Below are 340,519 nucleotides of genomic sequence, written 5' to 3' on the forward strand. Positions count from 1 at the left end.
GCCCAGGGTCGCCAGAACGTCTGCTGCGTCGGCGACGACGACCAGTCGATCTATGGCTGGCGCGGGGCCGAGGTCGACAACATCCTGCGCTTCGAGCGCGACTTCCCCGGCGCCAAGGTGATCAAGCTGGAGCGCAACTACCGCTCCACCGAGCACATCCTGGCCGCCGCCTCGGGCCTGATCGACGCCAACAAGAGCCGGTTGGGCAAGACCCTGTGGACCGAGGCCTCGGGCGGCGAGAAGGTCAAGGTCAGCGGCGTCTGGGACGGCGAGGCCGAGAGCCGGATGGTCGCCGACGAGATCGAGAAGGCCAAGCGGGCCGGCCGCAAGTACAGCCACATGGCCATACTGGTGCGCGCCTCGTTCCAGATGCGGGCCTTCGAAGAGCGGTTCGTGATGCTGCAGATCCCCTACAAGGTGGTCGGCGGCCCGCGGTTCTTCGAACGCGCCGAGATCCGCGACGCCCACGCCTATCTGCGCCTGATCCAGTCGCCGGACGACGACCTGGCCTTCGAGCGGATCGTCAACACGCCCAAGCGCGGCATCGGCGACACCTCGGTGCAGAAGCTGCTGCAGATCGCCCGGCTGGAAGGGATCTCCACGGTCGACGCCGCCCGGGTGATCATCGGAAGCGACGACCTGCCGGCCCGCACGCGCACGGCGCTCAGCAACTTCCTGCGCGACCTGGACCGCTGGCGGGCCCTGGCCGCCAACACCCCGCACCAGCGGGTGATGGAGGCGGTGCTGGAGGAGAGCGGCTACACCGACGCCCTGCGCCTGGACAAGGGTCCGACCAGCCAGACGCGGCTGGAGAACCTGAAGGAGCTGGTCCAGTCGATGAGCGCCTTCGACACGCTCGAGGGCTATCTGGAGCACGTCTCGCTGGTCATGGACCTGGACAAGGGCGCCGGCGACGACGCGGTGTGGATCATGACCCTGCACTCGGCCAAGGGGCTGGAGTTCCCGCTGGTCTTCCTGCCCGGCTGGGAGGAAGGCGTGTTCCCCAGCCAGCGCAGCATGGACGACAAGGGCGAGAAGGGCCTCGAGGAAGAGCGCCGCCTGGCCTATGTCGGCATCACCCGGGCCCGCGAGGAGGCCCGGATCAGCTTCGTGGCCAACCGCCAGGTCTATGGCCGCTGGACCAGCCAGCTGCCGTCGCGGTTCGTCGATGAACTGCCCCTGGCCCACGTCGATGCGGCCTCGGAGACCGGCTATTACGGCGGCGGGCCGGGCATGCAACAGACCGTGTCGTCGCGCTGGGACGACCCGGGGACCAGCACCTTCACCGCCGGCAGCTATGACAGTCCCGGCTGGAAGCGGGCCCAGGAGCGCGCCTCCGGTTTCGGCGAGCGCGGCGCGAGCTGGCGCAGCGGCGGCTCGGCCGCGCGCTCGGCCCCGATCGAGGGCGAAGGCCGGCTGGTGGCGGTTTCGGCCAGTTCGGCGGCCAGCGCCTATACGCGCGGCGACCGGGTGTTCCACGTCAAGTTCGGTTACGGCAAGGTCACCGGCGTCGAGGGCAACAAGCTGTCGGTGTCGTTCGACAAGGCCGGCGACAAGAAGGTGATCGACAGCTTCGTGGAAAAGGCCTGAGGCGAGACCGGAATCCGGCTGATTGACGGGGCTGGAGAGAGGGCCGAGCGTCACCAGAGGTCGAAAACCCCTGGAGGACTCGCCTTGAAATCCGCCGCCCTGATCGCGACCGCGGTCGCTCTCCTGTTGCCCTGCGCGGCCCACGCCGCGGCCTGCGACACCCTGAAGAACGCCACCTATGCCGGGATCATGCGCGGCAAGTTCGACGCCTATCCGGACGCCTTCGCCGGCTCCAGCCTGACGTTCGACGCCAGCGGCGTGGGCGCCGGGCGCGGCGTGATCGGCTATGATCCCGCCAGCACGGCGGCGGTCCAGAGCCCCTATGCCGGGGTGACCTGCACCTCCAACGCGGACGGAACGACCGGTGTGCTGAACTTCGGTCCCAGCCTGGGCAACAACAGCTTCACGGTGTTCGACGGCGGGGCCCGCATCTGGATGAAACACGAGATCCCCGGGCGTCCGATCGCCGGCTGGCTGTTCCGCCTGCCGCCGGCTCCCCGCGCGCGCTGACGGCCTGATCGCCGGGTCGAATCGCACGTTGGATCGAGCGCCACCGCCCCCATATTCAGCTGATGCTCACTCCCCGTGTCCGCGTCGTCGATCTGGAGACCGCCGGAAACGGTCCGCACGACGTCTGTGAGATCGGCTGGCAGGACGTCACCCTGGGCTCGAACGGCCGCTGGCGCGTCGATGAGGAGCGCGGATCGCGACTGGTCAATCCCGGTCGCCCGATCACGCCCGAGACGATGGCGGTCCACCACATCATCGACGCCGACGTCGCCGGCGCGCCGTTCTGGAAGGACGTCGCGGCCGACGTCCTGAAGCCCGAAGGCGAAATCCGGGCGCTGGCCGCCCACCGCGCGGCTTTCGAGCAGCGATACTGCACGCCAAGGTTCACGGGCGGCGCCCCCTGGATCTGCACCTGGAAATGCGCCCTGCGGCTATGGCCGCACCTGACCAGCTTCTCCAACCAGATGCTGCGCTATCAGCGCATGCCCGAGGGGCTGATCCGAGAGCTGGGCCTGCCGGCGCACCGAGCCCTGCCGGACGCCTATGTCACGGCCCACCATCTGCGCGACATGCTCAATCAGGCCTCGTTGGAGCAACTCCTGGCCTGGAGCCGCGAGCCGGGCCTGCTGCCGCGCGTGCCGAATGGTCCCGAACGCGGCAAGCCCTGGGATCGTCTCGCCGCCGACGTGCTGCAAGCGCTGGCCCAGGACCGCGACCCGAACCTCCGCTTCAGCGCCGAGACCGAGCTGCGCCGTCGAGGCGAAGCGCCCCCGGCCGGAGCGGCGGAGCCGGCGCAGCGGACCCTGCTCTGACGGCTTGCGACGGCCGCCGCAATCCCGATCAAATGCCGCCCGGACCGACGCGCTATCTCTTCCGCTCGCTTCGTCACGAGACCCGTTCATGAACCCCGTCGAGCAAGCCATCTGGTTCATCGAGAGCCATTCCGCCCAGCCTCTGGACCTGGACGAGATCGCTCAAAGCGGCGGGGTCTCGCGCTTCCACATGTCCCGCGCCTTCGTGGTCGCCACCGGCCGTCCGGTGATCGGCTATCTGCGGGCGCGACGGCTGACGGAGGCCGCGCGGCGGTTGGCGCAAGGGGCTCCCGACATCCTGTCGGTGGCCTTGGAGGCCGGCTACGGCTCGCACGAGGCGTTCACCCGCGCGTTCGGCGACCAGTTCGGGATCACCCCCGAGCAGGTGCGCGCGGCGCGCGACCTGGAAACCCTGCAGCTCGTGGAGCCCATCGTGCTGGACACAAGCCTTCGAACCGACCTTCCCCCGCCGCGCCTCGAACAGGGCCGCGCCCTGCTGATCGCCGGCCTGACCGGCCGCTACGGCTGCGAGGGCCCCGGCGGCATCCCCGCCCAGTGGCAGCGCTTCGGCGAGCATATCGGCCACATCCCGGGCGAGCTCGGGAACGTGGCCTACGGCGTCGTGCTGAACGGCGACGACCTGGGCAATTTCGACTATGTCAGCGGCGTCGAGGTGGCCGACTTCTCCGACCTGCCCGAGGGCTTCGTGTCGGTGCGGATCCCAGCCCAGCTCTACGCGGTGTTCCACCACGCCGGGCACGTCTCGACCATCCGCCGGACCATGCACACCATCTACACGCAGTGGCTGCCGGAGTCGGACTACGAGCCGGCCGACGCGCCGTTCTTCGAGCGCTATGGACCGGAGTTCGATCCGCGCACCGGCGAGGGCGGGCTGGAGGCGTGGATTCCGGTGAAGGCGAAGTAGGCCTCGGCTGACTTTGGGGACACACACCCACGGCAAGGCCAGCGAAAGTCTGGCGATGCTTTCGGGTGGGTGTGTGTCCCCTACTTCTCCCGGTGAACTACTTGCCCCGGACCCGCGCCGGATTGCCCACCACCGTCGCGCCCTTGGGCACGTCGCGGGTGACCACGCTGCCGGCCCCGATGATGGCGTCGTCGCCGACCGTCACGCCGGGCAGAATGATCGAACCGCCGCCGATCCAGACGTTCTCGCCGATCACCACAGGCCGGGAATATTCGATGCCCGTGCGACGCTCGACCGGGTCGCGTGGATGCTCGGCGGTGTAGATCTGGACATGCGGCCCGATCGTCGTGGCCGCGCCGATGGTCACCTGGGTGACGTCCAGGATCACGCAGTTGAAGTTGAGGAACACCCCCTCGCCGATCGAGATGTTGTAGCCGTAGTCGCAGTGGAACGGCGGCCGGATGCTGACGCGGTCGCCGACCTGCGCCAGCAGTTCGCGCAGCAGGGCGTGGCGCTCCGACGGCGGCAGATCCAGGGCGTTGTAGCGGCCCATCCAGGCCACCGCCGCCTCGTGGTCGGCCATGATCTCAGGATCGATGGGGCTGTAGAGATCGCCGGCCAGCATGCGCTGCTTCTGGGTGCGAATGTCGGTCACGAGGCGAAGGCTCCCTACTCGCCTCCTCCATGCCAGACGGCGGACCCGACGACAAATCCCGTGCGGCTGGGACGCCCTAGAAGCGCTCCAGCGCCTCGCGCACCACGTCCGGCGCATGGTCGATGACCCGCAGATAGGCCGTCAGGGCCGCGTCGGGCCGGGCCTGACCCAGCTCCAGGGCCGCCAACTGGGCCAGGGGGATGCAGAAGGCCCGCGCGAACTCGTCCTGCGACAGGCCGCTGCGCCACCGCACGCCCTGCACCAGGGCCCGGGCCGACCGAACGTGGCCGGGGTCGGCCTGTTCGTCGACGGCCATGTCGGCGGTGATCTGGGATCTGGTCATCTAACGCTCCTGGCACTTCCCCCCTTGGGCGAGGTGTGTAGGCGCGTTCCGTTGCAGGAATTCGACGCCATTGCGTCGGATGAGCGACTCTATCAGGGCTTTTTGGGCGCCGGCGTTCTCGCCGGCAGGCCGGTCATGGCCCGGGCCCTCGTCTCGACGGCCTCAACGCCCTTCAGCGGATCGCCGGCCGCCTCGAGCATGCCGTTGAACAGCTTCAGATCCTTGGTGCTGATCTTCTGGACGCCCTTGTCCCTGGCCCACTCCAGGCCGATCAGCTGACCCAGGCGGCAGGCCTTGGGCAGCAGGGTCGGCTGCTCGGTCGGCCCGCCCTTGACCAGCAGCTTGCCGACGATGTCGTTCCAGTTGGGCGAGCCCGGGAAGCAGAACGACAGGCGATCGCAGGTCCCGGTCCAGAACCGCTTGTACCAGCGCAGATGCTCGTCGGTGTCGAAGCGGATGGCGTCGGTCGGCTTGATCAGGAACTGGCAATCGGCGCGCACGAACTCGCCCGCCCGAGCAGCCGGCGCGATCCCCAGAAACACCACGGCCGCCAGGGCCGTCCAACCTCGAAACAACACCAACGGAGACATTCCCGAGCGACGCGTCCCTTTCAGACGGTCTATGAAAACCAGATATCGCGCTGATTAAGAACGGTCTTCCGACAAAAATGCGGCGGTGGCCTCGATCGCCTCGACCAGGCCCACGCGCTCGATCGTCACGCCCTCGGGCAAGCTGGAGAACAGGCGGGTCGGGGCGGCGGCGTCCAGCATCACGAACACCCCCCGATCGTCGGCCCGGCGGATCAGGCGGCCGAAGGCCTGGCTGATGCGGGCGCGCGCGGTGCTGTCATCATACCCCTTGCCGCCAAATCTCGCGCGGCGGGCCTTGTGCAGCACGTCGGGACGCGGCCACGGCACGCGGTCGAAGACCAGCAGGCGCAGGGACCGGCCCGGCACGTCGATGCCGTCGCGGATCGCGTCTGTGCCTAGCAGGCACGCGTCCTCCTCGGCCCGGAAGATGTCGACCAGGGCGCCGGCCTCCAGCGGATCGACGTGCTGGGCGTAGAGCGCCAGGCCTTGGTCGGCCAGGGGCGCGGCGATCCGTTCATGCACGGCCTTCAGCCTTCGGATGGCGGTGAACAGGCCCAGCCCGCCGCCGCCGGCCGCCAGGAACAGCTCGCGCATCGCCGCCGAGACTTGGCGCGGATCGTCCTTGCCGACGTCGGTGACCACGAAGGCGCGGGTGTTCTTCGCGTAGTCGAACGGCGAGACCAGGCGCAGCACCTTGGGCGACTGCGGCAGGCGCGCGGCGCCGGTGCGCATCTCGGCCAGGGCGAACGGGTCTTCCAGAGCCGGGTCGGTCAGGGTGGCGCTGGTCACCAGCACGCCATGGGCGGGGCTCAGCACCGCGGCGCGCAGCGGTTCGGTCGGGTCCACCCAATGGCGGCGGCAGGCGGCGTCGACGACGCGGCCGTAGAGGAAGGTCGCCTCGAACCAGTCGACGAACTCCGGGTCGTCTTCCGCATCCTCGTCGATGGCCTTCAGGATCGAGCGCCAAGCCGGCAGGGTCATGCGGGCCCGGCGGTCCAGGCCGCGCAGCGCGCCCTCGATCCGCGCGCGCTCCGAGGTCGGCAGGGTGTCGGTCTCCTCGTCCAGCACGTCTTCCAGGTGGCGGGCCAGGGCCAGCAGCGGGGCCTCGATGGCGGCCAGGGCCCGGGAAGCCTCGCCGGCCCGTTCGCGGACCAGGTCGATGGCCGGACGGGCGGCGCATTGCAGCCCCTGCTCGGCCGCGCCGGGACGGTCGGTGACTCGAGCCCGCAGCTGTTCAATCACCGAGACCAAGTATGTTTCAATAGGGCCGATCGGATTGACCTGGCCGTCCGGCGGCGCGATGCGGCCCGACCAGCCCTCGCCCGGCAAGGCGGCGGCGGCCTGAAGCGCGGCGTTCAGGGCCGCGCGGGCCCCCTCGCGCTCTCCGATGATGTCCAGCAGACGGGCTTCCAGCCCCCTGCCCCGCCGGCCGCGCCCCTCGGGCCCGCGCAACCAGCGCCGCAGCTCGGCCGCCTCCGCGCCCGAGAGCGCCGCCGAAAAGGCGCTGTCGGCGGCGTCGAACAGATGGTGGCCCTCGTCGAAGACGATGCGCTTGAGCGAGGTGGTCTCGTTGTCGCCCTTCAGGCCGCGCGCCGCCCGCGCCCCGTCGAAGGCGGCCTGGCTCAGCACCAGGGCGTGGTTGGCGATGACGATGTCGGCCCGCTTGGAGGCCCGCACGGCCTTTTCGATGAAGCAGACGCGATAGTGCTGGCAGCCGGCGTGGATGCACTCGCCGCGCCGGTCGACCAGGTTGGCCGGCCCAGCCTGGACCGAGGGCGCGATGGCGAACAGGGTCGGCAGCCAGGCCGGGAAGTCGCCGCCGGTCATGTCGCCGTCGCGGCTGACGCGGGCCCAGCGGGCCGCCAGCGCCAGGCCGATCAGATCGCCGTTGCCCAGCTGGGCGGTGTTGACCTGCTCCTGAAAGTTCAGCAGGCAGATGTAGTTCTCGCGGCCCTTGCGGACCACCGCCTTGCGGGCCCGGACCAGCGGGTCGGGATAGATCGCGTGGCTTTCGCGCTCGATCTGGCGCTGTAGGGCGCGGGTGTAGGTGCTGATCCACACCGAAGGGCCGTTGGCCTCGGCCCACAGCGAGGCCGGGGCCAGATAGCCCAGGGTCTTGCCGACCCCGGTGCCGGCCTCGGCCAGCATCATCTGCGGCTCGCCCTCGCGCTCGCGGGGGGCGAAGGCGTAGGCGGCCTCGCGGGCGAAGGTGTCCTGGGCCTCGCGCACCTCGTCCAGGCCCGAACGGTGCAGCAGTTCGCGCAGCCGTTCACTGGCCCGTTCCGGATCGACGGGACGCGAACCGGGCTCGCCGGGCGGCGCCTGGTCCTCCCACTCGGTGGCGCGGGCCCAGACGTCCAGGCCGGAACTGCGGAACTGATTGCCGAACGGCGCCGAACGCAGGGCGCCGACCACCGCCGGTCCCCAGGCCCAGCCGGCCCGGGCCAGGGTCTCGGCGACGGCCAGGGCCTCCTCGCGCGACGGCCGGGGCGTCAGGGCCAGCTCGTGCAGCAGCGCCGCGGCGGCGTCCCGCAGGGTCTGAGCTTGGGCGGCCGCGCCCTTGGGCTCGGGCAGGCCCAGCGCCGTGGCCAGCCCTACCGCCGACGGCGCGCAGAAGGTGGCCGGCCGGGTGAAGGCGTAGAGCTCCAGCACGTCGAATACGCCGCGCCCGCGAGCCGGGGCCTGCAGGTTCAGCCGTTTGGCGGTCATCGCGGCGTGGGCCACCAGCACCGGCCCGTACTCGAACAGGTCGCGGGCGTCGGGCGTGCGCATGACCCGCCCCTCGCCCGAGCCGTCGGCGACGCCGGCGCGCGGGCCGGGCAGAACCACCAGGGCGGGGGCGAGATCGAGGGCGGGAATCTGTGCGGTCACGCCCCTGATTTAGCAGGTCGGCGGCCGAAACAAAATGCGAACGAAGGGCTCGAGCCTTTTTACGGGGCTCTAGGCGATCGGGGTTTCCGAGGAGCCGCCCTCGAGGCGCTCGACGGCGTCCTCGGCCATTTCGGCCACCTCGTCGTCGTCGCTCTCGGCGGCCATCCGGTACAGCTGCACGGCCTTGGCGCGGCTGGCCTTCACGCCCTCGCCGTCCTCATACATCTGGCCCAGTTCGTAATAGGCCGTCAGGTTGCCGGCGCTGGCCGACAGGGCGTAGAGGCTCAGGGCCTTTTGCAGATCGACCGCGACCCCTTCGCCGTTGTGATAGGCGGCGGCGACATTGGCCATGGCCACCGCCGAGCCTTGCTGGGCCGCGTCCACATAGAGCTGCAGCGCCTGGACCTCGTCGACCGGCACGCCGTAGCCCTGCAGGTAGTACGAGCCCAGATCGTTGATCGCGTCGACCGAGCCGGCGGCGGCGGCCTTGCGCATCCAGGCCACGGCCTGAGCCTCATCGGCGGGCAGGCCCAGTCCCAGCTGATAGGCCAGGGCCAGCTTGTACATCCCGCCCTGGTCGCCGCCGGTCGCGGCCCGCCAATACCAGCCCACGGCCTGGGTCAGATCGTCGGCGGTGGTCTCGTAGACCAGCCCGGCGTTGTAGGCCCCCAGGGCGTCGCCCTCGGCGGCGGCGGCCTTGTACAGCGACAGCGCCTTGGCTTCGTCCTGATCCAGGTCGTCGCCCGCGAAATAGAGATTGCCCAGGGCGATCATGCAGGCGGTGTCGCCGGCCCTGACGCCCGCGTTAAGCCAGCGCACCGCGGCGTCGACGTCCCGCTGGTCGCCCTCGGCGGTCAGATAGCTTTGCGCCAGACGGTCGTAGACGCTGACGTCGCCAGCCTTGGCGCGGCGCAGAAGCTCGGCTCGCGCGGGCTCGGCCTGCCCAACGGGCGCCGCCAAGACCGGCGCGCTCGTCGCCAGCATCGCCGCCAGGACCAGACCCGTCAGGCCGCTCGTCGCCATCCGTCCCATCTTCGTACGCCCCTAACGATCAGAACCTAGGGATGGACTTGCGTACCACCCTTGTCAAAACGCCGAACGTAGGCAGGTTGACGCATGGAAACGGAACGGGAACATGCTATAGGCCGATCAATGGCCGAGGCGACCGCCCTTCCTCCCCGCTTTGAGCAGTGGTTCGCCTCGCGCGGCTGGGCGCCCAGGCCGCATCAGTTGGCCATGATCGAGAAGGGCCGGCTGGGCCGCGACGCCCTGCTGATCGCGCCCACGGGCGGCGGCAAGACCCTGGCCGGCTTCCTGCCCAGCCTGATCGAGCTGGCGCAGCGCGCGCCGCGCAACACGCCGGCGGGCGTCCACACCCTCTACATCTCGCCGCTCAAGGCCCTGGCGGTCGACATCGAGCGCAACCTGGCCACGCCGATCCGCGAGATGGGCCTGAACATCGTCGCCGAGAGCCGCACCGGCGACACCGGCGAGGCCCGCAAGCAGCGCCAGCGCCTGCGGCCGCCCGACATCCTGCTGACCACGCCCGAGCAACTGGCCCTGTTCTGCGCCTGGGAGGGCGCGCGGGGTTATTTCGCCGACCTGTCCTGCGTCATCATCGACGAGGCCCACGCCATCTGGCCGTCTAAGCGCGGCGACCTGCTGTCGCTGGGCCTGGCGCGGCTGCAGCTGTTCGCGCCGAACCTGCGGCGGGTCGGGCTGTCGGCGACGGTGGACGATCCGGACCTGGTGCGGCGGTGGCTGGGCTGGAACGGCCCTCCCCCCGTGGGGGAGGCGACGCAAAGCGTCGGTGGGGGGAATCTTGATAAGCCAGCCACTCCCCCCTCCGTCGATCTTCGATCGACACCTCCCCCACAGGGGGAGGAACTGCATTCCGTTGACCTCGTCCTGGGTTCCGGCGGCGCGCAGCCGATCGTCGAGGTGCTGGTGTCCGGCGGCAAGGTGCCCTGGGCGGGCCATACGGCCCAGCATGCCATGGCCGAGATCTACGAGATCATCAAAGGCGCCAAGACCGCCCTGGTCTTCGTCAACACGCGTTTTCAAGCGGAATTTGCCTTCCAGGAACTCTGGAAGCTGAACGACGACGGCTTGGCCATCGCCCTGCACCACGGCAGCCTGGCGGCCGAGCAACGCCGCAAGGTCGAGGCGGCCATGGCGCGCGGCGAGATCCGGGCCGTGGTCTGCACCTCGACCCTGGACATGGGCATCGACTGGGGCGACGTCGACCTGGTCATCCAGCTGGCCGCGCCCAAGGGCGCCTCGCGGATGGTCCAGCGGATCGGCCGCGCCAACCACCGCCTGGACGAGCCCTCGCGCGCCATCCTGGCTCCGGCCAACCGCTTCGAATATCTGGAGTGCCGCGCCGCCGCCGACGCCATCCTGGGCGGCCACCTGGACGGCGAGCCGGCCCGCACCGGCACGCTGGACACCCTGGCCCAGCACATCATGGGCTGCGCGTGTTCCGAACCCTTCGCCCTGACCGACCTCTATGACGAGGTTCGCACGTCCGGTCCCTATGCCGACCTGTCGTGGGAGGACTTCGAGACCGTCGTCGACTTCGTCTCGACTGGCGGCTACGCGCTGCGCACCTATGACAAGTTCCGCCGCATCGTGCCGGGCCAGGACGGCCTCTGGCGCGCCCGCAACGCCCAGGCGGTGCTGGCCCACCGGATGAACATCGGGGCCATCGTATCGCCGGCCATGATCAATGTCCGTATAGGCGGCGGCAAACGCCCCATGGGCGGGCGCAAGGTCGGCGAGGCCGAGGAAGGCTTCTTCGAGGCGATGACGCCGGGCGACACCTTCATCTTCGCCGGCCAGGTCTGGCGGTTCAACAGCCTGGTCGGGGCCGACGCGTTCGTCACCCCCGCGCCCGACAAGGACCCGATGATGCCCAGCTGGGGCGGGTCGAAGTTCCCGTTGTCGACCTATCTGGCCGGCCGCGTGCGGGCGATGATGCACGACGAGCGCGAATGGCCCGCCCTGCCCCCCGACGTCCAGGAGTGGCTGAACTATCAGAAGGTCCGCTCGATCATGCCCGAGCAGGACGAGATGCTGCTGGAGACCTTCCCGCATGGGAAGCGCTTCCATCTGGTCTGCTATCCGTTCGAGGGACGCCTGGCCCACACCACCCTGGCCATGCTGCTGACGCGGCGGCTGGACCGGCTGGGCATCGGCCCGTTGGGCTTCGTGGCCAACGACTACGCGGTCGCCATCTGGGCGCTGAAGCCGATGGACGAGCTGGATCTGGACGAGCTGTTCGCCCAGGACATGCTGGGCGACGACCTGGAAGCGTGGCTGGATGAAAGCTTCCTGATGAAGCGGGCCTTCAAGGCCTGCGCCCTGATCTCGGGCCTGATCGAGCGCCGCCATCCGGGCCAGGAGAAATCCGGCCGCCAGGTGACCTTCTCGACCGACCTGATCTATGACGTCCTGCGCCGCCACCAGCCCGACCATCTGCTGCTGCGCTGCGCCCGGGCCGACGCGGCGACCGGTTCGCTGGACGTGGCGCGGCTGGGCGACCTGCTGGCGCGGATCGGCGGCGGCCGCATCCGCCATGCGGCGCTGGACCATGTTTCGCCGTTCGCCGTGCCGATCATGCTGGAGATCGGTCGCGAACGCGCCCCGGGCGACGCGGCCGGGGAAATGATCCTGGCCGAGGCCGAGGAAGACCTGATCGCCGAGGCGATGGCTTGATGCCTGATCGCGGAGCGATAACCTAGTGAGAGTATCCACGACGTGACCAGTCTGGCGTTCCAAATCGGCGACTGCGGCGGCCTGCGGATCGAGATCGCGGGGGCGCGCGCCGTGCTGCGTCACTCCGGAGCCCTGTGGCTGGAAGCCGAGCGCACCATGGTCGTGGCCGACCTGCACTTCGAGAAGGGCAGCAGCTACGCCGCGCGCTTCGGCCAGATGCTGCCGCCCTACGACACGCGCGAGACCCTGGACCGGCTGGAGCGCGAACTGGCGTCGCTGTCGCCCGCGACCCTGGTCTTCCTGGGCGACAGCTTCCACGACGGGGCCGGCGAGGACCGGCTGCCGGAGGAAGACCGGGCCCGGATCGCCGCCCTGGCCGTGGGTCGCCGACTGGTCTGGGCGGTGGGCAATCACGACGAGGACGGCCCCCGCGCCCTGCCCGGCGACGTGGTCGACGAGGCGGCGATCGCCGGTCTGACCTTCCGCCACGAGCCCGTGCCCGGCGCTCAGCCCGGCGAGGTGGCCGGCCACCTGCATCCGGCGGCCCGCGTCACCAGCGGTCGGGCCACCGTGCGGCGGCGCTGTTTCGTCACCGACGGCAGCCGCCTGGTCCTGCCGGCCTTCGGGGCCTTCACCGGCGGACTGAACATCCTGGACCAGGCTTTCGCGCCTCTGTTCGGCGGCCCGGCCCTGGCGGCCGCCTTGGGCCCCCGTCGGGTGCACGCGGTCGGCTGGAAGTCGCTGCGCCCGGACTAGTGACGCGACCTAGATCTTTGTTTTGACGAATTTTCTTCACGCGACCCGGAAGCGGCTTCGCTCGAAAACGCTCCAGACGGATCACCCATCGCGCCCGGGCGTTTGATCCCCGGGACATTGGTAAGGAGAACCGTTATGCGACCGATCCTGATCGGCATCGGCGCCGTTCTAGCCCTGTCGGCTTCACCGCTGGCCGCCGCGGCCGGCGAGGCCCCGGTCAAGACCGTGGCCAAGCTCGACGCCAAGGACCCGAAATACGACACCGAAGCCTGCAAGGCCATTCGCGCCAAGGCGATCGACTACGAGAAGTCCGGCTTGGTCAGCAAGGCCCTCAGCATGGGCGGCAACGCCGTGGTGCCGTTCGCCGGCACGGTGGCCTCGGCCGCCCTGGGCATGCAACAGGGCGCCAAGGAAGAAAAGCTCAGCAAACAGGTCGCCCTGGCCTGCGTGTCCGACCCGCTCAACGAGGAAACGCCGCTGATCAACGCGCCCAAGGCCCCGGAGCCCGCCTCGGTGGTCGTGATCGCCGCGCCTCCGGCCGATGTCACCACGGCCGCGGCGACGGACGCGGCGGCGACGGAAAAGCTGGCCACGGCCCGATAGGGGCGCGTCTAGAGGTGGAGGGCCTGTTCCAAAGCGAAGGCCAGCGAAATGGCCGCGCCGGACGTCAGCAGGGTGCGCAGGCGCGGACGCCAGGCGGGACCGTCATGGTTGGTCACGTCCCACAGCCATTGCAGGATGAAGACCAGCAGGAAGCCGGAAAGCTGCCAGGCGGGCTCGAACTTCAGGCCGCCCAGCAGTAGGCCGAAACCGGCCAGGGGGAACAACAGGGACAGGCCCAGGGTCAGCCAGCGCGGGTTGGGGCGCTCGATCTCGAGGCCGCACCGCACGCCGCCCAGATACGACATCATGGCGCTGGAATAGGCCAGCAGGCTGATCAGCGCGACCTGGCGCATGTCGATGGGGCCGTAGCAGAACAGCGCCGAGCAGAGGACGAAGGGCAGCAACGTGGCCAGGCCGCAAACCCATACGGCCGGAGGTACCGGCACGCGATCCTGCGTGTGATCGGCCGCTGCTGCTTCGAACGCCATGTCTACTCCTTCGGGCGCGAGCTCCGACGCGCGCCCTTCCCCCCGGAAGGGACCGACTATTACCGAGGTCAGCCCATAGGTCCACGAACGATATTTGACCACAGGACACAGCCTGTGGACGAGCATCGCAGTATGCTCACCTAAACGAGCTTTGAAAGCTTGGCTTTGGCGATCGAAACGATCGTCGGGCTCAGCGGGCCCAGGTCGACAGGCGGCTGAGGGTCTCGCCGTCCAGCGCGCCGGATGTCTGGAGATTCTGGTCGCGCTGATAGGCGGCGATGGCCATCTGCAGGGCCGGCGAGGTGACGCCGTCCTGAGGGCCCTGATAGTAGCCCAGCTTGGAGAGCGCCCGCTGAGCGGTGGCCAGGCCGGCGCTGGGCGCGGCGGCCGTGGCGACGGTCTGGACCGGCGTCGCGGCCTGAGAGCGGAAGGCGCTGGCCGAACGCTCGGCGATCCGCTGGCCCTCGGCGGTCAACTGGGCGCGCAGGGCGATGGCCCGGGCGCGCGAGGCGGTGTCGCCCGACCGCGCGGCGATCAGGTACCACTTGTAGGCTTCGGTCGGGTTTTGGCTGACGCCCCAACCGCCTTCATAGAGCTGGGCCAGGTTGAACTGGCTGTCGACCAGGCCCAGGTCCGACGCCTTGCGGAACCAGCTGGCGGCCTTGGTCGAGTTCCGTTCGCCGCCTTCGCCCTTGTAGTAGTACAGGGCCATGTTGTGCATGGCGCGGGCCTCGCCGGCCGTGGCGGCGCGCTCGGTCCAGCGACGGGCCTCGACCAGGTCCTTCTTCACCCCGCCCTCGCCGACCTCGTACATCTTGGCCAGATAGAACTGGGCGCGCGGCAGGCCGAGGTTGGCGGCCTTGCGCAGGCTGTCCAGACCGGTGCGGTCCTTGGCCTCAATGCGGCGCACGCCGTCTTCGTAGAGCGCCTGAGCGTTCTCGGCGGGCGGCGTCGCGACGGCGGCGAGCGCGGCGTCGACGGGAGCCGCTTCCACCGGAGCCGGCGTGGTCAGCGCCACGGCGGCGCGGGCGCCGACCGGGCTGGTGTCGGTTTCGGCGGTGCGGATCTCGCCCGTGGTCTTGTTCGACAGGCCCTGGGCCACGCGGTCCGGCAGCGGGCCAGTGCCTTGGGTCAGGCTCATGATCGCGCCGGCCGAGGCCACGCCCAGGCAGGCGGCGGTCGCCGAAACCATCAGGGCGGTCTTCATCGCGCCCTTCTTGGCCTTCTTCTGGGCGCTCTTGGCGCCGAAGCCGGCGAACAGCGAGGTCCCCGTCTTCTTGTCCTTGGGCTTGTCCTTGCCCTTGGCGTCGCCGGTCAGAGCGGCCTGACGGGCGGCGGCCCGGGCCTGCTCGATCACTTCCCGCGTCGACAGCGGGCGCGACGGCGCGGCGGGCTCTTGCGGGGCGGAAAATTCGGCGGCGGCGAACTCGGGAGCCGAGAAATCGCTGTCGTATTCCGTTTCCGGCTCGAACGCCGTTTCCGGTTCCAGGGCCGAGGTGAAGCCGTCGGCGGCCTCGAAGTCCTCGTCGCCGAATTCGAGCTCGGGCGGCTCGCTGGTCGGGAAGGCCGTGGTTTCGAACGCCGGGGCCTCGAAGGCGGGCCTCTGGAAGGCGGCCGGCGCGGCGGTGCGCGCCGGCGTGGAGGCCTTGGCCGGCATGTAGGCGGCCGGCTGGTCGAAGACGTCCTCGGGCACGGCCTCGCCGCCGAACGAATAGCGCTCGCCGTCGTCGAACGGCGACGGGGCGGGACGCGCGGGCGGCGCGGCGGCGGCGGCGGCGGCCTGCTCGGCCAGGCGGCGCTGGGCCTCGCCCAGCTTGGTGTCGATCTTCTCGCGCGCTTCCTCCAGCAGGCGGGCGGTGCGCTCCTCGCTCTGGCGGATGCGGTCGACCAGTTCCTGCGAGGTGCGCTCGTGGCGCTGGTTCAGGCGGTCGGTGACGCGGGTGACCTGGTCGCCGACGTCGTCGATGGCCAGGGCGTTGCGGCGTTCGGCGTTGCTGATCCGCTCGGCCAGCTTCTCGGTGATCCGGGCGATTTCCGTGCCCAGCTTCTCGAGGGCCTGGGCCTGGACGCTGTCGGCGCGGTTCAGCTTCTGGTCGATGCTGGCGGCGACCTGCGCGATGGCGGCGGTGTTGCGGGCGTCCGAGGTCTGGACGCGGCGGTTCAGGGCGTCGGCCATGCCGACCACTTCACGGCCCATGTGCTCGATGGCCTTGGCCGAGCGCTGCTCGGCGGCCTGCACGTGGGCGGTCATCTCGCCGAGCTTTTGCTCCATGCGGTCGAAGCGGCCGTCGGCGGATTGGCGCAGCTTGGTCGCCATCTCCAGGCGGGCGGCTTCCATGCGCTGGGTCAGGCTGCCGGTCAGGTCGTCCAGACGCTTCTGGATACCCTCGCCCGGATTGCTGCTCTCGACGGTCTGAAGACGGCCGTCCAGGGCGCTGAACGAGGTGTTCAGGGCCTGCAGGGCCTCGGCGGTGCGGGCTTCGGCGGCTTCCAGGCGCTGACCCAGACGGGCCACGACCTCTTCGACCAGGGCCGAGGGATCGCCGGCCCCGACGCCGGCCTGGTTGTCCAGGCGCTGTTCCAGATGGGCGAGGGTCTCGCGGGTGCGGGCTTCGCCTTCATAGAGGTGCCCGGCGACCTTGCCCAAGGCCCCTTCCAGGGCCCGAAGCGCTTCGGCCGAGCGCGGGCCGACGGCTTCGGCTTCGATGCGGCGCAGCCGCTCGGCGGCGCGGGTCTGGTCGGTCTTGATCTCGTCCACCACGCCCTCGAAGCGGGCGGCCACGGCGACCTGCTCGCGCTCGGCGGCGACCAGGCGCTGGAGGGCGCCGCGCACGGATTCGTCGATGCCGTTGATGGCCTGGGCCGAACGCTTCTCGGCCGCCTCGATGCGGTCGGTCAGGCGGTCCAGGGCGACGGCCACGCGGCCGACCTCGTCGGCGGGATGCTCACGGGCTTCGATGCGCGACGGCGCGCCGCCGCGGTCGGTCTCGTAATAGGAAGGTTTGGCGCCGTCGTTGTTGACCGCCAGGGAGGGACGGCTGGGTTCGCCGAAGGCTTCCAGGGCCGAGACGTCGAAACCCTCGCCCTCGATGATCATGCGGTTGAGCCATTCGCCCAGCGTCATGCCGGAGCGACGCGCGAGATCCTTAGCGACCTCCCGTGCCTTGGGGTCGATCCCCTTAACGCTCCATGGCGCCGCGGCCGTCATCCGAATCGTTCCCTATGCACCTGGGAACCAACGCTAGTCACCGATTCCTAGCGTGTAAACGCGACCACCACCGCTACATATAGTTATGGTCAAGATAAACTGTGGATGGTTAACAGGCACACCTTCTCAACGTGTGTACCTAAGATTCGGCTGCACGTGGTTAACGCGCGTTAACGATTTGCATGGCCGATTGTCGCAGGCCATGAGAGGCGAATGGACCTTCCAACCACCATTGTCGTCGCCGTCGCCGCCCTGCTGTTCGCCGTGTTCTGCGGCTGGCGCGGAGCCCGTCCGATCAATGTTTTAAAGGGTCCGCGCATGATGCCGTGGCGTCCGTTGATGGTGGCCGGCGCCGTCGTGGCCCTGCTGATGGCGGCCCATATCCTCAATCTGCTGGGGATGAAGACGGGCGACCCGCGCTACTAGGTCGCGGCCTTTTCGTCAGGCCGGAGACGCCGCCGGACGAGAGCAGACCGATGTCCGCAAGCAAAAAGGGTATGGCCCACTTGTGAGGCGCGGCAATGTAGCGCGGCTGCCAGACCGGGTCGTACTTGTCCTTGTACCGCCGCACGCCCTGGAAATTGTAGATTTCCTCGCCGCGCTCGTAGAGCAGGCGGCCCACGCGCGACATGATCGGGGCCAGCGGGCGATCGTCCAGGCCGGCCAGCGGGGCCACGCCGAACTCGAACGCCTGGTAGCCCTGCTCCTTGCCCCAGCCCAAGAGCTCGACGAACAGGTAGTCCATGACGTTCTTGGGCGCGTCGTCGGAGTAGCGCATCAGGTCCATCGAGAACGAGACCTTGCTCGCCGTGGTCCACAGGGTGGCGAACGCGACGATCCGGTCCTCGACCCGCACCAGCGCCACCGGGAACTCGGCCACGTAGCGCTCGTCGAAGCCGCCCATCGAGAAGCTCTTCTCGCCGCCGGCGTGGTGGGCCAGCCAGGCGTCGGAGATCGCCTTGAGCGCGGGCATGATCGTATGGACCTGGTCGGCCGGCAGGACCTCGAACGCCGCCCCCCCCTCCCCGGCCTTTCGCCAGTTGCGGCGCAGGACCTCGCGGCGACGGCCGGCCAGGGAGAAGGCCTCCAGCGGGACGGCGGCGCTTTCGCCGGTCTTCTGGATCGCCAGCCCCAGATCGACGCTGTCGGGCAGGTCGGCAGGGCCCAGGGCGTAGAAGCCGGCGCGGGCGGCGTGGGCGTCGGCCAGTTCGCGGAACCGCCAGAACAGCTCCATGCGCTCGTCGTCGCGGCCGACCGGCGGCCCCATGGCGATCCACGAGCGGCCGCGCACGCCGAACATCAGGAAGCTCTCGCCCGAGGCCGAGAACAGGAAGCGCTTGTCGCCCAGCAGGGCCAGGTTCGACGGCGGCTCGGCGTTCTCGGCCTTGGCCAGGATGGCGCGCACGCGGTCGAATTCCGGGTCGGTGTCATCGACAACGGGGGGGGTGGCGGGGGTCGAGATCAGCCGCCAGACGCCGATGGCCATCAGCACGATGGCGGCGGCGGCCGACGAGCGGATGGCGCGGGCCACTTCCCGGTCGCCGATGGTCTTCATCACCGACTGGTCGGCGTATTCGGTGTGGGCGAAGGTCCACCAGCCGCACAGGGCCACTCCGATCAGGGCCGCCGCGGCCGACAGCAGCCAGCCGGGCGTGATCTCCATCCGCGACAGGGCCGCCTTGCGCGGGAAGGCCTCATGGAACGGCAGCATGGCCAGCATGATCGCCGACAGGATGACGGTCTCTTCCCAGTTCAGCCCCTTGAACAGCGCCAGGATCGCCCCGCCCGCCAGGGTGAACAGCGCCGCCCACCAGGCCGCGTCCAGGCGCGCGCGCAGGCCGAAGGCCAGCAGGATCAGGACCAGGCCCAGGATGGACGAGACGAAGTGGCTGACCTCGATCAGGGGTCCAGGCGCGACGGCCAGCCAGATCGCGAAGCGGGTCGGCTCGGACGGCGTCGCGCCCGAGGCCAGCAGCAGGATCCCGGCGCAGGCCGCCAGGATGGCCGACAGCGTCGGCGCGACGGCGAGGACGGCTGGTCTCAGTTGCGGCGCGGACATCAAGACCCCTGATCGGCGAATCCCAGCGGGACACGTCATCGCCGTCTTCTATAGCGCGCCTGCCCCGCCAAGGTCGCCCATCGCATGACGAACACCTGTTTGAATAGGCTTGCCCCCGTCGTTTCATGGCGTAGTCTGCCGGCCGACGCGGGAAGCCCTGAGAACGACGGCGCCGCGAAAAGACAAAGACGGGCGAGCTAGGGAGAACGGCCATGGCGGATTTCGGCGGCGGCGATCTGGAGACTTTCCGGGCCGAGACGCGCGCTTGGCTTGAACGAAGCTACCCCTCGTCGCTGAACGCCCCGATGGGCGAGGACGACGCGCCCTGGGGCGGCAAGAAATTCAAGTGGAAGAGCCCCGACGCCAAACTATGGCTGGACCGCATGGCCGAGCGCGGCTGGACCGCCCCGATGTGGCCCAAGGAATACGGCGGCGGCGGCCTGTCCAAGGCCCAGAACAAGGTGCTGGAGCAGGAGCTGCGCCGCCTCAAGGCCCGCCCCCCCCTGATGAGCTTCGGCATCTGGATGCTGGGCCCGGTGCTGCTGGAATACGCCACCGAGGAACAGAAGAAGCGCTTCCTGCCGGAAATCGTCCGCGGCGAGACCCGCTGGTGCCAGGGCTATAGCGAGCCGGGCGCGGGCTCCGACCTCGCCTCCCTGCAGACCAAGTGCGAAGACAAGGGCGACCACTGGCTGATCAACGGTCAGAAGGTGTGGACCAGCTACGCCGACCAGGCCGACTGGATCTTCTGCCTGGTGCGCACCGACACCACCAAGAAGCACGAGGGCATCTCGTTCGTGCTGTTCGACATGACCTCGCCCGGCGTCGAGGCCCGGCCGATCAAGCTGATCAGCGGCTCCTCGCCGTTCTGCGAGACCTTCTTCGACAATGTGAAGGTCCCCAAGGAGCAGCTGGTCGGCAAGGTCAACGGCGGCTGGGACATCGCCAAGCGCCTCCTCCAGTACGAGCGCCAGAACATCTCGGCCTCGGGCTTCGGCGGCGGCGGCGGGCTGGACGTGGTCGAGGCGGCCAAGGCGGAGATCGGGGTCGACGCCCTGGGCCGCCTGGCCGACGGCGACCTGCGGGCCCGCATCGCCCATCACCGCATGGACGCCCACGCCTTCATGCTGACCGTGCGCCGCGCCGAGGCCGAGTCCAAGACCGGCTCGGGCCCCAGCGCCGCCGTGTCGATCATCAAGTACGCCGCCGCCAAGATGAACCAGGAGCGCACCGAGCTGCTGGTCGAGGCCCTGGGCCTGCAGGGCCTGGGCTGGGAGGGCGAAGGCTTCAGCAAGGACGAGCTGGCCGCGCCGCGCGCCATGCTGCGCGCCAAGGGCAACTCGATCGAGGGGGGCACCAGCGAGGTTAACCTCAACGTCGTCGCCAAGCGTGTCCTCGGACTGCTGGACCATCAGTAGTCCGATGCTCGAGTTCTGGTACGAGTTCGGCAGCACCTACAGCTACCCCGCCGCCATGCGCATCGAGCGCCTGGCGCAGCAGGCGGGCGTGGCCGTGGCCTGGCGGCCGTTCCTGCTGGGACCGTTGATGCACGAGCAGCAGGGGTTGAACGACAGCCCGTTCAACGCCTTCCCGATCAAAGGTGACTACATGTGGCGCGACCTGCAACGGGTCTGCGACATGGAAGGCCTGCCGCTGGTCCATCCCAGCCAGTTCCCGCGCAACGGGCTTCTCGCGGCCCGCGTGGCGATCGTCGGCCTGGAGGACGGCTGGACCCCGGCCTTCAGCCGCGCGGTCTACACGGCCAATTTCGTCGACGACCAGGACATCTCGAAAGCCGAGGTGCTGGCCCCGCTGATCGCCTCGGTCGGCGCCGGGCCTGACGCGGTGCTGGCCGCCGCCGCGACCGATCCCATCAAGACCCGCCTGAAGGACCATGTCCGCCAGGCCCAGGAGCGCGGCCTGTTCGGCGCGCCCTCCTTCGTCACCGCCGACGGCGAGCTCTTCTGGGGCAACGACCGTCTCGAACAGGCCCTCGACTGGGCCGTCCGCCATCAAAACCACGAGCTGGAGCAAGCCTGACATGGCCGTCCTGACCGAAGAACAGACCATGCTGCGCGACGCGGCCAAAGGCTGGACGCAGGACAGCGCCCCGGTCGGCGCGCTGCGCAAGCTGCGCGACGGCGGCTCCAGGCAGAGCTTCGATCCGGCAACCTGGAGCGAGATGGGCGCCATGGGCTGGGCCGGGGTGATCGTGCCCGAGGACTTCGACGGCTCGGCCTTCGGCTACCTGGGCCTGGGGCTGATCCTGGAGGAGACCGGCCGCAACCTGGTGGCTTCCCCCCTGCTCTCCACCGCCCTGGTCGCCGCCTCCGCCCTGGTCCTGGGCGGTTCGGACGCCCAGAAGGCCGCCTGGCTGCCGAGGATCGCCACCGGCGAGGCGGTCGGGGCCCTGGCGGTCGACGAGGGCTCGCATCACGCGCCGCTGAACACGGCGCTGTCGGCGACGGCGTCCGGCGGCGGCTTCGTCCTGAACGGGACCAAGACCTTCGTGCTCGACGGCGAGGCCGCCGACCTGCTGGTCGTCGCCGCCCGCACCTCGGGCGCGGCGGGCGACAGCGACGGGATCACCCTGTTCCTCGTGGCCGGCGACGCCAAGGGCGTGACCCGGACCCACCTGTCCCTGGTCGACAGCCGCGGCGCGGCCAAGATCACCTTCGACAACGTCCAGCTCGGCGCCGACGCGGTGCTCGGCGAGGTCGGCAAGGGTTGGGCGATCCTGGAGCCGGTGCTGGACCGCGCGTATGCCGGTCTCGCCGCCGAGATGCTGGGCACGGCCACCGCAGCCTTCGAGATCACCTTGGACTACATCAAGACCCGCACCCAGTTCGGCCAGGTCATCGGCACGTTCCAGGCCCTGCAGCACCGCGCGGCCAAGCTGTTCACCGACCTGGAGACCACCCGCTCGTGCGTCGAGGCCGCCCTCGAAGCGGCGGACGCGGGCGGCGACACCCGGCTGCTAGCCTCCCTGGCCAAGGCCAAGGCGTCCGAGGTGCTGCACCTGGCCTCCAACGAGATGGTCCAGATGCATGGCGGCATCGGCATGACCGACGCCCACGACGCCGGCCTCTACATGAAGCGCGCCCGCGTGGCCGAGGCCCTGTTCGGCTCGGCCTCGTTCCATCGTGACCGCTACGCCGGGCTGTCGGGTTTCTGATCCCGCCAGCTGCTTCTCGCTGTCCCGGAAAAGCGCGCGGCGCGCCGATCCGGGATGACGGCGGCGGGGCGACCTTCACCCTAGGAACCGCCCTCGCCCAGGCCGACTCCCCTTCCCTCGCGCGAGGAGGAAGAGCCGTCGCGAGCGCCGATCGCGCCGAAGGACCAGGTCAGGCTGGGCCAGGCGCCGACCCGCTCAGCGCCACGGAAGAAACCGCCGCTTCCGACATTGCCTGACGAAAGTTCAAGCAGGATGCACCTCGCAGACATAGTCGCGACCGCATCAACTATTCCTGTAATGTCGGGTTTCCGACGCAGTTAATAGCGCTCTTTGAGCCCCGACAAGTGTCCTGCACTTGTGTCGACTACTCGACAGCACCCCGTCGTATTCCAACCTATAGCTTCAAATCCTACCGCATATCGGTGATCGATTCGAACGACGGGACCGCCGCACCCTTGAAAAATCGCCTGCTCGTCGCCCTGCCGTCCGAGGATTTCGGGCTGATCTCGCCGCATCTCACCCATCATGAGCTGGAGAAGGGTCGTCACCTGTATGACCCGGGCGATCAGATCGACCTCGTCTACTTCCCGCACGACTGCGTCATCTCGCTGATGACGTTGATGGAGAACGGCGCGGCGATCGAGTCGGCGCCGGTCGGCCGCGAAGGCGCCCTGGGCCTGATGTCCGCGGTGGCGCCGCGCCAGTCGCTGGTGCGGGCCATCGTCCAGGCGCCCGGCTTCGCCTCGCGGATCAGCGCCTCGGCCCTGCACGACGCCTGGACCCGCAGCCCCGCCCTGCGCGACTTGGTCGACCGCCACAACGAGGCTCTGTTCGGCCACGCGATCCAGTCGGTGGCCTGCAACGCCCTGCACGGGGTCGAGGCCCGCTTCTGCCGCTGGCTGCTGTCGTGCCGCGACCGCATCGACGGCGACACCATCAACCTGACCCAGGAATTCCTGGCCGACATGCTGGGCGTCCAGCGCACCACGGTCACGGCCGTGGCCGGATCGCTGCAGGCCAAGGGCCTGATCCGCTATCGACGCGGCGTCGTCGACATCCTCGACCGCGCCGGCCTCGAGGCCATCACCTGCGAGTGCTACGCCGCCGTGCGGCGCGGCTACGAGCGCCTGCTGCCGCTTCCGTTCGGCTGAAGCCTTCCTATCTCCAACGGCGTGTTGGAGAGGAGGCCCGCATGATCGTCCGAAATTGGCATGGCCGAGCGCCGGCGGCCCTGAGCGACCGCTACCTGACCCTGATGCGCGAAGTGGCCCTGCCCGACTACAAGTCGACGCCCGGCAATCTCGGCGCCTGGTGCCTGACCCGGCGCGAGGGCGAGATCACGCACTTCGAGATGCTGACCTTCTGGACCGATCTGGACGCCATCAAGCGTTTCGCCGGCGAGGATTTCGAGCGCGCCAAGTACTACGACTTCGACGCCGAGTTCCTGATCGAGAAGGAACCGTTCGTGCGCCACTACGAGGCGGTGAGCGAATAAACAGTCCGCTCTTCCCGGCGAATGCCGGGATCCAGATCCCATAGCGGAGAGGTTGATTGGAAGAGCTCGGTGCTCCTGGCGTCAGCCCCACGGTCCTTCCATCTGGGTCCCGGCCTTCGCCGGGATGAGCGGCCTTGCTGTTACCGCTTGCGGGCCGGGAACGGCGCGTGGGCCAGGCGCAGGAGATTGGCGGCGCCGGGGGCGCCGAACGGCGTGCCGGCGACGATCAGCAGGCGCTCGCCGGGCCCGACCAGGTCCAGCTCGACGGCTTTGGCGACGGCGTCGGAGGTGACCACCTCCAGGCTGTCGGGCTGACCGCTGACACGGGCCTCCACGCCCCAGACCAGGCACATGCGGCGCACGGCCTCGATGCGCGGCGACAGGGCCAGCACCGGCTGCAGCGGCCGCTCGCGCGCCAGGCGGCGGGCGGTGGCGCCCGTGGTGGTGAAGGCCACCAGGCACCGGGTCGAGCCGGCCTTGGCGGCCTGGGCGGCGGCGACCACCAGAACGTCGGCGTCCTCGTCGTCGTGCGGCTGCTCGGCCTGCATCAGCTCGGGCCAGCGCGGATCGCGCTCCACCCGCTCGATGATGCGGTTCATCATCGCCACGGACTCTTCGGGATAGTCGCCGGCCGCGCTTTCGGCCGACAGCATGACCGCGTCCGCGCCCTCGTAGACGGCGTTGGCGACGTCCGAGGCCTCGGCCCGGGTCGGGGTCGGCGAGGTGGTCATCGACTCCAGCATCTGGGTGGCGACGATCACCGGGATGCCGCGTTCGCGGGCGGCGCGCAGGATGACCTTCTGGGCCACCGGCACCTCTTCCGGGGCCATCTCGACGCCCAGGTCGCCGCGAGCCACCATCACGCCGTCGCAGAGGTCGAGGATCGGACCCAGCACTTTCAGCGCCTGGGGCTTCTCGATCTTGGCCAGCACGGCGGCGCGGCCTTCGACGATGCGACGCAGCTCGGCCATGTCTTCCGGCGCCTGCACGAACGACAGCGCGATCCAGTCGACGCCCAGGCGCAGGGCGAAGGCCAGGTCCTCGCGGTCCTTCGGCGTCAAGGGCGACATCGGGATCACCACGTCCGGCACGGCCACGCCCTTGCGTTCCGACAGCTTGCCGCCGTTGACGACCGTGGTGTTGGCGTAGCCGGGGCCGGCGTCGGTCACCGTCATCCGCAGCTTGCCGTCGTCCAGCAGCAGCGTCGCGCCGGGCCGCATGGCCACCAGGATTTCGGGGTGCGGCAGGTGCACCCGGGTCTCGTCGCCCGGCGTGGGATCACTGTCGAACCGGAAGGCCTGGCCGGCCTTCAGCGACACCGGGCCGTCGGCGAACTTGCCCACGCGCAGCTTGGGACCCTGGAGGTCGGCCAGGATGCCCAGCGGCCGGTCGACCACCTTTTCCGCCGCGCGAATGGCCTCGTAGGCGGCCGCGTGGTTGTGGTGGCTGCCGTGGCTGAAGTTCAGGCGGAAGACGTCCGCCCCGGCCTTGGCCAGGGTGACGATCATCTCCGGCGAGCTGCTGGCCGGGCCGATGGTGGCGACAATGCGGGAGCGGCGCGCGCGGATCATGAACCTGCTCCGGAGAGGCTAGAAAATGCTGCAATGCGGCGGGAAATACCGCAGAGCCGAAAGGATTTGCTTTGGGCGAACGTCATTCTCGAATTTCGCGCCTGACAACGTTGTCTAGCGGTCCAAGCCCGGATTCGCCATTGCTGACTTAGCGTCAACTCCAAGGGCTTTCCACCTCCATAAGAAAATATGGGGGACGGCGTCCTTGAAGAGTTCAACGCGCGAGGCGCGACCCGGGTCGCGTCGGAGAGCCCGAGCTAGGCGACCGGGCCGGTGGACTCGCGGACCACCAGCTCGAAATCCAGCAGACGCGAGGGCGGCGGCGCATCACCCTCGGCCCGGGTCGCGCCGGTCAGCAGCAGGTCGGCGGCGGCGGCGGCCATGGCCTGGATCGGCTGGCGCACGGTGGTCAGCTGCGGCCAGACGACCTTGGCGCCGGGCGTGTCGTCGAAGCCCGCCACCGACAGGGTCTGGGGCACCTCGAGGCGCAGGCGGTTGGCCACCGCCATCACGCCCAGGGCCATGTCGTCGTTGGAGGCGAAGATCGCCGTGGGGCGGTCGGGGCGGTCCAGCAGCCGTTCGGCCGCCTCGAAGCCCGAGCGGAACGAGAACCAGCCCTGCTCGACATGCTCCTCGCGCACGGCGTGGCCGTGCTCGGTCATCGCCGCCACATAGCCCTCGTAGCGCAGGTGCGAGGCGCCGTGTTCGGGGTGGCCCTTGATGAAGCCGATGTCGGTGTGGCCCAGACCGATCAGGTGAGCGGTCATCTCGTAGGCGGCGCGCACGTCGTCCATGCGCACATGGGCCGAGCGGTCCAGGTCCTGGTCGGGCGACAGCCGCACATAGGGCACGCCCTCGGCTTCCAGCACGTCCAGCACCGCGACATTGTCGCAGACCGGCGGGGTCAGGATCACCCCGTCCATGCGCAGGGTGTGCAGCATCGGCTCCACCTGGGCCGCCACGTCGCCGGTCGAGTCCAGCGGCTCGACGATCAGGTGGTAGCCTTCCTCGCGGCAGCGGGCGATCGCGCCCAGCTGTACGTCGGTGACATAGGCCGGGCTCGGATTGTCGAAGAACACGCCGATCAGATAGGCCTTCGAACCGGCCAGGCTGCGGGCCGAGATGTTGGGCCGATAGTTCAGGGCCGCGACGGCTTCCTGCACCCGGGTGCGGGTGTCGTTCTTCACGTTCGGCTCGCGATTCAGCACCCGCGAAACGGTCTTGATCGATACGCCCGACAGGCGGGCGACCTCGTGGATCGTAACCTTGGAACTCAAGACGGCCTCGCGAAGCGTCGGAAAATCGACAAGCGACGCAATAAAGGCATGACAGCCTTGTCAAGGCGAGCCCACTTCGCGCGGAAAACTCGCCTTGAACGACCGGAAACGACCCCTGTCGGCCTGAAAGCCCTACGAAATGGCCGCTTTTCCGTCCGGCGTCATGGCCACGGCCGCGCCGATCAGGGCGGTGTGGGGGTTCATCACCACGTGGGTGGGGATCGCCTTGGTGTAGTCGCTAAGCCGGCCCTTCGACTCGAATCGGCTGCGGAACTCGCTCTTTTCCAGCAGGTCGACGATGCGGGGCCCGATGCCGCCGGCGATGAACACCCCGCCCCGGGCGCCCAGGGCCAAGGCCAGGTCGCCGGCCGCCGAGCCGAGGATGGCGCAGAACCGGTCGATCGTGACCTTGCAGCAGGCGTCGCCGGCCACGCCGTGCTCGGTGATCTCCTTGGCGGTCAGCTCGTCGGCCTTGCGGCCCTCGACCTCGGCCAGGGCCATGTGCAGGTCCTCCATGCCGGGGCCCGACAGGATCCGCTCGATCGAGCAGCGGCCGAACCGGTTCATCAGAATACGGAGGACCTCGATCTCGACCTCGTCGAACGGCGCGAAGGCGATATGGCCGCCCTCGGTGGTCAGGGGCGTCTCGACCCCGTGCCGGCGCACCATGCCCGCCGCGCCGAAGCCGGTGCCCGGACCGAGGATCGCCACGTCGCCCTCGCCCGAGGTCTGCAGCGGACCGATCTGGCGCAGGTCCTTGGGGGCCAGGCGCGGAGCGGCCAGGGCCTGGGCGGTGAAGTCGTTGATCAGCCTGGCCGTGCGGAAGCCGCCCGCCCGGCGCAGGCTGTCCTCCGACAGCTTCCAGTCGCTGTTGGTGAAATGCACCGTGCCGTGCTCGATCGGGCCGGCGACGGCCACCACCGCTTGGTCGGGATGCTTGAGGCCCATCTTGGCCAGGTAGTGTTCGATGGCGTCCTCGGCCGTGCCGTAGTCCTCGCCCTTGTACGAGGTCGGTTCGATCAGCCGGGGATCGGCCCCATCGAAATCGACCAGGGCGAACCGCGCGTTGGTTCCGCCGATATCGCCGACCAGGCCAAGCCCGATGGAGTTCAAGCCGCTCATCTTCGTCTTCATCCTAAGCAAACAGCACGGAGCCGCCGTGGTCGGCCGCGCCGACCCCCGCCCGCATCCAGCCGAACAGTTCCCGCCCATAGCCCGGCTTGGACGCCGGAGTCTTCGCCGGCGTGCGAGCGCGCAGAACCGCCTCGTCCACCAGGATCTTCAATTCGCCCGTATGGGCATTGAGGGAGATCACATCGCCGTCCTGAACATAGGCCAGGGCGCCGCCCTTGGCGGCTTCCGGGGTGAGATGGATCGCCGCCGGGGTCTTGCCCGAGGCGCCGGACATCCGCCCGTCGGTGACCAGGGCCACCTTGAAGCCGCGGTCCAGCAGCACCGAGATCGACGGCGACAGATTGTGCAGCTCGGGCATGCCGTTGGCCGACGGGCCCTGGAAGCGCACCACCACCACCACGTCGCGGTCCAGTTCGCCGCGCTTGAAGGCGGCGATGAAGTCTTCCTGTTCCTGGAACACGGCCGCCGGGGCGGTGATCACCTGGTGCTCGGGCTTTACGGCCGAGACCTTGATCACGCCGCGCCCCAAGTTGCCGGTCAGCAGGCGCAGGCCGCCTTCCGGGCTGAACGGGTCGGAGGCGGGGCGCAGGATGTTCAGATCCAGCGACTGGTCCGCGCCCTCGCGCCAGGTCAGCTCGCCGTCGACCAGGATCGGCTCCTGGGTGTAGCGCGACAGACCGGGGCCGGCGACGGTCAGCACGTCCTCGTGGGCCAGGCCGGCCTTGAGCAGCTCCTTGACCACGAAGTGGATGCCGCCGGCGGCGTGGAACTGGTTCACGTCGGCCGAGCCGTTCGGATAGACCTTGGCCAGCAGGGGCGTGGCCTTGGAGATGTCGTCCAGGTCTTCCAGGGTCAGGATGATGCCGGCCGCGTGGGCCATGGCCACCAGGTGCAGGGCCAGATTGGTCGAGCCGCCGGTGGCCATCAGGCCGACCACGCCGTTGACCACGGCCTTCTCGTCGATCACCCGGCCGACCGGGATCCAGTCGTTGCCCTTGTGGGTGATGGCGGCCACGCGCTTGGCGGCTTCCTTCACGAGGGCGGTGCGCAGCGGCGTGTGCGGATGGACGAAGGCCGAGCCCGGCAGGTGCAGGCCCATCAGCTCCATCAGCATCTGATTGGTGTTGGCCGTGCCGTAGAAGGTGCAGGTGCCGGGGCCGTGGTAGCTGGCGCTCTCGGCGGCCAGCAGTTCCTCGCGGCCGACCTTGCCCTCGGCGTAGAGGGCGCGGATCCGGGCCTTTTCCGAATTGGGCAGGCCCGAGGTCATCGGCCCGGCCGGCACGAACATCGCCGGCAGATGGCTGAAGGTCAGGGCGCCGATCAGCAGGCCCGGCACGATCTTGTCGCAGACGCCCAGATACAGCGCCGCGTCGAAGGCGTCGTGGGTCAGGGCGATGCCCGTGGCCATGGCGATCACGTCGCGCGAGAACAGCGACAGCTCCATGCCCGGACGGCCCTGGGTGACGCCGTCGCACATGGCCGGCACGCCGCCGGCGAACTGGGCGGTGGCCCCGACCTCGCGCGCGGCGTCCTTGATCAGCGCCGGATACTCTTCGAGCGGCTGGTGGGCCGACAGCATGTCGTTATAGGCCGAGACGATGCCCAGGTTGGGAGCGTTGACGTCCAGGGCGCGGACCTTGTCCACCGCCGGCGAGGCGGCGAAGGCGTGGGCCCAATTGGCGCAGCTGAGCTTGGCGCGGCCCGGCTGGGCGGCCGCGGCCGCGTCGAGATTGGCCAGATAGGTCGCGCGGCTTTCGCGGCTGCGTTCGATGATCCGAGCCGTGACTTGGGCGATAACAGGGTTCAAGGCCATAGGACTACTCCGCCCAGAGGATACGGACCGGGGCGCGGTCCTGGTTCAGGATGGCGGCGATCGGCAGGCTGGGATCAACCGGCCCTGCCAGCAGGGCCTTCTTCGCCTCGCCGGTGACCAGCAGGACGATCAGCGACGACTGGATCAACGCCTGGAAGGTCAGGCTGATCCGGGGCAGGTCCGGGGCGGGCTCGCCGGCCGGGGCCGCCACCACCGTCCGGTCGGTCTTGGGATCCAGCCCGACGGCCAGCGCCGGATTGCCCGGGAACAGCGACGCGAAGTGGCCGTCGGCGCCGACGCCCAGCAGCACCACGCCGAACGGCAGGGCCCGGGCCACGCCCGCCTGGGCCAGATCGGCCGATTCCTGCTGGCTGACGCCCTCGAAATACAGCGGGGCGAAGCTGGCCTTGGCCGCCTGGCCGACCAGCAGGTGGCGGCGCACGAGTCCCTCGTTGCTGCCATCGTGCGACGGCGGCACGAAGCGGTCGTCGCTCAGGGTGACCACGACCTTGTCCCAGGGAACGGTCATGGCGGCGAGGCGGTCGTAGACCGGCGCCGGAGTGGTGCCGCCCGTGGCGGCGAAACCCGCCTGGCCGCGCTTGGCCACGCCATCGGTCAGGGCCGCGGCCACGACCGAGGCGGCGGCGTCGTACAGCGCTTCCCGGGTGGCGAAGGCCTCGATCTTGGGGAGGGACGCCATGCTATTCGTTCCAAGCCCGGCCCTGCGGCGCGATCAGCGCCGTGGCGCCGTGCGGACCCCAGGTGCCGGCGGCGTAGGGCGCGGGCTCGATCTTGGCCTCGGCCCAGGCGGCCGAGACGCCGTCCACGAACTGCCAGGCCTGCTCGACCTCGTCGCGCCGCACGAACAGGGTGCGATCGCCGCGGAACACGTCCAGCAGCAGCTTCTCGTAGGCGATCCGCCGACGGCTGCCCGGCGCGGCCATGTTCAGCGACAGCGGCAGGGCCTGCAGGCGCATGCCCTCTTCCGAGAGCGCCGGCCGCCGGGTCATCACGGTCAGGGAGATGTCTTCCTGGGGCTGCAGATAGATCACCAGCCGGTTGGCCTTGAGCTCATGCTTGGTGGCCGCGCCGAAGATGTTGTGCGGGGTCGCCTTGAACTGCACGACGATCTGGGTGCGACGGTCCGGCAGGTTCTTGCCGGTGCGCAGGAAGAACGGCACGCCGGCCCAGCGCCAGTTGTCGATGTCGACCTTCAAGGCCACGAAGGTCTCGGTCCTGGAGGGCTTGCCCACCTCTTCCAGATAGCCCTCGCGGGCCGTGCCCTCGACCACCCCGGCCACGTACTGCCCCCGCACGGTGTCGTGGGCGACATTGGCCTTGGTGAAGGGCCGCAAGGATCGCAGCACCTTGACCTTCTCGTCGCGCATCGCGTCGGGATCGAAGCCCGACGGCGGCTCCATGGCCACAAGGCACAGCAGCTGCAGCAGATGGTTCTGCAGCATGTCGCGCAGCGCGCCGTACTCGTCGTAATAGGGCCAGCGCTCGCCGACCTTCTCGGTCTCGGCGATGGTGATCTGCACGTGGTCGATGTGCTTGTTGTCCCACAGGGGCTCGAACAGCACGTTGGCGAAGCGCAGGGCGGTCAGGTTCTGGACCGTCTCCTTGCCCAGATAATGGTCGATGCGGAAGATCTGGCTCTCGCTGACCACGGCGCCGACGGCGGCGTTGGTGGCCCGCGAGCTTTCCAGGTCGCGGCCGATCGGCTTTTCCAGCACCAGGCGGGTGCGCGGACCGGTCAGGCCGGCCGACTGCAGGGCGTTGCAGACCGGCCCGTAGAGGCTGGGCGACAGGGCGAAATAGACGACGAGATCGCCGTGATCGCCGATCTTCTCGGCCAGCTTGGCCGCGCCCTTTTCCGTGGTGATGTCGACGGACAGGTAATCGATCCGGGCCGCCAGGCGATTCCAGGCCGAGTCGTCGATGTTGACGCGCTTGCACAGGTGTTCGAGGACCAGCGCCTCGTAGCGCTTCTCGTCATAGTCATGACGCGCCAGGCTGATGATCCGCAGGTCGTGCGGCAGCAGACGATCGACCTCGAGAAAGTACAGCGAAGGCAGCAGCATGCGCAGGGCCAGGTCGCCCGCGCCACCCAGCAGGACCAGCACTTCCCGGCCGGTCTGATCGGCTTTCGTCTCTTTGGTCAATGTTTCCACCCTATGACAACGTTGTCATGACACGCCCGTCGGAGCAATGCAAGCGGCCCTCAAAACGTCGGGCGCCGACGCCTCGTGTCGACGTCCCGACAGGACCGCGCGCGCGGCGTCTAACTAAGGGGTTTGGGGCGCCGCCGCCAGAAGACCAATCGCTTTTCGCGCGCGAAGGTTCACCGCTGGACGGACGAAACGCGGCCGCCCCGGCAAGAGGCGGCCGCGTAGGCAGGGTGGAAAGGCAGAATCGTTCCTAGAGGCCGCCCCTACAGACCGTACGACGCCAGCAGCTTCAGAGTCAGGCGGGTGGCTTCCGGCGGCGCTTCGCTGCGATCGTTCACGTCCTTGGCGAAGGCCTGGAACGTGGGCAGGTCGGTCAGGACGCCGGCGTCGTCCTCGCGCAGGTTGACGAACAGATGGACGAAGTCGACGCCGTCGCGGAACAGCGCGTAGGCGATGTTGTCGGGCCGGACCTTCTTCAGCTCGTCGAACACCTCCAGCGACAGCGCCTGGTTCTCGTCGGCGCGATCCGGCTTGGCGGCGTAGCGCACCAATGTAACCCTCTGCATGGTCTTAAATCCTTGGATTGGGACGGCGCGGAATGCGGCCGTCATGACCAAGGACGCGGCGGGCGGCCCGAAGGATTCGGTCGAAGAAATATTTCCGGGCCGCGAATCCTTTGGCGTCCGCCCGACGTCTTGGAGATGGGGCCGCCGTCGGCGCGGCGCGTGAGAGGACGGCACATGGCGGACGGCAACCTGGCCCCGGAGGCGTTCAGCCAGCTGATGGCGGACCTGCGCCCCAGCCTGCACCGCTATTGCGCGCGCATGGTCGGCTCGGCCTTCGACGGCGAGGACGTGGTGCAGGAGGCGCTGGCCAAGGCGGCGGCCGCCTTCCCCGCCGCCGAGCCGATCGAGCATCCGGACCGCTGGTTGTTCCGCATCGCCCACAACGCCGCCCTGGACGCCCTGCGCGGCCGCAAGCGCCAGGTCGTCCTCGACGAGACGTTCACCGAAATCGTCGACCCCGCCGCGGCCGCCGACGCCCGGGTGGCGGCCACCGCGAGCCTGGCCGTGCTGCTGCGCCTGCCGGTGGCCCAGCGCTCGTGCGTGGCGCTGATCGACGTATTGGGCCATTCGCTGGACGAAACCGCCCAGCTCCTGGACCTCACCCCGCCAGCCGCCAAGGCCGCCCTGCATCGCGGCCGCGCGCGCCTGAAGGACCTGGCCCAAGAGCCGGACGCCGCCCCTCCCCGGCTGGACGCCGCCGAGCGCGAGCGGCTGCGGGCCTATGCCGACCGCTTCAACGCCCGCGACTTCGACGCCCTGCGCGCCCTGCTCAGCGAGGACGTGCGGCTGGACTTGGCCAATCGCCGGCGGATCGAGGGCCGCAGGGATGTGTCGGTCTACTTTACCCACTACGCCTCGACATCGGGCTGGCGGTTCGAGGCCGGCGTCGCCGAGGGCCGCGCGGCGCTGCTGGTCAGCGATCCGGCCGATCCGACGGCCGCCGTGCGCTACGTGGTCCTGCTGGATTGGAAGGACGGCGAGATCGCGGCGATCCACGACTACTTCTACGCGCCCTACCTGATGGAGAGCCTGACGATCGCGCGCGACTAGAGCGTGACAGCTGAACGTGGATGCCGGTTTCGGCGTCTGTCACGCTCCAAAGGTTCGAGGTAGGGCCCGCTTAGGCAGGCTCTAGGCGGGTTTGCGGCTGGCCTGGGCCCGGAAGCGGTCCTTCATCTTGGCCACCCAGCCGTTGAAGGCCTCGTTGTCGGCGGTGACCCTGCTGAAGTCGGTGCTGGATAGAGTGCCCGGGTCGGCGCCGGCCAGGGCCACGCGCAGGCCGTCGGGATTGCGCGCGCCCTCGACGAAGCCGCCGTAGCGCTGGCGCAGACGGCCCAGCGAGGCGTCGTCGTCGGCCAGGCTGAAGGCCACGGCCGACCGCAGCAGCTTGGACTCGTCGGCCGGGCTCAGGATCCCCGGCGTCTTCCAGCGATCGGCCAGGGCGCGTTCGTACAGCGCGCCGGCCTGGGGCCAGGTGTGCTGCTTCCAGGCGATCTCGGCGCGGACATCCTCGGCGTCGCGGCTCTTGTCGCTCTCGATCACCTCCAGCGCCGCGTCGTAGCGGCCCAGGCCCATCAGGGCGCGGGCGGTGGCCAGCCGGCGCTCGGCGTTCAGGGCCGGCGGCAGGATCGTGGTGCGGGTGGCGTTGATGGTGTCCAGCGCGCTCTCGGGCTTGCGGTCCATCAGATAGATCCAGGCCAGGTCGGTGGCGATCTGGGCCTTGGGCACGCCGTTCAGGCGGTTGTCGACTTGGTACTTCAGCAACTTGGCGGCTTCTTCCAACAGGTCGACGTCGACCAGGCGGCGCACCAGGTTGCGGACCATCTGGTCGCCGTCGGCGCCGATCGGGGTCAGGTCCTGGAAATCGTAGAACAGGCCCACCGCCTGGATCGGCTGCATGCCGTCGGCCAGGCCGTCGAGGAACAGGGTCCGGAAGGTGGTGTTGAGGTCGTTGCGCAGCGCCACGGCTTGCGGCTGGTCGGACTGGACGTTGCTGGCCGAGCGCAGCACCTCCAGCGCCTCGCGATAGCGGCCCTGGCGGATCTGCAGCTGACCGAGCGCGCGAATGGTGTCCAGCTCGACCCCGTCGCCGCGCCAGCGGAAGCGCAAGGCGTCCAGCCCCTTGGCGGCGATGTCGGCGCTGATCTGGTTCTTGGCCAGGCGCAGCTGAATGGCGTGAAGGGTGGCGGGCGCGGCCAGGCGGTCGATGCCCGAGCGGGCAATCGCCTGGAACACCGGCAGGGCGCGGGAATCGTTCTTGGCCTCGAAGGCCTTGGCCAGGGTCAGGCGCAGCTCCAGCTGGTCCTCGACCGGGATATTGGGCAGCTTCAGCGCTTGGTTGACCAGGCGGACGGCGGTCTCGGGCGCGCCGACGCCGACCGCCGCCTCGGCTTGGGCGCCCAGGAACCGGGCCTGCCACAGGGCGGGGAACATGTTGAGCGCGCGCGCGCCGTCGGCGAACCGTTGGTTGGCGTCGGCCCACTGGCCGGTCTTGCTGGCGATGTAGCCGCGCCACATCGCGGCCGAGGGATCGTCGTTCAGCACTGGCGAGGCGAAGTCGGTCTCGGCCTCGGCGTAACGGCGCGCCATCACCTTGGCCACGCCGCGCAGGCCCCGGAACTCGCCCTCGCCCATCAGGGTCTGGTGGGCGCGGCCGGCGGCGTTGAGCACGCCGATCGCCTCGAACGACAGGTTGGAGCCGACCAGGAAGCGGGCCAGGGCCATGCGGGCGGCCGTGTCGTCGCCCTTGCCGTCGGCGCCGCCGGCCGCGGGAACCGCGCCGAGCAGAGCGTCGTAGCGGGCCATGAAGCCGCCCGATCCGGTCTTGGACCAGTGTTCGGGATCGATCAGGGCCGGCATCGACATCGCCTGGGGCGCGCCGGCCCCGGCGTCGGCCTGGGCCTGGCCGCTGGACGTCGACGACAGCAGCAGGCCCTTGGGCCGGCCGATGCGGACGATGTCGCCGTCGGCGGTCATCTGCAGGTCGCCGGAATAGCTTTCGACCGCCAGGCCGGTGGCCGATTGCAGCAGGGCCATCTCGACATAGTCGCGACGCGACGGCAGGCCCTTGGACGGGGCCAGGGCGGTGGCGACGGCGATGCGGTCGCCGACCGCCGGGTCGCCCACCCAGACGATCCGGGTCGTGCCCGCGACGGTGGCGGTCAGGGTGGCGGGGCTGGCGTTGTCGTCGCGGGCCACGCGGACCAGATCGGGCGAGTCCTGACTTCCCGCGCCCAGCGCGATCGTCCAGTTGGAGCCGACGCCCTCGGCGTAGAACGGCGCGCCCTGCGGGGTGCTGATGCGCAGCGCCGAGTAGTCGGGTCCCTTGAAAACCTGGATGTTACGGTACTGCGGCGTGCTGGCGGGCAGCTTGCCGATGTCCAGCCGGGCCGGCGCGTCGAACACCACCCACACGGCCTCGCCCCGACGAAACACGGCGGCGCCGGCGGGATTGGCCCAGTCGAAGCTGAGCTGCACCTGGCCCGAGACCTTGTCGAATTTGACCGGCACCACGCCGCCGGCCGGCATCGGATTGGGGCGATTTGGAACGACCGCCGCGACGGGAGCCGGCGCCGGAGCGGCGGCCTGGCGGGCGAACAGGTTTATGAAGTCGTCGCCGTCGGCGTTGCCGGCCCGGAAATCGGCGTCGTCGCTCAGCGCGACCACGATCTCGACCACGCCGCCGACATGGCGCGCCTGGGCGCCCTTCACCCAGCGCGGCGGGCCGACATTGAGGGACGAAAGATTGGGATTGGCGTCGCGCGGGAAGCGCAGCACGACGGCCGTCCCCTCGCGACGGGCCTGCATGCCGCGCGAACCGGGGAACTCCAGCCGCGTGAAATCGGGGGCCTGGGCGATCCGGACCTGAAGACCGGCCGCGGCGACCGGGGCGGCGGCCTTGCGCGGCGCGGGCTTGTGCTGGGCGGACTTCGAGACATGACGCGGCGCGGCCGAGATCGACACCGTCGGGGTCGCGACCCCGAGGATGCAGATCGCCGCGACGGTCGATCTCAGAAACGCCCCCAGCTTCATGCCCCCGCTTTCGCTCCTGTCCCTAGCCGGCCTTCTTGGCGGCCGGGCTCGCGCCGGCCAGCGGCGCGGCCGCGGCCTGGGCCGAGAGATCGGCGGCCGGCTTGTCGGCGGCGGCCAGGGCGGCGCGCTGCTTGGCGATGGCCTCGGACGACAGGCGGTTGGCCAGGCGCTCGGTCAGGATCTTGGCGTCGTTCGGCGACATGTTGGCCAGGATCATGCTGAGCGTGCGTTCCTTCATCCTGGCGGCGATGGGCAGGCGCACGCTGTCGTCCAGCACGCTCATGCGCGCGGCGGCGTCCTTGGGCTTCATGGCCGAATAGACCAGCACCATGCGGTTGGCCTCGACCTCCTTCTGGGCGTCGGCCTGGCCCAGCAGGCCCTGGATCTCGCCCTTCATGCCGGTCAGCGCCTTCATCTTGGCGTCGAGCTTGGCCTCGGCGGCGTTCAGCAGCTGCAGCTGGACATCGATATCCTGCTCGCGCTGGTCCAGCTGGCCGCGGCGCTGGCCCAGGCTCTGCAGCACGCGCAGCTCGGCCGGCGACAGGCCGGCTTCCTTGGCCAACTCGGTCGACGACGGCGCGCAGATCGGCGGCGGCGTCTTGGCGGCGGCGTCCTTGCCGGCGTCGGCGGCCGAGGCGGCCTTCTCGCCGGGCTTGGCCGCGCTCTCGGCGAAGGCCTTGGCGCCGCTCAGCATGTCCGGAAAGGACTTCGCGCCCGCCAGGGCGTTGACGGCGAGCACGCCGACGACGGTGACCCCGATGATCGGCAGGATGCGCGGAACGTTTTTCATCGACGGCCTCTAAAGGTCGAACCGGGGCGCGGCGGATCTTCCGGGCCCTCGAACAAGTCATCATCCATCCGCGCCCGTGAACGCGGAGTTTCCTTCGGCGCGGAAGGCCGCGCGGCGGGCGGCGGCGGAGCGTCGCGCGGGATGCGGGCCTCGCGCTCCAGCAGCTTTTCGAAGTCCTCGGCGCGCAGACGGCGCGGGGTCTCCGGCGGAAGCTCCGGCTGGGGCGCGCGCATCGGACGCGAGGCGGCGGCGGGGCGCGCGGTCGCGGTCCCTGAAGGGGAAGCCGGCGGCGGCGTGACCATCGGCCGGTCCAGGCGCTCGTCCAACTGGGCGGCCAGGGCCTGGGCCTTGGAAATGCGATCGGCCAGGGTGTCGGCGGCCTCGTCGGTGGCGGCGCGCAGATCGGCCAGGCCCTGCTCGGCGCGCATGGCGGCGCGGTCGAGGTCGGCCACGGCCTTGGTGAAGCCCTCATGACTGTCGCGCAGGGCTTTCAGCCGGCGCTCGAGGCGCATGCCGAAGGCCAGGGCGATCAGCAGCAGGACCGCCAGCAGACCGTTGAGAGCGATGGCCGTCAGACTCATTTCAGCTTCTGAACCGCTTTTCTGGCCGCCGAGGTCAGGGGCGCGTCGGCGCGCACGGCGATCGAGTGGTTGCGGCGGCCCATGCGCCCGCGGGTCAGCGGGATGGAGCCGGCGCGCAGCTCCACCGGGCTGTCGGGCGTGGCGTTGAGCATCAGGGTGTCGCCCACCTGCAGGTTCAGCACCTTGGACAACGGCAGTTGCTGCTCGTCGAGCACGGCGCGCACCTCCATCTGGGTGGTCCAGAGTTCGGTGGCCAAGTGGCCTTCCCAGATGTTGTCGCGGCCGAACTTCTCGCCCATGAACTGCTGGAGCAGCATCTTCCGGATGGGTTCGAGGGTCGCATAGGGCAGCAGAAGCTCGATTCTGCCGCCGCGGTCTTCCATGTCGATCCGAAGCTTCACGAGAATCGCGGCGTTGGCCGGCCGGGCGATGGCCGCGAAGCGCGGATTGGTCTCCAGACGGTCCAGGCTGAACGACACCGGGTGCAGGGGCTCGAAGGCCGCCTTGGCGTCGTTGAGCACGACCTCGACCATCCGCTGCACCAGCACCCGCTCGATGGTGGTGTAGGGCCGGCCCTCGATGCGCATGGCCGCGGTGCCGCGACGGCCGCCCAGCAGCACGTCGACGATCGAGTAGATCAGGTTGGAGTCGACCGTCAGCAGGCCGTAGTTGTCCAGCTCCTCCGCCCGGAACACCGCCAGGATGGCCGGCAGCGGGATCGAGTTCAGATAGTCGCCGAAGCGGATCGAGCTGATGTTGTCGAGGCTGACCTCGACGTTGTCCGAGGTGAAGTTCCGCAGGGACGTCGTCATCAACCGCACCAGGCGGTCGAAGACGATTTCCAGCATCGGCAGGCGCTCGTACGAGACCAGGGCCGAGTTGATGATCGCGCGGATGCCGGTGCGGTCGTCGTTGCCGTCGCCGGACATGTCGAAGCCCAGCAGGCTGTCGATCTCGTCCTGGTTCAGGATGCGTTCGGCGCCCATGCCGTCGCCGCCGCCGTCGTCCCAGCCGCCCATCCCGCCGCTGAAGTCGCCGAATTGGTTGTCGCCCACCCCGCCGCCTTCGGCGGGCGGGTTTTCCGAGGCCCACTGGGCCATCGCGGCCTGATCGTCGATTTCTTCCGCCATGTCGGTTCGCCTCAGCCAGCCCGAAGGCTAGTTGATCAGCATCTCCTCGATCAGCACCGCGTTCACCTTGGAGGGCGCGGCGACCAGATTAACGCGACGCAGCAGCTCGGCGCGCAGCTGATAGCTGCCCTGGCTGCCGTTGAGGTCTTCCGGACGCATTTCGCGCAGGAAGGTCTGGAACATGTCCTGCAGACGCGGGAGGTTCGAGGTCAGATGCTCGGCCGTCTCCTCGTCGGGCAGTTCGAAGGTCAGCTTCAGCTTCAGGAAGGTCGAGCGGCCGTCGGCGGCCTGCATGTTCACGACGATGTCGGGCAAGGTGTAGAACACCACGCCGTCGGGGCCTTCCTTGATCACCGGCGCGCCGGCCGCCGGAGCGCCGCCCTCCTTCGCGCCGTGGCCGCCCTTTTCTTCCTTTTTCTTTTCCTTCTTCGGCTTCGCGTGGCCCGCCTCGCCATGAGCGTCGGGCTTGGGCTTCAGAAGCAGAAACGTGGTCACGCCGCCGCCGACCAGCACGACGGCCGCCGCTGCCGCGATGATGATCATCATCGGCGGCTTCTTCTTCGCCGAAGCTTCGCCCTCGACGACGCCCTCTTCGCCTTCGGGGGCGGGAGCTTCCTGGGCAGGTTTCTTGGCCACGCGCGCGGTTCCTTGGAATCTATCGATCTACTCATGCGTGGAGCATGGTTAACGATGTCTTTTGAAGGCCATTTCGCCGCAGGCTGAATCTGCCCGGCAGACTCGGTCACCGAGGCCGCGTTAACCTTCATTCTCGTTGAAATTACTGACTTTTCTGAGTTGGCACGAGGGTTGCTTGCAGACTTGCGGCGCATTTGTCGCGCCAGCCGTCTCGGTAACCGTCATGGATAACGCGCTGTATGTGGGACTTTCGCGGCAGATGACTCTGCGCCGCGAGCTCGACATCGTGGCCAACAACATCGCCAACGCCAACACGACCGGCTTCAAGGTCGAGGCGCTGATGGTCCGCACCGAGCCGGCGAAACCGGCCCGCACCGCCGGCGGCGCGAACCCCGTGAAGTTCGTGCTGGACGACGGCGTGGCGCGCGATTTCAGCCAAGGCGCGCTGACCCAGACGGGCGGCGACTTCGACCTGGCCCTGGAAGGCCAGGGCTTCTTCAAGGTCTCCACGGCCGGCGGCGAGCGCTACACCCGCGACGGCCGCTTCACCATGAGCCCCGAGGGCAAGCTGGTCACCCAGAACGGCGCGGCCGTGCTGGACGAGGGCGGCGGCGAGATCAACCTCGACCCGCTCAAGGGCCCCGTCACCATCGCCCGCGACGGCACGGTCAGCCAGGGCGCCGAGCGCTCCGGCAAGATCGCCGTGGTGCGCCCCACCGACCTGGCCGCGTTCCGCAAGGACGGCGACAACCTCTATCGTAACACCACCAACGACACCCCCCAGGCCGCCCCGAACGCCGCGATCCATCAGGGCATGCTGGAAGCCTCCAACGTCCAATCGATCACCCAGATCACCAAAATGATCGAGGTCAGCCGCGCTTACGAGAGCATGGCCAAGATGATGGACCAAACCTCGGAACTGTCCCGGAGCGCCGTCGAGCGCCTGGGCAAGCCGCAGTAAGGATAACCCACGATGCAAGCGCTTCGCACCGCCGCGACCGGCATGTCGGCCCAACAGCTGAACGTCGAGGTCATCTCCAACAACATCGCCAACATGAACACCGTCGGCTTCAAGCGCCAACGGGCCGAGTTCCAGGACCTGATCTACCAGACCATCGAGCGCGCCGGCTCGCAGTCGTCCGGCGACGGCAACGTGGTCCCGACGGGCATCCAGATCGGCGGCGGCGTCAAGGCCGGCTCGGTCTACCGGATCCACGAGCAGGGCACGCCGTCCATGACGAACAACGAGTTCGACGTGGCCATCCAGGGCAAGGGCTTCCTGCAGATCCTGCTGCCCTCGGGCGAAACCGCCTACACGCGGGCCGGCAACTTCTCGACCAATGACCAGGGCCAGATCGTCACCGAGGACGGCTACACCGTCCAGCCGGGCATCACGATCCCGCAGAACACCGTCGCCACCACCATCACCAAGACCGGCCTGGTGCAGGTGAAGCTGGACGGCGATCCGACGCCCCAGACCGTCGGTCAGCTGGAACTGGCAAACTTCATGAACGAAGGCGGCCTGGAAGCGATCGGCGACAACATGTTCATGGAGACCGCCGCCTCGGGCGCGGCCAACATCGCCGCTCCCGGCCAACCGGGCTTCGGCACCCTGCTGCAGAACTACACCGAAGCCTCGAACGTAGACTCGGTCAGCGAAATCACCGCCCTGATCGTCGCCCAGCGCGCCTACGAGATGAACTCCAAGGTCATCACCACGGCCGACCAGATGCTCCAGGCCACCTCGAACCTGAGGTCGTAAGCTCATGAAAGTTCTCGCCCTTTCCTTCGCCGCACTGCTGATCGCCACGCCGGCCCTGGCCGGTCAGGCCGTCTCGCTGCGGTCCGACACCACAGACGCCGACGGCCGCATCACCCTGGGCGAGCTGTTCGACGGGGCCGGCGCGGCCTCGGACGTGGTGATCGCCAACCGCATGGGTCCGTCGGCCGTGCTCGACGCCGGCGCGGTTCAGGTCGCCGCCCGCCGGGCCGGCCTGGACTGGGCCAACAGCAACGGCCTGCGCCGGATCATCGTCCGCCAAGGCTCCGACACCACCTTGGCCAGCGCCCAGCGCGGCAACGTGGAAGTTCTTGCCTACGCCCGCAGCCTGGCCACCGGCGAGATCGTCCAGCCCGAGGACCTGGTCTGGGTGAAGGTCGCCGCCGGCGCGTCGGACGCGCCCCGCGACGCCGACGACCTGATCGGCATGACCGCCAAACGCCCGCTGCGCCAGGGCGCGGCCGCCAGCCTGCGCGACGTCTCGACCCCGCAGGTCATCAAGGCGGGCGATATCGTCGCAGTCACCTACGAGGACGACGGCGTGGCGCTGACCTTGCAAGGCAAGGCCATGGCGGCGGCGGCCATCGGCGAAAACCTGATGGTCCAGAACACCGCCAGCAAGAAGATCATCGAGACCGTGGTCACCGGACCCGGCTCGACCGCCGTCGGTCCGCGGGCGATGCGCCTGAAGGCCAACCGTAACAACACGCTGCGCTACGCCGCTCGCTGAGAAGGTCACAACCGATGCGCCCCGCCCTCGCCGTTCTCCTGCTGCTCGTCCCGCTCGCCGCTTGCTCGACCGTCACCGAAGCGGTGAAGGGTCCGGAACTGGCGCCGGTCGGCTATCCGGCCCAGCTGGCGCCGATGACCCAGCAATACGCCGCCCAGCCCCAGGCCGCCTCGGCCAACTCGCTGTGGCGCACGGGCGCGCGCACCTTCTTCAACGACCAGCGCGCCAGCAAGGTCGGCGACATCCTGACCGTCAACATCGACATCGACGACAGCGCCACCACCAAGAACCAGACCTCGTCGTCGCGCACCTCCGGCAGTTCGCTGGGCGTGCCGAACTTCCTGGGCCTTGAGTCGAGCCTCGGGAAGATCCTGCCGGGCGGCTATGACCCGGCCAACATGGTCAACACCAAGTCGACCAACTCCAACGCCGGGGCCGGCGCGGTGAACCGCTCGGAAAAGATCAGCCTGACCATCGCCGCCGTCGTCTCGGGCGTGCTGCCCAACGGTAACCTGGTGATCCAGGGCACCCAGGAGGTGCGCACCAACGCCGAACTGCGCCAGCTGACGGTCGCCGGCATCGTGCGCCCCGAGGACATCTCCTCGGCCAACACCATCAAGCACACTCAGATCGCCGAGGCCCGCATCAGCTACGGCGGCCGGGGCGACATCAGCCGCGTCCAGAAGACCCCGGGCGGCCAGGCGCTGGTCGAGAAATTCTCGCCGTTCTAGGGGCTTGAACCCCAAACGGCTTGAGCGGACTCCTTGATCGGGCGGGCGCGCGGGGCCAGATTACCCTGCGTCACAGCGCTCGCCCGGACTCGTCGGGCCTGATCCGGAGCCGACCTCATGAACAAGCGCGCTCGCGCCTACTCCGCCCTGGTCGGCGCCGCTCTGTTGGCCGCCGCCCTGCCCGTCGCCGCCAGCGCCCAGTCGTACAGCGGCCCGATGGGCGTGACCGGACGCTGGGCGATCGACCTGCCGCGCTCGAAGTTCAACGCCGCCCTGACCGGCCCCGCGCCGCTGCGCGGCGAGCTCGACGTCACCATCGACGACGGCAAGGCCCTGGCCTGGACCCTGGTCGAGGTGGACGAGGCCGGCGTCGCCGCCCTGCAGTTCGCCCACGCCGTGCTCGACGGCCCGCCGACCCTGGCCGTGGTCAACCTGAACCTGGTGAAGATCAGCGTGCAGCGCGTCGGCCAGAGCGCGGTGACCGTCACCACCCATGGCGAACGGGACTCGCGCCATCAGTCGATGAAGGTCACCCGCACCGACCCGGACACCTTGTTGGTCGAACAGGACATTGACGGTCAGCCGGGCCCGCCGGACCAGACGCTGATCCTGACACGGGTGAAGTAGCCGCCCTACTGGTAGCTCAGGCTCCAGCTCACCGTCAGCGGTCCCGACCGCGTCCGCGCTCCGCCGGCGCACTCCACCAGGCTCTGGAACGCGCCGGTCGGCGTGCGATAGGCCTTCTCGTCCTCCAGGGCGCGCGATTTGCAGCTCAGCCCCGTCACCGTGAAAGCCCGCACGTCACCCTGGCCGTAGGTCGTGGCGCCGCCCTTGGTGCTGGGCGCGCTCGAAAACGACGCGAACGACAGGTCCACGGCCTTGATCGGCTGGCCGCCCTTGGGCGTGAAGACGTCGGTGCGGCTGATCTTGCCGGGCGCCAGCACATAGGTCGTCCTGACGCTGAACCGGTCGTCGGCGATCGGCGCGCTGGCTCCAAGCCTGTCCAGCTGGGTCTGTTCATAGGTGACGATGGTCCGCGCGCCCTGCTCGGTCACCTTGACGTTCCGGGCGTAGGCCAGCGGCGTCAGGCGCGAGCCGTCGGCCAGGGTCAGGCGGGGCAGCAGTTGCGGAAACTCGCCGTCCGCCACGCCCGCCAGCATGCCGGGCGAGAACGGGATCGGGTAGTAGGGCGTGTTTTCGTGCTGGCTCTTGCCGCCGTTGATGATCGGCAAACCGATTACGCGGCCGCGATCGCGCAGGGTGACCACCAGCCGGTCGTGCTCGCCGCGCGCGAACCAGGTGACCCGGCGCTTGGGCAGCGTATCGAGCCAGGCCGCGTAGCCCGGATCAGGCGCCTTGTCCTTGAAGCCCAGCTCGTTCCAGATCGCGCTGGTGTAGATGTGCTGGCGGGCCAGGCTGAGGTTCTCGCCCAGGATCCGGTGCTTGCCGCGATACTCGTCGGTGCGCCGGCCGTGCTCCCACAGGTTCACCGAACCCATCTTCGGATCGAACCAGAAGTCCATGTAGCGGGCGGTGACGCGCGACGAGAAGGCGTAGGCCATGGCCTTTTCCCGCGGGGTCAGCACATCCAGCTTGGCCGCCACGGTCAGCACCTCCAGGAAGGCCGTCTCGCCATAGGTTCCGATGCTGCGGCCGTATTCGAAGCCCTCGCCGCGCGGGTTCAGGCGCGGCAGCATCAGGTCGACCGACTTGCGCAGCCAGCCCTTGACCTCCGGCGTGGCCGGCATGCCGGCCTCGATCAGGCGGTGGCTGATCTCGCCGATCAGCAGCACGCTGTAGCGGTCGAACCGCCCTTCCCCGTCGGTCTCGTCGGCGAAGCCATATTCGCCTGAGTATTTGCGATAGTGGTCGAGCGTGCGCTCCAGCAGCGCCTCGCTGGCCGAAGCGTCCTCCCAACCCAGCTGATGGCGCAGCCGCGCCACGCTGAAGGCCACGCCGTAATAGTTGTTGGGCAGGTCGATCAGGGTCAGGTCGTCGGGGCGGACGAAGGCGCGCCAGTCCAGCTTGGTCTTCAGCTTGGCCAGGATTTCCGGAGACACCGCCTGCTCCAGCAGCCCGGCCTCCTGCAGCATGTGCAGGGCCTGGCAGTAGTAGTAGACGCCCCAGGTGTTGTTGGTGTCGTCGACCGTCATGTCGGCGATCTGGCGATAGCCGGCCAGGTAGGTCTTGAACCTCGGGTCGTCGCGCGGGGTGTCGATCAGCAGATAGGCCAGGCCGATCGCCACCTTGCCGGGCAGGAACTTGTCGTCGGCGTCGAACACCCGAACGCCGTCCAGCGTCATGTCGCGTTTCTCGACCATCAGCTTGTCGAGCAGCACGGCCATCTGCGGCAGCAGCCGGGTCTCGACCGTGCGGTTCATCGGCGGAACGGTCGCATAGGCCTGACCGCGTCCGCCCGGATCGGCGGACGGCGGGGCGGCCAGGACCGGCGACGCGATCGCGCCCAGGGCGGCGGCCAGAAATAGGCGCTTGCGGATGGACTTGAACGGCATCGTTTCCCCGCCCTCGTCAGCCCTTGGCGGAGACGACTTCTTATGTGGCTAGACCACCTGCTACCGGGGCCGCGAATATTGTCAAGCCAATTTGCCGACGCGTGCACTAAAGGTCAGACCAATATCGCCACACTGGAAACCTAGGAAATCCGCGCCGCCGCGAGGCGACGCGACGCCCCCGTCACCAGTTGTACATGGTCCCGTCCTCCAGCCGGTTCACCGGCAGGTAGGCGCGTCTGTAGGGATATTGCTCGGCCAGGGCCTCGTCGATGTCGACGCCCAGGCCCGGCTGCTCGCCCGGATGCAGCATGCCGTCCTTGAAGCTGTAGGCGTGCGGGAACACCGCATCGGTCTCGGGCGTGTGGCGCATGTATTCCTGCAGCCCGAAGTTCGGAATCGACAGGTCGAAATGCAGGGCCGCGGCCATGGTCACCGGCGACAGGTCGGTGGCGCCGTGACAGCCGGTGCGCACGTGGTGCAGGTCAGCGAAGGCGGCGATCTTGCGCAGATTGGTGATGCCGCCGGCGTGCAGGACCGTGGCCCGCAGATAGTCGATCAGCTGTTCCTGGATCAGGATGTTGGCGTCCCAGACGTGGCTGAAGATCTCGCCCACGGCCAGCGGGGTGGTCGTGTGCTGGCGGATCAGGCGGAAGCCGGCCTGGTTCTCGGCGGGCACCGCGTCCTCCAGCCAGAACAGACGATAGGGCTCCAGATCCTTGCCCAGGCGGCCCGCCTCGATCGGCGTCAGGCGGTGATGAACGTCGTGCAGCAGATGGACGTCGTCGCCCAGGGCTTCGCGCGCGGCCTCGAACAGCTTGGGCGCATGCCTGAGGTACTTGGCCGTCGACCAGACGTTCTCGGTCGGCAGGTTTCCGTCGGCCGGTTCATAGAACATCTTGTCGCCCGACACGCCGTAGGTGCTGGGCAGGCCCGGCACGCCTGACTGCAGGCGAATGGCCTTGTAGCCCAGGGCCTTGTACTTCTGGGCCTCGGCGATGGTGTCGTCGATGGTCTCGCCGTTGGCGTGACCGTAGACGGTGACGCCCTCGCGGCAGGCGCCGCCCAGCAGCTGGTAGAGCGGCAGGCCGGCCACCTTGGCCTTGATGTCCCACAACGCCATGTCGACCGCCGCCAGGGCCGTCATGCCCACTGGACCACCGCGCCAGTACGAGCCGCGATAGAAGAACTGCCAGATGTCCTCGATGCGATGGGCGTCGCGTCCGATCAGGCAGGGGATCATGTGGTCGCGAAGATAGCTGACCACGGCCATTTCGCGCCCGTTCAGCGTCGCGTCGCCGACGCCGGTGACGCCGTCCGAGGTGGTGATCTTCAGGGTGACGAAGTTCCGTCCCGGACAGGTGACGATGACCTTGGCGTCGATAATCTTGAGCATGGAGTGTTGGTCTACCTGGGTCGCTTAAGTGGCCTGACCAATCCATAGACAACATATTACAAATGCGCCAGAGCGACGTGGCGTCTTTTGCGACCATGCTCTAGGCTGTCATCGCCCCGGCGATGCTCGCTGGGCGGGAAAGTCGCATGACCACGTCGACCGCAGAAACTCGTAAGCTCTATCAGCAGGTCGCCAACGCGATCGCCGAATCGATCCGCGAAGGCGCCTACCAGCCTGGGCACCGTCTGCCCTCGGAGCGGGACCTGGCCGAAGATTACAAGGTCAGCCGCCCCACGGTGCGCGAGGCGATGATCGCGCTGGAAATCCGCGGACTGGTCGAGGCGCGCCACGGCTCGGGCGTCTATGTCACCGAGGCGGCGCCGGTCGAGGTCCCCGCCCCCGAGCTGGACATCGGCGCCTTCGAGCTGACCGAGGCCCGCCGTCTGATCGAGGGCGAGTCCTGCGCCCTGGCCGCCACCACCATCACCGACCAGGAACTGATCGACCTGGAAAAGATCCTCGACGACATGGTCGAGGAGAACGAACACGACGTGCGCGGCGACCTGGCCGACCGTCGGTTCCACGTCACCATCGCCCGCGCCACGCGCAACAGCGCCTTGGTCACCGTGATCGAGAACCTTTGGGACCTGCGCTACAAGTCGCCGCTGTGCCGGGCGATGCTGGAACGCGCCCGCCAGGTCGGCGTGCGGCCGCTGATCGACGACCACCAGGAAATCCTCAGCGCCCTGAAGGCCCGTGACCCCAAGGAAGCCCGCAACGCCATGCGCGAGCACCTGGGCCGGGTGATCGACAACCTGCTGACCGCCACCGAGATCGACGCCATGCAGCAGGCCCGCAGCGAAGTCGCCGCCCGTCGCAGCGAGCTGGCCCGCCGCTCGCTGATCTAGAGATTTAAAGCCTTGAGGATGGGCGGCTGGAGGGAAGGCTCCAGCCGCCCGTCGCCGGCCGGCCCCGGGAGGAGGTGCGATGAAGGACAAGTCCATCGCGTAGGCCGACGAGGTTCGTCAGAACCCAGCATAGCTCAGCCTTGGCCGAGCGCAAGAGAATTGGCCTGACCATTAATCGTACAACGGCGCCATGTGGCCAGGCCGATATGGCTCGGCCGGTGAAAACCCGTTCTACTGACTTGACCATCGGCCAAACCGACCTAGCACTGGCCGGCGACGTGGCGGCATAGGTCACGCGCTTCGGGGAAGAACGACGCCATGCGCGCCAGCCTGATCATCGCCCTTTCCGCCCTGGCCCTGACCTCCGGCGCCGCTTCGGCGACCTCCGCCCGGCCCAAGCCCGCGGCGGAACACCACGCGATGGCGATCCAGGCTTCGGCGCTGGGCCGCGAGGTCGCCGCCTGGCAGCTGAGCCACATGGACAACTTCGACTACACGCACGGACACCGGGCCACGCCCGATCCGCGCGGCTGGGTGCAGGGCGCTCTGTTCGTCGGCCTGGCCGCGTTCGCCGAGCGCACCGGCGATCCCGCCCTGGTCCAGGCCGTTCGCGACCATGGCGTCCGGCAGGCCTGGGGCCTGGGCCGTCGTCCGCTGCACGCCGACGACCACGTGATCGGCCAGACCTGGCTGTGGGTCTACACCCGCGATCACGACAAGGCCCAGATCGGGCCGCTGAAGGCCCGCTTCGACGCCATCCTGGCCGATCCGCCCGTGGCCGACCTGACCTTCATCGACGGAACCGAGGACCAGCCCTGCCAGGCCCGCTGGTGCTGGAGCGACGCCCTGTTCATGGGTCCCGCGACCTGGACGGGCCTGTCGCGCGCCACCGGCGACCCGCGCTACGCCGCCTATGGCGACAAGGAATTCTGGGCCGCCACCGACTGGCTGCTCGACAAGCAGGAAGGCCTCTACTACCGCGACAGCCGCTATTTCGACCGCCGCGACGACCAGGGCCGCAAGATCTTCTGGAGCCGCGGCAACGGCTGGGCCTATGCCGGGATCGTCGACATCCTGAAGACCCTGCCCGCCGACCACCCCTCGCGGCCGCGCTACGAGGCGCTGTTTCGGCGGATGTCGGAGCGGCTGGTGACGTTGCAGAAGCCGGACGGTTACTGGCCCCCGTCCCTGCTGGCCCCCGAAAACACCCCGCCCGAGACCAGCGGCACCGGCTTTTTCGTCTACGGCTTGGCCTATGGCCTGAACCACGGACTGCTGAAGGGGCCTAAGTACGAGGCCGCCATGACCAGGGGCTGGTCCGCCCTGGCCGTCGCCGTCCAGCCCGACGGCAAGCTGGGCTGGGTGCAGCAGATCGGCTACGCGCCCGACCACGTCTCGGCCGACGACACCCAGCTGTACGGCGTGGGCGCTTTTCTTCTGGCCGCGTCGGAAGTCGGCGCGCGATAGAACCGGATCGTCCAGCGCTTCGTTGAGACCCCAGTGCTTCAAAAAGACAGGGCCATGGCCGAGACCATCAACATCGTCTGCCCGCACTGCGACGCCACCAACCGTCTGCCGGCCGAGCGCGACGCCAAGGCGGCCAAGTGCGGCCGCTGCGGGGAGCCGCTGTTCACCGGCCGGCCGGTCGACCTGACCACCGCCCGCTTCCGCAAGCACGTGGCGGCCAGCCAGATCCCGATCGTCGCCGACTTCTGGGCGGCCTGGTGCGGGCCCTGCAAGGCCATCGCCCCGATCTTCGCCCGCTCGACCGCCGAGTTGGAGCCCCGCGCCCGCTTCGTGAAGATCGATGTCGACGCCGAACCGGCCCTGGCCCAGGCCTATGGCGTGCGCGGCATCCCCGCCCTGTTCCTGTTCAAGGACGGCAAGGTCGCCGCGAACCAGGCCGGCCTGCCCGATCCGGGCTTCTTCCGCCGCTGGCTGGACGAGCACGCCCCCGTCGGCTGAACTGGCGTCCCTGGACCCTATGACGCGGCGACGCGTTTTGAGTCTCTACGCATCCACCCGTCGGAAGATCGCGATGCTCAAAGAACTCGGCCTGATAACCCTGCCCCCGCTCGCCCTGCTGCTGTCGAACTGCAGCGCGGGGCCCGCCCTGCCGCCCGAACAGGGTTACGGTCCTCATCCCGTCCTGCCCGTCGCCCAGAAGCAGACGATCCCGGTGATGAAGATCGCGCCGGCGGTCGGCTGGGCCGACGGCCAGACGCCGGACGCCGCGCCCGGCTTCGTCGCCACCGCCCTGGTCCGGGGCCTGGACCACCCGCGCTGGCTCTATATGCTGCCCAACGGGGACGTGCTGATCGCCGAAACCAACGCTCCGCCCAAGCCAGAGGACGGCAAGGGCATCAGGGGCTGGTTCCAGAAGATCATCATGGGCCGGGCCGGCGCCACCGTGCCCACGGCCAACCGCATCACCCTGGTGCGCGACGCCAACAACGACGGAATGCTGGAGGCCCGCACCACCTTCCTGTCGGGTCTGAACTCGCCGTTCGGCATGGCCCTGGTGGGCGACACCTTCTACGTCGCCGACAGCGACGCCCTGCTGGCCTTCCCCTACCAGGCCGGCCAGACCCAGATCACGGCCGCGCCCCACAAGGTCGCCGACCTACCGGCCGGACCGATCAACCACCACTGGACCAAAAACGTCATCGTCAGCCCGGACGGCTCCAAGCTGTATGTGACCGTCGGCTCCAACAGCAATGTCGGCGAGAACGGCATGGCCGCCGAAGAACGCCGCGCCGCGATCCTGGAGATCGATCGGGCCACCGGCGCCAGCCGGGTCTTCGCCTCGGGCCTGCGCAACCCCAACGGCATGGACTGGCAGCCCACGAGCGGCGCCCTGTGGACCAGCGTCAACGAGCGCGACGAGATCGGCAACGACCTGGTCCCCGACTACATGACGTCGGTCAAGGACGGCGGCTTCTACGGCTGGCCCTACAGCTATTACGGCCAGACGGTGGACGCCCGGGTGAAACCGCAGCGGCCGGACCTGGTGGCCAGGGCGATCAAGCCTGACTATGCCCTGGGGGCCCATACGGCTTCGCTGGGCCTGACCTTCTACAAGGCCGACGCCTTCCCTGCCCGCTACAGGGGCGGCGCTTTCATCGGCCAGCACGGCTCGTGGAACCGCAAGCCGGTCAACGGTTATCGCGTGGCGTTCGTGCCGTTCGCGGGCGGCATGCCGTCCGGTCCGGCCGAACCGTTCCTGACCGGCTTCCTCGACGCCAAGGGCCAGGCCTTGGGCCGACCGGTCGGGGTGGCGGTCGACAAGTTCGGCGCCCTGCTGGTGGCCGACGACGTCGGCAACACCGTTTGGCGGGTGGCCGCCAACACGCCGCCGGCCGCGGCGAAGGCCGCGCCCTAACCGCCGCGACAGGCGTTGAACGCCGCCTCGTCCAGCACGCCCTCGCGCTTTGCGACGACGACCGGGGCGAGGATCCGGCCGCCCCGGCGTCGGCGTGTCACATGGTCAACGACCCGCCGCGGGTTCTAGAAAAGGGACAGTCGCAGCTTCCAGCACTCCGGGGATTCCCATGAGCCTGTCCTTCCTCATCGGCGCCGTCATCGGCTCCGGCGCCTTCATTCTGCTGGGCCGCGCGCCGGCGCAGAAGCTTTTCGCGGCCGTCCAGGCCCGCATCGGCAAGCCACGCTAGCGCCAGTTGAAAGCAACGCCCGACCTGTCGAAAAGTCTTCGTCGCATTTTCGCGTCTAAACACGCACGTGTGTCGGAACGAAAGTCTTGGCGAACGCCTTTATTCCGCATCGGCGCGCGGCTCGCACGCCTTTTGATGCCAAGGAGGCGTACATGTCTATTCTTGCGTGGATCGTGCTCGGCCTCGTCGCCGGCTTCATCGCCAGCAAACTGGTCAGCCGTAGCGGCGGCAGCCTGGTGGTGGACCTGGTGCTCGGGATCGTCGGCGCCGTGGTGGGCGGGTTCCTGTTCAACCAGTTCGGCTCCGCCGGGGTCACCGGCCTGAACCTCTACAGCCTGCTGGTCGCCGTGATCGGCGCGGTCGTCGTGCTGGCGATCTACCACGCCTTCACCGGCCGCCGAGCGCTCTAGGCGCTCGGGTCTTCACGACCCAAAGAAATAGCGCCTTCGGTCCAGCCGGAGGCGCTTTTTCTTGGCCTTCGCCTCAGAGGTCCAAGGCCTGTTGCAGCATCTTCAGCGCCACGCGCAGGCATTCGATCCGCAGCGGTCCGCGACCGATGTCGCCGAACCGGACCTGACGATGATGGGTGTAGCCGCCGCGGCGCGCGCAGGCGAAATGGACCAGGCCCGCGGGCCGCTGCGGATCCCCGACGTCCTCCGCCCAGCCGGTGATCGACACCGCCACGTCGGCGCTGGACCGCCGGATCGCCCCGTCGGCCATGGCGATGGCGGTCGGCTGCGAAACCGAGCCGCCGTGCGGCAACAGCGAAGGCGACACGCCCAGCAGCTCGATCTTGGCGGCGTCGGTATAGACCACGAAACCGCGCTCGAAGGCGTGGGAGCATCCCGGCACGTCGGTGAGCAGCGAGGCCAGCAGGCCGCCGGTGCAGCTCTCCGCCGTCGCCAGGGTCAGGTCGCGCGCGCAGGCGGCCTCGAGGACCGCCCGCGTCAGTTCGTCGATGTCCGACGGCAAGATCGGATCCAGCGCCTCGGCCATTGGCCCTCCGGAAAAAGAGGAAGGCCCGAAGGCCCTCCTCGAGCCGTCAGTTCGGCTGCTTGCCGCCCAATTCGGCCATCAGCTCGTCCTTGCGGGCCTTCAGGCGTTCGCCCATGGCGTCGAGATCCTCGTCGCCCTTCTTGGCCTGGGCGAAGATGCCGCCGGGCTGCTCCTCTTCCTTGACGTGGTGCTTGACGTATTCGCCCAGCACCTTGACCTTGGCGTCGTAATACTCGTCGCTCGGATTCATCGCCTCGATCTCGGCGATCAGCTTCTTGGCGCCGTCGTGCTCGACATAGGCCTCGTCCAGCATGTCGTCCTCGACCTCGCCGCGCTCCTCCGGATAGAGGATCTCCTCCTCGATCTGGGTATGGACCTTCAAGGCCAGGGCGATCTTGTTGAACAGGGCAAGCTTCTCGGCGTCGCCCTCCAGCTGTTCGTACTCGTCGAACCAGCCTTCGACCTCGCGGTGATCCTTCTTCAGAAGGGTGATCGCCAGCGGGTCGCGACGGCCCGTGCGGCGCGTGCGGCGGGGCTTGGCGGATCCAGCCTTGGATTGGGCCTTGGTCGATGCGCTCTTGGCGGAGGTCGCCATGGTGTCTCTCCCTGAATGCTTGGTCGCCGACGTCGGCGGACCACAAAAAACACTTCAATTCAGAGGGCGTTCCCGATCGGGGATCGGCGCGGACAAGTATTACAAGTAAGTCGACTCCTCGACAAAGTATTCGATAACGGTTCTCACCGAGAGCATCCGCGCACGAAAAAGCCCGGGCGCGAAACGCCCGGGCTTCTCCGTCTTGGCTGGGGCGGGGCCTAGTGGCCGCCGGCCACCGCGTCTTCCTGGATCTCGTGGACCTTCGCGCCGCGCGCGGCGAACGAGAACCACAGGACGTACAGGTAGCAGACCAGCGGCACGATGAAGGCCAACGAGCGGGCTCCGGTCGGGAAGTGGGCCACCAGTTGGTCCACCGTGGCGCCGTACAGGATCGAGATGAACCCGCCGCCGCAGATGGCCATGCACATCAGGCCCGAGGTCGCCGAGGCCGGGGCCGACGAACGTTCCAGGGTGATGGTGAAGATGGTCGGGAACATGATCGAGTTGAACAGGCCGATCAGGATCGCCGCGACGCCCGGGATGAAACCCATGGTCAGCGGCGCGATATAGTCGCCCGGCAGATGGACCGTTCCGCCCAGGGGCGTGGCCGGCATCTGGTAGGTGGCGATGACCAGGGCGCAGAGGGCCGTGGCGCAGGCCGCCACCAGGGCCAGCATGGTCGTGGCCTTGACATAGCGCAGCAGCACCGAGCCGCCGAAGCGGCCGAACATCGCGAACAGCATGAAGATCGGACCGACGAAGCCGGCGACCTGCGACGGCACGTTGAGGATCTGCTTCTGCTCGAGGAAGAAGATCATCCCCGAGATCACGCAGACCTCGGCGCCGACATAGAGGAAGATGCCCAGCGAACCGAGATTGGCCCACTTGGACTGCAGCGCCTTGAACGGCGACTCTATGTGCTCGGCCATCTTCGGCGCGTGGTGGGTGATGGTGTTGCGCACCAGGAACACGGCCAGGGTGAAGAAGGCCAAGACCACCGCGATCATCAGATAGACGTTGGTGACGAAGCCCAGGCCGGTGACCTTCATGGCCTCGGTGACCACCACGTCCTTTTCGAACAGCGGCCCCTTGAGCAGGAAGCCGGCGCCGAAGATGCCGCCCACATAGGCGCCCATCGAGTTGAAGGCCTGCGAGAGGTTGAGGCGGAAGTGCGAACCCTTGGGGTCGCCCATCGAGGCGATCAGCGGGTTGGCCGCGACCTGCAGCAGAGTGATGCCCGAAGCGGCGACGAACAGGCCCAGCAGGACGGTGATGAAGTTGTGCGAGAAGGTCGTCGACCAGGCGATCAGGCAACCGGCCACGATGCCGGTGAGGCCCAGCACGATCGACTTGGCGTAGCCCTTCCGGGCCAGGTACCACGCCGAGGGGATCGACATGATCCCGTAGGCGATGAAGAACGCGAACTGGTTCAGCTGCGTCTCGAAGTCCGTCAGCGTGTAGATGACCTTCATGCTCTTCACGAGCGGGTCGATCAGATTGGTGACGAACGCCCAGATGAAGAAGAGCGCCGTCACGTAGACGACGGCCAGGATCAGGCCGCCTCCCCCGGTCTTGGGCGCCGCTCCGGTCGTCGGAGCCTGCGCCGCACCCATACCTGCCATGTTGTTTACTCCCCTGTCCGACGTTGCGGGACGCGACATCCACCCCAACGGTGACAACGTTGTCAAGCGTCGAGGCCGAAAACCGCCCGCTCTGAGCTACCGCCAGGGAACCGATCACCCGATTCGACGGTTACGCCGAAAACTCCGACAAATCCCCGCCGATGGGAAGACCGTGATGTCGATGATCGCCATTCTGCTGACCTCGGGCCTGGTGACCGTGATCGCCGTGATCGGTCTGGCCGACGCCTTCACCCACCTGCTGTGCTGGTCCGCGCGGTCGCTGCGGGAGCCGGAGGCGCTCCGCGCCGACAGCCCGTCCGCCGACGCGGCGCGCCGCGAGCGCCTGGTCGCCTAGGCGGCCTTGCGGCTCGGCGCCGGCGCGGTCGAGACGTCCCACACGTCGTGCGCGGTTTCGCCCGCCAGGATGTTCTCGGCGGTCAACAGGCCGCTGAGCGTGGCCTGGTCGCGTTCGCCGTCGCGGTGCAGGCCGTTGCGGCCCGCCAGGTGCAGGCTGGGAAACTGCATCTTCAGGTCCAGGCGGATCATCGCCCGGTGCTCGGCGCAATCCTCGTCCTCGATCGGCAGCACCTTGCGCTGACGCACGACGCGGGCGTCGCTGACGGCGGTCGGGTCCATCAGCCCCATCACCGCGGCCTCGCGCCAGGCCAGGGCCACCAGGTCGGCGTCGCTGGCCGTCCACAGGCCATCACCCTCGAAGCAGAAGTATTCCAGGCCCAGGCAGCTGGCCGCCTCGCCTTCCGGGGCCATGGCCGGCGACCAGGCGCGGTAATTCTGCACCCGGCCGACCTGCAGGTCGGTGTCGTGGACGTCGATCGCGGTCTCGCGCAGCGGCTTGCGCGTGCGGCCCACCAGGGCGACCGTGATCTGGTCGCGGTACATCAGCTCGCCGGCGTGGAACAGGCTGATCGGCGTGGGCCGCAGCATGCTCATCAGCTCGCGCAGCGGCGCGGTCGAGACGACGTGGTCGGCGGTGCGGACCTCGTGGGCGCCGTCCTCGCGCAGGATCGTCACAGTCCACAGCTTGGCGGCGGCGTCGAACTTCAGGGACTCCACGCGCCGGCCCAAGGCCACCTCGCCACCGAGCGTCGCGATCTTGTCGGCGCAGGCCCGCCAAACCGAACCGGCCCCGTCGCGGGGATAGCGCAGACTGGGCGCCGGCTTGGCGGCGCCGGCGCGGCCGGCCGGCATCTGGTCGCTGATCAGGCCCGACACCTTCTCGGCGAAAGGCCGAAACAGCATCGCCGACAACCGCTTGCCGACCCGGTTGCGGATTTCGTCGGCGAAGGTCCTGGGCGTCTTGATCGGGCGGATCTTGGCCAGACCGAACGAGGCCAGGCAGGCCGCCGCGCCGCGCAGCCCCAGGTGGGCCAGGGTCTCCAGGGTCTTCAACGGATAGGCGTAGAAGTGTTCACGGTGATAGATGCGCGCCGTGCGCGGCTGCTCGACGAAGCCGTCGGGCAAGAGTTCGGACCACAGCGCCAGCACGCCGGGCGAGGCCGACGCGTAGGCCCCGCCGTTCAGGTCGATCTTGAAGCCGTTGTGTTCGATCGTGCGGTTTGAACCGCCGACCTCACGGGGGTCCATCTCCAGCACGGCGACGTCGCGCCCCGCCTTGGCCAGAACATAGGCGGCGGTCAGGCCGGCCGGTCCGGCCCCGATCACCAAGGTTTCGACGTGCTGCCCCATGACGCGATGGTCCCCGTTCGAGAACCATGTTCGCGCGATAAGGTTAAGACCACCCCGCCGGACGTGGTGAAATAGCCCTAAACTTGGCCATGGGGCGCTATGCCGCGCCCGTCTCCGCTAGGCCAGTTGGTCGCCGATCGGCAGGGTCCGGATCCGCTTGCCGCTCGCCGCGAAGATCGCGTTGACCAGGGCGGCCGGCGACGGCGGCAGGGCCGGTTCGCCCAGGCCCGTCGGCGGGTTGTCGCTGGTGACGAAATGCACCTCGACATCCGGCGCGTCAGCCAGGCGCAGCATCGGGAAATCGCCGAAATTGCTCTGGACCACGGCGCCGTTCTCGATGGTGATCGCCTGGCCCAGGCTACTGCCGATCCCGTCGAGGACCGAGCCCTGAACCTGCTGCTCGGCGCCGTTGGGATTGACGATCGGCCGGCCGACGTCGACCGCCGCCCAGGCCTTGCGGACCTCGACCTTGCCGTCTGCCACGGCGACCTCCATGACCACCGCCACATAGCCCCGATGGCTGTAGTGGCAGGCCACGCCCAGGCCGACGCCCTTGGGCGTCTTGCGGCCCCAGCCCGACGCCTCGGCGACCCGGTCCAGCACGGCGCGCATGCGGCCGGTGTGGAAGCTGTCGCCCTTGCCCGGCTCGCCGATCAGCCGCGGCGCGCCCAGCAGCTTGCGGCGGAACTCGACCGGATCGGCGCCGGCCGCGTGGGCCACCTCGTCGGTGAAGCCCTGCATCACGAAGCCGTAGGCGTTGTTGCCGGGGGCCCGCAGCCAGCCGGTCGGCACGCCCAGCGGCATGACCGAGACGTCCAGGGCGTAGTTCTCGACCGCGCCGAACGGAAACTGCGTGGCGTTCATGCCGGCGGCCCGCGCGAACTTCTGGCCCTCGCCGAAGGTCACGAAGTGGTTGCGCCAGGCCGTCAGCCCGCCCTGGGCGTCCAGCCCCGCCGTCAGACGGTGGAAGCCGGCCGGGCGGTAGAAGTCGTGCTGGATGTCGTCCTCGCGGGTCCACAGCAGCTTGACCGGCGCCCCGACCGTCTTGGAGATCCACGCCGCCTCGACCATGAAGTCGTTCATCAGCCGCCGGCCGAAGCCCCCGCCGCTGCGGGTGAAGTGGAGGGTGATGTCCTCGGGCTTGATCCCCAGCGTCTTGGCCACCAGCTCGCGGCCGTCCTCGGGGTTCTGGGCCGGGACCCAGATCTCGACCTTGCCGTCCTTGAAGCTGGCCGTGCAGTTCTGAGGCTCCAGCGTGGCGTGGGCGTTGAACGGATAGCTGTAATCGGCCTTGACCACCTTGGCCGCGCCCTTCAGGGCCGCCTCGACATCGCCGACCGTCTTGAGATTCCGGTGCGGCGGCTGGCCGTGCAGTTCGGCGGCCTTGGCGATGAAACCCGCGCTGCTCTGGGCGCTGGTCGGATGGTCGGCCCAGGCGACCTCCAGCGCGTTGCGGCCCTTGCGCGCCGCCCACCAGGTGTCGGCCACCACCACCACGCCGCCCAGCAGGCCTTCCAGCTCGGTCCCGCCGTCGACCACGAAGCCGTGGCGAACGCCCTTGACCGCCTTGGCCGGGGCCAGGTCGACCTTGGCCACCTTGGCGGCGAACACGGGGGCCTTGAGGAAGGTGGCGTACAGCATGCCCGGCACGCGCACGTCGATGCCGTACAGCGGCTTGCCCTCGACGATGGCCGGCGTATCCGACTGCGGCTGGGACTTGCCGATGATCCGGTAGGTCTTGGGGTCCTTGAGGACCAGTGTCTTGGGGTCGGGCGCCGCCAGGCCTGCGGCGGCCTGGGCCAGCTCGCCGTAGGACGCCCGCCGCTTGCCGGCCTTGTCGACCACGAAGCCGGGCTCGGTGGTCAGGCCGGCCACCGGGACGTTCCAGCGCTGGGCCGCGGCCTGGATCAGCAGGGCGCGCCCCACCGCGCCGACCTGGCGCATCGGCTCCCAGTCGTCCGGGGTGGAGGTGCTGCCGCCGGCGGACTGTTCGCCGAACACCTTGGCGTCGATCGGGGCCTGCTCGATGCGGACGGCCGACCAGTCGACGTCCAGTTCCTCGGCGATCAGCATCGGCATCGAGGTCTTGATCCCCTGCCCGATCTCCGGCCGCTTGGCGGCGATGGTCACCACGCCGTCGGGGGCGATGCGGACGAAGGCGTTGAACGGGTTGGCCCCCACTCCACTTGGCGCTTCACCCTGCGCCCGGACCAGGCCCGGCAGGCTGAACGACAGCAGCAGGCCGCCGCCGGCCGCCGCGCCGGTCTTCAGGAACAGCCGGCGGGACGGGTTCTCGAGGATCGCGGTCATGCTCACGCCTCCACTTGGCCGGAGGCGGCCTTGATGGCCTTGCGGATGCGGATGTAGGTGGCGCAGCGGCAGAGGTTGCCGTTCATCGCCGCGTCGATCTCGTCGTCGGTGGGCTTGGGCGCGGCGGCCAGCAGGGCCGTGGCCGACATGATCTGGCCGGCCTGGCAGTAGCCGCACTGCGGCACGTCGACGGCCTTCCAGGCCTCCTGCACCTTGGCCCCGACCGGGTTCGCGCCGATCCCCTCGATGGTGGTCACCGCCTTGGCGCCCACCCGGGCCAGCGAGGTGACGCACGAGCGCATGGCCACGCCGTCGATATGGACGGTGCACGCTCCACACTGGGCCACGCCGCAGCCGTACTTGGTTCCCACCAGCCCCAGCACGTCGCGCAGCACCCACAGCAGGGGCGTATCGGGTTCGGCGTCCACCGTGTGAACCTGGCCGTTGACCTTCAAGCTTGTCGACATCCCGCTGCTCCTGAACCGACGCCGGGCCAGAGTGCCAAACGCTTGGGGCCGCGACCAGAGGGCGCGCCCCCACAAAAGGTGTCATAAAACCGTCACGCGGGGCTTGAACCCGGCTGGCTTCCGTGGTTCCGCTCCGCCGCGCCGGGCGCTCCTCCATACAAGGACGTCCGCGAAACTCTCCGCGCTTCGAACAGAGGATGAAGCGACCATGCTGGGCTTGTTCCGGGCTGTCATGCCCAAGGAAGACCGCTTCTTCGAGCTGTTCGCGCAGCATGCCGCCACCCTGGTGGCCGGGGCCAAGGCCCTGCAGGACCTGATGGAGGGCGGCGACGGCGTCGAGGCCGCCAGCGCCCGCGTCTACCAGCACGAGGAAGAGGCCGACGAGATCACCCGCCAGGTGATGGGCGCGGTCCGCCGCAGCTTCATCACCCCGTTCGACCGCAGCGACATCCAGGACCTGACCACCTCGCTGGACGACGCCATCGACCAGATGCGCAAGACCGCCAAGGTCGTCAGCCTGTTCGAGGTCAAGACCTTCGAGCCGCAGATGCGCGAGATGGCCGCGATCATCGTCCAGGCCGCCGAACTGACCGTCCAGGCCGTGGCCCTGCTGCCCGACATGCGCAAGAACGCCCACCGCCTGACCGAACTGGCCGTCAAGGTCACCCAGATCGAGGAGCAGGCCGACCAGATGTACGACCAGGGCCGCAAGGCGCTGTTCATGGCCCATCGCACCGGTGACCCGATGACCTTCATCGTCGGCGTCGACATCTACAGCCACCTGGAAAAGGTGGTCGACCGCTTCGAGGACGTGGCCAATCGCATCAGCGGCATCGTGGTCGAGCAGGTCTAGTGGATCCGACCTTCCTCATCCTGGTGGTGCTGGTCGTCGTCGCCCTGGGCTTCGACTTCCTGAACGGCCTGCACGACGCCGCCAACTCGATCGCCACCATCGTCTCGACGCGCGTGCTGTCGGCGAAGTGGGCGGTGCTGTGGGCGGCGTTCTTCAACTTCATCGCCTTCGCGGTGTTCGGCACCAGCGTCGCCAAGATGGTCGGGGCCGGGATCATCGATCCGCACGTGATCACCGACCGGCTGATCTTCGGGGCCCTGATGGGCGCGATCAGCTGGAACCTGATCACCTGGTGGGCCGGCATCCCCTCGTCCAGCTCGCACGCCCTGATCGGCGGCTTGGTCGGCGCCTCGGTCGCTAAGGTCGGCGGCTTCGGCGCCGTGCAGTGGGCCGGCCTGAGCAAGACCGCGGCCGGCATCGTGGTCTCGCCGCTGATGGGCTTCCTCCTGGCGCTGCTGCTGGTGCTGATCGTCTCCTGGACCTTCCTGAAGAGCTCACCGTTCTTCGCCGACCGGTTCTTCCGCATCGCGCAGTTCTTCTCGGCGGCGGCCTACTCGCTGGGTCACGGCGGCAACGACGCCCAGAAGACCATGGGCATCATCGCCGCCCTGCTCTACGCCCACGGCGCCACCCACGCCCCGGGCACGATCCCGCTGTGGGTCGTCCTGTCGTGCCAGACCGCGATGGCGCTCGGCACCCTCTTTGGCGGTTGGCGCATTGTGCACACCATGGGCAGCAAGATCACCCGCCTGACCCCGATGCAGGGCTTCTGCGCCGAGACCGGCGGAGCGATTACTTTGTTCCTGGCGACCCATATCGGCGTTCCGGTCTCGACGACTCACACGATCACGGGCGCTATTGTCGGCGTCGGCGCTTCGCGTCGGGTTTCGGCCGTCCGTTGGGGCGTGGCCAAGAGCATCGTGACCGCCTGGATCGTCACCCTGCCCGCGGCCGGCCTGGTCGCGGCGGCGTTCTACTATCTCGGGTTCTGGATGAAGTGACCGACACGGCGGGCGGCAAGCAGGCGGGACGCAAGTCCAGCGAGCGGCGACATCAGGTCGCCGCCCTGCCCTGGCGCACGACCTCCGCCGCCCCGGGCGGAAGCAACGGCCTCCAGATCCTGCTGGTCTCGTCGCGCGAGACGCGCCGCTGGGTGATCCCCAAGGGCTGGCAGATGAAGGGCAAGCCGGACCATCAGGCCGCCGCCCAGGAGGCCTACGAGGAAGCCGGGCTCGACGGTCACATCGTCGAGCGGCCGATCGGCGGCTATCCCTATCTCAAGCGTCTGAAGAGCGGCGGCGCGCGCCCCGTGACGGTGGACGTCTATCCGCTGGAGGTCACGGGCGAGCACGCGACCTGGCCGGAGAAGGGCCAGCGCACCCTGCAATGGATGTCGCCGGTCGAGGCGGCGCTGGCGGTGCACGAGCCGGAGCTGCGCGACCTGATCGCCCGTTTCGCCAAGGTCGAACTTCCGGCCGAGGAGCGCCCCAAGCCCGCCCAGGCCCCGACGCCGGTGCGCGTGGCCCTGACGCGCCTGCGCCGCCGGATCACGGTGCTTTGGGGCCGCCGGCGCCGCTGGCCCTGAGGCCAGGCCCGGGAAGAAACTGGGGATAACTCGACAACGCGCTTCGCATTCACTATGTTCTCGTTACGTTCCGTAGCGAGATTCGCCATGCAGCTGTCCCTCGACCTGTCGACCTCGCCGCTTGAAGCCATGCGCGACGGGCTGCTCAAGACCTTCGGGCCGCAGCGGCCGACCAAGCGGCTCGATCCGGTGTCGCAGCTGGTCAAGTCGTCGATCAGCGGCCGGACCAAGGATGCCGTCTCCTGGGCGGTCTACCACCGCCTGAAGGAGCGCTTCGCGACCTGGGAAGAGCTGGCCGAGACGCCCGACGCCGAGGTCCAGGCGCTGATCGCCGAGGTGACCTATCCCGAGGAGAAGGCCCGCCACCTGCCCCACGCCCTGCGGCTGATCCAGGTGCGCAGCGGCTGGAAGCTGTCGCTGGACCATCTGGCCGAGCTGGAGCTGGACAGCGCCCGCTGGTGGCTGCAGGGCCTGCCCGGCGTCGGGGTCAAGGTCGCCGCCTCGGTGCTGAACTTCAGCCCCCTGAACATGCGCGCCCTGGTGGTCGACACCCACGTCCACCGCGTCGCGGGCCGGCTGGGCCTGATCCCCGCCGGCTACGACACCGGCCACGCCTATCGCGCCCTGATGGACATGGTTCCCGACAGCTGGACGGCCGAGGACCTGTATGAGCTGCACTGGCTGATGAAGGGCCTGGGCCAGCTGCTGTGCTCGCACCACGCGCCGCGCTGCGGGGCGTGCGCGCTGAAGGCGACCTGCTCGAGGGTCGGTGTTGAACGCAGCGCGGATATTTTGGCGTGGCGGCCGAGGGCTTGAAACCCTCTCCCAGCGGGAGAGGGTGAACCTCCGCCGCCCTCGCACGCTCCCTCCGCATGCCTGAGGACATTCGCATCGGCACGGCCGGCTGGAGCTTCCCGCGGGCCCTGGAGGTCTTCCCCGCCGGAGGCTCCGGCCTTGAGCGCTACGCGGCCGTCTTCAACGCCGTCGAGATCAATTCGTCCTTCTACCGCCCCCATCAGCGCAAGACCTATGAACGCTGGGCGGCGTCGACGCCGGCGGGTTTCCGGTTCGGGGTGAAGGTCCCTCGGACGATCACCCACGAGCGGCGGCTGGTCGACATCGCCGAGCCGGTGGCGCGGTTCCTCGACGAGTGCGGCGGACTGGGCGGGAAGCTCGGGCCCCTGCTGATCCAGCTGCCGCCGAGCCTGGGTTTCGACGCCGGGATCGTGGAGCGCTTCCTCGCCGCCTGGCGGAAGGCGACGACCGCCGCGACCGTGCTGGAGCCGCGTCATCCGACCTGGTTCGACGCGCCGGCCGAGACCTTGTTGAGGACCTTCGAGGTGGCCCAGGTCGCCGCCGATCCCGCCGTGGTTCAGGCGGCCGCCGAGCCCGGCGGCTGGTCCGGTCTCACCTATCGCCGCCTGCACGGCTCGCCCGCGATGTACGCGACGTCCTATGACGACGGACGCCTGGAGCCCCTGGCCGAACGGATCGGCGGCGAGACCGGCGCGGCCCAGAGCTGGTGCATCTTCGACAACACCCAGTTCGGCGCGGCGGCCGCCGACGCCCTGAGACTGACGGCGCTTACTTCGCCTGGGCCAGTTCGGTGAAGGTTTCGGTCCCGATGCCGTAGCTGCGCCAGTCCCCGTAGTCGAAGTGCCACCACTCCTCGGGATAGACCTCGAAGCCCTGGGCGACCATGGCCTCGCGCAGGATCGCCCGCAGGGCCCGCTGCCGGGTCGTGCCGCCGATGAAGTCGGCATAGGAGCGGCCCGACATCTCGTCGTAGCGGCTGGGCATCTGGGCCGGCTCGCCGGTCTTCAGGTCGTACAGGGTCAGGTCGACGGCGCAGCCCCGGTTGTGGCGCGAGCCCTGGGCCGGATCGGCCACGAACATGTGGTCCTCGGGCGGGGTGGCCTCCCAGAACATCCAGGTCACGAACCAGGGCCGATAGGCGTCGTGGATCAGGACGCCGTAGCCCTGGGCCTCCAGCGCCTTGGCGGCCCGCGCCAAGGCTTGCGCGGCGGGGCGCTGCAGGTAGGCGGCCGACCGTTCGTAGACGGCCAGGCCCATGAAGTTGTCGGAACCGGCGTAGCGGATGTCCAGGCGGATCGTCGGGACCAGGGTCGACAGATCGACCAGGTCGGCGGGCTTGCGCCGCGCCGTCTCGACCGGCGGCTTGGCGGCCAGGGCCCGGGCGCGCAGGGCGGCCGGGTCGGCGCCCACCGCCGCGCGGATCGCGGCCTCGACCTGCGCCCCGAAGTCGTGACGCGGCAGGCGCGTTCCGTCCAGACGCAGGGCGGCCGGCTCCAGCACCAGTTCACCGCCGCCCTCGATCCGATAGCGGCTGCGCCCCAGCGACGTCAGGGCGGCGTCCTTGAGGCCCCGCCCGTCGACCCGCAGAACGCCGTCGCGCTCGAACACCGTCAGCGGCGCGCCCCGCTCGCCATACTGGCCGACCGCCGCCATCTCCGCGGCGTCCAGGGACGGCGTCGAGGAAGACTGGGCGGAAGGTGACTGGGCGAAGGCTGCGGCGGTCAGGACAAGTCCCATCAGGAAGGGGGCGATCGCGGTGAAAGGTCCGGCCATTCTTCGCATCGCCCCCATGTCTTGTCGTCCTACTTCATCGTCGGGATGACGAAGGCGTCGCCCTCGTGGTCGCCTTCTGGCCACCGCGCGGTGATCGTCTTGACCTTGGTGTAGAACTTCACGCCCTCGACGCCGTGCTGGTTGGTGTCGCCGAACGCGCTGCGCTTCCAGCCGCCGAAGGTGTGATAGGCCACCGGCACGGGGATCGGCACGTTGATGCCGACCATGCCGACATTGACCCGGCTGGCGAACTCGCGCGCCGCGCGGCCGTTGCGGGTGAAGATGGCGACGCCGTTGCCGTACTGGTGCTCGGACGGCAGGGCCAGCGCCTCCTCGAAGGTCTCGGCGCGGACGATCTGCAGCACCGGGCCGAAGATCTCTTCCTGGTAGGTCCTCATGCCCTTCTTGACGCCGTCGAACAGCGACGGGCCGATGAAGAAGCCCTTCTCGAAGCCCTGCAGGCTAAAGTCGCGGCCGTCGACCACCAGTTCCGCGCCCTCGTCGACGCCGATCTGGATGTAGTCGGCGACCTTGGCGCGGTGCGCCGCGCTGACCACCGGGCCGTAGTGGGCGGCCGGATCGCTGGAGATGCCGACCTGAAGGGTCTCGATCTCGGCGACCATCCGTTCGCGCAGCTCGTCACCGGTCTTCTTGCCGACCGGGACCACCACCGGCAGGGCCATGCAGCGCTCGCCGGCCGAGCCGAAGGCCGCGCCCGACAGGTCCTTGACCACCTGGTCGAGGTCGGCGTCGGGCAGGACGATGCCGTGGTTCTTGGCCCCGCCCATGGCCTGGACGCGTTTTCCGTGCGCCGTGCCGGTCTGGTAGACGTAATGGGCGATGTCGGACGAACCGACGAAGCTGACCGCGCGGATCAGCGGGTGGGTCAGGATGGCGTCGACGGCGGTCTTGTCGCCGTGCACGACGTTCAGCACCCCGGCGGGCGCCCCGGCCTCCATCATCAGCTCGGCCAGCTTGACCGGCACGGTGGGGTCCTTCTCCGACGGCTTGAGGATGAAGGTGTTGCCCACGGCGATGCTGATGCCGAACATCCACATCGGGATCATGGCCGGGAAGTTGAACGGGGTGATGCCCGCGCAGACGCCCAGCGGCTGGCGCATCGAATAGACGTCGATGCCGGGCCCGGCGCCCTCGGTGTATTCGCCCTTCAGGATGTGGGGGATGCCGCAGGCGAACTCGATCACCTCCAGCCCGCGCTGGATGTCGCCCTTGGAGTCGGCGATCACCTTGCCGTGCTCGGACGACAGGATCTCGGCCAGGGCGTTCATGTCGCGCTCGATCAGGCGCTTGAACTCGAACATCACCCGGGCGCGGCGTTGGGGATTGGTGGCGGCCCAGCCGATCTGGGCGGCGGCGGCGGCCCGGACGGCGGCGTCCAGCTCGGCGTCGGTGGCCAGGGCCACGCGGGCCTGGATCTCGCCGGTGTTCGGATTGAACACATCGCCGAAGCGGCCGCCCTTCTCGATCGAACTTCCTTCGAGGGCTTGTCCGTTCACGAAATGGCTGATGGTCCGCATGATACGCTCCCTAGACCTTGTTTTGCGCGTCAATAGCATCCGCTTTGACGCGCGTATCCCGCAAAATTCGTCCACTCCCCCTGTCATCCCGGAAACGGCGAAGCCGTTATCCGGGACCGCCGGAAACGCAGGCGCTCTGGCGTCGGTCCCGGATCTTCGCGCTGCGCGCTCGTCCGGGATGACAACCGAAGTTACTCGTCGACGTGCACGCGGCGAAACCGGCCCTGCAGATAGACCAGGGGTTCATGGTCCGGGTCATAGCGCAGCTTCACCACCCGCCCGACATAGACCCGGTGGTCGCCGGCGTCGAAGACCTGGTGGGTCAGGCATTCGAAATTGGCCATGCAATCGGGCAGGATCGGCGCGCCGGTGCTCCAGGTCTCGGTGTCGATGCCCGCGAAGCGGTCACCGTCCTTCTGCACGAACTGGCGGGCCATCAGCTGCTGGTCGGCGTGCAGCACGTTGACCGTGAACCGCCCGGCCGTGTCCAGGATCGGCAGGCTGCGCGAGTTGAGGTCGACGCAGACCAGAGCCAGGGGCGGATCCAGCGACACCGAGGTGAACGAGTTGGCGGTCAGCCCCACGCGGCGGCCGTCATCGCAGACGGTGGTGATCACCGTCACCCCGGTGGTGAAACATCCGAAGGCGTGGCGCAGCGCCCGGGCGTCATGCGCGCCGCCCTCGCCCAGTTCGATCGTGACCGGCTGACTCATTCGCTCACCAGTGATGCAAACCGGCGGCATGGGCAAGAGTTTGGGGGTGGTCGAAGGAGACAGCGCGGCGATCACTTGCCCCCTACGGGTCGCTTCGCGACCGTCTTTCCCCACAGGGGGAAGAGGAGCCGCGCTCGGCCTCCTCCGCCCCCTGTGGGGGCGGACAGACCGCGAAGCGGTCAGGTGGGGGCAAGTGTTAGCGGGCAGTGAGATGCTCAGGTCACGCCCCTCCCCGCCTCCGCCGCCCGCCTTCGCAGCAGCGCCTCCTCCCGCCGGTTGCCGGCCATGTCGGCGGCGGCCACGAACGCCGCGCGCGCCTCCTCGAACCGGCCCAGCCGCAGGAGCAGGTCGCCGCGCACGGCGGGCAGCAGGTGATAGGCCTTCAGCGCCGGCGCGTCGGCCAGGGCCTCGACGATCGCCAGCCCGGCCGCCGGCCCCTCGGCCATGCCCACCGCCACGGCGCGGTTCAGCTGGACCACCGGCGACGGCGCGACCCTCGCCAGCTCCGCATAGAGCGCGGCGATGCCCAGCCAGTCGGTGTCGGCCGCCGTCCGCGCCTGGGCGTGGCGGGCGATGATCGCCGCCTGCAGGACGTAGAAGCCGCTCGCCCCGCCCAGGTCCCGCGCCCGCTTCAGCGCCCGCAATCCGCGCTGGATCTGCAGCGGGTCCCAGAGGCCGCGATCCTGGTCGAGGATCAGGACCGGTTCGCCCGCCGCGTCGGTCCGCGCCGCCGTGCGCGAGGCGTTCAGCTCCATCAGGGCCAGCAGGCCGTGGGCCTCGGGCTCGTCCGGCGCGATGGCGGTCAGCACCCGCCCCAGGCGCAAGGCCTCGTTGCACAGCTGGGGCCGCTGCCAGTCGTCGCCGCGCGCGGCGGTGTAGCCCTCGTTGAAGATCAGGTAGACGACCTCCAGCACCGAGGCCAGGCGGGCCGCGCGTTCCTCGCCGCGCGGGGTCTCGTAGGCCAGGCCGGACTCCGACAGCGTCCGCTTGGCCCGCACGATGCGCTGGGCCGCCGCCGTCTCGGACATCAGGAACGCCCGGGCGATCTCGTCGGTCGTCAGGCCGCAGACCATCCGCAGGGCCAGGGCCGCGCGGGCCTCGCGCGACAGCAGCGGATGGCAGGCGGTGAAGATCAGCCGCAGCATCTCGTCGCCGATGTCGTCGTCCAGGGCGGAGTCGAAGTCGGGCATGGCCCGCTGCTCGGTCTCCAGCTCGCGGGCGACCATGCCGTGCTTGCGCTCCAGCATGGGTCCGCGCCGCAGGCGGTCCAGGGCCCGATGCTTGGCGGTGGCCATCAGCCAGGCGCTGGGGCGCTCGGGCACGCCCGTGGCCGGCCACTTTTCGAGGGCGGCGACCAGGGCGTCCTGGGTCAGCTCCTCGGCCAACGGCACGTCGCGCAGCATCCTCGCCAGGCTGGTGATCAGCCTGGGATGCTCGACCCGCCAGACGGCGAGGATGGCGCGATGGGCCTCGGCGTCGTTCATCGAGGCCGGCCGCCGGCGGCGGGAGCCGGCTTCAATGCTCGATCATCGGGCGGATCTCGCACGTCCCCTCCCAGCCCGGCTGGTGGTCCTTGTGCAGTTGCAGGAACTCGACCGCCGAGGCGACGGCTTCTTCTTTGCTGGCGAACTCGAACAGCGCGTAGCCGCCGATCACTTCCTTGGCCTCGACCATCGGACCGTCCAGCACGGTGAACTTGCCGCCGGCCAGGGTGACCCGCGCGCCAGCGTCCATCGGCAGCAGCCCGCCGCCGCCCAGCATCCGGCCGGCCTGGATCTCGCGATTGGCCAGGACGTTCATGGCCTCGGTCAGTTCCGGCGTCGGCGCCGCCGGGCCGGGGGGCGCGGTGACGATCAAACACATGTAGCGCATCTGGAAATCCTCCTGGAGCGAGCCGGGACGCCGTCGTCGCCGGACTGTCTCGCTATTGAGGTCGACGAGCCAGCCCTGGATGGATCGACGGGGCGGATGAAGTTTTTTCGTGCGGCGAACGCTTGCCCCCTACGGGTCGCTTCGCGACCGTCTTCCCCCACAGGGGGAAGAGGTTCCGCCGCCGGCGCCGCGCGCGTCCTCCGCCCCCGTGGGGGCGGACAGACCGCGAAGCGGTCAGGTGGGGGCAAGTGTTAGCGGGCATGGCTCTTCAGGCTCACGCTTTCGCTGTGAGTTGGAATGGAAAGGGTCGCGGAGCGCCGGACACCGTCCGGATGCTTTTAGACAAATACCGTTTCGACGAAGCCCGATCGCTCCGCGCGGTCGTTATCCGGAAGCCTGCGGCGCTGAGCCTTGGTTAGGGCCTCGCCGCCTTGAAGCCTCCGACGGGCGGGCCAGGTCAACGACACCCGGTCCCGGACCGCGAGCGCATCACCGCCCGCCTGCCGCTAGGTCAGCCCTCACGCCACGCCGTTTTAGTGTTCCATGCCCGGCCGGCCCTGGAGACGTGAGGTTTGACGAGGTCCCTACGCACGCGGATCCCGCCGCCGACAGAGCTTCCCGCTCGATCGCCCCCCGCCGCCGCATCGGTCGCTGGCCATGCGCCCTTTCCCNGCCCGCCTGCTGCTAGGTCAGCCCTCACGCCACGCCGTTTTAGTGTTCCATGCCCGGCCGGCCCTGGAGACGTGAGGTTTGACGAGGTCCCTACGCACGCGGATCCCGCCGCCGACAGAGCTGCCCGCTCGATCGCCCCCCGCCGCCGCATCGGTCGCTGGCCATGCGCCCTTTCCCGCGTCGAGGTGGGACAAGGATACGGGCGGTTTGGAAGGGTGAGGACCAAATCGGGTCGAGAAAGTTCAGGGCGTTGAAATCGCTGAACTTTACCTGCTATTCGCCGAGCACATCCCGATCCGCCGTCATTCTCGGACTTGTTCCGAAGACCCCGCGTTCAGCCGAGCTGTCGGTTCATTGGCGGGCCAGCCCGCCACCCCACGGTCCGCGCGGTGGAGACAGGGGTCCTCGGAACAAGTCCGAGGATGACGGGAGCGCGGCCCATCCGGGGCGGGTGGGGGCATGCAACAAACACCGTCATCATCCGATGGATGTTGAACGCCAGTAAGAGCATCGCGGCTCGAACACGTCTCTGCATTGCAAGGCAGCGGCCAAACACCTTAACGTAACGCCGTCTAGGGGTTGGGTCGGCAGAGGGGGAAACCTTGTCGTCACGTCGTAGCGCCGCGATCTTGGCCTTGGCCGCCTGGCTCCTGTCCTCGGGCTTCGCCCATGCATCGACTTCCCAGCCACCAACGCTGGAGTCCCTGCAAACCCAGATCGACGCGATCAAGGCCAAGCTGCTCAAGCCGGACAAAGATGGTTGGGACAAGCTGACCGCGATATCCGGTCTGATCTCGGGCATTGCCGTGGCCGGCATCGGCTTCTATGCGACCAATGTCTACAACCGTCGCCAGACCGCCGCCGAAAGCGCGCGCAAGGATCGCGAGATACAGTTCGCCGAGATCCAGACGGTCGAGAAGTTCATTGATCACCTGGCCTCGACCGATGAACAGCGGCGCAAGGCGGCGCTGATCGCGATCTCGGCGCTGGGCAATTCCAAGGTGGCGATCGATCTGGCCGAGGCGTTCAAGGGACCGGGATCGACAAGCGCCCTGACCACCATCGCGGCCACCGCCCCGCCGGAACAGGCCCAGCGTGCTGTCCTAGCCCTGCAGGATATCTTGAGTGATCTTAGCGCCAGGGTCGTAGCGATAGAACATTCAGGCGGAGGCAGAGGCAATGGCCTTTTGCTCAACGCTGACGGGCTTGTGGTGACAGCTCGGCATTTGCTTGAGTCCGATGGCAGCACGCCGATCTACGTCCGTCTTCCGAGCGGCTCCTCCGTGTCCGCGCAGGTGGTGAAAGAGGATAACGTCCGCGACTTGGTCCTGCTGCAAACCCAAAAGCAGGCCGTGCCGCCCCTCGACCGCACGCCCTCGGACGCCGCGTTCGGCGAGCGCGTGGTCGTTGTTTGGATCGATCCTGGTCCCCGATTGAAAGGCGGGAGAAAGTTGGAAGTCGGACGTCTCCTGGAAGCAACTTCGCTTCAAACCGGCGAAGCGCCCTTCCGCGGCGTTGTCGTTCAAGTGAACGCCGCCCCGGGTATGAGCGGTGCGCCCGCGGTAGATAGCGCGGGACGTCTGCTGGGGCTCGTCCAGGCCTCGGACCAGAATGGGCAAACCAAATTGATCCCCGCCAGCGATGTCTTTGCGTTCGCGGCGGAGACCTGAGCCCCTACCCCTCGATCACATGCGGCACGAACCGGGCCAGGTTCTTGGTGACCACGCTGTCGTCCTCGCGGATGCCGATGCCGGCCGGTTCGTTGCCGACCATCCAGGCGCCGACCACCGGGCGCTTGCCGTCGAACGCCGGCGGCGGGTGGTAGGCCTGGACGATCGCGCCCTCCTCGCCATAGCCCTGGTCGAGCACCGGCTCGTCTCCGCCGACCACCTCGACATTGGCGCCCTCCCGCGAGAACAGCGGCTTGCGCACGAACCGTCCGCCCAGGGCCGACGCCGCCGGGTCGCCCTCGAAATAGGCCTCCAGCAGGTTGGGGTGGCCGTGGTGGCGCTCCCACAGCAGCGGCAGGATGCCCTTGTTGGACAGGATCGCCTTCCACGGCGGCTCGATCCAGCGGACCTGGGCGGTCTCCAGGTGCGCGGCGTAGGGCTCGCGCAGCATGAACTCCCACGGATAGAGCTTGAACGCCGCCTGCAGGACGAAGCCCTCCAGGTCGACGAACTGGCCCTCCTCGTTCAGGCCGATGTTGTCCATGGCCACGAACTTGGGCGCGAGCCCAGCCTGCAGCGCCAGGTCCTCGAGGAAGCGCACGGTCTGGCGGTCCTCGACCGCGTCCTCGTCGCTGGCGAAGTGGACGAAGCCGCCGGTGGGAAACAGCACCTTGAAGCGGTCGCGCAGGGCCTCGAACAGGCTGTTGAACTGGTCGGCGTTGGCCGGGAACGTCCCATTGGCGATCAGTTCTTCGAGCCACAGCCACTGAAAGGTGGCGGCCTCGAAGACGCTAGTCGGGGTGTCGGCGTTGTATTCGTAGAGCTTGGGCTTGGACTTGCCGTCATAGCCGAAGTCGAAGCGACCGTAGAGCGACGGCGACTTGGCGCGCCAGGCGGCGGCCACGAAGTCGCGATGGCCGTCCGGGATCGCCAGCCGCTCCATCAGCTCCTGGCTGGCGGCCACCTCGTCGACCAGGTCCAGACACAGCTCGTGGAGCTCGGCCGCGGCCGGCTCCAGGTCCTGCTCCACCTGGTCCAGGGTAAAGGCGTAGGCGACGCTCTCGTCCCAATAGGCCTGGCCTTCGGTGTGGTGATAGACGAACCCGACCGCCTCGGCCTTGGCCTGCCAGTCGGGTCGCGGCGTCAGCTTGAGGCGGCGCAAGATCCTACTCGGTCTTGCCGTCCTTCTGCTCGATCTGCAGCGGCGGGGCGGCCGGGGCCAGGCGGGCCAGGACGTCGTCGGCGCTGGACTGGCCCGGCAGGATGCCCGCCAGGCGCAGCTTTTCGTCCAGATCCGCGCCGGTGCGACGGTCTTCCAGCTCGCCGGCGGCCTTGATCTTCTCGCCGCGGATCATCTGGCGTTCCTTGATCCGGGCCAGGCTGTCGGCGGCCGAGCCGAGCGAAGCGCCGGCCCCCGCGCCGCGCGCCGAGACGGCGGCCTGGGCCTTCTGGACGCTCTCGTTGACCTTCACGACCTCGACCTCGCGACGCAGGGTCTCGATGCGGCGGTCGGTGGCGGTGATGGCCTGGTGCAGCTGGTCCTCGGCGGCGCGCATGTCGCCGATCTGCGGCTCCTTCACCGAGATGTCCTGCTCGAGGTCGGCGATGCGCTGGGCCACCTGGCGGGCCAGGTCCATGTCGCCCTTGGCGACGGCGGCGCGGGCCGAGCCCTCGTACTTGGTGACCTGGTCGCGGAAGCCGGCGACTTCCTTCTCCAGGATGCGGCGGCGGGCCACCAGGGTGGCCATGTCGTCGCGGGCCTTGCCCTGGGCGGCGTCGGCGTCGCGGATCTCCTGGTCGAGGATGCGCAGGGCGTTGGCGTCGACGACGGCGGCGGTGGCTTCGTGCGCGCCCGCGCGGCCCAGGGTGAACAGCTTGTTCCAGATGGACATGAGGGGGTCTCTCTTGAGGCTCTTATGGGCCAGATGGCTTTTAGGCGGCGGGCGCGAACGAGGCGCGCAGGTCCGAGGCGGCGTCTATGGCGTTCTGCGCCAGGGTGCGCAGCTCGATCAGGATCTCGTCGACCGGCGAGGTGGTCGAGATCTCGCCGAACAGCTCGTAATAGTCGCGCTCGCCCACGCTGCTGATGCCGAAGTTCGACAGCGGCACCAGTTTCTGGGCCTTGAGCAGGAATTCGTTGAACGCGTGGCGGTCCTTCTGCTCGTCGACCGGCCACAGCAGGGTGGAGGCGGCGATCTGCTGGTCGCTGACGCTGACATAGATTTCCAGGTCGCCGTGCCAGTGCATGGTGACCAGCAGGATCGGGTCGGCGCCTTCCAGCACCCGCACCGTCAGCTCGTCGGCGCCCCGTCCCGGCGCTTCGTCGAGCGCGGCTTTCAGGGTGCGGACAGTCCAGGCGGTCTGGCTCATGGGGGCGTGATCCTCTCTCAAGCCTGTTCAGGCGATTTCATACTAGATGGGCGGGCGAACGCCAGTCGTCGAGAGCGCGACCTTACGCGGGCGCATGACAAGTTGGTAATCCCGCGCCCCCTTTTGTCCCTTCCTCTTTTTAACGGCCGGCGGGCGTCGTACATGTGACACGAGTTTCGCAAGCCGGGTCGTTCATGTTCAGCAAGCTCTTCGGCCGCAAGGACGCCGCGCCCGCCTCGGCCCTGCCGGCGATCCGCAACGTCACCCTGGGCCGCACGGTCTGGCTGGACACACTGGCCTGGCGGCGTCTGGGCGATGATCTGCGCTTCCCGCTGGACCGCGACACCCTGGAGATCACCGCCCAGGGCCTGGTCGACCTGAAGGACGGCGGCTTCGTGCACCGGTTCTACACCGACGACGACGTGATGTTCCAAGCCGTGTCCGACGACCGCGAGGGCCAGCGGGTCAACGACATCACCGTCTTCGTCCCCTGGGACAGCGCCTATCCGGGCGGCCGCGCCGACCGCGACGCCTGGGGCAAGCGGCTGCGGGCCCGCACCTTCACCGGCCCCGGCCTGCCCGAGTACCAGCGCCTGTGGTTCGGCGACGAGGCCGAGAGCCAGGACCCGGTGACCTTCTGGGAAGACGTCCACGACGACCGCGACGGCATCCCCGATCGGCGGATCTTCCAGACCTGCATGCTATTCGGCCGCGACCTGCCCGGCGAGGGCCGCGAGCTCCTGCTGGCCATCGAGCAGGAGAACGAGGATCGCACCGAGGTGTCGTTCGAGATCATGATCGGCGTCCCGCTGGGCGTCGGCGAATTCCGGGCCTAGGCCTTTAGGGGGAGAAACAAATGGACCTGCACGGATTTGGCGCCAGCGCCCTGGCCTTCGTGGTGGCCTTCGTCGCCGCCGGCCTGTTCACGGTGATCTTCAAGCTCGTCTACCAGTGGGTGACGCCCTACAACGAGGGCAAGCTGATCCGCGAGGGCAATGTCGCCGCGGCCCTGGCCCTGGGCGGAGCCCTGGTCGGCTATGTGCTGCCCCTGGCCTCGGCGCTCAGCAACACCGTCACCCTGCTGGAGTTCTGCGCCTGGGCGACCCTGGCGGGCGTGCTGCAGATCGCCGCCTTCACCCTGGTGCGCCTGGTGGCGATGAAGGACGTCGCCGACCGGATCGAGCGGGGCGACATCGCCGCCGGCGTCTATCTGCTGAGCATCTCCCTGGCGGTCGGCATGCTCAACGCCGCCTGCATGACGGCCTGAGGCGCGCCATGACCGATCAACCTTCCTTCCCGCGTCGCCGCCTGCGCTCCAGCGGCCTGGCCCTGACCGGCCTGATGGCCGGCACCGCGATCTCGGTCAGCGCCTGCGACGATCCCGGCACGGCGACCCGGTGGGGCGACCCGCCGGCCGCCTCGCGCGAGATCGACGCCAAGACCTACGCCTCGCTGGACGACTGCAAGACCTCCGGCGACATGACCGCCGCCCAGTGCCAGGCGGCCTACGACCAGGCCCAGAAGGACAGCGCCGCCAACGCCCCGAAGTTCGGCGACCAGCGGAGCTGCGAGGAGCGCTACGGCGTCGATCAGTGCGTGCCGCGCAACAACGGCGGCGGCGGCAGCTTCTTCACCCCGCTGCTGACCGGCTTCATCGTCGGCCAGGCGCTGAACAACATGGGCGGCGGCTATTACGGCGCGCCGATGTACCGCGACCGCAACGGGACCTATTACGGCGGCGGCGGATACCCGCTGTCGCGCGACTACGTCACCGGCCGCACCCGCGTGCGCACCGACAGCTTCAACGCCCCGGAGATGCGGGCGCCCGCCCGCGTCCAGAGCCGCAGCTCGGTGATCTCGCGCGGCGGGTTCGGGGGCTCGGGACGCTCGTACGGGGGGTGAGATCGGTCGGTCCGCTTGGACGCGACCAGACGCTCGCTCATGCGCCAGGCGTCCCGGCGAAAGCCGGGGGCGAAGGGGCCGCTCGCCGGCATGGCGTCGACGGCGGATTTCGATCCGCCGCGGACCTTCGGCGCGGCTACGCCTGGGCCCTGCCAAGAACGCTGTCCGGCTCCAGCTGTCGGCGCAGATGTTGGACGGACGCCCGGCATTCGCAGGCACCTCTTTCGAGGCCTTTGCGATCCAGGATCTTCACCGAACCGCGCGCGTAGCGGATCAGGCCCTGCCTTTGAGCGCCCATCGCGATGCGGGTGATCGCCGTGCGCGACACCCCCAGCATGACGGCGAGAAACTCCTGCTTCAGGGGCATGTCATCAAGCCCGCCGGACAGGTCCTGGCACTCCAGGAGCCAGCGGTTGAACCGCTCCTTGACCTTGTGCAGCCCGTGACAGGCGATGGCCTGCCGGCTTTCGGCCTGCAGCAGTTCGAGCTGGCGATGGACGGCCTTGCGCATGGCGGGGCTGTCGTCGAAGGCCCGCCGGTAAGCCACGGCGCGGACACGATAGGCTTTGCCCGGGATCTGAACGATGACGCGGCTGTACATGACGCCGCTGCCCAAGGCCTCAATGAACCCGACGCCGCCCTCGCGGCCGACGATCGAGGTTTCCAGCGCCGCGCCGGAGACCATCACGGTGATCAGCGACAGCAGCCCCACCTCGGGCAGGTAGACCCAGTTGATCGGGTCCTCCATCTCGTAGAGCACCTGGCCGACCGTGAGATCGATCAGTTCGAGATGCGGCCGCAACTCCTCGAGGTCCTTCTTCGACAGGGACCGCAGCAGCGCATTGTCCGGGGCGAACTGGGCCATTGGTCATCCTAGACTCTGTCGGCGCCTGGCGCGTCTTTCCCGCGCATCAACCTAAGCGGATGTGAACGGCGTCTGTTCCACTATGTGCTCGCGGTGACAGACCCTCAATTGGAGCCCGTGCGACGACGAACGACGTTGTCATCGAGGGTCTCATGGCCTCCCCCCCACATGCTAAGATCACGATCGGGAAGTCGGCGGAGCCATCCTGGCGCGGCCGGACGGACCAAGGCGTTCGGCGCCGAGTTCACGGCGCCGAAGATCCTGGCCAATCATGATGACCGCCAAGCAATACCGCGCACGGGCCGATCTGATGGACAGGGCGACGGAAGCCTCATCGAACGGGGCCGTCATCGTGGAATGCCAACGCATGGCCAAGGAATGGCGAAGGCTTGCCGATCTGGCCGAATGGCAAGACGAAATGCTCGAAAAGGGCCATCCCGCCTATTGAAGCCGCTCGGATCCAGACGAGCAGGTTCGCGGAGAGCGACAATAGTTTGGAAGTTCTGCCGAGAACGATCTCAAGCGTGCTAAGGTGTCTCCAGTTCTCGACAATGTCGGATTGTCGACCTTAGAGAATTTCCAAAAATTCAGACCGGGCATGGCTTTCGCTTCGCGAGCCTCCGGTCTCTGGGGGACGGCGTGGCTGCCCATTCGATACCTGGCGGTGACGCCGGAAATCACCTGGCCATGGCGATCATCGGATCGTCGTCCGAGCCGCTTCTGCTCTTGAATCTCGATCTGACGGTGATCGCCGCGAGCGCGTCCTTTTGCGGGGCCTTCGGCATCGAACCGGCAAGCGTCGCGGGCCAGCTGGTCACCGCCCTGGGGAACGGCGAATGGAATGTGCCCCAACTGAAGTCGCTGCTCAAAGCCACGGCTTCGGGCAGAGCGAAGATCCCCGCTTATGAGATGGACCTCAAGGGCGAAGGCCGCGCGCGACGCCGCCTGGTGCTCAGCGCCGAAAATCTTCTGTTCGGCCCTCCGGCGCGACAGCTGCTGTTGCTGGCGGTGGCCGACGTCACCGATCAGCGTCTGGCCGAGAAGATCAAGGACGACCTCGTGCGCGACAAGGCCATCATGTTGCAGGAACTGCAGCATCGCGTGGCCAACAGCCTGCAGATCATCGCCAGCGTCCTGTTGCAGAGCGCCCGGCAGGTGCAGTCCGAGGAGACCCGCGACCATCTGCACAGCGCCCACAATCGGGTGATGTCCGTGGCCGCCATTCAGCGCCAGTTGGCCACGACCGGCGAGGCCGAGGTGCTGATCGGCGAATATCTGACCGAGCTTTGCGCCAGCATCGCCGCCTCGATGATCCGCGATCCCGACCAGTTGACGATCACCGTCGACGCCGACGGCAGCTCCACCAGTTCAGAGCGGTCCGTGAGTTTGGGTCTGATGGTCACCGAGTTGGTGATCAACGCCCTCAAGCATGCTTTTCCCGAGGAGCGGGCCGGAACGATCACGGTCGCCTATCGCTCGACGGACACGGGCTGGTCGCTGTCGGTCGTCGATGATGGTGTCGGCATGCCCAAGGGCGGCGTCGCGCCGGGCCTGGGGACGAGCATCGTCCGCGCCCTGGCGGCTCAGTTGAAGGCCGACGTGAAGATCATCGACATGGATCCCGGGACGGCGGTGCGTGTGGATCAAGGCAAGATCGGCGACGTCGCTCAAGCTGGCCCGACACTGGCGGCTCTGTTGATCTAGGCCGTCATCTCGCTGGAACCCGATGTGCGCGTCCGCCCGGAGCGTCCGACATCCACCCTTATCGGCCTGTCGGGCCGATCCTGAACGGTCGGCCGACGCGATATATCGCGAGCGGCCGTGACGCCGTGATACTGATCCGTTTCCCCTGAATCCAGAGAACCCTCCTTGCCCGCTTCAGAATCCGCTCCTCAGGTCTGGGATACCAAGCAGCTCCGACGGGCTCTCGAGGCGGCGGGCGTGGCCCTCTGGTCGTGGAATGTCGACTCCGATCAACTGATCATGGACGAACTGGGCTACGGCCTGTGGGGCGTGCCGGTCACGACGGCGGTGTGTTTCGAAGACCTGTCCGCCCACATCCACCCCGCGGATCGCGACCGAGTTCGAGCCGCGTTCGCGGCGACGCGCGGAATCATCGGAGCCTACGAAATCGATTTTCGCGTCATGGTCGAAGACGATGTCCGATGGATCTCGGCCCGCGGCCAGGGCGACGACCAGGGCATGATCGGCCGCATCATGGTCGGCGTCTTTCTCGACGTGACCGGCCGCAAGCAGGCGGAAGAGGCCAACGAGCTGCTGGCCGGCGAGATGAGTCACAGGGTCAAGAATCTGCTGACAATCGCCTCGGCCCTGACCGCGATCACCTCGCGCTCGACCGAGACGACGACGGAAATGGCGCGTGAACTGACGGAGCGTCTCACCTCCCTGGGCCGCGCCCACGACCTGGTTCGTCCGATCCCCGGCGGCGACGGCAAGGCCGCGCTGCTTGGAGACCTGATTTCCGTCCTTCTGGCGCCCTATGACGACCTGGGCGCCTTCAGCGGCCGCATTCGCGTGTCGGTCCCCCGGATGGGCGTGGGGGAGGCCGCGGCGACCACCCTGGCCCTGGTAATCCATGAACTGGCGACCAATTCCCTGAAATACGGGGCGCTCTCCGTCGAAGCCGGCACGCTGGACGTTTCATGCACGGCGCAGGACCAGGACGTGGTCATGATCTGGACCGAGCGTGGCGGCCCGCCGGTCACGGCGCCGGAAGGAGCCGGAGGGTTCGGCAGCAAGCTGGTGACCCGGGGAATGTCGGCTCAGCTGGGCGGGTCCATCGTCTACGACTGGCCCACCCATGGCGTCATCGCCACGCTGCGGATGCTCAAGGACCGCCTCGGGACCTGATGGCGACGCCCGAGGCGCGGCCGCCGCGACGGAGCGGCCGGAACGACGTCCATGGCGGGTTGGGGCCGTGGGACAATGCGAACCTGGCGCACCGCCAGGCGGAAAAAGTGGGGACACGCCCTCGCGAACGGCGCTCTTGTTGTCCCGGCGCGGCTGACAGCGCGGGCGTGTCCCCTTCCCCCTCCCCTATGGCTTCACGAACTTGAGGATGAACTGGTCGGTCTTACCCCGGATCGACGGGTCGAAGACGATGGCGGTGCGCGGGTCGTCCGGGTTGCGCAGCACCCGACTCTCGGCGGCCAGCTTGAAGCCGGCGGCCTCGACCTCGGATTTCACGACCGCGATGTCGATCCGGTGCAGGGGGTCGACCGCCGACAGGTCCGAACCCTCGGCGGCGTAGTGGTCGACGACCAGGAACACCCCGCCCGGTTTCAGCGACTTGAACACCTCGGCGTTGATCTTGGCGGCCAGGTCGGCCGGGAACGGCTTCAGATGCAGGTCGTGGTAGTTCTGGACGGTGATCACCGCGTCCAGGCCGTCGGGCAGGTCCAGCCCGACCAGGCTGTCGGTCAGCGGCGTGACGTTCTTGTAGGCCGCCACGACGGCCTCGAGGTCCGGGCCGTACTTGGCCTGGAACTTGATGAACTCGGCCGGCTGATAGGCATACACCGTGCCGGTCGGACCGACGGCCGCCGACAGGATGCGGGTGAAGTAGCCGCCGCCGATGATGAAATCGACCACCTTGCCGCCCGGCTTGACGTTGGCCAGGGCGAGGACCTGGGCCGGATGGCGAGCCGCGTCGCGGGCGGTGTCGGCCGCCGGGCGGGCCGGATCTGCGACAGCGGCCGTCAGGTTGGCGGGAACCTGGGCGAAGCCGGGCGCCGACACGCCAAGCATGAGCGCGACAGTCAGGGCGGAAATCATGGACCGTGACGTCATGGGCTTCCTCACCGTGGTTCCCCATTCGATAGCGTGTCGCGTCGATTGGGTGAACATCGATATTCGAAATCACGACGAGTTTCGGGGGACAAGCTGGGGACAGGTCCCGTCGCTCGTCCTCCCGAGGGTCCTTGAGGGTCTCCCCGTCAGTGCGTCTCGTAGGCCGCCTTGCCGCCGCTGATCGCGAAGGCCTCTTCCGGCGACAGCACCAGCTTCTTGCGGCCGAACAGGGCGAAATAGGCCACGCCCACCGCGAACCAGATCGCCACCCCGATCACCCCGGTACGATAGATCGGGTCCTTCAGCTGGTAGAAGATCGTCACCAGCGAGATCACCACCGTCAGGCCCGCGCCGGTCAGGCCGAACCGACTCTTGTAGGGCCGCTCCATCAGCGGGAACTTCTTGCGCAGCAGGATGAACGACACGCCCTGCGCCACATAGGACAGCATGGCCCCGAACACCGCCATGTTCAGCAACGTCCCGCCGATCACCGCCGCGCCCTTCTCGGCCCCGAGGATGAACCAGACCGCCAGCATCACCGCCAGGCCGGCCGCCGAGCCGGTCAGCAGGGCCACGTCCGGCGTCTTGCGCACCCCGTGGGTCACCGACAGGGCGCGGGGGAAGTAGCCGGCCCGCGACAGCGAATAGATCTGACGGCCATAGGCGAAGATGATGGCGTGGAAGCTGGCGATCAGGCCCGCCACCGCGACGGCGGCCAGGACCTTGGCCAGGCCCCCGCCATAGATCGTGCGGAAGCCCTCCAGGATCGGCTCGCCCGACTTGGACAGGGCGAAGGTCCCCGGCGAGATGGCGCTGTTGAGCCACAGCACCAGCAGGGCCGAGACGATCAGGGTCAGCATGCCCAGGATGATGCCCTTGGGCAGGTCGCGCGCCGGGGTGTGGCTTTCCTCGGCCGCCAGCGGCAGCTGTTCGATGGCCAGGAACAGCCACACCGCGAACGGCAGCTGGGCCAGGGCCCCGCCGACGCCGGCCGGCAGGAACGGTCCGTGGCCGTCCTTCAGCTCGGTCCCGCCCGGGCCGACGTTCATGGCGTACTTCAGGAAGTCGGCGTGCGGCAGGGCGCTGACCCAGAACACCGCCAGGCAGGCCAGGGCCAGCAGGGTGATGAACACCGTGAACCGGAACGACATCGCCACGCCGCCGGCGTTCAGGCCGACGAAGATCACGTAGGAGCCGATCCAATAGAGCGGCTGAACCCAGGCCGGCGTCTCGAAGATGCCGCCCAGGTACGAGCCGATGAAGAAGCAGACCACGGCGGCCGTCAGCACGTATTCGACGTTCTCGCACAGCCCGGTGATGAAGCCGCCCCACGGCCCCATGGCGGCGCGGGCGAAGCTATAGGCTCCGCCGGTGTGCGGCTGGGCCGCCGCCATCTCGGCGATCGAGAAGGTCAGGCCCAGATACATCACGGTGATGATCAGGGTGGCCACCAGCATGCCGCCCCAGCCGCCGACGCCCATGCCCAGGTTCCAGCCCGAGAACTGGCCCGAGATCACCGCCCCGACGCCCAGCGCCCACAGCGAGAACACGCCCGCGTAGCGCTTGAGGCCCCGTTTGTCGAAATACTCGGCGCCGACTTTTTCGTAGCTGACGCCGCCGCCGGCGGTTTCCTCGCCCATCACCCGTCCCTCCTCGCCGATTGTCCCAGGCGCAGGTTGCCCTCATCGGACCGGAACGGCGAGCCTTCGTGATCACGAATTTGGCGATTTGGGAGATCGGCGTTCACTATTTCGGCGCGCGGCTGTCACCCTGCGCACAAGACGAGCGCCTCAATTCCTGGTAGAGCCTCACAACCCATGGGGAGGGCCGGAAGATGAAGACGTTGGCGGCGCGGGCGGCGGCAGCCCTGTTCGGAGCGCTGGTGGCGCTGGCGGCCGGCGCGGCCTCGGCCCAGCCGCCGACCTGCCGTTACAAGGTGGTGGACGCGCCCAAGGCCCTGTTCCCGGGGATCGGCTACCAGACGATCCAGGTCGCCTGCACGAACACGGACGGCGCCCACCAGGCCCTGGCGCACGTCCTGACCCTCGACGTCGGCGCCGGCGCGATCCAGCTGGCCGCCTCCGCGCCCGGTTCGAGCGGGTTCGTGATGCAGCTGCCGTCCGACGTTCTGGTCGCGACCGGCGCCAGCGTGGCCGTGAACGCCAACCTGTTCAGCAACTGCTGCGTCTACGCCGCCCCCGGTCTGCCGACCCAGTTGGCGGGCTGGGAGGCAAGCGGCGGCCAGACCTATGCGCTCCAGGGCGCCGATCCCGCCAAGCAGGGCTTTCCGTTCGACGCCAGCCTGGTGCAGCTGGCCGACCGCTCCGTGACCATCGTCTATTCCGCCCCGGGCCAGCCCGTGCCCGTCGGGGCGGTCACCGCCGTGACCGGCAGCCACATGCTGGTGTTCGGCGGCAAGAGCGTGGCGCCGCCGGGCGATCCCAAGTCCGAGTTCTTCGGTCCCAACGCCCGCACGGCCGCAGGCCTCTCCGCCGACGCCAAGACGCTCTGGCTGGTCGCCTTCGACCGCTCGCCCTCGCCCAACACCGGGCTTGAGCTGGCCGAGGCCGCCCAGGCCCTGCTGCACCTGGGGGCGAACACCGCGCTCAATCTCGACGGCGGCGGATCGACCAGCATGGTCCAGGCCACGACCGGCGGCGCCGGCTTCGCCCTGCTGAACACGCCCGCCGACTACCAGCCGCCGTGCACGGTCTACGCGTCCGGCCCGACGAGCGGCTGCGAGCGCTATGTGGGAACGACCCTGACCGCGACCGTCCAGGCCTCGGGGCGCTAGAGGGTCCGATCCGTTTGCCGCCCCCTTTGTTGTCATCCCGGGCCCTCGGGACGCGCTTTGCGCGCGCCCAAGGATAAACTGCGCGAAGCGTAGACCCGGGACCGACGCCTGAACGCCGCGCTTCCGGCGGTCCCGGATCTGCGCGCATCGCGCTTGTCCGGGATGACAGCCGATCCATGGGCCGCCAACCGCCAGCTTGACTCCGCCCGTCACCAGTCGCATATTTCTGTCATGACAGAAACGGCAGACAACGCGAAACGCCTCCCCGCCGCGGTCGAGCAGTTCGTGCTGCGCTGGGGCGACATGGGCGGGCAATGGGGCGTCAACCGCTCCGTCGCCCAGATCCACGCCCTGCTCTATCTGGCCGACAAGCCGATGACCGCCGAGGACATCGCCGACAGCCTGGGCATGGCCCGCTCCAACGTCTCCAACAGCATCCGCGAGCTGATCGGCTGGAAGCTGATCCGCCGCGTGCCCCAGCTGGGCGACCGGCGCGACCACTACGAGGCCGAGGCCGACCTGTGGCAGATGCTGACCCGCATCGCCCAGGGCCGCAAGGAACGCGAGATCGACCCGATGGTCGAGGCGCTGGGTCCGGTCCTGGCGGCGGCCGAGGACGATCCGACGCTCAGCCCCGTGGCGCGCAAGCGCCTGAAGGAGATGCACGGCTTCGTCACCACGATCGACAGCTGGTACGGCCAGATGCTGAGCGTGCCGCCCAGCACCCTGATGTCGCTGATCAAGATGGGCTCGAAGGTCGTCGGCCTGCTGGGCATGGGGCGCGGCAAGCCGGACAAGGCGAGCTAAAAATTTGGCCTGATATTTCTCTTTTGACAGAAATAGCAGGAATATGGGAACAGGGGATTTGGCGATGCTCGAACTCGAAGGAACCCACCCGCCCCATGGCCGGGGCGAGCTGGAGCCCGCCTTCGCCACGCCCGCCGACCCGCGCGACCCGCGCTTCCGCGCCCTGTTGGGCGAGGCCGGCTGGAGCCGCCTGCCCCAGGCCGTGCGCGAGCGGTTCAGCAAGCGCCTGCGGCCCGGCATGGCCGTGACCTATGTCGGCGAGATCACCGAAAGCCGGCGCACCTGGGCGGGCCGGGCGCTGGCCCAGCTGTGCCGGCCGATCGGCGCGCCCCTGCCCCTGTACGACGACCTCGGCGTGGCCGCCGTGGTGACGGTGACCGAGGACGGCCAGGCCGCCGGCCAGTTCTGGACCCGGATGTACAACCAGGCCCACGGCTTCCCGCAGGTGATCCACAGCAGCAAGCGCTTCGCCGGCCCCACCGGCCTGGAGGAGTATCTGGGCTGGGGCTTCGGCATCGCCCTGTCGGTCAGCGCCGACGAGACCGCCCTGCATTTCCACAGCCGCCACTACTTCCTGGCGCTGGGTCCGAGGCGGCTGGGCCTGCGCCTCCGGCTGCCGGCCTGGCTGGCGCCGGGCGCCCTGACCATCAGCCACATCGACCAGGGCGACGGCGGCTTCGCCTTCGTCCTGGACCTGCGCCATCCGCTGCTCGGTCCGATGCTCCGCCAGGTCGGGGTGTTCCGCGAGCGGCCGCCTCACGTCCACTAGGCCACATCCACTAGACCTTGGGAGCCATGCCGATGACCGACCTGATCTGGACCCTGGTGTTCGCCCAGGTGGCGATGGGCGGGTTCGACACCCTCTATCACCACGAGCTGACCGAGCGCCTGGCCTGGCGGCCGTCCCAGGCCGGCGAACTGCGGCTGCACGGCGTGCGCAACCTGTCCTATGCGGTGATGCTGCTGGGCCTGGGCTGGACCCAGCCGCAAGGCGGGCTGGCGCTGGCCCTGATCGCGCTGATGCTGGGCGAACTGGTCGTGACCCTGTGGGACTTCGTCGAGGAGGACCGCACGCGCAAGCTGCCGGCCAGCGAGCGGATCACCCACACCCTGCTGACCCTGAACTACGGCGTGGTGCTGGCGCTGGTGATCCCGCTGCTGGCCGGTTGGGCGACGAACCCGACCGCGCTGGTCCCGACCTTCTACGACGTCTGGAGCCTGCTCTGCTCCCTCGCCGCCGTGGGCGTGGTCGTCTTCGGCCTGCGCGACCTGGCCGCCGCCAGACGGACGGCTCGGATCGTCGCCGCCGACCCCGTTCCGCTGGTCCAGGCGCTGGCGCCGCGCCAGGCGGTCCTGGTCACCGGGGCCACCGGCCTGATCGGCCGCCGCCTGGTCGCGGCCCTGGTGGGCGCCGGACACGAAGTCATCGCCCTGACCCGCGACCGGCGCGCCGCCGCCGACCTGCCCGCCCCGATCCGGATCGTCACGTCCCTGGACCAGATCGCCGACGACGCGCGGGTCGACGCCATCGTCAACCTGGCCGGCGAGCCGATTTCCGACGGCCTGTGGACCCCCGCCAAGCGCCGGCGGATCGTCGGCTCCCGCCTGGCGGTGACCCGGGCCGTGGTCGCCCTGATCGCCCGGTTGGACCGCCGTCCCGAAGTGCTGGTCAGCGGCTCGGCGATCGGCTGGTACGGCCTGCGCGGCGACGAGACGCTGGACGAGACCGCCGACGGCGCCGACTGCTTCTCGCGCACGGTCTGCCGGCGCTGGGAGCGCGCGGCGATGGCGGCCCAGGACCTGGGCGTGCGCGTGGTGCGCCTGCGCATCGGCATCGTCCTGGCCGTCGACGGCGGCGCCCTGTCGCGCATGCTGACGCCGTTCGAGTTCGGCCTGGGCGGCCCGTTCGGGGCCGGGCGTCACTGGATGAGCTGGATCCACCTGGACGACCTGGTGCGCCTGATCGCCCACGCCGTCGCCACGCCCGGCCTGAACGGGCCGGTCAACGGCACGGCGCCGGAGCCCGTGCGCAACGCCGCCTTCGCCCAGGCCCTGGGCCGCGCCCTGCGCCGCCCCGCCGTGCTGCCCGCCCCGGCCGCGCCGCTGCGCCTGGCCCTGGGCGCTTTCGCCGACGAGCTGCTGCTGAAGGGGCAAAGGGTGATCCCCGCGGCGGCCCTGGCCAGCGGCTTCACCTTCACCTATCCCACGCTCGACGAGGCCCTGGGCGACATCGTCGGGGCGTCGAAACCGGGCCGGCCGAGGACGGACGCTTCCCAACCCCGCGCGCTTGCCCCAGCCTGACGGCCCGACCGCCCGGAGCAAGGCGCGGCGAACGGAGGATTCGGCGCGATGGCGGACGAGATCGACCTGGGAGAGTTCGACTATGTGGTGGTCGGCGCCGGCTCCGCGGGCTGCGTGCTGGCCAACCGCCTGTCGGCCGATCCCTCGGTCAAGGTGCTGCTGCTCGAGGCGGGCGGCCGGGACGACTGGATCTGGTTCCACATTCCGGTCGGCTACCTGTTCGCCATCGGCCATCCGCGCGCCGACTGGCTGCTGGAGACCGTCGCCCAGACCGGACTCGACGGCCGCGCCCTGGCCTATCCGCGCGGCAAGGTGATCGGCGGCTCCTCGTCGATCAACGCCATGATCTACATGCGCGGCCAGGCGCTGGACTATGACGGCTGGCGCCAGAGAGGGCTCGCGGGCTGGGGATGGGCCGACGTCCTGCCCTATTTCCTGCGCCATGAGGACCACATCGCGCCGAGGGGCGACCATCACCGCTCGGGCGGCGAATACCGGGTGGAGCACCCCCGGGTGCGCTGGGACATCCTGGACGCCATCCGCCAGGCCGGGGTGCAGGCCGGCGTGCCCGCGGTCGAGGACTTCAACGGCGGCGACAATTCGGGCTCGTCCTATTTCCAGGTCAACCAGCGCGCGGGCCGGCGATGGAGCACCGCCTCGGCCTTCCTCAAGCCGGTGCTGGCGCGCGGCAACCTGCGCCTGGAGACGGGCGTCGAGGTTCAACGGATCGAGCTGGACGGGCGCCGAGTCGTCGGCCTGCGCGCGGTGTGCGGCGGCCATGTGCTGACCGCCCGCATCGCCGGCGAGCTGATCCTGGCGGCCGGCGCGATCGGCTCGCCTCTGATCCTGCAGCGGTCGGGGATCGGGGACGCGGAGACCTTGAAGCAGGCCGGCGTCGCCGTACGCCACCACCTGCCGGGCGTCGGCGCCAACCTGCAGGACCACCTGCAGATCCGGCCGGTCTACAAGGTCACGGGCGTGCGCACCCTCAACACCGACTACGCCAACCTGATCCGGCGCGTGGGCATGGGCATCGACTATGCGCTGCGCCGGTCCGGCCCCCTGACCATGGCCCCCTCGCAGCTGGGGATGTTCTGCCGCTCGGACCCCAGCCGGGCCACGCCGAACCTGCAGTTCCACTTCCAGCCGCTGAGCCTGGACCGCTGGGGCGAGGGCCTGCACCGGTTCGGGGCGTTCACCGCCAGCGTCTGCAACCTGCGCCCCACCAGCCGGGGACGCGTCGGCCTGTCCGGCCCAGGCCTGGCCGACCCGCCGCGGATCGATCCCAACTACCTGGCCACCTTGGAGGATCGCGACGTCGCGGTCGCCTCGCTGCGCTGGGCGCGCCGGATCGTGAGCCAGCCCGCCCTGGCCCCCTACGCGCCCGAGGAGTTCCGGCCCGGCGCGGCGATCGAGACGGACGAGGGGCTGCTGGCGGCGGCCAAGGCGCTGGCCACCACGATCTTCCACCCGGTCGGCACGGCCGCCATGGGACCGGCCGACGACCCGCTGGCGGTCCTGGACGAGCGCCTGAGGGTGCGCGGCCTGCGGGGCCTGAGGGTGGTGGACGCCTCGGTGATGCCGGCCATCACCTCCGGCAACACCAACGCCCCCACGGTGATGATCGCCGAGAAGGGCGCGGCGATGATCCTGGAGGATCGGCGATAGGCCTCCCCACGCACGCCAAACCGCAAGATCGGTCGAGCGCGATCCGGCGGCGAGCGACTAACTGGCGCCACCACGGAAAAGGATGACGATGAAGGCGGCGCTTCGAAACTACCAGGCTCGGATGCGGCGGGTGCTGGACTATGTCGACCAGCATCTCGACGGTGATCTGGACCTTGAAACGGTGAGCCGCGTCGCGGCCTTCTCCAAATTCCATTTCCACCGGCAGTTCATGGCGACCTTCGGGTTGTCGGTGCATCGCTACGTCCAGCTCGCCCGCCTGAAACGCGCCTCGCACCAGCTTGCCTCGAAGGACGCTCACAGCGTCACGGAGATCGCGATGGAAGCTGGTTATGACGCGCCGGACGCCTTCGCCCGCGCCTTTCGGCGCAGGTTCGGACAATCGCCTTCGTCGTTCCGGAAATCGCCCGACTGGGCGCCGTGGCTTGCGGCCTTCGGGCCTTTGGACAATGCCAGGAGCAAGCTCATGCACATCACCTACACCCCCGACGACGTCTCTATCCGCCAAGTCCCCCCGACGCCGGTGGCGATCCTGGAGCATCGCGGCGACCGGGCGACGCTCGGCGCCACGATCGAGCGGTTCATCGCCTGGCGCAAAGCCGCGGGCCTGTCGCCCGAGACGAGCTCGACCTTCAACATCTTCCGGTCCGAAAGGATTCCCGAAAACCCCGCCGACTACAGCATGGACCTCTGCATCGGCACCGATCGGCCGATCGCGCCCGACGACGAGATCATGAAGGCCGGCGAGATCCCCGGCGGACGCTGCGCGGTGCTGCGCGTCGTCCACGACACCCACAACCTCGAGCCGGCAGCGCTCTACCTTTACCGGGATTGGCTTCCCGCCAGCGGTGAGGAAGCCCGGGACTTCCCGGTCTATTGCCAGCGGCACTTCTCGTTCCCGCCGAACGCGTCGGTGCACGAGGTGGTCGTCGAACTGTTCCTGCCGCTCAAATAACGACAGGCGCACGAAAAGGACGGTTCGGCGGCGAGCCGAACCGTCCAGGCGGCCAAGGCGTTGGCCGCCACGATCTGCCACCCGGTCGGTACGGCCGCCATGGTAACCGCCGACGATCCTCAGACATAAGGGGCCCACATGAAGGCGATCGTTCCGAAGACGCCGGCCGCCGTGAAGCCGGAAGCGACCGCGATCAAGGCCGCCGTCAGGGCCTTGCGGACGCCGTCGGCGCTCCTCTCGGCCGCGCCGTATAGCTCCAGGAAGGCCAGCGGGATCAGGTAGCTGCCGAAGGTCATGACGATGTCGGCCGGTCCCGACATGTCCTTCGTCATGCCCACCGGCCCCCGATTGACGACGATCCAGCCCATCAGACCCACCCGCAGGAACCAGACCCCGCTGACCACCATGAAGGTGCGCAGGGCCCAGCGCCGGTGCTGTTCGAACCGCCGCTTGATCGCGTGCCGCCAGGCCAGGCCGGCGAAGATCAGGATGAGAAGGCTGTTGATCAGGATCGCGACGGCCGAGATCACCGAAAGATAGGTTCCCCTGACGACCGCCAGCCAGACACCGCTCAGCGCCATGAAAATGGCGACGACGAGAAAGGTCCGACCGGTCCAGCGATGCAGCCTGGGCCATTTGCGGCGCAGCCCGGGGATCATCTGCATCAGACCGCCCAGCGTCACGACCGACGCCAGCAGGACGTGGGCCGCGAAGACGATGTTGCCCGCGTCGTCGCCTTTTATGTAGCCGTCGATCAGGGGCTTGTCGTTCCAGCCGGCGAAGTTTCCGGTCGCGGTGCGCACCCCATAGAAGGCGAGGATGAAGCCGATGAAGGCGGCCTGGCCGATGGCGGCGACGGCGAACCAAAGGACGCCCGCCCAACGCAGGGCGGTCGCCCCGGCGCTTCGCGGGAACGGTGGCGAGGATGGGATCGACATGGCGCCTCCTGACGCGACCTCCAGGCTGAGGCCGATGGCAGGGATGGCGGCGACGCGGGCGCGGGGTCTCGCCGATTTGGAATTCGGCTAGAGATATTTTGTCGAGGACGCGCGCGCCGGTGGACAAGGCCGGGCGCCGAGGGGCAATTTCGAGGGGGAGGAACGTATGCCATCGGCGGCGACATCCGGCACTTCGATCGCGGCCATGGGGAAAGGCCTCCGGCCGCGCGGGCGGCTGCAGGTTCATGCGGCGATCGCGACGGCGTCGTTCGTCTGCTACATCCTCGGGCGGCTCGTTGATGGCGGCGCCTCGACGGCCTTCTCGGTCATCGGCGTCGGAGCCTGCGGCTGGGCCTGGCTGGCGACCCGGGCCCTGTTCGATCCGGCCGAGCGCGATGCGCGATGGGCTCGCGTCGTCGGTCTGGTCGTGGCGCTGAGCGGGGCCCTTTCGGTCCTTGCCCCGGCGGGGGGCCTGATCTGGCGTGTCGCCGACAACACCTATGCCCTGAGCGGCTCGACCGCGCTGCTGCTGACCTTCGTCGAACCCTTCCATCGCTATACGCGCGATCTGCCGGACGCCGAGAAGCGGTTCCGGTTCGCCTTCGTCGCGATCTACGCCGTCTTGGTGGCGGTCTCGGTCATGGGGCTGCGCGCCGTCGGCGAAGGACCCGACGAGGCCATGCGGGACGACCTGGCCAAGAGCGCCTGCGCCGTCATGGGGCTCGCGGCCCTCTTGGCCGCGGTGCGGTTTCGACGGGGCCATCCGCTGGCGACGCGGACCACCACGGCGCCGCGCCGCGCGCCGACCGAGGACGACGCGCGGCTGGCCGAACGCCTTCGACGGTTGTTGATCGACGAGGCCCTCGACAGTCGGCCCGAGCTCAAGATCGGCGATGTCGCCGCGCGGCTGGGCGAGCCCGAGCACCGGATCTCCCAGTGCATCGGCACGGCGCTCGGCTTCCCGAACTTCAACCGCTGGATCAACCACCACCGGATCGCGCGGGCCAAGCGGATGCTCGCCCACCCGGACGAGCGGCGGTCGATCCTGGAGATCGCCTTCGCCTGCGGCTTCGCCTCCCTCGGTCCGTTCAACCGCGCCTTCCGGGACGAGGTCGGAACCACCCCTCGGGCCTATCGCTCAGCGGCACGGACGAGCGTGGAAGGCTAGGCCGGACCGAGACTTTAGGCGCACCTGGATCCTTCTCCCCTTGCGGGAAAAGGTGGCCTGCGAAGCAGGTCGGATGAGGGGTCGAAAGCCCTCTCCGGAAAGATCTGAGAGCCCCCTCACCCGACCCCACGTCGTGGGGCCACCCTCTCCCGCAAGGGGAGAGGGATTGAAGTGCGATCAGCCCGCGAGCGCGGCCTTGATGGCGTCCAGGCCGTCCTGGGCCTTGGAGGCGTCCGGGGCGCCGCCCTGGGCGAAGTCGGCCTTGCCGCCCGCGCCTTGGCCGCCCATGGCCAGGACCGCGGCCTTGGCCAGGTCGGCGGCGCTGAACTTGCCGACCAGGTCGGCGGTCACGGCCACGGTGACGGCGGCCTTGCCGTCGGTGGTCCCGACCAGGGCCACGACGCCCGAGGCCAGCTGCTTCTTGAATTCCTCGGCCACGCCGCGCAGCTCCTTGCCGCCGACGCCGTCCAGGACGCGGGCGATCAGGGCCACGCCGTCGACGTCTTCAGGACCCGCCGCGCCGCCGCCCGAGCCGCCGCCCAGGGCCAGCTGCTTCTTGGCCTCGGCCAGTTGCTTTTCCAGGGCCTTGCGTTCGGCGACCAGGGCGTCGACGCGGGCCAGGACCTCGGCGACCGGGGTCTTGAACTGGTCGGCCAGGGCCTTGGCGACGCCGGCCTGATCCAGCAGGAAGCGGCGGGCCGCCTCGCCGGTCAGGGCCTCGATGCGGCGAACGCCGGCCGCCACGCCTTGTTCCGAGACGATCTTGAACAGGGCGATGTCGCCGGTGCGGGCCACGTGGGTGCCGCCGCACAGCTCGACGGAATAGGCTTTACCGGTCTCTGTCAGCGACTCGCCCAGGGTCAGCACCCGGACGCTGTCGCCGTACTTCTCGCCGAACAGCGCCACGGCGCCGGCCTCGATGGCCTCCTGGGGGGCCATCTCCTTGGTCTCGGCCGGGACGTTCTGGCGGATCACGGCGTTCACTTCGGCCTCGATGCGCTCGATCTCGTCGGCGGTCAGCGGGCCTCCGTGGCTGAAGTCGAAGCGCATGCGGTCGCCGTCGACCATCTGGCCCTTCTGGGCGACGTGCGGGCCCAGCACATGGTGCAGGGCGGCGTGCACCAGGTGGGCGGCCGAGTGGTTGGCGCGGGTGGTGGTGCGCTTGTCGGCGTTGACCGAGGCCACGACCTGGTCGCCGACCTTCAGCGGGCCGGCCAATTCGACGCGGTGCACATAGAGGTCCCCGGCCTGCTTCTGGGTGTCGCTCACGCGGCTTTCGACGCCATTGGCCTCGATCACGCCGGTGTCGCCAGCCTGGCCGCCGCTCTCGGCGTAGAAGCTGGTGCGGTCCAGCAGGACGTCGACGCTCGCGCCCTTGTCGGCCGACTGGACTTGAGCGCCGTCCAGAACGATGGCCTTCACGGTTCCGGTGGTCTCGGTGTTGTCATAGCCGACGAAATTGGTCGGGCCGTTGGCCTCGCGGATCGGGAACCAGGCGGCGGCCGCGCCCTGCTGGCCCGAGCCGGCCCAGTTGGCGCGCGCCATGGTGCGCTGGCGGTCCATGGCCACGTCGAAGCCGTCGGTGTCGACCGTGATGCCCTTGGCGCGCACGGCGTCCTGGGTCAGGTCCAGCGGGAAGCCGTAGGTGTCGTACAGCTTGAACGCGGTCTCGCCGTCCAGCACGCCGCCGGCCGTCAGGTTGGCGGTGGCTTCATCGAGCAGGCCCATGCCGCGGCCCAGGGTGACGCGGAAGCGCTCTTCCTCCTGGCGCAGGGTCTCGACGATCGAGGCCTCGGCGCGGCGCAGCTCGGGATAGGCCTGGCCCATCTCGGCCACCAGGGTCGGGGCCAGGCGGTGCATCAGGGGCTCGTTGGCGCCCAACAGATAGGCGTGGCGCATGGCCCGACGCATGATCCGGCGCAGGACGTAGCCGCGGCCTTCGTTCGACGGGGTGACGCCGTCGGCCAGCAGGAACGAGGACGAGCGCAGGTGGTCGGCGATCACCCGGTGCGACGGCGCCTGGGCGCCCTCGGCCTTGACGCCGGTGAGCTCGACGCTGGCGGCGATCAGCGCCTTGAACAGGTCGATGTCGTAGTTGTCGTGCACGCCCTGCAGGACGGCGGCGACGCGCTCCAGGCCCATGCCGGTGTCGATCGACGGCTTGGGCAGCGAGACGCGCTCGCCGCCGGCCATCTGCTCGAACTGCATGAAGACCAGGTTCCAGATCTCGATGAACCGGTCGCCGTCCTCGTCGGGGCTGCCGGGAGGGCCGCCGGGGATGTGGGGGCCGTGGTCGAAGAAGATCTCCGAGCACGGACCGCAGGGACCGGTGTCGCCCATCGACCAGAAATTGTCGTTGGTCGGGATGCGGATGATGCGGTCGTCGCCGAGGCCGGCGATCTTCTTCCAGAGATCGGCCGCCTCGTCGTCGGTGTGGTAGACGGTGACCAGCAGCTTGTCCTTGGGCAGGGCGAAGTCGCGGGTCAGCAGGGTCCAGGCGTGGTGGATCGCCTGTTCCTTGAAATAGTCGCCGAACGAGAAGTTGCCCAGCATCTCGAAGAACGTGTGGTGGCGGGCCGTGTAGCCGACATTGTCCAGGTCGTTGTGCTTGCCGCCGGCCCGGACGCACTTCTGCGACGAGGTCGCGCGCGGATGCGGCGGGGTCTCGGCGCCCGTGAACACGTTCTTGAACGGCACCATGCCGGCGTTGACGAACAGCAGGGTCGGATCGTTCTGCGGCACCAGCGGCGCCGAAGGGACGATGGCGTGATCGGCCGCGCCGAAATAGTTCAGGAAGGTGCTGCGGATCTCGTTCAGGCTGGGCATAGGCGTCTCGGGCGTTCGTACTGAATCCGGTGGACCCGGAAGTTGGCGCTGCATAGCGCGGTTTCAAGCGATGTGGAAATCGCGTTGGCGGTCGGGAGGCGCGGAAGCTTGTCGCATGTCTCTTCAAGGACCTTCCCCGTGGGGGCGGTGTCGGCGGCGCCGGCGGAGGGGAATGATAGGCGGGCGGCCCTGGCCCGGATCGACCCGTCCCAAATCTCCCCCCACCGATCGCTACGCGATCGCCTCCCCCACAGGGGGAGGGTCCTTTGACAGCGGCCGGCGGCGTGCCCCCGGAACCTTTGGGCGACCTCCCCCGAGGATGCGGATTGGCGGTCAGCTCAGCAGCCCCCCCCGTCGCCCCGGACCTTGTCCGGCGCGCCACCTCCCCCTGAGGGGGAGGAGGGGAGGACCAACGAAATCGGACGCCTGGCATGGGGTCCAGGCGTCCGGGGATCGCGGCCGACCGGGCGGTGTGCGCGGCGGGCTATAAGGCGGGGGTCGCCCGCTGCGGGCGGCGGCCGCGAAACCTTCGACCGGTCCAGGCGCCCGAAGGCGGCCTGGACCGGGGAAGTCCTATTCTTCGCCGTCGTCTTCGGGACCGCCGACCAGCAGTTCTTCCTCGATCTTCCGGGAAGACTGGCGCACGGCGATCTCGATCTCGGCGGCCAGGTCCTTGTTGGCCTTGAGGAACTCGCGGACGTTATCGCGGCCCTGGCCGATGCGTTGGCTGTTGTACGAGAACCAGGAGCCGGCCTTGTCGATGATCCCGGCCTTGACGCCCAGGTCGATGATCTCGCCCAGCTTGGAGATGCCCTCGCCGTACATGATGTCGAACTCGACCTCGCGGAACGGCGGGGCCACCTTGTTCTTGACCACCTTGACCCGGACGTTGTTGCCGACGATCTCGTCGCGGTTCTTGATCGAACCGGTGCGGCGGATGTCGAGGCGGACCGAGGCGTAGAACTTCAGGGCGTTGCCGCCGGTGGTGGTTTCCGGGCTGCCGTACATCACCCCGATCTTGTGACGGATCTGGTTGATGAAGATGACGATGGTGTTGGCCTTGTTGATCGAGGCGGTCAGCTTGCGCAGGGCCTGGCTCATCAGACGCGCTTGCAGGCCCGGCAGGCTGTCGCCCATCTCGCCTTCGATTTCGGCCTTGGGGGTCAGGGCCGCGACGGAGTCGATGACCACGATGTCGACGGCGCCCGAGCGCACCAGGGTGTCGGTGATCTCCAGGGCCTGTTCGCCGTTGTCGGGCTGCGAGACCAGAAGGTTGTCCAGATTGACGCCCAGCTTGAAGGCGTAGCCCGGATCCAGGGCGTGCTCGGCGTCGACGAACGCGGCGGTGCCGCCGGCCTTCTGGCATTCGGCCACCACGTGCAGGGCCAGGGTCGTCTTGCCCGAGCTTTCCGGACCGTAGATCTCGATCACCCGCCCCTTGGGCAGGCCGCCGATGCCGAGCGCGATGTCCAGGCCGAGCGAGCCGGTGGAGATCGACTCGATCTCGACCTTGCCCTTTTCGCCCAGCTTCATCACCGAGCCCTTGCCGAACGCGCGGTCGATCTGGGCCAGCGCGGCTTCCAGAGCCCGTTGCTTGTCGCCGTCTTCTTTGCCCACGAGTTTCAAAGCCGCCTGATTGCTCATTGGAGAGGTCCGCCCTTATTTCATGATTCCAACAGCCGGATCGGAGGTTCGCGACCGCCGCGCCCACCCGCCTGTGGAATGATTAATGCGTACATGGTTTGTTCTATGTTCGCAACATGTTCTTACTCTAGAGACCGGATACGTCAGAACCGGTTGCATGAAACGCGGCCCATGCGACAATTTCTCCACCCTGAAGGCGACGAGGAGCGCTGGAGCTCAACCCGGCCTTAACGACGCTCCGTCATCCTGCCCCCTCTCCGGGGGACCTTCCGTCTTGTCGATCGATCCACGCCGCCTTCTGGGCCTGGCCTTCGCCAGCGCCGACCTTCTTCTGGAAGTCGAGAACGGCCGGGTGACGCTGGCGCTGGGCGCCGCGCAGCGGATCATGGGGCAGGACGAGCGAACCCTGACGGGCCGCGCCTGGCGCGACCTGTTCACCACCACCGACCGCCCTCTGATCGACGCCGCGACCAGCGTGATGGACGACGGCCAGAGGCGCGGACCGGTCACCGTCCGCATGGCGGGCGGCGCGCCGCGCCACGTGAGCCTGACCATGCGCGCCCTGCCCGACAACGGCGGCCGGATCTCGGTCTCGGTCACGCCCGCCCCCGCCCCTTCCGGCCAGGTGGACGCCGAAGGCCTGCGCAGCCGGGCGGGCTTCGAGGACATCGCCCGGGGCCTTTTCGAGGCCGCGCGCGTCACCGGCCTGGAGCTGGAGCTGGCCATGGTCGAGTTCCAGGGCCTGGACTCGGTGCGCCAGCAGTTGTCCAAGCCCGAGGCCCACGCCCTGGACCTCAAGCTGGCCGGAGCCGTGCGGGCCGAGTCTCACGGCGGCGGCATGGCCACCCGCCTGTCGCCCGACCGCTTCGCCCTGGTCCGCGCCAAGGTCGACCACCCCGACGACATGGCCCAGCGCCTGACCCGCTCCACCGCCGTGCTGGCCAACGCCCACGTGGCGCCGATCGACGGCGGCGTCGTCCCGACACGCAGCCTCAAGGCCTTGCGCTACGCCCTCGACGATTTCCTGCGCGAAGGCCTGGGGGACACCGCGCCCCTCAACCTGTCCGAGGCGATGAACCGGTCGGTCAAGCGCACCCTGTCGCGGGCCGGCGCCCTGGGCGCGGCGGTCAGCCAACGGCGCTTCACGCTCGCCTACCAGCCGGTGGTCGACCTGAAGAGCGGCCTGGCCCACCACCACGAGGCCCTGGTGCGCTTCGAGGACGGCGGCAGCCCGTTCCAGCTGATCCGCATGGCCGAGGAGTTCGATCTGATCGAGGAGCTGGACCACGCCATCGCCGAGATGGCGGTCAAGCGGCTGGCCGCCGATCGGACCGGCGCGATCAAGCTGGCGATCAATGTCTCGGGCCGCACCATCGTCAACGAGGGTTTCGTCGACCATATCGACCGCCTGCTGGCCAGGACCGACGTCGCCAAGGGGCGGCTGATCTTCGAGATCACCGAGACCAGCGCCATCGACGACCTGCCGCGCGCCAACCAGCACATCCAGGCCCTGCGGGCCCTGGGCTCGCTGGTCTGCCTGGACGACTTCGGGGCCGGGGCCTCGTCGTTCGCCTATCTGCAGGAACTGAACCTGGACATCGTCAAGATCGACGGCCGCTACGTGCGCGAACTGGCGGGAAGCGGCCGCGACGGGGCCATGGTCCGCCGGCTGGTCGAGCTGTGCCGCGACCTGAAGATCCGCACCGTCGCCGAGATGGTCGAGACCGCCGAGGTCGAGGACGTGGTCCGCAGGTCCGGCGTCGACTTCGCCCAGGGCTGGCTTTTCGGCAAGCCGACCGACCAGCCGCAGCCGGCGCTGAAGATCGGCTCCGTGACGCCGGCGCCTCGCCGGGTCGGGGTCTCGGAGGGGTGGGCGTAGATTAGAGTCCTTCCCTCCCCCTTGTGGGGAGGGTGGCGGCGAAGCCGACGGGTGGGGCTTGATGACTCAGCGGACCCCATCCACCAGCTTCGCTGGTCCCCCCTCCCCACAAGGGGGAGGGAAGATATCCGGTCCTACTTCCCCGCCTTGGTCTGGGCGATGTAGTTGTCCACCACCCGATCCAGCACCGTCAGCGGGGTCATGCCCGCCAGCAGGCCGGCGTCGTGGAACTTGCGGATGTCGAACTTCTTGCCCAGCGCCTTCTTGGCCCGCTCGCGGGCGCGCAGCCAGGTGATCTTGCCGACCATGTAGCTGCAGGCCTGGCCCGGCCAGACGACGTAGCGCTCGATCTCGGTGATCGTGCCGCTTTCCTCGTCGCCCATCGTCTCGGCCATGTACTTCACGGCCTGCTCGCGGCTCCATTTCTTGTAGTGCATGCCGCTGTCGACCACGAGGCGGACGGCGCGGAACAGGGCGTCGTGCAGCATGCCGATGTGGCCGAACGGGTCGTCCTTGTAGATGCCCATCTCGACGGCCAGCTGTTCGGTGTAGAGCGCCCAGCCCTCGGAATAGCCCGAATTGCCGATCGTCTTGCGCAGCAGCGGCAAGCCTTGCGCCTCGTTGGACAGCGACAGCTGCAGGTGGTGGCCCGGGACGCCCTCGTGGACGGTCAGGGTGGTGAGCAGGAACTTCGGCTGCTCGGCCGTGTTGCGCAGGTTGATCCAGTAGATGCCCGGGCGCTTTCCATCCAGCGAGGGCGAATTGTAGTAGCCGCCCGGCGCGCCGACCTCGATGGCCTTGGGCACGCGACGGATCTCCAGCGGGGCCTTGGGCAACTGGCCGAAATAGGCCGGAAGCTGCTTTTCGATCCACTTGGCCTTGGTGTTGAGGTCGGCGATCAGCTGTTCCTTGGCCGCGTCGGTGTCGGCGTAGACCTGGCTGGGATCGGTGGCCAGGGCGCGCATCTTCTCGCCCGCCGTGCCCTTGGTGATCCCGCGGCTCTTGAACAGGGCGTCGATCTCGGCCGAGATCGACTTCACCAGGTCCAGGCCCAGCTGGTGGATCTCATCCGGCGTCATGGTCGAGGTCGTGTAGTTCTTCAGCGACACGGCGTAGTAGTCGCCGCCGTCCTTCAGGCGCCAGACGCCGGCGTCGTGGGTGGCCTTCGGACGGACGCCCTCCAGCAGCGCGATCTGGCGCTTCAGGGCGGGCAGCACCGAGTTCTCGTAGATCCTGCCCGCCTCGCCGGCCCAGTCGCCGGGGATGTTCTTCTCCTTGGTCCGGCGGACCACCGACAGCACCAGCGGCGCCTGGGCCGTCGGGGTGTCGGCGAAGGACTTCATCTGGACCAGGGCCTTGTCGATGACGAAGTCCGGCGGGATCACGCCGTCGGCGTAGTCGCGCGCGGCGATCGCCGACTCCTGGTCCATCAGCCGGGCGAAGGCCTCCATGCGCGACAGATAGGCGTCGGCGTCGGCCTTGGTCTCGATCGAATGCTGGGTGTCGAGGAAGTCGGGATAGGACTGGTACGAGCCCGTCAGCTGGCTGAGCACATAGGGCGCGCCCGAACCGCCGCCGGCGTAGCTGAACTTCGTGTTGCCCTCGTCCTGCACCGCCAGGGTGAACTCGACGGTGTCGTAGTTGACCACGTCCATGCCGCTCAGCGCCTTGCGGTCGATGGCGCGCAGGTCGGCGAGCTGCTGCTTGGTCTGGGCGATCCCGGCGTCGATGGCGGCGAACGAGCGGTCGGTCAGCTGGGCCTTGGTCCAGGCCAGCTCGCCGACGTCCAGGCCCAGGCCGGTGGCCGTCTCGGGCGACTGGCGCAGTTGCTTGGCCATGATGGCGTCGAACAGGGCGTTGAGCTTGGCGCTCTCGCCCGAGGCCGGCGCCGTGTCGGCGAGGGCCAGGCCCGGGGTCGCGGCGGCTAGGCCGACGGCGACGGTGGACAGCAGCATCTGACGGCGGTTTTGCAAGGTGGGGTCCCCTTCCCTCGAATGTTTGACGCAAAGGCGTAGAGGCGCTTTCCCGTCGCGGCAACGGCGCCGGTATTAATTTCCCGTCATCTTGCGGCGGAGCGCACGTTTCGTGCGGCCGGCGGCTCAGCCGCCGATCACTCAGCTGAGCGTCACGAACAGCTCGTTCTCGATCACCCACTGGCCGGTGACCTTGCGCCAGGTCGCCAGATAGGTCCCGCGGGTGTCGGCCGCGCCGCGCGTCGCGCCCACCCAGGTCCCGTGCTCGGCGGCCCGGTCGCCGGCGGCGTCCAGTTCGATGCGCTCGGTCGTGCGGACATAGGCGACGAAGGCCGGGTCGGCGAACTGGCTCGCGAAGGCCTCCAGCACGTCGCGCGCCCCCAGGATCAGCGAACCGTCGCCGACGATCACCTTGATGTCCGGCGCGAAGAACGGGGCCAGGCGGCGGGCGTCCTTGCCGGCGATCAGCTTGTTGGTCAGCTTGCGGCGGGCGGCGATGGCGTCTTGCGGAGTCGTCACTAGATCAAGTCCTGGCGGCGGGCGGCCCTGGCGAACACGGCAAGCCCGTATAGGCTGACCGCCCAGACCCGAACAGGACTTCGATGATTCCGCCCATCCTGACCACCGCCCGCCTGACCTTGAGCCCGCCGCGGGCGTCCGACTTCGAGGACAGCGCCGCGATGTGGAGCGACCCGCTGGTCACCCGCCACATCGGCGGCCGCACCTCGACGCCCGAGGAAAGCTGGCAGCGGCTGCTGCGCGCCCGGGGACTGTGGGCGGTGCTGGGCTACGGCTACTGGGCGGCGCGCGAGACCGCCAGCGGCCGCTATGTCGGCGAGATCGGCTTCGCCGACTTCCATCGTGGCATCGAACCTTCGATCGACGGCGTGCCCGAGATGGGCTGGGCCCTGGCCAGTTGGGCTCACGGCCGGGGCTTCGCCAGCGAGGCGATCGTCGCGGCCCTGGCCTGGGCGCGCGACCAATGGGGCGACGCGCCCATCGTCTGCATCATCGACCCCGACAACGCCCCGTCCCTGAAGCTGGCCCACAAGATCGGCTTCCTGGAGGTGGCGCGCACCACCTACCGCGACGCGCCGACGGTGCTGCTGCAGCGAGGGTGATCCGCGCTAGGGCGTGGCCTGAACCGGAGTCCGCCGCCGCGCCCGCCAGGCGCGCCATGTCCCGAAGCCGACGCAGACCATGATCCCGTAGCTCCAGAGCGCCATGCTCAGCCGGAAGGTGTTGATCGTCACCCGCAAGTCGATCGCCGTGGCCACATGCGAGGCCACGATCATCGTCATGAAGGCGGTGGCGACAAGGGTCCACACTTGGCGAGCCCGCAGCGAGGCCCAGACAAAATAGACCAGTGTGGCGGCGTCCGCGCAGAAGACCCCCAGGCCGGTGTTCACGGCGCTGGCGTTGTCGACCGCCAGCGAAACCAGCCAGTTCGCCAGGAACGCCGCACCGAACCTTCGCGCCGTTTGGTCGCCGTACCCGATGGCGAGGCTGGCGGTCCCCACGGCCAAGCCGAGGGAGATCATCGTATGAAGCTGCAAGCGTCCCCCGAGCGGCGCCATGAATCCCGGGAGACCTTGCCTCAGGCGGCGCGCGGCCGACAGAAACCGCAGGTCCGGTCACCCGACCGCACCCGTTTCACGGCAGCTAGGCCGCCTGCAGCTGCTGTTTGACCCGCTCGGCCAGGGTCTTGATGTCGATCGGCTTGGGCAGGAAAGTCACGCCGGTCTCGCCTTCCAGCAGGTCGCTGAACTCGGCCTCGGCGTAGCCGCTGATGAACATCACCGGGGCGTTGCCCAGATAGGCGCGGGCTTTCTTCAGCAGGGTCGGGCCGTCGATGCCGGGCATGATCACGTCGCTGATCAGCAGGTCGATCGTGCCGGCGTGCTCCTCGGCGATGATCAGGGCCTCCTCGCCGTCGCTGGCCTCCAGCACCTCGTAGCCCCGGGCGCGGAGCAGACGGGCGGCGACGCCGCGCACGGCGTCCTCGTCCTCGACGAACAGGATGCGGCCGGCGCCCGACAGGTCGCGCGGCGGGCGCGGCTTGGCGGTTTCGGCGACCGTCAGGGCGGCCGCGGCGGCGGCCTGCTGGGCGGGGGTGGCCTCGAAGACCGGCAGGAAGATGCGGAAGGCCGCGCCCTCGCCCGGACGGCTGTGGACGTGGATCCAGCCGTCGGACTGCTTGACGATGCCGTAGACGGTGGCCAGGCCCAGGCCCGTGCCCTCGCCCACCGGCTTGGTGGTGAAGAACGGGTCGAAGATCTTGCCCATCACCTCGGGCGGGATGCCGGGGCCGTCGTCGCTGACCTCGATGAAGGCCTGGTCGCCCTCGGCGCCGGGGAAGCCCAGGCTCTGGGCCTCGTCCTGCGTGAGGCGGGCGGTGCGGATGCGCACGACGCCGCCGCCCTTGGCCGCCCGCACCGCGTCGCGGGCGTTGACGGCCAGGTTCATGACGGCGGTCTCGAGCTGGCTCTTGTCGGCCCGCACCTGCGGCAGGTCGCGGCCGTAGTCGGTGATCAGCTTGACGTCTTCACGCAGCAGACGGCGCAGCAGGACCTCGAATTCCGAGATCAGCTCGCCCAGCTCCAGCACCTCGCGCTGCACGGTCTGCTTGCGGCTGAAGGCCAGCAGCTTGCGCACCAGGTCGGCGGCGCGCACGCCCGTCTGGCGGATCTCGTTGAGGCCTTCGTAGGACGGGTCGCCCACCGGGTGGCGGTGCAGCAGCTCGTCCAGGCGCAGCTGGATGGCGGTCAGCAGGTTGTTGAAGTCGTGGGCCACGCCGCCGGCCAGCTGGCCGATGGCCTGCATCTTCTGGGCCTGGGCCAGTTGCAGCTCCATCTGCTTCTGCTCGGAGACGTCGATCAGATAGGCCACGAGGCGCCCGTCGGCGCGGTAGAGATAGAGGTGGGCGATGCGGGTCGGGTCGCGGGCCAGGCGCACCTCGAACGGACCGCTCTTGCCCTCGGCCAGGCGGGTGTCGGCCTCGGCGCGCGAAGGCGGGTCGATCAGGGAACCGAAGATCGTGCCGGACGGCACCGCGCCGGTCATGGCGGCCAGGGCCGGATTGGCCTCGAGGATGCGGGAGTTGAACGGGTCCAGGCCGTCCAGCAGGGCCGCGCCGAACGGCGAGGCGCCGGAGAAGGCGTCCAGGGTGCGCGGGGCCGGGACGCTTTGGGCGACGGCGGGGGCCGGCGCGGCGGCGGCGACCGCGACTTCCTTCTCGATCACCACCGGCAGGCGGACCAGCAGGCGGCCGCCGCGCAGGCGGGCGGCCTCGGCGCGGCGCTCCTGGCCGGCGATGATCAACGAGCCTTCGGCGCGCTGGCCGTCGCGGGCCTTGACCAGGGCGGCGAACAGGCCGGCCCCGGCCGCGCCCTTGGGCAGGCGGCGGGCGTCGCCCACGGTCTCGACCCAGGCGGCGTTGGCGGCCAGCAGCCGGCCGTCGGCGGCGGTCAGGGCGGCGGGTTCGGACAGGGCATCGACGAAGGCCTCGACGCCCTCCGGCTCGGGATCATTGACCCCGGTCGAGGCGCGGATGGCCACCAGGCCCAGGATCGCCACGCCGGCGACGCCGCCCAGCAGCAACAGGCCCGCCAGGGTGGCCGGTCCGGCCCGCAGGGCGGGCGCGGCGGCGAAGGCGGCGGCCAGGACCAGGAAGATGGCCGCGCCCCAGATCAGCAGGTCCGGACGGCGCTTGACGGCGCCGGCGGAGTCTGTCGCGCCAAAGTCTTTCATGGGCGTCTCGGTCATGGTCGACCGAAATCCTTCTGCAGCCTTGCGGGCATCCAGCCCATCGATTCGCGGGATAGAATACCCTTAACCCGCTCTCGGAGCGCGATCCGTGATCGATTCCTGATTCCGTGACGAGATTGTGGTGCCGCGACCTAGTCCGCGACGTTGAGGCGCAGCCGATCCAGCAGGCCGCGCAGCAGATCCACCTCATCGCCGGACAGGTCGCCGCGCAGGCGGGCGTCGAACCGCTCGGCCGTCTGGCGCAGCCGCAGGAACCGCGCCCGGCCCTCGGGAGTCAGGGCCACCTGATGAGCCCGGCGGTCGGCCTTGTCGCGGGTGCGGGTGATCAGGCCCTGCGCTTCCAGGCCGTTGAGGTGATGCGTCAGGGTCGGCCCCTGGACGCCGACGGCCTGGGCCAAGTCCGACTGGGGCTGATGGCCGCCCGGCATCAGCGACCGCAGCACCAGCCAGGTCGACAGGGAACCGCCGGCCTGCGTCATCGCCTCGTCGAACGCCCGGGCCACGGCCTTGGAGACCTGGGACAGGACGAAGCCGATCGGCGGGGCGGAAGGCGGGCCCGAAGGTCGATCCTGGGGATTCATGATTCGATAGATAGACGTCGAATGATTCGATGTCTATGAATACCGCCGCCGCCAGAACGGCGGTCCGCGAAAGGATATCGCCATGAACATCGGCCTGATGCTGCTGCTGTCGCTCCACGTGCTGTCCGCCATCTTCTGGGCGGGCTCGACCTTCGTGCTGGCCCGAACGGGCGGAAGCGGGATCGGCGCCCTGCGCCGCCCGCAGTTTGGCGCGGCGGGGGTCGCCATCCTCACCGGCGTTCCCCTGGCCGCGATCCTGCACGGCGGAAACCTCGGCCGGCAGGAGCAGGTGCTGATGGTCGCGGTCATCGCCGCCGTGACCGCCCTGGTCGTCCAGATCCTGGACCGCGCCAACCCCGCCCGCAGCCAGCGCATCGCCGGCGGCCTGCTGGTGGTCACCGTGCTCGGCATGGTCATCGCCCGCTACGTGGCGTGAGCGGCCCTCAGTCCGCCCAGCTGCGCTTCTTGGCCTGCTTGTTGCTCATCACGAAGCCGATGACCTTGGCCACGGCCTCGAAGTGCTCGGCCGGGATCTGCTCGTCGACGTCCATGGCGGCGTAGAGGGCGCGGGCCAGGGGCGGGTCCTCCAGCACGTAGACGCCGTGCTCCTCGGCCACGGCGCGGATCTTCAAGGCCAGGTCGTCGACGCCCTTGGCCACGCAGACCGGCGCGGCGGTCTCGCCCTGCTCGTACTTCAGCGCCACGGCGTAGTGGGTCGGGTTCATGACGACGACGGTCGCCTTGGGCACGGCCGCCATCATCCGCTGGCGCGAGCGCTGCATGCGCAGCTGCTTCTGCTTGCCCTTGATGTGCGGGTCGCCCTCGGACTGCTTCATCTCGTCCTTGACGTCCTGCAGGCTCATCCGCATGCGCTTGTTGAAGCGGATGCGCTGCCAGAACCAGTCGAAGCCGGCGGTGGCGATCAGGAAGATCAGCACCATCCAGAACAGCTTCATGCACAGCTTCAGCGACATCGGGATGATCGCCCCCACGTCCATGCCCACCAGGGTGGTGATCTGGGCCGCGTCCGGCTTGATCACGAACCAGGCGATGACGCCGGTGACGATGAACTTCAGGGCCGACTTGGCGAACTGCACGAAGCCGTCGGGACCGAAGATCCGCTTCAGGCCCTTGATGATGTCCAGCTTCTGCAGGTCGGGCTTGATCTTGTCGGCCGACAGGATGAAGCCCGACTGAGCCACGTTGGCCGCCGCGCCCAGCAGGCCCGACACCACCATCACCAGGATAACCGCCGGCAGGGCGGCCATGACCGCGGTCTTGGCGATGGCCCGGATGCCGCCCTCGACGTCCATCGTGCCGGCGTGGGCCAGGAACGGGGTCAGGGAATTGACCAGGTCGCGGGTCAGCCAGCCGCCGGCGATCACCACGACGCCGAACGCGCCCGAAAGCGAGGCCAGCTGCGAGATGTCGGCGGATTTCGGGACGTCGCCCTTGGCGCGCGCGTCCGACAGCTTCTTGGCTGTCGGCTCTTCTGTCTTTGACGCGTCGTCCTGCTCGTCGGCCATGGCGTCCCCCTAGTTGAACACGGCCAGGAGTTCCCGATAGCGATCGGTCCACACCATGGCGATGCCGCCGAGCGAGAGGCCCAGCAGGGAGAGGCCCAGGATCACGCTGAGCGGCGAGGTGACGAAGAAGATCTGGAACGACGGCATCACCCGGCCGACCAGGCCGGTCGCCAGGTTGAAGACGATCGAGAACACCAGCACCGGCGCCGACAGCTGCAGGCCCAGCTTGAACGAGTCGGCCACGGTGCGCACGGCCAGGGCGGCGGCGTCGCCCACCGGCACGGCGCGGCTGAACGGGAACAGGTCGTACGACTTGACCATCGCCCCGATGAACAGGTGATGCAGGTCGGTGACCATGATCAGGGTCAGGCCCAGCATCGACAGAAAGGTGGCCACCGACGTGCTGCTGGGCGCGCCGGCCGGGTTGGTGGTCTGGGCGAAGGACAGGGTGGTCTGGATCGAGATGATCTCGCCGGCCGTGGCCAGCGAGGTGACGAACAGCTTCAGCACCGCGCCGATCATCAGTCCAACCAGCACCTCGTGCAGCACCGCCCCGCCGACGGCGCCGACGCTGCTGGGCACCGTGACGATCGACTTGGAGACCAGGGGCGCCAGCAGCATGGCCATCAGCACGGCGAACGACAGCCGGATGCGCGGCGGCACGACGCTCTCGCCGATGCCGGGCATCAGCATGACCATCGCGCCGATGCGGGCGAAGACCAGACCGCCGGTGTAGACCTGCAGGACGGTGGCGTAGCTGTCCAAGCCCCCTGCCCCTACATTCCCGCGATCTTGGCGGCGATCTCTTTCATGAAGCCGGACATCAGCGCCCCCATCAGCGGCAGGAACAGCAGCAGCGAGATGAAGATCGCCACGATCTTGGGCGCGTAGACCAGGGTGGCTTCCTGGATCTGGGTCAAGGCCTGGAACAGGCCGATGGCCACGCCGACCACCAGGCCGACGATCAGGATCGGCGCGCAAAGCTGCAGGGTCAGCCAGATCGCGTCGCGGCCGACATCCAGGACTTCGGCTCCGCTCATCGGATGGCCTCTAACAGGTACGCGCGCACGCGGGGAACAGACGGTGACTCGCACCATCGCCCGTCATGGTTAACAGCCAGTTAGGGAGGATTAACAGGGGGCAGTTTCGCGCGTGGCGAAACGTCGCCTCCTTCCCCTCCGGGGGAGGAGCGCCGAAGGCGCGGAGGGGGCAAGTGTTCACCTCTTCCCCCTTTGGGGGAGGAGGGCCGAAGGCCCGGAGAGGGCAAGTGTTCGCCCGCGGTGCGGTTCGCCACCTGCCCCCACCTGGCGACTGCGTCGCCTGTCCGCCTCCATAGGGGGCGGAGGCCTACTTCGGCTTCCGCGCCGCCTGGACCTCGATCTCGACCAGCATGCCCGGCTGGACCAGCGAGGTGATCTGGCTGGTGATCCGCGAAGGCTTGTTGGGCTGTTCGGCGGTGCCGAAGAAGGTCTTGTAGCTCTCCATCATGCCCGCGAAGTCCATCTTGCCGCCCTTGGCCGGGTCGCCGACCAGCAGGACGCGCATCATGACGACGTCGCCCATGGTCGCGCCCTGGGTCTTCAGCGCCTCCTGGATGCGGGTCAGCACGCCCAGGGTCTGGGTCTTGGTGTCGCCGAAGGTGGCGGTCAGGGCCGGGTCGCCCTTGGGGTCGAGCATCGGCGGGGTCATGCCGCTGACATAGATGGTGTCGTAGCCGGCCGGCACGGTGACCACGCTGGCGATCGGCGAGGTCGGCGCGCCGCCCCGGACGATCTCCTGGGCGTTGGCGGCGCCGGCCGCAGCGAGGGCGATGGCGGCGGCGAGGATCAGGCGCTTCATGGTCGTCTCCTTGAGTGGTCGTTGTTGCGAACCGGCGAACTAGTGCGCCTGCAGGCTGGCCGGCTTCTTGGCCGTCTTGAGCTTGGCGCGGGCGGCGGCGAGGTCGGCGGCCGTCACCGGCTTGCCCTTGTTGCCCCAGGAGGTGCGGACATAGGTCAGGATCGCCGACAGGTCGGCGTCGTTGAGGTCGTCCTTGAACGCCGGCATGCCGGCGCGGCCCGCCAGCACGGTCGCCATCATCGGGGCCGGGTCGCCCTGGACGAAGGGATCGCCGGCCAGGGCCGGGAACGCGCCCTTGACGCCCTTGCCCGTCGTCTGATGGCAAGCCGAGCAGTTGTCGTTGAACAGCGCCTGCGGCGTGGCGGCCAAAGCCGTCGACGCGGCGGCGGAAGCGGCCAGCAGGCCGCAGAGGAACGCGAGCGAACGATTCATGGAAACTCCCCGAGGAACCTTGAGCCAGGCATAGCGCGACTTCACGCCTGGAGCACGCGGGCGTGCAGCTTGCCGATCTGCTGCCAGGCCGACTCGATGGCGCCGGCCTGCCAGCCGCCCAGATAGGTCAGGTGCTCGCCGGCCAGGTAGACGCGGCCGTCGGGCTCGCACAGCACCGGATAGGAGGCCTTGCGCCCCTCCTCGCCCCACTCGGCCCAGCCGCCCAGATTGAACTGCGCCAGGTGCCAGCTGAACGAGAAGGCGTTCTCGAAGTTCTCGGCGTACTCGGGAAACACCTTCTGGCCGGCGGCCACGGCGAACGCCGCGCGGTCGGCCGGGCTCTTGGCGCTGATCTTGGCCGCCTCGCCGCCGAACGCGTAGTAGCCCAGCAGCACGCCCTTCTGGCCCTGCCAGCCGGTGGACGGCAGGGTGATCGTGCCGATGCCCGGCATGTCGTTGTAGATGTGGCCGCCGTAGATGTGGTGGTTCTCTTCCCAGAAGCGGGTCTTCATCTGCAGGCCGATCTTGTTGACCGGCGCATAGGCCACGCCCGACATCGCCGCCTTGAACGGCTTGGAGAAGTCGGCGTCGACATTCTTCAGCACGCTGAGCGGGATGGTGCAGACGCAGTAGTCGGCGGTGATGGTGTCCCGCTCGCCGAACTTGTCGGTGTAGGTGACGGTCACGCCCTTGGCGCCCTGCTTGATCTTCTCGACCACGCACGAGTAGCGGATCATCGAGCCGACGCGCTTTTCGAAGCCCTTGGCGATCTGGTCCATGCCGCCGATCGGCTGCAGCATCGTGCGCTGCTGCTCGTAGCCGGACACCGAGCTGAGCACCCGCCAGGCGTTCGAATGCAGCACGTCCGACAGGCTGTAAGGCGTCGAGGGCTTGCCCGGGCCCGGCTCCACCCCCGCGCCGGGATGGACGTCGAAGCCCCGCCCTTCGGTGCCGGTATAGGCCAGATCCGTCGGCGACAGGCGCCCCTCGGCGATCATGTAGGCCACGAACAGGTCGCGGTCCTCGGCCGTCAGCGGCGCGTCGAGCTGGCCCTTGGAGGCGGCCTTGGCGATCATCTCGGCGGCGTAGCCGCGGGCGTCGGCGGCGATCTGGCCCTTGCGGATCGGCCTGCCGGCCAGTGGGCCGCCGCCCTTCTCGAAATAGACATAGGCCGCGTCGTTGTCGTTGACGAAGCTCTCCAGCGGCACCCCGAACAGCTTGGTGTAGTGCAGGGTCGAACGGTGGTGATACGGGATCCGCCACGGGCCGTGGTTGATGTAGAGCCCCTCGTCGAACTCGCAGGTCTGGGCGTTGCCGTTCAGGTCGGTGTGTTGGAAGCCCTTGCGGGCCGTCTGGCAGCGGCCGCCGGCGAACGACCGCGCCTCGATGATCTGCACCTGGTAGCCGGCCTTGGTCAGCTCATAGGCGGCGGTCATGCCGGCCAGGCCCGCGCCCAGCACCACGACCTTGGTCCCCTTGGGATCGCCTTCCAGCTTGGGCGGCGCGGTCTGGGCCGAGGCGAAACCGAAGCCCAGGGCGTCCATGCCGGCCATGGCCAGGGACACCCCGCCGAACGCCGCGAGGCCTTCGAAAAACCGCCGCCGCGTCAGCACCTCGCCCGCCCCGTTCAGGGACGGCGCCGCCATCGATCGATCACTCATACGAACCCCGACTTTCCGCTGTCGACAGTCGCCGGTGAGCCGGCCCGTCAGCCTGCTCATCTCGAAACTTGCGCCCTTCTCGAGCAATGCGAAACCCGTGCGATCGCGAGTAAAACCCCTGTATGCCGCAGGGCTGGGCGCCTGCCGTCTCGCCTGTGCGAACAGCGGGCGAAGTGAAATTTCAGCGCGCCGCCGCAACGCAAGAAAGCCGGGCGCGAGGCCCGGCTTTCCGCTGATGATCGGCGGTGTTCCTAGAAGGCGGCCGAGGCCTTGAGGTACCAGAAGCCCCCCTGCCAATCGACGATCGAGTCCGAACGGTAGATCCGGCCGTTGGTGGCCGACTCGCCGGTCAGGTCGGGCGCCGGGTAGTTGGCGAACAGGTTCCGGGCCCCCAGCGAGACGGTGTAGGTGTCGGTCGCGTGGTAGGACAGCTCCAGATCGACGAACGCCTCGGTGTCGAACTTCTGGATCACCGGATTGCCGACGCTGAACATGTTCTTGTACGGCCCCCAGATGTTCAGGCGGCCGATGGCTTGGAACTTGCCGATCTCGTGGTTGGCCGACAGGACCGCGCGCCAGGCCGGCGCGGCGTGCTTGAAGTCGTAGACGCCTTCGCCGTCGAAGAACTGGTTGGAGAACACCTTGTCGATGACGAACTTGTTCACGTTGCCGCTGGCGGTGAACGCGGTCGACTGGCCGTTTTCCCAGTCGACCTTGTAGGTCGCCACCACGTCGACGCCCCACGTCGTGGAGTCGAACGCGTTCTGGTAGAACTGCACCTGGCCGATGGTGGCCGCGCCGGGCACGTTGGCGGCGACCAGGGCCGCGCGGATGGTCGGCGTCACCGTGATCGGCGTGGTCGCGTAGAACTGGTCGTCGATCTGGATCTCATAGGCGTCGACCGTCAGGCTCAGGCCGCTCATCGGCGTGGCGGTGAAGCCCAGGGCGATGTTCAGCGACTTTTCGGGCTTCAGCTCCTTGGCGCCCATGTACTGGGCCACCGGGTTGGTGGCCGGGAACAGGCCCGAGGCGATGATCGCGCCGTTCTCGACCCGGGTCGAGACGTTGGTCGTGAACAGCTGGCCCGGGGTCGGCGCCCGGAAGCCGGTGCCGATCGAACCCCGGATCCCGAACGCGTCGCTGACCTGGTACTGGGTCGCGATCTTGCCGTTCACCGTGCCGCCGAAGTCGGAGAAGTGCTCGCCGCGCAGGGCCAGGTCGAGGAACCAGGCCTCGGTGATGTTGGCCGAGGTTTCGACGTAGCCGGCGTAGGAGTCGCGGGTCAGCTTGCCCGAATAGTCGGGCGGCGAGCCGGGAGCGCCGTTCGAGCCGACGGCGAGGGCGTTGTAGACCGGATCGATGCCGGCGAAGCCGTCCGTGGCGTCGGACTTGTAGTTGGCGCAGTTCAGGCCGGCCGTGATCGGCAGGGCCGCGCCGGCGGCGGTCGGCGTATGGGTGACGGCGCTGCAGAAGCCGAACGGATCGGGCACGGCCCAGGTCCCCGCCTTGTAGGACGGCACGTCGCCGGCCTCGATCTCGTAGCCTTCCTTGCGGTACTCGGCGCCGAAGTTGACCGTCACCGGGGTGGCGAAGCCGCCCACGGCCCAGTCATAGGCGAAGTCGGCGTTGGCGGCCGATTCCGTCGAGATCAGCGAGCCGACATAGAACGACTGCGGCGAGTCCGGCCCCATCGACGGGTTCACCGTGTCCCACAGGGTGTAGGACAGCTTGTCGTTCCCGTAGCGGCCGCTGATGTCATAGGTCAGGCCGTTGGAGAACTTTCCCTTCAGGCCGCCGGCCAGGCTGTAGTCGGTGATGTCGCCCCCGAACATCGGCGTGAAGCCGGCCGGGAAGATCGAGCTGAACTGGAACAGGCTGCCGTCGGACTTGCGGATCGGCGTGGCGTTGACCGCGTTGCTGACCGGCGGGCGATAGTTGAAGTATTCGGTGGCGCTGCTCTTGGAATAGTTGGCGAAGGCGTAGACCGACACGGCTTCGGAGAATTCGTAGCCGGTGTTCAGGACGCCGCGTGTCGCCTCGGCGTCGGGCTGGCCCCACTTCTGGACATAGTCGTGGATCAGGGCGCCGTAGGCCGGATTGGCCGCGGCGTAGTCGGCGACGCAGAAGCCCGCCGACTGGTTGGGAATGCCCTTGTTGCAGTACTGCTTGCCGCGATTGACCTGGTTCTGGCTGGTGTATTCGAAGGTGCCGTTGACGAAGCCCTTGTCGCCGATCGGCAGGCCCAGGTTGCCGGTGACCAGCACGTCCTCGCCGTCGCCCAGATAGTACTGGCCGTATTGGGCGGTCAGCGAGCCGCCGCTGGGGCTGTCCTTGAGCTGGAAGTCGATGACGCCGGCGATGGCGTCCGAGCCGTATTGGGCGCCGGCGCCATCGCGGGTGACCACGACGTTCTTCAGGGCCGAGGCCGGGATCGTCGCCGCGTCGGGCGCCTGGGCGCCGGTGCCGCCGATGCTGACCAGGGCCGAGCGGTGACGCCGCTTGCCGTTGACCATGAACAGGGTCTTGTCGGTGGGCAGGCCGCGCAGCGAGGCGGGGCGGATGAAGGTCGCGCCGTCCGAGATCGGCTCGCGGGCCAGGGTGTAGGACGGGACCAGGGTCTTGAGGATGTCGTTGGTGTCGGTGAAGGTCGAGGCCTTCAGATCGGCTTCGCTGAACGAGTCGACCGGGACCGCCGAGTCCAGCACCGTGCGGGGCTTGCCGCGCGCCGTCACGATCAGCGTGTCGAGCTCCGCGGCCGCATCGGGCGGTGTAGCGGGCGCCACGGCGGGCGCGTCAGCGGCGTAGGCATTCGAACCACACGCCAAGAACAAGCTGACGGTCGAAATTCCTGCAAGCAAGAGATTCCGCGAGCGATTATTCATATGTACCCCCTCGAGGCGCTTAATGCGCGCGTTTGTTTCTCCTCCGTGACGTTTCCCGGGTACGCGTGTTCTTGTTGTGAGACTCGAATACAGACTCAACTCACGACGATTGCCGCAATTGGAACAGTTCGTCAGACCTGAAATTTCTGCAATAGCCGCGACCGTCACAGGATCGTAACGGGGGGCTTCAGGGCTTCGGCTGCCCCATTGCACGGCGCCCGCCATGCTTTTTGTGCAGCGCCGTGATCATCATTGCGGCGCCGCAACGACCGCGGAGCCGCGCGCGGGGCTCGCCGACCGTCTCAGGGAAAACCGGGATCGATCGTGGACGAGGTCATAGTCCGAGGTCCGGATTCGACCCGATGCTTCGCCGCCGGATTCGCGCCGGCTACGGAACGACGAGGCTGCGCCCCGCCCGCTTGCCGTCGGCCGAGCGAGCCCGCACCTCGACCCGACCCGCGACGGGCGCGCCCTCGACATAGGGCCGCCAGGGCCCGCCCTCGACGCGATATTCGATCGGCAGGCCCGGGAGCTCGACATTGGCCTTCAGCCGCCCGTCCTCGACCACCGCCCCCGCCGTGGGGATGCGATAGGCGACGCCGGCGGCGTCCAGCCGGGCCAGTTCGCGCTGGCCCAGCAGGTTGGCGAAGGCGGTCCAGTCGGCGTCGCGCCGGGCCCGCATCTGGGCGGTGAAGGCGCCGGTCGTGGGATCGTAGGCCTTGCCCGGCGTGTAGGGCGTCTCCCAGTTCGCGCCATGCCAGGCCCGTTCGGCCAGGGCCACCATTCGCGGGTACAGCATATAGTCGACCTGGGCGTCCGAGCGGATCGTCTCGCTCCACAGCTGGCCCTGCAGGCCGTTGAAGCGCACGCCCGGCTCCAGCGGATAGTCGTCCTTCGAGGCCTGAGGCTTGCCGTGCAGGTCGGTCCACAGCTCGGCGTGGGCCGGCAGGTTCTCGGGCATGAAGTCGAATACCTTGCGGGTGTCGGTGGCGCGCGAGGGCCAGTCGTAGCCGCGCTCCTTGGGGTCGGCGGCCTGGGGGCTGTCGAAATAGAGGACCTCGGGCGTGGAGATCACCACCTCCCAGCCCTGGTTGGCCTGGACATGGGCGCTGGCGGGCCCCTCGCCGGCCAGGGCGCCCCAGTTGTTGGAGTGGACCTTGGCGGGCATCCGGTCGGCCTCGGCGTGGCCCATGCCGTCGCTCCAGCCGGCCACGACCACGCCCCTTTCCGCCAGCAGGGCCGAGACCTTCTCGACGAAGTGGCCGCCCAGGTCGGCCGGCTTGATCCCGGTCCTGGCCTCGTAGGCGGCGCAGGCCGGCGAGGCGCTCCAGGCGCCGGGCGTCTCGTCGGCGCCGATGTGGTAGCGGGTCAGCGGCTGGCCGGCGGCGGCGTGCAGGACGGCCATCTCGTCCACCACCTTGCCGAGGAAGGCGTAGGCGCTGTCCAGGCACACATTGATGGTGTTGTCGTCGTAGTGCTGGATGCTGCTGTAGACCGAAGCGTTCTCGGCCTCGCTCAGCAGGTAGCGGCCGGCCTCGGCGTCCGGTTTCCCCTCGGCGCGCAGGCGGGCGGCGCGGGCCTCCATCGCCTTGATCGCCGCCCGCGAATGGCCGGGCATGTCGAAGGACGGGATCACCTGGATGTGGCGGGCCTGGGCGGCGCGGACGATCTCGATGTAGTCGGCGCGGGAATAGAAGCCGTTGACCGGTGTCGACGGGTCCGGACCGGCGCCCAGCTGCGGCAGCAGGCAGGTTCGCTCGGTCAAGTCATGGCAGCGGCGCGACCCGATCCGCGTCAACTCCGGCAGGCCGGCGATCTCGACCCGCCAGCCCTCGTCGTCGGCCAGATGCAGGTGCAGGCGATTCAGCTTGTAGGCCGCCATCTGGTCGAGGATGGCCAGGATCTCGGCCTTGGAGTGGAAGTTGCGGGCCACATCGACATGCAGGCCGCGAAAGTCGAAGCGCGGAGCATCGTCGATGGTCAGGCGCGGGACCGTGCGTCGAGCGTCGACCAACTGGGCCAGCGACGCCAGGCCGTTGGCCGCGCCTTCGGGATCGGAGGCGACGAGCTCGATCGCGCCGGCCTCGATCGTCAGCCGGTAGCCGCCGAGCGCCAGCTTCTCGGCGGGGGCCAGCCTGATCCGCAGCGGCGCGCCGCCCGACGCCTCGGCCGCCCCGGCCTTGGCCAGACGCGCCAGCGCGGCCGCCAGGGCGGCGCGCGGGAGGCCGCTGACGGACACCTTCACCCCGCGCGACAGATCCAGCTCGCCGCCGCGTGGATCCAGCCGGGTGCGGAGCGGCGTGGGCAGGACGGCGGCGCGCGGAACCGGCTGGACGCTGGCCCCGGCGGCGGCGTTGACGGCCCAGATCCGCGGCGAGGTGGCCCACACCGTCGTGTCGGCGGCCGAAACGCCGGCCAGCCGGGCTTCGTCGGTGAACGGCGTGACGAAGGGCAGGCTCTCCAGCCCGGTCTCGGGATCGACCACCGGCCGGGTGCTGGCGACCGTGCGCGCCGCCAGGCCCTCGGCCGCCACATAGTGGTTGGGCATCGGATAGAGTTCGGACAGCTGGTGGCCCGCCAGCTTCAGGGGGACGCGGATCGGCCGTCCGGGCGCCAGGCCGACGAAGGCCGCCGTCGGCGTCAGGCGGTAGAGGTCGCCGTTGATGTGGCTGAGAACGAAGGCGTCGCCGCCGGCCTGCAGGATCGGGGTGACGCTGCTGAAATACAGCGACCAGCCGGCGGCCGGGGCTTCGGGCGCGGCCAGGGTCAGCTCGGCCAGATGGCACGACGGGGCCGGCGCGCAGAGGGCGGGACCAGGGCGGTTGTCCAGGACCTGGTAGCGGACGTCCAGCGTGGCGGCTAAACGGTCGAGCTGGGCCTGGGTCGGCTGGGCGTGGGCGGCGGTGCTCAGTGACGCCAGGGCGGAAGCCAGCGCGATCAGCCGTCGTGACATGGAGCCTCCCAGGATTCGCCAGAGCCTAACCCCGTGAGGAGCGGGTGAGCGAGTCCCAGACTAGCAGCCAGGCCCCGCCCCCAGCGGCAGGCATCGTCCGTCGACGTCGGCCGGGGCCGGCACGCCGGTGACCGCCGCCAGCGTCGGGGCGATGTCGACCGTCTCGATCGGCAGCACCCGTTCGCGCGCCGGGCCGCCCTTCCACCAGAACAGGATCGGCACCCGGCGGTCGTAGTCCCAGGGGCTGCCGTGGCTGGCCACATAGGTCGCGCCCGCCGCCGCCAAGGTCTGGTAAGGCTTGAAGGCCACCAGGATGTCGCCCACCCGGCCGGGATAGGCGCTGCGGCGCATGCGCTCGGCGACGCTGATCTCGTCCGGCGGCGTTCCCTTGGGCGGGGCGGCGGCGGTCAACAGGGTGTTGGCGTCGTAGGCCTCGTAGACCTCCGGGCGCTTGGCCAGGATCGCCAGCGCCGCGGCGACCACGCGGGCCCGGTCCAGCGCCGTCGGCGTCTTGCCGTCGGCCCCGACCACGTACAGCGACTCGATGCCGCCGGCCTGAACCAGCGGGTCGTAGTCGAGCTTCAGTTCGTCGCGGACCTGAGCGTTCAGCGCCTTCATCCACGGGATCGACGGCACGCGGCCGGCGTCGTAGCCCTGCTGGGCCAGCCGCTCAGGGAAGTCCGAACCGCCGTGGTCGGCGGCCAGCACGACCAGGACCTGGCCCTTGACCTTGCCCAGGCCGTCGAGGAACGCGCCCAGCCGGTCGTCCAGACGCAGCAGGTGGTCGCACATCTCCGGTCCCTTGGCGCCGTAGCGGTGGCCGATGAAGTCGGTGGCCGACAGGCTGATCGTCAGCACGTCGGTGGCCTCGCCGTCGCCCAGCTTGAATTCTTCGCGCAGGGCCTGGGCGGCCTCCAGGGTCACGCGGTCGGTATAGGGGCTGATCGACAGGTCGTTGGTGACGCCCGCCTCGTCCGTGGCGGCCGGTCGAGGCAGGGCCGCGCGCCAGGCCCGTCCGCCGGTGACGTAGTCGCTCTCCAGCGCCTTGCAGCGCTTGTCGGCATAGGTCCAGACGAACGGCTTCTTCTTCTGGTCGGCGACGAGTTTGGCGTTGAACGCCGCCACCGGCGCCAGCCGCGCCTTGGCGTCCTGGCCCGGTTCCACCCAGGTGGTCATGCCGAACCGCGTCTCCAGCCAGAACACGCCGTCGGCCTGGTGGCCGGCCATGTTGATCGCGCCGCGGTCCTTGCCCGACACCGCATAGACCTTGCTGGCCGGCGACACCGCCTTGAGCCAGTCGCCATAGGTGGTGGCCATCAGCAGCTTGGGGCTGACCAGGCGGCCGCCGCCCGACGGATCGTTGGCCAGGGTCACCGACGGGTCGTCCAGGCAGTAGGTCTTCTTGCCCGTCGCCAGGTCGTAGAAGTCGTTGGCGACGACGCCGGTCTTGTTGGGATACTTGCCGGTCAGCAGGGTCGAGTGGCCCGGGCAGGTCTCGGTCATGCCGTGCGACTGGTAGCCGCTGGGATAGACCGTCCCCTGCCGCGCCAGCCGGCCCAGCCCACCGTGGAAGTCGGCGCGGTATTGCTCGAACAGGCTGGCGCTGAACTGGTCGATCGAGATCACCACCACCAGCTTCGGCTTGGGCGCCGCGACCGGCGCGGCAAGGGCCGGCGCGAGCGGGGCGGCCAGGAGAGCGGCGGTCAGGGCCGCCAGGGCGGCGGCTTTGCGGGCGACGGTTTTGGGCAGGCTGAACATCCGCGCCAACAAGCATCGTCACAAAACCGTCGCAAGCCGGAACTGACCCTCGCCGGGCGTTTTCGTCCGCCCCGCCTAGACGGGGACGTGGCTGACGAACTCGATCAGCCGGCCGTCCGGATCGTGGGCGAAGCCGGCATAGTAGTGCGGATGGATCTGCGGCAGCACGGCCGGGGCGCGCTCCTGGACGCCGCCGTTTTCGCCGGACCGGCCGTAGGCGCGGTCGACGGCGGCGCGGTCGGCGGCGAGGAAGGCGTAGTGCACGTCCAGCGACGGCTCGCCCTCGACGATCCAGAAGTCGAGCCGGCCGCCGTTCGAGCCGAAGCCCTTCTTGGGACCGTCCACGACCAGGCGATAGCCGGTGGGCTCCAGGACCTGCTGGTAGAAGGCGACGCAGTCGTCCAGGCGGCGGGTGCGGATTTCGAGGTGATCGAGCAAGGGAGCGACCTTTCAGGGGAGTGAAACGACGCCGTGACGTGTAGCCGCGCCAACGCGGCGTTTGGCGGCGAAGACGGCCGGCGAAACGCGGAAATTCGGCGTTCTCGCGCGTTGTTTTCGCATAGGCTGGCGACCATGAAACTCGACCGCTTCGATCGCCAGCTTCTGAACCTGGTCCAGGAGGACGCGGGCCGGACGTCGGAAGACCTGGCCCAGCGGGTGGCCCTGTCGCCCTCGGCCGTGCAGCGCCGCCTGCGCAAGCTGAAGGAGTCCGGCGTCATCGTCCGCCAGACCGCCATCCTCGAACCGCGCAAGGTGGGACGGCCGACCTTCTTCATCGTCTCGCTGGAGGTCGAGCGCGACCGGCCCGAACTGCTGACCCAGCTGCGGACCTGGCTGGCGGGCCAGGAGCACGTGCAGCAGGCCTTCTACGTGACCGGCGAGGCCGACTTCATTCTGGTGGTCACCGCGCCGGACACCGAGACCTACGACGCCCTGATGGCCCGCCTGACCATCGAGAACCCCAACGTCCGCAAGTTCACCACCAACGTGGCGTTGGGCGTGGTCAAGCGCGGGCTGACGATCCCGGTTTCGCTGGACGAGGATTGAGGCATTCCAAAATCCGCGGATCAAAAGGTCAGTGTTTGAGCTCCGCCTCCAGCGCCCGCGCCGCCTCGCTCGGCGAGACTTTCCCCGCATCCCGATCGACCGAGAAGTTGGCCTTCCGCACCGCCTCGACGCTGATCGCGCCATTCAGATCTTCCAGCGCGTCCCGCAGCCGCCGGTCCCCCGCCCGGCCCGGCGCGATCAGCAACACCGCGTCGTAGGGCGGCAGCGCGCCCTTCGGGTCGCCCAGCACCACCAGGTCGTCGGCGGCGATGCGGCCGTCGCTGGAGAAGGCCGAGATCACGTCGGCCTCGCCCGAGCCGAGGGCGCGGTACATGAAGGTCGGCTGGAACTGGCGCTTGGCCTTGAAGCGCAGGCCGTAGGTCGTTTCCACGCTTGTCCATTCGGGGCGCGAGAAGAACTCCAGGTCGCCCCCCATGGTCAGTTGCGGAGCCTTGGCGGCCAGGTCGGCCAGGGTCCTGATCCCCAGGGCCTCGGCGCGGTCGCGGCGCATGGCCAGGGCGTAGGCGTTCTCGAAGCCCAGCGGGGCCAGCAGCACCACGCCGTCGCGGCGCTTCAGCTCGGCGCGCAGGCCGTCCAGCACGGCGGCGCGGCCGGGGTTGTCCCCGCGGCCCAGGACGTTGGCCCACAGCGTGCCGGAATAGTCGACATAGGCGTCGATCTCGCCGGCGGCCAAGGCCCGGTAGGCGACCGCCGAGCCGAGGTTGATCTTGCGGGTCACCTGCCCGCCCCGCCCCTCCAGCCGGTCGGCCATCAGCTCGGCCAGGATGTACTGCTCGGAGAAGTTCTTGGCGCCGATCACGTAGCGGGCCGGGCGCGGCGCCAAGTCGGCGGCCAGGGGCGCGACGGCCACGGCCAGGCCGACGGCCAGGCCCAGCAGCCCCGCGCCCCACAGCCGCCGATCGCGCCGCTCGGTCCCGCGCTCGATCAGGCCCAGCAACTGGTCGACGACCAGGGCCAGCACGGCCGAGGCGACGCAGCCGGTCAGGACCATGGCCCAGTTCTCGGTCTGCAGCCCCGAGAAGATGTAGTCGCCCAGCGAGGTCTGGCCGACCGGCGTCGACAGGGTCGCCGCCCCGATGGTCCACACCGCCGCCGTGCGCACCCCGGCCATGATCACCGGCGCGGCCAGGGGCAACTCGACGCGCCACAGCCGCTGGCGGTCGGTCATGCCCACGCCGCGCGCCGCCTCGACCACCGCCGGATCCACGCCCGTCAGGCCGGTCACGGTGTTGCGCAGGATCGGCAGCATCGAATAGAGGGTCAGGGCCAGCAGCGACGGCAGGAAGCCCAGGGCCGAGAAGCCGTGACCGAACGCGCCCTTGGCCAGGTTCGAGAGCAACAGCAGCAGCGGATAGAACAGGGCCAGCAAGGCCAGGCTGGGGATGGTCTGCACCAGCCCCGCCAGGGCCAGGGACGGCCAGCGCAGGCGCGGGCTGCGGGCGGCCAGCACGCCCAGTGGCAGGGCGATCAGCAGGCCGAGCGCCAGGGCGGCCGCCGACAGGATGACGTGCCAGGCCAGGCGCTCGGGAAGCAGGGACAGCAGGCCACTATTCACCGGCGACCTCCCGCATCCGGGCGGCCTGGCGGCGCGGCGCCTGCATCAAGGCCTCGACGGCCGGGTCGGGATGGCCGGCCAGCAGGGCCCGAGGCGTGTCGTCGGCGATCACCCGCCCCGCCGCCATCACCACGATCCGGTCGGCCAGCAGCACGGCCTCGGCGATGTCGTGGGTGACCATCACCGTGGTCAGGCCCAGCTGGTCGTGCAGCCGGCGCACGTCGTCGGCCAGGGCGACGCGGGTCACCGAATCCAGCGCCCCGAACGGCTCGTCCATCAGCAGGATCGAGGGCTTGGCCGCCAGGGCCCGCGCCACGCCCACCCGCTGGCGCTGGCCGCCGGACAGGGCGGCGGGCCGGCGCGCGGCGACCTCCCGGGGCAGGGCGACCAGGTCGAGCAGCTCGGCGGTCCGCGCGGCGGTCGCGGCGGGCTCCCAGCCCAGCAGGGTCGGGACGATGGCGATGTTCTCGGCCACGGTCAGGTGCGGGAACAGGCCCACCCCCTGGAACACATAGCCGATCCGCCGGCGAAGGGTCGGCCCGTCGAGGTCGGCGGTCGCCGCCCCGTCGATCAGCACCCGGCCGCCGTCGGTCTCGACCAGGCCGTTGATCGTCTTGAGCAGGGTGGTCTTGCCCGCGCCCGATCCGCCGACCAGGGCCACGAACTGGCCTTGCGTGATGGACAGGCTGGTGGGTTCGAGAACGGTCGCGCCGTCATAGGCCTTGCGCACCTGGTCCAGAACGATGGCGTCGGTCATGCGGCTCCCGAAGGCGAACAAGCGGCGCCCTGTCGCAGGGACGTCCTGTCACAGTCAGTCAGAACGCGCGGCGTGGGAAGCCTAATGCGACAGCTGATTCCCCGCGCATGGTTCGACGCGAGGCGAACGCTCACTGGAGATTCCCATGGCCGCCGCCCTCGCCGCCCGCCTGTTCGACGCCCGCGTCACCTCAGCCCGCAAGCGCGCCCGCGGCGCCCTCGCCCCGCTGCGCTGGGCCGTGGTGGTGATGGTGCTGCTCAACGCCCTGGTCTGGGGCGGCATGATCGCCACGGCGCGCGGCATGATCGACATCCACCAGCTGGTGGACCAGGCCTGGGCCTTGAGCGCGGCCTGGATCACGGCGATCCCGCACCTGGACGTCACGATCTCGCACTGAGACGCCACGGCGCGTTCGGGACACACCGAACGCGCCGGCGGATCACCCCACGCCCAGGTGCCGGGCCAGCTTGTCGAGGGTCTGGTACCCCAATTCCACCGCGCCGAAGCCGATGACGGTCTCGCGCTGCTCCTTCGTCGGGAGCAGTTGGCGCATGGTCAGCACGCATTTGCCGTCGCCCTGTTCATCGAAGGTGATCGTCGTGTGGAACCGCGCGGGATCGTCGTCGATGTCCGAACCATGCTCCATCTCCAACAGCCTCGGCGCCTCGATGCGCAGGAACACCATGCGGTTGTCCCAGCGCGTGCCGTCCGGGCCGGTGTAGACGAACCGCCAGCGGCCGCCTTCGCGGATGTCGATCTCCAGGGTCTCGGTCGTGAAGCCCTCCGGCCCGAACCACCGCGTGATCTGGCCCGGATCGGTGAAGGCCTCGAACACGCGGGCGCGCGGCGCGGCGATCACGCGGCACAGCACGACCTCGCGGTCGAGCGCCCAGGTCGCGCGGGGGTCATGGCTCATGGTCTTCACCTTTCGAGACGGTTGGTCGTGGGGATTGCGGTTGCGCGAGGAAGCGCTCCAGCCGGTCGAGCCGCGCTTCCCAGGCGGCGCGCGTGTGATCGAACCATCGCGCCGTCTCGGCCAGGCGCTCGGCGTTCAGGCTGCAGGGGCGCTTCTGGCCGTCGCGCCCCCGCGCGATGAGCCCGGCGCGCTCCAGCACCTTCAGGTGTTGCGACACCGCCGGCAGGCTCATGGCGAAGGGCCGGGCGATCTCCTGCACGGTCATGTCGCCTTCGCTGGCCAGCCGACTGAGGATCGCCAGCCGGGTTTCGTCGCCCAGGGCCGCGAAGGCGTCACTAAGAGGCTGAAAAGACTGCACGTTTGCGACCAGTAAGATATTAAAGCATTTGCTTAAATATCGCGATGGGCGGCGTCCGTCAATGTCGGCCGCGAGGACCACATGAAAAATGGTCCGCGTCCGAATCCGCGGTGCGGCGCCGGTCCGCGCCCGCCGCTCCGCCAGGCTGGTCGGAGTTTATGAAAAGATTTGCAGAAGAAATACGTTATTTTCCGAGGCCATTCCTGTTGCATGACTCAGAGATTTGCATTTGTTTGCATCTCCAAAGGCCCCGCTTAGTGGGCTCGGGAGGGGCGGCGTGCGTTACAATCGACCAGAATTGGATGGGCTGCGGCTCGCGGCCTTTGGCCTGGTGCTGGCCTTTCACCTTCCAGACTACCTGCCGCTGGCCGCCGAAGGCTCCTGGCTTCGGGACGCGCTGTGGACGGGCGCCTTCGGCGTTCCAGTGTTCTTCCTGCTGAGCGCCTTCCTGATCACCGAGCTGCTGACCCGGGAGCGCGACGCGACCGGCAAGATCGGCGTGGGGGCGTTCTACGGACGCCGGATCCTGCGGATCTGGCCGCTCTACTTCGCCGTCCTGCTGGGCCTGACGGCGCTGGAGCACCTGAGGCCGGGCTTCGGTCCGGCGCGCCCCGACCAGTTCGCGGCCTTCGCCCTGTTCTACGGCAATTGGCACGTCGCCCTGAAGGGCTGGGTGGCGGGTCCGGTCGATCCGCTGTGGAGCATCTCGGTCGAGGAACAGTTCTACCTTCTCGTGCCCCTGGTCCTGGCCTGGGGCGGCCGACGCGCCATGGGATGGCTGGCCGTCGTCGCCCTGGTCGCGGCCTACGGGACGATCTGGCTGTATGCGCGGCATCCCGTGGCCGGCGACAACGGCCAATGGACCAACGGCCTGGTGCAGTATCAGTTCTTCGCCGCCGGCTGCCTGCTCTCCATCCTGCTGAAGGGGCGCGTCCCAAGCTGGGCCTGGCCGACCCGACTGGCGCTGGCGCTGGCCGGGCTGGCCTGCTGGCTGGTCGCGGTGCGCGTCTGCGGGGTGCGCAGCTGGGACCCGCAATCGCCGTCGGCGATCCTGGCGCTCGCCGGCTGGGGGCTGATCCTGGCGGGGACCGTGGCGGTCTTCCTATCGGTCCTGGGCGTGAGGGCGGACGCGGTTCCGGCGCCGATCGTCCGCGGCGGCCGCATCTCCTACGGCCTCTACATGTTCCACGCCTTCGGGCTTTCGCTGGTCTTCTGGGTGCTGATGCCAGCCCTGGATCGATACGCGCCAGGTCTGTCGACCAGCGTCCCGGGACGCGCGATGGGGGTGATCCTCGCCGTCGCCCTGATCGTCCTGCTGGCGCAGCTGTCCTTCAGGTTCCTCGAGACCCCGTTCCTGAAACTGAAGGATCGCCTCGCGGTCGTCGGGCGGTAGGGGGCGTCGATATTCAAGCGTGGTGCGTGGTCCTCGTCCTTCGACAAGCTCAGGATGAGGACCAAGTGCAGGCGGTGGCAGTAGAAAACCTCATCCTGAGCTTGTCGAAGGACGAGGTTTTTCGCTTCCGAACCCGAACGGCGGTTGGCCGGCCCCTAGATCGGCATCCGCATGATTTCCTGGTAGGCCGAGATCACCTGGTCGCGCACGGCCATCACCGTGTCGAGGCTCGCCTCGGCCGAGGAGATGGCGGTGACGACGTCGATCAGCTCGGCCTTGCCGGCCGCCTGCTGGGCCATCTTCGTCTCGGCCGCGCGGGTCTGGTGCAGGGTGTCGGTCATGGCCGACCTCACCAGGGCGCCGAAATCCATGCCCTTCTTGGGAGCGTCGGCCGCGCCGATCGACGGCATGGCCATCGAGCCCTGGGCGGCGTAGGCCTTGGCGGCCGCGAGCGCGGTGATCATAGCCTAGCCCCTTACTTGCGCAGGATGTCGAGCGTGCGCGCTTCCATGGCGCGCGAGGTCTCGATGACGTTCATGTTGGCTTCGTAGGCGCGTTGCGCCTCCTTCATGTCCAGCGCCTCGACCAGGGTGTCGACGTTGGGCAGCTTGACGTAGCCCTTGGCGTCGGCGGCCGGGTTGCCGGGGTCGTACTCGGTGCGGAAGTCGCTGCGGTCCGGATCGACCTTGGCCATCGACACGCCCTCGCCGCCGGCCACCTGGGTCGGCTTGAACACCGGCACCTGGCGGCGATAGGGATCGCCGCCGGCCGTGCGGGCCGTCGAATTGGCGTTGGCGATGTTCTCGGCGATCACCCGCATCCGGCCCTGCTGGGCCTTCAGGGCGCTGGCGGCGATGGCCATGGTCGCCATCGACTGGGAGCGGATCTCGGTCATCTGGATTTACCCCTTAGCCGCCCGGCCGACGCGTGGACGTCTTCAGCATCTGCATGGACTTTTGGTAGAAGCCGACCGCCGCGTCGTAGTTCATGCGCGCGTCGGTCATCTTGAGCATCTGGTCCTCGAGCGTCACCGAATTGCCGTCGAGGGTGGTCTCGGTGTCCTGACCTTCCGGCGCGCGCCACGGGCTGATCGTCTTGAGCGGGGCCATGTGGGCGGCGCTGGTGGCCATCATCTGCACGCCGTTGGTCGCCGTCGGCGAAACCGGTCCGCCGCGATAGGGCTGGCCCGTCGCCTGCTGGTCCAGCGTCGCCTTGAAGCTGTAGGTCTTCAGGTCGCGCGGCTGGTATTCCGGCGTGTCGGCGTTGGCGACGTTTTGCGCGATGACCTTCTGCCGCTGAGACAGATAGCCCATGCGGCTCTTCAGCATCGCGAAAAGGGGAATGTCGTCGGGACCCATGTCGCTCATGGTGAAGAAACAGGGTTAATTGGGCATTAAGGACCGTGCTGCACATCAGGGGTGCGGCTCCGCGCCGCGCCCTGCGCTATTCTCCTTCGCGACTCGTTTTCTTTCCTCGTTCCGCCCCCCCTTCTTCGCTTCAGCCAGGCGTCATGGACATCTTCGAACTGATCCGCGCCGTCGCCGCCCTGGCCGTCACCCTGGGCCTGGTCGGACTGGCCGGCGTGGCCCTGCGCAAGTTCGGGCCCGACGCCATGTCGCGCATCACCGCCCTGCGCAAGGACCGCCGCCTGCGGGTGGTCGAGACCCTGGTCCTGGACCCGACCCGCCGCCTGGTGCTGTTCACGCTGGACGGCGAAGAGCGCCTGCTAATGCTGGGCGAAGGCCAACTGCTGGACTGGGGCCCTAGCAAGGCGAAGAAGCCCCCTTCCCCGCCCAAACCCGCGTCCAAGCCCCCTTCCAGGTCCTCTGGGGAGATCGTGGTCTGATGCGCCGCCTGCTCAAGCTGATCACCGGCGCCGACCCCAAGGACCTTCGCCAGGCCGCCATCATCTCGATCCTGGCCGGACTGGTCACCGTGATCGGCCCCGCCGTGGCCACCGCCCAGTCAGCGATCAATGTCGACCTCGGCACCGGCGCGGGCCTGTCCGAGCGCGTGGTGCAGATGGTCGGCCTGCTGACCGTGCTCAGCCTGGCGCCGTCGATCGTGATCATGACCACCTCGTTCGTGCGGATCGTGGTGGTGCTGGGCCTGCTGCGCACGGCCATCGGCGTCCAGCAGAGCCCGCCCAACCCGGTGATCATCAGCCTGGCGCTGTTCCTGACCGCCATCGTCATGGGCCCGACCTTCGAGAAGTCCTACGACGACGGGATCAAGCCGCTGCTCGACAAGCAGATCGAGATGCCCGAGGCCTTCGACGCCGCCTCCGCCCCGGTCAAGGTGTTCATGCTGCGCCAGGTCGACCAGGACGACCTGGCCCTGTTCATCCGCCTGTCGAAGATCGAGAAGCCCAAGACCGCCGTCGACACGCCGCTGAAGGTGGTGACGCCGGCCTTCATGATCTCGGAGCTGAAGCGCGCCTTCGAGATCGGCTTCCTGCTGTTCATCCCGTTCCTGGTCATCGACTTGGTGGTCGCCAGCGTGCTGATGAGCATGGGCATGATGATGTTGCCGCCCGCGACGGTCAGCCTGCCGTTCAAGCTGATCTTCTTCGTGCTAGTGGACGGTTGGCGACTCGTCGCCGGCAGTCTGGTCGAAAGCTTCCAGCGAGGGTCCGGGGGCGGCTAGAGCGCTTTCGAGCGAAGTGGAAACCGGTTCGCGTGAGGAAAGCGCGTCGACCGAGGAATCTTGAGAAGAAGAGCAATGGGCGTTTTCGTACTGGGGTCGATCAATCTGGACGCCGTGGCGCGGGTCGACGACCTGCCGCGGCCGGGCGAGACCGTGGCCGGCATCTCGCTGGAGCTGTTCCCCGGCGGCAAGGGCGCCAACCAGGCCGTCGCGGCCGCCCGCATGGGCGCGGCCACCCGGCTGATGGGCGCGGTCGGCAAGGAGGACAGCGGACCCAGCCTGAAGGCCAAGCTGGCCGGCTACGGCGTGCAGGTCTCCGACGTCGCCGAGCTGCCCTCGATCCCGACCGGCCAGGCCCATGTCTGGGTGTCGTCCAGCGGCGAGAACATGATCGTCGTCACCAGCGGCGCCAACGCCACCCTCACCCCCCAGCACGTGGCCGCCACGCCGCTGGAGGGCCAGCGCGTGCTGCTCTGCCAGCTGGAAACCCCCGCCCCGGCCATCGAGGCGCTGTTCCGGGCCGGCGTCGCCAAGGGCGCCCTGCGGATCCTCAACGCCGCCCCCGCCCTGCCCCAGGGCGCGGCGCTGTTCCCGCTGACCGACATCCTGATCCTCAACCAGACCGAACTGGCCACCTACGCCCGGCTGGACCACGAGCCGTCGCGCCTGGAGGAGATCAGCCGCGTGGCCCGCAAGCTGATGAGCCGCCCGGACCAGACGGTGATCGTCACGCTCGGCAAGGCCGGCGTGGCCACGATCCGTCGCGACGAGGCCTTCCTGGTCGAGGGCCGCAAGGTCAAGGCGGTCGACACCACCGGGGCCGGCGACTGCTTCTGCGGCGCACTGGCCGCGGGCCTGGCGGCCAACATGGACTTGCGTGACGCCGTCGAACTGGCCAACGCCGCCGCCGCCCTCTCGGTCCAGAAGCCCGGCGCCGCGCCGTCCATGCCCAGCCGGCGCGAGGTGGAGCAGTTCCTGGAGGGCTAAAATTCCGCTCATCCCGGCGAATGCCGGATGAGCGGGCTATTGCCTACCGCTCGCCGCGCCGCAGGTTCTTGGCCAGCACCGCCACGATGATCAGCACGAAGGCGGCCAGACGGATCAGGTAGAGACCGCCGCGCTCTTCCTGCGGCGTGCCAAGCACCACCGGCAGGGCGTTGCTCACCGCCAGCAGGCCGAAGGCGGCCGAGAAGGCCAGGAACAGGCCGTCGCGCGTGCGGCTCCAGAACTTCAGGAAGAACAGTCCGGCCACCAGGAAGCCCGTGGCCAGGGCGCCGGCGATCAGCCCCTCGACCGGCGTGATCGGCGCGCTCATTCGTCCACCTCCCAGATGAAGCCATAGAGCAGCGTGGCGACCGCCAGGCCGCCCGCGGCCTGGCGGTAGGGCAGCAGGTTCGCCTGGGTGATGAAGATCACCAGGTCGGCCACCAGCAGCAGGTTGTTCAGGGCCAGAAAGCCGAAGCTGATCGCGGTCCATAGCAGGAGGCGCGAGCGGCTGGCCAGCCACGCCCGGGTCAGCAGGCCCGCGCAGGTCATGCTGGCCAGCATGCACAGGATGTAGACGACGGTCGGCCCGCTCATCGGTCCTTCCCCTTGAACTTGAAGGCGTCGGCCAGGGACTGCAGGCGCTCGGTCGGGGCCGAGATCCAGCGAATCACCGTGACGGGTTTGGTGCGGTAGGTCGCGTCCAGGTCGTCGCAGACCTTGGCCAGCACGGGGGCGGCGGGTTGGTAGCGAAAGCAGCCGCGGTCGTCGGCGACCACCAGTCCGGCGGCCTCGAAGGCGGTCAGGTTGTCGGTCACCAGGCTGTGGCTGGCCCGCAGGTCGCCGACCAGCTGTTCGACCGACCAGCAGCGCTCGGGATCATGCTTGAGCCGCAGCAGCAGCTCCAGAGCCCAGACCGAACGCACGTGCTCGCGAATGAACTGAAAGACGTCGCGGTCGACGGTCACCCCGGCCCTTCCCCCAGATTCCCTCAAGCGGCAGCAGGGGGACAATAGGCGGCGGGAAGGCGAGGGCAAGCTGAGCCATGGCGTTCTTTGCCCGGCCGATGCGCGAAACGCCGTCAGGCGGCGCGGATGCCGCTGTGCTGGTCGCTGACCTGCGAGCCGACCACGGCGTCGTAGCCCAGGATCATGTCGACGTCCTTGCCGTTGCTGGCCAGGGGCAGGCGCAGCCACAGGATCGACATGTGCGGCGAACCCTTCCAGGCCAGGCTGTGCACCCCGACGCCCGGGCGCCGCTCGGTGACCACCTTGTCCAGCTCGCGACGCCAGTATTCGACGGCGGCGCTGTTGTAGACGTCTTCCAGGGTGCGGCCGGTGATCTCGCGGCCATAGACCGAGTAGAGGCCGGTGCCGGCCAGGCGCAGGCGGTAGTCGATCGCGCCGTCGAGGTCGCGCTTGACGTCGATCAGGCTGACGGTCGGCAACATGCGCTTGATGCCGGCGGGATGCAGGTCGACGCGCGACGGGAGGCTTGCCCCCCGACGGAGGGACGCCCAATAGGCGAACATCTCCTGGTGAGCGCGGGCCGCCGTGGCCGATGCGCTCAGCTGCGCGTTCATCTTCAGATTCCTTAACAAGCCGTTGGAATCACGACGATTCACTATGTCTTAAGGACCGAATCGCCGCCAGCGAAAATCGCGCCCTACAGCTAAGTTTGTTGAGATGAGTCAATCCTCAAGCGAAACGATCGCGACGCGATCGGGATGCCGAATGGATGTCCAAAATGACCCCGAGCGGCGCAAGCGATTGTTTGAACTAAGGTTAATGAACGCTCAGACTCAAATCCGCTGATGGGTCGAGGGCGCTCCCGGGGGCGGTTCGCGAGCTGTCCCGCCCACGCGTTCGCCGGGGCGACGAGCGCAACCTGGACGGCGCGAAACGCCCGCCATGGCCTCGCCCGCATGCTATGGTGGCGGAACGAGACATCCGGAGGCTGGAGGCCCCAATGCGGAAGCCCGGGCTGATCGCCCTCGCCCTCTTGAGCCTGTCTTCGGCGGCGCTCGCCCAAGCGCCCTTCCGGACGGAGCAGGTTCGGTTCGCCAAGGGCGCGTCCTCGGCGACCGTGACCGGTTCGATCCGGGCCGACGGCGGCGTGAGCTACGCCCTCACCGTGCGCGCCGGCCAGACGCTGAAGGCGTCACTGCGGACCCGCAACGCCTCGGCCCGGTTCAATGTCGTCGCGCCCGGCGTGGACCAGCCGCTGTTCAGCAGCTCGAGCATGGGCGCGACCTATGCCGGCAGAACGCCCGTCGCCGGCGCCTACATGATCATCGTCTATCTGACCGAATCGGCCGCGATGCGGGACGAGACCGCCGACTACGTCCTGACCATCGGCGTCACGGGCTGAGCCGCGCGATCGGACCGGCGCCTGGCGCGCTCTAGGCGCCGCGAGCCCGGCGCGCCGGTTTCCGGCCGCCCTGCCCCAGGCCCATCTGCTTGGCCAGGTCGGACCGCGCCTGGGCGTAGTTCGGCGCGACCATCGGATAGTCCCGCGGCAGGTCCCAGCGGGCGCGGTACTGCTCGGGGCTCAGGTCGTACTTGGTGCGCAGGTGCCGCTTCAGCGACTTGAACTTCCGGCCGTCCTCCAGGCAGATCAGATAGTCCGGGGTGATGGAGCGCCGGATCGACACGGCCGGCTCGCGGCCGACCTCGGACGCCTCGACCTTGGTTCCGACGTTCGACAGGGCCTGGTGCACGCTGCGGATCAGCGTCGGCACGTCGGCCGCCGCGACGGTGTTGCCCGCGACATAGGCGGCGACAAGGCCGGCCGTGACTTCAATGAGATCGGACTGCGTGTCCATCTTCTTGTCTCCCCCCGACTCGTATTGGCGCGCTAGACGCCAATTCAGTTTTGGATAGCAGATTATTACACGCGAGCAACATAGACGTGCAGGTATCTACCATTCATCGGCGGCGATGGACTGGCCTGGCCGATCTCGGACGCGGCCTTCAGTTGACGGAAATCTCAATTCCAGACGGGCAGCCGTCGATGAACACATTCAACGACTAGGGTCGACTAGCGTGCGAAGTCTCGAGAAAGCGCCAGCATGGCGGCGCGCTGCGGCACCGAATATTCGTCCATGGCGGCCTCGTCGCCCTCGCGGATGGCCTTCAGCAGGGCCGGAGTCATGGCCGACGACAGCGACCAGTTCCAATAGCGCAGCATGGTCTGGGCGCGGTCCACCGCGATGGTGTCGAAGGCCGTCAGCACCCGCTCCAGCCCCGCGTCCAGCGCGCCGGACGCGTCGGTCTCCGGTCGGCGCAGGCCTCGCCACAAGGCCCTCACGGCCCCGCGCGGCAGGCCGGTGGCCTTGCACAGGATCGCCAACGGCTCGCCGCCCGGGTCGGTGAAGATCTTGGCTCCGGTCATCGGCTTCAGGCCCGACAGGTAGGAGATCTCCTCGGCCGTCTCGCGGGTCATGCCGTTCTGGGCCGCGGCGATCGCCGCCTCCAGACTGTCGTAGGGGCTCTTGGCGATGGCGGCGCGATTTCGCTGACGTCGTTCAATGAACTGAAGCGCCTTTCGCGACAGCGGATCCTGCCAGCCCTCGGCCGAGGCCAGGGGGAAAACGTCGCCGACCGCGTCCTGCAGGATTTCCCGCGACACGGCGAAGCGCTGCAGAATCGTGCGCCGCGCCTCGGCGTCGGACCACCAGAACATCACATAGGCATGGCTGGGCCGCAGTTCGGCGCGCTTGAGCAACAGGGGAATCATCTGCGGATTGTCGCGCGTGGCCGCGACGATGTTCTCCAGCCCCTGATGGCTGAAGCGCGCCAGGTCGTTCTTCAGCAGGACCTCGGTGACCCCGGTCTCGTCCATGTCGACCAGGGCGTCGGCCACCACCTCGCTGACCCCGCGCCGCTGGGCGATCAGCCGGCGATGGTCCTGGGTGCTGTTGTAGAGGCAGCTGATCAGGTCGGCGTCGGTCAGCGAAGGCGCGTGCTCCAGCAGGGTCCGGGCCACCGGCAGTTCGTCGCGCAGAAGCAGCCGGACCAGGACGCCGGGCATCTCGGTCAGATTGGCCAGGCGCCGGGCCACCTTCTCGCGCTCGCCCACGACGGCGTCGCGCAGCATCTCGACCAACAGGTCGGCGGTCATGGCGCGTTCGAAGGCGTTGATGCGGCTGGCCGGCAGGCAGACGACGTCGGCCAGCCGCTTGAGCAGGGCGGCGCGCGAGCGCGGCGTGGCGGCCGGTTCGGGCTCGGGACTGGCGAAGGGCGCGGCGTATTCGTTCATGGTCGTCCTGACGGAGGCCCGTCGTGCTCCAGCCTAGACCAGAGCGCCCTTAAAATCGGATGAGCGGCCCTCGAATTACCGCCACTCGCCGGGACGCGAGCGCGGTTCGATCTTCAGCGCGGTGGCGCCCTGCACGTAGCGATCGCGGAAGGCTTCGCGGCGCGGCGCGGCCGGGGCCTCGCGGCGCTGGTCCTGGCGCGGGCGGTATTCGTGGATCTGGGCGCCGACCTGGAAGCCGCCCAGCAGCCGCTCCAGTTCCTCGACCTCGGCGGCCAGGGCGCTGGTGGCGGCGGCCGACTGCTCGACCATGGCGCCGTTCTGGTGGATCACCTGGCCCATCTGGTTCACCGCGGCGTTGACCTCGGCCAGGCCGCCGGCCTGCTCCTTGGACGAGGCGGCGATCTCACCGACCAGGTCGTTGATCTCGATCACCTGGCCCAGGATCTGGTCCAGGGTGTGGCCGGTCTCGCCGACCAGCTTGACGCCCTTGTCGACCTGCTCGCTGGAGGCGCGGATCAGGCCCTTGATCTCCTTGGCGGCGTCGGCCGAGCGCTGGGCCAGGGCCCGCACTTCCTGCGCCACCACCGCGAAGCCGCGGCCGGCGTCGCCCGCGCGGGCGGCCTCGACCCCGGCGTTCAAGGCCAGCAGGTTGGTCTGGAAGGCGATCTCGTCGATGACGCCGATGATCTGGGTGATCGACTGCGAGGATTTCTCGATGCCGCCCATGGCCTCGACGGCCTCGCGCACCACCAGGCCGCTCTTCTCGGCGTTGGACTTGGCGCTCTGGGTCACGCCTCGCGCCTGCTCGGCGTTGTCGGAGCTTTTCTTGACGGTGGCGGTGATCTGGTCGAGGGCCGCGGCCGTCCGCTCGATGCCGGTCGCCTGGCGTTCGGTGCGCCCCGCCAAGTCCTCGGCGGCGGCCGAGATGTCGCCGCAGCCGGCGCGGATGCTTCGGGCCGCGCCCAGGACGCCGGCCAGGGTCTGCTGCAGGTTGTCGACGGCGGCGTTGAAGTCGGTGGGGATCTTGCGGGCCTCGAGCGGGAAGGCGTCTTCGCGCAGGCGCGAGATCAGGTCGCCCCCGGCCAGCTTCTCGACGCTCTGCCCCACGGCGTTGACGACGGTCAGCTGGGTGCGGGCGTAGGTCTCGACCTCTTGCAGGTGGCGGCGCTGCTCGACGTCGGCGGCGGCGCGCTCGGCGTCCTCGGCGGCGCGGGCCGCCTGGTCGCTGGCCAGCTTGCGCTGGACGCCGTCCAGGCCCTTGGCCAGCGCCCGGACCTGCCGATCGTCGGTCTCGGGCGAGACCAGCGGCTTGTCGTACTGGCCCGCGCCCAGGGCGTCGACCGAACGGCTCAGGCCATCCAGGGCGCGATGCGTAGCGTCATTCCAGGCCAAGAGCCCGATGATCAGGGTGGCCACCAGCGTCGCCATGCCGGCCATGCTGAACGGCGACACCAGGCCCGGTCCGCCGAACGCCGCCCAGCCCAACTGGCCCAGACCCGCCAGCAGGCCGAGGATGACGATCAGCCTCCAGCCAAGAGGCAGCCGATTGAACCCGCTCATTCCGAATCTCCGAGGCCCAGCTAGGCCAGGTTCGAGAAATGGCGACTGAGTCCTAACGCCTCATTAACCATACCCGGGCCGCGACATTTTGACGGGGGTTGACGGCCGGTTCGATTGAATATAGCCATCAAGTTATGGAACTGATGAGTTATAGACCAGGCCTCGACGCCACCTTCGCCGCCCTGGCCGACCCGACCCGGCGCGCCATCCTGGCGCGGCTGGCGACGGGGGAGGCCTCGGTCGGCGAACTGGCCGCGCCGTTCGCCATGAGCCAGCCGGCGATCTCCAAGCATCTGAAGGTGCTGGAGAAGGCCGGGCTGGTCTCGCGGGGCCGCGACGCCCAGCGCCGTCCGGTGCGGGTGCGGGCCCAGCCCCTGGCCGAGGCCAACGCCTGGCTGGAGGCCTACCGACAGACGCTGGAGGCCAACTTCCAGCGCCTGGACGCCCTGCTCGACGAACTGAAGACCACCCAGGGACGCTGAAGCGCCCTCCCCCAATCCGATCCAGAAGGAGACGACCCATGGCCCAAGACAAGCTGACCGTCGCCACCCAGGGCGACCGCGAAGTGGTGTTCACCCGCGCCTTCGCCGCCCCCCGCGACCTGGTGTTCGACTGCATGACCAAGCCCGACCTGGTGAAGCGCTGGCTGCTGGGCCCGCCCGGCTGGACGATGCCGGTCTGCGAGATCGACCTACGGGTCGGCGGCAAGTTCCGCTATGTCTGGCGCAACCAGGACGGCCGGGACATGGGCATGGCCGGCGTCTATCGCGAGATCGCCGCGCCGGAACGGATCGTCCACAACGAGGTGTTCGACGACGACTGGACCGGCGGCGAGACGACGGTCACCTCGACCCTGACCGAGGCCGGCGGCCGCACCACCCTGACCACCTTGGTGATCTACGCCAACGAAGCGGCTCGCAAGGGCGCCCTCGTCAGCGGCATGACCGACGGCATGGAGATGGGCTACGCCCGCCTCGACGCCCTGCTCGAAACCGTCTGACCGGGACCGGGGGGGGAGAACGGCCATGGAGGATCGCCTCGCCGACGCCATGGCCGCTCTCCGCTCGGCCGCCACCGCCCACGACCTGGCCAATCTGGACCGGTTCGGAATCGTCGCGCCCGGCGCCCTGGGCGTGTCGATGGCCAATCTACAGAAGATCGCCAAGCGCCTGGGCCGCGACCACGACCTAGCCGCCGCCCTGTGGGCGACCGGCGTCTACGAGGCCCGGATGCTGGCCAGCCTAGTCGACGACCCGGCCCGGGTGACGCCGGAGCAGATGGACGCCTGGCGGGCCGACTTCGACAACTGGGGCATCGTCGATACGGTTTGCTTCAAGCTGTTCGACCAGTCGCCCCACGCCTTCGCCAAGATCGACGCGTGGGCCGGGCTGAACGACGAGTTCGGCCGGCGGGCGGCCTTCGCCCTGCTGGCCTGCCTGGCCCTGCACGACAAGGGTGCGGGCGACCAGCCGTTTCTCGACGGCCTGGTCCTGATCGAACGCGCCGCCGGCGATGATCGCAACTTCGTCAAGAAGGCGGTGAACTGGGCGCTGCGGGCGATCGGGCTGCGCGAGAGCCCGCTGCTGAAGGCCGCCGCCCTGGAGACGGCCCGTCGCCTGGCCGCCTCGCCCGACGCCGCGCCGCGCTGGGTGGGCAAGGACGCGCTGCGGGCGCTGGCGAAGGCAACCGCCGTTCGCAGCTGATCCACGGCGTTTCGAAGAAAATCCGACACCGCCCTGTCGCATCGGGCCCCGCCCGATCGTCTTGTCTACAAGCCCTCCGAAGGAGACCGTCGATGAGTGATCTGGCCTTGCGTTCCTCCCCCCGCCGCATCGGCCGCAGCGTGCTGGCGGTGATCGCCGGTTTCCTGGCCGTGGTCGTGCTGTCCACGGGCGTCGACGCCGTCCTGCACGCCGCCAAGGTCTATCCGCCGCCGGAACAGGGGATGCACGATCCGCTGCTGAACCTGCTGGCCCTGGCCTATCGCAGCGTGTTCACCCTGGCGGGCGGCTGGATCACGGCCAAGCTGGCCCCGAACACTCCGCTGCGCCACGCCTTCGTCCTGGGCGTGCTGGGCCTGATCGCCGGCACGGCCGGGGTGGTCGCCACCTGGAACCTGGGCCTGGGACCGCATTGGTACCCGATCCTCCTGGCGGTCACCGGCCTGCCCCTGTGCTGGCTGGGCGGCTGGCTGGCGGTGCGGGGACGAACGTCGTGAGGCTGTCGCGGGGCTGGGGCCTGGCGCTGGAGACGCGCCAGGCCTCGAAAGTTGTCATCCCGGAAACGCGCAGCGTTGTCCGGGACCCAGGGGACTGGGCCAACGCGGTGCAGCCGCCCCTGGGTCCCGGACAGCCTCTGCGAGGCTTCCGGGATGACAACCCAAGTGGGGCCTTCGAAAGGCTCTAGACCCGCTCGACCAGCACGCCCGGCCGTTGCGCGTCCAGCCCGAACGTCACCGGCAGGTGGCGCACGTGCGGGGTCTGCAGGTTCAGGGCCTTGGCCCCGCGCGCCACGGCCAGCTTGCCCAGCGCCATCGGGCCAAAGCCGTCCTGCACGCGCGGCTTGGCGCCCAGCCGGCGGCGCAGCACGCCGTTGGCGTAGATGACGTTGGCCCGCATCAGGGCTGGCGGAGTCATGAATTCGATCGAGATCGAGACGTTCAGCATCGGACCGTTCTCGATCCGGTGCGGGGCGTTCTGCCGCCAGGTGACCATGGTCCCGGGCGTCAGGTCGTAGACCTGGGCCCCGGCGTCCCAGGCCGGATCGAAGGCGAACTGCTCGGCGGTCTCCTTCAGGACGATCTTCTCCAGCGCCAGCTCGCCCACATAGGGATCGGCGACCGGATAGACCCAGACCTTCTTGCGCCCCCGGATCTGCCACAGCGACACCAGCGGCACGTCGAGATGGTAGAAGACCTGGGCGTCGGCGCTGCTGATCAGCATGCCCAGATCCCGCTTGAAGGTCTTCAGGCCCGGCGCGCGGGCCTCCTTCTCGGCGAAGATCTCGTCGCAGAGGGCGGCGTATTCCGGCACGAAGTCGTTGGTCTTGCGCAGGTTCAACCAGATGCGTCCGGCCTTGGCGGCCTCCAGCAGCTGGTCGCCGGTCAGATTTCCCGCCGCGCCCTTGCGCCAGGTGGTCCAGGCCTGAGGGTCCTCGCCCATGGTGAAGACGCCCAGCTGGTCGCGCGGATACTGGTCCAGCAGGCGCGCCAGGCCCTCGTCGTCGAACATCGGCCGCTCGTGCAGGCTGTGCTGGAACACCAGGTTCTCGCGGCCGAAGGTCTTGGCCTTTTCGGGGGTCCAGTCGCTGATGACGCTCACGACGCGGTCCTTCCGTAGAAGTGGATCTTGAACGGTCCCCACCACAGGGTCTTGCCCAGCCCCCGTGCGGCGCGGTCCAGCCAGTCGGCGCGGTCGCCCGCGCGGGTCAGCCACTTGAAGCCGGCAACAGCGCCGAACAGCGCGCTCTGAACCACCCCGACGGCCATCCAGCGGGCGACGCCCACGCGGTCGGGGGGGCTGGCGGCGGCGCAGTGCGAGGTCGGGCCCTGGCCGTAGGCGAAGGCCCGGCGGATCGTGTAGTCCAGGCTCAGGCGCTCGGGCACGGGGTCTTCCCAGACCCAGGCGGCCGGCTCCCAGGCGAAGCGCGCGCCATGGGCCTGCATGTGGCCGAACAGCATGTCGTCCTCGCCGCCGATGTGATTGCGCTCCACGGCGAAGGGCGCGGCCGGATCGGGCAAGGCGGCGCGGCGCAGCAGGCTGTCGCCGCAGCCGTAATAGTGGTCGATGACCCCGGCCTCGGCGGGGCCTTCGCGCGAGAAGAAGCGCTCCAGGTAGTCGCGATGCCGGGTCACGCCGACCGGCGCGCGGGCCCGAACCGGACCGAACACCACGTCGGCGTCGTAGCGCGCCTGGGCGGACAGCAGCGCCGCCAGCCAGCCGGTCGGGGCCTCTTCGTCGTCGTCGAGGAAGGCGATCAGTTCGCCGCTCGCCTTGGCCATGCCGGCGTTGCGGGCGTGGGCCACGCCGGGGCGCGGCTCGTGGACATAGTGGACCGCGAACGGGGCCTCGTGGGCCAGCGCGGCGACGGTCGCTCGCGCCGACGGCGTCTGGTCGTTGTCGACGATCACCAGCTCCAGGGCGGCGAAGTCGACACCGACCAAATCCAAGCCAGTTTGGGCGAACACCGAACGCGCCGCGACCGCCAGGCCGTGCGGACGCCGTTGGGTGGGGATCATGACCGTGACGCGCATGGGAGCTCCAGGCTTTGGCGAACCTTAGCCGCCGCGCCTTTGCGCTTGGTTAGCGAACGCGTCGACCAGACCGCGCATGCGTCCGCCCAGGGTCAGCTCGACGCTGGCGATGGCGTCCATGCGGCGGGTCAGGCGTCCGACCGGACCCGCGCCCCGCGAGCCGGCCAGGGCCATCACCCCGTCCAGCGAGTGGGCCATGCGGCCGGCCATGGTCGCGGCCGTGGCCGTGCCGTCGCCGATCTGGACCTGGCTGAGCGCATAGGCGCCCTTGTAGTGGTCGTGGCCGGGGCCGAGGTCGTAGTGGCGCAGGCCCAGGCCCGGCATGGCGGCGATGGCGCGCATGAGGAAGATCTGGCCGGGCGACCACTCGCCATGGGCCGGACTGGTCGAGGCGATCCACGGGTGGAACACGCCGTCCAGCCGCACCCCGAAATGGCCGGCCACCAGCTGGCCGCCGGCATAGAGGTTGATCATCAGCCCCCGGAACGGGCCGGTCTGCTTCTGGAACAGGTCCAGCAGCAGGCCGCGCACCCAGTCGGGGCGCAGGAAGTCATGGACGCCGGTGCGCTCCAGCTGTTCGCGCTTCCAGGCGATCAGCTGGTCGAAGGCCTCGCGCGAGCGGTCGGCGGCGACCAGTTCGAGGGTCCCCATCTCGCGCTCGAGCTTGCTGTCCAGCCGGCGCCAGTTCTTGATCTTCTTGGGACTGGCGGCGCGGACGGCCTCCAGATAGGCCTCGGCGTCGGTTCCGCCCAGGTCGATCACATGAGCGGTCTTCCGCTCGCCGCGGCCGAACACGCCGTGGGGGTCGATCAGGCCGGTGTAGCGGTAGGCGGTCAGGTCGGCGGCGCGCAGCACCTCGGCGGCGTCCAGCCCGGCCTCGGCGCGCGAGACCAGGCCGTGATAGTCCGACAGCGGCGAGCCGATGGCCCGGGCCATGGCGCCGGGACGACGGTGATGCGGCAGGAAGCCCAGGGTCTGCCCCCCGCGACGGATCACGGCCACGCGGGCGTCGTCGCGCACGGCGCCGACGGCGCGCGCGAAGTCCGGACCCAGCAGCGGGCTGGCGAAGGCCGGCTCGGCCGCCGCCATCTCCCGCCACAGCCGCACGTCGGCCTCGGCGAGATCGCGCGGGTGAAGGGTCTCAACGTCCAGCATCGCCACCTGTCCTAAACCGATCCGGTTAGGGAATAGTGGAGCTGGCGCTGCAACTGGCGGGCCACCTTGCCCGGCGCCGATACCCCTGTCAGGCGAACGTGGCCTTCAGGATCGTCTCGATGCCCTGCTGGTCGACGATGTCGAAGGCGGCGGGCTTGTCGGAATCGACGTCGAACACCGCCAGCAGCGTTCCGGCCGCGTCGAACACCGGCACGACGATCTCGCTCGCCGAGCGGCTGTCGCAGGCGATGTGGCCCGGAAAGGCGTGGACGTCCTCGACCAGCTGGGTCTGGCCGGTTTGCGCCGCCGCGCCGCAGACGCCGCGCCCGTAGGCGATGCGCAGGCAGCCCAGCGTGCCCTGATAGGGCCCGACCACCAGCTCGCGCGCCTTCAACGGATCGACCACGTAGAAGCCGGTCCAGAAGTAGTGGTCGAAGCTGCTGGCCAGCATCGAGGCCACCGTCGCCATGCGGGCGGTCAGGTTGGGCTCGCCGTCCAGCACCGAGGCGATCTCGTCGGCCACCTCGGCGTAGCGGGCGGCCTTGTCGGCGGTCAGGGTCTTGTCGTTGAAAGCTTCGGCCATGGGCGGGGATATAGCGCGTTCGGCGGCGGATGCGACCCCTTCGCGCCACATCTAATCCCTGTCATCCCGGACAAGCGCGCAGCGCGCCGATCCGGGACCGACGCGTGAACTCAGCGCTTCCGGCGGTCCCGGATCTTCGCTGCGCTCCGCCCGGGATGACAACCGTTTGAACTACTTGAACGGATGCTCGCCCCACGCCGGCCAGATGTCCGGCAGGTCGCTGGACACCTTGTCCGGATAGACCGGCGCGCGCTTCTCCAGGAACGAGCTCACCCCTTCCTTGGCGTCGCCGGCCGCGCCGCGTGACTGGATGGCCCGGCTGTCGGCCTTGTGGGCCTCCATCGGGTGGTCGGCGCCGGCCATGCGCCACAGCAGCTGGCGCGTCAGGGCCACCGAGACCGGAGCGGTGTTGTCGGCGATCTCGCGGGCCAGGGCCCGGGCGGCCGGCAGCAGGTCCTCCGGCGCGTGCAGCGAGCGAACCAGCCCGCGCTCCTTGGCCTCCTGGGCGCTGAACACTCGGCCGGTGAAGCACCATTCCAGCGCCGTCTGCAGGCCCACCAACCGCGGCAGGAACCAGGACGAACAGGCCTCGGGCGTGATGCCCCGACGGGCGAAGACGAAGCCGAACTTGGCGTCGGTCGAGGCCAGGCGGATGTCCATGGGCAGCTGCATGGTCACCCCCACCCCGACGGCCGCGCCGTTGACGGCGGCGATGATCGGCTTGAGGCTTTCGTACATCCGCAGCACCACCCGGCCGCCGCCGTCGCGATAGATGTCGCCGACCTTGCCCTCTTCCCGCTCCAGCGCCTGGGGGTTGGTGCGGTCGAAGGTGGCCCCGCCGCCCGACAGGTCGGCCCCGGCGCAGAACGCTCGGCCCGCGCCGGTGACGATCACCGCCCGCACCGCGTCGTCGTTGTCGGTGAGGTCGAAGACGCCGATCAGCTCCTTCATCATCCGGGCGGTGAAGGCGTTCAGCTTCTCCGGACGGTTCAGGGTGATGGTCGCGATCCCGTCCTCGACGGCGTAGAGCAGGGTCTCGAAGCTGGGCGCGGCCATGGTGTTTTCCTCCGGGTTTGGCGGCACTCAAACACGCGTATGAATGCCCTGCAACCGCCTTGCGTCCTTCGAGGCCCGCGGCGCGGGCGCCTCAGGATGAGGAAGTCGGTTGCCCTGAATTCCTCATCCTGAGGTGCGTAGCGCAGCGAAGCCTCGAAGGACGCAGGGCTTCCCCGACGACACCCTTGGCCTTCTCGCCAGACCTGCCATTCTCCAGTGATCACCGATCACGCGGAGACACGCGGGGCGGAAAAGGGAGGATCCGATGACGTCGATCATCGAAGCCGACTACATCGTTGTGGGCGCCGGCTCGGCCGGTTGCGTGCTGGCGGCGCGGCTGTCCGAGGACGGCCGCCACAAGGTTCTGCTGCTGGAGGCCGGCGGCGACGACCGGCCGACCAAGAACCCGTCCCAGTTCATGTCCAACCTGATGATCCACATCCCGGTCGGCTACGCCCAGACCCTGAAGGATCCCAAGGTCAACTGGCTGTACGCCACCGAGCCGGATCCCGGCACCGGCGGGCGCTCGCACGTCTGGCCGCGCGGCAAGGTGCTGGGCGGCTCGTCCTCGATCAACGGCCTGCTCTATATCCGCGGGCAACAGGCCGACTATGACGGCTGGCGGCAGCTGGGCTGCGAGGGCTGGGCCTGGGACGACGTCTATCCCTATTTCCGCAAGGCCCAGCACCAGGAGCGCGGCGACTGCGGCGACTGGCACGCGACCGGCGGCCCGCTGAACGTCTCGGACGTCACCGAGACCAACCCGATCTCCGACGCCGTGGTCGAGGCCTGCGTCGAGGCCGGCATCCCCCGCAACGCCGACGTCAACGGCGCCCGGCAGGAGGGCGTGGCCTACTACCAGCTGACCGTGAAGAACGGCCAGCGCTGCTCGGCGGCGGTGGCCTATCTGCATCCGGCCATGGGCCGTCCGAACCTGAAGGTCGAGACCAACGCCCTGGCCCGCAAGGTGCTGTTCGATGGCAAGCGCGCGGTCGGGGTCGAGTTCAGCCAGAACGGCGTGGTCCGCACCGCCAAGGCGCGGGCCGAGGTGATCCTGGCCGGCGGAGCGATCAACTCTCCGCAGCTGCTGCAGCTGTCGGGCGTGGGTCCGGGCCAACTGCTGGCCGAGCACGGGATCGCCGTGGTCCACGACCTGCCCGGCGTCGGCGAGAACCTGCAGGACCACTATGTCACCGGGACGCGCTTTCGCCTGAAGGCCGGAACGATTTCGGTCAACGAGCAGAGCAAGGGAAGCCGGCTGGCGGCCGAGGCGCTGAAGTACCTGTTCCAGCGCAAGGGCCTGCTGACCCTGTCGGCGGCCCACATCGCCGCCTTCTGCAAATCTCGGCCCGATCTCGCGGAACCCGACATCCAGTTCCACATCCTGCCGGCCACGATGGATCTGGAGAAGCTGTTCAACGAGCAGAAGATGGAACTGGAGGGCGCGCCGGGCCTGACCATCGCTCCCTGCCAGCTGCGGCCCGAGAGCCGGGGCCACATCCGCATCAAGTCGGACGATCCGACCACCTATCCGGCGATCTTCGCCAACTACCTGTCCGATCCGCTGGACCAGGAGGTCACGGTGGCCGGCCTGAAATGGGCCCGCAAGATCGCCGCCCAGCCGGCCATCGCACCGCTGATCGACCACGAGATGAACCCGGGCGCCGACTTCGCCACCGACGCCGCCCTGCTGGAGTTCGCGCGCGCCACCGGCTCGACGATCTATCACCCGGTCGGCACCTGCCAGATGGGCGCCGGGCCGATGGCCGTGGTCGACAGCCAACTGCGAGTGCGGGGACTGACCGGCCTGCGGGTGGTCGACGCCTCGGTCATGCCGCGCCTGGTGTCGGGCAACACCAACGCCCCGACCATCATGATCGCCGAAAAGGCCTCGGACATGATCCGCCAGGCCGCCAAGACCGAGGTCGCCGTCTGATGCATCCGTTCCATCACGCCCAAAGCCAGCCGAACAAGCCGGCCTACATCATGGCCGGCTCGGGCGAGGCGGTGACCTACGGAGAGCTCGACGCCCGCTCGAACCAGGGCGCCCAGCTGTTCCGCGCGCTGGGCCTGCAGGCCGGCGACGTGATCGCCATCCTGATGGACAACAACGCCCGCTTCTTCGAGATCGCCTGGGCCGCCCAGCGCGCCGGGCTCTATTTCACCTGCGTCTCGACCAAGCTGACCCCGGCCGAGGTCGAGTACATCGTCAAGGACTGCGGAGCCAAGGCGCTGATCGTCAGCCCGGCCCTGGACGCGGTGGCCCAGGCCGTCGCGCCCTTGATCCCCGGCGTGCGGCTGTTCCGGGTGGGCGGCGGCAAGGACGGGTTCGAGGACTTCGAGGCGGCTCGGGCCGCCATGCCGACGACGCCGATCGCCGACGAGACGGCGGGCTCGGACATGCTCTATTCCTCGGGCACCACCGGCCGGCCCAAGGGCGTCAAGCCGGCGCTGAGCGGCGGGCCGATCGACGCGCCCCACGCCCTGCAGATGATGGCCATGGGCCTGTTCGGCTTCAGCGGCGACAGCGTCTACCTGTCGCCCGCCCCGCTCTATCACGCCGCCCCGCTGCGCTGGTGCATGACCGTGCACAAGCTGGGCGGCACGGTGATCGTGATGGAGAAGTTCGATCCCGAGGCCGCCCTGGCCCTGATCGAGAAGTACGGCGTGACCTGCGGCCAGTTCGTGCCGACCCACTTCGTGCGGATGCTGAAGCTGCCGCCGGAGGTTCGCGCCAAGTATGACGTCTCGTCGATCACCTCGGCGGTCCACGCCGCCGCCCCCTGCCCCGTGCCGGTCAAGGAGCAGATGATCGCCTGGTGGGGTCCGGTGATCTTCGAATACTACGCCGGCACCGAGGGCAACGGCTTCTGCTGGATCAATTCCGACAACTGGCTGGCCCACAAGGGCAGCGTCGGCCAGGCGGTGCTGGGCGAGCTGCGGATCTGCGACGAGGCCGGCGAGCCCGTGCCCGTCCGCACCGAAGGGACCGTCTACTTCGCCAACGGCCCGGCCGTGAACTACCATAACGCCCCGGACAAGACCGCCGAGAGCTACAACCAGCATGGCTGGACCACCCTGGGCGACGTGGGCTGGGTCGACGAGGAGGGCTATCTGTACCTCACCGACCGCAAGAGCTTCATGATCATCTCGGGCGGGGTGAACATCTATCCGCAGGAGATCGAGAACCTCTTGATCACCCACCCCAAGGTCGCCGACGCCGCCGTGGTCGGCGCCCCGCACGAGGAGATGGGCGAGCAGGTGGTGGCGGTGATCCAGCCGCTGGATCCATCGGTCGACCAAGCTTCCCTGGCCGAGGAGCTGATGGCCTTCGTCCGCGCCAACCTCAGCCATGTGAAGTCGCCCAAGCGCATCGACTTCATGGCCGAACTGCCCCGGCACCCGACCGGCAAGCTCTACAAGCGGCTGATCCGGGACGCGTATTGGGGCAAGGGCGAGGGCGGGATCGTTTAGACCGCGCTTCGACATGTTGATCTTTAAAGGTTTTGCCACCATATTATGAAAATGGTGGCAACTTGACAATCCAACGGCTTCCCCTGGCGATCCATACGAATGTCGCCGATCTGCTCGACCAACTTCGCGTGGCGCAGATCGCGGCCTTTGGCGACGGCGCCAGCTTCCTTCGACGAGAACGGAAGGGGCGCTTCTATTGGTATGTTCGATCACGACAGGAACGCGGCGAACGCGCCGAGCGGTATCTTGGACCCGAAACGCCCGAATTGATCGCGACGATCGAAGCCGCCAAGGCCGCGAAGGTCGTGGCGGACGGCCGTCGCAGGATTGTCCGCGCGTTGCGCGGCGCTGGGCTCCATGCGCCCGACGAACGGTCGGCTCGTATTCTTCGCGCCCTGAGCACGGCGGGGGCGTTCCGCCTCCGCGCGGTCCTGGTCGGCACCGTGGCGTTTCAAACCTATGGCGCGCTGCTGGGCTTTATTTTGCCGTTCCAGGCCGTGCGCACGACCGACTTGGATATCGCCCAAGACTACGGCGTCTCGGTCGCGCTGGACGACGGCTTGGATAGCTCGCTTTTCGAGGTGCTGCGCGGCGCCGACCCAGCCTTCGCGCCGGTCCCCAAGCTCGATTCATCGAAGAGCGCGACTTATCGCACGCCGGACGGCTACGCCGTCGACGTGCTCACGACGAGTCGGGGCGACGGTGACGCCGAAACCTCAAGACTAGCCGCTCTCGACACCGATGCGACGCCGCTGAGGTTTCTCGATTTTCTGCTCCGCGATCCCGTGGACGCCGCGATCCTGCACGACGATGGGATTCTCGTTCGTGTTCCTGCCCCAGCCCGCTTCGCGGTCCACAAACTGATCGTCTCGCGCAGGCGCGACCAAGGAGATCCCAAGCGACGCAAGGATATGGAACAGGCTCAGGCGCTCATCCACGCCCTGACCCAGGACGATCCCTTCGCCCTGCGCGAAGCCTATGCCGAAGCCCGCGAGCGTGGCGAGACCTGGCGAAAACTGTTGGATGAAGCCGTCAGTCTGCTGCCGGAGACGGCGAAAGCCGCGTTGGAGGTCTGACCCGTCCAAGGGCGTCGCCGTACCCGGGAGGCGCCAACCTTCGAGGCCGAGGCTTGCCCGCCCCGCTCTCCCGTGCGACCAATCAAACAACTGTTTACAAGAAGCATGCGGGAGCAAAACGCCATGAAGGAAGTCGCCTACGCCGACATCGCCGGTCTGGTCGGCCAGGAGATCGGGGTCTCCGACTGGGTCGAGATCAGCCAGGAGCGGGTCAACCAGTTCGCCGAGGCGACAGGCGACCACCAGTGGATCCATGTCGACGTCGAGCGCGCGACCCGCGAGATCGGCGGCCCGATCGCCCACGGCTTTCTCACACTGTCGCTGATCCCGATGCTGGGGGCGGGCATCCTGCGGGTGACCGGCGTGACGCGCGGCATCAACTACGGCTGCGACAAGGTGCGGTTCACCGGCATGGTCCGGGTCGGCAAGAAGGTGCGCATGCGCCAGAAGCTGCTGGCCGTCGAGCCCAAGGCCGGCGGCCTGCAGATGAAGAACGAATGCACCATCGAGATCGAGGGCGAGGAGCGCCCCGCCTGCGTGGCCGAGACGATCTCGATCATCTACGGGGCCTAAGCCTGATCGACATCCAGGCTCGGTGCGTGGTCCTCGTCCTTCGACAAGCTCAGGATGAGGACCATTTACAAATCCGAGCCGTGGAAAAACCTCATCCTGAGCTTGTCGAAGGACGAGGTTTTCACCCAGACGGTGAAGGCCAATGCGCCTAAGCCTCACCCGCCCGCCATGGTCCGCAGAGCGGCGGCCGTGGCGGGGTCGGCGGGCAGGAAGGTCTCGATGGCCAGCTCGGCCACCGTCACATCCAGCGGCGCGCCGAAGGTCATGGTGGCGCTGAGGAACGACAGCTCACCCGCCGCCGTCTTCAGCCGCAGGGGCGCGGCGATCGCCCCGTCGCCGGCGCGCGGATGGGCCTCGCCGCCGGGATAGGCGGCCAGCTCCCTGATCAGGTCGGCCAGCTCGGCGTCGCCGCTCTCGGCCAGCTGCCGGCGCAGGCGCGACAGGATGTGGCCGCGCCATTCGGCCAGGTTGGCGATCCGCGGCGCGACCCCGTCCGGATGCAGGCTCAGCCGCAGCACGTTGACCGGCCCCTCCAGCAGCCTGGCGTCGACCCCGGCCAGCAGCGGCGCCACGGCCGCGTTCGAGGCCAGCAGGGTCCAGCGCCGGTCGACGGCCAGGGCGGGAAACGGCATGTGGGCGTGCAGCACCGCCTCCACCGCCGTCCGCATCGCCGCCAGGCCCGGATCATCGAACGATCGCTCGGGGAACATCGGCGCGAAGCCGGCCGCCAGCAGCAGGGCGTTGCGCTCGCGCAACGGCGCCTCCAGCCGCTCGGCCAGGCGCAACACCATGTCGCGGCTGGGCGCGGCGCGGCCAGTCTCCAGGAACGACAGGTGCCGGGTCGAGATCTCGGCCTCCAGCGCCAAGTCCATCTGGCTCAGGCGCCGCTTCTGGCGCCAGTCGCGCAGGCGCTCGCCGAAGGTGGGAACGGTGGTGGTCATAAGGCCAGGCTAGGACCAAGCCGGCCCCTTCGCCATTACCTCCGGCGTAATCGACCAGGCTCGCGGCCGCTCCGATGCTGAGGAGGCTCGAACGACGAGCGCCTCGCCGGAGATCGCCATGACCGCTCTCGCTCACCAGCCCAGCCGCCGGACCCTGACCCTGCTGACCGGCCTCGGCGCCGCCCTGACCGCCGCCGGCCCGTCGACCGCCGCGCCGCGCCCGGCCCCCGCTCCCGCCGCCGCGCGAAGCGGAATCGTGGCCCGCGACGGCGCGCGCCTGTTCCACCGCGACTGGGGCGAGGGCCGGCCGGTGGTGTTCCTGGCCGGCTGGGGCCTGCCCTCGGAGGCCTGGGCCTATCAGGCCGCCGCCCTGTCGGACCAGGGCCTGCGCTGCATCGCCTATGACCGCCGGGGCCACGGCCGCTCGGACGCGCCGGGACGCGGCTACGACTACGACACCCTGGCCGACGACCTGGCCGCCGTGCTCGACACCCTGGATCTGAAGGACGTCGTGCTGGTCGGCCATTCGATGGCGGGCGGCGAGATCACCCGCTACCTGACCCGCCACGGCGACGCGCGGATCGCCAAGGTGCTGCTCCTGGCGCCGATGGGCCCCTGTCCGGCGCGCCGCCCCGACAATCCCGACGGCCTCGATCCGGCAATGTTCGAGCAATTTCGCCAGAACGTGCTGCTGCGTGACTATCCGCGCTGGCTGGAGGCCAACAGCGGCCCGTTCCTGACCCCGACCACCTCGCCGGAAATGAAGGACTGGATCCGGGGCATGATGCTGGGCACGTCGATGAAGGCCCTGGTCGAGTGCAACCGCTCGGCCACGGCCATGGACCTGCGCGCGGAGTTGAAGACGATCCGGATTCCGACCTTGATCATCCAGGGCGACCGCGACGCCTCGACGCCCCTGGAGGTCAGCGGCCGTCGCTATGCGGCCCTCGTGCCCGCCGCGCGGCTGATCGTCTACGAGGGCGCGCCGCACGGCCTGATGTTCACCCACATCGAGCGGCTGAACGCCGACATCCTGGCCTTCGCCCAGAGCTGACCCGCCGTGAAACGACAGAGGCCGCGGGATCGCTCCCGCGGCCTCTGTTTCGTCAGTTCCGCCTCAAGCTAGCGCTTGATCGCGTCGCCGATCTTGTCCTGGGCCTGGCCGACCTTGTTCTGAACGTCGCCCTTGGCCTTCTGGGCCGCGCCTTCGGCTTCGAGGCGTTCGTTGTCGGTCGCCTTGCCGGCGGCTTCCTTGACCGCGCCGATGCCCTTGTCGACGGCGCCTTCCACTCGGTTGGTGCTCATGGTTTCGCTCCTGCTGAATTTGAACTCCCCCTAGAAACGGGAAGGTCCGGAGCGAGGTTCCTGTGTCGCCTATCCTACAGTGAGGCGGCCTACCGGCCGACCGCCATGGCGGTGGCGGACACCGCCGCGGCGGCCTGGCTCGCCGCCTGGCTGGAGGGTTCGATCGGCTTGGCGGGTCTGGCCTGGATCACCGGCGGACCGGCCGTCTTGTCCAGCAACGAGACCGTCTCGCGGATGTACTTGGCGTGGGTGACGATGCCGATTTCCAGGCGCTCGCCCGACAGCTCGACCTGCTGGGTCAGCATGCCGGCCACGAACTGCACCTCCTGGCTTTCGGTCGACCCCGGTCGACGGCGCGCGCCCTCGGCCATGAACACCGGCCCGCCCGAATTGCCGGGGAACACCGAGAAGTCCATCAGGAAGGTCGGAAACACGCTGGCCGGGGCCAGCGGATAGGACGCCACCCGGCCCGAACGCAGGATCGGGAAGCCGGCCGGATTGGCCGACAGGCCGCGCGGAAAGCCCAGGGCCATCATCTCGTCGCCGGGGCCCAGGCCGTACTTGTTGAAGGTGTCGTCCTGGGCCAGCCAGGCTAGGGGGATGGCCGCCTTGGTGAACTCCGGCGGGGCCTCGACCTCGATGGCGGCGATGTCGCGGGTGGGATGCTTGACCCACAGGGCGTGGTCGCCGTCGCGGATCTTCAGGGTGTGGGGATCATAGCGCCAGACGCCGTCGGCGCTCTGGATGCGATAGCCGATCTTGGCCGAGACGCCGGGCATCTTGTCGAAGACGTGGGCGGCGGTGACCAGGATGGTGCGGGGGCGGCCGTCGGGAGTGGGATCCTCGATCAGGAAGCCGGTGCCGACCGTCCGTGATCCGTCGCCGAGCGGCTGTTCAAGCTGCACGGTCGCTTGGATCAGGTCGACCGACAGGTCCCAAGCCATCTATGCCCTCACGCCCCCGGATTCACGCTACGCGAGGGTCAGTTTGACCAGCGCCGTCTAGGCGCACAAGTTGGCGTTCTGACGCATCAGGGGGAAAAACTCACCATGAACCGGCGCAAAATGATGACGAGCGCGGCCGCTGTCATTACGTCGGTGTCGGTGATCCCCCCCGAGAACGCCTTATCCGAGAGCATGATGCCAGAGTCTCCCCCGCCTGTCGCGCCAGTCGCTCAGAAGATCCCCAAACGCACCGAGCAGTTGGGCCGCGTCCGCGTCGACGACTACGCCTGGATGAAGGACGACAACTGGCAGAAGGTCCTGCGCGATCCGACCTTGATCAAGCCGGAGGTCAAGGACCACCTGACCGCCGAGAACGCCTATGTGAAGGCCATGCTGGCCTCGACCGAAGGCCTGCAGGCGGCGATGTTCGAGGAGATGAAGGGCCGCATCAAGGAGGACGACGCCTCCGTCCCCGTCCCCGACGGCCCGTTCGAATACTATTCGCGCTTCAACATCGGCGGTCAGCACCCGATCTTCGCGCGCCGGCCGAAGGGCCAAGGGGGCGCCAAGGCGGACGGCGAGGAGATCCTGCTCGACTGCGACGCCCTGGCCAAGGGCAAGGCCTACAGCCAGGTCAGCGCCGCCGACCACAGCCCCGACCACAAGCTGTTCGCCTACGCCGAGGACGCCCAGGGGTCGGAGGTCCACCACATCTATGTGAAGGACCTGGCCACCGGCGAGGTCCTGAAGGAGCCCGTCGAGAGCAGCACCGGCGACTTCGCTTGGTCGCCCGACTCCCAATGGCTGTTCTGGACCCACCGCGACGACAACGGCCGATCGGACAAGATCTACCGGCGCCCCGCGCGGGGCGGGCTGAAGGACGACGTGCTGGTCTATGACGAGCCGGACGAAGGCTTCTTCGTCAGCGTCGGCACGACCGGTTCGGACGCCTTCATCACCATCAGCGCCGGCGACCACGAGACGTCCGAGGCCCTGCTGATCCCGGCCTCGGACCCCACCGCCGAACCGACCGTGGTCGAGCCGCGCACCGTGGGCCTGCGCTATTTTATCGAGCACTGGGACGGCCGCTTCGTCATCCTGACCAACGCCGACGGGGCCATCGACTTCAAGCTGGTCGAAGCGCCGATCGCCACGCCCGGCCGCGCCCACTGGAAGGACTTCGTCCCGCACAAGCCCGGTCACTTCATCACGGGTCTGGCCGCCTACAAGAATCACCTGGTCCGCGTCGAGCGGGTCAACGCCAACACCCGCATCGTCATCACCGACCGCGCCACCAAGGCCGAGAAGCCGATCGTCATAGACGAGGAGGCCTATGTGTTGGGCCTGGAAGACGGCTACGAGTTCGACACCCCGGTGATGCGCTATGTCTACCAGTCGCCGACCACGCCCCGGCAGTGGTTCGACTACGACATGGCCACCGGCGAGAAGGTCCTGCGCAAGACCCAGGAGATCCCCTCGGGCCACGACCCGGCCGCCTATGTCACCCGGCGGCTCTACGCCGAGGCCCCCGACGGCGCGCAGGTTCCGATCACCGTGCTGATGAAGAAGGGCGTGGCTCTGGACGGCCAGGCGCCGCTGCTGCTGTACGGCTACGGCAGCTACGGCATGTCGATGGATCCGTCGTTCTCGATCCGCAACCTTAGCCTGGTCGACCGCGGCTGGATCTGGGCGACGGCCCATATCCGCGGCGGTTCGGAGAAGGGCTACGGCTGGTTCCTGGACGGCCGCAAGGACAAGAAGAAGAACACGTTCACCGACTTCATCGCCTGCGCCGAGCACCTGCACGCGGCCGGCTACGGCGCGGCGGGCCGCACGGTGGCCTATGGCGGCTCGGCCGGCGGCATGCTGATGGGGGCGATCACCAACCTGCGGCCCGACCTGTGGTCCGGGATCATCGGGGCGGTGCCGTTCGTCGACGTGCTCAACACCATGAGCGACACCTCCCTGCCCCTGACCCCGCCGGAATGGCCCGAATGGGGCAATCCGTTGGAGGACAAGGACGCCTACGACTACATCGCCAGCTATTCGCCGTACGACAACGTCACGGCCAAGCCCTATCCGGCCGTGCTGGCGACCGGCGGCCTGTCGGACCCGCGCGTCACCTACTGGGAGCCGGAGAAATGGACGGCCCGGCTGCGCGAACACACGACCAGCGGCGCCCCGATCCTGCTCAAGATCAACATGGAAGCCGGCCACGGCGGGGCTTCGGGACGGTTCGACTTCCTCAAGGAGATCGCCTTGGACTATGCGTTCGCCGTGTGGGCGGTCGACAAGGGATGGGCCAAGGCGTGATGGGTGTGGCGTTGAAGAACAAGGCCCTCCCCCTGTGGGGGAGGCGGCGCGCAGCGCCGGTGGGGGGATACGTCGGGCGTTCGATCACTCCCCCCTCCGTCGGCTGCGCCGACACCTCCCCCATGGGGGGAGGACTTTGATGAGCGTCACCATCCGCCCCTCCACCGACAAGGACCTGGTGGCGATCACCGCCATCTACGGCTGGAACGTCCTCAACGGCCTCGGCACCTTCGAGGAGGTCCCGCCGGACGAGGCCGAAATGGGCCGCCGCCGCGCGGCCTTCCTGGCCAAGGGTCTGCCCTATCTGGTCGCCGAGCAGGACGGGGTGGTGCTGGGCTACGCCTATGCCGGCCCGTTCCGCCTGCGCGCCGCCTATCGCTACACGGTCGAGGACAGCGTCTATGTCGGCCCCGACGCCGTGGGCAAGGGCGTGGGCAAGGCGCTGCTGTCGGCCGTGATCGAGATCTGCGAGGCCCAGGGCCTGCGCCAGATGTGCGCGGTGATCGGCGACAGCGGCAACGCCGCCTCGATCGGCCTGCACACGGCGCTGGGCTTCGAGCAGAAGGGCGTTTTCCCCGACATGGGCTACAAGTTCGGCCGCTGGGTGGATCTGGTCTGGATGCAGCGCCCGCTGAACGGCGGCGGTTCGCGCGAACCGGACGCGCCGGGGATGGAGTTGCGCGGCGTCTAGAAAGATGACGGCGATGCAACTTGCCCCGCCGTCCTCGCCTGCCTAGGGTCCCCGTCATGCGCGGCCTTCGCACCCTGATGCTGATCCTGCTGGCGGCGGTGTTCGCCGTCGGCGGACCGCTGCGCGCCCTGCCCGCCCAGGCCGGGACCGTCCCGCCCTGCCACGAGACAGCGGCGGGCATGGACGAAATGGCGGGCATGACCCACGACAAGGCCCCGCCCCACAAGTCCAAACCCGACGCCCTGGCCATGAGCTGCTGCGCCGGCTGCCTGCCCGCCGCCGCCCGCGACATCGCCCCGGCCGCGACGCGGGGCGCGACCGTCCGCATCGCCTTCGCCCCACTCAGCCAAGCCGTCGACGGCCTGAGCCCGGCGCCGGAACACGGCCCTCCCAGACCCCTCGCCTGAAGCCTTCCGCGCGGCCGCCGCGTGGATCATTGTTTCCTTGCTTCAGAAAGGTCGGTCCGATGACCACCAAGATCACTCGCGCTTGGCTGCTGGCCAGCGCCGCCGTCGCGGCGAGCCTATGCCTGGCCGCCCCTGCCCAGGCCCAGGACCATGCCGGCCATGACATGGACCGGATGTCCGACGCACAGATGACGGACGCCGAAATGGCGACCATGGCCGTCGACGCCGAAACCATGGGTGCTTCCACGCCCATGCGCAGCCCGCTGGGCGCCTATCGCATGCAACGCGACGCCTCCGGCACCAGCTGGCAGCCCGACGCCTCGCCGATGGACGGCGTCATGGTCCACAAGGGCGGCTGGATGCTGATGGGCCACGCCCTGTTCAACGGCGTGTACGACGACCAGGGCGGCCCGCGCGGCGACGACAAGGCGTTCCTGGCCGGCATGGTCATGGGCATGGCCCAGCGCCCGCTCGGCGGCGGGACCCTCGGCTTCAAGGCCATGCTCAGCCCCGATCCCTTCATGGGCAAGAGCGGCTATCCGCTGTTGCTGGCCACCGGCGAGACGGCCGACGGCCAGACCCCGCTGGTCGACCGCCAGCACCCCCACGACCTCTTCATGGAGCTGGCGGCCAGCTACAGCCGTCCGCTGGGCGGCGGCTTCGACGGTTCCCTCTATGCCGGCCTGCCGGGCGAGCCGGCGTTCGGGCCGCCGGCCTTCATGCACCGCCAGGCGGCCATGGACAGCCCGGAGGCCCCGATCACTCACCATTGGTTCGACTCGACCCACATCACCTTCGGCGTGGTGACGGCCGGGGTGTCGCGCCAGACCTGGAAGGTCGAGGCCAGCGCCTTCCGCGGCCGCGAGCCGGACCAGAACCGCTACGACATCGAGACCGGCCGGCTGGACAGCGTCGCGACCCGCGTCTCGTGGAACCCGACGCCGAACTGGGCCCTGCAGGCCAGCTGGACGCGGATCAACAGTCCCGAGGCCCTGGAGCCCGGCGATGACGAGGCCCGCACCTCGCTCAGCGCCCTCTACGCCCGTCCGTTCGGGAACGGCGGCTCGCTCAGCGCCACCCTGGCCTGGGCCCGCAAGGACCGCATCCCCGGCGACGCCCTGCAGGCCTGGCTGTTCGAAGGCGCCGTGAAGCCCGACCCGCACTGGACCGTGTTCACCCGCGCCGAGCAGGTCGAGCAGGACGAACTGGCCGGCCATCACGGCGGCGCGGCGACCGTGCGCAAGCTGTCGGTGGGCGCGATCTACGACGTGCCGCTGTCGGACACCGTCAAGCTCGGCTTCGGCGGCCTGGCCAGCGCCTTCGACGCCCCCGCCGCGCTCGGCTACGACGATCCGACCGGCGGCATGGCGTTCGTGCGGCTGAAGATCGGCTAGCGCTCTTTGTCTTGACGCGCCTTCTTCACGCGAACCGGTTCCCGCTTCGCTCGAAGGCGACCTGGCCAAAGAAAAACCCCCGCCGTCGCCGGCGGGGGTTTTGCATTTCCAAACCTCCTAAGAGGTCGGATCAGCCCTTGCGGCCGCGCGGGGCCTTGGCCTTCCGGCCGCCTTGACCCAGGCCCAGGGCCTTGGCCATGGCCGAGCGCGCTTCGCTATAGGCCGGGGCGGTGGTCGGATAGTCGTTCGGCAGACCCCACTTGGCCTTGTATTCGGCCACGGTCATGCCGTGCGTGGTCAGGTGGCGCTTCAGCGTCTTATAAGGCTTGCCGTCTTCGAAGCTGATCAGGGCGTCAGGCGTAATGCTGCGACGGATCTGAGCCGGCGTAGCCTTCGTAACCGTTTCCACGGGAGCCGCTTCAGGAGAACCAATACCAGCCAGAGCATCGTGAGTCGCTCGGATCAGGGCCGGCAAATCGGAAACCGACGTGCTGTTATTGGCCACGTAATTGGCGACGATCTCGGCAGTGAGCTCGATCAGGGTAGCCTTGTCTTCCACGAGGGTGTCTCCGGTGGGTACTTGACTTGGAAATACACCCGCCCTGTCGAAATACAAGTACTCAATCCGGGTAATCGTGCTTGCCAAGCCCTTAAGGCAAGCGAATCTTGAGAACAACGACGAGAAAATCGCCTCGCGTCTAAACCATAAGAAGCGGTCAAGGCCTCGTTAGCCGGTCGCTGAGCAGCCCTTTCAGACCGATGTTGCTCGAACAAAAGTTTCAACGTCGCAATGATTCGTGGCGTCGGCAGATCAGGCAAAGATCAGCTTTCTTCCAATGGCGCGCCTTGTCGAAGCTGGGCCTTGCCCTTGAAACACAAAGACTTGTCGCCGCCGAGCCGACTTGAGCGACGATATGTGATCACAGACGCCGTCTAGGTTTTCAAAGGCCAAGTCGCGCCGCCGGATGCTGGAAGACTTCAAGACGCCAAACCGCGCGCGCCTCAGCTCGGCGAGCCCGCCGGCGGTCGAATCTCAGGCGTGAGACGCACGGGCTAATTTCTGTGGAAAACTGCGATTCAGCGTCAGGCCGCGGCGCGACGACCCGGAGGCCGCCGAAGCGGAAGCTGATTTAGAGGAAGAAGAGAGTGGCTGGGGAACTAGGACTCGAACCTAGAATGACGGTACCAAAAACCGCAGTGTTACCATTACACCATTCCCCAGCAGGAACGGCGAGACCCTCGGGGCCCGGCGAGGCGGTGGAGATAGCGCAGGAGTCGGACGGATGCAACGTCGCTTTGAACTTCTTTTTTCGAGGTGATTTTTGTCGCTTGCGAGACCGTCGAGGCCTGTCTATAAGCCGCCCTCCAAGTCGGAGTGTGGCTCAGTCTGGTAGAGCACTGCGTTCGGGACGCAGGGGTCGCAGGTTCAAATCCTGCCACTCCGACCATTATTTTCCCGAGATTTCCAAACATACAGCCTGGCGGCGCCGCCCCTCGCGGTGTCGCTCGAGCCGCGCCAGCGTGGGGGTCATGTTCGATCCCGGAACGCTAGGTTGCGCGCTGTTCATTTGACCGCCGCGCCAGGGTCGCTACTAGCTTGCGCGACAATAGGCAGCAGGACGTCCGATGAAGCAGTTTCTCATGACCGTGGCCGGCGTTTTCGTCGGCTTGGTGTTGTTCCTTGTCGGCGTCCCCTTCCTTCTGATCGTCATGGCGGCCGGCGCGGCCCGCCCCGCCCCGGTTCCTGCCCACACCGTGCTGCAGCTGGATCTTCGCGGCGGCCTTTCCGATCAGGATTCGCAGAACCCGTTCGCGGCCTTCGGCGGCGGGGGCGGCCAGTCGGTGATGTCGATCATCGAGACGCTGCGCCGCGCCGAAACCGACGACAAGGTCAAGGCGGTGCTGGTGCGCCTGCCCGAGGGCGGCATGGCCCCGGCCTCGGCCGACGAGCTGCGCCTGGCCTTCAAGCACTTCCGCACGGTCGGCAAGAAGCCGATCTTCGCCCACAGCCAGGGCCTCTATCCTTCGGGCCTGGTCACCTCGACCTACATGCTCGGCGCGGCGGCCAGCGAGTTCTGGATGCAGCCCGACAGCTCGCTGCAGGCGACGGGCGCGTCCAGCGAGGAGATGTTCTTCAAGCGCTTCTTCGACAAGTACGACGTCAAGGCCGACTACGAGCAGCGCTACGAGTACAAGAACGCGGTCAATCCCTACCTCTATAGCGACTACACGCCGGCCCACCGGGAATCGACGCTGTCGTGGATGGGCTCGGTCTACACCACGGCCCTGACGACGGCCGCCCAGGACCGCAAGGTCGATCCGGCCGCCCTGATCAGGACGATCGAAGCCGGCCCCTACAGCGCCGAGGAGGCCAAGGCCAAGGGCCTGATCGACCGCGTCGGCCAGGTCAAGGAGGCCCAGGACGCCATGCTGTCGCGCGCCGGCAAGGGCGCCAAGCTGGTGGACTTCGACGACTACGTCTCGCGCGCCAAGCGTACGCCGCCCAAGGCCGGCCCGACCATCGCGGTCGTCTCGGCCGAGGGCGCGATCATGACCGGCAGCGGCGAAGGCGGTTCGCCGTTCGGCGGCGACAGCACCATCTATTCCGACCAGGTGGCCAAGGCGCTGTACGACGCCATCGACGACAAGGACGTCAAGGCGATCGTGTTCCGGGTTTCCTCGCCCGGCGGCTCGGACACGGCCTCGGAGCAGATCCTGGCCGCCGTGAAGGCCGCCAAGAAGGCCAACAAGCCGATCGTGGTCAGCATGGGCACCTACGCCGCCTCGGGCGGCTACTGGATCAGCTCGGGCGCTTCGGCGATCGTCGCCGAGCCCACCACCCTGACCGGCTCGATCGGCGTGTTCGGCGGCAAGTTCGCCCTGGGCGACGCCCTGGCGCGGTTCGGCGTCGACACCCGCCAGGTGCATGTGGGCGGCGACTATTCGGGCGCGTTCGGCACGAGCCAGGAGTTCACCCCCGACCAGCGGGCCAAGTTCGCCGCCTGGATGGACCGCATCTATGTCGGTTTCGTCGGCCGCGTGGCCGAAGGCCGCAAGCTGCCCGTCGAGCGCGTGCGCGAAATCGCCAAGGGCCGAGTCTGGACCGGCGTCCAGGCCAAGCAGCTGGGCCTGGTCGACGAGCTGGGCGGCTTCTACGAGGCCGTCGACAAGGCCAAGAGCCTGGCCGGGATCAAGGGCGAGGTGAAGCTCAAGAAGATCGGCGCCTCCAAGTCGCCGTTCGAGGCCCTGGAGAAGGCGCTGGGCGTCAGCGAGACCTCGATGCGCACCCTGGCCGCCTCGGCCTGGTTGCTGGGCGATCCGCGCTCGCAATCGATCCTGGACGAGATGGCCAAGGCCCGGCTGCGCTCGACCCCCAGCGGGGCCTCGGTGCTGGCCGAGACGCCGGTTCACTAGGCTCGGCTTTCGTTAGGCGAGGACCAAGGGCCGTCCGGGCGACCGGGCGGCCCTTTTTCGTGCCCGGTCCCCAGGGATCCAAGGCCCTCCCCCCATGGGGGGAGGCGGCCGGAGGCCGGTGGGGGGAGGTTTGGGGTCGCCGACATGGATCCGGCCATCGGCCGATCACTCCCCCCTCCGTCGGCTTCGCCGACACCTCCCCCACAGGGGGAGGGCCTTGGATGCATGGTTTCGCCGCCTCACGCGGAAGCCCGCTGAGCTGGTGGGGAGGGTGCGAAGCGCCCGGGCCTCGCCCGGATGATTTGCAGTTTTGAATACCGTTTCGACGAAGTTCAGGCGCTTCGCGCGGCCGTTATCCGGAAGCCTTCGGATCGCGGATTCTTAACCCGCTCCGATGGAGGCCCCCGACGGGCAGGACGTTGGCGCGTCCTGGACCGTGCGGGCGATTTCAGCCCGCACCTGCCGCTCTCGCCGATCCCCCGCCGCCTGGGCTTCGTCCTGTGTTGCAAGGAACCTGCCCAGAACCGTCGCGAAGGCGTCCACCGAAGGACCACCGACAAACGCTTCCCGCTCGACCACCCCCGAGGCCGCAGCGGTCGCCGTACGTGCGCCCTCCCCGTGCCTTCAGGTGGGATCATTATGCGGGCGGTTCGAAAGGGTGAGGATCAAATAGGTCCAGAAAGTTCAAGACGTTGAAATCGCTGGACCTTGCCCGCTATCCGCCGAGCATGGACGCCTCGGGATCCAGGCAAGCGCCCAAAGAAAAACGGCGGGCTCGTGAGAGCCCGCCGCCTTCCTAGTCTCAAGCGATGAACCGCTTAGAACGCCCAGTCGAAGCCGAAGCGAACCGAACGCGGCGGTTGGTAGGCCGTGACCTTCTGGTAGTCAGGGTTGTGGGACCCAACGGCGCCCGATTGTTCGCCGAACTCGTCCTTCTCGATGCCGGCGTCCAGGTTGAACACGTTGAAGATGTCGGCGCGGAGCACCAGGCCACCTTCTTCCTTGTCCATGTAGGGCAGGCTCGGGATGAACTTCGACGGCACGGTGTAGCGGGCCGACAGGTCGAAGCGGGTGACCCACTCGCCTTCGAACACCGAACCGCGGTTCGCGACCTTGCCATTGCAGAAGCGAGCGGCGGCGCCGTAGCTGCCGTTGGCGATGTCGGCGTCCGGCGTCGAGCCGGTCGGAGCGTTGCCGATGCAGCCGTACTTGCGCGGCGAGATCACCGACAGGTTGGAGCCGATCAGCAGGTCGTCGGTCACGGCGTACGAACCGAACAGCTTGATCTGATGGCCGCGGTGGTTCGGCAGCAGACCATAGGTGCCCGGGATGAACGCCAGGTGGTCGAAGTCGACGGTGATGCCGGCGTCGGTCTGACCGTTGTCCGAACGCGAAGCCCCTTCGAAGTTACCCTTCGATTCGGAGATCGTGTACGAACCCTGCAGGCCCCACTTGCCGTCGAACGCGCGTTCGAAGCTCATTTCCAGGCCGAGATATTCGCGCTTGGCCTTCGGGAACTGCATCTGCTGGGCGGTGACCGTGATCGTCTTGATCGTGGTCTCGCCCGGCAGCGGGTCGGCGAGCGTGATGTTCACGTCGCTGCCCGGATTGATGATCAGGTACTGGTGTTCACCGAACCACACGTCGGCGCAACCGGTGCCGCCGGCGTTGTTCAGAGCGTAGCCGTTGGCCGCGCACCAGTTGCGGATGCCGTAGTCCAGCAGGGCGTCTTCGCTGATCCGACCCAGATCGCGATAGGTGACGTTGACGTTGGCGGTCCACAGCTCGTTGAAGCGGTGCTGGAAGCCCAGGATGTATTCGTCCTGATAGGTCGACTTCAGGTTATGGGCCGCGATGGCGTCCGCGTCGGGCGAGGTGCCGTTGTTGCGAACGTTGCACGACTTTTGACCCACGGGAGCCGCCGAACCGACGGTCGCCGGACAGGCGACCAGGCTGCCACCTTGGATTTCCGCGCCGAGACCGGCCGCGGGCAGAGCCGTGCCAGGGGTCAGAGCACCGAAGGTCGCGCTGCCGCCAGCCGGGAGCCAGAACTCCGAGATGTCGATGGCCGGGCTGGCCGCGCGGAACGCGGTGTTGGACGCGACCGGCAGGTAGGTACGGCCGTACGAACCGTACAGCTTGTCGTTACGATCGCCGAAGACGTCGTAGGTGAAGTTGCCGCGCAGGCCGATTTCGTTGTCGAACGACGAGAACACGTTGCCGTTCGGATCGGCCACCGAGAACTGGTCCTTACGGACGCCGATGCCCAGGGTCAGGCGATCGTTGATGTCCCAGGCGTCCTGAATGTAATAGGCCTTGTTGACGCCGTCGAAGCCGCCGCCGGTCTGGAACTTGCGGCCCTCGATGTACTCTTGGCCCGCCGCGACCGCGCCGCCCAGAGCGCCAGCGGCGCCGGCCTTGCGGTAGGTGTAGTTGCGGCCGCCGTTACGCACCGAGAACTGCGTCAGGGTGGTGTTTTCGCGATCGTAACCGAAGCGGACGTGGTGGCTGCCGAACAGCTTGAAGTACAGGTCGGCGTCGGCGCGATAGAATTCGCGTTCGGCGAGCGACGGGAAGGTCGTGGCCGAGGCGTTCTGGTTGCTGATCGTGACCGCGGTGCCGATACGGGCGTCTTGGACCAGCGGTTGGCTGAAGAGGTTGCCCACCGAGGCGTTGTCGACTTCCGAACGACCGTAGGCGGCCGACAGGGTCAGCCAGTCGGTGAAGGTGCCGGTATAGCGGGCGACATAGTTCTCGCCGCCTTGATAGAGCGTATTGGCGCTGGTGCGGCCCGGCAGGATCTCATCGTTGGCCAGCAGGTAGTTGTAGCTGTCGCGCTTGCGCTTACGGCTGGTGTCGAAATAGGTCAACTCGACGTGCTGGCGGTCGGTGATGTAACCGTCCAGCTTGAAGGCGTAGAACGGGTCGGCGGTGCGGTCCTCGACATAGGTGCTCTTCGCGATGCCGGTGGTCGAGTTGGTCGCCGTGGTGGTTTCCAGGTTCTGGAAGCTGGCCAGACCGTAGAAGAACAGGTGGTCCTTGATGATCGGGCCGCCGGCTTCGACGATGAAGCTCTTGTCCGTACGATTGACCAGCGAGTTGCGGGTGATCGTGGTGTTCGGAGCCTTCTCGCGCAGGCTGTTCGGCTCGTAGTTGCCGTGGATCGCGAAGGTGAAGTCGTTCGAACCCGACTTGGTCACCGCGTTGATCACGGCGCCGGTGCCGCGGCCGAATTCGGCGGGATAGCCGCCGGTCTTCACTTCAACCGACTTGTAGAACTCGAAGGGCACCAGGGTGGCGCCGATGCCGTTCACGAAGTTGGTGATGTTCAGGCCGTTGACGAAGAACACGTTCTCGCCGATCGACGCGCCGCCGACGGCGGCTTGCGACTGACCTTGGCTGACGAAGGTGCCGACGGTGTCGCCGGGGACGGCCGACGGAGCCAGCAGCGTCAGGGCGGTCACGTTGCGGGCGATCGGGACTTGCTTGGTCAGGGTTTCGACGTCGACCACCAGACCCGTGGTGGTGCCGGCGAAGTCCAGCTGCGGGTTGGCGGTGCCGGTGACGACGACTTCCGACACTTCGGCGCCGGCTTCATTGATCGTGAAGCCGTAGTTCGAGGCGGCGCCGATGCTGACCTTGACGTTGCCGTCGCTGGTGGGCTGGAAGCCGGCCTTGTTGATCGTGACCGAATAGCCGCCCGACGGGATCAGGGCGGCGCGGAATTGACCGTCGGCGTCGGTGGTCAGGTTGCGCTCGAAGCCCTGGGCCAGCGACTTGACGACGATCGTCGCGCCGGCGACCGGGGCGCCGTTGGCGTCCTTGACGGTGCCGATCAGCGTGCCGCTCGAATAGTCCTGGGCGCTAGCCAGGGTCGGGATCGCCGTGGCGACCGCGGTCAGGGCCAGCGGCGCGGCGACGGTGGCCAGGCCGGCCAGCAGCGTCGACGTCAAAAGACGCGCGCGAGCGCCGCCCTTGGTGGAAGTCATCTTCATAATATCCCCTCTAGCATGGCGAAGCACCCCGACCGCCCGCACGCGCCCTTTTCGGGGGCGTTACGTTCGGCCTGTACGGGTTTTTGCCCCAACTCCACCACGAGAACTTAGGTGTCCCGGAAAACATTTCCCCGGTTGGGGTGACGTTAGGAGGCGCGCCGCGCGCCGGTCAATTGCCATTACCGATCCGTAATAACATCGCCCCAGGCTGTCGCATTATCGCAACACGATCGCCTCATTTCCGACGAACGCCGCTCAGATTTTCCACAAACCGATCGATAACACGGGTCTCACCCCCCGTATCCCGTTGGGTTGAAAGGCAAATTCGCCCCATTCCCGCCACGGGCGGCCTTTCGACCAGACGCGACAATAAAACAGGTCAAAACGCCCCCCATCGTGTTGACATTCGGGAAATCACCCCAAGAAACAGCCCTGTTATCGCTATCAAATGCTGAACACTGACCATCTGCGAGAAATTCCTCCCGCGCGTCGCCCAAATTTCGGACACATTTTACCGCCGCCGACCGTTGCACGGGCGCCTAAGTGTCGGGATGATGAGCAACAGTCGCCTCGGCGCGCCCCCTTCCCAGCCCTCCCCCGCGAGAGACACCCCATGACCGCGTTCCGACGTGTAACCGACTCGCTTTCGGTCAGCCCTCAGATCGCCATCGACGACCTGGGCCGCGCCGCGAGCGAGGGCTTTGTTCTGGTGATCAACAATCGCCCCGACGACGAGGAGCCGGGCCAGCCCTCGAGCGCCCAGGTCGAGGCCGCGGCCCGGGCCGCGGGCCTGGACTACGTGCATATTCCGGTGCGGGGCGGGCCTACCCCTGACCAGGTCGAGGCCGTGCGCCGCGCGGTCGAGGGCGCCGAGGGACCTGTCCTGGCCTTCTGTCGTTCGGGCACGCGCTCGATCGTCACCTGGTCCCTGGGCCAGGTCGCCTCGGGCGCGGCCGATCGCGCCACCCTGGTGCGCCAGGGCGCGGACGCCGGCTACGACCTGTCGGGCGTGCTCGGCGTCTAGGGAAGACCTAGTCGTGGTGGCTGAGAACGACCCGGGCCGCCATCGCCGACGGTTCGGGCTCGCAGCTGGCCAGCACGAACTGAGCCGCGATGAGACAGAGGATGGCGAAGGCCGCGCGCTGGAGCCGTTTTGAAACAAAAATCGCGGTGTCGGCGGCCATGATCGTTACTCCGGGAGGTTTACGGACCGCTCACCGCAAGACCGGCGCCGGGGCTCCCTCCACACCCCGCTGGGCCAGACACCGCAGGGAAAGGCCGACATGATCCCCTTCGTCCGCGAGATCGAGTTCGAATACGGGCGCTGCGACCAGGTCTCGCCGCTGATCCGTCGCGTGATCGCCGACAATCCGGGGCCCTTCACCTATGTCGGCACCGGCACCTACATCGTCGGGCGCGGGACGGTGGCGGTCATCGATCCGGGCCCCGATCTCGACGGCCATCTCCAGGCGCTGCTGGCGGCGCTGGAGGGCGAGCGCGTCAGCCACATCCTGGTCACCCACCACCACAGCGACCACTCCCCCCTCGCCCGCCCGCTGCGGAAGGCGACCGGGGCGACGATCCATGGCCGCCGCGCGCCGCACCTGGCCGAACCGGATCCGGGCCTGGTGCTGGAGGCCGGCGAGGACGAGGGCTTCCGCCCCGATGTCGAGATCGCCGACGGCGACGTCTTCGAAGGTCCGGGCTGGACCCTGCGGGCCGTGGCCACGCCGGGCCACACCTCCAACCACGTCTGTTTCGCCCTGAAGGAAGAGAACGCCCTGTTCTCCGGCGATCACGTGATGGGCTGGTCGACCACGGTGATCACCCCGCCCGACGGCGACATGGGCGACTATTTCGCCAGCCTGGAGAAGGTGCGGGCCCAGGGGTTCGACACCCTGTGGCCGACCCACGGCTCGCCGGTCCGCGACGTGGCGCCGTTCATCCAGGCCTATGCCGACCACCGGCGCGCCCGCGAGGCTCAGGTCCTGGCGGCCCTGGCCCAGGGGCCGACCACGATCAAGGCCATGGTCCCCACGCTCTACGCCGCCGTCGACCCGCGCCTGCACCCGGCCGCCGCCATGTCGGTGCTGGCCCATATGCTGCTGCTGGTGAAGCAAGGGCGGGTCGGCTGTGACGGCGAGCCGGGGCTGGACAGCCTGTATCGGCTGGTCTGAGGTCCTACCCCTTCACCACCGCCAGCAGGTCGCCCACCCGGCGGCAGTTGCGGCCCCGGTCGCCGCCGGCCTCGCGGCCGATCGCGCGCATGTCGACCCGCGCCCCGGCCGTATCGGGACGCACCCGCACGACCAGGTCGTCCTTCAGCCCGTACCAGAAGCTCTGGCCCGTCGCCTCCAGCCGACCGTCGATCGGATCGTCGGTGACGATCGACAGGCCGGCGGCCTGGACGGCGACCTTGGCCGCCTCGTAGGCGTCGGCCGGCGAGCGCGCGACCACCAGCGGCCGGGCGGCCGCGCAGGTCTCGGCGTTGACGTCGGCGACGCGTCGGCCGGCGAAGGCCAGCGAGCCGACCGGCAGGCTGGGGTCCGCCTCGACGGTCTGGGCCTCGCCGCCTCGGGCCGCCAGGGCGGCGTCCGACAGCATCAGCGGCGTCTTCCAGTCGGTGGAGACGTCGTGGATCGGCGGGGCGCCGCCGCCGACCGCGTTCGCCGCGACCATGGCGGCCAGGGTGGCGACGGTGATCGTCAGGGCCAGCAAGGCTTTCTTCCAGAACCGCGAGAAGCCGCCGAACAGGGCCACGATCAGACCCAGCACGCCGGTGGCGACGCCGAGCATGGCGGCCTTGGGCGCCCAGTCCAGGGTCATCTGCTGGTAACCGAGCGCCAGCGGGAACAGTCCTGACTTCACGCCCAGCGCGCCGGCCCCGACCAGCAGGGCCGGCGCCAGGGCGATCAGGATCGTCAGGTCCAGCAGGCCGGAGGTGAAGCCCCCCTTGGCCTTGTTCGCCGCCTCCTTGGCTTTCGCCTTGGCCTTCCCGCCCTTGCGGCTGGGAACCAGCGGCATGGCCAGCGGCGCGTCGTCGGCGGCGAAGACCGGCGCGGCCTGGAAGGCGTCTTCCGACACGGACGCGACGGCCGGCGCGGGCGCCAGCGGGCCGAGGGGGAAGTGCTCCTCCTGGCCGCGTTGCTCGAACAGCGGCTCCACCTCGGGCGCGAGAGGTGTCGCGGGGGGCGCCGCGCGGATCGGCGCCGCGACTTCTGGTTCGGGTTGGGGCTCGGGCTCGATCCTGGCTTCGGACTCGGCGTGCGCCAGGGCCTCGACCACCTGCGGCTCGGGCAGGGGCGGCGGCTCCGACAGCGGGTCCTCGGGCTCGGGCGCGTAGATCCGCGTGGCCTGCGCCCCGTCGGCCGCGGCGAGGGTCGCGGCCGGGGCCTCGGGCTCGGCCGCCGCTTCGGCGGCCCCCTCCCCCGTCGGCGCCGCGGCCAGACCCGGCAGCACATAGTCCTTCATGCGCTGGCGGATCAGCTTCTTGTCGATCTTGCCGGTCGCGCCCAGCGGGATCTCGTCGACGAAGACCACATCGTCGGGCATCCACCACTTGGCGATCTTGCCCTGCAGGAACTCCAGGAACTCTTCCTTGGTGGCGGTCTCGCCTTCCATCAGCTTGACCAGCAGGATCGGCCGCTCGTCCCACTTGGGATGCGGCACGCCGATCACCGCCGTCATCGCCGCCTTGGGATGGCCCAGGGCGATGTTCTCGATGTCGATCGAGCTGATCCACTCGCCGCCCGACTTGACCACGTCCTTGGCCCGGTCGGTGATCTGCATGAAGCCGTGGTCGTCGATGGTGGCCACGTCGCCGGTGTCGAAAAAGCCCTCGTCGTCGAGGATCTTGCCGCCGGCGCCCCGGAAATACTCGGCGGCGATGATCGGGCCGCGGATCTTCAGATTGCCGAAGCTCTTGCCGTCGTGCGGCAGGCGCCGGCCCGCGTCGTCGGTCAGCTTCAGCTCCACGCCGAACGGCGGCCGGCCCTGCTTGAGCCGGTAAGGCATCTGCTGGTCGTAGGGCAGCTTTTCCAGCGCGTCGGTCATCACCGACAGGGTGCCGACCGGCGAGGTCTCGGTCATGCCCCAGGCGTGGACCACCTCGACGTCGTAGTCGTCGTGGAAGGCGCGGATGATGTGCTCGGGGCAGGCCGCCCCGCCGATCACCACTTTCTTCAGCACCGGCAGCTTGGCGCCGGTCTCCTTCAGGTGATGCAGCAGCATCTGCCAGACCGTCGGCACGGCGGCCGAGAAGGTGACGCCCTCGGTGTCGAGCAGCTCGAAGATCGAGGCCCCGTCCATCTTGGCGCCCGGCATGACCATCTTGGCGCCGGTCCCGGGGGCCGAGAACGCCACCCCCCAGGCGTTGGCGTGGAACATCGGCACCACCGGCAGGATCACGTCCTTCTGCGACAGGCCCATCACGTCCGGCTGAAGCGTGATCAGGGTGTGCAACACGTTGGAGCGGTGCGAATAGAGCACGCCCTTGGGGTCGCCGGTCGTGCCCGAGGTGTAGCAGAGGCCCGCCGCCGTGCCCTCGTCGAAGCCGCCCCAGGCGCAATCGGCATGGTGTTGCTCGACCATGTCCTCGAAGCACACCAACCCCTTGAAGTTGGGGGCCTCGCCCGCCGGCCTGAAGTCGGCCGGCATGTGGCCGCGGTCGGTGAACAGCACCACGTGCTCGACGCTGGGCAGGTGGTGCAGGACGCCGGCGATGATCGGCAGGAAGGTCAGGTCGACGAAGATCACCCGATCGCCGGCGTGATTGGCGATCCAGGCGATCTGTTCGGGGAACAGGCGCGGGTTCAGGGTGTGGCACACCGCGCCGATGCCCATGATGCCGTACCAGGCCTCCATGTGGCGGGCGGTGTTCCAGGCCAGGGTGCCCACCCGGTCGCCCGGCTTGATCCCCATGGCCAGCAGCGCGTTGGACACCCGCTTGGCGCGGTCGCGGATCGCGCCATAGGTCGTACGGACGATGGGTCCCTCGACCGACCGCGTGACGACTTCGCGCGCGCCATGCCACTGGGCGGCGTGGTCGATGATCTTGTCGACCGTCAAGGCCCCGTGCTGCATCAAGCCTTGCATCGGCCCCGCTCTCCCGATCTGTTATCGTTGTTCAGACAAGGCTAGCGGCGCGACGGCGACGGCGCAACGCGGCGCGCGCCCGGGGCGATCGAAACCTGATCGCGCTGATCCGTCGCAGCGCCCGTTCAGGCCACGGAAACCCCGATGGCCTATAGTCCGCGGACACGGCGACGGACAGGCTTGATTCAAGTGCGAAGACTGCACGCCATCTTGGCCGACGACCGGCTGGACGAAGTGGCGATGGACACCCATCGCCTGCTGCTGTCCCGGGTGATTCCAGCCTTGCTGTCGGCCGCCGTCGCCCAGCTGGCGTTGGGCGTGACCTTCGCCGCGTGCTGGCTGGCCGTGTTCCTGACGGCCGAGGGTCTGGCGCGGCTGGCGACCGGGCGGTTCAGGCCGGGAGTCCCCGGCACGCCGACGATGCGCGCCGTCTTCCTGCTGGGCGCCCTGCCGATCAACCTGACCTGGTCGTGGCTGGCGGCGATGATTTGGTTCTCGCCGCTTCCCGACATGAAGCTGGCCGCCGTCGCGGTGTGGGTCGGACAGATCGTCTACACCCAGAACTTCCGCCACCAGCCGGTCGCCCTGATCGCGGTCTCCGCCTTCGCGCCGATGGTCAGCCTGATCGTCTTCCCGCTGTTCTTCCTCCCCGGTCAGGGCGTGGGCCCCAACATCGCCCGCTGGGGCCTGGTCCTGGTCGTCGCCACGACGCTGAACGTCATGCTGGCCAACCGCGCCGCCGCCAACCGGATGGACGCCCTCACCCGCGGCCTGCGCGAGGAACGCGAGCGGGCCCTGGAGGCCAACCGCGCCAAGTCGACCTTCGTGGCCGTCACCAGCCACGAGCTGCGCACGCCGATGAACGGCCTGCTGGGCATGGCCTACGCCCTGGACCGCACCAACCTCAACGAGGCCCAGCGCCGCCACGTGCGCCTGATGATCAAGTCGGGCGACAGCCTGATGCAGGTGCTCAACGACGTGCTGGACCTGTCGAAGATCGAGGCCGGCAAGGTCGACCTGGACCACGTGGCCGTCAATCTGCACGACCTGGTCCGCGCGGCCGGCGACGCCTGGCGCGACGCCGCCGCCGAGAAGGGCTTGTGGCTGCGCGCGGAGATCGACCCGTCCGCGCCCGCCTGGATCCTGGCCGACCCCCAGCGCATCCGCCAGGTGCTGATGAACCTGATCTCCAACGGCCTGAAGTTCACCAGCAAGGGCGGGGTGACGATCCAGCTGCTGGCGCCGCCGCCGGAATCGTCGCGGCCCCTGTCCTCGACGGCCGACGGCGCGTGCGAGATCCGGTTGCGGGTGGTCGACACCGGCGTCGGCGTCGACGCCGATGTCCACGACCGCATCTTCGAAAGCTTCACCCAGGCCGACAACGCCGTCTCGCGCAGCCACGGCGGCACGGGTCTGGGCCTGACGATCTCACGCGCCCTGGCCCATCAGATGGACGGCGACCTGGTCCTGGAAAGCGGCGACCTGAAAAAGGGAGGGGGCGGCGCGGCGTTCGTCTTCACCCTTCGCGCCGTTCCGATCGCGCCCCCCGCCGCGACGGCCGAAGAGGTCGAGGATCAGGACACGCCGGACCTCGACACCCTGCGGATCCTGATGGCCGAGGACAACGCCATCAACCAGGTGGTGGTGCGCACCATGCTGGAAGCCACCGGCGTGGCCCTGACCATCGTCGACGACGGCCAGGCGGCCCTGACCGCCCTGAAGGCGGACGCGTTCGACGCGGTGCTGATGGACATCAACATGCCGGTGATGGACGGCATCACCGCCCTGAACGCCATCCGGGCCGGCGTGGCGGGCGATCCGGCGATCCCGGTCATCGCCCTGACCGCCTCGGCCATGTCGGGCGACCGCGAACGCTTCCTGGCCATGGGTTTCGACGACCACCTGGGCAAGCCGATCCGGCCGGCCGACCTGCTGTCGTCGATCTGCTCGGCCGTGCGGCCGAAAGACCGCTGCACCAAGGCGGCCCGGTCGTAGCGCCGTTCCCAGCGCAATGGCGCTTGCAAAAATAAATCCCAGCCGATCCCTTCCAGCCTCTGATTGTCGCGTTGGGAGCCGCCGTTGAAACTCGATCTGAAGCGCATCGTGGTCTTTACGGCCGACGTGCCGGGCCTTGCCCGTTTCTACCAGGACGTCATCGGTCTCGCCGTGTGCGGTCGGGAAGACGGATGGGTCGAGTTCGACGCGGGCGCCTGCCGCCTGGCGCTCCACCATGGGAAACCGGTCGTGGGTCAGCGCCCGCCCAAGCTGGTGTTCTTCGCCGCCGACGTCGCCGCCGCCAAAGCCATGCTGCAACGGCGCGGGGCCGTCGTGCTGGGTCCGGTCAAGTCCACGAGCACCTTCGACATGTGCGACGGCAAGGATCCGGACGGCAATCCGTTTCAGATCTCGAGCCGAGGCTAGCCGCCCCTACCCCATCGATTCCGCCAGGGCCCGGGCTTCATCCTCGAAGGCGCTGACCGTGTCGACCCGGCGCCAGGCGATGTCGCCGGTGTCGCGGGACAGCTGGCTTTCCAGCACGGCGACGTCGGCGTCGGAGGCGTCGTTGACGCGGGCGGCGACGCGGGCGCGCAGCACCTCGGGCGGCGCCTCCAGCCAGACGCCCTGGAACGCCACGTCGACGTCCTTGGCCAGGGCCTCGGCGCGGGCCCGCTGCTCGGGTTTCAGGAACACCGCGTCGACCACCACCGAGCGGCCGGCGGCCAGGGTCAGGGCCGCGTCGCGGAACAGCTCGCCATAGACCCGCTCGCTCATTTCCGGCGTGTAGGCTTCCTTGGGCAGACGCTGCAGCGAGGGCACGCCGCACAGGCGCTTGCGGATCTCGTCGGTGCGCAGGACCACCGCCCCCGGGGCCGCGCCCAGGCCGGGCGCGCAGACCCGGGCGAAGGTCGACTTGCCCGAACCCGAGAAGCCGCCGGTCGCCACCAGGCTGACCGGCTTGGGGGCCAGGTGCTCCAGCGCCGTGGCCAGATAGGCCCGCGCGGCCTCGTCGTCGTTGCTGTAGGCCCAGACGTGGGTGCGCACCGCGGCGCGGACGCTGAGCATCAGCGGCAAGGCCGCAAGGCCTGTCCACAGGCCTTCGCCAAAAGTGCGGGCGGCCTCGTCCAGATAGGCGTTCAGCACCCGGCCGGCCGCGTCGCGGCGACGGCGGAAGTCCAGGTCCATCAGCAGGAAGGCCAGGTCGTACTGGATGTCGATGTCCGACAGCGAGTCGTTGAACTCGATGCAGTCGAACAGGATCGGCTTGCCGTCCTCGACCAGGATGTTGCCCAGGTGCAGATCGCCATGGCAGTGCCGCGCGAAGCCCTGCCCCGCCCGCTCGTTCAGCAGCGGGCCCAGGCGCTCCAGCGCCAGGTCCGTCTCGGCGATCAGCCGCTCGACGGCCTGGGCGCCCAGCCGCGGGGCCAGGCCGCGCAGCAGGTTGGCGTTCGAGGCGATCGTGTAGCCCAGGGCCCCGACCCCGCCGCCCTTCGGCCGCAGCGGCGCCCCGGCGTGGAACTGGGCGATGGTCCGGCCCAGGGAATCCTCCAGCGCGTCGTCGATGGCCCAGGGCTGCTGGGCCAGCACGCCCTGCTCGTCGAAGCGGCGCATCTCCAGCAGGTACTCGACGATCTCGCCGGTCCCGTCCATCTCGACCCCGCCGGCCTCGGTCCGCGTCAGGCGGCGCACGGCGCGATAGATGTCGGGCGCGGCGGCGCGGTTGAAGCTCAGCTCGCGCTCCAGCGACCAGCGGCGCAGCTCCAGGGTGGAATAGTCCAGAAAGCCGAAATTGACCGGGCGCTTGACCTTCCAGGCCGCCTCGCCGACCAGGAAAACCCGGGCGCACGAGGTCTCGATCACCCGATCGGCCCGCTCGCCCATCCAGGCGGCCACTTCCTGCTCGCGAACCGTCTCCGCGTCCTTGATCACGCCCCAACCTCTTCAAACACGCCGGAATTCGGGGCGTCGGCGTCCCCATAGCGGAAAGTTCGCGCCGCGTCGCGGCCAGTGCGCTTGCTTACGCTTTGGTTGATCGGATATGACCTATTAACCTTAGATAGAGTCACAACCGCATGCTGATCGACGCCGTCCTCAACCGGTCCGAACGCAAGAAGACCGAAATCCTGACCGCCGCGCGCGGCGTCTTTCTGCGGGAGGGCTATGCCGCCGCCGGCATGGAGGTGGTGGCCCGCATGGCGGGCGTGTCGACCGCCACGCTCTACGCCTACTTCCCGAGCAAGGCCAAGCTGTTCGAGATCGTCGTCCACGACGCCGTCGGACGCATGGCCGAACCCGTGCGCGAGAGCGTCCAGGCGATCGGCGACGCCCGCGCCCGGCTGACCAGCCTGGCGCTGGCCTATGCGACCTTCATGTCACAGCCCGCGACCCGGGCGATGTTCCGGATGGTCGCCAGCGAACGCCGGCGCTTCGAGACGGTGGCCGACCACGTCCTGCGCGCCGCCCACCAGGACCTGGGCGGGGCGGCGATCACGCTGATCCAGGACCTGGTCGAGACCGGCGAGCTGGCGGTCGACCAGCCGGCCTGGGCGGGCGGCCAACTGCTGGGCATGCTGGATCACGCCACCCTGGTGCTCGGCCTGGCCGCCGGCGACGAGGCTCAACCGGCACGGCCGCTGGGTGAGATTTGCGCCGACGCGGTGGAGACGTTCCTGGCGCGGTATGGGGTCGAGCCCCGCTAGGACGACAAGGCTGGACGGTCGCCGGGCAGTCCGTCTAGCTTGCCGCTCCAGGGGACTTCGATGACACCGCCAAACATCAGAACCAAGCTCGGCTTGGGCTTGCTTTCCATCCTGGCGGCCGCCGGGCTTTGCGGCTTCGCGGGCCAGGCCCGTTTTGGCGATCCGGACGACGGCTGGGCGAACCAACCCGAGTTCGCGACGAGCCGCGCCATCTGCCGACGCTTCAAGACGCTCGCCGTTCCGGCCAGCGACATGCCCGATCCGGCAACGGCCGCCACCCTCAAAGGCTGTTCGTCGGAGGCGCTTTATTATGGGATCGGCGTTAAGCGCGACCCGGTCAAGGCCCGCCAGTGCGCGATCTTGGAGCTGAACGACCCCGATAACCGGGACGGCGTCTTCTCCGGAACAGGCATGCTGATGACGATCTATGCGACGGGCTTCGGCGCCAAGAAGGACCTCGACCTCGCCACCCACATGGCCTGCAATACCTGGGGCGCGCCCGTCGACACTGACATCCTTGTCCACGCCCTGCAGACGCGCAAGACCGTCCCGGACCCGACGCCTTTCGACTACTGCTACGACGTCAACCAGGGCGCATCGGATGTTTCGATGCCGGTGTGCGCCTGGCACGAGCAGCGGCGGACGAAGGCTGTCCGGGACGTCAAGGTCCAGGCGCTGACGGCGGCTTGGACCGCCGAAGAGAGCGCCGCCCACGACCAGCTGCTGAAGGCGCAAGGCGCGTTCTTGGAGCTTCGCCAGATGAACGAGCGCGGCGCCGGCACGATCAATCGCAGTGCGACCGCGCGTTTCGAGATGGAGTTGGAGGACGATCGTCTCGCCCTCCTGCAGCGCATGACGGCAAGCAAGGGGCCGACCGCTTCGCCGGCCCAACGCACGGCCGCCGACACCGCGCTGAACCAATTCTACCGCAATCTCATGCCGCTCCTGCCGCAGAAGGAGATGGTGGACTATGACGTGACCAAGCCGGGCGTGCGTGAGGCGCAGAGGGCGTGGATCGCCTATCGGGACGCGTGGCTGGCCCTGGCCGCCGTCAAATGGCCCAACGCTTCCCAGGACGGACTGGCGACCTACCTGACCCGAAAACGCCTCGGCCATCTGCATTGCGACGCCTATCACAACGGCGACGAACGGTTCGAGCAGGAGTGCGGCTAGGCCCTACGGAAACAACCTCTTCGTCTCCCAGCCCTCGCCGTCCCGCTCGTAGACCAGCCGTTCGTGCAGCCGGAACGGACGGTCGCGCCAGAATTCGATGACCTGGGGGACGACACGATAGCCCGACCAGTGCGGCGGGCGCGGCACCTTGCCCAGGCCGAACTTCAGGGCCATCTCGGCCACCCGGCGTTCCAGGGCCAGGCGGTCGGGCAGCGGGCGGGATTGGTCGCTGGCCCAGGCGCCCAGCTGGCTGTGGCGCGCCCGGCTGGCGAAATAGGCGTCGGCCTCGGCCTCGCTCACCGGCTCGACCACGCCGCGCACCCGCACCTGGCGGCGCAGCGACTTCCAGTGGAACAGCAGGGCCGCCTTGGGCTGTCCGCCCAGCTCCACGCCCTTGGCGCTCTGGGTGTTGGTGTAGAAGACGAAGCCCCGGGCATCGACGCTCTTGAGCAGCACCATGCGCGAGTCCGGCAGGCCGTCGGCGTCGACGGTCGACAGGGCCATGGCGTTCGGGTCGCTCGGCTCGCCCTTGCCGGCCTCGGCCAGCCATTCCCCGAATTGGTGGATCGGGTCGCCCTCCGGCAGCAGCGGCGGGGGCACGGCCTCGGTCACCCGGCGGACATAGTCGTCCTCGGACGGCGAGGCGGGGATCAGGGGCGCGTCGGTCATGAGGTGGATATAGGGCGCCGCGCGCCAAAGGACCAAGCGTGTGGGGCCAGGCCCCTCGAGCTTGACGCGGCTGGCTGGCCGCGCGCATTAGCCGCCAACGATCGCGCGGACGTTTCGCGCCCATGGAACAGACCCCTGATGAAACTCGGCACGCGGGCGCGACTGGCCTGGATCCCCCTGGCGCTGTGGTGCGCGGCCGGCCTGTGGATCGGCTATGTCGAAGCCGTCAGATGGAAGGGCGACGACGTCCAGGACTGGATCATCCTGGCGGCCGGCGGCCTGTTCCTGTTCGCGGGCGGGGCGTGGAACCTCTGGCGGCTGCGCGCCAAGGCGGCGGAACAGGCGCGGGTCGAGGGACCGGACGTCGACGTGCCGGTCACCTGGCATCGCAAGAGCGGCTCCTGGGCCGTCATCCTCTTCATGGCCGGGGTGTTCGGGATCTTCGGCCTGGTCTGGCTGATCAGCGGCCAGATCCGCTGACGCCCGCTTGGCTTGAAAACGCTCGGAAAAGTTAACTTAACGCCCCGTTGACCAAACGGCGGCAGGGTCGGCGGCATGACCGCCGGCTCGTCTTCCGTTCCCAGTCTCCAGGCCGCCCGCGCCATCCTCGGCGTCGCGCCCGGCGCCGACGAGCGCGAGCTGCGGGCCGCCTATCGCGAAGCCGCCAAGCGCGCCCATCCCGACCGCCCCGGCGGCGACGCGGCCCTGTTCCGCGACGTGCTGGCCGCCTACCGCCTGCTGCAGGACGCCCCGACGCGGCCGATCCATTTCCCGCCCGCCGTCGCCGAACCGGTCCGGGTCGAGCAGGCCACCCTGCGGATCGACGCCGCCCTGGCCTTCGCGGGCGGGTCGCTCGACCTGATGCTGGACGCCCGCAAGCTGCGCCTGACCCTGCCGGCCGGCCTGCGCGAGAACGACAAGGTCCGGGTCGAGAACGTGACCTTCCGCGTCGCGCTCGAGCATGATCCCGACGCCCTGGTGCGCGGCGGCGACCTGTGGCTGACCGCCCGCCTGGACGCCCGCGCCCTGGCCGAGGGCGGCCGGATCGAGGTGGCCACGGCGCTGGGTCCGCGCCTGGTCTGGATCTCGACCAAGGCCGCCGCCCGGGGCCTGGTGCGCCTGCCTGGCCAGGGCCTGCCAGCCCGCGGCCCGCACCGCGCCGGCGACCTGTTCCTGCGCCTGGAAGCCCTGGGCGACGGCGTCGAAAGCGCCGCCCGCTCGCAGCTGAAGCGCTTCGCGGCCGCCTGGGCGGCCTAGAGACCTTCCAAACACGCGTTTCACGGCCCTATGATCGCCCACGCCGCCGCGGAGCGGCCGGGAGGACGGATCATGACCCAGGAAGCCCTGCGCGTCCGGCGCGAAAAGATCGTTCGCGAGCACATGGCCGACGAGATCGATCACGCCTGGGACAAGGTGCTGGCGACCTTCCCCCACCCCCGCTACGAGATCATCGCCACCGGCGCCGTCCACGACGGCCGCCCCGATGTCGAGCGCTACTACACCACCTCGCGCCAGACCTTTCCGGACCAGCGCAACACCCTGCTGTCGCTGCGTCATGTCGACGACGGGATCGTGGTGGAGTTCATCCTGGAGGGCACGCAGCTGGGTCCGCTGGGTCCCCTGCCCGCCACCGGCCGGCCGTTCGCCTGCCAGATGACGGCCTTCTTCCTGTTCGAGGGCGAGACCCTGGTCTGCGAACGGATCTATTCCGACACCCTGACCATCGTGCGCCAGCTGCTGGGCGACATGACCCCGATGGAGGCGCTGGGCGCGCTGGTCGCGGCGGCGAAGGTGAAGACGGCTTGATCGATCTGTCATCCCGGACGAGCGCTTAGCGCGAAGATCCGGGACCGACGCCTGAGCGCCGCGTTCCAGGTCGGTCCCGGATCTCCGCTTCGCTGCGTCCGGGATGACAGGTCGGTGAAAAGGATCGCGCGCGATAAAAAATTCGGCCCCGCCCCTTGCTAATAGATCGTGCACGATTAAATCGTTCACTATCGAACAACGCCAAGGAGACAACCGATGTCCACCCTCTATCAAACCCGCGCCACGGCCACCGGCGGCCGCGAAGGCAAGGCCCGCAGCGAAGACGGTCTGCTGGACGTGCGACTGGCCCTGCCCAAGGCGCTGGGCGGCAACGGCCAGGGCACCAATCCCGAGCAGCTGTTCGCGGCCGGCTACGCCGCCTGCTTCCAGAGCGCCATGGCCCACGTGGCCCGCCAGCAGAAGATCGGCCTGACCGGCTCGACGGTGACCGGCGTCGTCGGCCTGGCCCCGCTGGAGGTCGGCTTCAAGCTGGAGGTCGCGCTGGAGGTCGAAACCCAGGGCCTGACCCAGGACGAAGCCGAAGCGCTGGTTGCGACGGCGCACAAGGTCTGTCCCTATTCCAACGCCACGCGCGGCAATGTCGACGTCGCGATCACCACAAAGGCCGTATGACTTCGAAGATTGAAAAGACCAGCGGCGAACCGGTCGAGGCCCTGCGCCTCGACCGTCAGCTGTGCTTCGCCCTCTACGGCGCCGCCAATCGGGTGACGCGGCTCTACCGGCCGCTGCTCGAGGCCCTGGGCCTGACCTATCCGCAGTACCTGGTCATGCTGGTGCTGTGGGAGGCCAGTCCCCGCACGGTCGGCGCCGTGGGCGAGGCGCTGGACCTGGAGTCCAGCACCCTGACCCCGCTGCTCAAGCGTCTGGAGACGCAAGGGCTGGTGGCGCGCGCCCGCGACCCCGAGGACGAGCGGCGGGTGATCGTCACCCTGACCGAAGCCGGCGCCGCCTTGCGCGACAAGGCCAAGGCCGTGCCCGAGCAGCTGTTCTGCAAGCTGAACATGCCGTTGGACGAGCTGGGCGACCTGCGCGAACGGCTAAAGGTCCTGGCGGTCTAGGGTGGATCAACGTTCAGCAGTTTGGCGGCTTGGTCAGTAAACCCTTCCTCCTTTCAACCGTCATTCCCGCCCTTGTGGCGGGAACCCCTGGTGCAGCTGACGGTGAGACGTCTTGGCGCGCCAGCGCGCCACACCCCTGCACGTGCGACCGGTAGAGGGGTTCCCGCCACAAGGGCGGGAATGACGGAGAGAAGGAAGGGCGTGTCTGAACGTCGATACGCCCTAGCCTTCGCCCTCGTCCTCGCCGGCGAAACCGTAGGGCTCTGCCGGCGGCAAGCAGCTGACCAGAACCTGGGCCGTCAGGCCCGGCTCGGCGACGATGGACGGCTGCTCGCCGAACACGGCCTCCCAAAGCTCGGCCAACGCCTGGTACGCGACATCGGGCACTCTACGCTCTCCTTACGAGAGACAATGCCGTTGAAGGTCAATGGGTTGCTGGTTAACGGCGCGCGCGGCTCCGCGCGCGCCGTCCGCCCCCTGCCCGCGCCGGTTCGCTTCCGAACCGAGGTTGGTCGCGCCCCAGCACAAGCCAGACTACCAGCCTAGGCGCGCCCCGGCGGCGCTGAAATGGAGCGAAACCCTCGAAGCGCGTCGGAACGCGGCCGAGGCCGCGACCGTCATTTCGACCAAGACGACCTGGGGCGGCCGCCCAGGGGACCGACTAGGGCGCGATGGTCAGTTCGAACGGGGTCGCCGGTAATCCGGTCCGTCCATAGAGATTGAGGATCGGGCTGTCGGCCCAGGCGAAGCGGACCCTGACCGGCGCGAAGCCGGCCGGGATCGTCAGCCGGACCTGGTCGCCGGCCAGGGCCGCGTCCGCGAAACGGCAGGCGCCGCCGGCGTCGCACAGCTCGAACCCGACCGGGCGGGCGTCGGCCTGGACCACCGCCGACTGGTCCAGCCGCACGACCACCGCATCCGCCGCCCGCGTCGCCGACAGCGGCGCGGGACCGGCCGCGACCAGGCCCGTCTCGCCATAGGCCAGCTTGCGCGCCAGCAGGGCCAGGCGGTGGCCGACCTGCTGCTTGTTGGCCGGATGGATGTCGTAGATGTCGCCGATGTCGACGGCCGAGGCGAGGCCGACCTTGGGATCGGCCGCGGCGGCCTGGCGCTGGGCGTCGCGAACCCCGGCCCAGCCGGACTCGGCCGGCGCGGTCTGGCGCGGTCCGAACGCGGCCAGCTGCACCACCAGGAACGGCAGGTCCGGAGCGTCGAACGACCGGCGCCAGTCGGCGACCAGGGCCGGCAGCAGGCGGCCATAGGCGGCCGGCTCGGCGACATTGGCCTCGCCCTGGTACCAGGCGAAACCCTTCAGGCCGTAGGGGATCAGCGGCGCGATCATGCCGTTGCGCAGGGTCGACAGGCCGCTGCTCCCCACCCACGGCGCCGTCGGCGGCAGACCGCTCTGGGCGATGGCGGTCGAGACCTTGTAGCGCCAGCTCGCGCCCAGCGGGGCGAACGAACCGTCGTCGAACTTCAGACCCTTCTGGGCCGCCGGTCCCCAGGCCCCGCCGCCGCCGCCGGCGTCGATGGCCCGCACGGCGATCAGGTTGGGACCGGCCCGCAGCACGCCCGGGGCGATCCTGTACGCGCGCGGCGTGTCCCAGCCCTGCGACGAACCGATCTCGCGGCCGTTGACGAAGGTGGTGTCCAGGTCGTCGATCGGGCCCAGCGACAGGGTCGCGCCCTGCCTGGCCTGCTTTTCGGTCAGGACGATCGTCGCCCGCAGCCAGATCGTGCCGTCGAAGGTCTCAAGGCCTGGGTTGGTCTCCCAGAACTGCTCGGCCGGCATGGTCTTCCAGTCGCGGTCGTCGAAGTCCGGGCGGCTCCAGGCCGCGGCCTGCGGCTCGACCTTGGCGGCCCAGCGGTCGAGCATGGCGGTCCACTGGGCCATGCCGACGTCCGGCGACCGGGCGTAGTCGGCCAGCACGGCTAGGCCTTCGTCATAGCCGCCCAGGGCGTGGAGACCCTCGCGGCTGATCCAGTCCTGGATGATCGAACCGCCCCAGGTGGCGTCGATCAGGCCGATCGGAACGCCGGTGGTCTTCTTGATCTCGCGGCCCATGAAGAAGCAGGCGGCGCTGAAATTGTTGGCCGACTCTGGGGTGGCCGGACGCCAGGCGGCCTCCTTGGGCAGGGCCGTGGTCGGATTGGGCAGGCTGACGCGGCCGGTCTGCAGCAGGCGGATGTCGGGGTCGGCCGCGTTGGCCGCCTCGGCCTCGCCGCCCAGCGACCGGCGCAGCGGATATTCCATGTTCGACTGGCCCGAGCACAGCCAGACGTCGCCGACCAGCAGGTCCGAGATGGTCTGGCGCTCGCCGCCGGCCTGGGTCGTCAGGGTCAGGGCCGCACCCGGTTCGCGGGCCGGAAAGGTCGTCGACCAGCGGCCTTCGGCATCCGCCGTCGCGCTGGCCTTGGCTTCGCCGAGCGACAGCTCGACGACCGCCCCCGGCCCGGCCGCGCCCCAGACCCGGATCGGCTGGCCGCGCTGCAGGACGGCGTGGTCGGTGAAGACCGGCGCCAGCAAGGGCGCGGCGGAGACAGTCGTGGCGATTGCGCTGACCGCGGTCGCCGCCAAAAGGCCAAGGATCTTCGAACGCATGGACATGACCTATCCCAAAATCCGCTCATCCCGGCGAATGCCGGGACCCAGATCCCATAACCGTGTGGCTGATTGGAGCAGCGCTGAGCTCATGGAGCCAGCACTCCGCCATGCCATCTGGGTCCCGGCATTCGCCGGGATGAGCGGAGACAAAGAGAACTATTTCGTAGCCTTCCCCGGACACACCGCGCCCGCCGGATCCGTCGTCAGCTTCACGCCCTGCAGCGTGACCACCAGCTTGCCGGCGGTCGACAGCGCGAACGGCGCGGTCACGGCCGTCACGTCGGTTCCCGCCGCCTGGAAGCACTTGAGCGACACCTTCAGGCTCTTCCACTCGCCGACCGGCGAGGCTTCGAGCACCGGGGTGACGTCCAGCTTGCCCGCCCCGATCGACAGGGTGACCGGCGCGGTCGGCTTTGCGTCCACGCGATAGTCGATCAGCAGGTCGATCTCGGCGTTGGTCTGGAACGACAGGTCGAAGGCCTTGTCGGCCGCCAGGGCCGCGGTGGCCGCGATGTCGCCGGAATAGGTCAGCTGGCGTCCGGCTTCCTGCACGTTGCCCGCGTCGACCGGACGAACCTGGACGGCCGTGGTCGGGGTCAGCTTGAACTCGAACGGCGCCGGCGTCTTGCCGCCGACGAAGTAGTTGCTGACGTTCTCGGTGGCGATCGTGAAGCCCGGCTTTTCGGACAGCGTCCCGACCCGGACCTTGGAGGCGTAGGTCAGGCCGTAGCCGTAGGCGAACTGCGGGTCGTAGCTCTTGTCGCCGCGGTTCAGCGTGAACTGGCCGGCGGTCTTGGGCCAGCTGAACGACAGCTTGCCGCGGAAGTCGGCGCGCGGCTTGCCCGCCTTGTCGCCGATCAGCACGTCGGCGATCCCGCCGCCTTCCGAGCCCGGCAGCCAGGCGGCCACGAAGGCGTCCGAGGCGTTGATCTCGGGGTTCACCCACAGCGGACGGCCCGACAGGAACACGCCCACCACCGGCACGCCGGCGGCCTTCAGCGTCTTCAGCAGGGCCTGGTCGGTCTTGTTTCCGGGCTGGTATTCCAGCGTCCTGATGTCGCCCACGCCCTCGGCGTAGGGCGTCTCGCCGAACACCACGATCGCGACGTCGGGCTTTTTCGCGAATGAACCGTCGACGCTGAGCGTCGCCGTGCCGCCCGAGGCCTCGACCGTCTCCTTCAGGCCCGAATAGATCGACTGGGCGTTGGGGAAGTCGGCCTTGGTGTTGCCCGTGCCCTGCCACGACAGGGTCCAGCCGCCGGCCTGCTGGCCGATGTCGTCGGCGCCCGAGCCGGCGACCAGGATGTCGGCGCTGGCCTTCACCGGCAGGACGCCGTTGTTCTTCAGCAGCACCAGCGACTCGCGCACCGCCTGGCGGGCGATGGCGCGGTGCTCGGCCGAGGCCATCAGCGCTTCCTTACCTTCCAGCGGACGCGCCTGCTGGAACAGGCCCATCTTGGCCTTCACGCGCAGGATGCGGCGCACGGCGTCGTCGATGCGGGCCATCGGGATCTCGCCCGACTTGGCCTGGGCAACGGTGTTGTCGAACAGGTCCTTCCAGCTGTCGGGCGCCATGTACATGTCCAGGCCGGCGTTGGCGGCCTGCGGGCAGTTCTTGGGCGTGCAGCCGGCCACCTGGCCGTGGCCGTTCCAGTCGCCGACCACGAAGCCGTCGAAGCCCATCCTGCCCTTCAGCACGTCGGTCAGCAGGCTCTTGTTGCCGTGCATCTTCTCGCCGTTCCAGCTGTTGAACGACGCCATGATGGTCATGGTCCCGGCGTTGACGGCCGGCACATAGCCCTGGGCGTGCAGGCGGATCAGCTCGGCCTCGGAGACCTGGGTGTCGCCCTGGTCCTTGCCGTTGTGGGTGCCGCCGTCGCCGAGGAAGTGCTTGGCGCTGGCCGCGACGTGCCCCTGCTGGATGACGCCACCTTGGCTCACCGCGCCCTGCAGGCCCAGGATCATCTGGCCGGCGTAGGAACGGACGATCTCGGGATCTTCCGAATAGCCTTCGTAGGTCCGGCCCCAGCGGTCGTCGCGCGGCACGGTCAGGGTCGGGCCGAACGCCCAGTCAAAGCCGCTGGCGGCGGTTTCCTGCGCGGTGGCCGCGCCGATCTTGCGGATCAGCTCGGGATCGCGCGTCGCGCCCAGGCCGATGTTGTGCGGGAAGAGCGTGGCGCCGACGGCGTTGCCGTGGCCGTGGACCGAATCGATGCCGAACATCAGCGGGATCCGCGTGCCGCCCTCGCGCTGCGCGGCGGCGGCCCGGAAGGCCTTCACCGATTCGACCCACGGGCCGATCGGCGAGCGGTCCGGCGCGCCCAGCGGCGGCGAGCTGCCGCCGGCCAGGATCGAGCCCAGGGGATAGGTCTTCAGGTCTTCGGGCTTCACCGAGCCGATGTCGCCCTGGATCATCTGGCCGACCTTCTCCTCGAGGGTCAGCTTGGCCAGCAGGGAGTCGACGAAGGCCTCGGTCTGGGGATCCACCAGGCCCTGGCTCTTGGCGGCGGGCCACAGGGCGGGATGGGCGGTGCTCTTGGTGTCGGCGGCGGACGCCGCGCCGTTCACGACAGTGGTCGTCAGAAGGGTGGTCGCCAGCAACGCGGCGCAGAAGGCCTTGGTGTTCATAACTCCCCACATTTTATCGTTGAATTCCGACAGCGTTGTCAGTCGCACGCCGACGCAGCCGGAGCAATCTACACGCCCTCATTGGTACCGGTATCTAAAAGCTCGACGGCGATCCATACACGGTCTAATTTGTGTGACAAATAGAAACGCCCATTGGGCGTCATGGGGGAGACGACATGCGGGGAATTGCGGCGAGTCTTGTGTCCGGCGCGGCCCTGGCGGCCCTGGCGGCAGGCCCGGTCGGCGCCGCCGAAAAGCGGCTTTCCTCCCCCGACGGCGCGCTCAGGATCACGGTCTCGGACAGCGACGGCCAGGCCCGTTACGCCGTCGCCTACAAGGGCCGCCCCCTGCTGGCGCCCTCCCCGCTGGGCCTGGCGCTCAGCGCCGGCGGCTCGCTGTCCCACGGCCTGAAGATCACCGGCGCCGTCCCGTCGGCCAGCGACACGACCTACGACCTGGTCGCGGGCAAGACCCGGACGGTCCGCGACCACTACAACCAGCTCAGCGTCGATTTCCAGGAGCCCGAGGGCGGCAAGCGCCGGCTGCGGGTGATCGTGCGGGCCTATGACGACGGCGTGGCCTTCCGCTACGTGCTGCCCCGGCAGGCGGGGCTCGAGACGGTCGACATCCGCAACGAGGAGACCCGCTTCGACTTCCCGGCCGACTACCGCTGCCGGGGCCTGAACCTGGGCAAGTTCGGGACCAGCCACGAGGGCGAGTTCGATCCGGTCCAGGCCTCGAAGCTCCGCGAGCACAATCTCTATGACGCGCCCCTGGTCTGCGAGGGCGGGGGCAAGGACGGAGGCGCCGCCTTCGCGATCGCCGAGGCGGACCTGAAGGACTATGCGGGCCTCTACCTGACCGGCCGCGGCGACGGCGGGCTGGGCGTGCAGGTCAAGCTGTCGCCCAGGCTGGACGAGCCGCGCATCGCCGTGCGCGGCAAGCCCGGCGCCGACATCGTCTCGTCCTGGCGGGTGGTCATGGTCGCGCCGACCGCCGGCAAGCTGATCGAGAGCAACCTCGTCGCCACCCTCAACCCGCCGACCACCCTGGCCGACACCCGCTGGATCAAGCCCGGCAAGGCCGCCTGGGACTGGTGGAACGGACCGGTCGTGTCGGGCGTGCCCAAGGCTGGGATGAACGACGCCACGATCAAGGCCTATGTCGACTTCGCGGCCGCCAACGGCCTGGACTACATGCTAATCGACGACGGCTGGTACAGGAACAGCGGCGGGGCCGGCACGGTGAAGCCGGGCGCCGACATCACCAAGACCATCCCCGAGATCGACATGCCCGGCCTCGTCGCCTACGCGGCCGAACGCAAGGTCGGCCTGTGGGTCTGGGCCCACTGGAAGTCGATGGACGACCAGATGGACGAGGCCCTGGCCCTCTATGAGAGGTGGGGCCTGAAGGGGATCAAGGTCGACTTCATGGACCGCGACGACCAGGCCATGGTCGACTACTACCACCGCCTGCTGACCAAGGCCGGCCAGCATCATCTGATGGTCGACCTGCACGGCGCCTATCACCCCACGGGCCTGACCCGCACCTATCCGCACTACCTGACCCAGGAAGGCGTGCTGGGCGCGGAGTACAACAAGTGGAGCCGGCGGATCACCGCCACCCACAACGTCACCCTGCCCTACACCCGCATGCTGCTGGGCCCGATGGACTACACGCCGGGCGGCTTCCGCAACGTGGCGCCGGCGGCGTTCAAGCCGCGCAACGACCTGCCGTTCGTACAGACAACGCGCGGTCAGGCCCTGGCCCTGTACGTGGTCTATGACAGCCCGTTCGGCCTGGTGTCCGACAGTCCCGACACCTACCGCGACAGCCCGGCCGGCCTGGACTTCGTCAGCGCGGCCCCGACCACCTGGGACGAAACCCGGTTCGTCGCCGGCGAGATCGGCCAGTCGATCGTGCTGGCCCGCCGCAAGGGCGCGGACTGGTGGATCGGCGCCATGACCAATGAGGCCGGACGGACCGTGAAGGTCCCGCTGGGCTTCCTGGGAACCGGCGCCTTCACCGCCGACATCCGCCAGGACGGCGCGGCGCCGACCGATCTCGCCGCCTCGAAGCGGACGGTGAAGGCCGGCGACGTCCTGACCCTCAAGCTCGCGCCCAGCGGCGGCGCGGCCGTCCATCTGACCCCCGCCCCCTAGACGGAAGTTCCCGCTTGTCCTCCTTCAAAACCCTCCTCGCCCTGGCCGCGGCCGCCGGCGCGCTGGCCCTGGCCGCGCCCGGCCTGGCCGCGCCGCCGGTGGCTCAGCCCTATAGCTGGAACACCGTCGAGGTGCTGGGCGGCGGCTTCGTCAGCGGGGTGGTCTATCACCCCACTGAAAAGGGGCTGGTCTATATCCGCACCGACATCGGCGGCGCCTATCGCCTGGACCGGGCGACCCGCCGCTGGATCGCCCTGAACGACGACCTCAAGCGCGCCGACGGCCAGCTGGCCGGAGCGCTGAGCCTGGCCGTCGATCCGCGCGACCCGAACCGGCTCTACATGGCGGCCGGCGAATATACCGGGCCCAATGCGCGCGGCGGCGCGGTGCTGCGCTCCACCGACCGGGGCGCGACCTGGCTGAAGACCGAGCTGCCGGTCAAGATCGGCGGCAACGAGGACGGCCGCAACACCGGCGAGCGGCTGATGGTCGATCCCGCCCAGGGCGCGGTGCTGTTCCTGGGCGCCAAGGACGGCCTCTATCGCAGCGCCGACCACGGCGAGACCTGGTCGCGGGTCGAGGGCTTTCCGCGCGTCCACGTCACGCTGACGGCCTTCGACCCCGTCGAGAAGACCAGGACCGGCGAAACGGCGATCGTCTATGCCGGCTTCGCCACGGCGCCCAAGGACGGGATGAGCGGCGGCGGCTTGCTGGTCAGCACGGACGGCGGCAGGAGCTGGGGCCTGGTCAGCGGCCAGCCGAAGGGCCTGATCCCGCACCACCTGGCGCTGGACGCCAAGGGCGGGGTCTATGTCGCCTACGGCAATGGCCTCGGGCCCAACGGCGTGACCAACGGGGCGGTCTGGAAGATGGACCCCGACAGCGGGGCCTGGACCGACATCACCCCGATCAGGCCCGGCGGGGCCGACGTGTTCGGCTATGGCGGGCTCAGCCTGGACCCGGCCCATCCCGGCGTCGTCGTGGTCTCGACCCTCGACCGCTGGAACATGGGCGACGAGGTCTTCCGCAGCACCGACGGCGGCAAGAGCTGGAAGGGTCTGCGCGACAGGTCCGAGCACGACACCGGCGGCGCGCCCTGGGTGCGCGGCCTGGAGGCCAAGGCCGGCCGCGCCATGGGCCACTGGATCGGCGACATCGACATCGACCCGACCAATCCCGACGAGGCGATCTATGTCACCGGCTACGGCCTGTGGCGGACGCAGGACCTGACCGAGGCCGACCGCTCGGGCCGCACCCACTGGCGCTTCGACGACGAGGGGCTGGAGGAGACGGTGGCCCTGGAGTTGGTCTCGCCTCCCAACGGAGCCCCCCTGATCAGCACGATCGGCGACATCGGCGGCTTCCGCCACGACGACCTGAACAGCGCGGCCCGCAGCCGCTATTTCGACCCGCACGGCGGCACCAATCGCGGCCTCGACTACGCCGAATTGGAGCCCAGCATTCTTGTTCGAACAAGCGACCCGACGCCGACCGCCGGTTTCCGCTCGACCGACGGTGGCAAGACCTGGAAGGCCTTCGCCGCCTCGCCGCCGCGCGACGCCCACATCCACACCGGCCGCATCGCCCTGTCGGCCGACGGCCAGCGGATGGTCTGGGCCATGCGCAACGCCGTTCCTTACGTCTCCAGCGACGACGGCAGGACTTGGCGGCCCGTGCAGGGCGTCACCAAGTCCGAGCGCCCCGACTTCACCCCGGCCTCGGACCGGGTGAACCCGCTACGGTTCTACGTCTATGACGCGGCCCAGGGCGCGGTGCTGGCCAGCGCCGACGGCGGCGAAACGTTCAAGGTCACGGCCCGCGACCTGCCGAGGGGCGGCCCGCTGAAGGCCGTCCCCGGCGTCGAGGGCGAGCTGTGGCTGCCCACCGCCCAGGGCCTGATGCGCTCGACCGACGGCGGCGCCGGCTTCAAGGCCGTCAGCGGCGTCGGCGACGCGGGCCTGGTCGGGTTCGGCAAGGCCGCGCCGGGCCAGACCCATCCGGCGGTGTTCGTCTGGGGCAAGGTCGGCGGGGTCGAGGGCCTGTTCCGCTCCGACGACGTCGGCAAGACCTGGGTCAAGCTGCACGACGATCCCAAGGGGCCCCATTGGGGCTTCGCCGAGCTGCGGGCCCTGACCGGCGATCCGAACCGCTTCGGCCGCGTCTATCTCGGCGTCCACGGCCGAGGCATCCTCTACGGCGATCCGCAAGCAAACGCTTCGGCGCCTGTCCAGCCTTAGGGATCGTCATGAGCTTCAATCGCCGCGACCTGCTGAACCTCGGCGCCGGCCTGGCCGCCGCCTCCGCCACGCCCGCCCTCGCCGCCCCGAAAGGCGGCTTCCAGCCCAACTGGGAGTCGCTGGCCGACGGCTACAAGACCCCCGACTGGTTCCGCGACGCCAAGCTGGGGATCTGGTCGCACTGGGGCCCGCAATGCGTGCCCGAGTACGGCGACTGGTACGGCCGCCAGATGTATATCCAGGGCAATCCGGTCTACGAGCACCACGTCAAGACCTACGGCCACCCCACGACCTTCGGCTTCATGGAGTTCATCCCCCGCTGGAAGGCGCAGAACTGGGATCCGGAAGGCCTGATGAAGAAGTACCAGGCCGCCGGGGCGAAGTACTTCATGTCGATGGCCAACCACCACGACAACCTCGACATGTTCGCCAGCCGCCACCATGCCTGGAACACCCTGCGCGTCGGTCCGGGGCGGGACATCGTCGGGACCTGGGAGAAGGTCGCCCGCGCCCACGGCCTGCGCTTCGGCGTCTCCAACCACTCGGCCCATGCCTGGCACTGGTGGCAGACCGCCTACGGCTACGACGCCGAGGGCCCGCTGAAGGGCCGGCGCTACGACGCCTATCGACTGACCAAGGCCGACGGCAAGGGCAAGTGGTGGCAGGGGTTGGACCCGCAGGAGCTCTACACCGGCCGCAACATGCTGATCCCCGACGGGATCGACAGCATCAAGGCCGCCAACGCCTGGCACGACGCCCGTGACGGCGAGTGGATCGAAACCCCGCCGCCGAACAATCCGAGCTTCACCCAGAACTGGCTGGCGCGCCAGAACGACCTGGTCGACCGCTACCGGCCCGACCTGGTCTACTTCGACAACACCACCCTGCCGCTTGGCCAGGCCGGGCTGTCGGCCACCGCCCACTATTACAACCAGGCCCGCGCCTGGCGCGGCGCGACCGACGTGGTGGTGACCGGCAAGAAGCTCAGCCCTTTGCAACGCCGGGGCATCGTCGAGGACGTCGAGCGCGGCTTCTCCGACCGCCTGCGGTCCGAGCCCTGGCAGACCGACACCTGCATCGGCAACTGGCACTACGACCGCGGGCTCTACGACCGCGACGGCTACAAGAGCGCCAGGGACGTGATCCAGCGATTGGTCGACGTGGTCAGCAAGAACGGCTGCCTGCTGGTCTCGATCCCCATGCGCGGCGACGGCACGATCGACGACAAGGAGGAGAAGGTGCTGGAAGGCATGGCCGGCTGGATCGCCGTCAACGGCCCGGCGATCTACGCCTCGCGGCCCTGGCGAATCTATGGCGAGGGCCCGACGCGGCTGGTCGAGGGCGTGATGAACGAGGGTGACGCCAAGCCGTTCGAGGCCGCCGACATCCGGTTCACGACCAAGGCCGGCGACCTCTACGCCCTGCCGATGGCGTGGCCGGACGGCGAGCTGGTGATCGAGAGCCTGGCGACCTCCGGCCCGACCAGCGCGGGCGAGGTGCGGCGGGTGGAACTGCTGGGCTCGCCCGAGCCGCTGGCGTTCAAGCGGGATGGCAAGGGGTTGCGGGTGGTCTTGCCCAGGGCGCGACCGGCGTTCACGCCGGTGGTGAAGATCTCGGGGCCTGGGTTGGTGTAACCACTTGCCCCCGACGGGTCGCTTCGCGACCGTCTTCCCCCACAGGGGGAAGAGGAAGACGCGCGTCCTCCGCCCCCTGTGGGGGCGGACAGACCGCGAAGCGGTCAGGTGGGGGCAAGTGGGTGAGCCGCCGACGCATTGACGCTCTCTACGGCAACCTCCCAGACTGCCGGAAAAAGGAAACGCCAATGACCACCCTCGCCGGCCGCACGATCCTGATCACCGGCGCCTCCTCGGGCATCGGCGCCGCCTTCGCCCGGGCCGCCGCCGAGGCCGGGGCCAAGGTCGCCGCCGCCGCGCGCCGGGCCGACAAGCTGCAAACCCTCGTGGCCGAGATCACCGCCGCCGGCGGGACCGCCCAGGCCTTCGCCATGGACGTCGAGGACGAGGCCTCGGTCATCGCCGGTTACGACGCGGTCGAGGCCGCGTTCGGTGCGCCGGAGTCGGTGATCGCCAACGCCGGGATCAACATCGAGGGCTCGGCGCTGGACATCGCGATCGAGGACTTCGACAAGGTCCTGGCCGTCAACACCCGCGGCGTCTTCCTGACCGCCCGCGAAGGCGCGCGGCGGATGATCAGGGCCGGCAGCCCGGCCAGCGAGCGCGGCCGCATCGTGCTGGTGGCCTCGATCGGCGCGCACAAGGTGCTGCCGGGCCTGACCGCCTACGCCGCCTCCAAGGCCGCCACCGCCCACATGGGCAAGAGCCTGGCCCGCGAATGGGCGCGCAAGGGGATCAACGTCAACGTCCTATGCCCCGGCTACATCAAGACCGAGCTGAACGCGGCGTGGTTCGACAGCGAAGGCGGCCAAAAGCTGGTCTCGACCTTCCCGCGCAAGCGGCTGATGGAGACGAGCGACCTGGAGGCGATGGCGCTGTATCTCGCGTCCGACGAAGCGCGAGCGGTGACGGGGTCGGTGTTCACCGTCGATGACGGACAGTCGCTGTAAATCACCCTCTCCCGGAGGGGAGAAGGAGGGGCCCGCGCCGCAGGCGTGGGAGGATGAGGGGTGACGCCGTTGGCCGGAGCGCCGGCACGCCGGCAGACTCAGAATCCCCTCACCCTCCCACCGCTACGCGGTGGGCCCCTCCCTCTCCCCATGGGAGAGGGTTTCCGTCAGCGTCCCCACACTGTAGACCACCTGCCTCACCCAAGGAGCCTTCCATGCCCGACACCATCAAGCGCGGCGTCACCGTCGACCAGAAGCTGAAGGCTCATCGCTACCTGGCGACGCTGACCGCCGCCCGCGCCGCCGACGTGGCCAAGGCCGCCAAGGCCCGCCTGGCCAAGCATCCGACCGGCCGCGACGAAGCCATCGACGCCGCCTATGCCGACCTGAGCGCCAAACAGAAATAGACCCTAGCCCCGCGTCCGGCCGAACCGCGCCACCAGGTCGTAGGCTTCGCCCGGGAACAGCTGCCGCACCCAGGTGATCGGCGCGTCGGCGCGCCAGGTGCGGCGCTCGACCGCCAGCAGGGCGGTTCCAGGATCAAGCGCCATCAGCCCCGCCGTCGCCGCGTCGGCCCCGACGGCGCTGATGCGGTTCTCGGCCTCGGTCCACGGCACGTGGTGCAGCAGCCAGGCGCCGGGCGACTCGTCGGCGAAGTCCAGGTCGGCCGCCTCGGGCACGGCGGCCAGGCTGATCAGCCGGTCCTCCAGGGCGAACGGCCGATCGCCGGCGACATGCAGGCCGCGCAGCACCAGCAGCTCGCCGCCCGCCGCCAGGGCGATCTCCTCGACATCGCCGGCCTTGGCCTCGCGCCGCCGCCGGTCCAGCAGATCGAAACGGTAGGTCTCGCCGCGCGCCACGATCTCGGCCTGGATGTCGGGAATGTCGAGCACGGTGGAATGGACGCGCGGCCGGGCCACGAACGAGCCGGCGCGGCGACGGCGGACGATCAGCCCCTCTTCCGCCAAGGCCGACATCGCCTTGTTCACGGTCATCCGCGAACAGCCGAACTGGGCCATCAGCTCGGTCTCGGACGGAACCTTGCGGCCCGGCGTCCAGGCGCCCGAGCGGATCAGGTCCTCGATCTCGCCGCGAATGCGCTGGTGCAGCGTCGTCTCGTTCACGCTCAAGCCAGCACGCTCCCTCAAGACAGAATGGCCAAGGCCGTCCGATAGCGCGCCAGGATCGCCTCGCGCGCGTGGTGGCGTCCGCCGCTGACGACCTGCCGGCCGCCGCGCCAGACGCCGTCGACGGTCCCGTGTCGCCCGGCGAACACCCAGCTGTCCAGCAGGGCGTCGCCGTCGCGGCCGATCATCGCCGGATGGGCGCGGTCCAGGGTCACGAAGTCGGCCGCCCGCCCCCGGCGCAGGCCGCCGACCACGCCCAGGGCCTGAGCCCCGCCGCCGACCGCCGCGCGGAACAGCTCCCCGCCCGTCGAGCTGCCCGGCGCCTTGGCCAGCACGTTGCGGGCCCGCCGGGTCAGGCGCTGGGCGTATTCCAGGGTCCGCAGCTCCTCTGCCGCGTCGATCAGCACGTTGCTGTCCGAGCCGATCCCGAACGCCCCGCCGGCCGCCAGGTAGTCGTGGGCCGGGAAGACGCCGTCGCCCAGATTGGCCTCGGTGATCGGACACAGGCCCGCCACCGCGCCGCTCTTGGCCAGGCGCTCGGTCTCCGTGGCGTTCAGGTGGGTGGCGTGAACCAGGCACCAGCGCTTGTCGACGGGGGCGCTGTTCATCAGCCAGCGCACCGGCCGCGCGCCGGTGGCGGCCAGGCAGTCGTCGACCTCCTGGGTCTGCTCGGCGATGTGGATGTGGATCGGGTCGGCGCCGGCCAGCGGCAGGATCGCGGTCAGCTCTTCGCCGGTCACCGCCCGCAGGCTGTGGGGCGCGATCCCGACCACCGCGTCGGGCAGGCCGGCGACCGCCGCGCGGCTGGCCTCGATCAGCCGGCCGTAGCCGTCGACGTCATGGATGAACCGTCGCTGGCCCTCGCCGGGCGCGACGCCGCCGAAGCCGGCATGGGCGTAGAACACCGGCAGCAGGGTCAGGCCGATGCCCGTCTGGTCGGCCGCCGCCGCGATCCGCGCCGCCATCTCGGCGGGGTCGGCGTAGGGCGAGCCGTCCTTGTCGTGGTGCAGATAGTGGAACTCGCCGACCCGCGTCGAGCCGGTCTCCAGCATTTCCATGTAGGCGAGCGCCGCGATCGCCTGGACCTCGTCGGGACCCAGCCGGTCGACGAACCGGTACATCAGCTCGCGCCAGGTCCAGAAGCTGTCTCCGCCCCTTCCACTATTGGGCGGGCCGCGTGTCTCCGTAAGGCCGGCCATGGCGCGCTGAAAGGCGTGGCTGTGCAGGTTGGGCAGGCCGGGCAGGCATGGACCGTGGGCGACTTCGCCGGACTGGCGGGCGACGTCGGTGTCGATGCGGCTGATCACCCCGTCGGTGACCGTGAACCGCACGGCCTTGGCCCAGCCGTCGGCCAGCAGGGCCTGCTCGAACCACAGGGTCTGGGGACCGGCGGGCCGCGCGCGCTCGGGTTCGCGCTCCGGCGCGGGGGCGGGCGCGGCCTCGACCTCCCCCTCGGTCTTGGGGGGCGGCGTGTAGATCGGCTCGTCAGCCTCAGGTTCTGACGGAAACTCGTCGTCGGTCACTGGACAGTCCTCGGGTCGCGCGAATATGTCTATACATATTGAAGCCGTCGGCAAGAGACCGAACCGGCGTCGGGAGATCCCAGGCCATGCGCTGCGATCGGGTGTGGAGCAAGGCCCGCCTGGCCACTTTCGCCGCCGACCTGCCGGGCATGGGCGTGGTCGAGGACGGCGTCGTGGCCAGCCTCGACGGTCGCATCGTCCATGCCGGCCCGGCCGCCGACGCGCCCGCCTTCAAGGCGCTTGAAACCATCGACTGCGAAGGCCGCTGGATCACGCCCGGCCTGATCGACCCCCACACCCACCTGATCCACGGCGGCGACCGCGCCCACGAGTTCGAGCTGCGGCTGGCCGGCGCGAGCTACGAGGACATCGCCCGGGCCGGCGGCGGCATCGTCTCGACCATGAAGGCCACCCGCGCCGCCTCGCGGGCCGAGCTCGTGGCCAGCGCCCTGCCCCGCCTGGACGCCCTGATCGCCGAGGGCCTGACGACCATCGAGATCAAGTCCGGCTACGGCCTGTCGCTGGACGATGAGCTGAAGAGCCTGCGCGCCGCCCGCGCCCTGGCGGACGTGCGCCAGGTGTCGGTGACGACCACCTTCCTCGGCGCCCACGCCCTGCCGCCGGAATACGCCGACGCCCCCGACGATTACATCGACCACGTCTGCTACCAGATGATCCCCGCCGTCGCCGCCGAGGGCCTGGCGGACGCCGTCGACGCCTTCTGCGAGGGCATCGGCTTCACCCCCGCCCAGACCCGCCGGGTGTTCGAGGCGGCCCACGATCACGGCCTGCCCGTGAAGCTTCACGCCGAGCAGCTGTCGAACCTGAACGGCGCGGCCCTGGCCGCCGAGTTCGGAGCCCTGTCGGCCGACCACCTGGAACACCTGGACGAAGCCGGGATCGCCGCCATGGCCAAGGCCGGCACCACCGCCGTGCTGCTGCCGGGCGCCTTCTACTTCGTGCGCGAGACCAAATTGCCGCCCGTCCAAGCGTTGCGCGCGGCCGGCGTGCCGATGGCCCTGGCCACCGACTGCAACCCCGGCACCTCGCCCCTGACCAGCCTGCTGCTGACCATGAACATGGCCGCCACCCTGTTCCGGATGACCGTCGACGAATGCCTGGCCGGCGTCACGCGCGAGGCCGCGCGGGCGATCGGGCGGCTGGAAAGCGTCGGGACGCTGGAGGCAGGCAAGGCCTGCGATCTGGCCGTCTGGGACATCGAGCGTCCCGCCGAACTTGTCTATCGCATGGGCTTCAACCCGCTCCATGCGCGCGTCTGGAAGGGTGAAGTCACGTGATCGAAGTCGTTCTCAACCCCGGCGAGGTCAGCCTGACCGACTGGAAGGCCGTCTATCGCGGCGCGCCCGCGCGACTGCATCCCGGCGCCGCCCCGGTGATCGCGGAAAGCGCCGCCGCCGTCGAACGCATCCTGGCCAAGGGCGCGCCGGTCTACGGGATCAACACCGGCTTCGGGAAGCTGGCCAGCGTGCGGATCGGCGACGCGGATCTCGAGACCCTGCAGCGCAACATCGTCCTGTCCCACGCCGCCGGGACGGGCGCGCCCTCGCCCGTCCCGGTGATCCGGCTGATGATGGCCCTGAAGCTGGCCAGCCTGGCCCAGGGCGCGTCGGGCGTGAAGCCGGCGACCACCGACCTGCTGGAGGCCATGCTCGTGAAGGGCCTGACGCCCGTCACGCCCTGCCAGGGCTCGGTCGGCGCGTCGGGCGACCTGGCCCCGCTGGCGCACATGGCCGCGACCATGATCGGGGTCGGCGAGATCTTCGTCGGCGGCCAGCGTCTCCCGGCCATCCAGGCTCTGATGGAAGCGGGCCTCAAGCCGTTGACGCTGGGTCCCAAGGAAGGCCTGGCCCTGCTGAACGGCACCCAGTTCTCGACCGCCAACGCCCTGGCCGCCCTGTTCGACGCCGAGCGGCTGTTCCAGTCGGCCCTGGTCACCGGCGCCCTAGCGACCGAGGCCGCCAAGGGTTCGGACACCCCGTTCGATCCGCGCATCCACACCCTGCGCCGCCAGCCCGGCCAGATCGAGACCGCCGCCGCCCTGCGCGCCCTGATGGCCGGCTCGGCGATCCGCGACTCCCACCGCGAGGGCGACACGCGGGTGCAGGATCCCTACTGCCTGCGCTGCCAGCCGCAGGTGATGGGCGCGGCCCTCGACGTGCTGCGCCAGGCGGCCGTCACCCTGGCGACCGAGGCCAACGGCGTCTCGGACAACCCGCTGATCTTCCCCGACACGGACGAGGCGCTGTCGGGCGGCAATTTCCACGCCGAGCCCGTGGCCTTCGCGGCCGACATGATCGCCCTGGCCGTCTGCGAGATCGGCTCGATCGCCGAGCGGCGCATCGCCATGCTGGTCGACCCGGCCTGCTCGGGCCTGCCGGCCTTCCTGACGCCGAAGCCGGGCCTCAACTCCGGCTTCATGATCCCGCAGGTCACGGCCGCGGCCCTGGTCTCGGAGAACAAGCAGAAGGCCTATCCGGCCAGCGTCGACTCCATCCCGACCTCGGCCAACCAGGAGGATCACGTCTCGATGGCCGCTCACGGCGCGCGGCGCCTGCTGGCCATGGTCGAGGCCGCCGAGGCGGTGATCGGCATCGAGCTCCTGGCCGCCGTCCAGGGCTGCGACTTCCACGCGCCCCTGACCTCGAGTCCGGCCCTGGAGAGCGTGCGCCGGATCCTGCGGGCGCAAGTCCCGCACCTGTCGGACGACCGCCACTTCCACCCGGACATGGAGGCCGCCAACGCCCTGGTGCGCGCCGGCGCGGTCGTGGTGGCGGCGTCCAGCGTCGACCTGCCGGGGGTGGAGGCGTGAGCGCTCGAGCATCGTGCGTCCTTCGAGGCCCGCTGCGCGGACGCCTCAGGATGAGGAGCTTTGTCGCTGCTCAATTCCTCATCCCGAGGTGCGAGCCGCGGGCGAGCCTCGAAGGACGCACGGCGGTTGGAGGGTCGGAGCCATGAGCCCGCAGAACTGGCTCCACGTCACGCGCGGCGAGGCCCCGCTGGTCGTCAGCATCCCGCACGCCGGAACGATCATCCCGTCCGACATCGAGGCGCGGCTGGTCTCGCCCTGGCTGGCGCGCAAGGACGCCGACTGGTGGCTGGGCGAACTCTACGCCTTCGCCGACGGTCTGGACGCCGCGGTGGTCCGCACCGGCGTTTCGCGCACGGTGATCGACGTCAATCGCGACCCGTCGGGCGTGTCGCTGTATCCCGGCCAAGCCACCACCAGCCTGTGCCCGGTCGACACCTTCGACGGCGAGCCGCTGTATGTCGCCGGCCAGGAGCCGGGCGCGGCCGAGATCGCCCGGCGGCGCGTCACCTTCTTCGATCCCTACCACGCCGCCCTCGAGACCGAGCTCGACCGGCTGGTCGCGGTCCACGGCAAGGTGGTGCTGTACGACGCCCACTCGATCCGCTCGCGCGCGCCCCGGCTGTTCGACGGCGAGCTGCCGCAGTTCAACATCGGGACGAACGGCGGGGCGGCCTGCGATCCGGGCCTGACCCGTAGGGTCGAGGCCGCCTGCGACGCCACGGGCCTGCCGCGCGTCACCAACGGCCGGTTCAAGGGCGGCTGGATCACCCGCCGCTACGGCCGGCCGGACCAGGGCGTCCACGCCGTCCAGATGGAGCTGGCCTGCCGCGGCTATATCGACGAGCCGGCGGCTCTTACGCCGGCGAGTTGGCCCACGCCCTACCACGCCCCGCGCGCCGCGCCGCTGCGCGCCGCGCTCACCGACGTGCTGAAGGCCTGCATCGCCTTCGCCCAAGCCGCAGTGAATTGATGAGGCCGGCAACCATCCTGCGTCCTTCGAGGCCCGCTGCGCGGGCGCCTCGGGATGAGGAATTCAATAGGGCGGTCCTCATCCTGAGGTGCGAGCCGAAGGCGAAGCCTCGAAGGACGCAGAGCGCCCAAGCCGCCCTCCCGCCAAACTCCCTCTCAACGCTCGAGACCCGCCCATGACCCGCCTCGACAACACCCGCGTCATCCGCCCCGCCACCGGGACCACCCTCACCGCCAAGTCCTGGCTGACCGAGGCCCCGCTGCGGATGCTGATGAACAACCTGCACCCCGACGTCGCCGAGCGGCCCGAGGAGCTGGTGGTCTATGGCGGCATCGGCCGCGCCGCCCGCGACTGGGAGAGCTACGACAAGATCGTCGAGACCCTGCGCCGGCTGGAGGACGACGAGACCCTGCTGGTCCAGTCGGGCAAGCCGGTCGGCGTGTTCCGCACCCATGTCGACGCGCCGCGCGTGCTGATCGCCAACTCCAACCTGGTGCCGCGCTGGGCGACCTGGGAGCACTTCAACGAGCTCGATCGCAAGGGCCTGGCGATGTACGGCCAGATGACCGCCGGTTCGTGGATCTATATCGGCGCCCAGGGCATCGTGCAGGGCACCTACGAGACCTTCGTCGAGATGGGCCGCCAGCACCACGGCGGCGACCTGGCCGGCAAGTGGCTGCTGACCGCCGGCCTGGGCGGCATGGGCGGGGCCCAGCCCCTGGCGGCGGTGATGGCCGGGGCCTCGTGCCTGGCCGTCGAGTGCCAGCCCTCGCGGATCGAGATGCGCCTGCGCACCGGCTATCTGGACAAGGCCACCGAGAGCCTGGACGAGGCCCTGGCCTGGATCGAGGAGTCCCGTCGAAACCGGACTCCGATCTCGGTCGGCCTGCTGGGCAACGCCGCCGAGCTGCTGCCGGCCATGTTCGCGGCCGGCGTCCGCCCCGACCTGCTGACCGACCAGACCAGCGCCCACGATCCGATCAACGGCTACCTGCCGGCCGGCTGGACCCTGGACCAGTGGGCGGCCGCCAAGGAGCGCGAGCCCGAAACGGTGAACCGCGCCGCCCGCGCCTCGATGGCGGTGCATGTGAAGGCCATGCTCGACTTCCAGGCCGCCGGCGTGCCCACCGTCGACTACGGCAACAACATCCGCCAGATGGCGCTGGAGGAAGGCGTGACGAACGCCTTCGACTTCCCGGGCTTCGTGCCGGCCTATATCCGCCCCCTGTTCTGCCGGGGCATCGGGCCGTTCCGTTGGGCGGCGCTGTCGGGCGATCCGGAGGACATCAGGAAGACCGACGCCAAGGTCAAGGAACTGATCCCCGACAATCCGCACCTGCACCACTGGCTGGACATGGCCGCCGAGAAGATCAAGTTCCAGGGCCTGCCCGCCCGGATCTGCTGGGTGGGCCTGGGCGACCGCCACCGCCTGGGTCTGGCGTTCAACGCGATGGTCGCCTCGGGCGAGCTGAAGGCCCCCGTCGTGATCGGCCGCGATCACCTCGACAGCGGCTCGGTCGCCTCGCCCAACCGCGAGACCGAGGGGATGATGGACGGGTCGGACGCGGTGTCGGACTGGCCGCTGCTGAACGCCCTGCTCAACACCGCCTCGGGCGCCACCTGGGTGTCGCTGCACCACGGCGGCGGGGTGGGCATGGGCTTCTCGCAGCACGCCGGCATGGTGATCGTCGCCGACGGCACCGAGGCGGCGGCCAAGCGTCTGGCGCGGGTGCTGTGGAACGACCCGGCCACCGGCGTCATGCGCCACGCCGACGCCGGCTACGAGATCGCCAAGGCTTGCGCGCGGGAACACGGGCTGGACCTGCCGGGGATTTTGTAAGCCATACTCCCCCCTCCTCGCGGATTAGATAGATGCGCGTCCTGAGAGCCGCCGACCGGATCGCCACGCCGTGGAAGAACGGCGGCGGCCACACGCGCGAGGTGGCCGCCTTCCCGCCGGGGGCGGACCTGGACGGCTTCGAGTGGCGGATCAGCCTGGCGCAGATCGCCGCCGACGGCCCGTTCTCGACCTTCCCCGGCGTGGACCGGGTGCTGACGGTGATCCAGGGCGAAGGGCTGCTGCTGACCGTCGACGACCGCATGCTGGCGCTGGACGCCGCTTCCCCGCCCCTGGCCTTTCCGGGCGAGGCGCGGGTCGCGGCCCGCCTGACCGACGGACCGATCAGCGACCTGAACGTGATGGTGCGGCGCGACAAGTGGCGGGCGCGGACCCGCAGGCTGACCGTGGCCGGCGCCAGCGAGGTGGCCGCCAAGGCCCGGGTGACCCTGGTCCTGGTCCTGGATCCGTTGCGCGTCCTTCGCCCCGGGGGCGCGATCGACCTGTCGCCGCTGGACGCGGTTCTGCTCGAACACGGCCACTCACACCTAAGCCTCGAGGGACGCGGCCGAACATTGATCTCCGAAATCACGGTCGACCCGGAACATATTCCACAGTAAAGCTTCGACTATTCCGCGCGGCAGGCAAATCAACGCGCGACCTCCCGTCGCACGGAATTTGCCACGTCTTCGCCTTATCTGGTCGCTAGTCGGGCCAACGCTTTAGGCCTCAAAACGATCCAGGACGAATTAATGCAAGCATCGACAGCGAAGAAACTCGCCCCCCTGGCGCGCGGCGCGCTGGGCCTGGCCCTGGTCTTCGCTCCGATGGTGGTGGCGGCGATGGAGAACCCGCACAAGGCCCCCCGCGGCCCCTCGCCGACCCTGCAGCGCCTGCTGGCCGACATGGCCGCCAAGCCCCAAAAGCCGGTCCGCAAGACGCTGATCTGGAGCGGTTCGGACATCGACGGCGACGGCGCGCCCGACTTCGCCAACCCGACCGGCGGCGCGCCGCGCGGCCATGACGAGTTCGGCGACGGCCAGTTCGGCGCCCGCCGCGACGGCGGGGCCCGCGAGCACGAGGGCGTCGACTACGTGGCCAAGGCCGGCCAGGACGTCCAGGCCCCGATCTCCGGCTACGTCACCAAGATCGGCTACGCCTATGCCGGCTCCAGCGACCTGAAGTTCGTCGAGATCAGCAATCCGGCCCTCGGCTATGTCGCCCGCGCCTTCTACGTGACCCCCGGCGTCGAGGTCGGCCAGACCGTCCGCCTGGGCGAAACCATCGGCCGCGTCGAGAGCCTGCAAAGGCACTATCCGGGGATCACCAACCACGTGCACCTGGAGGTGATGGAGCCGGGCGGCGAGCGGGTGAACGCGGCGGCGCTGATCGTGAAGAAGCTGGTGGTTCAGGCGTAAGGTTCAGCGGCCAACACTTGCCCCCTACGGGTCGCTTCGCGACCCTCTTCCCCCACAGGGGGAAGAGGGCGCCGCGCGCGCGTCCTCCGCCCCCTATGGGGGCGGACAGACCGCGAAGCGGTCAGGTGGGGGCAAGTGAGTGAGCCACCTGACCTACTTCCGCATCACCACCACCGGCTGACCGGCATACGCCACCGTCTGATCCACCGTCTCGAAGTCGACCGGCTTGGCCCCGCCCCCGATGAACCGCACTTTGATCTCGCGGTTCTCGACCATCCCCTTGAACGACCCCGACCGCGCCCCGATCGTCAGCCGCCCCGAGGCGTTGTCGTAGCTCATCGGGATGCGGCTCCAGGCGCCGCGGGCGTAGCCGTTGCTGAGACCGTCGTCCTCGTAGAGCTCGAACGTCCCGTCGGCGCCGGTGTAGACCACCACGGTCAGCGGGGCGTCGGGCTTCTCGCCGACATATTGCTGGACCACCGTGGTCGGCACGATCGAGCCGGCCTTCACGAACAGCGGCATGCGCGACAGCGGCGCGTCGGCCTTGATGGTCTGGCCGCCCTTGAACGCCTTGCCGCTCTCGAAGTCGTACCAGGACGCGCCGGCCGGCAGGTAGACCGACCGCGAGCGAGCCTTGAACTCGGTCACCGGGGCGACCAGGAACGCCTTGCCGAACAGGTATTCGTCATTGACGTCGCGCGCCGTCTTGTCGGCCGGGAAGTCCATCACCAGGCCGCGCATGATGCTGCCGTCGCGCTGATAGGTGTCGGCCGCCAGGGTGTAGGTGTAGGGCATCAGCCGGTAGCGGAGCTCGTCGTACCAGGCCAGCGCCTTGTAGACCTCGGTCCCTTCGTCGGCGAGGTTGTAGATCTCGCGGAACGGGGTCTCGCCGTGGCTGCGGAACAGCGGGCTGAAGGCGCCGAACTGGAACCAGCGCAGGTTCAGCTCCTGCCACTCGGCCCAGTGGGCCGGGTCCTTGTTGGTGTAGCGATCCTCGACCGAGAACCCGCCGATGTCGGTGGTCCAGTTGGGGATGCCCGACATCGACAGGTTCACGCCGGCCGAGATCTGGTCCTTCAGGTCGTCCCAGCGCGCGACCACGTCGCCGCTCCACAGGGCCACGCCGTTGCGCTGGATCCCACCGAAGCCCGAACGCGACAGGATGAAGCTGCGCTTGTCGGGGTTCAGCTCATGCTCGCCCTCGAACACGCCGGTGGTGTGGATCAGCGGATAGGAGTTGAAGAACTCCGCGCCCGGGCCCATGGCCGTCGGCCCCATGCGCAAGGTGCGCTCGGGGATGTCGAGGTTGGAGTGCATGTCCGGCTCGTCGCTGTCCATCCACCAGGCGTCGACGCCGTAGACCTTCAGGCTCTCCTTGACCTGGCGCCAGTAGATGTCGCGCGCCTCCTTGGAATAGGGGTCGTAGAACGAGTTCAGATAGCCGGGGCCCACCCAGTCGAGCGCGCCCTGCTCGATGTTGCGGTGGTACATGTGGCCCTTGGCGTCGAGCTCCTTGTAGTGATCCGTGGTCGGATAGAACTTGGCCCAGATCGAGATCATGAAGTGGGCGTTGAGGTCGTGGACCTCGTCGATCATCGCCTTGGGGTCGGGGAAGCGCGTCTGGTCGAACTTATGGCTGCCCCAGCTGTCGTCCTTCCAGTAGCGCCAGTCCTCGACGATGTTGTCGAGCGGCAGCTTGCGGGCCCGGTATTCCTTGACCACGCCCAGCAGCTGGTCGGCGGTCTCGTAGCGCTGGCGGCTCTGCCACAGGCCATAGGCCCAGCGCGGCATCATCACCGCGTCGCCGGTCAGGCCGCGATAGCCGCTGATCACCTGGTCCAGGTCGCCGCCGCCGACATAGTAGTAGTCGATCGCATGGGCGACCTCCGAGGTGAGGGTCAGCGAATGCTGGTCGGCCGCCGCGATCGGGTTGTTGTGCAGCAGGGCGATGTAGCCGTCGTTGGGATCCCACTCGACGCGGATCTTGTGGCGGGTCCCGGCCTTCATCGGGGCGGTGAAGTTGTGGAACCAGGGGTTCCAGTTCTGCCGCCAGCGATCGATCGTCAGCTTGCCGTCGACATAGAGCTTGGCGTAGCTGGACGAGTAGAGCTTGAACTTCTGGACGCCGCCGACCGGGGCCTCGACCGAGCCTTCCCAGACCACGGTGGCGCCCTTGACCGGCTTCTTGTCGGGGCCCGTCAGCTCGGCCGGCCAGTTGGGCAGGTCCTTCAGATAGCGGTAGTTGATGTCCTGCTCGGTCCGGGTCAGCTTGAGCTCGCCCTTGACGTAGTACCTGGCGGTGAAGCCGCCCGGCTTGCCGGCCGCGTCGAAGATCTTCAGGTCGCGCGAGGCCAGGTCGTACGGCGTCGGGTCGCCGAAGCGAGTGATGCCGTTGTTCTCCCACAGCAGGCCGTAGTTGCGGGTCGACAGCACGAACGGCACGGCGATGTCGCGGTTGTACTGGGCCAGTTCGACGTCCTGGCCATTGTAGTTCATCTGGCCGTTCTGGTGCTGGCCCAGGCCGTAGAAGGCTTCGTCCGTGCCCGGATTGAACTGTTGGCTGACGCCGTAGAACGTCTTGCCGTCGATGGTCTCTGTCTTGAACGGACGCCGGCCGTTCTCGGCGAGGACCAGCTTGCCCGCCTCGTCGCGGAAGCTGACCGCGCCGTCCGCCAGGGACACCTCGGCCGCGGCCTTGCCGGCCTTGACCACCACCTTGCCGCCGGCCTCGCTGACCGTGAAGGCGCCGCCGGGCTTGGCCGTGACCATCAGGCTGGGCGGGACGTCCAAGCTGTTGGTCGGCGTGGCGGTGACGTGGATGACCCGCTCGCCCATCACCTGCAGCCGGACCTTCTTGGCCGGCCCCGAGGCGGGGGTGACGATCACGCCGTCGGCGGTCTTCTCGAACGCGCCGTCCAGGGCGAACGCACTGGTCGAGGCCATCAGGGCCAGGGCCAGGCCGGCGGCGAAGGTCTTCGGGAGCATGCGCATTGGGTCTTCCTATGGTCTCGATTTATCTGCGCCGATCCCCGCGCTCGCCGGGATGAGCGGGTTCAATGTCAGTACGTGGCCAGCTTGACCTTCAGCACCTGCGGCAAGGTCGTCAGGTTCAGGCCGTAGTCGGTCTGGTCGCCGTTCCACAGGCGGTCGAAGACCCACTGGCCGTTCTCGAAGTGACCCTCCTCGACCCGGGCCATCATGAACCGCTCGCCCTTGGCCGAGCCGAAGCTGACGCGGGCGCGGTAGCCGGTGACCAGGAACTCGTTGGCCGACAGCCGGGCGATCAGGGCCCCGCCGTCGGGGACCTCGCGATTGGGCTGCTTGTCGGCCTTGCCCATCCAGGGCGCGTCGATCGAGCCGAACTGCCATTCGCCGTACGAGACTGTGGCGGTCCAGCGGTCGCCCAGCTTCAGGGTCTCGGCCTTGCGGTCGTCGGCCTCGCCCACGCCCCAGACATCGCCCGTGTAGGACAGCCTGGCCCACTCGCGGGCCATCGGGGCCAGCAGGCGGTAGTGGACCGCGAAGTTCTCCAGCGCCTGGGCGTCGACCGTCTTGGCGCCGAGCGGGTAGTTGGAATAGCCCGTGTAATCCAGGCCAAACGGCGAGAAGCCCAGGGCGTGGGCGCCCAGCACATCATAAAAGAACCGCGCGAAGCCCTTGTCGTCGCCGATCTCGGGCACGAACAGGGCGTTGTCGGGCCGCGCGTACTGCTCCAGCGTCTTCCGGACGTTGGCGCTCTCGCGCATGTAGATGTCGGGCGCGATGGCGTCGATCGAGGGCGCGGCGGCCTTCCAGACGTCCAGCACGTTCCAGGTCGGCCCGCCCGACGAGTAGGTGTACGGATCCTGGTAGTTGAAGGGATCGCGCAGGGCCGCGTTGACGTACATCGGCAGGGCCAGCTCGCGCTTGCCGGCGGCGGCGACCTCGTCGACGAACCGGCCGATCGACCAGGCATGGAAGAACTCGTCGGCGTCCTTGCCGAACACCTGGCTCCAGGTTCCCGGCTTCTTGCCCATCGCCTTGACCAACTGGGCCGGCACGGGCCCCTCGAACAGCTTCTGGGCGGTCGGCGAGTGGTCGCGGACGGCGTTGTAGGTGCCGGTCTCGTTCTCGGGCTGGATCATGATCACGGTGTGATCGGGATCGGCCGTCTTCAGGTGGCGCATCAGGGCGGCGAAGGCCTTCTTGTCGGCCTCCAGCGTGGCTGGGAAGTGCGGCGACAACGAGTTGCGGGTCTCGCCCTTGGCGGTGATCACCCGCGGGAAGCGCTTGTTGTCCAGCTTGACCCATTCGGGCGCGTAGTTCGGACCGTTGTTCTTCCAGGTCCCGAACCACAACAGCACCAGGCGCACGTCGTTCTCGCGGGCCTGTTTCAGCAGCACGTCGACATACGAGAAATCGAACTGCCCTTCGACCGGTTCGATCTGCTCCCAGGCGACCGGGATCTCCAGGGTGTTGGCGTGCAGGGCCTTCACGGCCGGCCACACCTTGGGCAGCTGCGAGGGATAGTTGGCGGCGTTGTTGGCCTGGACGCCCAGCATCAGGAAGGGCGCGCCGTCGACCATCAGGGCATGGCGACCGTCCTTCTCGACCAGCCTGGGGGCGTCCGTCGCGTGGGCGCCGCCGACGAACAGCGACGCGGCCGCGACAACGGCCAGGGCCGAGGCGAGGGGCGAGGCGAGCTTGCCGCGCGCGGAGGGTGAAAACTGGCTGGGCATCGGGCCTCCCGGTTCGTCGACGTTCCCGGGAAGCATCCCATCGCGGCGACTTTGTTAGCGCTATCACTCGTATAAGTATGATAATTCCTTGGCAAGGCTTGGGAAGCCTTTCGCCACGGTTTCGAGCCGCGGCGTCAGGCGTCCGGAGGCGGGTCCGCGCGGCAGTAGCGGGCGATGAAATCGGCGTGGCCGGGCGAGGCCTCGGCGGCCTGCCGCACCGCGCCCCGTCGCAGCTTCAACCCGTGCGACAGCTCGGCCAGCGGGAGGGCGTCCGCCCGCCGGTCATAGTCCTTCGGCCAGACCTGCTGGCCCAGCAGCACCGACAGCCAGCTGGGCTCGAAGAAGGCCTCGTAGGTGTTCAAACCCATCGATCCGGTCGCGCGGAAGGTCTCCAGCGTCGCCTTGAGACTGTCGGGCAGGCTCATGGTCCGGACCGCGTCCCAGAAGGGCTCGCCCACCCGCTGGTTGGTGCAGTAGTGGGCGATCAGGAAGTCGCGGATCCGCTCGTACTCCTCGCCGCTCTTGGCGTTGAAGGCGTCCGCCAGCTTCGGATCGCAGGCCCGGTCGGGGAAGAACTCGATCAGGTGGCCGATGCCGTTCTGGATCAGGTGGATGCTGGTGCTCTCCAGCGGCTCCATGAAGCCGCCGGCCAGGCCCAGGGCCACGACATTGCGGTTCCAGAACTTGCGCCGCCGGCCGGTGACGAAGCGCAGGGGCCGGGGGACGTCCAGGGCCGCGCCGTCCAGATTGGCCAGCAGGGTCTGCGCCGCCGCGTCGTCGTCGATGTACTGGCTGCAATAGACATAGCCGTTGCCGGTCCGGTGCTGCAGCGGGATGCGCCACTGCCAGCCGGCGGAGCGGGCCGTGGCGCTGGTGAAGGGCGTCGGCGGGCCCACGTTCTGGCTGGGCACGGCCAGAGCCCGGTCGACCGGCAGCCAACGGCTCCAGTCCTCGTAGCCGGTCTTCAGCGCCCCTTCGATCAGCAGGCCCCGAAAGCCCGAGCAGTCGACGAACAGATCGGCTTCCACCCGCGCGCCGCTCTCCAGCACCACCGCCTCGACGAAGCCGTCGTCGGCGCGCAGGGCCACGTCGACGATCTTGCCCTCGGTGCGCCTGACGCCGTTGGCCTCGGCGAAACCGCGCAGGTAGCGGCCGTAGAGCGTGGCGTCGAACTGGAAGGCGTAGGAGTAGGTCGAATAGACCGAGCGTGGGTCGGGCGTCGGCGGGCGGAACCGGCCGAGGTCGGCCATCATCGTGACCAGCGAATGCTCCTGCAGGCCAGCGGTCTCGCCCGCCGCCCGCATGCGCAGCCAGTGGTGGTGCGGCGGCACGCCGTCGATCGGCGGGCCGAAGTCGCCGAAGCCGTGGAAATAGCGCGAGCCGGGCTTTCCCCAGCCGTTGAACTCGATGCCCAGCTTGAAGGTCGCCTGGGTCTTCTTGATGAAGTCGATCTCGTCCAGGCCCAGAGTGGCGTTGAACAGGCGGATCGGCGGGATCGTCGCCTCCCCCACCCCCACGGTGCCGATCTCGGCCGACTCCACCACCTCGATCGCCACGGGGGCGCCCTCGATGAAGCGCGACAGGGCCGCCGCCGCCATCCAGCCGGCCGTGCCGCCGCCAACCACGACGATCTTGCGGATGCGATTGTCGGTCACGCCGCTCTCCACCTGGAACCTGCGAAAGGAAAAGGCCCGCGCTTCATCGAAGCGCGGGCCCGATCCTAGTCCAACCTGGGCTTAGAAGTTGAGGCGCAGGGTGGCGGTGTAGCGACGGCCGCTGACGAACCAGGCCCGGCCGTTATAGCCGGTGTTCTGTTGGAGCAGCTGCTTGTACTTGCTGTCCGACAGGTTCTGGGCTTCGACGCCCAGCTGGACCTTGTCGTTGACCTTGTAGAACAGCGATCCGTCCAGCTGGCCGTAGTCGTCGGCCCACATCGGCAGGCCCCAGGTCTGGTTGTACTGACCGGTCTTGCTGTCGAAGCCGTTGGTGCCCTGGCCGCCGTTGACGTTGACGGCCTGCAGGTACTTCGAACGCCAGTTGTAGGCGAGGCGAGCCGAGATCGGACCCTTCTCGTACATCAGGGCGACGTTGTAGCTGTACTTCGACAGGTTCGCGAGCGGCAGGTTCGTGAAGCCCGCGCCGTTGGTGTCGATGCCGTACTGGTTCAGCAGCAGGGTCGAGGCCTGGCCCGAGGTGATGTTGCTCGGGGCCGGATGGACCGTCTGCTCGCTGTCCACGTAGGTGAAGTTGGCCTGGAGGCCGAAGCCCGACAGCCAGCCCGGCAGGAAGTCGTAGAACTGGTTGTAGGCGAGCTCCACGCCCGACGCCTTGCCGTCCGCGCCGTTGACCGGCGCGGTGGTCGAGAACTGGTAGATCTGACCGTTCGTCGAGGCGTAGGGCACGTTGTAGACCTGGTTGATCACAACGTCGCTGAGGTCCTTGTGGAACACGGCCATGGTCAGCGAGCCGGTCGGCGCGAAATACCATTCCAGGGTCGCGTCGAACTGGTTCGAGCGGGTCGGCTCCAGATAAGGGTTGCCGCTGGCGGTGCCGGTCAGGCTGCTGACCGCCGCCGTCCCCGTGCCGCTGATCGACTGGCTGATCGTGGTGTAGGCCTGCAGCTGGGTGAAGTCCGGACGGGCCAGGGCCTTGGCCGCCGCGAAGCGGGCCTGCAGCGTGTCGGTCAGCTTGATCCGCACGTTGAGGCTGGGCAGCACGTCGGTGTATTCGTTGTGGAACGTGCCTTCCTGCGTCGAGCCCTGGAACCTCGGGATCAAGCCCGCCGGGATGGACGGATCGAGCGTGGGCGTCGTGGCGCCGACGAAGGCGCCGGTCGCGATGTTCTTGGTCTTGACCACGCGCACGCCGAGGGTGCCGTCGACCGGGAACTTCAGGTCATCCCAGCCAAAGGCCGCCTGGGCGTAACCGGCCCAGGTGTTCTCGTCCTGCAGGTTCTCCGAACCCAGCCCGCCGTAGGCGGGAGCCGGCCAGACATAGCCCTTGTCGCTGAAGCTGTTGTCAGCCCGGAAGCTGTGCAGCAGCTTGTAGCTGTCGGGATAGCCCTGGGCCAGGGACAGCGCCGGGAACACCACGGCGGCTGGCAGGTTGGCCTTGCCGTTGAAGAAGTTCGGGAACTGGTAGACCGTGGTCGGAGCCGGATAGTCCGTCAGATAGGCCAGGTCCGGCATGTACCAGCCCAGCATCCAGGTCTGGCTGATCCCCTGCCAGTTGTAGGACGGGTTCGACTGGATCGTGGAGGCGTCGCGGTCGGTGTAGCGGGCGCCGAAGCGGATGTTGCGCAGCGGACCGGCGTCGAACTTGTATTCGACGTCGCCGCGCCAGGCCCACTCGTGACCCACGCTCTCGTCGGCGTGGTCCATGGTGAAGCCCCAGAAGTAGTTGGCGGGGTTGGCCATGTACTGCTTGTCGACGGACAGCTTCGGAACGTCGCCGGACAGATCGACGTCCTCGCTGGGGATCAGCAGGCCGGTGGCGACCGTGGAGTCGAAGCCGCGAGTCGTGGCGCGCACATATTGCACGTCGGTCTTGATCGTCAGCTTGTCGTCCGGAGTCCACTGGGCGTGCCAGGACACGTCGCTGGTCCGCGAGTTGCGGTCGGCGGCGCGGACGTCGTCGTTGAACGACATGCCGCCCGGCGCGCTCAGCGTGCCCTTCTTGAACAGGCCCTTGTCGTCGAACTGGCCGTTGGTCACGACCACGTCGCCCGGATTGAACACCTGCGAGAAGATCGCGTACTCGCCCCACTCCATTTCATACTTGGACTGGAAGTAGGTCAGCGAGGTCTCGAACTTGTCGCTCGGACGCCATTGCAGGGCGCCGAAGACCCCGGTGCGCTTGCGGTTGAAATCCAGGGTCCGCCATTGCAGGCCGTTGGGCACCCAGACGGTCTTGCCGGTGGTGTTCCAGCCGTTGCCGGTCTCGGTGGTGTCGTCGGTGGTGGTGGTGGTGCCCTGATTATAGACCGTGCCGTTCGGAGCGTGCGGGAAATAGGCTTCCTGCTGGATGCCGTCGGTGCGGGTGTGGCTTTCCGAATAGGCCACGTCGATCAGGGCGCCGAACTCGCCGACGGGCGTGTCCCAGCGATTGCTGATCAGCGCTGAGTACGAGGGCGTCCAGTCGCCCTTGGCGAGGTCGCCATAGGTGCCGGAAACGGCCGCGCCGACCTTCAGGCCCTTGTGATCGAACGGCATCTGGGTGCGCAGGTTCACGAGGCCGCCGATGGCGCCTTCGATCTGCTCGGCCGAGGGGTTCTTGTAGATGTCGACGCCGGCCATCAGTTCGGGCGGGACGTCCTCGAACGACAGCGCGCGGCCGCCGTTGGCGCCGAAGCTGTCGCGGCCGTTGAGCTCGGAGCGGACATAGCTCAGGCCCCGGATGTTGACGCCGCTGCCTTCGACCGAGAAGTGCTCGGGGTCGCCGCGCGACATGGTGTGGTCGATGGTGACGCCGACGATGCGCTGCAGCGCTTCGGTGACCGAGCGGTCCGGCAGCTTGCCGATGTCGTCGGCGCTGATGCCGTCGACGATTTCGGTGGCGTTCTTCTTGATCTCTTGAGCGGACTTGATCGCGGCGCGCTGGCCGGTGACGACGACTTCTTCGACCGTGTCCGCGGTCTGAGCCGGCGCCGCCTGTGCGAAGGCGGCGGCGGGCAGAGCGGCGCAGAGAACAAGCGCCGACGCGCCCATGAGCATGGCGTTGCGAGAATTGCGAAGCGGCATTCCGGTTTCCTTCCCCCAGATGAGATCCGTCCCAGCGCTCTCAGGGCGCCGGTGACGTGCGCCGCTATGGCGGTCGCACGATCTGAATCTGACCTTTAGTCATATAAGTGATACTTACAAGCCGAAATTGATAGCGCTATCATTTTGCTTCCTGGGGCGCGGCTTTGGCGCCACGGTGGCGGAAATCCCCGTGAATCCGCGGCGTTTGCAACCATCATTATTATACTATAAATGCCTGGCATGGACGCGAGTATCCGCGGTCCGTGGCGTCAAGGAAGAACATGGGTCAGGGAAACGGGGGCGGCAGGTTCCGCAGCGCTCACAGCTACGGAAAGCTGGATCGCGACGGGTTTATCCATCGCAGCTGGATGAAGAGTCAGGGCCTGCCCGACGACGTGTTCGACGGCCGGCCGGTGATCGGCATCTGCAACACGTGGTCGGAGATCACCCCCTGCAACGCGGGCCTGCGCGACATCGCCGAGCATGTGAAGCGCGGCGTCTGGGAAGCCGGCGGCCTGCCCCTGGAGTTCCCGGCCATGTCGCTGGGCGAGACCCAGATGCGGCCGACCGCCATGCTGTTCAGAAACCTGCTGGCCATGGAGGTCGAGGAATCGATCCGCGGCAATCCGATCGACGGCGTCGTGCTGCTGGGCGGCTGCGACAAGACCACCCCGGGCCAGGTGATGGGCGCGGCCAGCGTCGATCTGCCGACCATCGTCGTCTCGTCCGGCCCGATGCTGAACGGCAAGTTCCGCGGCAAGGACATCGGCTCGGGCACCGACGTGTGGAAGTTCTCCGAGGCCGTGCGAGCCGGCGAGATGACCCTGCCGGAATTCATGTCGGCCGAGAGCGGCATGAGCCGCTCGCCCGGCACCTGCATGACCATGGGCACCGCCTCGACCATGGCCGCGATCGTCGAGGCCATGGGCTTGAGCCTGCCCTACAACGCCTCGATCCCCGCCGTCGACGCCCGCCGCGCGGCCATGGCCCACCACACCGGCCGCACCATCGTGCGCATGGTGCATGACGGCCTGACCATGTCGCGGGTGGCCACCCGCGCCGCCTTCGAGAACGCCCTGCGCGTCCACGCCGCGATCGGCGGTTCGACCAACGCCGTCGTCCACCTGCTGGCCCTGGCCGGCCGCCTGGGCGTCGAGCTGAGCCTCGAAGACTTCGACAACCTGTCGCGCGACGTGCCGCTGCTGGTCGACCTGCAGCCCTCGGGCCGCTTCCTGATGGAAGACCTGCACTATGCCGGCGGCCTGCCGGCGGTGATGAAGCAGATGGCCGCGTTTCTGAACCCCGAGGCCCCGACCGTCTCGGGCGTTCGGATCGGCGAGCAGTACGAGAAGGCCGAGGTGTTCAACGCCGAGGTCATCCGCGGCGTCGAGGCGCCCGTGAAGCCCGACAGCGGCATCTGGGTGCTGCGCGGCAACCTGGCCCCGGGCGGCGCGGTGATGAAGCCCAGCGCCGCCAGCCCCGAACTGCTCAGTCACAAGGGCAAGGCCGTGGTCTTCGAGACCATCGAGGACTTCAAGGCCCGCATCGACGATCCGGACCTGGACGTCGACGCCGGCTCGATCCTGGTGCTCAAGGGCTGCGGCCCCAAGGGCTATCCGGGCATGCCGGAAGTGGGCAACATGCCCCTGCCGACCAAGCTGCTGGAAAAGGGCGTCAAGGACATGGTCCGCATCAGCGACGCCCGCATGAGCGGCACCGCCTTCGGCACCGTCATCCTGCACGTCTCGCCCGAGTCCGACGCCGGCGGTCCGCTGGCCGTGGTCCGCGACGGCGACGAGATCGCGCTGGACGGCCCGACCCGATCGCTGAACCTGCTGATCTCCGATGAAGAACTGGCGTCGCGCCTGGCCGCCTGGCGCCAGAACCCGCCGGCGCCCAAGGCGACGCGCGGCTACGCCAAGCTCTACATCGACCACGTGCTGGGCGCCGACAAGGGCGCGGACCTGGACTTCCTGGTTGGCGCCAGCGGTTCGGTCGTCACCCGCGAGTCCCACTGATGAATCCCATGGACAGCTCGGTCACGATCTTCGGCGACTGGGGCACCTCGCGCCTGCGGCTCTATCTGCGCCAGGGCAAGAGCGTGCTCGACCGCCGCGACGGGCCGGGCATCGGGGCGCTGACCCAGTCGCCGCGTGACACCTTCCTCGACCTGGTCGGCGACTGGCGCGAGGCCGGGCCGTCGCTGGCCCTGCTGTGCGGCATGGTCGGCTCGCGCAACGGCTGGCAAGAGGCGGCCTACGCTCCCTGCCCCGCCAACGCCGCCGACATCCGCGAACGCCTGCTGCACATCGACGCCGACGGCCTGCCGGTGGCCATCGTGCCGGGCCTGTCGTGCCGCAACGCCCTGGGCGGACCGGACGTGATGCGCGGCGAGGAGACCCAGATCCTGGGCGCTCTCGAGCTCGACCCCACGCTCAAGCGCGGCCGCCGCCTGCTGGCCCTGCCCGGCACCCACACCAAGTGGGTGGTGGTCGAGGACGGGACGATCACCAGCTTCCTGACCGCCCCGGTCGGCGAGCTCTACGCCCTGCTGCGCGAGCACTCGATCCTGGCCAAGGCCGCCCCCGGAGACGGCCCCGAGTCGCCCGAGGGATTCGCCCGCGGCGTCGTCCGGATCGTCGAACAGGGGCCCGCGCGCCTGCCGCACCTGATTTTCGAGACCCGCAGCCGACAACTTCTGGACGGCCTGCCCAAGGACGAGGCCATGGGCTTCCTGTCCGGCCTGCTGATCGCCAGTGATACCGCAACCACCTCAAGCTGGTTTGGGGATCTGGGCCAGGTGTCGCTGATCGGCGCCCCGGCCTTGAGCGCCCTCTATGCCCAGGCCATCGCCGCCCATGGCGGGTCCAGCGTGGCCGTCGACGGCGATTCCGCCGTCCTGGCTGGATTGACAACGTTGTCGCCAGCTCAGAACAGTGGAGTTCATGTCCTTGCCTAAGCTTCAGACCCCGCCGATCGTCGCCATCCTCCGAGGCGTCACGCCCGAAGAAATCATCGACATCGCCGCGGCCCTGGTCGAGGCCGGAGTCCGGGCCATCGAAGTGCCGATGAACTCGCCCGACCCGCTGGTCAGCATCGGCAAGCTGTGCGCCGCGTTCGGCGACCAGGCCCTATGCGGGGCCGGCACGGTGCTGTCGCCGGAGGTCGTGGACCAGGTGGCCGGCGTCGGCGGCAAACTGATCGTCACCCCCAACACCGACGCCGCCGTCATCAGCCACGCCGTCGGCCTGGGCCTGACCGTGATGCCCGGCTTCGCCACGCCCAGCGAGGCTTTCGCCGCCGTCAAGGCCGGGGCCCGCGCGCTGAAGCTGTTCCCGGCCGGCACCTTCGGGCCGGGCCACATCAAGGCGATGCGCGACGTGCTGCCCAAGGACGTCAGCGTCTATGCCGTCGGCGGTGTCGGCGCGGCCAATCTGAAGCCTTGGATCGAGGCCGGCGTGTCCGGCATCGGCGTCGGCGGCGAGCTCTATCGCCCGGGCTACACGGCCGAAGAGGTCAGCCAGCGGGCCAAGACTCTGGTGGCGGCCTGGGTCGACCAGACCACCCAGTAACCAGTCCGCGTCGCAACAAGAATACGGCCCTAAGGGGGGACCCCAGTGAGAACCATCGATTTCGTCATCCTGGCGATCTACGCCGTCGCCATCTTCGGATTGGCCCAATGGGTTTCCCGCGACAAGGGCGGCCACAAGAAGGACTCCACCGACTACTTCCTGGCCGGCAAGGCCCTGCCCTGGTGGGCCATCGGCGCCTCGCTGATCGCCGCCAACATCTCGGCCGAACAGATCATCGGCATGAGCGGCTCGGGCTACGCCCTGGGCCTGGCCATCGCCTCCTACGAATGGATGGCGGCCCTGACCCTGCTGATCGTCGGCAAGTTCTTCCTGCCGATCTTCCTGAAGAACAACATCTCGACCATGCCGCAGTTCCTGGAGCAGCGGTACGGACCCAGCGTCCGCAACGTGATGGCGGTGTTCTGGCTGATCCTCTACGTCTTCGTGAACCTGACCTCGATCCTGTGGCTGGGCTCGATCGCCATCCACACCGTGACCGGCGTCGACCAGATGACCGCCCTGGTGATCATCGGCGTGTTCGCCCTGGCCTATCAGCTGTGGGGCGGTCTGAAGGCCGTGGCCCTGACCGACATCGTCCAGGTGGCCCTGCTGATCACGGGCGGCCTGATCATCGTCTACCTGTCGCTGGACAAGATCGGCGCGGGCGGCGGGGTCGTCGCGGGCTTCCAGCATCTGACGAGCCAGTTCCCCGAGAAGTTCGACATGATCCTCAGCAGGGACAATCCGCACTACAAGGACCTGCCGGGCCTGTCCGTGCTGTTCGGCGGCCTGTGGGTGATGAACGTCTCGTACTGGGGCTTCAACCAGTACATCATCCAGCGCGCCCTCGGCGCCAAGGACATCGCCGAGGCCCAGAAGGGCATCGCCCTGGCCGCCTATCTGAAGCTGCTGATGCCGGTGATCGTCGTGCTGCCGGGCATCGCCGCCCTGGTGCTGGTTCCCGGCCTGACCAAGCCCGACCAGGCCTATCCGGAGATGATGAAGCTGCTGCCGCCCGGCGTGCTGGGCCTGGTGTTCGCCGCCCTGGTGGCCGCGATCGTCGCGTCGCTGGCCGCCAAGATCAACTCGATCGCCACCATCTTCACCCTGGACGTCTACGCCAAGATCAAGACCGGCTCGAGCGAGCGCCACCTGGTCACCGTGGGCCGGATCACCGCCGTCGCCGCCGTGATCGTCGGCATCGTCATGGCCAAGCCGCTGCTGGGCAAGGCCGAGCAGGCCTTCCAGTTCATCCAGGACTTCACCGGCTTCTTCACCCCCGGGATCGTGGTGATCTTCATGCTGGGCCTGTTCTGGAAGCGCGCCACCACCGCCTCGGCCCTGGTGGCCGCGATCGGCGGCGCGGCCCTGTCGGGCGCCTTCTTCGTGGCCGACAAGATGGGCGTGTTCGTGATCCCGTTCATGAACCGCGTGGGTCTGGTGTTCCTTCTGACCCTGGCCGCCGCCGTTCTGGTGTCGCTGGTCGCGCCGCAGAAGAAAGCGGTCAACGTCGTGTCGCTGGAAGGCGTCAGCTACAAGACCACCGCTGGGTTCAACATCGCCGGCCTGGGCGTGATCGTGATCCTGATCGTTCTTTACGCCACCTGGTGGTGATGAGGCGGGCGGCGTTTTCCTGGATGACCGCCCAAGTCTGAACCGCAAGCCCCGTCACGACCGCCGTGACGGGGCCTTCATCTTTGACATGATTGTTCCGGGCGTGAACGAAGCACGCTACAAGGTCTGACCTTTTTTGAAGACGACCGTTTTCGAGAGCATTCAGGGGAACGAGCACTTGGTGATCCGTACGCAGCCGGGCCTCAGTCTGACCTATGGACTCGTCGAGTCCTTGGGCCAGGCCATTGTCACGGGTGAATACGCCCAGGTCGGCTTTCCCACCGAAGGCGAGCTGTCCAAGCAGTTCGGCGCCAGCCGCACGGTGACGCGCGAGGCGGTCAAGATGCTGACGGCCAAGGGCCTGCTCAGCGCCCGCCCCCGCCACGGCACCGTGGTCGAGCCCGAGAACGAATGGAACCTGCTGGATCCCGACGTCCTGCGCTGGATGCTGGAGCGCAAGTTCAGCCTGCGCCTGCTGGCCGAGTTCACCGAGATGCGTCTGGGCATCGAGCCCGCCGCCGCCGCCCTGGCCGCCCGCAACGCCGACGAGGTCGGGCTTGAAGGGATCCGCAAGGCGCTCAACCGCATGAAGGCCGCCGCCGGCGGCGAGGACGATCCGCTGTCGGCCGACATCGCCTTCCACGTGGCGATCCTCAACGCCACCAAGAACCCGTTCTATCGCGACCTGCACGAGCTGGTGAACACCGCCCTGCGGATCTCGATCCGCTTCACCAACCGCATCAAGGGCCGCACCGCCTCGATCCCCTCGCACGAGGATGTGGCCGACGCGATCTTCGCCCGCGACGCCGAGGCCGCGCAGAAGGCGATGCAGATCATCCTGGTCGACGTGCTGGATCTGATCCGCGCCGCCTCGCCCGACACTGAATCCGCCAGCGCCCGCCGCGACGCCTGATCGGGCGTTGCAACGGCGCGCGTTCCGGGTAAGTTGACAGCGTTGTCACGCCTAAAGGCGGCAAGGCGGCTCGCAGAAGCCCTCGAGGAAACACCATGCGTCCAGCTTTCAAGATCCTGACCGCCTGCGCCCTGCTGTCGGCCCTGTCGGCGACGCCGCTCGCCGCCCGCGAGATCGCTCCGGGGGACCAGGTCAAGGCCATGACCCGCGGCGTCAACGTCCTCGGCTACGACCCGCTGTGGAGGGATCCGGCCAAGGCCCGCTTCCAGATGCGCCACTTCAAGACCATCAAGGACGGCGGCTTCGACGCGGTGCGGGTCAACCTGCACGCCTTCTCGCACATGGACGCCGACAACCAGCTGGACCCGGCCTGGCTGAAGACGCTGGATCAGGTCGTCGAGGCCGCGCTCGCCCAGAAGCTCACCGTCATTCTCGACGAACACAATTTCGGCGACTGCGGCAATGATCCCGCGACCTGCAAGCCCAAGCTGACCGCCTTCTGGAAACAGATCGGCGAACGCTACAAGGACGCGCCGGACGGCGTGGTGTTCGAGCTGCTGAACGAGCCGAACAAGGCCCTGACCGACGAACTTTGGAACGCCTGGGTCGCCGAGCTGCTGCCGGTGGTCCGCGCGACCAACCCGACCCGCAACGTCATCATCGGCCCGGCCTTCTGGAACAACATCGATCACCTGAAGCAGCTGAACCTGCCGGAAGGCGACCGCCACCTGATCGCCACCGTCCACTACTACCTGCCCATGGCGTTCACCCACCAGGGCGCGCCGTGGAATCCCGACACGCCCAAGCTGGGCGTGACCTGGGGCACGCAGGCCGAGCGCCAGCGGATGAAGGCCGACTTCGACGGCGTCCAGGCCTGGGCCAAGGCCCACGACCGGCCCATGCTGCTGGGCGAGTTCGGGGCCTACGACAAGGGCGACATGGCCTCGCGCGCCGCCTATACCGACGCCGCCGCCCGCGAGGCCGAGGCCCGCGGCTGGGCCTGGGCCTACTGGCAGTTCGACAGCGACTTCATCGTCTACGACATCAACAAGGATGCGTGGGTCGAGCCGATCCACGAGGCGCTGGTTCCGAAGTAGGCCGCTCTTCTCTCGTCCGCCTCCCGGCCCTCGGGTCGGGCCAAGCGCGTCCATGGGACGTTCGTCCGGGATGACAAAGAGAGCGTTTCGCGCCATTCCATCCGCGCCCCGTGCTCTCCCCACACAGGAACCTCGCCGTGCAGAAGCCCTACGTCGCCGCCGACACCCGCTATGACGCCATGCCTTATCGCCGCACCGGCCGCAGCGGGCTGGACCTGCCGGCGATCTCGCTGGGGCTGTGGCAGAACTTCGGCGGCGCGGACGTGTTCGAGACCGGCCGCGCCATCCTGCGCCGGGCCTTCGACCTGGGCGTCACCCACTTCGACCTGGCCAACAACTACGGCCCGCCCTACGGCTCGGCCGAGGAGAACTTCGGCAAGGTCATGGCCGCCGATTTCGCCGCCCATCGCGACGAGCTCGTCATTTCCACCAAGGCGGGCTGGGACATGTGGCCGGGCCCGTACGGCGGGATCGGCGGCTCGCGCAAGTATCTGATCGCCAGCTGCGACCAGAGCCTCAAGCGCATGGGCCTGGACTATGTCGACATCTTCTATTCGCACCGCGTCGACCCGACCACGCCGCTGGAGGAGACCATGGGCGCCCTGGCCCACCTGCACCGGCAGGGCAAGGCGCTGTACGTGGGCATCTCGTCCTACTCGCCCGAGCTGACCCGCCAGGCCGCCGCCATCCTGAAGTCGGAAGGCGTGCCGCTGCTGATCCACCAGCCGTCCTATTCGATGCTGAACCGCTGGATCGAGGACAACCTGCTCGACACCCTGGAGGACCTGGGCGTCGGCTGCATCGCCTTCTCGCCGCTGGCCCAGGGCATGCTGACCAACAAGTACCTGGGCGGCGTGCCCCAGGACTCCCGCGCCGCCCGCGAGGGGTCGCTGGGCGGGCACATGCTCAGCGCCGACAACATCGCCCGCATCCAGGCCCTGGACGCCCTGGCCAAGGCCCGCGGCCAGAGCCTGGCCCAGATGGCCCTGGCCTGGGTGCTGCGCGATCCGCGCGTCACCTCGGCCCTGATCGGCGCGCGGACCGTGGCCCAGCTCGAGGATTCGCTGGCGGCGCTGAACACCCTGGGCTTCACGGACGAGGAATTGAGGCAGATCGACCGCCACGCGACCGACGGCGCGATCGACCTTTGGAAGATCTCCTCCAACCTGGCCGCCTCGGATTTGCCCAAGAGCTGACCGCATCTTGCGGTGGAGCGCCTTCGGAATACAATCAGCCGAATGGACCCGGGGGCCGACGGCTTGGACCAGACAGTGAGCGGCATGGACCGATTGACGCCGCGTGAGCGCGATTGCCTGCGTCTCGTGGACGAGCACCTGAGCTCGAAGGAGATCGCGCGCCGTCTCGGCCTGTCCAAGCACACCGTCGATTGGCACCTGGACAAGGCGCGGCGGCGGCTGGGCGTCGCCGATCGCTACGAGGCCGCCCGCCTGGTCTCGCCCCGCAACCAGACCCCCCCTCCGATCGCGCCCCCTCCGATCGCGTCAGGGTCCGACGCGGCGGGACTAGCCCCTCCGCCTTCCCCTGCTCATCCTTCCTCCAGGTCTTTTGACCCCGTCGAGGTCTCGCGGTTCGCCGACCAACAGGTCGAGGGCCGCGATATCGAGGAAGGAACAGCCGGTGCCGCCACTTACGGACTCTCAGAAGGACGCGATCGATCAGGCCATCAGCCTGCGCCGCGACGCCTTGAACTTTCAGAAGACCTGGCCGACCCTCAACTCGCAGGACGACCTGGCCCCAGCCTTCACCTGGACGGAGCTGGAACGTCAGCTCGCCAGCCTGGCGGCGACCGCCCAGAGCGCCATGATGGCTTCGGACCTGGTCAACGCGACGCGCAAGCAAGCGAACTTCAAGCCGCCGGAAATGGTGCTGCGCGAGATCCTCTGCGTGGCGGGCGCCTTGATGGACGAGAGCTTCCTGCCGCCCGGCCGTTCGGAAGTTGGGGAGGCCCCAATGACCTGACCGTCGGCCAACGGCTGGCTCTGATCGCCGCCATGATGCTCGCGACCGCCTTCGCGTTCGGATCCTTGCTCGCCGGCCTGCACGCCCTTCGGGGCCTCTTCTAGGCCCGTCGCCGCCCGAGCGCTCTCCACAGCTTCACCCCCATCACGCGTCGCGCCTCCACGGATGGGCGGCGCGAGGAGAACCGTCATGCTCAAGGAACGCCGCAGCGCCGCCGAGGCCGTGGCCGAAGCCCTGTTCGCCGCCGAGAAGGCCATCGACGCGGCCATCGCCAGCACCGCCGCCCTGACCACCCTGATGCCGGCCTCGCGAGAAGCCGCGAACCTGTCGGTGATGGTCGGTCAGGACGCCCTGATCAGCGCGATCGAGACGATGCGCGCCCTGGGCGTGGCCCGGCAGAACATCCTCGAAACCCATCAGGGCCTCAGCAAGGCCCAGCACGACATCGGCCTCTCGGCCGTTTCCTTCGGCGGCGGCGGCAAGAAGCCGCCCCCCAGCCTGATCGGCAGCCTACGGGCCGTGCCGACCACGCGCGAAGTCGCCTGAACCCTCCCCTCCTCAGGCCTCGCGCCGCGGGCCCGATCATGCGCCCCCACATGTGATCGGGCCCGCGACTTGCCGTATCGGCTTGCGCCAGGGATGGGTTTACGCTGAAGGGTCGGCGCGCCGCCGGCGGCCCTGCCCCAGAAACCTCGCAGATGTACGTCCAGACTCTCGACCAGCTGTTCAGCCTCGCCGTGCTCGTGACCTGTTGCGGCCTCGCCGTCTGGCGCGGGCGCTGGGTCGAGCGGATCGCCGCGGCGGCGATGGCCGCGGCCTGGTTCGCCAGCCCCCTGGTGCAGGACGACCAGCAGACGCTCGGCGCCCAGAGCGGCGTGCTGGTGGTCGATGTCCTGCTGCTGCTTGTCCTGCTCTACCTGGCCCTCACGACGGATCGCTGGTGGACCATGGCCGCGGCGTCGTTTCAGGGCGTCAGCGCCCTGGTTCACCTGGCGGCGGCGATCGACAAGCAGATCATCCCCCGCGCCTACTACGTGGCCGGCAGCCTGCTGAGCTACCTGGTGATGGGCGCCCTTTTGATCGGCGCCTGGAACGCCGGACGACGGGAGAGGCCCGGTCCGGACAGGTTCACCTGACCTCGTTGCGCCTCCTTACGATCATTTAATCCGGTGAACGGCGTTTCTCGGCTAGAAGGCGTTGGCTGTTCAAATAATCGGAGCTGAGGTGGTCGTGCATCAACGGATCAATAAACGCGGCCTGCGTTCGACTGCGTTGCCCGTGATGCTCTGCATCAGCGCTTTGGGCCTGTCCGCCTGCGACCACGGCGGCGACAAGGCCAAGGCCAAGACGTCCAAGCCGTCGCAGGCCGCCAGCCAGACCGTCGGCGTGTCGGTGGTGTCCGTCCAGTCGCTGCCGCGGGTCATCAACGCCTCGGGCACCGTCACGCCCTGGGAAGAGGTGCCCGTCGGCGCCGAGACCGGCGGCCTGACGGCCGTGTCGGTCAACGCCGAGGAAGGCCAGACCGTCCGCCAGGGCCAGGTCCTGGTGGCCATGAACGACACCATGCTCCGCGCCCAGCTGCACCAGCAGGAGGCCGCGGTGGCCAGCGCCAGGGCCACCCTGGCCGAGGCCCAGGCCGCCCTGGGCCGCTCGCGCGAGCTGCAGGCCAAGGGCTATCTGTCGACCGCCTCGCTCGACACCGCCACCGCCCGCCAGCAGACCGCCGCGGCCCAGCTGGAAGCCGCCGACGCCTCGCGCAACGAGACCCTCGCCCGCCTGGGCCAGGCCGTCGTCCGCGCGCCGGTCTCCGGCCTGATCAGCCGCCGCAGCGTCACCAAGGGCCAGATCATCTCGCCCGGCGTGGAACTGTTCCGCATCGTCCGCGACGGCCGCCTGGAACTGGACGCCGAGATCCCCGAAGCCGACCTGCTGGCCCTGCGCGCCGGCATGCCGGCCACGGTCACCTCCGACCAGGTCGGCCAGACCACCGGGACGATCCGCATCGTCACCTCCGAGGTCAACACCCAGACCCGGGTCGGCCTGGCCCGCATCAGCCTGGCGCCCGGCAGCGGCTTCCGCTCGGGCATGTTCGCCCGCGCCCAGATCGCGGCCGGCGCCCAGCCCGCCCCGACCATCCCGACCGCGGCCATCCTCTATCGCCAGAACCAGCCGGGCGTGTTCGTGGTCGGCGCCAACAACCATGCCCAGTTCCGGCGCATCGACATCCTGGCCCGCAACGCCGACCGCACGGCCGCCAACGGGTTGAACCCCGGCGAGCGGGTCGTGGTCGAGGGCGCGGGCTTCCTGGGCGACGGCGACAGCGTCCGCGTCGCCGCCTCTTCCGGCAAGACCGCCCCGCCCGCCGTGGCCGTCGCGGCGAAACGCTAGGGGCTGGCGATGAACAACATCTCACGCTGGGCGATCAAGAACCCGATCCCCGTCATCCTGCTGTTCGTGCTGCTGACCATCGCCGGCATCTCCGGCTTCACCAGCATGCGGATCAACGACAATCCGGACGTCGACCTGCCCTTCGTGGTGGTCAGCGCCTCGCGCCCCGGCGCGGCCCCGACCGAGCTGGAGACCCAGGTCACCCGGCTGATCGAGGACTCGATCGCGGGGCTGGGCCAGGTGCGCCACATCAGCTCGACGGTCGGCGACGGCTATTCCTCGACCTTCATCGAGTTCGAGCTGGGCGTCGACCACGAGCGGGTGACCAACGACGTCCGCAACGCCATGGCCAATCTGCAAAGCTCCCTGCCCCAGGACATGCAGATCCCGAACGTCACCCGCATCGACATCTCGGGCGACGCCCTGATCACCTATGTGGTCCAGGCCCCGACCCTGACGCCGGAGCAACGCAGCTGGTTCGTCGACAACGACGTCGCCCGCGCCCTGCTGGCCATCAAGGGCGTCGGCCAGGTCAACCGCCAGGGCGGCGTCAGCCGCGAGATCCAGGTGGCTCTCGACCCCGACCGCCTGTCCGCCCGCGGCGTCACCGCCGCCCAGGTCAGCCAGGCCCTGCAGTCGGCCAACGCCGACCTGCCCGGCGGCCGCGTCACCGTCTCCGGCTCCGAACGCGCCATCCGCACCCTGGGCGCGGCCGGCTCGGTCGACCAACTGCGCGAGACCCGCGTCCAGCTGGGCAACGGCGAGACCGTGCGCCTGGGCGATCTGGGCGACGTCGAGGACCGTTGGGCCGAACCCCGCAACCGTGCGCGTTTCAACAACGAAGAGGTCGTGACCTTCAACATGGTCCGCTCGCGCGGGGCCAGCGAGGTCAAGATCGCCGAGAAGATCCGCAAGGAGGTCGAGAAGCTCGACAAGGCCCACCCCGAACTGAAGATCGTCGAGCTGACCTCGAACGTGAAGTATATCGAGCAGAGCTATTACGCCTCGCTCGAGGCCCTGGGCCTGGGCGCCCTGCTGGCGGTGCTGGTGGTGCTGCTGTTCCTGCGCGACTGGCGGGCGACCTTCCTGGCGGCCGTGGCGATCCCGCTGTCGCTGTTGCCGACCTTCGCGCTCATGGCGCCCCTGAACCAGTCGCTGAACGGCGTGACCTTGCTGGCGTTGTCGCTGACCGTCGGCATCCTGGTCGACGACGCCATCGTCGAGATCGAGAACATCGTCAGGCACATGCGCGGGGGCAAATCGCCCTATGACGCGGCCATGGAGGCCGCCGACGAGATCGGCCTGGCCGTCGTGGCCACCACCTTCACCATCGTGGCGGTGTTCGCGCCCGTCGGGTTCATGCCCGGCATCGTCGGCCAGTTCTTCAAGGCCTTCGCCCTGGCGGCCTGCATCTCGGTGCTGTTCTCGCTGCTGGTCGCCCGCATGCTGACGCCGCTGATGGGCGCCTACATGCTCAAGGCCCACCACAAGCCCGACAGCGATCCGTTCTGGATGGCCCCCTATCTCAAGGCCCTGAACTGGGCGCTGAGCAACAAGCTCAAGGTGGCCGCTCTGGCCCTGCCGATCCTGATCGGCACCGGCTTCCTGTTCACCCGCCTGCCGTTCGAGTTCCAGCCGGCGGCCGACCGCGGCCGCGCGCCGTTCAGCGTCGAACTGCCGCCGGGCGCGACCCTCGACGAGACCGACGCCATCGTCATGCGGATGACCCGCGAACTGGAGGCCCGCCCCGAAGTGACCGGGGTCTACGCCTCGGTCGGCAGCGACGGCGTCAACCAGGCCCGTGTCACGGCCGACCTCGTGGCGAAAGGCCAGCGGATCAGCCAGCGCGACTTCAGCCGCCAGATGGTCGACCAGTTCAAGGCCATCCCCGGGGCCCGCATCGGCGCCGGCGGCAACAACGGCGGCGGTCCCAGCGACGGCTCCGCCTTCACCCTGCGCCTGATCGGCGACAACGGCCCGCAGCTCGAGGTCGCGGCGCGCGCCATCGAGGCCCAGATGCGCGGCGTCAAGGGCCTGGCCAACGTGGTCAACACCGCGGCCATCGCCCGTCCCGAGATCATCGTCACCCCCAAGCCCGACCAGGCCGCCCGGGCCGGCGTCTCGGCCGGGGCGATCTCGCAGGCGGTGCGCGTGGCCACGATCGGCGACATCGACCAGTCCCTGCCCAAGTACAATCTGGGTGACCGCCAGGTGCCGATCCGTCTGCGCCTGACCGACGACGCCCGCGAGAACATGTCGGTGCTGGAGACCCTCAAGGTGCCCTCCAGCCACGGCGGCTCGGTGCCGTTGAACGCGGTGGCCGACGTGCGCTTCGGCGCCGGTCCCTCGCAGATCTCGCGCCAGGACCGCTCGCGGGTGGCCGAGATCACCGCCGAGTTGGACGGCCTGGTCGTCGGCGACGCCTCCAAGGCCGTGCACGCCCTGCCGGCGGTCAAGAACCTGCCGCCCGGGGTGCGCGAAGCCCCGGCCGGCGACGCCGAGTTCATCGCCGAGATGCTGACCGGCTTCGCCGCCGCCCTCATCACCGGCATCCTGCTGATGTACGTCGTGCTGGTGCTGCTGTTCCGCAGCTTCGCCCACCCGGTGACCATCATGGCCGCCCTGCCCCTGGCCATCGGCGGCGCGTTCGGTCTGCTGGTCCTGGTCAAGAGCAGCTTCTCGATGTCGACCCTGATCGGCATCCTGATGCTGCTGGGCATCGCGGCCAAGAACTCGATCCTGTTGGTCGAGTACGCGATCATGGCCATGAAGGGCGGCATGACCCGCAGGGAGGCCTTGCTCGACGCCGCCCACAAGCGGGCCCGGCCGATCATCATGACCACGGTCGCCATGGCGGCGGGCATGGCCCCGGTGGCGTTCGGCTTCGGCGCCGACGTCGAGTTCCGGGCCCCGATGGCCATCGCGGTGATCGGCGGCCTGATCACCTCGACCTTCCTGTCCCTGCTCTACATCCCGGTGGTGTTCATCTTCATGGACATGCTGAAGAACTGGTCCAGCAAGATCATGGACCGGTTGTTCCAGCACCAGAAGCGCGCGCCCAGCCATGCCGTTCATGGCCATGGGCATCCGCCCGAGCCGATCGTCAGCGGCGGTGGCCGGGAGCTTTAACCCCGACCTTGACGGTGCGGAGCCAAGTCAAACCCCTCGCCCCAGCGGCGAGGGGTTTATTTTTGGCTTGTCCCCGTCTTCGGCATCGGGTCTCGATCGAAGGACCGGCGCGACTCGCCGGCCCAGGGCCCGCTCATGAATTCCGATCTCGACACCGACACCGCCGCCGCGCGGGCGCTCTTCCAGTCGCTCGAGGGCATGGAGGGGCTGTCGCGGCCGGAACCCGCCGTCGCGACAGCCGCCAAGCGCCGTTTCCCCGGCCAGGCGGCGCTGATCAAGCTCTATCCCGGCGTGCTGGTGGCGGTGACCATCGCCCTGGCCTCGCAGTGGCTGGCCCAGCACTACGGCGCGCCGGTCATGCTGTTCGCCCTGCTGTTCGGGATGACCTTCCACTTCCTGCACGAGGAAGGCCGCTGCGTCCCGGGCATCGAGTTCTCGTCCAAAGCGATCCTTCGCTTCGGCGTGGCGCTTCTGGGCGCGCGGATCACCGCCAGCCAGATCCTGGGCCTGGGCCTGACGCCGATCATAATGGTGATCGTCGGCATCGGCTCGACGATCGGCCTGGGCGCGTTGCTGGCCAAGCGCATGGGCCTGCGATCCAGCTTCGGGGTGCTGTCGGGCGGCGCGGTCGGCATCTGCGGCGCCTCGGCCGCCCTGGCCATCGCCTCGGTCCTGCCGCGCGGCAAGGACGCCGAGCGCGACACCATCCTGGCCGTCGTCACCGTCACGGCCCTGTCGACCATCGCCATGATCACCTATCCGCTGCTGACCGCGGCCCTGCACCTGGACCACACCCGGGCGGGGATCTTCCTGGGCGGCACGATCCACGACGTCGCCCAGGTGGTGGGTGCCGGCTACATGATCTCGCCCCACACCGGCGACGTGGCGACCTATGTCAAGCTGCTGCGGGTGACCATGCTGCTGCCGGTGGTGTTCACCATCGCCTTCGTCGTGGCGCGCATGGGCCCCGGAGCCGGCGGCGGCGCCAAGCCGACCGTGCCGCTGTTCCTGATCGGCTTCGCGGTGTTGGTGATCGTCAACAGCCTGGGCTGGCTGGCCAAGCCCGTCACCGACGCGGCCAACGAAGTGTCGCGCTGGTGCCTGGTCACGGCCATCGCGGGTCTCGGCATGAAGACCTCGTTCAAGGACCTGATGACCGCCGGCTGGCGGCCCGTGGCGTTGATGGTCTTCGAGACGGTCTGGATCGCCGGGGTGGTGCTGGTGGCGGTGACGTTCTTCACCTAGCCAAGGCCTACCTAGCCGCTGTTTGGGCCGGGATCGTCCGCAACGCCTGGGCCACCAACGGCGCCAGGCGCTCGCCGATGACCCGTGCCCCCGCCGCGTTGGGGTGGATGCCGTCGCCCTGCATCAGCCGCCGCGACCCGCCGACCCCGGCCAGGATGTTGGGATAGAGCGGCGCGGCGAACTCGTGGGCCAGGGTCGGATAGACGGCGTTGAACTCGCGCGCATAGGCCGCGCCGAACAGGGTCGGCGCGCCGACCCCGACCAGCACCACGCCGATCCGCCGGTCACGCAGGCTCTGCAGGATGGCGCGCAGATTGGCCTTGGTCACCCGCGGCTCGATCCCCTGCAGCAGGTCGTTGCCGCCCAGGGCGACGACGCACAGGGTGGTGTCCCGCGCGACGCTGTAATTGACCCGCGCCAACCCGCCGCCGCTGGTGTCGCCCGGCACGCCCGCCGCCCGCACCTGAGCGCCCACGCCCATCCGGGTCAGGGCCGCCTGCAACTGGGCCGGCATGGCGGCTCGGGCCGGAACGCCAAGTCCCGCGGTGATGGAATCGCCCAGCACGGTGACGACCGGCGGCCTGGCCGGCGGACGCGGCCCGGCCGCCGCCTGGGTGGCGAGGAGCAAGCCGGCGAGAATCCGGCGACGGTCTGGAAAGCGCGGTGCGGCGAAGCTCATGACTTCCTATGTGGGCTGGCCCTCATCCAGACAATGTCCACGAAATCAGGAAGTTTCATGGCCGAGGCCTCCGCGTCGCCCGGGTCATGATCCCGCGGGGCGACGCGGCGCGGCTTTCGACGGCGGGCGGGCCTTTGGCGGCGGCGGCGCGGCGACCGGCGGCGACGAGGTTGGAGGCGGCGTCAGCAGCGGATCGCCAGGATTGCCCGAACCGGCCTGCGGCAGGCTGTTGATCGGCACGCCCGGCAGCATCGGCTCGCCCGTCCACTCCCAGTGCCAGGGCTCGAACACGTAGTTGACGAAGCCGAACCGGCCGGCGTTGACGACCATCCAGCGATAGACGCCCGAGCGGGCCATCGCCAGACGGTTGGGATCGGCGCTGGAGTCCGGCCCGAAGCCCGGGGCGGCGGCGATGAACAGGTCCACGGCCAGGCCCGTGCGGTGGGCCGAGCAGATGGTGCGCGACACGCCCTGGCAGTTGTTGTCGCTCGCGCAGCGGGCGGCGTCGGCGAGGGGGTCGCGGAAGCCGGAAAACAGGGTCAGGGTCCGTGGGTCGCGCACCACGCCCGCCGCCTTGGCCTCGGCGACCATCCGGCGATAGGCGTCCAAAGCGCCGGGGCGCAGCTGGATGGTCTTGCCGCCGTAGCTCTCCTCGGGCTTGGCGGCGGCCAGCATGGCGGCCGACGGCGCGCCGGGACAGATCCCCTCGCCGTTGACCTTCACGAACGGCCGCGAGCGATGCCAGCGCACCAGCATCACCTTGAAGGTCTCCGGATCGAAGGTCCCCGTCGACTTCAGGCCATGGCCGCCCTGCCAGCGCGCCAGGGCGGCGGCGAAGCGGTTCGAACCCGGGGCGCAGGCCGTCTGGATCTCGTGGGCGACGTGCGGGGCGTAGATCTCCCAGCCGATCTCGTCGCGGCCGAACGGCGCCCAGGTCAGGGTGGTCAGCGAGGCGGCGTTGACCGGCGCGGCGCTGGTCGAGGCCCCGCCGGCTTGGCAATCCTCGGGCGTCGCACCGGCCGTCGGCGCGAAGGTCGGGCTCGACGGCGGGTCGTTGGACGGCAGGTAGGTCGGCGGCTCGTAGGCCAGCGGCTCGCGCGGGGCCGAGACCGAGGGCGGCGGCACGGCCGGCGAGGGCCGGCTGGGCCACAGCACCCAAGCGAAGAACACCGCGATGAGCACGGCCAACCCGCCCACAACCCAGATCAGCCGACGCAGAATCTTCAACCGGTGGCTCCTTGGTCCAGAGGACCGCCGTGGAACTTCGCCATGGCTGAAGGCTTGAGAGGGGCAACGCGTTCCCGCCTCGGAGTTGTTACATGCCCTCGACCCTGCGTCCCGCCGCCCTGTTGCTTGGCTGTCTCGTGGCGACGACCGCCTGTTCCGATCCCGCGCCGAAGCCGCAACAGCCGCCGGCCGCGTCGCAGCCCGCCGCTCCGTCGCCGCAGACCCCGCCGCTGGTTCCCGCCGCGCCCGCGCCAGCTCCGGCCGCGCCTTCGCCGCTGGCCCTGTCGGTCAACGCCGCCGCCTTCGATCCCGCCGCCGTGACGCCCGAGGCCAAGCAGGCCTATCTGGTCCGCGCCCAGGTGCTGCTGGACCGCGCCCACTTCTCGCCCGGCGTGATCGACGGCCAGGAGGGCGGCAACCTGACCCTGGCGCTCAGCGCCTTCCAGGAGGCTCACCGCCTGACCGTCGACGGCAAGCTCAGCCCCGCCGTCTGGGACGCCCTGGCCGCCGACGCCGCGCCGGTCCTGACCGACTATGTCATCACGGCCGAGGACGTGGCCGGTCCGTTCACGCCGGACATCCCCAAGGACGACTACGAGGCGATGGCCAAGCTGCCGGCGCTCGGCTACGGCACGCCGCTCGAGGGCCTGGCCGAGAAGTTCCACATGGACGAGCCGCTCCTGCGGGCCCTCAATCCCGGCGTCGACTTCTCCAGGGCCGGGACCACGATCATCGTCGCGGCCCTGGGCGCCGACGGCCTGCCCGGCAAGGTGGCGCGGATCCTGATCGACAATTCCAAGGGCACGCTGCGCGCCTTCGGCGATGACGACACCCTGCTGGCGGTCTATCCGGCCACGGTCGGCAGCACCGAGCGCCCCGCGCCCACCGGCGAGTGGGAGGTCAATACGATGGCCCCACGTCCGACCTACACCTACGACCCCTCGCGCCTGACGTTCGGCAAGCCCAAGGGCAAGCTGACCATCCAGCCGGGCCCGAACAATCCGGTGGGCTCCACCTGGATCGACCTGACCAAGGACACCTACGGCATCCACGGCACGCCCGATCCCAAACTGGTCAACAAGCGCGCCTCGCACGGCTGCGTGCGGCTGACCAACTGGGACGCGGCGGAGCTGGGGGCGGCGGTGCGCAAGGGCGCGAAGGTGGTGTTCGAGGGCCGGGCGGCGCGGTAGCGAAAACCCTCTCCCCTCCGGGAGACGGTTTCTAAATCGCCAGCCGCAGCCCCACCCGCACCACGCGCGGCGCCGCGTAGCCCGCCACGCCGTCGGCCGTCCGTGAGGTCTGGATATTGGCGTCCAGCAGGTTGTCCCCCGCCACATAGGCGGTCACCAGAGGCCGCACCCGCCAGTTCAGCCGGGCGTCCAGGCGGTAGGCCGGGTCGAGCACGCGGCTGTTGAGGTCGTCCTCGAACCGCTTGCCCTCCCAGGTCAGGTCGGTCGCCAGGGTCAGTCTGTCGGTCAGCTCGGCCGACAGACCCGCCGTGGCGCTCCAGATCGGGGCCTGGGCAGGCCGCTTGCCGGTCAGTTGCGGGGCGGTCGAACCGCCGTCCACGCGCGCGTCGGTGACCGACAGGGCCGAGCTCAGGGTCACGGCCCCGACCTTGCGGTCGGCCCGCCCCTCCAGGCCCACCGCGTCGATGGTTCCGGCGTTCTGGCGCTGGCGCAGCACCCCGCCCGCCGGGATGAAGCCGCCGATCGGGAAGGTCGCGGGCCCGGCGCCCAGGGTGACGTTGACGATCGGATCCTCGATCCGGTTCCAGAACGCCGTAGCCTCGATCAGCCCCTTGGCGCCCTTGCGCGAAACGCCCGCCTCCAGCCCTTCCAAGCGCTCGGGCTCGAGGGCGGCGTTGGCCTCGGTGACGTCGTTGCCGACTCGGAACGGGCGATAGAGCTCGTTGAGGCTGGCGGGGCGGAAGCCGGTGTAGCCGGCCAGGCGGACCACCGCGTCTCCCGCGATCTCGCGGGTCACGCCCAGGCGGCCGCTGACCACCTCGCCGTCGCGGTCGGCCGGACGCCGGTCCACCAGCACGGCCCCGGTCAGGGCGTTGCGCTCGACACGGAAGCCGTCGGTGGTTTCCCAATGGTCCAGCCGCAGGCCGCCGGCCACCAGCCACGGGCCGGTCGTCCATGAGCCGTCGGCATAGGCCCCGACCACCGAGGTCTTGCCGCCCGCCACCCGGTCGCGGGTGTAGGTCCCGCCCGAATAGCCGTAGCGCTCGCGCTCCTCGCCGTCGTTCAGGCGGGCGTCGGCGCCCAGCTCCCACTCCACGCCGCCGATCTTCTGGCGCAGGGCGCCGTTCAGGCCCCAGCCGGTAGCGGGCGTCTTGTCCTGACTGTTGGCCGGGGTGGTGAACGAGCGGTCGGCGGCCACGGCGACCGAGCTGTTGAACAGGTCGCTGGTCCGCCGCCAGGCCTGCAGCCGCCAGCCCAGGGCCTGACCCCGCGGAGCCCGCACCAGGGTGGCGCTGAGCACGTTGCCCGAGGCGTTGGCGCGCGCCCCGACCAGGCCCGCCCCGCGTTCCTCCTCGAAGAACCCGCCGCGCAGCGACAGCAGGCCCAGGCCCGTGGCCATGTCGATCCGGCCGGAGATGCTCTTGGCCTCGAGACCCGTCCTGGCGTCGGCCGCGCCCCGAGCGTCGCCGCGCACCGGCACATAGCCGTCGGACTTGTCGTAGAAGGCCGCGCCGAAGACTTCGAACCGCCCCAGGGTCGAGACCGCCGCCGCCGAGGCGCGCCGGCTGCCCAGCTCGCCGACCGAAACGTCGCCGGCGATGCCCGCGTCGCGCTCCTTCAGGCCGATCACCCCGGTCAGGGCGCCGGCGCCGTAAGGGCCCGCCCCCGCCCCACGCACGATGTCGACGCCGCTCAGGGACTCCGGGGCCAGCTGCGACCAGATCACCCAGCCGCCGAACGGGTCGTTCAGCGGCACGCCGTCCAGGGTGACCAGGGTGCGCCCCGCGCCTGACGGGGCGATGGCCCGCAGGCTGATGCCCTGGGTGGTCGGATTGGCCGACAGGCTGGAGGTGCGGCGAAACAGCGAGACGCCGGGCGTCCGGCTGATCGCCTCGTCGACCCGCTGGGTCGTGGCCAGGTCGCGCTCGCTGAGATGGACCGCCGAGAAGGCCGCCTCGGCGGCGGCGGGCGGCAGACGGGCGGCGGTGACGATCACCTGTTCGACGGGGGGCGGCGAGTCGAAGGGCATGGGAACCTCGCGGAGGCAGCGCTTGGCGATCACCTAGACCGGTTCTGGCGGCGGAAGAACGGCGCTCAAGCGGTCCGGTTCGATTTTCCGTCATTTGTGCAATGAGACTGGCGTTCTAGGGTTAGGAACGATTTTGGGGGCCGGGAGGACCGTCATGAAGATCGCCATGCAGATTAGGCGCCTGCCGCCGGTCCGCGCGTCGCTGCGGCCGACCAACCACCCCTACCTGACCGGGGCCTGGACGCCGCTGCACGAGGAGGTCGACGCGGCCGATCTGGAGGTGCTGGAGGGCGCGATCCCGACCGACCTGGACGGCGTCTATCTGCGCAACACCGAAAACCCCGTGCACCAGCCTCTGGGCCGCTATCACCCGTTCGACGGCGACGGCATGGTCCATCAGATCGAATTCCAGAACGGCCAGGCCAGCTATCGCAACCGCTTCATCCGCACGCGCGGGTTCGAGGCCGAGCAGGAAGCCGGCGAGAGCCTGTGGGGCGGTCTCGCGGATGGTCCGGGCACGTCCAAGCGGCCGGGCTTCGGCGCCCATGGCGGCCTGAAGGACACTGCCAGCACCGACATCGTCGTCCATCGCGGCGAGGCGATCGCCACCTTCTACCAGTGCGGCGAGGCCTATCGCCTGGATCCCCTGACCCTGGAGAACCTGGGCGTCGCCGCCTGGGCGCCGCTGGACGGCGTCTCGGCCCACGCCAAGGTCGACGAGGCGACGGGCGAACTGCTGTTCTTCAACTACTCAAAGCACGCGCCCTACATGCACTACGGCGTGGTCGACGCGAACGGCCGGCGCACGGTCTATCAGCCGATCGACCTGCCCGCCCCGCGCCTGCCGCACGACATGGCGTTCACCGCGAACTATTCGATCCTCAACGACCTGCCGGTGTTCTGGGACGCGGGCCTGCTGGAGCGCGGCATCCACGCCGTGCGCCTGCACAAGGGCGTGCCCTCGCGGTTCGGGATCTTGCCGCGTCACGGCGGCGCGGTGCGCTGGTTCGAGGCCGCCCCGACCTACGTCCTGCATTGGCTGAACGCCTATGAGGAGGGCGACGAGATCGTTCTGGACGGCTACTTCCAAGAGAACCCGACACCGCGCCCGCTGGAGGACGCGCCCGAGGGCCACGGCCACCTGATGGCCTATCTGGACGAGCACAGCTTCCGCCCCAAGCTGCATCGCTGGCGGTTCAACCTGGCGACCGGCGAGACGACCGAGCATCACCTGGACGAGCGGATCCTGGAGTTCGGCATGTTCAACCAGGCCTACGCCGGGCGGCCCTACCGCTACGCCTATTCGACCACCGCCAAGCCGGGCTGGTTCCTGTTCAACGGCTTCGTCAAGCACGACCTGGAGACAGGCCAGAGCTGGAGCCTGCCCCTGGAGCCCGGCCGCTACGCCAGCGAGGCCCCGTTCGCGCCGCGCGTCGGGGCGACCAGCGAGGACGACGGCTACCTGGTCAGCTTCATCATCGACGAGAACCGGGGCGCGTCGGAGTGCCTGGTGGTCGACGCCAAGACCATGACCCCGACGTGCCGCATCGCCCTGCCCCATAAGATCAGCAGCGGGACCCACGCGGTGTGGGCGGGGCGCGAGCGCTTGAACCCTCTCCCATAAGGACAAGGATTCTAGCAGCTTGCCGGATCATCCCGCTTCAGCACGCAGATCATCTTGTTGCCGCGCGGCGCGCCGTAGACCGCGACCAGCCGCTTCTCCAGATAGGTCCACTTGTTGCGGGTGTCCTGAGCGGCGACGCTCATGGCGCGCGTGTAGGCCGGCATGCCGCGCGCCGTGCCGGTGGTGTCCTTGTTGAGCACCGCGTGCTTGATCCGCCCGGGGCAATGGGCGAATTCGGGAAAGCCCTCGTAGCAGCCGCTGATCAGCCCCGACGGAAACACCCCGCCGCCGCCCGGCGCCAGCCAGAGCGCGGGGGCGGTATGGTTCAGTCCCTGGGGATCATCGATCGAGGGCGCGCCCCGTGGCGCGTCGGTCCAGTTGCTGTGCGAATAGAAGTCCTGAGCGGCATGGAAGACCAGGCCCATGTCCTCGAAGACGTTGCACTTGGCCCGCCCCTTGGCGCCGTTGAAGATGCAGCCGCCCCAGATGCTGGTGCTGTCCAGCTCGAGGTTGGGCTTCACCAGGCCAGCGGCGTCGGTCACCGCGGCGTTGATGTTGGTGATCACGTAGGTGCGGCACGCCGTCAGGGTGGTCACCGCGCCGGCCTGGCTCTGCGGATATCCCGGAGCGTCGAAGAAATCGCCGCCGTCGCAGTGGGCGGCCTTGAGGTTCGACAGACCGCGGTCCGGATTGTCGGGCATCCCGACCGCGCCCCAGGTGCCGTTGGCCCCGGCCAGCTGTCCCAGCGACTGCGGGCCGAACCCGAACGAGGCCAGGCCGCTGCGCGTGATGCGCTCATGCTCGGCGTTCTGGCCCAGGGCGCGGATGGTGCCGAAGGCCTGGGCCCTGGGAGCTAGCGCCTGGGGCGCGAGCAGGATGGAGACAGCCGCGACCGCTAAAGTCATCGAGCGCTTACGCATGACGATATCTCCCTGATTTTTCAATCACAGGTTACGTCAGCATGCGTGAAAGTACAGCTGGAGTTCAGCCCGTCAGAGCCACAAGCCCGTCGCCGTCAGGCCGTCGCCCCAGAACCCCTCGGCCGGCCGCGTCATCCGCCCGTCGGCCACCCGACAGCCGCCGGGATGGTCTTGCGCCAGCCACCACGGCCCGTCCAGGTCCGCGAAGGCGCACGACCCCGCCAGGTGCAGGGCGGGCGCTATGGCCAGGGACGAGGCGACCATGCAGCCGACCATCAGCGTGAAGCCATGGTTGCGGGCCTCCTCCAGCATCAGCAGGGCCTCGGTCAGGCCGCCGGCCTTGTCGAGTTTGAGATTCACGGCGCGGTAGCGGCCGCGCAGGGCGGCCAGGTCTTCGGCGGTGTGCACCGACTCGTCGGCGCAGATCGGATACGGCGGGTCGTAGCCCTCAAGCGCCTGGTCGTGGCCGGCCGGCAGGGGCTGCTCGACCAGGGCGATGTCGAGGTCCGACAGCACGGGCTTGAGGCCGTCGAGCATGGCGAAGTCCCAGCCCTCGTTGGGATCGACGATCAGCCGGGCGTTCGGCGCGGCCCTGGCCACGGCCAACAGCCGGGCGGCGGGATCCTCGGCCGACAGCTTGACCTTGATCAGCGGCGCGCTGGCCACGGCGCGGGCCGCCGCGCCCATGGCCTCGACGCTGTCCAGGCTGACGGTGACGGCGGTGACCAGGCTGTCGGGCACGGGCAAGGCGGTCAGGGCCTCGACGCTGAGCCCCTCGCGCTTGGCCCGCAGGTCCCACAGGGCGCAGTCCAGGGCGTTGCGGGCCGCGCCGGGCGTCAGCCGCGCCAGGGCGTCGTGCGGCCGCGCGCCTTCGCGCAGGGCCTGGGCGGCGGGCTGGAGCTGGGCGATCACGCTGTCGACCGTCTCGTCGTAGCGGGCGTAGGGTACGCTCTCGCCTCTCCCGATCAGCTCGCCCTCGACGATCTCGACCACCACCACCTCGGCGGCGGTCTTAACCCCGCGCGAGATGCGGAACGGGGCCTTCAGGCGGTGGCTGGCATGGGCGATCGAGACGGTGCGCTGCATGTCCCTGCCATCCCACCGTCTGGCGGATTTGGCTAGGGGCGACGGCGGATCGGGGAGTCGGCGCGACGCTCGCGGAGCACCTGCATGGCCAGCCGGGGATCCCACACGAACAGCGCGCCCCAGACCATCAGGACGCCGGCGTAGTTCAGCGCCCCGAGCAGGCCGCCGGGACGACCGGGACGGGTGAACCGGACCGAGCGGGGCTGGGGCTGGAACAGGCTGGGCATGGCGATGTCGGTCATGGCGTCCTCCTTGGATGCCGAACCTTCGCCGCTCTATACGTCAGTTCCGGACGTATGATATGACCACGTCGCCCCCATATGTCGCCGACGGGCGTTTAGACCCCGACAGCAGGAGCGCCGCGCGCATGAGCAAGCCGATCACCATCACCCTTCCCCACCAGCTGGGCCTCGCCGAAGCGCGCCGCCGGATCGACGAAGGGTTCGGCCAGCTGCTGAGCCAAACCGGCGGCATGGTGAAGGACGTCCAGAAGAGCTGGGCCGACGACGCCCTGACCTTCTCGGCCCAGGCCATGGGCCAGCCGATCTCCGGCGTGCTGACGGTGTTCGAGGATTCGGTGCGGATGGACGTCGTCCTGCCCGGCCTGCTGGGCGTGATCGCCGGCAAGATCACCGGCCAGGTCAAGAAGCAGGGTCAGCTGTTGTTGGAGAAGAAGTAGGGGTTCCAGTCCTTCATGCTTCTCCAATCCCCCTTTTCAACCGTCATTCCGGGCCTTGTGCCCGGAACCCCTTTCTCCGCCGCAGGTGCGGAGGTGTGGCGCGCCAGCGCGCCATTTTGCTTCACCGTCGGCTGAAGGAGGGGTTCCGGGCACAAGGCCCGGAATGACGGTGGTTGGGGAACGGGCCAGGTGAGATCTCGAGCTAGACCTTAAGACGTCTTCACCCGCCGCGCCGGCGCGTTCTTGGCGGCCGGGCGGCTGGCCGGGGCGCGCTTGGCCTTCGGCGAGGCCTTGGCGCCCTTGCGGGACTCACGCTCGGCGGCGACCTTGTCCAGCCGGTCCTGGGCGATCTGGGCGTGCTCGGTGCAGCGGGCGTGCATGGCCGCCAGCTCCTTCTCGGTCAGCTTCTCGATGCCCATGAAGTCGTTCTCGGCGGCGGAGGTCAGGATCAGCTCGTCGAGCTTGGTCTGAACCGCCGCGGCGTCGCGGTTCTGGGTGTTCTGGATCAGGAACACCATCAGGAAGGTGATGATCGTGGTGCCGGTGTTGATCACCAGCTGCCAGGTCTCGGAGAACTTGAAGATCGGCCCGGTGGCGGCCCAGACGGCGACCAGCAGCACGCAGACGATGAAGGCCGGCGGGCTGCCGGTGATCCGCGCGGTGGCGTTGGCGAATTTGGCGAACAGCTTGTCCATGACGCTCCCAGCTCTTGGACCTGAGGGTCCGGGGTCATAACGCCCGACGGCGCGGCCGGGTTCGGGCGTCCGGCGCGAGGCCCCCAGTTCGGCGCCAGCGGCGCCCCCGGTCAGGCCGCCTGTGCGTTAGGGACGCATGTTCGACCCGTATCTGCTGTTCCTGCTTGGCCTCGGCGTCGTCGTGCTGCTGGTCGCGTGGCTGCCGATGGCGCTCAGCCGCCTGCCGCTCTCCCTGGCCATCCTCTGCGTGCTGATCGGCGTGATGGTGTTCCAGGGCGGCGTCCTGCCCTTCCGTTCCGATCCCGTGCGGTTCTCGACCCTGACCGAGCGGCTGACCGAGATCGTGGTGATCGTCTCGCTGATGGGCGCGGGGCTGAAGATCGACCGGCGGATCGGCTGGCGGCGTTGGGGCTCGTCCTGGCGGCTGATCGCCATCACCATGCCGCTGAGCATCATCGCGGTGACCCTGATGGGCGTCCACGGCCTGGGGCTGGGCCTGGCCTCGGCCCTGCTGCTGGGCGGCGCCCTGGCCCCCACCGATCCGGTGCTGGCCTCCGACGTCCAGGTCGGACCGCCCCGGTCGGGCGAGGACGGCGAGGCCCGCTTCGCCCTGACCTCCGAGGCCGGCCTCAACGACGGCTTCGCCTTCCCGTTCGTGCACCTGGCGGTCGCCGTCGCCCTGGCCGGCGGGGTCGTGGGCCAGCCCCTGATCACCCACTGGCTCGCGGTCGACGTGCTGTGGCGCGTGGTCGCCGGGGCCGGGGTCGGCTGGGCGGTGGGCAAGGCGCTGGGCTGGGCCACGTTCAAGGCCCCGCACGCCAGGATCTCGGGCACCGGCGACGGCCTGGTGGCCCTGGGCGCGACCTTGGTGGCCTACGGCGTCGCCGAGGCCGCCCACGGCTACGGCTTCCTGGCGGTGTTCGTCGCCGCCCTGGCCCTGCGGGCGACCGAGCGCGACCACCAGTTCCACGAGGCCATGCACGACTTCGCCGAACAGGTGGAGCGCCTGCTGATGATGCTGGTCCTGGTGTTGCTGGGCGGGGCCGTGGCGGGCGGCCTGCTGGATTCCCTGACCTGGAGGGAGGCGGCGTTCGGGCTGGCGCTGGTCTTCATCGTTCGGCCGCTGGCCGGTTGGATCGGCCTGATCGGCGCGCCGCACTCTATGCGGGAGCGCGCGGTAGTGGCCTTTTTCGGCATTCGCGGGATCGGGTCGTTCTACTACCTGGCCTACGGCCTCAACCACGGCGACTTTCATGGCTGGGACGGGCTCTGGGCGATCACCGGCTTCGTCGTGCTGTGCTCGATCCTCGTCCACGGCGTCACCGCCACCCCGTTGATGACCCGGATCGACGCCTGGCGGCGGCGCGAAATCCTGAACCGGGACAAACCACAACCCCGAGGCGATTGAACTTCACCTTAGGATGCGGCAAAGCGTCACAGCATCGCGTATCGACGAAACGTAACGCCCCTGGTCGCGTATTTCTTCCCGTCCGGGGAACGGGAAAACAATGCAGGCTAACGTCGCCCATCAGGAACAGCGACGGCAGGACAGGGTCCTGCTCGTCCTGGCCGTGGCGTTGCTGGCCAGCCAGGCGTTCAGCGATTTCCTGACCCGCAACGCCCTTGGCGTCGCGACCCTGTGGCCGTCGAACGCCCTGCTGGCCGGCGGCCTGCTGGTGCTGAGCCCGCGGCGCGGCGCCATCCTGACGATCGTCGCCGTGATCGGCCACATGGCCATCGATCTTCTGGTCGGCGACGGAGTCGGCCGCGCCGCCCTCTACACCCTGGTCGACGTCGGCGAGGCCCTGCTGGTCTGGCGGGTGACCCGGCGTTTCTTCGGCGGACCGCCGCGGGTGCGGACCATGCGGCAGCTGGCCCTGCTGACCACCCTGACCGCGCCGGTCACCCTGTTGATGGCCGTGGTCGCCGCGACCGTCCTGGCCATGGTCTACGGCCTTCCCTTCGTGACCTTGCTGACCGACTGGTTCCTGTGCGGCGTGCTGGGCATGGCGATCGTGCTGCCGGCCGTGCTGGTCCTGCTGGACAGCGAGCATCGCCGCGCCTTCCAGCGCCCGATGCCTGAAACGCTGGGGCTAGGCCTGCTGGTGGCGGTCCTGACGGCGACGGTGTTCCACGCCAAGGGGCTGCCCGCGCCGTTCCTGCTGTTCCCCGTCGCGCTGCTGGCCGCCTTCCGCCTGGGTCCGCGCGGAGCGGCCCAGGCCTCGCTGATCGTCGCCTGCGTCGCCATTCCGCTGACCGTCCACGGGCTGTGGGGGCCGCAGATCTCGACCAATTGGTCCCAGGCCCACCAGAACCGGCTGGTCCAGGTGTTCGTCGGGGTGCTGTTCGTCACCAGCCTGGCCGCGGGCCTGGCCCTGGCCCAGCAGGAGCGCCTGCGCCGCCTGCTGGTGCGCCGCGAGCAGCTGACCCGCGCCGCCCGGGCCCGGGCCCTGGCCGCCAACGAGGCCAAGACCGAGTTCCTGGCCACCATGAGCCATGAGATCCGCACGCCGCTGAACAGCATGCTGGGCTTCTCGCAGCTGCTGGTCGAACGCCAGGACCTGCCGCCCGACGTCCGCCGCCAGCTGAGCCTGATCGACAGCGCCGGCACGGCCCTGCTGACCGTCGTCAACGACATCCTCGACTTCTCGCGGGTCGAGGCGGGCCAGGTGGAGCTTTTGTTCCAGCCGACCTCGGCGGCGGCGGTGCTGCACGACGCGGTCGGGATCATCCGGCCCGAAGCCGAGAACAAGGGGCTGACGCTGGAGGTCGAGGTCGTCGATCCGGTCGGCGGGCTGCACGACCTGGACGGCCTGCGCCTGCGCCAGGTGCTGCTGAACCTGCTCAACAACGCGGTGAAGTTCACCGAGGCGGGACGGATCCGCGCCTGCCTGACCATCGAACCCGGAGAACTCGAGGACCGACTCAAGTTCGAGATCATCGACACCGGCGTCGGCATCGCCATCGAGCAGCAAGGCCGGCTGTTCCAGCGCTTCAGCCAGATCGACAGCTCGGCCAGCCGGCCCTACGGCGGCGCGGGACTGGGTCTGGCGATCAGCAAGGCGCTGGTCGAGCTGATGGGCGGCAAGATCGGCGTCGACAGCGCCCTGAACCACGGCTCGGCCTTCTGGCTCGAGCTGCAGGCGCCCCAGGTCGAGGCCTATGACGCCGTCGAGCCCGGACCCGTCGCCACGCCGGGCGCGGCCCGCATACTGCTGGTCGACGACCACCCGATGAACCGCGAGATCGGCGCGGCCTTGCTGACCCTGGTCGGCTGCCAGGTCGAGACCGCCGACAACGGCGAGCAGGCGGTGGCCAAGGCGGCGCGCGGCGGCTTCGACATCATCCTGATGGACATCCACATGCCCGAGATGGACGGCTTGGCCGCCACCCGGGCCATCAAGGCGCTGGACGGCGGGGCCGGCGACGTGCCGATCATCGCCATGAGCGCCGACGCCCTGCCCCAGCAGGTCGAGCGCTGCTACGCCGCCGGCATGGTCGACCACGTGGCCAAGCCGGTGCAGCGCGAGGTGCTGTACGCCAAGGTCAGCCGGTGGCTGGCGCGGAAGTAGAAGGTCCTCCCCCTGTGGGGGAGGTGTCGGCGAAGCCGACGGAGGGGGGAGCGATCGGCAGACGACCACAACCCGGATCGACGATCCGACAACTCCCCCCACCGGCCTTCGGCCGCCTCCCCCACAGGGGGAGGAACTAGGCTTCCCTACCACCTTCTCCACCACTAACCTCACCCGGCAATTCGGGGAGACGACCATGAAGATCCTGCGCCTGGCCGCCCTGGCCGTCTGCGCCGTGCTGGCGGCCTGTTCGCCGGCCAAGAAGGAGGCGGCCCCGACTCCTGGCCGCACGGTGCTGAAGCTGGCCACCGACTGGAAGGGCGAGGCCGAGCTGGGCGGCTATTACCAGGCCGTGGCGACCGGCGAATACGCCAAGCGCGGCCTGGACGTGACCCTGATCCAGGGCGGTCCGGGCGTGAACGTGCCCCAGCTGCTGGCGACCGGCGCGGTCGACGTCGGCGTCGGCTCCAACAGCTTCATCGTGCTGAACCTGGCCAAGGAGAAGGTGCCGGTCAAAGCCGTCGCCGCCTTCATGGATAAGGATCCCCAGGTGCTGATCGCCCACGACGGCCAGGGCATCAATTCCATCGCCGACATGAAGGGCCACCCGATCCTGCTGTCGGACGCCTCGATCACCGCCTTCTGGGTGTGGCTGAAGGCCAAGCACGGCTTCACCGACGACCAGGTGCGCAAGTACAACTACTCGGCCGCGCCGTTCCTGGCAGACAAGTCCGTGGTCCAGCAGGGCTATGCGACGTCCGAGCCCTACCTGATCCAGAAGGAGGGCAAGATCACCCCGAAGGTCTTCCTGCTGGCCGACGACGGCTATCCCGCCTACGCCTCGTTCGCCCTGGTCCCCGACGCCCTGATCGCCAAGAACCCGGCGGCCGTGAAGGCCTTCGTCGAGGCCACCGCGGCCGGCTGGACCAGCTACCTCTACGGCGACCCCAAACCGGGCGACGCCCTGATCCTCAAGGACAATCCGGAAATGACCCAGGACGTCCTGGACCAGGCCCGCGAGAAGATGCGCGCCTACGGCATCGTGCCGCGCCAGGGCGTGGGCAAGATGGACGACACGCGCTGGGCCGAGTTTTTCCAGGTCGCGTCCGAGCAGGGGGTGTACCCGAAGGACATGGACTACAGGTCGGCCTACACCCTGGATTTCCTGCCGAAGTGACCTCTTTCGCTCTCATATCGATTGTCATCCCGGACAAGGCCCGAAGGGCCGCCGATCCGGGACCGCCGGAAGCGCTGAGTTCACGCGTCGGTCCCGGATCTTCGCGCTGCGCGCTCGTCCGGGATGACAGCCGTTGAGCATCGCATCTCTCCAACAGGTCGAAGTCGACTACCCCGGCCGAGGCCGCGCCCTCGGCCCGGTCGACCTGGCGCTGAACCCCGGCGAGATCGTCGCCCTGGTCGGGCCGTCCGGCTGCGGCAAGTCCACCGCCCTGCGGCTGCTGGCCGGGCTGGAGCCGCCGACCCGCGGGACCGTGAGCCGCGCCGCCGGACGGGGCGAGACCTCGGTGGTCTTCCAGGCCCCGACCCTGGCCCCGTGGATGAGCGCGGCGGCCAATGTCGCCCTGCCGCTGGAGCTGGCCGGGACCGCCAGGCGCGAGGCCCGCGACCATGCCGTTCAAGCCCTGGACAAGGTCGGACTGAGGGGCGTCGAGAACGCCCGCCCCGCCCAGCTGTCGGGCGGCATGGCCATGCGCGCCGCCCTGGCCCGCGCCCTGGTCACCCGCCCGCGCCTGCTGCTGCTGGACGAGCCGTTCGCGGCCCTGGACGAGATCACCCGCCGCGCCCTGGCCGACGACGTCCTGGCCCTGGCGGCCGAGCTGGCCCCGGCCGTGGTCTTCGTGACCCACAATGTCGAGGAGGCCGTCTACATGGCCCGCCGGGTGGTGGTGATGACCGCCGCCCCCGGCCGCATCGCCGGCGAGGTGGCGGTCGACGGCCCGGTGGTCCGCCCGCCGGGCTTCCGCGCCACGGCGGCGTTCCGCGAGACGGCCGAGGCGGTGTCGCGGCTGTTGGCTCAAGGGGTGGCGGCATGATCGCTCCGCACCAGTCCCTCCCCCTGTGGGGGAGGCGATCGCGAAGCGATCGGTGGGGGGAACCTGCCGAGGTGGGACGGCTCCCCCCTCCGGCCCATTCGGGCCGCCTCCCCCACAGGGGGAGGGCCTGTTCCGCATGACCCGCGTCCTCGCCCCGCTCCTCTTGATCGTCCTCTTGCTGGCCGCCTGGGAAACCGCCTGCCGGGTGCTGGCCGTGCCCGTCTACATCCTGCCCGCCCCGTCGGCGATCGGCGCGGCGCTGGCCGAGGGCTGGCCGCTGCTGCTGGCCAGCGCCTGGAACACCCTGTCGACCGCCCTGATCGGCCTGGCCCTGGCCAGCGCCCTGGCCTGCGGCCTGGCGCTGCTGGTCAGCCTGAACCCGACCGTCGAGGACGCCGTGCGCCCCGTGGCCGTCACCCTGCAGGTCACGCCTTTGGTGGCCATCGGGCCGTTGATGACCATCTGGGCCGGGATCGAGCACCCTCAGCGCGCCGTCGTCGCCCTGGCGGCGGTGGCGGCGTTCTTCCCGATCTTCTCGGGGGCCCTGACCGGCCTGAAGGCCGTCGATCCGGACCTTTCCCGCCTGTTCGACCTCTACGGCGCGCGTCGCGTCCAGAGGCTGTGGCGGCTGCGGCTGCCCTCGGCCGTGCCGGCCCTGCTGGAGGGCCACAAGGTGGCGGCCGGCCTGGCCGTGGTCGGCGCCGTGGTCGCCGAGTTCGTGGCCGGATCGGGCGGCAATCAGGGCCTGGCCTGGCGCATCCTGGAGGCCTCCAATCGCCTGCAGACCGCCCGGGTGTTCGCCGCCCTGGTGGTGCTGGCGATGATGGGGGTGGTCCTGCACGGCCTGATCAGCCTGGCCGAACGCCGCCTGCTGGCCTGGTGGCGCGGTCGCTGACCGCCGCGCGCGCCGACGCCTGCTCAAGGTCGAAAACGCGACATAACACCACAATCTTTCGGCGAGGTCGGGCCGCGTTAGGTCAAGATTAAGTCCGGACGCCTATCAATCGGGGCGATCCCCCGCTCGTTTCGGACCGGTTCATGCGTTTCGCCCTGCTCCTGCCCGTGCTGTTCAGCCTCGCCGCCCCGGCGTACGCCGAGGGTGCGCGCGAGAGCCGCTATGGCCCGACAACGCCCCGGCAGGCGTCCGCCGCGACCGCCGCCCGCTACGACGGCCCGATGCTCGGCTGGGCCAACAAGCGCCAGGCCATGACCAATGTCGCCGCCCCGGCGCCGTCCGCCCCGGCGCAACCCGCCCCGCTCGCGGCCTGGGCCGGCTATAGGGCCGCGCCCGCGCCGGTCGCCTACGCGCCGCCGGCCCCGACCGCGCCAACCTTGCCGACCAATCTCTACGCCGCCCCGCGCCCATCGCCGGCCGCCGCCGCGACGCCGGACCAGTCCCAGGCCCCGGCCAAGGACTGGTCAAGCTACCGCAGCGCCCGCATGACGGCCGTCGCCCCGGTCGCGCCAACCGCCCCGCAGGTCGCCGCCGTCGACACCGGCGCGACCGGCGCCCGCTTCTATTCGGTGGGTCGCGACTATGGCCTGACGCCCGACGCCGCGCCGCCGGCCGGCGTCGACAACCGCGTCTTCGTCACGGTCAGCGAGCCGCCGCCCGAGCCCAAGGACGCCGTCCCCATGCACGGTTCGGCCGACTGGCTGGCGGCCGGCGCGCGCGGCGACGACGGCGATGACGACGACAGCGCGACCCGCCGCGCCAAGACCCGGAACGAAGGCCTTTGATCCAGTCGCGCCTCCATGACCTCATCGCCCTGGCCGATGAGCCCTCCAGCTCGCGTCGTCGCGAACTGCTGCGCGGGGTCACCGACCTGTTCTTCGCCGCCGACGGTCACGGCGAGGTCGAGATGGGCCTGTTCGACGACGTGATGGGCCAGTTGGCCGGCGAGATGGAAGAGGCCGTGCGGATCGAGCTGGCCGAGCGGCTGGGCACGAGCGCCACGCCGCCGCCGTCCCTGACCCGGACCCTGGCCAGCGACAGCATCGCCATCGCCCGTCCGATCCTGGAAGGCGCGCCCCAGCTCAGCGAAGCCGACCTGCTGCACGTGGCCCGCACCCAGGGCCAGGACCACCTGCGCGCCATCTCGCAGCGCCCGGTGGTGCCCAGCCTGGTGTCCGACGCCATCGTCGAGCGCGGCGACGACACCACCCTGGGCGTGCTGCTGCGCAACGAGGGCGCGGTGCTGTCGCGCGAGGCCCATGAGGCGGCGGTCGACCGCGCGGCGGCCAATCCCGAGCTGCACGAGGCGGTGATCGACCGCAAGGCCATGCCGATGGACCTGCTCAACGAGATGTACTTCGTGGCCGAGGCGCGCCTGCGCGACCGGATCATGGAGCGTAACGCCAATGTCGATCCAGCCATCCTGGAAGCGGCGCTGAAGGCCGGCCGCAACCGCGTCGCCGCCGGCGACGGCGCCTTGCCGGCCGACTACCAGGCGGCCGTCAAGGAGATCGTGGCGCTGAAGACGCGCGGCGCGATCACGCCCCAGGCCCTGGTCGCCATGCTGCGCGCCAACCGGACCACCCAGTTCCTGGTCGCCCTGGCCGAGCTGGCCGACATCGACTTCCACACCGCCCGCAAGATCATCGAGCGCCGCGAGCTGGACGCCCTGTCGGTGGTCTGCAAGGCGGCGGACTTCGACCGCGCCCTGTTCCTGACCTTCGCCCTGCTGATCCTGGATCCGAACGACAACGCCATGGGCAAGGCCAAGGCCTATGGCGAGCTCTATGCCGCCCTGCCCCGCGACGCGGCCCTGCGCACCATCCGCTTCTGGCGCATGCGCCGCACCAGCGGCGACGTCGCGGCGGCCTAGAGCCGCCTTTCGAAGACGGGCGTTCGCACGGAACTGGCGCCTCCCGACCCCGTTCCCTTCCCGTCGAGGGGCCTTCCGTCTCCGGAGCGCCCTAGTGGAACTGCCCAAGAACAAGACGGCCCTGGCCGCCGGCGTCGCCCTGGCTGGGATCGTGACGACGGTCGCCCTGGCGACGGCCGTCTGGCCCGCGCTGACGCGGCCGGATCCACCGGCGGAGGCGACCGGAAACGACGGCCTGCGCATCCGCCTGGTCGAGCCGCCCAAGGCGGTGGTCGCCAAGACCAGTCCGCTGGACGTCGGGCTGTCCGAGGCGGCCCAGGCCATGGCCAAGGGCCGCGAGGCGCTGTTCGTCAGGACACCGGGCTTCCGTCCAGCTCCGGCTCCCGCGCCGGCTCCTCCTCGATACGCGCCGGTCCAGACCGCACGGGCCGATGAAGATGACGATCTCGCGCCGCCGCCCGAGCCGGTCGACGACCGATGGGAGCGCGATCACGGCGAAAGCGGCGTCGAGCTCGCCCAGCAGCGGTGGGAGGAAGAGCGCCAGGCCCGAAGCGAACGCGAGCGCCGCGCGGCCTGGGAGCAGACCCAGCGCGACCGCCGGCGCTGGGAGGAAGGCCGCGAGCAGGATCGCTACGACGACCGGCGCTATGACGACCGCTACGCGCCGCCGCCGCCGGACGACGATCGCCCGCCGCCGAGGTGGTGATCGCGCGCGCCTAGCCTCGGCGCCGGTGCATCAGGGTCAGCAGCCAGCCGACGCCCAGGCCGCCCACGACGGTCAGGGGCAAGGTCAGGAGATCGGGCGTGGGTTCGCGCAGCCAAAGGTCGCGGCCCGCCAGCAGGCCCCAGACCACCAGGCCCCAGATCGCGCCGTGCATCGCCCACGGATGCTGGTCCATCCAGCCGCGCGGGCCGGTCCGGAGTTCCGGTTCGCCGGCGGGCTCGACGGGACCGCCGCAGGCGCCGCAGGTCCAGCCGCCCCACGGGCCCAGAGGCGCGGCGCTCGTGTCGACCGGCGCCCCGCAGGCCTTGCAGCGCGGAGGCTCGGCGCGGCGACGGACCGTCGAGGGCATGCCGCGCAGCCCCATGATGACGATGAACAGATAGAGGACGAGAAAGATCGCCTGTGAGACGTCCAAGTCCCTGAAACTCCCGCCCATATCGCCCCCGAAACGCCACCTCGCCAAAGGCTAGGGCGTGTCGCGTCTCAGGTCGAGCCTTGGGGGAGAGCTGCTGGCGCGCGTCCTAGCGGATGCGGATGCGGACCGGGACGTCGATGAACGAGCCGGCGCGGCTCTTGCCGTCGGGGCCCATCAGGTCGACCTGGAACTGCGAGGCCATCGACACGGCGGCCTTGCCGACGCCCATGTCGGCGGGGAATTCGCTTTGCACCGAGCAGGCGGTCAGGCCGCCGTCGCGCTTGACCATGCAGCTGAGCATCGCTTCGGCGATCTGAGGCTGGACGTCCTTCACCTGGGTGACGACGGGCTGATCGGCGACCGGGGTCGGAACGATCGAGACAGCGGCGGCGGCGAGCAACGAAGCGATCACTGGGTCTTCCCTACTGGTTCTTGGGTTCGGCCCGTTCGAGGCCGTCCGGTTTCATTTTGGGTCAGGCGGCGTGCGCCTGCTTGACCCGTTGCAACCCCTGAGCCGCCAGGTCGGTCAGCGACCGCAGGCCCAGTTCGGCGAAGATGTCGAAGGCGCTGGCCAGGGCCATCGCGGCGCGATCGAGGCGGCCGTCGTCGCGGCCGGTGATCTCGACCCGGGCCTCGTAGAGCCGGGCCAGGTTCATCTGGGTCACGGCCCAGGCGGCCGGGTCGCGAGCGCCGGGGATCGAGGCCAGTTCGGCCTTGAAGGCCATTTCGGCGGCGTCGAGCACGGCCAGGTCGGCGGTCAGCTCGGCGCAGCGGGCCAGGCTGAGGGCGCGGTTGTTGGCCACGATGGCGCGCAGGGCCAGGGCCGGCTGGGTCTTGAGGATGTGCGAGGCGCGGTCGTAGCAGGTGACCGCCCGCTCGAAGCAGCGCTCGGAGGTGGTGGCCTCGCCCATCGCCTGCAGGCCGGCGCCCAGGGCCGCCTGGCCTCGCGCCCAGTCCATCGGGCTGTGATCGGCGGTGACCGGCTCGAGCGCCGCGGCCAGGGCCTCGACGCCGTCGGCGATGTGGTTGATCTCGCCGTCCAGCTCGCCCAGCTGCACCAGGGCCGCGCCGCGCAGGGATTCAAGCCGCGACCAGGCCAGGGGTTCGAAATCGGGATCCAGGCCCGCCTCGGCGGTCTTGGCCTCCTCCAGCGCCACCTCGGTCAGGGCGCGGTCCTTCAAGCGGGCGGCGCAGGCCAGCAGCAGCTCGACGCGGGCGGCGCGCTGGTCGGCCAGCAGCAGGCGCGAGGCCCCGCCCTTGACGCGGCGCGCGGCCGACAGGCCCCGCAGCGGCGCCTCGAAGGCCTCGGCGGCGGCCAGGGCGCGATCCAGGTCGTTCTCGCCCAGGGCCACGCGGCCTTCCAGCCCGGCCAGCAGGGCCTCGGCCATGGCGCAGCGGTGACCGGGCGCGGTCTTGGCCAGGGTCAGGGTGGCGCCGGCGGCGGCGTGCAGGCCCTCGTCGCCGAACAGGTCGGCGCCCAGCACGGCCAGGGTCGCCTGTTCGCAGCGGGCGGCGGCCAGGCTGTCCTGCTTGTGTTCGGCTTCGAAGATCCTGGCGGCGGCCTCGGCCTGGGCCGCGCCCTTGCGCAAAGCCGTGGCGTCGCCCGAGCGGCGGGCCAGTTCGCGCCAGACCACGGCGGCCTCCAGCAGGCGGTGGCCGCGGTCCTTGGCGCCGATCCGGCCGGCGGCGACGTCGGCCGAGCGGGCCTCGTTGACCAGCAGGCGCAGGTCCAGCAGCTCCAGCAGCGAGGTGTCGCCGCCGGTCAGTCCGTCGCGATGCGCCGCGGCCCTGGCGGGCGCCCCGGCGTCGACTCCAAAGAGCCTCTTCAGATCACGACCGAAATCAAACATCGCTGCGCACTCCGCACACGGACCGTCCCACGCCGGGACGTCCGGCAAGGGTTCAACGCACGAGTAGCAAAGCCGGAGCCAACGCGTTTAACAAGCGGTTAACGGACCTTAAGATGGCGTTAACCATAAATATTTGGAGCGTGTTTACACTTCGTTCCAAAACACCCGCCAAACCCCTGTTTTTGCACCGAATTGGCACACTTCTTGCTTGGCGGGTCCTTGTGGGAAAACGCGCGCGGCCGCACTTGTTAGAACATTGTTCACTCAAGTGAAAATGACGTTAACCATGGATTTTAAGATCCTGTTTACCCTCTGTTCCGGCCCAGCTCTCCGCTTCCCGCCCGGGCGGGGGTTCGCGGGCCGCTAGAGGCCGTAGCCGCGCGCCATGGCGGCGGCGAAGATCGGGATCAGGGCGAACACCACGAGCTCCAGGCCAAGCACCCGTCGCACCTTGGCCAGGTCGTCGGCGGCGGGCGTGAAGGCCGGATCGGCCTTGGCCTGTTTGCGCCACTTCAGGATGGCGATGGTCGGCAGGATCGACAGCAGGCCGACCACCGCGAAGGCGGCGATCTTGGCCCAGAACACCGGATTCTCCAGATAGAAGGCCGGCACCTTGGCGCCCCAATAGACGCGGCAGAACCCCACCACCAGGATCAGCCCCGCCGTCGCCCCGTAGGCGGCGTCGATCCTCGCCAACGTCCCAAGGGACGCTCCGCTCAAGCCAGGCCTCGCCAGGACCCTCTCCACGGCGAGAAGGCCCGCCAGCGACAGGATCAGCAGGTGGTGCAGGATGGCGAGAACGAGATCCGACATGCCAGGCTCCGACTCGGTGGATGTCGATCGAGCATGCCTCGGAGAACGACGTTCGTCACGACGCCCCCCTCCCCGCCCCCCCTGGCCAGCTTCCGAACCCGCCTCTAAACAGAAAGGCATGAACGCCTCCGTCGATCTCTGGACCGCCTCGCTCTGCAAACCCGATCCCGGCTATGGCGGCTGGGCCCATGTCCGCCGCAACGCCGACGGGACCCTGGCCGGCGCGGCCGGCGGCGAGCGGCGGGTCGGCGGCGCCAGGATGGTGCTGACCGGCGTGATCGAGGCGCTGAGCGCCCTGGCCGACCTGCCGGCCGACACGGCGGTGACCCTGCACTTCGCCGATCCGGACCTGGCCGCCGAGCTGGTCGCCAGCGACGGCGCCTACGCCACGGCCGAGCCCGAGGCCTGGGCCGCGGCCCGCAAGCTGCTGGCCGCCCGCCCCGTACTGGTCCTGTCGCCCTTGCCCGACGCCACGCCCGCCGCCGGCTTCCTGCGCGCCTGGGCCGACTTCGGCCTCGACACCGCCAAGACCCGGGGCTTGTTCAAGGCCGCGATCCCGAGGCCGAACTTGCTGAAGTTCCCGGGCTAGCCGCCTACCGCCCCGCCACGATCAAGTCGGCCGTGGCCGGGTTGCAGGCGAAGGGGACGTCGGCCAGGGTCGCCATGCGGATCAGCGCCTTGACGTCGACGTCGTGCGGCTGGGGCGACAGCGGGTCGACGAAGAACACCAGCATGTCCAGCAGCCCCTCGGCCAGCAGGGCGCCCAGTTGCTGGTCGCCGCCCAGCGGGCCGCTCTTCAGGCGGGTCAGGGTCAGGTCCGGCAGGGCCTGGAGGATCCGCCCGCCCGTGGTGCCGGTGGCGTAGAGCTTGTGCCGGGACAGGAACGCCTTGTGCGTCACGGCCCAGTCGACCAGGGCCGCCTTCTTGTCGTCGTGGGCGACCAGGCCGATGGCGAGCGGGGCGTCGACGGACATGCGGCGGATCTCCTGAACCCTGGAGCTTCCTCCCTAGCCGCTTCGGGCGGAAAGGGAAGAGCCGCGCCCGTCAGGAAAACCGGATCTTGGTCGGGGCCGAGAACTCCGGCGTGCCCTTCTCGATCAGCACCTGGTCGTGCAGCGACAGCTTGGCGCTGGCGGCGAAGATTCCGGCCGTGGCGCAGACGACCTTGCCGCCGCGCACCTCCAGCCGCACGCCCTTCACCTTCAGGGCGAGCTCCATCTCGAAGTCGAGGTCGGCGATCTTGACCGCGCCGTAGCGCAGCTCGATGCGCGGCTTGTGGGTGGAGGCGATCTTGTGGTCGTCGAGGTCCTGGAAGAAGACGTCGTCGGGATGGGCCTTGGATTCCTCGACGCACTTCTTGAAACGCTCCAGCTTCATCCAGCCGTCGAACAGCACCCTCTCGACCGACAGGTCCATCAGCTTGTCGACCTCGCGGCGGCAGCCGCCCTCGATGTCCTCCCAGCAGGCGCTGGGGAACTTCTGGGCGGCCTGGGAGATCGCCTCGGTCAGAGGCGGGGCGCCCTTGCAGGCCTCCAGCGGATCGCCGCCGTCCTCGGCGAACAGGGCGCGCCAGGTCGTGGCGCCGGCGGCGGGCGCGACCATGGCCGCATCGGTCATGGCGCGGTCTCCAGCGTGGGATAGTCCACCAGCCTCACCTCCCCGTCGTCGGCGGCGCGCTCGATCCGCAGCGACACCGCCATGCCGGCGCGCGGCGGACCGTCGGGGGTCAGGACGACGACGCCGGGATCGGCGACCAGGGCGATATCGGGCGTGCACGGCGCGGCCTGGACCCTGGACGGCCGCGACGACGGCGCCCGCGCACGGCTCAGCAGCTTGGCCAGACCGAAGCCGCCGGCGGCGGCCGCGGCCAGGGCGACCAGCCACAGCCAGATCGGTATCGCGGGCCGCTCGGCGGGAGGCGGCGCTTCCACCGGCGTCGCCGGCGCGCCCGCCACCGGCGGCGGCCTCGGCGACGGGGGCGGTTCGACCACCGCCACGGGCGGAGACTCGGGCTCGACTACGGGCACGGGCTTTGGCCGCACCGGCTCGGGCTTGACGGGCTTTGGCGTCAGCGTCGGCGGCGTCTGGACCGGCGGCTTCGACACGACGGGCGGCTGAACGGGCGGGGGTTGGACGACGGGCGGCGGCGCGACGACGGGCGGGGTCTGCAGGACCAGCGGCGGCTGGCCGCGCATCCCGGCCGTGCGCCAGGCGTCGGCCGTGCAGCGCCGCCAGCGTTCGGGGACGCCGGCATAGGGGGCGCAGGCGGCCTGGATCTCGGGGATGACGGCCAGCGGATCGGCCGGCGGCTTCGGGGTCTTCGGGCGATTTTGCCAAGAGTCGATCAGCTTGTTCAGCTGCGGCGTGATGTCGACGGGTTCAGGCGCGGGCGCCGTGGCGGGAGGAACGGTCGTGGACGGCGTCGCGGCGGCGGGCGCGGCGTCGGGGAACAACCGCTGGCAATAGGCCGTCGCGTTCGTCCGGCCGACATACGACCGCAGGCATTCGGCGTAGGTCTTGGGCGCGGCGACGGCGGGGGCGGCGGTCGGCGCCGCGACGGTCGGAACGGCCGTCGTCACCGGGCGAACGGACTGCTGGAACGCGGCGGCGGGCGTCGCGATCGCCAGCAGCAGCACCGCGACGACGCCGCCGGCCCGGCGTCCCGCGGAACGTCCGGCTTGGTCGCCCCCAACCCTGCCCAGATCCCGTGTCACTCCAGACGACCTTTCAATCGCGAGGAAGAGGGCCAGCACGGTCCGCCCGCGACAATGCGCGGTCAAGTAGAATTAAATCAATCCGGCAACCTGAACGGACAAGCTTGGCCGTTCAGCGCGGCGGCGAGGCCTAGCCGCGTTCCTTGGTCCGCTCGAACCGCACCTTGGGGTAACGTTCGGCGACATAACCGATCTCCCAGGACGACTTGCCCAGGAACACCGGCTGTTCGTCGATGTCGTGGGCCATGGCCGTGCGGTGCTTGTTGGTGAAGTCCTCGACGTCGGCGCGCTCGCCGCTGATCCAGCGGGCCTCGGCGTAGGGCGCGGCCTCGAAGATGCAGTCCAGGGCGTATTCGTTGGCCAGGCGGTCGGCCATGACCTCGAACTGCAGCTGGCCCACGGCGCCGACGATGAAGTCCGAGCTGCCGATCATCGGGCGGAACAGCTGGGTCACACCCTCCTCGGCCAGGCCTTCCAGCGCCTTCTTCAGGTGCTTGGCCTTCAGCGGATCCTTGACCCGCACGCGGCGCAGGATTTCCGGGGCGAAGTTGGGCAGGCCGGCGAAGCGCAGGGTCCCGCTCTCGGACAGGCTGTCGCCCACCCGCAGCACGCCGTGGTTGGGAATGCCGATCACGTCGCCGGCGAAGGCGTCCTCGGCCAGTTCGCGGTCGCTGGCGAAGAACATGATCGGCGCGTTGACGCTCATGGCCTTGCCGGTGTTCTGGGCCTTCAGCTTCATGCCGCGCGTGAAGCGGCCGCTGGTCAGGCGCAGGAAGGCGATCCGGTCGCGGTGATTGGGGTCCATGTTGGCCTGGACCTTGAACACGAAGCCCGAGACCTCGCTGTCGCCGGGGGCGATGTGGGTGTCCACGCCCGCCTTGCTGACCTTGGCCGGATGCGGCGGCGGGGCGTAGGCGCCGATGCCGGCCAGCAGCTCGTTGACGCCGAAATGGCGCAGGGCCGAGCCGAAGAACACCGGCGTCATGTGGCCTTCCAGGAAGCTCTGCACGTCGAACGGCTTGGCGGCCTCGGAGACCAGCATGGCCCCCTCCTCCACCTCCGACAGCTCCTCGGGGTCGAGGTACTGGACGATGGCGTTCGACTTCAGCGACACGGCGGGCGGATGGCCCTCCTCGTCGGTCGAGCTCTTCTTGGCGTAGGGGATGAAGGTCTGGGCCCGCAGGTCCAGCATGCCCTTGAACCGCCCGCCCGAGCCGGCGGGCCAGAACAGCGGCGCGGGGTCCAGGGCCAGCTTCGAGGAGACCTCGTCCAGCAGCTCGAACGGGTCCTGGGCCTCGCGGTCCATCTTGTTGATGAAGGTGATGATCGGGATGTCGCGCAGGCGGCACACCTCGAACAGCTTCAGGGTCTGGGGCTCGATGCCCTTGGCGGCGTCCAGCACCATGATCGCCGCGTCGGCGGCCGTCAGGGTGCGGTAGGTGTCTTCCGAGAAGTCCTCGTGGCCCGGGGTGTCCAGCAGGTTGAACATCAGGCCGTCGTGGTCGAACGTCATGACCGAAGCCGAGACCGAGATCCCGCGCTCGCGTTCGATCTTCATCCAGTCGGACTGAGTGCGCCGGGCCTGGCCGCGGGCCCGCACGGCGCCGGCCGCGCGGATCGCCCCGCCGGCCAGCAGCAGGTTCTCGGTCAGGGTGGTCTTGCCGGCGTCGGGGTGGCTGATGATCGCGAAGGTGCGCCGACGCGCGGCCTCGAGGGCGAGGGAGGTGCTCATCCCCGGGGGTTAGCTCCCCGAGGCCGCCTTGTCACCCTCTGCCGACGCCTTGGCGGCCGACTTCGGCGTCTCCGGCGTCGCGGCCTTGTCGCTGTCGGCGGCCTTGGGGTCGATGGTCTTGAGCAGGGCCTGGGCCGCCTCGACCTCGCCGCCGCCGTGCGGATTGCTGGCCAGCGGGGTGAGCACGGTGCGGGCCGTCTCCACGTCCTTCACCTGGATCAGGGCCTTGGCCGCGTCGAGGCGCAGGTGGCCGACCTGCGGCGCCAGGACCACCGCCCGCACGCGAATGTCGGCCATGGCGTCGGTCAGCGGCTCCAGGCTGTGGGCTTCCGCATAGCCGTGCAGGGTCTCGGGATTGTCCGGATTGACCTTGAAGGCGCGGGCGAACAGCTTGCCGGCCTGGGCGAAGTCGGCGACGCGCTGGGCCGGATCGTCCGTTCCCGCGGTCAGGCGGCTTTCCCCCAGCGCCACCAGCGCCGCCTCGTCCTTGGGATCGGCGGTCAGCAGACCATTGAGGATCGCCTCGCCGGCCTTGCGGTCGCCGAACGTCGTCTCGGCCCTGGCCAGGATCAGCTGGCTGAACCGATCCTTCGGCCGCTTGGCGGCGGCGGCGCGGATGTCGGCCAGGGTTTCGGCGGCCTCGTCCTTGGACACGCCCAGCTTCAGCCGCTGGCCTTCCAGAAGCAGGTCGTCGGCGCCGGGCGACAGGTGGGTCACGGTGATGGCGGGCTCCAGCGCGCCGGTCCGCGGCAGAGCGCCCGCCGGAATGGGCCGGTTCATATAGGCCTGCAGCTTGCGGCGCAGACCTTGCGGGTCATCGCCATAGACCTTCCGCCAGGCCTCGACCGGATCCTCGCCGGAACGCACCGCGTCCAGATAGGGGCCCAGCAGCTTGTGTCGCGCCGGGTCGGACAGGATGTAGTGGGTCAGCAGCCAGGCCTGGGCGTAATAGGCGTAGACGTCCCGCTCCTTGAGCGCCCCGGGACGCTTGCTCAGCACGTCCTCCATCGAGATCCAGCCGCCCGGCTGGGTCAGGCTGTAGGCCCGTCCCCGGTTCACCCCGCCCACCACCATGCGCGACCTAGCCAGGTCGGCGGTCATGTAATATTCGGCGTAGCCCTCGACCAGCCAGGCCGGATAGGCGCTGGGATAGTACTGCAGCATGAAGTGGTGCACGTATTCGTGCAGCACCGTGTCGTCGCCCTTGTTCCGGTCCCCCTCGCCGGCGCCGTCGCGGATCGCCACGACGAAGACCTCCGGCACCGAGGAGAGATAGACCCCCGCCATGCCCTCCTTGGCGCTGGGCAGCACGCGCTTCAGCTGTCCCAGGCCCGAGACCAGGTACACGGGCAGCTTGCGCGGCGTGACCTCGTCCTTGGGGCGGCCGTGTAGCCGGCGCAGCAGCGAATCGAAGTCCTCGAGCTGGGTCGCGTACTCGCGAACCGCGTTCTCGCTGCGGCCGTAGACCACGAAGTGATCGCTCTCGGCCCGCAGCCATTCGGCCTTGGCCGGCGATCCGACCGCCAGAAACGCGGTCGCCAGCAGCCCCGGCAAAAACCCGCGACTCTTCGGAAAGCCCTTCACGCGCGTCACCCCCTCAACGTTGCGTTGAACCTAAGCGGGGACCGTCATCGGGAGCAAGGTCGACGATCAGTTCGCCGGCGCGGCCTTGTCGTCCTCAGCGCCGGCCCCGACCGGACGGCGCCGGGCCATGGCCTGTTCGAAGCGGGCGCGGGCCTGGAGACGTTCGGGGCCGGCGTGCGGATTGTTGAACACCGGCTCCAGGATCGCGGCGGCCTCCTCGAAGCGATCGCGGCGCATCAGGGCGTCGGCGGCCGCCAGCCGGAAGGCCGCCACTTGCGGCGCCAGCTGCTCGGCCCGCAGCAGCACATTGACGACGTTGTCGCTGGGATAGCCGGCCTCGCCGCGTCGGCTGATCCCATAGTCGTAGAGCAGCAAGGGACTGTTCGGATCGACCTTGAAGCCCTTGCCGAACCAGTTGCGCGCCTCGTTCAGCAGTTCGGCGGCGCGCGGCCGGTCGCCGCGGGCCTGCAACATGCAGGACCAGCCCATCATCTGGATCGCCTCGACGTCGCGCGGATCCGCCTCGATCCGGTGCTTGAGGATGGCCTGGGCCTTGGCGCGGTCGCCGAAGTCGTTCTCGGCGCGGGCCAGGACCAGGTCGGCCAGGCGATCGTCGGGATAGCGGGCGGCGCGTTCGCGGATCATCGCCAGCACGGCCGGCCGTTCGGCGGGCGGCACGCCCAGCTTCAGGCGCTGGTTCTCCAGCAACAGGTCGTCGGCCGAGGGCGGCAGCCGCGTGACGGGGGCCGCGGTCGCGCTGGGCGCGGGCCGGGGCATGCGCAGTCCCGGCAGCTTGGCCATGTAGCGCTTGAGCGTGCGTTCGAGATCGCTCAGCGGCATGCCCGCCGCCGTGACCATCTCGCCGACCGGGTCGCCGCCGGCCGCCACCGCCCCGGCATAGGCCGTCAGGCGCTTCAGGCGGTCGGGATCCGACATCATGTAATGGGTCAGGATCCAGGACTGGGCGTAGAAGGCGCCGACGTCTCGACGGCCGCCCTCGAGGGCCCGGCGGCCCAGGATCTGGTCGTAGGGCTCCCAGACGCGGCCGCGCAGCCAGGCGATCCGCTCGTTGGTCACGCCCAGCTCGACGACATCGAGTTTGAACCGCGTGGTCTTGAAATATTCCGCATAGCCCTCGACCAGCCAGGACGGATAGGCGGCCGGCGCGTGCTGGGCCATGAAATGGTGGGTGTATTCGTGGAACAGGGTGGCGCGCCCGCGATCTTCGCCGCCCTCCAGGCTCATGAGCGCGAAGACGTCGCCGATCGAGGCCGAGTAGAAGCCGTTCACCTTCTCGTCCAGGTCCGGCTTCACCCGCAGTTCGTCGAACCGGCGCGGCACGAGATAGATCGGCAGCGGCCGCCCGTCGGAACGCTCCATCGCGCCGTGCAAGGTTCGCAGCAGGCCGTCGAAATCCTCCAGATCGCGCGCGAAGTCGCGCAGCGTGTTCTCCCCGACCTTGCCGTACAGAACAAAGCCCGGCGTCTCGGTGCGCGCCCAGTCGCCGCCGTCGCGGGCCCTGGCGACTCCGCTTCCGACCAGCGGCGCGACGGCGGCGGACAGGGCGAAGGCTCGTCGGGACATCGGGCGTGACGACATGCGGATTCTCCAGGCGGCCTTGGAGTGTTTGGCGACTCGGGGGCGGCGAACAACCCCAGGGCGCACGCTAAATGCGCTCGAAACGTGACGGTCGCCACCCCGCGCCGACGCCGCGCGTGGTGCGACCTTCCGCCCCGTACCCAGCCTACGAAAATCCCGGAACGACCCTAGTCTTCGCGGGGTTTTAGAGTCATGCTGACGTTACTGCGGACCTGCCCACGCAGAGGGGCGGCCGCGAGCGAGGAAACGACAATGGCTATGGTTCACGAGCCGCGCCACCAACGCGGCGTCTGCACCCCCCAAGGCAACGCCCTCTGCCTGGGCGTGGCGCTTGGCGGTCTGGTCCTGGTGGCGATGATCTTGAGTTGGCTGTTCAGCCTGGTCGGCCTGTTCCTTTAGGCGACCAGGGTCTTCAGGCCTGGACCATGGTCCAGGCCCGCGGTCAGGCCGCCAGACGCCGCCAGACCTGACGGTCGGCTTCCACGTTGCTCAGCGCGCCGGCTTTCTGACGCTCGAACAACGATCCCATGATCTCCAGACTCAGCTGCGCGTAGCGCACCTGCACCTGATCGACCAGGCAGCCCCGCGACGGCGCGATGAACAGCGCCGCGTTGATGTCCGGAGCCTTGCTGATGATCAAGGCGGCCAGGCGCCGGGCCTTCTCCGGATCCTTGTGATGCAGCAGCGGCTCGGCGGCGTACAGCTCCTGACCCAGCTTTCCGACATAGTTCAGCGACACCTTGGCGAAACGCTCGCTGGTGAGCGGCGGGGCCAGTTCGGCCGCGTCGAAGCTGAGAATGACGTCGTTAAGCAGGAAAAGCATCGGAACCTTGCTGAGGCCTGGCGGCGGCGGACGGGGCGGTCGGGGAGACGCCGGACACCCTGCCGCATCGAGCTTTCGTTCCGGTTTAGGAGCAGGGTTAACGGCGTGGGAAATGAGATTCCTGGATAAACGTCGGGACACGGAACAGGACTTGGCGCGATCGCTCCGGCGCCCCATGTGGAGACCTCGTTCCGCCGGAGGCAGCGCTTGATCCCGCCAGACACTTTAAAGGGCGACATCACCGCCGCCCTGCGTGACACCGGCTTCTGTCGCGTCCCGCCGGCCGAGGCCGACGCCTTGCTGGGTCCCGAGGCCCTGGCCGGGTGGGACGCCTTCGCCGACAGTTGGAACGATCTGGGCCTGGACCGCTTCATGGCCGACGGCGGCCGCTATCGGCGGCGGCGCTTCGCGGCGTTCTCGGCCTCGCCTGGAGGCCTGGTCCGCAAGCCGCATCAGCCGCACTATCAAAGCCGCGACTACAACGGCCTGAACGGCGGGGTGCAGCGCTGGTTCGAACCGATCCTCGACACCGTGGCCGAGCATCCGGTGACCCAGGGGATCCTTCGCGAAGGCCTGGCGCTGTTCCATCCGCTGACCGTCGATCCGCCCAAGGCCTGGCACGTGGAGCTGCACCAGTTCCGCATCGAGGCCGGCGACGGCGAGACGGGCCTGCCCACCCCCGAAGGCGCGCACCGCGACGGCGTCGACTGGGTGATCGTCATGCTGGTCGAACGGCACAACGTCGCCAGCGGGGTCACGGACATCTTCGCGCCGAACGGCGCGCGGCTAGGCGCCTTCACCCTGGAGCGGCCGCGCGACAGCGTGTTCCTGGACGACCACCGCGTGCTGCATGGGGTAACGGCGATCCACCCGCTGGAACCGGGCGTGCCGGCGCGGCGGGACGTGCTGGTCGCGACGTTTCGGCGGGAGTAGGCGCGGTGCGTCCTTCGAGGCTCGGCTACGCCTCGCACCTCGGGATGAGGGATTCAGAGCAACAAAGATCCTCATCCTGAGGCGTCCGCGCGGCGGACCTCGAAGGACGCACCGCGCCTCAGCCCTTGGGTTCCGCTTCCACCGGCTCGGTCAGGAAATGCCGCCCGTCGCGGTCCTCGATCTCGATCACCCAGATATCCGGATCGATCCGCGCGGCGCGTTCGGCGTAGGCGTCGAGATCCGGCTCGAAGTCCGAGCGGACGGGCTGCATCCAGAACCGCTCGCCGTCGCCACGCGTGGCTTCGCTATAGAGCTTGGCGGTGTTGGCGCGGCGGTCGACGGCCTTGACCAGCACCGCACCGGCCCGCGGGTCGCCCTTGCGGGCCACCGTGGCGAAGGCCCCGCCTAGTTCCGCGCGCCGGATCAGCGCGCCGACCCAGATGTCCGTCGAAAGTAGCATCGCTAACCGAACCGCAACCTCGGCGCCCTAAGGCTGCCTGCTGAAACCGCTCTCGCAGAATACGAGATTATGACGTCAAGAAAGACCCTTGGGGGTCGGATGGCGCGGTGGCTAGGGATTTTCGTCACGACCGCCGGGATCGGCGCGTCGAGTCAGGCCCATGCCGCCACCGCCGCCGACCAGCTCTACGAACGCACGCTGATGACCTCGGCCGACGCGCGCTGCCGGCTGTTCAAGCCCGCGGTGGGCTCGGCCCTGGACGCCGCCCGCGCCCAGGCGCGCGGCGCGACCCTGCGTTCGGGCGTCAGCGAGGTTCAGGTCCAGGCCGTGGAGCAGCGGGCCCGCGCCAAGGCCGGCGTGGCGGCGTGCAACTCTCCGGACCTGCAGACAGCGGCCGGCCGCGTGCGCCAGGCGTTCGACGGCTATTCGACCATGCTGCGGATGACCTATCCGGGCGACCGCGCCACCTGGCAGGCCGACCGCTCGGTCTCGGCGACCATTCCGATCTGGCGGCTGTCGCAGCCGGCCGGGTTCGGCGGCGACCGGCTGGTGTTCGGCCTTTCCGGCCGGGCCAACGACATGCTGGCCGTGGCCGTCTTCGCCGACAACGCCCAGCCCTACACCGCGCGCCTGGTCGTGCGCGACACCCTACGCACCCAGGGGCCTTATCTGAACGCCCGCAACGCCAAGGGCCTGGCCGCCAACGCCGCGCCGCGCAACGCCAGCCGGGTGTTCGGGGCCGAGACCCGCGACGCCGCGCCCCCCACCCTGCTGCCGACCGGGGCCAAGACCGGCCTGTCGTTCCGCTTCCCCCGCGAAGCCGCCGACGCCATGAGCCGCCTGGACCCGCGCGAAGCGGCGACGGTGGAGTTCGTGTTCACCAGCCGGACGGGCGTGGACGTGGTGCGGCGGGCCTATGTGGAGGTGGGGGATTTCGCGGCGGGACGGGCTTTTCTTCGGTAGGCGCTTGGGCGGCTAACGCTTGCCCCCTACGGGCCTTCGGCCGTCTTCCCCCAAAGGGGGAGGAGGTTCGCGCGAACGGTCCTCCGCCCCCTATGGGGGCGGACAGGCGGCGCAGCCGCCAGGTGGGGGCAAGTGGGTGAGGCCCCTACCTAGGCGGGGCGAACTTCACGACGTTGGGCCCCAGTTCCGCCTCTTCCGACTCGACCTCCGGCAGGGACAGCGGCTCCAGCAACGGCGCCTCCATCATCGGGCGCGAGGCTTTCAGCAGCACCGGCATGCGCACCGAGACGCTGGTGCCGGCGCCCAGGCGGCTTTCGATATGCATCTCGCCGCCGTGCAGCTTGGCGAAGGCTCGCACCAGCGACAGGCCCAGGCCGGTGCCCTTGGCGCGCTGGTCGACGCCGCCGGCCTGCTCGTAGGGGCGGCCCAGGCGTTCCAGGTCCTCGGGGCTGATGCCGACGCCGGTGTCGGCGACCACCAGTTCGAACTCGCCGTCGTGGCCGTCGGCCGTGACCGTGACCTGGCCGCCGCGCGGGGTGAACTTCAGGGCGTTGGACACCAGGTTCAGCACGATCTGCTTGAGCGCCCGGCGGTCGGCGTCGACCTCCAGCTCGCCCGGCGGCAGGACGCCGCGCAGCTGCACCCCGGCCGCGTCGGCCTGGACACGCAGCAGCCGCATGGCGGCGGTCACCGCCTCGCGGGCGTCGAACTCGCCGCGCTGCAGCTCGAAGCGCTCGGCCTCGATCTTGGACATGTCCAGCACGTCGTTGATCAGGTCCAGCAGGTGGCGGCCGCTCTCATGGATCAGCTCGGCGTATTCGCCGTAGCGATCGGTCAGCGGACCGAACATCCGGGCGCGCATGATGTCGGAAAAGCCCATGATGGCGTTCAACGGCGTGCGCAGCTCGTGGCTCATATTGGCCAGGAAGCGGGCGCGGCCGGCGGCCAGGCCTTCGGCCTCGGCGCGGGCCTGCTGCAGGGCGGTCTCGCGGGCTCGTTCGATCGTGGCGTCGCGCATGACGCCCACCAGCAGGTCGGGCGAGACCTGGCGCAGGTCCAGGCACAGGGTGCGGGTCGGATCCAGCAGCGGCGCGAAGGCGACGCTGGCCTCGCCGCCGTCGAGGGCGGCGGCCAGGGCGGCGCTGACCTTCTGGCGGTCGCTGGCCAGGGCGGCCGAGGCCAGGCCCTCGTTGACCAGGTTGAGGGTCGCGACGCCGCGCGGCGCGGCCCCGCGCACGCTCTTGACCCGACCGTTGCTGGCGATCACCAGCAAGAGCTGCGGCGCGCCGTCGACCAGGGTCTGGAGGGTGTTGAGTTCGCCGATCTGGCGATTGTCGCGCTCACCCGCGCGGCGGTGGGTGAGGATCAGGCCCGAGGCCAGGCCCACCCCGACGGTGGCCACCGACAGGAAGCCCAGGATGAAGGCCAGCGGACCGGTGGGCGCGGGCGGGGCCAGGCCCGACAGCTGGGTCAGGGCCGCCACGGCGCCGCCGATCAGGGCCAGGCTGGCGCCCTCGGCCAAGCGTCGCGGCGAGGACAGGGTCGAGGCGGCCGCCACGGGGGCCAGGATCCAGGCGCTCATCGCGCCGGACACGCCGCCGGTCACCACCGCCGCGCCGGCGCCGCAGGTGGCCCAAAGCACCAGGATCAGGGATTGCAGGCGCTCGTCGCGCCGGTCGCCCACGGCCAAGGCGGCCAGGGCTGGAAGCGCGCCGGCCGCCAGGGCCAGCCAGATCGGAAGGCCGACGACGCCAGGCGTGAAGGCCGCCGCGCCGGTCGCGAAGATCACGGTCGCCAGCCAGCCCAGCCGCCAAAGATGCGCCGCGCCAAAGCCCCCCGGCGAGGTTTCCCTCGACAGTTGGGCCTGACCCGGCCTGGGGCCGGTCTGGAGCGGGGCGCCGTCGATGGGCAAGGCCGCGAGAATCCCTTCCGGTGAGTCTTCGTCGTCAAAGGGTAACGCCGGGAGCCCCCTCCCCCAAGGCCGTACAATCGGCGCGGGATCGTTAACGCCAGAGCTTCTTGTGGATGGAAACGGATTCGTAAGCGCCTTGGTTCATTCTGGCCCATCGAAGTAACGGACAGAAGGTCCGGGAGTCCCCATGCCGCCACCGGCGATCACCGACGCCTCGAGCCCCGCCGAGACGCCGCGCGAAAGCGCCGGCGCCGATACGGGCCTGATGTCGCAAACCACCGCCTTCCGGCGGGCGGCGGCGCGCGCGCGGCGGCAGCAGGCGCTGGACGATCAGAAGCGTTCGTTCCTGCGGATGGTCAGCCATGAACTGCGCACGCCGCTGAACGCGGTGATCGGCTTCTCAGAAATCCTGTCCTGCGAGCTGTACGGCCCCCTGGGCGCGCCGCAGTACAAGGAATACGCCACCCTGGTGCACGAAAGCGGCCTGAAGCTGCTGCGGCTGGTCAACCAGATCGTCGAGATCGCCCGCCTGGAAGGCCACGTGACCGACCTGGACCTGGGCGAGGAGAGCCTGGACGACGCCGTCGAGGACGTGGTCCTGCAGTTGCGCGGCGAAGCCCTGGCCCGCGGCGTCAGCATCGTCACGCCCGAGGTCGGAACCCTGCCCTGCCTGCAAGCCGACGGCCGGGGCCTGCGCACCATACTGACCAACCTGCTGCAGAACGCCCTCACCCACTCGCCCCAGGGCGGATTGGTGGTGATCGAGGCGAAACAGATCGGCGGCGGCCTGGTCGAGATCGAGATCCGCGACCATGGCGAGGGCGCCGACCCGACCGACCTGGCCCGGCTGATCCGCCCGTTCGAACAGGGCGGGGCCACCCTGACCCGCGCGTCCGGGGGCGCGGGCCTGGGCCTGCCGATCGTGGACCTGCTGACCCGGGCCATGGACGGAAACCTGCGGCTGAAATCCGCGCCTGGGCAAGGATTCACCGCCGTCGTCACCCTGCCCGAAGCCCAGGCGCGGACGTCGATGGCGCGGGCGCGGCCTTAAAGGTCTTCCCCTTTCGGCTGTCGCGTCTTAAGTCCGCGCCATGCAACGCCCCATCGACGCCGCCCTCGACGAACTGGCTGACGAGTTCGAACTGCTCGGCGACTGGGAAGAGCGCTATCGCTACGTGATCGAGCTGGGCAAGGACCTGGCCCCGCTCAGCGAGGCCGAGCATTCCGAGGCCAACAAGGTGCGCGGCTGCGCCAGCCAGGTATGGCTGGTGACCGAACCCCAGGCGGACGGCACGATCAGGTTCCGGGGCGACAGCGACGCCCACATCGTCAGCGGCCTGATCGCCATCCTGATGCGGCTCTATTCGGGACGGCCGGCCAAGGACATCGTCGATTTCGACGCCGCCGCCGCCATGGCGCGGCTTGGCTTGTCGGAGGCCCTGTCGTCGCAGCGCTCGAACGGGCTGAAGGCGATGGTCGCGCGCATCCAGCGGGACGCCGGCGCGCTGGCGAGCTGACGCGCCTTGCGTCCTTCGAGGCGCGCTTGCAGCGCGCACCTCAGGATGAGGAATTCAGCAAGACCGGCACCGACGTCCTCATCCTGAGGCGCCCGCGCAGCGGGCCTCGAAGGACGCACGGCGACGGCGGCCTAATTTCAGAAGAACCCGGCGCGCGTGCCGATGAACCAGATCGCGATCACGATCAGCACCAGCTGCAACAGCCAGTTGACCGGCGACGGAATGGGGCTGCGCTGGACCGCGTAAAGAGCCAGGCCAAGCAGCACGAGGGCGACGACGATGACGATCAGAATGCTCATGCCGGTCTAAGCGCGTCTCTTGGTTGAAAGTTCCAGCACCGCTTGAGAAGCCGCCGGCCAGCGCCTATCAGCCGCTCCATGAGCTTCCGCGTCGCCGCCCTCTATCGCTTCACGACCTTCGCCGACCCGCTGACGATCATGCGGCCGTTGTCGAAGCTGTGCTGCGGCCTGGGCGTCAGGGGCACGCTGCTGCTGGCCCGCGAGGGGATCAACGGCACCATCGCCGGCCCGCCCGAGGCGATCGACCAGGTGCTGGACCACATCCGCGCCCTGCCCGGTTGCGACACGCTGGAGCTGAAGTTCGCCGAGGCCGAGGCCATGCCGTTCCACCGCATGAAGGTGCGGATCAAGCGCGAGATCGTCACCCTGGGGGCCGGCGACCTGGATCCGGCCAACAACGCCGGGACCTATGTCGAGCCGGCCGACTGGAACACCCTGATCGCCCGCGAAGACGTGGTGGTGATCGACACCCGCAACGCCTACGAGGCCGCCATCGGCACGTTCGAGGGGGCGATCGATCCCAAGACCGCCGCCTTCAGCGACTTCCCCGCCTGGTTCCGCGCCTTCCGCGAGACCTGGGACCCGGCCGCCCCGCCGCCCAAGGTGGCGATGTTCTGCACCGGCGGCATCCGCTGCGAGAAGTCCACGGCCTTCCTCAAGAGCGAGGGCGTGGACGAGGTCTTCCACCTGAAGGGCGGCGTCCTGAACTATCTGGAGACCATCCCCGCCGACGCCAGCCTGTGGCGTGGCGAGTGCTTCGTGTTCGACGAGCGGGTGGCGGTCGGCCATGGCCTAGCGCCGGGCAGCCACGCGCTGTGCCGGGGCTGCCGCATGCCGGTCAGCCCCGACGACCGCGCCTCGGAGCACTATGTCGAGGGCGTCTCCTGCCCGGCCTGCCACGACGCCCGCGACGACGAGGCCAAGGCCCGCTACGCCGAGCGCCACCGGCAGGCGACGCGAGCGAAGGAGCTGGGGATCGCCCATGTGGGGGCGGTGATGGGCGAGCGGGACGTCGAGCCCTAGGATACTTGGCTTCGGCGGCGAAAACCTCGTCCTTCGACAAGCTCAGGATGAGGTTTTCTACTGCACGGCCCGCACAATGGTCCTCATCCTGAGCTTGTCGAAGGACGAGGACCACGCACCGGACCTGAACATCGATAGGACCTGGAAGACGGGATCATCCCCGTCGCCCCCGCGTTATCGAGGCTCCCTTCTCTGACGGAGCCTCCCCATGGCCGCCTATGACGCCTCCTACGGCACGCCCGCCGCCGCTCGCCAGGGCCTGCTGTCCAGCCTGTCCGACAAGATCTCGGGCCTGTTCCACAAATCGCCCTCAAGCAACCATGGCGCCGATCCCTATGCGCCCGTCCCGCCGGCCGACTACGCCCTGACGCCCGACGCCGAGGGCAAGATCACCCTGGCCGGTTACAAGGTGCCGGTCGCCATCGCCGTGATCGGCGCCGGCCTCGTCGCCGCCCTGCTGATCAACCGCCGCACCCGCGCCCCGGCCATCGCCGCGGCCACCACGGCCTGGAGCTTCTTCGGGGCCAAGCTGGCGAGGTGAGGCCCCGCTTCGAACCTGTCGCGCACGCCTCGCGTTAGGCCGTTCCCCTTTTTTGACCCCCATTCGAAGGAAAGCTTCCATGCCCCACACCAACGAAGACCACATCAAGCTCGTCAACGGCTTGGTCGAGACCACCATCGACAGCGCCGACGGCTATGAGGAAGCCGCCAAGGACGCCGAGGGCGCCCGCTTCAAGACCCTGTTCACCCAGCGCGCCCAGGAGCGCCGCTCGGTCGCGTCGGAACTGCAGGACGAGGTCCGCCGCCTGGGCGGCGAAGCCAAGGACGACGGCACCATCCTGGCCGCCGCCCACCGCGCCTTCGTCAATCTGAAGGACAGCCTGACCAAGGGCGACGAAGCCGTCGTCAGCGAGGTCGAGGCCGGCGAGGACTACATCAAGGCCAAGTTCGAAAAGGCCCTGAAGGACACCGACGTCGACGCCCAGACCCGCGCCGCGATCGAAAAAGCCTGGACCTCGGTCAAGTCCGGCCACGACCAGATGCGCGACATCAAGCACATGCTGAAGCACTAGAACAAAGGCCCTTCCCTCCCCTTTATGGGGAGGGGGGACCAGCGAAGCTGGTGGGTGGGGCCCACGGCGCCAAACACACTGCACCGATCCCCCACCCGACCTCCTTCGGAGGCCACCCTCCCCACAGGGGGGAGGGAAGAATTCGAGAGCTGGGCGGCCGCTCTGGACGGCATCACACCATCCGGTAGTGCATCGCCAGCCGCTGCAGCGCCAGCTTCAGCACCGTCTTGCCCGCCCGTCTCGGCAGGCCCAGTTCGCGCTCGGCGACCTGCAGGGCCGTCTCGGCCAGGCACACCCGCTCCAGCATCTCCCGCAGGCCCGGCCCCACCGCCGCCAGGGCCGCGGCGATCCGGTCCTTGGCCGCCCTCGCCCGCAGCGCCGGCTCCAGGAGCGGGCCGCCGCTCCCTCCCGGCTGGGCGTCCCAGTTCATGGTCAGGCGGCCCACCGTGCCGGCCTTCTGGAAGTCTTCGCGCAGCCGCTCGCCGGCGGCGATCTCGACCGTTTCCAGCCCACCCCGTCGCGCCAGCCACGCCAGTGGTGACTCCCCGAGATTGGCCCGCAGCACCACGTGCTGGTCGCTGCCCTCGATCACCACGCGCTCGCCCTCGATCACGCCCGGACGTCCCGGCGGCGGAGTCGGCGGGCCCAGCGGCTTGACCAGCCGCCAGCCCCCCTCGCGGCGCGGGGCCAGGGCGCCGTCGCGGGCCAGCGTGCGGAAGGCGGCTTCGTCCACGGTCAGCATGGCCCGCCGGCGCGGGGCGAAACGGACCACATAGCCCAGGCCCTTGACCTCGATCAGCGCGCCCGGCCGCCGCAGCAGCCGCTCGGCGCGGGCGGCCAGGTGTTCGGCCTCCAGCGCCCGTTCGAACGCGCCGCTCATCGGTCCGCCCCCAGCTGCGTCAGCTCCGGAATGGCCTCGGGCGCCTGTTTCACGCAGGCCTCCAGCACGGACATCCGCGCGTCGAAGGCGGCGTTCTCGCGCATGTCCTCGATGCGGTGGCAGGCATGGCCGCAGGTGGTGCGGTCGCGGTTGAACGCGAAGGCCACCCGGATCAGCGGCCAGTTGAAATTGACGTGCGCCAGATAGATGGCGATCTGCCGGGCCCGCGCCGCCGCCTTGCTGGTCCGCCCGGTCGAGGCGATGTCCGATGGCGCAACCCCGGTCGCCAGGGCCACGGCGTGGGTGATGAAGGCGGCCGTCAGTCGGTCGCGGCGCGGGTCGGGCGAGATCGCCCAGAGATCCTCGAGAGCTTGAGCCAGCATCGGCTTCCCCCTGCGAACGGCGTCCCCGTGACGCCCTCGACCAGAATCCTAGGCCGAGATTCCTGGGATGAGGATAACTTTCCTATTACGCGCGTCTAGTAGGAATATAAACCTTTGATTGTGCTGAGGCGGACCCCGCTCTATCCCCGCGACCAAACGGGCATCGAGGCCTCCGGGATGATCGCGCCCTTGGTCGTCACCACCGCCGCGGCGAGCGCGTGGCCGCGACTCACGGCGGTTTCGACCGGCAGGCCGGCCAGGCGCGAGGACAGGTAGGCGGCGTTGAAACTGTCGCCCGCGCCGGTGGTGTCCAGCGCCTTGACCCGGGCCGGGGCCGGGGTGGCGATGCGACCGTCAGGGGTGTGGACATTGACCGCGTGGCTCTCGTCGCGCGCCACCACCTCGGCCCCAAACCCGGTTCCTGGGGCGGCCCATTCGGCGGCCAGGTCCTCGGCCTCGCGGCCGTAGAGCGGGCGGCTATCCTCGCCGCTCAGCGACACGTAGCGGCACGAGGGTACGACACCGTCCAGCGCCTCGCGCGCCGCTTCCGGCGAAGCCCACAGGGCCGGGCGGTAGTTGAAGTCCAGCGCCACGGCCACGCCCAGCGAGTGGACGTAAGCGAGAATGTCCTTCAGCCGCGCCCGCCCGATGTCGCCGATCACCGCCAGGGTGACGCCCGACAGATAGACCAGGTCGCTGGCCTTGGCGGCGGCGATCAGCTGGTCGGCGGTGTGCTGCGAGAACAGGTCGCGGATCGGGGCGCGCTCGCGCCAGTAGTGGAACTTCCGCTCGCCGTTCTCGTCCAGCACGATGGCGTAGAGGCCCGGCAGGCGGTTCTCGGCCTCGCGCACCAGGGCGGTGTCCAGCCCCTCGCGGCGCATGGCGGCCAGGGCGCCGTCGCTGAACGGGTCGCCCTTGCCCAGGGCGGTGCAGTAGGCGACCGCGTCGCCCAGCCGGGCCATGTAGACGGCGGTGTTGAAGGTGTCGCCGGCGAACCCCATCCGGTGCAGGCCCTCGCCCTCTGGCGACAGCTCGACCATGCATTCGCCCAGGACGGTGATCTTGGCCATATGACCTTCTTCTTGAGCCCTCCCCCTTGATGGGGGAGGGTTGGGTGGGGGTGGTCACGGCTTCAGCGGCTGAACCGCCGTGTCCCCCCCATCCCCGACCCTTCCCCCATCAAGGGGGAAGGGAGAAAACGCTACCCTTTTTTCCGCTCCGCGATCCAGGCGTCGATCTTCGCCTCCAGCACCGCCAGCGGCAGCGAGCCGTTCAGCAGCACCGCGTCGTGGAAGGCCCGCTCGTCGAACCTGTCGCCCAGCGCGGCTTCGGCCCGATGGCGTAGTTCCAGGATCTTCAGCTCGCCCACCTTGTAGGCCAGGGCCTGGCCGGGCCAGGAGATGTAGCGGGCCACCTCGACGTCGATATTGGTCGGCGACAGGGCCGTGTTCTCGAGGAAGCAGGCCTTGGCCTGGTCCAGCGTCCAGTGCTTGGCGTGGATGCCGGTGTCGGCCACCAGCCGGCAGGCCCGCCACATCTCGTAGGACAGCCGGCCGAACAGCTCGTAGGGGTCGCGATAGATCCCCATCTCCTCGCCCAGCCATTCGGAATAGAGGCCCCAGCCTTCGCCATAGGCGTTGAAATAGACGGTCTTGCGGAACTCCGGGACGCCGGTCTGCTCCTGGGCCAGGGCGGTCTGGATGTGGTGGCCGGGCGCGCCCTCGTGCAGCACCAGGGCCGGCAGTTCGTAGAGCGGCCGCTGGTCCAGGGCCGAGGTGTTGATCATCAGCCCGCCGGCCCGGCCGGTCTTGGGATCGCCGCCGAAATAGCGGCCGGTGGTGTAGCCCTGCTCGATGCTGGCCGGCACCGGGCGCACGCCGTAGGTCAGGCGCGGCAGGGTCCCGAAGTGGGCGGGCAGCTGGTCGTCGGCCCGCTTGGCGATCTCGCTGGACTTCTCCAGCAGCTGCTGGCGGCTGGTGGCGTAGAAGCGCGGGTCCTTGCGCAGGAAGGCGATGAAGGCCGGCAGGTCGCCCTGGAAGCCGGCCTGCTTCATCACGACCTCCATCCGCGCGCGGATCCGCGCCACCTCCGACAGGCCCAGGGCGTGGACCTGGTCGGCGGTCATGGTCGTGGTGGTGTGGCGGCGCACCAGGAAGGCGTAGTAGCGCTGGCCGTCGGGCAGGTCCGAGACCGCCAGGCTCCTGGCGGCGTGCGGCAGGTATTCCCGTTCCATGAAAGTCACGAAGTCGGTCCGGGCCGGGGCGACCTTGTCGGTCACGACCTTGGCTCCCTCGGCCAGCAGGGCGGCCCGGCGGTCGGGGGGAATGGCGGCGGGCAGGTTGTGCAGCGGCGCCAGCAGCGGGTCGTCGGCCAGGGGCGTGGCGGCGGTGCGGCGAGCGCGGTCCAGCACGGCCTGGGCGGTCGGGACGGCCTGGACGAAGCCGGTCGCCACCCCGCGCCGGGCGCTGGCGATATTGGCCGCGTACCAGTCGGGCGCCTGGGCCAGAAGGGCGATCCACAGCCTCGCCTCGGCCTCGGACCTCAGGTGCATGCCGTTGGCGCGGTAGAGCAGGATCACGTCGAAGCCGCCGTCGGTGCTGAACGGCATGCGGGCCTCGTCGAACGACAGGCCCTCCAGCCGCTCGTCCAGGCTCCATTTCAGGATGGCGTGGGTCAGGCGCTGGTCGGGCTTCAGCGCCTTCAGGTCGACGCCGTCCAGCGTCTGGCGCGCCGAGGTCAGCAGGGCCTTGCGGTCGGCGTCGGCCTTGGGTCCGACCGGCGGGAACTTGAAGCGCGAGGCCTCGTCCGCCCCGCCCTCGCCGTCGTCCTCGCCGGCCCCCGCCGCCTCGTAGGCCTTGACCGCCTGGGCCAGGCGCTCCGAAGCGTTTTGGGCGGCGGCGCCGGACGTCGCGGCGACGGCGGCGCCGTTCAGCATCAAGGCCAGGGCCAGGCCCAGAAGGACGCGTTTGGACATCGAAAGCTCCCCCGGGGGTTCACCGCGAAGGTTAGATCAGGAATCGCCTCGTCCTAGAAGGCTGGCGCTAGAACGTCGTCTTGCAGCCCTGCCTGGCGTGCACGCCGCGCAGGAAGCCTCGGCGGGCGTAGCCGGCGTCGAGGGCGGCGTTCAGCCGGCGGTCGGCCGGGGCCGCGCCGGTGACTTCGCGCACCAGGCTCCGGAACGGGATGATGGAGTTGATCACCGTCTTGCCGCCGGCCTCGGCCAGCTTGCCGGCGCGGTTCTCCTTGACCTCGTTGCCGACGACATAGTCGGCGCCCAGCACCTCGTTCAGCGAGGTCAGCTCGCTGGACAACTGCTTGCAGGTCTTCAGGCCCTTGAGGCTGTAGGGATCGTTCTGCGCCTTGACCAGGATCGGCGGGATCTGGCGCTTCATGATGCCGACGTCGCGCACGGGCTGGGTGCCGATGTCCACGGACTTCTTGCGAACCTCGGTCCAGCCGCCTTCGTTCGGCTCGGCGTTTTCCGGCGTCGTGGACGAGACGGGAGGGGTGACCTGCTTTTCAGGCTTCGCGGCCTGGCTTTCGGCCGGGGGCTTCCGGATCGGGTATTGAGGCTTGGGGCCCGCCTGGGCCTGAACCGCCCCCGCCAGCACCAAGACCGTCGCGAGCGCCGCCATGCGGGTCGCCTGCGTTTGTCCAAGCTTGAAGTCAGTCATGGTCCGTCATCCCCAGTCCCACCCGCCCGAGCAGGGTGATCACCGATCAGCAACGGCGGCCCGCGCAACCGGTTCCATAGGCCTATCAGGCGCCCACCGGATGCGTCACGCTTCAAATTCTGGGAGGGAAATTGGAGCGGGCGAAGAGATTCGAACTCTCGACCCCAACCTTGGCAAGGTTGTGCTCTACCACTGAGCTACGCCCGCATCCGGGATATTTCGGGTCTCGTTCCATCGCCGGAGGACCGGAGAATGGAGCGGGCGAAGAGATTCGAACTCTCGACCCCAACCTTGGCAAGGTTGTGCTCTACCACTGAGCTACGCCCGCATCGGCGAGGGCTGAAACAGCGCCCCGCGACGAGGAGGCGGCTTATGGCAGAGCGCCCTGCCGTTGGCAAGCGGTCTGACGCGGGTTCGGGCGCGTCATTGTGGACAACGCGCGGCCCCTCCCCCGCGGGGGGAGGAACGCCACTTGCGCGAACGCACGTTTTGCCCGCTCAATCGGCCCTTCATTTCAGGGACTTGAGCCTTTTGCGTCTGTTCGTGTTCGGATTGGGTTATGTCGGCCAGGCGTTCTCGCGGGCCCTGATGGCGCGGGGCTGGGAGGTGGCCGGCACGGCGCGCGACGCCGCCAGCGCCGCCAGGCTGGCCGCCCAGGGGATCCAGACCGTGGACGCCGAAGACCGCGCCGCGATGATCGCCGCCCTGACCGGGGTCAACGCCGTTCTGATCACCGCCCCGCCGACCGCCGAGGGCTGTCCGGGCCTGGAGGCGGTGATCCCCGCCCTGGCCGCCGCCCAGGCCTTCCCCGACTGGATCGGCTATCTATCGACCACCGGCGTCTATGGCGATTTCGAAGGCCGTTGGGTGTTCGAGAGCTCGCCGCTGAAGGCCCAGTCGGTCGAGGGCGCGCGCCGCGTCGGGGCCGAGCGTGACTGGCGCCAGGTCGGGCGCGGCATGGGCCTGACGGTGACGACCTTCCGCCTGCCCGGCATCTACGGTCCCGGCCGCAGCGCCCTGGACCGCCTGCGGGCCGGCGAGGGCCGCCGCATCGTCAAGGAAGGCCAGGTGTTCAGCCGCATCCACCGCGACGACATCGTCTCGGGCCTGCTGGCTTCGCTGGACCGCCCCCGGGCGGGCGGCGTCTACAATCTGTGCGACGACGAGCCGTCCCCGCCGCAGGACGTCATGGAGCATGCCGCCAGCCTGCTGGGCGTTCCGGCGCCGCCCGATCTGCCGTTCAATGCGCTGGGCCTGTCGCCCGCCACCCGCCGCTTCTACGCCGAGAACAAGCGCGTCTCGAACGCCCTGGCCAAGGCCGAACTGGGCTGGCGGCCGAAATACCCGACCTATCGCGAAGGCCTGGCGGCGATCCTGGCGGGCGGGGGTTAGAGGCTGTCCGGCCAGCGCGACGATAAAGGGACTTCCGGGCACCACGAGTTCGCGCGCGCCGGCACGACGCCCTGGTCGTCCGGGGAAGTCGCGAAGCCCCGCAACCGTACTGACGATCCGTTGAACCTGGCTCGCCGCCGCTGAGGGGCGATCTTGAGCGATCCACGCCCGAGCCAAGGCAAGATCGCGCTTGGCCGGCTCGGTCCAAACGAGGCGCATGCAATCAATCGCGTGTGGGCATGGGACGTTCGTTCGGCGTGTCTCAGGACGCGACCCATTCCGCGATTTCGTCGTGCTCGAAGACCCGTCCCTCCTCGGCCGCACGCAAACCTTCGTCGATCGCCGCGTCCTGCCAGTCGCGTAGCTCGAGGAATTCGCGCACGGCTCGCTCGACCAGCACCGCCTTTGGCTGGTCCATGACCTCGGCGACCTCGGACAATCGCCGATCTAAGTCACCGTCGAGTTCTAAGCGGAAAGGAGCGGATTTCGTCATCAGCATTCCCGAACAAGTCGTGAACATACCATACGGCCGACGACAGAAAAGGCCAGCTATTCCTCCTCCGGCCCGATGTCGGCCGCCGCCCAGGCGGTGGCGGGGGCCTGCCCCGCCGCGCGCGCTCGCGCCGCCCGGGCCAGGCGGCGGGCCACCGGGTCGTCGTCGACCGGTTCGGCCAGCACCCGCGCCTCGGCCACCGCCGCGACCAGCCGCTCCAGGTCCTGGGGCCGCGACAGGCGATGGTCGCCGTCCTTGATCAGGGTGAAGACCACATCGTCGGAGGTCAGGCCGTTGGCCAGCTCCAGGGCATGGGTCCAGGGCACGTCGGGGTCGGCGCCGCCCTGCAGGACGCGCACCGGCATGTCGATCGGCACGGGCCCCGGCAGGATCGACCAGCGGGCGCCGTCCTCCAGCAGCTGGCGGGTGATCGGATAGCCGCCGTCGTCGTACTCGGACGGGCGGATCCAGCGGCCGTCGCGGGCGATCGCCGCCTTGGCGTCGGCCGACAGCTCGGGCTCCATCAGCTTCTCGGTGAAGTCCGGCGCGGGGGCGATCAGCACCATGGCCTTGACCCGGTCGGGACGCGCGATGGCCGCCAGGCAGGCCAGCCAGCCGCCCATCGACGAGCCGACCAACACCAGCGGCCCCTCGGTCAGCTCGTCGATCACCGCCAGGGCGTCCTCGCGCCAGCGGCTGATCGTGCCGTCGGCGAACTCGCCGTCCGACTCGCCGTGGCCGAAATAGTCGAACCGCAGGTAGCCGCCGCCGGTCGCCCGGGCCTGATCGGCCAGAACCTCAGCTTTGGTTCCGGTCATGTCCGAGTGGAAGCCGCCGAGCCATACAACCGTGGGCTGGGTTCCGTGGACGGCGCGATACGCCAACCGCAGATTGCCGCCACGAACGAGGTGCTGAAGGGAATCGGTCATGGCGCGGCCTTGTTCATTTCGATAACTACGACCCCTCAAACCTCGTTAGAGCAACGCGTGTCCATCCTTCCCGACGATTTCACGCTTCTGCAGGTGACCCCGGAACTTGAAACCGGCGGCGCCGAACAGACGACGATCGACGTGGCCCACGGCGTGATCGCCGAGGGCGGCAAGGCCCTGGTCGCCACCAAGGGCGGCCGCATGGCCGCGCGGTTGGAGGCCGACGGCGGGCGTCTGGCGCAGATGCCGGCCCAGTCGAAGAACCCGCTGATCATGCTGGGCAACGCCGCGCGGATGATCGACCTGATCCGTCGTGAGAAGGTGTCGCTGGTCCACGCCCGCTCGCGCGCCCCGGCCTTCAGCGCCCTGTGGGCGGCGCACGCCACCAAGACGCCGTTCGTGGCCACCTATCACGGCGTCTACAACGCCAAGTCCAGCCTCAAGCGCTGGTACAACGCGGTGATGACCAAGGGCGACCTGGTGATCGCCAATTCGGAATACACCCGCGCCCACGTGATCGCCGAGCACGGCATCCCGTCCGATCGCGTGGTGGCCATCCCACGCGGCGTCGACCTGACCCGCTTCGAGCCCGGCCTGGTCTCGGGCGAACGGGTCAAAGCGCTGCGCGACGCCTGGGGCGTCTCGTCCGACGACCGCCGGCTGAAGGTGCTGCTGGCCGGCCGGCTGACCCGCTGGAAGGGCCAGGCCCTGGTCATCGAGGCCATGGCGCGGCTGAAGGCGATCTCCGACACCCGCATCCTGCTGCTGCTGGTCGGCGACGACCAGGGGCGCAAGGCCTATCGCGCCGAGCTGGAGCACATGATCGCCCAGGCCGGGCTGCAGGACAGCGTCAAGCTGGTCGGCCACTGCGACGACATGCCGGCGGCCTATCTGGTCGCCGACCTCGCCATCGCCCCGTCGCTGGAGCCCGAGGCGTTTGGCCGGACGGCGGTCGAGCCCCAGGTGATGGGCAAGCCGGTGATGGCCGCCGATCACGGCGCGGCGCGCGAGACCGTGGTCGACGGCGAGACCGGCTGGCTGGTCGCGCCGGGCGACCCCGAAGCCTGGGCCCAGGCCTTCGCCAACGCCTGCGAAACGGGGGCCGCGCGACGCCAGGCGATGGGCATGGCGGCCCGGGCGCGCGCCCGAAAATTGTATTCTGTTGACGCGATGGTCGAAGCAACGCTCAAGGTCTACGCACGCGTTCTGGAGACGAAAAGTTGAGCAAGGAAATCAAGAAGGTCCTGGTTATCAAGCTGGGCGCCCTTGGCGATTTCGTTCTGGCCCTGGCGGCGATGAAGAAGATCCGCGAAGCCCATCCGCGCGCCAAGATCACGCTGCTGACGACCCCGCCCTTCGAAGCCCTGGCCAAGCTGTCGCCCTACTTCAACAGCGTCGAAACCGACGGCCGTCCCAGCGACTTCGGCGACCTGACCGCCCTGCTCGGCCGGCTGCGCAAGGCCCGTTACGACCGGGTCTACGACCTGCAGACCAACAGCCGCACCAACTGGTACTTCCAGGCCCTGCGGCCGTTCGCGCCGCAATGGTCGGGCATCGCGGCGGGCTGCTCCCTGCCCCAGCGCGGCAAGGCCCGCGACCACATGCATACGCTGGAGCGGCAGGCCGACCAGCTCAAGCAGGCCGGCATCTGGCCCGACGCCCCCACCGAGCCCGGCGGCGCTCCGGCTCCGGACCTGTCGTGGATCCTGCGTCGCATCAAGGAGCCGCGCCCGGTGGCCGGCGCCGCTGCGCCGCGTCCCTATGTGCTGCTGGTGCCAGGCGGCTCGGCCCACCGGCCCGAGAAGCGCTGGCCGGTCGAAAGCTACGCGCAGCTCGCCGCCCTGCTGAAGGCGCGCGGGCTGGACATCGTCATCATCGGCGGACCGCAGGAAAGCGCCATGGCCCGCCAGATTCAGAAGGCCGTGGGCCAGGCCCGCGACCTGACCGGTCGCACCGACTTCGCCCAGCTGGCCCTGCTGGGCGCCAAGGCGGCCCTGACCGTCGGCAACGACACCGGTCCGACCCACCTGCTGGCCGCGGCCGGCGCGCCGACCATCGCCCTGTTCTCCGACGCCTCCAATCCCGAACTGTGCGGCCCGCGCGGCCACGTCGCCGTGATCCGCTCGCCGGACCTGAAGGCCCTGCCGGTCAGCACCGTGGCCAGCGCCGCGATCTCGCTGCTGCCGCGGTGAGTCAGAAGAGCTAGAAGAACCTTCCCTCCCCTTCATGGGGAGGGTGGCCCCCGAAGGGGGTCGGGTGGGGCTCGCTGAGCCGACACCCTGCACCGATCCCCCACCCGTCGGCTTCGCCGCCACCCTCCCCACAAGGGGGAGGGACGAGCATGAAGGTCGGCTCTCGCTCTGACTAATACCCCTCGTACCGCCCGGGCTTGTGGTTGGCGATGATCACCACGCTCAGCGCCACGGCCGACAGGATCGACAGCAGCAGCTTGTCCCAGCTGATCACGGCGAAGGCCGCCGCCACGATCAAGCAGTCGGACGCCATCTGCACCTTGCCGGCGCTGACCCCGCGCTTTTCGTAGAGCCACAGCGCCAGCACCCCGATCCCGCCGACGCTGGACTTGTGCCGGGCCAGGGCCAGGATGCCCATGCCGATGATCGTGCCGCCGAAGATCGCGGCGAAGACCGGGTCGACCGTGGTGATCCTCAGCCAGGCCGGCATGCCCAGGGCCAGGCCCGCCAGCAGCAGGTTGGTGACCAGGGTCTTGCCGGTGAACACCCAGCCCAGGGTGCGCTGGGCCAGCACGTAGAACGGGATGTTCAGCAGGAAGAACAACACCCCGACCGGCCAGTGGGTCAGATAGGAGACGATCAGAGCCACGCCGGCGACCCCGCCCGTCGACAGGCCGGCCGCCTTCAGCAGGGTCAGGCCCACGGCGATGAAGCTGGAGCCGATCAGCAGGGCGTGGACGTCCTCGATCGGGGTGTGGCGGGCGGGCGAAGTCGACGTGCTCATGGAGGCTTGAAACGGGTCACGATTGGAAATGAAGGCCGACCCGACCCCGGCGTTTCGCTCCCCCGATCCCTTCTCGGCGCGTCCGGCTCCTTAAAAGGCGAGCCTGTCGTGCGCATGCGCCTTGATAGCGCGGGACTCCTTCGTCATATATCACTTGCGAACGCGGCGTCCCCTGGACTCCGCGCGAACTCATTCAACGATACGCCCCCGGATCGATACGTCCGGTGGCAAAAGCCCTTTAACAATACCGGAGCCGCCCTATTCGCCGTCCTATGCAAACGCCGCCCGTCAAGGATGGTCCGCGTATAAACGATGACATCCGCGTCCCTCGCGTCCTGCTGATCGACCAAAATGGCGAGAAGCAAGGCGAGATGCCGATTTCCGCCGCCCTGGAAGCGGCCGAGGAAGCAGGCCTGGACCTGGTCGAGATCGTTCCGAACGCGAACCCTCCGGTCTGCAAGATCCTGGACTACGGCAAGTTCAAGTTCCAGGAGCAGAAGAAGAAGAACGAGGCTCGCAAGCGGCAGAAGATCGTCGAGCTCAAGGAAATCAAGCTGCGCCCCAACATCGACATTCACGACTACGACGTGAAGGCCAAGTCGATGACCCGGTTCTTCGAGGAAGGCGACAAGGTCAAGGTGACCCTGCGCTTCCGCGGCCGTGAAATGGCGCACCCGGAACTGGGCATGAAGCTGCTGCTGAAGGTCAAGGCCGACTTCGACGAGATCGCCAAGGTCGAGTACGAGCCGCGCATGGAAGGCCGCCAGATGATCATGATCCTGGCCCCGCGCTAAGGCGCCCAGCCAAGCTCCACGAAACGCCTCGGTCGCAAGGCCGGGGCGTTTTTCTTTGCTCTGCCCTGAGCGCCGCCGCAACCAGACGGGGAGAACAAGCTCGACAATACCGTCGGCCCTTTCTAGCTTGACCGTAGTTTGGGGGACTTCGCGTGTTGAACAGCGTCTTGGCCGTCGTGACGGCCGGTTTAGCCATGGCTGCGGCCGTTTGCGCCAGCTCCGGCTCGGCCTCGGCGGAAGGTCCGCCCCTTTCCGTCTATGGCGGCCTGCCCAATCTGGAGGAGGTCGAGATCTCTCCGGACGGCGGCAAGCTGGCCATCATCGTCACCAACGGCGAGGAGCGCTCGGTGATGGTCCGTGACGCGGCCGAGGGCGGGAAGGTCATCACGGTCCTGCGGGTGGGCCAGACCAAGCTGCGCGACATCAAGTGGGCGGGATCGGACCACCTGCTGGTCACCGCCTCGGCCACGACCATGGTCTTCGCCCTTTCAGGACCCAAGCGCGAATACTGGAAGACTTTCGACTACGACATCGTCACCAAGAAGCAGACCTTCCTGATGAAGGACGCGCCGGGCACGATGAATGTCGTTCTCACGCCGCCCACGGTCCGCTTCATCGACGGAACGCCCCACGCCTTCGTCGAGGGCGTGTACTTCGTCGACCGAATGGGACGAAACACCCTCTATCGGATCAACCTCAAGACCGGCGCGACCAAGATGGCCAGCGCCTCGGGACTGGAGGGCACCGATAGTTGGCTGGTGTCGCCGGAAGGCGAACCCCTGGCGCAATCGGTCTACGACGAAGAAAAGGGCGCCTGGAGCCTGATGCTGAAATCCGGGGGAACCTGGAGCACGGTCGAAAAGAGCGCCTCGCGCACCGGTTCGCTGGGCTTGGAGGGCCTCGGCCGCGACGGCCATTCGGCGCTCGTGTGGATGCGCGACCCCAAGGACGAAGACCAGCTCGTGCTGCGCGAGTTCTCGCCGCAGGGCGGTTCGACCGAGGTTCCCCAGGGCGGGGCCTTCGACCAGCTGGTGCATGCGCCCGGCGACGGCGCCCTGCTGGGCGGCTACGCCCTGGTCGGCGACGAGCGGCGCTATACGTTCTTCGACCCGAAGGACCAGGCGAACTGGGACGCCTTGCGGGCGACGATCCCGGACGAACAGCCCATCCTGGCCTCCTGGTCGGACGACCGGCGCAAGATCGTGGTGTTCGTCGACTCCGCCGCCCTGGGCCCGGCCTACGCCCTGTACGACGCCGACGCCGGGACCCTGCGGTGGCTGGGCGGGACCTATGTCGGCCTGACCCTGGACGGCATCTCCGAGGTGCAGTCGATCAAGTACAAGGCCGCCGACGGCCTGGTGATCTCCGGCTACCTGACCCTGCCCAAGGATCGCGAGGCCAAGAACTTGCCGCTGGTGGTGCTGCCTCACGGCGGCCCCATGGTGCGCGACACCCTGGGCTTCGACTGGTGGAGCCAGGCCCTGGCCTCGCGCGGCTACGCGGTGCTGCAGCCCAACTTCCGCGGTTCGGACGGCTTTGGTCCGGATTTCATCCGGGCGGGCTACGGCCAATGGGGCAAGGCCATGCAGACCGACCTCTCGGCCGGCGTTCGCGGCCTGGCCAGGGGCGGGATCATCGATCCCAAGCGGGTCTGCATCGTCGGCGCCAGCTACGGCGGCTACGCGGCCCTGGCCGGCGCGACCCTGGATCAAGGCGTCTATCGTTGCGCCGCCTCGGTGGCCGGCCCGTCCGACCTGCCGCGCATGCTGATCGACAACAACCACCTCCAGGACTCCACCAACAACTCGACCCTTCGTTACTGGCTGCGGTTCATGAACGCCGACGGCGTCAAGGACCCCGACCTGGCCGCCATCTCTCCGGCCCGACTGGCCGACAAGGTCGCGATCCCGGTGCTGCTGATCCACGGCAAGGACGACACCGTCGTCCCCTACGTCCAGAGCACGCTGATGGCCGACGCCCTGAAGAAGGCCGGCAAGCCCGTCGAGCTGGTCACCCTGACCGGCGAGGACCACTGGCTGTCGCGCGGCGCCACCCGTCAGCAGATGCTGAACGCGGTGGTCGGCTTCCTCGAGAAGAACAACCCGCCGAACTGACCACCTCACTCCACCTCCTATCCATGACGCAGAGCGCGTCCACGGAGCCCACTCGACTATGAAGAAACTGTTCACCGCCGCCGCCATGGCCCTGGCCCTCGGAGGCCTGGCGGCCTCGCCCGTTCAGGCCGCCGCGCCGTTGGAGGCCTACGGCCGCCTGCCCTCGATGGAAAGCGTCTCGATCTCGCCCGACGGGACGATGATCGCCTTCATCGTGACGGCCGACACCGGCAACGATCGCTACATCGTGGTCCAGCCCCTGGGCGGCGAACCGATCCAGACGGCCAGCATCGGCTTCCGCAAGGTGCGCTACATCAAATGGGCCGGGAACGATCACGTCGTCATTGTCACCTCGACCATGGATGTGGTGCCTGGTGTCTTCTACGCCGGTGAGATGTTCCAGGCCGCCAGCCTCAACGTTCGCAACGGCAAGATGATGCCTCTGCCGAAGCGTTCGGCGGAGTCGGTGGTCAATGTGCTGATGGACGACGTGCAGCCCGGCGTGATCGACGGCAAGCCTTCGGTGTTGACCAGCCTCTATGTCGCCGACGGCATCAGCTACCAATACAAGGGCAATCACCTCGACCTGTACTCCATCGACCTGGACACCGGCATCGCTCGCCGCCAGCAAATGGGCGACAGCAACACCTCGAGTTACCTCGCCCGCAGCGACGGCACGCCGTTGGCCAAGGTCAGCTTCCGCGAACGCGAAACCGTGAGCCAATGGACCTTGTCCCTGCGCAAGGGCTCGACCTGGCAGGACGTCTATCGCGTCGACGCGCCGATCGACACGCCGGACCTGTTCGGCATCACGCGCGACGGAACCAAGCTGGTGGTGGACAGCTACGACGAAAAGGAGAAGGACTGGCGCCTGACCTATCTCGACATCGCGTCGGGCAAGCTCGGCGACTACATCGGCTCGGTGAAGCCTCGCGGGGTGATCAGGGACGATGATTCGGTCGTCCTGGGTTATTCCTCGTACGATGGCTTCACTGAATACGACTTCACCGAACCGGCGCTGAAAGCGGCCTGGCCGATGATCAAGGGCGTGTTCAAGGGCAAGCAAGTGACCCTGGCGTCCTGGACCCCCGATTTCGGCAAGCTGGTGGTCTACGTCGATGCGAGCACGGAGTCCGGCGCCTATTATCTGGTCGATCTCACCGCCAAGAAGGTCAACCCTCTGGGGCGCGCCTATCCGAAACTGGCGGCGGCCGACGTCGGCGAAGTACGGCCCATCAAGTACGCCGCAGCCGACGGCCTTGAGATCACCGGGTTTCTGACTTTGCCGCCCGGCAAGAGCAACGCCAAGGGCCTGCCGCTGATCGTGCTCCCGCATGGCGGCCCCCAGTCTCGCGAGACCGCCGGCTTCGACTGGTGGGCCCAGTCCCTGGCCTCGCGCGGCTACGCGGTGCTCCAGCCCAACTTCCGCGGCTCGTCGGGCTTTGGCGAAGCCTTCGTAAACGCGGGACATGGCGAGTGGGGCCGCAAAATGCAGACCGACCTGTCGGATGGCGTCACCTACCTCGCCGCCCAGGGCACGATCGATCCCAAGCGCGTCTGCATCATGGGCGGCAGCTACGGCGGCTACGCGGCGCTTGCCGGCGCGACCTTGCAGAAGGGCGTCTACCGCTGCGCCGTCGCCGTGGCGCCGGTCGCCGATGTCGGCGACTTCCTGCAATGGCGAGCCGATAAGGGTGGGACCAAATCGCTGACTATCCGCTACTGGAAGCGGTTCCTGGGCATCGACGCCTATAACGATCCCAAGCTGGCCCTCATCTCGCCGACGAAGCAGGCCGCCCAGGCCAGCGCGCCGATCATGCTGATCCACGGCAAGGACGACACCGTCGTACCTTATGACCAGAGCGTCGACATGACCAAGGCGCTCCAGGCCGCCGGCAAGCCCGTCGAGTTCGTCACCCTGCGCAACGAGGACCACTGGCTTTCCAGCGCCGAGACCCGGCTGGAAATGCTGACCTCGGCCGTCACCTTCCTCGAGAAGAACAACCCGCCGAACTGACGGGCGACGTCGCTCCCATCGGCGGCCGCTGTCTGAAATTTCAGATAGCGGTCGCCAGGGCCTGCGATCCGGCGTAAACCGCGCGCCCTGATGAGCACGCTTTCCACGCCCGACACGCCGACGACCCTGAAGACGCCGGACGCCAGTCCGCGCGCGCTCTATGTCCTGCTGCTGGTGGTGTTCATCAACCTGGTGGGCTTCGGGCTGGTCATCCCGCTGCTGCCCTTCTACGCCAAGTCGCTGAACGCCAGCCCCTGGCAGGTGACGGCGCTGTTCTCGGCCTATTCGCTGGGCCAGTTCCTGGCCGAGCCGTTCTGGGGACGGCTGTCGGACCGCATCGGCCGGCGGCCGGTGCTGATCGTCACGATCCTGGCCAACACCCTGTCCTACGTGGCCCTGGCCTTCGCGCCGAACATCGCCTGGGCCTTCGCCATCCGCCTGTTCAGCGGCTGCGCCACCGGCAACATCTCGACGATCCAGGGCTACATGGCCGACGTCACACCGCCGGAGAAGCGCGCGGGCCGCATGGGCCTGCTGGGCGCGGCGTTCGGCATGGGCTTCGTGGTCGGCCCCACCCTCGGCGGACTGCTGCCGGGCGTGGCCAAGTTTTTCGGCCATTCCGACACCGGCCGCCTGGCCTTCCAGATCCCGCTGCTGACCGCCGCGGTCCTGGCGGCGATCGCCTCGCTGGGCGTCTTCCTGTTCGTGGTCGAGAGCCGGGCGCCCAGCCACAAGGACGCCCCCGTGACGCGCCGGCGCGACCATCTGGCCGCCGCCGCCGCCCACCCGGTGCTGTCGCGCGTGCTGCTGGTCACCCTGATCTCGACCGCCGCCTTCGCGGGCATGGAGGCGATCTTCGGCTTGTGGACCCAGGCCCGGTTCGACTGGGGTCCGCGCCAGGTGGGGCTGTGCTTCGCGGTGATCGGCATCATCGCCTCGGTGGGCCAGGGCCTGATCACCGGCCGGCTGGCCCGGCGGTTCGGCGAGGCCAAGGTGCTGACCGCCGGCCTGACGATCATCGCCTTCAGCCTGGCCCTGACGCCCTTCGTCCCGACCAGCGCCTTCGTGCCGGTGGCCGTGGGCTGCACCGCGTTCGGCCAGTCGCTGGTCTTCCCGTGCATCGCGGCCCTGATCTCGCGCGCCACCCCGCCCGACAAGCAGGGCGCCATGCTGGGCCTGAACATGGCCGCCGGCTCGCTGGCCCGCATGGGCGGACCGATGCTGGCCGGTCCGCTGTTCGGCCTGGCGATCGGCGGTCCCTACTGGCTGGGGGCGGTGTTGATGCTGCCGGCGGTCGCCTTCGCCCTGACGATCGAAAGCCGGGTCAAGGCCGCCGCGTAAGGCGCTTGCGTTCCGCGCCCCTTTCCCGTACTAACCCCGCCTTTCCGGAACCGCCTGGCCAATTGGCATGCCATGGCGGTTCGTCATGCTATCTAGAGGACGGGGCGGTTAAGCGCTCCGACGCGAAATGCCTAAGTTGAAGACCAAGTCGGGCGCCAAGAAGCGCTTCAAGATCACGGCCACGGGCCTGCTGAAAGCCGGCGTCGCCGGCAAGCGTCACCGTCTGATCGGCCACAACGGCAAGTACATCCGCCAAAACCGCGGCACGAAGGTCATGAGCGAATCCGACGCCAAGACCATCCGTTCGTACCTGCCCTACGGCCTTTAAGGAGCGCTGACACATGGCTCGCGTTAAACGTGGCGTCACCGCCCACGCCAAGCACAAGAAGGTTCTTGAACAGGCGAAGGGCTTCTACGGCCGCCGCAAGAACACCATCCGCACCGCCAAGGCCGCCGTCGACAAGGCCGGCCAGTACGCGTACCGCGACCGCAAGGTGCGCAAGCGCGCCTTCCGTTCGCTGTGGATCCAACGCATCAACGCCGGCGCTCGCGTCGAGGGCTTCACCTACTCGCAGTTTATCCACGGCCTGGACGTGGCGGGTATCGTGATCGACCGCAAGGTCCTCTCGGACATCGCGGGTCAAGACCCGGTCGCGTTCAAGGCCATCGCTGACAAGGTCCGCGCCGCCCTGGCCGCTTAAGGTCTTTTCGGGTTCGTCCCGATTGCGATCTGAAGAGCCCTCCGGTGCGAGCCGGAGGGCTTTTTGCTGCCTGGCCTTCTTCTCCTCACCCGTGAAACGGGGGAGGTGGCGCGATGCGCAGCATCGTGACGGAGGGGGCGCTCGGCCGCCGCAGGGACGCCCCCTCCGTCACGTCGCGTATCCGCGACGCGCCACCTCCCCCGCGATGCGGGTGAGGAGAAGGGGTTCTGCCCCAAGTATCGGTTCAACCTCCGCCCCAAATCCTCTAGACGGAACCCCGTCATGACCGATCTCACCACTCTCGAAGCCGACGTGCTGGCGCAAGTCGCCGCCGCCGGCGATCTCGCCGCCCTCGACGCCGTGCGCGTCTCCGCCCTGGGCAAGACCGGCTCGATCTCGGGCCTGCTCAAGACGTTGGGCGCCATGAGCCCCGACGAGCGCAAGGAGCGCGGCGCGGCGATCAACGTCCTGCGCGACCGCGTGCAGAGCGCGCTGAACGACAAGAAGGCCGCGCTGGAAGCCGCCGCCCTCGACGCGCGCCTGGCCAGCGAGACCCTGGACCTGACCCTGCCCGCCCCGCACCGCCGTCGCGGCAGCGTCCATCCCACCATGCAGACCATGGACGAGATGATCGCCATCTTCGCCGAGATGGGCTTCGCCGTGGCCGAGGGTCCGGACATCGAGGACGACTTCCACAACTTCACGGCCCTGAACTTCCCCGAGAAGCACCCGGCCCGCGAGATGCACGACACCTTCTTCTTCAATCCGAAGGAGTCCGGCGAGCGCATGCTGCTGCGCACCCACACCAGCCCCGTGCAGGTGCGGACCATGGTCTCGCAGAAGCCGCCGATCCGGATCATCGCCCCGGGCCGCACCTATCGCTGCGACAGCGACGCCACCCACACGCCGATGTTCCACCAGGTCGAGGGTCTGGTGATCGACAAGGGCATCCACATGGGCCACCTGAAGTGGACCCTGGAGACCTTCATCGCCCGGTTCTTCGAGACAGACGCGGTGACGACGCAGTTCCGGCCGCACCACTTCCCGTTCACCGAGCCGTCGGCCGAGATGGACGTGCAGTGCGATCGCTCGGGCGGCGAGATCAAGATCGGCCAGGGGACCAGCTGGCTCGAGATCCTGGGCTGCGGGATGGTTCACCCCAACGTCCTGCGCGCCTGCGGCATCGATCCGGACGAGTACCAGGGCTTCGCGTTCGGCATGGGCGTCGACCGGCTGGGGATGCTGAAATACGGCATGCCTGACCTGCGCGACATGTTCAGCTCGGACGGCCGCTGGCTGGACCACTACGGCTTCAGCGCCTTCGCCGCACCGAACGCCGCTTCGGGACTGAGCTGATGGACGCGGCCGCGCACATCGATCTGACGGCCACCGTGTTCGAGGGCGTGGAGATTTCGCTCTACGACCTGGCGCGCGCCTGCATGGCCGAGGGCAAGACCTCGATCTCGGACCGCACCTTCCGCAAGTGCCTGATAACCGGCCCCGCGGTTGTGCTGGTGTTGGACAACGTCGAGTTCAAGAACACCAACTTCGGAAGCCACGGCAGCGACATCCGCGCCATCGTCCTGCGCCCCGCCAGCCCCAATCAGGTTGTCGGCGCCATCCCTGTCACTCATTGCACCTTCGACGGCTGCCAGTTCCTTGGCCTGGGTTTCACCGGCTCGGACCTGTTCCTCGATCAGCTGTTGAAGTTGGAAACCAAGGCATGAAGTTCACCCTTTCCTGGCTCAAGGACCACCTTGAGACCACCGCCTCGGCCACCGAAGTCGTCGCCGCCATGACCATGGCCGGCCTTGAGGTCGAGCACGTCACCGATCCCGCCTCGAAGCTGGCCGCCTTCACGGTCGCCAAGATCGTCGAGGCCGTGCAGCACCCCAACGCCGACCGTCTGCGGGTCTGCCAGGTCGACACCGTCGACGGCCGCAAGGAGATCGTCTGCGGCGCGCCCAACGCCCGTCCGGGCCTGACCACGGTCTACGCCCCGATCGGCGCCTATGTGCCCGGCCTGGGCGTGACCCTGGTCGAGAAGCCGGTGCGCGGCGTGGTTTCCAACGGCATGCTGTGCTCGGGCTCCGAGCTGGAGGCCGACGACGGCTCCGAGGGCATCCTGGAGCTGCCCGACGACCTGGCCGTCGGGACGCCCGCTTCGCAGGCCCTGGGCATGGAAGCCGTCATCGACTTCGAGGTCACCCCCAACCGCCCCGACTGGCTGGGCGTGGCCGGCATCGCCCGCGACCTGGCCGCGGCCGGCGTCGGGACGCTGAAGGAGCTGTCGATCGCCCCCGTGCCGGGGACCTTCCCCTGCCCGATCAGCCTCAAGGTCGACGGCGACGCCTGCCCGGTGTTCAGCGGCCGGCTGATCAAGGGCGTCAAGAACGGCCCCTCGCCCAAGTGGCTGGCGGACCGGCTGAAGGCCATCGGCCTGCGTCCGATCAACACCCTGGTCGACATCACCAACCTGATCACCTACGACCGCGCCCGGCCGCTGCACGTCTATGACGCGGCCAAGCTGGTCGGGACCGTGATCGAGGCGCGCCTGGGCCATCATGGCGTCAACGGCGACGAGCACCTGATCGCGCTGGACGGCAAGACCTACGACCTGACTCCGGAAATGTCGGTGATCTCCGACGCCGCCGGCGAGCGGCCGATCGGCATCGGCGGCGTCATGGGCGGCGAGAGCACCGGCTGCTCGGACGACACCGTCGACGTCTTCGTGGAAAGCGCCTGGTTCGACCCGATTCGCACCGCCCAGACCGGCCGCGCGACCGGCATCAACAGCGACGCCCAGTACCGGTTCGCCCGCACGGTCGACACCGGCTCGCTGGTGCCTGGCCTGGAGCTGGCGACCAAGCTGATCCTTGAGCTGTGCGGCGGCGAGGCCTCGGACATCGTGGTGGCGGGGCAGGCTCCGGCCGCGCCGGGCCCGATCCTGTTCGACCCGGCCTATGTCGAGGCCCTGTCGGGCCTGGCCATCGAACCCGAGCGCACGCTGAAGATCCTGACGGACCTGGGCTTCACGATCGCCCCGCCGACCGACGTCTCGACCGCCGAGTTCGCCACCCACGCCGAGAGCCTGGTCTGCGTCACCCCGCCGACCTTCCGCCGCGACGTGCAGGGCAAGGCCGACCTGGTGGAGGAAGTGGCCCGCATCGCCGGCTACGCCGCCCTGCCCTCCACCCCGCTGCCGGAAACCGCGCGCGCGGTCGGCGGCGTGCTGACCGCCCGCCAGGCCCGGGCCCGCATCGCCCGCCGCGCCCTGGCGGCGGCCGGCTACAACGAGGCGGTGACCTGGAGCTTCACCAGCCAGAAGATCGCGGCGCTGTTCGGCGGCGGCGCGGCGGAACTGGTGCTGGCCAATCCGATCGCCTCGGAACTGGACTGCATGCGCCCGTCGATCCTGCCCAACCTGATCGAGGCGGCCGGACGCAACGCTCGCCAGGGCTTCGCGGACGCCGCCCTGTTCGAGGTGGGCCCGGTGTTCTTCGGCGACCGTCCGCAGGACCAGAAGACCACCATCGCCGCCATCCTGGCCCCCCGGGCCCCGCGCGGCTGGGACAAGGCGGACGCGGAAGACGTGTTCACCGTCAAGGCCGACCTGATGGCCCTGCTGGAGGAGATCGGGGCGCCGGTCGCTTCGCTGCAGACCGCCCAGGGCTCGGCCTCGTCCTGGTGGCACCCGGGCCGCTCGGCGCGCCTGCAGCTGGGTCCCAAGGCGGTCCTGGCCGAGTTCGGCGAGCTGCATCCGGTGGTGCTGAAGGCCCTGGACGTGGCCGGCCCGGTCTATGGCTTCGAGATCACCCTGGAAGCCGTGCCCGAGCCGAAGAAGAAGTCGGTCAAGACCAAGCCGGCCTTCACGCCCTCGCCGCTGATGCCCCTGACCCGCGACTTCGCCTTCGTGGCCGACAAGGCCAAGGCGGCGGGCGACCTGGTCAAGGCCGCGGCCGGCGCCGACAAGGCGCTGATCGACGCGGTGCGGGTGTTCGACGTCTACGAGGGCCCCGGCGTGCCGGAAGGCTCCAAGTCGGTCGCCCTCGAGGTCGTCGTCCAGCCGCGCGACAAGACCCTGACCGAGGCCGAGATCGAGGCCCTGTCGGCCAGGATCGTCGCGGCGGTCGAGAAGGCGGGCGGGAAGCTGCGGGGCTGAGGCTCACGCACTTGCCCCCACCTGACCGCTTCGCGGTCTGTCCGCCCCCATAGGGGGCGGAGGACGCGCGTTGCGCCGGCGGCTCCTCTTCCCCCTCTGGGGGAAGACGGTCGCGAAGCGACCCGTAGGGGGCAGGTGCTAGCCGCCTGAGCGCGAACGCACATTTCTTGCGCACCACGCCCCAATCACCGCCCAAGCACGGCAAGACCTTGCGCCGGGCCCAAGCCCACGCTAACTGTGTAATCGCACACGGAGTTTCCGCGCCATCATGCTTACGCAGCTGGCCATGAACGTTCTGATCGCGACCGGCCTCACCGCCGGCGTCGCGATCGCGTGCGCGCGCACCATTATGATGCAGGCCAAGATTAAAACCGTTCGTGTGCGAACGGGGCAGCACAGGCGCGCGGTCGACTAGACGACCACCACAGCCGAAGATCGCAAGATCCGCAAAGCCCCGCTTCCCACAAGGAGCGGGGTTTTTGCTGTGCGGTCGTCGGTCCTTCCACAAACCCAAAGGACCTTGAAACCCATGAGCTACCTGCCTTCCCCACCCGCCTTCAATTCCGACCACGAAGGCGTCACCGTCCACCAGCTGCTGTTGGCCGCCCAGGACGCGCCCTCGGCGCTGGAAGCCGTCCGCCAGGGCCTGGCCGACAGCGGGGCCGAGCTGTGCGCCCTGTCGATGAAGCCGGTCGGCCAGATCGTCGAGGGGTCCTTGCGCGTCCGTCACCTCAGCGACCAGGCCGCCCGACTGTTGGCCCGCGACCTGGCCGCCTGGCCGGGCGTCACCTCGGCCAGCGTCGAGCATCAGTGGGTGCGGCCGTGAGCGCGCTCAAATCCTCCAAGGACGGAGAAGACGACAAACGCCGGCTGTTCCTGGTGATCGCCGACGACACGCCCGACGCCCTGATGCGGGTGTTGGGCGTGGCCAACGTCCAGCAGACCCGTCTGCGCGCCTTGAGCGCCCAGCCGGACGGCGCGGGCCTTTCCATCCGCCTGGAGCTGGACGATCAAGGCGACGAGCGGGCCCAGATCCTGGCCGCCCGCCTGTCGGCCTGTCCGTCGGTGCGCGGCGTCGGCTTCGGCTGGCGATAGGGTGTAACCTTTCGCCCGCCTGATCCGTATCTAGAGGCACGTCCTCCCGGAGCCGCCCGATGATCCGCCGCCTGCCCGTTCTGATCGCCGTCCTGATCGCCAGTTTCGCCGCCATCGTGCTGCCCGCCGACGTCCTGGCCGCGTCGAAGCCCGCCCCGCCGCAGACCGCCGTGTTCGCCGGCGGCTGCTTCTGGTGCATGGAGAACGACATGCGCGGCATTCCCGGCGTGCTGAAGGTCGAGAGCGGCTACACCGGCGGCCACGTCGACAAGCCCAGCTATCGCGACGTGACCAGCGAGACCTCGGGCCACTACGAGTCGGTGCGCGTCACCTACGACCCGGCCAAGATCGACTACGGCTTCCTGCTCTACAAATACTGGAAGCTGGTCGACCCCACCGACGACGGCGGCCAGTTCTGCGACCGCGGCCCGTCCTATCGTCCGGCGGTGTTCGTCACCCCGGCCCAGCGCCCGATCGCCGAAAAGTCCCGCGCCGAGGCCGCCAAGCGCCTGAAGACCGGCGTGATGAAGGCCCAGATCCTGGACCTGAAGACCTTCTGGCCGGCCGAGGCTTATCACCGCGACTACGCCAAGAACCACGCGATCGAGTACCACGCCTACCGCATGGGCTGCGGCCGCGACCTGCGGCTGAAGCAGGTCTGGGGCGGTTAGGGCCGACGAACTAAGGCGCCGCCCGCTTCGAAACCGGCTTTTCCCTGATTGGCGCCTGAGGAAGATCAGCATCGACTGCGGTGACGTTCGCTTCCGGCGAACCCGCTGGAGCGCGCGCCATGCCCATGAACAAGCCGTTCGCCGAGCGCTGGCTGGAACGGAGCCTGTTCGCCTCCCGTTGGCTGCTGGCCCCGATCTATCTGGGCCTGGTGGTCGTGCTGGGCGCGATGATCCTGGTGTTCTTCCAGGAGCTGATGCACGAGCTGCCGATCATCCTGACCTCCAAGCCGGAGTTCGCGATCATCCTGGCGCTGTCGCTGATCGACCTGTCGCTGACCGGCAACCTGCTGGTGATCGTCATCCTGGCCGGCTACGAGAACTTCGTGTCGCGGATCGACACCGCCTCCCATGCCGAGCGGCCTCATTGGATGGGATCGGTCGACTATTCGGGCATGAAGATGAAGCTGATCGCCTCGGTCGCGGCCATCTCGGCGGTTTCGCTGCTCAAGGCGGTCCTGAAGATGAGCGAGGATCCGGACATTCCGTTTGACCAGCCCCGGCTGGCCTGGCTGATGGGCATCCACCTGACGTTCGTGTTCTCCGGCCTGCTGATGGCGGTCATGGACTGGGTCGCCGGCAAGATCACCAAGCACTGAACCTTCGGCGCCCGCGGGCCGTTGTGCTGCCCTAGGCGGCGGGGAGACGACGGCGATGCGCGTGCGGATCGAGACGCGGCTGGACTACGACTATCCCGAACGGGCGGAATCCCTGCTGCAAATCGAGGCCGCCGTCGCGCCGGACCAGACGGTTGTCGAGGAGCATCTGAGTTTCGATCCGCCCCTGACCTTCGTGCGCCGCGACGACCCGGTCAGCGGCGAGCGGCGCGTGGCCTTCGAACACCAGGGCCGGCTGGCCATCGTCTACACCGCCGTGGTCGAGATCGCCCATCGCGAGATGGACCTGGCCGGCGCCGTCCAGCACCGGGTCGCCGAACTGCCGATCGAAACCCTGCCCTATCTGCGCGGCAGCCGTTACTGCCCGTCCGACACCTTCGAGACCATCGCCGACCAGAAGTTCGGAAACCTGCGCGGCGGCGAGCGCGTCGCGGCCATCGTCGCGTGGATCATCGGACATCTGGAATACCGCCCGTGCAGCGACTGGCGCACCACCGCCCTGGAGACCTATGTCCAGCGAGCCGGCGTCTGCCGCGACTTCGCCCACCTGGCCGTCACCCTGTGCCGGGCCAGCGACATTCCGGCCCGGGTGGCCAGCGTCTACGCCCTGGGCCTGCACCCGCCCGACTTCCACGCCGTGGCCGAGGTCTTCGTCGGCGGCCGCTGGCGCCTGCTGGATCCCACCGGCCTGGCCCCGATCGACGGCCTGGTCCGCATCGCCTACGGCCGCGACGCGGCGGACGTGGCCTTCCTGACCATCTTCGGCCAGGCCAACATGGTCAGCCAGAGCGTGACGGTGACGGCGGACTAACCCGGCGCGCCGCCGGTCGGCTTGCGCCGCGACTTCGCCTTGGGCTTCTTCTTGGTGAACCGCTCGAACAGCACGAACGCCGCCGGCAGGGTCAGTAGGAACGAGGCCAGCCCCACCCCGCCCTTGGCGATCAGCACCGTCGCCTTGGGCACCCCGTAGATCGTGAACACCTTCACCGGCAGCAGGATCTGCGGATCGGACCCTTGCGCCTGGCCGTTGGCCGAGATCGGGATGGCCTTGAACGTGGCCGGCGTGACGTTGAAGCGCACCAGCAGCACATGGTCGCCCTCGGCCTTGGGCGAGACGATCCACTTGACCCGCTCGACGCCGGTGGCGGCGATGCGCTGCACGTCGAACTCGTGGGTCGGAGCGGGGGTCAGGGCCAGGTCGGCGCCGCTGAGCTCGACCTTCATGCCCGCCGGCGGCTGCACATCGCCGTAGCCGTAGTCGTATTCATCCTCGGCGCCCGCCTTCACCCCCTCCTGGGCCGCGCCGGTCCAGTGGGTGTCGCCGGTGGTGTACTCGGCCTCCAGCACCCCCTCCTCGTTCTCGCGGATCGTGCGGGGGTATTTGATGTTAAGCCAGCCGATGGCCGTGCCGTTCGGGTCGCGGACGACGAAGCGCGACGCCGCGGCGACCTGGGTCGCCGGCCGATGCGAAGCCGGGGCCGCCCTGGCGTCGATCAGCCGGGGCAGGACCACGGCGCAGACAAGCGCCAGCGCCAGCCAGACGAACCAGGTGCGCTTGAGCCGCTCGAACATGGCGCTTCCTCGCGTCGGGCGCGCTCAGCGGCGCGGTCCCGCCGCCGCGAACCGACGTCCCCGCGCGGCCGGACTTTCCCGTGGAGATTGATAATGGCGAGAAACTCTCGCGAGTCCAAGCGCCTATAAGTCCTCCCCCTGTGGGGGAGGTGTCGGCGAAGCCGACGGAGGGGGGAGTGATCGGAAGACGGCCGCGACCTGGGTCGACGTCCCTAGAACTCCCCCCACCGGCCTTCGGCCGCCTCCCCCACGGGGGGAGGACCTTGCTAGAACGGCAGGATGTTGCGCTTACGGCTATAGGCCAGGTAGCCGACATTGGCGCCCAGGCGCAGGCCGACGCCGGCGCGGATCGGGGCCAGGGTGATGCTGTCGGCGCGCTGGTAGTTCACGCCCAGGCCGCCGATCAGATAGGCCGTGCCCTCCACGCCCGGGAAGCGGCGGAAGATGGCGTCCGGATACTGCAGGTTATAGCACAGGGTGAAGACCCGGCTGGCGTTGCCGCCCCAGTCCCAGCCCACCGAAGGGCCCTGCCAGAACACTTCCTGGGTGTCCTTGCCCTTCATGTACAGCAGGCCCCGGCCGTAGCGCAGGCCCACGCCGATGGCGCCCGAGCCTTCTTCGCCGGCGATGTAGCCCGTGGGCTGGCCGTTGTCGCGGAAGGCGCGCTCGATCACCGCCCCGATGCTTTCGGCGGTCACGCCCAGGAAGTCCGAGCCGCTGCGGATCATCTCGTCGGCCGAATAGGTCTGGGCGCGGCCGGTGTCGTACTGCGACTGGCGCGGCGGATCGCCCGGACGCTCCTGGGCGGTGCTGGCGCAGGCGCTCAGTCCGGCGGTGGCCATGCCCGAAAGGATCAGCTTGCGGCGGTCCATGTGCTCTCTCACGATTCCAACGGCCTAGACTGTCTCAACCCTTTGAGTCGGGTTTGCGGCCTGGAGCTTAACGGCGAGTTAACCATGACCGTTCCTCCCGCGCCCGGGCGGAACGACACTCGCGAAACGCCGCAAATATGCTAGACGCAGCGCCATGACTTCGACGCCTCTCGACCGCATCCGCAATTTCTCGATCGTGGCCCATATCGACCACGGCAAATCGACCCTCTCCGACCGGCTGATCCAGGAGACCGGGGGCCTCACCGCGCGTGAGATGACCGCCCAGGTCCTGGACAACATGGACATCGAGAAGGAACGCGGGATCACCATCAAGGCCCAGACCGTGCGTCTGGATTACAAGGCCGACGACGGCCAGACCTACATCCTCAATCTGATGGACACCCCCGGCCACGTCGACTTCGCCTACGAGGTCAGCCGCAGCCTGGCCGCCTGCGAAGGCTCGATCCTGGTCGTCGACGCCTCGCAGGGCGTCGAGGCCCAGACCCTGGCCAACGTCTATTCGGCCATCGACAACAACCACGAGATCGTCCCGGTCCTCAACAAGATCGACCTGCCGGCCGCCGAGCCCGAGCGCGTGCGCGCCCAGATCGAGGACCTGATCGGCCTGGACGCCAGCGACGCCGTCCTGGCCAGCGCCAAGTCGGGCGTCGGCATCCACGAGGTGCTGGAGGCCATCGTCACCCGCCTGCCGCCGCCCAAGGGCGACGAGAACGCGCCGCTGAAGGCGCTGCTGGTCGACGCCTGGTACGACGCCTATCTGGGCGTCGTGGTTCTGGTCCGCGTCTTCGACGGCCGCCTGAAGGCCGGCCAGAAGATCAAGATGATGCAGCACGGCTCGACCCACCTGGTCGACCGGGTCGGCGTCTTCAAGCCCAAGAACACCCCCGTCGAGAGCCTCGGCCCCGGCGAGATCGGCTTCTTCACCGCCCAGATCAAGGAAGTGGCCGACGCCGCCGTCGGCGACACCCTGACCGACGAGAAGAGACCCACCGAAAAGGCCCTGCCCGGCTTCAAGGACGTCCAGCCGGTGGTGTTCTGCGGCCTGTTCCCGGTCGACGCCGCCGACTTCGAGGACCTGCGCGCCGCGGTCGGCAAGCTGCGCCTGAACGACGGCAGCTTCACCTACGAGATGGAATCCAGCGCCGCCCTGGGCTTCGGCTTCCGCTGCGGCTTCCTGGGCCTGCTGCACCTGGAGATCATCCAGGAGCGCCTGTCCCGCGAGTTCGACCTCGACCTGATCGCGACCGCCCCGTCGGTGGTCTACAAAATCCACATGCGCGACGGCACGGAGATCGAGCTCCACAACCCCGCCGACCTGCCCGACCCGATGCACATCGAGAGCATCAGCGAGCCCTGGATCAAGGCGACGATCTTCACCCCCGACGAGTATCTGGGCGGCGTGATCAAGCTGTGCCAGGACCGTCGCGGCGCGCAACGCGAGCTCTCCTATGTCGGCAGCCGCGCCATGGTGGTCTACGACCTGCCGCTGAACGAGGTGGTCTTCGACTTCTACGACCGCCTCAAGTCGATCTCGAAGGGCTATGCCTCGTTCGACTACCAGGTCGAGGACTACCGGCCCGGCGACCTGGTGAAGATGTCGATCCTGGTCAACGCCGAGCCCGTCGACGCCCTGTCGATGCTGGTCCACCGCGACCGCGCCGAAAGCCGCGGCCGAGGCATGTGCGAGAAGATGAAGGAGCTCATCCCCCAGCACATGTTCGTCATCCCCATCCAGGCGGCGATCGGCGGCCGGATCATCGCCCGCGAAACGGTTAGAGCTTTGCGCAAAGACGTCACGGCGAAGTGCTACGGCGGCGACGCCTCGCGCAAACGCAAGCTGCTGGACAAGCAGAAGGCCGGCAAGAAGCGCATGCGCCAGTTCGGCAAGGTCGAGATCCCGCAGGAAGCCTTCATCGCCGCGCTGAAGATGGACGGGGATTGATCCCTTCTTCCGATTGAACACTTAACGACCATGGACACCCTGACCCCCGCCGAGCGCAGCGCCCGCATGGCCCGGGTCAAGGGCAAGGGGTCGAGCGCCGAGATGACCGTGCGGCGGCTGGTCCACCGGATGGGCTACCGCTATCGGCTGCACGGCGCGAAGCTGCCCGGGCGGCCTGACTTGGTGTTCCCCGGCCGCAGGAAGGCGATCTTCGTTCACGGCTGTTTCTGGCATCGGCATCCCGATCCCGATTGCAAGCTGGCGCGACTCCCCAAATCGCGGCAGGACTTCTGGATCCCCAAGTTGGAGGGCAATCGCGCTCGCGATCTGCGCCAACTCGAGGAGCTCGAGGCCCTGGGCTGGAGCGCGCTGATCCTCTGGGAATGCGAGCTCAAGAACGAGGCTTTCCTAGAGAACGAAATTAGAACATTCTTGGACTCATGAAGTCGATCGAACTCTTCGCGGGCGCCGGCGGGCTGGGCATGGGCCTTCACAGGGCGGGGTTCACCCCGGCCAAGGTGGTGGAATGGGATCGCTATTGCCGCGAGACCATCCGCGAGAACCGCGACCTGCCGCGCTCGCCGATGCACGGCTGGCCCGAGGTCGAGGGCGACGTGCGCGGCGTCGACTTCCGGTCGCTCGAAGGCAAGCTCGACCTGGTGTCGGGCGGCCCGCCCTGCCAGCCATTCTCGCTAGGCGGCAAGCACAAGGCCTATGACGACGCGCGCGACATGTTCCCCCAGGCCATCCGCGCCGTGCGCGAGACGCGGCCGCGCGCCTTCATCTTCGAGAACGTCAAGGGCCTGACCCGGGCGACGTTCCGCAACTATTTCGAATATATCCGCCTGCAGCTCGAACATCCCGAGGTGATCGCCAAGCCCGATGAGGACTGGGCCGAGCATCTGGCGCGACTGGAACGCCACCATACCCACGGCACGCGTGATGGCCTGGCCTATCGCGTCGTGATCCAGGTGGTGAACGCCGCGGACCACGGGGTGCCCCAGAAGCGCGAGCGGGTGATCTTCGTCGGCTTTCGCGACGATCTTGATGTCGAATGGAGCTTCCCGCTCGCCACCCATTCGTCCGACGCCCTGCTTTGGGAACAACACCGTGACGGTCGTTATTGGGACCGCCACAAGGTGGCCAAGGCCGCGCGCCCGAGCGTGCTCGACATGCCGGTCCGCGCCCAGCGCCTGGAGGCCAAGCCAGACGCCATCGCTTGGCGCACCGTGCGCGATGCCATCGGCGACCTTCCCGATCCCGAATTCGAGCCCCAGGCCGCGCGGAAGATCGCCAACCATCGTTTCCAGTCCGGCGCGCGCAGTTACGCGGGTCACACCGGCAGCCCGTTGGACGACCCCGCCAAGACCCTGAAGGCCGGCGTTCATGGCGTGCCCGGTGGTGAAAACATGCTGGCCCGGCCCGACGGCACGGTGCGCTACTTCAGCGTTCGCGAAAGCGCCCGCCTGCAGACCTTCGCCGACGACTTCGTCTTCCACGGCTCGTGGAGCGAAACCATGCGCCAACTGGGCAACGCCGTTCCGGTGCGGTTGGCGGAAGTCATTGGCAAGGACGTCGCGAGGAAGCTACGCTACGCGGCGTGAACAAACCCGTTTCCCTCGATGTCGAGATCGCCGCCTTGCGAGCACGGGTCGCGTCCCTGACCGAACTGGCCGCGAGCGCGCCTTTCGCGCCGACGGCCCGTCGAAAGGTCGACAGCGAACTTCGCGATCTAATCGAGACGCTGGAAGCCGCGCTACGTCGCCTCGATCCCATCGCCATGCCGCGGTCGGTGTTCGATCCCAGCAATCCCAAGGTGATCGGCCGCTTCACGGCCCTGGCCATGGTGGCGCAGGAGCGTGTTCCCCTGGCCGATATCGGCCAATTCTACGGCTCGGGCGTCTATGCGATCTACTATCGCGGCGCCTATCCGCTGTACGCGCCGCTGTCGGGGTCCGAGACGCCGATCTATGTGGGTCAGGCCGCGCCGGGCGAACAGGGCGCGCACACGGCGCGGGATCAAGGCCCTCGCCTCGCCGCCCGCCTGAACGAGCACCGCAAGAACATCATCAAGGCCGACACCACGCTCGAAATCGCTGACTTCGACGCGCGCTTCCTTGTCGTGCAATCGGGGTGGGAAACGGCGGCGGAGGACTATTTGATCCACCTCTTCCGGCCGATCTGGAACAGCGAGACCAACCTGCTCTACGGCCTAGGCAAGCATGGCGATAGCGCCACGACCCGCGCCAACAAGCGCTCGCCCTGGGACACCCTGCACCCCGGCCGCGCCTGGGCGGCGAAATCGACCGAAGACGCCCGCACGCCAGAACAGATTGTCGCGGACGTCACGGCGCATTTTCGGCGCCATCAGCCCTATGTCGAACGTGGCGTATTGCTCGAGACCTTCTTCGCGGAGCTGCGCCAGAGCTGAGGGCGCCGTCCCGGCCACCGCAGTGGCGAAACTCGCCCGCCCCAGCTAAACCCGCCCCATGCTCCGCCTCTCCGACCTCAAACTCCCCCTCGGCCATCCGCCCGAGGCTCTGGCCCCGGCGATCTGCAACCGCCTGGGCATCCCCGAACGCGATCTGATCAGCCACGCCATCGCCCGCCGCGCCCATGACGCGCGGAAGAAGGCGGCGATCTTGATGGTCTATACGGTGGATGTCGCGTTGCGCGACGAGGCGGCCGTGCTGGCGCGGTTCGAGCGGGACAGCCAGGTGCGGCCTCGGCCCGACACCGACTATCGGCTGGTCGCCCAGGCGCCGAAGGACTTCACCCGCCCCGTCGTCATCGGCGCGGGACCCTGCGGCCTGTTCGCCGGGCTGATCCTGGCCCAGATGGGCTTCAAGCCGATCATCCTGGACCGGGGCAAGGTGGTGCGCGAGCGGACCAAGGACACCTGGGGCCTGTGGCGGCGCGGCGAGCTGAACCCGGAGTCCAACGTCCAGTTCGGCGAGGGCGGCGCGGGCACCTTCTCGGACGGCAAGCTCTATAGCCAGGTCAAGGACCCCCGCCACCTGGGCCGCAAGGTGCTGGAGGAGTTCGTCAAGGCCGGCGCGCCCGAGGAGATCCTGACCGAGGCCCACCCGCACATCGGCACCTTCCGCCTGGTGACGATGGTGGAGAGCATGCGAGAGACCATCGAGGCCCTGGGCGGCGAATACCGCTGGCAGCATCGGGTCGACGACTTCGACATCGAGACCGCCGCCGATGGATCGCGCAGGCTGAAGGGCCTCCACCTGTCGACCGGCGGCTATCTGGCGGCCGACCGCGTGGTGCTGGCCGTCGGCCACAGCGCCCGCGACACCTTCCAGGTGCTGTACGACCGGGGCGTCCATATCGAGGCCAAGCCGTTCTCGATCGGGGTGCGGATCGAGCATCCGCAGTCGTGGATGGACAAGGCCCGGTTCGGAGCCTGCGCCGGCCACCCGGACCTGGGCGCGGCCGACTACAGCCTGGCCCACCACTGCGCCAACGGCCGCACGGTCTACAGCTTCTGCATGTGCCCGGGCGGCACGGTGGTGGCGGCGACGTCCGAGCCCGAGCGGGTCGTGACCAACGGCATGAGCCAGTATTCGCGCAACGAGCGCAACGCCAACTCCGGCTTCGTGGTCGGCATCGACCCCGAGCGCGACTATCCGGGCCACCCGCTGGCCGGGATCGAGTTCCAGCGCAAGTGGGAGAGCCTGGCCTATGTGGCGGGCGGCTCGACCTACGCCGCCCCGGCCCAGAAGGTCGGCGACTTCCTGGCGGGAAGGCCGTCGGAAGCGCTGGGCGAGGTGCAGCCCTCCTACCGGCCGGGCGTCGAGATGACCGACCTGGCCCAGTGCCTGCCGGCCTTCGCGGTCGAGGCCATGCGCGAGGCCCTGCCGGTGTTCGGCCGCCAGATCGCCGGCTACGACCACCCGGACGTGCTGCTGACCGGCGTGGAAACCCGCACCTCCTCGCCGATCCGCATCACCCGGGGCCAGAACTTCCAGAGCCTCAACACCGCCGGCCTGTTCCCGGCCGGCGAAGGCGCGGGCTACGCCGGCGGCATCCTCTCGGCCGCCATCGACGGCATCAAGGTCGCCGAGGCGGTGGCGGCGGCTTACATCGAATCCACGACCTGATTGCTAGCAGCATCCGAGGGAAGAAGGCCCATCGGCATGCAGCCTTCGCCTTGTCACTCCGAATATGCACTTCAGGTTAGGGGTGACGAGCTCATGCTTTGACGCTCTCCTACGTCCATGAAGCCGCTGCGCTTCACCCGTCACGCCCTTGTCGAACGCATGCCGCGCTACGGCCTCACGCGTGAGATCGTCGAGGCCATCGTCCGCCAACCCGACTGGGTCGAGCTGGATCCCGACGCCCCCGCCGTCGAACGCCGCTTTGGGCGACCGCCCGGCTTCATCCGCCACGTCAGGGTGGCGTGCGTGGAGGAAGAGGACCATATTCGCGTCGTATCGGTCTTCCCGGACCGCAACGCGAGACCACCCGATGCGTCGTGAGCCTACCTACGATCCCCAAGCTGACGCAGCCTATATCCCGCTGTCCGACACCAAGCCGCACGAGGCCGAGGAGGTGGCGCCGGGCGTGGTCCTCGACTACGGCGAGGACGGCCGCGTTGTGGGCATCGAGCTTCTGCGGGTGAGCAAAACCTTGGCTCCCGGCATCTGGTCCAAATGGCGGGCGCCCGACGCCGGCGACGCCCGGATCGAAGCGGCGGAATAGCACCGCCCCATGCTCAAGATCCTCGGCCGCACCTCATCGTTGAACGTCCGCAAGGTGCTGTGGACCTGCGACGAGCTGGGCCTGGCCTATGAGCGCGAGGACTGGGGGACGGGCTTCGCCTCGACCCGCAGCCCCGAGTTCCTGGCCCTGAACCCCAACGGCCTGGTGCCGGTGCTGATCGACGAGCAGGGCGCGCTCTACGAGAGCAACACCATCTGCCGCTATCTCGCCGCCCGCTTCGGCCACGGCCATCTGCTGCCGCTCGAGCCGCGGCCCCGCGCCGGGGTCGAACAGTGGATGGACTGGCAGGCCACCACCCTGAACCCGACCTGGGGCTACGCCTTCCTGGCCCTGGGCCGCCCGACGCCGGGCTATGACGACTCGGTCAGGATCGCCGCCAGCGTCGAGGCCTGGAACAAGGCCATGGCCATCCTGGACCAGCGCCTGCAAGAGACCGGCGCCCACGCCGCCGGCCACGACTTCACCCTGGCCGACGTGGTGCTGGGGGTGTCGGTGCACCGCTGGAAGGCGACGCCGATGGCGCGGGCCGCGCTGCCGGCGGTCGAGGCCTATTACGCGCGGCTGAAGGAACGGCCGGAGTTCGGGCGGTGGGCGCTCGACGCGGTGCCTTAGCGTCCATCCTCCGGATCGCCCGCATTCCGCTCCATGCCCCATAAGGCTTTGCAGCCCTCTTGCGCCAACTTATCCTCCCTCACTCCCGGCGCGAGATAATGCTGCCTATGAGCAGACGCCTGGACGACGCCCCGCCCACCTGGTTCCGCCTGTCGGAGGAATCCTGGGCCGAGATCGGTGAGGAATATCGCAACGGCGCCACGGCCCGGGCGCTCGGCGCCAAGTGGAAGGTTTCGCCCACCAGCATCTACCGCCACGCCTGCAAGGACGGCTGGACCAAGAAGAGCCATGGCGACGCCGTGGCGCGGGCCCATGTCGCGGAGGTTCGCGCCGACGCCGAGGCGCGACGGGAGGCCGCCGCCGCGCCGGCGCCCGATCCGACGCTCTCGACCGATCCGGCGGACCTGCGGGCGGTCGCGATGGCGCGGCTGGCCAGGGCGATCCACGACGGGCGGGAGGACGAGGCGCTGCGCCTGACCAACCTGGTCCAGAAGCTGGAACGCCTCGCCCCACCGCCGGCCTCGCCCACCGACGGCTATCCGGATGATGGCGGCGCCTATGTGGACTGGCGGCCGACCCGAGAGGCGGTCGAGCGCGAGGTGGAGATCATGTTCCGGCAGGTGGTCGCGATCGCCTATTTCATGCTGAAGGACCCCGACAAGGTGCCGCACGTCTTTCGGCGGCGTGTGCGGGAATTTCGCAGGCGCTACCTGGGCGAGGATGACGCCGAGGCGATGGCGAAGGCCGTGCACTTTACCGAGTACGTCCTGAAGGATTTGGAGGGGGTGGTCATGGACTTCCATGGTCCCGAGCCGAAGCCGGCGATCCGGCGGCCGAACCGGACCTGGCCGCCGGCGTCTCCGCCCTTCCCCTCCCGCTGATCAGCTCGCCATCTTTCGCGTCTTGGCGAACGGGCTGAGGCCCAGCCAGGACTGCATGTCCGACGCCAGGTCGGCGTCGCCGGTCAGCAGCAGGCGCTGGCCGTCCAGCGCCGCGCGGACGGTGTCCAGGCCCATCCAGATAGCGGTCATGGTCCGCAGGTCGGCGGCGACATAGAGGTCGACGTCGAAGCCGGGGTCGACCGAGCACAGGTCGACCGGCGCGCCGGCCCTGCTCGCGTGGGGGCCCGCGTTCGGCTCGACGATCAGCCACCAGGACCGCTCGCTGGCCGGCCGCTCGGCGTAGAGGAACTGGATGACGCTGCGCCGCCGGGGCATCGGCTCCAGGTTCATGTTGCGGCGCATGTCCCACATCAGCAGCGAGGCGTCGAGGTGCTGCAGCGACAGCTCGGTGGTCACCCAGCGCTGGCCCCAGAGGCCCATGGCCTCGATCATGGTCTCCAGCTCGCGGCCGGCCGGGGTCAGGTGATATTCCAACACCCCGCTGTCGCGGCCGGCGACGCGGCGCACCACCCCGGCGTCCTCCAGGTCGCGCAGGCGCTGGACCAGCAGGGCCGGCGACATCCGCGGCACGCCGCGCCGCAGGTCGTTGAAGCGGGTCGAGCCGGCGATCATCTCGCGCAGCAGCACGATGGTCCACCGCGTGCACAGCACCTCGGCCGCCATCGCGACGGGACAGAATTGCCCATAGCTGCGCTGAGACATCGCCACCTCCGAAAGACAGAACGATGTTAGATTAAGGCCGCCGGGCCGGGCGGACTAGTTCAGTGACTGTACCGGCCAGGTTCAGTTGCTGAACTAGCTGGCGGAGGCGCGCCTTGGGCAAGGTCACGGAACCGGCGGGGTCGAGCCCCGCCTCCGACAAGAAGGTTCAAGACATGCCGCTCGACACCGCCGTTCCCGAAACCGCCGCCGCCCCCGTCGCTGACAGGATCGACTGGCTGGCCCGCGCCGACCGCCTGGCCGAGACGATCGCCGCCCAAGCCGCCGCCCACGACGCCGACGACAGCTTCGTGGCCGACGCCTACGCCCAGCTGAAGGCCGAGGGCTTCTTCAAGGCCCTGGTCCCCGTCGAGTTCGGGGGCGGCGGGGCGGAGGTCGCCGAGATCTGCCAGGTCATCCGCCGCCTGGGCGCGGCCTGCGGCTCGACCGCCCTGGCCTTCGCCATGCACAGCCACCTGGTGGCCGTCGCCGCCTGGCGCTGGCGCAAGCAGGGCGCGCCGACCGAGGGCCTGCTCAAGCGCGTCGCCGCCGAGGACCTGGTGCTGGTGTCCAGCGGCGGGTCGGACTGGCTGGCCAGCGGCGGCCAGGCGGTCAAGGTCGAGGGCGGCTTTGCGATCACCGCCCGCAAGGCGTTCTCCAGCGGCTGTCTGGCCGGCGACCTGCTGGTGACCAGCGCGGTCTGGCAAAATCCTGAGGAAGGGCCCGAGGGGGGCCCAACGGTGCTGCACTTCGCCGTGCCGCTGAAGGCCCAAGGGGTCGAGATCGTCGAGACCTGGCGCACCCTGGGCATGCGCGGCACCGGCTCGCACGACGTGGTGCTGTCGCAGGTGTTCGTGCCCGAGGCGGCGATTTCGGGCCGGCGGCCCAGCGGGCCATGGCATCCGCTGTTCCACATCATCGCCATGATCGCCTTCGCCCTGATCTATTCGGCCTATCTGGGCGTGGCCGAGAGCGCGCGGGCCCAGGCCCTGGCGATCACCGGACGCAAGGCGCCCGACCCGCACCTGGCCGAGCTGATCGGGTCGATGGAGAACGCCTTCGCCGGCGCCGAGATGGCCTGGGAGCGGATGGTCGACACGGCCGAGACCGGCGTCCCCGGCCCCGAAACCACCAACCGCGCCATGATCTGCCGCACCCTGCTGGCCCAGGGCGCGATCGCCGCGGTCGAGCGGGCCATGGAGGCGGTCGGCGGGCTGTCGTTCTACCGCGACACCGGCCTGGAACGGGCGTTCCGCGACATCCAGGGCGCGCGGTTCCACCCCCTGCAGGACGCGCCGCAGCGGCGCTATTCGGGCAGGGTGGCGCTGGGCTGGGACATCGACGCCTAGGTCTGGGACGCCTGAGCCTGGGGCTGAGCCCGCACCCGGAACACCCGGGCCTCGCGCGCCACGTCGTACAGGCGATAGACGATGAACGCGCCCGGCTGGGCCTCGCGGAGGGCTTCCTCGGCGGGGGTCAGCCGGAACGGCGTGGCCGGGCCGCCGGTGGTGGTCTTGACGGCGATGCGGCGCGCGGCGCCGGTGCGGCTGAAGCTGACCAGGTCGCAGCCCTCGTCATCCGGCGGCAGGGCCAGGCGGATCTGGGCGGCCAGGTCCGCTCGGCCGCGCTCCTCCAGCCGCCGCTGCTCGTAGACCAGGGCGGCGGCCACGCCGATCCGGGCCAGCATGCGGGCCTCCTGATCGCGGGCGGCGGGGTCGTACTTGGCGACCAGCCGCTCGGCCCGCTCGCTGGGCGGGACGTGGTGGGCCCGCGACGGCGCGCCCTCGGCCAGGATGGGCGCGACCGTACAGCCCAGCAGAGCCGGCGGCTGGGACAGGTCCTTGAGCGCGGTCGGCTTGGCGGTCAGGCAGCGGTCGATCGAGTCGACCAGGCTGTCGCCGAAGTCCCAGCGCGGCGGATGGTCCTTCAGGGTGGGCAGGCCGATCAGGGTCAGGATCGCCGAGATCTCGCCCTGCAGGAAGGTGATCGCCCCGCCCGAGCGGTTGGTGACGAAGCGCAGGGCGCGCTGGTGGTTGGCCGGATCGTAGGCGCGGCCGGTCATCACCTTGTCGAGCATGACCAGATAGTCGCCGACCACCAAGTCCTGCTCGGCCTCGTTCCACGTCTTGCCGTTGATCGCCGAGTCGCCCACGCGGCGACGATGCCCCAAGCGACGGCCCGACGCCAGGATTTGGCTCGGGCGGCGGTTCGGGGTCGGGACGTATCGCCGCCAACCGTGCTAGAAGCCCGTCCATGACCGACAAGCCTGAAGACCACCCCGAGATTCCCGGCGAGACCCCGATCCAGCGCGCCCTGCGCCTGAAGAAGGCCGCGCTCGCCGCCAAGCCGAAGCCGCCGCGCGGCGGTCGGTTCCAGCGCGAGCAGGCCGCCGCGGCCGCCTCGAGCAGCAAGAGCAAGCCCTGGATGACGCGGTAGGGACCGATCCGAACGCGTTTCCCTTAAAGCGGCGCCTTGAGAACGCCGTGCTTTGACCGCACGTTGAGGCCCATGCGCGCCGCTTTCCCCATTCGCCTCTTGGGCCTCGCCCTGCTCCCGTGGCTCGCGGCCGGTCCGGTTCTAGCCGAGACGGCCCAGACGGCCAAGCCGCGGGCCGAGACGCCGACGCCGGTCTCGCCCGTCACGGTCATGCCGCCGACCCAAAAGCCCAAGGTGGTCGCCACCTGGCCGACCGGCGGCGAGACGATCGCCCCCGGCGTGCTGGTCCTGAAGGTGGTGTTCGACCAGCAGATGACGCCGCGCGACTTCGCCTACGCCCTGGGAACCGGCGGCGAGCGGCTGGACTGCCTGAAGACCCCTCGCCTGCTCAACGACGACAAGACCTTCGTCCTGCTGTGCACGACACTGCCGGGCAAGACCTACGCCGTCGCGCTGAACCCGGACGCGCCCGGCGGTCCGGCCTTCAGCAACCTGGCGGAAAATCGCGCCGAGCCCAGCGCGCTGACCTTCACCACCGGGACCGGCGAGCCCGTCACCAAGCTGCGCGACGCCATCAAGGCCGCGGGCCTGGGCGGCCTGGACATGCCCGTCGAGGAAGCGCCGGAAACGGCCAAGACCGCGCCATAGGCGGGCGGCGCGCGCGTCTTCGGATGGAAGGATGGGGGAGAGCCGGCCGAATTCGTGCGTCGGGACACCCCGGCCGGCTCTCGGCCTGCGGCTGGACTCGCCCCGTCGGAAGTAGGCGGCCCGGCGCGTCGAGGGGAATCGGGGGAGGACACCTCGACGTCTGCAAGCCCGTTCAGGTTGCAGCATCCGCGTAGGGGCCGCCATCCGGTAAAACCCTAGAACGCGAGCGTTTAGTCCCGGTCGGGCCACAGGGGAATGACTCGATGCTCCTCGTCGGCGCCGAGGGTCAGCCGCACGGTCAGGCCGATGTCGCCGGACTCGTAGACCAGGTCCGCGCCCAGCTGGCGGGCCAGGCCGCGCACCACGCGGAAGCCCAGGCCGCCGTCGCTGAGCGGGTTGAAATCCTCGCTCAGCCCCACCCCGTCGTCGGTCACCTCGACCACCAGACCGCCGCCGACCGACCGGCACGACACCCGGATCCGACCGGCCACGCCGGTGGGATGGGCGTATTTCAAGGCGTTGGTCACCAGTTCGCTGACGATCAGGGCCACCGGCGTGGCCTGGTCCGGCCGCACCATGCATCCGCCCGAGTCCCTGTGGGTGATGACCGTGTCGCCGGCGAAGCTGACGGTCTGCATCAGGCTGGTGCACAGCTTGGCCAGGAAACGGCCCAGGTCGACGCCGCCTCCGCCGAGACCGTGACCCGGCGCGTCCGACAGCAGACGATGCAACTCGCCGACCGTCTCGATCCGGGCCGCCACTTCCTCCAGCGCGATGCAGGCCTCGCGGGCCGACAGCGGCCGGTCGGCCTTGTAGAGCCGCGTGGCCTGCAGCCGGGTATAGCCGGCGATCAGGGCCAGGTTGTTGGCGATGCGATGTTGGGCTTCGCTGAGCCGGTCGTCAGACCCGGCACGGCGAACGGCCGCATCACCGAACTCTCGGTGCTCGACGTCCATGGCTGGGAGCTTTCGATAAGGCGGCAGGATATTCCGTCGCCCCATAGAAGCACAAACCGAATAGAAACGCGATAGGTTTGTTTGACAAAGAATCCGAGCTTTATTTATCTACCTTATGAAAAACGCCTTCTGTCGGGAACTCGACTGATCAATGACTTAAACTAAGCGTTTTAATCACTTGGCGCTTGCTTAGCGAAACACGCCTAGCGCGCCTAATGAGTAAGTGGCATATTTTCCGCCAAGTGCGGTTCTTGAGTTTCGATGGAACCCGATGGCGATGCTCGCGCGTTAGCTCCACCGGACAATAGGAGAGCCGCCCCTTTTCCGGGGGCCGAGACCGATGAACGATCTAACCCGCCCCGAACGCCTGCAGATCATGCTCACGCAGGAGGAGCTCGCCGCGTTGGACGACTGGCGCTTCGCGCGCCGCATGCCCAGCCGCGCCGCCGCCGTGCGCGAACTGCTCAAGCGCGGCCTGGAAGCCGAAGGCATTGAGCTGGCCGAAGGCAGGATGCGCTCGCGCGACTTCGGCGTCGTGGACGGCCCCCTGCGCTCCAACGGCTCCGGCGGAGACGGCGAAAGCGCCTAAGGCTCGCCGTTTCCGGCCAAGCCTGGCCTTTCCCCAAGGTCCACCTTTCGCGGAGGGCGATCCGCGCCCATCATCGCGCGCAAAGAGCGATAGGGGCGGAACGTCATGCGGTGGATCCTGCGAGGCCTGTCGGCCGTCGTCTGTTTGGCGCTGGTCGCCGTGCTGGCCCTGGTCGGACTGGACCTCGCAACCCAACCTCCCAAGCCCGACATCCAGGCCCTGGTCGCCCGGGCCGACGCCTACGACGTGCGCATCCGCCGCGACGAATGGGGCGTGCCCCACATCCTGGGCAAGCGTGACGCCGACGCGGCGTTCGGCCTGGCCTACGCCCAGTCCGAGGACGACTTCGCCACGATGCAGTCGGTGGTGCTGGCCACGCGCGGGACCCTGGCCCGCCGGGACGGCCCCAAGGCGGCGGTCACCGACTATCTGGTCGGCCTGCTGGACGTCTGGCCGACGGTCGAGGCGGGCTATCCCAAGCTGCCGGCCGACCTGCGCGTGATGCTCGAGGCCTATGCCGACGGGGTCAACTACTACGCCGCCACCCATCCCAAGGCGGTGACGCCGGGCCTGCTGCCGCTGAGCGGCAAGGACGCCCTGGCCGGCTTCGTGTTCAAGCAGCCGTTCTTCTACGGGCTGGACGGCGAGCTGAAGCGGCTGAACGCGCCCGAGGAGCCGCAGAAGGCCCCGCCCAAGGGCTCGAACGGCCTGGCCCTGGCCCCGTCGCGCACCGCCGACCACCTGCCCCGCCTGCTGGTCAATTCGCACCAGCCCTATACCGGTCCCGTGGCCTGGTACGAGGCCGTGGTCGAGAGCGGCGAAGGCTGGCATGTGGCCGGCGGCTTCTTCCCTGGCGCGCCGTTCATGCTGCACGGACACAACGCCAATCTCGGCTGGGCCAACACGGTCTCCAAGCCCGACCTGTTCGACGCCTACCGCCTGGTTATCAATCCCCAGAACAAGAACCAGTACCGGCTGGACGGCGCCTGGCGCGACTTCCAGCGGCACGACGTGAAGCTGAAGATCAAGCTGTGGGGGCCGATCGTCATCCCGGTGACCAAGCACGCCCTGCGCACCGTCCAGGGCCCGGTGCTGGAGACCAAGCACGGCCTGTTCGCCCTGCGCTACGCCGGCATGGGCGAGTACCGCCAGCCGCTGCAGTACTGGCGGCTGAACAAGGCGCGGAACATCGAGGAGTGGCGGGCGGGCATCGCCACCCACGCCCTGCCCAGCCTGAACTACATCTATGCCGACGCCGCCGGGAACATCGGCTTCGTCCACAACGGCCAGTATCCCAACCGCCGCGAGGGCGTGGACTGGCGCGGCGTGCAGCCCGGCGACCGTTCCGACCTGATCTGGCAAGGCTACCGCCCGGTCGAGGCCATCCCCCAGCTGTGGAACCCCAAGTCGGGCTACGTCTACAACTCCAACAACAGCCCGTTCCTGGCCAGCGACCCGGCCGACAACCTCAAGCCCGCCGACTTCCCGGCCAGCGAGGGGCTGCAGACCAACGTCACCAACCGCGCCCTGCGCATCCAGGAACTGGTCGGCGCCGATCGCGCGATCACCGAAGAGGCTTTCCGCCGCTACAAGTTCGACATCACCTACAGCGAGCGTTCGTCCGAGGTGGCGATGATCAAGGCTCTGACGGCGCTGGATCCGGGGACCGACGCCGACCTGAAGGCCGCCCAGGCGGTCCTGCGCGGCTGGGACCGCCGCACCGACGTCCACAACCGCGCGGCCGCCCTGGCCTCGCTGACGATCCAGCCGATCCTGGTCGCCCAGATCAACGGCGACACGCCCCCGACCCCGCTCGACAGCCTGAAGGCGGCGATTCTGACCCTGAAGGCGAACTTCGGCCGCCTCGACCCGGAATGGGGGCAGGTCAACCGCATCCGGCGCGGCAAGGTCGACCTGCCGATCGACGGCGGCGCCGACACCTACCGCTCGGTGTGGGGCGTCCCCCAGAAGGACGGCACGCTGACCGCCGACGCCGGCGACACCCTGATCATGTTCGTGCGCTGGGACGCGACCGGCGCGGTGCATTCCGACAGCATCCACCAGTTCGGCTCGGCCACCCTGGACGCGGCCTCGCTGCACTATGCCGACCAGACCCCGCTGTTCGCGACCATGCGCACCAAGCCGGTGCTGTTCACCGAGACGGAATTGAAGGGGCACGTGAAGGAGGACTACCAGCCGGGCAAGCGCCGAGGACCGCGTCAGGCGCCATGACTTCGCCGTGGTCACGCGCTTGAACGTGGCCGTGGGCCAAGGTTAAGGTCCGCCGCCATTCTCCAGCTTCAGAGAGCTCTCCATGCGCAAGATCGTGATCCTGGCCGCCGCGGCCGCCGCCCTGATGGTTTCGGCCTGCAACACCGTCGAAGGCGTCGGCAGGGACGTTTCGGCCGCCGGCCGCGCCGTGACCAACACCGCCAAGGACGCCAAATAGTCGCAGGATCAAGGGTTGCGGACTTCGCCCAACCGGAGTCCGCGAACCTTGTGATAGTTAAGCTGGCGCGCCATTCGACCACGCCTTCGCCGCGTTTTTCCAAGGCGGACCGCGACTTATCCACAAACCCCCGAAACGTTTGTGGTTAACCGCCCAAGTATCGCCGTTTTTACTGGCTCGCCTTGCGGGCGAATTCTTGAGCCGCCAGCCGTTCATCTCAACGAAAACTGATTCAAAATGGCGCATGCGACCGTGCGCCCCCTTTCGCCGGAACCGTCGCGGAGGCATATCCACGCCCATGAACGACCAGCCGTCCCCCTCCAGCCTCCAGCCGGCCAGCATGCTGACCGGCATGAAGCGCGGCGTCCGCCATCGCTGCCCCAACTGCGGCGAGGGACGGCTGTACACGCGCTATCTGAAGGTCGATCTCGACTGCGAGGTCTGCGGCCACGACCTGGCGCGCTATCCGGCCGACGACGGCCCGGCCTATTTCACGATCCTGATCATCGGCCATCTGGTCGTCGCGCCGCTGCTGCTGTTCCCGTTCATATGGAAGATGTCGCCGACGCTGGTGGTGCCGCTGACCGTGCTGCCGCTGGCCGCCCTGACCCTGATGCTGCTGCCCCGCGTCAAGGGCGCGGTGATCGGCGCCCTGTGGGCCGTGGGCCTGCGCAAGGCCGAGGACTGCTCCGGCGGCTGACGCACCGGACGAGCCGATTCGCCGCCACTCGCCATGGTTGCCATCCCGCGCCGATAGCCCCAGGATGACGCCGCCCGCTCCGGAGGGGTGCGAATGGTCGGCTTGCTCGTCTTGTTCCTCATCGTCGCAATAGGGCTCTCCTGCCTCCTGGGACGGGCCTTCGTTCGCCGCCTCGCCCGACGGCCCGCCGCGATCCTGACCTCCGCCGTCTTGGCGGGACTCCTGGCCGCCAGTTGCGACGTCGCCTACAAGGCGGCCAGCGAAGCGCCCAGCCCCGCCGCCTCGCCCTGCGCCGCCGCCGCGCCGGATCCGGCTTGCGACGCCGCCGAACGCACGCGGTATCTGGCCGAACTGGCCGACCAGCAGATCCGCACGATGCCCGTCCTGGTGAAGTGGCGCGACCAGCTGCCCTGGGGCAAGCAAACGCCAATTACCGTCATCATCGCCTCGGCGGACCGCGCGGCGGCGGAAACCGCCCTGGACGCCGCCGCGGTCAAGAGCGGCGGCCAGGTCGAGGAGAAGCCCGTCGCGATCGGCCGCAGGGTGCGCGCGGAACTGACAGGCCTCAATGTCGAGATCGACAAGCCCGAGCAGACGGTCCGCGACGTCACGGCGTTGCAGAACGTCACTTTCGAGTGGCTGGTGAAGCCCACACGCCCCGGCAAGACCGTCCTGACGCTGCGGATCTTTAACGAGTTGATCACGCCGGACGGCCCGATCGAACTGGAGCGCCCCGCCCTGGTCCATGAGATGTCGGTGAAGATCGGCTTCCTGGACTGGCTGACCTGGCAGATGGAGCGGATGACGGGCCTGCAGTGGGCGATCGGCGGGGTGCTGACCGTCCTGGGCCTGGCGTTCGCCAACCGCGCCAAGCTGAGGCGCTGGTGGAGGCGGCGGCAGTCGCCAAAGCCCCCCGAACCCTAGCCCTCCGCCGCCGTGGCGCGGGGCCGTCGCGGAACCTTGGCCGCGCTTCTCGCATTCCTTCCGCCTAACCCCGACGCGCAGGGCGCTCGGATGCAACGGAGACGGACATGCTCGGCACGATCCTCATCATCATCCTGATCCTGGCTCTGATCGGCTCCCTGCCGACCTGGGGCCACAGCCGCTCGTGGGGCTACTATCCGTCCGGCGGCCTGGGCCTGATCCTCGTGATCATCATCGTCCTGGTCCTGATCGGCAGAATCTAGCGGCGCCAGGGCGGTCCGGGGGCGCACGCCCGCGTGTGTCCCCGAGCCGCCCGCACGCCCTTCCCCGGACGACCCATGTTCGCCTAAGGTCCCTCCCAACGACACGGGGGGCGACATGACCAACACCGCTGCGGCGACAACGCCCCAGGCCGCCGCGCCCCAGGCCGCACCCATGAGCGCATGGCGCCGGGCCCGCGCCATCCTCGGCGGGTCGGCCGGCAATCTGGTCGAATGGTACGACTGGTTCGCCTACGCCGCCTTCTCGATCTATTTCGCCAAGGTCTTCTTCCCCAAGGGCGACCAGACCGCCCAGCTGATGCAGACCGCGGCCATCTTCGCGGTCGGCTTCGGGGCGCGCCCCGTCGGGGCCTGGCTGATGGGCCTCTATGCCGACCGCAAGGGGCGCAAGGCCGGCCTGACCCTGGCCGTGGGCCTGATGTGCGTCGGCTCGCTGATCATCGCCCTGTGCCCGGGCCACGCCAGGATCGGCGACGCCGCCCCGGTGATCCTGCTGCTGGCCCGCCTGCTGCAAGGCCTGTCGGTGGGCGGCGAGTACGGGGCCAGCGCCACCTATATGAGCGAAATGGCCGGGAAGAAGCGTCGCGGCTTCTGGTCCAGCTTCCAGTACGTGACCCTGATCATGGGCCAGCTGGTGGCGGCCCTGGTGCTGGTGATCCTGCAAAACACCCTCGGCAAGGAAGACCTGGCCGACTGGGGCTGGCGCGTCCCGTTCTTCGTGGGCGCGGCCCTGGCCGTGGTGGTGTTCTGGATCCGCACCGGCATCGAGGAAAGCATCTCGCACCAGAACGCCGCGCCCCGCGATCCGGTCAGCCGGCGCCAGGTCGTCTGGGTGGGCGCACTGCTGCTGGCGACGGTCGGATCCATGGTCGCGGGCTTCACCGAGGCGCCGTTCGCCGCGACGGCGCAATATGGCGCGGTGGCGTTGCTGATCGCGACCTATGTGGCCCTGGCCGCGCCGCTGGTCTCGCGCCATCCCAAGCCGGCCCTGGCGATCATCGGCCTGACCGCCGCCGGCTCCTTGGCCTTCTACGCCTACACCACCTACATGCTGAAGTTCCTGACCAACACGGCGGGCTTCGACAAGGCCACGGCCGGGGCGATCAACCTGGCCACCCTGGCCGGCTTCATGCTGATCCAGCCCCTGTTCGGCTGGATCTCGGACCAGCTGGGCCGCAAGACCATGCTGGTCTTCGCCTTCGGGGCGGGGGCCCTGATCGCCTGGCCGGTGTTCAGCCTGACCGCCAAGGCGACCAGCCCGGCGCTCGCCTTCGGCCTGATCTTCGCGGCCCTGTTCGTGCAGTCGGGCTACACCTCGATCAGCGCCGTGGTGAAGGCCGAACTGTTCCCCACCCACGTGCGCGCCCTGGGCGTGGCCCTGCCCTACGCCATCGGCAACGCCGCGTTCGGCGGCACGGCGGAATATGTCGCCCTGTGGTTCAAGCACGAGGGCATGGAGAGCGGCTTCTACCTCTATGTGTCGGCGATCATGGCCGTGGGCCTGACCGTCTCGCTGCTGCTGCGCGACACCGGCAAGCACAGCCTGATCCTCGAGGACTGACGCCGCTCCCTCTTTCACCGACTCTCGCTTCCGACTTAAGCTCGCCCGATGTTCCCTTCGCACCCGTTCACCGTCTCCCAGCAGTTCATGGCCATGCCGATCATCGATCTGCTGGCCCTGGGCTTCTTCCTGTTCTGCTGGCTGTTCTACGAGCCGATGCTCAAGCGGCTGGGTCACGAGAAGAACGTCATCAACACCGACATGACGGTGATCCGCCGCCGATGGATGGCCGAGATGGCGGTGCGCGAGATCGCCCTGCTGGACGGCCAGTTGCTGGGCCACGCGATCAATTCGGCCTCGTTCTTCGCCTCGTCGAACCTGATCCTGATCGCCGCGGCGGCCGGGGTGCTGTTCGGCGGCGACAACGCGCTCAAGAGCATCGAGGGCCTGGCCGTGCTGGCCCCGGCCTCGGCCCTGGTCTTCCAGATCAAGATGGGCGTCGTGCTGATCGCCCTGGCGCGCGGTCTGCTCGACTTCATCTGGGCCATCCGCCAGATGAATTACTGCCTGGCCGCCATCGGCGCGACGCCGATGTGGGCCCCGCGCGCGGTGCTGGAGGAATACGCCGAGGCGGCCGGCGCGATCCTCAACCCCGCCCTGTCGGCCTTCAACGCCGGGGTGCGCGGCTATTATTTCGCCCTGGCGGCGGCCGCCTGGCTGCTGGGCCCGATCGCCTTCGCCGTGGCGACCGGCGGCGCGATGGCGCTGCTGCTCTGGCGCCAGCGCCGCAGCCCGGCCTCGACCGCCGTTCGCAAGGTGCGCCAGATCCTCGAGCGCCAGCCGGTGGTCGTCGGCCCGCACCTGACCGACAAGCGCGACGAAACCTGATGCGCCGGACGGTCCTTCGCCTTCTTCTGCTGGCCCTGTTGACGCCGTCCATGGCCAACGCCGGAGAGGATGGCTGGGCCGCCTGGCGCGCGGGGCTGGCCCGGACCTGCCCGTCCCACCATGTCGATTGGATCGCCGACGGCAGCTACGACGCGTTGCTGGGCGCCTTCAATTCGACCCTCGACGCCAGGACCCAAGCCCAGGTCGCCGCGATCGCCGACTATGACCATCGTTGCGCACAGGAAACCGCCGGCTTCTCCTGCGAAATGGGTGTCCACCTCGACGCCTTTCAGCGGGCGGGCCTGCTCGACCGCTTCGTCCGGTTCGGCTGCCGGACCGTGCGCTGCGAAGAACAATCCTTGTGCAGCCGGTTTCCGACCTAGGGCCGGGCCGACGCCGAACCCGGCCTCCTCATTCAGCCGTCACGCCCTAGCCGCCCAGGCCGCGCCCCTGGGTCGCGGCGAACAGCACGAAGACCGCCGCCGCCAGGGCCAGGGTCGCCGGACTTAGGGCCAACCGCGCCGACACGTCCGGCGACGCCACGCTTGGGCCTCTGGGGATCAGCAGCAGCGGCAAGGCGGCAAGGCCGATCTCGCTCACCGCGTCGTGGAAGCCCCGCGACGCCTGCGCCCCCTGATAGAGCAAGGCGGCCGCGGCCACGCCCACCACCGCCGCCAGCCACGCGGCCCGCGCCACGCGACGGGCGCTGGCCAGATCCGGCCACAGCGCCCTCAGGCCCCGCGAGGTCGCCGCCAGCGCCCCGCCATAGATCGCCGCCCCGGCCGCCCCCAGCGCCGCCCGCCACCACGGCCCCTCGCCCAGCAGGTCGCGCGCGGCGAAATAGGCGTCGCCATCTTTCAGCAGCATGGCCTGGACCAGATAGCCGCCCTCCCAGAACAGGCTGAACGCCGCCACCAGGATCAGGAACAGCCGCGGGCCGGGGCGCGAGAGCGGAACCCTCGCGCTCAGGATCAGGGCCAGGCCGCCCAGCAGCAGGTTGGTCAGCGGCCCGGCCGCGTCGATGAGGGGCGAGGTCCGCTCGCAGCGGAACAGCGACGCGGTCAGCAGCTCGACACGGCCGCCCAGGGCCAGGCAGGCGCCGCCATGACCCAGGCCCTCATGCGCGAAGCAGACCAGGCACATGGCGATCAGGGCGATGGCCGCGGTCGTCGCCAGGCTGTCGCGCGAGGATGCCGGCGCCATGAAGTCCTCCGTCCGCCGGCAGGTTCGGACCTTTGCCGTCGCGGCGCAAGGCCCCGGCGCTAGAGCCCAATCTCCGCCCGCGCCTTGCGGGTCAGCTTGGCGGCGATCAGCCCGTGGGCGGTCTTCAGCCAGTCGGCCACCTCGTCCGCGTCCTCGGCGGCCAGGTCGGCGAAATGCAGCCACTTGGCGCGGGCCAGATAGGGGGCGGGCGCGGCGCGGCCCGTCTCGCTCAGCACCTCGAACGCCACGTCCGAGGCCTTCAGCGAAAAGCCGTTCGCGCCCACCGCCCCGCCCAACACCGCGAACATCTTGCCGCCCACCTTGTAGACGTGGTCGGCGCCCCACTGGATGGTCATGGTCGCGCCCGGCAGGGCCAGGGCGGCGGCGTCGAACGCTTCGGGGGTCATGCCCCCACGCCCACGCCGATCGGGCAGACCACGCCGGTGCCGCCGATGCCGCAAAAACCCTCGGGGTTCTTGGCCAGGTACTGCTGGTGATAGTCCTCTGCGAAGTAGAACGGACCGGCCGCGCCGATCTCGGTGGTGATGCTCCCCAGCCCCTGGGCGTTCAGCGCCTGCTGATAGGCCTCCTTGGACGCCACCGCCGCGGCGGCCTGGCTGTCGGAGGTGACATAGATTCCCGAGCGGTATTGCGTGCCGATGTCGCCGCCCTGACGCATGCCCTGGGTCGGGTCGTGGTTCTCCCAGAAGGTCTTGAGCAGGGCCTCGTAGGTGACCGAGCGCGGATCGAACACGATCTGCACCACCTCGGTGTGGCCCGTGCGGCCGGTGCAGACCTCCTCATAGGTCGGGTTCGGCGTGATCCCGGCCGCGTAGCCGGCGGCGGTCACATAGACGCCGGGGACCTTCCAGAACACTCGCTCCACGCCCCAGAAACAGCCCATGGCCAACACCGCCACCTCCATCCCGTCGGGATAGGGCCCCTTCAGCGGATGGCCGTTGACGAAGTGGGTCCGGGCCGTCGGGATCGCCGCCGCGCGCCCCGGCAAGGCGGTGTCGACGGTCGGCATTTCGAGGGTTTTGGGGGCGGAGGCCATGGCGGAATCTCGGGTCGAAACTTGAGCCGCCGATACTAAGCCGTTCGCGATCTCGTTTCACCTCGTATGGCCGCTTGCTACCGCAACCTTCCTGAGTATATTGCGCCCCTTCCTGCGTCGGGGGTCTCAACCGCCTTCCGCATCTGGTGCGCATGGTGAGGTGGCCGAGTGGTTGAAGGCGCACGCCTGGAACGCGTGTATAGGGGAAACTCTATCGAGGGTTCGAATCCCTCTCTCACCGCCACCTTTCTCTATAAAAATCAACGATTTAAGAATATTCTGGCGCATATTTCCACTGGCGCGCCATAGCGCGGGCCAGCGTTGGCACGTTTGGCGCGGGTTCTGCCCTTGAAGACCTCGGTCAAACGGAAGGCCGCCACAAGCGGACTCAGGCCGTGGGCTTGGTTGGCCTTGGCCAAGCCGCGCAAGTCGCTCGTGGGGATGCCGCAAGCAAAGCGCGCCGTGCATGACCTTCCACGACCGGCGGGCGCAAGGCCTGGAAAAGCCAGATCCGATGTTGTCGCGGAGGCGCGGCCGCCTCCATCGCGCGAACGTGGGCCGAGCCCTTGGTGGGGCGGATTGGAGAGCGTCCCAGGCGGCTAGATGGCCGGATCGATGGCGCCGGCCTCCTCCGCCCGTTGCATCGCCACCGCCTCGACAATGTGGGCTCGGTAGAGCACGCCGAGCAGGTCGGTCTGGGTGATGATGCCCAGCAGAACACGGTGCTCGTCGACCACCATGGCCTCGTGCGCGACCCCGCTGGACAGGATCGGCAACAGGGCCTCGATCGCGGTGCCGGGGCGAACCTTGTGCACGAACGGATCCAACACCGCCTCGACGGGACCGTCCCGGCCGGTCTGGAGCTCGGCCCGGCGCACCATGCCGACCACCTTGCGATCACTGTCGACGACCGGCGCGGACCGCAGGTCGTGGGCGCGCATGTAGGCCAGAGCGCTTTGGGCGGTCTGGTGCAGGTCAACGCTCAGCACGTCCCGGGACATGATGTCGCTGCACAGGATGTGCGCGTGGAGACGCCGGTGGGCCTGCAGCTCGACCTCGCGGAACAGCGCGTCCAGGTCCTCGCGATCGACGTCCAGCAGGTCGCCATAATGGGCCAGGGCGTTGTCGATGTCCTGGGCGGTGAATCCGACCCGCTGCAAGGGCGGCGCGTCGTGGGTCGCGTGCACATTGGCCGGCTGCGGCACGCGGTGCGGATAGGACCGCCCCGCCGCCCGCGCATAGGCCATGGCCGAAAGCACCAGCAAGGCCGAGCACAGTCCGACCGGCACGAAGACATAGGCGTAGGAGGTCGGACCGACCGGACCGGCGACCAGGGCGGCGCCCAGCGCGACGGCGCCGCCGGGCGGGTGCAGGCAGCCCAGCAGGCCCATGGCGACGATCGCGCAGGCCACGGCTGTCGCCGCCGCCAAGGCGGGATGCGGATGGAAGGCCAGGGCGCAGGTCACTCCGGCCAGGGCCGAGACCATGTTGCCGCCGATGATCGCGCGCGGCTGGGCCAACGGGCTGGCCGGCACGGCGAAGGCCAGCACCGCCGAGGCGCCGATCGGGGGGACCAGCAGCGGCAGAGCCGAGGCATGTCCGCTGGCGACCATGTGCGCCAGCAGACCGGTGGCGGGAATGCCGAGCAAGGCGCCGAGCCCCGATCGCAGGATGTCCGCCGGCCGGATCGGATTGCGGCCGCGCAGGGCCAAGGTGAGGGTTTGCAGCATGATCTCTCGGGGGCGGGTCTGGTCAGGCCCGGTCGCGGCCAAGGCGAGCAAGGGCGGCGGTCAGGGCGGGCTCCAGGGACTTCAGCTCCTTGAGATGAGCCGTGCTCAACTCGGCCAGCAGGTCTTCGGCCTTGTCGGTCAGCGCCAGGTGCACCTTGCGGCGATCCTGCCGGGACGGAAGCTTGCTGATCAGCCCCGCCTCGACCATCCGCGCGGTCAGTTCGGTCGCGGTGTGGGGCGCGATCATCAGGCGTTCCGACAAGGTCCCCACCGTGGGCGCGTCCGCGCCGTCGAAGCCGGCGATCGCCAGCAGCGCCTGGTGCTGCTGGGCTGGAAGGCCCGCGCCATGCGCGGCGGTTTCGCTGAACGCCAGGAACCGGCGCAGCTCGTAGCGGAAGGCCGCCAGCGCCACGTACTGCGTGCGTGTCAGGCCGTCTTCGTCACGATTCTTGTCGTCCAAGCGCCCACCCCTCTTGGAAAATATCGTAATACGACATATTGGCGCTTTCACAAGAGCCGCTCCGAGAGGGAAGCATGACCGCCGCCGAGTCCAGTTTCATGGGGAACGCCCCACGCCGCGCGCTTGGCGACTTCACCGCCGACCGCCGCCTGCTGATGTTGGCGGCCATGGCCCTGGTGGTCGGCAGCGGCGGGGCGGGCGCGGCCTGGCTGCTGATCCGCCTGATCACCCTGACGACCAACCTCGTCTGGTTTGGACGGTTCGATATCGCTTCCCGCTCGCTCGAGCACCTGGCCCCCTCCCCCTGGATGGTGGCCGCGCCGGTGCTGGGCGGCCTGGTCATCGGTCTGATGGCGCGGTTCGGATCGGAGAAGATCCGCGGCCACGGCATCCCCGAGGCCATCGAGGCGATCCTGATCGGCGGCAGCCGCATGTCGCCCAAGGTGGCCGTGCTCAAACCGATTTCGTCGGCGATCTCGATCGGCACGGGCGGACCGTTCGGGGCCGAGGGCCCGATCATCATGACCGGCGGGGCGATCGGCTCGCTGTTCGCCCAGTTCTTCCACCTCAGCGCCGCCGAGCGGAAGACCCTGTTGGTGGCCGGCGCGGCGGCCGGCATGACCGCGATCTTCGGCACGCCGGTGGCCGCCGTCCTGCTGGCGGTCGAGCTGTTGCTGTTCGAATGGCGGCCGCGCAGCTTCATCCCGGTCGCGGTCGCGGCGGTCACCGCCACCAGCTGGCGGCCGCTGCTGTTTGGAAGCGGCCCGCTGTTTCCGTTCGCCGCCGATCCGCTGCTGCCCTGGTGGGGCTTGGCCCTGTGCGCGGGCCTGGGCGTGCTGGCCGGGCTGCAGTCGGGTCTGCTGACCAAGCTGCTGTACGGCCTGGAAGACGCCTTTGAGCGTCTGCCGATCCATTGGATGTGGTGGCCGGCGCTGGGCGGTTTGGGCGTGGGCCTGGGCGGGCTGGTCGAGCCTCGGGCCCTGGGGGTCGGCTATGACGTGATCGGCGACCTGCTGACCGGACATCTGGTCGTCCAGGCGGTGGTCGTCCTGCTGGTGGTCAAGGCGCTGATCTGGCTGGTGGCCCTGTCGTCGGGCACTTCGGGCGGGGTGCTGGCCCCGCTGCTGATCCTGGGCGGGGCGATGGGATGGCTGGTCGGCCAGGTCTTGCCGGGCGACGCGGGCTTCTGGGCCTTGCTGGGCATGGCGGCGATGCTGGGCGGCACCATGCGCTCGCCGCTGACCGCCGTGATCTTCGCGGTCGAGCTGACCGGCGACTGGCGAATGCTGGCCCCGCTGCTGGCGGCCTCGGCGGCCGCCTACGCCACGACGGTGCTGCTGCTCAAGCGCTCGATCCTGACCGAGAAGATCGCCCGCCGCGGCCGACACCTCACCCGAGAGTACGGGGTCGATCCCTACGAACTGGTCCGGGTCTCGGAGGTGATGGTCCAGGCGGTCGACACCCTGCCGGCCGACCTGCCCATTCCCGCCGCGGTCGCGGTTCTGGAGCGCGGTCGTCACCGTGTCTATCCGGTCGTCGAGGCGTCCGGGCGGCTGGTCGGACTGGTGTCGCGGGCCGACGCCCTGGCTTGGCGGGTCGAGGGCGGGCTGGACGAACAGACGCTCGCCGAGCGGGTGTCGGACGCGGCCCTGCCGGTCGCTCATCCCGACGACGTCGTCGCGCGCGTGGTCGGCCTGATGCTGGCGACCGGCCAGGGCCGCATACCGGTCACCGACCCGGCCACCGGCCGACTGGTGGGCCTGCTCGCCCGCAAGGACCTGCTGCAGATCCATGCGACGACCTCGAAGGCCGAAGGCGAACGACAGGCCTATTTCCTCCCCGGGCGACGGGACTAGCTCGGTGACCGGCGAGTCCGAAGAGCGGTCGAGGCGCGAACGGATGCTCGTGCTGGCGGCGCGACAGCAGGCGCTGGCGGAGGTGCTGTTACAGATCCGCCGACTGATCGGACCCGAGGCGACGCCGGACGCCGGCGAGCCCGACCAGGCCTACCAGCGCCTCAAGACCGGCTGGCGGTCGCTGCACGCCTGGCTGGAAGAGGCGGGCCGCGAGAGCCGTCTGGAACTGCGGCTGCTGCGCTCGGAACAAACCCATAGGTTTGCATCCGAGCGGGCGGGGCCCTGGGTCTGGCTTCGCGATCTGATCCACAAGCGTTGATCTGGATCCAGGCCGCCCAAAGGTGATGTTGCGTGAGTTCGACGGAACAACGGCAGGATGGAGACAGCTTGCGAAGAACCGGTCGAATGCGACCGGCGCGACGGGCGGGATTGGGTGGAAAGAGGCCGCTCCGCCTATTAGCTCGCGCGTTCTGCCGGAAGAGAGCGTATTCTATCGCGCATAGGATGAAAGGCGGACGTCATGACGCCTTACGAGCTACGGCGAGCCAACATCGCCCATTTCACGCTGTTGCTTGCCCGGACGAACGATCCCTCCGAGCGCTCGCGCATCGAGGGATTGCGGGATGAGGAACGGCTCAAACCCGACGAAAAATACCCGCAGACGGGCGCGGACAGCAAACGCCCTCGGGACTGATCTCAAAAAGCGCCGCTCCAGGAATTCCGAACGCTAGTCAGCCTGGTCCGAGACTTCATCCGCCGGCGCGACTTAGCGACCCAGCGATCATGAGGTGCAGACGCCACTGTCAGCGGCCATACGGCTCAGCAACCGCACCAGCCCGTTCAGCGTCCAAGACGACTCTCCCGAGGCCTACGCTGGATCGTGACCGCCTCGTCCGCCGGCGCCGGCTGGCGGGTCACCCTCACGCCCTTGAGCCAGAGCTGAAGCGCCTCCCAATGGATGGCGGCCGTGACCTTCAGGGTCAGCAGAGGCAGGGCGGCGGCGGCGGACAGCAGGTCGCGATCCTCCATCGGTCGCCGCTCGGCGGCCATGGCGGCGATGAGCAAGGGCCCCTCGGCGTCACGCCCCGTGATCGTCAGGTCCAGCCTCTCGCCCGGAGCATGGCCGCGGAATTCATAGTCCATCGCCATCCCCATGAAGGGCGAGACATAGAGGGCCTTGGCCGCGCCCTGGCGGATCCGGCCGGTCGCCTGATCCCCCTCCGGCACGGGAATGACATAGGCGTGCCGGACCCCGAAGGTGCTGGTCACCTCATAGACCAAGGCCGCCAGCCGGCCGTCGAGATGGTGGCAGTAGAAGACGCTGATGGGATTGAAGACGTAACCTAGGACGCGCGGCATGGTCAGCAGGCGAACCGGCCCTTGGCCGATGTCGATCCGCGCCCGTCCGAGCCAAGCCTCGACCTGCGACCGCAAGGCCGTTGTCGAACCATCCCCGTGGTCGCGATCGTGAAAGGACAGCAGGTTGAACCGGCTGCGCGAGAACAGACGCAGCCGCTGGTCCAAGTCGTCGAGCTCCTCCAGATCCAGCAGCAGCCAGAAGACGCGATAGTTGAACCGATGCGCCTTGGGCCGCAGTCGCTGGTGCATGACCTCGCCGCGATAGAGCGCCGACGCCCAGGTCACGCCGCCGCCTCCATGGTCTGGGCCGGAGCGGGCGACAGATGGATGCGCCCGCTCTCGTTCTCGACTGTCCAGGGGCGACGCACGCCCCCCAACTGCTCGGCGACGGCCAGGCCCGACTGCAGGCCGTCCTCGTGGAAACCCGCGCCGAAATGGGCGCCGCAGAACCAGACCCCGCCCTGCCCTTGAAGACTCCACAGCTGCTTCTGCGCCCGGAGCGCCGCCGGGTTGAAGATCGGGTGGTCATAGAGCTCGCTGCGCAACAAGGTGTCGGGGTGCGGCGGGCGTGGCGGGTTGAGGGTGACGAACAGGTCCTGGCCGGTCAGGCCCTGAAGCCTGTTCATCCAATAGGTGACGCACAGGCCGTCATCCGCGCCGATGTAGTTCCAGCTCGCCCAGGCGCCACGGCGGCGGGGCATCAGGCCGGCGTCCGTATGGAGAACGGTCAGATTGCGGCTGTAGCGGAAGGCGCTCAGCAGTTCGGCCTCGCGGGCCGTCGGCTCGGCCAACATGGCCAGGGCCTGATCGGCGTGAGCGCCGATCACGACGTGGTCGAAGCGCGCGACCCCGCCCTGGCTGTCGTGGATCATGACCCCGTGATCGGTGCGTCGCACCGCGGTGACGGCGCTTTCAAGCCGGACATCGCCAAGACCCCGGGCGAGATGTTCGACATAGACCCGGCTGCCGCCCTCGACCGTTCGCCAGAGCGGGCGACCGGCCAGTTTCAGCAGGCCGTGATTTCCGCAGAACCGAATGAAGGCTTCGGCCGGATAGTCCATCAGCGTATGGGCGGGCGAAGACCATATCGCCGCGGCCATCGGCAGGAGGTGGTCGTCGCGAAAGGCCTCGCTGAAGCCTTCCCGCTTGAGGTAGCCGCCGAGTGTCAGATCGGGATCCATGGGGCCCATCAGATCGATCGGGGCCTGCCGATAGAAGCGCATGATCTCGCCCAGCATCGACCAGAAGCGGGGCCGCACGACGTTGCGGCGCTGCGCGAACAGGCGGGGCGCGGCATATTCGAACCGCCCCTCGTCCAGCGACACGGCGAAGGACATTTCGGTCGCCCGCGTGGCGACGCCCAGATGCTTAAAAAGGGCGATCAGATTGGGGTAGGTGGCGTCGTTGAAACAGATGAACCCCGTGTCGACCGCCACTTCTCCCTCGATCGTCGACGCCATGACGGTGTTGGAGTGGCCGCCCAGACGATCGGTCTTTTCGTAGACCGTCACTTGGTGGCGCTGCGACAGCAGCCAAGCCGACGACAGGGCCGCGACCCCAGACCCCACCACGGCGATCTTGAGAGGCCCGGCGGAAGGGCGGGCGTACGAAGATGACATTGCGGCTCCGAAAAGCGCTCGACCTTCAAGGGGCGGGCTTTATCGGACTACGCATCGGCGTCGGGATTGGATCGCGAATGATCCAAATATTTCCCCGGAGCGTACTAAGCTCCATGCATGTCGCGACCTCGTCATTGGCGTCACAAGGAAGTCGGTCTCTCCGCATGAGCCATCCGGAGCTCGAGCAAGACCCGCTGTTTCACGACCGCCTGATCGAGGCGGTGGCGCTGCGACGCGACCGCGATGCGTTCGCCCATCTCTTCAACCATTTCGCCCCGCGGCTTAAAGCCTGGTTGATCAGGTCCGGCGCCGCGCCCGGCGCGGCCGAAGATTTCGCCCAGGACGCCATGCTGACCGTGTGGCGCAAAGCGGATCTATTCGACCCGCGAAAGGCCCGGGCGGCGACCTGGATCTTCACCATTGCCCGTAACCGGCGGCTGGATGCGCTGCGGCGCGACGCCCGCCCCCTTCCCACGCCTGAAATTGAATTGGCGGGCGAAGCTGTTCTCCGCCCCGACGAGATCCTGTCGATGTCGGAGGACACCGAACGGGTGCGAGAGGCGCTGTCGCGCCTGAGCCGCGAACAGGTGGAGGTGTTGCGCTTCGCCTTCTTCCTGGAAAGCCCCCATTCCGAAATCGCCCTTCATCTCAATCTGCCTCTAGGCACCGTCAAATCCCGAATTCGCAACGCCATGATAAAGCTTCGCCTCATTCTCCAACCGTCTCGGGAGGCGCCCCGATGATCCCACGCCACGGCCCGTCCGAGGAACGGCTGCTCGCCTACGCCGCCGGCGTCCTCAGCCCGCCTCAGGCCGTCGTCGTCGCCACCCATCTGGCGCTGCGCCCCGCGGCCGACGCCTGGGTGCGCCGGCTCCAGGCCGTCGGCGGCCAATTTCTCGAGGAGACGGCGCCCGTCGCCCTGTCCTCGGACGCTCTGACACGAGCCTTGGCGCGCATCGAAACCGATACGGGCGAGGTCAAGAGGCCGGCCCCGCTGAACGACATGGCCGAACTACCCGAACCGCTGCGGCGCTACGCCCTTGGACCGTGGCGCTGGATCGGGCCAGGCATGCGGGTGCGTGACGTCCATGCCCCGCGTGACGGCGACTGCAGGGTCATATTGCTTAGGATCGATCCGGGGCGCGAGACGCCCCGCCACACGCATGGCGGCGTCGAACTGACCTGCGTCCTGACCGGCGCCTACGCCACCGAGACAGATCGTTTCGAGGTCGGCGACCTGGAGGAGGCCGACGGCGAGGTTCTTCACCGGCCGCGGGTGGTGTCGGATCATCCCTGTCTCTGCGTCGCCGCCCTGGACGGCCAGATCCAACTCGACGGCTGGTTGGGACGACTGGTGCAGCCCTTCGTGCGGCTATGACCGAACTCCTGCCGCTTTGGGCGGCGGCGGCGCTTTTTCTGGTTCTGACGATGAGCGCGGCCTGGCTGGTCCAGTGGCGCACCCGGCAGGGCGGATGGGCCGACGTCTTCTGGTCGCTCGGCCTGGGCGCGGCCGGCGTCGCTGTCTCGCTGTTTCCGCCGCATGGCGCGGCGCCGTCCGCGCGCCAGGTGCTGGCGGCCGTGCTGATCGGGCTTTGGGGCTTGAGGCTGGGCGCGCACATCGCCAAGAGGGCGGCCACCGAGCGCGAGGACGCCCGATACGCTCGCTTGCGTCACGACTGGGGTTCACGTTTTCAGACGCGAATGTTCGGCTTCCTGATGTTGCAGGCGGGCGCCGCGGCGTTCCTGGCCCTCAGCATTCTCCTGGCCGCGCACAATCCAGCGCCGGCTTTAGGCTTCCAAGACGGACTGGCCGCCCTGATCTTCCTGTCCGCCCTGGCTGGCGAGGGACTGGCCGATCATCAACTCGCCGCCTTCAAGGCCAACCCGGCCAACCGCGGGCTCATCTGCGACAGCGGCCTGTGGGCCTGGTCGCGCCACCCCAACTACTTTTTCGAATGGCTGGGTTGGTGCGCCTGGCCGCTTTTCGCCATCGACTTCGGCGGCGACTGGCCCTGGGGTTGGCTGGCGCTGAGCGGACCGGCCTACATCTATTGGCTGTTGACGAAGGTCTCGGGCGTGCCCTTGTTGGAAGACCACATGAAGCGCTCGCGCCCCGCCGCCTTCGCCGCCTACGCCGCCCAAACCAGCGCCTTCTTCCCTCGCCCGCCCCGTCGCTAGGCTGGCGGGCGCAGAAGCCTCGCGACCAGGGCGCAAGCGGTCGCTGATGCGCTGGCGCTGACGCACATGCCCCAGACCATGTCGATCAGGGCGAGCTTCAGGCTCCAGCTCTTGAGCGTGGCCAGATTGGTCAGGTCATAGGTCCCATAGGCGAACAGCCCGAGCAGTCCTCCCCAGAGCAGGGCCTTCTTCCAGCCGCCCTCGGCCAGCCCAGGCAGTACGGCGAACAGGGTCAGCCCCGCCGCGTACAGCGCATAGAACGCGATCGCTGGCGCCAGTCTGAAATTTTCCGCCAGCATCGACCCGATAAGCGGCCGGTAGAGTCGGTCTCCCATTGCTCCCAACCAGACCGTGTCGATCATGGCGAAGACGACCAGCGTCAGGACATAGGCGACGGCGACGTTCATGGGAGGCTCCACCCTTTCCAACGCGATACGCGTGGGGCGTGCGAATGGATCATTTGATGCTCATCTGGCAGGTTGAATGGCGCATGCCGGCCGCGCCGCCAAGTCCCACGCCGATCTCGTCGAAGAGGAGGTTTTCCTGCCGGCGACCCTGCCAGCGGAAGATGAACATCCAGCGCTCGGCGCCGGCCGAATCCACGATCAGGTAGAGTTTCCCGCCGTCGCCGTACCGATCTGGCGGCAGGCTTCCGGCATCAGTCGGCCCGCACGCGCGCCTCGATACGGCGCCGCGCCCCGCATCGCGCCGACATCGCCGCCAGCGCGGCGAATCCGACGGCCGCTGCGCACCACGGGCAATGGAGCGCCGGTCCACGTCCGCAGATCTCGCCCAACGCCCAGACCGAGACCATGTGCAGCCAGGCCAGCTGAGCGCTGACTCCGGCGGCGATCAGGGCGAGGATCGCGAGGCGCGACCAGAATTTCGGCGTGAACGTCACGAGAGCGCGACTCCTGTCGAGGACATCAGGCCACCATCCGTGATTTTCCCGACCTCGCCTTGACGGAAATCAAGGCCGGGCCGCGCGAGGTGCGCAATCTGCACCCGGGCAGTCCAAGCGACTTCGGGAAATCATGACAACGCCATCGGACCTTATCGGCCAGGGGCCGCACACCGCCAACGCGCACCTGGCCCCTCCGGGGGGATCCAGAGGGCTGCTCGTGTTCTGCCTGATCTCGGCCTTCGCCGCGGTGATGGGCGCCGGACTGACGCAGGATCCGATCTTCCGGCTTCACGCCGGCATCGTCGCCCTGGCCGCCATGCTCGGCGCCTTCGTGCTCACGGGCAAGCTGGCGGGGGGGACCCTGCTGGATGAGCCCGACCGCTACGCCGACGGCGTGATCAAGGCCGGCGTGATCGCCACCATGTTCTGGGCGGCCGTGGGTCTGCTGGTCGGGGTGGTGATCGCCTGCCAGCTGTCCTGGCCCCGGATCTTCTATTTCCCCGAGGCCGGGTGGCTGAACTTCGGCCGGCTGCGGCCTGTCCACACCTCCGGGGTGATCTTCGCGTTCGGCGGCAACGCCCTGATCGCCACCTCGTTCTGGGTCGTGCAGCGCACCTGCCGGGCCCGGCTGGCTGGCGGCATCGCGCCCTGGTTCGTGTTCTGGGGCTACCAGCTGTTCATCGTCCTGGCCGCCACCGGCTATCTGGCCGGCGCCACCCAGAGCCGCGAATACGCCGAGCCCGAATGGTACGTCGACATCTGGCTGACTCTCGTCTGGGTGACCTATCTGCTGGTGTTCCTGGGCACGATCTGGAAGCGCCGCGAGCCGCACATCTACGTGGCCAACTGGTTCTACCTGGCCTTCATCGTCACCATCGCCCTGCTGCACCTGATCAACAACGCCGGCGTTCCCGTCGGCCCGCTGAACCACAAGTCCTACGGCGTGTTCTCCGGCGTCCAGGACGCCCTGGTCCAGTGGTGGTACGGCCACAACGCCGTCGGCTTCTTCCTGACCGCCGGGTTCCTGGGCATGATGTACTACTTCGTGCCCAAGCGCGTGGAGCGGCCGGTCTACAGCTACCGGCTGTCGATCGTCCACTTCTGGTCACTGATCTTCATCTACATCTGGGCGGGCCCCCACCACCTGCACTACACGGCCCTGCCGCAGTGGGCCCAGACCCTGGGCATGACGTTCTCGATCATGCTGTGGATGCCGTCGTGGGGCGGCATGATCAACGGCCTGATGACCCTGTCGGGCGCGTGGGACAAGCTGCGCACCGACCCGGTGGTGCGGATGATGGTGGTCGCCATCGCCTTCTACGGCATGAGCACCTTCGAAGGCCCGGTGATGTCGATCCGCGCGGTCAACGCGCTGAGCCACTACACCGACTGGACCATCGGCCACGTGCACTCCGGCGCCCTGGGCTGGGTCGGCTTCATCAGCTTCGGCGCCGTCTATTGCATGGTGCCGTGGCTCTGGAAGAAGCCGGCCATCTACTCCAACAAGCTGATCGAGTGGCACTTCTGGCTCGCGACCGTCGGCATCCTTCTCTACATCGCCGCGATGTGGGTGTCGGGGATCATGGAAGGCCTGATGTGGCGTGAGTACACGCCCCAGGGCTTCCTGGCCTACAGCTTCATCGAGACGGTCTCGGCCAAGCACGTCGAGAACGTCATCCGGATGGTCGGCGGCCTGATGTACCTCTCCGGAGCCCTGATCATGATCTTCAACCTGTGGCGCACGGTCGCATCGACCTCCGCCGAGCCCGCGGTCTCGGCCGCGCCCGCTCCCGCGATCGCCTGAGGACCCCGCGATGTCATTCTGGAAGCACCACGCCAAGTTCGAGCGTCACTCCCTGTGGCTGGTCGTCGGCGTCCTGATCGTCGTGTCGATCGGCGGCCTGGTCGAGATCGCGCCGCTGTTCTGGCTGCAAGGCACGATCGAGAAGGTCGACGGCATGCGGCCGTACACGCCGCTCGAGCTGGAAGGGCGCGACATCTATGTCCGCGAGGGCTGCTATCTGTGCCATTCGCAGATGGTCCGCCCCCTGCGCGACGAGGTCGAGCGCTATGGCCACTACAGCCTGGCGGCCGAGAGCATGTACGACCACCCGTTCCAGTGGGGCTCCAAGCGCACGGGCCCGGACCTGGCCCGGGTGGGCGGAAAATACTCCGACGCCTGGCACCGCGACCACCTGAACGATCCGCGCTCGGTGGTCCCGGAGTCGGTGATGCCGCCCTACCAGTTCCTGTCGAACGCCGAGCTCGACTACCGCGACCTGGTCGACAAGATGCGGGCCCAGAGGACCGTCGGCGTGCCCTACACCGACGCGGAGATCGCCAACGCCAAGGCCGATCTGGAGGCCCAGGCCGATCCGTTCTCGACCGGCGCGGTCGCCCTGCGCAAGCGCTACGGCGCCAAGGTGGTCAATCGCGACTTCGACGGCGATCCCGACAAGATCACCGAAATGGACGCCCTGGTGGCCTACCTGCAGATGCTCGGCACCCTGGTCGACTTCAAATCCTACAAGGCCCAAGCGCCCGAGAACCAGAGGTAGCGGCATGACCTACGAAACCGTCGCCCGCATCGCCCAACAAGGCGGCCTGATCTACTTCGGCCTGATCTTCCTGGTCGGCGTGGGTTTCGCCCTCTGGCCGTCCAAGGCCGCCGAATACAAGCGCGCCGCGCAACTACCGCTGGAAGACGAGGAACTGCGCTGATGGCCGACCGCGAAACCGACGACGTCACCGGCACCGAGACCACCGGCCACGAGTGGGACGGCATCCGCGAACTGGACACCCCCCTGCCGCGCTGGTGGCTGTGGGTCTGGTACGGCAGCATCGCGTTCGCGATCGTCTACTGGATCCTGATGCCGGCCTGGCCGGGCGTGCACGGCTACACCAAGGGCCTGCTGCATCACTCCGACCGGGCCGATGTCGCCAGCGACCTTCACGCCCTGGACGTCCAGCGCGGGGCGGGCGCGAGCATGATGCGCAAGGCCAGCCTTGAGCAGATCGAACAGGATCCCAAGCTGCAGGCCTATGCCCAACAGGTCGGCCAGTCGGTCTTTGGCGACAACTGCGCCACCTGCCACGGCGTGGGCGGCACGGGCGGCAAGGGCTATCCGAACCTGCGCGACGACGTCTGGCTGTGGGGCGGCTCGCTGCAGGACATCCAGCACACGATCACCGTCGGCGTCCGGTCCGGACACCCGGGCCAACGCCTGTCGCAAATGCCGGCGTTCGGCCGCGACGAGCTGCTGCCGCCCGCCGCGGTCAGCGACCTGACCGAATATGTGGTCAAGCTGTCGGGCCGGCCGGCCGACGCGGCGGCCGCGGCGCGGGCCGCGCCGGTGTTCGCCGAGCAATGCGCCAGCTGCCATGGCGTGGACGGCCGCGGCATGCAGTCGGTCGGAGCGCCCAACCTCACCGACGGCGAATGGCTGTACGGGGCCGACCGCACCGCCATCCGGGGCCAGATCCACGCCGGCAACGGCGGCGTGATGCCCACCTGGGAAAGCCGCCTGAGCCCCGAGACCATCAAGGCCCTGGCGGTCTACATCCACGCGAACGCGGGCGGTCAGTAGGGGTCATGCCCACGCTCATCGACAAAACGCCGCCCAAGTCCCCGCCCAAGTCCTACGCCTCGACGGCGGTCTCGGCCGCCGCTCGGGCGAAGGCCAAGGGCGACGCGAAGGGCGGGCTCTACAAGCCTCGCGAGCCGATCTACCCGAAGCTGGTCCACGGCCGCTGGCGAACGGTGAAGTGGGCGGTGCTGATCGCCACCCTGGCGGTCTATTACATCACGCCCTGGATCCGTTGGGCGCGGCCCGGCGACCTGCCCCAGCAGGCGGTCCTGGTGGATTTCACCGGCCGCCGTTTCTACTTTTTCGACATCCAGCTGTGGCCGCAGGAAGTCTACATCTTCACCGGCCTGATGGTGATGGGCGCGCTGGGCCTGTTCCTGGTCAGCGCCTTGTTCGGCCGCCTGTGGTGCGGATACACCTGCCCACAGACCGTCTGGACCGACCTCTACATCGTGGTCGAGCGCGCGTTCGAGGGCGACCGCAACGCCCGCATGCGCCTGGACGCCCAACCCCTGTCGTTCAACAAGCTCTGGCGCAAGACCGGCAAGCACCTGACCTGGCTGGGCATCGCCTTCGGCACCGGCGGCGCCTGGATCTTCTATTTCCACGACGCCCCGACCCTGATCCGCACCTTCTGGATCGGACAGGGCGCGATGACGGCCTATGTCTCCTGCGCCCTGCTGACCGCCACCACCTACATCTTCGCCGGATGGATGCGCGAACAGGTCTGCACCTACATGTGCCCCTGGCCGCGCATCCAGAGCGCCATGCTGGACGAGCACTCGCTGCAGGTGGCCTATCTGCGCGACCGCGGCGAACCCCGAGGCGCGCACAAGAAGGGTCAATCCTGGGAAGACCGAGGCGACTGCATCGACTGCAACCAGTGCGTGGTCGTGTGCCCGATGGGCATCGACATCCGCGACGGCAGCCAGCTGGAATGCATCAATTGCGGCCTCTGCGTCGACGCCTGCGACGACATCCTGGGCCGGCTTGGGCGGCCGACCGGGCTGATCGCTTATGACTCCGTCGACGCCGTCGCCGCGCGCGCCAACGGTCAGAAGGCGGTCTACAAGCTGGTTCGCCCGCGCACCGTCTTCTATGCGTTCGCCCTGGCCGTGGTTTCGGCCCTGACCCTTTGGGCCTTGATCGGCCGACCCGAGGCCGAGCTTCATGTCATCGGCGACCGCAACCCGGTCTTCGTTCGCATGCACGACGGGGCGGTGCGCAACGGCTACACCCTGAAGATCGCCAATCGCACCTTCGCCGACCACCGCTTCGAGATCGTCTTCTCGGGGATCGAGGGGGTTCGCCTCAGCCAGCCCGGGCGAGCGGCGGGCGCCAGCATCGGCGTGGTCGTGCCCGCCGACCAGGTGGTGGCCGTGCGGGTGTTCGTCACCGCGCCGCCGAACGACCTGCGTCCGGCCAGCCTTCCCGGTCGCTTCGTCGTCCGCTCGGGCGACATCGAGTCCAGCGCCAAGACCGTCTTCCTTTCCGGAGCCGCGAACCAGTAATGAGACCGGCCGTCCCCTCCCCCGCCCCACCCGCCGCCCCGTCCGTCAAGGGACAGATCACCGGCAAGCACGTCCTGATCGGAGTGGTGCTGTTCTTCGGCCTGGTCGTCGGCGTGGACGCGTTCTTCGTCGTGAAGGCCTACAGCACCTTCTCCGGCCAGGTCGCCTCCAACCCCTACGAGGCCGGGCTGGCCTTCAACCGCACCCTGGCCCTGCGCGAGCGGGAGGCGGCGCTGGGCTGGACCGCCGAGGCGGCGGTCCCCAGGCCGGGCGTCGTGGCCCTGCGGATGAAGGACAAGACCGGACGGCCGCTGTCTACCTTGTCGCTGACCGGAACCCTGGAGCGGCCCGCCACCGAGATCGGACGCCAGGTCCTGGCCTTCACCCCGACCGGCGACGGGTGGTACCAGGCCGGCGCCAGGCTGGACGGCGCGTGGGACCTGCGCGCCACGGCCAGAAACGCCCAGGACCAGTTCGAGATCGAAACCCGGCTGGTGGGCCAATGAGCCAGAGCCTCGCCGTTCCGCGCGACCTTGAGGCGTTCGTCCACCGCGACGCGGCGGGCAAGGGTCGCCTGGAGCTGCTGGTCAGCGGCGCCCGCTGCGCGGCCTGCATCGGCAAGATCGAGAAGGCCGTGGTCTCCGTGCCTGGCGTCGAGAGCGCGCGCCTGAACCTGACGACCGGCAAGTTGGCGGTCGATCTGGGGGTGAATTCGGCCGATCCCGACCGAGTGGTGGAGATCGTCGAGGAGCTGGGCTACCGCGCCTGCCTGTTCGACCCGACCGAGGCGGCCGCCGCCCAGGACCGCGAGGGACGCGAGCTGGCCGTCGCCCTGGGCGTGGCGGGCTTCGGGGCCGGCAACGTGATGATGTTCACCGTGCCGGCCTGGGCGGGCCTGTTCGGCCAGGAGCTGAACGCTTCGACCCTGACGGTGATGTACTGGCTCGCCGCCATCGTCGCGACCCCGTGCGCGCTGTTCGCGGGCCGCCCGTTCTTCCGATCGGCCTGGGCGTCGCTGCGGCGCGGCAAGGCCAATATGGACGTGCCGATCTCGATCGGGGTGATCCTGACCCTGATCGTCAGCTTCTCCGAGACGATCCTGGGCGGACGGCACGCCTATTTCGACGCGGCGGTGACCCTGCTGTTCCTGCTGTTGATCGGCCGCTATTTGGACCACCGCCTGCGCGCCAACGCCCGGTCGGCGGCCCGGGACCTGCTGGCCCTGCAATCGCCCGTGGCGGTCCGCCTGGAGGGCGGAATCGAGCGCGGCGTGCCGGTCGCCGAGGTGCGGGTCGGCGACCGCGTGGTCGTCGCGCCCGGCGAGCGCGTTCCGGTCGACGGCCGGGTCGAGGCCGGCGTCTCCGAAATCGACAACGCCCTGATCACCGGCGAGACCGCCATGGCGGCGGTGGGCGTCGGGTCGACCCTGCACGCGGGCGCCTTGAACCTCACCGGTCGCCTGGTCGTCGTCGTCACCGCGCGCAGCGAGGACTCCACCCTGGCGGCGATCGCTCGGCTGATGGAGGCCGGCGCCCAGAGCCGCTCGGCCTATGTCCGGCTGGCCGACAAGGCCGCCGCCCTCTACGTGCCGATCGTGCATTCGGCGGCGGCCCTCACCTTCGTCGCGTCCTGGGCTCTGGGCCTGGGTCCGCGCGAGGCTCTGCTGCGGGCGGCGGCCGTGCTGATCATCACCTGCCCCTGCGCCCTGGGCCTGGCCGTGCCAGCGGTGCAGATCGCCGCCAGCGGCCGGCTGTTCCGCAAGGGCGTGCTGGTCAAGTCCGGCGCGGCGCTCGAGCGCCTGGCCGAGGTGGACTACGTCGTGCTCGACAAGACCGGCGTGCTGACCGAAGGCCAGCCTCGGCTGATCGGCGCGTTCAACCATCTGGTCGCCATGGCCGCGCCCCTGGCGCGCGCCTCGCGCCATCCGCTGGCCCGGGCCCTGGCGGCGCAGGCCGGGGTCGGCCTGGTCGCCCACGACTGCGTGGAGACGCCCGGACAAGGCGTTGAGGGCCTGATCGACGGACGGCGCGCGCGCCTGGGTCGAGCGTCGTTCGTCGGCGCCGCCCAGGGCGCGCGGGAGACCGAGCTGTGGTTCAGCTTCATCGACGACGACGTGAAGATCCGGTTCGCCTTCGAGGACCAGCCCCGCGCCGACGCGGCGGCCGCCGTCGCCGCGCTCCGTGCCCTGGGGCTGGGCGTCGAGATCCTGTCCGGCGACCTTGAAGAGCCCGTGGGCCAGGTCGCGCGGGCCGTCGGCGTTCAGAACTGGCGCGCGGGCCTGACGCCGATCGAGAAGGCCGCCGCCATCGATCGGCTGAAGGCCGAGGGGCGCAAGGTGCTGATGGTCGGCGACGGCCTGAACGACGCCGCCGCCCTGGCCAGGGCCCATGCCTCCATGGCCCCGGGCGCCGCCGTCGACGCGGCCCAGAACGCCGCCGACCTGGTGTTCACCGGCGACGAACTCGGCGCGGTCGCCCAGGCGATCACCGTCGCGCGCACCGCCCGTCGCCGCGCCCTGGAGAACTTCGCCTTCTCCGCGCTCTACAATCTCATCGCCGGTCCGGCCGCCATGCTGGGACTGATCAATCCGTTCATCGCCGCCCTGGCCATGTCCGGATCCTCGATCACCGTCCTGCTCAACGCCGTGCGGCCCGCCCTGGGCGAAAGGCGGAGCCGTTGAACATCCTTCTCTTCCTCGCGCCGGCCTCGCTGGCGCTCGGCGCCTTGGGGCTGGCCGCCTTCCTCTGGACCATGCGGTCGGGTCAGTACGAGGACCCCAAGGGCGACGCCGAGCGCATCCTCTACGACCATCTCGAAGATCGTCCGCCGACCGCCAAACCCAAGTAACCCGATCGGGCGACGCCACCGCTCTTCCCTGGTCGCCAGTTCGCCTTCGCGAACGCTAGGGGCTTTCCCCGTTTGCCTTGAGACCAATCCCGGATCGCCGCCGGGATATGCCTGATTGTGAAGACGCCGCGGCGGTCGACAGTGATCCGCGTCCCGAGACTTCGGCGAAAGGCGTCCGCATGACCGCGCACCATGGCCCCGCGCCGCCTTGTTCCCGTGACCTGGCCAGGTGAGCCGGGAGCCGTGCGCGCTCGCCGCTCGATTCAAGGCCCGGCTTTGGCGGCGCTCGCGCTGTCGGCCTGGGCGTCGCTGACCGGCGCGGCCGCCGCCCAGGACCTGGAGCCGCGCGCCTATTCCCCGTCGCCGGTCGGCGCGACCTTCGTGGTCGCCGGCTACGCCCATTCCAGCGGCAAGATCGCGTTCGACGCGGGGGCGCCGATCAACAACGCCCAGGCCGACCTCAATCTGGCCACCGTGGGCGTCAGCCATGTCTTTGGCCTGGCTGGGCGCCAAGCCAGCGTGACGGCCGCCCTGCCCTATGTGTGGGGCGACGCCAGCGGCGATGTCGGCGAGTCGAGACGCGCGATCACCCGCTCGGGCCTGGGCGATCTGCGGCTCAGGGTCGGCGTCCTGCTGATCGGCGGCCCGGCGCTTTCCAGAAAGGCGTTCGCCGTCCGCAAACCCTCGCCGATCCTGGGCGTCAGCCTGCTGGCCGTCGCGCCGACCGGCGAGTACATGCCCGACAAGCTGGTCAACATCGGCGCCAATCGCTGGGCGTTCAAGCCGGAGGTCGGCGTGTCCTTTCCCATGGGACGCTGGCAGGCCGACGCCTATGCCGCGGTCTGGCTCTACACCGACAACGACGACTTTCTGGACGGCAAACGGCGCGAACGCGACCCGATGGGCGCGTTCCAGGGTCACCTCAGCTACACTTTCCGCCCCGGGCTGTGGGCGGCGGTGAACGGCACCTACTACCAGGGCGGCGCCACGACGGTGGACGGGGTTCGTGACGGCAACCGCCAGGAGAACGCCCGCGTGGGCCTGACGCTGTCCGTGCCGATCTCGCGCACCCAATCGATCCTGTTCACCGGCAGCGAGGGCGCGCTGACCCGGTTCGGCGGCGACTTCACCACCTTCGGGATCAGCTGGCGGGCGTTGACCTTCAACTGAGGCGGCGCGCCCTCCGATTTGACATCGGGGCGCCGCGTCCCCATCTGACAGTCACCGAGCGCGATCCGATCGCGCCGGACGCCTGACCACAGGCTTCTCGTCTCCAAGTCCGCGCTCAGCGCCAAACGCTTGGAGCCACAGGGAATTTCCCCGCCATGCCCTTTTCAGATCGGCCGTAGGACGGCCAGCGTCGGCCTAGGCCACGCACGATCCTGACCAGGGCGGCGGCTTCTCTCCGAAGCTCGCGGTCTTCATGAAACGCCAGCGCCAAACGGCGAGCGTTCGCCGAGCCCCACGCGGCCCCGCGCTTCGAGCGCCGGCCAGGGCTCAAGACACATCCAGAAAGCCACTATGAATACCCAAACCCAATCCACCCAGGCCCCGCCCGCGATCTACGTGACCGAGGCCGACTTCGAGATCCTCTCCAACCTGGCCGACGCCGCCGGCCGCGCGCCGGGCGGCCGCGTCCTGGCCGAGGAAATGGCCCGCGCCGTGATCGTCGAACCCAATGAGCTGCCGCGCCCGTTCGTGCGCATCGGCTCGCGGGTCCAGTTCCAGGACCTGTCCAACGGCCAGACCCGCGCCGTTCGCATCAGCCTGCCGCGCGACGCCAGCATCGACGACAACCGCATCTCGGTGCTCAGTCCGGTGGGCGCGGCCCTGATCGGCCTGACCGCCGGCGAGGCCTTCCACTGGACCGACCCCGAAGGCCGGGCGCGCGGCGTCCGCGTGCTGGCGGTCCAGGACTAGAACCCCCGCTCGCCCAGCCATCCCTCCACCGCCGCCACGGCCTGAGGCAGCAGGTCGGGACGTTCGATGTAGTAGTGGTCGGCGTCCTTGATCTCGACATAGCGCTTGTCGGCGCAGCCCAGGGCGTCGAACAGGCGGCGAGCGTGGCTGGGGGTGCAGGCGAGGTCCGCCGTGTTGCTGATCACCAGGGCCGGACAGCTGATATTGGCCGCGTTCAGCACGCCGTTGGCCCGGCTCTCGTCATGGCTCCATTGCGACAGCCACGAGCGCAGCGTGGTGAAGCGGGCCAGGCCCACGGGCCCGTCGTTGGCGATGCGCGGATCGCCCAGATAGCAAGTGCGCGGCCGACGGTCGGACGGATCCTGGGTCGGATCGGTCCAGCGCACGTCGCACATGGTGCCGTACACCACGAACGGCCGCTCCATGTCCGGGTCGCGGGCCTTCAGCGCCGTCAGGGTCTCGCGGACCCGGGCGGTGATGCGGCGGTTGCGGGCCAGCTGGGCGTGGCGGAACACGGTGACGAACGCCTCGTCATAGGGCGGCTGGTGCGGGCAGTTGGGCGCGTAGATGTCCAGGGCGGGGTCGCGGTCGAAGGGCCGGTCCTCGTCCAGGATCGAGGGATCCAACCATTCGGTCAGGGTCACCGAGCGGCTGATGTGGGCGGCCAGCAGCATCACCCCGTCGGCCGGTTGCAGTCCCGCCCCGACCAGGTCGACCGGGTCGCCGGCCGGGGTGTGGGTGATCGTCGGCCGCTCGGCCTGTTCCTGGTAGAACAGCGACAGCGAGCCGCCGCCCGACCAGCCGCCCAGGATCACCTTGCCATAGCCGAACCGGGTCTTCAGGTCGGCGATGCAGGCGCCCAGGTCCAGGACGCACTTCTCCAGGATCAGGGCCGTGTCGTTGCCGCGATAGCGGGTGTTGCAATAGACGACGTGCCGACCGGCCCGGGCCAGGGCGGTGACCAGCGGCAGGAACGAGCCGCCGCCGATCGGGTGGCTGAACAGGATCACGGTGTCGGAGTCGCCGACTTCGGGCCGGATGCGCATGCACTCGACGAACACCTGGCCCTCGGGACCGCCATAGGTCTCCTTGAGGCGGGAGGTTTCGGCATAGGCGTAGCCGTAAGGCTCGCGGACGATGCGCATCGAACCACTGGTCACTTGCCGCCCCTTACGTAACCTCGTTATCTCAAGCCTCAAGGACAGGAAATTGTCCCCGGGGAAGTCAAGGCCGCCCCCAAACCCCTTCGAGGGAGGACCGCCGCCATGGCGCAGCATCCGACCGGCATCCACCACCTGGCGTTCATGGCCGGCGACATCAAGAAGCACATCGCCTTCTTCAGCGAGGTGATGGGCTGTCCGCTGGTGGCGCTGTTCGACATGCACGGCGTGCCGGGAGGCCTGCACGCCTTCCTGCGAATGAACGACCACAGCTACTTCTCGATCGTGCAGCTGCCGGACGTCGACAAGATCCCCGTGCAGCTGGGCGTCACCCATGCCGGCAACGGCGCCCAGCCCAGCGCGCCGGGCACGCTGCAGCACCTGGCCTTCCGGGCCGACAGCGAACAAGAGCTGCTGGCGATGCGCGACCGCATCCGCAGCCACGGGATCAACGTGCTGGGCCCGATCGACCACGGCATGTGCCGCTCGATCTATTTCGCCGGTCCCGACCAGATGACCCTGGAGGTCGCCGCGCCGGGCGAGCCGATCGACCCGGCCCGCTGGGTCGATCCCGCCGTTCTGGCCAAGGCCGGCATCAGCCCGGAGGAGGCCGAGCGCTTCAAGGCCCCCGCCCCCTATGACGGCCCCTCGCCCGTGCCGCAGCCGGCCTATGCCGAGGACAAGCCGCACATGGCCTATCCGAAAAAGGCCTATCTGCAGATGCTGGCCGCGCCGGACGCGGTGATCACGGCGTCGGCCTCGTATGCCGAGCCGCCGGTGAAGGCCCTCTAGTCGGCGTCCTCCACGAACGCCTTCAGCCGGCCCAGCGTGTCGTCCCACTGGCGCGACACGCCGTCGAGATAGGCGCGCGCCTCGTTCAGCGCCTCGCGCCGCGCGGCGAAGCGGCTTTCGCGGCCGACGCGCAAGGACGCCACCAGGCCGGCGTCCTGCAGCACGTGCAGGTGCTTGGTGATCGCCTGACGGGTCAGGGCGGTGTCGGTCGACAGGGCGGCGATCGACCGCGCCTGGCCGTCGCCCAGCTTGCTGAGCAAGGCCAGGCGCGTGCGGTCGCCCAGGGCCGCGAAGATCGGGGCTGGATCCGGTAGCGCGGGGTCAGGATTCAACATGGGCCTTGATGTTCTGAACCTGCTGCGTCCAGCCCCCGTCGTTCATCCGGAAGGCTTCCTCGCGGCGATGGGCGGGGACCTTGTCGAAGCCGGACTCGATGATCTTCAGCCGGGTGCCGGCCCCGGCCGGTTCGAGCAGGAACTCGACCAGGGTGGGCTCCTCCTTGTCGTAGTCGACGTCGGGATCGATCCCGTAGGGATGCCAGGTGAAGGCGAAGCGCTTGGGCGGTTCGATGGCCGCCACCCTGGCCTTCCAGGTCACGTGCTCGTAGCCCGGATGGGTGATCTGGCCCCGCGCCTCCTGGCCGACGACGAACGGCGCCTCCAGGTCGACCTTGAACCAGGTCCCGAATTCCTTGTGGTCGCTGACGGCGCGCCAGACGCGCTCGATGGGCGCGTTCAGCTCGATGGTCTTTTCGATGCGATCGGTCATGACGGCAACCTCCTGGTTGCCTATTGATGACTCCGCGAGAATGAAAAGGCAACCGATTAGTTGCCATATGGAATGAAGGCCCGCTTTTTGTAAAAGCGCTGTGAGAACAATGCGGCTTGGTCGCACGGCCCAGGTCGACTACGACCCTGCCATGGACGCCAAGACACCCGCCGACCGCTACATCCTGATCCTGCAATGCCCCGATCGGAAGGGCGTGGTCGCCGCCGTGTCCGGCTTCCTGGCCGACAACGACGCCTCGATCGTCGAGAGCAGCCATTTCAACGACGGCCTGGCCGACCAGTTCTACATGCGCACCGTGTTCCGGCCCGACGGCGCCATGCCGGGGATCGACGACCTGCGCCGCGGCTTCGAGCTGATCGCCAAGCGCTTCGGCATGACCTGGGCCCTGCATGACGCCAACGCCAAGCCCAAGGTGCTGATCGCCGTCTCCAAGTTCGGCCACTGCCTGTTCGACCTGCTGCACCGCTGGCGCGCGGGCCTGCTGCCGGTCGAGATCGTCGGGGTGATGTCCAACCACGAGGACATGCGCTCGTTCACCGAGTGGAGCGGCCTGCCCTACTTCCACCTGCCCACCACCAAGACCAACAAGGTCGAGCAGGAGGACGCCTTCCTCAAGCTGGTCGATGACCTGGAGGTCGATCTGGTGGTGCTGGCCCGCTACATGCAGATCCTGTCGCCGGCCCTGTGCGCGCGGCTGTCGGGGCGGTGCATCAACATCCACCACTCGTTCCTGCCCAGCTTCAAGGGCGCCAAGCCCTATCACCAGGCCTTCGAACGCGGCGTGAAGATCATCGGGGCCACGGCCCACTACGTGACCACCGACCTGGACGAGGGCCCGATCATCGAACAGGGCGTCCACCGCGTGGACCACAGCCACACGCCCGACGACCTGGTGACCCTGGGCCGCGACGTCGAGTGCACCGTGCTGGCCCGCGCGGTCACCTGGCACGTCGAGCATCGCGTGCTGATCGCCGGGGCGAAGACGGTGGTGTTCGACTAGACCCTACCTATATCCCAACCTTCACCGAGCGCGGTTCACGCGACATGAGGGGGTACGGCATGGGTAGGATCGGAATCGCGGCGCTGTCGGCGCTGCTGCTGGGCGCGAACCTCTCACCCGCCCAGGCCGCCGAGCACTACACCGGTCCGATCATCGACACCCACGCCCATCTGCGCACCAACGACGGCAACGGCCTGTCGGCCAGCCATCCGATCGGCACGGCCGAGCTGCGGGCGCTGGACCAGGCGGCGGGCGTTCAGCAAAGCGCCCTGATCGTCATCGCCCGGCAGGGCGACATGGCCGCCACCCGCGCCCTGAACGACGCGGCCATCGCGGCGGCCAAGGCCGATCCCCAGCATTTCTATGTGATCGCCTCGGTGCATCCGGCCGACGGCGACGCGGCCCTGGCCGAGCTGGACCGCCTGGCCAAGCTGGGCGTGAAGGTGATCAAGCTGCACCCCAACACCCAGCGGTTCGACGTCGCCGATCCGGCCGTCGCCAAGGTAACGGCCAAGTGCGGCGAGCTGGGCATGGCCGTACTGTTCGACAGCTTCAATCCGCTCGACGCCAATGAACTGGGCAAGCTGCTGATGCTGTCGCTGCGGCAGCCCAAGACCAACTTCATCTTCGCCCACATGGGCTTCACCCAGTTCCGCGACGTGCTGACCCTGTCCACGCTGCGCAAGCTGGGCATGGGCGGCAATGTCTGGCTCGACATCTCGGCCATCGGCACGGCCTATGCCGGCTCGCCCGTGCAGCCGGAACTGGTCTGGACCCTGCGCCAGCACGGCGTCGACCACGTGCTGATGGGCTCGGATTGGCCGGTCGACACGCCCGCCACGGCCATCGCCGCCGTCCGCGCCCTGGGCCTGACCGCCGACGAGGAGCGGCTGGTCCTGCACGACAACGCCGCCAAGCTGCTGGGGCTGAATTAGGGTCCGGCCGCCATTAGCCGGCCGCCACAAGCCCCAGTCCCGCCGCCACCGGCAACCACAGAGCCAGGTCGGCGATCACCGCCCCGGTCTCGCGGCCGCTGGCCTGGGCCGCGCGGGCGGCGGCGGCGTGGACGTCGGCCCCCTCCTCGCCCAGGGCCTCCAGCCAGGCATGCCGCCAGGCCGGCAGGGCGTGGACGGCGACGCGCCAGCGGCTGCGGGCCACCGCGACCGGTGTCGGGCAAGGCGGCGGCGGGTCGATCGCTCCGCCCCGGTCGACGGCGGCCAGCACCGGTCCCGGATCGAAACCCAACATCAGAAGCCGCACGCTGTCGGGCCGCCTCAGCCGCGCGCCCGGGGTCAGCAGCAGGTCGGCGGCCAGCGCCGGTCCGGCCAGGCGCTCCACCCCGACCCCGCGCTGCGCCTCGGCCCGGGCTCGGTCCAGACGGGCGAAGTCGGCCGGCAGGGCCGAGAGCGCGGCGGGACCGTCGTCGCCGGCCGGCCGGGTGGCCTCCAGATAGTCGGCGAAGTCCGCGCCCAGGCCGTAAAGGCTGGGGTCGGTCGACGGCCGCGCGGCGACATAGCCGGCCGCGAACAACTCGAACACCTGCTCGCCGGCCAGGGCCCGCAGGCAGGGGAACTCGGCGGCCAGGCACTCCATCAGCCGGGCGCGGTAACCGCGGGCGTAAAGCGTAAGGCGCTGGGCGGCGGTCAGGCGTTCATCGCTGACGATCGCCGTGTCCAGCCCCGCCGGCGCCGCCCGGCCCAGGATCGCGCCCAGCATCCAGCGCTGCAGCGAGACCAAATCGGACCCAGGCAGGCCGGGTTCAGCCATGGGCGCGGGCCAGGGGCGGCTCTCCCGCCGGCAGCCAACCCTTCCGCGCCGCGGCCGCCTTGGCCAGCTCGGCCAGCAGGTCGGCCCAGGCCGGGATGTTGGCGTCCCATTCCAACAGGGTCGAGACCCCGCCGGTCCGCGCCTGGACCTGGGCGTAGAGCGGCCAGACCGCGTCGGGCACCGGGGCGTCGTGGGTGTCCATCAGATGGGTGCCGAAGTCGCTGGGCCCGGCCAGGTGCACCTGCACGATCCGTTCGGCGGGAATGGCGGCGATGTAGGCGGTCGGGTCGAAGCCGTGGTTGAAGGCGCTGACATGGACGTTGTTGACGTCCAGCAACAGGCCGCAGTCGGCGGCCTCCGCCAACCGGGCCAGGAACTCCCATTCGGGCATCTGGGACGAGCGGAACTCCAGGTAGCTGCTCGGGTTCTCCAGGATCAACGGCCGGCCCAGGCGGTCCTGCACGGCCTTCACCCGATCGATCACGTGGGCCAGGGCGGCCTCGGTCAACGGCAGAGGCAACAGGTCGTGGGTGTTGATCCCCGCCACCCCGGTCCAGCACAGGTGGTCCGAGATCCAGGCCGGCCTGATGCGGTCGGCCAGGGCCGCCAGCCTATCCAGATAGGCGGCGTCCAGCGGATCGGCCCCGCCGATCGACAGCGACACCCCGTGCATCACCACCGGCCGGTGGGCGGCCACCACCTCGAGCACGTGGGCGGCGTAGCCGGCGTGGTCGAGGAAGTTCTCGCTGATCACCTCGAACCAGTCGACGCCCCAGTCGGTCGGGGCGGTCGCCATCAGGTGCGGGAAATGCGGTTCGCGCAGCCCCACCCCGTCGCCCAGATTGGGCAGGCCGAGACGGGGCGCCGGCGATCGTGAACCTGCCATCGGGGCCATCAGGTCGAGGGCGGGAAGACGAGGCGCAGATTGTCCGGGCCCGGAGGATCGGCCGGAACCGATTTGCCCCGGTGCTCCATCACCGCCTGATAGGCGCGATAGGCCACGTCGTGCACCTTCTCGCCGCGCTGGTAGAGCATCGGATCGCCGAACGCCACGGACTGCCAACCATCCTTGCCCTGGCTGTTCTCCACGAAGTCGTACAGCTGCATCTGGCCGGTGTTGGGGAACACCTGGGAGGCCGAGATCGGCACGGCGCAGCCGCCGAACCCGCCGCATCGGTTGTCGCTGGGGGCCGAGTACAGCTTCTGGGGCGGCAGGCCGCAGCCGCCGCTGGCGCCGGGTCCGGCGCAGCCGCCGCCGAAGCCGCGCGTCACCACGGCCGAACCGCAGTTGCCGCCGCCGCTGATCGGCTGAACGAAACCGCAGCCGCCCTGGGCGTGGCAGTTGTTGGAGCCGCGGCAGGTGTGGAAGATCTCGACGGCGGCGCAGGCGTTGTCGCCCGCCCCGTCCAGGTCCAGCGCCTGGCACGAATGGTACAGCTTGCCCGGCTTGGCCGGATCCAGGCCGATCGACAGGTCGGGCGTCAGGCCCAGCACCGCCCAGGCGATCGACATCCGGTCGCCCGAGCCGGCCATGGACGGGAACGGGAACAGCACCGGCCCGGTGGCCGGCGGGTTCCAGTAGTCATTGAGCACGGTGGTCACCCCGGCGATCGCCCCGATCACCGCCTGGCTGAGCAGCTTGTGGCTCTCGGCCCGGGCCGAGGGCTCGTTCAGGGCGTTCAGCGCCGTCGCCAGTTCGTCGGGGGTCGGCAGCTTGAGGGGGTTGGACGGATCGTAGTCCGGTCCCTGCAGTTCCTTGGCCGTCCAGGCCTTGTTCTTCTCCAGCCACATCGGCCAGGTGACGACCTGGGGCAGCAGCTCCGCCACCTTCTTGAAGCGCTCGTAGTGGTCCATCGGATCGTTGTCGGACCTCGCCACGGCGTCGGCCGACGGGATCTGCGTTCCCGCGTCGTCATAGCTGGGATAGTCGGCGCGCAGGGCGGTGTTCGACGGCTGGTACTTCGGCTTGACCGCCTGCAGCAGCTGGGGCCGCCGCTGGATCTCGCTGCCCTCGCCCTGGTCGGTGATGGCGTCCATCATCGAGATCATCTGCTCGAAGGCGATGGCCTGGTCGGTGGTGGCGATCGTGGTCTCGAAGCCCATGAACTCCCGCATCGGGTGGCCGGGCGAGGAGAAGCTGTTGAACAGGTCGTTCTGCACGGCCGTGGGTGTGAACATCAGGTCCCACAGGGTGGAGCCGTCGCTGTAGGTCAGGCTCAGATAGTCGTAATAGCACTGGTACATCCAGCCGATGGTGCCGAACCGCGGCAGGGGCTGGCCGGGCTTCCAGTCGGCGAAGGGCGCCTCGGGAAAATAATCCTTCTCCTTGCCCTGCTTGATGTTGGCGCGGGCGTCGGCCTCGGGCTGCTCGATGGCGATGAACAGCCGCAGCTGGGTGTCCGACAGCGGCCCGACATTCACCGGCACGTCCTCGTGGTGGATCGTGTCCTTCAGGTCGATGATGTTGGGAATGACGCTGTTGGCTGGGCCGTAGCAGGTCCAGCCGTGGCGATCGTCCTGCAGGGCGGTGTCGGTGAAGTTGGGGCTGACGCCCAGCACGGTGGCCATGTTGGCGGCCATCTGCAGGTGCAGCATCTCCTGGATGAACACCGAGAAAACCAGGTTGAAGGCCTGGTCGTTGGCGGTCACCGGATTGGCCGAGGTCTTGGATCCTGGCCAAAGCCGGCCCTGGTAGAAGTCGTTCCCCTGCCCCGTGATCGCGTGCATGCCCTGGATCGAGTAGAGGCTGGTCATGTAGAGCGGGATCGTGAACAGCTCGACGTCGACCGCCGCCTGGGCGATCGCCCGCAGGGCCGCCTTGTCTGTCTTCTTGAGCGCGGGATCGCGGGGCGCCTGAGCGCTGGCGCTGAGGGTGCGGGTCACGGCGTCCTCCGATCTGAATCCGGCGAGCGCCCGTCGAGGGGCTGCCGGCGCGACCGGGACGACTCGACCCGATCGCCCACATCTTAGGTTGCGACGCCGTCAGATCAATACTTCAGATTGATCTGACGGCGGGCGCTTACAGCAGGATGTCGGCCGAGGTGAGCGTGCCGGTGACCTGCAGGGCGATCATGAAGTCGGCCACCCCGTCGCCGTTCACGTCGCCCGAGACGTGGTGGTAGCCCGAGGCGTCCGGCGCGGCGATGATCAGCTGGCCCGCCACGTTGGAGAAGCTGGTGACGACCGAGAAGGCGTCGTTGGCGCCGGTGCCCGAATTGGCGTCGATGCCGGTCAGGTCCAGCTTGTCGGCCTCGGCGTGGCTGAAGTCGAAGATCAGATCCGTGGCGATCGGCGCGCTGTCCGCCGGAGCGTTGTAGACGAAGGTGTCCGCCCCCGCGCCGCCGAGCATGAAGTCGGCCCCGCCGGCGCCGACCAGGATGTCGTTCCCGTCCATGCCGTAGAGGATGTCGTTGCCGGCGCCCGCGATCAGGGTGTCGGCGATATCGTGGCTGGTGCTGTCGCCAACCATCGTGAAGGCTTGGGTGGCCCCGCCGCTGGCGATGACGTCGGTGGCCTTCAGCGTGGTGCCCGCGACCGTGATCACCGACTGGAAGTTCCCACTGGAGTCGGGGGCCGAGTAGATGAAGGTCGTGCCCCCGAAGCGCGCGATGGTGACCTTGCCGCCGTCGATCGCCGAGATGTCGATCTTGTCCTGGTCGGGGGTGAAGTCGATCACGCTGTCGTAGGCGCTGAAGTTCGAGTTCGAGATGGAGTCGTAGCGGAAGGTGTCATGCGCGGCGCCGCCGTACATGATGTCGGCGCCGTCGCCGCCGGTCAGGGTGGAGTCGGTCGCGCCGCCCACCAGGACGTCGTCCCCGCCGCCGCCCGACAAGCTGTCGACGCTGACGCCGGTGCCGCCATGGCTTCCGTCGTCGCCGAACATCGAGAACTTGACGCCATTGCTGACGAGCAGGTCCGAGGTCCTGATGTCGCCGAACACCTGAACGACGCTCGAGTTTCCAAGCGCGCCAAAGTAGATGAACGTGCTGGCCCCGAACCGCGCGAGGATGACGATGCCGTCGTCGGCCGCCCTGAGGTCCAGCTTGTCCTGGCCGGTCTGGAAGTCGGTGATCACATCCCAGTGCAGGATGGGCGATTCGCCGTCGTCATAGACGAAGGTGTCGAGCCCCGCCCCGCCGGTGAGGGTGTCGCCGCCGCCGGCGCCGCGGATGGTGTCATTGCCGCCCGACCCGTTGATGGTGTCGCGCCCCGAACCGCCCGTCAGGATTTCGCCGGCGGCCGACCCGTTGATCGTGAAGCCGAAATTGGCCACGCCGGTGACGATGTCGGTCACCTCCAGGCCCTGGCCGAGAGACTTGATCTGGCCCTCCGCCGTGCCGTCGCCGTTTGTGTCGATGGACAGGACCTTGTTGGTCCCGTCCGTGGTCAGGGTCAGCTCGGTCGTGCCGGTGATCAACGGGGTCAGCCGCAGCGTGTCCACGCCGTGGGCGAAGTCGGTGATGGTGTCGAAGGCGGCGATCGTGCTGTCGCTGACCGCTTCGTAGGCGAAGACGTCCGCCCCGCCGGCGCCCGTCAAGGTGTCGGCGCCGCCCTTGCCCGTCAGGGTGTGGGCCGAGCCGTCGCTGATCAGGATGTTGGCGTTGGCGTCGCCGGTGGCCGAGCCGGTGACGGTCACCGTCAGCTGGGCCGTCGCCGAGGCGCCGGAAGGATCCTTGATCGTATAGTCGAACTTGTCGGTCACGACCTGGCCGACGACCAGGCCTTCGTGGTCGGCCAGGTAGCTGTACGTACCGTCCGGATTGATCGTCAGCTTGCCGTTGGCGCCGTTCACCACCGTGCCCCCGGACACGACGGCCTGGTCCACGTGGGTGGCGTTGTAGGCGACGTTGGTCACCGTCAGCGCCGCGACGGTGTTGTCGATGTCGCCGTCGTTGGTGCGCACCGAGCCCGTGACCGTCAGGCGCTGCGTCACCGCATTGGCGTCGTTGGCGGCGGTCGGCGCGTCGTTGATGTTGGCGACCGCCGCGGTGACGGCGCTGGTCTTGCTTTCCGGCGTGCCGTGCAGGTCGGTGTAGGTGGTCACCACGCGGATGGTCGCGCCGACGTCGGCGTCGCCCAGCGTATAGGTCGCCAGGTCGGTCCCGACATTCGTAAAGCCGCTGCCGGTGTTGCGCTGCCACTGGTAGTGCAACGGGCCCAGCCCATCGGCGTCGGCGAGGGTCGAGGTGTTGGCCGTCAGGACCTGGTCTTCCGCGACCGTGCCGGTGATCGTCACCGCGCCGGCCGGCGCGTCGTTGATATTGACCACGGCCGCGGTGGCGCCGCTGGTTTCGCTCTCGGCCGCGCCCTGGCCGTCGGTGAAGCTGACGGTCACGCGGATCTGGGCGCCGACGTCAGGGTCGCCCAGGGTGTAGGTCGCCTGATCGGTTCCGACATTGACGAAGCCGCCGCCGATGACGCTGCGCTGCCACTGATAGTGGAACGTGCCCAGGCCGGCGGGGTCGGCCAGGGCCGAGGTGTTGGCGGTCAGGACCTGGTCTTCTGTCACCGTGCCGGTGATCGTCACCGTCCCGGTGTGCGGACCGTTGGGCGGCAGGACCGTCGCCGTGGCGGCGCTGGTCACCGCCTCGGCCGTGGCGTGCTGGTCGACATAGCTGGTGACCACCCGGACGACGGCGCCGATGTCGGTGGCCGTGAGCGTGTAGGTCGACTGGTCGGCCCCGACATTGACGAAGCCCGAGCCGGCATCGCGCTGCCACTGGTAGTGCAGCGCGCCCAGCCCGTCGGCGTCGGCCAGGGTCGCGGTGTTGGCCGTCAGGATCTGGCCCGAGAACGCCGAGCCGGTGACACTGACACCGCCGGTCGGGACGTCGTTGACGTTGGCGATGGCGGCGGTGGCCGAACTGGTCGCCGACTCGGCGAAGCCCTGCTGGTCGGTGTAGCTGACCACCACCCGGACAATGCCGCCCACGTCGGAGTCGCCCAGGGTGTAGGTCGACTGGTCGGCGCCGACATTGACGTAGCCGCCGCCGATGTCATGCTGCCACTGGTAGTGCAGCGTGCCCAGGCCGTCGACGTCGGCCAGGGTCGAGACCGCCGTCAGCACCTGGTCCTCGGTCGGCGTGCCGGTGATGCTGGCGCCGCCGGT

Annotated in this window: 325 protein-coding genes, 5 tRNA genes and 4 pseudogenes (1 of these 334 running past the window's edge); 185 read left to right on the plus strand and 149 right to left on the minus strand. The window is 69.1% G+C overall.

All coding sequences use genetic code 11. From position 1 onward, the window contains the following. From ASD21_RS12945 to ASD21_RS12960, 4 genes are all read left to right on the plus strand, one after another. A protein-coding gene (locus ASD21_RS12945; RefSeq protein WP_056441608.1) for an ATP-dependent helicase crosses the window boundary here: on the plus strand, positions 1-1,590 show its 3' portion. It extends 831 nt beyond the left edge of the window; 1,590 of the gene's 2,421 nt are visible here — the last part of the coding sequence; the start codon falls outside the window, past its left edge; the stop codon is at positions 1,588-1,590. An 84-nt stretch (positions 1,591-1,674) separates the two neighbouring features. After that, positions 1,675-2,100, plus strand: coding sequence for a hypothetical protein (locus ASD21_RS12950; protein WP_056441610.1), 426 nt, complete (start codon positions 1,675-1,677; stop codon positions 2,098-2,100). Positions 2,101-2,162: 62 nt separating this feature from the next. Further along, positions 2,163-2,912: an exonuclease domain-containing protein gene (locus tag ASD21_RS12955; protein ID WP_056441613.1), complete on the plus strand. Its 750-nt coding sequence runs from the start codon at positions 2,163-2,165 to the stop codon at positions 2,910-2,912. 88 nt (positions 2,913-3,000) lie between these two features. Continuing rightward, positions 3,001-3,837: an AraC family transcriptional regulator gene (locus ASD21_RS12960; protein WP_056441614.1), complete on the plus strand. Its 837-nt coding sequence runs from the start codon at positions 3,001-3,003 to the stop codon at positions 3,835-3,837. 97 nt (positions 3,838-3,934) lie between these two features. On the opposite strand, the gene ASD21_RS25245 is transcribed toward ASD21_RS12960, so the two are convergent. The 5 genes from ASD21_RS25245 to ASD21_RS12985 form a co-directional block, all read right to left on the minus strand. Next, positions 3,935-4,492: a sugar O-acetyltransferase gene (locus ASD21_RS25245; RefSeq protein WP_442856971.1), complete on the minus strand. Its 558-nt coding sequence runs from the start codon at positions 4,490-4,492 to the stop codon at positions 3,935-3,937. A gap of 76 nt (positions 4,493-4,568) precedes the next feature. Beyond that, on the minus strand, positions 4,569-4,835 hold the full coding sequence (locus ASD21_RS12970) for a helix-turn-helix domain-containing protein (RefSeq protein ID WP_056441617.1): 267 nt from the start codon (positions 4,833-4,835) through the stop codon (positions 4,569-4,571). Between the two features lie 92 nt (positions 4,836-4,927). Continuing rightward, entirely contained in the window at positions 4,928-5,413 is a 486-nt protein-coding gene (locus tag ASD21_RS12975) for a hypothetical protein (RefSeq protein WP_235523810.1), read from the minus strand. Positions 5,414-5,479: 66 nt separating this feature from the next. Further along, positions 5,480-8,296, minus strand: coding sequence for an ATP-dependent DNA helicase (locus ASD21_RS12980; RefSeq protein ID WP_056441626.1), 2,817 nt, complete (start codon positions 8,294-8,296; stop codon positions 5,480-5,482). A gap of 69 nt (positions 8,297-8,365) precedes the next feature. Then, complete coding sequence (locus tag ASD21_RS12985) at positions 8,366-9,319, minus strand: tetratricopeptide repeat protein (RefSeq protein WP_056441629.1); 954 nt, start codon at positions 9,317-9,319, stop codon at positions 8,366-8,368. 129 nt (positions 9,320-9,448) lie between these two features. Between ASD21_RS12985 and ASD21_RS12990 the strand changes: the two genes are divergently transcribed. The 3 genes from ASD21_RS12990 (at position 9,449) to ASD21_RS13000 (ending at position 13,372) form a co-directional block, all read left to right on the plus strand. Further along, positions 9,449-12,013, plus strand: coding sequence for a ligase-associated DNA damage response DEXH box helicase (locus ASD21_RS12990; protein ID WP_056441632.1), 2,565 nt, complete (start codon positions 9,449-9,451; stop codon positions 12,011-12,013). A gap of 51 nt (positions 12,014-12,064) precedes the next feature. Next, entirely contained in the window at positions 12,065-12,769 is a 705-nt protein-coding gene (gene pdeM, locus ASD21_RS12995; RefSeq protein ID WP_056442412.1) for a ligase-associated DNA damage response endonuclease PdeM, read from the plus strand. Between the two features lie 135 nt (positions 12,770-12,904). Beyond that, complete coding sequence (locus ASD21_RS13000) at positions 12,905-13,372, plus strand: hypothetical protein (protein ID WP_056441634.1); 468 nt, start codon at positions 12,905-12,907, stop codon at positions 13,370-13,372. A gap of 8 nt (positions 13,373-13,380) precedes the next feature. Here the strand turns inward: ASD21_RS13000 and ASD21_RS13005 are convergent, their stop codons facing one another. Together ASD21_RS13005 and ASD21_RS13010 are read right to left on the minus strand one after the other, a co-directional pair. Next, positions 13,381-13,860, minus strand: a complete 480-nt coding sequence (locus ASD21_RS13005; protein WP_056441637.1) for a DUF3429 domain-containing protein — start codon at positions 13,858-13,860, stop codon at positions 13,381-13,383. 190 nt (positions 13,861-14,050) lie between these two features. Next, positions 14,051-17,068 (minus strand): SEL1-like repeat protein, encoded by a 3,018-nt coding sequence (locus ASD21_RS13010; RefSeq protein WP_056441639.1) that lies wholly within the window; start codon positions 17,066-17,068, stop codon positions 14,051-14,053. A 213-nt stretch (positions 17,069-17,281) separates the two neighbouring features. Here ASD21_RS13010 and ASD21_RS13015 point away from each other — a divergent pair, with 213 nt between their 5' ends. Further along, positions 17,282-17,494, plus strand: a complete 213-nt coding sequence (locus ASD21_RS13015; protein ID WP_056441642.1) for a hypothetical protein — start codon at positions 17,282-17,284, stop codon at positions 17,492-17,494. Here ASD21_RS13015 and ASD21_RS13020 read toward each other — a convergent pair. After that, complete coding sequence (locus ASD21_RS13020; RefSeq protein ID WP_056441645.1) at positions 17,454-19,127, minus strand: GNAT family N-acetyltransferase; 1,674 nt, start codon at positions 19,125-19,127, stop codon at positions 17,454-17,456. The genes ASD21_RS13015 and ASD21_RS13020 overlap by 41 nt on opposite strands. Positions 19,128-19,339: 212 nt before the next feature. Between ASD21_RS13020 and ASD21_RS13025 the strand changes: the two genes are divergently transcribed. The 5 genes from ASD21_RS13025 to ASD21_RS13045 all read left to right on the plus strand — a co-directional run bounded on the left by ASD21_RS13025 (position 19,340) and on the right by ASD21_RS13045 (position 23,797). Next, positions 19,340-20,545 carry an acyl-CoA dehydrogenase family protein gene (locus tag ASD21_RS13025; RefSeq protein ID WP_056441648.1) on the plus strand — a complete coding sequence of 402 codons (1,206 nt, stop codon included), beginning with the start codon at positions 19,340-19,342 and terminating at the stop codon, positions 20,543-20,545. A 4-nt stretch (positions 20,546-20,549) separates the two neighbouring features. Then, positions 20,550-21,167 carry a 2-hydroxychromene-2-carboxylate isomerase gene (locus ASD21_RS13030; protein ID WP_056441652.1) on the plus strand — a complete coding sequence of 206 codons (618 nt, stop codon included), beginning with the start codon at positions 20,550-20,552 and terminating at the stop codon, positions 21,165-21,167. A gap of 1 nt (position 21,168) precedes the next feature. Continuing rightward, a complete protein-coding gene (locus ASD21_RS13035; protein WP_056441655.1) occupies positions 21,169-22,302 on the plus strand; it encodes an acyl-CoA dehydrogenase family protein in 1,134 nt (377 codons plus the stop codon). Between the two features lie 455 nt (positions 22,303-22,757). Next, positions 22,758-23,453 carry a Crp/Fnr family transcriptional regulator gene (locus ASD21_RS13040; protein WP_056441659.1) on the plus strand — a complete coding sequence of 232 codons (696 nt, stop codon included), beginning with the start codon at positions 22,758-22,760 and terminating at the stop codon, positions 23,451-23,453. Between the two features lie 41 nt (positions 23,454-23,494). Beyond that, positions 23,495-23,797, plus strand: coding sequence for a hypothetical protein (locus ASD21_RS13045; protein ID WP_056441663.1), 303 nt, complete (start codon positions 23,495-23,497; stop codon positions 23,795-23,797). Between the two features lie 140 nt (positions 23,798-23,937). On the opposite strand, the gene pyk is transcribed toward ASD21_RS13045, so the two are convergent. The 7 genes from pyk to ASD21_RS13080 form a co-directional block, all read right to left on the minus strand. Beyond that, entirely contained in the window at positions 23,938-25,368 is a 1,431-nt protein-coding gene (gene pyk / locus ASD21_RS13050) for a pyruvate kinase (protein WP_056441666.1), read from the minus strand. A 257-nt stretch (positions 25,369-25,625) separates the two neighbouring features. Beyond that, a complete protein-coding gene (locus tag ASD21_RS13055; protein WP_056441669.1) occupies positions 25,626-26,645 on the minus strand; it encodes a LacI family DNA-binding transcriptional regulator in 1,020 nt (339 codons plus the stop codon). 132 nt (positions 26,646-26,777) lie between these two features. Continuing rightward, a complete protein-coding gene (gene glk, locus ASD21_RS13060; protein WP_056442415.1) occupies positions 26,778-27,767 on the minus strand; it encodes a glucokinase in 990 nt (329 codons plus the stop codon). Between the two features lie 13 nt (positions 27,768-27,780). Continuing rightward, entirely contained in the window at positions 27,781-29,592 is a 1,812-nt protein-coding gene (gene edd / locus ASD21_RS13065) for a phosphogluconate dehydratase (protein ID WP_056441671.1), read from the minus strand. A 4-nt stretch (positions 29,593-29,596) separates the two neighbouring features. Next, a complete protein-coding gene (gene pgl, locus ASD21_RS13070) occupies positions 29,597-30,292 on the minus strand; it encodes a 6-phosphogluconolactonase (protein WP_056441674.1) in 696 nt (231 codons plus the stop codon). A gap of 1 nt (position 30,293) precedes the next feature. Next, on the minus strand, positions 30,294-31,757 hold the full coding sequence (gene zwf / locus ASD21_RS13075) for a glucose-6-phosphate dehydrogenase (RefSeq protein WP_056441677.1): 1,464 nt from the start codon (positions 31,755-31,757) through the stop codon (positions 30,294-30,296). A gap of 269 nt (positions 31,758-32,026) precedes the next feature. Next, positions 32,027-32,329: a hypothetical protein gene (locus ASD21_RS13080; RefSeq protein ID WP_056441680.1), complete on the minus strand. Its 303-nt coding sequence runs from the start codon at positions 32,327-32,329 to the stop codon at positions 32,027-32,029. 174 nt (positions 32,330-32,503) lie between these two features. Here ASD21_RS13080 and ASD21_RS13085 point away from each other — a divergent pair, with 174 nt between their 5' ends. Beyond that, positions 32,504-33,379 (plus strand): sigma-70 family RNA polymerase sigma factor, encoded by an 876-nt coding sequence (locus ASD21_RS13085; RefSeq protein ID WP_056441683.1) that lies wholly within the window; start codon positions 32,504-32,506, stop codon positions 33,377-33,379. Between the two features lie 81 nt (positions 33,380-33,460). On the opposite strand, the gene ASD21_RS13090 is transcribed toward ASD21_RS13085, so the two are convergent. From ASD21_RS13090 to fliL, 5 genes are read right to left on the minus strand one after another with little or no spacing between them, the layout of a single operon-like run. Then, positions 33,461-36,361 carry a hypothetical protein gene (locus tag ASD21_RS13090; RefSeq protein ID WP_056441686.1) on the minus strand — a complete coding sequence of 967 codons (2,901 nt, stop codon included), beginning with the start codon at positions 36,359-36,361 and terminating at the stop codon, positions 33,461-33,463. A 22-nt stretch (positions 36,362-36,383) separates the two neighbouring features. Further along, a complete protein-coding gene (locus ASD21_RS13095; protein ID WP_056441689.1) occupies positions 36,384-37,151 on the minus strand; it encodes a MotE family protein in 768 nt (255 codons plus the stop codon). Next, positions 37,148-37,732, minus strand: a complete 585-nt coding sequence (locus ASD21_RS13100) for a DUF6468 domain-containing protein (protein WP_056441692.1) — start codon at positions 37,730-37,732, stop codon at positions 37,148-37,150. Before ASD21_RS13100 ends, ASD21_RS13095 begins: the two co-directional genes overlap by 4 nt. Beyond that, entirely contained in the window at positions 37,729-38,862 is a 1,134-nt protein-coding gene (gene fliM, locus ASD21_RS13105; RefSeq protein WP_056441695.1) for a flagellar motor switch protein FliM, read from the minus strand. The genes ASD21_RS13100 and fliM overlap by 4 nt, the downstream gene beginning before the upstream one ends. Positions 38,863-38,889: 27 nt before the next feature. Next, positions 38,890-39,498 carry a flagellar basal body-associated protein FliL gene (fliL, locus tag ASD21_RS13110; protein ID WP_056441697.1) on the minus strand — a complete coding sequence of 203 codons (609 nt, stop codon included), beginning with the start codon at positions 39,496-39,498 and terminating at the stop codon, positions 38,890-38,892. Between the two features lie 223 nt (positions 39,499-39,721). On the opposite strand from fliL, the gene flgF reads away from it, so the two are divergent. The 5 genes from flgF to ASD21_RS13135 all read left to right on the plus strand — a co-directional run bounded on the left by flgF (position 39,722) and on the right by ASD21_RS13135 (position 43,366). Beyond that, on the plus strand, positions 39,722-40,459 hold the full coding sequence (gene flgF / locus ASD21_RS13115; RefSeq protein ID WP_056441699.1) for a flagellar basal-body rod protein FlgF: 738 nt from the start codon (positions 39,722-39,724) through the stop codon (positions 40,457-40,459). 12 nt (positions 40,460-40,471) lie between these two features. Next, the gene (flgG, locus tag ASD21_RS13120) at positions 40,472-41,260 is read left to right on the plus strand and encodes a flagellar basal-body rod protein FlgG (RefSeq protein ID WP_056441702.1); all 789 of its coding nucleotides are present in this window, start codon (positions 40,472-40,474) and stop codon (positions 41,258-41,260) included. Positions 41,261-41,264: 4 nt separating this feature from the next. Next, the gene (flgA, locus tag ASD21_RS13125; protein ID WP_056441705.1) at positions 41,265-42,008 is read left to right on the plus strand and encodes a flagellar basal body P-ring formation chaperone FlgA; all 744 of its coding nucleotides are present in this window, start codon (positions 41,265-41,267) and stop codon (positions 42,006-42,008) included. A 14-nt stretch (positions 42,009-42,022) separates the two neighbouring features. Next, a complete protein-coding gene (flgH, locus tag ASD21_RS13130) occupies positions 42,023-42,739 on the plus strand; it encodes a flagellar basal body L-ring protein FlgH (RefSeq protein ID WP_056441708.1) in 717 nt (238 codons plus the stop codon). Between the two features lie 117 nt (positions 42,740-42,856). Further along, positions 42,857-43,366 (plus strand): hypothetical protein, encoded by a 510-nt coding sequence (locus tag ASD21_RS13135; RefSeq protein ID WP_056441711.1) that lies wholly within the window; start codon positions 42,857-42,859, stop codon positions 43,364-43,366. Positions 43,367-43,371: 5 nt separating this feature from the next. Here ASD21_RS13135 and ASD21_RS13140 read toward each other — a convergent pair whose 3' ends face one another. Next, positions 43,372-45,252: a hypothetical protein gene (locus ASD21_RS13140; RefSeq protein WP_056441714.1), complete on the minus strand. Its 1,881-nt coding sequence runs from the start codon at positions 45,250-45,252 to the stop codon at positions 43,372-43,374. 181 nt (positions 45,253-45,433) lie between these two features. Next, positions 45,434-46,645 carry a mannonate dehydratase gene (gene manD, locus ASD21_RS13145; protein WP_056441717.1) on the minus strand — a complete coding sequence of 404 codons (1,212 nt, stop codon included), beginning with the start codon at positions 46,643-46,645 and terminating at the stop codon, positions 45,434-45,436. Positions 46,646-46,791: 146 nt separating this feature from the next. Here manD and ASD21_RS13150 point away from each other — a divergent pair, with 146 nt between their 5' ends. The 5 genes from ASD21_RS13150 (at position 46,792) to ASD21_RS13170 (ending at position 51,634) form a co-directional block, all read left to right on the plus strand. Next, positions 46,792-47,553 carry a FadR/GntR family transcriptional regulator gene (locus ASD21_RS13150; protein ID WP_056441719.1) on the plus strand — a complete coding sequence of 254 codons (762 nt, stop codon included), beginning with the start codon at positions 46,792-46,794 and terminating at the stop codon, positions 47,551-47,553. 318 nt (positions 47,554-47,871) lie between these two features. Then, entirely contained in the window at positions 47,872-49,020 is a 1,149-nt protein-coding gene (locus ASD21_RS13155; protein ID WP_056441721.1) for a glycoside hydrolase family 88/105 protein, read from the plus strand. A gap of 54 nt (positions 49,021-49,074) precedes the next feature. Then, positions 49,075-49,518, plus strand: a complete 444-nt coding sequence (gene trxC / locus ASD21_RS13160) for a thioredoxin TrxC (RefSeq protein ID WP_056441723.1) — start codon at positions 49,075-49,077, stop codon at positions 49,516-49,518. A 73-nt stretch (positions 49,519-49,591) separates the two neighbouring features. Continuing rightward, positions 49,592-50,935 carry a PQQ-dependent sugar dehydrogenase gene (locus tag ASD21_RS13165; protein WP_056441725.1) on the plus strand — a complete coding sequence of 448 codons (1,344 nt, stop codon included), beginning with the start codon at positions 49,592-49,594 and terminating at the stop codon, positions 50,933-50,935. A 441-nt stretch (positions 50,936-51,376) separates the two neighbouring features. Beyond that, positions 51,377-51,634 (plus strand): GlsB/YeaQ/YmgE family stress response membrane protein, encoded by a 258-nt coding sequence (locus tag ASD21_RS13170; RefSeq protein WP_035081411.1) that lies wholly within the window; start codon positions 51,377-51,379, stop codon positions 51,632-51,634. Positions 51,635-51,707: 73 nt separating this feature from the next. Here the strand turns inward: ASD21_RS13170 and ASD21_RS13175 are convergent, their stop codons facing one another. From ASD21_RS13175 to ASD21_RS13185, 3 genes are all read right to left on the minus strand, one after another. Then, positions 51,708-52,220, minus strand: a complete 513-nt coding sequence (locus ASD21_RS13175; protein WP_056441727.1) for a CinA family protein — start codon at positions 52,218-52,220, stop codon at positions 51,708-51,710. 46 nt (positions 52,221-52,266) lie between these two features. Then, positions 52,267-52,815: a hemerythrin domain-containing protein gene (locus ASD21_RS13180; protein ID WP_056441730.1), complete on the minus strand. Its 549-nt coding sequence runs from the start codon at positions 52,813-52,815 to the stop codon at positions 52,267-52,269. Positions 52,816-53,033: 218 nt separating this feature from the next. Beyond that, positions 53,034-54,437, minus strand: coding sequence for an MFS transporter (locus ASD21_RS13185; RefSeq protein ID WP_082554751.1), 1,404 nt, complete (start codon positions 54,435-54,437; stop codon positions 53,034-53,036). A gap of 175 nt (positions 54,438-54,612) precedes the next feature. Here ASD21_RS13185 and ASD21_RS13190 point away from each other — a divergent pair, with 175 nt between their 5' ends. Further along, positions 54,613-54,792, plus strand: coding sequence for a hypothetical protein (locus tag ASD21_RS13190; RefSeq protein ID WP_056441735.1), 180 nt, complete (start codon positions 54,613-54,615; stop codon positions 54,790-54,792). Here the strand turns inward: ASD21_RS13190 and ASD21_RS13195 are convergent. From ASD21_RS13195 to ASD21_RS13205, 3 genes are all read right to left on the minus strand, one after another. Then, on the minus strand, positions 54,789-56,144 hold the full coding sequence (locus tag ASD21_RS13195) for an FAD-dependent oxidoreductase (protein WP_056441737.1): 1,356 nt from the start codon (positions 56,142-56,144) through the stop codon (positions 54,789-54,791). The two genes, ASD21_RS13190 and ASD21_RS13195, sit on opposite strands and share 4 nt — an antisense overlap. Positions 56,145-56,261: 117 nt before the next feature. Further along, positions 56,262-58,454: a xanthine dehydrogenase family protein molybdopterin-binding subunit gene (locus ASD21_RS13200; RefSeq protein ID WP_056441740.1), complete on the minus strand. Its 2,193-nt coding sequence runs from the start codon at positions 58,452-58,454 to the stop codon at positions 56,262-56,264. A 2-nt stretch (positions 58,455-58,456) separates the two neighbouring features. Then, the gene (locus tag ASD21_RS13205) at positions 58,457-58,921 is read right to left on the minus strand and encodes a (2Fe-2S)-binding protein (protein WP_056441741.1); all 465 of its coding nucleotides are present in this window, start codon (positions 58,919-58,921) and stop codon (positions 58,457-58,459) included. Between the two features lie 208 nt (positions 58,922-59,129). Here ASD21_RS13205 and ASD21_RS13210 point away from each other — a divergent pair, with 208 nt between their 5' ends. The 5 genes from ASD21_RS13210 to ASD21_RS13230 all read left to right on the plus strand — a co-directional run bounded on the left by ASD21_RS13210 (position 59,130) and on the right by ASD21_RS13230 (position 62,969). After that, the gene (locus ASD21_RS13210) at positions 59,130-59,774 is read left to right on the plus strand and encodes a DUF47 domain-containing protein (protein ID WP_056441744.1); all 645 of its coding nucleotides are present in this window, start codon (positions 59,130-59,132) and stop codon (positions 59,772-59,774) included. Continuing rightward, the gene (locus ASD21_RS13215; RefSeq protein ID WP_056441747.1) at positions 59,774-60,775 is read left to right on the plus strand and encodes an inorganic phosphate transporter; all 1,002 of its coding nucleotides are present in this window, start codon (positions 59,774-59,776) and stop codon (positions 60,773-60,775) included. Before ASD21_RS13210 ends, ASD21_RS13215 begins: the two co-directional genes overlap by 1 nt. Continuing rightward, complete coding sequence (locus ASD21_RS13220) at positions 60,772-61,359, plus strand: NUDIX hydrolase (protein WP_056441749.1); 588 nt, start codon at positions 60,772-60,774, stop codon at positions 61,357-61,359. The genes ASD21_RS13215 and ASD21_RS13220 overlap by 4 nt, the downstream gene beginning before the upstream one ends. Positions 61,360-61,446: 87 nt before the next feature. Continuing rightward, entirely contained in the window at positions 61,447-62,175 is a 729-nt protein-coding gene (locus ASD21_RS13225; protein ID WP_056441752.1) for an endonuclease III domain-containing protein, read from the plus strand. A 56-nt stretch (positions 62,176-62,231) separates the two neighbouring features. After that, a complete protein-coding gene (locus ASD21_RS13230) occupies positions 62,232-62,969 on the plus strand; it encodes a DUF72 domain-containing protein (RefSeq protein ID WP_056441757.1) in 738 nt (245 codons plus the stop codon). On the opposite strand, the gene ASD21_RS23380 is transcribed toward ASD21_RS13230, so the two are convergent. From ASD21_RS23380 to ASD21_RS13255, 5 genes are all read right to left on the minus strand, one after another. Beyond that, positions 62,944-63,948 (minus strand): M15 family metallopeptidase, encoded by a 1,005-nt coding sequence (locus tag ASD21_RS23380; RefSeq protein ID WP_082554752.1) that lies wholly within the window; start codon positions 63,946-63,948, stop codon positions 62,944-62,946. The two genes, ASD21_RS13230 and ASD21_RS23380, sit on opposite strands and share 26 nt — an antisense overlap. A gap of 29 nt (positions 63,949-63,977) precedes the next feature. Then, positions 63,978-65,486, minus strand: coding sequence for a CoA-acylating methylmalonate-semialdehyde dehydrogenase (locus ASD21_RS13240; RefSeq protein WP_056441760.1), 1,509 nt, complete (start codon positions 65,484-65,486; stop codon positions 63,978-63,980). 191 nt (positions 65,487-65,677) lie between these two features. Further along, positions 65,678-66,199, minus strand: coding sequence for a flavin reductase family protein (locus ASD21_RS13245; RefSeq protein ID WP_056441762.1), 522 nt, complete (start codon positions 66,197-66,199; stop codon positions 65,678-65,680). 215 nt (positions 66,200-66,414) lie between these two features. Further along, a complete protein-coding gene (locus ASD21_RS13250) occupies positions 66,415-67,683 on the minus strand; it encodes an RNA polymerase sigma factor (protein WP_056441765.1) in 1,269 nt (422 codons plus the stop codon). Positions 67,684-67,714: 31 nt separating this feature from the next. Beyond that, positions 67,715-68,071 (minus strand): YciI family protein, encoded by a 357-nt coding sequence (locus ASD21_RS13255; protein WP_056441768.1) that lies wholly within the window; start codon positions 68,069-68,071, stop codon positions 67,715-67,717. 1,307 nt (positions 68,072-69,378) lie between these two features. Here ASD21_RS13255 and ASD21_RS13260 point away from each other — a divergent pair. Further along, positions 69,379-70,413 (plus strand): S1 family peptidase, encoded by a 1,035-nt coding sequence (locus ASD21_RS13260; protein WP_162250235.1) that lies wholly within the window; start codon positions 69,379-69,381, stop codon positions 70,411-70,413. A gap of 4 nt (positions 70,414-70,417) precedes the next feature. Here ASD21_RS13260 and ASD21_RS13265 read toward each other — a convergent pair whose 3' ends face one another. Genes ASD21_RS13265 through ASD21_RS13275 form a run of 3 tightly spaced genes read right to left on the minus strand, consistent with a single transcriptional unit; the run spans position 70,418 to position 72,783 of the window. Beyond that, positions 70,418-71,575, minus strand: a complete 1,158-nt coding sequence (locus ASD21_RS13265; protein ID WP_056441772.1) for a glutathionylspermidine synthase family protein — start codon at positions 71,573-71,575, stop codon at positions 70,418-70,420. Between the two features lie 4 nt (positions 71,576-71,579). Then, complete coding sequence (locus tag ASD21_RS13270; protein ID WP_056441776.1) at positions 71,580-72,305, minus strand: PspA/IM30 family protein; 726 nt, start codon at positions 72,303-72,305, stop codon at positions 71,580-71,582. 40 nt (positions 72,306-72,345) lie between these two features. Beyond that, entirely contained in the window at positions 72,346-72,783 is a 438-nt protein-coding gene (locus ASD21_RS13275; protein ID WP_056441780.1) for a YjfI family protein, read from the minus strand. A gap of 194 nt (positions 72,784-72,977) precedes the next feature. Here ASD21_RS13275 and ASD21_RS13280 point away from each other — a divergent pair, with 194 nt between their 5' ends. Genes ASD21_RS13280 through ASD21_RS13290 form a run of 3 tightly spaced genes read left to right on the plus strand, consistent with a single transcriptional unit; the run spans position 72,978 to position 74,685 of the window. Next, complete coding sequence (locus ASD21_RS13280) at positions 72,978-73,619, plus strand: YjfK family protein (RefSeq protein WP_056441785.1); 642 nt, start codon at positions 72,978-72,980, stop codon at positions 73,617-73,619. A gap of 20 nt (positions 73,620-73,639) precedes the next feature. Next, positions 73,640-74,050, plus strand: a complete 411-nt coding sequence (locus ASD21_RS13285) for a DUF350 domain-containing protein (RefSeq protein ID WP_056441787.1) — start codon at positions 73,640-73,642, stop codon at positions 74,048-74,050. A gap of 8 nt (positions 74,051-74,058) precedes the next feature. Next, the gene (locus ASD21_RS13290; RefSeq protein WP_056441790.1) at positions 74,059-74,685 is read left to right on the plus strand and encodes a DUF1190 domain-containing protein; all 627 of its coding nucleotides are present in this window, start codon (positions 74,059-74,061) and stop codon (positions 74,683-74,685) included. A gap of 136 nt (positions 74,686-74,821) precedes the next feature. On the opposite strand, the gene ASD21_RS13295 is transcribed toward ASD21_RS13290, so the two are convergent. Next, a complete protein-coding gene (locus ASD21_RS13295; protein ID WP_056441793.1) occupies positions 74,822-75,550 on the minus strand; it encodes a Crp/Fnr family transcriptional regulator in 729 nt (242 codons plus the stop codon). 271 nt (positions 75,551-75,821) lie between these two features. Here ASD21_RS13295 and ASD21_RS23945 point away from each other — a divergent pair, with 271 nt between their 5' ends. From ASD21_RS23945 to ASD21_RS13305, 3 genes are all read left to right on the plus strand, one after another. Beyond that, positions 75,822-75,998: a hypothetical protein gene (locus tag ASD21_RS23945; RefSeq protein WP_156390623.1), complete on the plus strand. Its 177-nt coding sequence runs from the start codon at positions 75,822-75,824 to the stop codon at positions 75,996-75,998. 239 nt (positions 75,999-76,237) lie between these two features. Further along, positions 76,238-77,254 (plus strand): sensor histidine kinase, encoded by a 1,017-nt coding sequence (locus ASD21_RS13300; RefSeq protein ID WP_056441796.1) that lies wholly within the window; start codon positions 76,238-76,240, stop codon positions 77,252-77,254. Between the two features lie 237 nt (positions 77,255-77,491). Next, positions 77,492-78,421, plus strand: coding sequence for a sensor histidine kinase (locus tag ASD21_RS13305; RefSeq protein WP_235524884.1), 930 nt, complete (start codon positions 77,492-77,494; stop codon positions 78,419-78,421). Positions 78,422-78,607: 186 nt separating this feature from the next. Here the strand turns inward: ASD21_RS13305 and ASD21_RS13310 are convergent, their stop codons facing one another. After that, positions 78,608-79,360 carry a class I SAM-dependent methyltransferase gene (locus tag ASD21_RS13310; RefSeq protein ID WP_056441802.1) on the minus strand — a complete coding sequence of 251 codons (753 nt, stop codon included), beginning with the start codon at positions 79,358-79,360 and terminating at the stop codon, positions 78,608-78,610. Positions 79,361-79,506: 146 nt separating this feature from the next. Continuing rightward, complete coding sequence (locus ASD21_RS13315; protein WP_056441805.1) at positions 79,507-81,000, minus strand: amino acid permease; 1,494 nt, start codon at positions 80,998-81,000, stop codon at positions 79,507-79,509. Positions 81,001-81,194: 194 nt separating this feature from the next. On the opposite strand from ASD21_RS13315, the gene ASD21_RS13320 reads away from it, so the two are divergent. From ASD21_RS13320 to ASD21_RS13345, 6 genes are all read left to right on the plus strand, one after another. Beyond that, the gene (locus ASD21_RS13320) at positions 81,195-82,154 is read left to right on the plus strand and encodes a phosphodiester glycosidase family protein (RefSeq protein WP_056441808.1); all 960 of its coding nucleotides are present in this window, start codon (positions 81,195-81,197) and stop codon (positions 82,152-82,154) included. A 231-nt stretch (positions 82,155-82,385) separates the two neighbouring features. Further along, positions 82,386-82,961 (plus strand): GbsR/MarR family transcriptional regulator, encoded by a 576-nt coding sequence (locus tag ASD21_RS13325; RefSeq protein ID WP_056441811.1) that lies wholly within the window; start codon positions 82,386-82,388, stop codon positions 82,959-82,961. Between the two features lie 64 nt (positions 82,962-83,025). After that, on the plus strand, positions 83,026-83,730 hold the full coding sequence (locus ASD21_RS13330) for a DUF4166 domain-containing protein (RefSeq protein WP_056442421.1): 705 nt from the start codon (positions 83,026-83,028) through the stop codon (positions 83,728-83,730). 32 nt (positions 83,731-83,762) lie between these two features. Beyond that, entirely contained in the window at positions 83,763-85,262 is a 1,500-nt protein-coding gene (locus tag ASD21_RS13335) for a TIGR01777 family oxidoreductase (protein WP_056442423.1), read from the plus strand. 48 nt (positions 85,263-85,310) lie between these two features. Further along, positions 85,311-86,930, plus strand: a complete 1,620-nt coding sequence (locus ASD21_RS13340; protein WP_056441814.1) for a GMC family oxidoreductase — start codon at positions 85,311-85,313, stop codon at positions 86,928-86,930. An 88-nt stretch (positions 86,931-87,018) separates the two neighbouring features. Then, entirely contained in the window at positions 87,019-87,903 is an 885-nt protein-coding gene (locus ASD21_RS13345) for an AraC family transcriptional regulator (protein WP_056442426.1), read from the plus strand. A 119-nt stretch (positions 87,904-88,022) separates the two neighbouring features. On the opposite strand, the gene ASD21_RS13350 is transcribed toward ASD21_RS13345, so the two are convergent. Continuing rightward, positions 88,023-88,841: a DUF2306 domain-containing protein gene (locus ASD21_RS13350; RefSeq protein ID WP_056441817.1), complete on the minus strand. Its 819-nt coding sequence runs from the start codon at positions 88,839-88,841 to the stop codon at positions 88,023-88,025. A gap of 205 nt (positions 88,842-89,046) precedes the next feature. On the opposite strand from ASD21_RS13350, the gene ASD21_RS13355 reads away from it, so the two are divergent. After that, positions 89,047-90,009 (plus strand): helix-turn-helix domain-containing protein, encoded by a 963-nt coding sequence (locus ASD21_RS13355; RefSeq protein ID WP_056441820.1) that lies wholly within the window; start codon positions 89,047-89,049, stop codon positions 90,007-90,009. A 177-nt stretch (positions 90,010-90,186) separates the two neighbouring features. Here ASD21_RS13355 and alaS read toward each other — a convergent pair whose 3' ends face one another. Beyond that, positions 90,187-92,835, minus strand: coding sequence for an alanine--tRNA ligase (gene alaS, locus ASD21_RS13360; RefSeq protein ID WP_056441823.1), 2,649 nt, complete (start codon positions 92,833-92,835; stop codon positions 90,187-90,189). A 573-nt stretch (positions 92,836-93,408) separates the two neighbouring features. Continuing rightward, positions 93,409-94,479: a recombinase RecA gene (recA, locus tag ASD21_RS13365; RefSeq protein WP_056441825.1), complete on the minus strand. Its 1,071-nt coding sequence runs from the start codon at positions 94,477-94,479 to the stop codon at positions 93,409-93,411. A 274-nt stretch (positions 94,480-94,753) separates the two neighbouring features. On the opposite strand from recA, the gene ASD21_RS13370 reads away from it, so the two are divergent. Further along, positions 94,754-96,358 carry a sensor domain-containing phosphodiesterase gene (locus ASD21_RS13370; RefSeq protein ID WP_056441829.1) on the plus strand — a complete coding sequence of 535 codons (1,605 nt, stop codon included), beginning with the start codon at positions 94,754-94,756 and terminating at the stop codon, positions 96,356-96,358. Between the two features lie 134 nt (positions 96,359-96,492). Here ASD21_RS13370 and ASD21_RS13375 read toward each other — a convergent pair whose 3' ends face one another. Beyond that, entirely contained in the window at positions 96,493-98,331 is a 1,839-nt protein-coding gene (locus ASD21_RS13375; protein ID WP_056441832.1) for a DUF885 domain-containing protein, read from the minus strand. Between the two features lie 141 nt (positions 98,332-98,472). Continuing rightward, on the minus strand, positions 98,473-98,850 hold the full coding sequence (locus tag ASD21_RS13380) for a YybH family protein (protein ID WP_056441835.1): 378 nt from the start codon (positions 98,848-98,850) through the stop codon (positions 98,473-98,475). Between the two features lie 83 nt (positions 98,851-98,933). Between ASD21_RS13380 and ASD21_RS13385 the strand changes: the two genes are divergently transcribed. Continuing rightward, entirely contained in the window at positions 98,934-99,452 is a 519-nt protein-coding gene (locus tag ASD21_RS13385) for a GNAT family N-acetyltransferase (RefSeq protein WP_056441838.1), read from the plus strand. 6 nt (positions 99,453-99,458) lie between these two features. On the opposite strand, the gene ASD21_RS13390 is transcribed toward ASD21_RS13385, so the two are convergent. The 3 genes from ASD21_RS13390 to ASD21_RS13400 form a co-directional block, all read right to left on the minus strand. Continuing rightward, a complete protein-coding gene (locus ASD21_RS13390; RefSeq protein ID WP_235524885.1) occupies positions 99,459-99,872 on the minus strand; it encodes a hypothetical protein in 414 nt (137 codons plus the stop codon). Between the two features lie 121 nt (positions 99,873-99,993). Next, the gene (gene cckA / locus ASD21_RS13395) at positions 99,994-102,081 is read right to left on the minus strand and encodes a cell cycle histidine kinase CckA (RefSeq protein ID WP_056442431.1); all 2,088 of its coding nucleotides are present in this window, start codon (positions 102,079-102,081) and stop codon (positions 99,994-99,996) included. Between the two features lie 149 nt (positions 102,082-102,230). Next, the gene (locus ASD21_RS13400; RefSeq protein WP_056441843.1) at positions 102,231-102,680 is read right to left on the minus strand and encodes a MarR family winged helix-turn-helix transcriptional regulator; all 450 of its coding nucleotides are present in this window, start codon (positions 102,678-102,680) and stop codon (positions 102,231-102,233) included. Between the two features lie 82 nt (positions 102,681-102,762). Here ASD21_RS13400 and ASD21_RS13405 point away from each other — a divergent pair, with 82 nt between their 5' ends. Continuing rightward, positions 102,763-103,116, plus strand: coding sequence for a hypothetical protein (locus ASD21_RS13405; protein WP_056441846.1), 354 nt, complete (start codon positions 102,763-102,765; stop codon positions 103,114-103,116). A 7-nt stretch (positions 103,117-103,123) separates the two neighbouring features. Here the strand turns inward: ASD21_RS13405 and flhB are convergent, their stop codons facing one another. From flhB to ASD21_RS13455, 10 genes are all read right to left on the minus strand, one after another. Then, entirely contained in the window at positions 103,124-104,206 is a 1,083-nt protein-coding gene (gene flhB / locus ASD21_RS13410; protein ID WP_056441849.1) for a flagellar biosynthesis protein FlhB, read from the minus strand. Positions 104,207-104,215: 9 nt separating this feature from the next. Then, positions 104,216-104,971 carry a flagellar biosynthetic protein FliR gene (gene fliR, locus ASD21_RS13415; protein ID WP_056441852.1) on the minus strand — a complete coding sequence of 252 codons (756 nt, stop codon included), beginning with the start codon at positions 104,969-104,971 and terminating at the stop codon, positions 104,216-104,218. A gap of 11 nt (positions 104,972-104,982) precedes the next feature. After that, positions 104,983-105,246, minus strand: coding sequence for a flagellar biosynthesis protein FliQ (fliQ, locus tag ASD21_RS13420; protein WP_019847901.1), 264 nt, complete (start codon positions 105,244-105,246; stop codon positions 104,983-104,985). 307 nt (positions 105,247-105,553) lie between these two features. After that, positions 105,554-106,045 carry a RidA family protein gene (locus tag ASD21_RS13425; protein WP_056441855.1) on the minus strand — a complete coding sequence of 164 codons (492 nt, stop codon included), beginning with the start codon at positions 106,043-106,045 and terminating at the stop codon, positions 105,554-105,556. 39 nt (positions 106,046-106,084) lie between these two features. Continuing rightward, on the minus strand, positions 106,085-106,477 hold the full coding sequence (locus ASD21_RS13430) for a c-type cytochrome (RefSeq protein WP_056441858.1): 393 nt from the start codon (positions 106,475-106,477) through the stop codon (positions 106,085-106,087). 41 nt (positions 106,478-106,518) lie between these two features. Continuing rightward, on the minus strand, positions 106,519-108,123 hold the full coding sequence (locus ASD21_RS13435) for a flavin monoamine oxidase family protein (RefSeq protein WP_056441860.1): 1,605 nt from the start codon (positions 108,121-108,123) through the stop codon (positions 106,519-106,521). A 266-nt stretch (positions 108,124-108,389) separates the two neighbouring features. Then, entirely contained in the window at positions 108,390-111,020 is a 2,631-nt protein-coding gene (locus tag ASD21_RS13440; protein WP_056441863.1) for a TonB-dependent receptor plug domain-containing protein, read from the minus strand. A 388-nt stretch (positions 111,021-111,408) separates the two neighbouring features. Beyond that, positions 111,409-113,973 carry a family 20 glycosylhydrolase gene (locus tag ASD21_RS13445; protein ID WP_056441866.1) on the minus strand — a complete coding sequence of 855 codons (2,565 nt, stop codon included), beginning with the start codon at positions 113,971-113,973 and terminating at the stop codon, positions 111,409-111,411. Between the two features lie 60 nt (positions 113,974-114,033). Continuing rightward, the gene (phoY, locus tag ASD21_RS13450) at positions 114,034-115,731 is read right to left on the minus strand and encodes an alkaline phosphatase PhoY (RefSeq protein ID WP_056441869.1); all 1,698 of its coding nucleotides are present in this window, start codon (positions 115,729-115,731) and stop codon (positions 114,034-114,036) included. A gap of 75 nt (positions 115,732-115,806) precedes the next feature. Further along, complete coding sequence (locus ASD21_RS13455; protein WP_056441872.1) at positions 115,807-116,169, minus strand: VOC family protein; 363 nt, start codon at positions 116,167-116,169, stop codon at positions 115,807-115,809. Positions 116,170-116,304: 135 nt separating this feature from the next. Here ASD21_RS13455 and ASD21_RS13460 point away from each other — a divergent pair, with 135 nt between their 5' ends. Beyond that, positions 116,305-116,778: an Lrp/AsnC family transcriptional regulator gene (locus ASD21_RS13460; RefSeq protein WP_056441875.1), complete on the plus strand. Its 474-nt coding sequence runs from the start codon at positions 116,305-116,307 to the stop codon at positions 116,776-116,778. A 28-nt stretch (positions 116,779-116,806) separates the two neighbouring features. Here ASD21_RS13460 and ASD21_RS13465 read toward each other — a convergent pair whose 3' ends face one another. After that, positions 116,807-118,354 (minus strand): glycine betaine ABC transporter substrate-binding protein, encoded by a 1,548-nt coding sequence (locus tag ASD21_RS13465; RefSeq protein WP_056441876.1) that lies wholly within the window; start codon positions 118,352-118,354, stop codon positions 116,807-116,809. Further along, positions 118,347-119,111 carry an ATP-binding cassette domain-containing protein gene (locus ASD21_RS13470; protein ID WP_056442434.1) on the minus strand — a complete coding sequence of 255 codons (765 nt, stop codon included), beginning with the start codon at positions 119,109-119,111 and terminating at the stop codon, positions 118,347-118,349. Before ASD21_RS13470 ends, ASD21_RS13465 begins: the two co-directional genes overlap by 8 nt. A gap of 145 nt (positions 119,112-119,256) precedes the next feature. On the opposite strand from ASD21_RS13470, the gene ASD21_RS13475 reads away from it, so the two are divergent. Next, the gene (locus ASD21_RS13475) at positions 119,257-119,508 is read left to right on the plus strand and encodes a hypothetical protein (protein ID WP_056441877.1); all 252 of its coding nucleotides are present in this window, start codon (positions 119,257-119,259) and stop codon (positions 119,506-119,508) included. Between the two features lie 42 nt (positions 119,509-119,550). Here the strand turns inward: ASD21_RS13475 and ASD21_RS13480 are convergent, their stop codons facing one another. Together ASD21_RS13480 and ASD21_RS13485 are read right to left on the minus strand one after the other, a co-directional pair. Beyond that, entirely contained in the window at positions 119,551-120,027 is a 477-nt protein-coding gene (locus ASD21_RS13480; protein WP_056441879.1) for an SRPBCC family protein, read from the minus strand. Then, a complete protein-coding gene (locus ASD21_RS13485; protein WP_327019760.1) occupies positions 120,017-120,466 on the minus strand; it encodes an ArsR/SmtB family transcription factor in 450 nt (149 codons plus the stop codon). Before ASD21_RS13485 ends, ASD21_RS13480 begins: the two co-directional genes overlap by 11 nt. Before the next feature lie 196 nt (positions 120,467-120,662). Here ASD21_RS13485 and ASD21_RS13490 point away from each other — a divergent pair, with 196 nt between their 5' ends. Next, entirely contained in the window at positions 120,663-121,778 is a 1,116-nt protein-coding gene (locus tag ASD21_RS13490) for an acyltransferase family protein (RefSeq protein WP_162250236.1), read from the plus strand. A gap of 155 nt (positions 121,779-121,933) precedes the next feature. Here ASD21_RS13490 and fliE read toward each other — a convergent pair whose 3' ends face one another. Genes fliE through flgB form a run of 3 tightly spaced genes read right to left on the minus strand, consistent with a single transcriptional unit; the run spans position 121,934 to position 123,136 of the window. Beyond that, positions 121,934-122,242 (minus strand): flagellar hook-basal body complex protein FliE, encoded by a 309-nt coding sequence (gene fliE / locus ASD21_RS13495; RefSeq protein ID WP_056441885.1) that lies wholly within the window; start codon positions 122,240-122,242, stop codon positions 121,934-121,936. 11 nt (positions 122,243-122,253) lie between these two features. Next, on the minus strand, positions 122,254-122,673 hold the full coding sequence (gene flgC / locus ASD21_RS13500) for a flagellar basal body rod protein FlgC (RefSeq protein ID WP_056441888.1): 420 nt from the start codon (positions 122,671-122,673) through the stop codon (positions 122,254-122,256). A gap of 13 nt (positions 122,674-122,686) precedes the next feature. Then, on the minus strand, positions 122,687-123,136 hold the full coding sequence (gene flgB, locus ASD21_RS13505; RefSeq protein ID WP_056442438.1) for a flagellar basal body rod protein FlgB: 450 nt from the start codon (positions 123,134-123,136) through the stop codon (positions 122,687-122,689). 152 nt (positions 123,137-123,288) lie between these two features. On the opposite strand from flgB, the gene ASD21_RS13510 reads away from it, so the two are divergent. The 3 genes from ASD21_RS13510 (at position 123,289) to ASD21_RS13520 (ending at position 125,411) form a co-directional block, all read left to right on the plus strand. Continuing rightward, positions 123,289-123,624: a flagellar biosynthetic protein FliO gene (locus ASD21_RS13510; RefSeq protein WP_056441891.1), complete on the plus strand. Its 336-nt coding sequence runs from the start codon at positions 123,289-123,291 to the stop codon at positions 123,622-123,624. Then, positions 123,624-124,424 (plus strand): flagellar type III secretion system pore protein FliP, encoded by an 801-nt coding sequence (fliP, locus tag ASD21_RS13515; RefSeq protein ID WP_442856972.1) that lies wholly within the window; start codon positions 123,624-123,626, stop codon positions 124,422-124,424. The genes ASD21_RS13510 and fliP overlap by 1 nt, the downstream gene beginning before the upstream one ends. A 75-nt stretch (positions 124,425-124,499) precedes the next feature. Then, on the plus strand, positions 124,500-125,411 hold the full coding sequence (locus tag ASD21_RS13520) for a ribokinase (RefSeq protein WP_056441898.1): 912 nt from the start codon (positions 124,500-124,502) through the stop codon (positions 125,409-125,411). Between the two features lie 43 nt (positions 125,412-125,454). Here the strand turns inward: ASD21_RS13520 and ASD21_RS13525 are convergent, their stop codons facing one another. The 4 genes from ASD21_RS13525 to mopJ all read right to left on the minus strand — a co-directional run bounded on the left by ASD21_RS13525 (position 125,455) and on the right by mopJ (position 126,996). Continuing rightward, positions 125,455-125,739, minus strand: coding sequence for a DUF5985 family protein (locus ASD21_RS13525; RefSeq protein ID WP_056441901.1), 285 nt, complete (start codon positions 125,737-125,739; stop codon positions 125,455-125,457). Beyond that, positions 125,736-126,005 (minus strand): DUF5985 family protein, encoded by a 270-nt coding sequence (locus tag ASD21_RS13530; RefSeq protein ID WP_056441904.1) that lies wholly within the window; start codon positions 126,003-126,005, stop codon positions 125,736-125,738. The genes ASD21_RS13525 and ASD21_RS13530 overlap by 4 nt, the downstream gene beginning before the upstream one ends. Further along, positions 126,002-126,376: a hypothetical protein gene (locus tag ASD21_RS13535; protein WP_056441906.1), complete on the minus strand. Its 375-nt coding sequence runs from the start codon at positions 126,374-126,376 to the stop codon at positions 126,002-126,004. Before ASD21_RS13535 ends, ASD21_RS13530 begins: the two co-directional genes overlap by 4 nt. Positions 126,377-126,489: 113 nt before the next feature. After that, positions 126,490-126,996: a motility/cell cycle regulatory protein MopJ gene (gene mopJ, locus ASD21_RS13540; protein ID WP_156390648.1), complete on the minus strand. Its 507-nt coding sequence runs from the start codon at positions 126,994-126,996 to the stop codon at positions 126,490-126,492. Positions 126,997-127,376: 380 nt separating this feature from the next. Between mopJ and ASD21_RS13545 the strand changes: the two genes are divergently transcribed. After that, positions 127,377-127,778: a hypothetical protein gene (locus ASD21_RS13545; protein ID WP_056441912.1), complete on the plus strand. Its 402-nt coding sequence runs from the start codon at positions 127,377-127,379 to the stop codon at positions 127,776-127,778. A gap of 31 nt (positions 127,779-127,809) precedes the next feature. Here the strand turns inward: ASD21_RS13545 and ASD21_RS13550 are convergent, their stop codons facing one another. From ASD21_RS13550 to ASD21_RS13560, 3 genes are all read right to left on the minus strand, one after another. Continuing rightward, positions 127,810-128,232, minus strand: a complete 423-nt coding sequence (locus ASD21_RS13550; protein ID WP_056441915.1) for a MucR family transcriptional regulator — start codon at positions 128,230-128,232, stop codon at positions 127,810-127,812. Between the two features lie 215 nt (positions 128,233-128,447). Continuing rightward, complete coding sequence (locus ASD21_RS13555; protein WP_056441918.1) at positions 128,448-129,668, minus strand: DUF2336 domain-containing protein; 1,221 nt, start codon at positions 129,666-129,668, stop codon at positions 128,448-128,450. 75 nt (positions 129,669-129,743) lie between these two features. After that, positions 129,744-131,228, minus strand: coding sequence for a methyl-accepting chemotaxis protein (locus ASD21_RS13560; RefSeq protein ID WP_056441922.1), 1,485 nt, complete (start codon positions 131,226-131,228; stop codon positions 129,744-129,746). 143 nt (positions 131,229-131,371) lie between these two features. Between ASD21_RS13560 and ASD21_RS13565 the strand changes: the two genes are divergently transcribed. From ASD21_RS13565 to ASD21_RS13580, 4 genes are all read left to right on the plus strand, one after another. Next, positions 131,372-131,710: an ArsR/SmtB family transcription factor gene (locus tag ASD21_RS13565; protein WP_056442442.1), complete on the plus strand. Its 339-nt coding sequence runs from the start codon at positions 131,372-131,374 to the stop codon at positions 131,708-131,710. A 38-nt stretch (positions 131,711-131,748) separates the two neighbouring features. After that, positions 131,749-132,228, plus strand: a complete 480-nt coding sequence (locus ASD21_RS13570; protein WP_056441925.1) for an SRPBCC family protein — start codon at positions 131,749-131,751, stop codon at positions 132,226-132,228. A 25-nt stretch (positions 132,229-132,253) separates the two neighbouring features. Further along, the gene (locus ASD21_RS13575; protein ID WP_235524886.1) at positions 132,254-132,931 is read left to right on the plus strand and encodes a DNA alkylation repair protein; all 678 of its coding nucleotides are present in this window, start codon (positions 132,254-132,256) and stop codon (positions 132,929-132,931) included. Positions 132,932-133,023: 92 nt separating this feature from the next. Further along, positions 133,024-133,446 (plus strand): hypothetical protein, encoded by a 423-nt coding sequence (locus ASD21_RS13580; protein WP_056441927.1) that lies wholly within the window; start codon positions 133,024-133,026, stop codon positions 133,444-133,446. Positions 133,447-133,630: 184 nt separating this feature from the next. On the opposite strand, the gene ASD21_RS13585 is transcribed toward ASD21_RS13580, so the two are convergent. The 5 genes from ASD21_RS13585 to ASD21_RS13605 form a co-directional block, all read right to left on the minus strand. Beyond that, positions 133,631-134,662, minus strand: a complete 1,032-nt coding sequence (locus ASD21_RS13585; protein WP_156398372.1) for a hypothetical protein — start codon at positions 134,660-134,662, stop codon at positions 133,631-133,633. Beyond that, positions 134,545-135,480 carry a glycosyltransferase family 2 protein gene (locus tag ASD21_RS13590; RefSeq protein WP_056441933.1) on the minus strand — a complete coding sequence of 312 codons (936 nt, stop codon included), beginning with the start codon at positions 135,478-135,480 and terminating at the stop codon, positions 134,545-134,547. Before ASD21_RS13590 ends, ASD21_RS13585 begins: the two co-directional genes overlap by 118 nt. Positions 135,481-135,504: 24 nt before the next feature. After that, a complete protein-coding gene (locus ASD21_RS13595; protein ID WP_056441935.1) occupies positions 135,505-136,635 on the minus strand; it encodes a GNAT family N-acetyltransferase in 1,131 nt (376 codons plus the stop codon). An 88-nt stretch (positions 136,636-136,723) separates the two neighbouring features. After that, positions 136,724-137,218 carry a GAF domain-containing protein gene (locus ASD21_RS13600; protein WP_056441938.1) on the minus strand — a complete coding sequence of 165 codons (495 nt, stop codon included), beginning with the start codon at positions 137,216-137,218 and terminating at the stop codon, positions 136,724-136,726. 171 nt (positions 137,219-137,389) lie between these two features. Beyond that, a complete protein-coding gene (locus ASD21_RS13605; RefSeq protein ID WP_056441941.1) occupies positions 137,390-138,274 on the minus strand; it encodes a crotonase/enoyl-CoA hydratase family protein in 885 nt (294 codons plus the stop codon). A gap of 265 nt (positions 138,275-138,539) precedes the next feature. On the opposite strand from ASD21_RS13605, the gene ASD21_RS13610 reads away from it, so the two are divergent. The 4 genes from ASD21_RS13610 (at position 138,540) to ASD21_RS13625 (ending at position 143,397) form a co-directional block, all read left to right on the plus strand. Then, positions 138,540-140,210, plus strand: a complete 1,671-nt coding sequence (locus ASD21_RS13610; RefSeq protein WP_056441945.1) for a GMC family oxidoreductase — start codon at positions 138,540-138,542, stop codon at positions 140,208-140,210. Continuing rightward, positions 140,210-141,748, plus strand: a complete 1,539-nt coding sequence (locus ASD21_RS13615) for an acyl-CoA synthetase (protein ID WP_056441950.1) — start codon at positions 140,210-140,212, stop codon at positions 141,746-141,748. Before ASD21_RS13610 ends, ASD21_RS13615 begins: the two co-directional genes overlap by 1 nt. Before the next feature lie 62 nt (positions 141,749-141,810). Then, a complete protein-coding gene (locus ASD21_RS13620) occupies positions 141,811-142,824 on the plus strand; it encodes a nucleotidyltransferase family protein (RefSeq protein ID WP_056441953.1) in 1,014 nt (337 codons plus the stop codon). Positions 142,825-142,947: 123 nt separating this feature from the next. Further along, a complete protein-coding gene (locus ASD21_RS13625; RefSeq protein ID WP_056441956.1) occupies positions 142,948-143,397 on the plus strand; it encodes a MaoC family dehydratase in 450 nt (149 codons plus the stop codon). A 155-nt stretch (positions 143,398-143,552) separates the two neighbouring features. Here ASD21_RS13625 and ASD21_RS13630 read toward each other — a convergent pair whose 3' ends face one another. Further along, positions 143,553-144,338, minus strand: coding sequence for a helix-turn-helix domain-containing protein (locus ASD21_RS13630; protein WP_056441959.1), 786 nt, complete (start codon positions 144,336-144,338; stop codon positions 143,553-143,555). A 118-nt stretch (positions 144,339-144,456) separates the two neighbouring features. Here ASD21_RS13630 and ASD21_RS13635 point away from each other — a divergent pair, with 118 nt between their 5' ends. Then, positions 144,457-145,392 (plus strand): alpha/beta fold hydrolase, encoded by a 936-nt coding sequence (locus ASD21_RS13635; protein ID WP_082554757.1) that lies wholly within the window; start codon positions 144,457-144,459, stop codon positions 145,390-145,392. A gap of 63 nt (positions 145,393-145,455) precedes the next feature. Here the strand turns inward: ASD21_RS13635 and ASD21_RS13640 are convergent. Both ASD21_RS13640 and ASD21_RS13645 read right to left on the minus strand, forming a co-directional pair. After that, positions 145,456-145,643 (minus strand): annotated as a pseudogene (locus ASD21_RS13640) (CsbD family protein). A gap of 89 nt (positions 145,644-145,732) precedes the next feature. Next, a complete protein-coding gene (locus ASD21_RS13645; protein ID WP_056441966.1) occupies positions 145,733-146,587 on the minus strand; it encodes a trypsin-like serine peptidase in 855 nt (284 codons plus the stop codon). A 195-nt stretch (positions 146,588-146,782) separates the two neighbouring features. On the opposite strand from ASD21_RS13645, the gene ASD21_RS13650 reads away from it, so the two are divergent. From ASD21_RS13650 to ASD21_RS13665, 4 genes are all read left to right on the plus strand, one after another. Beyond that, positions 146,783-148,900, plus strand: a complete 2,118-nt coding sequence (locus tag ASD21_RS13650) for a S9 family peptidase (protein WP_442856973.1) — start codon at positions 146,783-146,785, stop codon at positions 148,898-148,900. A 139-nt stretch (positions 148,901-149,039) separates the two neighbouring features. Then, positions 149,040-149,591, plus strand: coding sequence for a GNAT family N-acetyltransferase (locus tag ASD21_RS13655; RefSeq protein ID WP_056441972.1), 552 nt, complete (start codon positions 149,040-149,042; stop codon positions 149,589-149,591). Positions 149,592-149,647: 56 nt separating this feature from the next. Continuing rightward, positions 149,648-149,998: a hypothetical protein gene (locus ASD21_RS13660; RefSeq protein WP_056441976.1), complete on the plus strand. Its 351-nt coding sequence runs from the start codon at positions 149,648-149,650 to the stop codon at positions 149,996-149,998. A 59-nt stretch (positions 149,999-150,057) separates the two neighbouring features. Continuing rightward, positions 150,058-151,392 (plus strand): hypothetical protein, encoded by a 1,335-nt coding sequence (locus ASD21_RS13665; RefSeq protein WP_056441979.1) that lies wholly within the window; start codon positions 150,058-150,060, stop codon positions 151,390-151,392. Positions 151,393-151,522: 130 nt separating this feature from the next. On the opposite strand, the gene ASD21_RS13670 is transcribed toward ASD21_RS13665, so the two are convergent. Both ASD21_RS13670 and ASD21_RS13675 read right to left on the minus strand, forming a co-directional pair. Next, positions 151,523-151,951 carry a MucR family transcriptional regulator gene (locus ASD21_RS13670; protein ID WP_012285398.1) on the minus strand — a complete coding sequence of 143 codons (429 nt, stop codon included), beginning with the start codon at positions 151,949-151,951 and terminating at the stop codon, positions 151,523-151,525. Positions 151,952-152,539: 588 nt separating this feature from the next. Continuing rightward, positions 152,540-152,613 (minus strand) — tRNA-Gln (locus tag ASD21_RS13675). Positions 152,614-152,763: 150 nt separating this feature from the next. On the opposite strand from ASD21_RS13675, the gene ASD21_RS13680 reads away from it, so the two are divergent. Then, positions 152,764-152,840: transfer RNA gene (locus ASD21_RS13680), tRNA-Pro, on the plus strand. Between the two features lie 178 nt (positions 152,841-153,018). Continuing rightward, positions 153,019-154,806, plus strand: a complete 1,788-nt coding sequence (gene sppA / locus ASD21_RS13685) for a signal peptide peptidase SppA (RefSeq protein WP_056441981.1) — start codon at positions 153,019-153,021, stop codon at positions 154,804-154,806. Positions 154,807-155,624: 818 nt separating this feature from the next. On the opposite strand, the gene ASD21_RS13690 is transcribed toward sppA, so the two are convergent. Then, positions 155,625-158,795, minus strand: a complete 3,171-nt coding sequence (locus ASD21_RS13690; RefSeq protein ID WP_056442450.1) for a TonB-dependent receptor — start codon at positions 158,793-158,795, stop codon at positions 155,625-155,627. 619 nt (positions 158,796-159,414) lie between these two features. On the opposite strand from ASD21_RS13690, the gene ASD21_RS13695 reads away from it, so the two are divergent. Beyond that, complete coding sequence (locus ASD21_RS13695; protein ID WP_056441984.1) at positions 159,415-159,825, plus strand: TIGR01244 family sulfur transferase; 411 nt, start codon at positions 159,415-159,417, stop codon at positions 159,823-159,825. Positions 159,826-159,832: 7 nt separating this feature from the next. Here the strand turns inward: ASD21_RS13695 and ASD21_RS23950 are convergent, their stop codons facing one another. After that, positions 159,833-159,985: a hypothetical protein gene (locus tag ASD21_RS23950; RefSeq protein WP_156390625.1), complete on the minus strand. Its 153-nt coding sequence runs from the start codon at positions 159,983-159,985 to the stop codon at positions 159,833-159,835. A 99-nt stretch (positions 159,986-160,084) separates the two neighbouring features. Between ASD21_RS23950 and ASD21_RS13700 the strand changes: the two genes are divergently transcribed. Beyond that, entirely contained in the window at positions 160,085-160,978 is an 894-nt protein-coding gene (locus tag ASD21_RS13700; protein ID WP_056441987.1) for an MBL fold metallo-hydrolase, read from the plus strand. 4 nt (positions 160,979-160,982) lie between these two features. Here ASD21_RS13700 and ASD21_RS13705 read toward each other — a convergent pair whose 3' ends face one another. Then, a complete protein-coding gene (locus ASD21_RS13705) occupies positions 160,983-163,895 on the minus strand; it encodes a long-chain-fatty-acid--CoA ligase (protein ID WP_056441991.1) in 2,913 nt (970 codons plus the stop codon). 189 nt (positions 163,896-164,084) lie between these two features. On the opposite strand from ASD21_RS13705, the gene ASD21_RS13710 reads away from it, so the two are divergent. Both ASD21_RS13710 and ASD21_RS13715 read left to right on the plus strand, forming a co-directional pair. Beyond that, a complete protein-coding gene (locus ASD21_RS13710; RefSeq protein ID WP_327019761.1) occupies positions 164,085-165,890 on the plus strand; it encodes an ATP-binding protein in 1,806 nt (601 codons plus the stop codon). 84 nt (positions 165,891-165,974) lie between these two features. After that, positions 165,975-166,316 carry a VOC family protein gene (locus tag ASD21_RS13715; RefSeq protein ID WP_056441993.1) on the plus strand — a complete coding sequence of 114 codons (342 nt, stop codon included), beginning with the start codon at positions 165,975-165,977 and terminating at the stop codon, positions 166,314-166,316. Positions 166,317-166,322: 6 nt separating this feature from the next. On the opposite strand, the gene ASD21_RS13720 is transcribed toward ASD21_RS13715, so the two are convergent. Then, positions 166,323-167,822: a bifunctional aminoglycoside phosphotransferase/ATP-binding protein gene (locus tag ASD21_RS13720; RefSeq protein ID WP_056441996.1), complete on the minus strand. Its 1,500-nt coding sequence runs from the start codon at positions 167,820-167,822 to the stop codon at positions 166,323-166,325. Positions 167,823-167,965: 143 nt separating this feature from the next. Between ASD21_RS13720 and ASD21_RS13725 the strand changes: the two genes are divergently transcribed. Beyond that, a complete protein-coding gene (locus ASD21_RS13725; RefSeq protein ID WP_056441998.1) occupies positions 167,966-168,592 on the plus strand; it encodes a TetR/AcrR family transcriptional regulator in 627 nt (208 codons plus the stop codon). Between the two features lie 60 nt (positions 168,593-168,652). Continuing rightward, positions 168,653-169,765, plus strand: a complete 1,113-nt coding sequence (locus ASD21_RS13730; protein ID WP_082554759.1) for a lysozyme inhibitor LprI family protein — start codon at positions 168,653-168,655, stop codon at positions 169,763-169,765. 3 nt (positions 169,766-169,768) lie between these two features. Here ASD21_RS13730 and pdxH read toward each other — a convergent pair whose 3' ends face one another. After that, positions 169,769-170,434 carry a pyridoxamine 5'-phosphate oxidase gene (pdxH, locus tag ASD21_RS13735; protein WP_056442455.1) on the minus strand — a complete coding sequence of 222 codons (666 nt, stop codon included), beginning with the start codon at positions 170,432-170,434 and terminating at the stop codon, positions 169,769-169,771. A gap of 138 nt (positions 170,435-170,572) precedes the next feature. Between pdxH and ASD21_RS13740 the strand changes: the two genes are divergently transcribed. The 5 genes from ASD21_RS13740 (at position 170,573) to ASD21_RS13760 (ending at position 173,319) form a co-directional block, all read left to right on the plus strand. Beyond that, positions 170,573-170,914, plus strand: a complete 342-nt coding sequence (locus ASD21_RS13740) for a hypothetical protein (protein ID WP_056442012.1) — start codon at positions 170,573-170,575, stop codon at positions 170,912-170,914. A 75-nt stretch (positions 170,915-170,989) separates the two neighbouring features. Continuing rightward, entirely contained in the window at positions 170,990-171,691 is a 702-nt protein-coding gene (locus ASD21_RS13745) for a DnaJ domain-containing protein (protein ID WP_056442015.1), read from the plus strand. Between the two features lie 72 nt (positions 171,692-171,763). Continuing rightward, entirely contained in the window at positions 171,764-172,240 is a 477-nt protein-coding gene (locus ASD21_RS13750; protein WP_056442459.1) for an ester cyclase, read from the plus strand. Between the two features lie 216 nt (positions 172,241-172,456). Then, on the plus strand, positions 172,457-172,873 hold the full coding sequence (locus ASD21_RS13755; RefSeq protein ID WP_056442017.1) for an organic hydroperoxide resistance protein: 417 nt from the start codon (positions 172,457-172,459) through the stop codon (positions 172,871-172,873). Further along, entirely contained in the window at positions 172,870-173,319 is a 450-nt protein-coding gene (locus tag ASD21_RS13760; RefSeq protein ID WP_056442020.1) for a MarR family winged helix-turn-helix transcriptional regulator, read from the plus strand. Before ASD21_RS13755 ends, ASD21_RS13760 begins: the two co-directional genes overlap by 4 nt. Before the next feature lie 222 nt (positions 173,320-173,541). Here ASD21_RS13760 and ASD21_RS23955 read toward each other — a convergent pair whose 3' ends face one another. The 3 genes from ASD21_RS23955 to ASD21_RS13770 all read right to left on the minus strand — a co-directional run bounded on the left by ASD21_RS23955 (position 173,542) and on the right by ASD21_RS13770 (position 178,564). Next, on the minus strand, positions 173,542-173,706 hold the full coding sequence (locus ASD21_RS23955; RefSeq protein ID WP_156390626.1) for a hypothetical protein: 165 nt from the start codon (positions 173,704-173,706) through the stop codon (positions 173,542-173,544). Between the two features lie 274 nt (positions 173,707-173,980). Beyond that, positions 173,981-175,921: a sialate O-acetylesterase gene (locus ASD21_RS13765; protein ID WP_156398373.1), complete on the minus strand. Its 1,941-nt coding sequence runs from the start codon at positions 175,919-175,921 to the stop codon at positions 173,981-173,983. Between the two features lie 159 nt (positions 175,922-176,080). Next, entirely contained in the window at positions 176,081-178,564 is a 2,484-nt protein-coding gene (locus tag ASD21_RS13770) for a glycoside hydrolase family 3 protein (protein ID WP_162250237.1), read from the minus strand. A gap of 164 nt (positions 178,565-178,728) precedes the next feature. Between ASD21_RS13770 and ASD21_RS13775 the strand changes: the two genes are divergently transcribed. The 5 genes from ASD21_RS13775 (at position 178,729) to ASD21_RS13795 (ending at position 185,942) form a co-directional block, all read left to right on the plus strand. Continuing rightward, positions 178,729-180,714 carry a glycoside hydrolase family 97 protein gene (locus tag ASD21_RS13775; RefSeq protein WP_056442029.1) on the plus strand — a complete coding sequence of 662 codons (1,986 nt, stop codon included), beginning with the start codon at positions 178,729-178,731 and terminating at the stop codon, positions 180,712-180,714. A 14-nt stretch (positions 180,715-180,728) separates the two neighbouring features. Beyond that, positions 180,729-182,951, plus strand: coding sequence for a sialidase family protein (locus tag ASD21_RS13780; protein ID WP_056442032.1), 2,223 nt, complete (start codon positions 180,729-180,731; stop codon positions 182,949-182,951). A gap of 8 nt (positions 182,952-182,959) precedes the next feature. Beyond that, a complete protein-coding gene (locus tag ASD21_RS13785) occupies positions 182,960-184,585 on the plus strand; it encodes an alpha-L-fucosidase (protein WP_056442035.1) in 1,626 nt (541 codons plus the stop codon). 188 nt (positions 184,586-184,773) lie between these two features. Next, positions 184,774-185,535: an SDR family oxidoreductase gene (locus tag ASD21_RS13790; RefSeq protein WP_056442037.1), complete on the plus strand. Its 762-nt coding sequence runs from the start codon at positions 184,774-184,776 to the stop codon at positions 185,533-185,535. Positions 185,536-185,750: 215 nt separating this feature from the next. Then, on the plus strand, positions 185,751-185,942 hold the full coding sequence (locus ASD21_RS13795) for a hypothetical protein (RefSeq protein ID WP_056442039.1): 192 nt from the start codon (positions 185,751-185,753) through the stop codon (positions 185,940-185,942). A gap of 3 nt (positions 185,943-185,945) precedes the next feature. On the opposite strand, the gene hutC is transcribed toward ASD21_RS13795, so the two are convergent. Then, positions 185,946-186,659 (minus strand): histidine utilization repressor, encoded by a 714-nt coding sequence (gene hutC / locus ASD21_RS13800; RefSeq protein ID WP_156398386.1) that lies wholly within the window; start codon positions 186,657-186,659, stop codon positions 185,946-185,948. Between the two features lie 20 nt (positions 186,660-186,679). Next, positions 186,680-188,185: a formimidoylglutamate deiminase gene (locus ASD21_RS13805; RefSeq protein ID WP_082554760.1), complete on the minus strand. Its 1,506-nt coding sequence runs from the start codon at positions 188,183-188,185 to the stop codon at positions 186,680-186,682. An 86-nt stretch (positions 188,186-188,271) separates the two neighbouring features. Here ASD21_RS13805 and hutI point away from each other — a divergent pair, with 86 nt between their 5' ends. The 6 genes from hutI (at position 188,272) to ASD21_RS13835 (ending at position 195,240) form a co-directional block, all read left to right on the plus strand. Beyond that, complete coding sequence (hutI, locus tag ASD21_RS13810; protein WP_056442045.1) at positions 188,272-189,483, plus strand: imidazolonepropionase; 1,212 nt, start codon at positions 188,272-188,274, stop codon at positions 189,481-189,483. Further along, positions 189,480-191,015: a histidine ammonia-lyase gene (gene hutH / locus ASD21_RS13815; RefSeq protein ID WP_056442048.1), complete on the plus strand. Its 1,536-nt coding sequence runs from the start codon at positions 189,480-189,482 to the stop codon at positions 191,013-191,015. Before hutI ends, hutH begins: the two co-directional genes overlap by 4 nt. 142 nt (positions 191,016-191,157) lie before the next feature. Beyond that, a complete protein-coding gene (gene hutG, locus ASD21_RS13820; protein ID WP_056442051.1) occupies positions 191,158-191,985 on the plus strand; it encodes an N-formylglutamate deformylase in 828 nt (275 codons plus the stop codon). 175 nt (positions 191,986-192,160) lie between these two features. Beyond that, positions 192,161-193,825: a urocanate hydratase gene (hutU, locus tag ASD21_RS13825; RefSeq protein ID WP_056442052.1), complete on the plus strand. Its 1,665-nt coding sequence runs from the start codon at positions 192,161-192,163 to the stop codon at positions 193,823-193,825. 32 nt (positions 193,826-193,857) lie between these two features. Continuing rightward, the gene (locus tag ASD21_RS13830; RefSeq protein WP_056442053.1) at positions 193,858-194,442 is read left to right on the plus strand and encodes a HutD/Ves family protein; all 585 of its coding nucleotides are present in this window, start codon (positions 193,858-193,860) and stop codon (positions 194,440-194,442) included. 132 nt (positions 194,443-194,574) lie between these two features. Next, the gene (locus ASD21_RS13835) at positions 194,575-195,240 is read left to right on the plus strand and encodes a M23 family metallopeptidase (RefSeq protein ID WP_056442057.1); all 666 of its coding nucleotides are present in this window, start codon (positions 194,575-194,577) and stop codon (positions 195,238-195,240) included. A 153-nt stretch (positions 195,241-195,393) separates the two neighbouring features. Here ASD21_RS13835 and ASD21_RS13840 read toward each other — a convergent pair whose 3' ends face one another. From ASD21_RS13840 to ASD21_RS13855, 4 genes are all read right to left on the minus strand, one after another. Beyond that, a complete protein-coding gene (locus tag ASD21_RS13840; protein ID WP_442856974.1) occupies positions 195,394-198,231 on the minus strand; it encodes a TIM-barrel domain-containing protein in 2,838 nt (945 codons plus the stop codon). 68 nt (positions 198,232-198,299) lie between these two features. Continuing rightward, complete coding sequence (locus ASD21_RS13845) at positions 198,300-199,958, minus strand: DUF5597 domain-containing protein (RefSeq protein ID WP_056442468.1); 1,659 nt, start codon at positions 199,956-199,958, stop codon at positions 198,300-198,302. A gap of 134 nt (positions 199,959-200,092) precedes the next feature. After that, positions 200,093-201,613, minus strand: a complete 1,521-nt coding sequence (locus ASD21_RS13850) for a tryptophan halogenase family protein (RefSeq protein WP_056442060.1) — start codon at positions 201,611-201,613, stop codon at positions 200,093-200,095. An 81-nt stretch (positions 201,614-201,694) separates the two neighbouring features. Next, positions 201,695-204,697 (minus strand): TonB-dependent receptor, encoded by a 3,003-nt coding sequence (locus tag ASD21_RS13855; protein WP_082554761.1) that lies wholly within the window; start codon positions 204,695-204,697, stop codon positions 201,695-201,697. Positions 204,698-204,978: 281 nt separating this feature from the next. Between ASD21_RS13855 and ASD21_RS13860 the strand changes: the two genes are divergently transcribed. From ASD21_RS13860 to ASD21_RS13920, 14 genes and pseudogenes are all read left to right on the plus strand, one after another. After that, positions 204,979-206,715: an IlvD/Edd family dehydratase gene (locus ASD21_RS13860; RefSeq protein WP_056442062.1), complete on the plus strand. Its 1,737-nt coding sequence runs from the start codon at positions 204,979-204,981 to the stop codon at positions 206,713-206,715. Positions 206,716-206,723: 8 nt separating this feature from the next. Further along, complete coding sequence (locus ASD21_RS13865; protein ID WP_056442474.1) at positions 206,724-207,656, plus strand: 2-dehydro-3-deoxygalactonokinase; 933 nt, start codon at positions 206,724-206,726, stop codon at positions 207,654-207,656. Further along, on the plus strand, positions 207,649-208,269 hold the full coding sequence (locus ASD21_RS13870) for a 2-dehydro-3-deoxy-6-phosphogalactonate aldolase (protein WP_442856975.1): 621 nt from the start codon (positions 207,649-207,651) through the stop codon (positions 208,267-208,269). Before ASD21_RS13865 ends, ASD21_RS13870 begins: the two co-directional genes overlap by 8 nt. A 45-nt stretch (positions 208,270-208,314) precedes the next feature. Beyond that, positions 208,315-209,883, plus strand: coding sequence for a sodium/sugar symporter (locus ASD21_RS13875; protein WP_056442068.1), 1,569 nt, complete (start codon positions 208,315-208,317; stop codon positions 209,881-209,883). Positions 209,884-210,067: 184 nt separating this feature from the next. Next, a complete protein-coding gene (locus tag ASD21_RS13880) occupies positions 210,068-210,796 on the plus strand; it encodes a FadR/GntR family transcriptional regulator (protein WP_056442477.1) in 729 nt (242 codons plus the stop codon). 95 nt (positions 210,797-210,891) lie between these two features. Further along, the gene (locus ASD21_RS13885; RefSeq protein ID WP_082554762.1) at positions 210,892-211,893 is read left to right on the plus strand and encodes a glycoside hydrolase family 5 protein; all 1,002 of its coding nucleotides are present in this window, start codon (positions 210,892-210,894) and stop codon (positions 211,891-211,893) included. A gap of 179 nt (positions 211,894-212,072) precedes the next feature. Then, positions 212,073-213,089 carry an L-glyceraldehyde 3-phosphate reductase gene (gene mgrA, locus ASD21_RS13890; RefSeq protein ID WP_056442484.1) on the plus strand — a complete coding sequence of 339 codons (1,017 nt, stop codon included), beginning with the start codon at positions 212,073-212,075 and terminating at the stop codon, positions 213,087-213,089. Between the two features lie 84 nt (positions 213,090-213,173). Then, positions 213,174-213,332 (plus strand): annotated as a pseudogene (locus ASD21_RS24755) (helix-turn-helix domain-containing protein); the annotation flags it as partial. Positions 213,333-213,531: 199 nt separating this feature from the next. Further along, on the plus strand, positions 213,532-213,873 hold the full coding sequence (locus tag ASD21_RS24760) for a hypothetical protein (RefSeq protein ID WP_056442071.1): 342 nt from the start codon (positions 213,532-213,534) through the stop codon (positions 213,871-213,873). A gap of 189 nt (positions 213,874-214,062) precedes the next feature. Next, complete coding sequence (locus ASD21_RS13900) at positions 214,063-214,419, plus strand: hypothetical protein (protein ID WP_156390629.1); 357 nt, start codon at positions 214,063-214,065, stop codon at positions 214,417-214,419. A gap of 152 nt (positions 214,420-214,571) precedes the next feature. Further along, on the plus strand, positions 214,572-215,009 hold the full coding sequence (locus tag ASD21_RS13905) for a hypothetical protein (RefSeq protein WP_056442078.1): 438 nt from the start codon (positions 214,572-214,574) through the stop codon (positions 215,007-215,009). A gap of 145 nt (positions 215,010-215,154) precedes the next feature. Further along, positions 215,155-216,261: an efflux RND transporter periplasmic adaptor subunit gene (locus tag ASD21_RS13910; RefSeq protein WP_056442081.1), complete on the plus strand. Its 1,107-nt coding sequence runs from the start codon at positions 215,155-215,157 to the stop codon at positions 216,259-216,261. A 9-nt stretch (positions 216,262-216,270) separates the two neighbouring features. After that, a complete protein-coding gene (locus ASD21_RS13915; RefSeq protein WP_056442084.1) occupies positions 216,271-219,390 on the plus strand; it encodes an efflux RND transporter permease subunit in 3,120 nt (1,039 codons plus the stop codon). A 135-nt stretch (positions 219,391-219,525) separates the two neighbouring features. Beyond that, positions 219,526-220,635 (plus strand): YeiH family protein, encoded by a 1,110-nt coding sequence (locus ASD21_RS13920; protein WP_056442095.1) that lies wholly within the window; start codon positions 219,526-219,528, stop codon positions 220,633-220,635. 7 nt (positions 220,636-220,642) lie between these two features. Here the strand turns inward: ASD21_RS13920 and ASD21_RS13925 are convergent, their stop codons facing one another. Continuing rightward, positions 220,643-221,314, minus strand: coding sequence for an arylesterase (locus ASD21_RS13925; RefSeq protein ID WP_056442098.1), 672 nt, complete (start codon positions 221,312-221,314; stop codon positions 220,643-220,645). Positions 221,315-221,398: 84 nt separating this feature from the next. Beyond that, on the minus strand, positions 221,399-222,541 hold the full coding sequence (locus ASD21_RS13930) for a D-alanyl-D-alanine carboxypeptidase family protein (protein ID WP_056442106.1): 1,143 nt from the start codon (positions 222,539-222,541) through the stop codon (positions 221,399-221,401). A 92-nt stretch (positions 222,542-222,633) separates the two neighbouring features. Here ASD21_RS13930 and ASD21_RS13935 point away from each other — a divergent pair, with 92 nt between their 5' ends. Beyond that, positions 222,634-223,731 (plus strand): L,D-transpeptidase family protein, encoded by a 1,098-nt coding sequence (locus ASD21_RS13935; RefSeq protein WP_056442108.1) that lies wholly within the window; start codon positions 222,634-222,636, stop codon positions 223,729-223,731. A 31-nt stretch (positions 223,732-223,762) separates the two neighbouring features. On the opposite strand, the gene ASD21_RS13940 is transcribed toward ASD21_RS13935, so the two are convergent. Beyond that, positions 223,763-225,760, minus strand: coding sequence for a TonB-dependent receptor (locus ASD21_RS13940; RefSeq protein ID WP_056442487.1), 1,998 nt, complete (start codon positions 225,758-225,760; stop codon positions 223,763-223,765). Positions 225,761-225,926: 166 nt separating this feature from the next. Here ASD21_RS13940 and ASD21_RS13945 point away from each other — a divergent pair, with 166 nt between their 5' ends. Continuing rightward, entirely contained in the window at positions 225,927-227,384 is a 1,458-nt protein-coding gene (locus tag ASD21_RS13945) for a carotenoid oxygenase family protein (RefSeq protein ID WP_056442489.1), read from the plus strand. A gap of 11 nt (positions 227,385-227,395) precedes the next feature. On the opposite strand, the gene ASD21_RS13950 is transcribed toward ASD21_RS13945, so the two are convergent. The 3 genes from ASD21_RS13950 to didA all read right to left on the minus strand — a co-directional run bounded on the left by ASD21_RS13950 (position 227,396) and on the right by didA (position 229,632). Continuing rightward, the gene (locus tag ASD21_RS13950) at positions 227,396-228,304 is read right to left on the minus strand and encodes a hypothetical protein (protein ID WP_156398375.1); all 909 of its coding nucleotides are present in this window, start codon (positions 228,302-228,304) and stop codon (positions 227,396-227,398) included. A gap of 72 nt (positions 228,305-228,376) precedes the next feature. Then, positions 228,377-229,390 (minus strand): N-acetyl-D-Glu racemase DgcA, encoded by a 1,014-nt coding sequence (dgcA, locus tag ASD21_RS13955; protein WP_056442111.1) that lies wholly within the window; start codon positions 229,388-229,390, stop codon positions 228,377-228,379. Between the two features lie 32 nt (positions 229,391-229,422). Then, positions 229,423-229,632, minus strand: a complete 210-nt coding sequence (gene didA / locus ASD21_RS13960) for a DNA damage-induced SOS-independent cell division inhibitor A (protein WP_056442112.1) — start codon at positions 229,630-229,632, stop codon at positions 229,423-229,425. 125 nt (positions 229,633-229,757) lie between these two features. Here didA and ASD21_RS13965 point away from each other — a divergent pair, with 125 nt between their 5' ends. Continuing rightward, complete coding sequence (locus ASD21_RS13965; RefSeq protein ID WP_056442114.1) at positions 229,758-230,069, plus strand: polyhydroxyalkanoic acid system family protein; 312 nt, start codon at positions 229,758-229,760, stop codon at positions 230,067-230,069. Positions 230,070-230,278: 209 nt separating this feature from the next. On the opposite strand, the gene ASD21_RS13970 is transcribed toward ASD21_RS13965, so the two are convergent. Continuing rightward, a complete protein-coding gene (locus ASD21_RS13970) occupies positions 230,279-230,764 on the minus strand; it encodes a low affinity iron permease family protein (RefSeq protein ID WP_056442115.1) in 486 nt (161 codons plus the stop codon). Positions 230,765-230,900: 136 nt separating this feature from the next. Here ASD21_RS13970 and ASD21_RS13975 point away from each other — a divergent pair, with 136 nt between their 5' ends. From ASD21_RS13975 to ASD21_RS14010, 8 genes are all read left to right on the plus strand, one after another. After that, positions 230,901-232,172, plus strand: coding sequence for a cation:proton antiporter (locus tag ASD21_RS13975; RefSeq protein WP_056442116.1), 1,272 nt, complete (start codon positions 230,901-230,903; stop codon positions 232,170-232,172). Between the two features lie 100 nt (positions 232,173-232,272). Beyond that, positions 232,273-234,336, plus strand: a complete 2,064-nt coding sequence (locus tag ASD21_RS13980) for an MASE1 domain-containing protein (RefSeq protein ID WP_056442117.1) — start codon at positions 232,273-232,275, stop codon at positions 234,334-234,336. A gap of 196 nt (positions 234,337-234,532) precedes the next feature. Then, positions 234,533-235,513 carry an ABC transporter substrate-binding protein gene (locus ASD21_RS13985; RefSeq protein ID WP_056442120.1) on the plus strand — a complete coding sequence of 327 codons (981 nt, stop codon included), beginning with the start codon at positions 234,533-234,535 and terminating at the stop codon, positions 235,511-235,513. A gap of 133 nt (positions 235,514-235,646) precedes the next feature. Then, the gene (locus ASD21_RS13990) at positions 235,647-236,387 is read left to right on the plus strand and encodes an ABC transporter ATP-binding protein (RefSeq protein WP_056442123.1); all 741 of its coding nucleotides are present in this window, start codon (positions 235,647-235,649) and stop codon (positions 236,385-236,387) included. Between the two features lie 136 nt (positions 236,388-236,523). Continuing rightward, positions 236,524-237,282 (plus strand): ABC transporter permease, encoded by a 759-nt coding sequence (locus ASD21_RS13995; protein WP_056442126.1) that lies wholly within the window; start codon positions 236,524-236,526, stop codon positions 237,280-237,282. Between the two features lie 143 nt (positions 237,283-237,425). Continuing rightward, positions 237,426-238,127 (plus strand): hypothetical protein, encoded by a 702-nt coding sequence (locus tag ASD21_RS14000; RefSeq protein WP_056442129.1) that lies wholly within the window; start codon positions 237,426-237,428, stop codon positions 238,125-238,127. Then, on the plus strand, positions 238,124-239,215 hold the full coding sequence (locus tag ASD21_RS14005; protein WP_056442130.1) for a DUF2336 domain-containing protein: 1,092 nt from the start codon (positions 238,124-238,126) through the stop codon (positions 239,213-239,215). Before ASD21_RS14000 ends, ASD21_RS14005 begins: the two co-directional genes overlap by 4 nt. A 94-nt stretch (positions 239,216-239,309) precedes the next feature. Further along, positions 239,310-239,921, plus strand: coding sequence for a hypothetical protein (locus ASD21_RS14010; protein WP_056442133.1), 612 nt, complete (start codon positions 239,310-239,312; stop codon positions 239,919-239,921). Between the two features lie 10 nt (positions 239,922-239,931). On the opposite strand, the gene ASD21_RS14015 is transcribed toward ASD21_RS14010, so the two are convergent. The 4 genes from ASD21_RS14015 to ASD21_RS14030 form a co-directional block, all read right to left on the minus strand. Beyond that, the gene (locus ASD21_RS14015; RefSeq protein WP_056442135.1) at positions 239,932-240,354 is read right to left on the minus strand and encodes a hypothetical protein; all 423 of its coding nucleotides are present in this window, start codon (positions 240,352-240,354) and stop codon (positions 239,932-239,934) included. Between the two features lie 106 nt (positions 240,355-240,460). Continuing rightward, a complete protein-coding gene (locus tag ASD21_RS14020) occupies positions 240,461-240,766 on the minus strand; it encodes a hypothetical protein (protein ID WP_056442138.1) in 306 nt (101 codons plus the stop codon). Between the two features lie 61 nt (positions 240,767-240,827). After that, the gene (locus tag ASD21_RS23965; protein WP_056442142.1) at positions 240,828-242,204 is read right to left on the minus strand and encodes a hypothetical protein; all 1,377 of its coding nucleotides are present in this window, start codon (positions 242,202-242,204) and stop codon (positions 240,828-240,830) included. A 363-nt stretch (positions 242,205-242,567) separates the two neighbouring features. Then, positions 242,568-243,017 (minus strand): DUF2214 family protein, encoded by a 450-nt coding sequence (locus ASD21_RS14030; RefSeq protein WP_056442143.1) that lies wholly within the window; start codon positions 243,015-243,017, stop codon positions 242,568-242,570. A 118-nt stretch (positions 243,018-243,135) separates the two neighbouring features. On the opposite strand from ASD21_RS14030, the gene ASD21_RS14035 reads away from it, so the two are divergent. Next, positions 243,136-243,606 (plus strand): hypothetical protein, encoded by a 471-nt coding sequence (locus ASD21_RS14035; RefSeq protein ID WP_056442144.1) that lies wholly within the window; start codon positions 243,136-243,138, stop codon positions 243,604-243,606. Between the two features lie 4 nt (positions 243,607-243,610). Here ASD21_RS14035 and ASD21_RS14040 read toward each other — a convergent pair whose 3' ends face one another. The 6 genes from ASD21_RS14040 to ASD21_RS14065 form a co-directional block, all read right to left on the minus strand. Next, the gene (locus ASD21_RS14040; protein ID WP_056442146.1) at positions 243,611-243,991 is read right to left on the minus strand and encodes a methylglyoxal synthase; all 381 of its coding nucleotides are present in this window, start codon (positions 243,989-243,991) and stop codon (positions 243,611-243,613) included. Positions 243,992-244,061: 70 nt separating this feature from the next. Then, complete coding sequence (locus tag ASD21_RS14045; protein ID WP_056442154.1) at positions 244,062-244,634, minus strand: hypothetical protein; 573 nt, start codon at positions 244,632-244,634, stop codon at positions 244,062-244,064. Then, complete coding sequence (locus ASD21_RS14050) at positions 244,631-245,731, minus strand: hypothetical protein (RefSeq protein ID WP_156390631.1); 1,101 nt, start codon at positions 245,729-245,731, stop codon at positions 244,631-244,633. The genes ASD21_RS14045 and ASD21_RS14050 overlap by 4 nt, the downstream gene beginning before the upstream one ends. A gap of 130 nt (positions 245,732-245,861) precedes the next feature. Further along, the gene (locus ASD21_RS14055) at positions 245,862-247,463 is read right to left on the minus strand and encodes a peptide chain release factor 3 (RefSeq protein WP_056442159.1); all 1,602 of its coding nucleotides are present in this window, start codon (positions 247,461-247,463) and stop codon (positions 245,862-245,864) included. A 9-nt stretch (positions 247,464-247,472) separates the two neighbouring features. Next, the gene (locus ASD21_RS14060) at positions 247,473-249,017 is read right to left on the minus strand and encodes a hypothetical protein (RefSeq protein ID WP_056442166.1); all 1,545 of its coding nucleotides are present in this window, start codon (positions 249,015-249,017) and stop codon (positions 247,473-247,475) included. 96 nt (positions 249,018-249,113) lie between these two features. Then, complete coding sequence (locus tag ASD21_RS14065) at positions 249,114-250,646, minus strand: hypothetical protein (RefSeq protein ID WP_156398377.1); 1,533 nt, start codon at positions 250,644-250,646, stop codon at positions 249,114-249,116. Positions 250,647-250,898: 252 nt separating this feature from the next. On the opposite strand from ASD21_RS14065, the gene ASD21_RS24470 reads away from it, so the two are divergent. Beyond that, positions 250,899-251,045 carry a hypothetical protein gene (locus ASD21_RS24470; protein ID WP_200941435.1) on the plus strand — a complete coding sequence of 49 codons (147 nt, stop codon included), beginning with the start codon at positions 250,899-250,901 and terminating at the stop codon, positions 251,043-251,045. Positions 251,046-251,088: 43 nt separating this feature from the next. On the opposite strand, the gene ASD21_RS14070 is transcribed toward ASD21_RS24470, so the two are convergent. Beyond that, positions 251,089-251,469 (minus strand): hypothetical protein, encoded by a 381-nt coding sequence (locus ASD21_RS14070; protein WP_056442171.1) that lies wholly within the window; start codon positions 251,467-251,469, stop codon positions 251,089-251,091. A 207-nt stretch (positions 251,470-251,676) separates the two neighbouring features. Here ASD21_RS14070 and ASD21_RS14075 point away from each other — a divergent pair, with 207 nt between their 5' ends. Continuing rightward, positions 251,677-252,402, plus strand: a complete 726-nt coding sequence (locus tag ASD21_RS14075; RefSeq protein ID WP_442856976.1) for a 2OG-Fe dioxygenase family protein — start codon at positions 251,677-251,679, stop codon at positions 252,400-252,402. Positions 252,403-252,520: 118 nt separating this feature from the next. On the opposite strand, the gene ASD21_RS14080 is transcribed toward ASD21_RS14075, so the two are convergent. Further along, on the minus strand, positions 252,521-252,862 hold the full coding sequence (locus tag ASD21_RS14080; RefSeq protein ID WP_056442174.1) for a DUF1491 family protein: 342 nt from the start codon (positions 252,860-252,862) through the stop codon (positions 252,521-252,523). Positions 252,863-252,961: 99 nt separating this feature from the next. Here ASD21_RS14080 and ASD21_RS14085 point away from each other — a divergent pair, with 99 nt between their 5' ends. Next, positions 252,962-253,825 (plus strand): hypothetical protein, encoded by an 864-nt coding sequence (locus ASD21_RS14085; protein WP_082554766.1) that lies wholly within the window; start codon positions 252,962-252,964, stop codon positions 253,823-253,825. Between the two features lie 145 nt (positions 253,826-253,970). On the opposite strand, the gene divJ is transcribed toward ASD21_RS14085, so the two are convergent. Further along, the gene (gene divJ, locus ASD21_RS14090; RefSeq protein ID WP_056442178.1) at positions 253,971-255,737 is read right to left on the minus strand and encodes a cell cycle sensor histidine kinase DivJ; all 1,767 of its coding nucleotides are present in this window, start codon (positions 255,735-255,737) and stop codon (positions 253,971-253,973) included. Between the two features lie 187 nt (positions 255,738-255,924). On the opposite strand from divJ, the gene ASD21_RS14095 reads away from it, so the two are divergent. Next, positions 255,925-256,788, plus strand: a complete 864-nt coding sequence (locus ASD21_RS14095; protein WP_056442181.1) for a sensor histidine kinase — start codon at positions 255,925-255,927, stop codon at positions 256,786-256,788. Between the two features lie 40 nt (positions 256,789-256,828). Then, entirely contained in the window at positions 256,829-257,254 is a 426-nt protein-coding gene (locus tag ASD21_RS14100; protein WP_056442183.1) for a SufE family protein, read from the plus strand. Between the two features lie 137 nt (positions 257,255-257,391). On the opposite strand, the gene ASD21_RS24475 is transcribed toward ASD21_RS14100, so the two are convergent. Further along, complete coding sequence (locus ASD21_RS24475) at positions 257,392-257,553, minus strand: hypothetical protein (protein WP_018061533.1); 162 nt, start codon at positions 257,551-257,553, stop codon at positions 257,392-257,394. Positions 257,554-257,631: 78 nt separating this feature from the next. On the opposite strand from ASD21_RS24475, the gene trhO reads away from it, so the two are divergent. From trhO to ASD21_RS14115, 3 genes are all read left to right on the plus strand, one after another. Then, complete coding sequence (gene trhO, locus ASD21_RS14105) at positions 257,632-258,576, plus strand: oxygen-dependent tRNA uridine(34) hydroxylase TrhO (protein WP_056442186.1); 945 nt, start codon at positions 257,632-257,634, stop codon at positions 258,574-258,576. Positions 258,577-258,784: 208 nt separating this feature from the next. Next, a complete protein-coding gene (locus ASD21_RS14110) occupies positions 258,785-259,117 on the plus strand; it encodes a hypothetical protein (RefSeq protein WP_056442190.1) in 333 nt (110 codons plus the stop codon). A 79-nt stretch (positions 259,118-259,196) separates the two neighbouring features. Then, a complete protein-coding gene (locus ASD21_RS14115; RefSeq protein WP_056442192.1) occupies positions 259,197-259,649 on the plus strand; it encodes a PA2169 family four-helix-bundle protein in 453 nt (150 codons plus the stop codon). A 172-nt stretch (positions 259,650-259,821) separates the two neighbouring features. Here the strand turns inward: ASD21_RS14115 and ASD21_RS14120 are convergent, their stop codons facing one another. From ASD21_RS14120 to ASD21_RS14150, 7 genes are all read right to left on the minus strand, one after another. After that, on the minus strand, positions 259,822-260,529 hold the full coding sequence (locus ASD21_RS14120) for a DUF6456 domain-containing protein (protein WP_056442195.1): 708 nt from the start codon (positions 260,527-260,529) through the stop codon (positions 259,822-259,824). After that, entirely contained in the window at positions 260,526-260,912 is a 387-nt protein-coding gene (locus ASD21_RS14125; RefSeq protein ID WP_056442198.1) for a helix-turn-helix domain-containing protein, read from the minus strand. Before ASD21_RS14125 ends, ASD21_RS14120 begins: the two co-directional genes overlap by 4 nt. A 140-nt stretch (positions 260,913-261,052) precedes the next feature. After that, a complete protein-coding gene (locus ASD21_RS14130; RefSeq protein WP_056442200.1) occupies positions 261,053-261,982 on the minus strand; it encodes a sugar kinase in 930 nt (309 codons plus the stop codon). Between the two features lie 131 nt (positions 261,983-262,113). Further along, a complete protein-coding gene (locus tag ASD21_RS14135) occupies positions 262,114-263,886 on the minus strand; it encodes a DUF885 domain-containing protein (protein WP_056442204.1) in 1,773 nt (590 codons plus the stop codon). A gap of 67 nt (positions 263,887-263,953) precedes the next feature. After that, entirely contained in the window at positions 263,954-264,586 is a 633-nt protein-coding gene (locus ASD21_RS14140) for a hypothetical protein (RefSeq protein WP_082554767.1), read from the minus strand. A gap of 132 nt (positions 264,587-264,718) precedes the next feature. Then, positions 264,719-264,793 (minus strand) — tRNA-Gly (locus tag ASD21_RS14145). A gap of 46 nt (positions 264,794-264,839) precedes the next feature. Further along, positions 264,840-264,914, minus strand: a tRNA-Gly gene (locus ASD21_RS14150). 203 nt (positions 264,915-265,117) lie between these two features. Here ASD21_RS14150 and ASD21_RS14155 point away from each other — a divergent pair. Further along, positions 265,118-265,978, plus strand: a complete 861-nt coding sequence (locus ASD21_RS14155) for an SDR family oxidoreductase (RefSeq protein ID WP_056442207.1) — start codon at positions 265,118-265,120, stop codon at positions 265,976-265,978. A 33-nt stretch (positions 265,979-266,011) separates the two neighbouring features. Here the strand turns inward: ASD21_RS14155 and ASD21_RS25135 are convergent. From ASD21_RS25135 to ASD21_RS14165, 3 genes and pseudogenes are all read right to left on the minus strand, one after another. Beyond that, positions 266,012-266,197 (minus strand): annotated as a pseudogene (locus ASD21_RS25135) (type II toxin-antitoxin system RelE/ParE family toxin); the annotation flags it as partial. Between the two features lie 43 nt (positions 266,198-266,240). Beyond that, positions 266,241-266,471 (minus strand): CopG family ribbon-helix-helix protein, encoded by a 231-nt coding sequence (locus ASD21_RS14160; RefSeq protein ID WP_156398378.1) that lies wholly within the window; start codon positions 266,469-266,471, stop codon positions 266,241-266,243. A gap of 56 nt (positions 266,472-266,527) precedes the next feature. Beyond that, positions 266,528-267,400: an alpha/beta hydrolase gene (locus ASD21_RS14165; protein ID WP_056442211.1), complete on the minus strand. Its 873-nt coding sequence runs from the start codon at positions 267,398-267,400 to the stop codon at positions 266,528-266,530. Between the two features lie 57 nt (positions 267,401-267,457). Between ASD21_RS14165 and ASD21_RS14170 the strand changes: the two genes are divergently transcribed. Together ASD21_RS14170 and ASD21_RS14175 are read left to right on the plus strand one after the other, a co-directional pair. Further along, entirely contained in the window at positions 267,458-268,624 is a 1,167-nt protein-coding gene (locus ASD21_RS14170; protein WP_056442214.1) for a glycosyltransferase family 4 protein, read from the plus strand. Next, positions 268,621-269,592, plus strand: coding sequence for a glycosyltransferase family 9 protein (locus ASD21_RS14175; RefSeq protein WP_056442215.1), 972 nt, complete (start codon positions 268,621-268,623; stop codon positions 269,590-269,592). Before ASD21_RS14170 ends, ASD21_RS14175 begins: the two co-directional genes overlap by 4 nt. A gap of 172 nt (positions 269,593-269,764) precedes the next feature. Here the strand turns inward: ASD21_RS14175 and ASD21_RS14180 are convergent, their stop codons facing one another. Beyond that, positions 269,765-270,376 carry a YitT family protein gene (locus tag ASD21_RS14180; protein ID WP_056442219.1) on the minus strand — a complete coding sequence of 204 codons (612 nt, stop codon included), beginning with the start codon at positions 270,374-270,376 and terminating at the stop codon, positions 269,765-269,767. 272 nt (positions 270,377-270,648) lie between these two features. Between ASD21_RS14180 and infC the strand changes: the two genes are divergently transcribed. The 16 genes and pseudogenes from infC (at position 270,649) to ASD21_RS14250 (ending at position 284,756) form a co-directional block, all read left to right on the plus strand. Continuing rightward, positions 270,649-271,170 carry a translation initiation factor IF-3 gene (gene infC, locus ASD21_RS14185; protein ID WP_007672122.1) on the plus strand — a complete coding sequence of 174 codons (522 nt, stop codon included), beginning with the start codon at positions 270,649-270,651 and terminating at the stop codon, positions 271,168-271,170. Positions 271,171-271,364: 194 nt separating this feature from the next. Beyond that, entirely contained in the window at positions 271,365-273,284 is a 1,920-nt protein-coding gene (locus tag ASD21_RS14190) for an alpha/beta hydrolase family protein (RefSeq protein ID WP_056442222.1), read from the plus strand. 58 nt (positions 273,285-273,342) lie between these two features. Then, positions 273,343-275,301 carry an alpha/beta hydrolase family protein gene (locus tag ASD21_RS14195; protein WP_056442224.1) on the plus strand — a complete coding sequence of 653 codons (1,959 nt, stop codon included), beginning with the start codon at positions 273,343-273,345 and terminating at the stop codon, positions 275,299-275,301. 90 nt (positions 275,302-275,391) lie between these two features. Continuing rightward, positions 275,392-276,642, plus strand: coding sequence for an MFS transporter (locus ASD21_RS14200; RefSeq protein WP_056442227.1), 1,251 nt, complete (start codon positions 275,392-275,394; stop codon positions 276,640-276,642). Between the two features lie 127 nt (positions 276,643-276,769). Further along, the gene (gene rpmI / locus ASD21_RS14205) at positions 276,770-276,970 is read left to right on the plus strand and encodes a 50S ribosomal protein L35 (protein WP_007672148.1); all 201 of its coding nucleotides are present in this window, start codon (positions 276,770-276,772) and stop codon (positions 276,968-276,970) included. A gap of 13 nt (positions 276,971-276,983) precedes the next feature. Further along, complete coding sequence (gene rplT, locus ASD21_RS14210) at positions 276,984-277,343, plus strand: 50S ribosomal protein L20 (protein WP_012285248.1); 360 nt, start codon at positions 276,984-276,986, stop codon at positions 277,341-277,343. Positions 277,344-277,496: 153 nt separating this feature from the next. Further along, positions 277,497-277,568 (plus strand): annotated as a pseudogene (locus tag ASD21_RS24765) (hypothetical protein); the annotation flags it as partial. Between the two features lie 57 nt (positions 277,569-277,625). Then, positions 277,626-278,699 carry a phenylalanine--tRNA ligase subunit alpha gene (pheS, locus tag ASD21_RS14215; RefSeq protein ID WP_056442230.1) on the plus strand — a complete coding sequence of 358 codons (1,074 nt, stop codon included), beginning with the start codon at positions 277,626-277,628 and terminating at the stop codon, positions 278,697-278,699. Next, a complete protein-coding gene (locus ASD21_RS14220) occupies positions 278,699-279,070 on the plus strand; it encodes a hypothetical protein (protein ID WP_056442233.1) in 372 nt (123 codons plus the stop codon). The genes pheS and ASD21_RS14220 overlap by 1 nt, the downstream gene beginning before the upstream one ends. Further along, positions 279,067-281,505 (plus strand): phenylalanine--tRNA ligase subunit beta, encoded by a 2,439-nt coding sequence (gene pheT / locus ASD21_RS14225; protein WP_056442236.1) that lies wholly within the window; start codon positions 279,067-279,069, stop codon positions 281,503-281,505. The genes ASD21_RS14220 and pheT overlap by 4 nt, the downstream gene beginning before the upstream one ends. A 286-nt stretch (positions 281,506-281,791) precedes the next feature. Beyond that, positions 281,792-281,920 (plus strand): hypothetical protein, encoded by a 129-nt coding sequence (locus ASD21_RS24480; RefSeq protein WP_235523803.1) that lies wholly within the window; start codon positions 281,792-281,794, stop codon positions 281,918-281,920. A gap of 114 nt (positions 281,921-282,034) precedes the next feature. Further along, on the plus strand, positions 282,035-282,331 hold the full coding sequence (locus ASD21_RS14230; RefSeq protein WP_035072771.1) for a hypothetical protein: 297 nt from the start codon (positions 282,035-282,037) through the stop codon (positions 282,329-282,331). Continuing rightward, complete coding sequence (locus ASD21_RS14235; RefSeq protein ID WP_156390635.1) at positions 282,328-282,600, plus strand: hypothetical protein; 273 nt, start codon at positions 282,328-282,330, stop codon at positions 282,598-282,600. Before ASD21_RS14230 ends, ASD21_RS14235 begins: the two co-directional genes overlap by 4 nt. Before the next feature lie 62 nt (positions 282,601-282,662). After that, positions 282,663-283,271, plus strand: coding sequence for a peptide-methionine (S)-S-oxide reductase MsrA (gene msrA / locus ASD21_RS14240; RefSeq protein WP_056442498.1), 609 nt, complete (start codon positions 282,663-282,665; stop codon positions 283,269-283,271). A gap of 125 nt (positions 283,272-283,396) precedes the next feature. Then, on the plus strand, positions 283,397-283,927 hold the full coding sequence (locus ASD21_RS14245) for a TIGR00645 family protein (protein WP_056442501.1): 531 nt from the start codon (positions 283,397-283,399) through the stop codon (positions 283,925-283,927). A gap of 55 nt (positions 283,928-283,982) precedes the next feature. Continuing rightward, entirely contained in the window at positions 283,983-284,756 is a 774-nt protein-coding gene (locus ASD21_RS14250; protein ID WP_056442243.1) for a transglutaminase-like domain-containing protein, read from the plus strand. Here the strand turns inward: ASD21_RS14250 and ASD21_RS14255 are convergent. After that, a complete protein-coding gene (locus ASD21_RS14255) occupies positions 284,753-285,517 on the minus strand; it encodes a hypothetical protein (protein ID WP_056442246.1) in 765 nt (254 codons plus the stop codon). The two genes, ASD21_RS14250 and ASD21_RS14255, sit on opposite strands and share 4 nt — an antisense overlap. Positions 285,518-285,783: 266 nt before the next feature. Continuing rightward, complete coding sequence (locus ASD21_RS14260; protein WP_056442249.1) at positions 285,784-286,389, minus strand: DUF1134 domain-containing protein; 606 nt, start codon at positions 286,387-286,389, stop codon at positions 285,784-285,786. 154 nt (positions 286,390-286,543) lie between these two features. On the opposite strand from ASD21_RS14260, the gene lepA reads away from it, so the two are divergent. The 9 genes from lepA to ASD21_RS14305 all read left to right on the plus strand — a co-directional run bounded on the left by lepA (position 286,544) and on the right by ASD21_RS14305 (position 294,579). Beyond that, complete coding sequence (gene lepA / locus ASD21_RS14265; RefSeq protein ID WP_056442252.1) at positions 286,544-288,352, plus strand: translation elongation factor 4; 1,809 nt, start codon at positions 286,544-286,546, stop codon at positions 288,350-288,352. 30 nt (positions 288,353-288,382) lie between these two features. Further along, a complete protein-coding gene (locus tag ASD21_RS14270) occupies positions 288,383-288,796 on the plus strand; it encodes a very short patch repair endonuclease (protein WP_056442254.1) in 414 nt (137 codons plus the stop codon). Further along, a complete protein-coding gene (locus tag ASD21_RS14275) occupies positions 288,793-289,956 on the plus strand; it encodes a DNA cytosine methyltransferase (RefSeq protein ID WP_056442258.1) in 1,164 nt (387 codons plus the stop codon). Before ASD21_RS14270 ends, ASD21_RS14275 begins: the two co-directional genes overlap by 4 nt. Beyond that, positions 289,953-290,783, plus strand: a complete 831-nt coding sequence (locus tag ASD21_RS14280; protein ID WP_056442261.1) for an Eco29kI family restriction endonuclease — start codon at positions 289,953-289,955, stop codon at positions 290,781-290,783. The genes ASD21_RS14275 and ASD21_RS14280 overlap by 4 nt, the downstream gene beginning before the upstream one ends. A 58-nt stretch (positions 290,784-290,841) precedes the next feature. Then, complete coding sequence (locus ASD21_RS14285; RefSeq protein ID WP_056442263.1) at positions 290,842-292,464, plus strand: NAD(P)/FAD-dependent oxidoreductase; 1,623 nt, start codon at positions 290,842-290,844, stop codon at positions 292,462-292,464. Positions 292,465-292,581: 117 nt separating this feature from the next. Beyond that, the gene (locus ASD21_RS14290; protein WP_056442265.1) at positions 292,582-292,842 is read left to right on the plus strand and encodes a DUF4258 domain-containing protein; all 261 of its coding nucleotides are present in this window, start codon (positions 292,582-292,584) and stop codon (positions 292,840-292,842) included. Next, positions 292,832-293,065 (plus strand): DUF2283 domain-containing protein, encoded by a 234-nt coding sequence (locus ASD21_RS14295; RefSeq protein WP_056442268.1) that lies wholly within the window; start codon positions 292,832-292,834, stop codon positions 293,063-293,065. The genes ASD21_RS14290 and ASD21_RS14295 overlap by 11 nt, the downstream gene beginning before the upstream one ends. A gap of 9 nt (positions 293,066-293,074) precedes the next feature. Continuing rightward, a complete protein-coding gene (locus ASD21_RS14300; protein WP_056442270.1) occupies positions 293,075-293,698 on the plus strand; it encodes a glutathione S-transferase family protein in 624 nt (207 codons plus the stop codon). Positions 293,699-293,805: 107 nt separating this feature from the next. Further along, positions 293,806-294,579 carry a hypothetical protein gene (locus ASD21_RS14305; RefSeq protein WP_056442273.1) on the plus strand — a complete coding sequence of 258 codons (774 nt, stop codon included), beginning with the start codon at positions 293,806-293,808 and terminating at the stop codon, positions 294,577-294,579. On the opposite strand, the gene ASD21_RS14310 is transcribed toward ASD21_RS14305, so the two are convergent. Further along, the gene (locus ASD21_RS14310) at positions 294,580-295,302 is read right to left on the minus strand and encodes a winged helix-turn-helix transcriptional regulator (protein WP_056442275.1); all 723 of its coding nucleotides are present in this window, start codon (positions 295,300-295,302) and stop codon (positions 294,580-294,582) included. Positions 295,303-295,475: 173 nt separating this feature from the next. Between ASD21_RS14310 and ASD21_RS14315 the strand changes: the two genes are divergently transcribed. Next, a complete protein-coding gene (locus ASD21_RS14315; RefSeq protein ID WP_056442503.1) occupies positions 295,476-296,648 on the plus strand; it encodes an acyl-CoA dehydrogenase family protein in 1,173 nt (390 codons plus the stop codon). Here the strand turns inward: ASD21_RS14315 and ASD21_RS14320 are convergent. Continuing rightward, entirely contained in the window at positions 296,645-297,469 is an 825-nt protein-coding gene (locus tag ASD21_RS14320; RefSeq protein WP_235523804.1) for a protein NO VEIN domain-containing protein, read from the minus strand. The two genes, ASD21_RS14315 and ASD21_RS14320, sit on opposite strands and share 4 nt — an antisense overlap. Positions 297,470-297,552: 83 nt before the next feature. Here ASD21_RS14320 and ASD21_RS14325 point away from each other — a divergent pair, with 83 nt between their 5' ends. Both ASD21_RS14325 and ASD21_RS14330 read left to right on the plus strand, forming a co-directional pair. After that, the gene (locus tag ASD21_RS14325; RefSeq protein ID WP_056442281.1) at positions 297,553-297,735 is read left to right on the plus strand and encodes a hypothetical protein; all 183 of its coding nucleotides are present in this window, start codon (positions 297,553-297,555) and stop codon (positions 297,733-297,735) included. A gap of 72 nt (positions 297,736-297,807) precedes the next feature. Further along, a complete protein-coding gene (locus tag ASD21_RS14330) occupies positions 297,808-298,383 on the plus strand; it encodes a hypothetical protein (RefSeq protein ID WP_056442283.1) in 576 nt (191 codons plus the stop codon). A gap of 230 nt (positions 298,384-298,613) precedes the next feature. Here the strand turns inward: ASD21_RS14330 and ASD21_RS14335 are convergent, their stop codons facing one another. After that, complete coding sequence (locus ASD21_RS14335; protein WP_056442285.1) at positions 298,614-299,339, minus strand: sensor histidine kinase; 726 nt, start codon at positions 299,337-299,339, stop codon at positions 298,614-298,616. Positions 299,340-299,679: 340 nt separating this feature from the next. Between ASD21_RS14335 and ASD21_RS14340 the strand changes: the two genes are divergently transcribed. From ASD21_RS14340 to ASD21_RS14375, 9 genes are all read left to right on the plus strand, one after another. After that, positions 299,680-299,928 (plus strand): hypothetical protein, encoded by a 249-nt coding sequence (locus ASD21_RS14340; RefSeq protein ID WP_056442288.1) that lies wholly within the window; start codon positions 299,680-299,682, stop codon positions 299,926-299,928. Positions 299,929-300,033: 105 nt separating this feature from the next. Then, entirely contained in the window at positions 300,034-302,160 is a 2,127-nt protein-coding gene (locus tag ASD21_RS14345; protein ID WP_056442290.1) for an acylase, read from the plus strand. A gap of 82 nt (positions 302,161-302,242) precedes the next feature. Then, positions 302,243-302,377 (plus strand): entericidin A/B family lipoprotein, encoded by a 135-nt coding sequence (locus ASD21_RS14350; RefSeq protein ID WP_056442293.1) that lies wholly within the window; start codon positions 302,243-302,245, stop codon positions 302,375-302,377. A 298-nt stretch (positions 302,378-302,675) separates the two neighbouring features. After that, positions 302,676-303,077, plus strand: a complete 402-nt coding sequence (locus tag ASD21_RS14355) for a DUF983 domain-containing protein (protein ID WP_056442296.1) — start codon at positions 302,676-302,678, stop codon at positions 303,075-303,077. Positions 303,078-303,287: 210 nt separating this feature from the next. Next, on the plus strand, positions 303,288-304,001 hold the full coding sequence (locus ASD21_RS14360) for a hypothetical protein (protein WP_156398381.1): 714 nt from the start codon (positions 303,288-303,290) through the stop codon (positions 303,999-304,001). Between the two features lie 107 nt (positions 304,002-304,108). After that, positions 304,109-304,264 carry a DUF3309 family protein gene (locus ASD21_RS23405; RefSeq protein ID WP_082554770.1) on the plus strand — a complete coding sequence of 52 codons (156 nt, stop codon included), beginning with the start codon at positions 304,109-304,111 and terminating at the stop codon, positions 304,262-304,264. A gap of 115 nt (positions 304,265-304,379) precedes the next feature. Further along, entirely contained in the window at positions 304,380-305,843 is a 1,464-nt protein-coding gene (locus tag ASD21_RS14365) for an MFS transporter (RefSeq protein ID WP_056442302.1), read from the plus strand. A gap of 93 nt (positions 305,844-305,936) precedes the next feature. Further along, a complete protein-coding gene (locus ASD21_RS14370; RefSeq protein ID WP_056442506.1) occupies positions 305,937-306,671 on the plus strand; it encodes a DUF599 domain-containing protein in 735 nt (244 codons plus the stop codon). Continuing rightward, positions 306,671-307,054, plus strand: a complete 384-nt coding sequence (locus tag ASD21_RS14375; RefSeq protein WP_056442305.1) for a hypothetical protein — start codon at positions 306,671-306,673, stop codon at positions 307,052-307,054. The genes ASD21_RS14370 and ASD21_RS14375 overlap by 1 nt, the downstream gene beginning before the upstream one ends. A gap of 46 nt (positions 307,055-307,100) precedes the next feature. Here the strand turns inward: ASD21_RS14375 and ASD21_RS14380 are convergent, their stop codons facing one another. The 3 genes from ASD21_RS14380 to msrA (ASD21_RS14390) are packed head-to-tail and all read right to left on the minus strand — an operon-like array spanning position 307,101 to position 308,931. Beyond that, positions 307,101-307,874 (minus strand): hypothetical protein, encoded by a 774-nt coding sequence (locus ASD21_RS14380; protein ID WP_056442308.1) that lies wholly within the window; start codon positions 307,872-307,874, stop codon positions 307,101-307,103. A 59-nt stretch (positions 307,875-307,933) separates the two neighbouring features. Then, a complete protein-coding gene (locus ASD21_RS14385) occupies positions 307,934-308,281 on the minus strand; it encodes an MmcQ/YjbR family DNA-binding protein (RefSeq protein ID WP_056442311.1) in 348 nt (115 codons plus the stop codon). Next, positions 308,278-308,931, minus strand: a complete 654-nt coding sequence (gene msrA, locus ASD21_RS14390; RefSeq protein ID WP_056442313.1) for a peptide-methionine (S)-S-oxide reductase MsrA — start codon at positions 308,929-308,931, stop codon at positions 308,278-308,280. The genes ASD21_RS14385 and msrA (ASD21_RS14390) overlap by 4 nt, the downstream gene beginning before the upstream one ends. 154 nt (positions 308,932-309,085) lie before the next feature. On the opposite strand from msrA (ASD21_RS14390), the gene ASD21_RS14395 reads away from it, so the two are divergent. Next, positions 309,086-309,175, plus strand: a tRNA-Ser gene (locus ASD21_RS14395). A gap of 355 nt (positions 309,176-309,530) precedes the next feature. Here ASD21_RS14395 and ASD21_RS14400 read toward each other — a convergent pair. Together ASD21_RS14400 and ASD21_RS14405 are read right to left on the minus strand one after the other, a co-directional pair. Further along, positions 309,531-310,661 (minus strand): HPP family protein, encoded by a 1,131-nt coding sequence (locus ASD21_RS14400; RefSeq protein WP_056442510.1) that lies wholly within the window; start codon positions 310,659-310,661, stop codon positions 309,531-309,533. A 22-nt stretch (positions 310,662-310,683) separates the two neighbouring features. After that, positions 310,684-311,121, minus strand: coding sequence for a MarR family winged helix-turn-helix transcriptional regulator (locus tag ASD21_RS14405; RefSeq protein ID WP_056442316.1), 438 nt, complete (start codon positions 311,119-311,121; stop codon positions 310,684-310,686). 74 nt (positions 311,122-311,195) lie between these two features. On the opposite strand from ASD21_RS14405, the gene ASD21_RS14410 reads away from it, so the two are divergent. From ASD21_RS14410 to ASD21_RS23975, 3 genes are all read left to right on the plus strand, one after another. Next, positions 311,196-312,977, plus strand: coding sequence for a chloride channel protein (locus tag ASD21_RS14410; RefSeq protein ID WP_056442319.1), 1,782 nt, complete (start codon positions 311,196-311,198; stop codon positions 312,975-312,977). A 43-nt stretch (positions 312,978-313,020) separates the two neighbouring features. Continuing rightward, on the plus strand, positions 313,021-313,296 hold the full coding sequence (locus tag ASD21_RS14415; protein WP_056442322.1) for a hypothetical protein: 276 nt from the start codon (positions 313,021-313,023) through the stop codon (positions 313,294-313,296). Positions 313,297-313,497: 201 nt separating this feature from the next. Then, positions 313,498-313,671 (plus strand): hypothetical protein, encoded by a 174-nt coding sequence (locus ASD21_RS23975; RefSeq protein WP_156390642.1) that lies wholly within the window; start codon positions 313,498-313,500, stop codon positions 313,669-313,671. Positions 313,672-313,817: 146 nt separating this feature from the next. Here the strand turns inward: ASD21_RS23975 and ASD21_RS14420 are convergent, their stop codons facing one another. Further along, on the minus strand, positions 313,818-314,621 hold the full coding sequence (locus ASD21_RS14420) for a DUF1365 domain-containing protein (RefSeq protein WP_082554771.1): 804 nt from the start codon (positions 314,619-314,621) through the stop codon (positions 313,818-313,820). Next, positions 314,618-315,955 carry an NAD(P)/FAD-dependent oxidoreductase gene (locus ASD21_RS14425; protein WP_056442326.1) on the minus strand — a complete coding sequence of 446 codons (1,338 nt, stop codon included), beginning with the start codon at positions 315,953-315,955 and terminating at the stop codon, positions 314,618-314,620. The genes ASD21_RS14420 and ASD21_RS14425 overlap by 4 nt, the downstream gene beginning before the upstream one ends. A gap of 164 nt (positions 315,956-316,119) precedes the next feature. On the opposite strand from ASD21_RS14425, the gene ASD21_RS14430 reads away from it, so the two are divergent. The 3 genes from ASD21_RS14430 to ASD21_RS14440 are packed head-to-tail and all read left to right on the plus strand — an operon-like array spanning position 316,120 to position 318,133. Next, complete coding sequence (locus tag ASD21_RS14430; RefSeq protein WP_056442329.1) at positions 316,120-316,698, plus strand: sigma-70 family RNA polymerase sigma factor; 579 nt, start codon at positions 316,120-316,122, stop codon at positions 316,696-316,698. Next, positions 316,695-317,333: a cadmium/peroxide/UV radiation responsive anti-sigma factor ChrR gene (gene chrR / locus ASD21_RS14435; protein ID WP_056442330.1), complete on the plus strand. Its 639-nt coding sequence runs from the start codon at positions 316,695-316,697 to the stop codon at positions 317,331-317,333. The genes ASD21_RS14430 and chrR overlap by 4 nt, the downstream gene beginning before the upstream one ends. After that, complete coding sequence (locus tag ASD21_RS14440) at positions 317,330-318,133, plus strand: DUF1295 domain-containing protein (protein ID WP_056442333.1); 804 nt, start codon at positions 317,330-317,332, stop codon at positions 318,131-318,133. The genes chrR and ASD21_RS14440 overlap by 4 nt, the downstream gene beginning before the upstream one ends. Here the strand turns inward: ASD21_RS14440 and ASD21_RS14445 are convergent. From ASD21_RS14445 to ASD21_RS14450, 3 genes are read right to left on the minus strand one after another with little or no spacing between them, the layout of a single operon-like run. Further along, entirely contained in the window at positions 318,130-318,540 is a 411-nt protein-coding gene (locus tag ASD21_RS14445; RefSeq protein ID WP_056442336.1) for a DUF2177 family protein, read from the minus strand. The two genes, ASD21_RS14440 and ASD21_RS14445, sit on opposite strands and share 4 nt — an antisense overlap. Positions 318,541-318,589: 49 nt before the next feature. Beyond that, positions 318,590-318,736 carry a hypothetical protein gene (locus ASD21_RS23980; protein ID WP_156390643.1) on the minus strand — a complete coding sequence of 49 codons (147 nt, stop codon included), beginning with the start codon at positions 318,734-318,736 and terminating at the stop codon, positions 318,590-318,592. Positions 318,737-318,791: 55 nt separating this feature from the next. Further along, positions 318,792-319,034 (minus strand): hypothetical protein, encoded by a 243-nt coding sequence (locus tag ASD21_RS14450; RefSeq protein ID WP_056442343.1) that lies wholly within the window; start codon positions 319,032-319,034, stop codon positions 318,792-318,794. 133 nt (positions 319,035-319,167) lie between these two features. Here ASD21_RS14450 and ccoN point away from each other — a divergent pair, with 133 nt between their 5' ends. From ccoN to rnk, 10 genes are all read left to right on the plus strand, one after another. Further along, positions 319,168-320,841, plus strand: a complete 1,674-nt coding sequence (gene ccoN, locus ASD21_RS14455) for a cytochrome-c oxidase, cbb3-type subunit I (protein WP_056442346.1) — start codon at positions 319,168-319,170, stop codon at positions 320,839-320,841. Positions 320,842-320,851: 10 nt separating this feature from the next. Next, on the plus strand, positions 320,852-321,595 hold the full coding sequence (gene ccoO, locus ASD21_RS14460) for a cytochrome-c oxidase, cbb3-type subunit II (RefSeq protein WP_056442349.1): 744 nt from the start codon (positions 320,852-320,854) through the stop codon (positions 321,593-321,595). A gap of 4 nt (positions 321,596-321,599) precedes the next feature. Continuing rightward, positions 321,600-321,758 carry a cbb3-type cytochrome c oxidase subunit 3 gene (locus ASD21_RS14465; protein WP_056442351.1) on the plus strand — a complete coding sequence of 53 codons (159 nt, stop codon included), beginning with the start codon at positions 321,600-321,602 and terminating at the stop codon, positions 321,756-321,758. After that, positions 321,758-322,624 (plus strand): cytochrome-c oxidase, cbb3-type subunit III, encoded by an 867-nt coding sequence (gene ccoP, locus ASD21_RS14470; RefSeq protein ID WP_056442354.1) that lies wholly within the window; start codon positions 321,758-321,760, stop codon positions 322,622-322,624. The genes ASD21_RS14465 and ccoP overlap by 1 nt, the downstream gene beginning before the upstream one ends. Positions 322,625-322,629: 5 nt before the next feature. Continuing rightward, positions 322,630-324,135 (plus strand): cytochrome c oxidase accessory protein CcoG, encoded by a 1,506-nt coding sequence (gene ccoG, locus ASD21_RS14475; RefSeq protein ID WP_056442357.1) that lies wholly within the window; start codon positions 322,630-322,632, stop codon positions 324,133-324,135. Next, on the plus strand, positions 324,135-324,641 hold the full coding sequence (locus ASD21_RS14480) for a FixH family protein (protein ID WP_056442360.1): 507 nt from the start codon (positions 324,135-324,137) through the stop codon (positions 324,639-324,641). Before ccoG ends, ASD21_RS14480 begins: the two co-directional genes overlap by 1 nt. Then, positions 324,638-326,815, plus strand: coding sequence for a heavy metal translocating P-type ATPase (locus tag ASD21_RS14485; protein WP_056442363.1), 2,178 nt, complete (start codon positions 324,638-324,640; stop codon positions 326,813-326,815). The genes ASD21_RS14480 and ASD21_RS14485 overlap by 4 nt, the downstream gene beginning before the upstream one ends. Next, positions 326,812-326,982 (plus strand): cbb3-type cytochrome oxidase assembly protein CcoS, encoded by a 171-nt coding sequence (gene ccoS, locus ASD21_RS14490; protein ID WP_056442365.1) that lies wholly within the window; start codon positions 326,812-326,814, stop codon positions 326,980-326,982. Before ASD21_RS14485 ends, ccoS begins: the two co-directional genes overlap by 4 nt. Before the next feature lie 243 nt (positions 326,983-327,225). Further along, a complete protein-coding gene (locus tag ASD21_RS14495; protein WP_162250238.1) occupies positions 327,226-328,152 on the plus strand; it encodes a transporter in 927 nt (308 codons plus the stop codon). Between the two features lie 351 nt (positions 328,153-328,503). After that, the gene (gene rnk / locus ASD21_RS14500) at positions 328,504-328,902 is read left to right on the plus strand and encodes a nucleoside diphosphate kinase regulator (protein WP_056442368.1); all 399 of its coding nucleotides are present in this window, start codon (positions 328,504-328,506) and stop codon (positions 328,900-328,902) included. Here rnk and ASD21_RS14505 read toward each other — a convergent pair. Then, positions 328,899-330,062, minus strand: a complete 1,164-nt coding sequence (locus ASD21_RS14505) for an alpha/beta hydrolase family protein (protein WP_235524887.1) — start codon at positions 330,060-330,062, stop codon at positions 328,899-328,901. The two genes, rnk and ASD21_RS14505, sit on opposite strands and share 4 nt — an antisense overlap. A 105-nt stretch (positions 330,063-330,167) precedes the next feature. On the opposite strand from ASD21_RS14505, the gene ASD21_RS14510 reads away from it, so the two are divergent. Continuing rightward, complete coding sequence (locus ASD21_RS14510; protein ID WP_056442372.1) at positions 330,168-330,854, plus strand: VOC family protein; 687 nt, start codon at positions 330,168-330,170, stop codon at positions 330,852-330,854. Here the strand turns inward: ASD21_RS14510 and ASD21_RS14515 are convergent. Further along, on the minus strand, positions 330,851-331,189 hold the full coding sequence (locus tag ASD21_RS14515) for an ArsR/SmtB family transcription factor (protein WP_056442374.1): 339 nt from the start codon (positions 331,187-331,189) through the stop codon (positions 330,851-330,853). The two genes, ASD21_RS14510 and ASD21_RS14515, sit on opposite strands and share 4 nt — an antisense overlap. Next, the gene (locus tag ASD21_RS14520) at positions 331,176-331,622 is read right to left on the minus strand and encodes an SRPBCC family protein (protein ID WP_056442377.1); all 447 of its coding nucleotides are present in this window, start codon (positions 331,620-331,622) and stop codon (positions 331,176-331,178) included. The genes ASD21_RS14515 and ASD21_RS14520 overlap by 14 nt, the downstream gene beginning before the upstream one ends. Before the next feature lie 151 nt (positions 331,623-331,773). On the opposite strand from ASD21_RS14520, the gene purU reads away from it, so the two are divergent. Together purU and ASD21_RS14530 are read left to right on the plus strand one after the other, a co-directional pair. Continuing rightward, a complete protein-coding gene (gene purU / locus ASD21_RS14525) occupies positions 331,774-332,643 on the plus strand; it encodes a formyltetrahydrofolate deformylase (RefSeq protein WP_056442514.1) in 870 nt (289 codons plus the stop codon). A gap of 59 nt (positions 332,644-332,702) precedes the next feature. Next, positions 332,703-333,578 carry an amidohydrolase family protein gene (locus ASD21_RS14530; protein WP_056442380.1) on the plus strand — a complete coding sequence of 292 codons (876 nt, stop codon included), beginning with the start codon at positions 332,703-332,705 and terminating at the stop codon, positions 333,576-333,578. Positions 333,579-333,591: 13 nt separating this feature from the next. On the opposite strand, the gene ASD21_RS14535 is transcribed toward ASD21_RS14530, so the two are convergent. The 4 genes from ASD21_RS14535 to ASD21_RS14550 form a co-directional block, all read right to left on the minus strand. Further along, a complete protein-coding gene (locus ASD21_RS14535) occupies positions 333,592-334,410 on the minus strand; it encodes an HvfC/BufC N-terminal domain-containing protein (RefSeq protein ID WP_082554773.1) in 819 nt (272 codons plus the stop codon). Then, entirely contained in the window at positions 334,403-335,296 is an 894-nt protein-coding gene (gene bufB, locus ASD21_RS14540) for an MNIO family bufferin maturase (RefSeq protein WP_056442518.1), read from the minus strand. Before bufB ends, ASD21_RS14535 begins: the two co-directional genes overlap by 8 nt. Before the next feature lie 8 nt (positions 335,297-335,304). Continuing rightward, complete coding sequence (locus tag ASD21_RS14545; RefSeq protein WP_056442386.1) at positions 335,305-337,293, minus strand: ferritin-like domain-containing protein; 1,989 nt, start codon at positions 337,291-337,293, stop codon at positions 335,305-335,307. 136 nt (positions 337,294-337,429) lie between these two features. Continuing rightward, positions 337,430-340,519, minus strand: a 3,090-nt coding sequence (locus tag ASD21_RS14550) for a M10 family metallopeptidase C-terminal domain-containing protein (protein ID WP_200941437.1), incomplete at its 5' end; no start/stop codon positions are given.

The organism is Caulobacter sp. Root1455, from assembly GCF_001426905.1.
Taxonomy (GTDB): domain Bacteria; phylum Pseudomonadota; class Alphaproteobacteria; order Caulobacterales; family Caulobacteraceae; genus Caulobacter.

Excerpts from the sequence above, each read along its gene's own strand:
- ASD21_RS12955 (WP_056441613.1), top strand. The coding sequence starts at position 2,163 with ATGCTCACTCCCCGTGTCCGCGTCGTCGATCTGGAGACCGCCGGAAAC.
- ASD21_RS12960 (WP_056441614.1), top strand. The coding sequence starts at position 3,001 with ATGAACCCCGTCGAGCAAGCCATCTGGTTCATCGAGAGCCATTCCGCC.
- ASD21_RS12970 (WP_056441617.1), bottom strand. The coding sequence starts at position 4,835 with ATGACCAGATCCCAGATCACCGCCGACATGGCCGTCGACGAACAGGCC.
- ASD21_RS12985 (WP_056441629.1), bottom strand. The coding sequence starts at position 9,319 with ATGGCGACGAGCGGCCTGACGGGTCTGGTCCTGGCGGCGATGCTGGCG.
- ASD21_RS12990 (WP_056441632.1), top strand. The coding sequence starts at position 9,449 with ATGGCCGAGGCGACCGCCCTTCCTCCCCGCTTTGAGCAGTGGTTCGCC.
- ASD21_RS13000 (WP_056441634.1), top strand. The coding sequence starts at position 12,905 with ATGCGACCGATCCTGATCGGCATCGGCGCCGTTCTAGCCCTGTCGGCT.
- ASD21_RS13005 (WP_056441637.1), bottom strand. The coding sequence starts at position 13,860 with ATGGCGTTCGAAGCAGCAGCGGCCGATCACACGCAGGATCGCGTGCCG.
- ASD21_RS13010 (WP_056441639.1), bottom strand. The coding sequence starts at position 17,068 with ATGACGGCCGCGGCGCCATGGAGCGTTAAGGGGATCGACCCCAAGGCA.
- ASD21_RS13015 (WP_056441642.1), top strand. The coding sequence starts at position 17,282 with ATGGACCTTCCAACCACCATTGTCGTCGCCGTCGCCGCCCTGCTGTTC.
- ASD21_RS13020 (WP_056441645.1), bottom strand. The coding sequence starts at position 19,127 with ATGTCCGCGCCGCAACTGAGACCAGCCGTCCTCGCCGTCGCGCCGACG.
- ASD21_RS13025 (WP_056441648.1), top strand. The coding sequence starts at position 19,340 with ATGGCGGATTTCGGCGGCGGCGATCTGGAGACTTTCCGGGCCGAGACG.
- ASD21_RS13030 (WP_056441652.1), top strand. The coding sequence starts at position 20,550 with ATGCTCGAGTTCTGGTACGAGTTCGGCAGCACCTACAGCTACCCCGCC.
- ASD21_RS13035 (WP_056441655.1), top strand. The coding sequence starts at position 21,169 with ATGGCCGTCCTGACCGAAGAACAGACCATGCTGCGCGACGCGGCCAAA.
- ASD21_RS13045 (WP_056441663.1), top strand. The coding sequence starts at position 23,495 with ATGATCGTCCGAAATTGGCATGGCCGAGCGCCGGCGGCCCTGAGCGAC.
- pyk (WP_056441666.1), bottom strand. The coding sequence starts at position 25,368 with ATGATCCGCGCGCGCCGCTCCCGCATTGTCGCCACCATCGGCCCGGCC.
- glk (WP_056442415.1), bottom strand. The coding sequence starts at position 27,767 with ATGAGCGGCTTGAACTCCATCGGGCTTGGCCTGGTCGGCGATATCGGC.
- edd (WP_056441671.1), bottom strand. The coding sequence starts at position 29,592 with ATGGCCTTGAACCCTGTTATCGCCCAAGTCACGGCTCGGATCATCGAA.
- pgl (WP_056441674.1), bottom strand. The coding sequence starts at position 30,292 with ATGGCGTCCCTCCCCAAGATCGAGGCCTTCGCCACCCGGGAAGCGCTG.
- ASD21_RS13080 (WP_056441680.1), bottom strand. The coding sequence starts at position 32,329 with ATGCAGAGGGTTACATTGGTGCGCTACGCCGCCAAGCCGGATCGCGCC.
- ASD21_RS13085 (WP_056441683.1), top strand. The coding sequence starts at position 32,504 with ATGGCGGACGGCAACCTGGCCCCGGAGGCGTTCAGCCAGCTGATGGCG.
- ASD21_RS13090 (WP_056441686.1), bottom strand. The coding sequence starts at position 36,361 with ATGAAGCTGGGGGCGTTTCTGAGATCGACCGTCGCGGCGATCTGCATC.
- ASD21_RS13095 (WP_056441689.1), bottom strand. The coding sequence starts at position 37,151 with ATGAAAAACGTTCCGCGCATCCTGCCGATCATCGGGGTCACCGTCGTC.
- ASD21_RS13100 (WP_056441692.1), bottom strand. The coding sequence starts at position 37,732 with ATGAGTCTGACGGCCATCGCTCTCAACGGTCTGCTGGCGGTCCTGCTG.
- fliM (WP_056441695.1), bottom strand. The coding sequence starts at position 38,862 with ATGGCGGAAGAAATCGACGATCAGGCCGCGATGGCCCAGTGGGCCTCG.
- flgF (WP_056441699.1), top strand. The coding sequence starts at position 39,722 with ATGGATAACGCGCTGTATGTGGGACTTTCGCGGCAGATGACTCTGCGC.
- flgG (WP_056441702.1), top strand. The coding sequence starts at position 40,472 with ATGCAAGCGCTTCGCACCGCCGCGACCGGCATGTCGGCCCAACAGCTG.
- flgA (WP_056441705.1), top strand. The coding sequence starts at position 41,265 with ATGAAAGTTCTCGCCCTTTCCTTCGCCGCACTGCTGATCGCCACGCCG.
- flgH (WP_056441708.1), top strand. The coding sequence starts at position 42,023 with ATGCGCCCCGCCCTCGCCGTTCTCCTGCTGCTCGTCCCGCTCGCCGCT.
- ASD21_RS13135 (WP_056441711.1), top strand. The coding sequence starts at position 42,857 with ATGAACAAGCGCGCTCGCGCCTACTCCGCCCTGGTCGGCGCCGCTCTG.
- ASD21_RS13140 (WP_056441714.1), bottom strand. The coding sequence starts at position 45,252 with ATGCCGTTCAAGTCCATCCGCAAGCGCCTATTTCTGGCCGCCGCCCTG.
- manD (WP_056441717.1), bottom strand. The coding sequence starts at position 46,645 with ATGCTCAAGATTATCGACGCCAAGGTCATCGTCACCTGTCCGGGACGG.
- ASD21_RS13150 (WP_056441719.1), top strand. The coding sequence starts at position 46,792 with ATGACCACGTCGACCGCAGAAACTCGTAAGCTCTATCAGCAGGTCGCC.
- ASD21_RS13155 (WP_056441721.1), top strand. The coding sequence starts at position 47,872 with ATGCGCGCCAGCCTGATCATCGCCCTTTCCGCCCTGGCCCTGACCTCC.
- trxC (WP_056441723.1), top strand. The coding sequence starts at position 49,075 with ATGGCCGAGACCATCAACATCGTCTGCCCGCACTGCGACGCCACCAAC.
- ASD21_RS13165 (WP_056441725.1), top strand. The coding sequence starts at position 49,592 with ATGCTCAAAGAACTCGGCCTGATAACCCTGCCCCCGCTCGCCCTGCTG.
- ASD21_RS13170 (WP_035081411.1), top strand. The coding sequence starts at position 51,377 with ATGTCTATTCTTGCGTGGATCGTGCTCGGCCTCGTCGCCGGCTTCATC.
- ASD21_RS13175 (WP_056441727.1), bottom strand. The coding sequence starts at position 52,220 with ATGGCCGAGGCGCTGGATCCGATCTTGCCGTCGGACATCGACGAACTG.
- ASD21_RS13180 (WP_056441730.1), bottom strand. The coding sequence starts at position 52,815 with ATGGCGACCTCCGCCAAGAGCGCATCGACCAAGGCCCAATCCAAGGCT.
- ASD21_RS13185 (WP_082554751.1), bottom strand. The coding sequence starts at position 54,437 with ATGGCAGGTATGGGTGCGGCGCAGGCTCCGACGACCGGAGCGGCGCCC.
- ASD21_RS13190 (WP_056441735.1), top strand. The coding sequence starts at position 54,613 with ATGTCGATGATCGCCATTCTGCTGACCTCGGGCCTGGTGACCGTGATC.
- ASD21_RS13195 (WP_056441737.1), bottom strand. The coding sequence starts at position 56,144 with ATGGGGCAGCACGTCGAAACCTTGGTGATCGGGGCCGGACCGGCCGGC.
- ASD21_RS13200 (WP_056441740.1), bottom strand. The coding sequence starts at position 58,454 with ATGACCGCGATCCTCGAGAACCCGTCCCGCCGGCTGTTCCTGAAGACC.
- ASD21_RS13205 (WP_056441741.1), bottom strand. The coding sequence starts at position 58,921 with ATGTCGACAAGCTTGAAGGTCAACGGCCAGGTTCACACGGTGGACGCC.
- ASD21_RS13210 (WP_056441744.1), top strand. The coding sequence starts at position 59,130 with ATGCTGGGCTTGTTCCGGGCTGTCATGCCCAAGGAAGACCGCTTCTTC.
- ASD21_RS13225 (WP_056441752.1), top strand. The coding sequence starts at position 61,447 with ATGCAGCTGTCCCTCGACCTGTCGACCTCGCCGCTTGAAGCCATGCGC.
- ASD21_RS13230 (WP_056441757.1), top strand. The coding sequence starts at position 62,232 with ATGCCTGAGGACATTCGCATCGGCACGGCCGGCTGGAGCTTCCCGCGG.
- ASD21_RS23380 (WP_082554752.1), bottom strand. The coding sequence starts at position 63,948 with ATGGCCGGACCTTTCACCGCGATCGCCCCCTTCCTGATGGGACTTGTC.
- ASD21_RS13240 (WP_056441760.1), bottom strand. The coding sequence starts at position 65,486 with ATGCGGACCATCAGCCATTTCGTGAACGGACAAGCCCTCGAAGGAAGT.
- ASD21_RS13245 (WP_056441762.1), bottom strand. The coding sequence starts at position 66,199 with ATGAGTCAGCCGGTCACGATCGAACTGGGCGAGGGCGGCGCGCATGAC.
- ASD21_RS13250 (WP_056441765.1), bottom strand. The coding sequence starts at position 67,683 with ATGAACGACGCCGAGGCCCATCGCGCCATCCTCGCCGTCTGGCGGGTC.
- ASD21_RS13255 (WP_056441768.1), bottom strand. The coding sequence starts at position 68,071 with ATGCGCTACATGTGTTTGATCGTCACCGCGCCCCCCGGCCCGGCGGCG.
- ASD21_RS13270 (WP_056441776.1), bottom strand. The coding sequence starts at position 72,305 with ATGTCCATCTGGAACAAGCTGTTCACCCTGGGCCGCGCGGGCGCGCAC.
- ASD21_RS13275 (WP_056441780.1), bottom strand. The coding sequence starts at position 72,783 with ATGAGCCAGACCGCCTGGACTGTCCGCACCCTGAAAGCCGCGCTCGAC.
- ASD21_RS13280 (WP_056441785.1), top strand. The coding sequence starts at position 72,978 with ATGTTCAGCAAGCTCTTCGGCCGCAAGGACGCCGCGCCCGCCTCGGCC.
- ASD21_RS13285 (WP_056441787.1), top strand. The coding sequence starts at position 73,640 with ATGGACCTGCACGGATTTGGCGCCAGCGCCCTGGCCTTCGTGGTGGCC.
- ASD21_RS13290 (WP_056441790.1), top strand. The coding sequence starts at position 74,059 with ATGACCGATCAACCTTCCTTCCCGCGTCGCCGCCTGCGCTCCAGCGGC.
- ASD21_RS13295 (WP_056441793.1), bottom strand. The coding sequence starts at position 75,550 with ATGGCCCAGTTCGCCCCGGACAATGCGCTGCTGCGGTCCCTGTCGAAG.
- ASD21_RS23945 (WP_156390623.1), top strand. The coding sequence starts at position 75,822 with ATGATGACCGCCAAGCAATACCGCGCACGGGCCGATCTGATGGACAGG.
- ASD21_RS13300 (WP_056441796.1), top strand. The coding sequence starts at position 76,238 with ATGGCGATCATCGGATCGTCGTCCGAGCCGCTTCTGCTCTTGAATCTC.
- ASD21_RS13310 (WP_056441802.1), bottom strand. The coding sequence starts at position 79,360 with ATGACGTCACGGTCCATGATTTCCGCCCTGACTGTCGCGCTCATGCTT.
- ASD21_RS13315 (WP_056441805.1), bottom strand. The coding sequence starts at position 81,000 with ATGGGCGAGGAAACCGCCGGCGGCGGCGTCAGCTACGAAAAAGTCGGC.
- ASD21_RS13320 (WP_056441808.1), top strand. The coding sequence starts at position 81,195 with ATGAAGACGTTGGCGGCGCGGGCGGCGGCAGCCCTGTTCGGAGCGCTG.
- ASD21_RS13325 (WP_056441811.1), top strand. The coding sequence starts at position 82,386 with ATGACAGAAACGGCAGACAACGCGAAACGCCTCCCCGCCGCGGTCGAG.
- ASD21_RS13330 (WP_056442421.1), top strand. The coding sequence starts at position 83,026 with ATGCTCGAACTCGAAGGAACCCACCCGCCCCATGGCCGGGGCGAGCTG.
- ASD21_RS13335 (WP_056442423.1), top strand. The coding sequence starts at position 83,763 with ATGACCGACCTGATCTGGACCCTGGTGTTCGCCCAGGTGGCGATGGGC.
- ASD21_RS13340 (WP_056441814.1), top strand. The coding sequence starts at position 85,311 with ATGGCGGACGAGATCGACCTGGGAGAGTTCGACTATGTGGTGGTCGGC.
- ASD21_RS13345 (WP_056442426.1), top strand. The coding sequence starts at position 87,019 with ATGAAGGCGGCGCTTCGAAACTACCAGGCTCGGATGCGGCGGGTGCTG.
- ASD21_RS13350 (WP_056441817.1), bottom strand. The coding sequence starts at position 88,841 with ATGTCGATCCCATCCTCGCCACCGTTCCCGCGAAGCGCCGGGGCGACC.
- ASD21_RS13355 (WP_056441820.1), top strand. The coding sequence starts at position 89,047 with ATGGGGAAAGGCCTCCGGCCGCGCGGGCGGCTGCAGGTTCATGCGGCG.
- alaS (WP_056441823.1), bottom strand. The coding sequence starts at position 92,835 with ATGCCCAGCCTGAACGAGATCCGCAGCACCTTCCTGAACTATTTCGGC.
- recA (WP_056441825.1), bottom strand. The coding sequence starts at position 94,479 with ATGAGCAATCAGGCGGCTTTGAAACTCGTGGGCAAAGAAGACGGCGAC.
- ASD21_RS13385 (WP_056441838.1), top strand. The coding sequence starts at position 98,934 with ATGATTCCGCCCATCCTGACCACCGCCCGCCTGACCTTGAGCCCGCCG.
- ASD21_RS13390 (WP_235524885.1), bottom strand. The coding sequence starts at position 99,872 with ATGATCTCCCTCGGCTTGGCCGTGGGGACCGCCAGCCTCGCCATCGGG.
- cckA (WP_056442431.1), bottom strand. The coding sequence starts at position 102,081 with ATGAAAGACTTTGGCGCGACAGACTCCGCCGGCGCCGTCAAGCGCCGT.
- ASD21_RS13400 (WP_056441843.1), bottom strand. The coding sequence starts at position 102,680 with ATGAATCCCCAGGATCGACCTTCGGGCCCGCCTTCCGCCCCGCCGATC.
- ASD21_RS13405 (WP_056441846.1), top strand. The coding sequence starts at position 102,763 with ATGAACATCGGCCTGATGCTGCTGCTGTCGCTCCACGTGCTGTCCGCC.
- flhB (WP_056441849.1), bottom strand. The coding sequence starts at position 104,206 with ATGGCCGACGAGCAGGACGACGCGTCAAAGACAGAAGAGCCGACAGCC.
- fliQ (WP_019847901.1), bottom strand. The coding sequence starts at position 105,246 with ATGAGCGGAGCCGAAGTCCTGGATGTCGGCCGCGACGCGATCTGGCTG.
- ASD21_RS13425 (WP_056441855.1), bottom strand. The coding sequence starts at position 106,045 with ATGAAGCGCCTGATCCTCGCCGCCGCCATCGCCCTCGCTGCGGCCGGC.
- ASD21_RS13430 (WP_056441858.1), bottom strand. The coding sequence starts at position 106,477 with ATGAATCGTTCGCTCGCGTTCCTCTGCGGCCTGCTGGCCGCTTCCGCC.
- ASD21_RS13435 (WP_056441860.1), bottom strand. The coding sequence starts at position 108,123 with ATGGCGGCGCCGTCCCTGAACGGGGCGGGCGAGGTGCTGACGCGGCGG.
- ASD21_RS13440 (WP_056441863.1), bottom strand. The coding sequence starts at position 111,020 with ATGAATAATCGCTCGCGGAATCTCTTGCTTGCAGGAATTTCGACCGTC.
- ASD21_RS13445 (WP_056441866.1), bottom strand. The coding sequence starts at position 113,973 with ATGTCACGACGGCTGATCGCGCTGGCTTCCGCCCTGGCGTCACTGAGC.
- phoY (WP_056441869.1), bottom strand. The coding sequence starts at position 115,731 with ATGTTCAGCCTGCCCAAAACCGTCGCCCGCAAAGCCGCCGCCCTGGCG.
- ASD21_RS13460 (WP_056441875.1), top strand. The coding sequence starts at position 116,305 with ATGAAACTCGACCGCTTCGATCGCCAGCTTCTGAACCTGGTCCAGGAG.
- ASD21_RS13470 (WP_056442434.1), bottom strand. The coding sequence starts at position 119,111 with ATGACCGACGCCATCGTTCTGGACCAGGTGCGCAAGGCCTATGACGGC.
- ASD21_RS13475 (WP_056441877.1), top strand. The coding sequence starts at position 119,257 with ATGGCCGCCGCCCTCGCCGCCCGCCTGTTCGACGCCCGCGTCACCTCA.
- ASD21_RS13480 (WP_056441879.1), bottom strand. The coding sequence starts at position 120,027 with ATGAGCCATGACCCCCGCGCGACCTGGGCGCTCGACCGCGAGGTCGTG.
- fliE (WP_056441885.1), bottom strand. The coding sequence starts at position 122,242 with ATGATCACCGCGCTCGCGGCCGCCAAGGCCTACGCCGCCCAGGGCTCG.
- flgC (WP_056441888.1), bottom strand. The coding sequence starts at position 122,673 with ATGACCGAGATCCGCTCCCAGTCGATGGCGACCATGGCCATCGCCGCC.
- flgB (WP_056442438.1), bottom strand. The coding sequence starts at position 123,136 with ATGGGTCCCGACGACATTCCCCTTTTCGCGATGCTGAAGAGCCGCATG.
- ASD21_RS13510 (WP_056441891.1), top strand. The coding sequence starts at position 123,289 with ATGGACATCTTCGAACTGATCCGCGCCGTCGCCGCCCTGGCCGTCACC.
- fliP (WP_442856972.1), top strand. The coding sequence starts at position 123,624 with ATGCGCCGCCTGCTCAAGCTGATCACCGGCGCCGACCCCAAGGACCTT.
- ASD21_RS13520 (WP_056441898.1), top strand. The coding sequence starts at position 124,500 with ATGGGCGTTTTCGTACTGGGGTCGATCAATCTGGACGCCGTGGCGCGG.
- ASD21_RS13525 (WP_056441901.1), bottom strand. The coding sequence starts at position 125,739 with ATGAGCGCGCCGATCACGCCGGTCGAGGGGCTGATCGCCGGCGCCCTG.
- ASD21_RS13530 (WP_056441904.1), bottom strand. The coding sequence starts at position 126,005 with ATGAGCGGGCCGACCGTCGTCTACATCCTGTGCATGCTGGCCAGCATG.
- ASD21_RS13545 (WP_056441912.1), top strand. The coding sequence starts at position 127,377 with ATGCGGAAGCCCGGGCTGATCGCCCTCGCCCTCTTGAGCCTGTCTTCG.
- ASD21_RS13550 (WP_056441915.1), bottom strand. The coding sequence starts at position 128,232 with ATGGACACGCAGTCCGATCTCATTGAAGTCACGGCCGGCCTTGTCGCC.
- ASD21_RS13555 (WP_056441918.1), bottom strand. The coding sequence starts at position 129,668 with ATGAACGAATACGCCGCGCCCTTCGCCAGTCCCGAGCCCGAACCGGCC.
- ASD21_RS13560 (WP_056441922.1), bottom strand. The coding sequence starts at position 131,228 with ATGAGCGGGTTCAATCGGCTGCCTCTTGGCTGGAGGCTGATCGTCATC.
- ASD21_RS13565 (WP_056442442.1), top strand. The coding sequence starts at position 131,372 with ATGAGTTATAGACCAGGCCTCGACGCCACCTTCGCCGCCCTGGCCGAC.
- ASD21_RS13570 (WP_056441925.1), top strand. The coding sequence starts at position 131,749 with ATGGCCCAAGACAAGCTGACCGTCGCCACCCAGGGCGACCGCGAAGTG.
- ASD21_RS13575 (WP_235524886.1), top strand. The coding sequence starts at position 132,254 with ATGGAGGATCGCCTCGCCGACGCCATGGCCGCTCTCCGCTCGGCCGCC.
- ASD21_RS13580 (WP_056441927.1), top strand. The coding sequence starts at position 133,024 with ATGAGTGATCTGGCCTTGCGTTCCTCCCCCCGCCGCATCGGCCGCAGC.
- ASD21_RS13590 (WP_056441933.1), bottom strand. The coding sequence starts at position 135,480 with ATGCGCGTCACGGTCATGATCCCCACCCAACGGCGTCCGCACGGCCTG.
- ASD21_RS13595 (WP_056441935.1), bottom strand. The coding sequence starts at position 136,635 with ATGCTGGACGTTGAGACCCTTCACCCGCGCGATCTCGCCGAGGCCGAC.
- ASD21_RS13600 (WP_056441938.1), bottom strand. The coding sequence starts at position 137,218 with ATGGCCGAAGCTTTCAACGACAAGACCCTGACCGCCGACAAGGCCGCC.
- ASD21_RS13605 (WP_056441941.1), bottom strand. The coding sequence starts at position 138,274 with ATGGCCGCGCCCAGCTTCGAGACCCTGCTCTACGCCGTCGAGGACGGG.
- ASD21_RS13610 (WP_056441945.1), top strand. The coding sequence starts at position 138,540 with ATGACGTCGATCATCGAAGCCGACTACATCGTTGTGGGCGCCGGCTCG.
- ASD21_RS13615 (WP_056441950.1), top strand. The coding sequence starts at position 140,210 with ATGCATCCGTTCCATCACGCCCAAAGCCAGCCGAACAAGCCGGCCTAC.
- ASD21_RS13625 (WP_056441956.1), top strand. The coding sequence starts at position 142,948 with ATGAAGGAAGTCGCCTACGCCGACATCGCCGGTCTGGTCGGCCAGGAG.
- ASD21_RS13630 (WP_056441959.1), bottom strand. The coding sequence starts at position 144,338 with ATGACCACCACCGTTCCCACCTTCGGCGAGCGCCTGCGCGACTGGCGC.
- ASD21_RS13635 (WP_082554757.1), top strand. The coding sequence starts at position 144,457 with ATGACCGCTCTCGCTCACCAGCCCAGCCGCCGGACCCTGACCCTGCTG.
- ASD21_RS13645 (WP_056441966.1), bottom strand. The coding sequence starts at position 146,587 with ATGGCTTGGGACCTGTCGGTCGACCTGATCCAAGCGACCGTGCAGCTT.
- ASD21_RS13650 (WP_442856973.1), top strand. The coding sequence starts at position 146,783 with ATGCCAGAGTCTCCCCCGCCTGTCGCGCCAGTCGCTCAGAAGATCCCC.
- ASD21_RS13655 (WP_056441972.1), top strand. The coding sequence starts at position 149,040 with ATGAGCGTCACCATCCGCCCCTCCACCGACAAGGACCTGGTGGCGATC.
- ASD21_RS13660 (WP_056441976.1), top strand. The coding sequence starts at position 149,648 with ATGCGCGGCCTTCGCACCCTGATGCTGATCCTGCTGGCGGCGGTGTTC.
- ASD21_RS13665 (WP_056441979.1), top strand. The coding sequence starts at position 150,058 with ATGACCACCAAGATCACTCGCGCTTGGCTGCTGGCCAGCGCCGCCGTC.
- sppA (WP_056441981.1), top strand. The coding sequence starts at position 153,019 with ATGAAGCAGTTTCTCATGACCGTGGCCGGCGTTTTCGTCGGCTTGGTG.
- ASD21_RS13690 (WP_056442450.1), bottom strand. The coding sequence starts at position 158,795 with ATGACTTCCACCAAGGGCGGCGCTCGCGCGCGTCTTTTGACGTCGACG.
- ASD21_RS13695 (WP_056441984.1), top strand. The coding sequence starts at position 159,415 with ATGACCGCGTTCCGACGTGTAACCGACTCGCTTTCGGTCAGCCCTCAG.
- ASD21_RS23950 (WP_156390625.1), bottom strand. The coding sequence starts at position 159,985 with ATGGCCGCCGACACCGCGATTTTTGTTTCAAAACGGCTCCAGCGCGCG.
- ASD21_RS13700 (WP_056441987.1), top strand. The coding sequence starts at position 160,085 with ATGATCCCCTTCGTCCGCGAGATCGAGTTCGAATACGGGCGCTGCGAC.
- ASD21_RS13705 (WP_056441991.1), bottom strand. The coding sequence starts at position 163,895 with ATGCAAGGCTTGATGCAGCACGGGGCCTTGACGGTCGACAAGATCATC.
- ASD21_RS13725 (WP_056441998.1), top strand. The coding sequence starts at position 167,966 with ATGCTGATCGACGCCGTCCTCAACCGGTCCGAACGCAAGAAGACCGAA.
- ASD21_RS13730 (WP_082554759.1), top strand. The coding sequence starts at position 168,653 with ATGACACCGCCAAACATCAGAACCAAGCTCGGCTTGGGCTTGCTTTCC.
- pdxH (WP_056442455.1), bottom strand. The coding sequence starts at position 170,434 with ATGACCGACGCGCCCCTGATCCCCGCCTCGCCGTCCGAGGACGACTAT.
- ASD21_RS13740 (WP_056442012.1), top strand. The coding sequence starts at position 170,573 with ATGAAACTCGGCACGCGGGCGCGACTGGCCTGGATCCCCCTGGCGCTG.
- ASD21_RS13745 (WP_056442015.1), top strand. The coding sequence starts at position 170,990 with ATGACCGCCGGCTCGTCTTCCGTTCCCAGTCTCCAGGCCGCCCGCGCC.
- ASD21_RS13750 (WP_056442459.1), top strand. The coding sequence starts at position 171,764 with ATGACCCAGGAAGCCCTGCGCGTCCGGCGCGAAAAGATCGTTCGCGAG.
- ASD21_RS13755 (WP_056442017.1), top strand. The coding sequence starts at position 172,457 with ATGTCCACCCTCTATCAAACCCGCGCCACGGCCACCGGCGGCCGCGAA.
- ASD21_RS13760 (WP_056442020.1), top strand. The coding sequence starts at position 172,870 with ATGACTTCGAAGATTGAAAAGACCAGCGGCGAACCGGTCGAGGCCCTG.
- ASD21_RS13765 (WP_156398373.1), bottom strand. The coding sequence starts at position 175,921 with ATGCGTTCGAAGATCCTTGGCCTTTTGGCGGCGACCGCGGTCAGCGCA.
- ASD21_RS13770 (WP_162250237.1), bottom strand. The coding sequence starts at position 178,564 with ATGTGGGGAGTTATGAACACCAAGGCCTTCTGCGCCGCGTTGCTGGCG.
- ASD21_RS13775 (WP_056442029.1), top strand. The coding sequence starts at position 178,729 with ATGCGGGGAATTGCGGCGAGTCTTGTGTCCGGCGCGGCCCTGGCGGCC.
- ASD21_RS13785 (WP_056442035.1), top strand. The coding sequence starts at position 182,960 with ATGAGCTTCAATCGCCGCGACCTGCTGAACCTCGGCGCCGGCCTGGCC.
- ASD21_RS13790 (WP_056442037.1), top strand. The coding sequence starts at position 184,774 with ATGACCACCCTCGCCGGCCGCACGATCCTGATCACCGGCGCCTCCTCG.
- ASD21_RS13795 (WP_056442039.1), top strand. The coding sequence starts at position 185,751 with ATGCCCGACACCATCAAGCGCGGCGTCACCGTCGACCAGAAGCTGAAG.
- hutI (WP_056442045.1), top strand. The coding sequence starts at position 188,272 with ATGCGCTGCGATCGGGTGTGGAGCAAGGCCCGCCTGGCCACTTTCGCC.
- hutG (WP_056442051.1), top strand. The coding sequence starts at position 191,158 with ATGAGCCCGCAGAACTGGCTCCACGTCACGCGCGGCGAGGCCCCGCTG.
- hutU (WP_056442052.1), top strand. The coding sequence starts at position 192,161 with ATGACCCGCCTCGACAACACCCGCGTCATCCGCCCCGCCACCGGGACC.
- ASD21_RS13830 (WP_056442053.1), top strand. The coding sequence starts at position 193,858 with ATGCGCGTCCTGAGAGCCGCCGACCGGATCGCCACGCCGTGGAAGAAC.
- ASD21_RS13835 (WP_056442057.1), top strand. The coding sequence starts at position 194,575 with ATGCAAGCATCGACAGCGAAGAAACTCGCCCCCCTGGCGCGCGGCGCG.
- ASD21_RS13840 (WP_442856974.1), bottom strand. The coding sequence starts at position 198,231 with ATGCGCATGCTCCCGAAGACCTTCGCCGCCGGCCTGGCCCTGGCCCTG.
- ASD21_RS13845 (WP_056442468.1), bottom strand. The coding sequence starts at position 199,958 with ATGCCCAGCCAGTTTTCACCCTCCGCGCGCGGCAAGCTCGCCTCGCCC.
- ASD21_RS13855 (WP_082554761.1), bottom strand. The coding sequence starts at position 204,697 with ATGCCGCTTCGCAATTCTCGCAACGCCATGCTCATGGGCGCGTCGGCG.
- ASD21_RS13860 (WP_056442062.1), top strand. The coding sequence starts at position 204,979 with ATGGGTCAGGGAAACGGGGGCGGCAGGTTCCGCAGCGCTCACAGCTAC.
- ASD21_RS13865 (WP_056442474.1), top strand. The coding sequence starts at position 206,724 with ATGGACAGCTCGGTCACGATCTTCGGCGACTGGGGCACCTCGCGCCTG.
- ASD21_RS13885 (WP_082554762.1), top strand. The coding sequence starts at position 210,892 with ATGCGTCCAGCTTTCAAGATCCTGACCGCCTGCGCCCTGCTGTCGGCC.
- mgrA (WP_056442484.1), top strand. The coding sequence starts at position 212,073 with ATGCCTTATCGCCGCACCGGCCGCAGCGGGCTGGACCTGCCGGCGATC.
- ASD21_RS13900 (WP_156390629.1), top strand. The coding sequence starts at position 214,063 with ATGCTCAAGGAACGCCGCAGCGCCGCCGAGGCCGTGGCCGAAGCCCTG.
- ASD21_RS13905 (WP_056442078.1), top strand. The coding sequence starts at position 214,572 with ATGTACGTCCAGACTCTCGACCAGCTGTTCAGCCTCGCCGTGCTCGTG.
- ASD21_RS13910 (WP_056442081.1), top strand. The coding sequence starts at position 215,155 with ATGCTCTGCATCAGCGCTTTGGGCCTGTCCGCCTGCGACCACGGCGGC.
- ASD21_RS13915 (WP_056442084.1), top strand. The coding sequence starts at position 216,271 with ATGAACAACATCTCACGCTGGGCGATCAAGAACCCGATCCCCGTCATC.
- ASD21_RS13920 (WP_056442095.1), top strand. The coding sequence starts at position 219,526 with ATGAATTCCGATCTCGACACCGACACCGCCGCCGCGCGGGCGCTCTTC.
- ASD21_RS13925 (WP_056442098.1), bottom strand. The coding sequence starts at position 221,314 with ATGAGCTTCGCCGCACCGCGCTTTCCAGACCGTCGCCGGATTCTCGCC.
- ASD21_RS13935 (WP_056442108.1), top strand. The coding sequence starts at position 222,634 with ATGCCCTCGACCCTGCGTCCCGCCGCCCTGTTGCTTGGCTGTCTCGTG.
- ASD21_RS13940 (WP_056442487.1), bottom strand. The coding sequence starts at position 225,760 with ATGCCCTTCGACTCGCCGCCCCCCGTCGAACAGGTGATCGTCACCGCC.
- ASD21_RS13945 (WP_056442489.1), top strand. The coding sequence starts at position 225,927 with ATGCAGATTAGGCGCCTGCCGCCGGTCCGCGCGTCGCTGCGGCCGACC.
- ASD21_RS13950 (WP_156398375.1), bottom strand. The coding sequence starts at position 228,304 with ATGCGTAAGCGCTCGATGACTTTAGCGGTCGCGGCTGTCTCCATCCTG.
- dgcA (WP_056442111.1), bottom strand. The coding sequence starts at position 229,390 with ATGCAGCGCACCGTCTCGATCGCCCATGCCAGCCACCGCCTGAAGGCC.
- didA (WP_056442112.1), bottom strand. The coding sequence starts at position 229,632 with ATGACCGACATCGCCATGCCCAGCCTGTTCCAGCCCCAGCCCCGCTCG.
- ASD21_RS13965 (WP_056442114.1), top strand. The coding sequence starts at position 229,758 with ATGAGCAAGCCGATCACCATCACCCTTCCCCACCAGCTGGGCCTCGCC.
- ASD21_RS13970 (WP_056442115.1), bottom strand. The coding sequence starts at position 230,764 with ATGGACAAGCTGTTCGCCAAATTCGCCAACGCCACCGCGCGGATCACC.
- ASD21_RS13975 (WP_056442116.1), top strand. The coding sequence starts at position 230,901 with ATGTTCGACCCGTATCTGCTGTTCCTGCTTGGCCTCGGCGTCGTCGTG.
- ASD21_RS13980 (WP_056442117.1), top strand. The coding sequence starts at position 232,273 with ATGCAGGCTAACGTCGCCCATCAGGAACAGCGACGGCAGGACAGGGTC.
- ASD21_RS13985 (WP_056442120.1), top strand. The coding sequence starts at position 234,533 with ATGAAGATCCTGCGCCTGGCCGCCCTGGCCGTCTGCGCCGTGCTGGCG.
- ASD21_RS13995 (WP_056442126.1), top strand. The coding sequence starts at position 236,524 with ATGACCCGCGTCCTCGCCCCGCTCCTCTTGATCGTCCTCTTGCTGGCC.
- ASD21_RS14000 (WP_056442129.1), top strand. The coding sequence starts at position 237,426 with ATGCGTTTCGCCCTGCTCCTGCCCGTGCTGTTCAGCCTCGCCGCCCCG.
- ASD21_RS23965 (WP_056442142.1), bottom strand. The coding sequence starts at position 242,204 with ATGTTTGATTTCGGTCGTGATCTGAAGAGGCTCTTTGGAGTCGACGCC.
- ASD21_RS14030 (WP_056442143.1), bottom strand. The coding sequence starts at position 243,017 with ATGTCGGATCTCGTTCTCGCCATCCTGCACCACCTGCTGATCCTGTCG.
- ASD21_RS14035 (WP_056442144.1), top strand. The coding sequence starts at position 243,136 with ATGAACGCCTCCGTCGATCTCTGGACCGCCTCGCTCTGCAAACCCGAT.
- ASD21_RS14040 (WP_056442146.1), bottom strand. The coding sequence starts at position 243,991 with ATGTCCGTCGACGCCCCGCTCGCCATCGGCCTGGTCGCCCACGACGAC.
- ASD21_RS14045 (WP_056442154.1), bottom strand. The coding sequence starts at position 244,634 with ATGACCGATGCGGCCATGGTCGCGCCCGCCGCCGGCGCCACGACCTGG.
- ASD21_RS14055 (WP_056442159.1), bottom strand. The coding sequence starts at position 247,463 with ATGAGCACCTCCCTCGCCCTCGAGGCCGCGCGTCGGCGCACCTTCGCG.
- ASD21_RS14065 (WP_156398377.1), bottom strand. The coding sequence starts at position 250,646 with ATGTCGTCACGCCCGATGTCCCGACGAGCCTTCGCCCTGTCCGCCGCC.
- ASD21_RS24470 (WP_200941435.1), top strand. The coding sequence starts at position 250,899 with ATGGCTATGGTTCACGAGCCGCGCCACCAACGCGGCGTCTGCACCCCC.
- ASD21_RS14070 (WP_056442171.1), bottom strand. The coding sequence starts at position 251,469 with ATGCTTTTCCTGCTTAACGACGTCATTCTCAGCTTCGACGCGGCCGAA.
- ASD21_RS14080 (WP_056442174.1), bottom strand. The coding sequence starts at position 252,862 with ATGCTACTTTCGACGGACATCTGGGTCGGCGCGCTGATCCGGCGCGCG.
- ASD21_RS14085 (WP_082554766.1), top strand. The coding sequence starts at position 252,962 with ATGGCGCGGTGGCTAGGGATTTTCGTCACGACCGCCGGGATCGGCGCG.
- ASD21_RS14095 (WP_056442181.1), top strand. The coding sequence starts at position 255,925 with ATGCCGCCACCGGCGATCACCGACGCCTCGAGCCCCGCCGAGACGCCG.
- ASD21_RS14100 (WP_056442183.1), top strand. The coding sequence starts at position 256,829 with ATGCAACGCCCCATCGACGCCGCCCTCGACGAACTGGCTGACGAGTTC.
- ASD21_RS24475 (WP_018061533.1), bottom strand. The coding sequence starts at position 257,553 with ATGAGCATTCTGATCGTCATCGTCGTCGCCCTCGTGCTGCTTGGCCTG.
- trhO (WP_056442186.1), top strand. The coding sequence starts at position 257,632 with ATGAGCTTCCGCGTCGCCGCCCTCTATCGCTTCACGACCTTCGCCGAC.
- ASD21_RS14110 (WP_056442190.1), top strand. The coding sequence starts at position 258,785 with ATGGCCGCCTATGACGCCTCCTACGGCACGCCCGCCGCCGCTCGCCAG.
- ASD21_RS14115 (WP_056442192.1), top strand. The coding sequence starts at position 259,197 with ATGCCCCACACCAACGAAGACCACATCAAGCTCGTCAACGGCTTGGTC.
- ASD21_RS14120 (WP_056442195.1), bottom strand. The coding sequence starts at position 260,529 with ATGAGCGGCGCGTTCGAACGGGCGCTGGAGGCCGAACACCTGGCCGCC.
- ASD21_RS14125 (WP_056442198.1), bottom strand. The coding sequence starts at position 260,912 with ATGCTGGCTCAAGCTCTCGAGGATCTCTGGGCGATCTCGCCCGACCCG.
- ASD21_RS14130 (WP_056442200.1), bottom strand. The coding sequence starts at position 261,982 with ATGGCCAAGATCACCGTCCTGGGCGAATGCATGGTCGAGCTGTCGCCA.
- ASD21_RS14135 (WP_056442204.1), bottom strand. The coding sequence starts at position 263,886 with ATGTCCAAACGCGTCCTTCTGGGCCTGGCCCTGGCCTTGATGCTGAAC.
- ASD21_RS14140 (WP_082554767.1), bottom strand. The coding sequence starts at position 264,586 with ATGACTGACTTCAAGCTTGGACAAACGCAGGCGACCCGCATGGCGGCG.
- ASD21_RS14160 (WP_156398378.1), bottom strand. The coding sequence starts at position 266,471 with ATGACGAAATCCGCTCCTTTCCGCTTAGAACTCGACGGTGACTTAGAT.
- ASD21_RS14165 (WP_056442211.1), bottom strand. The coding sequence starts at position 267,400 with ATGACCGATTCCCTTCAGCACCTCGTTCGTGGCGGCAATCTGCGGTTG.
- ASD21_RS14180 (WP_056442219.1), bottom strand. The coding sequence starts at position 270,376 with ATGAGCACGTCGACTTCGCCCGCCCGCCACACCCCGATCGAGGACGTC.
- infC (WP_007672122.1), top strand. The coding sequence starts at position 270,649 with ATGCAAACGCCGCCCGTCAAGGATGGTCCGCGTATAAACGATGACATC.
- ASD21_RS14190 (WP_056442222.1), top strand. The coding sequence starts at position 271,365 with ATGGCTGCGGCCGTTTGCGCCAGCTCCGGCTCGGCCTCGGCGGAAGGT.
- ASD21_RS14195 (WP_056442224.1), top strand. The coding sequence starts at position 273,343 with ATGAAGAAACTGTTCACCGCCGCCGCCATGGCCCTGGCCCTCGGAGGC.
- ASD21_RS14200 (WP_056442227.1), top strand. The coding sequence starts at position 275,392 with ATGAGCACGCTTTCCACGCCCGACACGCCGACGACCCTGAAGACGCCG.
- rpmI (WP_007672148.1), top strand. The coding sequence starts at position 276,770 with ATGCCTAAGTTGAAGACCAAGTCGGGCGCCAAGAAGCGCTTCAAGATC.
- rplT (WP_012285248.1), top strand. The coding sequence starts at position 276,984 with ATGGCTCGCGTTAAACGTGGCGTCACCGCCCACGCCAAGCACAAGAAG.
- pheS (WP_056442230.1), top strand. The coding sequence starts at position 277,626 with ATGACCGATCTCACCACTCTCGAAGCCGACGTGCTGGCGCAAGTCGCC.
- ASD21_RS14220 (WP_056442233.1), top strand. The coding sequence starts at position 278,699 with ATGGACGCGGCCGCGCACATCGATCTGACGGCCACCGTGTTCGAGGGC.
- pheT (WP_056442236.1), top strand. The coding sequence starts at position 279,067 with ATGAAGTTCACCCTTTCCTGGCTCAAGGACCACCTTGAGACCACCGCC.
- ASD21_RS24480 (WP_235523803.1), top strand. The coding sequence starts at position 281,792 with ATGAACGTTCTGATCGCGACCGGCCTCACCGCCGGCGTCGCGATCGCG.
- ASD21_RS14230 (WP_035072771.1), top strand. The coding sequence starts at position 282,035 with ATGAGCTACCTGCCTTCCCCACCCGCCTTCAATTCCGACCACGAAGGC.
- ASD21_RS14245 (WP_056442501.1), top strand. The coding sequence starts at position 283,397 with ATGAACAAGCCGTTCGCCGAGCGCTGGCTGGAACGGAGCCTGTTCGCC.
- ASD21_RS14250 (WP_056442243.1), top strand. The coding sequence starts at position 283,983 with ATGCGCGTGCGGATCGAGACGCGGCTGGACTACGACTATCCCGAACGG.
- ASD21_RS14255 (WP_056442246.1), bottom strand. The coding sequence starts at position 285,517 with ATGTTCGAGCGGCTCAAGCGCACCTGGTTCGTCTGGCTGGCGCTGGCG.
- ASD21_RS14260 (WP_056442249.1), bottom strand. The coding sequence starts at position 286,389 with ATGGACCGCCGCAAGCTGATCCTTTCGGGCATGGCCACCGCCGGACTG.
- lepA (WP_056442252.1), top strand. The coding sequence starts at position 286,544 with ATGACTTCGACGCCTCTCGACCGCATCCGCAATTTCTCGATCGTGGCC.
- ASD21_RS14270 (WP_056442254.1), top strand. The coding sequence starts at position 288,383 with ATGGACACCCTGACCCCCGCCGAGCGCAGCGCCCGCATGGCCCGGGTC.
- ASD21_RS14275 (WP_056442258.1), top strand. The coding sequence starts at position 288,793 with ATGAAGTCGATCGAACTCTTCGCGGGCGCCGGCGGGCTGGGCATGGGC.
- ASD21_RS14285 (WP_056442263.1), top strand. The coding sequence starts at position 290,842 with ATGCTCCGCCTCTCCGACCTCAAACTCCCCCTCGGCCATCCGCCCGAG.
- ASD21_RS14290 (WP_056442265.1), top strand. The coding sequence starts at position 292,582 with ATGAAGCCGCTGCGCTTCACCCGTCACGCCCTTGTCGAACGCATGCCG.
- ASD21_RS14295 (WP_056442268.1), top strand. The coding sequence starts at position 292,832 with ATGCGTCGTGAGCCTACCTACGATCCCCAAGCTGACGCAGCCTATATC.
- ASD21_RS14300 (WP_056442270.1), top strand. The coding sequence starts at position 293,075 with ATGCTCAAGATCCTCGGCCGCACCTCATCGTTGAACGTCCGCAAGGTG.
- ASD21_RS14305 (WP_056442273.1), top strand. The coding sequence starts at position 293,806 with ATGAGCAGACGCCTGGACGACGCCCCGCCCACCTGGTTCCGCCTGTCG.
- ASD21_RS14310 (WP_056442275.1), bottom strand. The coding sequence starts at position 295,302 with ATGTCTCAGCGCAGCTATGGGCAATTCTGTCCCGTCGCGATGGCGGCC.
- ASD21_RS14315 (WP_056442503.1), top strand. The coding sequence starts at position 295,476 with ATGCCGCTCGACACCGCCGTTCCCGAAACCGCCGCCGCCCCCGTCGCT.
- ASD21_RS14325 (WP_056442281.1), top strand. The coding sequence starts at position 297,553 with ATGACCGACAAGCCTGAAGACCACCCCGAGATTCCCGGCGAGACCCCG.
- ASD21_RS14330 (WP_056442283.1), top strand. The coding sequence starts at position 297,808 with ATGCGCGCCGCTTTCCCCATTCGCCTCTTGGGCCTCGCCCTGCTCCCG.
- ASD21_RS14335 (WP_056442285.1), bottom strand. The coding sequence starts at position 299,339 with ATGGACGTCGAGCACCGAGAGTTCGGTGATGCGGCCGTTCGCCGTGCC.
- ASD21_RS14340 (WP_056442288.1), top strand. The coding sequence starts at position 299,680 with ATGAACGATCTAACCCGCCCCGAACGCCTGCAGATCATGCTCACGCAG.
- ASD21_RS14345 (WP_056442290.1), top strand. The coding sequence starts at position 300,034 with ATGCGGTGGATCCTGCGAGGCCTGTCGGCCGTCGTCTGTTTGGCGCTG.
- ASD21_RS14350 (WP_056442293.1), top strand. The coding sequence starts at position 302,243 with ATGCGCAAGATCGTGATCCTGGCCGCCGCGGCCGCCGCCCTGATGGTT.
- ASD21_RS14355 (WP_056442296.1), top strand. The coding sequence starts at position 302,676 with ATGAACGACCAGCCGTCCCCCTCCAGCCTCCAGCCGGCCAGCATGCTG.
- ASD21_RS23405 (WP_082554770.1), top strand. The coding sequence starts at position 304,109 with ATGCTCGGCACGATCCTCATCATCATCCTGATCCTGGCTCTGATCGGC.
- ASD21_RS14365 (WP_056442302.1), top strand. The coding sequence starts at position 304,380 with ATGACCAACACCGCTGCGGCGACAACGCCCCAGGCCGCCGCGCCCCAG.
- ASD21_RS14370 (WP_056442506.1), top strand. The coding sequence starts at position 305,937 with ATGCCGATCATCGATCTGCTGGCCCTGGGCTTCTTCCTGTTCTGCTGG.
- ASD21_RS14375 (WP_056442305.1), top strand. The coding sequence starts at position 306,671 with ATGCGCCGGACGGTCCTTCGCCTTCTTCTGCTGGCCCTGTTGACGCCG.
- ASD21_RS14380 (WP_056442308.1), bottom strand. The coding sequence starts at position 307,874 with ATGGCGCCGGCATCCTCGCGCGACAGCCTGGCGACGACCGCGGCCATC.
- ASD21_RS14385 (WP_056442311.1), bottom strand. The coding sequence starts at position 308,281 with ATGACCCCCGAAGCGTTCGACGCCGCCGCCCTGGCCCTGCCGGGCGCG.
- msrA (WP_056442313.1), bottom strand. The coding sequence starts at position 308,931 with ATGGCCTCCGCCCCCAAAACCCTCGAAATGCCGACCGTCGACACCGCC.
- ASD21_RS14400 (WP_056442510.1), bottom strand. The coding sequence starts at position 310,661 with ATGCTGCAAACCCTCACCTTGGCCCTGCGCGGCCGCAATCCGATCCGG.
- ASD21_RS14410 (WP_056442319.1), top strand. The coding sequence starts at position 311,196 with ATGACCGCCGCCGAGTCCAGTTTCATGGGGAACGCCCCACGCCGCGCG.
- ASD21_RS14415 (WP_056442322.1), top strand. The coding sequence starts at position 313,021 with ATGCTCGTGCTGGCGGCGCGACAGCAGGCGCTGGCGGAGGTGCTGTTA.
- ASD21_RS23975 (WP_156390642.1), top strand. The coding sequence starts at position 313,498 with ATGACGCCTTACGAGCTACGGCGAGCCAACATCGCCCATTTCACGCTG.
- ASD21_RS14425 (WP_056442326.1), bottom strand. The coding sequence starts at position 315,955 with ATGTCATCTTCGTACGCCCGCCCTTCCGCCGGGCCTCTCAAGATCGCC.
- ASD21_RS14430 (WP_056442329.1), top strand. The coding sequence starts at position 316,120 with ATGAGCCATCCGGAGCTCGAGCAAGACCCGCTGTTTCACGACCGCCTG.
- chrR (WP_056442330.1), top strand. The coding sequence starts at position 316,695 with ATGATCCCACGCCACGGCCCGTCCGAGGAACGGCTGCTCGCCTACGCC.
- ASD21_RS14440 (WP_056442333.1), top strand. The coding sequence starts at position 317,330 with ATGACCGAACTCCTGCCGCTTTGGGCGGCGGCGGCGCTTTTTCTGGTT.
- ASD21_RS14445 (WP_056442336.1), bottom strand. The coding sequence starts at position 318,540 with ATGAACGTCGCCGTCGCCTATGTCCTGACGCTGGTCGTCTTCGCCATG.
- ccoN (WP_056442346.1), top strand. The coding sequence starts at position 319,168 with ATGACAACGCCATCGGACCTTATCGGCCAGGGGCCGCACACCGCCAAC.
- ccoO (WP_056442349.1), top strand. The coding sequence starts at position 320,852 with ATGTCATTCTGGAAGCACCACGCCAAGTTCGAGCGTCACTCCCTGTGG.
- ASD21_RS14465 (WP_056442351.1), top strand. The coding sequence starts at position 321,600 with ATGACCTACGAAACCGTCGCCCGCATCGCCCAACAAGGCGGCCTGATC.
- ccoP (WP_056442354.1), top strand. The coding sequence starts at position 321,758 with ATGGCCGACCGCGAAACCGACGACGTCACCGGCACCGAGACCACCGGC.
- ccoG (WP_056442357.1), top strand. The coding sequence starts at position 322,630 with ATGCCCACGCTCATCGACAAAACGCCGCCCAAGTCCCCGCCCAAGTCC.
- ASD21_RS14480 (WP_056442360.1), top strand. The coding sequence starts at position 324,135 with ATGAGACCGGCCGTCCCCTCCCCCGCCCCACCCGCCGCCCCGTCCGTC.
- ASD21_RS14485 (WP_056442363.1), top strand. The coding sequence starts at position 324,638 with ATGAGCCAGAGCCTCGCCGTTCCGCGCGACCTTGAGGCGTTCGTCCAC.
- rnk (WP_056442368.1), top strand. The coding sequence starts at position 328,504 with ATGAATACCCAAACCCAATCCACCCAGGCCCCGCCCGCGATCTACGTG.
- ASD21_RS14510 (WP_056442372.1), top strand. The coding sequence starts at position 330,168 with ATGGCGCAGCATCCGACCGGCATCCACCACCTGGCGTTCATGGCCGGC.
- ASD21_RS14515 (WP_056442374.1), bottom strand. The coding sequence starts at position 331,189 with ATGTTGAATCCTGACCCCGCGCTACCGGATCCAGCCCCGATCTTCGCG.
- ASD21_RS14520 (WP_056442377.1), bottom strand. The coding sequence starts at position 331,622 with ATGACCGATCGCATCGAAAAGACCATCGAGCTGAACGCGCCCATCGAG.
- purU (WP_056442514.1), top strand. The coding sequence starts at position 331,774 with ATGGACGCCAAGACACCCGCCGACCGCTACATCCTGATCCTGCAATGC.
- ASD21_RS14530 (WP_056442380.1), top strand. The coding sequence starts at position 332,703 with ATGGGTAGGATCGGAATCGCGGCGCTGTCGGCGCTGCTGCTGGGCGCG.
- ASD21_RS14535 (WP_082554773.1), bottom strand. The coding sequence starts at position 334,410 with ATGGCTGAACCCGGCCTGCCTGGGTCCGATTTGGTCTCGCTGCAGCGC.
- bufB (WP_056442518.1), bottom strand. The coding sequence starts at position 335,296 with ATGGCAGGTTCACGATCGCCGGCGCCCCGTCTCGGCCTGCCCAATCTG.